Source organism: Janthinobacterium sp. BJB426 (assembly GCF_002735705.1).
Classification (GTDB): domain Bacteria; phylum Pseudomonadota; class Gammaproteobacteria; order Burkholderiales; family Burkholderiaceae_D; genus Janthinobacterium.
Genome location: NZ_PDZL01000002.1, coordinates 55,958 through 517,330, shown reverse-complemented (window position 1 = coordinate 517,330; position 461,373 = coordinate 55,958). Strand labels below are relative to the sequence as shown.

Sequence of the window (461,373 nt, the reverse complement as noted above, 5' to 3'; positions counted from 1 at the left end):
CTGGCTCAGGGCCGATTGCGACACGCCCAGCTTGGCCGCCGCGCGGGTAAAACTGCCTTCGCGGGCCACGGCCACGAAGGCGAGGATGTCGTTGAAGTTGGTTTGTGCCATGGCGGAGTGCCTCTTTTATTCATTAGTGATACTAATAAGTTCATGCGGACTTTAGCATCTATTCATGGTAATGCGAAAGTCTTACAGTGGGGGCATGAAAAATCTTCCCGCTAACTCTGCCGCGCCGCACCAGGCGGCCATCCTCGCCATCATTCTCGTCAGCTATGTGATGATCGTGCTCGACACGTCCATCGTGCTGACGGGCTTGCCGAAAATCCACCAGGAACTGGGCTTTACGGACACGGGCCTGGCCTGGGTGCAAAGCGCCTATACCCTGACGTTTGGCGGCTTGCTGCTGCTGGCCGCGCGCGCCGGCGACGCGTATGGCCGGCGCCGCATGCTGCAGCTGGGCCTGGCGCTGTTCACGCTTGCGTCGCTGGCCATCGGCCTGGCGCAGTCGCCGGCCATGCTGATTGCCGCGCGCGCCATCCAGGGCGTGGGCGCGGCCATCCTGGCGCCGTCCACGCTGGCCTTGCTGCAAACCACGTTTGCGGAAGGGCGCGAGCGCACGCGGGCCATCGCGCTGTACAGCGCCGTGGCCGGCATCGCTGCCAGCGTGGGCCTGGTGCTGGGCGGCGTGCTGGCCGAATGGCTGTCGTGGAGGGTGGGTTTCTTCATCAACCTGCCCATCGGCGCCGTCATGCTGGTGGCTGCGCGCCGTTTCGTTGCGGAAAGTGCGCGCAGCGGGGGACAGTTCGACGTGGCCGGCGCGGCCAGTTCCACCTTCGGCATGTCGGCCCTCGTGTATGGCCTGATCCGCTCGGCCGGCGCCGGCTGGGGCGATGCCTTGACGCAAGGCGCGCTGGCGGCGGGCGTGCTGTTGCTGGCCGCTTTCATTGCCATCGAGCGGCGCGCCGCGCAGCCCGTCCTGCCGCTGCGCCTGTTTGCCGATGCGCAGCGCAATGCCGCGTACGGGGCCAGGGTGCTGTTCATGGGGGCCATGATCGGTTTTTTCTTTTTCACCACGCAATTCCTGCAAGTGGTGCTGCGCTATCCGCCATCGTTGACGGGCCTGGCTTTCCTGCCCATGACTCTGGTCAATTTCGGCGTGGCTCTGTGCGTGCCGCGTTTGATCCACCGCCTCGGCAATGCCCGTTTGCTGGCCATGGGGCTGGGCTTGACCCTGCTGGGCATGGCATGGCTGAGCCGCGTCGATACGGGCACGGCTTACTGGCTGGGCGTGGCCTTGCCCATGCTGCTGATCGGCGCGGGGCAGGGCATGGCCCTGAGTCCCCTGACAGCGGCCGGCGTGGCTGGCGTGCCGGCGCAGGATGCGGGCGCCGCCTCAGGCATTGTCAACGTGGCGCACCAGCTGGGCAGTTCGCTGGGGCTGGCGACGCTGGTGGCCGTGGCCGGGCTGGGCGCTGGCCAGTTGGCGGGCGCGCCGCTGCTGGCGCATCGCGTGACGGTGGCCCTGGGCAGCGCGAGCGGCATGCTGGCGCTGGCCTTGCTGCTGGTGCTGCCATGCCGTCGCAGCGGCTGAAGCCAGATACCGTGTCTGGCGAGCGCAGGCGTGGCGTCAAGCTCCGTCAGCAGACCGAGCGGCTCTTCGGGCTTGCCAGATCATAAAATTTTTGCAATGTATCCGTTTTTCGGAGTGCTCCTATATGGCGTGTGCCGTGGGGGCCATACACTTCATCCCGCAACAACACAGGAGCGCTTTCGCGCAAGGATGCTTTCCAGCTGAACGTCGGACATGCCAGACCGGTTTTAATAGTCAGTTGAGCAATCGCTGCGCCGCCGGGCGCTGTCGCCAGCGCCATGATGGCGTCATGGATCAGCAGTAAGTTGCACCAGTCAACAGATAAAAGGTCGCGTTATGAATATAGTCTCTTTGCTTCAGTCGGGTCTGGCCGTCGCGCTACTGTGGGCGGTAGCCGATACGGCTTCCGCGGTCAGCTGCACTTACTCAAACGGGATCCAGCCGGCAATAGGCAACATGCCCTTGCAAGTGTCGGCGATCACTGTCGGACGCGAGGTGCCGGTGGGCACCGAGGTGTATCGCCAGACATTCAAAATGGCCGCCGGCCAGACAGTGACACCGGACTGTCTGTATGCCCCGTTTCAAATGTTTACCGAACTGACGGTTGACGCTAGCTTCGGCCTGGCCGCCTGGCCCAGCGGGACGTATGCCAATAAAGTGTACAAGACCAGTATTCCGGGGTTGGGGGTAGTCATGAACAGTCGGGGCGGTGTACTGCCAAGACGGACCTCCACGCAGCCGAGCACCTGTACGCCGGGCCATCGCTGCCTGATTCCGTTTGACGGGCCGTCCAATTTTGAATTGATATTGATCAAGCTGGGTGCGGTGACTCCCGGGGTGTTGACAGGCAGTTCATTGCCGACCGTCAGGCTGTACGGCAATTTCGGCGATGCCAGAGTGCTGGGCTTCCAGATGGGCATCACCGGCAGTCTCCAGATCGTCTCGCGGACCTGCAGCACGCCGGATGTCTCGGTGCCCATGGGCACGTATTCACCCAAAGATTTTAGCGGGACCAACAGCGCCACCGGCTGGAAGGATTTTTCCATACGCTTGAATGATTGCCCGGCGTTTCATGGAACAGTGAGCAAGACCGCTGCAAGCTGGGAGTCGCAAAGCGGCAGCTCCCCGGGTGGCACGGGGACACCCGGAACGCGTGAAGTGAACAGCCTGCGCTATCGCATCGATCCCGTTCGCACGGCCATCAACGCAGGCAATGGCGTGCTGAGCCTCGACTCCGCTGCCGCCGGGCGTCCTCCCGCAGCCACCGGCATAGGCCTGCAGATAGCCACCCAGGCCGGTAACACGGTGCCGCTGGCAAGCCTGCAGAGCAGCGGCCTGACCCTGAGTTCCTCCGAACGCAGTTATGTCATCCCCCTGCGTGCGCGTTACCTGAAGACGGGGACCAGCGTGACGACGGGTCCGGCAAATGCATCGGCGACGTTCACGATGAGTTATGACTGACGTGTAGCCATCCGGCGACGATTTATCGGACTGCCGCCTTCAGCAGCACCAATACGTTGCCTGTCATGTCACTGGCGATGTGCCTTGGCCTGAAAATGCAGCCTGCAAAGGTACACTTGCGGCGGCTGACCACTCGCGCAGCAATTGTCCGAACGCTTCGGCCGCCGCCGTGGCACCGGCGGTGCGCCAGACGAGCTGGAACTGGGCGCTGGGCAGGGCGGGCAAGCCATGCTGGCCATCGATGACCACCATGCCCGTTTCCAGGTCGCCTTGCGGCAGGGCCGTGACGGCCAGGCCCGCCAGCACGGCGGCGCGCAGCCCTTGCTGGCTGGGCGAGGTGAACGCCACGCGCCAGTCGAGCCCGGCGCCTTCGAGGGCGTCGACGCCCACTTGCCGGTGCAGGCACGGCGCGGGCGAAAACGCCAGCGGCATCGGCAGCACGCCGTCATGCCGAAAGTCGTGCGCCGCGGCCCAGACGAAGCGCGTGCGGCGCAGCACGGATGCCGCATCCTGGCCACCGGCCAGCGTCATGACGACGGCCAGGTCCAGCGCATCGGCGGCGACCAGTTTCTGCAAGTCAAGATAGGTACCCACCGTGACATCCAGGCGCACGGCGGGAAACAGGTGCGCGAACTGCGCCAGCAGGGCCGGCAGGCGCGCGCCCATGAAATTTTCCGGCACGCCAAAGCGCACGGCGCCGGCAAGCGAGGAGCGCTGAAAGCGCCGCGCCAGCGCATCCTGGGCGGCCAGGATCTGCCGCGCGTGGCGCAGAAAATCCTCGCCGTCTTCCGTCAGGCGCAGGCTGCGCGTCGTGCGCACCAGCAGCGCGCTGCCCGCCTGCTCTTCCAGGCGGCGGATCTGGTGGCTGATGGCGGACTGGCTCAGGTGCAGCCGTTCGGCGGCGCGCGTAAAGCCGCCCGTGTCCTGCACGGCCACAAAGGCACGCAGCAGGGCGGTATCGAAGTCCATGGGGCTCCTGTGATTCATGATGAAAATGAATGAATTGTACGAAATTTTATCATTTCCCTCATGAGTCCGCTTTTTCTAGAATGGTCGCTTGCAGTGCTCCGGCACCACCACCCCTCCATGACTACCGAAAGCAAGGCTTCGATGCACCTGACTACTTCGCAACAAAACGCACTGACCCTGGCCGCCGTCTGCCTGGCCTCGCTCATGTTTGGCCTGGAAATTTCCAGCGTGCCAGTGATCCTGCCCACCCTGGAAACCGTGCTGCATGGCGACTTCAAGGACTTGCAATGGATCATGAACGCCTACACCTTGGCGTGCACCACCGTGCTGATGGCAACCGGCACCCTGGCCGACCGCTATGGCCGCAAGCGCCTGCTGCTCGCCAGCCTGGTCCTGTTTGGCCTCAGTTCACTGGCATGCGGCTGGGCTGGCAGCACGGGCGTGCTGATCGCCGCGCGCGCGCTGCAGGGCATGGCCGGCGGCGCCATGCTGATTTGCCAGGTGGCCGTGCTGTCGCAGCAGTTCCCGGCCGGCGCCGCGCGGGGCCGGGCGTTTGGCGCCTGGGGCATCGTGTTTGGCCTGGGCCTGGGCTTCGGCCCCATCATCGGCGCGGCCATCGTGGCGCTGTCAAACTGGCAGTGGGTATTTCTCGTGCACGGACCTTTGGCGCTGGCGGCGTTGCTGCTGGTGGCGCTGGGCGTGAGCGAATCGCGCGACCCGCAGCGGCGCAAGCTGGACGTGGCCGGCATCGCCACCCTGTCGCTGGGCGTGTTCAGCCTGGCCTGGTGCCTGACGCAGGGGCCGGCGCTGGGTTACACGGACCCGCGCAGCGTGGCCAGCCTGGCCGTGGCGCTGATCAGTCTGATGCTGTTTGTCATAATTGAACGGCGGCAGGCCGAACCGATGATCGACTTTGCCGTGTTCCGCATCCGCCGTTTCTCGGGAGCGCTGCTCGGTTCGGCGGGCATGAACTGCAGTTTCTGGCCGTTCATGATCTATCTGCCCCTGTACGTGCAGTATGGCCTCGGCTACAGCAGCCTGGACACGGGCCTGACCTTGCTGGCCTACACCTTGCCCACCTTGCTCGTGCCGCCGCTGGCCGAGCGCCTGGCGCTGCGCTACCGGGCCGATGCCGTCATTCCTGCCGGCTTGCTGGCCATCGGCCTGGGTTTTTTGCTGATGCTGTGGGGCAGCCGCGCGGACGCCGCCAGCTGGCTGACGATACTGCCCGGTTGCCTGCTGGCGGGCACGGGCCTGGGCCTGACCAACACGCCCGTCACCAATACGACGACGGGCGCCGTACCGGGCGAACGGGCCGGCATGGCTTCCAGCATCGATATCAGCGCGCGCATGATCAGCCTGTCGGTGAATATCGCGCTGATGGGCTTTATCCTCGTCGCAGCCATCCAGTCCGCATTGCGGATGCAGTTGCCTGGCGGACTGGACGTAGCCACCTTGCGCGCCATGGCGGAAGGTTTGTCGGCAGGCAAGGGCGCCGGCACGCTGCCGGACGGCGTGGCCAAGCTTGCGCTGGCACAAGGATTTGGCGCCGTGATGCTGTATGGCGGCGTGGCCGCCTGCCTGTTCGCCGCAGCCAGCTGGCTGGTGTTTGGCGCGGGACGGACGCGGCAGGCAGCCGGGCTGCCGGTGAGAGAATAGCCAGGAGGCTATAATCTGGGCACGTTGACAAGTCTTGCTCAACGTTATTACGAGGCCGCCCATGCATAAACTGATTTCCGAACTCACCCGCCTGTACCTGTTCGATGAACAGCAGCAATACGTCGATGCGGCGGGCGGCGTGCAGCCGCTGACGCCAGCCGTGCTGGCGCGCCATCTGTCGGGCGAGCAGACGGTAGCGGTGCAACTCGTGACCGGGAGCGGCCTGACGCGCGCGCTGGTGCTGGAGTTTGGCGGCAAGGGCGGCGGCGAGTTGCACTGGAGCGCGTTGTGTACGATCGCCAATGCCGTGCAGCACGAGCTGGACTTGCCAGCGCCCGCCGTCAGCATCTCGGGCACGGCATTCCAGTTATGGCTGTCGCTGGCCACGCCCGTGCCTGTCGCCCAGGCGCGCCAGTTCGTGCAACTGCTGCGCGCCACCTTTTTACCCGCCTCGACCGACATCCTGGCCGTGGCGCCGCCCGCCGACGTGGAACAGGTGGCGTTGCCGCCTGCGTTGCAGCCGTCAGGCAAGTGGGCCGCCTTCATCCACCCCAGCATGGGCGCCGCCTTCGTCGACGAACCTGGCCTGGACATGCCGCCGCCGCCAGCCGCCCAGCTGGGCTTCCTGGAAAGCTTGCGCAGCGCCAATCCGGGACAGTTCACCCAGGCGCTAGCGAAGTTGCAGGGACATGCAGGGTTGTTTGATGCCGCGCCCGCGCCCGTCGCCGCGCCATTGCCGGCGGTAAAGCCAGTTGGCCAGCCAGGCTTGCTGTTGCAGGACGCCAGCCTGGAAGACATCGTGCGCTGGCTGCATGCGCGCAATATCGAGCCGACGTTCCGGCACAGGCTGCCGTAGCCTGATGCCTGGTTACGCCGGCATGCCGCCCTGCGCGCGCAGCCAGTCGAACACTTGCCCGACGATGGGTGAACGCGGGTGTTCCGCCACGCCCGACAGCCACCAAGTGGCGCCGGGCACGCGCGGGTAAGCGGGCAGGATGTGCAATTGGCCACGCGCCAGGCTGGCATCGATCAGCAGGCGCGGCAGGCAGGCGATGCCGCGCCCGTCCAGGGTGGCGTCGAGCAACAGACGCGCATCGTCATAGATGGCCCGCTTGCGAAAGCGCGCCAGCGGGCCCAGGAACAAAGGCGCCGTGGCGTCGCCCGTCAGGCTTTCTTCCAGGCAAACCAGATCCGCGTGCAGGTGGTGTTCAACTTGCGGCACGCCGGCCAGCCGCGCCGCCAGTTCGCTGTTTGCCACCAGCAGCCATTCATCGTGCAGCAGGGGGATTTCCTGCAAGTCCGGCTGCAGGATGGGGCGTTCGCCGATGGCGATATCGACGTCGATCTCGTCGACGAAACGGGCGCTTTCATCCACCGACAATAGCAAGCACAGCTCGGGCATCTGCGCTTCCAGCGCGCGCAGCCGCGGCTGCAGCCAGCCGTGCAGCACGGGCGCAGGGCACACCAGCACCACGAGCCCGGGATCGAGATAGGTGGCGATGCGCCCCAGGCCGCTGCGCAGCACGGTCATCGAGCGCTGCACGCTGCGCAGCAGCACCTCTCCCGCCACCGTCAGTTCCACGCCCCGTCCCGCGCGGCGGAACAGCGGCTGCTTGATTTGCTCTTCCAGCAATTGCACCTGGTGGCTGATGGCCGATTGCGTCACGTGCAGCTCGTCGGCCGCGCGCGAGAAATTACCGTGGCGGGCGGCCGCTTCAAAGCCCATCAACAATTTCAGCGAAGGAATACGATGTTCTGACATATGAGAAAATCTAATGAATTAAGGTAAATCATATCATTTGTTTTCATATCTTGATCCATCCACAATGCTGTGCATGCCAATTGGCCTACTGAAAAGGATGAATCATGAAGACACGTCGATATTTCTTGCGTCATTGCATGCTGGGCGGCAGCGCGCTGGCCATGGGCGGCTTGCTGGTCGGCTGCGGCGGTGGCGCCGACGGCGGGGTGGAAACTGGCCCCGTTGCACCAGTGCCACCGATCAATAGCGGCGCTGGCGTCAACCTGGCCGACGGCTGGCGCATGCCCGACGAGGCCGACGCCCACAAGGCGACGTGGATGGCATATGGCGCTTCCAGCGCCGTCTGGACGCGCGCGCAAGTGCCGCAGGTGCAGCTGGCGCTGGTGCGCATCGCCAATGCCATCGCCGCGCATGAACCCGTCAACATGCTGGTACGCCCGGAAGAGCTGGCCAGTGCGCGGCCCTTGTTCGATGCGCGCGTGAACCTGATTCCCGCCGAGATGGATGATGTGTGGATGCGCGACACGGGTCCCGTCTTCGTGCGCAAGCCGAATGGCGAGCGGGCCGGCGTGAAGTTCAACTTCAATGGCTGGGGCAACAGGCAGCAGTTCGGCAAGGATGGACAGGTGGCCGACATGGTCGCCGCCCAGGCCCGGGTACCGCTGCTGGCCACGCGCCTGGTGCTGGAAGGCGGGGCGCTGGAAGTCGATGGCAAGGGCACGGCCATCATCACGGAAAGCTGCGTGCTGAACAGCAACCGCAACCCGGGCTGGAGCAAGGCCGACTGCGAAGCGGAGCTGCTGCGCCTGCTGGGCATCCGCAAGGTGATCTGGCTGCCAGGCATCAGGAACAAGGACATCACGGATGCCCACACGGACTTTTACGCCCGTTTCGTGCGCCCCGGCGTGGTGGCGGCGCACCGCGAGATGGACCCGGAATCGTACGATTACGCGCTGACCCGGCGCCACCTGGAGATTCTGCGCGGCGCCGCCGATGCGGATGGCCAGCCGCTGCAGATCGTCGTCATCGATGGCCCAGAGAAAATTCGGCCTGGAAACAATCCGAACACCTTCGCTGCCGGCTACATCAATTACTATGCCACCAGCAGCGCCATTTTCCTGCCGGAATTCGGCGATGCGCAAGCGGACGCCCGCGCCAGGGCGCAGTATGCGCAGCTGTATCCGGGCCGCGCCGTGGTGCAGATTAATATCGACCCCATCGCTGCCGGTGGCGGCGGCATCCATTGCACCACGCAACAGGAACCGGCATAAGGAGAACCACATGCAACGACGACAGTTCCTCACTGGCGCCTTGGGCCTGGCGGCCGGCGCCGCCATGGGCTTGCCGGCCTTGCCCGCCCTGGCGGCAGGCGCGGGCTGGCGCATGCCCGATGAAGGCGAGCGCCACGCTGCTACCTGGATGGCTTTCGGCGCCAACGACGACGTCTGGGGCAAGCGCCTGAAGGCGGGCGCGCAAGCGGACCTGGCGCGCATCGCGCAGGCGATTGCCAGCGTCGAACCCGTGCACATGCTGGTCAACGAGGAAGACTACGACGTGGCGGCTCGCCTGTGCGGCAACAAGGTCAAGCTGCTGGTGCAGCCCATTGATGATCTGTGGATGCGCGACACGGGCCCCGTCTTCGTCAAGCAGGCGGGCGGAGCGCTGGCCGGCGTGAATTTCAATTTCAATGGCTGGGGCGAAAAGCAGGACTACGACGACGATGCGCTGGTGGCTGGTTTCGTGGCCGGACGCGCCGGCGTCGCCGTGCTGGAAAGCAGCCTGGTGCTGGAAGGGGGCGGCATCGAAGTCGATGGCCAGGGTACGGCCATCATCACGGAAAGCTGCGTGCTGAACGCCAACCGCAATCCCGGCGTCAGCAAGGCAAGGTGCGAGCAGGAACTGCGCCGGCTGCTGGGCATCGAGAAAGTCATCTGGCTGCCGGGCATTGCCGGCCAGGACATCACTGATGGCCACACGGACTTTTATGCCCGTTTCTGCGCGCCTGGCGTCGTCGCGGCCGGCTTTGAAAACGACCCGACGTCGCCAGAGCGCGCCGTCACCCAGCGCCACCTCGACATCCTGCGCAAGGCCACGGATGCGCGCGGCCGTCCGCTGCAGGTGGTGGTGCTGCCCGGCCCGGGCCAGGTACGCCCGCGCTATGAAAACAAGGACTTCGCCGCCGGCTACATCAATTTTTATGTCTGCAACGGCGCCGTGCTGTGCCCGGAATTTGGCGATGCGCCAGCCGACCGCAACACCAAAGCCATGCTGCGCGAACACTTCCCCGGGCGCGACATCGTGCAGCTGAATATCGACGCTATCGCGGCCGGTGGTGGCGGCATTCACTGCACCACGCAGCAGCAGCCGGCGTAGGCGGGGCTGTCCGGCGGACGGCTCAAGCCGTCATTTCCCGCGCCAGCGTGGCCACCAGCTGCGCCGCGTCCATTTCCCGCGCCAGCGGCGCGCCCTGGCCGGCCCATTGGGCGGCGAATTCGCTGTTGCCGTGCTGGCTGGCTAGTGCGTTCAATTGCTTGGCGGCATCGTAGGCGACGGGATAGTCGGCCGGTGGCGGGCTGCCCGGCGCTTCGCCATGCTCGATCAATCGGTTCACCATGCCGCGCGCCAGGCGGCCCGACAGCACGCTGGTCAGGCGCGTGCTTGCGGCCCGTGCGCTTTTCAGGTTCGCCCGGTAGCCTGCATTGGCCGACGATTCCGGGCACAGCACGAACGCCGTGCCCAGCTGGGCGGCTGCGGCGCCCAGGTCCAGCGCGGCGCGGATGCCTAGGCCATCCATGATGCCGCCGGCGGCGATCAGGGGCAGGGCGGTGCGGCCCGCCAGCAGGCGCAGCAGCACGGTGGTGCTGTGGCGCTCGTCCGGCGCTTGCGGGTCGAAGACGCCGCGATGCCCGCCCGCTTCCACGCCTTGCGCCACGATGGCGTCGACGCCGGCCTGTTCGATGAGCAGTGCCTCGCGCACATTGGTGGCCGTGGCCATCGTGTAGATGCCGGCCTGGCGCAGGGCGGCAATCTGCTGCGGCGCCGGCAAGCCGAAATGGAAGCTGACGACGGCGGGACGCTGTTCCAGCAGCAGGGCGAATGCCGCCTCATTGCCGATGAACGTTGCGTAGATTTCATCCAGTTCCACGGGCACGCTTGCCCCCAGCTCCGCGAACAGGGGCGCCAGATGGGCCAGCCAGGCCGCTTCGCGCCGCGCATCCCGCACGGCCGGCGCATGGCAAAACACATTCACATTGAAGGGACGGTCCGTCAGCGCGCGCGTGTCGGCTATCACCTGGCGCGCCTGCGCCACCGTGCCGGCGCCGATGGCCAGCGAACCGAGGCCGCCCGCGTTCGACACGGCGGCGGCCATCCGGGGCGTGGAGACGCCCGCCATTGGCGCCTGAATGATGGGCAGTTGCAAGCCGAGGCGGTCGAGGAAGGGCTGGATTGAAGTCATGATGTTTCCTTCATGAAGTTGAGGATGCTGTATTTGATTCGCATTTTGAGAATATAATAGCATAATCATTTCAAAATAAAGAATTCCATGGATACCGAATCATTGCGGATTTTTTGCTCTGTCGCCAGTGAACTGAGTGTCACCCAGGCCGCAGCGCGGCTGGGACGGGCGCCATCCAGCGTCACCACGCGCATCCAGCAGCTGGAAGCCGATATCGGCGCCGAGCTGTTCGTGCGCACCAATAAACGCATGGCCCTGACGGCGGCCGGCGAGCGCTTTCTCGAGTATGCGCAGCGTTTACTGGCGCTGGCGGAAGAAGCGCGGCACGTCGTCACGGGCGGGAGAGAGGGCGGCACCTTGCGCGTCGGCAGCATGGAAAGCACGGCGGCCAGCCGGCTTCCGGCCCTGCTGGCCGCATATCACGCCCGCTATACGGCCACGCGCCTGGCGTTGAGCACGGGGCCGTCGCGCCCCCTGATCGAGCAAGTGCGCACGGGCTTGCTCGACTGCGCCTTCGTCGCCTTGCCACCCTCGTTCGGCGGCGGCGCCGCCCTGGCGGAACTGGGCCTGGCATCGACAGCCGCGTGGCGCGAGGAGCTGTGCTTGCTGTTGCCCGCCAGCGAAGGGCAGGTGCGCCGCGCCTCGGACGTGCGCACGCGTTCGCTGGCCGCCTTCCCGCAGGGCTGCACCTACCGCGGCATCGCGGAAGAGCTGCTGGGCGTGGCCGGCAGCACGCAGTGGCAGGTGCAGGAGCTGAGCTCGTATCACACCATGATCGCCTGCGTGGCGGCCGGCGCCTGCGTGACCCTGCTGCCGGCCAGCGTGCTGGCGCTGTCCGACGCACCGGCCAGCCTGACAACGCTGTCCGCCGGGCAGATTGACACCGTGCTGGTATGGCGCGCGGGATTCGACGTGCCCGCCTTTCAGCATTTGCTGGTGCAGCTCGGCGAGGCGGCGTGAGCGCGCGGGCCAGGCTGGGCACGGCCATCGCCGCGGCGGTCATCCTCGCCATCGGCATGGGCTTTGGCCGCTTCGCCTTCACGGCCATCTACCCGCATATGCTCGAGGAGGGCGTCTTGAGCTTGCGCGACGGCAGCCTGGCCGCCTCGGCCAATTATGCCGGTTACTTGCTGGGCGCCGTCCTGGCCATGCGCGCGCGGGCCCACAGCGCGCACCGGCTATGCCTGTGGTCGGTGGCCGGCACGGCCCTGTGCCTGGGCGTGCTGGCCTTGACTATGCCCGTCTGGCTTTTCGTGACGGTGCGCGGCGCTGCGGGCGTCTTCAGCGCCCTGGCCATGGTGGCGGCCTCGCTGTGGCTGCTGGTGCAGCGCCGGCAGGCGCGCGGCGCGCCGCTGCTGTACGCGGGCGTGGGCGCCGGCATCGCCGTCTCGGCCGAATTGCTGGTGCTGGCGTCGCACCTGGGCTGGCACAGCGCCTGCATGTGGCTGCTGCTGGCCGGCGTCACCGTGCTGGCGGGGCTGGCGGCCGCGCCCGCGATTGCCGCCAGCGGCCAGGCGACGCCGGATGCGCCGCCGCCAGCCGCTGCATCGGCGTTGGCACCCGTGGCGCCCTGGCCGCTGGTGCTGATCTACGGACTGGCGGGACTCGGTTACATCGTCACGGCCACGTATTTGCCCGTGCTGGTCGGCGCGGCCTTGCCCGAACTCAATTCCGCCCACATATGGGCCGTCTTCGGCCTGGGTGCGGCGCCTTCGTGTTTCCTGTGGCACCGGCTGCACGAACGCCTGGGCACGCGCCAGGTGCTCAGGCTGAACTTGCTGCTGCAGGCGCTGGGCGTGGCCTTGCCCGTGCTGGCGCCCTCGGCCGCCGGTTATCTGCTCAGCGCCATTCTCGTCGGCGGCACGTTTGTCGGCACGGTGACCATCGCCATGCCTGCCGCGCAGCGGGCCGCAGTCAAGGCCGGCAGCAACATGATGGCCATCATGACGGTGGTGTATGGCATCGGACAGATACTCGGCCCCTTGCTGGCCGGCAGCCTGTATGCGCAGTCGCACAGTTTCAACAGCGCATTATTGGCGGCGGCCGGCGTGCTGCTGCTGGCGATTGTCGTCAGCCTGCGGTTGTAGGCCGTTGCTTTAAATGCTCACTGGGAATTTTTAGGACTGTTCTGATTTCGGTCAAGAAAGTCTGTCGCTACACTTCAAGTCATCACCGGTACGCGCCAGCCGCCATGCGCATGGCGTGGCCGGTTCCTGATCTTCCTCATTGAAAGTAGCGGCTATGACAAAGCAAATACAGCAGCATTCCCCACGCGTGACGGGATTACGCAACCGGCTTCCTCAGAATGCTGCAAGCGGTTTTCGCAACGCCGACCTGCTCGACGTGCTCATCGATTTCCTGGGCTTGAAGAACGATGCGGCCCTGGGGCGCGAACTGCAGGTATCGGCTCCCATCCTGTCCAAAATCCGACATGGCTCGCTGCCAGTCAGCGCCGCCATCCTCATACGCATGCACGAAGTGAGCCGCTTGAGTATTCAAGAGCTGCGGGCATGCATGGGTGATCATCGCACGCGTTTCGGCATGCCCGATGACGAGGATAGCAAGTAAGAAGTTTGCCGCCCGTCATTTCTGGCGCCCCCAAGTCTTTGTCCACCCATGCGTCTTAACCCAAGGAAAACTTCCGTGAAAACTCTCAGCTCCCCTGTGCGTAGCGAATTTCATTCCCTGCGTGTGCTGACCTTGACGCCTGATGCGGACAAGGGCGGTGCGCGATGGCTGGGCACGATGCTGGGAGCCATCGATATCGCCAATGTGAAAAGCATCAATTCCTTGAGCCTGATCCCCTCGCTCCTGCGCGAAGGGGAGGTCGATGTGATCGTCGCGGATGTCGAACACGGTGGCCTGATGGTACCGACCATGCTCAAGACGCTCGATGCGGCCAGTCCGCTGACGCGTTACCCGCATGTGCTGTGGGTGGGCCAGCCAACGCTGCTCAATTTGCTGCATGGGCAAGCGGCGGCGATGCTGGAAAAACCGGCGGTACCCCGCATCGGCGGCCTGTCCGTGACGGCGTTATTGGCGCATGCCCGCCTGGCGCACCGCGTAGGCATCAATGTCGGCATGGTCTATGGTGGCGGCAATGCCGCGTTTACCGAGGCCTTGCGGGCCTTGCTGCTGGTCCCGTCGATCAAGCGGCAGGCATCCTGTTGCGCGCCAGCCGATGGTCCGACGGAAGCCGATGTGATCGAGGCCTTGACGACAGGCAAGAATCTGCGCGTGATGCTGCAGCCGCAGTACGATTTGCGTACCCGGCGCATCATCGGCGCCGAGGCGCTGCTGCGCTGGCGTCATCCCGGCGTTGGCGAAGTGCCGCCATCGGTGCTGATTCCGATGGTCAATCGCCTCGGCCTGCACCTGCTGCTGTTCAGCTTTATCGAGACGCGCGTGATCGACGTCCTGCTGGTGCTCAAGAGCCGCCAGGTGACGTTGCCCATCGCCTTGAATGCTTCCGCCGAAACGGTGTGTACGCCTGGTCTCGCGCAGCGGCTGGCTGAAAAAATGCGGCGGGCAGGCGTGCCGCCGCAGTTGCTGAAAATTGAATTGACTGGCGATCTGCCGGTCGCTGATGAGCTGTTGCTGTCCGCTTCGCTCAATACGCTGCGGGCGAAAGGGTTTCCCGTTTCGCTCGATGATTTTGGGCAAGGCTCATCGACCCTGAATCTGCTGGCCAGGATGTCCTTCGATGAGGTCAAGATCGACGGGGCGTTTGTGCGCGACATGAAAACCAGTGCTTCCGCGCAAGCCGTGATTGCCGCGACGGTCAATCTGGCACGGCTGATGAATCTGAAAGTGGTGGCGGAAGGTATCGAGGAATCGTCGTGCATCGAGGCGCTGTGCCAGCTTGGCTGTCCCACGGGCCAGGGCTATGCCCTGGCGCGCCCGATGGAACTGCGGGACTTCTTCGACAGTGTCAGCAATCAATAATACGTGTCTTCTGGCAATGCAATAAAGGCAATTTTATTGTGGCGTATGTCTGAAGCGGGAGGAATCGAAGCTTTTTTGTTGCACAGGAGCACCTATGTTAATAAACTGCATGTCGTATGGCGGTCGTGGCGAAAATAGGAGTAATCTCATCAAAAGCAACTTTTTTCATACAGCGTCTGGTCCTTGTCCATGCCGATAAAACGCTTACGCATTGCCTTGCTCGACGATCACGCCGTGGTACGGCACGGTCTCGTGGCCCGCTTTGCGGCCGAACCGGATATCGACGTCGTGGGCGCCTACAGTACCAGCCGCGACCTGATCGCGGGCATGCTCGCGGCGCCGGCCGACGTGATTTTGCTCGACTATGCGCTGGGTCCGGACGAACTCGATGGCGTGTCGCTGATCCGCGCACTGCGGGCCAAGTTCCTCGATTGTCCCATCCTGGTGTTGTCCACGCATCATGAACCTGCCACGGTGGCGCTGGCCTTGCGCGTCGGCGCCCGTGGTTTTGTCGGCAAGGGCGAGGAAATGGCGGAGCTGGTCAAGGCGCTGCGCAAGGTGGTTTCGGGCGCCGTGTACCTGAGCGCCGAGATGTCCTACCGGGTGGCGGAAGCGAGCACCACCTTCGATGCGCGGGAGGGCGAAGACGGCGCGGATGCGCTGCTGCTGGGAGCTGCGCTGTCGGCGCGTGAGCGCGAGGTGATCCGCTGTTATCTTGCAGGCATGACGGTGACGGAAATCGCGGAAAAATTCAAGCGCAGCATCAAGACCATCAGCTCGCAAAAGACCACCGCCTTCCGCAAGCTGGGCGTGACGTCGAACAATGAACTGTTCAAGATCAGGCATACCATAGGGGAAGCATGAGGTGCTGGCGAGCCGGCATCGCTGCTTTCCTGCTGGCCGCCTGCTGCCTGGCGGCGCAGGGGCAGGGGCAGGAAAGGGTCTATCCGCTCAGCGCCGCCGAGCAAGCCTGGGTGCGCGCGCATCCTGTGCTGAAACTGGGCATGCTGCAGAACCGGCCGCCGTTCGAAGTCGTCCAGCGCGGCGCGACCGGAGGGGGCATCGGCGCGGATTACATCAAGGTCATTGAGCGGCATAGCAACCTGACCTTTGACATCGTCACCGTGGCCGACACCGACAGCGGCCTGGCCTCGCTGCGTGACAGGCGCGTTGATTGTCTTCCCGCGGTGCGCAGCATCGGCACGCCGCCGCAGGTGCCCGGCATCAGCTACAGCTTGCCGTACCTGTCGACCACGGCCATCGCCGCCACGCGCGAAGGGGATGGCCCTGTTGCCGATGACATCGCATTCGATGGCAAGACCGTGGCGCTGCCGGCCGCGGAAGCTGGCCTGTTCGGACCCTTCCTGCGCGAGCGCTACGACGGCATGCGCATCGTTGTCAGCCCCACCATGCGTCAGGCGCTGGCGCTGCTGTCGAAGGGCGGCGCCGATGTCGCCATCGGCAGCAAGGCACAATTATTGCCGAGTTTAATGCGCGAGGAAGGCGCAGACCTGCATTTTACGGAACTTCCCGTGGCCATGACGTCCGACGTGCGCATGGCGCTGCGCGACAGCGATCCCTTGCTGGAATCGATCGTGAACAAGTCGCTGGCCGCGATGACCCCGGCCCAGATCCGGCTGGTGCGCCAGGATTGGCTGGGGGCGCCGGGCGTTGATCACTCGGGCATGCTGTTCGCGGCGGACCACTTTGGCGAGCATGTGGGCCTGGCTGCCGCCTTGTTGCTGATCCTGGCGGGCCTGGCGTATCAGGCCTACAGCGCGCACCGGCGCGCCTTGCGCAACGAGCGCAGGGCGGCCATGTTCCTGGCCGTGATGAGCCATGAAATCCGTTCGCCCATGAATGCCGTGCTGGCCGCCGTGGAATTGCTGCGCTCCACGCCCGTGAATGCGGAACAGCGTCACTTTGTCGACCTGGCCAGCAACGGCGGGAATATCCTGTTGCGTCTGCTCGATGACGTGCTCGACGTCTCCAAGCTGGAGGCGGGACAACTCACGCTCAGCCTTGATGCGGTCGATATCGCAGCCCTGGCCAACGATGTGGCGGCGCTGCAGCAGCTGCGGGCGCGCGAGAAGGGCATTGCGCTCGATGTGGCGGTGCCCATGGCGGTACCGCTGCTGATGCTGGACGAGGCCAGGCTGTTGCAGGTGTTGCACAACCTGGTGTCGAACGCCATCAAATTTACGGCGACAGGCGGCGTCGAGATACAGATTGCCATGCTGGAAGAGGGGCCGGGGCAGGCGCGGCTGGAAATTGCCGTTGCAGATACGGGCATCGGCATAGCCGCCGCCATGCAGGCGACCCTGTTCCGGCCGTATGTGCAGGTGGAGGGCACCTACAAGCGCTCGGGCGGCACCGGCCTGGGCCTGGTGATTTGCCGCGAACTGGTGAACCTGATGCAGGGCACGATCACCATCGACAGCGAGAAGGGCAGGGGAACGCGCATGCTGATTTCCTTGCCTGTGGAAATAGCGTCGGGGGCCGCTCCGGCGGTTGATGTGGTCGTCGCCCGGCCCGCCCCGGTGGTCGGTGCGGCGGCGCAGCGCCTGTCGATCCTGGTCATCGAGGATGTGCCGGCCAACCAGGCCGTGCTGCGGGCCCAGCTCGCCAGCCTTGGCTGCGATGCGGACATTGCCGAGAATGGCGCCCGGGCGCTGGCCTGCTTCAGCCTACGCGAATATGACCTGGTGCTGATGGATTGCGACTTGCCTGACATTGACGGCTACAGCCTGACGGCCGAATGGCGCCGGCGCGAAGCGGACCTGGAACAGGCGCGCTGCCCGGTCATCGCGATTTCCGCCTCGACGGGCGAGGATCATGCCGAGCGCTGCTTCGAGGCAGGCATGGATGGCATATTGAGCAAGCCGATCCGATTGGCGAAACTGCAGGATATCGTCGAACTGTGGTGCGACGTGACCTTGGTGCTACGCGCGCCGCCGATGGAGACCCTGGCGGTATTTGATATGCCGCAAGTGCGCGCGGCGTTCGCCAACGATATGACCGAGTTGCTGCAAGCCATGGCCATGCATGAGCGGGATGCCGCCTTGCGCGCCGCGCATCGCCTGCATGGCGCGGCCCTGGCCATGCAATGGACGGAGATGGCGCAGCCGGCAGGAGAACTGGAGAGCCTGTTGCGCGCTGCGGCAGCGCTGACCGATGCGCGCTGCAGCCAGCTCCTGCAGGCGCTGGTAGCCGCCTGGCGCACCCGTGGCCAGCATTGATTTCAATCGAAAGGAGCATCATGTTGCGCAGGATGAGCAAGAATAAAAAAGAGGCCATGGGGATGCTGGCGTTGATGTTGCCGACCACCTTGCTGTTCCTGATACTGTCGGGCATGGACCCGACGACGTTGCCGCTGGCATCCCAGCCCCTGCCACTTGGCCTGCCTGCGACGCTGGGCAATTTCCCGATAGCGGCCGTGATCTTTTACATCAGCATGGGGTTGACGGGGCTGGTGCTGGCATTGCTGCCGGCAACCCTGTCGCGCAAGAAAACCTTGCTCAGCGGTTTCCTGCTGCTGGCGGTGGCAGCGCTCATGGGGCTGTTTTCCCGCTCCTTATTTGAACTGTGCTGCTGGAGCTTGCTGGGCGGCATAGGATGCACGATGAATATCTGTGCCTGGATCAGTATCGGCGCCACATATTTTCCGCGCCATCGCGCCATGGTGGTGGGACTCATGATTTGCCTTACCGCGGCCAGTAATATTGTCGCGAACAAACTCAGCGCCATTCAGCATGCCATCAATGAGCAGGGGAAACTGCCCCTGTTGCCCGCCCTGGCGGGCATGCTCATCTTTGTCCTCCTGTATATCCTGATCTGGCATTTTTTCCAGCAGATCAGCGCCTCTGGCGAGCGGCGTTTCATCCGTCCTGAAGCCAGGGGGCCGGTTGGTTCGGTCTGGTCCCGCGGCCCGTTGCTGCTGTTCCTGGCCGCCGTGTGCCTGCCTTTGAGCGCGGGCAGTTTCGACTACCTGTATAGCACGTACATGCGCGAGATACTGGGATTTCCCATCAAGACGGTGGAGATGGCGATAGGCATTGCCATGAGCGCGACCTTGCTGTCGCCGCTGGGCGGCTGGCTGGGGGACCGCCATGGCGCCATGAAAACGCTGCTGATCACGCTGCCCCTCACGGCGGCCATCGGCGGCCTGGTCTCGTTGGGATGGAATTTGCCCGTGGACATCCTCATGCTGCTGGTCTTCCTGCTGGGTTTTGGCTTGACCGCCGTGTTCTATATTAACATCCTGGCGGCCCTGATCGAATCGGTGTCGCCCATGCAGAACATGCGCGCGGCGGGCTTGTTCTATGTCGCGTTCAACCTGGGTATTCCTGTCGCGGATCTCCTTTTCACCCATCTGAAAGAGAGGCTCGGCTGGACCGCGCTGGTGCTGTTGCAGCTTGTCTGCCCCTTGATGCTGGCCACCTTGCTGGTCTGGCTGGCGCAGAGAATATTGAAGTCTGACGACAAGGCGGTGCTGCCCGGCTGACCGGCCAGCAGCCTTTCACCCCGCCTGCAAGCGCCGCCTTGCAGGCGCTCCCCGTCGCTTTCATCCCCGCACTGCCTCCCCATTCGCTCCATTCACGCCGCAACGCCAAATCGCCAGGCAGCTGGCATCTTGCGCGTGTTGTTGCGGCTTCCCACAAAAGCACTTCTTATCCGGTGGCGCGGATTTTTAAGACCATTCTCATATCGACAACTACCTCCTCTCTGTAAAGTACGAATCTGCTTCAACAGCCGCGTTCCTACATTAACTGGTGCGCATTTACCTTTATCTTTCAGGAGTAGTCTCAATGAAATCCCAAGCCCGTATCTTCGCCGTTCTGCTGGCCGCCGCTGCAACCCAATCCGCTTTCGCTTCCGATGGCACGATCAACTTCGCAGGTGAACTGGTCGATTCGACTTGTACCGTTACTGTCAACGGCGTTGTTGGCCCTGCCGCCGCGCTCGTGCAATTGCCAAAAGTCTCGGCTGCCCAGCTGAAAACGGCTGGCACCGTTGCAGGTCAGACAGGTTTTAATATTACGCTGAGCGCGTGCACAGGCACCAGCACCAAGGCTGCCGCATTTTTCGAATCCGGTGGCGGTGTTAATCCACTGACCTCCAATTTGTTCAATAGCGACCTCACCGCTGGCGGCGCCAAGAATGTGGAGCTGCAACTGGTCGATGCCAGCAACGGTAAGGTGATCAAGGCTGGTGATTTCTCGCAAGTTGCGAATACCTTCAAGGTCACGAAAGACGCTGCCGGCAGCACGATTTTGCCGTATGCCGTGCAATACATCTCCACCGGCATTGCCAGTGCCGGTCTGGTGAAGAGTGCCGTTACCTATTCCATCACTTACGAATAATCCACTCGCCAGGGAAGCACGTCCTCGCCGCATAGGCGGGACGCGCTTCCGATCTACATCCTGAGGTCTTCCATGTCCCCTTATCATTCATTGCAAAGTTCGTTGTTGCTCAGCCTGGCCTTGCTGTTTTGTTCTTCCTCGATGGCCAGCGTCGTGATCACGGGCACGCGGCAGATTTATCCGGCGAAGCAAAAAGAAATCACGGTCAAGCTCAATAACGATGGCGCAGTGCCGGCGCTGGTGCAGGCGTGGGTCGATGCTGGCGATGTCGCATCGACGCCGGCTGCGGCCAAAGTTCCTTTTGTGCTGACGCCGCCGCTGGCCCGCATCGATCCGGGCAAGGGGCAGAGCCTGCGCCTGATGTTTGTCGGTCCGGCCTTGTCGGCGGCGAAGGAATCGGTGTTCTGGCTGAACGTGCTGGAGATTCCGCCCAAGTCGCAAGACGCCGATGTGAATTCCCTGCAGATGGCGTTCCGCTCGCGCATCAAGATTTTTTATCGCCCCGAGGGCCTGGCTGGCAATCCTGTCGACGCGATCGAACAAGTGCAATGGCGTGCCGTTCATGCCAGCAGTGGCAAGGGCTTTACCCTGGAAGCATATAACCCGTCCGCCTTTCACGTGTCGGTGGCGTCGCTGTCGCTGGTGGCTGGCGCCGAACGCAGTGAGAGTGATGGCGGCATGGTGGCGCCAGGCGAGACCAAACAATTTGCGCTGCCCTCCCTGAAGGCCTTGCCTGCCGCAGGTGCGCAGGTGGAGTTTAACGCCATCAATGATTATGGTGTCCCGATGCCGGTGCGGCGCACCCTTGCGGCGCCGGCCGGCCGGCCCGTTCCTTGAGGTTTGAATCATGAATACTCATCGCCATGTCCGTTATTATCCGCAAGCAAGGCCTAATCCGGGCGTCAATGCGCTCGTTGGCAGCATGCTCAAGGCGGTGGCGTTCAGTTCATGTGCCTTGGTCATGCCAGCTGCGCATGCCGACGAGGTCGATTTCAACAGTGCGTTCCTGCCGGAAGGCTCGCGCAACTTGGATCTCGCAGCCTATCAAAAAGGTAACCCGGTGTTGCCAGGTACTTACCGTGCCGATATTTCCCTCAATGGCCAGTTGAAAAACCGCCAGGATATCCAGATTCACGCCAATGACGATGGCAGCCATCCCGTGGTGTGCGTATCGCGCAAGCTGCTGGAATTGCTCGGTGTCGACCTGACGCGCCTGTCGCCGGAAGCGATGGCCTTGCTGGAAGCGGACAATTGTACCGAGCTAGGCAAGCTGATCGAGAATGCGACGGCCAGGTTCGTGCCGGAGAGTCAGCAAGTCGATATCAGCATTCCCCAGGCGTCGCTGCGGCGCAATGCGCGCGGTTATGTCAGCCCCGAGCTATGGGATAGCGGTGTCACTTCGGGCATGTTGGGTTACAACTTTAACAGCTATCACAACAAGAGTGGCGGTACTTCATTCGACTCCGCCTATCTGGGCCTCAACGGCGGCTTCAATATGGGTGGCTGGCGTTTTCGCCATAATGGCGCACTCAGCTGGCAGCAGCAGGGAGGCAGTCGTTACCAGGTGCTCGATACCTATGCGCGGCGCGACATGACGGCGTTGAAAAGCCAGCTGACACTGGGCGATGCGAATACCAGCGGGGAGATTTTCGATACCTTATCCTTCCGGGGTGCGCAACTGGCCAGCGATGACCGCATGTTGCCCAATTCCTTGCGCGGCTATGCGCCCGTGGTGCGCGGCATTGCCCGCACCAACGCTCGCGTGAGCATACGCCAGGCGGGCAATCTCTTGCTTGAAACGACGGTGGCGCCAGGCGCTTTTGTCATCGACGACATGTATGCCACGGGTTACGGCGGCGACTTGAGCGTGACGGTGTCCGAAGCGGATGGTAGCGAACAGCGTTTTATCGTGCCGTATGCGGCCGTCAGCCAGTTGCTGCGTCCGGGTTCGCTGCGCTTCAGCGCGGCGGCTGGCGTAACGCGCAATAATTTCTTGAGTAAGCAGGCGCGCGTCCTGCAGGGCACTTTGCAGTATGGTTTGAATAATAGCCTGACCGGTTACGGTGGCTTGCAGGCCAGTGAGGACTATTTGTCCCTGCTCGGCGGCGTGGCCTTTGCATCACCGATAGGTGCCTTTTCCATGGATCTGAGTCATGCGCAGACGAAACTTGCCGCGGACACGGCCAAGGGCCAAAGTCTGCGCTTGTCGTACAGCAAGAATGTCTTGAGCACCGGCAGTAATTTCTCGATGGCTGCTTACCGTTTTTCCACCAGCGGCTATCTGGATTTTGCCAATGCGGCCCAAATACTCGACGCCGAACGCAATGGTCACGATTCCAATATGCAGTATAGGCCCCGCAACCGCGTGTCCTTGACCGCCGACCAGCACCTGGGTGCGTGGGGCCAGGTCAGCATCAGTGGTTATGCACAGAATTACTGGAACCGGCCTGGCCAGGACTTGCAATACCAGCTCAGCTACAACAAGCAGGTGGGGCGCGTGAGCTACGGCATCAATGCCAATCGCAGCAAGGTATCTTATGGCGGCATGGAAAGCAGGATACAACTGACCTTGAGCATGCCGCTGGGCGGCAATGACAGTCTGTACAGTCCGCAAATGTCGGCACAGGTATCGCGCGACACGGATGGTCGCTACAGCCAGTTGGCAACGCTGAGCGGCAGCGCGGGAGAAGAACGGCAATTTGGCTATGGCGCATCAGTGAGCCGCAATGGCAGTACCAGTAGCAGCAGCCTCAACGGTCAGTATACCGGGGCGCAGGCGATGCTTGGCGCCAGCGTGGGGCGCGGCACCGGCTATAGCAGTGCCTCGGTCAGCATGAGCGGCAGTGTGGTGGCCCATCCTGGTGGTGTGACCCTGACGCCGCTGCGTGGCGAAACCATGGCCGTCGTGCATGCGCCTGGTGCCGCCGGCGCCAAGGTGGCCGGCTATCCCGGCCTCAGGCTCGACGCCAGCGGCAATGCGGTCCTGCCCTATTTGCGTCCGTATGAATTGAACGAAGTGGCGATTGATCCGCAGGGCACGTCGATGGATGTCGAGCTGAGCGAAACGAGTCAGCAGGTGGCACCGCGCGATGGCGCTGTCGTGTTTTTGAAGTATGGCACCAGCACGGGGCGCGCAATACTATTCAACGTGAGCTTGGCGAACGGCGAGGCGTTGACCTTCGGTGCCACCGTGAAAGATGAGCAAGGCTTGCCGGTGGGCGTGGTGGGGCAGGGTGGCCAGCTGTATGCACGCCTGCAGGAAAGCACCCGGCAGTTATCGATTTCCTGGGGCGGAAGGGCGCATGAACGTTGTACCTTGGCCATTCCCGCATCTGTCATGCAAGGCGAGGGCGGCAAGCTGCAGCAAGTTGATGCCGTGTGCGTGCCGGAATTGATCAATGCAAAGGTGGCGCCCGCCGAGGAACGCCGTGTCGAGCTGCTCAGCGGTACATATCCGGTCGACATCTTCCTCAACGGGCAGCGCATGGAAAGGCGCGACGTGGCCTTCATGCCGGTGGCCGGAGAACAACGTCCTTCGCCCTGCATGAGTACGGTGGATTTGCAGGAGTATGGCGTGCAGCTGTCCAAAGAGCAGTTGCTGCTGCCGTGCCAGCAGGTACTGGCGTCGATCCGCGGCGCCAGCTGGCGCCATGAGGCTGCCGTCCAGCGCCTCGATCTGCAAGTGCCGGCCGCGTCGCTGGTGGCGCGCGCGCCACGCCAGGGCTCGCAACTGGCCGCCGCAGGTATCCAGAAGGAAGACACCGGCATGAGAATCACGCAAAAGAGAAAACCATGAAAATTCGTACAATGGCTGGCCTGATGGCCGGGTTGCTGCTGTGCGCAGCGCCGCAACTGGCCCAGGCTGGGCCGAACTGTTTCGCCATCAATGGAAACCTGGGTTTTACGGGCACGATGGCGCTGCAGCTGGGCAGCCTTGCCGTGCCGCGTGACGTGCCGAATGGCACCATGCTGTACTTTCAGTATATTAGGCAGGCTGCCAATGGCCTGCAGCTGCAATGCGATGTCGCAAACGCTGTGATACAGCTGTCATTCCGTATGCAGGGTGTTGGCGCGAATGCCAACTTCAGCGGAAACCAGGCATACGCCGGCAAAGTCTATGCAACAGCGGTGCCTGGCATTGGCGTTGCCTGGTACACCAACAGCTTGTGGATGGCTGACGGGAATGTAGATAATAGTGTCCCCACAGTGCCCAACGGCTGTGGCAGCGGCTTAGGTGAGCCGCCGGGAGCGTGCCGCACCCTCCCGCTCCCCAAGTTAGTCCCCACTACCGCCTTCATGCTCATAAAGACGGGACCGGTGGGGACGGGAATCATACGGGCCAGCGACTTGGGCAGACTATCCTATTTTGTGACCGTGGGTGGCGGCGGCACGGAGTTCAATGTCAGTTCAGTTAGCTTGACAGGCAGCATCAGCGTGGTCAGCACCACGTGCCATACGCCCGACGTCAAGGTGGCGCTGGGCAGCAGGAAGGTATCTGCCCTGACGGGGGCGGCAGGCGCGTCCACGCCGACGGTCGGCTTTGTGCTCGGTCTGGCCGACTGCCCGGGGTTTCCCGGCAATCTCAGCATCACCTCCACGACGGCGCCGGTGTCGTCTGAAAATGGGGTTGTCAGAGCCCCCACTTTTCTGCCGAATAGCGTCAGCGTGCGGATAGATCCTGCCGCCCCGGCAATCGATGCGGCCAGGGGCGTGCTGAGCCTGACGACGGAAAGGGGGGTGGCCACTGGCGTGGGCGTGCAATTGCTCGACAGTGCAGGCGCGCCCTGGCCCCTGTCGAAGGATGTCAAGTTGAGCAACGTGCTCGGTGCAGGCACCCGCTTGCTCGACATCTCCCTGGGCGCGCGTTATCTGAAAACGACGATGGGCACGGTGACGACCGGCCCGGCCAATGCGGTGGCCACTTACACACTGACGTATCAATAGCACGTGCAAGCTCCCATGCAAAACGGCGCGCCAGTGATGGCGCGCCGTTTTGCGTGATGAGCGGTCAGTGCCGGGGACGCGAGAGTGCCCGTAGTTCGCCGATGGACAGACCCGATGTCTCGTGCATGCGTATCAGCATGTCGGTATCGACTGCGGTGCTTCCTTTTCTCAGCTTGCTGATCGCGAACGGCGGCACGCCCAGCTCGCGCGCCAGGCAGGCGTCATTGCGCAACCCCATGTAGGCGAGCAGGCGTTCGACCAGTGCCGCGCTATCGTGCGTGTGGACGGCTGCCTCGCCACCCCTGGTCTCGGTGATCAAGGCATGCGCTGGTAATTCGGTCATATTGGTCATGTTACGTTGCCTTCATTGCCATTGCAGGCAGTCTTGCAAGCTGATGTTGAATAAAGTCCTCGCGCTCCATCGGGCGTGCCAGCGCGTAGCCCTGGCCGATATGGCAGCCGATGCCCAGCAAGGCCGCCAGTAGCGATTCGCTCTCGATGCCTTCGGCCACCAGTTTGAGGTTGAGCCCTTTTGCCAGTGAAATGAGGGTGGCGACAATGGCGTGCGAATGGGTATTGGTTTCCATGTCGCGAATAAAGGCGCCGTCGATCTTGACTTCATCGAAAGGCATCTTGAACAGGACGTTGAAGGTGGCGGAACCGGCGCCGAAATCGTCGAGCGACAGGGGAAATCCTTTCGCCCGCAGGGTGTTGAGGCAAGCCGACAGGCACAGTTCGTCGAGGACTGGCAAGTCTTCGGTGACTTCGACCTTCAGCAGCCGCGTTGGCAGGCAGGCATCCCACATTTTTGTGGCAAGCAGATCGGCCATTCCGGGCGTGCACACGGTATCGATCGAGGCGTTGACGGCAACCGGCACGTCGCCACCTTGACGGCGCAAGTGCTGCAACATGGCGATGACTTCCTTGACGACCAGGTCGAACAGCGGCAGATGCAGGCCGAGCCGGTTGACCATGGGAATGAGTACCGTCGGTGGTACGCTGCCATGACGTGGATGGTGCCAGCGCAGCAGTGCTTCCGCGCTGACAACGCGCCGGCTGTGCAAGTCATACTGGGGCTGGTAGACGACACGCAGCCCTTCACCCGAATGTATGGCGTGAATGACGTCCGCGTCGCTGGGCAGGGAAGATGGGTGGTGCCTGGGCGCTTGCGGGATTTTTCTGCTTTCTTGCAGCCCGTTGCCGGGCATGGCGAAGGGGCGCGCCGGCAGGCGCTGTCTCATCGTGATGGATGGAAGGGCGTACACGGCAGCGCTCATGGCGATTTTCCCGACAGTTTAAGATGGGGAAAGTATAGGAAGTTCGACTGCCAAGCGACATCGGACTGTTCTGAAAAGCGGCCCAGCTTCAGAGGCCGAATGCGCCGCGCATGAAGTCGCGCCGCAGCGCGTTGAGCCTGTCGGAATCGCGCGTGTAGTACAGCTTGTTCGTCAGCAGCACCGCATAGCGGCCACGCCGGCGACTGAGCCACATGGCCGTGCCGGTGAAACCCTGGTGGCACCAGACGTCGTCCTGCGGGCCCGTGCCCGCCGCCGGGTGCCAGAACAGGCCGCGCGACGGTTGCAGCGCGCCCGTCTGCACCGTCAGCGAATCGCGCACCCAGCCGGCGTCGAACACCTTGCCGTCCGGAACCAGCATCGCCCGCAGGAAACGCTGCAGGTCCGGCACGTTGGAAAACAGCCCGGAAATGCCGCACACGCCGCCCAGCAGCCGGGCCGAAAAATCATGCACCACGCCGGCAAGGTGGGCGCCCGCCTGCTCGCAGAATTCGGTCGGCGCGACCAGCTGGCTGTGCCGGGGCGCCACGGGACCGAATCCCGTGGCGGCCATGCCCAGCGGTTGCAGCACGTACTCGGCCAGCGCCACGTCCAGGGGCAGGCCCAGCAGCCGCTCGATGACCAGGCCGAGGATCAGGGCCGCGCGGTCCGTGTATTCCACGGCCTGGCCTGGCATGCCTTCCAGCGGCTCGTGCAGCACGCCGCGCACGATATCGTCGCGTACGTCACCATAGCTGGCGCGCAGGCGGGCGCGCAGCGGCAGGCCGGCAGTGTGGGGCAGCAGCTGGAAAATCGTGACGGGCGCCAGTGCATAGCCCTGGGTGCCGGGCAAGACGTCGGCCAGCCTGTTGTCCAGGCCCAGGCGTTCCTGCTTCACCAGCTGGCCCATCAGCGACCAGACGCTGATGATCTTGGTCAGCGACGCGATGTCGAACAGGGTGTCGACCTGCATCGCTGCGCTGGCGGGATCGGGCGTGAGTCGCCCGGCCGCGCCCGTCACGCCGTGGTGAATGGTGCCCATGGCCCAGGCCGCGCCTGGGAAAATGTGGTCGTGCACGCCGGCTTCCACCAGCGCTGTCAGTTGGTCGGTGTGGGTGCTTATTTGCATGATGATCGTGCCGTGCTTGTCTTGTCATCCTCTGCCGCTGCCACCCCGAGCCAGCGCGCCACCGATTGCGCCACCCATTCCCCCTCGTCGAGCGGCAGGTCGTGGCCCGCATCGCGGTGGATCAGGCAATCGGCCTGCCAGGCGCGCGCCAGGCGCTGCGAACAGCGGTGGTCGACCAGCCGGTCCTGCGCGCCGGCCATCACCAGCACGGGCATGGTGGGGCGGCTTGCGGGCGCGCGGTAGCGGGCGGCCGACAGCAGCTGGCGCAGCGCGTTGCGCCGGCTGACGGGGTATTCCTGCTGGTAGCTTAACCAGTCAGCCAGCAGCGCGGGATTGCCATGTGCATGGCGACGGCTCGTCAGGCGCAATATCAGCGCTTCCTGGCTGCCTGCATCGCCCAGCAGCAGCTGGCGCAGCAGGGCGCCGTAGTTCTGCCAGCGCAGGCGCCGGTAAAACGGATTGAACGGCCGCATGCTGGTGTTGACGAGCACGCAGCGGGCGATTTCCTGCGGGTAGCGGTGACTCCATTCGACGGCCACCATGCCGCCCAGCGACAGGGCCAGCAAATGGTACGGCGCGGGAATGCCGCGCGCCTGCAGTTGCTGGCGGCAGTCTTCCACCATGGCGGCCACGCGGGTGGCGCTGTCCTGCGCGTGGCGGGTGCCATTGCCGGGCAAGTCGGGCGTGACGATGTGGGCGCCGGGCAGGGCGCGCGCCAGGGTGGCGGGAAAGCTGCCCCAGTGGCGCTGTTCGCGCATCAGGCCGCGCAGCAGGACCCAGGTGTGCGCGCCGCTCATGACTCGTACCATTGCGCCAGGGCGCGCCGGCGCTGGGCCTTGCGCAGCAAGCCTTCCGGCATCCAGCGGCCGTGGCTGCTGGCGGCGCGCATGAGGAAATCGAACCAGACCAGATGCCGGCGCAGCACGCGCTGCAGGCGGTGCGCGGCCGTGGGGTTGAAGATGCTGACCCGATTGAACAGCTGGCGCGGGTTTTTCTTGACCCACAGCCACGAACCCATTTCCAGGGTCAGCGGCATGAACACGCGCCCACTGTAGCTGGTGCCGTTCAGGTACAGATAGTCCCACAAGTCGCCATGCGTGCGGTATTGCCGGCTTTGCGGCTCGAACACATAGTTGTGGTTCGGGTAGCTCTGGCTGAACAGCTCTTCCAGTGCGCCGATCTCGGCCAGGTGCTCGATGGGCACCTTGGTATGCGCGTGGGGAAACCAGATGCGGTCGCGCAAGCCGAAGCCGGAATGGCAATCGAGGGCGATGCTGAACTGGCGCGACAGCAGTTCGCGCTCGACGAGGTCGCACACGGCCTGGCTTTCCACCTCCATCGGGCCGTCTGCCGCACCGCGGTACCAGGGCAGGCGGGCGCTGTAGCGCTGTCCGCCGAGCATGAACGGCACTTTTTCGCGCGCGCTCAACGGCGCATTGCGCATCAGGTCCACGCCGCGCGGATTGCAGCGCGTGGCTTGCCACATGCCGCCCGGATTGACCAGCGGCATGAACACGAGGCGCATGCTTTCCAGTTGCTGGTGCAGGGTGGCGTCCCAGCGCAGGCGCGCGATCAGGCTTTCCAGGAAAGACAGGATGACTTGCGTGCCGATGCGTTCGAGGCCGTGGATGCCGCCGAAAAAGCCCAGCACGGGCACGTCGGGACTCGGATTGCCCAGTGCAATTGTGTACACGGGAAACTCGCGCCCATCCATGGCGATGCTGCAGGGCGCGGCCACTTCCAGGTGGCTGCCGCCCTCGTCGATGAGGCGCTTCAGCATGACCAGCTCGGGCAGATTCTTTTCGATCATCAGGCGTCTGAAAGGGAGAGTAGCAGCCAGTGTAGCCGAAATAAGCGCCGCGCCCGACGTCCCGCATGGCGAAATTTGCGCACGCTGCTGATGTCACGAAGCCGTCATTTTTTATGTGTAGGCTATTGCAGTTGATGCAAGAATTGTTACTTGGCAATGCCTTGTTTCCACGCGATTTCACCCTCACACGATAGCGACTCGATAGCGATATGACAGGCAGCCCGGCATCCGTCCATGTGCTTGCGCTGGCAGGATACCTGGTTTTGCTGGGGTTCCTGGCCGCGGTGGGACCGGTGCGGGCGCAGCCGGCCGATGGTGCCGTGCTGCAGTTTGATATCGCCGCGCAAAACCTCGGCGACGCGCTCGACCTGTACAGCCGCCGCACGGGCATCGCCGTGCTGATGGACCAGCGCTACGCGCAGCGCCAGTCGGCGGCCGTGCGCGGCGCGTATGCTGCCGGCGCGGCCCTGCAAGCCTTGCTGGAGGGGACAGGGCTGCAATCGCGCCTGTCCGATGCGCAAGCCGTCATCGTGTATGCGCCGGCCGCTGCTGACTTGCCACAAGTCAACATCGTGGCCGCCGCCGACATACCGGGCGCCACGCAGGGCGGCGGCGACCATGCGGCCTATGTCAGTCGCTTGCAGCACGTGCTGCTGGGGCTGCTGTGCCGCGCGGCGCAGACGCGTCCCGGCGGCTACCGGCTGGCGCTGCAGCTGTATTTGAACCGCGCCGGCGTGGTGGACCGCGTGCACTTGCTCGACAGCACGGGCTTGCGCGCGCGCGATACGGCCATTGCGCGCGTGGTGCTGGGCATGCGAGTGGGCGCGGCGCCGTTGCCGTCGATGCCGCAGCCCGTCTCCATCCTGCTGCTGCCGCAAGGGCCGGGCAGCGAAGTCGATTGCGCCGCTGGCGCGCCGGGTAGAAACGCGCCATGAGCATGCCCGACCTGCGCACCAAGCTCAAACGCCACCTCAGTGCGCGCTACGCCGTGCTGCGCTGGCGCCTGGAGCGCGTGGTCGGCTGCAAGCACCATGCGGCCGATGCGCTGCAGGAAACCTGGCTGCGCCTCGAAGCGATGGTGGCGCCTGGCCCGGCCGCCGCGCCCGTCCACAATCCCGACGCCTATCTGCTGCGCATGGCGGCCAATATCGCCACCGACGCGTACCGGCGCGACCGCATCATCGTCACGGAGCGCGAACGCGAAGAGCTGATGCACATGGCCGACGAGGCCGGCGACGACATCAGCGATCCGGCGCGCATCGTCTCGGCGCGGCTCGACGTGCAGGCGCTCGACTCTGCGCTGGCGGGTCTGTCGCCGCGCCGCCGTGCCATCCTGACGGCGGCGCGCATCGACGGCATGCTCAATGCGGACATCGCCGAGCGCTTCGGCATTTCCGTGGCGATGGTGAAGAAAGAATTGCAGGCCGCCATGCAACACTGTAAAACGTGCATGGCCGATGCCGATGCCGCACAGCGCAGCGATGTGTCGGGCCGCCGTAAATATTGATGAATCCCATGACTGCTCCTGACCGCGATCCACGCGACGTTTTTGAACATACCGACACGGCCATCGGCCGGGAAGCCGCTGCCTGGTGGGCGCGGCTGCGTGCCGACGATTTTACGCAGGCCGACGCCGACGCCTTGCGCGCCTGGTGCGCGCGCAGCCCCGACCATGCGCGCGCCTGGCGCGAGCTTCAACAAGTGTGGCAGGCGCTCGATCCCGCCTTGACCCGCGCCGCCGCGCCGCAGGGAGCGAACGTGCTGGTGTTCCCGGCGCGCCCCGGACGCCGTGCTTTCCTGGGCGGCGCGCTGGCGGCCGGCGTGGCCGTGCTGGCCTTGCGTCCGCCCTTGGGCGCCTGGCCGTCGCTGCAGGAATTCGCCGCCGACTATCGCACGGGCACGGGCGAGCAGCGGCAAGTGGTCTTGTCGCAACAGATGACGATGCAGATGAATACGCAGACGCGCATCAATGTGCGGGCGCCCGAGTCCATCGAACTGCTGGGCGGCGAGGCGGAAATCCTTGCCAGCGGCGCGCGCCAGCCCGTGTCGGTGCTGGCGGGCGCGGGGCGTTTATTGGCGCAGTCGGCCCGCTTCAATGTGCGCTACACGGACGATGCCGTGTGCGTCACTTGCCTGGCGGGCGCCGTGGAGGTGGCGTGGCAACAGCGCCGCCAAACCCTCGATGCGGGACAGCAACTGGTCTACGACGAGCGGGGCGTGCAGGCGGCCACGGCCGCGCCGGTGGAAGAGGCCAGCGCGTGGCGCACGGGCGCGCTGTCGTTTGTCGGCAAACCGCTGGCCGATGTCGTCGATGAAATCAACCGCTACCGGCCCGGCCGGGTGGTGCTGCGCAATGCCGAGCTGGGCCGCCGCCTCGTGCGCATGCGTTTTTCTATCGGGCAAACCGATGGCGCGCTGGCGATGATACGCGACCTGTACGGCGCGCAAATGACGAGCTTGCCAGGCGGCATTGTCCTGTTCAGCTGATCCCGTGTTTTCCTTTGGCAGGCTTATTTTGAAAAATATTTAAAAATATTTTTCAAAAAACATTATCCCTTCCGCCATTGAGCTACGTCATGGAGGCATGGACGCCTGCGTTACCGCCAGGCTCCGTTCCCTACTCTCTAGCCAGGAAACCATTGCCATGACCAAGCTTCACACTGCCCAGCGCCCAGTCCCAAACGTTGACCCGGACGCGCAGCGTACCTCCACGCTGGGCAGCCGCTTGCGGCTCACGCCGCTCGCCTACGCACTGACCACCATGCTGATGGCGGGCGCCTTTACCACGCCGGCGCGCGCGCAGCAGGCATTCAGCGGCGGCTGGTTCGCGGCCAAGGGGGCGGCGCAAAATACGGCGGCCAACTCGGGCCGCCTGCCGAATGGCCAGCCGCTGCCGCTGGGCAGCCGTCCCGAGGGCCCGCAACAGCAGGCAAACCAGCAGTTGCAGCGCTCGCTCAACAACCTGAACCTGGCCGCGCGCGCCATCGCCGCGCAGCAAGCATCCCAGGCGCAGGCGCGCCAGGCGGCCGCCGGCGGCGCCAGCGTGCCAAATGGCCTGGCGCAGGGTGGCTTGCAGGTCGACACCAACAGCCTGACGGCCGGCTGGCTCAATGCCCAGGGACCCGTGCAGACAGTGGCGAACGGCAAGACGGCCGTGGTGGTGCAGCAGACGGCGGACAAGGCTATCCTGAACTGGGAAACCTTCAATGTGGGCAAGGACACGACGTTGACGTTCCAGCAGCAGAAGGACTGGGCCGTGCTGAACCGGGTCAACGATCCGCTGGCGCGTCCCAGCCAGATCCAGGGCCAGATCAAGGCCGACGGCACGCTGCTGCTGGTCAACCGCAACGGCATCGTGTTTACGGGCACGAGCCAGGTCGATACGCGCAGCCTGGTGGCGGCCGCAGCCCGCATCAGCGATGCGCAATTCCAGAAAAACGGCATCTACAGCTCCGGCACGGCCGGCGCCACGACGTTCACCGATGCGGCCGGCAAAGTCCAGGTGCAGGCCGGTGCGCGCGTCAGTAGCAATGCGCCCAAGGGCAGCACGGAAGGCGGCGGTTACGTGATGCTGCTGGGTAAAGAGGTGCACAACGGGGGCGAGATCAGCACGCCCAAGGGCCAGGCCCTGCTGGCCGCCGGCGACGGCTTTGCCATCAGGAAGGGCGTGGGCACGGATGGCAATCCGCTGTCGACCACGCGCGGCAGCGAAGTCACGCCGCAGTTCGCGGCCGGCAGCACGGCGGGCAAGGTCGTCAACACGGGCCTGATCCAGGCGCGCGAAGGCGACATCACGCTGGCCGGGCGCACGGTGCAGCAGGATGGCGTGCTGTTCGCCACCACCACCACGGCCACGCGCGGCACGATACACCTCAATGCCCTGGGCAGCGACGCGGCCGTCACCGTGGGACGGGGCGCCACCACGGCCATCCTCGTTGAGGACGACGGCAAGACGATGGCGCTCGACAGCCAGCGCGACGCCATGCGCGGCCCGGCCGTGGCGGCGGAACAGAATATCTCGCTCGTCAACGACCGCCGCGATCAGTCGCGCATCGAGATCGGCAGCGCCGGCACGGTGGAGTTGCTCGCCGATTCGCTGACCCTGGCCACGGGCGGCCAGATCGCCGTCAATGCGGCCAGCCGCAGCCTGTTGCGCGACGGGGCGCAGCTTGACGTGTCCGGCGCCGTCGGCGTCAAGGTGGCGATGGCGGCCAACAATATCGAGATCAATGTGCAGGGCAACGAGCAGCGCGACGCACCCGTCAACCGTGACGGCAAGGCCTTGATCAACAACAGCATCTGGGTGGACCGCCGCAAGCTGGTGTTTGTACCGAAGGGCACGAACGGCTACGACAGCGACCGCTGGTACACGGCTGGCGGCTTGCTGGAAGTGGCCGGTTATCTGGGCACGCAGGGTCACTCCGTCAGCGAATGGATGGGGCAGGGCGGCACCGTGAGCTTCGGCGGCAAGGATGTCGTCACGCAGCTTGGCTCCAGCATCAATCTGTCCGGCGGCACCCTGGACGTGCAGACGGGCGCGTTGCGCCAGACCTGGCTGAAAGGCGCGGACGGCAAGCTGTATGAAGCGGGCAGCGCGCCGGCCGACCTGGCCTATCTTGGCGTGTACAAGGGTTACGAGGAAGAACATGCGCGCTGGGGCAAGGAAGCCAGCGCCTTCTACGCCAATCCGCTGATCGCCGCGCAACAGCGCCTGGAAAACGGTTATACGGTAGGCCGCGACGCGGGCAAGCTGGTGGTGGCCACGGGGTCGGCCGTGCTGGAAGGGGCGATTGCGGGCGACGTCTTCCAGGGTGAGCGCCAGGCACAGGCGCCGCAGGCGCTGCTCGACGGCTACCAGCAGTCGCAGCTGGCGGCCGCGCAGCGCGGGCAATTGATCGTCGGCCAGTATCAGCCGATGTTCGACAAGCGCACGGGCGTGCTGCAGCATGCGTTGTCGGCTGTCATGGACGAAGTGCGCCTGACGCGCGTGCAGGACGGCATCGCCGCCGGCCTCGACGTGGCAGGCGCGCTGGACGCTGAACGCCAGGGCAAGTTGCTGCTCGATACCAACTTGCTGAACAATCAGCAATTGGGCGCCATCCGCATCGCCGCCAAGGGCGCGATCACCGTCGACAGCGCGCTGCAGGTGGCCGATGGCGGCAATATTACCCTGTTCGGCAAGGACGTGGCCATCAATAGCAACCTGCGCAGCCATGGCGGCAGCATCATGGCTGGCAATGTGCTGAACCAGATCGGCGCACTGGGCATGGCTGATACCTTCGTCAATCCGGGCGTGCCCCCGGGCACGTTGCTGCTGGCCGATGGCGTGAGTCTGGACACCAGCGGTTTGCTCAGCAACGTGCTGCGCGATCCGCTGGCCGCCGCCGGCTTGCCGTACCTGAACGGCGGCACGGTATCGTTGCGGGCGTATGGCGACGTGCGCATCGGCAGCGGCAGCCTGATCGACGTCAACTCGGGCGCGGCCATCCTGTCGCAGGCGAAACAGCAGGGCGGCAAGGGCGGCAACGTGACCTTGGCCAGCTATGGCGCCAAGGCCGACCTGGTGCTGGGCGAGAGCGCGCAGGTGCGCGGCCATGGCGTGGCCGGCGGCGGCAAGCTGGAATTGCAGGCGAACAAGATACTGGTCGGCCAAGCCGATACCGGACAGAAAGGTACCCTGCAGCTGGATGGCGACTTCTTTGACAAGGGTTTTTCCAGCTACAGCCTGCTCGGCAAGCAGGGTGTGACGGTGGCGGACGGCACGCAGGTCGACGTGCGCATGCCCGTGCTGCGCGTGGTGGACAATGAAAAACTGGCCCTGTGGACGCCGGAACAGGTCACGGAAAACACCGTCAAGGGCACGTTGACGCAGCGCAAGGGCGCCAGTCTGGCCCTGCAGGTGGGCGATGTCCAGTCCGATGCGGCCGACATGGCCAGCGCCGAACTGCTGGTGGGCAGGAATGCCGTGGTGAATGTCGATGCGGGCCAGTCGATCAAGTTGTCCAGCGTGGGCCAGCTGACGGTGGAAGGGCGCCTGAATGCCTGGGGCGGCAAGCTCAGCCTCGGCGGCGTGGGCGTCGGCGTGAATGTGTCTGAAACGGTGGAAGCGGCCGGCCATGGCCGTTCCCTGTGGATAGGCGAGAACGCCGTGCTCGATGTCGCCGCGCGCGCCGTCAGCGCCACGGATGCGCAGGGCCGGCGCTATGGCAAGGTGGTCGATGGCGGCAGCATCGTCATCGGCGGTGAAATCGACCATGCGCAGGGCAGCACGTCGGCGGCCAGCCTGTTTGTTGTCGTGCGCGACGGCGCCGTGCTGGACGCTTCCGGCGCGCACGCCGTGCTCGACATCAACGGCGCGGCCGTCGACGTGGCCAGTGCGGGCGGCAGCATCGCGCTGGCGTCGAACAATGGCTTGTACCTCGATGGCCAGTTGCTGGCCCGGGCGGGCGGCGCGGGCGCGGCGGGCGGCAGCCTGTCCGTGGCCACGGGCACCCCCGTCTACCTGAAAGTGCTGGCCACGCCCAATGTACTGCAGGGCCGCCAGCTGGCCGTGACGCAGCGCCAGGGCGCCAGCGACCTGACCGAGAACGTGAGCGCCCGCGATGCGGCGGCAACGCTGCAGTATGGCCACGGGCGTTTTTCCGTCGAGCAAGTGGAAACGGGCGGCTTCGGCAGCCTGGCGCTGCTGGGCGCCGCCTCCTTCGATGGCGACGTGTCGCTGCAGCTGCAGCAAAGCTTCCAGCTGTACGGCGCGCCAGTGCTGACACCCGGCAGCAAGCCCGGCGCGAAGGTCAGCGTTACGGCGCCGTATGTGCGCCTGGCCAGCATCAAGCCGGCCGGCAAGGATTTCTATGTCACGCCGGGCACGGCCGGGGAGTCGCCGGTCGCCGGCCAGGTCAGCATCGCGGGCGAGCTGATCGACGTGCGCGGCGTGGTCAATATCGTTGCCGACGACGTGCGCCTGAGCAGCCGCGGCGACTTGCGCTTCCTGCTGTCCCCGCTGGGCTGGGGCGGCGCGGAGGCGACGACGGTGCTGTCCTCGCCGGGCGACATGACCCTCAGCGCGGCCCAGCTGTATCCGGAAACGGGCGCCGGCGCCGCCGTACGCGTCGGTTATGGCCGCACGGATGGAAAGTTCGGCTACGATCCGGCGCGCAGCCTGCGTATCGCCCGCACGACGGATAGCCTGCCAGCCATGCCGTATTCCGCCTTCGGCTCGCTGGAACTGGAGGCCGCGCATATCGAGCATGGCGGCGTGGTGCGCGCACCGCTGGGGCGCCTGGCGATCGGTGCTGCCCGCTATGAAAATGACAAGAGCCTGAGCGTCAATCTGCTGGCCAACAGCATCAGCTCCGTCAGCGGCGCCGGCCTGGTCATGCCGTATGGCGGCACGGTCGATGGCCAGAGCTGGAATGTGGATGGCAAGCTGGCCACCTTCATGGGCGTGGGCGGCTTCAATGCGCAGGGCGGCTTGCGCGTCGGCGTGGAAATGGCCGGCGTGGCCGTGGACGTGCAGCCGGGCGCGCTGCTCGACCTGTCGGGCGGCGGCGAACTGACGGGCGCCGGCTTCATCGCGGGCCGCGGCGGCTCCACCGATGCGCGCTATCATCCGCTGGCGCAAGTGAATGCGAACGGCGGTTTCATCCTGCCGGGCCTGGCGACGAATCCCGTGTACGCCATCGTGCCCGGTGTGCAGGCGCCGCAAGCGCCTTCGGGCGCCGCCGATGCGGCCGTGGGCCGGCAAGTGACGATAGGCAACGGCGTGCCGGGCCTGGCGGCCGGCACCTACACCCTGATGCCGTCGACCTACGCTCTGCTGCCGGGCGCCTTCCGCGTGGAACTGAACGGCCTGGCGGGGCAGGGTAGCGCCGGTACGCTGGCGCAGCCGCTGCGCAACGGTTCCTGGGCCGCACCCGGCACCTTGTCGATCGCCGGCACGGACATCCGCGCGCCGCTGGCCAGCCAGCTGATCATCACGCCGGCCAAGGTCGTGCGCACGTATTCCCAGTACAACGAAATGGGTTATGCCGCGTTTGCCCTGGCCGATGCGCAAACGCGTGGCATTCCCCGCGCGATGCTGCCGGCCGACGCGAAAACGCTCAAGCTGAACCTGGCGCCCGGCGGCGGCCTGGAGACGTTCCAGTTCCACGGCACGGGCAAGTTCGCCGCGGCCGAGGGCGGCTATGGCGGCACCGTGGTGCTGATGTCGAGCAATACCTCCGCTGGCGAGATCGAGCTCCTCGCTGATGGCGCGCCGGCCAGCGGTGACGCGAAACAGGTCAGCATACGCGCTTCCAGCCTGAACAATATCGGCGCGGCCCGCATCGTGGTGGGCAATGCGCCCACCGTGGAATATGGCCAGGGCGGCAATTACGTGAACTTCGGCGTCCAGTCGGCGCGCGCCATCTACCTGCGCGCCGGCGCCGTCTTGTCGGCGCCCGAAGTCTTCCTCGTCGCCCAGGATCCGGGCAATTCTGAACTGGGCGACGGCGTGATCGATATCGCGCCCGGCGCAGGCATCAACACCCTGGGACGCGGCAAGGCCGCCTACGACGCCAACGATGGCTTCATCTACCAGAGCCGTCCGGATGTGCACGTGCTGGCCGCGTCGAACGGCTTGCTCAATGTGGCGCCCGTCAGCGGCGCGACGCGCGGCGGCATCCGCATCGGCATGTGCGCCGACGCTTGCGCGGGCAGCGGCACGGCCAGCCTGTACTCGGAAGGCACCCTGCTGCTGGCGACCAGCGGCAGCTTCCAGCTCCATGATACGGTGCGCTACGGCACGCGCAATCTGAGCCTGGCCGTGGGCGCCATCAATATCGGCTCGAACGAGGCGCTGGCGGCGGCCCAGGCCAGCGGCACGCGTCCCGCCGGCCTGACCCTGAACCAGGGGCTGCTGGACCGTTTGCTGCGCGGCGACACCAGCACGGGGGCGCCGGCGCTGCAGGCGCTGATGCTGAACGCGGCCGACAGCGTCAACTTCTATGGCGACGTGGTGCTCGACACCTATGACAAGACGAGCGGAAAATCGAACCTGGAGCGCCTGGTGCTGACCACGCCGGCCATGTATGGACAGGGTGGCGCGGGCACGGTGGCGACCATCCGCACGGCTAACCTGATCTGGGGCGGCGCCCTGTCGGCGCCCGGCAACGTGATCGCGCATGGCGCCGGCACGGGCAGCGGCACCCTGAACCTGGAGACGGAGCGCATCGATTTCGGCTTTGGCCCGTTCACGCAGCCAGCCGGCGTCGCCACCTTCGACCGCCTGGCGCTGGGTTTTGCCAACGTCAACCTGAAAGCGTCGGGCCAGGTCACGGCCAACCACAAGGGCAGCCTGTCCGTCTACCAGGCGCAGGGAGCATATGAAACGGGCAAGGGTTTCCAGTACAGCGGCGGCAATCTGAACATCAGCACGCCGCTGCTGACGGGCGAGGCCGGTTCGTCGCACAGCTACACGGCGGGTGGCGCGCTGGCCGTGACGGCGCCGGCTGGCCCGGCAGCCGCCATTCCCGCCAAAAATAACGCTGCGCTGGGCGCCCAGCTGGCCTTGAACGGCGACAGCGTGACCGTCGCGACAGCCGTGGTGCTGCCAAGCGGCAAGCTCACCGTCAATGCGCAGCACGACATCAGCGTGGCCGACGCTGCGCGCGTCGACATGGCGGGCCGCAAGAGCACCTTCTTCGACGTGGATAAATACAGCTGGGGTGGCGACGTGACCCTCGACAGCCGCGCCGGCGATATCCGCGCAGCGAGCGGCAGCGTGATCGATCTGTCGGCCGAGAACAACCGCGCCGGCAGCCTGAAGGCCGTGGCCCTCGATGGCGCGGCCGGCATGGTGGAGCTGCAAGGCAAGATACTCGGTGGCGCCAGCGGCAGCTACGACGCGGGCGGCACCGTGGTGCCGTACAAGCAGGGCAGCGTGGACGTGCGCGCGCAAACCCTGGGCGCGGGCGGCACCCTGGACAGCCAGTTCGCGTCGCTGAACAAGCGCTTGAGTGAAGGCGGCGTGACGGGCGGGCGCAGCTTCCAGCTGAAACAGGGCGACTTGACGATAGGTAATGAAATCAAGGCAGGCGAAGTGCAGGTATCCGTCGACAACGGCCGCCTGACGGTGGCAGGCGTGATTGATGCCGGCGGCGAGCGCGTGGGCAGCATCCGCCTGGCCGGCAAGCAGGGCGTCACCCTGGCCGGCAACGCCGTGCTCGACGCGCATGGCACCATCCTGCGCGTCGACAGCTATGGCAAGATCATCGACAGCCCGAACCGCGCCACGGTGGAACTGAACGCGGGGGAGGGAACATTGGACCTGGCCGGCGGCGCGCAGATCGACGTGCGCCACGGCACGGCGGCCGTGCTTGGGAAGGGCAAGGGCGAACACGACGGCGCCGCGCGCGGCACGGTGGAACTGAGCGCGCCGCGCCTGGGCAGCGGCGGTGCGCGCACGGACGCTGACGCGGCCACCTTTGGCGACATCGCCATTACGGCCGGCGGCGGCTTCACCATCCGCGGCGCGAAATCGATCGCCGTCAACGCCATGCAGCGCTATGACGATGCGGCTTATGCCACGGACCTGTCGGCCAGTGGCCGCCCGTATCAGGTGGTCAACCAGGCATACCTCGACAGCAAGCATGCGGACAGCACGGCCTTTATCGATGCGGCGCTGGCCAACACGAACTTGCGCAATGGCAAGCTGGCGGGCTTGAACACGGCCGCGTATGCCGAGGCGCTGCACCTGCGTCCCGGCGTCGATATCGTCAGCAAGACGGCGGACGGCGACCTGGTGGTGCAGGGCGACCTGGATTTGTCGGGCATGCGCTACGCCAGCCTGAATCCGCGTTTTCAAGTGACGCATGCGCGCGGCTCGGGCGAGGTGGGCAGCCTGCTGCTGCGCGCCGGCGGCGATTTGAATATCTATGGCAGCATCAATGACGGCTTCGCGCCGCCGCCGTCCACGCAGGACGACAAGGGCTGGTTGTTGCTGCCCGGGCGCGACATCAACGGCAGCGACGTCATCGTGCCGGGCGAGGGCGTGACCCTGGCCGACGGCACCATTTTCCCGGGCGGCGTCACGCTCAATTACGACGTGCCCGTCAAGGCCCTGAGTTTCCGCGCCAATACGCGCTTGCCCGTGGACGTGGTCCTGAACCAGGTGCTTACCTTGCCGGCCGGCACGGTACTGGCGGCCGCCGTGCGCGACAGCGCCGGCAATGTCCTGCATGCGGCCGGCACCTTGCTGGCCACGGCGCAAACCCTGCCTTCCGGCACGCGCCTCGACGCAGGCAGCGTCATCGCGCAAATGGTCAAGGTGCGCGCCATGACCTGGCCGAAAGGCGTTGCCTTGCCGGGCTTGCTGGGCGAGCGCAACGTTGTCACCCTCAGTGGCAAAGTGGTGCTGCCCGTCGGCGCGCTGATCCCGAACGGCACCGACGTCAAACTGCTGCCCGGCGTGACGTCCATCGCATTGCGCCCGGAAGTGGCGGGCAGCCAGGGCAAGCTGTGGGCCATCGCGCCGATGCTGGCCGAAGGTTCGCAATCGTGGGGCATGCGCCTGGCGGCCGGCGCCGACCTGGAGGCGGCCGACACGCGCAGCGTGCAGGCGCATCCGGCGCACGGCACCCTGCGCCTGGCCGACAGCCATTACGGCATGTATGGCGTCATGATCCCGCCGAAGGGCGTGCAGCACTGGACGCAGGCGGCGCAGGAGCTGGGCGAGCGCGAGGGCATCGTCGGCATCGTGGCGGGCGAACCGATCACCGAGGAATTCATCAGCCAGTTCGGCCAGACCGTGGCGGAGTTCTGCGCTGGCGACGCCAGCATGTGCGTGCTGAAGCTGGCTTATGTGTGGACCAAGGCCGGCGCCGAAGAATTCGCCGACCCGAGCGTGAAGGCGGGCGACGTGGTCGACCTGGCCGGCCTGGGCTGGCCCACCATGTGCGAGGAAAACCCCACCTGGTGCGGCACCTCCAACCCCACCTTCGACAACAAGGCGTCCAGCCTGCGCTACAGCGTGCTGCGCACGGGCACGGGCGACCTGGACCTCGTCAGCGGCGGCGACTTGCGCATGGATAGCCTGTACGGCGTGTACACGGCCGGCATGTCGTCGGTGGCGACGGCGGCCGGTGACCCGTACAACCTGCCGCGCGCGCGCAATCTGGACGGCACGGTGCTGTCCAACCCCGATGGCGCGCATGAGCGCCTGGTCGATGGCGGCGCAGACAGTCTCTACCGCGCCTGGTATCCGGACCAGGGCGGCAATCTGCTGCTGCGGGTGGTCGGCGACCTGAGCGGCTCGCTGGTCGGCGGGGCTGCCGCCACCAACGGGCGCCCCGTCAGCAAGGATGGCCCCGGCGATTCGGTGGCGGTGGGCAACTGGCTGTGGCGCCAGGGCAGCGGCGGCGTGGCCACGGGCGGTCCGGCCCAGCCGACGGCGTGGTGGATCAATTTCGGCAGCTATGTGGGCCGCGATGCCCTGGCCGATACCGTGCTGGGCTTTACGGGCTTCGGCACCCTGGGCGGCGGCAATGTGCGCGCCGACGTGGCCGGCGATGCGGGCGTGCTGGCGCCGAAGGTTGCCACCGTCTTCAACACCAACATCAATCCGCGCTCGCAGGGCTTGCTGCTGGCCGTGGGCAGCACGGGCCGCGTGCTGGCCGACGGCAGCCTGCAACTGACGGGCGGCGGCGACCTGGACCTGCGCGTGGGCGGCGGCCTCAATCCGTCCAGCCAGTCCGGCGGCGGCCACTTGAATGGCGCGCTGGCCGACTTGCGCGGCCACGTGGAGGTGGCCGCTGCCCAGCTGGGCAAGGTCGCGCTGCAGTACGGCACGCGCGCTACCGACCACGTGCCGCTGGAAACGCGCGCCTTCGACGCCTTCCGCGCCACCCGCGCCACGCCGCAGGGCGGCATGACCCTGGTGCCCGGCGACGCCACTTTCAATGTGGCCACCCTGGGCGACCAGGTGCTGCAGGATGTGGCCGACCCCGGCCGCGTACCGATGTTCAACGCCGCGTCGTATACGAGCGCGGCGGGCGAAGCGGGCGCCGGCTACAGCTGGTTCAGCCTGTGGACGCCGCGCACGGCGCTCGACCTGTTTTCCGCCGGCGGCAACATGACGCCGCTGACCGCGCCGATCGGCACGGCCACCGACCTGGCCGTCGTGTATCCCTCCATCGTGCGGGCCGCGGCCGCGAATGGCAGCTTGTACTATGGCAAGACCATCACGGACTGGGGTGGCGCGACCGCCTATGCCGATCCTTTGCTGCTGGCGCCGTCGCCCAACGCGCAGCTGCAATGGCTGGCCGGCGATTCCATTTATGCGGGCGGCTACGCCGTCAGCCAGTCCGGCGCGGCCGCCGACAGCATGGCGACGCCGTTCAAGCCAGCCTTCGAGGGCTGGAACCTCCGGCCTGGCAGCCAGACTGCCGCGGGCGGCAATGTCTCGAGCACGGGCGTGCCGTCGTCGCAGTGGAACGCTCCGTTGTTCGCCTTCGGGCCCGATTCCGCCGCCGGTCCGGCCAACAGCGGCACGCAAGCGGCGCGCATCTACGCCGTGAAGGGCGATCTGATCGGCGTCAATAGCGGCCGCATGGTCGCGTTCTATGATGCCAAGCATGCGGGCATCACCTGGTACGAGGGGGCGCAACCGGTGTGGATGAAGGCAGGCCGCGATATCGTCGGCAGCGGCACGGCGCTGCTGGAAACCATCGATGGCACGGGCGGTGGCGACATGATGTTCCGCAATTACAGCAACCTGTTCGTGCACAACAACGCATTTGACGTGTCGGTGGTGTCGGCCGGACGCGATATCCTGGCCAGTTCCTTCAACGTGGCCGGCCCCGGCACGCTCGATATCAGCGCCGGGCGCAATATCCTGATGCAGGACAAGGGCAGCGTCGTCAGCCTCGGCCCCGTCGTCGCGGGAGACAAGCGCCCGGGCGCCGGTATCGCCATGCAGGCCGGCGTGGGCGCGGCGGGCCTCGACTACCTGCGCTTCGTCAAACCCTATCTTGACCCGGCGAACGTGGCGCAGGCGGGCGTGCCGCTGGCCGACCAGGCCGGCAAGGTGGTGAAATCGTACGGCGGCGAACTGGCCACCTGGCTCGGTGAACGCTACGGCTTCAAGGGCACGGTCGCCGAGGCGCTGGCCTACTTCCTGGCCTTGCCGGCACCGCAGCAGCGCGTGTTCGCCCGCGACGTGTATTTTGCGGAACTGAAGGCGGGCGGGCGCGAGTACAACGATGCGGACAGCGCGCGTTATGGCAGCTTCCTGCGCAGCCGCAACGCCATCGCTGGCCTGGCGCCGGCCACGGACGCGAATGGCAAGGCGATTGCCTATACGGGCGACATCATCATGTACCGCGGCCTGTATTCCAAGTGGAACGACGGCGAGCAGCGCAGGGATTATTTCCCCCGCAGCGGCTACGTGCACACCAACTTCGGCGGCGATATTCAGTTGCTGACGCCGGGCGGCAAGCAGGTGCTGGGCATTGAAGGCGAGGCGCCGCCGTCAACCTCGGGCGTCATCACCAAGGGCGGCGGCAACATCGATCTGTTCTCGCACGGCAGCATTTTGCTGGGCCAGAGCCGCATCATGACGACGTTCGGCGGCGATATCCTCGGCTGGTCCTCGCAAGGCGACATCAACGCGGGCCGCGGTTCGAAGTCGACCGTCGTCTACACGCCGCCCAAGCGCGTGTATGACAACTGGGGCAACGTGACCCTGTCGTCCGACGTGCCAAGCACGGGCGCCGGCATCGCCACCCTGGCGCCGATCGCGGAAGTGCCGGCCGGCGACGTGGACTTGCTGGCCCCGCTGGGCACCATCGATGCGGGCGAGGCGGGCATCCGCGTGTCGGGCAACGTCAACCTGGCCGCGCTGACCGTGATGAACGCGGCGAACATCCAGGTCAAGGGCGAATCCAAGGGCATGCCGACGGTGGCGTCCGTCAACGTGGCCGCCATGACGAACGCCAGCGCGGCTGCCACGCAGGCGACGGCGGCGGCGCAGGACGTGGTGCAGCGCGAGCGCGCCGCCACCCGTTCCGCGCAGCCATCGGTGTTTACGGTGCGCGTGCTGGGCTTTGGCAATGACGCACCGCCCGACAGCGGGCAAGCGGCGCCGCAGGACGGCGCGCGCATCGAGGCGGCCGACTACAACCCGCGCAGCGCCGTGCGCGTGCTGGGCCTGGGCACGCTGCCGGAATCGGCCACGCGCCAGCTGACGGCGCAAGAGCGCAGCAGGTTGTCGCCATGATGGCCGGCGTGGTGAGTATGGCTGCTGCCTTGCCCCTGCGCATGGCCGGCATGGCCTGGTACCGCCCGGCCATCCGGCCCCGTCTGCAGGCGGCCAACGACGTGGCGGCGGCGCCAGGGCAGGGCGCGCAACTGCAGGCTGTACTGGAAGGCAATTACGCGAGCCTGCACCGGCGCCTGGCGCGCCACCTGGGCTGCGCCGAGCTGGCCAGCGACAGCCTGCACGACGCCTGGCTGCGCCTGGGCGCGCTGGCGGCCGGGGACGGGGCTGCGCTGGCGCTCAACCCCGTCGCCTATGTTTTCCGCGTGGCGTGCAATGCGGCCATGGACAGCCTGCGCCGCAACCGCGCCTGGCTGTATGCGGACGACGGTGATGGGGGCGCCGCCGGCCTCGTCGATTTCCTCGCCGATACGGCGGCCGGGCCGGAACGCCTGGCCGAGCTGCAGGCCGACGTGCGCCGGCTGGCGCAGGCCGTCGACTTGCTGCCGCGGCGCCATCGGCAAGTGCTCGAAGCGCTGCGCGTGGACGAGCTGACCCGCCAGGAAGTGGCTGAGCGGCACGACATGTCGCTGCGCAATGTCGATACGGCCTTGCGCCAGGCGCTCGACCATTGCGCCCGCCACACGGGTTACGCGGCGCAGGGCGGCGTCGGCACGACCCGGCGCGGCCTGAGGCTGAACGTTCGTTCGCGTACAGACGCGTAGGAATCCGGCCGTCAGACTGCTGCTTCGGGCCTGCATGCGCCCACCCAGCCAGTCCACAGCCAGGAGGAAGCGCGACATGACAGAGTGTAATCACATCAATGCCGGCAGGCGCGGCGTGCTGATCGCCGGCGCGCTGTCGGCCACGGCGGCGGCCGTGCCCGGCGTGGCAGGGGCGGCCGAGGCCGTCAATGCGGCCAGCCTGGCCGGCGCTTCTCCGCCGCCCGTCCTGATGAAAGTCAGCCTGGACGTCAACGGCCAGCGCCACAGCCTGGAACTCGACACGCGCACCAGCTTGCTCGACGCCTTGCGCGAACACCTGCACCTGACAGGAACCAAAAAGGGTTGCGACCATGGCCAGTGCGGCGCCTGCACCGTCATGCTCGATGGCCAGCGCATCAATGCCTGTTTAACGCTTGCTGTGATGCATGACGGCGCCAAGGTGACCACCATCGAGGGACTGGGCACGCCCGACAAGTTGCACCCGATGCAGGCCGCCTTCATCGCGCATGACGGTTACCAGTGCGGCTACTGCACGCCGGGGCAGATCTGCTCGGCCGTGGCCGCACTGGGAGAAATCCGCCAGGGCATCCCCAGCCACGTCAGCACCGACTTGAATGCGGCCCCCTCGGTGACGCCCGAAGAATTGCGCGAGCGCATGAGCGGCAACATCTGCCGTTGCGGCGCCTATTCCAACATCATCGAGGCCATCACCGAGGTGGCGGGGAGGCCGGCATGAGAGTCTTCAGCTACCAGAAGGCCGCCACGCCGGCCGAAGCGGCGGCCGCCGCCTTGAACACGCCGGGCGCCCGCTTCATCGCGGGCGGCACGAATCTGCTCGACCTGATGAAACTGGAAATCGAGACGCCCGCGCACTTGATCGACGTCAATGGCCTCGCGCTGGATAAAGTGGAAGCAACAAAGGACGGTGGCTTGCGCATCGGCGCCCTCGTGCGCAACACGGCCTTGGCAGCCCACGCCACGGTGCGGCGCGATTATGGCGTGCTGTCGCGCGCCTTGCTGGCCGGCGCCTCCGCGCAGCTGCGCAACAAGGCGACGACGGCTGGCAACTTGCTGCAGCGCACGCGCTGCCCGTATTTCTATGACACGAACCAGGCCTGCAACAAGCGCGTGCCGGGCAGCGGCTGCTCGGCCATAGTCGGCTTCAGCCGGCCGCTGGCGATCCTGGGTGGCAGCGGCGACTGCATCGCCACGCACCCGAGCGACATGGCCGTGGCCATGCGCGTGCTTGACGCCAGCATCGACACGGTGCGGGCCGACGGCGCCGTGCGCAGCATCCCCATCGCCGACTTTTACCGTTTGCCGGGCAACACACCGCAACTGGAAACCGTGTTGCAGCCGGGCGAACTGATCACCAGCGTGACCTTGCCCCGGCCCGTCGGCGGCATGCATGTCTACCGCAAGGTGCGCGACCGCGCCTCGTACGCGTTCGCGCTGGTGTCCGTGGCGGCCATCATCTTGCCCAATGGCACGGGCCGATTGGCCTTGGGCGGCGTCGCGCCGCAGCCGTGGCGAGTGCCTGCTGCCGAGCAGGCGATACCGAATGGCGCCGCCGCCGTGAGCCAGCAGTTGCTGGCCGGCGCCAAGCCGACTGACGACAATGCCTTCAAGGTGACCCTGGCGCAGCGCACCGTGGCGTCCGTATTGGCTGAAGCACAAGCGAAGAAAGGCTAGGGCCATGAAATTCACGACACCCGCCACCACCAATCCCATCGACCAGCTGAAAGTCGTCGGCCGCCCCACGGACCGCATCGACGGTCCCCTGAAAACCACGGGCACGGCGCCATACGCGTATGAACAGAACAAGGCCGCGCCGCATGCGGCCTACGGTCATGTCGTCGGCGCGGCGATTGCCAAGGGGCGCATCGCTTCCATTGACACCAGCGCTGCGCGGCGCGCGCCCGGCGTGCTGGCCGTGGTGACGGCGGAATCGGCCGGCAAGCTTGGCAAAGGCAAGATGAATACGGCGAAGCTGCTCGGTGGTCCGGACATTGAACATTACCACCAGGCCATCGCGCTGGTGGTGGCGGAAACCTTCGAACAGGCTCGCTCGGCCGCGCAGTTGCTCGATGTCAAGTATGTCGAGCAGAAGGGCGCTTTCGACCTGGCCACGGCCAAGGGCACGGCGAGCAAGCCGAAAGACGGCAAGCCCGACAGCAAGACGGGCAACTTCGCCGGTGCCTTTGCCAATGCGCCAGTGCGCCTGGACGCTACTTATACGACGCCTGACCAGTCGCACGCCATGATGGAGCCGCACGCCTCGATTGCCGCCTGGGAAGGCGACAAGGTGACGGTGTGGACGGCGAACCAGATGGTGGACTGGGGCCGGGGCGACCTGGCCCGGACCTTGGGCATACAGAAAGATAAGGTGCGCATCGTTTCGCCTTACATCGGCGGTGGTTTCGGCGGCAAGCTGTTCGTGCGCGCGGAAGCCTTGCTGGCGGCCCTGGGCGCGCGCGCGGCGCAGCGTCCCGTCAAGGTCGCCCTGACGCGGCCCTTGATGTTCAACAACACGACGCACCGGCCCGCCACCATCCAGCGCCTGCGCATCGGTGCCACGCGCGACGGCAAGATCACGGCCATCGGCCATGAATCGTGGTCTGGCGACCTCAAAGGTGGCCAGCCGGAAACGGCCGTGATGCAGACGCGCTTGCTGTACGCGGGACCGAACCGTATGACGGCCATGCGTCTGGCCGTGCTCGACCTGCCGGAAGGCAATGCCATGCGCGCGCCGGGCGAGGCGCCGGGGCTGATGGCGCTGGAAATCGCCATGGACGAGATGGCGGACAAGCTGAGAATGGACCCCATCGTGTTCCGCATCCTGAACGACACCAAGGTGGACCCGGAAAAACCGGGTAGACCGTTTTCCCAGCGCCGGCTGATCGACTGCCTGCGCACGGGCGCCGTGGAATTCGGCTGGAAGGAGAGATCAGCGCAGCCGGGCATGCGGCGCGACGGGCGCTGGCTCGTCGGCATGGGCGTGGCGGCCGCCTTCCGCAACAACCTCGTCATGCAGTCCGCCGCCCGCGTGCGCCTCGATGGCAATGGCGTAATCACGGTGGAAACGGATATGACGGATATCGGCACGGGCAGCTATACCATCATCGCGCAGACGGCGGCGGAAATGCTGGGCGTCACTTTGAACCGTGTCATCGTGCGCCTAGGCGACTCGGATTTTCCCGTTTCGGCCGGGTCGGGCGGGCAGTGGGGCGGCAACAGTTCCACAGCCGGCGTGTACGCGGCCTGCGTGCGCCTGCGCCAGGCCATCGCCGGCAAGCTGGGCTTCGATGAGAAAGAGGCGCGCTTTTCCGATGGCCAGGTGAGCCAGGGCGAGCGCAGCGTGCCGCTCGCTGCCGCCGCCTACCATGGCGACGTCGTTGCGGAAGACCACATGGAATATGGCGACCTCGATAAAAAATTCCAGCAATCGACGTTTGGCGCGCATTTCGTCGAGGTGGGCGTGGACAGCGACACGGGCGAAGTGCGCGTGCGCCGCATGCTGGCCGTGTGCGCGGCCGGCCGCATCCTGAACCCGAAAGCGGCCCGCAGCCAGGTCATCGGCGCCATGACCATGGGCGTGGGCGCGGCTCTGATGGAGGAACTGGTGGTCGACCAGCGCCGCGGCTTCTTCGTCAACCACGACCTGGCCGGCTACGAAGTGCCCGTGCACGCCGACATCCCGCATCAGGACGTCATCTTCCTCGACGAAACGGACCCCATGTCTTCGCCCATGAAAGCCAAGGGCGTGGGCGAGCTGGGCATCTGCGGCGTGGCGGCCGCTGTTGCCAATGCCGTGTACAACGCGACGGGCGTGCGGGTGCGCGACTATCCGGTAACGTTGGACAAGCTGCTGCGGGGGCTGCCCATAATGGCCTAGACTCGGCTTGGCGTCGGCTTGGCGTCGGCCTCGCGCCGCGCGCGTGACAAAGCGTGTATTTTTGGTAATTTTCAGGTGCTATGCTCGGAACGCATCTTGCGGGGCACATTCGCGGCCCGCAAGCTCAATGCCGCCAGGAGAATGCATGAACAGCTCGCCAATGCCGCCGCGGATACTGATCGTCGATGACGAGCTGGCGCATGTGCGCGCTCTTTGCGAGACCTTGCGCGGCCAGACCTACGACACGACGGGCCTCGCTTCGGGCGAGGCGGCGCTATCGCTGCTGGCCGTCGAATCGTTCGACCTGCTGCTGGTCGACCTGATGATGCCAGGCATGAACGGCATCGCCGTGGTGGAAGCGGCACGCCGGATCGATCCTGACCTGGCGTGCATCATCATGACGGGCGAAGGCACGATCGCGTCGGCCGTGCAGGCCATGAAGGCGGGGGCACTTGATTATGTCGTCAAGCCGTTCAAGGTCTCGGGTATCCTGCTGATACTGGTGCGGGCGCTGGAAACGCGCCAGTTGCGCATCGCCAATGCGCGCCTGGAACTGCTGCTGCGCCAGCACACGGCCGAACTGGACGCCATGAACAAGGATTTGCAGCTGGCCCGCGAGGTGGCCGAGCGGGCAAACCAGGAAAAGACCAATTTCCTGTCCAGCATGAGCCACGAGTTGCGCACGCCGCTCAACGCCATCCTCGGTTTTTCGCAGATGCTGACATCCGATTCCATCCCTTCGACGGCGCAGGAAAGGAAAACCTTTGCCTCGCACATCTTCGGCGCCGGCCGGCACCTGTTGACTTTGATCAACGATATCCTCGATATCGCCAGGATCGAGTCGGGCAATATGTCGCTGTCGATGGAACCCGTGGACCTGGCCGGCATCTACCACGAATGCTGGCAAATGATGGAGCCGCTGGCGCACAAGCGCGGCATCACCCTGACATTCGTCGAAGCGGACGGAGTGCATGTGCTGGCCGACCGCACGCGCCTCAAGCAGGTGCTGATCAACCTGCTGTCGAACGCCGTCAAGTACAACCGCGACCAGGGCGAGATCCACGTCGATTGCCAGCCCATCGATGCGCGCCAGCTGCGCCTGTCCGTGCGCGACACGGGCGCCGGGCTGAGCGCCGCGCAGCTCGAGGCGCTGTTCCAGCCCTTCAACCGGCTGGGACGCGATGCGCGCGACGAGGAGGGCACGGGATTGGGGCTGGTGGTCAGCAAGCGCCTGGCCGAAGCCATGCAGGCCCGGCTCGGCGTGGCCAGCACGCCCGGACGTGGCAGCACCTTCTGGCTCGATATCGCCAGTTGCCCGGCGCGCCAGCCGTTGCAGGACAGTCCGCACCTGCCCGTCATGGCCCGGCCCGCCGAAACGCCACCATTGCCAGACCGCAAGACGCTGCTGTATGTGGAAGACAATCCCCTGAACGTGACCCTGGTGGCGGGCCTGATCCATTTTCGCCCCGACCTTGACCTGCTGTCGGCCGGCGACGGGCAAACGGGGCTGGACATGGCGCGCCGCCATCTGCCGCAGCTGATACTGATGGATTGCGACCTGCCCGACATCAGCGGCACGCAAGTCATGCAGCTGCTGCGCGCCGATCCGCGTACCGCGCATATCCCCGTCATCGCCCTGACGGCCGTGGCCGGGCCCGGCGATATCCGCCAGGGGCTGGCGGCCGGGTTTTACCGCTATCTCACCAAGCCGATCGACGTGCAGGCGTTTTCCGAGGCCATCAACAGCGCGCTGGACTCGGCCACGGCGCAGTGCAGCGCATGAGCGGCCTGGCGCCGGCGCGGCGGGCGGTCCGGTTGGCGGCCGCACTGCTGCTGGCGGCGCTGGCCGCCATTGCCCTCTGGCGGCTTGCTGCCCGTCCCGCGCCGCCGCCCGCTCCCGTGGAAGTGCTGCGCCTGGCCGTGAATGCGGAATACGTGGGCAGCTGCCCCGTGCTGGCCGCGCACGGGCACGGTTATTTTGCGCGCGAAGGCATCGACGCGCAGCTGCAGCCGTATTCGTCGGGCAAGGCGTCGCTGGAAGCCGTACTGCAGGGCAAGGCCGACCTGGGTACGGTTTCCGATATTCCCGTGGTACTGGCCAGCCTCAAAAACCAGTCCGTCGTCATCCTCGCCAGCATCTTCGAGGCCGAGCGCGACCATGGCATCGTCGGGCGCCTGGACCGCGGCGTGTCCACGCCCGCCAGCCTGAAGGGCAAGCGCATCGGCGTGACCCTGGGCACGTCCGGCCAATTCACGCTGGACGCCTTCTTGAACCGCCAGAAGCTGTTGCCCGCGGAAGTCACCTTGCACAACTACACGCCGGACCAGCTGGCCGGGGCGCTGGCGCGCGGCGAGGTCGATGCGGCGGCCGGCTGGGAGCCGTTCCTGACTGGCATGACGCAGGCCATCGCGGGCAAGGCGGCCATCTTCTATGGCGAGGATGTGTATGCCGGCCTGTTCAATGTGGCCGGCACGGGCGACTATGTGCGTGCCCACCCGGCGACGATGCGCAAGGTGCTGCGCGCGCTGATCGCCGGCGCGCGCTTTTGCCGGGACGAGCCCGATGCCGCGCGGGCCCTGTTTTCCAGCGCGTCGGCCAGCGAGGCGGCGCGCCTGCGGACGGCCTGGCACCGCTATCAATTTGATATCGTGCTTGATCAGGGCTTGCTGCTGGCGCTGGAAGACGAGGCGCGCTGGGCCATCAAGAACCGGCTGGGCGAGCGCAGCGACATGCCGAACTTCCTCGACGCCGTCTACCTGGACGGCCTGGAAGCCGTGGCGCCATCGGCCGTGACGGTCATTCATTGAGAAGGCCACCGTGAAAATCGTAACGCGCTTCAAGCTGGCCCAACTGTTTTGCGTGGTGCTCGTGGCCATCATCGTCGCCGTGCTGTTTTCCACCACCCTGGCGATGCAGCGCGAACTGGCGAAGAACAAGGCGGCGGCCGATATCCTGCAAGCCGTCACGTCGCTGCGCTACCTGTCGATCGAATACGCGCTGCACCATGGCACGCGCACGCGGGCCCAGTGGCAGCTGCGCAGCGACTCGCTGTCTTCGGGCCTGCTGGCCACGCCCGCCTTCAACGGCGGCGAGGAGCGCGCGCTGCTGCGCGCATTGCAGGCTGACCTGGCCGGCGTGGGCGGCCTGTTCAACCTGTTTGTGGCGAATCACCGCGAGCTGGGACAGGATCCGCAGCGGCGCGAGGTGCTGGGCGAACTGGAGTCGCGCCTGTCCGGCCAGATCATGGGCAAGGTGCAGGGCATGATCTCGGATGCGATGCGGCTGTCCGAATTGAGCCGGCAAGGCGTGCTCGATGCGCAGCAGCGGGCCAACGTGGCCGTGATGTTGTTTGGCGGGATGATCATCGCGCTGGTGGCCGGTCTGATCTACTTCACCATGACGAGCGTGACGGGACCGCTGGAAAAGCTGCGCCAGGGTACCTTGATCGTTGGCGCCGGCAAGCTCGATTTTGCGCTCGGCCTCAACACCAGAAATGAGATCGGCGACCTGGCGCGCGCCTTCGACGGCATGACGGACAAGCTGCGGCGCACCACGGTCTCGCGCGACGAGCTGGCGCACACGAATGCCGCCCTGGAAACGCAGATCGCCGAGCGCCAGCTGGCCGAGCGCAAGGTGCACGAGCAGCTCGAGCGCCTGAACCTGCTGCAGCAGATTACGCGCTCGATCGGCGAGCGGCAGGACTTGCGCAGCATTTTCCAGGTGGTGGTGCGCAGCCTGGAAGAGCAGCTGCCCATCGATTTCAGCTGTATCTGCCTGTACGAGCCGTCCCAGCACGCGCTGCAGGTGACGTGCGTGGGCGTGCGCAGCGAGGCGCTGGCGCTGTCGTTCATGATGAGCGAACACGCGCACATTCCCATCGACGAGAATGGCCTGTCGAGCTGCGTGCGCGGCAAGCTCGTGTATGAAGCCGACATCGCGGAGGTGGCGTTTCCGTTTCCGCAGCGGCTGGCGCAAGGAGGGCTGCGCGCTCTCGTCATGGCACCGCTGCTGGCCGAAAACACGGTCTTCGGCATCTTGATCGTGGCGCGCCGCAGCGCACACAGCTTTACCAGCGGCGAGTGCGAATTTCTCAGCCAGCTGAGCGAGCACGTGGCGCTGGCCGCCAACCAGGCGCAGCTCTACGGCGCACTGCAGCGCGCGTATGACGATTTACGCCAGACGCAGCAGTCGGTGATGCAGCAGGAACGCCTGCGCGCGTTGGGGCAGATGGCCAGCGGCATCGCGCACGATATCAATAACGCCATTTCCCCCGTGGCGCTGTACACGGAATCGCTGCTGGAAACGGAAACCAATCTCAGTCCGCAAGGCCGGCATTGCCTGGAAGTGATCGAGCGCGCCATCGACGATGTGGCCGCCACCGTGGCGCGCATGCGCGAATTCTACCGCCAGCGCGAACCGCAACTGGCGTTGTCGCCCATCAATGCCAACCTGGTGGTGCAGCAGGTGCTGGACCTGACGCGCGCGCGCTGGAGCGACATGCCGCAGCAGCGCGGCATCGTCATCGCCCTGCACACGGAGCTGGCGGACGAGCTGCCCATGCTGCCCGGCAGCGTGGGCGAACTGCGCGAAGCGCTGACGAACCTGGTTTTCAACGCCGTCGACGCCATGCCGGAAGGCGGCACCCTGACTGTGCGCACCAGCTGCATCGGCGTGCCCGGCCAGGCGGCGCGCCAGGTGCAGGTCGAAGTGGGCGACACGGGCATCGGCATGGACGAGAATACGCGCCGTCGCTGCCTGGAACCGTTTTTCACCACCAAGGGCGAGCGCGGCACGGGCCTGGGCCTGGCCATGGTGTATGGCATGATGGAGCGCCATGGCGCCAGCATCGACATCGTCACGGCGCCGGGGCAGGGCACGGCGGTGCGCCTGGTTTTTCCCGCCTGCGAGGCGGATGAGGAACATGAAGCCTCCGACACGGCCCACGCCGTGCCGCCGCGCCTGCGCATCCTCGTGGTGGACGACGATCCGATGGTGCTCAAGTCCCTGCGCGACATCCTGGAAATCGATGGCCACGAGGTGGTGTCCGCCGATGGCGGCCAGGCCGGCATCGACAGCTTCCTGGCCGCGCACGACAGACACGCGCATTTTTCGGTAGTCATCACGGACCTGGGCATGCCCCACGTGGACGGGCGCAAGGTGGCCAGCGCCGTGCGTCAGTGCTCGCCGGCCACGCCCATCATCATGCTCACGGGCTGGGGCCAGCGCCTGGCGGCCGACAGCGACTATCCCGAACACGTCAACTGCGTGCTGGGCAAGCCGCCCCGGCTGAAGGAATTGCGACGCGCCTTGAATGCGGTCATGTCGACGGTATAGGCCGCCAAGGTTGTTCAACCCCGATCATCGTTGTTTAATCCGTATCAAACTACGCTGTGATGGCCGCACAGCAGCGTGACGACGCATTAGACTTGCAAGGATGGACCCTTCGCTGGCGACGTTGCCAAAGGCGTGATGGGCATGCCTGTTCAAGCGAGTCAAACGCGTTGTCCTCAATGAGGGGGATACTGTGATCATACCGAGACCCCAGCCAGGACCAGCAACTGTCCCAGCGTACAGCAGCGATTTGCTGAGCAAGAAAATAGCGATCCTTGATCTCGTGACGACCTTGACATATAAACTGGCCGTTGCAGTGGGCGCCATCGTCACGCTGACTTATCTGTTTGATATTCAGTTTTTCCCCAGTAGCCTAACGCCAGGCGAAGTGGTATTCTTTATCTTTGTGGCACTGACGTTCGGCTTTCTGTACTGCATCTTCCTGTTGTTCGGTGGCATGTCTGCAGTGTGGCTGCTCCAGCTGCTTTCCTGGCTGGAAAGGCGGGTTTGCAGGAGCCATGCCTCACATGGGCAGGCGACCCTGTTTGTCGTTCCAGCCGGGCTGCGTGGCGTTGGCTATTTCCTGCTATCGCTTTTCTTTTTTTTGCTGTCCTTGCTTTATGCCTTCGCCGGTGCACAACCTACTTTGTTTTTACTAATAATGATCTTTTTTTGTGCCGGTTTTCTCGCCCTTTTTCTAGGCACGGCCGGTACGCAAGCGGGTATCACGGGGACAGGTGCGCAGCCGAAGCCGCAGCGCACACTGGCGCAACTTGCCGCAGTGTTCGTGGCGCCTCTGGTGCTCGTGCTGTTCTTTGGGCCGTTCATGAAGATGGTGCATATGGCTTTCCATCTATTGGGCGTGCGTATTACTGACGTGAGCATCGAAGTCCCCGAGAGCGAGCTCGGCGAAATCGAGCGTGTCACGGAAGTCGTTGGGCGCCCGATCCTTGACTGCCGCAGGGGCGCGGCGGGGCGATTGCTGGTACATCATGCCGATGTGTTGTGGACCGGCGTTGGCGGTGTGTCGCTTGTCACGTTCAGTATACGCACGAAGCCGGAGACCGGCATTTTCAGCCCTGAGCCGACCATCCTCAAGGTTGCCACCTTGCGTCTGGATGCGGCAACGATGCGCATCATCAAGAGCCGGCCTGCGTTGAATCCCTGTTTCGACCTTTCCAATGATTTGCTGTTCAAGACCGCCAGCGAGCAATTATTGCCAACAGCGCAACCGCGTCTGCAGGCTCTTGCCTCAGCCATTCTGGCATCGGGTACGCCGAGTGAAATTCTGGTGCGGGGTCACAGTGACGTCCGTCCTTTCGCGGGAAGCATGGCTGGAAAAGGCGTGGATAATCAGCGTCTATCGGAGCTGCGTGCAGAGGCGATTGTCAATGTGCTCAGAGCTACGCTGGAGGGAAAGAACCTGACATTTACCTCGGAAGGGGCGGGTGCGCGGGAACCGCGCGTAAAATGCCCTGTCGAGGCAATTACTACTTCATATGAGCGTGAACAGTGCACAGCCTTGAACCGCAGGGTGGAGGTGCGCGTGCTGTACGCACGAACGCAATAGGCGAGCCGTGGTAACGGCGTTTGCCGCCGTTGCCGCCGTTGCCACCGCTCGCCTGCCGTTCTATGTCGTTGGATGTGGCATCAGAACCGGTACGTCAAGGTCCCCCGTACGCTGCGCGGCATGCCATACGTGCCTTGTGCATAGGTATTGATGTTGATGTACTTCTTGTCGAGGATGTTTTCCACGTTCAGCTGGGCCGTCAGCTGGCGCGTCAGCTGGTACGTGGCCATCAGGCTCGCCGTGCTGTAGGCCTCTTGCGTCACTCTTTCCTTGCCGTTCGGCCCTTCGTCGTCAAAGTAGAACTTGCTTTGCCAGTTGACGCCGCCGCCCACGGTGAGGTCGGGTTGTACCTTCCAGGTGGCAAACAAGCGCGCCGTCGAGCGGGGCGAGAGGGTGTTGATGTCCTGCTGCTCGCGGTCCCTGGCGCGGAAGTGGCTGGCGCTGGCCGTCACGTTCCAGCCCGGCGCCACGCTGCCCGACAATTCCCCCTCGATGCCGCGGCTGGTGGCGCCGCGCGCCGCATAATACGCTTGCGTGGCGGTGCCGGGCACGCGGTGGGCGCCGTCCGGCTGGGCCAGCTTGTCCTGCCTGATTTCAAAGATGCCGATGGCAGCGTTGGCCCGGCCTTCGGCCAGTTCTCCCTTCAAGCCCATTTCCATGCTTCGCCCTGTCAGCGGGTCCAGCCAGGCGCCCGTGCGGTCCTGGTTTTCCTGCGGGCGGAAGATGTCCGTGTAGCTGGCATACATCGAATACGTGTCGTTCAGGTCCACCACCACGCCTGCATACGGCACGAACTTGCTCTTGGCGAAGGCAAAGCGGGCGCTGCCGTCAAAGCCGATGCGGTCCTTGTCCCAGCGCGTCAAACGCCCGCCGAGGATCAGCTTGGTGTGCTCGGCAAGGTTCAGCCGCGCCGCGCCGTAGGCGCCATATTGCCTGGTCGTGTATTTTTCCGACAGCACGAGTTCGCCCCAGGCCGGCTGCGGGTAGCTGCCGTCCCAGGCGAGGAAGTTGCCGATCGGTTCAGGGTCGAGCGCTTCCTTGACGCTGAACTCGGCGTGCTGCAGCGTGTAATTGGCGCCGACGATGACTTCATGCTGGCGTCCGCCCAGGGTGAACGGGCCAGACACCTTCACGTCCGCGCTGCTCTGCTCGCGCGCGCCGATGTAGCGGTTCGGATAGCCGAGCATGCCGAGACCCGTGATGCGATCCGGCCGTTCGGCCAGGAACACCAGCGGCGTGTCTTCCGTGTGCTTGCTGTACATGGCCTGCGCCTGCGCCTTCCAGCCCTGGCCCAGCGCGTGTTCCAGCGTGGCGTGCACGTTCGTCTGTTCCGTGGCCCAGGCGGCCCAGCGGGGCGCCGTCGTGACGGAACGGTCGAAATTGGTGCGCGTACCGTCGCTGTACCACAGGGGGAAGCCGCCCCAGTTGCTGCCTTTCGGGTCGTTCTGCTGGTAGCTGGAGCCCAGCGTCGCCACCGTGCCGGGCGCCAGGTCCGCCTCGACGGTGGCGTAGGCGAGCTGGCGCTGGTTCGAATAGCCATTGGTAAACGACTTGCGGTCCTGCCAGGCGCCCACGATCCTGCCGCGCACGGAGCCGTCCCCGTTCAGCGGCGTGGCCAGGTCGACGGTGCCCCGGTAATCGCTCCACGAGCCGGCCGCCAGCGACCATTGCCCTTCGAATTGCCTGGCGCTGGCCCGTTTGCGCACCAGGTTGATCGAGGCTGACGGGTAGCCGGCGCCCGTCAGCAATCCCGTGGCGCCGCGCGTCACTTCCACGCGGTCGTAAATGAGCGAATCCATTTCCGATTCGCCGCCCGAATACTGCACCTTATAGGTGGTGGGCACGCCGTCGTACTGGAAGTTGTCGACGTCGAAGCCGCGCGCGGAAAAGGTGCTGCGTTCCGTGTCGAACTGGTTGACGGCGATGCCGGGCGTGTTGCGCAGCACGTCGCGCACCGTCAGCAAGTCCTGGTCGTCCATGCGCTGGCGCGTGATGACGCTGACCGATTGCGGCGTTTCGCGCAAGGCCAGCACCAGGCCCGTGGCGCTGGCCGTGGCCGGCGTCGTGTACGAGCCCGTGCCTTCCGTGCTGGTGCTGCGCTCGGCCGTGGCGCGCACGGCGATGCCGGGCAGGGTGGCCGCGTCGGCCGCCGATGGCAGCCTGCGCACGGCGTAGTGGCCGCCGCCCTGGTCGACAGCGTATAGGCCGCTGCCGTCCAGCAGGCGGGCGAAACCGTCGGCCACCTGGTAATTGCCGTTCAAGCCGCGGCTGTTCAAGCCCGCATACAGGCTGGCGGCGCCGGAAATGCTGACCCCGGCGTCGGCCGCAAACGCGGACAGGACGGCGCCGAGGGGGCCGGCGGCCACCTGATAGTGGCGCGCGGGCGCCTGCAGCGGTTGCTGCTGGGCGGATGCGGGCGCGCTCAAGGCCAGGCTGCCCAGCAGGGCCAGGGTGATGCTGGTGTGGCGGTAGTGCTTCATTGCTTGTTTCCCTTCGTTCATGTGTTGGTCTTGCCTGGGTTGACGGGGCACATGCGCGAAAGGGACATTTTTTAAAGAATATTTATGCGGGTTCGACGGAAATCCACCAGCGGCTATGGCGCCGCACGCGGATGGGTAGCGAGGCTTGCAATAGTGATAATAATTGATCCGTATCATGCAATTGGTACACGCCCGACACGCGCAGCCGCGCCACGGCGGGATCGCAGCGCACCACGCCGTGGCGGTAGCGGGCCAGCTGCGCCAGCACCTGGTCCAGCGGTGTGTCGTCCGCGTACAGCAGGCCCTTGAGCCAGGCGGACGCATGCTGCGCCAGCGGCTGCGGCGCGCCGGCAGCCGCCTCGTCGAAACTGGCTTGCCAGCCCGCCTGCACGATGACGGGCCTGCCTTCAGTAGGCCGCACTTCCACGGTGCCCTGCGAGACGGCCACGTGGGTGCGCGCGTCGAGCAGGCTGTCTTCCTGGCGCACCGTGAAGCGCGTGCCGAGGGCGCGGATGCTGCCGTTACTGGTGCGCACGATGAAGGGACGCCGCAGGGGATCGGGGCTGGTCGCCACGTGCATCTCTCCGCCGCGCAGGTGCACCAGGCGCAGGGCGGCGCCGAAGACGATGTCGGCGGCGCTGGCCGTGTTCAGGCTCAGGCCGCTGCCGTCGGCCAGGGGGAAATGGCGGATTTCACCCGTGGCCGTGCGCAGGTCGGCTGTCCATGCCTGCCATGGCGTCACGCGCAGCATGGCCCAGCCAGCCGGCCCGGCGACGATCAGCACGGTCAGAGTCTTCAGGATGGCGCGGCGCGGCGCGGCGGCCGGGCGGTCGAGCACAGGCATGGCCAGCGGCGGAGGCAGCATGCCGAAGGTACGGCACACCTGCTCGGCTCGCTGCCACGCCGCTTCATGGTCGGGGTGGGCGGCGCGCCAGCGGGCCAACCCCTGTTGCGCGGCAGCGTCCAGTTCGCCGCCTTGCAGGCGCATCATCCAGTGCGCCGCTTCGCGCGCGGCGCGCGCATCGATAGTGGTGCTCATGCCAGCAGCAGGATGCATTGTTCGAACGCCTGCACCATGTAGCGCTTGACGGTGCGCTCGCTGACGTTCAGGCGCGCGGCGATGTCCGCATACGCCAAGCCTTCCAGCTGCGACAGCAGGAAGGCCGTGCGCACTTTCGCGCCCAGGCCGTCGAGCATCGCATCGATCTGGTGCAGGGTTTCCAGGATCAGCAAGCGGTCCTCCACCGACGGCACGGTGGGCGCGGGCAGTTGCGCCAGCGTGGCCAGCCAGGCGTGCTCCAGCGACTGGCGGCGGTAGTGGTCGATCAGCAGGCGGCGCGCCACGGTGGTCAGGTAGGCGCGCGGCTCGCGCAGGGTGACGGCACGTTCGCCGGGCGTGGCCAGCAGCTTGACGAAGGTATCCTGCGCCAGGTCGGCCGCGTGATCGGTACAGGACAATTTGCCGCGCAGCCAGCGCAGCAGCCACGGATGGTGCTGGCCATACAGCAGTGCGACAGGATCGGCGGCGGGGGATACGGCAGACGTCACGATACACTCCAGGTTGGCGCTGAAGTTCCCCCAGGCGGCTGGCAAGTGCAGGCTCTTCTTGAATGCGAATGGTTCTCATTTTACATTGACGTGCCTGAATGTCAATGCGGCAGCTCCGTTGGCAGGGAAATCATGCTCTTTCCGCTATACTGGCCCCCCGATATTGCCGCCCTTAGCCGAAAATCACCATGGACCTGAGTACCCACGCCGCCGTCGTCAATTGCGAAGCGTATCGCGATGGCAAGAAGATCGCCCATTTCGACATCGACAAGGTGGGCGACTTTCTCGGCGACCCCGATTGTTTCGTCTGGATCGGCATGGCCAGCCCCGACGTCACGGCTATGCAGGCGCTGCAATCGGCCTTTGGCTTGCACGAACTGGCCGTCGAGGATGCGCAGGGCGCGCACGAGCGGCCCAAGCTGGAAGAGTACGGCGACACCCTGTTCATGGTGGTGCACACCGCCACGCTGGACGGCGAGGCCATCGTCTACGGCGAAACCCACGTCTTTCTCGGCCCCCGCTTCATCATCACGGTGCGCCACGGCCCCTCGGCCGGCTATGCGAAGTTGCGCGAACGCAAGGAAAGCGTGCCCGAGAAACTGGCCAGCGGCCCTGGCTACGTGCTGTATTCCATCATCGATTTCATCGTCGACCAGTACCAACCCTGCATCGACCATTTGCAGGCGAAGTTTCAGCACTATGAACTGCAGTTGTTCAAGCCCAGTTTGAGTGAGGACAAGTTGCAGGATTTTTACCAGCTCAAGACGGAACTGCTCAAGCTCGATGCGGCCGTCAACCCGCTGCACGACATCTGCACCCAGCTGATCCGCTTCCATGGCGATATCGTGCCCAAGGAAAACCGCATCTATTACCGCGACATTCTCGACCACGTCAAACGGGTCACGCACACGGCGGGGCAGATGCGTGAACTGGTCAATTCGGCCATGCAGGTGGCGCTGGGGCAGATTTCGATCCGCCAGAACGAAGTCGTCAAGCGCCTGGCCGCCTGGGCCGCCATCCTGGCCGTGCCCACCATGGTCTTCAGCCTGTACGGCATGAATTTCGAATTCATGCCGGAACTGAAGTGGCGCGGCAGCTATCCGGCCGTGATCGTCGTCATCATCGCCGGCTGCTACTGGCTGCACCGGCGCCTGAAGCGAGAAGGCTGGCTGTAGTTGCGATAGATGGCCGGCCTGCAAATATTGGAGAGTTTCCCCGTTCAATCAGCTGCTACGATGAGGTCTCTTGGCAAGGCGGTTGATGGCAGGTGGCTGAACCTCCTTGGCGCGGATGGCGGTCCGGCCGGCGTTGCACCCCAGAGCTGCCAGTACGGACTACATTGCCTGTCCTACGCTGCAAGGCTCCCTGGTTTTCATGAGCTTTTTTTTGCCTATGCAGCTTATGCCTGCGCCAGCGCGCCCGTCGCTTCCAGGTTTGGAGAACGGCAGAAGTCATTGTCATGTGCATGACAGTTGATCTAGATCAATATGTTGCCTTATAGAATTATTCTAAGGTTTATATTCTTTACAATAGAATGATTTTCCTTGTAGAAATACATTGCTCAAAAGTTCGTATGAGCTCCACTTAATGCGACCGTTCTAGGCATATGGAATAACCTTACTATAAAGCAGTTCAATGACGACACCGACACCGACACCGACACCGACACCGACACCGACACCGACACCGACACCGACACCGACACCGACACCGACACCAGGAATTAGCACCGAATCACTTGCCAAAAAAATTGGCGTATGTGATGGGATGACCAACTTGATGTATAAATTCGCAATTGCTGCGGGTGCATGCATTACCTTGATATATTTATTTAGTATCCAGTTCTTTCCTACCGGTATGACCCCCGGTGAAGTCGTGTTTTTTGGTTTTGTCGCATTGACATTCGGCATTTTGTACTGCTTGCTTTTATTTTATGGTGCGGTGTCATCCATCTGGTTTATCAAGGTTCTTTCCTGGATTGCACATTTCATCCGCTGGTTGCGGCCGGGATCCTCCGTTGTGCCGTATACTTTACCTGCCCTGATCAATGGCATCGAGTACTTCTTTGTATCAGTCTTCATTTGTGTTGTTGGCATATATATTTCATATATTCAGGATGATGCCGCCGTTGCCATGTTATTGCTGACGTTCTTCACTGCCGGCTTTATATCTATCTTGCTGGCGACCGTTGGCCGGCATGCGCCAGCAACTGGCGGAGCGTCAACCTTTCCCCTGTGGCGACGGATCATTGCGGCCGCCACCGTGCCCCTGATGATCGTCCTGATCATTGGGCCAGCCATGAAGATGGTGCACATGGTTTTTGAAGGTCTGGGTGTGCGTAATCCTAATGTGAGTATTGAAGTTTCAGAAACTGAGCTGGGTGAAATCGAACGGATTGCTGAAGTGATAGGGCGGCCAGTGTTGGATTGTCGAAGAACTCCTGGAGGGCGCTTGCTGGTACATAATGCGGATGTATTATGGAGCAGTATCGGCAATGTTGCCATGGTGTCGTTCAGCGTGCGAGCCGCTAAAGAACCAGGTTATTTTAGTGCCGGTCCAAAAATACTCAGGGAGGCAATCTTGCGGCTTGATGCTACATCTATGCGCATTATTAAAACGCAGCCAAGAATGGATCCTTGCTTCGATGTATCTGCTGACATGTTATTCGAGACGGGTAATGATACATTAAGCTCTGTCGCTCAAGCCAGTCTGCATTCCGTCGCCGATGCGATTCTCGCATCGGGCACGCCTAGCCGTATCATCGTTCGCGGCCATAGCGATGCCCGGCCTCTCAGCCGATCCGTTGCTGGTAAGGTCGTTGATAATCAGCATCTTTCTGAATTGCGTGCTGATGAGGTCGCTAAAGTCCTGAAATCGTTGCTGAAAGCGCCTTCCGCAACCATTGTGCCGGAAGGTGTGGGGCGCCGGGAACCGAAGGTTAAATGCGTTGAAATGCCCGGCATGACGCAGTACGAACGTGAGCGTTGCCATGCTCCTAACCGTCGCGTGGAGATTCGGGTTCATTACGTACGCGATAGCAAGCCTGCACAGCAACAGGTCGCATCAGTGAGGAAGTGAGCATGTAGCGTTAGCAAGCACGTGACGGCATTGAGGGTGGCAACAAACGGGGTCTTTCGAGCTTGTTGCCCGACTCACCTGTTTAATGCCTGATGCTAAAAATGCATCAGCGGCTCCTGCCTTCAGGAGCCTTTTTTGCCCGTGCCGCTTATACTTGCGCCACCGCGCCCGCCGCTTCCAGTATCAGCGCCGCCACTTCCACGGGACGCGAGGCCAGCGAGGCGTGACTGGCGTTCAGGGTGATGACTTTTCTTGCGCCGAGGCGCGCCGCCATGCGCTCCTGGTTGACGGGGGAAATCATGCGGTCGGCAGTGGAAATCTGGTACCAGCTGGGTTTATGCTTCCAGGCCGGGTCGCTGACGGTGTCGCCGAAGGTGCTGGCCAGCGGCGCTTTCTGCACCACGCCCAGCACGGCGCCTTCTTCCGCATCAAGGTCCTGGCAAAAGCTGTCATGGTATTGCTCGGGCTTGACCCACAGATAGCCATCGCTGTCGCCTTCCAGGCTGGCCGCGCCCAGGGGCGGGTGTTCCTGCGTGATGCTGCCCGGGCTTTCGCCCGCGTCGGGGGCGAAGGCGGCGATGTACACGAGGCCGACCACATTCGGTGCATTGCCGGCCACGCTGATGACGGCGCCCCCATAGGAGTGTCCCACCAGCAATACCGGACCATGCACCTGGGCCACCATCTTGCGCGTGCGCTCGGCGTCGTCGGCCAATGACGTCAACGGCAGTTCGACGGCGCGGATGGCTGTGTGGCCCTGGCGCCGCAATTCGACAATGACGCGGCTCCAGTGGGCGGCGCCGCCCCAGAAACCGTGGACGAGGATGATCGTGGCTTGCTGGCTCATGCGGGTACTCCTTGATGTAAGGGAAACGGCGAAGAGCGCGCCGGGATCGAGTGCTCACGGCGCGGCGGGCAACTGCATGCCTATTGTAGACCTTCCCGGCGCATGGCCTCGATGGCGTCGACCACCGTGTTCTCGTACTCGATGAAGAAATCGCTGTGGAAGCCGTCGCGTAGCACCAGGTGGCGGCTGCCGGGCAGGGCGGCGGCCAGGCGCTCGCCGTCGGCCAGGCGCAGCGGGCGGATAAAGTCCAGCAGCGCTTGCGCGGCGGCCCGGGTGGCGGGATCGGCTTGCAGCAGCCAGGGAAACAGGTTGCGCAAGGTGCCCGGATCGACGGTGATGACGAGCGCTGGCGCGCGCACGCGGCGGTAGTCGGGCGAAAAATTGTGCGCGGCCATGTCCATGGCCGTGGCGATGGCGGGCGGGGTATTCGGTTGCACGGCGCCGCCGGGCAGCACTTCCAGGGCGTCGCGCCAGTTCGCTTCCAGCGCGGGCCACCAGTGCTTGTTGATCCGCCTGGCATAGGCGATCGAGGCCTCCACCGATGCCAGGTCGGCCGGGCCGGGCGGCGGTTCGTCGAAGGGCGTGGGTTCCGGTGCCTCATAGCCGCCGCTGGCCAGGTAATCGAAGGTTGTATCCAGATAGACGAGTCCCCGCACGCGCCGCGGGTGGCTGCCGGTGAACAGGGTCAGCTCGTTGCCGGCGATGGAATGGCCGGCCAGAATGATGCGTTGAACCTTCACTGCGTCCAGCACGGCCAGCAGGTCGGCCACCAGGGTGGCGGGGGCATACGTCATATCGTTGGCGTCGTTTGCGGGCAGCGGCTTGCCTGATGCGCCATACCCGCGCCGCGTGATGGCCAGCACGCGGTGGCGGCGCGCCAGCGCGGGGGCCAGGCTGTCGAAGGCGTGCGCATTGGCGCCCAGGCCGGCCAGCAGCACGATCACGTCATCGCTGTCGCCGCCTGCCGATGGCCAGTCGCGCACATGCAGGCTGACGCCAGGGGCGACGCCGATCTGCCGCTCGATTACCTTTGCGGCGTGCGGCACCCTGCCGCCGCCGCAGGCGGCCAGGGCCGCCATCGCGCCCATGCCGGACAGCAGGCGCCGGCGGGCGTGGAAATGGGGGATGGCATCGGTGATGCTGTTCATGCGGTACTCCTTGCTGTGACGGGGACATGGCCAGTGTCGCCGCCGCGCATGAAGTACAGATGAGGGGCAGATGAGGGGTGGGTGAAGGACCCGCCTGCGCGCTAATGCGACACCAGCACCGGCAACGTCATCTGCTGCAGCACCGTGCGCGTGACGCCGCCCAGCAGCGCCTCGCGCAGGCGCATGTGGCCGTAGCAGCCCATCACGACCAGGTCGCATTGGCGCTGCGCGGCTATGGCCAGCAGGGCCGCGCCCACATCCTGGCCCGGCGGCGTGTCGTGCTGCAGCACCTCGACGTTGACGCCGTGGCGCGCCAGGTACAGGGCCAGGTCGGCGCCCGGCTGCTCGCCATGCGCGGCCGGCTGGGCGTGCGAATTGACGACGGCCAGGGTCACCTGCCGCGCCCCTTGCAGCAGCGGCAGCGCATCGGTGATGGCGCGCAGCGCTTCGGCGCTGCCGTTCCAGGCCAGCAGCGGGTGCTGCGCGGTATCCGATAGCGTGGCCGCTGGCGCGTGCGGCACCATCAGCACGGGCCGGCCGGAGTGGAGCATCAGGTATTCTGCCGTGCCGGCGATGACGCGCGAGGGCGTATCCTGCGCATCCGTCTGGCCCAGGATCAGCAAGTCGCAATAGCGCGCCTGCAGCAGCAGCGCACCTTGCGCGTCGTCGTCGACGAAGCGCGTCTCGTAACTGCCCAGGCCTTCTTCGCGGGCGATGCGCTCGAAGTCGTGCAAGGCCTCGCTGGCCTGGGTGCGCAGCGCCTGCATCTGCGCCGGCGCAAACTGCAGCGCGTTGACGCCGCCGCCATACGCGTAGCGCGAGATGCCGCTCATGGCCGACCCGATCAGGTGAGCGCCGTCGGTGACGGCCAGGCGCACGGCCAGGCGGATGCGCTGGGCGCAGTGGCGGGAATTGTCGACGTGGACCAGCAGGGTGGTGTAGGGCATGGCGTTTTCCTCGGTTGTCGGTTATCAGGTTTGCAGCACGTAGCTGCCCGGCGCGTCGCCCAGGTCGGGCCCCATGGCAGGCGGCGCCACTTGCGCGTCCGTGCGTTCTGCCAGCCAGGCTTGCCAGGCGGGCCACCACGAACCGTCGTGGTGCGGCACGTCGCGCTGCCAGCTGTCCGCGTCGATGTAGGGCGCGTCGTGGCGGTGCGTGGCCAGCTGGTAGCTGCGGCGCGGCTGGCCCGGCGGCGAAACGACGCCCGCATTGTGGCCGCCCGAGGTGAGCAAGAAGGTAACGTCCGTGTCGGTCAGCAGCTGCAGTTTATACACGGAGCGCCACGGCGCCACGTGATCCGTCAGGGTGCCGACGGCGAAGATGGGAGCAGCGATGTCGGGCAGGGCGATGTGGCGGCCCGCCGTGCGGTAGCGGCCTTCGGCCAGGTCGTTGTGCAGGAACAGACGGCGCAGGTATTCCGAGTGCATGCGGCAGGGCATGCGCGTGGCGTCGCCGTTCCAGGCCATCAGGTCGCTGCCCTGTTCATCGCGTCCCAGCAGATAGTGGTTCAACCGGCGCGACCAGATCAAGTCGTTTGAGCGCAGCAGCTGGAAGGCGCCCGCCATCTGCTTCGTGTCGAGGTAGCCCTGCTTCCACATGGCCGCTTCCAGGAAGCTGACCTGGCTGTCGTCGATGAACAGCGACAGTTCGCCCGGCTCCTTGAAGTCCACCTGCGAGGCCAGCATGGTGAGGCTGGCCAGGCGCGCATCGCCGTCGCGCGCCATCGTCGCGGCGGCGATCGCCAGCAGGGTGCCACCCAGGCAGTAGCCCACCGCGTGCACCTGCGGCGCGCCCGTGAGGCGGGCAACGGCGTCGAGCGCGTCCATCACGCCCAGCTGGCGGTAGTCTTCCAGTGACAGCTCGCGGTCTTCCTCCTGCGGGTTTTTCCAGGAAATCATGAACACCGTGTGGCCTTGCCCCACCAGGTAGCGCACCAGCGAATTGTGCGGCGACAGGTCGAGAATATAGAACTTCATGATCCAGGCGGGCACGAACAGCAGGGGCGTGGCATGCACCTTGGCCGTCGTGGGCGCGTACTGTATCAATTCGATCAAGTCATTGCGGTAGACCACCTTGCCCGGCGTGACGGCCACGTTCCCGCCCACCTTGAACGCTGCTTCGCCGGCCACGCCAGCGCCCATGGCGGCGCGCCGCCAGTCGCTAGCCGCATGGGCCATGCCGCGCGCCAGGCTGGCACCGCCGCTCTCGAAGGTCGCTTGCTGCACCACGGGATTGGTCAGCAGGAAGTTCGACGGCGCCAGCATGTCTAGCCACTGGCGCACGGTGAAGGTGACGACATCCTCATGGTGCGGCGAGACGCCGCGCACGCCCGTGGTGGCGCGGTGCCACCATTGCTGCTGCAGCAGGAAGCCCTGGTAGACGAGGTTGTAGGGCCAGCGCTGCCAGGCAGGATCGTCGAAACGCCGGTCCTGCGGCAGCGGCGCGATGCACGGCTCGGTGGCGCCGCCAGTCAGGGCTGATTGCAATGCATATTGCTGCCAGCGGCCGATCTTCTTCCACGCTTCCTGCAGCAGGGTTTGCTGCTTCGATGGCGCCAGCGCCAGGTGGCTGAGCCAGTCGGCATACGCGTTGCCCAGCGCGGCTGGCGAAATACCGCCCGTGAACTTGCCCAGCCAGGCGTTCAGCAGCAGGTCGAGGGTGGCGCCTTCCGGTGCGCTTTCCGGATAACCGGGCGCCGGCACGCCTTGCCAGGCGCTACCCAGGCGCTCATGTTCCACGTTGTGCTGCGCGTTGCTCGGCTGCGTCTTGCTCATCCAGGGCTCCAGTCATTTTTTTACAGGATAGCAAGAGCTTGTTCAAAAAATTATGATCTACATCAAGTTTGGCCGGATGCGTGCCCATGTGGCTTGCCGCTTGATGGCAAGTCCGAATAAAAATGATTTAATCGAATATTGTGATTCCATTGTTTTGTGTGATGAAAGAAGAAAAAGCAATTTATTCATGAATTTATTTATTGTATTTGGCAAATTTATGTAGCAAAATGCAGTGAAGCAAGACCAGTCACTATGGATGGAGGAGATGGACATGCATACGAAAATGTCGGCAAGCGGCAGCGAAGAGGCGGCCAGAGGCTATTTACGCGAGGCAGCCGGGGGCGTGCGTCGTTCGTCCGGGCGGCGCCTGAAGGCGCTTGGCTACCTGGCCCTGTTGCTGGCCGTGGTGCCGGCCGCAGCCTGCATCGCCACGGGACGCGCCGGCGTGCCGGTGCTGTTTACCACCATGTGCGGCGTGGTGTCGTGCGCGGCCGACGGCCATGTGTTCTAGCGCGCTTCCTGCGCTTCCTCGCAGATCCAGGTCATGAATGCCTGCACGGCGGGGCGCGTGGCCGCGTCGGGCCGCGCTACCAGGTAGTAGGCAAAGCGCGCGGGCCAGGGCAAGTCCAGCACTTGCACCAGGCGCCCGGCGGCGATCTCCTCCTGCGCGTACAGCTGCGGCACCAGAGCCAGGCCCTGGCCCGCTTCGGCCGCGCGTATCAACAGAAAATCATCTTCGAAGGCCGAGCCGCGCAGCGCCCGCGCCGCATCCTCGCTGTCGTCCGGCGCGCCATGCGCGGCCAGCCACAGGGACCAGTCGGCGCGGTCCGTATCGTGCAGCAGCGGGTAGCGCAGGCAATCGCCCGGCGTGGCGATGGGCGGCTGGCCCGCCATCAGGGCGGGGCTGGCGACGGGCACCAGCACGGGCGCCATCAATCGCGTCACCTGCAAGCCCGGATAGTCGCCCAGGCCGTGCCGCAAGGCCACGTCGACCCGGTCGCGGCGCAGGTCGACCAGCGCCGACGTCGCTTCCACGCGCACCTCGATCTGCGGATGGCGCTGGTTGAAGTGGCCCAGCCTCGGCACCAGCCATGCGGCGGCAAAGGTGGCGACCGTGCTGACGGTCAGCGTCTGGCGGGCGCCCATGTCTTCCAGCGCCTGGCTGGCGCCGGCAATCTGCGCGAAGGCGCCCAGCAGGGCGGGGTGGACCCTGGCGCCCGCCTCGGTCAGGCGCAAGCCCTGGCGTTCGCGCGTAAACAGGGGCATGCCGACCCGATCTTCGAGCAGGCGGATTTGCTGGCTGACGGCGCCCGACGTCACGTGCAGCGCCTCGGCGGCCGCCTTGATGCTGCCGCGCTGGCCCACTTCGACAAAGGCGCGCAGCGCCTGGAGCGGTAAAGGATGTTTCATCGATATAGTTTTTCTATAGTTAAGCGCGAAAAATCATCGTTTCTGTTTCGCTCTTGGAGAACGCATTATAGGGGCATACGGCGTTCTTTTGACGTCGAGTAAAACTATATCGATAGGATATCCATGCTACTTTCACATCGGCAAATTTGCCTGATCCTGCTATGCACCACGCAATTCGTTGCCTTGCTCGATTTTTCCATCACCATGATCCCCTTGCCGCAAATTCAGCACAGCCTGGGCTTTACGCCCGGCGGCCTGCAGTGGGTGATCAATGCGTATGGCGTGGCCATCGCCGGCTTCCTGCTGCTGGGCGGGCGCGCGGCCGACCTGTTTGGCCGCCGCCGCGTCTTCGTCACGGGGTTGCTGCTGTTTACGGCCGCTTCCCTGGCGGGCGGCTTTTCGCATAGCCCGGCCATGTTGGTGGCCACGCGCGCGCTGCAGGGCTTTGGCGCCGCCATGTTTTCGCCGGCTGCGTTCTCGCTGCTGCTGGCCGTGTTTCCCGAACCGGCCCGGCGCAACCGGGCGCTCGGTGCCTGGACGGCCGTGGCGGCCAGCGGCTTTGTCGCGGGCCTGATCCTGGGCGGCTTCATCACGGACCTGCTGGGCTGGCGCTGGGTGCTGTGGATCAATGTGCCCGTCGGCTTGCTGGTGCTGGCCCTGTCGCCGGCCTTGCCACTGGGGCGACCCGATGCGGATACCGCTGCGGCTGCCGGCACGCTCGACGTTTGGGGCGCGCTGCTGGTGGCGTCGGGCGCGGCGACGCTGGTGTTTGCCTTTGCCAATAGCGAGCATGTGGGACTGGCGCATCCGTTCACCTTTGCCCTGATCGCGCTGGCGCTGGCCTTGTTGGCCCTGTTCGTGTGGGTGGAGGGACGCGTGGCAGCGCCGCTGATGCCGCTGGCCGTCTTCCGGCGCCGCTCCACGGGCGGCGCGAATATCGTCTCCCTGCTGGCCAATACGGCCCTGGGCCCCACCTTTGTCGTCGTGGCGCTGGCCATGCAGGAAGTGCTGGCGTTTTCCGCCACGCGCACGGGACTGGGACTGTTGCCGATGGCCGTCGCCTTTACCCTGGCCAGCGCGTGGGCCGGGCCGGCACTGATCGCCCGCTGCGGCACCAAGCCCGTCATCGTCGGCGGCATGCTGCTGTTCATCGGCGGCCTGGCCATGCTGGGCGCGTCGCTGGCCACGCTGGCGTCGTGGGCCGTCTCCATCCTGCCTGGCACCGTACTGGCCGGCATCGGCTATGGCCTGGCGTTTCCCGCCTGGACCGTGGCCGGCATCGATGGCGTGCCGGAAGCGGACCATGGCCTGGCCGGCGGCATGCTGACGACCACGCAGGAAGTCGGCTCGGCCGTTGGCCTGGCCGTGGGCGTGGCGGTCAGCATCGCCGTGCTTGCCGGCGGCGGCACGGCCGCGCAAGGCTACAGCAGCGCCATCCTCGTTTCCGCCTGTCTGGTGGCGGCGGGCCTGGCGTGCGCCATCGCCATCCTGCCCGGCAAGGCTGCGCGCCAGGAGGCGGCGCCATGATGGAACTCTACACTGACAGCTCGCCCAACGGTTTCAAAGCCACCATCGCGCTGGCCGAACTGGGCTTGCCCTATCAGTTGCGCCAAGTGCGCATCGACGAGGGCGAACACCGCTTGCCCGCTTTCCTGGCCCTCAATCCGCACGGGCGCATTCCGGTGCTGGTCGACCACGACACGGGCATCACCGTGTTTGAATCGGCCGCCATCCTGCTGTACCTGGCCGAGAAGACGGGGCGGCTGCTGCCGAAGGCTCCCGCGCAGCGCTGGGCCGCCATCACCTGGCTGCAATTCCACGCGGCCAGCATGGGGCCGATGCTGGGCCAGCGCGTGCATTTCGAGATCGCAGGCAGAGGCGCGAATGCGGCCGCCACGGCGCACTTTCGCCAGCTGTGCGACGCCGCGCTGGCCACCATGGATGGGCGCCTGGCGAACTACGCCTACCTGGCCGGCGACGCTTATTCCATCGCCGACATCGCCAGCTTTGGCTGGCTGCATATCGCCGACCTGGTCGGCTTCAAGCTCGATGAATGGCCCCTCGTGGGCGCCTGGTACGCCCGCGTGGCGGCACGTCCGGCCGTCCAGCTGGGCATCACGCTGCCCGCGCCCGCCACGGGCGCCTGAGCAACTTCAAGGAACAATATGACGATCGATACCAGTGGCGCGTCCTCGCACGCGTTTTCCCACCATGCCGGCTACCGCCGCATGTTCGCGCCCGGCGCGCTCACCCTCGGCATTTATCTGCCCCTGCGCTTTTACCAGGGCGACATGCAGGCGCTGGTCGGCCAGGCCGAGCTGGTCGCCGCCATGGACAGGCAAGGCTTTGCCGCCGCCTGGGTGCGCGACATTCCCCTGTTCGACCCGCGCTTCGGCGACGCGGGCCAGCTGTTCGACCCGTGGACCTACCTGGCGTATCTGGCGGCGCGCACGGACTCGCTGGCTCTGGCCACGGGCAGCGCCATCTTTACCCTGCGCCACCCCATCGACCTGGCCAAGGCGGCCGCCAGCATCGACCAATTGTCGGGCGGGCGCCTGGTGCTGGGCACGGCGTCGGGCGACCGCGCCAGCGAGTTTCCCGCGTATGGCGTGCCGTACGCCACGCGCGGCGAGCGTTATGCGCAGGCCGTGCATATGTTTCGCCAGTTACTGCGCGCCGGCCCCGCCAGTGTCAAAGGCCCGCTGGGCAGCATCGAGGGCCTCGAACTGCTGCCCAAGCCCGTGGCGGGCAGCATTCCCCTGGTCGTCACCAGCTCGTCGGGCCAGGCGCTGGAGTGGATAGGGCGCCACGCGGACGGCTGGCTGACGTATCCGGAAGCGACGGATACGCGGGACGGGCCGCGCCGCCTGGCGGAAAAGATCCGCGCCTGGCGCCAGTGCATACCGGATGGCGGCTTTCGCCCGCATATGTGCAATGAGTGGCTGGATCTGGTGGACGACCCCGATTACCCGCGCACGCCTGTGCGCAGCGGCTATGTGCTGCGCACGGGGCGCAAGGGCTTGATCGACTTGCTCGGTGAATGGCGCGAAGCAGGCGTCAACCATGCGGCGCTGGGCATCCAGCATGGCCAGCGCCCGGCTGCGGAGGTGCTGCAGGAATTGGCCGAGGAAGTGCTGCCGCATTTTCCTTCGCATGCGGTGCCGCCCAGCGCCGTGCCGCGCTGGTGAAGGGGAGATTAACGCGCTTAAAACGCGTGGCTGGCGGCGTAAATCAGCAAGCCGGCAAGGCCGCCCACGATGGTGCCGTTGATGCGGATGAATTGCAGGTCTCGCCCGATGGCCAGTTCGATGCGCTCGCTCATTTCATCCTTGCTCCACAAGTCCAGGCGGGCGGCGATGAAGGCGCCCACCTCCCCCCGGTAGCGGCGCACCAGCGAGCCGCTGCCGGCGACGATGGCGTCGTTCAGCCATGCCCGCGCAGCTTTGTCCGTTTCCAGCACCTTGCCCGTGTTGCGTGCCAGGCTGGCGATGGCTTGCGCCAGCAAGGGCTGGTCCGCGTGCAGGTCGGTCAGCAGGCGCGTGCTGAGGTGCTTCCAGACGTCGCCCAGCATGGCTTGCACCGTATCGCTGGCGATCAGCTGCAACTGGTAGCGGCGCACCGTCTCTTGCCATTGCGGGTCGGCCTTCAGGTGCAGGGCGCTGTCGGCGATCCAGCCGGCGATGCGCTGACGCAGCGGGTGGTCTGGATCGAGGCGCACGGCGAGGGCGAATTTTTGCAGCGAGGCGATCATGCGCGGTTCATATGCTTTCACGGCCTTTTTCACCAGCGCGTTCTCGATCTGGAAGGCGCCCAGCACGAAATCGCCGATGGCGGCATGGTGCGCCTCGTCGTCCAGGTAGGCGGCGCTGCGGTCGAGCATGAAGTCCTGCAGTTCCTGCGGCTTGCCGTCGGCGATCAGCGCATCGATGCAGTCGGCCGCCACGTCCGACAGATTCAGCTGGCCCAGGTAGCTGCTGGCCTGTACACGCAGCAGGCGTCCCAGTTTGTCGTGGTCGGCCATCGCCAGCAGCTGTCTGGCAACACTGGCGCTGGCCATGCCCAGCTGCTGCGCGTGGACCTCGTCACTGAGCCAGGCGCCCAGGCGCGCGGCGGGATCGGCTTGCGCGATGCGCTCGGCGATGCCTTGCTCGGTAATGAAATGATTTTCCACGAAGGCGCCCAGGCTGCGGCCGATGTCCGCCTTGCTGTTCGGGATGATGGCCGTATGCCACAGGGGGATGCCCAAAGGGTGGCGGAACAGGGCCACGACGGCGAACCAGTCGGCGATCGCCCCCACCATGGACGCTTCGGCGAATGCCTCCACATAGCCCCAGGCGGGGTGGCCGCCCCGTTGCGAGCGGGCCACGGCGAAGACCAGTGCGGCCAGCAGCAGCAAGCCGGCCGCCAGCCACTGCATGTTGCGCAGGCGCGCGCGTTTGAGCTGGTCCGTGCTCTGGTCCAGTTGTGCGATGAGGTCGGGGGAACGTTGCATGGATGGCGGCCTGCGGTGGTTGCGAGACCGCCATCTTAACTGCGGCAGCGACAGGATATGTCGCTGCCGGGGACTTTTTACTGTTGCGGATGCAGCAGCGAACGGCGGCGCGCGTAGCCGAAGTAGATGACCAGGCCGATCACCAGCCAGATGGTAAAGGCCACCCAGGTGACCCAGCTGAGGAAGGTCATCAGGCCCACGCACAGGATCACGGCCAGCGCCGGCACGTACGGCACGCCGGGGCAGCGGAAGGCGCGTGGCAGGTCCGGGCGCTTCTTGCGCAGCACCACCACGGCAATCGACACCATGGTGAAGGCGGCCAAAGTACCAATGTTGATCAGTTCGGCGAGGATGTTGAGCGGGATCACGGCGGCGATCAGGCCGAAGACGATGCCGACCAGCCAGGTGGCGAAGAACGGCGTGTGGAAGCGCGGGTGCACGGTCGACAGGCGCTTGGGCAGCAAGCCGTCGCGCGACATGGCGAAGATGATGCGCGTCTGGCCGAAGGCCATCACGAGGATCACGGTGGTCATGCCGAGGATGGCGCCCAGGTCGACGAAGCCGGCGATCCAGTTTTCGCCCGCATATTGCAGGGCCAGCGAGACGGGATGGTCGACGCCGAGGAATTTCTGGTACGGCACGATGCCCGTCATGATGGCCGAGACGACCACGTACAGCACGGCGCACACGGCCAAGGATCCTATGATGCCGATCGGCAGGTCGCGCGACGGCTTCTTGACTTCCTCGGCGGCCGAGGTGACGGCGTCAAAGCCGATGAAGGCGAAGAAGACGAGGGCGGCGGCGCTCAGCATGCCGTGGTAGCCGAAAGGCATGTAGGGCTGCCAGTTGGCTGGCTGCACGTGGCGCGCGCCGAAGATGATGAACAGCAATACCACGCCCACCTTGATGGCCACCATGATGTTGTTCAGGCGCGCCGATTCGCGCACGCCCCAGCCCAGCATGGCGGTGAGAAGCAGCATGATGACGAGGGCCGGCAGATTGATGAAGGTGGTCACGCCGGGCAGGGCACCCGGTGCGGCAGTCAGGGCCACGGGCAGGGCGATGCCAAAGCCCGACAGCAGCGACTGGAAATAGCCGGACCAGCCGACGGAGACGGCGGCAGCGGCCAGGCCGTATTCGAGCAGCAAGTCCCAGCCTATCATCCAGGCGGCCAGCTCGCCCAGGGTGGCATAGCTGTACGTGTAGATGGAGCCTGCCACGGGCACGGTGGAAGCGAATTCCGCGTAGCACAGGGCGGCGAAGCAGCAGGCGACGGCCGCCACGACAAATGACAGCGACAGGGCGGGGCCGGCCGTCAGCGCGCCCGTGCCGGTGAGCACGAAAATGCCCGTGCCGACGATGGCGCCAATGCCCATGAGGACAAGGTCGAAGGGCCCCAGCACCTTGGCCAGTCCTCCTGGCTTCTTGCTGTGGGCAATCATGTCATCCAAATTCTTGGTTCTAAATAAGCTCACTGTGTCTCCTGGTGGTTTTTGTCATGGCGCCATTGCCGCCTCGTGAGTAGCACGACGCAGCCAGATTCTAGCCCACACGCCCGTGATTCCAGAAGGAAAACCGTACGGTGCCATGCGCGTCAGCCCTGACAGCTTGTCCAGCAGGCAAAAAAACAGCCCCGGATGTGGGCCGGGGCTGGAAAGGAGACTGCTACCGTTGGTTACTTTGGCTTACTTGGCAAAGTGCGCTTCAATTTCTTCCAAAGTCTTGCCCTTCGTTTCCGGTAGTAAGAAGGCTGCTGCCAGGAAGTACAGCACCGTGCAGCCGGCGCCAAAGAAGAACAGGGTCGAATAGCCGTGCAAACCCACCGTGGGCAGGAAGATGGCGGCGATCACTGTCGAGACGAACTGGTTGACCAGCAGGGCGATGCTCATGCCGTTCGAACGGATACGCGTCGGCATCAGCTCGGACAGGGCCAGCCACACGCACACGCCCGGTCCCACGGCAAAGCTGGAAACGAACACGCAGATGGCGATGGCCACCAGCCAGCCGTGCGTGGACGAAGGCACGGGGCCCAGGCTGGCTTTCTCGATGCGCAGCGGCGCTTCGCGTCCGGCGGCCGGGTCGGCGAAGGGGTTCAGGTGCAGCTTGCGGAAGAACACGCCGATCACGCTGTCGGTCTGCACGGCGTCGTCGCGGGCGATGGACACCTGGCGCAGCACGGGATCGTCGCTGCGCAGGCTTTTCACGTTGGTGAACGGGCCGTAGGCGTAGGCGATGGTCAGCTGTTGCGGCGTGCCGTCGGCCGCCGCGCCCAGCGCTGTCAAGGTAGCCGCATCGAGGTGCAAGGACAGGCTGTCCGCTTGCACTTGCGCCGCGATGGCGGGGCGCACGTCGGCCAGGTGCGCTTCGGCGCCGCGGAACAGCAGGCCGGCCGCCAGCAGCGAGACGACGATACCGCCCGTGCCCAGCATCAGCAGGAACTTGCGGCCCTTGCGGTCCACCAGCAGCACGGCCACCACCGTCATCACGGCGTTCAGTACTTTCAATAACACGTCGGCCATATTGGCCGAGGCGCCCGACAGGCCCGCCTGGTTGAGGATATTGACGACATAGGCGAGGATGGAATTGATGCCCGTCGCCTGCGTGCAGGCGAGGATCAGGCAGGCCAGCAGGAAGGGCAGCACGTAGCGGCGGCTCAGCAGCGGATCCCTGGCCTTGCCGCTGGCCTTGGCCGTATTCTCCGGCGTGTCCTGCATCTCGCGCAGTTCGATGTCGGCGGCGGCTGGCAAGCGCGTGCGCAGCAGCGACTGGCGCGCCTGCTCGATGCGGCCCCGTTGCGCCAGCCAGCGCGGCGATTCGGCCAGCAGCAGGGCGCCGATGGTAAATACGAGGCCCGGCGTCAGGCAGACCCAGAAGATGCTGCGCCAGGCGTGGTCCTTGGCCGTGAAGATGGCGGCGATGCGGCCCGCTTCCGGCAAGGCTTGCGCCGCCTGCGTGGCCGTTTCCACCGTCTGCGCCTGCAGCAGGCCGATCAGGGCAGCGGCCACCAGGCCGATGGTCAGCAGCAGCTGGAACAGGGCGGCACCGCGTCCACGCTGTTGCGCGGGCAGGCATTCGGCCAGGTACAGGGGCACGACGACGCCGATCAAGCCGCCGCTGATGCCTTGCAGCAGGCGGCCCAGCAGCAGCGGCGTGTAGCCGTCGGCCAGGGCGATCAGCGGGATGCTGGCGCTGAACAGGGCGCCGGCCAGGAACATCACCCAGCGCCGGCCCAGCAGGTCGGCCAGGGCGCCGGCGAACAGCGACGAGAGGACTGAACCCAGGAGCACGGCGGCGACGATAAAGCTCAGCTGTTGGGCCGTCAGTTTCCAGGCCACCGAGGCCGTCGATTCCAGGTAGGGCAGGGCGCCGGCGATGATGCCGATGTCTATGCCGTACAGCAATCCCCCCATGCCGGCAATAAATAGCAGGTAGCGCATGGCCCACACGGGGGCCTTGTGTGACGTGTCGTGCATGAAAACTCCGGGACGGGGTTGAGGTTGGGGGATGGATCTGGAGGCTGAATCTAGCGGGTGGAAAGATCGATGGCCGCGCCTTCGACGAAGACGGACACTGGCTGTAGTGTGGAATCGAGGACGACGATATCGGCCCAGGCGCCCGGTGCCAGGCGGCCCCGTTCGGATTCGCCCAGGTAGTCGGCCGGGTACAGCGACAAGCGGTTCGAGGCGTCGGCCAGGTCCAGGCCCAGCTCGACGAAATTGCGCAGGGCCTGGTCCATGGTCAGCACGCTGCCGGCCAAGGAACCTGTTGCCAGGCGCACGCAGCCCAGGCATTTGTAGACGCGCTGCGTGCCCAGGCCGTATTCGCCGTCCGGCATGCCGGTGGCCGAGGTGGCGTCCGTCACGCCGTACAGGCGCGGGATGGCGCGCAGGGCCGCGCGCAGGGCGCCCTTGGCCACGTGCTGCAGGTCGGGGATGATTTCCGCGTATTCGGCATGCGCCAGCGCCGCGCCCACCATGCCCGGGTCGTAATGCGTCATGCCCGTCATGCCGTTGTACAGGTGGGTAAAACCGGAGACGCCGGCGTTCAGCGCCGCCACGCCTTCGTCATACGTGCCGGCGCTGTGGCCGATCTGCACGCGGATGCCCATCGCCGCCAGTTGCGGGATCAGTTCCAGGTGGCCGGGGATTTCCGGCGCCATGGTGAGCACCTTGATGGGGGCGATGGCGTGAAAGCGCTGCACCAGCGCCAGGCTTGCCTGCACCACGTCGGGCGGCTGCGCGCCCAGGCGGTGCAGGTTCAAAAACGGGCCTTCCAGGTGCACACCCAGCATGCGCGCGCCGTTTGCCGGGCGCTCGGCGATGACGCCGGCCAGGCCTTGCAGGGCGTGCAGGATCGACGGCTCTTTCGCCGTCAGGGTGGTGCCCAGCAGGGCCGTGGTGCCATGGCGCGCATGCACCTGCGCTACGGTGGCGCCCGCGTCGTCGCCTTCCATGATGTCGACGCCGGCCGCGCCATGCACGTGCAGGTCGATGAAGCCGGGCAAAATGGTCAGCGCGCTGTCGGCGGCAGGGTCTTCTTGTATCTGGACGATGCGCTGGTCAAAGGTAATGGTGCCCGTGATCCAGCCAGATGGGGTAAGGATTCTGCCGCTCAGCATGTGTTATTCCGCTATAAAAAGTTCGATGCCCAGCTTTTGCAGCCCTTCGCGGTACTCCTGGCTGATGCTGGCATCGGTGATGACGGTATCGACCCGGTCCAGCTGCACGATGCGGTGCAGGCTGACGCGGCCGAACTTGGAGGCGTCCGTGAGGACGATGATTTTCTTGGCCCGTTCCACCATCTTGTGGTTCAGGCTTGCTTCCGCTTCGTGGTGGGTGGTCACGCCAAACTGCAGGTCGAAACCATCCACGCCCAGAAACAGCTTGTCGAAGCTGTACGCCTGCAAACAGGTTTCCGCCTGGCTACCCTGGATCGACAGCGACTGCTTGCGCAGCAGGCCGCCCGTGAGGATCAGGTCCACGCCGGGCGCGTCGGCCAGTTCCCACGCGATGTTCAGGCCATTAGTCGCCACCGTCACGCCGGTCGCGTCGCGCAAATGGCGCGCCAGCGAGATGGTGGTGGTGCCCGAGTCGATGATGATGTTGTCGCCCGGTTCCACCAGCCGCGCAGCATAGGCGCCGATGCGCTCCTTCTGCTCGTGGTTGATGGCGTCCTTCTGGCGTATCGTGTGTTCAGGCGGCGGCGTGCGCGTCAGGGTCGCGCCACCGTGGCTGCGCGTGGCCATGCCTTGCGCTTCCAGCGCATTCAAGTCGCTGCGGATGGTGACCGCGGACACGCCGAGTTTTTCCACCAGATCGGTCACCTGCACCGAGCCCTGCTGGGCAAGCATTTGGAGGATGGATTCACGGCGTTGGCTGGTATTTCGCATGGTGGCGGGCTCAGTAAAAAATGAAAATACCGAGCTTAACAGATTGCCGCTTCGGCAATGACGGGGACTGCCGCATTGCGGTTGCAGGCGCGCGCATATTGCGCCAGCAAGCTGCCGATCTTGTGCTCGATCAAGGCCGGCGCCTGCGCTGGCAGGCTGCCCTGCACCACGGCCAGGTACTGCTCCGGCAAATGCTGGCTCAGCAGCGGCAGCGGAATCGCCACGGTGTCCAGGTTGGCCAGCAGCTTGCCAACGGCGGCCGCCACTTCCGGTTCGCCCCAGTAATAGCGGCAACGGTCGCTCAAGCCGTAGCGGCGCATCAATCGCTGCTCGCCCGGCGTGCCCAGGTAATGCTTGATCCAGTTCTTCGGCTTGGACACCATCACGTCGTCGAGCACCTGCATCAGTTGCGAGGTGGCGTGCGCCGGCAGCAGTTCTTCCTCGATCTGGCACAGCGCGAACAGCGCTTCGCGCAGGGCGAAGGTGGCGGCAGGGCCCACTTTCAGGATGGCGAAATGGTCGCGCACCATGGCGTGCAGGGCGGACTCGCGCTGGTAGTCGGTGGAATGGGCTTCGAACACGAGGCCAGGCTGCTCGGCGACAAAGGCCGACAGCTCGGTGGCGGCGTCCGCGTCGTAATGCTGGATGCTGCTCTGGTCGAAATCGACGCCCGGCTGCACCACCATGGCGATGACGCGGCGCCAGGCGCCATGCAGCTCGTTATCGAGGAAGGCGCGGCGGTGCACGTCGAGCGTGCGGCGCGCCGCTTGCGGGCTGGTGACGGCGCCGGCCTGCGCCAGCGACGCTTCGCCGCCGGGAACCGGCACTTCCGTACCGATCACGTAGACGGGCGGCGCGAATCCGGCGGCGGCCGCCGCCGCTTCGGCGACGATGCACAGGCGCGCCGAACGGGCGGCCACGGTTTCATCGTCGAGTTGCAAAGGGTCGTCGGCACAGCGCATGCTGCAATCGAGGTGGATTTTATGGAAGCCGGCGGCCGCATACGCGGCGATCAGGGTTTCGGCGTGGTCCATGGCGGTGGCCGCATCGAGGTGCTGCCAGGCGTTCGGGCCCAGATGGTCGCCGCCCAGTACGAGGCGGCTGGCGGGGAAACCCTGTTCGCGGGCCAGTGCCAGCATGGTGTCGCGGAAAACGGCCGGGGTCATGCCCGTGTAGCCGCCGAACTGGTCGACCTGGTTCGACGTCGCCTCGACCAGCAGCACAGTGTCGTATTCACTGGCCACGCGCATGGCGGCGCGCAGCACGCTCGGGTGGCTGCAGCAGACGGCGTACAGTCCCACGCGCTCGCCGCGGCGGTGCGCCTTGATCACTTGCTGGATCGGGGACAGGGTAAAAGTCGGGTTTTCCGCTTGCTTCATCATGTTGACGCCTTTGTATGTTGTCGTATCAAAAGAGCCGCGCCGCGCGCGCCGCCGGCGTCGCCAAAGCGGGGCGGCAGTATCGGCGGCACGTGCACGCCGGGGAACAGATGGCGCTTGACGGCGGCCGGCAGCTTGTCGTACAGGTGCGGCAGCTTGGACAAGCCGCCGCCGAGCACGATGACGTGCGGGTCGTAGGCCAGCACCAGGCCGGCCAGCGCGTGGCCCAGCACGTCGAGGTGCACGGCCACCGTGCGCTGGGCCACGGCGTCGCCCATGTTGGCGCGCGCCACGATGGCCAAAGGCTCCGCGCCGTCGCCGCCAAAGTGGGTGTGGATTTTGCGCATGGCAGGGCCGGAGACATAGCGTTCCAGGCAGCCCGCCTTGCCGCACGGGCAGGGGTAATCGGCCAGGCCGTGCTGCGCCAGCAGGGTGGCGGGCAGGCTCCAGTGGCCCCATTCGCCGGCCACGCCGTTAAAGCCGCGCAGCAGCTGGCCGCCCACGCAATAGCCGCCGCCTGCGCCCGTGCCGAGAATGGCGCCGAACATGCTGGCGGCATTGTCGGCCGCGCCGCCCTGCGCTTCCGACAGGGCGAAGCACTGGCAATCGTTGCCGATGGCGACAGGACGTTGCAAGGCCTGCTGCAGGGTTTGCGCCACCAGGCGGCCGTTCAGGGCTGGCACGTTGGAGCTGAGCTGGCGGTCAGTGGCGCTGTCGATCACGCCGGGCAAGCCGATGCCGACGGGCGCCGTCGTGCCCAGAGCGGCGTCGCCGCGCGCCACCAGGTCGACGATGGCTTGCACGAAGGCGGCAAAATCGTCGCCCGGCGTGGCTACCCGTTCGCGGAACACTTCCGCCAGCGCGCCATCGTGGTCGGCAAAGGCGACCAGCTCCATCTTGCTGCCGCCGATGTCGATGCCGTGGTAACCGGCGGTGTGATTAGAATTGGTCATGGCCATAGATGGTGACGCCCTGCACGACACGGTTGACGATGCCGCCGGCGAATGGATTGTCGGGGCGCAGTTGCAGCAGCGCGGACTGGTGCAGCGCATATTGCTGCGCCATCAGCAGCCACAGCGGAGCCAGCCAGGCGTCGGGCCAGGCCGGCGCATCGGCCGACAGGTCGCTGCCGATGCCCACCGTCAGGCAGCGCTGCGCCACGCTGTCGCGCTGCAGCTCTTTCAATAGGTCGTCTTCATACTGGCGCGCCAGGGGCTTGCTGCTGCGCAGCAGGATTACCAGCGATTCCGTGGTGACGGCCGATTTCGGGCCGTGGCGGAAGCCCAGCGGCGTATTCGCCATCGCCATCACCCGGCCGCCCGTCAATTCCAGGATCTTCAATGCCGCTTCCTTGGCCAGCGCTTCCAGCGGACCGCTGCCCAGGTAGACGACGCGTTGCACGGGCGTTGATCCCAGGTCCGCCACGGGCGCCGACCAGTCGCGCAAGGCTTGCTCGCCGAGGCCGGCCATGGTCTCCAGGCGAGTCAGATCCGTGTCCTTGCCCAGCACCGACAGGGCCGCCAGCAGCATGCTGCTGAAACTGCTGGTCATGGCGAAGCCGCGGTCGCAGCTGCCTTCCGGCATCAGCAGGTTATACGTATTGCTGTCGTTGGCGCCCTGGCGCGCCAGCTTGCCGTCCGCGTTGCAGGTGATGTTCAGGAAGCGCGCGCCGGGCACGACCTGGCGCAGCAGTTCTACTGCCGCCAGGCTTTCCGGGCTGTCGCCGCTGCGGGCAAACGAGACGAGCAGGGTGGGCGCGTCCGCTTCCAGGTACAGCTCATGGTGCGTCAGCAAGGTTGTGGTGGCGATGGCGCGGATTTGCGCCGGCCAGGCCGCATTCAGGGTATCGACGACGATCTCGCCCACATACGCCGAGCTGCCGGCGCCCGTCAGGATGACGCGTTGCTGCGGATTCGACAGTGCGTCGCCGAGGAAGGCGGCCAGGGCTGCTTGTTCATTGCGCAAAATGCTGGCCAGCGCGCGCCAGATGGCCGGCTGGTGGGCGATTTCCTCGGCCGTGTGCAGGCCGCCGATGTCGCGCCAGGTTTGAATGTCACGCTGAAGAAGGGTAGTCATGAGAGCTCAGTAAAGTGTTTGTTGGAGAAAGCATAAATACTAAATTTCGAAAAGTCAAATACGAAAGCAAAACGAAAGTAAATAGTTTTCTGTCTTGCGAAATAATGTCGTTTTAAAGGCATCGAAGCGTGCTGCGGTGCAGCGTAAAAGCCCGTGGCGGCGCGGCTTGTCGCTGAAATGCCACGATAACGAAAGTATGTTTTGTGACATTTTGGTGAAACGTAAGAAAAATGCGCCAATTCTGGGCATTTTATTAATAAATTACCGCTTTAACTTTCTTTTGATTGACGATATTTATTTTTCTTCTTAAAGTATTTCATCGAATCACTTCTGAAAGCCGATAGATGAAACCTCTCCCGCTTCCCCGCCGCGTCCTTGCCGCCTGTGTCCTCGCCGCCCTTGCCACCTTGTCTGCGCAAAGCTTGCAGGCCGCGCCTCTCGGCAACCTGGCCAGCGTGAGTGCCGTGCATGCGGCCGACGTGGCCAAGGGCGAGGCACTGGGCTGGGATCTGCGCAGCGACACGGGCATGCAGCTGCGTATCAGCCTGCCGCTGGTGGACGTGCTGCGCATCCAGGCCGGCGGAAAAGGGGGTTTGACGGGGCCGGGCGACAAGGCCGCGCCCATCGTCGTGGGCCAGCCTGCCGCGCAGGTGGCGTACCAGATCCATGAACAGCCCGACCATATCCTGATCAGCACCGAAGCCCTGAGCCTGCGCATCGACCGCAAACCGTTGCGCTTTACCCTGCTGCGCAAGGGCGATGCGGTGCCCCTGTGGCGCGAGGTGCAGCCGCTGTCGCTCGACGACAAGCAGGGCGTGCAAGTGTTATCGAGCCTGCCGGGCGAGCGGTACTTTGGCGGCGGCCAGCAGAATGGCCGCTTCGAATTCAAGGGTAGGCAGGTGCCCGTGTCCTATTCGGGCGGCTGGGAAGAGGGCGACCGGCCGAATCCCGCGCCATTCCTGATGAGTTCACGGGGTTGGGGCATGCTGCGCAACACCTGGTCCGACGGGAGCTACGACTTGCGCGACAAGGAGCAGATCTCGCTGCAGCACGCGGAAGGGCGCTTCGATGCGTATTTCTTCGTCGGCAAGGACTTGCGCGACGTCGTCGCCCGCTACACGGACTTGACGGGCCGCGCGCGCATGCTGCCCCGCTGGGCGCTGGAATACGGCGACGCCGATTGCTACAACGATGGCGACAACGTGAAAAAGCCGGGTTCCGTGCCGAAGGGCTGGAGTGACGGCCCCACCGGCAAGACGCCGGACGTGGTGGAAAGCGTGGCGCGCCAGTACCGCGAACACGACATGCCGGGCGGCTGGATACTGCCCAACGACGGCTATGGCTGCGGCTACACGAATTTGCCGGAAACGGTGAAGGGACTGGCCGGCTATGGTTTTCGCACGGGCCTGTGGACGGAAAACGGCGTCGACAAGATCGCCTGGGAAGTGGGCCAGGCGGGCAGCCGCGTGCAAAAGCTCGACGTGGCGTGGACGGGCAAGGGCTACCAGTTCGCCATGGACGCGAACAAGTCGGCCTACGACGGCATCCTGAACAACTCCGACAGCCGCCCCTTCCTGTGGACGGTGATGGGCTGGGCCGGCATCCAGCGCTACGCCGTGGCGTGGACGGGTGACCAGAGCGCCAGCTGGGACTACATCCGCTGGCACATTCCCACGCTGATCGGCTCGGGCCTGTCCGGCCAGGCGTATGCGTCTGGCGACGTGGACGCCATCTTCGGCGGCAGTCCGGAAACCTATCTGCGCGACTTGCAGTGGAAGAGTTTTACGCCAGTCCTGATGGGCATGTCCGGCTGGGCCGCGGCCGAGCGCAAGCATCCGTGGTGGTTCGAGCAGCCTTACCGCGACATCAACCGCCGCTATCTGAAACTCAAGATGCGCCTCACTCCCTATATGTATACCCTCGTGCGCGAAGCGGACCAATCGGGCGCGCCGCTGGTGCGCGGCCTGATGTGGGATTACCCGCAAGACCCGGCCGCCTACACGGAAGCCTATAAATACCAATTCCTGCTGGGCCGCGACCTGCTGGTGGCGCCCGTCTACCGCAGCCAGGCCGTCAGCGGCGGCTGGCGCAAGGGCATCCACCTGCCGCAGGGCACGTGGTACGACTACTGGGATGGCCGCCAGGCCACGGCGGACGCGAAAGGACGCGACCTGGACATGCAGGTGACGCTGGATAAATTGCCCGTGTTCGTGCGCGCCGGCGCCATCCTCCCCATGTATCCGGAAATGCTGTACGACGGCCAGAAGCCGAAGGATCAGCTGACCCTCGATATCTACCCGCACGGCGATTCCGAATACACCCTGTATGAAGACGATGGCAACACGCGCCAGTACCAGGGCGGCGCCTTCAGCCAGCAAGTCATCCGCATGCGCCAGACGGGCGGCGACGTGCAGGTCGACATCGGCGCCGTCGATGGCCAGTACCAGGGTCAGGAAGCGCGCCGCGGTTATGCGCTGCGCATGCTGTCGGGCCAGGCACCGGCCGCCGTGCGCGCTGGCGAACGGCTGATCGCGGCAGCCGGCGACCGCGCCGCCTACGACAAGGCGGCAGAGGGCTGGTATTTCGACGCGGCTGACAGGCAAGGCACCCTGCACGTGAAAGTGGCGGCGCAGGACATCCGCCAGGCCTTGACTTTGCAGGTCGCCGGCGCGCTGGCCGTGGCCAGAGTCGACGCCGACTTCCCGGCCGCTCCCGTGCCGGGCCGCGCCTTGCCGGCCGACGCCATGCAGGTGGTGGCGCGTCCTGCCGAGGAGAGCGGCTATCCGCTGGAAAACGCCTTTGATGGCAAGCCAGAGACGTGGTTCCGCACCGTGCGCAGCCCGTCCGTGAAAAGCGGTCCGCACGAATGGGTGATCGGCTTCACGGAGCGCCGGCTGGTCGACGGCATCGAACTGGCGCCGCGCAACGACCAGCACTGGAAGCATGGCCAGGTGCGCGACTATGAAATCTACATCGGCGACAACAACGGCGAATGGGGCGTACCGCTGGTGCGGGGCACCTTGAAACTGCAGGAAGGCGTGCAGACGATTACTTTCCCCGCCACGGCCGGGCGCTTGCTGCGTTTCCGCGTCATGAGCACGCAAAATCCGGAAGGCGACGGTGCCGCGTCCCTGGACCCGATGGTAACGGCGGCGCAAGCGGGTCCGGTGGCGCGCGCGTTCGACGCGGCGCTGGCGACCGACGTGGCGCCCGTCACCCTGTCCGCATTCCGCGTGCTCGAGCACCGCGTGGCCGAAGGCGAGGAAGTACAGCGCTACCTGTCGGACCTGGCGCTGCCGAAGACTGTCGCGAAAGACCGGCCAGTGGGCAAGGTGGCCGAAATGCGCATGAACGGGCTGTGGTTCCGCAAGGGCCTCGGCGTGGGACCTGCCAGCCGCATCGATTTGCAGCTGGCGGGCAACTGGAATCTGCTGCGCGCCGACCTGGGTGTGGACGATAGCTGCCGCAGCGCGGGCGGCTTGCAATTCCAGGTCTGGAGCGGTGAGCGGCTGCTGTATGACAGCGGTCTGGTCACGGCTCCCGGGGTGGTCAAACCCGAAATCGACGTGCGCGGCCTGAGCCAGCTCAGTTTGCGCACCCTGGGCGCGCGCGGCGCCCACCCGGCCCAGGTGTGCGGCAACTGGGCCAACGCCGTGCTGACCGGCACGGAAGGCGCGACCGTCAAGCCGCGCTAGACACATCATCATTTCACTACAAAGGAGCCCCTCTTCGGACCGGGGAGGGGTTCTTGCAAGCTGACGAAAACAAATCACTTATAAAAAGGGAGTTGGGAATGCACTTGAAAAAACTGATGGCCGCCATGGTGGCGGTAGGGTTGGCGTCGACGGCGCTGGCAGCCGAGGAGGAGAAACTGGCGCGCGTCGAAGTGACGGGCTCCAGCCTGAAGCGCATCAACGCGGAAACGGCGTCGCCGGTGCAGGTGATCAACGCCAAGCAGATCGAAAACATGGGCGCGCTCACCTTGCTGCAAGTGCTCGACAACCTGCCCGCCGCCCGTCCGGCGCAGCAGGATTTTCGCTCGATGTTCACGGGTTCCGATGGCGGTTCGCAAGCGAATTTGCGCGGCCTGGGCGCGCAGGGCACCTTGGTGCTCTTGAACGGCCGCCGCCTGTCGTTCTATGGCGCGCCGGCCGGCTTCCAGACCATGTTCGTCAATATCGACGCCATTCCCGCCGCCGCCATCGAGCGCATGGAGATTTTGACGGACGGCGCGTCGGCCGTGTATGGCTCCGATGCCGTGGCCGGCGTTATCAACGTGATCACGAAAAAGTCGTATCAAGGCCTGGAAGCGCGCGCCAATGGCGAGTTTTCACCGAGCGTGAAAGCCTATGGCGAACGCCAGGCCAGCGTGCTGTATGGCCTGGGCGACCTGGCCAGCGACGGCTACAACATCTACGGTTCCGTGAACGTCTACCAGCGCGACCGCATCGCGCTGGCCGACACCTGGCAGAAGCGTCCTTCGTATTTTTATGCGAACAATCCCAATTTCATCCCGAACATGCGCGTGGGCGTCGGCAGCGAACCGGGCACCATGAATCCCGGAACCTTCTTTGTCTTCGACAAGGCAAATAACAATGCCCGCACCCAGCGCGCCGTCAATGGCTGCAACAACAGCATCACCGAAGCGTCGGGCACGCGCTGCGTGTGGAATGCGCTGCCCAACCAGCTCGACACGGGGCCTACCTCGGAGCGGGCCACGGCTTACCTGAGCGGCCGGTTGAAACTGGGCGGCGACATGGAAGCGTTCGCGGAAGGCGCCTTCACCCACATCAAGATGCGTGGCGAGAATGGCCCGTCCAGCTTCAATAGCGGCAGCACGAACAACTGGTTCGCGCGAAATACGGGCAATACCCTGAACACCTTCGCCACGCCTTTCCTGAGCCCGAACAATGTCTACCTGAAAGGCAAGCTCGATGCCGACATGGTGGCCAAGATGGGCGGCGCGGCCGGCTTGAACTACCTGCTGCAGGATGCGACGGGCCACTTCGGCCAGAAGAATGTCGATGAAAACTACCGCGCGCTCGTCGGCCTGCGCGGCAGCATCGGCGGCGGCTGGGATTTTGAAACGGCGCTCAGCGTGGCGGGCAGCCATTCGACCCTGTTCCAGACGGCGAACATCAACATCAAGGGCTTCGAGCAGGCATTCGGGCCGTTCACGAAAGATCCCGTCAGCGGCCGCACGTATATCGCCGACAATCCGGCCTACAAGTTCGGCGAAATCAGCGAAGCGAATGCGGCGCTGGTGCGTGCCGCTTACCCGACGTTTGCCATCGAATCGTGGACCAAACTGATGACCTGGGATGCGAAAGTGGAAGGCACCCTGTTCAAGCTGGGCGAGCGCGAAGTACGCGCCGCCGTCGGCACCAACGTGATGCGCGAGAGTTTTCTCACGCCCGGCAACGCGGATGCGGCCAATGGCCTGATCACGCAGCAGGGCGGTTCCTGGTTCGACGGCCGGCGCACCATCGCCGCCGTGTTTGGCGAAGTGGTGGTGCCGCTCAGCGACACCCTGGAAGTCAACGCGGCAGCGCGCGTGGACAAATACCCGCATTTCTCGGCCAACCTGGCGCCCAAGCTGGGCGTGATCTGGCGCGCGCAGCCGGACCTGATGCTGCGCGGGACGTATTCGGAAGGCTTCCGCGCACCCAACCTGGCCGAATCGGGCACGGGCGGCGTCTTTGCACAGGTGGGCGGCATCCGCGACACGGTGCGCTGCGATGAAACGAATGCCATGGCGCGCGCCCTGATGAAGTCAAAAATAGCGACGGATGCGGACCTGGGCAAGAGTTTGCTCAATTCGAACTGCTCCACGACGGTGGGCGGCCTGACGCCGCCGAACCAGAACCTGCGTCCGGAAAAGGCGAAGATATCGACCGTGGGTCTGGTGCTGCAGCCGGCCAAGGATGTGAGCATCTCCATCGATTACTGGTTCATCAACCGCCGCGACGAAATCGTGCGCCAGGACTTCAATGAGCTGTTTACGGAACTGGTGGGCAAGTACGGCCCGACCCTGGCCGGCACATCGAGCGCCATCCGCAACGACCTGACTGACACGGACCGGGGCAATGTGGCGGCGGTGGCGGCCATGTGCGCCAATCCCGCCAATGCTGGCGTGTGCGCGGGCGGCGTGCCCGGCTACTCGGTGGGCAACCTGGGCGGCTTGATCAACTCGTATTCGAACCGCGGCCGCACTTTGATGGACGGCGTGGACATCGACGCCCGCACGCGCTTCGCGCTCGGCGACTGGGGCAAGCTGAGTACCGGCATCGCGGCCACCATCCGCAAGCGCGACACCCACGACAGCGAAGACGGCAGCGACATCAAGGGCAACACCGTCGGCTACTACGATTCGCCGCGCTACCGCGCCACCGTGAATGCCGACTGGAGCTACCGTAACTTCGTCAGCAGCGTCTTCGTCAACTACTCGGGCAAGACGCGCTGGGCCTACGGTCCCTGGGACAAGGACAACACGCCGGAAAACTGCACCGCCGCCTCGGTGGCGCTGCCGGCCGGCCAGTGCAAGGGTGCGCCGTCGTACACGACGGTCAACCTGGCCTTCAGCTGGAAGCCGATGAAGAACCTGGACGTGGGCCTGAACGTGAAAAACGCGTTCAACAAGCAGCCCTACTACGACCCGAACGGCTGGGAAGGCTACAACCATAGCCAGGACCTGTTCGGCCGCCAGTTCGCCCTGTCAGCCAGCTACAAGTTCTTTTAAGGCGTGACCTTGTCCCGGCCCGCCAGCCAGCATGGTGGCGGGCCGGGGTATTGCTACAAAAAGAAAAGACAACATTCTAAAATGTGCAATACGAAAGATAAACGTAAGTGAAAGGCGATTGCCCTGGCTGCTTTCGCGTTGATATCCCCAGATTTCTGCGCCGATTCTGTGCTCATGGCCCTCTTCATGCCTACGTGTGTATCCGTCATACCACGATAACGAAAGTTATATGACGCATTATCGATTAAATCGAAAGATAAAACGCCTTTATTTACTGAATTTAGCAATAAATTTGCGTTATAACTTTCTTTTTGTTGACGATACTTATTTTTCTTTTTAAAGTAATCCCAAGAAAACGAAAATCAGCCGATACGGACTGATTTCCTGGAAGGCGCAATTGCCTGGCTGCGCCAGCCGACGACCACCATAAGAATTGCATCCCCCGGCTCCGCCCTGGAGCGGGGAGGGCGCGCATAACCCTCGATATAGACGGAGACACACCATGCATACCACCCGACTCAAATTGCGCGACATCAGCCGCGCCGCCGCGATCGTGATCGCCCTGGCGGCCGGCGTGCCAGGCCAGGCCTGGGCACAGTCGAACGCCACCAGCACCATTTTCGGTGAAGTAAGCGCGCCGGCCGGCGCCACCGTGGTGCTGGAAAACCTGGCGACGGGCGTGCAGCGCAGCCTGACGCCCGATACGTCGGGCCGCTACGTGGCCAACTCCATGCCGCCAGGGCGCTATGCGGTGCGCGTGCTGCGTGCCGGTTCGGTGGAAGCGTCGCAGGAAGTCGAAGCCCTGATCGGCGCGGGCGCGGAAGCGAACTTCGGTCCGGCCAGCGCGGCAGGCACCGTGGGCCAGGAGCAGACCGTCGTGGTGAAGGCGTCGCGCAATCCGATCGACGTGTCGAACACCAACAATGGCGTGATTTTCACGGCCAAGGAATTGAAAGCGCTGCCGGTTGGGAACGACGTCGCTTCCATCGTGCAGCTGACGCCGGGCGTGGCGCGCGGCACCAACAGCGCATATGGCAATGCGCCGTCGATCGGCGGCTCGGGCCAGTCGGAAAACGCGTTCTACGTCAACGGCTTCCCCATCACGAATCTCCTGACCCAGGTGGGCGCGTCGGAACTGCCGTTTGGCGCGATCTCCAACCTGCAGGTGCTGTCGGGTGGTTACGGCTCGGAATTTGGCCGTTCCACGGGCGGCGTGATCAACATCACTACCAAGAGCGGCGGCAACAAGGTCGAATTCGGCGGCAAGGTGTCCATCATCCCCCGTTCGCTGAAAGGCACGACGGAAAACCGCTATTACCCGAACACGGGCGCCAATCCGGACACGGATGGCACCTTGAAGTACTGGAACCGCGATAACGGCAGCACCAGCAAGGTCGTCGGCTTGTACGGCAGCGGACCGCTGATCAAGAACAAGCTGTTCGCTTTCGTGGCGCTGGAACAGACGCGCACGGACGGCGGCGCCGTCGCCGGTGCGCGCGATGACTCGGACAAGGTGCTGCCGAACGGCTGGCGCGAGAGCAAGAGCAAGGTTGACCGCATGATGGCCAAGCTCGATTACAACCTGACGGACGACCATCATTTTGAATATACCAAGCTGTATGACCGCACGACTACGGATAGCCAGAGCTATGGTTTCGACTATGCCACCTTGAAACGCAACAACGTGCCTGGCGGCGGGAGCGAGACCACCATCAACTGCTGCGGCTCGTCGGCTGCACCGGGTGCGAATGTCGACATCTTCAAGTACACGGGCTACCTGACGGACAACCTGACGGTGACGGCCATGATGGGGCAATCGCGCACCAGCCACCGCCGCACTCCCGAAGGCTATGACCCCAGCCTGGCGCAAACCAAGTCCATCCAATCGACGCAAGTCCCTGGCCTGGTCTACATGAACCCGCAATCGGTCACGGGCACCCTGACCGACCCTTCCTCGGAGGACCGCCAGAAGGCCAAGCGCCTGGACCTGGAATACAAGCTGGGCAAGCATTCGCTGCGTGGCGGCATCGACCGCATCGACGTGGAATCGAAAGTGGGCCTGAGCCTGGCCGGCGGCTATCGCTGGAACTACCTGCGGGCGACAGATCCGAATCTGCCGATCAACGGCGCCTTTGAAACGCCGGCCCAGGGCCAGGGCTACGGCAAGGATGGCTATTACGTCAGCAAGGACCTGAACGCCAACCTGGCCCGTCCGACCAGCGTGCAATCGGCGCAGTACATCCAGGATCACTACCAGGTCACGGAACGGGTGCTGCTGGACCTGGGCCTGCGCCGCGAGCAGTTCACCAACTACAGCACCGATGGCGTGGCCTTCATTTCGCAGCGCAACATGATCGCCCCGCGCGTGGGCGCCACCTGGGATTATCTGGGCGACGGCACCCTGAAATTCTTCGCCAACGGCGGCCGCTACCACCTGCCGGTGCCATCGAATTTGTCGAGCAACATGGCCAGCCCCTTCCTGGCCACCAGCGAGATGTACACCTATACGGGCGTCGATCCCGTCACGGGCGCGCCGACGGGCCTGCACGCCATCAGCAAGCCGTATTCGGCCAACAACGCGTATGGCCAGAGCCGCGATGCGCGCGAAGTGACGGCCGTCGGCCTGAAGCCGCTGTCGCAGGATGAATTCTCGCTGGGCTTCGAACGCGCCTTGAGCAAGAAGCTGGTGGTGGGCGCCAGCTTCCTGTACCGCAAGCTGAACGACACCAACGACGACGTCTGCGACGAGCGTCCGCTGCAAGCCTGGGCCACGCGCAACGGCGTCGATACGGGCAACTGGAGCGGTTTCCAGTGCGCCATCATCAACCCTGGCCGCGACAACAGCCTGATGGTGGACTTTGACGATGGCAAGGGCCTGCGCCGCGTGGATATTTCGGCGGCGGAGTGGGGCAACCCACTGCCATCGCGCACCTACCGCGCCTTGAACATGTTCATCGAGCACCCGTACACGAATGGCTGGTACGGCAAGCTGACCTACACCTTGTCCGGCCTGAAGGGCAATATGGAAGGCCAGACGGACAGCATCGGCGGCGGCGACGTGGGCCTGACCGTCAGCGACGATCACAAGGAGCTGATGTACAACGCCTATGGCTACCTGCCGGGCGACCACCGCCACGCCTTCAAGGCCTATGGCTTCATGCAGGTCATCCCGGACGTGATGGTCGGCGCCAACCTGTCGCTGACCTCGGGTGCGCCGCGCAACTGCATCGGCGCGCTGCCCGACAACCTGAGGTTCGAGAACGACTATGGCGATTCCTACTTCTATTGCAATGGCAAGCCGGCGCCGCGCGGCAGCCAGGGCCGCCTGCCGTGGCAAGCCCAGCTGGACATGAATGTGGCCTATACTCCCAGCGCCGTCAAGGGCCTGAGCCTGAAGGTGGACGTCTTCAATGTGTTCAACAGCCAGACCGTGACCCGCTACAGCGAAACGCGCGAAGACCATGGCGCCATCTCCCGCAATTACCTGCAGGTCGATGGGCGCACGGCGCCGCGTTCCGTGCGCTTCACGGCTGAATACACCTATTAAACTGCAGCCGGCCCGCTGCAAGGCGGGCCGGCGACGAACATTACCAATGGAAGCGAGTAGAGACCAATGACAACACAAATCAATCGACGCAATTTCCTCTCCGCCAGCGCCGCGCTGGCCGGTGGCGCCATGGCCGGCAGCGCACTGCTGCCCGGCGACGCCAGCGCCGCACCTGCGGCCGGCCGCGACAAGGTCCGCCTGGGCGTCATCGGCACGGGCATGCGCGGCCAGGTGCTGCTGGCCGAACTGGTGCGCCGCGATGACGTGGAAGTGGTTGCCCTGTGCGATATCGAACCGATCATGCTGAAACACGCGCTGGGCCAGGTGGCCAAAGCCGGCAAGCCGCGTCCGCGCACGTATGGCGAAGACCGCGACCAGAAAGCCTACAAGCGCATGCTGGACGCGGGCGGCCTCGATGGCGTGATCATCGCCACGCCGTGGGAATTCCACGCGCCCATGGCGATCGCCGCCATGCAAGCGAAGATACCCGTCGGTTGCGAAGTGGTGGCCGGTATCACACTGCAAGACCACTGGGATGTCCTGAATACCCAGCTGAAAACGGGCACGCCGTACATGTTGCTGGAAAACGTGTGCTACCGCCGCGACGTCATGGCCGCGCTGCAGATGGTGCGCGCGGGCCTGTTCGGCGAACTGCTGCACCTGCAGGGCGGCTACCAGCACGATTTGCGCGCCGTCAAATTCAACAGCGGCAATCCGGCCAAGCCGTATGGCGGCGGCGTGGAATTCGGCGAGAAGGGCTGGTCGGAAGCCCATTGGCGCACGCAGCACTCGGTCGAGCGCAATGGTGAGCTGTATCCAAGCCACGGCATCGGCCCATGCGCCATGTACACCAACATCAACCGCGGCAACCGTTTTACGCGCATCAACGCCTTCGCCACCAAGGCGCGCGGCTTGCACGACTACATCGTCAAGCAGCCGGGCGGCGCGCAGCATGCGAACGCGAAGGTGAAATTCAAGCTGGGCGACGTGGTGACCACCACGCTGGCGTGCGAGAACGGCGAAACCATCATCCTGCAGCACGATACGAGTTTGCCGCGTCCATACTCGCTGGGCTTCCGCGTGCAAGGCACGGACGGCCTGTGGATGGACTTGAACAATTCGATTCACATCGAGGGCGTCAGCAAGCCGCACCAGTGGGATGACTTCAAGGCCTACCAGGACAAGTATGAGCATCCGGTCTGGCGCAAATACGCGGCGCAAGCGGAAGGCGCAGGCCACGGCGGCATGGACTTCTTTGTCATCCACGCCTTTGTCGAAGCCCTGAAGGCCAACGCCCCGATGCCGATCGATATCTACGATGCCGTGACGTGGAGTGCCATCACGCCGCTGTCCGAACAGTCTATCGCCGCCAACTTCCAGACCCTGGACTTCCCGGACTTCACGGGCGGGCAGTGGAAAGCGCGCAAGCCGATCTTCGCCCTCGACGGCAAGTACTAAGCCTGCAGAACCCGCTACCGCACCAGTTGCCGTAGCGGGTTTTTTCTATCCCTATGCATTTTTCAACCGCGGCGCAGGTGCGCAGGCCCGTGTTCGCCCGCCGCAAAGCTTCACCACCAGGAGACGTTGATGAAACACAGAAGTTCATTACTCTATGCCATCCTTCCCGCCATGCCCTTGCTGCTGGCAGCCTGCGGCGGCGCCACCGCCACGGGCAACGGCAATACGGCCTTGCTGGCATCCAACGTGGCGGCGCCCGCCACGACGGCGACCGTGGAACTGGCCGGCAACGCCTTCATCACCAGCGGGGACGCAGGCGCCGTCATCAACGAGCGCGGCCTGGCCGGCTGGAGCAATCCGGCTGCCGTCGCCAGCACGTATTTCCGCGTGGCAGAGGCGGGGCCGGTGCAGGTGGCGCTCGACGCCAGCCTGGCCGATGGCGGCAACAGCACCATCCGCGTGAAGATCAACGGCACGCCGTTCGACGTCAAGCTGGCCGGCAAGGAACGCAAGACCTATGCCGTCGGCACGGTCAATGTGGCGGCAGCCGGCTATGTGAAGGTCGACATGCAGGGCCTGAAGCGCGTGAAGGCCACGTTCGGCGACGTCACCGCGCTGAAGGTGACGTCGAACGCCGCGCTCACGTACGCCAATGACCCCGCCAATTACTACTGGTCGCGGCGCGGCCCGTCCGTGCACATGGGTTACACGGTGCCGGCCGATACCGAGTATTTTTATAACGAGATGACGATCCCCAAGGGCCAGGACGCCATCGGCTCCTATTTCATGGCCAACGGCTTTGGCCAGGGCTACATGGGCATCCAGGTCAAGTCGCCCAGCGAGCGCTGGATATTGTTCTCCGTGTGGGACGCCGACAATGGCGCCAAGACCACCCTGGTCAGCAAGGGCGCCGGCGTGGTCGACAATGCGTTTGGCGGCGAGGGCACGGGCGGGCAAACCTATCTGTCGTATAACTGGGCCGCCGGCACGACCTACCGCTTCATCACGCGCGCGCGGCCCGACGGCAAGGGAGGCAGCGATTACTCGGCCTGGTTCTTCGCGCCGGAAACGGGCCAGTGGCGCTACATCGCCACCTGGAAGCGGCCGGCGATTTCCACCTATCTGACGCGCGTGCATTCCTTCCTCGAGAACTTCATCGATACCCTGGGCTACACGGAGCGGCGCGTCCAGTTTGGCAATCAGTGGGCCAGGAATGCATCGGGCATCTGGTCGGAAGTGACGGCGGGGCGCTTCACCGGCGACGCCACGGCCACCAATGCGCAGCGCATGGATTATGCGGGCGGCCTGGAAAACGGCAAGTTCTACCTGCATAACGGCGGCTTCTTCGCCGACTACGTGCAGACCAGCCAGAACTTCACGCGCCCGGCCACCGGGCAGGCGCCGGCCGTCGATGTGGCGGCCTTGCCGATGCAATAGGCGTGGTTTCTCAGAACGGCCGCTTGCCCACCATCGCCTCGATGCCGCGATAGTAGGTGAGCGGCCGGCCTATCGTCACGCCCATCAATGCCGCCGCCTGGATGATGTCGTTTGTATCGCGCCGGTACACGACCAGCGCATCCATTTCGTCGGTGCCATTGCCGTCGATCTGGATCAGGTCATAGCCGCCTTCGTCCACGGCGCGTTGCGCCAGTTCCGTGTCCAGCCACTCGAAATAGGGCAGCGCGCTACCGTCGCTGTCCTTGAGCAGCTCGTACGGGAAGTCGGGGAATTCGTCGAACATCTCCTGTATCTGTTCGTGCAGTTCATCGAGCTTGTCGCTCGACGCCATATAGCCGCCCAGCTGCGAGAGGAGTTCCACCGCATAGGCCTGCGCATCGCTGTCGATCCACTCGTCGCGCGGCGCGGAGGGAGCCTCGGTGATGGCGGCGACGGCGTCGTCGAGTTCCTCGCCTTCCAGTTCACCGCAGGTCAGCTTGGTCAATAGTTCGGATAAGAGCATGGTTGCCTTTCAGGGGAGCGGCATGGCCAGGGTGGCTGCCTTGTCGATGAAGTTGCCAATACTATCATTGCCGTGCAGCTTGCCGCGCTCTGCAGAACGCGTACTGCGTCCTTTGGCTACTTGTCAACTAGACATTTTTGTTCCAGGCGGATACACTGAAAATATTTCCAATTGGAAATATTTGTCTGGGCTCATGCAGGCACAGGCACGCTTGTCGTCCTTTGCCCTTTGCCCTTTGCCCATCACTTGTTACCCATTTCTTCATTTTACTCAGGATCATCCATGTTTGTCCGAACCACCATGCTGCGCGCGCTGGCGTGCGCCGTCTTGCTGCCTGCGCTGTTGTCGGCCTGCGTCACCGGCCGCAATAGCGCGCCTGCGTTTACCTACACGACCCCCGACCTTGCCAAGGGCGTTGTCGTCGGCACCGTGTTCGAGAGCTCCGTCTTCGAGGCGCATGGCGCCAGTTTCGGCATTGTCAGCAGCGACCCTGCCGCCCTCGAGGGAAAAAGTCTGTGGTTATCCAGCCATGCTCCCGCCGGCCAGGTCGCCTTGCAGAATGTCTTGCCAAAGGTGCCTACGGGCAAGGGCAGCACCTTTGCGCTGCAACTGACGCCGGGACGCTACAGCGTTATCATCTGGCTGCTTGACTATGGATTCAGGTCCAGGTACTCCGAATCGTCGCCGAAGCCGATCGAGTTTGACGTCGTTGCTGGCAAGGTCATCTACCTGGGACGTCTGGATGCCAACCGTTCCCTGGAAGTGGCTGCGATACACGACAATTTCGAGGAAGATATCGCATACCTGAAGAAAAATCCCTTGCTGGCCAATGCCAGCATCGAGAACAAGGCGCTCGAGGTGCGTGAATGGTGGCTACAGGACGCCCTTGGCAAGGAAATTCAGGAAAGAAACCGCGCCAAGTAAGCACCTGCCGGGTGGGGCGGCGGCCGGCAGGTCGCTTGCACCGCAGCACCGCATAGGGATAGAATGCGAATCATTATTATTTGCAAGCTAGGGAGTATGCGACGTGCCGCCTGCCCAATCCGGCGTCCACCAGGAGGTGGGCAGCCTGTATCACGAACACCACCGGTGGCTGCAAGGCTGGCTCAAACACAAGCTGGGCAACGCGTTTGATGCGGCCGACGTGGCGCACGACACCTTCATGCGCCTGCTGAACCGCGACGAGGCCATCGCCGCGCGCGAACCACGCGCCTTCCTGACGACCGTGGCCAAGGGCGTGCTGGGCAATCTGTACCGCCGGCGCGACCTGGAGGCGGCTTACCTGGAAACCCTGGCCAGCCTGCCGACGCAAAGTGCGCCCGATCCCGAGGCGCAGGCGATCCTGCTCGAAGCCCTGTTCGACATCGACCGCCGCCTCGATGGCCTGGCGCCTGCCGTGCGCCGCGCCTTTCTGCTGTCGCAACTCGATGGCATGCCGCAGGCGGCCATCGCGCTGGAACTGAACATTTCGCTGGCCACCGTGCAGCGCTATCTGGTCAAAGCCATGCACCAGTGTTTCTTTTGCCAACTGGCGCCGTGATGGGTGCCCTCACGCCGGAAGCGGCCAGCTTGCAGGCGGTCGAATGGCTGGTGCGCCTGCAGGCGGGCGACGCCACGCCCGAAGTGGAGCAGGCCTGGCGCGCCTGGCGCGGCAGCGATCCGGAGAACGAGCAAGCGTGGCAGCATGTGGAAGGCTGCATGGCGCGCATGCGTGCCTTGCCTGCGCCGCTGGCGCACGGCACGCTGGCCCGCAAGCCGCTGCACGCGCAAGCGAATGCGGCGCGCCGGCAGTCGCTCAAGTTGCTGGCGCTGCTGGCCGTGGGCGGCGGCGCCTGGCTGGCGGGCGGCGATGAACAGGCGCGCTTCTGGCTGGCCGATTACCGTACCGGCACGGGCGAATTGCGCCACATCGTGCTGGCAGACGGCACGCGCATCGCCCTCAACACGGCGTCGAGCATCGATGTGCGTTTCGACGCGGGCCAGCGCCTGGTGACGGTATTCAAAGGCGAGATCATGGTCACGACCGCGCACGATGCGGCTGGCCGGCCCTTTGTCGTGCGCACGGCGCAAGGCCGCATGCAACCGGTGGGCACGCGCTTTGCCGTGCGCGTGGAAGGCGAACGTACGAAGCTGGGCGTGTTCGCGGGCGCCGTCGATATCGTGCCGGAACGGGCACCTGAGGTGGCGCGCAGGCTGCAGGCGGGCGAACAAGCGACTTTCACGGCGGGCAGCGTTGGCTCCGTCGAGCTTCTGCCTGCCGGCGCCGATGCGTGGACGGCCGGCATGCTGGTGGCGCGCGACATGGCGCTGGCAGATTTTATCGGCGAGCTGGCACGTTACCGCCATGGGCGCCTGGCCTGCGACCCGGCTATTGGCCACCTGCGCGTCTCCGGCATCTATCCGCTGGCCGATACCGACAAAGTACTCGACATGCTGACGCGCACCTTGCCCGTCGACGTGCGCCAGAGCACGCGCTTCTGGGTGACCGTGGTGCCGCATCGGCAGCATCCATGATTATTTTCTGAAAAACTGAGGGTTTTTCGATTTTCGCGTGACATAGCAAGTGAACCCCTCATTCACTTTCAGGAAAACAGTCAGCATGCCCAGCACAACACCTATTTACGCCACTTCCACTTCCACTGTATGCCGCCGCAGCGTAGCGGCGCTGGCCGTCAGCCAGGCCCTGTGGCTGCTCGCCGCCAGCGGCGCCTCGGCCGCCGCACCTATTGCCCAGGCAGCCAATGCGGCGCGCATCGAACTGGCGATACCGGCCGGCACCCTGGAACAGGTGCTGGTGCGCTTCGGCCAGGAGACGGGCACCATGATTTCCTACCAGGCTGTCACCGTGGCGGGCAAGCGCAGTGCCGGACTGACGGGCAGCTACAGCGTGCCGGCGGCGCTGGGCGCCATTGTCGCCGGCTCAGGTCTGCGCGCCGTGCCGCAGGCGAATGGCGGTTATGTGCTCGACGTGGCGGCGGCCGATGGCGGCCAGACCATGCCCGAGATGAAGGTCAGCGCCAGCTTTGATGCGAACGGCGCGACGGAAGGCAGCGGCTCGTATACGACGCAGAGCATGCGTTCGGCCACGCGCTTGGGCCTGTCCGTGCGCGAGACGCCGCAAGCCGTCAGCGTGGTCACGCGCCAGCAGATGGATGACCAGAACCTGCAAACGGTGGAAGAGGTGCTGCAAAACGCGGCCGGCGTGGCCATCAACCGCTACGACAGCGACCGTACTTCGTTCTTTGCGCGCGGCTTTTCCATCGCCAGCTACCAGTACGACGGCATCCCCACCACGGTCGACAATGCGTTCAGCGTGGGCGACAGCACCCTGGACATGACGGCCTACGACCGGGTCGAGATCGTGCGCGGCGCCACCGGCCTGCTCACGGGCGCGGGCGAGCCATCGGCCACCATCAACCTGGTGCGCAAGCGCGCGTCATCTCGGCAGCTGGCCGGGAATGCGGCCGTGAGCCTGGGTTCCTGGAACAATGCGCGCGCCAGCGCCGACCTCTCCACGCCCTTGAGCAGCGATGGCAAGGTGCGTGGCCGTGTCGTCGCCAGTTACCAGGACAGCGAATCGTATGTGAGTCTGTATCACGGCAAGAAAGCCATGGCCTACGCCACCGTGGAAGCGGATCTGGCGCCTGGCAGCGTGCTGATCGCCGGCTATGAATATCAGGACAACCGCCCGCGCGGCGGCATGTATGGCGGCCTGCCGCTGTGGTATGCGGATGGCGAACGGGCCACCTTGCCCCGCTCCGCCACCACGGCGACCGCCTGGAGCCGCTGGTTCAGCACCAGCCAGACGGCTTTTCTTCGCCTGGAGCAAAGCCTGGGTAGCGGCTGGAACCTGACGGCCATGCTGAATCACGGCTGGGGCAATTATTCGGCGGCCGAGCTTTTCGCCAATACCTGGCCGGACAAGGCCACGGGTCAGGGCGTGACGGGCTACACCGGCTTTTACTCGGGCACGCGGCGCCAGGACAGCGTCGACGCCTATGTGCAGGGGCCGCTGCAGCTGCTGGGCCGTACGCACGACCTGGCGTTTGGCGTCTCGGGCAGTAACCAGTTTGCCAGCAATCCGGGCCTGGCCGGCGGCAGCGTCGACTACGGCAATTTCCATCAATGGCAGGGCGTGACGCCGGAACCGGACTGGAACAACCCGAATTTCTCGCGCTGGCAGTTGCTCGACACGGTGCAGCAGCGCGGCATCTACGGCACGGCGCGCTTTTCGCTGGCCGACCCGTTGAAACTGATCGTCGGCGCGCGCTACAGCCGCTACAAGGCGGACCACGTCGATGACTGGGGCGGCAGCTACGCCTACGCCAAGCATGCCGTCACGCCCTACGCGGGGCTGGTGTGGGATATCGACGCGCAGCATGCGCTGTACACCAGCTACAGCAAAATCTTCAAGCCGCAGGGCTACCAGGACCGGTTCGGGCGCTACCTCGATCCCGTGCAGGGCAAGAATCTGGAAGCGGGCGTGAAGGGCGAGTATTTCGGCGGCAAGCTCAATGCGGCGCTGGCCGTGTTCCGCATCGCGCAAGATGGCCTGGCGCAGGAAGACACGGGCCATTTTGTCGGCAATTCACTGACGCAGGCGTATTACGCGGCAGCCGGTACCACCAGCAAGGGTGTGGAACTCGATGTCTCGGGCGAACTGGCGCAAGGCTGGAATGTGTCGGCCAGCGTGTCGCATGCGGCGGCCGAGGACAACGCGGGCGCGCGCTTGAACAGCTATGTGCCGCAAACCCTGGCGCGCGTGTTTTCCACGTATCAGCTGCATGGCGACTGGCGGGCGTTATCGCTGGGCGGCGGCGTGAACTGGCAGAGCGGCGCCTACCGCGATGCCAGCGGGCCGAAGGGCATGGAGCGCGTGGAGCAGGGTGGCTACGCCGTGGCCAGCCTGATGGCGAAATACGCGCTGTCGCGCCAGCTGTCCCTGCAGGCGAACATCAACAACCTGTTCGACAAGCATTACTACAGCCAGCTTGGCATGTACAACCAGGGTTACTGGGGCGCGCCGCGCAACGCCAGCGTCACCCTGCGTTACCTCTTCTGATGTGTCAGAATGGCCAGGCCTGTTTGGTCACGGCCACGGCGATGATGTAGGCGAAGACCAGCACGGCGAGCGCGAAAGCGGCGCCGCGCACGGCCGGCGTCTTGCCACGTTTCAGGGCGATGGTGCCCAACACGATGTAGGCCACCAGCGCGCACAGCTTGGCGGCCAGCCAGGGCTGGCTGCCCGGCGACTGGCCGCTCCACACGGCCAGGGTGATGGCGCTGGCCAGCAGGGCCGTGTCGACCAGGTGGGGTAATATCTTCACCCAGCGCTGCTGCAGCGCGGGCGAGGAGCGCAGCATCCAGGCGCCGCGCAAGAGGAAAAGAAAGCCGCTGGCGGCGGCGCAACCCATGTGGAAATGCTTGAGGCTCAGGTAATCCATGCGTGATGTGGTGGGCGTTGATTGACGGTGGCGCCAGCATAGCCGCCTTTGGCGCGCCGCGCCATACGTCGTCGGGATGAGACGCTGCTAACGCAGGAATTTCACGTACACGAGTTCCGGGTCTCCCTCGTCGAGATGCTCGATCTGGCCGCTGCACACGAAGCCCGCGCTGGCGAACAGCTGTTGCGCGGCCAGGTTGGACTGGTTCGTCGACGTGAAAATTTTCCCTGTCCGGCACGTGTCAGCGGCAGCGGCCAGCAGGCGCAAACCCACGCCGCGCCGCTGCTGGCCGGGAGCGACCACAACCAGCGAGACGAAGCCGTAGCCAAAGAAATCGTCGTGCGTGAGGACATAGCCGGCCACCTGGCCAGCCCGGATGGCCACCTGGCATTGACCTTTGCCGACGGCGGTGCGCACGGCATCGCCCCGGCTGGCATGCGCCTGCGCGTAGGCATCGCAGGCCAGCATGGCTGCCACATCGCCATGCCCGGCCACGCGGGTGACGATTTCATCTGCTTCCGTTCTGTTCTGCATGCCGCTCCTTTTTCTCCAGGCGCCGAGTGTGCCAAAAATGCGTCCGTTTGTAAAACACCCGCCATCCAGGCTAGATCCGCACCGCGCCATCTAGTCACTTTTGCCGATACGGCTATCCAGATTGCCTTTCCAGAATCACCCTGTGACCGATAGTGCCTTTCCCCTCTGCCACGTAAGCTGGTCGGGACGGCTGGCCAGACGGCCAGTGCATTCATGGAGAAACATCGTGGCTACCCTAGATGGCACTAAGAACAACAGTAATAACAAGGCAGTCGAACCCGGCATGCGGCGCAAGCAGTTTTCCGTGTTGGTCAGCAGTACCTTCGCATTTACCATCTGCTTTGCAGTCTGGATGATGTTCGCCGTGCTCGGCATCCCCATCAAGACCAGCCTGGGCTTGACTGAAACACAATTCGGCCTGCTGGCCGCCATGCCCGTGCTGACGGGTTCCCTCGTGCGCGTGCCCCTGGGCATCTGGACGGACAAATACGGCGGACGCCGCGTCTTCTTCTGGCTGATGCTGGCCAGCGTGGTGCCGATCTACCTGATCTCCTACGCCACCGCCTACTGGCATTTCCTCGTGCTGGGCATGTTCGTCGGCCTGGCGGGCGGCTCGTTTTCCGTCGGCACGCCGTACGTGGCACGCTGGTATGAAAAGGAGCGCCGCGGCCTGGCGATGGGCATCTTCGGCGCCGGCAACTCCGGTTCCGCACTGACCAAGTTCGTCGCGCCGGGCATCGTCGCCGCCTTCGGCTGGCAGATGCTGCCCAAGGTGTATGCGGTCGCCATGCTGGCCACGGCCATCATCTTCTGGCTGTTTTCGTACACGGAGAAATCGCACCTGGCGCCATCGGGCGAGAGCTTTTCGGCGCAGATGAAGGTGCTGAAGGATCCGCGCGTGTGGCGCTACTGCCAGTACTACTCGGTGGTGTTCGGCGGCTACGTGGCGCTGGCCCTGTGGATGACGAAGTACTACGTGGCCGAATACGGCTTCGATTTGAAGCACGCGGCGCTGCTGGCTGCCTGCTTCTCGCTGCCGGGCGGCGTGCTGCGCGCGTTTGGCGGCTGGATCTCCGACAAATACGGCGCGGCGAAAGTCACCTGGGCCGTGATGTGGGTGTGCTGGGTGTGCTTCTTCCTGCTGTCGTATCCGCAAACGCAGATGGTGGTGGAAACCGTCACGGGACCGCTGGCTTTCCACATCGGCCTGTCGCCGCTGTGGTTCACCGTGCTGCTGTTCATCGTCGGCATCGCCATGGCGGTCGGCAAGGCATCCGTCTTCAAGTTCATCGGCGATGATTTTTCCGACAATATCGGCGCCGTCTCGGGCGTGGTAGGCCTGGCCGGCGGCCTGGGTGGCTTCATCCTGCCCGTGATGTTCGGCGCCCTGGTGGACCTCACCGGCGTGCGTTCGAGCTCTTTCATGCTCTTGTACGGCACCGTCTGCGTTTCCCTCGTCTGGATGTATTTCTCGTTCAAGCCGCTACGCGCGGCGACTATCCCTCAACCTGCAGGAGTTAAAGCATGAGCCGCTACATGATCAATACGTGGGAGCCGGAAACCCCGAGCTTCTGGCAAAACACGGGCAAGGCCACGGCCGCGCGCAATCTGTGGATATCGATTCCCGCGCTGCTGCTGGCATTCGCCGTGTGGATGGTGTGGAGCGTGGTGGTGGTCAATCTGCCCAACATCGGTTTTACTTACAGTAACAACCAGCTGTTCTGGCTGACGGCCTTGCCGGGCCTGTCCGGCGCCACCTTGCGCATCTTTTATTCGTTCATGGTGCCAATCTTCGGCGGGCGCCGCTGGACGGCCATTTCCACGGGTTCGCTGCTGATTCCCGCCATCGGCATCGGCCTGGCCGTGCAGGACGTGAACACGGGCTACCCGACCATGCTGATCCTGGCCCTGCTGTGCGGCTTCGGTGGCGGCAATTTCGCCTCGTCGATGGCCAACATCAGCTTTTTCTATCCGAAGGCGAGCAAGGGCTTCGCGCTGGGCATGAATGCGGGCCTGGGCAACCTGGGCGTGTCCGTGGTGCAGTTCGTCGTGCCGCTGGTGATCACGTTTGCCGTCTTCGGCGCCTGGGGCGGCGATTCGCTCACCTGGGTCAAGAATGGCGTGAGCAAGGACATGTGGCTGCAAAACGCGGGCTTCATCTGGGTGCCGTTCATCGCGCTGTCCACCTTGCTGGCCTGGTTCGGCATGAATGACCTGGCGTCGGCGAAAGCCTCGTTTTCCGAGCAGGCCGTGATCTTCAAGCGCAAGCACAACTGGCTCATGTGCTGGCTGTACACGGGCACTTTCGGCTCCTTCATCGGTTACTCGGCCGCGTTTCCACTGCTGATCAAGATCCAGTTCCCCGACGTGAACCCGCTCGATTACGCCTTCCTCGGCCCCCTGGTTGGCGCGCTGGCGCGCGTGGCCGGCGGCGTGATTTCCGATAAATTGGGCGGCGCCAGAGTCACCCTGTGGTCCTTCCTCTTGATGATAGGCGCCGTGCTGGGCGTGCTGTACTTCATGCCGCAAGGTGGCACTGGTGGCAGTTTCAACGGCTTCTTCTGGATGTTCATGCTGCTGTTCGCCGGCACGGGCATCGGCAATGCATCGACCTTCCGCATGATTCCCGTGATCTTTTTGACGGAACACCAGCGCGCGGCGGCCGGCAAGGGCAAGGCGGTGCAGGAGCAAGCGATCGTCGACGCCAACAAGGAAGGCGCCGCCGTCCTGGGCTTTACCTCGGCCGTGGCCGCGTATGGCGCCTTCTTCATCCCGAAAAGCTATGGCACCTCGATTGCGCTGACGGGCAGTCCCGACGCGGCCCTGTGGTGCTTCATCGGCTTTTATGTCAGCTGCATCGCCATCACATGGTGGTGCTATGCGCGCAAGAACGCGGCTATGCCTTGCTAGTTGGCGTCAGAACGCCTGGCAAGTCCTGCTTGCCGGGCGCTGTATAAAGTATTCGAGGTAGTCATGGAAGAACTGGAAAAATTCGTCAACGGCTTCAGCCTGTTTCAGCAGCAGTACTTCAGCGAGCCGCAAACCTTGTACGATAGCCTGCGCGACGGGCAGCGGCCCTCGACCTTGCTGATTGGCTGCTGCGATTCGCGCGTCGATCCCATGCTGCTGACGGGCAGCGACCCGGGCGACATGTTCGTCGTGCGCAATATCGCCAACCTGGTGCCGCGCTGTACCCCGGACGCGCCGCCCGGCGTCAGTTCGGCCATCGAGTTCGCCGTCTGCAAGCTCGAAGTGGCCAGGGTCATCGTGCTTGGCCATGCGCGCTGCGGCGGCATCCGCGCGCTGCTGGAACCGCAGCCGCGCGCGGAAGGCCAGGAAACGGACTTCGTGGGGCAGTGGATGCGCATCGCCGAACCGGTGGCGCAGCGCGTGCGGCGCGAGCTGGCGCACCGCTCGTCGGCGGAACAGCACCACGCGTGCGAGCTGGCCAGCATATTGCAGTCGCTGGACAACTTGCTCACTTACCCGTGGCTGAAGCGCCGGGTGGAGCAGGGTTTATTGAAATTGCATGGATGGTATTTCGATATCGACAGCGGGGCGCTGATGGCGTATTCCGCGCGCCAGCAGCAGTTTCTGCCGCTGGTCTGTCCCATCGAGCGGGCGCGTCATTTGCACGAGCGCCCTTGGCCGGACTCAGCTAAAACGTAACAAATCCCCGCTGCGGTCAAACGCCAGCAGGCTGTCGATGCGGCCTTGCTCGATGGCCGTCACCATGGCGCGCAGGGGTGCTTCGCATTCCTGCGCCGCCGGTGGCTGGCCCTCGCGACCCGCCAGTCCCGCCACGAAGACCACGTCCCAGTGCGTCTGCATCTGTTTCGACTCCTCCTTCAATGTCTCGAAGCTGTCCAGTTCCTCGGGCAGCTTGTCGGCGCACATCACGGGCGTGAGGGATTTTCCCTGGCCGCCAGGCTGGGCCTGCGCCTGGGTAAAGGTGAACAGCAGGCGTTGCGGCTGCTCCTGGTTGCGGGCGCTGCGCAGCAGGCTGGCGTAATCGGTAATCGGCATGATGCTCTTTCTCTGTGTTGAACGATGACGACAGGTATACCGCAGCTCCGTCGCGCCGCCCATAGGCAATAGTGACTATCCGCCTATGCATTCCTGGTGCCGGAAACCGACTTCTTGCCAATACCGCCGGACACTGCGCATCGATAGACTGTTTGTATCGACGCTTGAGCCATCCTGCTTGCAGCGTTTTTTAAGACCTGGCGCCGCTGTCGGCGGCGCAATGTGGAGGTAGCATGAGTCACTTTCTGGACCGCCTGAAATTTTTTAGCAAGCCCGCCGAGCCGTTTTCAAACGGCCATGGCACCGTGGTCGATGAAGACCGTACCTGGGAAAACGCCTACCGCCAGCGCTGGCAGCACGACAAGATCGTGCGCTCCACGCATGGCGTGAACTGTACCGGCTCGTGCAGCTGGAAGGTGTATGTCAAGAATGGCCTGATCACCTGGGAAACCCAGCAAACCGATTACCCGCGCACGCGGCCCGACCTGCCCAACCACGAACCGCGCGGCTGCCCGCGCGGCGCCAGCTATTCCTGGTACGTGTATTCGGCCCAGCGCGTGAAATACCCGATGGTGCGCGGCCGCCTGATGGAAATGTGGCGCGAAGCACGCAAGACCATGGACCCCGTCACGGCCTGGGACTGGATCAGCCAGGACCCCGTGCGCTCGCAGCAGTACAAATCCATCCGTGGCCTGGGCGGCTTCGTGCGCGCCACGTGGGACGAATCGAATGAAATCATCGCCGCCGCGAATGCGCTGACGATCAAGAAATACGGCCCGGACCGCGTCGTCGGCTTCTCGCCGATTCCCGCCATGTCCATGGTCAGCTATGCTTCCGGCACGCGCTACCTGTCCCTGATCGGCGGCGTGGCCCTGAGCTTCTACGACTGGTACTGCGACTTGCCGCCGGCCAGCCCGCAAGTGTGGGGCGAGCAGACGGACGTGCCGGAATCGGCCGACTGGTACAACTCGACCTATCTGATGGTGTGGGGCTCGAACGTGCCGATGACGCGCACGCCGGACGCCCACTTCTACACGGAAGTGCGCTACAAGGGCACGAAAACCGTGGCCATCTCTCCCGACTATGGCGAAATGGTGAAGTTCGGCGACATCTGGCTGGCGCCGAAGCAGGGCACGGACGCCGCGCTGGCACTGGCCATGGGCCACGTCATCCTCAAGGAATTCCACTCGGAAGGGCAGAGCGCCTACTTCCGCGACTACGCACGCCAGTACACGGACTTCCCCATGCTGGTGCTGCTCAAGGAGCATAACGGCACCCTCGTGCCCGACTACTTCCTGCGCGCTTCGCACCTGGACAACAACCTCGACGAAACCAACAATCCGGAATGGAAAACCCTCGTCATCGACGAAACCACGGGTGCCATTACCGCGCCGGCCGGCTCCATCGGCTTCCGCTGGGGCGAGTCGGGCAAGTGGAATCTTGAACAGAAGGCAGGCGGCAGCGGCGAACCCATCGTGCCGATGCTCTCCATGATCAACGACAGCGACGCCGTCACGGAAGTGGGCTTCGCCTACTTCGGCGGCAAGGACGCGTCCGACATGCTGCTGCGCAAGGTGCCGGTGAAAACCATCCGCCTGGCCGACGGCACGACGGGCCTCGTCACCACCGTGTTCGACCTGACCCTGGCCAACTACGGCATCGACCGTGGCCTCGGCGGCGCCAATGTCGCGGAAAGCTATGACGATGACGTGCCGTACACCCCCGCATGGCAAGAGAAGCACACGGGCGTGAAACGCGCCGACGTGATTACCGTGGCGCGCCAGTTCGCAGAGAACGCGGACCAGACGCGCGGCAAGAGCATGGTCATCGTGGGCGCCGGCCTGAATCACTGGTACCACATGGACATGACCTATCGCGGCATCATCAACATGCTGATGATGTGCGGCTGTATCGGCCAGTCCGGCGGCGGCTGGGCCCATTACGTGGGCCAGGAAAAACTGCGTCCGCAAACGGGCTGGACGCCTTTGGCTTTCGCCCAGGACTGGGTACGTCCGATGCGCCAGATGAACGGCACCTCGTTCTTCTATGCCCACACGAGCCAATGGCGCCACGAAAAGCTGGAAACGGGCGACATCGCCTCGCCATCGGCGGCCGGCGGCACGGGCGACCTGACCCTACTCGACTACAACGCCAAGGCGGAACGCATGGGCTGGCTGCCATCGGCGCCGCAGCTGCAAACCAATCCGCTGGAAGTGGCGAAGGCCGCCAAGGCGGCAGGGCAGGCACCGGCCGCATATGCGCTCGACCAGATCAAGGCGGGCCAGCTGCAGTTCTCGTGCGACGACCCGGACAACCCGGCCAACTTCCCGCGCAATATGTTTGTCTGGCGCTCGAATATCCTTGGCAGCTCGGGCAAGGGCCACGAGTACTTCCTGAAATACCTGCTCGGCACGCAGAATGGCTTGCTCAGCGACGAAGACGATTGCATCACGCCGAAGCAGGTGAAAGTGCGCCCGGCCGCCGAAGGCAAGCTCGATCTGCTGGTGGTGCTGGACTTCCGCATGTCGACCACCTGTTTGTATGGCGACGTGGTGCTGCCGACGGCCACCTGGTATGAAAAAGACGATCTGAATACGTCGGACATGCATCCGTTCATCCACCCGCTGTCCGAAGCCGTGCAGCCGCTGTGGCAATCGAAGTCGGACTGGGAAATCTACAAAGGGCTGGCCGAGAAATTCTCGGAAATCGGCGGCGAGCTGCTGGGCACCCAGCAAGACATCATCCTCACGCCGCTGATGCACGACACGCCTGGTGAGTTGGGCCAGCCTTTCGATCCCAAGGATTGGCGCGCCGGCGAATGCGACGCCATTCCCGGCAAGACCATGCCGAACATGACGGTGGTCGAGCGCAATTACCGCGACGTGTACAAGAAGTTCACTTCGATCGGCCCGCTGCTGGAAAGCATCGGCAACGGCGGCAAGGGCATTTCCTGGAAAACGGGGCATGAAGTCGACGTCCTGCGCGGCATCAACCGTACGGTGCTGGAAGAAGGCGTGTCGAAGGGCCAGCCGCGCCTCGATACGGCCATCGATGCGGCCGAGATGATTCTGTCGCTGGCGCCGGAAACGAATGGCCACGTGGCCGTGAAAGCCTGGGCCGCGCTGTCCGCCATCACGGGACGCGAGCATACGCATCTGGCGCTGCCGCGCGAGCATGACAGCATCCGCTTCCGCGACGTGCAGGCGCAGCCGCGCAAGATCATTTCCTCGCCCACCTGGTCTGGCCTGGAAAGCGAAGAAGTCAGCTACACGGCCGGCTATACCAACGTGCATGAACTGATCCCTTGGCGCACCCTGACGGGCCGCCAGCAGTTCTACCAGGATCATTTGTGGATGCGCGATTTCGGCGAGGGACTGTGCGTGTACAAGCCGGCCATCAACACGAAGACGACGGAAGCGCTGCTGGGCACCAAGCCGAACGGCAACAAGGAACTGGCGCTGAACTTTTTGACGCCGCACCAGAAGTGGGGCATCCACTCCACGTATTCGGACAACCTGCGCATGCTGACCCTGTCGCGTGGCGGACCGCACGTGTGGCTGTCGGAGACGGACGCGCAGACGGCCGGCATCGTCGACAACGACTGGATCGAAGTCTTCAACGTGAATGGCAGCCTGACGGCGCGTGCCATCGTCAGTCAGCGCATCCCGGCCGGCATGACGATGATGTACCACGCCCAGGAAAAGATCATCAACGTGCCTGGCGCGGAGATGACGGGCAAGCGGGGCGGCATCCATAACTCGGTGACGCGGGCCGTGCCCAAGCCGACGCACATGATCGGCGGCTACGCCCAGCTGGCGTACGGCTTCAATTACTACGGCACGGTGGGCTCCAACCGCGATGAATTCGTATTGGTGCGCAAGATGAACAAGGTCGACTGGCTCGAAGGCCCGTTGCAGGAAGAAGGAGCATAGTATGAAAATCAGAGCGCAAATCGGCATGGTGCTGAACCTGGACAAGTGCATCGGCTGCCACACTTGTTCCGTCACCTGCAAGAACGTATGGACCAGCCGCGACGGTGTCGAATACGCATGGTTCAACAACGTGGAAACCAAGCCGGGTATCGGCTATCCGAAGCAGTGGGAAAACCAGGACAAGTGGAATGGCGGCTGGCGCCGCACGGATGCGGGCAAGATCGAGCCGCGCCAGGGCAGCCGTTTGAAAATCCTGGCGAATATCTTCGCCAACCCGAACCTGCCCGCCATCGACGAGTACTACGAGCCGTTCACCTACGACTACGAGCACCTGCAAAGCGCGCCGCTGTCGCAGACGCCGCCGACGGCCCGTCCGATCTCCGTGCTGACGGGGAAAAAGATGGAGAAAATCGAGTGGGGTCCGAACTGGGAAGATGACCTGGGCGGCGAGTTTGCCCAGCGTAGCAAGGATAAATTGTTCGACAACATGCAGAAGGAGATGTACGGCACCTTCGAAAACACCTTCATGATGTACTTGCCGCGCCTGTGCGAGCATTGCCTGAATCCGACGTGCGTGGCGTCTTGCCCGTCCGGTTCCGTGTACAAGCGCGAAGACGACGGCATCGTGCTGATTGATCAGGACAAGTGCCGCGGCTGGCGCATGTGCATCTCCGGTTGCCCGTACAAGAAGATTTACTACAATTGGTCCTCCGGCAAGGCGGAGAAGTGCACGTTCTGCTTCCCTCGCATCGAGGCGGGCCAGCCTACCGTGTGCTCGGAAACGTGCGTGGGCCGCATCCGCTACCTGGGTGTGCTGCTGTACGACGCCGACAAGATCGAGGCTGCCGCCTCCGTGCCGCAAGAGCAGGACCTGTACCAGGCGCAGCTCGACCTGTTCCTCGACCCGCACGACCCGGCCATCATCGCCGAAGCGCGCCGCCAGGGCATTCCCGACCTGTGGCTGGAAGCTGCCGTCAAGTCGCCCGTCTACAAGATGGCCGTCGAGTGGAAAGTGGCGTTCCCGCTGCATCCCGAATACCGCACCTTGCCAATGGTGTGGTACGTGCCACCGCTGTCGCCGATCCAGGCGGCCGCCGAATCGGGCAAGCTGGGCGTGAACGGCATGCTGCCGGACACGCAAAGCCTGCGCATTCCGGTGCAGTACCTGGCCAATTTGCTGACGGCCGGCGACCAGCCGCCCATCGTCACGGCGCTGGACCGCATGCTGGCCATGCGTGCCTACATGCGCAGCAAGACCGTCGAGAAGGTGGAAAACCTCACGGTTCTGAAGCAAGTGGGCTTGAGCAAGGCGCAGGTGGAGGACATGTACCACATCATGGCCATCGCCAATTACGAAGACCGCTTCGTCATCCCCAGCAGCCACAAGGAAATGGCCGAGGACAGCTTCAACGAGAAGGGTTCGTGCGGCTTCAGCTTCGGCAACGGCTGCTCGGACGGCACCAGCGAGCCGACCTTGTTCGGCAAGAAAAAACACGGTTCGGCCATCTTCATGCAGATGCCGAAGTCGCGCAAAACGGCGCCAGGCGCTTAAGGAGCTGATATGGAACACGCTATGCATCACTACCAAATCCTTTCGCGCCTGCTGCTGTATCCGGAGCCCGAGCTGATCGCGCACCTGCCGCAGCTGGACGCCGCGCTGGCGGCCGTGCCGGAGCAGCACGCGCTGCTGCGGCCCCTGCTGGCGCACCTGGAAAGCAGCAGCCTGATCGACCTGCAGCAGCAGTACGTGGCCACGTTCGACCGCAATCCGTCGCACTCGCTGCATCTGTTCGAGCATATCCACGGCGAATCGCGCGACCGGGGCCAGGCCATGGTCGATCTGATGGAGGAATACAAGCGCCACGGCCTGCAAATGGTGGGCGACGACTTGCCCGACTTCGTGCCCCTGTTCCTGGAGTTTCTGGCACAGCTCGACGAGGAAGTCTCGGCACCGCTGCTGGGCGACGCCGTCCACGTGCTGGCGCACATCGGCCGCAAGCTGACGGCCAACGGCAGCCCGTACGCGCCCGTCTTCACCTTGCTCGAACGCCTGAGCCCCGTGGCGGCAGAAATGCTGGCCGAACCGCCGGTGCGCGACATGGACGAAGCGCTGGAAACCTTCGGTCCCGGTGCGGACGGCGTCGAGCCCTTGCTGCGCCAAGGTCCGGGCCAAGTTCCGGGCGGCGTCCATCCCGTGCATTTTCACCCGCAGCCGCGGCGCGCTGCTTAATTGGCCGCTTGCGCCCGCATGAGGAGAGTACATCATGAGTAATTATTTGCATCAATTTGTGTATGGCATTTATCCATACATCGCGCTGGCCATCTTTTTCCTCGGTAGCCTGATCCGTTTCGACCGCGAGCAATACACGTGGAAGTCCGATTCCAGCCAGCTGCTGCACCGCGGCAGCCTGCGCCTGGGCAATATCCTGTTCCACATCGGCATCATCGGCCTGCTGTTCGGCCATGCGGCCGGCTTGCTGACCCCTGTCTGGGTATGGGATACCCTGGGCGTGTCGCATAGCCTGAAGCAGGGCGTGGCCATGGCGGCCGGCGGCGTGATGGGCGGCCTGTGCCTGGTCGGCATACTGATCCTGCTGGCGCGCCGCTTCGGCAATGAACGGCTGCGCGCCGTCACCACGGCCGGCGACAAGCTGGTGATGGTGTGGATCTTGCTGACCTTGCTGCTGGGCCTGTCGTCGATCTTTGTCTCGGCGTCGCACATGGATGGCCACATGATGGTCTTGCTGATGAACTGGGCGCAGCACATCGTGACCTTCCGCGGCGACGCCGCCAGCTTCATCGTCGATGCGCCGCTGGTGTTCAAGCTGCACCTGTTCATGGGCATGTCGCTGTTCGTCATCTTCCCGTTCACCCGCCTGGTGCACGTGTGGAGCGGCTTCGGCGCCGTGGCATATCTCGGCCGCGCCTATCAACTGGTTCGTCGCCGCTAAGAAAGGAGTCACATCATGGGAATCTCCGTCAATGGCATCGATATCGACGATGCCGACATCGCGCAGGAGCTGCCGCATCACGACGGCGCCGGCAATCCGCTGAAACAGGCCGTGCATGAACTGGTGCTGCGCCGGCTCCTGCTCGACGAAGCCGAACGCCTCGGCGTGCAGGGTGGCAGTACTGACGACCGCATCGAAGCGCTGTTCGCGCAGGAAGTGCGCGTGCCGCCCGCCGACGATGCGGCTTGCCGCACCTTTTATGCGCAGCGCCCGCAGCTGTTCAGTAGTGGGGCGCTGGTCGAGGCGCGCCACATCCTGTTCCAGGTGACGCCCGAGGCGCCGCTGGAGCTGCTGCGCACGACGGCGCAAGCCGTGCTCGATGCCCTGAAACTGGCACCCGAGCGCTTCGGCGAACTTGCGGCGCAGTATTCGAACTGCCCGTCCGGCGCCCTGGGGGGCAACCTGGGCCAGTTGTCGCCGGGCCAGAGCGTGCCGGAATTCGACGCGTTGCTGTTCCGCCTGGAAGAGGGCGCGCTGGCCGGCCATTTGCTGGAAACGCGCTTCGGCTACCACATCGTGCAAGTACTGCGCCGGGTCGAAGGCCAGGCCATCGCCTATGAGGCGGTGCAGGCGCAGATCGCCGACCGCCTGTCGCGCGCCGCGTGGCAACGCGCCGTGCACCAGTACCTGCACTTGCTGGTGGGGCGCGCCGAGATCGCCGGTGTCGAGTTGGAAGGCACGGCCAGTCCGCTGGTTCAGTAGGCTGAAAGGCGTAGTCCGAAAGGCGTAGGCCGCTAGGCCTTCTGGGGCACAGCCAGATCGTGCCCCAGCCTTTACAATCAAGAAAGAAACAGGAGTAGCGTCATGGGGTGCGTCAAGTTGCAGGACCGTTTTGGCCGTTCGATCGATTATGTGCGGCTGTCCGTTACCGACCGTTGCGATTTGCGCTGCAGTTACTGCATGCCCAAGGGCTTTCGCGGCTTCGAGGAACCGAAGGACTGGCTGACGTTCGACGAGATCGAGCGCCTGCTGGGCATCTTCGTTCGCCTCGGCACGCGCCGCGTGCGCCTGACGGGCGGTGAACCCCTGTTGCGGCGCAACCTGCCGGAACTGGCGCGCAAGCTGACGGCGCTGCCTGGCCTGCAGGACCTGTCGCTGTCGACCAACGCCACCCAATTGGGCAAGCATGCCGTGGCCTTGCGCGCGGCGGGCGTGGACCGCATCAACGTCAGCCTCGATTCGCTGGACCGCGCCTGCATGCAGCAGATCACGGGGCGCGACAGCCTGCAACCGATTCTCGATGGCCTGATGGCGGGCAAGGCGGCCGGTTTCGACCCGATCAAGATCAATATGGTGGCCATGCGCGGCGTCAATGACGGCCAGATCGAGGCCATGGCGGCGTTTTGCATCGAGCAGCAGTTCATCCTGCGCCTGATCGAAGCCATGCCGATGGGCAGCACGGGCCGCAATGCCAGCTACATGCCGCTCGGTCCCGTGCGCGAGCGCCTGGCGGCACGTTTTGGCCTGGTGCCGCAGGCAACAGAGCTCGGCGGCGGGCCGGCGCGCTACCTGGCGACAGCCGACGGTCGCTCGAGCATCGGTTTTATCACGCCCATGTCGCAGCATTTTTGCGCCAGTTGCAACCGCGTGCGCCTGTCCGTCGATGGTACCCTGTACTTATGCCTGGGCCAGGAAGAGAAATTCGCCCTCGGCCCCATGCTGCGCGGCGGGGCCACGGATGCGGAGATCGAAGCGGCGATCCGCGCCGCCATCGAACTCAAGCCGCAGCAGCATGATTTCAATACGCAGCCCGATAAAATTATCAGGTTCATGGCACAAACCGGCGGCTGAGGCAGTTTGCATTTACATTCAAGGGCGGTATGAAATTCAAGGCGATGTTTTCCTCCTGGCAGAAGCTGTCGACCAAGATCGTCGGCGCGTTGCTGCTCATGCTGGTGCTGGCCCTGAGCGCCATCGGTTGCACCCTGTTTTTGTCGTGGCAGCTCGAAGGCAGTTCGGCGGCCATCAACGAGACGGGCCGGCTGCGCATGCAGACCTACCGCCTGACCCTCCTGCTTGCCAGCGACGCCGGCGAGCAGGCGCGCCAGCAAGTGCTGCTGATCGACGAGACCCTGGCCAAGATCGGCCACGGCGACCCGCAGCGTCCCCTGTTCCTGCCTCCCAGCACGGCCATCAAATCCGAATTCGAGCGCATCGGCATTGCCTGGCGCGGCGCCTTGCGCCCGGCCGCGCTGGCCGCCGATTCCAACGCGCGCGCGCGCCAGTTCGAGCATGACGCCGATACCTTCGTGGGACAGGTCGACCAATTGGTGCGCCTGATCGAGCACGATAGCGAACAGCGCACCTTCTGGCTGCGCGCTTCGCAGCTGATCCTCGTCGGCATGGCCGTCATCGGCACGGTCAGCATGATTTACCTGATGTTCATGCTCATCATCGAACCCGTGACGCGGCTGCGCCTGGGCATGCAGCGCATGAAGGAACGCGATTTCAGCGTGCGCCTGGCCGTCGAAAGCAATGACGAATTCGGCCAGCTGGCCAGTGGCTTCAACCAGATGGCCGACCGCCTGCAGGCGCTGTATGGCAACCTGGAAGAGGGCGTGCGCAGCAAGACGGCCACCCTCGAGTACCGCAACCGCGAACTGGCGCTGCTGTACGAAAGCGCCGCCTTTCTGCAGCGCCCGCAGCCCCTGGAAGACATTTGCGGCGGCTTCATGCAGCGCATCGTCGACTATTTCGAGGCCGACGGCTCCACCGTGCGCGTGCTCGACGCCGAGCGCGGCAACCTGCACATGGTGGTGCATACGGGCCTGTCCGAAGAACTGGTGGCGTCCGAGCATTGCCTGAAGGTGGGCGACTGCCTGTGCGGCACGGCCGTCGAGATGAAGGTGGCGAAGGTGCACGACATGCGCCGCATCGACAAGGCGCACGAGCTGCGCTGCCACCGCGAAGGCTTTGCCACCGTCTCCGTCTTCCATATCCATGCGCACGAACAGCACCTGGGTTTTTTCAACCTGCATTTCCGCCATGCGCGCGTGTTTTCCGCGCGCGAGCTGGCCTTGCTGGAAACGCTGGGCCAGCTGCTTGGCATCGCGCTGGAAAACCTGCGCCTGGCCGCGCGCGAACGCGAGATGGCCATTTCCGAAGAGCGCAACCTGGTGGCGCAGGGCCTGCACGACAGCATCGCGCAAAGCCTCAATTTCCTCAACCTGCAAGTGCAGATGCTCGACGACTCCGTACGCAACGCCCGTTTCGACGAGGTGGCGGGCATCGTGCCGGCCCTGCATGCGGGCGTGAAGGAAAGCTACGAAGACGTGCGCGAACTGCTGGCCAACTTCCGCAGCCGCCTGATGGAGGACGATTTGATCGGCTCCCTGCGCGCGGCGGTGGACAAATTCCGCCGCCAGACGGGCATCGAGGCCGATCTGCTGGCCGACGTCGATGGCGCGCCATTCCCCCGCGAGCAGCAATTGCAGTTATTATTCATCGTGCAGGAAGCGCTGTCGAACATCCGCAAGCACGCCCAGGCCAGCCACGTCGAAGTGCGCCTCGCCGATCACCAGGATTTTACGCTGACGATCAGCGACAATGGCGTCGGCTTCGACGCCGCCGCCGTGCTGGAAAAGGGCGACAGCCATGTCGGCATCCATATCATGCGCGAGCGCGCGCAGCGCATCGACGCCACGTTCGACGTGCACGCCTGTCCCGGCGGCGGCACCACGGTCGAACTGCATCTGTCGCGCGAGCAGCGCCGCGCCGCCTAAGTAACTATCTGAAAGTACAAAAAAATGGAGACTCCCGATAAACCGATCACTGTCATGCTGGTGGACGACCACGCGCTGTTCCGCAGCGGCATACGCTCGCTGCTGCAGCGGCACACGGATTTTTCCGTCGTGGGCGAGGCGGCCGATGGAGTGGAAGGCATCAAGCGCGCCATCCAGCTGCAACCCGACGTGGTGCTGCTGGACCTGAACATGGCCGGCATGTCTGGCGTGGAAGCGCTGCAGCTGATGCAGCACGACTGTCCCGACACGGCCATCGTCATGCTGACCGTGTCGGAAGACGCGGAAGACCTGGCGACGGCCCTGCGCGCGGGCGCCTGCGGTTACCTGATCAAGAATATCGATGCCGACTACCTGGTGCGTGCCATCCGCCGCGCGGCCGCCGGCGAAGTCGTCATCGCAGAAGCCATGACGGGCAAGCTGGTGGCGCAGCTGCAGGCGGGCACGCGGCGCGAGGAACCCGTGTCGGAGCTCGACAAGCTCACGCCGCGCGAAAAGGAAATCATCGACTGCCTGTCGCGCGGCGAGAGCAACAAGGGCATCGCCCGCACCTTGGACCTGGCCGAAAGCACGGTCAAGATCCACGTGCAGAACGTGCTGAAAAAACTCAACCTCACCAGCCGCGTGCAGGCGGCCGTGTACGCGGTCGAGCACCGCCAGGGCAAGTAGCCTGCGCTGCCGGCTAGTCACTGCAGACTAGCCGGCTAGTCCTTTTGCCGATGGCGACATCTGCGCTTTTAAAGTAGTATATTGAATATATCTTTAGACGCGAGCCCATCATGGCCATCACCCCGATCAGCGAACCATCTTCTTCCGCCGCCGCCCCTGGCGCGGCGCCCTGGCATGCCCGCCACGCCGTCTGGCAACTGGGTTTCCGCCCGTTTTACCTGCTGGCGGCCGTGTTCGCGGCCCTCGGCATTCCCCTGTGGCTGGCCAGCTATGCGGGTTGGCTGACGGGCGGCTTGCAAGTAGGCCTGGGCTGGCATATGCATGAAATGGTGTTCGGCTTCGCGCTGGCCGTTGTCGTCGGTTTCCTGTACACGGCTGGGCGCAACTGGACGGGCTTGCCCACGCCGCACGGCGCACCGCTGATGGCGCTGGTGGCGCTGTGGCTGGCCGGGCGCGTGGCCATGCTGTGCGGCCCCGGCCTGTTGCCGGCGCTGGTCGACTGGCTGTTCCTGCCGCTGGCCGCCTGGCCCCTGTACCTGGTGCTGCGCCGCTCGGGCAATACGCGCAATCTGTTCCTCGTCGGCTTGCTGGCCTTGCTGGCACTGGCCAATGGCCTGTTCCACGCGGCCGTGCTGGGCTGGCTGCCGCTGTCGTTGTTTGTGCCCGTGCAGGCGGCCATCTTCATCATCGTGCTGATCGAATCGGTGATCGGCGCGCGCGTGATCCCCATGTTCACCCGCAATGGGGCACCTGGCAGCACGCCCGTGGCCAGTCCAAAGCGCGCGCTGGTGGCCGTGGCCTGCATGGCGGCGGCCGCCATCGCGTGGCTGGCCGGCGCGCCAGCCTGGTTGACGGCGCCGCTGGCCCTGTCGGCAAGTGGCGTGTCGCTGGCCAATCTGCTGGCCTGGCAGCCGCAGCGCACGCTGCGCGTGCCGCTGCTGTGGATATTGCACCTGTCGTATGCGTGGATCGGCATCGGCTTTGCGCTGCTGGCGGCCGCCAGCCTGGGTCTGCTGCCGGCCAGCGCCGCATTTCACGCGCTGACGGTGGGTTCGATGGCGGGCCTGATCATCGGCATGATGACGCGCACCACCCTGGGCCACACGGGCCGACCGCTCACGGGCGGCAGGGCGGAGGCGGCGATGTACTGGCTGATCCAGCTGGGCGCGCTGGCACGCCTGCTGGCCGCCGTCGGTCCTGTCGCGCTGGCCATGCCGCTGCTGCTGGCAGCGGGCGCCTGCTGGTCGCTGGCCTTTGGCCTGTATGCGTGCGTGTATGCGCCGTATCTGTGGCGCGCCAGGGTGGATGGGCGCGAAGGCTAAGCCGTCAGAAAGGTCGCCAGGCCAGCAGTTTCTTGAATTCCGGCGTCCAGTAGGACAGCGATTCGCCCACGACGAATAGCAGCGTGCCCAGCATGATGGCCTTCAGCAGCAAATCCCTGCACCAGATCATAGTGTTCCCCAAGTTTTCATGTTGGCAAGTTTACCATTGGCGTGCCCGGTCATGTTGAGTTTCTGGCATGGCAGCCTGGCCGGGCGGCGGCGTCTGTGCCGTGAAGGTGGCGACAGCCTCGATGGCGTGCGCCAGCGCCTGTTCCAGCGTGTCGAGCGCGGCGGCCGCGTCGTCGCCGGCGTGCAGCAGCTGTTCGGCATGCTGGGCCGCATGCAGGGTGGCGGGCAAGGCCAGGCTGCCGGCCACGCCGGCCAGCTTGTGCGCCAGCGCGGCCGCGTCGTCGCGTGCATTGGCCGCCAGCAGCGCGCGCATGGCGCCGACCGTGTTGCTGTAGGTGTCGCCAAAGCGCGACAGGTTCTGGCGGTAGGGCGCTTCATCGAGCCACTGTGCCATCCCTTGCGCCACGTCGATCGCGGACGCCGCGCCGCCAGGCAGCACGGGCATCGTCCCTTCGGCCATGACCGGCGGCAGGACTGGCACCGTTTGCGCATGACGCCGGTGCGCGCGCGCCACCAGGGCGATGGTCTGCGGCACGTCGAACGGTTTGCTGATGAAATGGTTCACGCCCGCTTCCAATGCCGCCACGCGCTGCGTCTGGAAGGCGCCGGCCGTCAGCGCCACCACGGGCAGGTCCTGAAACTGCGGCAACTGGCGCAGCGCGCGCGTCGCCTGCAAGCCATCCATGACGGGCATCTGCACATCCATCAGCACGATGTCGACGTCGGCGGGGTGGGCCAGCAGCCAGTCCAGCGCCTGCCGGCCATCGCAGGCGAACGAGGGCACGGCGCCCTGGTCGCACAGGATATGCCTGACCACGTCGCGGTTGATCTCGCTGTCGTCGACTACCAGCACGCGCACGCCGGCCAGCTGGCGCTCTCTCAGCGGAACAAGACTGGCGTCCAGGCCGGCGACCCTGGAGCGCTTCTGGCGCGCCTCCATGGTCGCGTTGTACAGACTGGAAGCGGTCACTGGCTCGTTGAGAATGGCATCGGCGGCATTGGCCGGGTCGGTGCGCCGGCGCGCCGGCGTTGACCCTGACGCGCCGCTGGCGGCCAGGATGACGACGGGGCAGTCCTGCGGCGGCAAGTATTCGCGCAGCGCGCGCGCCGTGGCTTCACCGTCCAGGTCCGGCATGCGCGCGGCCAGCAGGACGACGCCGGGCCGCTCGCCGTCGGCGCAGGCCAGCGCATAATCGAGTGCCGCCTGGCCGCCGGATACGGCATGCACGCTCCAGCCCAGGCCGCGCGCCACGGCGTCCACGGCGGCGCGCGCGTCGGCGTTGCCGTCGGCCAGCAAGACGCGCAGGCCCTGCATGTCCTGCATGTCGGGCGAGGACAGGGTGCCGGCGGGCATCAGTTGCAGCGGCACCGTGAAACTGAACGCGCTGCCCTGGCCCAGCTCGCTTTTCAGCTGCAGGGTGCCGCCCATCAGGCTGACCAGCTGGCGGCAGATGGTCAGGCCCAGGCCCGTGCCGCCGAAGCGGCGCGTGGTGGAGCTGTCGGCCTGGGCGAAGGCGGAAAAGATCGCTTCCTGCACCTCGGGGGCGATGCCGATGCCCGTGTCGCGCACGCAAAAGCGCAGCACGGCGGCGTCGCCGTCGCGGCTGTCCAGTGTGGTCAGCAGTTCGACCGTGCCCTGTGGCGTGAACTTGATGGCATTGCTGCCCAGGTTGACCAGCACCTGTTCCAGCCGCAGCGCGTCACCGAGCACGTGGTCGATGCCGTCGGGCAGCGGCCCGATGCGCACGGCAATCGGCTTGTCGTGCGCGGCCACGCCCATGCTGGCGCTGATCTTCTCGATCACCTCGGCCAGGCGGAACGGCGCATGCTCGATGGTCATGTGGCCCGCCTCGATTTTCGACACGTCCAGCACGTCATTGATGATGCCCAGCAGGGACTGGCCGGCGGCGCGGATCTTGCGCGTCATCAGCAGCCCCTCTTCATCCAGGCTGCCCCTTTCCAGCAGCCAGGCCATGCCGAGGATGGCGTTCAGGGGCGAGCGGATTTCATGGCTCATGTTGGCGAGGAATTCCGCCTTGCTGCGGTTGGCCGCTTCGGCCCCGTCGCGCGCCAGCTGCATGGCCGCCTCGGCCTGCTTTTGCGCGGAAATATCCTGGGCAAAGATCAAGGTGGCCGGTCCATCCTTGAGTATCACGCGCGTGCTGGTCTTGAGGATGGGCACGGGCCGGCCCTGCTTGTCCAGGCCGACGGCTTCAAACATCTGTTCGCTGGCCGAATCGGCCTCGATCAACGCTTCCTTGCTTGCCAGCGCGACTTGCGAGGCGGCCGTGAGCATGGTGCGCCAGGCCAGGCCGCTCAGGTCATCTTCGGCGGCATAGCCATGCAGGTGGCGGTAGCGCGGATTGGAATACACGAAGCGTCCATGGCGCAGGATGGCGATCGCCACGGGCGCGTCTTCGATCAAGGTGCGAAAGCGCGTTTCGCTGTCGGACACGGCCTGCATGGCCTGGCGCTCCCTTTCCTGTTCCACCTGCCACGCGGCTTGCTGCCGGCGGCGCCGCTGGCTCCAGAACAGCAGGCCGGCCGCGGCCAGCGCCAGCATGGCAAAGCCGAGGATGTAGCCCAGCGCCTGGCGCCGCAGCGGGGCGGCGATGGCCGCTTCTTCGCGGCTCAGGCCGATGATCAGGGCGCGGTCCATGTGCAGCGCAGGCGGGGCAATGGTTGCCATCGCCATGACACGGGGGGAGGCACCGGCGCCGGCAATCTCGACGCCGCTCAGCACGCCTGCCTGAAAGCCGCTGTCGCGGAAGCGCCGCAGGAAGCTGCCGGGCACGTCCATATTGGCGCCATTCGCGCTCCTGGCCGGATAGTTCAGGAATTGCAGGCCGTCGCCATGCACGACGACGGCCCAGACATCGGCCGCATACATGGCGGTGCGGAACTTGGCCGTGAAGTATTCGCGGTCGAAGGTGGCCACCACGACGCCGGCAAAGCGGCCTTGCCGGTCCTGCACCATGCGCGACGCCGTAATGACGAGGTCACGCTTGAAGGACAGGAACGGCGCCGAGATGTACAGCATGCGCGCATCGGGGGCATCGCGCGCCGTCTGGAAGTAGCCGCGGCGCGAAAAATCCTGGCCGGCCAGTTCCGGGATGTTGGTGGCGACCGGCTTGCCGCTGGCATCGATGACCAGCATGGTGCGCACGCCCGGCATGGCGTCGACCAGCGCGGCCAGGCGCCGGGGCAGCGCTTGCCCGGCGTCGGGCGCGGCACCGGCGGCAAGGTAGTCGCGGATCACGCCGTCGAGCACCAGGTTGGTTGCCGCCAGGTCGACTTCGATATTTTTTGCCAGCAGCGCCGTCAGCACGCTGAGCCGCTCACGCTCGGCCGCATCGTGCCGCGACGCTTCGGCCAGGTGCGCGTAGGCGAGGGCGGCAGCCACGATCAGCAGCCCGAGGAGCAAAAACAGCCATTCGATCAATCGTCTGCGCACTGCCGCCGCGTCTGTGTGGTAGCTCATGTGGCGATGCTATACCCGATATGCACGGAGAACAACTTTTGCGCATGACTACGCAGATGATAGTGTGGCCAATTTGCCGCCAGGCGGCAGCCGCTGGCTAGCGTGCCAGCCAGCGCTCGACCATCGCGCGCAGCTGGGCGGCCGTGAAGGGCTTGGACAGGTAATCGTCCATGCCGGCCGCCACGCAGCGCTGCCGGTCGTCTTCGGTGGCGCCGGCCGTCAGGGCGATGACGGGCAAGCGCGGCGCGCCGCTGGCCGCTTCGCGGGCGCGCAGGGCCTGGCACGCCTGGTAGCCGTCCATGACGGGCATCATGCAGTCCATCAGGACCAGGTTGTACCGCTGCGCGGCCAGCGCTTGCAGGCCCAGCGCGCCGTTTTCTGCCGTGTCGATGCTGTAGCCGCAGGCGCTCAGCTGCAGGCATACCAACTGGCGGTTCAGCGCCGTATCCTCGACCAGCAGGATGCGCGCATCCTGCGCCATCTCTTGTTCCTGCGGCTGGGCGGCATCCGCTGGTTCCGCGCGCTCCTGGCGCCGCAGCAGGGCCAGGATCAGCGCGATGGCCCCGGCCAGCACGAGCAGGCTGACCACGGCCGCGCCGCCCATGGTGTGCAGCATGCGCCGCCAGCCCGCCAGGTAGACGTCGTCCGTCACGGTCACGTTGATGGCCAGCGGATAGTCGCGCACCAGACGGATGGCGGCCAGGCGGTCGACCGCGCGCGGCGTGTCCACCAGCAGCACGCCATCGCTCTTGCCCTGTTCCAGCAGGCGGTAGATGCTGCCCGTCAGGTTGCGCTTGCCCATCATGGCGGGCACGGCCGGCCAGCGGGCCAGCAGCGTGTAGTCGCTGCGGTACAGGGAAAAGGCCGTGTGTTCGCCGATGCTGGTGTTCTGGAAGAATTTACTGAAGAAGTCGCACGACAGGCCGACCAGCACCACCCCCAGGAAGCGGCCGTCCGTGCCGCTGATGCGCCGGCTGATATAAAAGGTCCAGGCTCCATTGCCCTTGTTTTGCACGGGCGCGCTGACATGCATGCCGCCGTCCGGGTTGCGCCGGTGATACTCGAAGTAATCGCGCTCGTCGAGGCGGATGGGTGGCGCGGGAAAGGCGCGGCTGAAGGCCAGCACGCTGGCATCGCCGCCGACGATGGACACCACGTCCACCTGCGGCACGCCGCTGATCTTGTGCCGCAGCATCTGGTGCATGGCCGGGGTGCCGACGGCGGCAGCCAGCGCTTGCGCGTCCGCGGGGGCGCCGGCATGGATGTCGTTGCTGACGCTGTCGAGCACCAGCCTGGCCGCGGTCATGCTCTGCGCCGTGTTTTCCGCCAGCAGCAGCGACAGCTTGGACAGGTCCTGTTTCCAGTCATCGACGGCTTTGCGGTGCAGCAGTACGCCGGAGACGACGATGCTCAGTGCCAGCAGGCCCACCACCACCAGGCCCACGACGGCCGCCGTGGTGCGCGGCCGATAGCGGTGCACCAGGCGCAGGGCGGCCTGGCGCACGTTCATGCCTGCGCGCCCGTGTAGTCAAGCATGCTGCGGCGTACCTCCAGCGCCACTGCGTCGACCAGCGCCGCCGTCTCGTCGAGCCAGCCGGCTGCCGCCATGCCGTGGTGGCGTACCAGATGCTCGAGTTCCGCCAGGCGCGCCACCAGGGCGCTGGCGCCCAGCAGGGCGACGGTGCCGCGCAAGGTATGGCAGCTGTGCACGATGGCTTGCGCCACGCCGCCGCGCACGGCTTGCTCGACGTGCGCAAACATGGCTGGCGACGTATCGAGGTAGGTCTGCGACAGGGTGCGGAACATCTCCAGGTCGTGGCCGGTGGCCTGGAACAGCACGGCAGGATCGATGTGGCGATAGGCTGGCATGGCGGCTCCGTGGCGAGGGAAATCGGTGGCGGGCTAGGCGGCCAGGCTGTTGCGCCGCGCATGGCCGGCGCAGCAGGCGCGCAGGTAGCCGCGCAGCTCGTCGTAATTGACGGGCTTGGCAAAGAACACCACGCCGGGCGGCACGCCGCCACGTTCTTCCAGTTCCTCCGGCGTCAGGCTCGACAGCATGGCGATGTGCATGTCCGCCAGCAACGGGTCGGCGAGGATGGTGCGGATCACCTCGTAGCCGTCGATGCCTTCCATGATGATGTCGGCCAGCAGGATGTCGGGCTGGTCGCGGGCGATTTCCATCAGCGCCTGGTAGCCGTTTTCGCAAAAGCGCAAGCTTGCCTGCAAGCCCCAGGAACCGATCTGTTTTTCATACAGCGCGCGCTCGATCGGATTGTCTTCGATCACCAGGATCGAGGGCGGGCGGCCCGACGGGGCGGGGCGGTTGGCGCGTGCCGCGCGCTGGTCCTGGCCCGGCTGGCCGGGATTGCCCTTGTAGGCCTCGACGGCCGCCAGGGGAATGCGCCGGTGGCCGCCCTTGGTCTTCCAGGCTTCGATCGCGCCGGCCTCGACCAGTTGCTGCACCGAGGTGACCGAGATGCCGAGGATTTCGGCGGCCTTTTGGGTGGTGCAAACGTCTGCAGTGTGCATGATGGGCTCTATGGTCGCGGATGAAGTTGTAGGGAATGATACGCAATCGCGCTCAAGAAATCAATTTCAACGAATTAGATGAATTCACTAAAAACATGAGTGTAGCGGACCGGGGCCTGGCGCGCGCTCATGGCCGGCTTTCTACGCCGCTGCGGTCGTCGGCCAGCACCGCGCCCGTTTGCAGGGCCGTGACGGCTTGCGACAGAGCATCGAGCGCCATCAGCAGCTCCGCGTGCAGGCGGCGCAGCGCTCCGATATCGTTGGAAAAGCCCGCATGCACGGCCTGGCGCGCCAGCGCCTGCAAGTGGAGCATGCCCATGGCCTGGCTGCCGTCGAGAAGCTCCTGCGCCAGCACGCGCGCCGGTGCAGCCCGCTCGCAGCGCAGCGCATGGGCGATTCCGGCCAGGCGGTCGCGCGACTCGGCCACGAACAGGGCCAGAATCTCGCCCTGCAGGCGCCGGTCGTAGCCGAACATGGCGTCCAGGCGGGCCAGTTCGAACGGCGGCGCGCCCGACGCCTTGGGCGCTTGCGGCGGCGGTGCGCTGTCAGCCACTTTGGTCGGCGGCACCCCCCTGCGCGTTTGCAGCAACTGGTGCAGATCGGTTGGCTCCGCACAGCCTGCCTGGCGCCAGCGGGTGCGGCGCCAGAGCAGGGCGGCCAGCAGCAACAGCAGGCCTGCCAGCGCCAGCGCCGGACGCATCAGCGACAGGTCTTCGCAGCGCAGGAAGGGGTGGATGGCAAGGAAGGCGTTCATGTCGGTGCTCCAGTGCGGTCTATGCGAGTGATCCTGCGTGATGGTTGATCAGAAATGCTTGGCTTCGATGCTTTTCATTTTATGATAAAAAATCGTTTTATTCGAGAAATTTGTTGTTTATTTAGTTGATTTAATTTTTTTCATAAAAAACAAAATGATTGTGGCGGACTGGACGCTCAGCTCGTGTATAAAAAGCCACACGGCATGCAGCGGGCGTTCTGGCGTGTGGCACGCTTTGTCAATTAGTGAAAAAATGCAATTTCCTTGATCGCCATCAAATACGGTGCGCAGGCGCGTGCCGCCGACTGACTCTTGTGAAGGAGCATCATGACTGCCTCTGCCCGGCCTGGACCCTTGCTTGTCATCACCGCAGTCCTCTTCATCTTGCTGGGCCTGGCGCTTGCCGGCGGCGGCGCCTGGCTCGTCAGCCTCGGCGGTTCCTGGTATTACGTCGTGGCCGGCATCGGCATGCTCATCGCGGGCGCGCTCGTGTGGAAGGGGCGGCGCAGCGCCCAGCTGTTTCTCGCGCTGCTGCTGTTCGCCACCCTGATCTGGTCCGTGATCGAAGTGAAATTCGACTGGTGGCAATTGCTGCCGCGCCTCGATATCTGGTTCGCCGCTGCCGTCTGGCTGCTGCTGCCGTTCGTCGACCGCCGCCTCGATCCGCCCTTGACGGCCGGGGCGAAACCGCGCGACGCGGGCAAGAGCGCCCTGACGGCTGCCGTGGTGCTGACGGCCGCCGTGGGCGTGTTCTCGCTGTTCCAGGACTATTACACCTTGCACGGCGAGGTGCCGGCCGAGAACATGGCGGCCGCGCCGCAAGGCGATTTCGCGCCGGGCGTGGCGCCGAATGATTGGGCCGCGTATGGCCGCTCCGGCTATGGCGACCGCTACGCGCCGGCCGCCCAGATCACGCCGGCCAACGCCGCGCAGCTGAAACAGGCGTGGGTGTACAACACGGGCGACTTCAAGGGGCCGAACGATCCGGGCGAGATCGCCAACGAAGTCACGCCGCTGAAAGTGAACGGCATGCTGTACCTGTGCACGCCGCATAACATCGTCATCGCGCTCGATCCGGATACGGGCAAGGAGATCTGGCGCCACGATCCGAAGATCAACCGCGACGCATCGAGCTACCAGCACATGATCTGCCGCGGCGTGGCCTACTGGGACGTCAACGCGGGCCGCGCCAAGGGCGACCCGGCGCCCGAGGCGGCCGGCATGGAGTGCCCGCGCCGCATCCTCGCGCCCACCATGGATGCGACCCTGATCGCCGTGAATGCCGATACGGGTGTAGCCTGTAAAAGCTTTGGCGAAAACGGCGTGATCGGCCTGTACCACGGCATGGGCATGAAGAAGCGGGGCTTTCTGATGCCGACGTCGCCGCCGGCCGTGGCGCAAAACGTGGTGGTGATGGCCGCCAGCGTGACCGACAATTTTTCCACAGAAGAGCCGTCCGGCGTGATCCGCGGCTACGATCCCGTCACTGGCAAGCTGATGTGGAACTGGGATGCCTCGAACCCGGACGACACTGCGCCGATTGCCGATGGCAAGACCTACACCAACAATTCGCCCAATTCCTGGGGCGTGTCCAGCGTCGATGAAAAGCTGGGCATGGTCTACATTCCGATGGGCAATGAAACGCCCGACACGTGGGGCGGCAATCGTAATCCCCATGGCGAGAAATACAATAGCGCCATCGTTGCGCTGGACCTGGCGACGGGCAAGGTACGCTGGGTCTACCAGACCGTGCACCACGATATCTGGGACATGGATATCGGCGGCCAGCCGACCCTGGTCGACATCGACACGCCAAAAGGCAGAGTTCCGTCCGTGGTTGCCACGACCAAGCGGGGCGATATCTACGTGATCGACCGCCGCGATGGCAGCCTGGTCGTTCCGGCGCCGGAAAAACCCGTGCCGACGGCCAACGCGGCTCCCGGCGACCGCTTGTCGCCCACGCAGCCATTCTCGGCCCTCACTTTCTTGCCAGAGAAAAACATCAGCGAAACGGATATGTGGGGCACCACGCCGTTCGACCAGCTGGCGTGCCGCATCATCTTCCGCCAGCATCGCTATGAAGGGCCGTTCACGCCGCAGACCGTGGCCGAAGGCAAGATCAAGGGCGCCATCATCTCACCGGGCCCGCTGGGCATCTTCGAGTGGGGCGGGGCGGCCGTCGATCCCGTGCGTCAATTGTTGCTGGTCAATCCAGACTACATGGGCTTTTTGGAACGCCTGGTGCCGCGCGCGCAAGCGAACGCCAAGGGCGGCACGGGCTCGGAAATGGGCTTGCAGCCGCAGACGGGCGTGCCGTTTGCCGTGGAAATCAAGCCCTTCCTGTCGCCACTGGGTTTCCCATGCCAGGCGCCGCCGTGGGGCTATATCGCCGCTGTCGACTTGCGCACGATGAAAAAAGTGTGGATGCACAAGAACGGCACCACGCGCGACAGCGCCCCCGTGCCCATCGCCTTGCCGCTGGGCGTGCCCAGCCTGGGCGGCATCAGCACCACAGGCGGCGGCGTGGCTTTCCTCAGCAGCACGCTCGACTACTACATCCGCGGCTACGACGTCAGTAACGGCAAAACCGTATGGAAAGCCCGCCTGCCAGCCGGCGGCCAGGCCACGCCGATGAGCTATGTCTCCGACAAGACGGGCAAGCAATATGTCGTCGTCATGGCCGGCGGTCATGGTTCGCTGGGTACGAAGATGGGCGATAGCCTGGTGGCGTTTGCCTTGCCGGATGCGGCGGTGGAGAAGAAAAAGTAGGGAGAATAGGGGTAAGGCGGAAAGTGCCGGGGTTGGATCCTGATGGGCCGACCCCGGCACTTTGCTTTTGGCTTATTGCGCCGCCAATCCCAGCTTCAAGCCCACCAGTTTGCCCGGCGCGGCCTCCGTTTTTTCCGGCGCACCCGCACTGACCCTGGTCGCCGGCGTGCCGTCCTGCTGCAGGGCCGCCAGGATGGCCGCGCTGCGCTGGACGCCCAGCTTGCTCAAGGCGTCGGCAGGCAGGGGCTGCTTGGCTTCCAGCTGCTCGCGCAAGCCGTTGTAGAACGCGCCCGTGTCGGCCACTTGTGGCTCTCCCTCGATCAGCTTGCCCAGGCGTTGCAGGACGGGGATTTTTGCCGCCGGAGCGGAGGCCGCCGTTGCCGCAGGCGTAGCCGACTCCGCCGCCTTTTTCTGCTTGTCCAGCTCGGCCTTGCCGAAGCGCTCGCCGTACAGGTCGCGCAGGGCGCCCCGTATCTTGCGTTCGCCCAGGTTCAACGGTCCCGGCTCCTCTCCCGCTTCCAGCTTGATGCCGGCCTTGGCGGCCACGGCGCGGCGCACTGCCTGGGCGCGCAGGGCGGCCGCGTCCGTATCGCTGTACTGGCCAGGCACGGCCAGCTTCAGCTGCTCGCGCTTGGCGAGGATTTGCGCCACCTGCTTGATTTTCTCCCGTTCGGGCGGCAGCAGCACGGCGCTGCCCGCATCGAAATCGATCGATTCGAGCTTGTCGGCGCTGATGCCCAGCAAGTTGCCCAGCGCACGGAACGGCGCCGTGACGATTTTCGTCAGCACATTGCCCACGGCTTTCCAGATCAGGGCGCCATAGCTGAATTGCGGGTCGTTCATGTCGCCCGACACGGGCAGGCCCAGGTCGATGCGACCATCGCTATCCTTGAGGATGGCCAGCGCCAGTTCCAGCGGCAGTTTCAGGGCGTCCGGGCTGTCGATGCGCTCGCCCAGGGTCAGCTTGTCGAGCACGATCTGGTTGGTGCCGTCGAGCTGGCGGTTGCGCACCTTGTATTGCAAGTCCAGCGAAATCTTGCCTTCGGCCACCTTGTAGCCGGCGAACTTCATCGTGTACGGCGAGGCGGAGACCATGTCGACATTCTTGAAGACAACGTTCAAGTCCGTGTTGTCGGTCGGGGCGAACGGGTTCAGCTGGCCACGCACGCGGGCCAGGCCGAACTCGTCGATGCGGCCGTCGAGTTCGATCTGGCTGCGCGCATCGCGTTTCGTCGACAGGCCCGTGACGACGCCATTGAGTTCATAGATCTTGGCGGCGAACTGGGGCCGCAAGCTGAGGTCGGCAAAGTCCAGCTTGGCGTTTTGCAGGCGTACCCGGCGCACGCGCACGGGGAAGGCGGCGTCGGCCGTCGGCGTGGCGGTGGCAGGCGCCGGAGCGGTGGCAGGCTCGGGCGCCTTCACCAGCAGGCGCTGCGCGTTCAGGCTGCGGTCGTTTTCGATGATCAACTGGGCGTTCGGTTCCACCACGCGCAGCTCGGGGATGTCGATAAAATCCGGGCCCACGCTGGCCGTCAGCTTGTCGGCGCGCACGCTTTTCCACGAGGCGAAGCGCTTGCCATCCGTTTCATTGAGCACGAGGCCGGCGATATCCACGCCGCCCTCATAGCGTACTTTCGGCGCTTTCGGCGCGCCGCCGCCTGTCGTCAGGCGGCCGCTGCCCGAAAGCGAGCCGCCTGCCAGTTTCAGTTTGATGTGCTGCGCCAGCAAGGGTTGCACGGGTGCCAGGGTCAGCTGTTTCAAGTTCAGCTGCGCATCGACGGCGCCCGTGCCCGGCACGAACTTGCCGTTGGCCGTGAGCAAGCCGCCTTCGCGCAAGCCCACGCCCAGTTCGAACGGCAGGGCCTGCTTCATATCATTGCTGACGTTGTGCAGTGACAGGCGGGCATCTTGCAAGTTACCCTTGATGCCAGTGCCCGCATCGTCGAAACGGGCGCCGAACTTGCTCAGTTCTACCTTGTCTACTTTGGTGGACCAGGGCGCGGATGGTTCGTCCTTGCCCGCATCGGCTTTACCGGAGGCAAACACGGGCAGCTTTTGTGCAATCGCAAATTCGCCGTGGCGGTTGCGCGCCAGGTCGATCTGCGCGCCGCTGGCTGTCACGGCGCCCAGGTGCACGCTATGTGCCGCCAGGTCGATCTTGCCTTCCGTAAAGCCCAGTTGCTGCAGCTTGAACGGCGTTTGCGCGCCCCGTTGCATGGCCAGATCGGCCAGGCTGAAACTGGCGCCGTCGATCATGGTGGCCATGCCCGCGGGACCTTGCTGCAAGCCCAGCTGCAGCTGCAGTTGCAACTGTTTCGCGCTAAATTGCAGGGCCGGCGAGACGGTTTCATCGATGGCGGACACGTCCACGTTGGCCAGCGCCAGTTGCTTCAAGTCCACCTTCCACTTGCCAGGCTTGGCTGGTGCGGCGGGTGCGGCGGTGGCCGATGCGGCTGGTGCGGGATTAGCCGGCAGCATCAGGTTCGCCACGTCGATCTCGCCCTTGCTGTCGCGCCGCACGGCCACCTTGCCGCCGTACAGATTGACTTTATCCACCGTGACGTTCTGGCGCGCCAGATCCACGTTCACGCCGGCAATGCCCAAAGTATTCAGCGAAGTGAATGGCGCACTGTTGCCACTTTGCACCAGCGCCAGGTCGCGCAAGGCCAGCCCCGCGCCTTTGACGGTTGCTTCCAGCTTGCCGTCGGCATACGAAAAGGCGTAGGGCAGGCGCGCCGACAGCTTGCCGCTGGTCACTAGCGCGCGCGTGTACGCTTTCAAATACGCGGCCAGGCCGGGCAGGGAGGCATCGTTGAGTATCAGTTCGCCTTCGCCACGAATCGGGCTGAGCGAGGCCGTGCCGCGCCAGTGCAGCTTGCCGCCGCGCGCCGCATCGGCGCTGAGGCTATAGCTGCCGTTGGCGTCGGGCAGGGTGGAAATATTGTCGAGCGTAAAGTTGATGGGTGTGAAGTTATCCGCATAGCCCGCCTTCTGGTCTTGCCAATCCACTTTGCCTTGTTCCAGCGCAAAGTGAGCGATGACGAGGCGCGGCATGCCGCCTTCGCTCTTTTCCGGATGCTTGCGTTGCCAGGTGGCCAGCACTTCGGCCAGGTTGAACTTGCCGTCCGGCGTGATGGTCAAATGAGTCTGTGGCGCCGTGATGCGGATTTCCGCCAGGCTCCAGGCGCGACGCACGATGGATTTCCATTCCAGCTGCACGGCCAGGGCGCCGATGGACAGCAGCGGCGCATTGTTTGCGCTGGGTGCTTCCTTGAAAGCGATCCGGTCTGCTTCCAGGCGCAAGGTGAACGGGTTGAAGCGCACATCACCGATGCTGGCCTGGCGCGCGAGTTCTTTCTCGGCAAATTTGGGTAACTGGTTTTTGATGACGTAGGGCACCAGCCAGAAGCCGGCCGCGCTGTAGGCGGCCAGGGCGCAGCCTGTGCCAACGGCCCAGCGCTGCCAGCGTTTCCAGCGAAATGTTTTCGTCTGCACGCTTTTGTTGTCGATTGTGTTCACGAACTGACCTTTTAATCTTGTTGGGCGGCACATCTTGCACGCCGTGACTGTCAGTATGCCTCTTTGCGGCCTCGTCTGCAAAATCCAAACGTGTTCAAGTGATAACAGGCGCCTAGGTGGCATTGTTTCCTCTATAAAACTCACACATATTCACCTTTACTTGATAATGATTCTCATTATCGGTATCATGGCCGCTAACCGTAAGTTTCCATTCGTACATATTTTCTCATTGAAAGCCCGATGTCATGCCTGTCGTCTCTCCTCGCACCCGCTTACTTCCAGTCGCCGCAGCCTTGTCGCTGGCCTTCGCTTCCCACGCCGTGCTGGCGGCCGATGCGGCCAGCGGCCAGGACGACCTGACGGCAGGCGATGAGAAAGTCATGCAAGCCGTGCAAGTGACAGGGGCGCGCGCGCAAGGCCTGGTGCCGCTGACCACCGAGGCGGGCAGCTTTCGCGGCGCCAGCATCATGGACGTGCCGTCGACCGTCAACGTGATCACGCGCGAATTGCTGGAGCAGCAAGCCGTGTCCGGCCTGTACGACGCCGTGCGCAACACGGCCGGCGTGACGCGCCAGCAAAACGGCGGCGAGACGTGGGATCAATTGGTGATACGCGGCATCGCCGTGGAAAACCGCACGAATTATCGCCTCAACGGTTCCATGCCCATCATGAACTTCTCGCAAGTGCCCATGGAAAACAAGGAAAGGGTGGAAGTGCTGAAGGGCGCCTCGGCCCTGTACTACGGTTTTACGTCGCCGGCCGGCGTCGTCAATTTCGTTACCAAGCGGGCCGGCAGCAAGCCCGTCACGAGCATGGGCTTGAGCCTCGATGACCGTGGCAGTGCCGTGGCGAATGTCGACGTGGGCCGCCGCTTTGGCGCGCAGCAGGAATTCGGCGTTCGCGTGAATGCGGCTGGCGGCACTCTGGGCTCCTACCTGGATCATGTCGGCAATGGCAACCGCCGCTTTCTCTCCACGGCGCTCGATTGGCGCGTGAGCAATAAACTGCTGTTGAAAGCGGACCTAGAATACGACCGCCGCAAGGTGACGGAGCAGGCGGGCGTGGCCTTGCCCACGGCCGTGAAAGGCGTGATCAGCTTGCCGCGCGCCGTCGATCCGCGCAAGCTGATCGGCCCGGACTGGTCGAATTTCGAGGCGCAAACGAAAAACGCGCAATTGCGCGCCGACTACGCCATTACGGATGGCTGGGCCCTGACGGTGGAAGCGGGTCACTCGGAAACGGCGCGCGACCGCCGCCTGGCCATTTTCCGCCTGAACAACGCGGCCGCGCTGGCCACGGGCGCGGGCCGCATTACGGGCAATATCCAGCACAGCGTGACGGCGTCGGACTTGCTGCGCGCGGAACTGGCCGGAAATTTCCACACGGGCTACATCGCCCACGAATTGACCCTGGGCGCATCGCGCACGGACAAGTCGCAAGATCCGATTTTCCAGAGCAATTACACGATCGCCTCGCAAAACCTGTACAACCCCGTCCCCGTGACGAATGTCGTGTTCGGCCCCAAGCCGACGGCGCCCACGACGGCCGCCTTGGATACGCGCGACACTGGACTGTACGCGCTCGACCGCATGGTCTTCAGTCCGCAATGGCAAAGCGTCATCGGCGTGCGCCGCAGCAGCTATCAAAGCGACCAGGGCGCCAGCCACTACGATGTCAGCAAGACGACGCCGATGGCCTCGCTGATCTACAAGGCCACGCCCGAGCTGTCGTTTTACGCCTCCACGGCGCGGGGGCTGGAAGAGGGTGAGACGGGTCCGACGGGTACCGTCAACCAGGGCGTCAAGATGGCGCCCGGCGTGAGCAAACAGAAAGAACTGGGTGCGCGCTGGCTGACGCCTGGCGGCACCTTGCTGTCGGCCGCCTTGTTCGACATCACGCGCCCCGGCTACTATACGAATGCCAGCAATGTGTTCACGTCGGATGGCGAACAGCGCTACCGCGGCCTGGAACTGTCGACCCAGGGCAAGCTGACGCGCCAGCTGTCGTGGCAAACCTCGGCCCAGTTCCTCGACCCTCGCTTTGCGCACATCAACGCCGACTACAACGGCAAGGCGCCGGAAAACGCGTCGAAGCGCACGGCCAGTGCCTTTCTCGCTTACGCGTTCGACGCCGTGCCGGGCCTGTCCGTCAACGGCGGCGCGTATTACTACAGCGCCCGTCCCGTCAACGACCTGAACCAGGCCTTCTTAGGTGGCGTCAGCCTGTTCAGCGCCGGCGCCCGTTATGCGAGCCGCGTGCTGGACAAGGCCGTCGTGTGGCAGCTGAACGTGGAAAATGCGACCGGCAAGCGCTACTGGGCCGGCGCCGGCACGCGTTTGGCGTCCGGCGCGCCGCGCGCCATCAAGCTGTCGTTGAAGGTGGATTTGTAAGCAAGGTTTGACTTGCGCCCTGTGCGCAGGGGCCTTGCGCTGATACAATGTTGCCATGTTCATCAGCAAAAGCAAGGCCGGCATCGTCCTGTGGATCGCGTGTATCGCCATCTTCCTGGCCACGCTCGCCCCTACGGTGTCGCGCGCGCTGACGGTCGCCAGCGGCCTGGCCGTGCCCAGCCTGGAAATCTGCTCGGTGGCGGGCGGCATGAACATGCTGCCCGCAACACTCTCCACGGACGCACCCGATACCTCGAAGGGCAGCATGCGCATGGGCGATTGTCCGTGCTGCAGCATGCATGCGGCCACCCTGAACGTGCCGCCCACGACCCTCGTGCTTGCTTCCGGCGAGCTCATCACGGGCTTGCTGCCCACGCTGTTCTACCAATCCGCCACGCCCCTGTTTGCCTGGACACCCGTCCAGCCCCGCGGTCCGCCCGCCGCTTTCTGATCTGTCCTTTCCTGAACTGCCTTGCGCCGCGCGCCAATGTGCTGTGCTGCGCTTGCGTCTGTTCGTTTTACCTATACAGAATCTGAAAGCAGCACCATGAAACATTTACCGTTATTGATATCCCTCGCCATCGCCATGCCCGCCTTGGCGCAATCGCGCACTGAAGACGTTTTGCCCGAAATGAAAGTCATCGTGACAGCCATCGGTGACGGCTACCGTCCCGCCGCCGACACGGCCCTGATGCTCAGCAGCACACCCGGCTACAGCGTGGCGGCAGGCGGCGGCGTATCCGGCTTGCCCGTCGTCAATGGCTTTGCCGATGACCGCATCAAGATCCGCATCGACGGCATGGAATTGACTTCCGCCTGCGCCAACCACATGAATGCACCGCTGTCCTACATCGATCCGCAACAAGTGCAGCGCATTCGCCTGATCGCGGGCGTGACACCCGTCAGCGCGGGCGGCGACAGCATCGGCGGCACCATCGAGGTGCAATCGAACGCGCCCGTGTTCGCCCAGCCCGGCGCGGGCCTGCTGACGCAAGGCAGCTTTGCCGTGTCGGGACGCAGCGTCAACAACAGCGTGGCGACCAGCGTGAATGCCTCGGCCGCCAGCGACAGCTTGAGCATCGGCTACAGCGGCGCTTACACGCGCGGCCACAGCTATGAAGATGGCCATGGCAACAAGGTGCTGGCCAGCATGTATGAAAGCATCAACCAGTCCATCGTGCTGGCGGCGAAAGGCCAGGGCCAGCAGCTGACCCTGCGCGCCGGCGTGCAGCACATTCCGTACCAGGGTTTCCCCAACCAATACATGGACATGACGGACAACCATGGCCAGTTTGCCAATCTCGCCTACAAGGGCGAATTCGCTTGGGGCGTGCTTGACGCGCGCGCCTACTGGCAGCAGACGGACCATGAAATGGGCTTTTTCTCGCCCGAGCGCGCGGGCAGCATGCCGATGATTACGCACGGCCGCAACACGGGTTATGCACTGATGGCCAGCCTGCCGACGGCTGCGGGCGAGTTGCGCCTGGGCCAGGAGTGGCACGGTTTCCGCCTCGACGATTACTGGCCGGCCGTGCCTGGTTCCATGATGATGGGGCCGCGCACCTATCTGAACATCAATGACGGCAAGCGCGACCGCACCGTGCTGTTTGGCGAGCTGGAAACGCGCCATGATGCACGCTGGACGAGCGTGCTGGGCTTGCGCGGCGAATCCGTGCGCATGGATGCGGGCGACGTGCAATCGTACGGTACCAACATGATGAACATGCCGGACGTGATGGCCGCCAGGGCCTTCAATGCGCGTAGCCGCAGCCAGCGCGACACGAATATCGATGCCTCGGCGCAAGCTACCTTCACGCCGGATCTTGCCAGCAGCTATGAATTCGCGCTGGCGCGCAAGGTGCGCTCGCCCAACCTGTACGAGCGCTATTCCTGGGGCCGCGGCTCGATGGCCATGACCATGACCAACTGGTTTGGCGATGGCAACGGCTATGTGGGCAATATCGACTTGAAACCCGAGACGGCTTATACGGCCGCGTTCACGGCAGACTGGCATGGCGGCGGCGAGGAGGGCTGGTTCCTGCGCGTCAATCCCTATTACAGCAAAGTCGACAATTACATCGACGTCGACGTGCTGGCGTCTTTCAACCCGTACATGAAAATGGGCGCGAACGGCAACTTGCTGCGCTTTGCCAACCACGACGCCAAGTTGTATGGCGCCAATCTGGCGTGGCAGTTGCCGCTGGCCAGTAGCGCGCGCTGGGGCCGCTTCATGGCGACGGGCAATGCCGCTTACACGCGGGGCAAGCGCAGCGATGGCGGCGACCTGTACCGCATGATGCCGTTCAACGCCTTGCTGGCCGTCGAGCACAAGCTGGGCGCCTGGAGCAACCGCATCGAGACCAGGATCGTGGCCCGCAAGGACAAGGTCGATGCGCGCCGCTTCGAACCGGAAACAGGCGGCTATGCCCTCGTCAACCTGCGCAGCAGCGTGGCATTGAGCAAGATGGCCAGCCTGAGCGCCGGTGTCAGCAACCTGTTCAACCGAGCGTATGCGGACCCGCTCGGTGGCGTGTACCTGTCGGGCCTGAAGGCGAACGGCGGCGCACTGCAAGCCTTGCCGGCCGAGGGCCGGTCGATTGATCTGGGGCTGCAGCTGAAGTTCTAATACCGTAGGGGCAATGGCGCCTTCATCCTTGCGCAGGGACGAGGGCGCCGCTTCCACCCTATAGACGTGGACATCGGGAGGTATGCCGAAGATGGCACGACTGAGGAAGTGAAATTGCAGTTCCTGGACAGATTGCTGGCATCGAAGGAACAGTTTTCCTTTCTGGCGTTACCTGCGGTCGATTTTCGTTTCGACTCCCAGGAAAACCTCGATAAAAATTACCATGGAAGCTATTATCTGTATCTGCGGTAAAGAGTAGTTTTTATCTGCTGTCGTGTAGCGTCAGTTTTTCATTGCTGACTTTTTCAGATGTGCCCTGGCCCTTTCCTGTGGATATGGGGCCGTCGATGAGCGACAGGAAGAGAGAAAAATGACCGTCTTGATAGAGGATTACTTGCCGTCGGACCGCGACAGCGTCAATCAGCTGGCCTTGGCCGCATTTGCTCAGTACGAACGGCACTACGACGACTGGGCTGCGTTCCAGGTGGGGGTGGCGCGCATGTCCGAGCTGGCAGACGAGGCCGACTTGATCGTCGCGAAACGCGGCGGCGTGCTGGTGGGTGGAATCGGGCACATCGGGCCGGGCAAGCCCAGGGACGCCATTTTCCCCGGTGACTGGTCTGTCATCCGCATGCTCGTGGTCGATCCGGAGCAGCGGGGACTGGGCATAGGCAGGCTGCTGGTCGCCGCTTGCCTGCAGCGGGCGAGCGATGCGGGCGCAGCGGTCGTTGGATTGCACACCAGTCCGATCATGGCAACCGCGCTGTCGCTGTACACGCGCATCGGCTTCAAGCGCGACTGCAACTTGCCACCTATCAATGGCGTGCCATATGCGCGCTACGTCTTGCCCGGGGCAGCGATTCCCGCTGCGGTCAGTTTGCTGAATGGGGGATGAGGGCGGGGGCAGGCGGCGGGTGCAAGCCGACACACATGATGCCCCGTCACCCATTGCCTGATCAACCATCCTTTGCCAGCGGCGCCCGGATGCGGTCTAATCATGGCTTGTTCCTTCACGAGCTTGCCATGCTGCCCACTTCCGCCATCGCCGCGCTGCGCGAAAAATTCCCCCTGATTACAGAACTGATGGCCTTGCAGCCCTTGAGCTGGTTCAATCCCGCCATCGCGCCGGCGGCCGAGGCCTTGAACGACGTGGGCTTGACGGCGGACGACGTGGCCGACGCCAGCGCGCGCCTGACCCGTTTTGCGCCCTTTCTGACCAAGGCGTTTCCGGAAACGCAGGCCAGCGGCGGCATCATCGAGTCGCCCGTCGTGCCGCTGCCAGCCATGCAGGCGGCGCTGGGTTTTGCATCAAGCATGACGAGCGGTCAGCTATGGCTCAAGCAAGATAGCCATTTGCCCATTTCCGGCTCGATCAAGGCGCGCGGGGGCATTTATGAAGTGCTGAAACATGCGGAAATGCTGGCGCTGGACGCCGGTTTGCTGAAGGAGGGCGATGATTACAGCCTGCTGGCCGGCGATGCCGTGCGCGCCTTCTTTGGCCAGTATGCGATCGCCGTCGGCTCCACGGGCAATCTGGGCTTGTCGATCGGCATCATGAGCGCGCGCCTGGGTTTTCGCGCCACGGTGCACATGTCGGCCGATGCGCGCCAGTGGAAGAAGGATAAATTGCGCAGCCATGGCGTGACCGTCGTCGAATACGCGACCGATTACAGCGTGGCCGTGGAAGCGGGGCGCAAACAGGCGGAGAACGATCCCAGCTGCCATTTTGTCGACGATGAAAACTCGCACGATCTGTTTCTCGGCTACGCGGTGGCGGGCGAACGCCTGAAAGCCCAGTTCGCCGCCAGCGGCGTGATAGTCGATGCCGGGTACCCGCTGTTCGTCTACCTGCCGTGCGGCGTGGGCGGCGGTCCCGGCGGCGTGGCCTTCGGCTTGAAGCTGGCCTTTGGCGACGCAGTTCACTGTGTGTTTGTCGAACCGACCCACTCGCCGTGCATGCTGCTGGGCGTGCACACGGGCTTGCATGATGGCATCAGCGTGCAGGAAATCGGCATCGACAACCTGACGGCTGCCGATGGCCTGGCCGTGGGACGCCCGTCCGGCTTCGTCGGACGCGCCATGCAGCGGCTGATCGACGGCTACGCCACTGTCACGGATGAAGAACTGTACCGCTTGCTGGCGACGCTTGAGCAAACACAAGGCTTGCACCTGGAACCGTCCGCCGTGGCCGGTTTCGCGGGCATCAAGCCCGTGCTGGCCGCGCCGCAGTACCAGGCAACGCTGGCACGCGCCACGCACCTGGTGTGGGGCACGGGCGGCAGTATGGTGCCGCAGGCGGAAATGGACGCCTACGTGGCTCGTGGCCGCGCCTTGCTGGCGATCGGAGCCGCCTGATGCCGGCCGGCGCGGCGCGCATGGCCACGCTGACGGCCAGCCAGTTCGCCAACCTGCACACCTTTCTCGTGGCGGCGCGCCACGCCAGTTTCGCGCTGGCGGCGCAGGAACTGGCGCTCACGCCCAGCGCCGTCAGCCACCGCATCGCGCGGCTGGAAAGCAGCCTGGGCTTGCGGCTGTTCGAACGGCTGACGCGGCAAGTCAAGCTGACGGCCGACGGCGAACGCATCTTTGCCGCGCTGCAAAGTGGCTGGGACAGCCTGCACGCGGCCCTGGCCGGCGGCGACACGCTGGCGGGCAGCGTCACCGTGCATGCGCGCCCATCTGTTGCGCAATGCTGGCTGGTGCCGCGCCTGGCAGGCTTCGCTGCACAGTATCCGGACGTGTCGATGGACTTGCGCGTGGGCAATGATAGCGTGGACTTTCGCGCCGGCCAGGTCGACCTGGCCTTGCACTATGGCGACGGCAGCTTTCCCGGCCTGGCCTCGCGCAAGCTGATGGATGAATGGCTGGCGCCCGTCTGCAGCCCGCAATATGCGCGCCAGCACGGCTTGCTGGATGCGCCACGCAACTTGCCCGGCGCGACGGTACTGCACGACACCCTGGCCTGGCCCGCCTGCGCGCCCGATGCCGAGTGGCGTTTGTGGCTGGACGTGCAGGCGCCCGAGGTGAACTTGCCAGCGCGCAGCCTGCGATTCGACCGCGCCGACCTGTGCGCGCAGGCGGCCATCCACCATGCGGGCGTGGCCATGGGCCGGCGCCAGCTGGTGCAGCCGTGGGTCGATAGCGGCCAGCTGGTTTTGCCGTTCGGCGGTTTCAATTTGGCCAGTCCGCAGGCGTATTACCTCGTGCACAGCGGGCGCGCCGCGCTGCCGGCAAGAGTGCAGGCCTTGTTCGACTGGCTGCTGGGGCAGGCAATTTGATACACTGCGCGCCTTACCAAGCAACGCGCCAGAAAGCAGTCCCATGCAGCCACCTCCACTGACCCCAATACCACCACAGGAATTGCGCACCTATGCGCTCGCCTGCCTGCTCGAACCGGACCCGGCAACGAAGGTGGCAATGGTGGCGGCCATGGCCGAAGCGCAGCTTGCGCTCGATGCGCAGGCGCCGCTGGCGCCGACCGGCGCCGTGCCGGGCCGTCCCCAGCGTCCGGAACTGGTGCCGCCGCGTCTGGTGGGACGGCGTTCGATGATCACGCCGGAAGGGCGCGCCATGCTGGTTCACGCGCTGGCGCATATCGAATTCAATGCGATGAATTTGGCGCTCGACGCGCTGTGGCGCTTCCCGGACCTGCCCGCTGAATACTACGCGGACTGGCTGCGCGTGGCGAAAGAGGAAGCCACGCACTTTGCCATGCTGCAGGCACACCTGCAGGTGCTGGGTCACACGTATGGCGACTTCCCCGGCCACGACAGCCTGTGGGAAATGGTCGACAAGACGCGCGGCGACGTGCTGGCGCGCATGGCGCTGGTGCCGCGCACCCTGGAAGCGCGGGGGCTGGACGCGATTCCGCCGCTGCGCGCCAAGCTGGCCCAGGCGGGCGACATGGCCGCCGCCGCCATCCTCGACATCATCCTGCGCGATGAAGTGGGGCACGTCGAGATCGGCAACCGCTGGTATGGCTACCTGTGCGATCAAAGGGGCCTGGAATTGCGCGCCACGTATGCGGAGCTGGCGCTGCGCTATGAAGCGCCCACCCTGCGGGGCCCGTTCAACCTGGAAGCGCGGCGCCGGGCGGGCTTTTCGGAGCTGGAACTGTCCGATCTGCCCGCCTGACCTTGCTTACGGATGGGCTGTGATGCTGATGTGCCAGTGGCTCAGGTGTCCCGCCTCGATGTGTACCTTTGCCGGCTTGGTCCAGGTGCCAGCGCCGGGGATATGGTCGGTCGGGGCGGCGGAAAAACGTCCGTCGACGAGGGCCAGCTTGACGAAGCTGGGGCCGATGTAGATGACGCGCGTGCTGGCCGGCGCCGCTTCCTGGGCCAGCATGGCCCGGTTCGCCGCGATCCACGCCAGCAGGGCGGCCAGTTTCGGCTTTTGCGCGGGGTTGGCCACCACTTCCGCCTTCGCGGCATTGATCAGCTGGTGAATGGCGGCGCCATCGTTCTGGCCGCCCAAGGCGTCCGTGTAGCCGCCCGCGCCATCCGCGTAGCGCAAGTCGATCTGCTGGCCATCGCTGTGGCCGCTGTGGCCGAGGATGGAGCGGCCCGACGCCGTCTGCGTCACGTGCTGGCCGCTGATGTCGTCGAAGCGGTAGGGCTTGCCGGCCAGCCAGGCGATGGCCAGGCGCGTGGCCCACGAATCGCCGCCCGCATCGCGCGTGCCGTAGCGCCGCACCGCCAGCGCCGCCTCGTTGTCGGCCAGGTACAGGGGGATGTAGGCCGTGGCGCCCTTGAACTCCACTTGCCCCCCTTCGGCCGGGTCGGAGCTGGCATCGACATTGTCGATGCGGCCCTTCAGGCGCACCGTGACGACGGCCTTCTTGTCGAGCTTGGCGCCGGCAAAGGCGGGCAGTACCAGGCTGGGAAATTTCACTGTGCCGGCAGTCTTGGTGTTGGTCTGGGACAATAAATTCCCGGTGCTGAAGGCGGGATCGCCGCCGCCGGACGATATGCCGATATTGACTTCCGTAATCGTGGCCGCCGCCGGCGTGTAGTGCAATTCCAGCGGCAAGGTGTGCGTGGCCGTGGCCGCTCCTTGCGAGACGGACACATACGGCCCTGCCAGATTGCCCGTCAGCTTGATCGGCTGCAACACGGGGCGGGCGGCATTGTTGGGCGAGAGGAATTTCGCCTGCGTCACTTTCAATCCCTTGCACGCAAGGCTCAGTTCCACCGTCGTCACGGTGGCCAGGGCGCTGTCGCCGATATTCGTCGCGCTGACGTTGCCGCCCAGGCTCAAGGCTCCAGCCTGGGTCTGCTTGCTGACATCGACACACTCCGTCCTGACGATGGTGCCCTGCGTGTAATGCGTCTGGTTGACGGCGCCCGTGGCGGCCAGATTGACGCCGGGCAGGCCCGTCACGGCGTAGGACCAGGTGTCGTTGTACTGGCTTTGCGCAGTCGTGTAGGTGGGGTACTCGGCCGTGCTGACGGTGATTTTCACGCCCACGTTTTTCGTGCCCTTGGGCACCGTGAAGGCGACGGGCGTCGTGATGGTCTGGTTTTGCGCGGCCGCCGTGGCCGTGAACGTCTTGCTGCCCTCGTCATCCTGCGGGGTGACGTCGCCCATGGCGCGGGAGCCGGCGGGCACCTCGCGCGAGGGCGGCCCGGCGCCATCCTGCGTCACGTTGCCCGCCACATACGTCTGTGCCGCACTGCGCTGAGCCAGGCCGGTTCCGTACGGATACACGATGCCGACGTTGACATTGCTGCTGTTCTCAAACACGACGGCGCTGACGCTGACCACGTTCGGGTGGACGAGGTCGTTCAAGGTCAGCTGGTAGGTATCGGGCAGCACGCCATCGAAGTGGAAGGCGCCCGTGGCGTCGACCACGGCCACCTGGCGCTGGTGGTTGTTGTAGCCCGCCAATAACATTTTCTTGCCTGCCAGTCCCGTGGCATTGCCGCCCGCCGGCGTGCGCAACTGTCCCTGCAGCACGATGCCGGACTTGATGACGATCAAGGCATAGCTGGCCGTGAATTCACCATCCTGCGAGACGAAATTGAGGTTCAGGTCGTAGCTGCCGTTGGGCAAGGATGCCAGCAATTGCTGCATGGCCGTGGCGCCGATGCTGAAGGTGCCGCTGGCCGCATCGAACGTCCAGTAGGTCTTCAGGCTGATGGCCAGGCCATCCGGGCTGGACAGCAGGCCGTCGCTGTCGTCCTGTAGGGCCATGGGGGCGGCGTCCACCAGGCGCAATCCCAGGGCGCCCGGCTGCAACCGGTTGTTCGGCCCCAGCCCCGTGATGGCCAGCACGGGCGCCGTGGCGGGCACGTTGCCGTCGTCGTCCGGTTCCACATAGGTTTCCACGGCCGTGGGCAGCTCCGTCTGGATCAGCAGGTGCAGGGTGGTGACCTTGCCGCCCTTGCTGAGGGAAAATTGCGCGTGCTGGTCCACGCCCGTGTCGCCGGGCGTGGAAAAGCGCAGGCTGCCGTCCTGCAGCAGCACGTCCGTGACGGCGCCGCTGGCCTTGACGCTGTCGGCGCCGTCCGTAAAACCCAGTGCGGCCAGCGATAGCACGACCACCTGCGCGGGCCGCGCGGGATCGAGTTCGATGCCGGCGCCGGTGCTGAAGGTCCACGTCAGGGCCGCGCTCTGGAAGGCGATGCTGCGCTCGATGCGCACGGTGATGGTGTCAGCGGGCGTGACGGTGGCGCCCGCGTCGATGCTGCCGGCCTGCACCTCGCCATCGATGATGGTGCAGCCTGCAGGCGCGCTGGCCAGCACGGCTTGCACATTGCTGGCCGCTTCGCTGCCATTGTTGCGGATGTGCACGCGGTAGGTATAGTCCCAGGCCGTGCGGTTGACGCGCTGTTCGGCCACTTTTTCCAGCAAGGTCACTTCGAAGTCCCCGGCGGCCTGAGCGGTGGCCAGCATGACCTTCGGCGCAGGCGGCTGCGCAGGATCGTTCGGCCCGCCGCAGGCGCACAGGGTGAGTGCCAGCAATGGGGCCAGTGCGGCGCCCGCCAATTGCCGGCGCCGCAGGCAGGCCACGGCCAGTACGCCCGCCAGCAGCAGCCATGGGGTGGAGGGCAGGGTGACGGCGGCCGGCTGCGTGATGCCCGCCTCGACCTCAATGAAGGTAACGGGGTCGAGGATGGAAAACGGCTGGGCGCCGGGGCTGCCCGCGCCCAGGTAATCGAAGGTGACGGAAAAGCCCGTGGACGTGGCGCCAGGATTGATGCCGCCGGCCAGCGCCAGCGCGTCGAAGTAGCCGCTGGCGGGGATGGCGGGATCGGGCTGCACCAGCAGCACATCCCAGCCGGGTGCCGTGGAGACGCTGTGCAGGTTGGCATACTGGCCCACGCTGAAGAACAAGGTGAATTCCTCGATGGGCACGGCCAGCGTAGTATTGCTGACGGTATAGTCGTAGCGCCACTGCGTGCCGCCCAGCGATGTCGCCGTGTAGCCGATGCTGGTGGCATGCGCGGCAGACATCGCGCATAACAGCAGCGCCAGCAGCGCGTGTTTGATAAAGCTCATGATCGTTCCCCCGTTGACTGGCGCCAAGCGTGCCCAGGCAAGAGGTCAAGCAGGAAGCGTTCCCGTATAACTTGTGCTGTAAAAACAAGGGTTTGACTGATATGGGCCGGAGCCGGTGTCAAATCTGCCGACACGGGACGCCATGGCTGAGCCTGTCAGCGCTGTCCTACCCGTCTTGTCGAAACTGTCTGATTGTATGCCTTGCGGAAACACGCGATGATCGTGTCCATGCTGCAACAGCCAACCAGTCCGACGGAGTATGCGATGCAAAAGCCAGACCAGTTTTTTCACTTGAACAAGCCGTTCCTGCTGATCTGCCTGTTTATTTTCTCGACCCTGGCGGCCACCTGGATGAGTACGGGCGAGGCGCCAGCCAGCGATGCCGTGCCGGCGCCCGTGGCGCGCGAGGCTGGCCATGGCGCCTTGCCCATCTGCAGCAGCGACGCCCTCAAACTGTCTGCGTACTGCCAGCCTGGCCGCCAGGCTTGACGCCAGCCTGCAGCCGCTGCTGCAGCAAGGCCAGCACGGCCGCTTCTTCCGGCGCCAGCGCCGGCAGCTCTTCCCGTAACTGTTCCTGCGCCCGCGCGCGCATGCCGTCCAATAAACTGCCATCCAGATACGATTCCAGCACGGCCGGGTGCACATAGCACTTGCGGCAGATCGTCGGCGTGTTGCCCAGCTTTTTTGCCACCGACTCGATCGCCTGCACGATGTTTTTCTTCGCTTGCGCCTCGGAATCGACCTGTTCGAACGCCCGCAAGGCCAGCGCGGCCAGCAAGGTGCCGGACCAGGTGCGGAAATCCTTGGCCGTGTAGTCTTCGCCCGTCACCTCGCGCAGGTAATCGTTGACCTCGCCCGAATCGACGCCGTGGCGCTCGCCGTGCTCATCCACATATTGAAACAGTTCCTGCCCCGGCAGTTCGCGCATGCGCTGCAGCACCCTGGCCAGGCGCCGGTCGCTCAGACGGATATCGTGGCGCACGCCGCTCTTGCCCTTGAAGTGGAAGGCCACGGCGCTGCCGTCGACCTGCACATGGCGCGTGCGCAGGGTGGTCAGGCCGAACGATTTGTTCGTGCGTGCATATTCCTCGTTGCCGATGCGCATCATCGTCAATTCCAGCAGATGGACGATGGTGGCCAGCACTTTTTCGCGGGGCAAACCGGGCAACTGCATGCCGTGCGCGACGGCGGCGCGGATGGCGGGCAGGGCGTTGCCAAAGCTGAGCATGCGTTCATATTTCACGTCGTCGCGCACCTGGCGCCAGCGCGCATGGTAGCGGTACTGCTTGCGGCCCCGCGCGTCGCGCCCCGTCGCCTGCAGGTGGCCGTTCGCGTGCGGACAGATCCACACGTCCGTCCAGGCCGGCGGAATGGCCAGTGCCTTGATGCGCGTCAAGGCACTGGCATCGCGCAGGAACTGGCCGTCAGCGTCGCGGTAGCGGAACTTGCCGGGCTTGCCTGATCGGGCGATGCCGCTTTGATGGTCGCCCGTGTAGCGCAGGCCGGCGGCGCGGGCCGTGGTGGTGGCGGATATTTCCATGGTGATAGCTTACCTTGCAGGCCGCGCGCCCGGCGCGCCGTTATGCTAAGGTGCGCATTCGTAACGCCGTGCGCGGCAGACAGGAGCAGCAGATGTTTGGCAGAAAAAAGAATCTGGAAGAAGACCACGCCCCCCAAGCCGACAAGCAGTATGAAAAGAAATACACGGATGACAGCTTCTGGGACAAGGTCGTCAAGTTCGCCAAGACGGCGGGACGCGAAGTCATCGAAAAAGCCCTGTGGCTGTACTACGCGGCGCAGCAGCCGAATACCCCGCTGTGGGCCAAGACGGCCATTTACGGCGCGCTCGGCTATTTCATTTCGCCCATCGACGCGATTCCCGACATCACGCCCGTCGTCGGCTATGCGGATGACCTGGCCGTGCTGGCGGCAGCCGTCGCCACGGTCGCCACCTACATCACGGCCGAGGTCAAGGAGCGTGCCGCCGAGAAACTGCGCGGCTGGTTCGGCGCCTAGGGTTTCTTTGCCGCCAGCGCGCCGCTGCCGCCATGAGCCAGCAGGCGCAGCACGACTTCTTTCTGGAATGAACGAAACTCCTTGTCGGCGCTGACGTTGGCGAAGGCCAGCACGGCCGTCTTGCTGGCGCGGTCGACGCAGACAACAGACGCGGCGCCCGGATCGCCGCCACTGTGCGTGGCCAGCGGCTTGGCGTCGATGTCGCGCAGCAGCCACACCAGGGCTTGCCGCACGGATGAGTCGGCGGGCACGACTGGGGCCGCTTGCGGGGCAAAAAACAATTGCAGGGTGGCATCTTGCAGGTAGCGGTGACCGTCGACCCGGCCGTTATTGCTGAAGATGGCCAGGAAACGGGCAAAGTCATGCGCCGAGCTGCGCAGCAGGCCGGCCGGCCAGTCCGGATAGCCGACGGGCGGCAGCACTTGCAGGCCCGGTTCCTTGTGCGCATACGGCTGGGCGACGACGGCGCGCCGCGGCAAGCCGGCCAAATTCCACGCCGTATTGTCCATGCCCAGCGGTTCGAACAGGTGCTCGTGCGCAAAGGCGTCGAGGCCATCGGGATTCAAGCGGCTTACCAGATAGCCGAGCAGGGCGATGCCGACATTGCTGTAGCGCCATTCCGTGCCGGGACGGGCCGCAAACGACACATCCGCGTCATACCAGGCGCCGCCGCGCGACAAATAACCCTTGACGAAGTCGCGCAGCGGCAATCGCGGGTCGCCCTGCACGGCAAACGTCGTCGTCTTTTCGTACACGGCGTCGGAAATGCCCGAGGTGTGGCTGAGCAAATGGCGAAAGGTGATGGGCACATCGGGAAACTTCGGATGCATGAGCGGGAAGTCCAGGTAGGCCGCCACCTTGTCGTCGAGCTGGAAGGCGCCCTGTTCCAGCAGCATCATGACGGCCGTGGCCGTGACGAGCTTGCTGACGGAAGCGACATGGAATACCGTGTTGGCATCGGCCTTCTTGCCGGCCTGGATGTCGGCCCAGCCATAGCCGCGCGCGAAAATGGTCTGTTCGCCGCGCACCACGGCCACGCTCATGCCCGGCGTTTCCGTGCGGGCCAGGCCATCGCGCATGAAGCCGTCAAATTCCGTTTCCCACGCCAGCCTGGCCGGATCGGTGGCGCAGCCCGTTTGCAGCAGGGCCAGTGAGACGCCCAGTCCCAGCACGCTTCTTCGTTTCATTGATTCTCTCTTTTGCCATTTTTAATTATCTTAACAATATTTCCGCCCGCCATAGGGGCAATTGACAAAACATTGCTGTGCAGCAATGACAAAGGGGAATGCCGGCGCTTATTTGCACCCGTTATTTGCGCCAATAGCGTTCCAGCAAGGGCTTGACCGTCAGGCCGTGCGCGACGATGGAGAGGATGACGACGACCAGGGTGATGTCGGCCAGTTCGCGCGCCAGGCCGCGCGGCAAGCCGTGTGCGATTGCATAGCTGAGGTAGTACAGCGAGCCGATGCCGCGCACGCCGAACCAGGCGGCCAGCCCGCGCAGGCGCACGCTGGTGCCCGAGGCCAGCAAACCGAGCATCACGCTGGCCGGGCGCGCCACCAGCAACAGGAACAGCGCCACGCTCCACGCCTGCCAGCTCCAGGCGGCGGCCGTGACGGCGCCGCCAAGCAACAGCACCAGGGTCAGTTCGGACAGGCGTTCCAGGTGTTCCTTGAAGACGAGCGATTCGCCGCTGACGGTCAGCGTCACGTCGCTGTCGTGCGGCCTGGTGGCGGACACGGCATGCGTTTCCTCGGCCTGCAGCAAGCCTTGCCGGTCTTTCGGCGCGCCAGCGAGGCGCAGTTCCGTCTGGCGCAAGACCACGCCGGCAAAGAAGACGGCCAAGAAGCCCCACGCGTGCAGCCACGTGGTCAGGCCATACACGAGGGCGATCAAGCCCAGGGCCGCCAGATCGTCCAGCATGGCGTGTTTCGGTTCCTTGGCGCGCACCTGCCAGCCCAGCCAGGCCAGCAGCGAGCCGCCAGCCGCGCCCAGGGCGATGGCGCCCGCGCTGGCCCAGAGCAAGTCGCGCCACAGCCAAGTGGCGCCATGCGGCCCCAGCTCATGCAGGCCCAGCAAGCCCAGGCCCAGCATGACGAAGGGAAAGCCGCTGCCATCGTTCATGCCCGCTTCGCTGGTCAGCATGAAGCGCAATTGCTCGCTGTCGCCCGCATGGCGCAGCTGCACGTCGGTGGCCAGCACGGGGTCGGTGGGCGCGAGGATGGCGCCCAGCAGCACGCCCGCGCCCAGGGGCAAGCCCAGCACCAGGCACGCAAAGGCCGCCACCAGGGCCACGGAGATGGCCATCGACAGCCACGCCAGGCGCAGCGACGGCAGCCAGCGGGCCAGGCTGAACGGCACGGGCATCTTGACGCCGGCGGAAAACAGGGAGATGAGGACGGCGATTTCCGTCAGGGTTTCCAGCAGTGGCGCCTGCTGCACCAGGTCGAAGGCAAACAGGCCGAGGAACATGGGCCCCAGCAGCAGGCCCACGCCCAGGTACGCCATGGCCGAAGTCAAGGGCAGGCGCGCGATGCCGTCGGCGCCCAGGCCACGCGCCAGCATCAGGCAGCCGATCAGGATGAACCAGGCGGTGGTGCTCATGCGAACCATTGTAGCGGCGCGCGGACGAGGGCAGCGCGCCGCAGGTTTCTTTACACTTTGTACAGCGACACGCTGTCGTTCTGCGCCTGCATGGCGTGCAGCTCGATGGGGTCGTGCGTGGAGCGCAAGCGGGGCAGGCTGTGCGGGTAGTGGGTGGTGATGAAGGCCAGCATCTGCTCGCGCACGAGGCAGCGCAATTCGAAGGCCGTGCCCGAATCCCGCGCACTGATGAGAAAGCGCACGCGCACGGCCCGCTCGTTCGAATCCGTCGCCTGCACGGTGCAGACACGGCCGTCCCATTGCTTGGCGGACTCGCAGATGCGTGTCAGCTCTGCGCGCAGGGGCTCGATCGGGACGCTGAAGTCCAGCCACAGGAACACCGTGCCCAGGATGTCCGAGGAAGTATGCGTCCAGTTCTCGAACGGATTTTCAATGAACCACTGCAGCGGCACGATCAGGCGGCGCTCGTCCCAAACGCGCACGACCACATAGGTGCCCTTGATTTCCTCGACCGTGCCCCATTCGCCATTGACGATCAGCACGTCGTCGATGCGAATGGGTTGAGAAAACGCAATTTGCAGGCCTGCAATGAAATTACCGAGCACGGGGCGGGCGGCGATACCGGCCACCAGGCCCGCCACGCCGGCCGAGGCCAGCAGGCTGGCGCCGATCTGCCGCGCACCGGGCAAGGTCAGCAGCACGAAGGACAGGCCCAGCAGGACGACGATGGCGTGCGCGCTGCGCGTGAGCACGCGGGCCTGGGTGATACGGCGCCGCGCGCGCAGGTTGTCGGCCGCGTCGACGGGATTGATCTGGGAAATCGTGATGCTGAGCGATTCGATGCATTGCATGGCCAGCCAGGTCAGCGCGATGATCAGCGCCACGCTGGCCAGGTGCGACATGGCAACCAGACCCGGCGTGTCGTCGGGCGCGCTGGCCAGCACCATGCGCAGGCCGAAGACGATCATGCACAGCTGGCTGGCGCGGAAAGCCACGCGCGCGACGTTGCTGGCCAGCGGGTGGCCATTGGCCAGTCTTTTCAGCAAACCGATGCCGGCCCGGTGCACGCCGATGGCGACCAGGGTGACGAGCAGGGCGGAAACGAGCACGGTCAGCGCCGAGCGCAGCGGGCCTCCCATCAGCGAGTGAAACGTGCTGAGATCCATAGGCGAAAACTCCTTGAAATTAGTGAAATGGATGTCGGAAGCGGCTATTTTACGTGCAGATGACGTCGCGGGGACGTGCGTTGCCGAACGGATAAGACTTGGAACAAGGTGGATACTGGAAAAAATTGCTGCGCTGCGCCATGCCACGTTGACGTTTCAATACGGAAAGCAAACGGGCGTCGCCGTAGTGGAAACATAGTCATACTTGCCATGTTTTTTGTTTTTGCAAAGGAAAACGATGATAGTACGATCACTCCGAATGTCCTTGCGCTTCATCCTGCCACTGGCCCTGGTGCTGGGATTGTTTGCTTATATCGTAGTACCCCTGCTCGACAATATCACCCTGCGCTGGTACGTGCGCGACCTCGACAGCCGGGCCGAATTGCTCGCTGGAACCCTCCGGCCCTCGCTCACCGAATACCTGCCCGCGCAAGACGCCACCCGCATCAGCGAACTGTTCCAGGGCGCCACGCGCGACGAACGCCTGATCGCCATCGGCTTTTGCGACAACGCGGGCCACTTGCTGTACCAATCCGCGCAATACCCGGCCTCCATCGGCTGCTGGAGCACGCCTCCCACGGGTGGCCTGTACAAATCCCTGGCGCAATTGCCGCAAGGGCAAGTCCACCTCAGCGAAACGCCCGTGATGCAGGATGCGTCCCAGCTGGGCCGCCTGGTGCTGGTGCAGGACATGAGCTTTGTCGAACGCCGCAATACCGATACCAAACGTTTTATCTTTGCCTTCCTGGCCGTGCTGGCCGTGCTGATTTCCCTGATGACCGTGTTCGTGGCGCACCTGAGCTGGCGCGGCTGGCTGGCGGCCGTCAAGGATATTTTACGGGGCGAGTTGCTGCCGAAAAGTAATGGTGCAGTGGCCGCTGCCGCACCCGCCGCCGCGCCCGCGCCGCCGCCGGAAATGCAGCCGCTGATCGGCGACTTGCGCGAATTGCTGCAGGAATACCACCTGGAACGCCAGGGCGATAACGGCTGGTCGTCCGACTGGACGCCGGACAAGCTGCGCGCCTTGCTGGAGGCGGACTTGCAGGGCGACCAGGTGCTGGTGGTGTCGAACCGCGAGCCGTATATCCACACCAAAACGGAAGATGGAATAGCGGTGCAGCGCCCGGCCAGCGGCCTGGTGACGGCCGTGGAAGCCGTGATGCGCGCCTGTTCCGGCACGTGGATCGCGCATGGCGCCGGTTCCGCCGACCGCGAGACGGTCGATAAACTCGACCACGTGCCCGTGCCGCCCGACAACCCCAGCTATACCTTGCGCCGCGTGTGGCTGACGGACGAGGAAGAGCAGGGCTACTATTATGGTTTCGCCAATGAAGGCATGTGGCCGCTGTGCCATATCGCCCACGTGCGCCCCGTGTTCCGCTCGTCCGATTGGGAACAGTACGTGAAAGTCAACCGGCGCTTCGCCGACGCCGTCATCGCCGAAGCGAAGACGGACAACCCCGTCGTGCTGGTGCAGGATTACCATTTCGCCTTGCTGCCGCGCATGGTGCGCGAAGCCTTGCCGAAGGCGACGATTATTACTTTCTGGCATATCCCCTGGCCGAATTCGGAATCGTTCGGCATTTGCCCTTGGCGCGAAGAAATCCTCGACGGCTTGCTGGGCAGTACGATTCTCGGCTTCCACACTCCATTCCACCGCAAGAATTTCCTCGAAACGGTGGATCGCTACCTGGAAACCCGCATCGAGCCGGAAGCATCGACGATTTCCTATGGTGGCGAGATGACGCAGGTCGAGGATTATCCGATTTCCATCGCCTGGCCGGAAGACAACCCGGACCAGCCTGACGTGGCCACGTGCCGCGCACAGATTCGCAGCGAACTGGGCGTGGCGCCCGACCACTTGCTGGGCATCGGCGTGGACCGCCTCGACTACACCAAAGGCATCGTCGAGCGCTTCCAGGCCGTCGAGCGCATGCTGGAACAGCAGCCTGGCATGGTGGGCAATTTTACATTCGTGCAAATTGCCGCCCCGAGCCGCGCTTCGCTCGATGAATACCAAAGTTTCGACGCCCGGGTGCGCAAGATGGTCGAGCGCATCAACCGCCGCTTCGGCAGCGGAGACTATGTGCCCATCCTGCTGAAAGCCGAACACCATGGCCAGGACGATTTGCAGCGCTATTTCCGCGCTTCCGAAGTGTGCATGGTGACGAGCTTGCATGACGGCATGAATCTGGTGGCCAAGGAATTCATCGCCGCCCGCGACGACGAGCTGGGCGTGCTGGTGCTGAGCCAATTCACGGGCGCCGCGCGCGAGCTGCATGAAGCGTTGATCATCAACCCCTACCACATCGAGCAGGGCGCCGACGCCCTGTACCGCGCCCTCGTGATGCCGCCCGTGGAGCAGCGCGAGCGCATGAAAAGCATGCGGGCGAGAGTCAAACATTTCAATGTCTACCGCTGGGCCGGGCGCATGCTGCTGGACGCGGCCCGTTTGCGCCAGCGCGACAAGGTCATGACCAAGATCGACGCCCACAGCCGCATCAAGCGGCGCAAGGGGATCTGATGGACGATACACCTGACGATAGCGCGGCTCTGTTGCAATTGCTGAGCACGCCCGGCAGCGCCGTTTTCCTCGACTTCGACGGCACCCTGGTCGACCTGGCTTCCACGCCCGACGGCGTGCGCCTGGAAGGGGGCGTGGTCGAAGCGCTGGCGCTGCTGGCCGAGCGCCACGGCGGCGCGCTGGCCCTCATTTCCGGCCGTCCCATCACCCAGATCGACGCCATGCTGGCGCCCTTGACCCTGCCGGTTGCCGGCGTGCATGGCGTGGAGCGGCGCGATGCCGATGGCGTGCTGCATGTGGCGGCCACGCCCGACGTCTCGCCCGTGCTGGCCCGCGCCCGGGCGCTGGCGGCGATATATCCCGGCTTGCTGGTGGAACACAAGCGCGGCGCCGTGGCCCTGCATTACCGGCTGGCGCCGGAACTCGGGCAATTGTGCGCGCAGGAAATGTCGGCGGCCGTGCAAGCGTGCCCGGGGGTATTGCTGTTGCATGGCAAAATGGTCCTGGAAGCCAAGCCGGCCGCCACGGACAAGGGTGGCGCCATCGCCGCCTTCATGGTGGAGGCGCCATTCGCCGGCCGCCGGCCCGTGTTCGCGGGCGATGACACCACCGACGAGGCAGGCTTTGCCTTTGTACAACAAGCAGGCGGGCAGGGCGTGAAAGTGGGCAGCGGCCCCAGCGCCGCCACCCTGCGCCTGGCCAGCCCGCGCGCCTTGCGCGCCGCGCTGCTGGCCGCGTCCGTATCCCCTTTCAAGGAGTAGCCGATGACCATATCCACTGAACAAGCTTCTGACACCCCCGGCGGCGTGCCCGCGCAAGCATCCCTCAACTGTGGCGTGGTGGGCAATTGCGCCTTCAGCGCCCTGATCGACCAGGCGGGGCAAGTCGTCTGGTCGTGCCTGCCCCGTTTCGATGGCGACCCGGTCTTCAACGGCCTGCTGGACGCCACGGAAAACGGCAGCGTGTGGGCCATCGACATTGAAAACTTTGCCCGCAGCGAGCAGTTCTACGAGCCGAGCACGGCCGTGCTGCGCACGCGGCTGTACGACACGCAGGGGCGCGGCGTGGAAATCACGGATTTCGCGCCCCGGTTCCTCAGCCGCGACCGCATGTTCCGCCCGCTGATGCTGATCCGCCGCGTGCGCCCGCTCGATCATGCCGTGCGCATCCGCGTGCGCCTGCGCCCCCGCTACGACTGGGGCAAGCTGGCGCCGCAGATCACGCAGGGCAGCCACCACATCCGCTACGTGGGACCGGAGCAGACCTTGCGCCTGAACACCGATGTGTCGCTCAACTATGTGCTGAGCGAAACGTATTTCGTGCTGGGAGGCACCGCCAACTTCCTGCTGGGCCCCGATGAAACCCTGGCCGGCGGCATCGACGAGACGGCGCGCATCTTCGAAAAGGAAACCATCAATTATTGGCGCACCTACACGCGTCGCCTGGCCGTGCCGCTGGAATGGCAGGACGTGGTCATCCGCGCGGCCATCACGTTAAAACTGTCTTTATATGAAGACACGGGCGCCATCATCGCTGCCATGACGACGAGCATCCCTGAAGCGCCCGGCAGCAGCCGCAACTGGGATTACCGCTACTGCTGGCTGCGCGACGCCTTCTTTGTCGTGCGCGCACTCAATAGTTTGTCCGAAGTGGGCACGATGGAAGAGTATTTGCGCTGGCTGACGAATATCGTCGCCCGCTCGAAGGGCGGCCACATCCAGCCCCTGTACGGCATCGGCCTGGAAGAGCAGTTGCCGGAATCGACGCTCGACCATTTGCCCGGCTACCGCGGCAACGGCCCCGTGCGCGTGGGCAACCAGGCGCAGGAACATTTCCAGCACGATGTCTACGGCAACATCGTCCTGGGCGCGGCGCAAGCGTTTCTTGACCACCGCCTGTTCCACCGGGCCGGCAAGGCCGAGTTTGCCGCACTGGAAGCCGTGGGCGATCAGGCCTTCAGATTGCACGCGGAACCGGACGCGGGCATGTGGGAGCTGCGCACGCGGGCAAGAGTCCACACCTCGTCCATGCTGATGAGCTGGGCCGCCTGCGACCGCCTGGCCAAGGTTGCCCATAAACTGGGCTTGCCGGACCGCGCCGACCACTGGAACAGCCGCGCCGTGCTGATCCGCGAGCGCCTGCTGCGCGAAGCGTGGAGCGAGGAGCGCCAGGCCTTTGCCGAAAGCCTGGGCGGGCGCGACCTCGACGCGTCCGTCCTGCTGATGGCGGAAGTCAACTTCATCGACCCTATGGACCCCCGTTTCATCGCGACAGTCGATGCGCTGGAAGCATCGCTGTGCGACGGCCCCTACATGCGCCGCTACGAAGCCCCCGACGACTTCGGCAAGCCCGAGACCGCCTTCAACATCTGCACCTTCTGGCGCATCGACGCCCTGGCGCGCATCGGCAGGAAGGACGAAGCGCGCCAAATCTTCGAAACAATGTTAATGGCGCGCAACCACCTGGGCCTGCTGTCCGAAGACACGCATCCGGTGACGGGCGAAATGTGGGGCAATTTCCCGCAGACGTATTCGATGGTGGGCCTCATCAACTGCGCCGTGCGCTTGTCGGCGCCTTGGGATAGCGCGATTTAATCGTACCGTGTCATTACGCGCCAGGTCATCACCCGCCTTGGTGCGCAGGAATACGAAATGCCGAATGGCATCCGCACTAATCAATATGAAATATCGAGATGACGATCGAAAACGACATTTTAGCGACAATAAATGACAGCATTTTTCTTGAGACTATTTTCCAGAAAGATACTGACTGGGATGCTGCATTGTGCACCAGGGATTCTGTTGAGTTTGACGGCGCATGGTGTGCCAGCTACGAAAAAGTGACCTCATCTTGTCCAGCTGAAGGCGCCCTGGTGAAGGAGATCAGGGAGGTAGCATTCAAGAAAGTATATCAAGTCACTGAAAATTCCGACCTTGCTGGCTACGTGTCGGACGATATGGGTCTGATTGCGCAGGCATGCCAGAATAAAGTCGAGATCGACTTTATCGACAATCTCTGGAAAACCTATATGCGCGGAGATTTTCCAACTTGAGTTGATACAGGCATGCTCGCGGCGCTCCTGCGACTCCATTTCAGCTGCCAGTTGCGCGCTCGCCACGCCCATACAGGCGGCACTCCGCCGCCAGCGCCAGCAAATTCGGGTCGCGCTCGCGGCTGCTGAGCATCAGCAGGGTAATCTGCTGGTGCGAGCCGTAGCGCGCGTCCAGCGGAATCAGTTCGATGCGCGAGCTGAAGGCGCGCACCCGGCCGGGCAGCAGGCTGTAGCCTATGCCGCCGCTGACCAGGTTGATCAGCGAGAAGATGTCGCCGACCCGCATGGCCGTGTCTGGCACGAATCCCGCCAGGTCAAACGCGTGGTTGAAGCTTTGCGAGGTGACGAAGCCCTCGTTGAGGGTGACGAATTTATCGTTGCGCAGCTGCTGCAAGTCCACCGACGCGGCCCCCGCATAGGGCGAGTCTAGCGGTGCGGCCAGGTAGACGTCGTCCTGGAACAGGGGCACGGCCACCAGCCCGGCATGCTGTTCTTCTTCCTGCACGCCGACGATGATGGCGTCCAAACGTCCATCGGCGAGGCTTTGCAGCAGTTCGCGGTTCGAGCCCAGGGTCAGGTCGATGTCCAGGCCGGGCCGGCGCAGCTTCAGGGCGATCACCAGCTGCGGGATGCAGTGCAGGGTCAGGGAATACAGCGAGCCGATCTTCAGCCGCACGGGATTGATGCCTGACATTTCGCGCACCTTGCGCACGCCTTCCTCGCACTCGGCCAGCGCGCGCCGCGCCGATTCGGCAAAGGTGTAGGCCGCATGCAGCGGGATCAGGCTGCGCCCCTCGCGCTTGAACAGGGGGCAGCGCAAGCCGTCTTCCAGCGAGTGCAGGGCGCGGTGCACGCTGACCGTGCTCTGGCCCAGCGCATCGGCCACCCTTGCCAGGTTGTTCAATTCCATAAAGCTGAGAAACACTTCCAGCTTTTTCAGGGTGATTTCTTCGTTGATGGTCATGGATACCCTTTTTAACGGGAGTTCATTAACTTCAGAGTAATGAACATGGTAGCAGGTTGATTGTCGCGGCTGCGTTTTCGCACTATCGTCAGGCTTCGATAGCTTAATTCGGAGGCAAGATGTCAACCGCCACAGCAGCGCCACGGCAGCGGCAAAAACAATGGGACACGCGGCGCACCGAGAAGCGCCGCCGCCTGGAAGCCGTGCGCCAGTACGCCAGCGGCCCCGTTCTGCAACAGGGCGACATGGTCGCCGTGCTGGAAGCCCTGCTTGCGCCGGGCGACCGCGTCGTCCTCGAAGGCAATAACCAGAAGCAGGCCGATTTCCTCGCCCGCATGCTGACCCAGGTCAACCCCGACAAGATCCACCATCTGCACCTGATCATGCCCAGCGTCAGCCTGCCCGAACACCTGGACCTGTTCGAGCGGGGTATCGCCCGCAAGCTCGATTTTTCGTTTGCCGGCACGCAAAGCCTGCGCATCGCCCAGTTTCTGCAGGATGGCTTGCTGGAAGTGGGCGCCATCCACACGTATATCGAACTGTATGCGCGCCTGTTCGTCGACCTCACGCCCAACGTCGTCATGGTGGCCGGCTACATGGCCGACCGCCAGGGCAATCTGTACACGGGTCCCAGCACCGAGGACACGCCGACTTTGGTGGAATCGGCCGCCTTCCGCGACGGCATCGTCATCGCCCAGGTGAACCAGATCGTCGACGATGTCAGCGACTTGCCGCGGGTCGACGTGCCCGGCTCGTGGATCGATTTTGTCGTGCAGTCCGACAAACCATTTTTCATCGAGCCGCTGTTTACCCGCGACCCGCGCGTGATCAAGCCCGTGCACGTGCTGATGGCCATGATGGCGATCCGCGGCGTGTACGAAAAACACCAGGTGCAGTCGCTCAATCACGGCATCGGCTTCAATACGGCCGCCATCGAGCTGATTTTGCCCACCTATGGCGAGCAGCTGGGCTTGAAGGGCAAGATTTGCCGCAACTGGGTGCTCAATCCCCACCCGACCCTGATCCCCGCCATCGAGACGGGCTGGGTCGAGAGCGTGCACTGCTTCGGCGCGGAGCTGGGCATGGAAAGCTATGCGGCCGCGCGGCCCGACGTGTTCTTTACGGGCCGCGACGGTTCGATGCGTTCGAACCGCGCCCTGTGCCAGCTGGCGGGCCAGTACGCGGTCGACCTGTTCATCGGCGCCACCCTGCAGATGGATGGCCTGGGCAACTCGTCGACCGTGACGAATGGCCGCCTGGCCGGCTTCGGCGGCGCGCCCAACATGGGCCACGACCCGCATGGCCGGCGCCACCCGACGCCGGCCTGGCTGGACTTGATCGAGACGGACGACCCGCTGGCGCGCGGCAAGAAGCTGGTGGTGCAGATGGTCGAGACGTTCCAGGATGGCGGCCAGCCGACGATCGTCGAATCGCTCGACGCCGTCGCAGTGGGCCAGGCCAGCGGCATGCCGCTGGCGCCCGTGATGATTTATGGCGACGACGTCACCCACGTGCTGACGGAAGAGGGCATCGCCTACCTGTACAAGGCCCGCTCGCTCGAAGAGCGCAAGGCCATGCTGGCGGCGGTCGCCGGCGTGACGCCCATCGGCCTGCGCCACGACCCGAAGACGACAGCGAAATTGCGCGCCGATGGCCTGATCGCGCTGCCCGAGGATATCGGCGTGCAGCGCGGCGCTGCGAACCGCTCGCTGCTGGCGGCGAAAAGCATCGCCGACCTGGTCGAATGGTCCGACGGCCTGTATCAACCACCCGCCAAATTCAGGAGCTGGTAATGATTGCAATGAGCACAATGATGATAAGGCCAGTGCAGATACGTTCTGCCGCGCTGGGACGGCAAGTGCTGCAGGCGCTGCTCGATGAAGTGACCCTGACACCGAAACCCGGCCTGGTTGATTTGCGCAGCCGTGGCGCCCACACGGACTTGAACTGGGCCCTGATGTGCCATTCGGCCTGCGTGCTGCAGCCCGTGTTTGCCGCCATGGCCGGCGCTGGCGCGCAGAGTGAAGATGACGATCTGCTGCGCCAGCGCATCGGTGCCATCGGCCGCGATGGCGAGGCGCTCATGCTGGCGGCCACGGGTGGCGTGAACACGCACCGGGGCGCCATCTGGGCGCTGGGACTCCTGGTGACGGCGGCGGCGCAACAGGGCGCGCGCGGCGCGTCGCTGGCGCCAACAGCCGTGGCGGCGCGGGCCGGCGCGCTGGCCCGTTTGCATGACCGCGACGCGCCTGGCGCCACCGGCAACAAGGGCGAGCTGGCGTGCCGCCAGTACCAGGTCGATGGCGCACGGGGCCAGGCCCGGGCCGGCTTTCCGCTGGTGACAGGCGCCGGATTGCCGGCCTTGCACGCCTCGCGGGCACGCGGTGACAACGAGACGACGGCGCGCCTGAACGCCTTGCTGGCGATAGTCAGTCAGCTCGATGACACCTGCGTGCTGTCGCGCGGCGGCGAGACGGCCCTACTGGCATTACAGGCAGGGGCGGCGCGCGTGCTGGCGGCCGGCGGCGTGGCCACTGCCGCCGGTACCGAGGCGCTGCTGGCGCTGGAAGCGGTGGCGCTGGCGCGCGGCGTGTCGCCGGGCGGCGCGGCCGATCTGCTGGCCGCGACCCTGTTCCTCGACCGATTGACACAAGGAGAAGCGCATGGAAACGCGTGACTATACATTCCCGGCCGGGCCGCCGGCGTCTAGCCGCGCCCTGGCCGGCGTCGTCGGCTCGGGTGACCTGGAAGTGCTGCTGCAGCCAGGCGACGATGGCGTGACCCGCATCGTCGTCAACACCTCCGTCGATGGCAAGGGCGCCGTGTGGGATGCGCTCCTGCAGCGCGTATTCGGGGGCGAGCCGCTGCCGGCGGCGCGCATCGTCATCAACGATTGCGGCGCCACGCCGGGCGTGGTGCGCATGCGCATCGAGCAAGCCTACGAAGAATTGCAAGCGGGGAGGACGGCATGAGCACATTACAACAACTGCTGGAGCGCGACAGCTTCATCGAAGGCGGAGCGCGCAGCCGGGCCAGGGCCTTGCTGGACGCAGGCAGCATGCGCGAACTGCTCGACCCGTTCTGCGGCATCGCTTCGCCCTGGCTGCCGCAACAAGGTGTCACTGCGCAGGCTGACGATGGCGTGGTGCTGGCCAAGGGCCTGTTTGACGGCCAGCCGGCCGTGGTGCTGGCCATCGAAGGCGCCTATCAGGGCGGCAGCATGGGCGAGGTGGGCGGCGCGAAAATCGCCGGCGCGCTGGAACTGGCGGCGCGTGACAACCGCCAGGGAGTGCCGACGCGGGCCGTGATCCTGTTCGAAACGGGCGGCGTGCGCCTGCAGGAAGCCAACCTGGGCCTCGCTGCCATCGCCGACATCCATGCCGCCATCGTCGACCTGCGTCGCTACCAGCCCGTGATCGGCGTCACGGCCGGCACCGTCGGCTGCTACGGCGGCATGTCGATCGCGGCGGGCCTGTGCAGCTATCTGGTCGTCACGCGAGAGGCGCGCCTGGGTCTCAACGGCCCCGCCGTGATCGAACAGGAGGCGGGCGTGGACGAATTCGACTCGCGCAACAAACCGTTCATCTGGAGTCTGACGGGCGGCGAGCAGCGTTTCAAGAGCGGCCTGGCCGACGCCTATGTGGAAGACGACACGGCGCAGATGCGCGCCGCCGTGGCCGCATTGTTCGCACGCGGTTTGCCGCCACAGCACCGCAGCGATCAGGCGGAAGGCTACCTGGCGCGCCTGGCCGACGTCGACGCCAGTGTGCAAGCCACGCCGGAAGCCGTCCGTTTGATCTACAGCAAAGGAGTCGCAGCATGAACGCCATCACCGATACGAGCCGGGGCGCCGTCTGGCTGGCGGCACTCACGAATAACGCTGCGCCGCTGGACGGCTACCCGCCTTCCGTGCGCGTGGTCGACGCTCCGCTGGCCGGAGAAACTGCGCGCTACCTCGCCGTGCTGCCCGACCCGGACAACCGGTTTACGCGCGCCCGTACGGGTGAGGTCGGCCTGGTCGAAGCGTGGCAGCTGGCGCGCGCCGTGCAGCAGGTGGTACTTGAGGACCGTGACCTGGCCGTGAAACGGCCCATCGTCGCCGTCATCGACGTGGCCAGCCAGGCGTATGGCCGGCGCGAGGAAGCGTACGGCATCCACCAGGCGCTGGCCGGCGCGGCGGGGGCGTATGCCGAGGCGCGCCTGGCTGGCCATCCCGTGATCGGCCTGATCGTCGGCAAGGCCATGTCGGGCGCCTTCCTCGCGCACGGCTACCAGGCCAACCGCCTGATCGCGCTCGACGATCCGCAAGTGATGGTGCATGCGATGGGCAAGGCCTCGGCAGCGCGCATCACCCTGCGCACCGTGGCGGCGCTCGAAGCGCTGGCCGCAAGTATCGCGCCGATGGCCTACGACATTGGCAACTACGCCACCCTGGGCCTGCTGTGGCAAACCTTGCAGGTGGCGCAGCCGGACGATCCGTCGGCGCAGGACACGGCCGCCGTCAACGCCTGCCTGCAGGCAGCCCTTAGTGACATCCGCGCCGATCCGCAGCGCGACCTGTCCAGCCGCCTGGGCGCGCCGCACCGCCAGGCGTCGGCAAAAGTCAGGGAGGTGCTGGGGCAGCAGTGGTAGGTGAAACAACAGAGAAGACACCAAGTCATTCCTATTCCTATAACGGAGACAATCATGATCATTTACGGAACTGCACTGCTGGCCTTATGCCACTTGCTCGGCATCTTCCTGGGCGACCTGCTCGGGCAGCTGATGGGCGTCAAGACCAACGTGGGCGGCGTGGGCATCGCCATGCTGCTATTGATCTGCGCCCGGCTCTACATGCAGCGCCGCGCATGGCTGCCGCAGATGACGGAACGGGGCGTTGAATACTGGGGCGCCATGTATATTCCCGTGGTGGTGGCGATGGCGGCGCAGCAGGATGTGGTGGCGGCGCTGCGCGGCGGGCCGGTGGCCGTGCTGGCCGCCATCGGTTCCGTGCTCGTTTGCGGCGCCGTGATCTCGCTGATTAATCGTATGGAAAGCCCGGCCGCCATCGCCGCCGCCGAAGCCGAGTCGATGTTGATGAAGGAGCACCGTCATGCTTGAGCTCTTTGAAAAAGCCGCCATCCACAATGGCCTGGTGACGGCCTTCGCCTTTGTCGGCCTGATCATGCTGCTGTCGGTGGCGCTGTCGAAGTACCTGACCCTGGGCCGCGTGCACGGTTCGGCCATTGCCATCGTGATCGGTCTGGGCCTCGCTTACTGGGGCGGCGTGCATAGCGGCGGCCACAAGGGCCTGGCCGATTTGTCGCTGTTCGGCGGCATCGGCCTGATGGGCGGCGCCATGCTGCGCGATTTCGCCATCGTCGCCACGGCCTTCGAAGTGCAGGCGACGGAAGCGCGCAAGGCAGGCCTGATCGGCGTCGTGGCGCTGATGCTGGGCGTGGTGCTGCCGTTCCTCGTCGGCGCCGGCGTCGCGTACGCGTTTGGCTATTCGGACGCCGTCAGCATGACCACCATCGGCGCCGGCGCCGTCACGTACATCGTCGGCCCCGTCACGGGTGCGGCCATCGGCGCCAGCTCGGACGTCATGGCCCTGAGCATCGCGGCGGGCCTCATCAAGGCCATCCTGGTGATGGTGGGCACGCCCGCCGCGGCACGCTTTTTGCGCCTGAAAACGCCGCGTTCGGCCATGGTCTTCGGCGGCCTGGCCGGGACGGTCAGCGGCGTCTCGGCGGGCCTGGCCGCCACCGACCGCAAACTGGTGCCGTACGGCGCGCTGGTCGCCACCTTTCATACGGGCCTGGGCTGCTTGCTGGGACCATCGTTGCTGTTCTTTGCCGTCAAGGCGGTGGTGGCCTGATGGAAGCCTGGCGCGCGCATGATTTGCTGTGGCTGGACGGCTTGCCGGACGACGCATCCTTGCCCGCCTGGGCCGACGCCGCGTGGCTGCGGGCCGCACCGGTGGTGGTGCGGCGCGCCAGCACGGCGCCCGGGCGCATTCCCGTGGGCTTGCGCGGCATGCTGCGCAGCGAGCGGCATGCGTGCGAAGTGGATGCCGCCGCCGTCGTGCGCCGCGTGACGCCGGAAATGCTGGCGCATACGCCAGTGCCTGATTGTTCCTGCGCTGCGCTCGACGCGTTGCGGCAGGTGGTGCCGCTGCTGGACGCCACTGGCTGGGCCTGGGGCCCGACTGGCGGCGTGGGCTTTGCGCTGGCGAGCAGCTTGCCCGTGCTGCGCGCCGACAGTGACCTCGATCTCGTGCTGCGCATCGCCGCGCCGCCGGACGCCGACCAGGCCGAGGCCCTGCGCGCCATCGCGGCGACCGTCACGGCGTGTCGGCTGGACCTGCAGATCGACACGGGCCGTGGCGGTTTTGCGTATGCCGAGTGGGCGGCGGGGCGGGCCAAGGTCTTGCTGAAAACGGACCACGGTCCCGTGCTGACGGCCACGCCATGGGAGCTTGCATGAGCGTGTTATTTACCTTTCCCGGCCAGGGCGCCCAGACTCCGGGCATGCTGCATGCGCTGCCGGATGATGGCGTCGTGGCGGCGGCCCTGGCGGAAGCGGCGGACGTGCTGGGCCACGATCCCTTGGCGCTGGACACGGCTGCCGCGCTGGCGTCGACGCGGGCCGTGCAACTGTGCTTGCTGATCGCGGGGGTGGCCATGGCGCGTTCGCTGGCGGCGCGCGGCGCGCTGCCGGACATGGTGGCCGGCTTTTCCATCGGCGAATATGCGGCGGCCGTCGTCGCCGGCGCGCTGGATTTCACCGATGCCGTGCGCCTGGTGGCGCGGCGCGGACAGCTGATGGAGCAGGCGTATCCCACCGGCTACGGCATGGCGGCCATCATCGGGCTTGATCTGGCGCAACTCGAACCGTTGCTGGCGCAAGTGCATGGTGCGGCCACGCCCGTGTATGTCGCCAACCTGAACGCGCCGCGCCAGATCGCCATTGCCGGCAGCGAACCTGCTTTGCACGCCGTGATGGCGCTGGCCCTGACGCATGGCGCCGGCAAGGCCAAGCGCCTGGCTGTCAGCGTGCCGTCGCATTGCCCGTTGATGGAGACCCCCGCGGGCGACATGGCTGCCGCCTTCGATGGTGTGGTAGTGCGCCGGCCATCGCTCGTCTACCTGAGCAGCAGCGCGGCGCGCGCGCTGTTCGACCCGTCCCGCATCCGCGACAGCCTGGCCGCCAACATGGCGCAGCGCGTGCAGTGGAGCAGTACCGTGCGCCTGGCGTGGGAGCGGGGCGCACGGCTGGCAGTGGAAATGCCGCCCGGCAGCGTCCTCACGCGGCTGACGGCGCCCGACTTCACGGATGGCGTGGCCATCTGCTGCGACGGCAACCGGGGCGACAGCCTGCTGGCGCTGGTGGACCGGGAGCGCAACGGCGCCGTGCCTTAAAGCCTGGCGCTCAATCCAATCTGGAAGCCACGGCCCGGCAAGGGCGCGATGTATTTCAGTGGAGAATTGTGCGGCCGGGCATCGTCATCGAGCAGGTTGGTGCCGCTGATGAACACGTCGAGGCCTGCAAACGGTGAATTCGGCACTTGCAGTGCGCGGCTCACCTGGAAGTTCACCATGGTGTAGCCGTCGAGCGGCACTTCCTCGCTGACACTCTTGCCCAGGTACTTCTGCTTGTCGTACCAGGTGCTGGACAGCCTGGCCTTCCAGCCTTGGTTTTCCCACAGTACATTTGCGCCATAGCGGTTGGTGGGCATGTTGGGCAGGTATGCGCCGTCGTTGTGCGCGCGCAGCTTGTCGGGATTGTCCGCCTTGTTCTTGACCAGGTCGGCGAATGCGGAGAGGTTCACCTTGCCGTAGCTGCCAAGCTGAATCACCTGGGAAGCGTCGATCTCGAATCCCCTGACCGTCGTGTCCGTCTGCTTCCAATATTTCAAGGGCAGGCGATTGGCCATCTGGGCACCCGAGTGACCAAGGTAGAGATAGTTCTCGTACTTCATGACGTAGCCCGTTGCCGACATGGCAAAGCCGCGATTGCCGAACAGGGCGGTGAGTTCGGTATTCCGCGCGCGCTCGGCCTTCAAGTCCTGGTTGCCTTCTTCCTGGGTCATGATCGAATAGTGGCGGTTGCTCGCATACAACTCATTGACGTCGGGTGCTCTTTCGGAGGCGGCATAGCGCAGCTTTGCACCGAAAAGCTGGCCAAGTTTGGCCGACGCCCCCAGGCTATAGCTGTTCAGGCTGAACGACTTGTCCTCGAGTTTGGAATTGCTGGCATTCCTCGACGTCTTGAAGCCGCTCTTGCGGATCTCGTGATCGACTTTTTCATGGCGCAAGCCGGCATCGAAGGTGGCCCAGTCGAAGTCCAGGCTTTCCTTCACGAACAGGGCATTGCTGACCGTGCTCGCATCGGGCAGGTAAAGCTGCGGGCCGCTGCCGGTGATTTCCCGGGATTGATGGCTGAGGCCAAGCAAGCCGCTCAAGGGCCCAGCGCGCCGGTGCGCCAGCAGGAGTTCGGCCTGATTGGTGTCGAACTGGTAGTCATTCGCCTTGGCCGTACCGAGACGTTCTCCCGACGCATTGTTCAAGCGGGATACGCGCAGTTGTGCGCTTTCAAGATAGGCAAGGGGATCGCGAAGATGGGCTTCCAGCGCATATTTATCCTGCTGTATCACCACGCCGACGGGCAGTCCCTCGTCATAGTTCGCGCCGAACGACTTGTTTTCCATGGAAAAGCCCGGCACGCCATACTCGCTATTCTTGGTGTCGAGGCTGACGGCCACGTAGCCGCGATCGAAAAAGTAGGTGCTGCCGACGGCAAAGTGGGAATTGCTGGCATAGCTGTTGCCCAGCGTGCCGTGGTAATCGGGGGTCACGTCCTTGTTGATCTTGTTTTGCGCCGTCGACGGCGTACCCGGCACGTAAGCGGGGTTGGCCGGATTGACGTAGGTCTTGCGCTGCCAGACGGATGTTGGCTGATTCGTATAGAAGGAAAAATCACCATCGGCCCAGTCCGGATTTTCCGTCATGAACTGGTCGATAAACGGTTGCGAAGCCTTGTTGTAGATTTGCTGGATCCTCGCTTCTTTCTGGCAACTGTCGGCCAGAAAGGTATTCACGCCGCCCTTCAAGGGAAACAGCTGGCTGTTGCACACGCTGGCCTTGCTGTTGCCCGGAATATCGTAGTGTCCGATCTTCTGGAAGGACATCTGCAGGTTGGTCGAGAAGTGCTTCCCATCGTTGAAGTTCATGCGCAAGCCCTGGGCGTCGGCATCGTTGAAGCCCTTGCGCAGGATCAGTTCCAGGTCCTTCGGCTTGTCTTCCATCTTCCTGGAAACGAGGCCGGAATCGACGTCGACGCTGCCGCCAATCGCATTGCCGCCGAAACGCACGCTATCGGACGATTTGTTGACGGTGACGCTGCGCGCAAACAGGGGATCGAACGGGATGTTGATGTCGCCGCTGAGCGCATTCATGCCGAGGATGGACTGGCCATCTTCGAGAATCTGCACGCGGCTGCCGCTCAGGCTGCGTATCACCGGTGCGCCCGCATTTGGCCCGAAGGCGCTGCTTTGCACGCCCGAGACATGCTCGAGCATGCCGCCCAAGGTCCTGTTCTGGGCTTGCGTATTCTCGACCAGCACGACGCTGTCGATGGTGGAAGGCTTGTCTGCCCGGACTTTGATGGTCTGCAGGGTAACGTCGTCTGCCGCGTAAGCGAGCGGGGCAGTGGACAGCATGGCGGCTGCGAATACGTGATGGCGCATGGGACTCTCTAAAAAGGCGGAATGGGGTGCTGGCGCTGGACGCAGGCGCAGCGTGAACTTGTAAATGCAATCGAGTTGCAATAATAGCTTGTGCGTAATGCTATTGCAAGTAAACTGCATTTGAGGGGCGGCGCACGAAAAGCGCGCAGCGCAGACGGCCGGCATGTGCCGGCTAGTGGGTAGCAAAGTGTGGAGGTGCGAGGTGCGAAGGCGTTACGCGTTGTGCGTGTGCGGCGCAGGCTGAAGAAGTCCGCCTGCGCCGTTAGGGAATCGTTGCTTCAGCTGACGTTCAATGGCTTCGCGCCTGCAGCCGGCGCGCGCGCCGTTTGCGCTCCCAGATGACGATGCCCGTCACCGACAGCATGGCGACCATGAGGCCCATGAAGGACATCAGAATGCGTCCCGGCAAGCCGAGGATGCGGCCCGAGTGCAGGGGGAATTGCAGTTGCACGAAGACATCGGCGGCCGTGCCTTCCCACGGCTTGTGCTGGCCGATGATGCTGCCGTCCATGCCGTCGATGTACAGGTTCGACAGGCCCATGCCGGCCGCGCCGAACTCGTCGGCCGGGTCGAAGAAGGAGACGTTGTAGAACGAGTAATTGCCGCCATAATAAATGCCGCCGATGGGCGCCGTGATGCCGCGCTGTACGGCCTGCTTTTTGGCGATTTCGACGGCTTGCTCGAAGCCGATCACGGGTGTGATGTAGGTGCCGTAGGGCGCCGGCGTCTGCGTTTCGTACGGTCCCGGTGTGGTGGTGGACACGAGCGACATGACGGGATAAAACACTTCCCGGTACAGGTTCAGCGAGAACGAGGTAAACGCGACGACAATGATGATGAGCCACACCCACAGACCGCCCGCGCGGTGCAGATCGAAATTGAGTTTGTAGCCGCCGGCTGCCCAGCGCACCACCCACGACGGTTTCCAGCGCTGCCACCAACTGGCGGCGTCGCGGTGGCGTGGCGCCTCGTCCTGAGCGCGCGGGCGCAAACGGCGCGGCGTGGTCAGATACAAGGCCACCATGCTGTCGAGCAGCCAGATCAGGGCCACCGTGCCCATCAGCCAGTAACCCCAGCGGTCCGTGCCCCAGAAGGCGGGCACGTGCAGGCTGTAGTGCAGATGGCGCAGGAACGGCATCAGGCTGCGGCGCGACAGGGAAATGGCCGTCGAATCGCGCTTGCCCGTGATCTGCGCCGTGACGGGATCGATATAGACGGTGTTGTAGTCGAGCACGAACGGCTTGTTCGTGGCCGGGTCGGTCAATGGCCGCACCATGAAGGCGCCCGCATGGCCTTCTTCCAGGCCCAGGGTCATGTAATTGACTTCCACGCGCGGGTCGGCGGCCGCGACTTTTTGTGCCAGCACAAACGGTGGCTGCAGGGGACCGCGGCCCGGCGTGTCCATGATGTCGGCGTTGAGCCATTCGTCCAGTTCGTGGTCCCACGACGTGACGGCACCCGTGAGGCCCGCAACGATGAGGAAGAGGGCGATGGTCAGGCCGGCCCAGCGGTGTATGACAGTCCAGAAAGCGCGCATGCGGTACAAACCTTCAACATGAAACCGGCTTGTTGCCGCCAGCAGGCGCCAAGGCGGCGCACAGGAAGAGCCAAATATGGGCCTGGTACAGGCCTGACATTTTTGATAATGGGAATCGTTCTCATTATCCGCCGTGGCGTGGCGTTTGTCCAGCCCCAATGGTGTTGCCCAAGGTTAAATAGCGCATGCTAAGATGCTAGCAAGAAGTTAATTTACATTCCACATGGAAATATTCAAGGCTGAAGCGGCATGCGCATAGAAGACCGGAACAATGTCCGCATTCGCGAATGCAGCGCTATGCCCCAAAGGAACGCGGCAGCCACCATGGTGTTCATGCATGGCTTTGGCTGCGATCAAACCATGTGGCGTTACCTGGAGCCGCTGTTTCGTCCGCACTACCGCACTGTGCTGTTCGACCTGGTCGGCAGCGGTGCTTCCGACCTGGGGGCCTATGATTTCGATAGCTACGCGCGGCTCGACGCGCATGGCGCCGATTTGCGCCAGGTCATCCACGCCGCCGGTGGCGCTCCCGTGATTTGCGTCGGCCATTCCGTCAGTGCCATGAGCACCTTGCTGGCCACGATCGCCGAGCCGTCGCTGTTCGCCGCGCAAGTCATGCTGGCGCCGTCGCCGTGCTATGTCGACGATGTGGCGGCCGGCTACCGGGGCGGCTTCAGCCGTGCCGATATCGACGACTTGCTCGGTGCCATGGACAGCAATTACCTGGGCTGGTCGGCCGGCATGGCGCCTGCCATCATGGGCGCGCCCGGCCAGCCGGCGCTGGGGCAAGACCTGGTGAACAGCTTTTGCCGCACCGATCCCGTCATCGCCCGGCATTTCGCGCAAGCGACGTTCTTGTCCGACCACCGCGCCGTCTTGCCGCACAACAGCACGCCGGCCCTGATCGTGCAGTGCAGCGACGACTTCATCGCGCCACCTTCCGTGGGCGACTACCTGCGCGAAACGCTGCCGCACAGCAGCCTGCAGGTGCTCGAAAATGTGGGCCATTGCCCGCACATGAGCGTGCCCGATGCCAGCTATCGCGCCATCCGTCACTTTCTCGACGGCCTGCACCTGTAATGCGCGACATGATGCCTTCCTTGCCTGACGCCGATACTTTGTTCCAGCACGCGGCCTGCGGTTTGCTGCTGTGCACGGCCGACGGCACCATCGTGCAGGCGAATGCCACTTTTTGCGGCTGGCTCGGCTATGGCGCAGGGGAGTTGCTCGGGAAAAAGAAACTGCAGGACTTGCTGACCATCGGCGGGCGCGTCTTCCACCAGACGCACTGGCTGCCTTTGATGCAGGTGCAGGGCAGCGTATCGGAAATATTGCTCGACATGCGCCAGCGCCAGGGCCAAGCCATCCCCATGCTGTTCAATGCCGTGCGCCGCGTGCACGAAGGCGTGCGGTATGACGAGATCGCCGTCTTTGTCGCCAGCGACCGGCGCAAGTACGAGCAGCAGTTGCAACTGGCGCGCAAGGAGGCAGGCGAGCTCAACGAGCAGCTGGCGGCCGCCGACCGGCGCAAGGACGAGTTCCTGGCGACCCTGGCGCATGAGCTGCGCAATCCGCTGGCGCCCATGCGCAACGTGCTGGAAGTGTTGCGCCTGGCGCAACTGGACGACCCGCAGCTGCGCTGGGCGCGCGATGTGCTGGGCCGGCAAGTGGGGCACATGACGCACCTGGTCGACGATTTGATGGAAGTGTCGCGCATCACGCAGGGCCGTCTGGAACTGCGCCGCGCCAGCGTGGAACTGGGGCCCGTGGTGGAAGCGGCCCTGCACAGCGTGGCGGAGTTGGCGGTGCAATCCGGCCACAAGGTGCTCGTGGAGCAATGGCCGCAAGCCATCTGGCTCGACGCTGACGCGACGCGCCTGGGCCAGATGATCGCCAACCTGCTGACCAACGCCATCAAGTACACGCCTGCCAACGGCGTCATCGGGCTGGAAGTGGCATGCACGGACAACGACGTGTACATTCGCGTGCGCGATTCGGGCATCGGCATCGCGCCCGAGCATCTGGACAAGGTGTTCGAGCTGTTTTCGCAGCTGGAACCGGCCCTGTCGCGCGCCCAGGGCGGCCTGGGCATCGGCCTGTCGCTGGTGCGCGGTCTGGCCGAATTGCATGGCGGCAGCATCAGCGCGCACAGCGACGGCGTCGGGCAGGGCAGCACCTTCGCCCTGCGCCTGCCGCTGCCGGCCGTGCCCCTGCAAGCGCCGCCCGAACCCGACCGCCGCCTGCTGGCCGGCACGCGCGAAGGCAAGGTGCTGGTCATCGATGACAGCGCCGACGCAGCCGAAAGCCTGGCGCTGGCGCTCGACATCCTCGGCTATGACGTGCGCACGGCCTACGACGGCACTGCCGGCATGGCGGCGGCACAAGTTTTCATGCCGCAAGTGATCCTGCTCGACATCGGCTTGCCGCACATGAATGGCTACGACGTGGCGCGGCTGTTGCGTAGTGAACCCTGCGGCAAGGACGCCATCCTCGTGGCCGTCACGGGCTGGGGCCAGGACAGGGACCGCCAGATGGCGTCCGATGCGGGCTTTGATTTGCACCTGACCAAGCCGGTGGATTTTTATGAGCTCGATGCGGTGCTGCAAAAGATGCTGCGGGCGGAGTAAGGATGGCATCAGAAAAATGAAAATCATGGAACAATTGACAGAGTTGGAAATCGCCGTTTTCCAGCTGCGCATGGGATTTGGCCATGCCGACCGCTGCGTGGACTGGGCCGTCGAACGCTTGCGCCTCGATCAGGAAGGCGACGATCTTGATATCGTGCTGCTGGCCAGCGCCCGGGGCGTTGACGAGGTGCTGCCGCTGGCCGAGGCCATCATCGGACGCTACCGTGGCGATGTGCGCCTGGAGGAACAATTCCTGGCTGGCAAATACATCGTCGAGTTGCGTGCCGCTTATCTGGCAGGGCGCGAAAGCGTGTCTTCGCTCGATGCCATCTTTACCCGCTTGTACCCGGCGCTAGCTTATCCCGACTGGCTGGTCATGCTGAGCCGCAACTGCGAATACGCGCTCGACGTGTCCGATTTTCAGCAGCCGTTCGAACTGGAATTCGACTACATCGCAAGCTTGTGGGCAGAAGCGGGCGATGTCGGCGCCTTTGAACGGCTGTATGACCGCGAGAGGTCGGACCGGCAGGGCGTGCCTTGCTGAACGAAGCTTGAGCTTCTCAATAAACAGCCGTACTGATACATGACTTGATTACATGAAGAAAATCGATATTTTTGTCTGTTCCGACGCCGGGATGCGCGCCTGTTCCAGCTGGGAAGAGGCCTTCGATGCGTTTCCCGTCACCGGCATCACCTTGCCAGGGGAACTCGATTTTGCATCGCTGAGTCAATTGCTGACCCAGTCGGCAGAACCGGTGCTGCGGCCCCTGCGGATCGAGGGGCGCGACATTCACGTATTCAATGATGCGATTGCGCAAGCGATAGGCCGGATGGCGGATGATGACTTGCTGGCGCTTGCCGTGGCATGGTCCAGAACGGCGCCATGGGCGGACCTGAATGTCCAGCCATGCGATCTGGCCGGATTTCTGATGGAATTGAAATCGAACTGGCATCGGTCTGCCACGCCGGACAAGGCGCTGTTTGCGTGGGTGGACGCTTAAGGCCGCCGGGCGCTGACGCGCCAGCGGCCGCCTGCTTATTCCATCAAGCCGGCTGCGCGGCGCCCACATTGCGGCTGCGGTTTTCCACCAGCACGGAAATGCCGAGCACGACGATGCCGCCGCAGGCCAGCATGGCGCCGACCCAGCCCGTCGAGCGCAAGCCCATGCCCATGGCGATGGCGATGCCGCCGGCCCAGGCGCCCAGGGCGTTGGCGATGTTGAAGGCGGAATGGTTGAGGGCGGCAGCCACGGTTTGCGCGTCGCCGGCCACGTCCATCAAACGCGTCTGCACGGCCGGGGCGACAGCGATGCCGGCGCCGATGGCGAACAGGTTGATCGCCGTCAACCAGACGTTGCTGCTCGTATAAGTAAACGCGGCCAGGGCGGCCACGTTCCACAACAGCACGCCAAAGATGGTCCAGAGGCGCGAGCGGTCGGCCAGCCAGCCGCCGATCAGGTTACCCACCGTCATGCCGACGCCGATGATGGCCAGCAGGATGGAAATGACCAGGGGCGACACTTTCGTGATTTCCAGCAAGGTTGGCGTAATAAACGTGTAGACGGCGAACATGCCGCCGAAGCCGATCGCCACCATCAGCAGGGTCAGCCACACTTGCAGGCGGCGGAACACGCCCAGTTCGCGGCGTGGGCTGGAATCGCCGGCGGCCACCATCGGCACGAAGATGCGCACCATCAGCATGGTCAGCAAGCCCAGCGCGGCGACCAGCAAGAAGGCCGAGCGCCAGCCCAGGGTCTGGCCGATATACGTGGCCAGCGGCACGCCAAAGATATTCGCCACGGTCAAGCCCATCAGGACGCGCGCGACAGCCTGGCCCCGCTTGTCCGGTTCGGCCAGGGCGGCCGCTACCAGCGCCGCCACGCCGAAATAGGCGCCGTGGGGGATGCCGGCGACAAAACGGGCGACGACCAGCAAGCCATAATTGGGGGCGATGGCGCTGAGCAAGTTGCCGCCAGCGAACATTAGCATCAGACAGATCAGCATCAGCCGGCGCGGCATGCGCGCCAGGAAGATGGTGATCAGGGGCGCGCCGACAACCACGCCCAGCGCGTAGGCGCTGATCATGTGGCTCATCTGCGGCAAGGTCGTGCCCAGGTCGTCGGCCACCACGGGCAGGATGCTCATGGAGGCGAATTCGCCCGTGCCGATGGCGAGGCCGCCGATGGCCAGGGCCAGGTCGGCATAGCCGGCGCCAAAAGGCGCGGTGACGCGCGGAATCAGGGGATCTACGGATGCGTGCATGTTCTTGTTAGTTTGGTAAGGGTGTGACAGGGTGAAGAAGCGTGCTGTGGCTCAGCCGCAGTGGCAGCAATGCGCTACCGGATGCGAAGTGAAGAAAGGCAAGGAGAAGTAGCAGCCCCGGCGTTTCGGGCCAGAAGAGCTGCCCACAGTCAACATTGTAAAAGATTCGGGCAAGTTCTGCCGGGAGGCGGCCAAAATATGCTGCACTGCACATAACAGCGCTTGCGCTTGTTGTTAACGATAACACGGAATCCGCCGGATTCCGCCACAGGCGGGCGAAGATTGCACGGCTGTGGCGGAATTGGTTCCTGCTTGCCGTTTATTCAGACAAGGTTTGTTGCAACGCTTCCAGCCCCGCCACATAAATGCCGTGGAACAGCTCCGTCACTTCCTGCTCGCTCACGCCGACAGCGGTGAAGCGGCCGGACCAGGTGACCCGCGCGCCAGCGCTGCCGGCAATCGGGCTCACTTGCAGGGTCGACAGGTAATCGCTGGCGGGAAACGGCGCCTGCAGAATCGAATAGCTGTAGCTGCGCGCTGTGTTGTCGTACGCTTCCAGCTGCTCGACGATGACGTCGCCGGCCGGGTTGGCCAGGTGGCGGATGCGCCCCCCGTCGCTGAGGGTGCTGCTGGGAATGTAGGGCAGCCAGTCGGGTAGCGAGTTGAAGCCGCCGATCAGTTGCCACACTTGCGCCGGCGTGGCGGCGATGTCGATCGAGGTAGTGGTATGTGCCATGATGAGTTCCTTGTATCTATTAGGTAGCGCTGCCAGGCAGCGGAGCGAAGGCGGACACCAGCTGTTCGGCGCGCATGTCTTGCCAGAAGGCGGCCGGGATGACGCTGTTCAATGCTTGCTGGTCTTCGGCCAGGCGTTCCGGACGGCTGGCGCCGGGGATCACGGCAGCCACGGCCGGATTGGCCAGAGAAAATTGCAGGGCGGCCGCCTTCACGCTGACGCCATGGCGCGCGGCGATGGCCTTGATGCGTTCCACTTTAGCAATGATTTCGGGCGAGGCCTTCTGGTATTCAAAGTGCGCGCCACCGGCCAGGATGCCCGAGCTGTAGGGGCCGCCCACGACGATGTCGACGTTCTGCCTTGCCGCGGCGGGCATCAGGCGCTGCAGCGCCCGTTCATGGTCGAGCAGGGTGTAGCGGCCGGCCAGCAGGAAGGCGTCCGGCTGCGCTTCGCTTAAATCCAGGGTCAGTTCCAGCGGTTCCACCTTGTTCACGCCCACGCCCCAGGCCTTGATGACGCCTTCTTCGCGCAAGCGGGTCAACACGCGGAAGGCGCCCGTGCGGGCTATCTCGAATTGCGCCAGCCAGTTGTCGCCGTGGAAATCCTGGGCGATGTCGTGTACCCAGACGATGTCGAGGTGGTCCGTATCCAGGCGTTTCAAACTGTCTTCGATCGAGCGCAGGGTGGCGTCGGCCGTATAGTCATCGACGATCTTGTTCTTGCGGCCAAATTCGAACAATCCGCCTTTTTCGCCCAGTTCGCGGCTGGCCGGGTCTTCCAGTTCGTCGAGGATCAGGCGGCCGACCTTGGTGCTCAGCACGTATTCGTCGCGGCGGCGCTGCTTCAGGGCGGCGCCCAGGCGCAGCTCGGCCAGGCCGGCGCCATAGAACGGGGCCGTATCGAAATAGCGGATGCCGCTATCCCAGGCCGCGTCGACGGTCGCCAGCGCTTCTTGCTCGGGAATGTTGCGGAACATATTGCCCAGCGGCGCCGTGCCGAAACCCAGTTTGCCTGTCAGTAAGTGTTTGATACTCATGATGTTTTCCTTCAATGTGTGGATCAGTGAAGACAGAATAGCTGGACAAGTTAAGCCTGTCCAAGACATAATTGGCGCAACTTGAGTCCCGAAAGGTCTGATATGCTGGACATCCGCCAATTGCAATACTTCATCGCCGTCGCCGAGGAAGAGCACGTGGGGCGCGCCGCCGAGCGCTTGCACATTTCCCAATCGCCGCTGAGCCGGCAAATCGCCCAGCTCGAAGACAAGCTGGGCCTGACCCTGTTCGAGCGCAGCGCGCAGCGCATCCGCCTGACGCGCGACGGCCATACCTTTCTGGCTGAAGCGCGCGCTTTTATTACGCACGGGAATCGTCTGGAAGCATTGGCGAAACGCCTGGGACGCGGCGATGAAGGCGGCCTGTGCATCGGCTATATCGAAAACGCCATGCATGCGGGCGTCTTGCCGGACGGCTTGCGCAGCCTGCGCGCCACGCGGCCGCAAGTGCACGTCGCCCTGTACAACCTGCATTCGGCCGAGCAGATCGAAGGCTTGCGCCAGCGCAGCCTCGATATCGCGCTGCTGTGCGAACCGCCGCTGCCGAACGACCCGGACCTCGATTGCGCGCAAGTGCTGAGCGACCCCATGCTGCTGGCCTTGCCGGAGACGCACCCGCTGGCGCACAAGGCGGATCTCACGCCGGACGACCTGGCGGGCCAGGAGTGGATCGCCGTGCTGCACAAGGAAAGCGCGCTGAAACACGATAATTTCATCGCAGCCTGCGCCCGCGCCGGCTTTACGCCCGATATCCGCATGGAGGCAACGGAACCGCTGACGGCGCTGGGCCTGGTGGCGGCCGGGCTGGGCATGGCCATGATCCAGCACAGCCTGCGCCAGCACGCGCCGGCCGGCGTCGTCGTGCGCGAATTGCCGTGGTTCAGCTACCGCACGCCCTTGTGGCTGGCCTGGCACAAGGTCAACCTGCGTCCGCTGGTGGGGATTTTTCGGGCAACCTTGCTGGAGCAGGCGGGCGTCGTCGCCTAGATTTTCCTGGCGCGCTTCAGGTGCAAGGGCAGCCACCACCACATGCAGACGATGAGCGCACCCATCAGCACGCAGGCGACGATGCCGGCGACGTGGCCGAACACTTCCGACATCACCAGGTTGGTGCCAAGGATAAACGCCAGGGCCAGGGAAAAGGCGCCGCACATCATGATGCGGTCGGCCACGCGCTTGAAGCGTTCGCGGTCTTGCAGGGGACGCATGACGCGGTGCTGGATGGCTGGAGCGCTGAGCAGCACCAGGCTGGTCATGGACAGGAAAAATGTCAGCAGGAAGACGATTTTTTCCGCCTGCACGATCTTCGCGAAGCCGCCGTTGAAGGGCAGGATGATGAGGAAGGCCGTCAGCATCTGCGCGCCCGGCAAGAGGATGCGCAATTCGCTGAGCAGGTCGGACAAGTCGCCTTCATCGCCTGGCTGGCCATCTTCATCCTGGTGTTGCGCGTGTGGCATGGGCTTGTCCTCGCAGTGGTGATGGGGCAAGTCTACGCGGCGGTGCCGTGTCTGACTGTGGGCGGGCGCACCTTCCGACGCATTGCGTCAGAACCATTGCGGGTAGCGTTGGCGCAGCCGCCACAAGGGTGTCGAGACGATGGCCGTGGCGCTGTGCGAGGCGTCGTGGCCGCAGTGGCCGCAACTGTGGCGCCGGTGCGGCGCCAGCGCGAAGCTGCCCAGGTCCAGGTGCGGGTGGCCGCAGCGGGCGCAATCGCTGCATGCGAGCGGCGCGCCGGCCTGCAAGGCGGCGGCGAGGGCCAGCGCGGCGGGCGGCGTGATATTCAGTTGCACTATGTCGTGAGGAAACAGGCCGGGCAGGGCGCGGCAGTCGATGGCCAGCGCGACCAGCTCGCGCGCCAGCAGGGTGCCGCCGTCATCGGACCGGGCGCGCAGTTGCAGCAAGCCCTCCGGACCCAGGCGCAAGGTGGTGGCGTGGAATTGCATGGGGTCGAACAGTTCCGGATACAGCACATAGCCCATGGGGCTGGCGTGCTGGCGGCAACGCATGGGCTGTGTTGCTTGCCAGCCGGCCAGATCGGCCTGCGTGCCCCAGTAGCACTGGTGCGTGCGGCACCAGTGCCGCGCCGCGCCATTGCGAAATTTTCCAGCGGGCAGCAGATCGCAGACGATGATGGCGTCCAGTCCCGCGCCGGCGCGAAAATGGCCCGTGATGTGGGAGGTGGTGACGGCAAGATGGCCCGTGCTCGCTTGCAGTGGCCAGCAGATGCCGGGCAGGGTCAGCGGCGTTGCCAATGGCGCCTCCGCGCGGCTATCGGCTTGCCAGCCGATAGTGGGCCGGCATGAAAAAACCCGCCGGTTGGGGCGGGCTGTGCTGACGGGGATGCCAAAGGCATGGCCCGGTCTATTCTTCCGTATCGGCCAGGGTAACGATGGCGCGCGCCCACTTCGAGTATTTCAGGTTTGCCAGGTCGCGCACGGTCTTGATATTGAATGCCTGCTTGAGCAGCTCTGCATCTTTTTCGCTCACGCCTTGCAGCGCATCGACGGGGGCATCAGCGATTTCCTTGAACGTCTTTTTTTCGTAAGCCTTGTCTACCGCTTTATTGATGTTCATGTGTTGATACTCCTCAGTAAGTAGGAAAATTAATTCTACACGTTTTTGCGAAGTGTCAATTTACGCTTGCAAGTTGTGCCGAACTAAATATGATGGAGGTGGGCGCCTCGACAGTGAGGCCGTCCGTGCGTTCGCCTTGAAATTGCAATTATGGCATTTTTATTATTCATAGTATAATGATTTCCATGGTGGAGAATGGTCTGCGCCATGCCGGATGCCGCAGTCACGCGGCACGAATCGATAGCGTTCAGGAGAATACGATGAGTTTGCTAGATCAACTTGCAGGACAGGCGATGAGCGCTTTGGGCAATAAAAGTGCGGACGGGGAAGCCCCATCGGGATTGATGGCCAGTGTGATGGACCTGGTTAACCAGCACGGCGGCTTGCCCGGCCTGCTGCAGAAATTCCAGGAAAGCGGCCTGGGCGACCAGGTAGCCAGCTGGATCGGCACCGGCGCCAATGCGCCCGTTTCCGGCGAACAGATCAAGGATGCGCTGGGTAGCGATACGATCACCCAGATCGCTGAAAAAGCCGGCGTCGCCCCGGACGCGGCCTCGGGCGGCCTGGCAGCCTTGCTGCCCCAGCTGATCGACAAGCTGACGCCGGACGGTCAGGTACCGGAAGGCAATGACCTCGTCAGCCAGGGTTTGAATATGCTCAAGGGCAAGATCTTCGGTTGATTCCTTGGTCCTGAAAATGAAAAACCTCGCAGCGATGCGAGGTTTTTTTGTTTTCAGGCGGCGGCCATTATTCCCAGGCGCTGCGCCATATACGCCGGTTCGCTGGTCAGCCGCGCCGTACTTCCCTCCACCAGATACGAGCAATAGCGGCGCCGCTCGGCGCTGCCGCCGCGCCGTTCCATCAGTTCGCCCAGCATGGCGACGGCGTCGGTGGCCATCTTTTGCACGGGCTGGCGCAGGGTGGTGATGTCGTAGCTGAGCCAGCCCGACGCTTCCAGCGCGTCGAAACCGGCCACCGACATTTGCAGCGGCACCTGGATGCCCATCTGGTGGCGCGCCGTGTCCAGGCAGCCGATGGCCATGATGTCGTTGCCGCAAATGACGGCGTCCGGCACGCGGCCCAGGCGGTCGATGACCTTGCGCAAGCCCCGTCCGCCGCTGGCGTAATCGTAGTTGCCGCTGACGACGATGGGGGCAGGCAAGCCCAGGGTCAGCAAACGGTCGAGCATGCCGGCCTTGCGTTCCTGCGCGACGGCCGAGTCGCCGGGACCGTCGATGATGGCGAACTGGCGGTGGCCCGCCTCGGCCAGGCGCGAGACGAGCAGGCGCGCCGCTTCACCCTGGTCGCACAGCACGGCGTGTACGGCGTGCTCGCGCGGGCTGCGGTTGAACAGCACCAGCGGCACGTCGCGCCGGCCGAATTCGGCCATCTGCTCGTCCGACAGGCAGGCGGCCACGACGGCGCCGTCGACCTGGTATTGCCACACATCGCACAAGACCTTGCCGATGTCCGCTTCGCGCTCCAGGGTAAACAGTAACAGGCGCTTGCCCTGGCGGGCGATTTGCTGGCTCAGATCGGACAGCACTTGCGGATAGTACAGGTTGGCCAGGTTGGAAATGATGACGGCCACTAGGTTCGAGCGCCGCGTGATCAGGCTGCGCGCGGCCGCGTTGGGGATGTAGTCGAGGCTGATGGCCGCCTGCATGACCTTGGCGTGGGTGGCTTGTGAGATGCTGGCGCCCGGCTTGAAGCAGCGCGACACGGCCGATTGCGACACGCCGGCCAGCAGGGCCACGTCATACGAGGTCACGCGCCGTCCGGCGCCGGGTATGGCGCGGCTGGCGGTGCTGGGTGTCCGGGCTACAGTATTCTTTTTTCGCATATTGGTCTGGCAAGCAACCTGTCTCAAAGTATTCCTGCAGGCCCGGCCGCTTGTGGCGGCCTGGGCGGGCAGAATGAGCATAGCGTAAAAGATTGCCGCATGGCAAGACTGTTTTCTTGTTCATGTTGCAAAAAATATGACTGAATGGCAAGTGGTCGATGGGCTGGCACGCCAGGGTGGCGATCTCCGGCAGCACGTCCGCGCCGCTGGCATCCTGGCCTACGGCTGAACTCAGGCGCAGGTCGCTGCCGGCCAGGGCAGACGCCTGCGTGGCGGCGGCCCCCAGCGCACTGACGGACACGGCATCCTTGTCTTGTCTTGTCTTGTCTTGTCCGTCACGGCATCGACGCTGCCGAGGATGCCGGAATCGGCGGCAAAGGAAATCTTTGCATTTGGCAAGGCCAGCTTGCCGCCATCGTTGACAGCGCGCAGCCGGCGCAGAGGGTTTGGGGGGCACGATGGGTCTCCGGGAGCTGGCCGAGTTGTTCGGCGTCACTCCCAAGAGTAGCTTTTACGCGCGGCCAGTACTTGATGCAAAGCAATCTTGTGATGTTGGCCGGGCTGAATGGTTTTGCTGGTGCAATGGCCTGCCTTCTGATAACATAACGCCCCTTTATTCAGGGAAGGGTCGACATGGCCAATGCTTGCGGCGTCGATTTCGGCACGTCAAATTCCACGGTAGGCTGGGCACGTCCCGGGCAGAGCACCATGCTCGGCCTGGAAGATGGCAAGACGACCTTACCGTCCGTCGTCTTCTTCAATGCGGAAGACGAGGAAGTCAGTTTTGGCCGCGCGGCGCTGGCCGGCTATCTGGCCGGTTACGAGGGCCGCCTGATGCGCTCGCTGAAAAGCTTGCTGGGCACGAGTCTCATCGATGGCCAGACGGAAGTCGGTGGCCGCGCCTTGCCATTTCGCATGTTGCTGGCCCAATTCATTGGTGAAGTGAAACGCCGCGCCGAGCAGTCCGCCGGCCGCGAATTCTCGTCCGCCGTGTTCGGCCGTCCCGTCTTCTTTATCGATGACAATGCGCAAGCCGACCAGCTGGCGCAGGACACGCTGGCCGAAGTGGCCCGCTCCGTCGGCTTCAAGGATGTCGCCTTCCAGTTCGAACCGATTGCCGCCGCCTTCGACTACGAGTCGCAAATCGACAAGGAAGAACTGGTGCTGATCGCCGACATCGGCGGCGGTACCTCCGACTTTTCGCTGGTCCGTTTGTCACCCGAGCGCGCGAAAAAGGCCGAGCGGCGTGACGACATTCTCGCCACCGGCGGCGTGCACATCGGTGGCACGGATTTCGATAAATACCTGAGCCTGTCTTCCGTCATGCCTTTGCTCGGCTATGGCAGCCGCCTGCACAACAATAGCGAAGTGCCGTCCAGCTATTATTTCAACCTGGCTACCTGGCACACGATCAACCTGGCGTACACGAAGAAGATCTGGGTGCAGCTGGCCGACGTGTGCCGCGATGCGCGTGAGCAAGACAAGATGGGGCGCTTGCAAAAGCTGATCGACGAGCGCGCCGGCCACTGGCTGGCCATGAAAGTGGAAGAGGGCAAGATCGCATTGTCCGACGCGGCCGAAGTGCAGCTGGAGCTGGATCGCCTGTCGCCCGCGCAAAGCCTGTTGCTCAAACGCACGCAGTTCGATGAAGCCATCGGCCACCTGTGCGGTTCCGTGGAAGAAACCGTGCTGCGCCTGCTGCGCGACGCGGGCGTGGCGCCGGAAAACGTCGATACCGTCTTCTTCACGGGTGGCTCAAGCGGCGTGCGCCTGCTGCGCGAAAAGATCGCAGCCCTGGTGCCGGCCGCGCGCAAGGTCGAGGGTGACCTGTTCGGCAGTATTGGCGCCGGCTTGGCGCTGGACGCCGTGCGCAAGTTCGGCTAAGCTGGCCCACCGCAGCATCGCAGAAAGAGCCTGACTTCATGAATGTGTTTGACAAACCGATCGTCATGATCGACTTCGAGACGACCGGATTGTCGCCCGACATGGGCGACCGCATCACGGAAGTGGCGGCGCTGCGCATCGAGGGCGGGCAGATCACCGACCGCTATGTGACCCTGATCAACTGCAATGCGCGCATTCCCTCGTTCATCACGGGCTTGACGGGCATCACGCAGGCCATGGTGGACAAGGCGCCGCCCGTGGCCGAGGTGGTGCCGCAGTTGCTGGATTTTATTGGCAGCGATGCCTTGTCGGCGCACAATGCCAGCTTCGATGAAAAATTCCTGCGCGCGGAAAGCGCCAGGCTGAACCTGGCACCGGCGCACCAGTCGCTCGTGTGTTCCTTGAAACTGTCGCGCCGCGTGTTTCCCGGCATGGCCAGCTACAAGCTGGGCTTGCTGTCGAGCCAGCTGGGCATCGCCTTCAAGAGCGCCGCCCACAGGGCCGAGTCCGATGCGGAAGTGGCGGCGCAAGTGCTGATCCATATCGGCCGCCATTTGCGCAGCAGCTATGGCATCGCCGATGTCGATGCGGATTTGCTCGTGTCGCTGAACAAGCTGGCCGCCGCCAAGGTGCCGCAATTCCTGCAAAAACACCCATCGCGCCGCTGACCGCCGTTTCCCCTCTAAGCGGGCTCATCAAAACGATATAATTTTGTTATTTCGTTTGAGCCTGCTCAAGTCCTTCCCCCGCATCGAATTTAAAATTTAAGCAACACACGATTTCGCCGCCCTGGGCCGCCGTTTTGCGCGTGCTGCCGGCAAGCGCAATGTGGATGGGGGCGCACATGGACAAGCACCATACTGCCAGAGATAGCCACGAAGCGTATATCTGGTTCCGCACGGCTGCCGAGCAGGGCAATGCCTATGCCCAGTTCAACCTGGGCCTGATGTACAAGAAGGGTGAAGGCGTGGCGCAGGACGATGCGCGTGCCTTTGTCTGGCTGCGCCTGGCCGCGCTGCAAGGGCTGGCTTTCGCGCAGAATCACCTGGGTGCCCTGTATTACCATGGCCGCGGCGTGGCACAGAGCGACGAGGACGCCGTGCTGTGGTTTCGCCGCGCGGCCGCTCAGGGCGATGCCTCGGCCCAGCAAAACCTGGGGCAGATGTACCGCAAGGGACGCGGCGTGCTGCAGAGCGACGAGCTGGCCCTGGCGTGGTTTTACCGCGCCTCGGAACAGGGCGTGGCCAGCGCGCAATCCTTGCTGGGCGAAGCTTATGCGCAAGGGCTGGGCGCGAAGAAGAACGATGCGTTGGCCCTGGCCTGGTTCCGCAAGGCAGCCTTGCAGGGCGATGCGCAGGCGCAGCTGAACCTGGGGCTTGTCTACAAGCGGGGCCAGGGCGTGGCGCAAAGCGATGCGCAGGCGCTGGCCTGGTTCCGCCAGGCTGCGGCCCAAGGCCTGGCCGTGGCGCAGCGGCAACTCGGCGTGGCGTATGCGGAAGGCCTGGGCGTGGCGTCCGACCAGTTGCGCGCCTACGCCTGGCTGCAGCGGGCGGCCGAGCAGGATGACGCCGACGCCCAGTTCAACCTGGGCCTGATGCTTGCGCGCGGCCAGGGCGTGGACAAGGATGAGGCGCGCGCCGTCATTTGGTACCGGCGTGCCGCCATGCAAGGCCATTGCATGGCGCAATACAATCTCGGCGGCATGTTTGCGGGTGGACGCGGCGTCGTCCGCGACCTGCGTCAGGCACTCGACTGGTATGCCAGGGCGGCGGCCCAGGGCGCCTCGAATGCGCAGTTCAACCTGGGCGTGATGTATGCCAATGGCCAGGGCGTCGAACGCGACGAGGTGTGCGCCGTGCGCTGGTACCGCACGGCGGCCGAGCAGGGCGATGCCAGTGCGCAAAACAACCTGGGCGTCATGTATGCGAACGGTCATGGCGTGCATCAAGACGATGGCCTGGCCGTGCAATGGTATGCGCGCGCGGCCGGCCAGGGTCATGCGCTGGCGCAATACAACCTGGGCGGCATGTATAACAGCGGGCGCGGCGTGGAGAAGGATCCCGTTTGCGGCTACATGTGGCTGGCGCTGGCGGCTGAGGGCGGCGATAGCGGGGCGGCCAGGGCGCGGGAAGCGGCTGCCGCCAGGCTGGAGCCGGCGCAGCTGCAGGAGGCGCAGCAGCGCATGCGGCAATGGCACCAGGTGCGCTTTCCACCGCGGCCGCCGCGCGACTGAAGCGTGGGCTGTGCACGTGGACGCGCGCTGCATGCGATAATTGCTGGCAGGCATGTCGCGAAGGCGGCATGGTTTTCGGCACAGTGAAAGGTGGAACATGGTAAGGCAGGCAGGCGAGGATGCATCCGAGCAAAAAGTCATCGACGACATCGCCACGCATGGCTGGCATGGCGTCCACATCAGTGCCGATGAAGAAGGTCCCGGTTATGCTTTTACCATAGGCGCTTGCCACAGCTTTGGCCAGCCTGAATTTCTCATCATGGGCTTGCCGCGTGCCATGGCCCACCAGATACTCGACGTGGCGCTGGACGCCGCGCGCAGCGGCGCCATCACGGATTTCACGGCTACCACGGACGTCTTGCTGGAAGGCCATCAGTGCGCCTTCGTGCGCGTGCCCGTGGAGCAGTATCGCAACTATGTCGGCTATGCGCGCTGGTATTACCAGGGCGATGATTTTATCTTGTACCAGATCGTCTGGCCGTCGCGCGATGGCCATTTTCCGTGGCAAACGCAAGCCAGTGCGCAGTACGTGGAGAGCCAGCCCCTGCTGGGACCGGCGCCGCTGGCGGCATGACGAGTATTGTGACCGGCACGGCCACCGTGTGCGTGTTCGATCCTGCGCTCTTGCGCCACAAGCTGGAAGAGGACTGTGACTGGTGGAGCATCCCCAGCGCGGAACTGGCGGCCGTGAATGCGGGGCAGGTGGCGTTTTTCAACGTGGGCGGCGACGGCGCGTATGACATTGCCTTGCACGCCGAACTTGCCGAGCCGCAGGTAGTCGTGCATCTGACGATCGCCTCGGGCCGCGTCTTCATCGGCGCCGGGGAAGACGTCACGGGCGGCGGCCTGGAACCGGACACGGCCTACGGCGGCCTGTTCGTGGACGTGCCCGCAGGCAGCTACCGCGTGCAGGCGCGCCGCGATGGTGCGCACGTCAGCCTGGCATTCGTGCCCGATGCGCGCGGCAGCAATGCGTTTGGCGACCTCGTGCGCATCTGATTCCGTTGAGCTTTTTGCTATTGCCCCTGGCTACGCGTCCATGCGCGCCGCGCCCGCGCCTTGCCGCCGGTCCAGGAACAGGCTGTTGCCATGGATTTTCTTTGCCTGTTTCTTCGCTTCGGCCGCCTGCGTGGCAATTTGATGGTGCGTGTAGTACTGGTGTGCCTCGACCTTGATGACGCCCAGCGACAGGCTGATCAACGAATAAAACACTTTCTTGCCTTGCCGGTCTTCGCTGATGTAGCCGCCCCGTTCGCAGTCGCCCGTGCTGTAATAGGCGAGGATGGCGGCAGCGAAGTCGTCCAGCATGGCCTGGCAGCGCGTTTCCCAGTCTTCGCTCTGGAACAGAATCATGAAATCGTCGCCGCCGATGTGGCCGATGAAGTCGCGGTTCGGGTCGCAATGGCTGCTGAGGATTTCTCCCGTCAGCTGGATCACGTCGTCGCCCTTGCGGTAGCCGTACACATCGTTGAAGGGCTTGAAGTGGTCGAGGTCGCAATAGCAGACCCAGAAGCGGCTGCCGCTGTGCAATAAGCGGTCGATATGTTCGTTGATGGGCACGTTGCCGGGCAGTTGCGTCAGCGGGTTGGCGTAGCGGGCTGCATTGATCTGCATCTGCGTGATTTCGCGCATCAGGTCGTGTCCCGTGCCCATGCCCAGGTAGCGGCCGTGCTCGGTGATGATGAAACCGTTGAACAGGTGGTGGGCGTCCGATTGCACCATGGTGTAGCTGAGTTCCTGCAAGCTCGTCTCGTGGTCGGCGATTAGGGGTGTGGCATCCATGAACAGGCTGCAGGATTTCTTGCCATACAGTTCGCGCTGGTAGGGGCGGGCGAAGTGGTCGATCATTTCGAAGCGGCTGATCAGTCCCAGCGGCATGCCGTCGTCGACGACGGGGATGATCATCAGCTTCGGGTCTTTCAGGAAAATATCGTACACCTCGTTATTGTTTTTCTCGGGCGAGACGGCCGCCACCCGGTGCAGCAGCTTGCGGATGCTGGCGCCGTTCTTTTCCAGGCTGCTGCGCTGCGGATACACGGCCACGCCGTTGCGCCCCAGCGCCTGCACCACTTCGGCCGGCAGGGCGCGTGCCGGCACCGCGTTGGGCCGGCCCAGGTGATAGCCTTGTCCGAACGCTACGCCCAGGTCGCGCAAGACCAGCAATTCCGTCTGCGCCTCGATGCCCTCGGCGATCACCAGGGTGCCCGATTTTTCCGCGATTTCCTGGATCGAGCGCACGAACTGCAGTTTCACGGGGTCGTTATTAATGCCCTGGATGAAATGCATGTCGATTTTCACGTATTCCGGACGCAGTTCCGACCACAGGCGCAGGCTGGAAAAGCCTTCGCCCAGATCGTCGATGGCGATCTGGAAACCCATGTTGCGGTAGTGCAGCACCGCTTCGCGCATCAGCTCGTAGTCATACGTGGGCTGGTTTTCCGTCAGCTCGATGATGACGCGGTCCGGATTGATGCCGATATGTTCGATGTATTCCAGGGTTTCGCCATGGCGCGCATTGCGCAGCAACAGGCATTCGGGGCTGACGTTGAGGAATAATTTGCCGGGCAGCTGCAGCTCTGCAAAGCGTTCGAGCACCACTTGCCGGCACAGGTGTTCCACTTCCAGGGTCAGGTCATGCGCGCGCGCCACCTTGAACAGATTCATCGGCGCGTGCAGGGGGCTGTCGGACGGCCCCCGTATCAAGCCTTCGTAGCCGATGATGTCGCCGCTGTGCATGTGGATGATGGGCTGGAACAGCGCGCTAAGCTTGCGGCCCGCCAGGATCTCGTGCAAGGCATCCGTCCCTTCGATGCCCATGGATACCGATGGCGGCTTCAGGTAAGCCACGTTCGATGGCACCGCGCCGGGCGGCGCGGCGGTGGCGGTGGGGAGGGCGAGAGTGTGCATAGGCGGACGTGACGGCACGGCCTCTGGACGGGCCATGAACATGTTGCCGATGGTAAAGAAGAATTATGACGGCTTGATGAAACGACTTTGCTTTTGATAATGTTTCTTACATGAACGTCAGTTTGCCGATTCCGGCGAAAGCGAGATTTATCACGCCAATTTACGTGAATTACCCAAACAAAAGACGGCAAATCCACCGGATAACTGTGCTTTAAAAGTGGCAATCCGCGCTATGATTTCTCTTGGCGAAAGTCAACATAGGCTGCCGCAGAGTTTGCTTGAGCGGTATGCTTTCCCCGACATCCAACAATGAGACGACAACCCATGCAATTACGTAGTGCAACCCTCATATTCAGCTTGATGACCGCTTTCGGCGGCAATGCCCTGGCGCAAAGCGCCGCGATGCCATCGTGCCCGGCTGGCGACGGCGCTGCCGTGACGTATCCTGTCAGCAAAAAAGTCGACCAGCAAGACAGCTATTTCGGCACCACCATTGCCGACCCGTACCGCTGGCTGGAAGATGCCAACAGCGCGGAAACGGGCGAGTGGGTCACGGCGCAAAACAAGCTGACGCAGTCGTATCTGGGCACCATCCCCGAGCGCGCCGCGATCAAGCAGCGCCTGACCAAGCTGTGGAACTATGAGCGTTTCTCTACGCCAACGAAGCAGGGCGGCCGTTACTTCTACAGCCGCAATGACGGCTTGCAGAACCAGGCCGTGCTGTACACGGTGAAAAAACTGACGGACGAGCCACGCCTGCTGCTGGACCCGAACACCCTGTCGACGGATGGCACGGTGGCGCTGGCCGGCACTTCGATCAGCCCGAATGGCAAGTACCTGGCGTATGCCACGTCCGCTTCCGGTTCCGACTGGAATGAGTGGAAAGTGCGCGACATCGAATCGGGCAAGGATTTGACGGACCACATCCAGTGGGCCAAGTTCTCCGGCGCTTCGTGGACCAAGGATAATACCGGTTTCTTCTACAGCCGCTATGACGCGCCGAACGAAGCCACCAAGCTGGCCGATATCAATTACTTCCAGAAATTGTATTTCCACAAGATCGGCACGCCGCAAAGCGATGACGTACTGGTCTTTGACCGTCCGGACCAGAAGGAATGGGCGTTTGGCGGCAGCACCGTCAGCGACGACGGCAATTACCTGATCATCACGGCCACGCAGGGGACGGAACGCAAGAACCGCATCTTCTACAAGGACTTGCGCCAGAAGAACGCCAAGGTCGTGGGCTTGCTGGAAGCGTTCGATGCGTCGTACTCGTTCATCGACAATGACGGCCCCGTGTTCTTCTTCAAGACGGATAACAAGGCGCCAAAATCGCGCGTGATCGCCATCGATACGCGTAAACCGCTGCCCTCCGACTGGAAGGAAATCGTGCCGCAAAGCGCGGAAACCCTCGTTGCCGTCAACCTGATCAACAACCAGCTGGTGCTCGACTATTTGAAAGATGCGCAAACGCAAATCAAGATCGTCGACCTGAAGGGCAAGCTGGTGCGCGAAGTGGCCTTGCCAGGCATCGGTTCGGCAGGCGGCTTTGCCGGCAAGCGTGGCGACACGGAAACGTTCTACTCGTTTACCAGCTTCACGACGCCAGCGACCATCTACCGCTACGACATGAAATCGGGCAAGAGCAGCGTGTACCGCCAGCCGAAGGTCGATTTCGACCCGAACGCCTTTGAAACGCGCCAGCAATTCTTTACCAGCCGCGACGGCACCAAGGTACCGATGTTCATCGTCTCGAAAAAAGGCATGAAGCTGGACGGCACGAACCCGACCTATCTGTACGGTTATGGCGGTTTCAATATTTCGCTGACGCCTAGCTTCTCCGTGGCGAATCTTGCCTGGGTGGAAATGGGCGGCGTCTACGTGATGGCCAATCTGCGCGGCGGCGGGGAATACGGCGAAGCCTGGCACCAGGCTGGCACCAAACTGAACAAGCAAAACGTCTTCGACGATTTCATTGGCGCGGCGCAATGGCTGGTGGACAACAAGGTCACCTCGCCATCCAAGCTGGCGATCGGCGGCGGCAGCAATGGCGGCCTGCTGGTCGGCGCGGCCATGACGCAGCGTCCCGACCTGTTCGCCGCAGCGATTCCGCAAGTGGGCGTGCTCGACATGTTGCGCTTCCACAAGTTCACCGTGGGCTGGGGCTGGGTGCCTGACTACGGTTCGTCGGACGATGCCGAGCAGTTCAAGGCGCTGGTGAAATACTCGCCGCTGCACAACCTGAAGGCGGGCGGCTGCTATCCGGCCACCATGATCACGACGGCCGACCACGATGACCGCGTCGTGCCTGCCCACAGCTTCAAGTTCGCTGCAGCTGCCCAGGCAGCGCAAGGCGGCGCGGCGCCCGTGCTGATCCGTATCGACAGCAAGGCTGGCCATGGCGCCGGCAAGCCGACGACCAAGCAGATCGAAGAAGTGGCGGATCGCTGGGGCTTCCTCAGCCGTTCGTTGAAGATGACGCCGGTTACTGTGCCTGAACCGGCCAAGGTGGCGGCGCAGTAAATCAGCGCAGTAATTCGGTAGTTGTTATAAAGTAAAAGGCGCGGGCGCAGTTGGCCCGCGCTTTTTTACGTCCGCTGCACAGGCGCGATGCGCGCCAGCACGCCGTTTTCAAACGTGGACTGAAACGGCAAATCCTTGCGCTGCGCATAGCCGATATAGCAGTCGCACTTGAAGCGGGGGCAGCGGCGTTCCTGCAGCATGTCCGCCAGCTCGTCCTCGTACAGATTCCCCAGCCGTTCGGGCACGAAGTGGCAGCGCGCCAGTTCGCCATCGCCATCGACGGACAGCGACGCTTCGCCCGCCAGGCACGGTTTATTGCGCGAGGGCGACGGGCGGCGGTTTTGCGCGAACCACGGGTCGACGCCGTCAAACCAGGCCAGGTCTTCCACACTGTAATAGCCGGGACCACGCCGGTCATACGCGTTCAGCCACAGGTAGACGTGGGCCGGCAGGGCCGCGCGCAGGGCGCGGATGGCATCCAGGTGTTCGTTCATCGCCACGACGCCGACGGAATAACGCACGCCCATGGCGTCCAGGCGCGCGCAGCGTTCGAGAAAGCGGGCAAGGGTCGTCTGGTCCGGGTGATAGGTGCACCACAGGCCGATTTTTTCCAGGCCGTCCATCCCTTGCAGCCAGTTCAAGGGGCCGGACAGATTTGTCTGCAGCGCCACCTGGCGCACGTGCGGCAAGGCTGCCAGGGTTTGCATGGCCGTACGGTAGTGGCGCCGCACCAGCGCTTCGCCCCACGGCGTGAACAGGATGCTGATGTCCCGCTTTTGTGCCGCCACCCAGCTGGTAAAACGCGCCACTTCGCGCGCATCGCGGGCCAGCGCGGCGCGGCTGTCGCGCTTCTTGGCGAACGGGCAGTAGCCGCAGGCGTAATTGCAGCTTGCCAAGGTGCCCCGGTACAGCAGGGACAGCGTTTCTGCCGGCGCTGTCAGCACGCCTGGCCGCCTTCGGCCATCAGCGCGCGTACCGTCTCGGAGGCCAGCCACGGGCCGATGGTGTCGGCGTAGCTGTAGCCCCTGTCATTCAGGCGCAGCAGCGGGCCGTTTTCTTCCACCAGAGCCAAGGAGTGCAATTCTGCCAGCTGCGGCAAGTCCTGTTCGCAGCGGCTGCCGAAGCGCGCCGTGTAGGCGTCGCGGTCCAGGCCCGGTTCCGTCAGCAGCGACTGGATCACGTAGCGCCGGCGCTGTTCTTCGTCATCGAGCTGGTAGCCGTGTTCGGCCTGCGCGAAGCGCGCCTCGTCCAGCGCCAGGTAGTTGTCGATGATGCCGATGGTTTCAGTTCTCGCCACCGCGTATTCGCTCGAATAATGCAGGTTGGCCGTGTAGGAGCGGGCGCCCGCGCCCAGGCCCACCATGCCGTCATTCTGGCAGCAGTACGAAGGACCGTTTTGTTCCGGCGCATGGGGCGCGCGGAACATGCGCATCGATACCTGCTCATAGCCTTGCGCGCGCAGATGGTCGCGCGCGGCCGCGTACAGGGCCAGGCGGCTGTCGCCGTCGCGCGCCAGCATGATGGGGTTGAGCGTTTCGGCTCCCTGGCGGCGCGCCACCTTGCCGAGACCCGTCTGCTCGCGCACGTACAGCGGATACAGGTAGATTTCTTCGGGCCGGAAGGCCAGCGCGCTGTCGATGGAGGCGAGCAGGCTGGCCACGGTTTGCCCGGCGATGCCGTAGATCAGGTCCAGGTTCAGGGTGGGAAAACCGGCCGCGCGTATCAGGCCGATGGCGTGATGCACGGTGGCGTTTTGCTGGGGGCGGGCCAGCGCGCGCATTTCGCCGGCGGCAAAACTCTGGATGCCCAGGCTGACCCGGTCGATGCCGTGCGCGCGGCAGACGGCAAGCCGTTCCGCCGTGATGGTTTCGGGCGAGGCTTCGATGCCGGCCGGCGTGGCTTGCAGGTCGATGCCGAGGATGTCGCGCGCGCCGCACAGCAGGGTATCGAGCTGCGCCGGCGACAAATAAGTGGGCGTGCCGCCGCCCAGCGCGAAGCGGGCAAAGCGCCGTTCGCCCAGCGCGCCGTTGAGCGCGCGCATCTGCACCAGCACTTGCTGCACGTAGCGCTCGACCATGTCTGCACTCGGGCGTGCCATTGCGAACAGGTTGCAAAAGCCGCAGCGCATTTCGCAAAACGGAATATGGATATACGCGAACAGGGCGGCGCGGTCTTGCCGCGTCCACAGGGGCGCCAGTGGCGCCGCCTGCGGCAAGGCGCGGTAGGCCGCCTTGTGCGGATACGAATACGAATACGCCTGGTAGGGCGTGTGGCGCATGCGCTGCGCCAGGGTGCCAGGTTGTTCGGAAGGGTTCACGATGGGGACTCCTGGGAAATGGTATCGGTATCGGGGGCGATGAAGAAATGCGCATACGGCACGTTCCACACGCTGTCGTGGGCCACTCTATGGCCGCGGTAGCCGTCTTCGCCATAGGCGCTGCCGTGGTCCGAGCAGACGATGGCAAACGTGGGCGCGCGCGCGGCGCAGGCGGCAAACAGGGGCGCCAATGCGCCATCCACATAGCGCAGGGCTGCCGCATGGCTTTCCAGGCAGTCGGCGCGGCAGCCGGGCAGGTAGGCGCGGTTCGGCGTGTGCAGGGCGGCCACGTTGATGAACAAGAAGGTGCGCTGGTCGCCGTCCGCCAGGCGCTCGACGGCCAGCGCCACCTGCTTTTGCGTCGAGTGGCGGCTGGCCACGCCCATGCCGGCGCTCCAGTGGCTTTCCTGGAACAGCGACGGCAGCACCGTGCCCAGGGCCGTCTGTTTGTTGAAGAAGCCCACGCCGCCGATGCAGATGGTGCGGTAGCCGCGCACGGCCAGGGCGGCGGGAAGGTCCGCTTCCTCGAACGCAAACGTGTGCGGCGAGGTGGTTTCGCTGCCTGCAAAAGCGCTGGCGAACAGGCGCGCATGGCGGCCCGGCGCGGCTGGCGTGGGCAAAAAGCCCGCGAAGAAGGCCTGGTGCGCCGCATACGTAAAGGTGGCAGGCGAGTGGCGGCGTTCCCAGCCTCCGGGCGGCAGAAAACGTCCCAGCACGGGCAATTCGCCCGCCTCAAACAGGGCTTGCGCCACGTCATAGCGCAGCGTGTCGAGCGTGATGAAGACGAGGTCGTGGCTGCCGATGAGGGCGTGCATGTCCGGGATGGCAGGTGTGTCTTTAAGCATGGGTCAGTTGTGCTGCGTAAGTGTCCGCCCCTTGCCATAGCAGTCCAGGCAGCAGGTCACCGAAGGCGTTCGCTTCCAGCACATGGGCCTGGCCCTGGCGCACCACGAGGTCGTAACCCGTCACGTGGCTGGCGGGGAAGGCGCGCGCGGCCTGGATGGCAGTTGCTTCCAGCGCCGCCAGGTCGGCTGCGCTCAAGAGGCCAGATGCCTCGCCGCGCCGGTTGTCGAGGTGCAGATTCGTCATCATGTGCTGTCCGATGCGCGCCACCCGGTGCGCGGGCTGGCCCGCCAGGGTCACGACGCGCAGGTCGTAATGGCTGTCGCCGCAGCGCGGCTTGTTCAGCCATGCTTCCGCATACAGTTCCTGGGCGGCCAGCGCGTCGACGAGGGCCGCGATATCGTGCCGGGTCTCGTAGCGCGCCATGCGCTTGACGTTGAACAAACGCGTCTGGCCATCCGTCCGCGACAAGGTGGCCGAGGTGGTGGCTTGCTGGCGTCCGGCCTTGTTCCTGCGGTAGGCGACGACGCCGGAGGCCGATGAACCATATCGCGGTTTCAGATACACGCGGTCGAGGTCATGCTCGTGCAGCAGCGACTGCAGATGCTGGTAGCCGTGCACGGGGCCGAGCAAGACGGGTATGGGCACGCCGTGCGCGGCCAGGTGGCGCTGGCAAGCCAGCTTGTCCGTCATGAGACAGATTTCGGCTGGCGCATTGACGACGCGCGCCTGCGGCAGGCCAGCCAGCTGCGCGGCCAGGGAGGCCATGGCGGAGGCAAATCCTGCGAACCACGCATCCATGGCCAGCAGCTCGCCATGTTCCGGTGCATGCACGGGCGCGCGATCAAGCTGCCGACAACCGTCATGCAGCAGCCGCAGGTGCGCCGCCGGGTCATCGCCAGGCGGCTCGATCTTGAACAGGCAGGGCCGGCGCAAGGCGTCCTCGAGCAGGGCAGGCTGCGCGAGCCAGTCGCGCCATTCGAGCACCTGCGCGGGCGGCAGGCGCAGTTGCGCGCGCGCCGCCTGCATCAGGCGCACGCGCTTGCTGCCCTGTGTCGCCAGCAGGGTGAGATGCGTGTGCAAAGGGTGAATCCGCTTATTCCCCGACTGCCACGTAGCGGTAGCTTTCGCCGTCGTCTTCATCGGCTTCCTGCGGGTCGTCCAGCACCACATCGAAGGGCAGCGCTTTCAGCTTGGCCTGGTTTTCTTCCGAGATGTAGTGGTGCGACAGGTCCAGGCGCTTCAACTTGCCCAGCTGCGTGTGATTGAGCACGGCCACGGCGCCCAGGTCGCCGATGGTGCCCAGCGACAGGTCGAGGGTGTCGAGCTGCGCCACCAGCGGTTCTTCCGCCAGCCAGACGGCCAGGTCGTCGGCGATTTCCGCGTCGCGCAAGCCCAGGTAGCGCAGGGTCGGCACGGTCAGCTGCGCCAGCACCTTGCGGTACAGGTCGACGTCGCCCGAAAAGCCATAGTCGTCCGTGCCCAGCCACAGTTCCAGGTGTTCCAGCTGCGGCATGCTCGATTGCGCCAGCGCCTCGGCGATCTTTTGATCGAGTCCGCCCGCTTCGATGGTGAACCGACGCAGGTTCTGGTGCGCGAACGGTTCGATGACGAGCTCATTGCCGCCGCGGATGCGCAGTTCTTCCAGCTGCGGGAAAGCATCCAGCAGCGGCTTGTAGCTGCCTTGCACGATCCACGAAATTTCGCATTCCTCGTACGTCATGTCGCCGATGAACAGGGCGCGCAGGTTCGGCAACTGCGGCGCGTGGCTGGCCAGCGCGGCGATCACTTCGTCGGCACCCGCTTCGTACGGGTCGCCCCACATGCCGATGATCAGCGCTGCGAGCGTGTTCTGGTCCGCCTTGGCGAGAAAACCGGCGATCAGCTCGTCCATCTTGCGCTTGTCGTCGTATTCCAGCGACAGGCGGTAGACGATGTCAGGCGACGCGTCGAAGGGCAGGTCCGGGTCGTACTGGACTACTTTCTTGTTGTGGAAGGTGGTGGTGCTGTCGGAAATGGTCATCGCGTGGGCTCCGTTAAAAACAGTTGGGGCCTGGATGCCGCGCAGGGGCGTAGCAAGGATGGGGCGAGCCGGGATGTGCTGCGGCGCTTTGCAAAGACATCCAGGCCTGGAAATCTTGTCTATTGCGAAATCTTAGCATGGACAAAAGGACTTATTGCGCACGGCTGCGCGGCAACGCAGCGAATGGGAATGCCATGCAAACAATAATGTTGTCAAATAAGTTTACATTTTTGATATTTAATCGTATCGTGCATTTTTCTTGGAGGGAATAATGAAAATAATCCGGAGAATCGCGCTGCCTTTGTTTTGCGCTTGCGTCAGCACGCCGGCGCTCGCACAGGGGGCGCCGGCATCGCCGCCCCAGTTTTCGGTCACCGTGTTCGAGAATGCATCGCTGGCCAATCTGAGCGTGGGCAGCATCAGCGCCATGGGGCAGATTTACGGCGTTGGCCGGCTCGACGGCGTCGACATGGTGTATGCCACGGTGGGCAGTCAGTTGACGGTGGCGCCGAAGGCCGCGGTGAGTAACCTGGTGTTTGCCAGCAATGCGGCCGGGGATAGCCTCGTGCGTTCTGCGGGCAGCAATGGCAATGCGCTGGTGCACATCCTGTCGGGCGGCATGGCCACCTCGCTCAATATCGCCGGGCAAACGACGTGGTCCGGCACGATGAATGCTGCAGGGCAAGTTGCCTTCAATGCGGGGTTTGGCAGCTATGCCACTTTCGACTACACGACGAAAGCCTATCTGTACGACCCGCAAACGGGCATACGGGCGCTGGGCACCCTGGGTGGCAAGGATAGCTATGTCACGGGCATCAACGACGATGGCGTCGTTGTCGGCGCTTCCGCGATGGCGCCGACTCCGGGCGGTTCGCAAGGCTTCATGTACAAGGATGGCGTGATGACCAGCGCGACGGGCTGGGGCGGTTACCAGAGCACGATTTCGGGCATCAACAACGCGGGCCAGATGGTGGGCCATGTCACCCCCGACTGGAACCAGGACCGGACGCGCGGTTTTCTCAAGACCGACGGCAACAACACGTTCTTGAAATCCATCTCCACACCGATCGGCGTGGATGGCTTGGGCCAAGTGCTGGGGGCAAACGCCATGTTCTACAGCAATGGGGTGACTTACAGCCTGGAAAGTCTGGTGCAGGGAGAGGCGGGCTGGAGCTACATGGCCGTCGGCGGCATCAACGAGGCGGGACAGATTTCCGCGCGCCGTTGCCAGTCGCTCATTTGCGAGATTGTCCGCCTCGATCCCGTCAGCGCCGTGCCCGAGCCGCAAACCTATGCCATGTTGCTGGCTGGCATGACCTTGCTGGGCTTTGCGGGGCGCCGGCAGCGTCCGTGTGATGCCGTAACGTAATACTTCTGCCAGACAGGATGGGCCAGCGGGCTAGCGGTGGATCACCACCAGCAGCGCCTTGCCCTCCGTTTTTCCCAGATTCCTGATGGTATGCGGCAAGTCCGCCGGATACCTGGCCGTGCCGCCATTCTTGACCTTTTTCTTCGCCGTCCCCACTTCCAGCTCCAGGTTGCCGTGGATCACCGTCAAATGCTCGGTGGTGCCCGGATCATGGGGCTGCGACGCCAGTTCCCCGCCCGGCGCCAAGGTCACCTCATACCATTCGTATTTGCCCGCCAGTTCCATCGGCCCCAGGATGCGCAGCACGTAGCCTGCGTGGTCGCCGGGCAGGGTGGGGGTTTCGTGGGCATCCGTGATGCGGATGGTTTCCACGGCTTTTTCCGCGCTGGACAGCAATTCACCGATCTGCACGCCCAGGGCGTTGGCCAGGCGCCACGTGATGGCGATGGTGGGGTTGGCTTTTTCGCGCTCGATTTGCGACAGCATGGACTTCGACACGCCCGCGATGCGCGACAAATCCTCCAGTGTCAGGCCGCGCGCCAGGCGCAGCCGTTGCAGAGTGGCGCCTACTTCGGGCGGAGAATTGGTCGAAACGCTGGTTTTCATCGGCAGGTGGCTTGCAAAGTTCAAAAGGCTTGGGTAATATCCACTATATTGAATTTCAGTTCGAAATAGTGGATTTTGAAGGAAATCACGGAAACGTGTAGACTTCAAACAGCGCTTCACGGTACAGCATTGTGCGCGCACCGGTCAAGCGGCTGTTTCCCCCTATGGCGGCTGAGGTCACCCGGACGCCACACATACAACAGGGACACACAAGGATCATCATGAGCGAGCAAGCGAAGAACACCTTTTTCAGCGGTCTGCAACAGAATCTCGATCAATTGCGCCAGCAGGGCTTGTACAAGCCCGAGCGCGTGATCGCCTCGCGCCAGGGCGCTGAAGTGGTGTGCGACGATGGCCGTACCCTGATCAATATGTGTGCGAATAACTACCTGGGCCTGTCCGGCGACCTGCAGACGCAGGAAGCGTCTATTGCTGCCACGCAAAAATACGGCTACGGCCTGTCGTCCGTGCGCTTTATCTGCGGCACGCAAACGGTACATAAAGAACTGGAACAGGCGATTTCCGCGTTCCTGGGTACCGAAGACACGATTTTGTACGCGGCGGCCTTCGACGCCAACGGCGGCGTGTTCGAGCCCCTGTTCGATGAAAACGACGCCATCATCTCGGATGCGCTGAACCACGCTTCCATCATCGACGGCATCCGCCTGTGCAAGGCTGGCCGCTACCGCTACGCCCATAACGACATGGCCGACCTGGAAGTGCAGCTGAAAGCGGCGATTGCCGCCGGCAAGCGCCATAAGGTCATCGTCACGGACGGCGTGTTCTCGATGGATGGCACGATTGCGCAACTGGACAAGATCTGCGACCTGGCCGACCAGTACGGCGCGCTGGTGATGATCGACGAATGCCACGCTTCCGGCTTCATGGGCGCGACGGGCCGCGGCACGCACGAACACCACAATGTGATGGGCCGCATCGACATCATCACGGGCACCCTGGGCAAGGCCCTGGGCGGCGCCATGGGCGGCTTTACCTCCGCGCGCAAGGAAGTCATCGACACCCTGCGCCAGAAATCGCGCCCTTATCTGTTCTCGAACACCCTGGCGCCATCAATCGCCGGCGCTTCGCTGTCGGTTTTGGCCCGCCTGGCCAAGTCGACGGAACTGCGCGACCGCCTGCATGAAAACACGGCTTTCTTCCGCAGCGAGATCGAGCGCATCGGTTTCACCATCAAGCCGGGCACCCATCCGGTCGTGCCGGTGATGCTGTTCGACGCCCCCGTGGCGCAGAAATTCGCCGCCCGCCTGTATGAACTGGGCGTGCTGGTGACGGGCTTCTTCTACCCGGTCGTGCCGATGGGCCAGGCCAGGGTCCGCGTGCAGCTGTCCGCCGCCCACACCCGTGAACAACTGGTGCAAGTGCTGGCCGCCTTCGAGCAGGCAGGCAAGGAACTCGGTTTGCTGACCACCACTACCACTACCAACTAACAAGAATTCAGGAAAATAGCATGGAACGCATCTTAGTCATTGGCGCAAACGGCCAAATCGGTAGTGAACTGGTGGGCGCGCTGGCGCAGCAGCACGGCGCGGACAACGTCATCGCCAGCGACATCGGCACGAATAACCTGTACCAGGCCAAGCGCTATGCGCAACTGAATGTGCTGGACAAGGACGGCCTGGCGAGCATCATCGCCGATGAAGGCATCACCCAGGTGTACCAGCTGGCGGCCATGCTGTCGGCCACGGGCGAAGCGGCGCCATTGAAGGCGTGGAGCCTGAACATGGATGGCTTGCTGAATATCCTGGAACTGGCGCGCGAACGGGGCGAGGCAGGTAAGCCGCTGCGCATCTTCTGGCCATCGTCGATCGCCGCCTTCGGCCCGAACACGCCGCAAGTGAACACGCCGCAAATGACGGTGATGGACCCGACCTCGATGTACGGCATCAGCAAGCTGGCCGGCGAGCGCCTGTGCGAGTACTACTTCAACAAGTATGGCGTGGACGTGCGCAGCATCCGGTATCCGGGCATCATCAGCTACAAATCGCCTCCGGGCGGCGGCACCACCGATTACGCCATCGCCATCTTCCATGCGGCCTTGCGCGGCGAGCGCTATGACTGCTTCCTCGACGCGAACACCACCTTGCCGATGATTTACATGCCCGATGCCATCCGCGCCACCATCGAACTGATGGACGCGCCGGTAGCTTCCATCAAGATCCGTTCTTCGTACAATGTGGCCGGCGTGTCGTTCAACCCCGAGCAGCTGGCGAAAGCCATCGTGCGCATGGTGCCTGACTTCAAGATCAGCTACAAGCCGGACAGCCGTCAGGCCATCGCCGACAGCTGGCCGCAAAGCCTGGACGACAGCAAGGCCGGCGCCGACTGGGGCTGGAAGGCGCAGATCGGCGTCGAACGGATGGTTACCGACATGCTGGCCAATGTCGATGCTGGGCAGGCCGCCAAGGCAGCCTGAGTCCGGCACCGGCATTCATAAAAACATACTAATATAAAGAGACACTACATGGATATGAGCGTATTTGACCTGTTCAAGATCGGCATCGGGCCGTCGAGTTCCCACACGGTGGGGCCGATGGTGGCGGCGCGGCGTTTCCTGGTCGAATACGGTCCGCTGGACCAGGTAGTGGGCGTCGAGGCGGCCCTGTACGGCTCGCTGGCGCTGACGGGCGTGGGCCATGCCACGGACAAGGCCGTCATTCTCGGTCTGATGGGCGAAACGCCGCAGGACGTGGCGCCCGATGCCGTCGACAGCAAGCTGGCCGCCATCGAGGCGGCCGGCGAGATCGCGCTGCTGGGCGCGCACGTGGTGCCATTCACGGCTGCCACGGGCTTGATCTGGCACAAGAGCGAATCCTTGCCAGAACATCCGAACGGCATGCGCTTTACCCTGAAACTGGCGGACGGCAGCCGTGCCGACAAGGTGTATTACTCGATCGGCGGCGGTTTTATCCGCGAGGCCGAGGAAGTTCAAACTGCGGCGCAGGCCGAAGCGGCCGTGGAGTCGGCCGCCAGCGCGCGGGTCGTTTTCCCCTTCGACACGATGGAGCAGTTACTGGCGCATGGCGTGGAAAGCGGCCTGTCGATCCCTGAAATGCTGCGCGCGAACGAGTGCGTCAAGCGCAGCGACGCGGAACTCAATGAAGGACTGGACCGCATCTGGCACGTCATGCGCGACTGCATCGCGCACGGCCTGGAAACGACGGGCAACCTGCCGGGCGGTTTGAACGTGAAGCGCCGCGCCGCGAAATTGTGGCGATTGGCGCAGGAGGCGAAGGCGTCGGACAACCGCGCCAACGACTTGCCGCACGACGCCGTGCACCTGGTCAGCCTGTACGCGATGGCCGTCAACGAGGAAAACGCGGCCGGCGGTCGCGTCGTCACGGCGCCGACCAACGGCGCCGCCGGCATCATCCCGGCCGTGCTGCGTTACTACGCGCAGGATTGCCGCCCCAGCGACCCGGTGGGCGGCGTGCGCCGCTTCATGCTGACGGCAGCGGCCATCGGCATGCTGTGCAAGCGCAATGCGTCGATCTCGGGCGCCGAAGTGGGTTGCCAGGGCGAAGTGGGCGTGGCGTGCGCCATGGCCGCGGCCGGCCTGGTGGCGGCCCTGGGCGGCACGAACGAGCAGATCGAGAACGCGGCTGAAATCGGCATCGAGCATCACCTGGGCATGACCTGCGACCCGATCGGCGGCCTGGTGCAGATCCCGTGCATCGAGCGCAATGGCATGGGCGCCGTGAAAGCCATCACGGCCGCTTCGCTGGCGCTGAAGGGCGACGGCACGCATTTCGTCAGCCTCGACGAAGTCATCGAAACCATGCGCCAGACGGGCGCGGACATGCAGGACAAGTACAAGGAAACGTCGTTGGGTGGCCTGGCCGTTCACGTCATTACAGTGAACCATGCCGCTTGCTGATGGCGGTAATATCGGCTTGACGCAGCGCGCAAGCCGATAAAATCACTCTTCCTCAAACAACTGCTCCAGCCTGCGTGGATAGTTATTCAAAAAATCGCGCGTCACGGCAAAGTGCTCCGTGTCTTCATAGGCCACTTCGTGGATGCCGCCACCCGTAAACATCAGGATTTTCGCGTTCGGATAGGCGAGCAAAATCGGCGAGTGGGTGGCGATGATCAGCTGCGAGTCGTCCTGCACCAGCTGGTGGATCACGGATAGCGCCGCCATCTGGCGGCTCGGTGACAGGGCCGCCTCGGGTTCGTCCAGCAGGTACAGACCTTTTCCGCGCAGCTTGTTGATCAATGTCGCCATGAACGCTTCGCCGTGCGATTGCGCGTGCAGCGACTTGCCGCCATAGCTGGCCAGGTATTCGGGCATGTCGTCCATGTAGGTGGCGACGTTGAAAAAGCTCTCGGCGCGCAGGAAATAGCTGTCCTCGGGCTTCTTGTAGCTCTTGCTCAGGCGCAGATGCGCGTGCAAACCCGATTCCTCGTCCGACGGCAGGGCGATGCGCACGTTGCGCGTGCCGCCATCCTTGCCGAAACCCAGCGCCACGGCCAGCGCTTCGAGCATGGTCGATTTGCCGCTGCCATTCTCGCCCACGAAAAACGTCACGTCGCGGTGGAAGTCCATGTGCACGAAGTCGCGGATGGCGGGGATGGTGAACGGATAGTGGTCCATGTCGACGACAGCGTCGGGGCGCAGCGCGGCGCTTTGCAGATACGGTTTTTTACTCAGCGACATGGCCGGTTCTCGACTCCAATAATGGTCATAGCAAGGGATACTCAGCACAGTGTGGCGCAAATCGGCGGCGCGCGCCAGTGCGCACGCCGGCCATGTTCATCTGGCTTGATCTCATGCCATTATGGCTGGCTTGGCAACATTCAGGCTCTCCAATTGTCACATCCTGATCTGGCAAACGCCACGCGATTCGCCTTGGGCGGCGGCTGGCACTATAATATCCGCTGCCATTCATGATCAACCGCACTCAGCTCAACTGGACTCTTCAAATTTATGCACTACGTGTCTACCCGCGCTGATAAAGCGCCATCGAATCTGCAGCAATTCTCCGACATCCTCCTGGGCGGCCTGGCCCCCGATGGCGGACTGTATCTCCCAGAACACTACCCGCAAGTCACTGGTGCCGAGCTTAACGCCTGGCGCACATTGTCGTATGCCGACCTGGCATTCGAAATCCTGAAGAAGTTCGCCACCGATATCCCGGCCGCGGACCTGAAGGCACTGACGGCGAAAACCTATACCAAGGCAGTCTACAAGAACGCCCGCGCCGGCGAAAACGCGGCCGATATCACGCCGCTGCGCGTGCTCGAAGAAAACGTCGTCAAGGGCGGATCGACCACCCTGATGCTGCAGGCGCTGTCGAACGGCCCGACCCTGGCCTTCAAGGACATGGCCATGCAGCTGCTGGGCAACCTGTTCGAATACACCCTGGCCAAGACGGGCGCCGAACTCAATATCTTTGGCGCCACCTCGGGCGACACGGGCAGCGCGGCCGAATACGCGATGCGCGGCAAGAAGGGCATCCGCGTCTTCATGCTGTCGCCGCACAAGAAAATGAGCGCTTTCCAGACGGCGCAGATGTTCAGCCTGCAAGACCCGAATATCTACAACATCGCCGTCGAAGGCGTGTTCGACGACTGCCAGGATATGGTGAAGGCCGTGTCGAACGACTTGCCGTTCAAGGCACAACAGAAGATCGGCACCGTCAATTCCATCAACTGGGCGCGCGTCGTGGCGCAGGTCGTGTACTATTTCCGCGCCTACCTGGCGGCCACCACCAGCAACGAGCAGAAAGTGTCGTTTACGGTGCCGTCGGGCAACTTCGGCAATATCTGCGCCGGCCATATCGCCCGCATGATGGGCTTGCCCATCTCGAAACTGGTGGCCGCGACGAACGAAAACGACGTGCTCGACGAATTTTTCCGCACGGGCGTCTACCGCGTGCGCAAGTCCGCCGAAACGTATCATACGAGCAGTCCGTCGATGGATATCTCGAAAGCGTCGAATTTCGAGCGCTTCGTCTACGACCTCGTAGGCCGCGACAGCGAGCGCGTGCGCGCCCTGTTCACGAAAGTGGAAACGCATGGCGGCTTCGACTTGTCCGGCAAGCCTGGCAGCGATGGCGACGAGTTCAAGCTGGTGGCCAAATACGGCTTCAAGTCGGGCAAATCCACGCACCAGGACCGCCTCGACACCATCCGCGACGTGGCCGACGACTACGGCATCACCATTGACACGCACACGGCCGACGGCATCAAGGTGGCGCGCGAGCACCTTGAACCGAACGTGCCGATGATCGTGCTGGAAACGGCGCTGGCGGCCAAGTTCAACGAAACCATCCTCGAGGCGCTGGGCGTGGACGCGGAACGGCCAAAGGGCTTCGAGAACATCGAAGACTTGCCGCAAAAATTCATCGTGATGGATGCGGACGTGGAAAAAATGAAGGCGTACATCGCCGCAAATACGGGCTTGTGATGAGCGGGCCTGTGATGAGCGATTCGACCGCACAACGCAAACCGATGCTGTCGGTGGCCGAGGCGCAAGCCTTCATGCTGGGCGCGGCGCGCCCGGTGACCGAGGTGGAGCTGGTCGACACCATGCGCGCCAACGGCCGCGTGCTGGCCACGGCGCAGACGTCGACCCTGAATGTGCCCGAGCGCGACAACACGCAGATGGATGGCTACGCCGTGCGCGCCAGAGACTGCGCCAGCGGCGCGGCCAGCTTGCCCGTGTCGCAGCGCATCGCGGCCGGCCACGTGGGCCAGCCCTTGCAGCCGGGGACGGCGGCGCGCATCTTTACGGGCGCGCTGATCCCGGACGGCGCCGATTGTGTCGTCATGCAGGAGCAGTGCACTGTGCTTGATGGCGTGGTGAGGGTGAATCACGTGCCGCACGCGGGCGAATGGATGCGCCGCCAGGGCGAGGACATCCGCGCCGGCGGTGAAATCCTCGGCGCGGGCCGGCGCCTGCGCAGCCAGGAAATGGGCCTGGCCGCCTCCGTGGGCTTGGCGCAGGTGCCCGTGCTGCGCAAGCTGCGCGTGGCCGTATTTTTCACCGGCGACGAGCTGGCCATGCCCGGCGAGCCTCTGGCACCGGGAGCCGTCTACAACTCGAACCGTTTTACCTTGCGCGGCCTGCTGGAAAATCTGGGGTGCGAGATCACGGACCTGGGCATCGTGCCCGACAGCCTGGAAGCGACAAAAGCCGTGCTGCGCCAGGCGGCCCAGGGCAATGATCTGATCATTACCTCGGGCGGCGTGTCCGTCGGTGAGGAAGACCACATCAAGCCGGCCGTGGAAGCGGAAGGGCGCTTGAACATGTGGCAGATCGCCGTCAAGCCGGGCAAACCCCTGGCGTTTGGCGAAGTGCAGGACGCTTTCTTTGTCGGCTTGCCCGGCAATCCCGTCTCCAGCTTTGTCACGTTTTTGCTGTTCGTGCGCCCGTTCATCCTGCGCCTGCAAGGCGTGGCGGGGAGCCTGGCGCCGCGCAGCTACAAGCTGCCGGCCGCGTTCGAGCGCCTGAAGGCGGACAAGCGCAACGAGTTCTTGCGCGCCAAGGTCAATGACGACGGCGAACTGGAACTGTTCGCCAACCAGAGTTCGGGCGTGCTGACGTCCACCGTGTGGGGCGATGGCTTGATCGATTGTCCACCGGGGCTGTCGATTGCGCGCGGCGACATGCTGCGTTTTATCCCGTTTAACGAATTGCTGTACTGAGGAAGTATCGATGAAGATCAATCTGCGATTTTTTGCCAGCGTGCGTGAGCTGGTGGGCACGGGCCAGGAAGTGCTGGAAGTGGACGCGGGGGGCGTGTCACGGCTGACGGTGGGCGAGGTGAGAACCCTGCTGATCGCCCGCGGCGGCAACTGGGAATATGCGCTGGCGCAGGGCCGCGCCCTGCGCATGGCCCACAATCAGGTGATGTGCGATGCTGATACCGTGATCGGCGAAGGCGACGAGGTGGCGTTCTTTCCGCCCGTGACGGGCGGTTGATCCCGCTTGCCAGTGAGACGGCCACTTCATCGAAGTGGCCGTTTTTTCATGACGACTTGGCTTTCGGTTTATCACCGCTGCACGTGGCGCAAGCAACGGCTTTCTTGTAGCGCCAGTATTTCGAGCCGATGAAGATGGCCGACGCTACCAGCGACCAGGCCAGCGCGCTGAGGATATCGGCCTGGCTGGTGGTGCCCTTGCTGTACTCGACCACCGTCAGGATGATGAATAAGATCGAACTGGCCAGCAAATAGCGGGAAATCCAGAATCCTGCGCCCATGTGTTTCTCCTCTTGTCGTCTCGTTGTCTCGTGAAGTCCAGCCGCTGATCACTGCGGCATCTCCGCGCAGTATGCATCATTTTTCGGCATTCTTGCCATCCCCGCGCCTTATCTCGACTAAAATGCCGGGGTTTTCACCGTCTTTCCAGCTTGCCATGACCCATTCCAGCCTTCCTCCCTTTCACATCGCCATCATCGGCGGCGGCCCCGCCGGCCTGATGGCCGCCCAGGAAGCGTCCAGCCGGGGCGCCAGGGTGGAACTGTTCGACGCCATGCCGTCCGTCGGCCGCAAATTCCTGCTGGCGGGGCGGGGCGGCATGAATATCACCCATGCGGAAGACTACTGTTCCTTCATCTCGCGCTACGGCAGGCCGGCACGCTGGATCAAGCCGGCGCTGGACCAGTTCGGTCCGCAAAAAGTGCGCGACTGGGTACACGGCCTGGGCGTGGATACCTTCGTCGGCTCCTCGAACCGCGTCTTCCCGACGGATATGAAAGCGGCGCCGCTACTGCGCGCCTGGCTGCACCGCTTGCGCGAAGCGGGCGTGCAATTTCACATGCGCCACCGCTGGACGGGCTGGCGCGACGGCCAGCTGGTATTCGCCACGCCGGAGGGTGAGCGTTTGCGCGCCTTCGACGCCGTGATACTGGCGCTCGGTGGCGGCAGCTGGGCGCGGCTCGGTTCCGATGGCGCCTGGGTACCGCTGCTGCAAGAGCAGGGCGTGGCCGTGACGCCTTTGGTGCCGGCCAATTGCGGCTTCGACGTGGACTGGAGTGAGCATTTCAGCAGCCGCCATGCGGGCGAACCGCTGACGACGGTGGCCATCTCGGCGCGCAACATCCATGACTGCATGATCAAGCGCCAGGGCCAGTTCGTCATCACGGCGGGCGGCGTGGAAGGCAGCCTGATTTATGCCTTATCGGCCGCCCTGCGCGAGCAGATCGCCGCCGAGGGCAGCACCACCATCTGGCTGGACCTGGCGCCTGACCACACGCATGAACGCGTGTTCGAAGAAGTGACGCGCCCGCGCGGTTCCCGCTCCATGTCCAGCCACCTGAATAGCCGCCTGGGCATCAAGGGCGTGAAATCGGGCTTGCTGCGCGAATGCCTGAGTGCGGCCGACTTCGCCGACGAAGCCAGGCTGGCGGACGCCATCAAGCTGCTGCCCGTGACACTCGTACGCCCGCGCCCCATCGACGAAGCCATCAGCAGCGCTGGCGGCGTGGAATTCGACGGAGTCGAAGGCAGCATGCTGCGCGCCATGCCGGGCGTGTTCCTGGCGGGGGAAATGCTGGACTGGGAAGCGCCGACGGGCGGCTACCTGCTGACGGCCTGCCTGGCGCAAGGCAAGGCGGCCGGCGAGCAGGCGGTCAGTTGGCTGGAAGAGAAAGTGAATGCCGAAAGTTAATGCCAGGTAATCTCGCCTGAGCCGCTTTTCTGGGTCTCGCGCTGGCGCGGGTTGCCGTGGACGTGGATGTCGCCGCTGCCGCGCAGGGTCAGGTTGCTGGCGTCGCGCACGAAGACGGTGCTCGTGCCGGAGCCTTGCAGGCTGACGCTGGCCTTGTCGGCGGCCAGGTGCTCGGCATCGATGTCGCCTGAACCGCTGAGGTCGGCGCGCAGGAATTTCGTGTTGCCGCTGGCGGCGATGCGCCCGGAGCCCACCATTTCCAGCACCACGCTGTCGCTGTTGCCGGCATTGATGTCGAGGTCGCCGCTGCCGTTGACCGTGGCTTGTACCTGCTTGTAGCGTCCCGTGAAACTGACGTCGCCCGATCCCGTCAGTTCCAGAATAAAGCTGTCGCCGGAAAATCCCGTGATCTTGCTGTCGCCGTTGCCATGCACTTCGACGCGCACGAGGGCTGGCAGCACCAGTTCCACCTGCAGCGGCTGGCGGTGGTGGAACAGCATGCCTTTCGGGCCGATATGCAGGGTGGTGCCATCCTGCGTGGTGTCGACATTCGACAGCAGACGCTGTTCGCCGCTGACCTTCAGCGAGGGCGTGGCGCCGCGGCGCAGCACCAGGTCGATGGGGCCGGCCAGGTCGATGCTGTTGATATTGGCGGCCACCGGGCGCGTTTCGCTGCGCACGGCACGGCCGGCGGCACTGCTGGGATTGCTGATTCCCTTGGCGCGCAGCGCCGCATACGACATGGCGATCAGGACCAGTGCCAGCAAGAGCATGGACAGGCCAACTTTGAGCAAGCGTTTCATGGCAGCCTTTCTAGTGACCTTTGAGCAGGGAAACATTCATGGCAACGTAGCGCTTGATGCCGATCAAGGTATAGCGCGTTACGACCAGACTGAGCAGGAAGATGGCGATGCCGCCGAGCAGCATACCCACGCCAAAGACGGTTTGCGTGGTGCGCGCATCGCGGTCCATGTCGGTGGAGATGCGGATGCCGCCGCCAGCCAGCGCCTCGGCCCGCTCCATCATGCGCGAGGAAGCGCCGGGCGTCCTGGGTTCGGACTCGGCCGGGTCATGCTGCAAGGGGCCGGGCAGGTGATCGACTTCGATGCCCGTGTCGCCGATGGTGATGCGCGTTTCGCGCCGTTCGCCGTTTTCGCCGCCGTCATCGTCATGGATGAAGACGTGGCGCAGCGGACCGTCGAGCACCAGTTCGTTGGCGCCGGACAAACCGCTGGCCGTGATGGCGATGCCGGCCAGGTAAAAGCTCAGGCCGACGGCGTACAGGGTGGCCAGCAGGGCCGCGTAGACGGCGGCAGGCACGACCATGAACAGGTTGAAGATGGCCAGGCCCACGAGCGAGACGAGCAGGCGCAGCAGGTTGACGGGGGTTTTCTTTTGCTCGAAAGCCTGGCGGTGCGTGCTGCTGCGCAAGGTGAGGGCGATTTTTTTCGGGTCGCCCAGGTCTTCGGCAACTTCGTGCTCGCTGCGGCCGGCCGCCGCGCCTTCGATGAAGGTCTGCTCGTAATAGTCGAGGGTCTTGGCCACCAGGTCCGGTGGCAAGCCTGCCAGTGCGCGCCGCAGTGCGTCGAGATAATCTTGTTTGTTCATCATATTCTTCCTGTCCGCCGCTTCAGCCCATGGCCGGCAGCAGCATGCTTGCCTGGCTCAGCATCAATGGTGCTTGTGGCGCCTGCTGTACTTGAATGACGATCAAGGTGGCCAGTATCACACCAGCCAGCAGCGCCAGGGCTTTCAAGCTATTTTTCAAGTGCAAGGTGGTGTGCATGGTATTCCCCGTGGCATGGCCGTTGTCGATGGTCAGACTGTACCCAAGCGTACGCGAGCGCACCAGCGCGGTGCGACAGAATGCAATTTCGCGGGGGCGAGCGACACCAGGGGAGGATGCACCGTCAGGTCTGTTTTGCCGTCTTGCCCGTGGTGACGACCCTGGCCGCCGCCACGCCGCTGCGCACGGCCGCCTCGATGGTGGCCGGATAATCCTGCGTCCGGTCCTCATTGGCCGTGTAGTCGCCGGCCAGCAGCAAGCCCGGCATGCCGCTGGCGTTGCCGGGGCGTAATAAATCCGGCGTGCAGGCAAAGGTGGCGCGCTTTTCCGTGATCAGCTGGGTCCACACGGGCTGGGCCAGCTCAGGACGTTGCAGCACCTGCGCCAGCTGCGCCGCGATGGCTTGCGCCAATGGTCCGTGGCCTTGCTCTGCGGCATAGCCGGAGGCGCTGATGACGACGGCCAGCAAGCCGGCCTGGCTGGCGTCGAGCTGGCCCCGGTCGAAGACGAACTGGCCCCAGTGCTGCAGCTGCGGCGTATCGACGAGAGCGTAAAACGGCAAGTCCAGGTGCACCGAGGCATCGTATTGCAGGTAGCAGGTGCTGATCGCTTCCGGCGTGAAGGCTTGCATGCGGTCAATTGCGTCATCGAGGCGTGCGTCCTGCAAACCTTGCAGCAGGCTGGCTGCTTGCACGGACGAGGTGGCCACGATGACGCCGTCATACTGCGCGCCATCCTCGCCGCCGTCATCGAGTCGCCAGCGGCCATCGGCCAGGGCGTGCAGGGCGGCAACCTTGGCGCCCGTGCGCACTGCGCCGCCATGCTGTTCTACATAGCGGGCGGCCGCGTCGGGCAACACGCTGCTCAGGTCCGCTTTCGGGATCAGCATGTCGGAGGCGCGGCGGCGGCTTGCGCCCAGGCTGTCGCGCAGCACGTTGAGGAAGACGCGGGCCGAGGCGCGCTCGGGCGGCGTATTCAGCGCGGCCAGGCACAGCGGGTGCCACATCAGCCGGTTCAGGCGGTCCGTCTGGTCGAAGCGCTGCAGCAATTCGCTGACCGTGCAATCGTTGTACAGCTGCCAGCCCATCGTCCGCATGGCGGTGGAAAATCGCATCAGGGCCAGCTTGTCGGCGCGCAATAATCCCTTGGCGCGCAGCAAGGCCCAGGCCAGGTGCAGCGGCGCGGGCAGGCGGGGCGCGAGAAAATCCATGCCGCCGGAGTTTGCCGGATAGCGCATCTGCAGGGGCAGCGTGAGGATCAGCTCGGCAGGGTCTTGCCCCGCCAGCTTGATCAGGCGCAAGGTTTCCGTGTACGCGCCCAGCAGGATATGCTGGCCGTTGTCGAGCACGGTTTTTTCCCGTTCGACGCGGCGCGCGCGGCCGCCCAGGGTGCGTGCCGCCTCGAACAGGGTCACCGAATGACCGGCGCGCGCCAGTTCCATGGCCGCCGCGCAGCCAGCCCAGCCGGCGCCGATGACGGCGTAGCGTTGCTTCACGCTGCTCTTAGCCACGAACCCAGGTCTTCCAGGCCAGCCACAGTTTGCGGATCGGCGTGAGCGAGATGCGCTGTTTCAGCACGTGGTAGCCGTCGCGCTCGACTTCATTGAGCACGGTGCGGTAGATGGCGGCCATGATCAGGCCAGGGCGCTGGGCGCGGCGGTCTTCCGCCGGCAGCAGGGCAAACGCTTCGTCGTAGGCCTTTTGCGCGCGCGCCACCTGGAAGCGCATGAGGTTTTCAAAATTTTCGCTGTGGCGCGCGTTCAGCAGGTCGGCTGCCGTCACATTGAATTGCTGCAATTCGCTGATCGGCAAATAGATGCGCCCCTTGCGCGCATCCTCGCCCACGTCGCGGATGATGTTGGTCAACTGGAAGGCATGGCCCAGTTTTTCCGCGTACAGCAGCGTTTCCGGGCGGGTCGCGCCAAAGATGCTGGCCGACAAGATGCCCACCACGCTGGCCACATGCCAGCAGTAGCGGCTCATGGCCTGGTAGTCGAGGTAGCGGGTCTGGTTCAAGTCCATTTCCATGCCGTCGATGATGGCCTGCAAATGTTTTTCTTCCAGTTGGTACACGGCCAGATGCGGTTCCAGCGCGCGCATCACGGGATGCGTGGGGATGCCCTCGTACATGGCCTTGACTTCCTTGCGCCACCAGACCAGCTTGGTGCGTGCCACGGCTTCGTCCGTGCAATCATCGACCGTGTCATCGACTTCGCGGCAGAAGGCGTACAGGGCCGTGATGGCCTTGCGGCGCTCGGCGGGCAGGAACAGGAAGCTGTAGTAGAAGCTGGAGCCGCTCTGGGCGGCCTTTTGTTGGCAGTATTCGTCGGGAGACATAGTCAAAAGAGCAAGGGTTGCAGATCGAAGCCGCTATTCTATCGTCTTACAGAGTGGGCGACGGGGGAAAAGCCGTTTTTACTTGTGTCTCTTGATGCAAGCTTTTGCGCGACATGCGCAGCGCGCGCCAGAAAATGATCAGCCAGTCGCGTTTCTCCAGCTTGGGGCGGCGCCGGAACACGTCGTAATTGACGGCTTCGATGCATTCGAGGATGCGCAAGCCTCCTTGCACCACCAGACGCAGCTCCCAGCCGATGCGCCCGCGCAGGCGCAGGGCCAGCGGCGCGCCGGACAGCATCAGGGCGCGCGTGCGGGCCACTTCGAAGCGCATCAGGGCGCTCCACTTGCCGTGCGCCTCGGGCCGCTCGAAGGCGGCGGCGGAGACGGCAAAGCGGGTCAAGTCTTCCATCGGCAGGTAGATGCGCTCTTTTTGCTGGTCGATGGCGACGTCTTGCAGGAAATTAATTAGTTGCAAAGCTGAACATATCGCATCGGAATCGCGTACATTCTGTTCATCGGCCGCGCCATACAGGTGCAGCATCAGCAGCCCCACGGGGTTGGCCGAGCGGGCGCAGTAATCGAGCACGTCGTCATAACTGGCGTAGCGCGTCGTTTCCACATCCTGCTTGAAGGCCGACAACAGATCGTAAAACGGCTTCAGCGGCAGCTGGTGTTTGGCGATGATGGCAGCCAGGCGTTCGAACATGGCGGCGGTCTCGCCAGCATGGTCTTCCTGGCGGGCGATGCGGCCCAGCGCTGCTTCATAGGCGTGCAGGGCGGACAGGCGCTCGGCCGGCGTGGCGTCGCCTTCATCGGCCAGGTCGTCGGCGCTGCGGGCGAAGGCATAGATGGCTTCGACGGCAGGCACCAGGCGGCGCGGCAGTAAAAATGATGCAACTGGAAAATTTTCGTAATGGTCTACAGGCATGAACACACTTCTCTAGTCTTGCGTTTGCCCGGCACCCCTGAAACGCTGGAATGTGGCCGGACGTTGTACGTCTCAAGATTAATGACGCAAAAGTCACTAAAAACTTTTACGCACGATTATAATTAATAACCAGAAAGTCATTAGGGGAAAATCACTCCCCGTCATGATCAAGCTGATATTGTCACAAATTTAAGGATATCGCGTGCGAAAAAGTTTGGCTTGGCCCAAAGGACAAGCAAAAAGTTTCTCCGCATAAAAATATTGCAGCCCGCATAGTAAAGGAAAATACCTTGTTTGCCCTGAAAACCCTGCGCCGCGAGACCGGCGTACCAGCTCTTCCCGCCCTGCGGCTGATTGCCGCTGCCGCTCTGGCGCTGACCCTGGCGGCCTGTTCCAAGCCTGCCGTCAAAGTGGAAGACGTGCGCCCCGTGCGCGCGATCGTATTGTCTAGCAGTAATGTTGACGTGAGTGCCGAGCTGGCGGGCGAGGTCGTGCCCCGTGTCGTATCGCAGCTGGGCTTCCGCGTGGGCGGCAAGATCGTCGCGCGCAAGGTCGACGTGGGCGCCACGGTCAAGAAGGGGCAAGTGCTGATGCAGCTCGACCCTGTCGACTTGCAGCTGTCGCAGGCGCAGGCCAAGGCTTCGCTGGTCAGCGCGGAAACGAGCCGCGACCTGGCGCGCGCGGAACTCAAGCGCTACCAGGACTTGCGCGAGAAAAATTTCGTCAGCCAGGCCGTGCTCGACGGCAAGGACGCCACCTACAAGGCGGCGCAGGCGAACGTGGAAGCGGCCCAGGCCCTGTACCGTGGCCAGGCGAACCAGTCCGGCTATGCCAGCTTGCTGGCCGACGTCGACGGCGTCGTCACGCGCATCGAGGCCGAAGTGGGGCAGGTGGTGGCGCCCGGCGCGCCCGTCGTGCAAGTGGCCAAGAGCGGCGAGAAGGAAGTCGTGATCGGTATTCCTGAAGACAAGGTGGAAACCTTGCGCGGCGTCAAGGATGTGGTGGTGCGTCTGTGGGCCGATCCGAAGCAGGGCTTGCCGGGCAAGATACGCGAAGTGTCGCCCGTGGCCGATGCCGCCACGCGCACCTATATCGCCAAGGTCAGCATCCCGGACGCGCCGCAGGCACGCCTGGGCATGACGGCCGTGGTGCAGTTCGCCTCGCAAACGGCCACGCCGCAGATCAAGGTGCCGCTGACGGCCCTGTTCAATGAGAAATCGCAAAGTTCCGTGTGGGTGGTGGAAAACGGCGCCGTGAAGCTGGTGCCGGTGACGGTGGGCGGCGTGGCGGGCAATGAGCTGCTGCTGACTTCGGGCGTGAAAGCGGGCCAGACCGTGGTCACGGCCGGCGTCAACCTGCTCAAGCCTGGCCAGAAAGTGTCCATCCTCGGCGCCGAACTGGCCAGCAAGCCTGATGTCGCCGCTGCCGCCGCCAGCGTGGGTGCCGTCAAATGAAGGGCGGCTTCAATCTGTCGCGCTGGGCGCTCGAACACATTCCCCTGACGCGCTACCTGATGGCCGTGCTGCTGATCGGCGGCATGCTCAGTTATGCCAGCCTGGGCCAGGATGAAGATCCCCCGTTTACCTTCCGTGCCATGGTGCTGCAAGCGTACTGGCCCGGTGCCACGGCCTTGCAGATGGCCGAGCAGGTGACGGACAAGCTGGAAAAGAAACTGCAGGAAACGCCGTACATCGACGAGATCACCAGCTATTCGAAGCCGGGCGAAACCTTGATCCTGCTGGAGCTGCGCGAATCGGCGCCGCCCAAGGAAACGGCGGCCGCCTGGTACCAGGTGCGCAAAAAGATCGGCGACATCCAGGGCACCTTGCCGGCCGGCGTCGTGGGGCCGTTCTTCAATGACGAGTTCGGCGACACGTATGGCTCCATCTTCGCCCTGTCCGGCGACGGTTTTACGTACGCGGAAATGAAGGATTACGCGGACAAGGTGCGCCAAGAACTGCTGGCCGTGGGGCAGGTATCGAAGGTGGAACTGTTTGGCGTGCAGGATGAAAAGATCAATATCGTCTTTTCTCACAAGAAATTTGCCCAGCTGGGCATTCCTTTCGACGCCATCGTGCAGCAGCTGTCCGCGCAAAACAGCATCAACGCCACGGGCGTGCTGGTGACGCCGACGGACAATCTGCAAGTGCGCGTGACGGGCGCCATGCTGACCGTCAAGGACCTGGAAAACCTGGAACTGCGCGCCAACGGCACCACCTTCCGCCTCGGTGATTTTGCCACTGTGAAACGCGAACTCGTCGATCCTCCCAAGGACAAGATGCGTTTCAACGGCAAGGAAGTGATCGGCCTGGGCGTGTCGATGGAAAAGGGCGGCAATATCATCGACATGGGCAAGGCCTTGCAGGCAACGGTGACGCGCATGAAGAGCGAGTTGCCCGTGGGCATAGAACTGCAGCGCGTGTCGAACCAGCCGGAAGCCGTGTCGGCCTCCGTGGGCGAATTCGTGCATACCCTGATCGAAGCCATCCTGATCGTGCTGGCCGTCAGCTTTGTCGCGCTGGGCTTGCACACGAAACCGCTGCGCATCGACGTGCGGCCGGGCCTGGTGGTGGCGCTGACCATCCCGCTGGTGCTGGCTGTCACCTTCCTGTTCATGCGCCTGCTCGACATCGACTTGCACAAGATTTCGCTCGGTGCCCTGATCATCGCGCTGGGCTTGCTGGTCGATGACGCCATCATTGCCGTCGAGATGATGGTGCGCAAGATGGAAGAGGGCATGTCGCGCTTCGACGCGGCCACGTTTGCCTACACGTCGACGGCCATGCCCATGCTGACGGGCACCCTGATCACGGTGGCGGGCTTCTTGCCCATCGGCCTGGCCAAGTCGGCCGCCGGCGAATACACGTTCTCCTTGTTCTCCGTCAATGCGCTGGCCCTGATCATCTCGTGGGTGGTGGCCGTCGTTTTCACGCCATATATCGGCTACGTCTTGCTGAAAGTGAAACCGCACGCGCATAACGACCATGAATTGTTCGACACGCCGAACTTCCGCCGCTTCCGCCGCGCCGTCACCTGGTGCGTGGAGTGGCGCAAGACGACGATCGCCGCCACCCTGGCCATCTTTGCGCTGGGCATCTATGGTTTCAATTTTATCGAAAAGCAATTCTTCCCCGATTCCAGCCGTCCCGAACTGATGGTGGAACTGTGGTCGCCCGAAGGCACGACGTTCGCCGCGAATGAAAAGCAGGTCAAGAAATTCGAAGCTTTTGTGGGCAAGCTCGACGGCGTGGAAAGCGTGACCAGCTATGTGGGTACGGGCAGCCCCCGTTTCTACTTGCCGCTGGACCAGATCTTCCCGCAGACCAACGTGTCGCAAGTGGTGGTCTTGCCGAAGAGCCTGGCCGACCGCGAACGCTTGCGCCAGCAAATCGTCGATGTCTTCAAGAAAGATTTCCCGGAAGTGCGGGGCCGCGTCAAACTCTTGCCGAACGGACCGCCGGTGCCGTATCCGGTGCAGTTCCGCGTCACGGGGCCGGAAGTGGCCGGTGTGCGCGCCATCGCCGACCAGGTCAAGGACATCATGCGTGCCAATCCGAACACCCTGGGCGTCAACGACAACTGGAATGAATCGGTGAAGGTACTGCGCCTGGACCTGGACCAGGACAAGATGCGCGCGCTGGGCGTCACCTCGAAAACGGTGATGCAGGCGGCCAATACGATCCTGTCGGGCACGGTCATCGGCCAGTTCCGCGAAGACAATAAATTGATCGATATCCAGGTGCGCCAGCCACTGGAAGAGCGGGCGACGATTTCCGTGCTGAATGACACGAATATTCCGACTGCGACGGGCAAGTCTGTGCCCATCTCGCAGCTGGCCCGCGTGCATTTCGTGTGGGAGCCGGGTGTCGTCTGGCGCGACAAGCGTGAATGGGCCATCACCGTGCAGTCAGACGTGATCGATGGCATCCAGGGCGCCACCGTGTCGACGCAGCTGGCGCCGCAGCTCGACGCCTTGCGGGCCAAGATGCCGGCCGGCTACCGCATCAATGTGAAGGGCGTGGCGGCCGACAGTGGCGAGGCGGAAGCGTCGATTGCGGCCAACCTGCCGCTGGCGATCTTCATCATCTTTACCTTGCTGATGTTGCAGCTGCATAGTTTCTCGCGCTCGCTGCTGGTGTTCCTGACGGGGCCGCTGGGCGTGGCGGGCGCCGCGTTTGCCTTGCTGCTGTTGCACCGCCCGCTGGGCTTCGTGGCCAACCTGGGCGTCATCGCGCTGTTCGGCATGATCATCCGCAACTCGGTGATTCTCGTCGACCAGATCGAGCAAGACATCAAGGATGGCTCGGCCCCGTGGGATGCCATCATCGATTCGGCCGTGCGCCGCTGCCGCCCCATCGTGCTGACGGCCGCCGCCGCGGCGCTGGCCATGATCCCCTTGTCGCGCTCCGTGTTCTGGGGGCCGATGGCAGTCGCCATCATGGGAGGATTGATCCTGGCGACGGCCTTGACTTTATTGTTCCTGCCAGCCCTGTATGCGGCCTGGTTCCGGGTCAAGAAGCCGGAGCCGGTGAGCGCAAAAGAAGGCTAGCAGCCAGCATCAGGGTGCAGGCATAAAAAAGGCGGCATTCCTCTGGGAAATCCAGTAGAATGCCGCCTTTGCTTTACCGAGGGCTTGCTCTATAAGTCCACGGTAGCCAGATCGCTCCCGAGTTGTTAAAATCAGAGGCGACAGGCGAGTAATCTGTTGCAAGTAGTACAAATGCGGATGTGGTGGAATTGGTAGACACGCTGGTCTTAGAAGCCAGTGCTTCGGCTTGGGAGTTCGAGTCTCCCCATCCGCACCAATCCGGGTTGTTTCAGCCCGAGGTGCAGCACCATCAAGTTGTTCTTCAGCCTCCTTGCAGGCGTCTTTCCCGTTTTCCTGTTGCCTTGCCTGTATTTCCGTCATTCGGAATGCCTTTGTTTGCGCCATTTTTCGTCGGAGATCGGGCGGGGAGGCGGAGTCGGGACGGAGATTTGCCTGGAAAATGGCCAAATTGAGGTAAATCAAAGGTTTTTTGCCCGAAATCTTCGCTGTGAGCGCATTTCTTTGTTTCGGACGGGGCGCCAGTTCGCATATACTAATGAACGAAGCAGGCTGGAAAGCCTGTCTCTGGCGAAACAAAGAATGCCGGGGCAAGAGTAAAGACAGGGCACCCCCAGGCTGTGGCGACTCGTTCGCCGCCGCTGGTATCCTCTGTGGCCGGGCTGCAAAGCCAGCCACTTTCCCGAAGTCCTTTGTTATAATGCCACGCTTTACCGAATGATGGCCGGCCCTGCATTTACTTAGAAGCAAGGCTGGACGCTCGGAGCCCTGTCGCAGTACTGGAAGCGGCGGATTGTTTGGTGCCTGGTGCGGGTTTTCCCTCAGCCGGGTAGACCAGGTCCATTGTCCTGTTTGCAGTACTTTTACAGATGAATATGCGAGCGAGTGAAGCTGGACCCATGTCTTGCCGCCAGTGATGGCGCAAGGGGTCGGGTCTTCTTTTCTCGCACCAACAGTGTTTATTTTTTGGACGATTTTTTACATGGCAACTGCAGTCGAAACCTTGGGCAAACTCGAACGTCGTATCACGATCTCCTTCCCGCTGACGGACGTCCGCACGGAAGTTGAGAAGCGCCTGAAAGTGCAAGCCCGTACGGCTAAGGCACCGGGCTTCCGTCCGGGCAAAGTGCCGTTGAAAATGGTCGCAGCACAATACGGCTACCAAATTGAATCCGAAGTGCTGAATGACAAAGTCGGCCGCGCGTTCAACGACGCCGCCAACGAAAACAATCTGCGCGTGGCCGGTTTCCCGAACATCGTGCCGAAAGAAGAAGCAGCCGAAGGCCAGCTGGCTTTCGACGCAACGTTCGAAGTGTATCCGGAAGTTGCCATCGGCGACCTGACGGCCGTTGAAATCGAAACCGTGCAAGCCGACGTGTCGGAAGCCGAAATCGACAAGACCATCGACATCCTGCGCAAGCAGCGCGTGCACTTCCACACCAAGGGCGAAGCTGGCGAACACGGCGACGGCGGTGAGGCTATCGCTGCCAATGGCGACCGCGTGACCGTTGACTTCGTCGGCTCGATCGACGGCGTTGAATTCCCAGGCGGCAAAGCTGAAGGCTACGCTTTCGTGCTGGGCGAAGGCCGCATGCTGCCAGAATTCGAAGCAGCAACCCTGGGCCTGAAAGTGGGCGAGTCCAAGACTTTCCCATTGTCGTTCCCAGAGGACTACCACGGTAAAGACGTAGCTGGCAAAACCGCTTCGTTCACCATCACGCTGCAAAAGCTGGAATGGGCGCACCTGCCGGAAGTCGATGCCGAATTCGCAAAGTCGCTGGGCGTTGCCGATGGCGACCTGGCCAAAATGCGCGAAGACATCAAAGTCAACCTGCAACGCGAAGTCGCTGGCCGCGTGAAAGCACGCAACAAGGAAGCCGTCATGGACGCGCTGATCAAAGTTGCTGAGCTGGAAGTGCCAAAAACGCTGATCGCTCAGGACTCCGAGCGCCTGGCTGAAATGACCCGCCAGGACATGGCGCAGCGCGGCATGAACGTCAAGGACGTGCCTTTCCCAGCAGAACTGTTCGCAGAAAAAGCCGAGCGTCGCGTACGTCTGGGCCTGATCCTGTCGCAACTGGTGGGCGACAACAAGCTGCAGGCGACGCCTGAGCAAGTCAAGGCGCAGATCGAAGATTTCGCTCAAAGCTACGAAGATCCACGCGAAGTGCTGAAATACTACTACAGCGACCGTCGTCGTCTGGGTGAGATCGAAGCCCTTGTATTGGAAGAAAACGTCGTCACTTACGTGTTGGGCCTGTCGAAAGTCACGACGAAAGCAGTTGCTTTCGACGAACTGATGGGAAGCAACGCACAAGCGTAAACCAGTTGGTATTGGGATGCCTGCTCTTGCCGCAAGGTGAGGGCGGCTTCCCCTAACTGCTTCACAAGGAAATGAAATGACAGGTATGAACCGTAATCCAGCGCTGGACACAGAGATGCTCGGCCTGGTGCCGATGGTGGTGGAACAAAGCGGTCGCGGCGAGCGCTCGTATGATATTTACTCGCGCCTGCTGAAGGAACGCTTGATTTTCATGGTCGGCCCGGTCAATGACCAGATGGCCAACCTGGTTGTCGCCCAGCTGCTGTTCCTGGAAAGCGAAAATCCGGAAAAGGAAATTTCGCTCTACATCAACTCGCCAGGTGGTTCCGTCTCGGCCGGCATGGCCATCTACGACACCATGCAGTTCATCAAGCCGGACGTCTCGACCCTGTGCACGGGCATGGCTGCTTCGATGGGCGCTTTCCTGCTGGCCGCTGGCGCCAAGGGCAAGCGTTTCTCGCTGCCGAACTCGCGCATCATGATTCACCAGCCGTCCGGTGGTTCGCAAGGCATGGCGTCCGATATCGAGATCCAGGCGAAGGAAATCCTTTACCTGCGCACCCGCTTGAACGGCATCATGGCCGAGCGCACGGGCCAGACGATCGAACAGATCGCCAAGGACACCGACCGCGACCGTTTCATGTCCGCCGACGAGGCCGTTGAGTATGGTTTGATCGACAAAGTGTTGACCAGCCGCGCTTGATGAGCCCCTACCGGTATTGCTAAGCATGTAAGTAAACGCCCGGGCGATCAAACGTTCGGGCGTTTCGCTTTTATTTCGGGTAGCATGGAGCTTGTGCGCGTTGTTGACTTGCGCCATGGCTAGCGGCCTTTACGGGCGGCAACCATCATCCGGCTTGCGATTTTGCAATATTGTTAATGCAGTTCCAACCAAAATGCCTTATGTCAGACAAAAAATCCTCTAGCGGCGAAAAATTACTGTATTGCTCGTTCTGCGGCAAAAGCCAGCACGAGGTGAAGAAACTCATCGCCGGCCCGTCCGTGTTCATTTGCGACGAGTGCATCGACCTGTGCAACGACATCATCCGTGATGAAACGTCGAGCATCGAGACGGTGACCGGTACCAAATCCGACCTGCCGACGCCGCAAGAAATTGCCGCCTTGCTCGATCAGTACGTGATCGGCCAGCAGACTGCCAAGCGCATCCTGTCGGTGGCGGTGTACAACCATTACAAGCGCCTCAAGCACCTGGGCAAGAAAGACGACATCGAACTGGCCAAGAGCAACATCTTGCTGGTCGGTCCTACCGGCTCGGGCAAGACCCTGCTGGCACAGACCCTGGCGCGCATGCTCAACGTGCCGTTCGTGATCGCCGACGCCACCACCCTGACCGAAGCCGGTTACGTGGGTGAAGACGTGGAAAACATCATCCAGAAGCTGCTGCAAAGCTGCAACTATGACGTCGAGAAAGCCCAGCGCGGCATCGTCTACATCGATGAAATCGACAAGATTTCGCGCAAGTCCGACAATCCGTCCATCACGCGCGACGTGTCGGGCGAGGGCGTGCAGCAAGCCTTGCTGAAACTCATCGAAGGCACGATGGCTTCCGTGCCGCCACAAGGCGGTCGCAAGCATCCGAACCAGGATTTCGTGCAGATCGACACGACCAACATCATGTTCATCTGCGGCGGCGCCTTTGACGGCCTGTCGAAAGTGATCGCCAACCGTTCCGAAAAGAGCGGCATCGGCTTCTCGGCCACGGTGCGCAGCAAGTCGCAAAGCTCGGCCAGCGAACTGATGCTGCAAGCGGAACCGGAAGATCTGGTCAAGTTCGGCCTGATCCCGGAACTGGTCGGCCGTCTGCCCGTCATCGCCACCCTGGCGGAATTGACGGAAGAGGCGCTGATCCAGATTCTCGTCGAGCCGAAGAATGCGCTGATCAAGCAGTATTCGAAGCTGCTCGAGATGGAAGGCGCGGAACTGGAGATTCGTCCGGCCGCCCTGCATGCGATCGCCAAGAAAGCGCTGGCGCGCAAGACCGGTGCCCGTGGCCTGCGCTCCATCCTGGAACATGCTTTGCTGGACGTCATGTACGAACTGCCGAGCGAACAAAATGTGGTGAAGGTCGTCATCGACGAAAATACCATCACCAGCGGCGCCAAACCTTTGTTGATTTATCAAGAGACTGCCAAGGCCTCCGGAGAAAATTGAAAACTGCCGAGACAAATGCATAAAAAGGGTTTTGATTCCTTAATGCATGGCAGTACAATTTAAATCAATGAGTGCAGGCTTCAATCGGAAAGCCACTCGCGGCGCTTAGCTGCGCGTGGCTTTTTTACTGTGAAAACTGCATTTATTACCGTCATGCGGGTGTGTTTTGCGAAATAAACAGAAAAATGTTTGTTTCACAGAATTATTTATTCTCGCCGGTCTTGTGTTTTGGCAGCGAGCGCCAACATCGTAAACACGCTTTCTATAAGGTACGCCATGACAACTTCCAAATTAACTGAGCAAACTCAACTGCCGTTATTGCCGTTGCGGGATGTCGTCGTTTTCCCGCATATGGTGATACCGCTGTTCGTTGGCCGTCCAAAGTCGATCAAGGCGCTGGAAGCTGCGATGGAGCAGGGCAAGAGCATCATGCTTGCCGCTCAAAAAGCAGCCGCGAAGGACGAGCCGTCTCCTTCGGATATCTATGAAATTGGCTGCGTTGCCAATATTCTGCAAATGCTGAAGCTGCCCGATGGCACCGTCAAGGTGCTGGTCGAAGGCGCGCAGCGTGCCCGTATCAACCATATCAGCGATGCGCCGACGCACTTCATCGCCGACCTGACGCCGCTCGAGTCCGAGCCGGGCGACGAGTCGGAAGTCGAAGCCATGCGCCGCGCGATCGTGCAGCAGTTCGACCAGTACGTCAAACTGAACAAAAAGATTCCACCGGAAATCCTCGCTTCGCTGTCGGGCATCGACGATGCCGGCCGCCTGGCCGACACGGTGGCCGCGCACCTGCCGCTGAAACTTGAGCAAAAACAAGTCATCCTGGAAATTTTCAGCGTGGCCAAGCGCCTCGAGCATCTGCTGGGTCAGCTCGAAGGCGAACTCGACATCCTGCAGGTGGAAAAGCGCATCCGTGGCCGCGTCAAGCGCCAGATGGAAAAATCGCAGCGCGAGTACTACCTGAACGAGCAAGTCAAGGCGATTCAGAAAGAGCTGGGCGAGGGCGAAGATGGCGCCGACCTCGACGAGCTGGAGAAGAAAGTCGCTTCGGCAAAAATGCCGAAGGAAGCGCTCGACAAGGCCACCAACGAGCTGAAAAAGCTGAAGCTGATGTCGCCGATGTCGGCCGAAGCCACCGTCGTGCGTAACTACATCGACACCCTGGTCAACTTGCCTTGGAAAAAGAAATCCAAGGTCAACAACGACCTGGCGAATGCGGAAAAAGTGCTCGAGGGCGACCACTACGGCCTCGACAAGGTCAAGGAACGCATCCTGGAATATCTCGCGGTGCAACAGCGCGTCGACAAGCTCAAAGCGCCTATCCTGTGCTTCGTCGGTCCTCCGGGCGTTGGCAAGACCTCGCTGGGCCAGTCCATCGCCCGCGCGACGAACCGCAAATTCGTGCGCATGGCCCTGGGCGGCGTGCGCGACGAAGCCGAGATCCGCGGCCACCGCCGCACCTACATCGGCTCGATGCCGGGCAAGATCCTGCAATCGCTGTCGAAAGTCGGCGTGCGCAATCCCTTGTTCCTGCTCGATGAAGTCGACAAGATGGGCGCCGATTTCCGTGGCGATCCTTCGTCGGCCCTGCTGGAAGTGTTGGATCCGGAACAGAACCACACATTCTCCGACCATTACATCGAAGTCGATTTCGACCTCTCCGACGTGATGTTCGTGGCCACGTCGAACTCGTACAACATTCCGCCAGCCTTGCTTGACCGCATGGAAGTGATCCGTCTGTCCGGTTACACGGAAGATGAAAAGACCAGCATCGCGCAGCGTTATCTGCTGCCGAAGCAGATCAAGAACAACGGCTTGAAGGAAGAGGAAATCTCGGTGGCCGAGTCGGCCTTGCGCGACATCATCCGCTACTACACGCGGGAAGCCGGTGTGCGTTCGCTCGAGCGTGAAGTGTCGAAGATCTGCCGCAAGGTGGTCAAGATGCTGCTGCTGAAGAAATCCGACAAGAAAGTCATCGTCAACTCGAAGAACCTGGATAAATTCCTTGGCGTGCGCCGTTACGATTTCGGTGTCGCAGAGAAAGAAAACCAGGTCGGCCAGGTGGTCGGTCTGGCATGGACGGAAGTGGGCGGCGATCTGCTGACCATCGAAGCCGTGTCGATGCCGGGCAAGGGCGGCATCATCCGCACGGGTACCCTGGGCGACGTCATGAAAGAGTCGATCGAGGCAGCCCGCACGGTGGTGCGCAGCCGGGCACAGCGCCTGGGCATCAAGGCGGACGTGTTCGAGAAGAGCGATATCCACATCCACGTGCCGGAAGGCGCGACACCGAAGGACGGTCCTTCGGCCGGCGCGGCCATGACGGTGGCGATGGTGTCGGTCTTCACGGGCATTCCCGTGCGTGCCGACGTGGCGATGACGGGCGAGATCACCTTGCGCGGCGAAGTATTGCCGATCGGCGGCCTGAAAGAAAAGCTGCTGGCAGCGCATCGCGGCGGCATCAAGACGGTCCTGATTCCAGAGCAGAATGTGAAAGACCTGGCCGATATTCCGGACAACGTCAAGAACAAACTGGAGATCGTTCCCGTGCGCTGGATCGACAAAGTGCTGGAAATCGCCCTCGAACGCATGCCTGAAGCGTTGGCGGATGTCGCTGCGGTGGAGGCTGTCACGGCCGCCGCGGCCAAGCCTGACGCGGCCGGTGAGGTAGTAAAACACTAACGTTTTACCCCTGTTTTCCCCAAACAAGCGCTTTTAGAGCGCTTGTTTTATATTGAAACGTGAATTGCGCCCCCAAAGCGCTTGACACATATACAGTGTGGCTTGTTTAATACGCCTGCACATTTTTTTCGCCGGACAGCTGTGGTGCCAAAAGTGCCGCAACGATACGGTAAACGTTTTATACCTTTGTAATTGGGGATGCTAGTGAACAAGACTGAATTGATCGACCACATTGCTGAAAAAGCTGACATTTCCAAAGCCGCCGCTGCGCGCGCACTCGACGCTGTTATCGGCGGCGTGACGGAAACTTTGAAAAACAACGACAGCGTGACGCTGGTTGGTTTTGGCACTTTCTCGGTCAGCGAACGCGCTGAGCGTACCGGCCGCAATCCGCGTACGAAAGAAGCGATCACGATCGAAGCTGCAAAAGTTCCAAAATTTAAAGCTGGTAAAGCTTTGAAGGATGCTGTAAACTAACGGACTTCGGTGAGGTGACAATCACCGGAAACATTTGGCGGCGCCTCCGGGTGCCGCGATTTCAGGGTTGAAGTTCTTCGAATAACAGCCCTGGATGCAAATGCAAGTAGTACTGTGTATTTTTCGGAGTGGTAGTTCAGTTGGTTAGAATGCCGGCCTGTCACGTCGGAGGTCGCGGGTTCGAGTCCCGTCCGCTCCGCCAAAAAAATACGCTCTTAAGGAGTGGTAGTTCAGTTGGTTAGAATACCGGCCTGTCACGTCGGGGGTCGCGGGTTCGAGTCCCGTCCGCTCCGCCAGAATATAGAAGCCCGCGCTGCTGAATAAGTAGCGCGGGTTTTTCTTTTTCAGCGCCAGATTATCTCCGCGCGCCTGCTTTTTAAAATCCCCTCCTGCCGTTTTGAATAAAAACGCCTGCGTTTAAATCCGCTTTAAGCTGCGCAGGGTTAAATGCCCGAGTCTGGCGCCTTGCCGTCCAGGCGGCGCCAGGGCAGGGCGCGCGCCCTGATTTACTCTTGCTATAGCGCTATGGGCATTGTAGAATCAGGAGATAATGGCTTGGGCGTCAGAATCCTGCTTTAGTTCCAGCGCCAAGTTGTTGAATCTAAAGGGGAAGTGGACATCTGTCCCGTCCATTCCGCCGAAGAAATCAAGGCGAACGCATGTTCGCCTTTTTTTATAGTGATCCACTCATCCCGAATTGGCTGACCATGTTTGAATTTATTCGTACCCATCGACGCTTGATGCAGTTTCTCCTGATGCTGGTCATCGTCCCGTCTTTTGCACTGGTCGGTATCAGCGGCTACCAAAGCTTCGGCGATGGCGCGAACACCATCGCCAAGGTCGGCGACCAGGTCGTTACGCAGCAGCAATATGAAGAAGCGCAACGCCAGCAGATCGACCGCTATCGCCAGATGATGGGCGAGCAGTTCGACCAAAAAATGTTTGACACGCCGGAAGCGCGCCAGAGCATCCTCGACAACCTGATCGCCGAGCGCGCCGTGGCCGCCGAAGTGGGCCGTAGCCACCTGGTCATCAGCGATGCCGTGCTGCAAAAGGAAGTGCTGGAAATCCCAGGCTTGACCTTGCCGGACGGTAAATTCGACCTGGAACGCTACAAGGCCATGCTGGCTGCCCAAGGCATGACGCCGCAGATGTACGATGCGCGCCGCCGCAGCGACCTGGCCCTGCAGCAACTGGCCGGCGCCGTGCAAGGCACCGCCTTCGCGCCTGGCACCGTCTCCAAGCGCCTGTCCGACATCACCTCGGAAGAGCGTGAAGTGCAGGAACTGCTGTTGCCGATCGCCCAGTACGTGCCGGAAGTCAAAGTGACGGACGCCATGATCAAGGCTTTCTATGACAAGAACAGCAAGTTCTTCGAAATCCCGGAACAAGCCAAGATCGAATACGTCGTGCTGGACGACAGCGCTGCCGGCGAGCAAGTTGATGTCACCGACGCCGACGTGACGGGCTACTACGCGAAGAACCAGAAAGCCTACACGACGGAAGAAGCGCGCCAGGCCAGCCACATCCTCGTCGCCGTCAAGAAAGACGCATCGGCTGCCGACAAGGCCGCCGCCAAGGCCAAGGCCGAAGCCATCCTGGCTGACGTGCGCAAGGCGCCTGCCAGCTTTGCCACCGTGGCGAAAGCCAAGTCGGAAGATCCGGCATCCGCGGAACAGGGCGGCGACCTGGGCGTGATTGGCAAGGATGGCTTGCCAGCTCCGCTGCTGAGCGCTGTCGCGAAACTCAAGCAGGGCGAAATCAGCGACGTCGTCGCTTCCGATTTCGGCTTCCACATCCTGACCGTCACCTCGCTCAAGCCACAGCACGTGCGTGCGCTGGACGAAGTGCGCGGCGAAATCACGGCCGACCTGCGCAAGCAATTTGCTGCCAAGAAATACTCGGAAATGGCGGAAACGTTCACCAACACGGTCTACGAGCAATCGGACAGCCTGAAGCCGGTGGCCGACAAGCTGAAACTGAAAGTGGAAAGCGTCGCCAACCTGTCGCGCACGCCGTCGCCAGCACTGGGCAAGGCACCGTTCAACAACGCCAAGTTCCTGGCCGCCATCTTCTCGAACGATTCGCTGAAAGACAAGCGCAACACGGAAGCCGTGACCGTTGCGCCGAACGTGCTGATCGCTGGCCGGGTGGTGGAATTCAAGCCTGCCAGCAAGCGTCCGCTGGCCGAAGTCGAAGCGATGATCCGTCAGCGCGTGACCCTGGAAGAAGCGGAAAAGCTGGCCAAGAAAGCGGGCGAGACCAAGCTGGCTGCCTTGAAGGCTTCGGGCGACGCCAGCGGTTTCGGCGCTGCGCAATGGGTATCGCGCAGCAAGCTGGACGGCATCAACCGTGCCGCCATCGCGCAAGTCATGAAAGCGGACACGAGCAAGCTGCCAGCCTATGTGGGCGTGGACCTGCCAGCCCTGGGCTACGGCATCTACCGCATCGCCAAGGTGCAGCAGCCGGAGCAAGTCGACGCAGCGCGCCGCCAGCAAGAGAAAGACCAGATCAGCGGTATCCTGGCACAACAGGAAATGTTCGATTACGTCGAGTACCTGAAAGCCAAGGCCAAGGTGAAGATCGTCAAACCGGTCACCGCCCCAGCCACCCCAGCGCCGGAAGCGCCGTAAGATTAGTTTCCACACATAAAAATAGCCGCTTTCGAGCGGCTATTTTTTTTGTCTGCGGAATGGGCTGCTTTACTTTGCTTTCAGCAACGGCGCCAGCTGTGGCCAGATATTTTTCAGAATCGTCGGATGCGCCTTTGCATTCGGGTGCATGCGGTCGGCCTGGAACAGCTGCGGCTGGTCGGCGATGCCTTCGAACATGAAGGGCACCAGCGGGGCCTTCCATTCCCTGGCCAGCTTGCCGTACACGCCATAAAACTGCTCGCCATAGGCGCGGCCATAGTTGGGCGGCATGCGCATGCCCACCAGCACCACTTGCGCGCCCGATTTTTTGGCCGCTTCGCCCATGGCGCGCAGATTCGCCTCGGCGGCCGCCACGGGCAAGCCGCGCAAGCCGTCGTTGGCGCCCAGTTCGATCAGCACGACGTCGGGCTGATGCTTCGCCAGCAGGGCGGGCAGGCGCGCGCGGCCGCCGCTGGTGGTCTCGCCGCTGATGCTGGCGTTGACGATGCGCGTATCGTTCTTTTGCGCTTGCAGCCGCTGTTCCAGCAGCGCCACCCAGCCCGTGCCCCGTGCCAGCCCATACTCGGCCGAGAGACTATCGCCGAGCACCAGCAGCGTTTTTGGTGCAGAATAGGCGTTCGTCATGCCTGACACCAGGAGCAGGGCTGCCGCAGGAAGCAAGGACAGGGTGCGCCGCCGCATGCGGCTGCTGCCCTTGACACTTATTTGTTCACGAAATTTTTTAAGATAGATCAGCATGCCCGAATTCCCTAAAGCGACTTCCACCAGTTTTCTCCCATCAGACGCAGCGGCCCAGCGGCCCGCCGCACCCAACAGCCAAAATGCCCGGCCGGCCATCGAAGTGGTCCAGCTGGCCAAGCGCGTACCCGATGCCGATGGTGAGCTGACCATCCTGCATCAAGTCGATTTTACCGTGCAAACGGCCGAGACGCTGGCCATCGTCGGCGCCTCCGGTTCCGGCAAGTCCACCTTGCTGGGTTTGCTGGCGGGATTGGACACGCCCAGCGAGGGCAAGGTCATCCTCGATGGCACCGATATCTTCGCCCTCGACGAAGACGGCCGCGCCGGTTTCCGCAAGGAAAAGCTCGGTTTCGTGTTCCAGTCCTTCCAGCTGCTGGCCCACCTGACGGCGCTGGAAAACGTCATGCTGCCGCTGGAATTGCGCGGCGACCCGGACGCGAAGGAAAAGGCCCAAGCCATGCTGGGGAGAGTGAACCTGGGCAGCCGTTTGAAGCACTATCCGAAATACTTGTCCGGCGGCGAGCAGCAGCGCGTGGCCCTGGCCCGCGCGTTCGTGACGGAGCCGCCGCTGCTGTTCGCCGATGAACCGACGGGCAGCCTGGACGCCGCCACCGGTGAAGCCGTGATCCAGCTGATGTTCGAGCTCAACCGCGAACGGGGATCGACCCTGGTGCTTGTCACGCATGACAGTTCGATTGCGGCCCGCTGCGGGCGGACCATCACGATTGCAGCGGGCAGGTTGGTGTAATTGCGGCTGGTGGTTGTCGGATTACGCGCTTGCGGGCTAATCCAACAACTCGCTCAAGCCTCCGACAAGGCATTGATCAATTTTCGGATGGCCGGGATCAATTCCCCGGCCGTCAGCCCGATCGGGCCGCTGCCTGCGGCCACCAGTGCATCGGCCGCCGCGCCGTGCAGCCATACGGCGCCCAGCGCCGCTTCCCATTCCGGCCAGCCCTGCGCCAGCAGGCTGCCGCACAGGCCTGACAAGACGTCGCCCGTGCCAGCCGTCGCCAGGGCGGGGCCGCCGGTGTTGTTGACGACGACTTGGCCATCGGGTGCAGCGATCACCGTGCCCGAACCTTTCAATACGACGATGACGCCCAGCTGCGTGGCCAGCTGGCGCGCTGCGCCCAGGCGGTCGGCCTGCACCTCGGCCACCGTCATGTCGAGCAGGCGTGCCGCTTCCAGCGGATGCGGCGTCAGTATCGTCGCCCCCGCGCCCGTGCGTACGGCCAGCGCCGATTGCAGCTCCGGCTCGGCCACCATCAGGTTCAGCGCGTCCGCGTCCAGCAGCAGGGGGCTGTCGCTGTCAATGGCACGCTGCAGCAGCTCCACCGTGCCGGCCTTGTCGCCGAGGCCGGGCCCCGCCACCAGCGCGGCAAAGTGCAGGCCCGAGAAATCCACGTCCCTGGCGTGCCGGCACATCAGTTCCGGCTGGCCGCTGTCGAAGGCGGGCGGTGCGTCGGGAAAGGCGATGTAGACGCGTCCCGCGCCCGCATGCAGGGCCGTGCGGGCCGCCAGGATAGGCGCGCCGGCCATGCCTTGCGCGCCGCCGATGATGGCCACGCTGCCATAGCTGCCCTTGTGCGTGTTTTGCCGGCGCGGCTGCAACTGGCGCGCGAACAGGTGCAGGCCGCCCAAATGGGCCCTGGCTGGCGGCAGCAGGGCAGGGGCGATGGCCAGCGCGGCCACTTCCACTTCCCCCGCGTAGTCGCGGCCATTCGCCGTGTGCAGGCCCGGCTTGTCGCCGATGAAGGTGAGTGTATGCGTGGCGCGGATGGCGACGCCGTCGATGGCGCCCGTGTCCGCGTGCAGGCCGCTGGGCACGTCGAGCGCCAGCACGGGGCAAGCGAGATTGTTGACCAGCTGCGCCATGTCGCGGCATTCGCCATCCAGGGGACGCGACGCGCCGATGCCGAACAGGCCATCGATGACGAGGTGCCAGGGCGCCGCGCCCACTGCCGCCGACGCCATCGAGGTTGCCGCTTCCATGCAGCGCGCGGCACTGTTGCGCGCGCGGCCCAGCGCCTGTTCGCGCTCGGGCGACGTGGCTTGCGCCTCGGGCGCCAGCCAGACGAGTACCTCGGTGCCGCTGCCGGCCAGGTGCGCCGCCGCTTCCAGCGCGTCGCCGCCGTTGTCGCCGGGGCCGGCCAGCACCAGTACGCGCCGGTGGCCCGCGCCGTCGCCATCTTCCTGGGCGTGCAGCAGCTTCAGGGCGGCACTGGCGGCAGCCTGGCCCGCGCGCTGCATCAGCAGCCCTTGCGGCAGGTCTTGCATGGCCGCTTGTTCGATGGCGCGCAGTTCGGCGATGGAGTACAGCGGTGTTGCAGAGTCGATCAGGGGCATGGAGCGTGTTCCGTTAGTCAGCATGTCTTCAACATAAGGCCGAAGCGGGCGAAAGGCAAGGCGCGCACGCCTGAAACGCGTCCCTGTTTGGCAGCTACAATAGCCATCTCACATAAGCGCGGGGGCAAGGCGATGGACTGGCAATTCTGGATCGACCGGGGCGGCACCTTTACGGACATCGTGGCGCGCCGTCCTGACGGCAGCCTGGCCACGCATAAACTGCTGTCGGAGAATCCGGGCCAGTACCGCGACGCGGCGCTGGCCGGCATGCGCCAGTTGATGGACCTGGCGCCTGACGCGCCGCTGCCCGTCGAACGGGTGGGCGCCATCAAGATGGGCACCACGGTGGCGACCAATGCGCTGCTCGAACGCAAGGGCGAGCCGACCGTGCTGGCCATCACGCGTGGTTTTCGCGACGCCTTGCGCATCGCCTACCAGAACCGCCCGCAGCTGTTTGCGCGCCAGATCATCTTGCCGGAACTGCTGTACGGCGACGTGATCGAGATCAATGAACGCACGGGCGCCCACGGTGAAGTCGTGACCCCGCTCGACGAACCCGCCGCGCGCGCCGCGCTGGAACAGGCTTATGCGCGTGGCGTGCGCGCCATCGCGGTCGTGCTGATGCACGGCTACCGCTACCACGCGCACGAGGCGCGGGTGGCGCAGCTGGCGCGCGACTTGGGTTTTACGCAGGTCTCCGTATCGCACGAGGTCAACCCCATGATGAAACTGGTGGCGCGCGGCGACACCACGGTGGTCGACGCCTATCTGTCGCCGATTTTGCGCCGCTACGTCGACCAGCTGGCGATGGAGCTGCCCGGCGTGCACCTGCAATTCATGCAGTCGAACGGCGGCCTGACGGATGCGCGCGCCTTCCAGGGCAAGGACAGCATCTTGTCCGGCCCCGCGGGCGGCATCGTCGGCATGGTGCGCGCCAGCGCCCTGGCCGGCTTCGATAAAGTCATCGGCTTCGACATGGGCGGCACCTCCACCGACGTGTCGCATTACGCGGGCGAGTTCGAACGCGTGTTCGAGACGCAGATCGCCGGCGTGCGCATGCGCGCGCCCATGATGAGCATCCACACGGTGGCGGCCGGCGGCGGCTCCATCCTGCATTTCGACGGCGCCCGCTACAAGGTGGGGCCGGACAGCGCGGGCGCCAATCCCGGCCCTGCCAGCTACCGGCGCGGCGGCCCGCTGGCCGTCACCGACTGCAACGTCATGCTGGGCAAGCTGCAGCCCGCCTTCTTCCCCCGCGTCTTCGGCCCCGACGCCAATGAAGCGCTGGACGCGGCCACCGTGCGCACCCAGTTCGAAGCGCTGGCGCGCACGGTAGGCAGCACCCCGGAACAGGTGGCCGAAGGTTACATCGCCATCGCCGTAGGGAACATGGCCAACGCCATCAAGCAGATTTCCGTGCAGCGCGGCCACGACGTCACCGAATATACGCTCACCAGCTTTGGCGGCGCGGGCGGCCAGCACGCCTGCCTGGTGGCCGATGCGCTGGGCATGCGCACGGTGTTCATCCACAGCCTGGCCGGCGTGATGTCGGCCTACGGCATGGGCCTGGCCGACCAGAGCGCCATGCGCGAGCGGGCCATCGAAGCGGCATTGGATGTGGACCTGGAGGCTGATTTCGCGGCGCTGGGAGAACTGGCGCGCGGCGACTTGCTGCGCCAGGGCGTGGGGCAGGAACGCATCGCGCTGGTGTCGCGAGTGCACCTGCGCTATGAGGGCACGGATTCCGCCCTCGTCGTGCTGTTCGACACGGCCGTCGGCATGCAGGCGCAGTTTGAAGCGGCCTACAAAAAACGCTTTTCCTTTTTGATGCCGGCGCGCGCCTTGATCGTCGAGGCCATTTCCGTGGAAGCCATCGGCGCGTCCGATGCGCCGCAAGTGGCCGCGCCGGTCCATGCGCCGCGTGCAGGCGTGCTGGCGCCCGTGCAGACGGTGGCCATGTACTGCGCCGGCGCGTGGCGCGACAGCGGCCTGTATGGGGCAGACAGCCTGCGCCCCGGCGATAGCATCGATGGCCCGGCCATCGTCAGCGACGCCAACGCCACCACCGTGATCGAACCGGGCTGGCGCGCGGACGTCACGGCGCACGGCCATTTGATCTTGCGCAGGGTCGCCGCCCTCCCGGAGCGGCGCGCCATCGGGACGCAAGCCGACCCCGTGATGCTGGAAATTTTCAATAATCTGTTCATGTCGATTGCCGAGCAGATGGGCCTGCGCCTGCAAAATACGGCCCATTCCGTCAACATCAAGGAACGGCTCGACTTCAGCTGCGCCATCTTCGATGCGCAAGGCCATTTGATCGCGAATGCGCCGCATATGCCCGTGCACCTGGGTTCCATGGGCGAGAGCATCCGCACCGTCATGACGCGCAATGCGGGAACCATGCGGCCGGGCGACGTCTTCATGCTGAACGACCCGTACCACGGCGGCACGCACTTGCCCGACGTCACGGTGATCTCGCCCGTGTTCGATGAGGAGGATACTGCCATCCTGTTCTATGTCGGTTCGCGCGGCCACCATGCGGACATCGGCGGCACCACACCGGGCTCCATGCCGCCCGACTCCACGCGCATCGAGGAAGAGGGCGTGTTGATCGACAATTTCAAGCTGGTCGACGGCGCCACGGGACTATTGCGCGAGGCGGAAACACTGGCCCTGCTGGCGGGCGCCAGCTGGCCGGCGCGCAATCCGCAGCAGAATTTGGCTGACCTGCGCGCCCAGGTGGCGGCCAACCAGAAGGGGGCCGAGGAGCTGCACAAGATGGTCGCGCATTTCGGTTTGCCTGTCGTGCAAGCCTACATGGGCCACGTGCAGGATAATGCCGAGGAAGCCGTGCGCAGGGTCATCACCACCCTGAAGGATGGCGGCTATGTGCTGGACCTGGACAACGGCGCGCGCATCCAGGTGGCGATCAGGGTCGACGTGGCGCGGCGCAGTGCCGTCATCGACTTTACGGGGACCTCAAGCCAGCTGCCGAACAATTTCAACGCGCCGTCCGCCGTCTGCATGGCGGCCGTGCTGTACGTGTTCCGCACCCTCGTTGACGACGAGATTCCCTTGAACGCGGGCTGCCTGAAGCCTTTGACCGTGATCATCCCGCCCGGCTCCATGCTCAACCCGCAGTATCCGGCCTCCGTCGTCTCGGGCAACGTGGAAACCTCGACCTGCATCACGAATGCCCTGTATGGCGCGCTGGGGGCCATGGCGGCGTCGCAGGGGACGATGAACAATTTCACGTTCGGCAGCGCCAAGTACCAGTATTACGAGACGATATCGGGCGGCTCGGGTGCCGGCCCCGGCTTCGACGGCACGGACGTGGTGCAGACGAACATGACCAATTCGCGCCTGACGGACCCGGAAATTCTGGAGTGGCGCTTTCCCGTGCGGCTGGACAGCTACAGCATCCGTCCAGGTTCCGGCGGGGCGGGGCGCTGGCACGGCGGCAATGGCGGCGTGCGGCGCGTGCGCTTCCTGGAAGCGATGACGGCGGCGATCCTGTCGAACAACCGCATCCATCCGCCTTTCGGCATGGATGGCGGCGCGGCGGGCGCGCTGGGACGCAATTACGTGGAGCGGGCGGACGGCACGGTGGAGCACCTGGCGCATATCGGCAAGACCGGCATGCTGGCGGGCGATGTGTTCGTGATCGAGACGCCGGGTGGCGGCGGTTACGGCAAGACGGAGTAGGCCATGTCAGCACTGGCACTGGCACCGCTCAGTTGCGCGCGCACCTGGCCCACGTCGCGCATGGGCGCGCGGCCGAACTGGCGGCTGTATTCGCGGCTGAACTGCGATTCGCTGGCGTAGCCGACCCGGTAGCCGGCCGTGCCCGCGTCGATCTGCTCGACCAGCATCAGGCGCCGCGCTTCCTGCAGCCGCAGCAGCTTCTGGTACTGCATCGGCGTCATGGCCGTAATCGCCTTGAAGTGGTGGTGCAGCGATGACATGCTCATGTTCGCCATGCCGGCCAGGTGCTCGATGCGCAGCGGCTCGCAATAATTGTGCTTGATCCAGTCGATGGCTTGTCCCACCTGGTGCGACTGGCTGCTGGCCAGCGCCATGTGGCGCAGGCGCGCGCCGACGGGGCCATTGAGCAGGCGGTAGGTCAGTTCGCGGCGGATCAATGGCGCCAAGGTGGCGATTTCCCCTGGTTTGTCCAGCAGGCGCACGAGGCGCAGCATGGCGTCGAGCAGCTCGGCCGACACGTCGCTGACGGAAATGCCGCGTGTGGCGGGCAGGATTTTCTGCTGCGCCGCGCTGTCGCTGCTGCTTTCGCTATCGAGCAGCGCGGCCACGTCGGCGATGTCGATGCCCAGCACCACGCACAGGTGCGGCTTGTCCACGCTCGCTTCCACCACGCGCACCTGCACCGGCAGGTCGACGGACGTCAGCAGATACTGCATGCGACTGTAATGGAAGGTGTCCGTGCCCAGGGTGACGTCTTTCGCCCCCTGCGCGATGATGGCCACGCTTGGGCGCGCCGCATGGAACAGCGATTCCGTGACCGACGACTGGCGGTGGAACGTCAGGTTGCCGATGGCCGTCGCGTAGTCGCCCGTGCGCGGCGCGTGCCGGCTGATCAGGGCGGCGATTTCATCTTGCGGGAGGATAGGTGTGGACAGGGTGGACATGTGGGCCAGTATGCGTCAGGTAGGTAAGGGCAGGGGTTGATCTTACGCAGATTTGGAGGATCGTGCAAAGGTCTTGCAGGATCGCGGTAACGGCGGGCCGGCATCTCGGGCACACTTGTGCAATCGCATGCATGGCACGCGTCCCCCTCGTCACACACATCTAGATACAGGAGTTTTCATGACCACCATCGCCAAAGGCTACGCCGCACTGGGCCCGACTTCCGCACTGCAACCGTTCACGTTCGAGCGCCGCGCCCCGCGCGAAGACGACGTGGCCATCTCGATCAAATACTGTGGCGTGTGCCATTCCGACATCCACCAGGCGCGCGACGAATGGGGCGGCGCCGCCTTCCCGATGGTGCCTGGCCATGAAATCGCCGGCGTCGTCACGGCCGTCGGCGCCAACGTCAGCAAGTTCAAGGTGGGTGACCACGTGGGCGTGGGCTGCTTCGTCGATTCCTGCACCACCTGCAAGACGCGCAATGTGGACCTGGAACAGTACATGCCTGGCCTGATCCAGACCTACAACGGCCTGGAAGCGGACGGCAAGACGGCCACGCAGGGCGGCTACTCGGACAGCATCGTCGTCAAGGAAGGCTATGTGCTGTCGATTCCCGACAACCTGCCGCTGGACGCGGCCGCGCCGCTGCTGTGCGCCGGCATCACGCTGTACTCGCCGCTGAACCACTGGAAAGCCGGTCCTGGCAAGCAGGTCGCCATTTTGGGCATGGGTGGCCTGGGCCACATGGGCGTGAAAATCGCCCACGCCATGGGCGCCGAAGTGACGGTGCTGAGCCAGACCCTGTCGAAGCGCGAAGACGGCCTGCGCCTGGGCGCCGACCATTACTACGCCACCAACGATGCGGAAACGTTCAGCAAGCTGGCCGGCACGTTCGATCTGATCATCTGCACCGTGGGCGCTTCGATCGACTGGAACCAGTACATCAACCTGCTGAAAGTCGATGGCAACATGGTCATCGTCGGCATCCCCGACGGCGCCGTGCCGCCAGTGAACGCCTTCGGCCTGGTGGGCGCGCGCCGCAGCCTGTCCGGCTCCATGATCGGTTCGATCAAGGAAACCCAGGAAATGCTGGATTTCTGCGGCAAGCACAATATTGTGTCGGACATCGAGATCATCCGCATCCAGGATATCAATGAGGCGTTTGAGCGGGTCGTCAAAAGCGATGTACGCTATCGCTTCGTGATCGATATGGCCTCTTTGTAACGCTCGAGAAAAAGCCCAGGGCGTTGTTGCCGCGTCTCGCCGTACTATTCGTACTGTCTTCGACGCGGCGCCTGGCCCTGGGCGTTTTTCGAGCGTTCCAACGGCGTTTGTTTAAACGTCAAAACCGGCAGCACCTCCTCCCATCCCCGCTAAAAATCAAGCTCCTGCGTCAATTTTTCTTTCCTTGCGTCAAAAATCGGCATAAAATGAAACCGTACAGTACAGTTTCACTACGTAGATTTAAAAAATCAGCCATCCCCGGCGTGTTGGCCTGGGCAGGGGAGGCGTCATGGATAAAAAATGGACACTTCAGTAAATAAAGGGGCGCCGGCGATCCCGGCGGTCTTCAGGGGCAAGCGGCTTGCCTTGACGGTTTTTGGCGTTTTTCTTGGATTTTCCGGCCTGGCCCTGGCGGCGGGCGGCATCGAACTGATTACCCTCGGCGGTTCCTGGTATTACCTGCTGGCCGGTCTCGGTTTGACTCTCGCCGGCGTGCTGTATTTGCGCCGCAAGCCGCTGGCGAGCGGCGTTGTCGGCGTGCTGGTGCTGGCCACTTTGCTGTGGGCCGTGTGGGAAATCGGCTTTGCCTTCTGGCCCATGGTGCCGCGTTTGGCGCCGTTCCTCGTCATCGGCCTGGCGGCCGCCTTGCTGCATCCGTGGCTCGCGGGTCGCAAGCATAATGCGCAGTCGCGCGGTTTCGCGGCCCTGTTTGCCGTCGTGCTGGTGGCCGGTTTCTCTGCCATGTTCAAGCCGCACGGCGTGCTGGATGCCACCGCGCAGCCGCAGCAGGATGTTGTGACGGCCATCAATGACGGCAGCGCCAACTGGGCGCATTATGGTTATGGACCGAAGGGCACGCGCTTCGCGCCCTACACGCAGATCGACAAGGCTAACGTCGATCAGTTGCAAGTGGCGTGGACTTACCGCTCGGGCGAGCTGGCCGAAGGCGCGTCCGAAGCGCAGAACACGCCGCTGCAGATCGGCGACACCATCTACACGTGCACACCGACCAGCAAAGTCATCGCGCTGGACGCGGACACGGGCAAGGAGCGCTGGACTTTCGATCCGAAGCCGGCCAACACGAAAACGTGGAACCGCTGCCGTGGCGTGGCTTACTACGAGCCGGCCAAAGTGACAAAGCCATTTCACTTTGACGGCATGACAGCGGCCAGCGCGCCGGTGGCGGGCGTTTGCGCCAAGCGCATCGTGCAAGTGACCATGGATGCGCGCCTGATTCAGATCGACGCGCAGACGGGCAAGCAGTGCGAGGGCTTCGGCGACAAGGGTTCCGTCGACCTGACCGTCGGCCTGGGCAAGGTCAAGATGAACGTGCCGTACTACGCCTACACGTCCGCGCCCACGGTGGCGCGCAACCTGATCATCCTCGGCGGCTGGGTCTTCGATGGCCGCTCCACCGACGAACCGTCGGGCGTCGTGCGCGCCTACAGCGCCGACACGGGGGAGCTGGTGTGGGCCTGGGACCTGGGCAATCCGGCCATCACGAAGCTTCCGCCGGAAGGGCAGACGTACACGCGCAGCACGCCGAACATGTGGTCGACGCCCGCTTTTGATGATGCACTGGGCCTGGTCTATCTGCCGACGGGGAACGAGCAGCCCGACTTCTGGGGCGGCAAGCGTCCGCCATTGACGGAAAAATACGCGTCGGCCATCGTCGCCCTCGACATGGCCACGGGCCGCGAGCGCTGGACGTATCAAACCGTCCACCACGATATCTGGGATTACGATGTGGCCGCGCAGCCGGCCCTGTACGACGTCCCGGACGGCAAGGGTGGAAAAATACCCGCGCTGGTGCAGCTGACCAAGCGTGGCCAGATATTCATGCTGGACCGCCGCACGGGCAAACCGATCGCGGACGTGGTGGAAAAACCCGTGCCGCAGGAACACGCGGCCGGCGACTGGGTGGCAAAGACGCAGCCATATTCCACCGGCATGCCGGCCCTCGGTGCGGAAACGCTGACGGAGCGCGACATGTGGGGCGCCACCTTCTTCGACCAGCTGGCGTGCCGCATCAGCTTCCGCAAGCTCAATTACCAGGGCGAGTTCACGGCGCCCAGCACCCGCGAAACGCTGATCTATCCGGGCTACTACGGTGGCTTCAACTGGGGCGGCGCGGCCGTCGATGAAAGCAATGGCTATATGTTCGTCAACGATATCCGCATGCCGCAAGTGGTCAAGCTGGTGCCGCGCGAAACGGTGGACGTGGCCAAGCTGACGTCGGGCCACGGCGTGGGCAGCACTTATCCGATGGATGGCACGCCGTTCGTCATCGACCACAAGGCGTTTAACTCGCCGCTGGGCATTCCCTGCCAAAGTCCGCCATGGGGCGTGTTTGCCGCCATCGACCTCAAGACGCGCACGAAAGTGTGGGAGCGACCGGCCGGCACGGTGCGCGATGCCGTCATCAACGGCGTGCGCGCCAGGTTGCCTATCCCGCTGGGCATGCCGACCCTGGGTGGTGGCGTGAGCACGGCGTCCGGCCTGGTGTTTTATGCGGGCACGCAGGATTACTATTTGCGCGCCATGGATATCGCCACCGGCCGTGAAGTGTGGAAGGCGCGCATGCCTGTAGGTTCGCAAGGCACGCCGATGACGTATGTGTCGCCCAAGTCGGGCCGCCAGTACGTCGTGGTGGTCGCAGGCGGCGCCCGCCAGAGCCCGGACCGTGGGGATTACGTGATAGCATACGCGCTTCCCAAGACACAGTAAGAGTTTGCTTCATGCCCCAGTTGCGCACCGTTCCAGCTTCCCCGAGTACCCGAAGCGAGGAGCGGCGGCGCAAGCTGCTGGTGGCGGCGGCGGATCTCTTCCTCTCCTCGGGCTACGATGGCGTCAGCATGGATGCCATCGTGGCCGAGGCGGGTGGTTCGAAAGCCACCGCCTACCGCTACTTTGGCAGCAAGCAGGACCTGCTGGTGGCCGTGGTCGAATACCTGTGCGCCGATTTCATCATCGACCTGCGCCGCCTCGATACCTCGCAAGCGGGCCTGGAGCAGGGCTTGCAGCTGATCCTCGATGAACTGGTTGCCGTCGTCACCAGCCCCCGCCACGTGGATTTCTACCGCCTCGTCGTCACGGGCGCCGCCGCCGTGCCGGCCGTGGGCCTCACCTGGTACGAACACGGCCCGCAAGTGTGGCACGCGCTGATCCTGCGCCTGCTGGAACAGCAGCGTACCCAGGGCCGTATCGCGCCCGACACCTCGTTTTCCAACCTGCCGCAGATACTCTTCGACGCTGTCTTTTCACACCTGACCACGCGCACCGTCATGCTGGGGCAGGGCGGCAGTGCGGCCACTTTCCGGCCCTTGATCGCGGAGCTGATCGAGCTGGTGGTGGCAAGGGTGGCGAAGGTGGAGCTCAGCGCGGATTAGGCCAGGGAGGCCAGTAATCCGACAACAAGGTTGGGGTGCTGCTCGGATTACGCGCTTGCGTGCCTCGGGGGCCCTGTCAATCCGATTTGCGCGACAGGGATGTGGCCGACCGCCTTTCTGCGATGGTAGATGTACTGGAAAATGAGCAGCGAAAAGGGCCTGAGCTTATCGGGCAGCATTGCTTTCCGCCGTGTAGGTCTGCTTTCGCCCAAAGCGGTCATTGTGCAAGCCTTGTGGGCGTTCATTTATATTCAAGAAACTGGACCCTAACGTCGTGCTCACCCAGTGCATGGGCCAGCCCAAGCGGATTTGCCACGCGACCAACGTTTGTGTAGGAATACGGTGAAGTAAATGCCTTATAGAAGACAACCAAGGTCTTCGAACCGTACAGCAACAGGTCGCCATTGCTGATCATTTCCATCCTGCTCGCGTTAGCCGGCAGCGCCTTTTGCAGATCTGCATGCTTCTCGTTTCCGTTGAGTTCGGCCATATCCAGTGTCAGCGGCAGCATCTCGGCAAATGCATGCCCGGTCACGTTGTCGGACAAGGTGGCGACGAAGCGATGTTCCCCAACGACCATCCACATGCGCGCCCCCTCGGGCCTCAGGGATGCGCTAGCCGCAACCGGGGCAAGAGCGAATGGCACGGACGCGGACGGCTGTCGGGCTTCGCAAGCGCCGAAGGGTAGCAAGCATAGCAACAGGCCCAGCTTATGCAGCCCTCCGGATAGGCGGCGCTTGCTCATGCTGGTTACTGATGCTGGGCGCCGTTGCGAACCGCTAGCTTGCGTGTAATCATTGTTTGCCCCTTCGTTGGTAGAAGGCTCAGCTTGCCTGCAGCGCTTGCGAGCGCGAGGTCAGGAAGGCAGCCAGCAGCAGGACGGCGGCGCTGGCAATGAACGTGCTCTGATATCCGCTCTTGTCGAACAGGAAGCCGCCGATCGTGGAACCGAGGGCGATGGCGAGTTGCACAACGGCAACCATCAACCCGCCCCCTGCCTCTGCCTCGCGCGGCAGCGTTGTAGCTAACCATGACCACCAGCCCACCGGCGCAGCGGTCGCGACAACGCCCCAGATGCCCAGCAGTACCGTCACGGCTGCAACCTTGCTGCCAAAGATGGTCAGCGTCACGGCGATCATTGCCATCAGGATGGGAATGGCAACCAGTGTCCGGGAAAAATTCCACTTCAGGCACTTGCTGATGACGGTGGTGCCGATAAAGCCGCCAACGCCAATCACCAGCAGTATCAGCGACAGCGTGGATATGTCTACGCGCGTCACGCTTTCAAGGAATGGGCGCAAATAGGTGAACAAGGCGAACTGCCCCATGAAAAACGTGCTGACAGCCAGCATGCCCAGGGCAACCTTCGGATCCCGAAGCAGTTTGAAGGCGTTTCGGGAGGCCGCCGAGTCAGCCTGGGGCGGCATGGAAGGCAGGCTGATCCACTGCCAGACAAAGGCAACCATGGCCACTGGCACCAGGCAAAAGAAAGCGCCACGCCATCCGATGATGGACCCAAGGTAACTGCCCAAGGGCGCGGCGACGACGGTCGCCAGCGCATTGCCGCCATTGAACACGGCCAGCGCGCGCGGCACCTGACGGGAGGGCACCAGGCGCATCGCGGTGGCGGCCGACAAAGACCAGAAGCCGCCAACTACCACGCCGATCAGCGCACGTCCCGCCATGTACAGGACATAGTTCGGCGCCATCGCGACGACGGCCCCGGAGACGGCCATCAATGCTGTCAACCCCAGCAGGAGCATCTTGCGATTCATGCTCCTGGCGATTGTGGAAATCGACAGGCTGGTGAGCACGGCGAATGCCCCGGATATGGCAATTCCCTGTCCGGCCAGTCCTTCGCTGACGCGGAGATCCCTGGCCATGGGCGTCAACAGGCTGACGGGCATGAATTCCGAGGCGATCAGCGCGAAAACGCACAGCGTCATGGCGAAGACCCCGCCCCACATGGCCACCTGCGTACCAGCGTCAGCATGCCCCTGCATGCCATCTGGAGGCATGCTGCTTATTGGTGCTGTCATGGTATGCGCCTATGCCAGATTCTTGTGGAAGAATGCGTTCAGCTTCTCCCAAGGGATGAGTTTCACCCGGTCATACAGATCGACGTGCCCGGCGCCTGGAATGACCACCAGTTCCTTGGGCTGGGCCGAAAGCCGGTAAGCCTCTTCGCTGAATTCCCGGGAATGCGCCTGGTCGCCCGTGATGAGCAGCATGGGACGCGGGGAAATCGTCTCGATGTCGTTGAACGGATAAAAGTTCATGAACTTGACGTTGCTGGCCAGCGTCGGGTGCGTCGTCAGTTCGCGCGACGACCCTGCTGGCGTGAACTCGCCGCGCGAGGTGCGATAGAAGTCGTAGAACTCGCGCTGGATTGGATGCGTATTCCCATCGAGCTTGTGCACGGTTCCACCGGTGTACCTGATGGCGCCACCGGTAAATTCCACGTAGCGCTGTTGCGCCGCCTCGGCAATGATCTGCTTGCGCTGCGCTAGCGTCTGCGAGTGGTGCAGCGTATTGCGGTTGGCCCCGCCCATGTCATACATGCTGACAGTGGCAATCGCCTTCATGCGCGGATCGATCTTGGCGGCACTGATGACAAAACTGCCGCTGCCGCAAATGCCGAGCACGCCGATCCGTTCCCTGTCGACAAATGTCTGGGTGCCCAGGTAGTCCACCGCCGCGCTGAAGGCTTCGGCGTAGATGTCCGGCGCTACCGTATTGCGCGGCTGGCCGGCGCTTTCGCCCCAGAACGACTGATCGATGGCCAGGGTGACGAAACCCTGTTCGGCCAGTTTCTGTGCGTACAGATTCGAGCTTTGCTCCTTTACCGCGCCCATCGGGTGGCCGATGATGATCGCGGGATGCTTGGTATTGCGGTTGAGATCCTTGGGCATGAACAGATCGCCGACGATCTGCATCTGATACTGGTTGTTGAAACTGACCTTGCGCCCAGCGACTGTTGCGCTCCTGTAGAAGTTGTCAGCGTTGTTCGATATGTCCGGCACTGGCCGGTTACTGGCGGCAAACGCTGGACTAGCGGCAACGGAAAGGCTGCCAAGCACGGCCATGCCGGTGCCAGCAGTCTTCAGGAAATCACGGCGTGCAACATCATCAATGGTCATGTCTGCTTCTCCAGTTCGTTAGGTATGGGGCACTTGGTATGCGTTGACGTGCATCGTACGTCGCGCTTAAGGCACCTGCGCACCGAAATCTCGAACAGGCATATGTGCAGGAGCCATGAATACTCTGTATATTTATATTAAAAATCGCACATTCCAGTTGGTATCATCGCTTGCAAGGCAATACGACGGGATACCCTTAACAGCCGGCTTCAGGAATTGTTCAAATGGCCAGAGATAATATTATTGATATTCTTATATTTTTCGAGGTCGCTCGCCAACGCAGCTTCACCCGTGCCGCCATCAAGCTAGGCATGTCCCAGTCCACTCTCAGTCACATCATTCGGGATCTGGAAGCCCGGCTGGGCGTGCGGCTGCTCAATCGTACGACCAGGAGTGTTTCGCCGACCGAAGCAGGCGAGCGCCTGCTGAGCAATGTCGCGCCGCGGCTTGATGAGGTGCATGCCGAAATCGCTGCTGTCAGCGATTTGAATGGCAAGCCGGCGGGTACTGTGCGCATCACTGCCATCGACCATGTTATTGATACTCTGCTGTGGCCAAGGCTGGCACCGGTGCTGCCCCAATATCCAGACCTGAATATCGAGATTCAATCCGATTACAAGCTGATCGATATTGCGGCGGACCGTTATGACATCGGAGTACGGTATGGAGACCAGGTGGCGGAGGATATGATTGCCGTGCGGCTCACGCCCGACATTCCAACCATGATTGTTGGTTCGCCTGGCTACTTTTCCTGGCATGCGCAACCTGCCAATTTGCAAGATTTGATGAAGCACAACTGCATCACGCTGCGGCTGGCAAGCAGTGGCGGCATCTACGCATGGGAACTGCAGCATGATGGACACAACGTGGAAGCCCGGGTGCGCGGCCAGGCCGTGTTTACCAGCGCCATACCCATGGTACAAGCGGCCTTGAGCGGTAATGGCCTGGCGTTTGTCACGGAAGACCTGGTGGCGGGGCACATACGGGAAGGCCGATTAATCAGCGTCATGAAAGACTGGTGCGGGAAGTTTCCTGGCCTCCATGCCTACTATCCCAGCCGCCGCCACGAATCGAGGGCACTTCGGATTGTTGTCGAAGCTATTCGTCACAAGGAGTAGGCCAAGGAGCCGATCGTCAGATCAGACCGCACCTAAATTGATGTGTCCGAGGCGCGGCAACATACAGCCCATCTTTCTGGCCGTCCGCTTCTGGCCGCCTGCGGGCGTTCAATCGGTTTGTAATAGTGTCAAGTAGCGATACCATACTTGTGTTGCGTGGCTGCATACTGCTGCTTCAGCGACTCCAGCTGCGGATGCTTGGGATCGATCTTGCGGATCACCTGCATCTGGTGCTGCGCCTGTTCGGCCAGCGGGGCTTCCCAGCCCAGCATGTTGAGCTGGCGCAAAATGGCGTCGACGGAGGCGAACAGCACGGGCAGGTTGCCTGGCGTCTTGCGCAGGGCCTGGCGCAGCACGAAGACGGCGCCCTTGAGCTCTCCGCTTTCCGACTTGCTGGCCGCATCCTGCATCAGTTCCTGCACCTGGTTCGTGATCTGCTGGCCCATGCCTTGCGCCAGATCATGGCGACCCGCTTTTTCAAACACGTCGACGGCCGCTTCCATCGTCACATCGCTGTCGGCCTCGTTGACGAGTTTCATCATGACGTCGGACGCGGCTTGCTCCAGGTTGTTTTTCAGGCAGCTTTGCACGAGGCCCACCTTCAGCTGCGTCGACAGGCCGCGCGCCGTGTCCAGGGCGGCGGCGGCCAGCTGCAGTTCGCCAGCGGCGGCGATGTCGTTGCCCGACAGTTCATGCAGCATGGCGGCCGAGATGGCGCGGCACGCTTCCACGTTGGCGCCGCCGCGCAGCGAGCGCTCCATGTCGCGCAGCACGCCGCTCGCCTGCGGCGCATCGCCTTTCTTGACCAGCGTCTTGACCAGGTTGACGTGGTCTTCCGGGTCGCGGAATTCGGAGTACTTCGCTTTCGTCACCACCTGTTTATACGCCCGTTCGGCCGCACCGATGTCGCCCGTGTCATAGGCGATGCCGCCCAGGTGGCGCAAGCGGCGCACCATGTGCGGCGAGATGGCCACCGCGTCCTCGAGGATTTTCTTCGCCTGCAGCTGCTGGCCCATGGCTTCATGGTTCTTCGCAAGAAGGTCATAGGCGGCCATGAAGCGGGGATAGACCTCCACCAGTTCCAGCAGCGCATCCTGCGCCTCTTCGTGGCGCTGCTGCTCGAACAGGGTGCGCGCCAGTCCCAGGTGGGCCCAGGCCATGGGGCGCGTGGCCAGCATGTCGCCGTACAGCTGTTCCGCTTCCTTCCATTCATCGAGCGCGATATGCAGCTCGGCGCGCAGGCGGACGAAATCGCCCGCCAGGCGCGGGTGCTGCAGCTCGGCCGCGCGGCAGCTTTTCACGGCTTCGCGCAAGTCGCCCTTGTCGATCAGCTGGTAGGTGGGCAGGAACATGGCGCGCCGCTCGATGGCGCGCGCGATGCGTCCGCTCAGCACATCGACGGTGAACGGTTTTAATATGTAGTCGGACGGGGTCAGCTCGGCCGCGCTGATCACCTTGCTGTGGATGGCTTCCGAGGTCAGCATGATGAAGATCGTCCACAGCCCGATCAGCTTGTGGTGGCGCAAGTCTTCCAGCAATTGCTGGCCATCCTGGCCGTCCGTGCCACTACCAAGATCGTATTCGCACAGGATGATGTCGAACGGTTTCTTCGTCAGCAGGCGGATGGCCGTGCCGGAATTGACGGCATATTCCACCTTGGTGATGGCCGCCTGGTTCAGCATATTGTGCAGATTGCCCCGCATGCTGGGGTTCGGGTCGACGATCAGGACAGATAAATCGCTAGTTTCTGGCATTGTTCAGCTCTCGTTCATCTGTTCGGTCATTGCGGGAACTCTTCTTATATATGTATCTGCCTGGCATTACTATTTTTTATCAGCATACTGCAAAGCCGGTCGACACTGCCAGCAAAATGCATGCAATCGGGCGCGGGGCAGGGCGCAGGACGCCTCCTATGGCGTGCGGCGTTGTATTTCATGGCGTCGACGCCCGGTGCGCGGCTGACGGGGGCGCAAATTTCAGCACATAGTTGACTAGCATGATAGTATCCTAATTACAACTAGTGTTGGATGCCGCGCAATCTTGCGGCCAGGCATGCGCAAGGCTGTACCGGGCGCTTTTCTTCTTTCTGGTGTCGATACCCGTATGCGTGTTCCTGACCTTTCTTCCCTGCGGCGCATTGCCGTCCCCCTTGCCTTTGGCGGCAACAGCGAACAGCAGCACACCTATTTTGCGGAGCTGCACCGGGTCGGCATGGTCACGCAGCTGCTGGGCATCATTGCCTACAGCCTGACCTGGCTGATGATGCCCGAGCCCTATCATCCGAACTTCTCGCACGCCGTGCTGGCGCTGCTGGGCATGTTGACCAGCCTGATCGTGCGCTACCGCTGCACCACCTTGCCTGTGCTGACCATTACCGGCGCCTGCGCCGTGCTGACCCTGACCTTTGGCCTGCGCACCATGGCCGATGCCGTCCATCACGCCAGCTTCTGGGTCTTGCCCGTGGGCGTATTCATGACCCTGGCCATCGCCTCCATCTTCAATGGCGGCCTCAGCTACCTGGCCGTGGTGGCCGGCGTGTGGTGGAACGTGGGCCACGGCCTGTATCCCGTCAACGCAGGCTTGCCCGACCAGTCCTGGGCGCCATTGATGATCGCCGTCAGTGTGCTGTTCGGGCTGGCGCTGAATGTCAGCTTCAGTTTATTGCGATTGCGCAACTATCACTCCAAGCTGGAATTGACGCGGCTGGCCTTTCAGGACAGCCTGACGGGTCTGAACAACCGCCGCATGTTCACGCAGCGCGCCCAGCAGATGCATGGCGCGCCGCAGGGCGGCATGCTGTATTTCCTGATGATCGATATCGACGATTTCAAGATCATCAACGACCAGCAGGGCCACGACGCGGGCGACGAGGTACTGGTGCGCACGGCCGCCATCATCGCGGACAAGGCGCAGGGCCATCTGTGCGGGCGCCTGGGCGGCGAGGAATTCGGCATTGTCTACGCGGGCAGCCGCGAGGATGCGGGCGCCTTTGCCGGCGGCCTGGTCGAGGCCGTCAGCGCGGCCTTCCATGCGGCACAGTTCGTGTCGATCAGCGTGGGCGTGGCCGAGCTGGACCGGGGCAAGGAACTGGGCCACAGCTACCGGCTGGCCGACGAGGCCCTGTACCTGGCCAAGCGGCAGGGCAAGAATCGCTATGTGATCGCCTGAGGTAAGCCTGAGGGTGTTGTTGCCGTGTCAAAAACTGCCGTTGTGCGGGGCAAAAGGGTGGCAAAGCCCCAAGTTCCGGTCATAAGGCAGGGGTAAAACGGGTATAATGCGCGCAAAGGAAATTTGCCGTACGAAAGATATTGTCATACCTACCTTTAACCCGCAGCCACGCTGCATCAACCACCTTCCAATCATGTTGATACTGCCGGGTTCCAATGCCCTGTCCCATTTCCGTAGCCACCGTCTGTTAAGCCAACTGCAAGCCGTCTCGCCTGCGATTGTTGCCGTACAAGCACGCTATGTCCATTTCATCGATGCCAGCGCGCCTCTCACCAATGACGACAGCACGCGCCTTGGCGCCTTGCTGACGTACGGCGAGCCGGCCCACGCTGACAATACGGAAGGCGCTGCCGAAGAATTCTTCGTCATCCCCCGTTTCGGCACGATTTCGCCGTGGGCCTCGAAAGCCACCGACATCGCGCACAACTGCGGCATGGCGCACATCAAGCGCGTCGAACGCGGCATCGCTTTCCGCATCAACCTGAAATCGGGCATCCTGGGCAGCGCCATTGGCGCCGGCAAATTGACGGACGAGCAGGTACAGGCCGTGGCCGACCTGCTGCACGACCGCATGACGGAATCCGTGCTGCGCAGCGCGGACGACGCCAAGGACCTGTTCCGCACCCTGGAAGCGCGCCCGCTCGAATCGATCGACTTGCTGGGGCAGGGCAAGGCAGCGCTGGAAACGGCGAACACGGAACTGGGCCTGGCGATGTCGGAAGACGAAATCGACTACCTGGACGCCGCCTTCACCAAGGCTGGCCGCAACCCGACGGACGTGGAACTGATGATGTTCGCGCAGGCGAACAGCGAGCATTGCCGCCACAAGATATTCAACGCCGACTGGACCATTGACGGCGTGGCGCAGCCCAAGTCGCTGTTCGGCATGATCAAGAACACGCACGAACTGCAGCCGAAGGGCACCGTTGTCGCCTACAGCGACAACTCGTCCATCATGGAAGGCGCGACCGTGTCGCGCTTCTACCCGCGCGGCGCCAACCACGAATATGCGGCGTCGACGGAACTGACGCACACCCTGATGAAGGTGGAAACGCATAACCACCCGACGGCCATTTCTCCATTCCCTGGCGCCTCCACGGGCGCGGGCGGCGAGATTCGCGACGAAGGCGCGACGGGCCGCGGCGCCAAGCCGAAAGCTGGCCTGACCGGCTTTACGGTATCGAATTTGTCGCTGCCGGACGCCGTGCGCAGCTGGGAAACGGCCGCTTCCGTAACGGCGCCATTGGCGGGCCGTACGGATGCGGACCAGTACGGCAAACCGGAACGCATCGCTTCGCCGCTGCAAATCATGATCGAAGGCCCGCTGGGCGGCGCCGCGTTCTCGAACGAATTCGGCCGTCCAGTCCTGGGCGGTTACTTCCGCACGTATGAACAGAACGTCGGCGTCGACAAAGACGCCGTGTTCGGCTACCACAAGCCGATCATGATCGCTGGCGGCATCGGCAATATCTCGGCGCAGCACACGCACAAGAACGACATCCCCGTCGGCAGCCTGCTGGTGCAGCTGGGTGGCCCGGGCATGCGCATCGGCATGGGCGGCAGCGCCGCTTCGTCGATGACCACCGGCAGCAACACGGCCGACCTGGACTTCGATTCCGTCCAGCGCGGCAATCCGGAAATGGAACGCCGCGCCCAGGAAGTCATCAACGCCTGCTGGCAAATGGGCGCGGACAATCCGATCATCTCGATCCACGACGTGGGTGCGGGCGGCTTGTCGAACGCGTTCCCGGAAATCACCAACGACGCCAAGCGCGGCGCGATTTTCGACCTGCGCAAAGTGCCGCTGGAAGAATCGGGCATGGCGCCGAAGGAAATCTGGAGCAATGAATCGCAGGAACGCTACGTTCTGGCCATCGCGCCGGAAAGCCTGCCACTGTTCAAAGCCATGTGCGAACGCGAACGCTGTTTGTTCGCCGCCGTGGGCGTGGCCACCGAAGAGCGTCAGCTGAAACTGATCGACCCGGAACTGGGCAACGAGCCGGTCGACATGCCGATGGACGTCTTGCTGGGCAAGCCGCCGAAGATGCAGCGCGACGTGGTCCACGTGGCCAACGATTTCCCGGCGATTGACTTGACGGGCATGGACTTGAAGGATGTGGCGCAAAAAGTGCTGCTGCTGCCGACCGTGGCCGACAAATCCTTCCTGATCACCATCGGCGACCGCAGCGTAGGCGGCATGACCGTGCGCGACCAGATGGTGGGACCATGGCAAGTGCCGGTGGCCGATTGCGCCGTCACCACCATGAGCTTCGAAGGTTATCTGGGCGAAGCGATGGCCATGGGCGAACGCACGCCGCTGGCCGTCATCGACGCTGCAGCTTCTGGCCGCATGGCCGTGGGCGAAGCCGTCACCAACATCGCCGCCGCAGCAATCAGCGACATCTCCGACATCAAATTGTCCGCCAACTGGATGGCCGCTTGCGGCCAGCCTGGCCAGGACGCGGCCCTGTACGACACGGTGAAAGCCGTCGGCATGGAACTGTGCCCGGCGCTGGGCATCAGCATCCCGGTCGGCAAGGATTCGCTGTCGATGCGCACGACGTGGAAAGACGAGAGCACGGGCGCGGCGAAATCCGTCACGTCGCCGGTGTCGCTGATCGTTTCCTCGTTCGCGCCAGTGACCGACGTGCGCAAGTCGCTCACGCCGCAGCTGAAAACGGACCAGGGCGACACGTCCTTGATCTTGATCGACCTGGGCCGCGGCAAGAACCGTTTGGGCGCTTCCGCTCTGGCGCAAGTCATGGGCCAGTTGGGCAATGAGACGCCTGACGTGGACAGCGCGGAAGACCTGAAAGGCTTCTTCGCCGCCATCCAGAAATTGAACAGCGACGACAAGCTGCTGGCCTACCATGACCGTTCGGACGGCGGCCTGTACGCCACCCTGACGGAAATGGCCTTTGCCGGCCACACGGGCATGTCCGTCAACCTGGACATGCTGACCATGGAAGGCGAGCACTCCAGCGACTGGGGCGACGCCAAGAACTGGACGGGCCAGGTAGCGGAACGCCGCAACGAACTGACCCTGCGCGCCTTGTTCAGCGAAGAGCTGGGCGCCGTAATCCAGGTGCGCGCGGAAGAAAAGTCGCTCGTCATGGACGTGCTGCGCACCTTCAACCTGGGCGCCTGCAGCCATATCATTGGCAAATTGAATGACCGCGACGTGATCGAATTCACGCGCGACGCCAAGCTGATTTACACCCAGCCACGCGCCGAACTGCACCGCCTGTGGAGCGAAACGAGCTGGCGCATCGCCCGCCTGCGTGACAATCCAGCTTGCGCGGACGCGGAATACGACCGCCTGCTGGACACGCAAGATCCGGGCATGTCGCCGATCGTCACGTTTGACCAGAACGAGAACATCGCCGCGCCATTCATCGCCACCGGCGTGCGTCCGCGTGTCGCCATCCTGCGCGAGCAGGGCGTCAACTCGCACATCGAGACGGCGTACGTGATGCACCAGGCAGGTTTCACGGCTGTCGACGTGCACATGAGCGACCTGATTGCCGGCCGCGTCAAACTGGACGACTTCCAGGGCGTCATCGCCGTGGGCGGCTTCTCGTACGGCGACGTGCTGGGCGCGGGCGAAGGCTGGGCGAAGACGATTCTGTTCAACGCCAGCCTGGCGGAACAGTTCGCGCGCTTCTTCAACCGCACGGACAGCTTCGGCCTCGGTATCTGCAACGGCTGCCAGATGATGAGCAATTTGAAATCCATCATCCCTGGCGCCCACGCCTGGCCTAAATTCACGCGCAACAAGTCGGAGAAATTCGAAGGCCGCTTTGCCATGGTCGAAGTGATGGATTCGCCATCGATCTTCTTCAACGGCATGGCCGGCACCCAAGCCGGCATCGCCATCGCCCACGGCGAAGGCTACGCCGACTTCTCGCAAACGGGCGACATCACCCAAGTCACCAAAGCCATGCGCTTCGTCGACAACAAGGGTGCCGCCACCGAAGCGTACCCGTACAACCCGAACGGCTCGCCGGAAGGCATCACCTCCGTGACCACGCCAGACGGCCGCTTCACCGTGCTGATGCCGCACGCGGAGCGCGTATTCCGCAGCGTGCAGCAGTCCTATCACCCTGAAGCATGGGGCGAGGATTCGCCGTGGATGCGCATGTTCAGGAATGCACGGAAGTTTGTGGGGTAATTAGCTCGCTTGCGGGGCAGCGCTGAAGTTCAAGGCGCTGCTGCTGGGGTGGGAATGAGAAAGCCGCTGTCGGGAGACAGCGGCTTTTTTTGTAAGATATGACCTAAATTTTTCTACGGCTTGGTGAATTTGCAATCGAAGCTGTTTGAGATGAGTTCACGAAGATTAATTACAGTAATTTTGTTTTCATATGTTCCACCGTCGGTATTCTCAATATCGAAAATTTCCCATTCGAAAGTATTTCCAGGTATTTTTCGTACATTTCCGAAGCATGTAAATGTATCTCTAACGGGTTTGTCCTCGTCGACATTCACGCCCCAAGCAACAATAAAATCAACGACTGCAAGTGCATGATTAAATGGGCCAAAGTTGTTAAATTCATACTTGTACTCGATAGAGCAAATATTTTTTTCATGTAGCGGCAACTTCGCGTTTTCGTCGCGTAACCCTAAGCTATCTATGCCTTGAGTTGAAAAGGTTATGATCCTTCGCCAATATTTTTCAAAATCTTTGTTTTTCCCAGTGAGGGCAGAAAGTTGAGAGTACATCACTCCGACCAAGTACTCTTCGCCAGGTTGAGGGGATAAGAATAGGTGTTTTTCTCCTGTGGAGTCAGTTATTCTAATTCTCTCCCGGGATTTAATGTTGGATTTTGCTAACTCCAACATTTCAATTTGTTCATTAAGCAAATTTTCGGAGCTTTCTCTTCTTAGTCTGGAAAGTAATTCCGCAAACGTATAGTCAGTTGTGAATTGTGTATCTAGGAATTTTTTTATTTCAGAGACAAAATTTGGATCGGTCAAAGTATCATATGCTCGCTTACTAAGTGCACTTCTATTTGTTACTAAATCAAAGTCTCCGTCAATTATTAAAGAGTAATGGCTCGCAGCATCCCCTTCAGATAAAACCTCGTAGCCATCTATTCTTGTTAAAATGTCGGGATATTTGCAGATTTTTATACCTTTAACTGAGATGAATACGCCTCTTTGATCACTTAGCCTGATTCCAGACTTTCCTTGGCCTTTTCTTCCTAGATTTGGATACTCGTCATGTGCACGCCGATTCCCATCAATTGCTAAAATAATTGAAAATTTATTTGGTCCGACGCTAAATTTTTTTGCTGATCGACTAAAAAATCTACCATCTCTTAAGCGTGCAATTTGTGCAGGACCTTTTAAGCTTGGATCAATATTACCTTTCTCAAGATATGGATATCCAAATGGTATTTTTGATGTGTGCTCGTCAGCGAATAATGTAAAATCAGCTGCCCTTAGGCCGGATGTGACTTGTTGACGTTGGCTTGCTGTAAAACCTTGTGTTGTTGTTAAATGTCGAACGTCCCCGTGTCGAGTGTAAAATTGAATGTAATTTTGAACATAGGATTCATTTGGCGATGAGCTAAATGTGAAGTGTTTTAGGTATGCTTCAGTCTCTAAATGGTCAATGAGAACAAGGGTTATGGAAGGTGATAGGTTTTTGTCTTCTATTGCATTTTTAATATATGAGATTGCTGTAGCTGTATCTGCGGTTGCTGCATGTATAAATGAATCAAGAATTTCATTTATGTTATTTGAAATAATTGGTGTAATATCAAAGTTGGTATCGAGGTTGGCTCTTGGGTTGTCAATGGTCTTATATTTCCATGTCCCCTTATTTTTGTCAGGAGTCGTTGCAACTAAAATTCGTGCACATGCAAAGCATAGTTTTGATCCTTGACATTTATAGCCAATAGTTTCACCTTGCTTTTTTGTTGATTTTCCTATTGAGAAAAATGCTTCCCATGGTGTTATGCCATTAATTTTTGTTTCGTCATCCAACCCAGTTCCATCGTCAAGAAAGATAAATCCTTGTCGATCTTTTAGTGGTACATATACCATATGGGTCGCTTTTGCATCATAGGAATTTGATATCAATTCTCTAAGAACTTCACATGGATCATTTCTATTTACTGAAAGTTCGCCTAAAACATGGCTAAATTCGATCTGAGGACGCATATTTTCTTTCAAGAAATCATTCCTTATGAATGAGTAGGTTGCTAAATGAGAAATTCAATCTGCTAGGATTTTCTTATAATCGTTATATACTTTTCGCCACCCCCACAATCACCACCGCCGACGGCACCAGCAAAAACTGCGCAATCAGCGTCCCCGCGAATCTGCTCCCCACCAGCCATACCACCGCCCGCCGGAATTGCGATTCTTCGATCTTGCCTTCGATGACGTCATCCGTCATGCCCGACATGTGCGGGTCGATGAAGACGGCCATCATGATGGTGGCGCCGCCGTTGATGATCGATGAAAGCGTGCTGGAGGTGACTCTCACGCTGGGGTCCAGCACGCCTGCGTACAAGGCGGCGAAGACACCGACCGTCCACAATGCCGTGGCGATGACGTTCATGGCTGTCATGGAGACGGAGACGCCGGATTGTTGGCGCAGTCCGGTGACGTTGGCGGGCTTGGGCAGGCTGGCCGAGGTCTTGAGGTAGGACAGGCCGCCCTTGAAGACGGCGTGCAGCAGCAGTTTCGGTACCGACCTGTGTACCTGGAAGTGCTCGACAGCGCGGCAGAAGGCGCGCTGGAAGGTGGGGATCAGGATCGCGCCGAGGATGGTTGCCAGGCTGGCGGAAAATAGCAGCCAGCGGAAGTCGAGCAATAGCGTGCTGGCGGCGACGTGCTGGTCTATGCCCGTTTCCACCCGCTTGGCGAGGAATGGCCCGAGGAAGGAATTTGAAGTGCGCGACAGCAGCATCAAAATACTGAACAGGGCCAACGACACGGCGATGCGCCGCGTGCGGATGCCGGCGATGCGCACGGAGTAGGCGAGGGTGCCGATAATGTGGATGATGAACGTCAGTGCGCAAATCAACAGCAATTGCTTGTCCATCACAACCTTGCAGTAAAGAAAAAGTAATTCCATGCTGCCATGGAGTTACTTATTTTTCAACTGCAAAGAAAATAATTATCACGTGATCTAGCTTTTGTGGTGTTTTATGCGCGTTAGTGTGGCGTTGGCTGAATTCCCCCCTAATGCAGAAACTGGGGTCAGACCCGACAGGGGTAGTGTCCCCCAATGGGGGACACTACGATCACGAAGTGACTGACCCCGGCCTTTGCGCTTGGGTTTGGCCATGCCAGTATCGGGGCATAGCGCGCTCCCAGTGCTTGCATTTCACCCCCGCGCCCTCATCTGGGTTGCAATGGTAGCCTGTAGCGCTGCCGCATTCGAACCAACCAGGAGAACCCCATGAGTTTCGATTCCTTTCTGTCCAAACTGAAGACCAAAGCAAGTGAACTGAAAACCGAAGCACTGAAGTACAAGAACAAGGATTTTCTGAACGCCGCGATGGCGGGGTCGGCCTTGATCGCCATGGCCGACGGTAGCGTCAGTGCGGAAGAGAAGCAGAAGATGGTGAAGTTTATTGAAAGCAATGATGCGCTGTCCGTGTTTACCACCACGGACGTGATCAAGGCGTTCCAGGACTATGTCGGTCAGCTGGAATTCGACAAGGATATCGGCGAAGCCAAGGCGTATCAGGCGCTGGGCAAGATGAAGTCGAATGTGGAGGCGTCGCGTCTGCTGGTGCGCATGATCATCGCCGTCGCTTCGTCGGACGGCAATTTCGATGCCAACGAGCAGCGCGTGGCCAGCAAGATCGCGCGCGAGCTGGGCTTGAATCCAGGCGAGTTCGAGCTGCAGTAACTGTTAAGCCAGCCGGCCTCGGCTGGCTAATTTAATTTTTGTCCCACCACGGCGGCGTGCCCGATGACCAGGGGCACGTCATTTCCACTTCGCTGATCCTGTAGCGGATCTCGATCACCTGGCCATGGTGAAACGGACCGCGTCTCCAGTCGCCGGAATCAAAGACGTAGCCTTTGCCCTTGATGCAAAGACTGGTCGGATTGTTGCCGATGGGACCGGTCGAGTGCAGGGTGACGCGCACTTCGCCGTTGGCGTCCAGCGGCGCGTCGCCACCCATGAAGAGTGGATCCGAGCCGACGTCGCAGACAGTGGTGCTGCCTATCTTGCTGCAGTACTTGATATACGTTTGCTGGCGCGCCTGGGCCAAGTAATTGTCATGCCGCATCGGCTTGCCGTCGTCATAGGTAAAGCGCAGGATGACTTGCGTGGGTTCACTGGCCGGATGGCGCGTGGTGCTGGTGCAGGCGGCGCTGACGAGGGCCAGCAAGGGCCAGGCCAGCAGGCGCAGGATGCCGCGCAGCAGCGTCGAGATCGGGTTGTTGCCGGGTGAATGCCGCATGTGCCGTTGCCATTTGTCTCATGAACTGGACGGCGATCATAGCATGCGAAGGCAGCCGTACCGTTAGGACGCGCCGCGATTCAATTCCTGCAGCACTTTCTTGCATAACACCCCATAGCCGACGCCCGTGCCGCGCTTGTGTGCGGCCAGGTCGTAGCGGGCGCTGATGTCGTCCCAGGCCACGCTGCCGGGCAGGGGGCGCAGGTGGTCGTCCAGATCCATCTCGAAATGAATGAAGTGGCCGTCGGCGCTTAGCAGCTTGCCGTACACGGCGGGCATGCCGGGCCAGGCCAGTTGCAGGTCGAGCATGAGGGCCGTGCCCAGCGGCACGCCATGGCTGGCCGCGCACTGGCACAGGGCGTCGGGCAGGGGGCGCGCGCGCCACCAGGCCGCCGTCTGCTTGATGGCGGCCTGGGTCAGCGCGTTTTGCTGCTGGACAGAATACTGTTTGCTCATGGCTGCCACCCCATGTGGAATCCCGCTGCCGCCTTAGCGCGATGCCAGGCCCATGCTTTGCACGTGGGCTGGCACGATGGCGCCGCTGGCCAGTTTTTCGGCCGGCACCCGCATCAGCACTTCGCCGCCCACGCTGCCGTCGTCGCGCAAGTCGATGCGCATGGCCAGTTGCTGGTCGAGCGCCACGAAGCTGTCGCTGCCGGTGGCGATGATGCGGTGTTCTTCCTGGTCGTCGATGCGCGCATACATCATGGCGCCGATGTTGCCCGCATTGCGCAGATACAGCACTTGCCCGTTCGCCAGCTCATAGCCGCCGCGGAACGGCGCAAACCTTTCCGCACTCATGAAATGCCTGTGTGCCGGCAATTCGATCGTTTGCAGGCGCCCGCCTGGAATGACGACGGTCTGGCTGTCGGGGAGCGTTTGCGCATTTGCCAGCAGGGCGCAGACGCCCAGGGTGCCGGCCAAGATCCATGTTTTCATTTTTTTACCCATCCTTGAACTTTGGTGCCGTCCGCTGCCGGCGCGGCGAGTTTGATGCGGATGCCAGGGGAACCGAACCGGCTGGTCCGCAAGCGCTGCTGTCACACTGGCAAGGCGCGGGCTACCGGTCTTGCCAGTGTAGGCAGGCAAGATGCACCGCGCATCATCCGATCGGATGACACGGCCTCATGCATCGAGTACGGCCAGGTGCGCCGTGGCGCCATGGATCAGGGCGATCAGTTCGCCCTGGCGCCGCGTATCCGTCTTTAAATAGGTGTGGTGCAGATGCGTCTTGACCGTGTTGACGCTGATGCCGCCCTGCGCGGCGATTTCCTCGATGGTGGCCCCCTGCGCCAGCGCCTTGCCTACTTGCGCCTCGGCTTGCGTCAAGTCAAACAGCTGGCGCAAGGCAGGGACGGACGTGCATGTTTTTGTGGGGTCGCGCGCGATCAGCAGCGCGCAGGTGGGCTGGCAATCGGCAAGCGGGGTGACAGTCAGGGCCAGCGCCGCTTGCTGCTTGCGCGCCAGGCGCAGTGACTGGCATTGCGCCGCGCCACCGGCGCTGGCGATCACCAGGCGCACGGCGCGCACCAGGGCGGGCGGAGCGGCCGGTTCCAGCTGTGCCACATGCAGGGCGTGTCCGGCGGGGGTGGCGAAGCGCAACGTGAGGTTGGCATCGAGCACCAGCACGGCAGCGCCCATGGCGTCGAGCGCCGCCAGCGCGCAGTGGCTGGCCAGCTGCGCTTCGCGCAGGCGCTGCTGCAGGCTGAGCGCGCGCTGCAGATGCGGCAGGAGTTCCCGCCATTGCTGGCCGTTCAGGCCGGCGCTGTCGAGCTGTGGCCATTCGCCTGTGCCGCAGGCCGAGTCGTACATGGCGCCGATCAGTTTGCCCACATCCGCCGTTGCCGTACCTGTGTCCATGCTTGCCCCTATTTCCTGATGACATCAGTGTGCCGCAGGCGTGCAGGTGCGGAACTGGGTAAGGGCGGTCTTGCGCGGCGATCCGCCCCGCCTTTGTGAGGAGGGGCTGGTCGCTGCCATCTGTCCTGGGCAACTATCAAGATAGTACAAACGCTGCACCACCGCAATGCGGCGCTGCCAATGCAATCGTGCTCCCGGATTAAAAATTCCCCGATACAATAAAAAATTATCAAAAATATAAACTCCTGGCGTGGGACGGGCGTCGCATGCCATTCACTTAGCGAAAGTTTTCATGCAATCAAGCAAGCATTACCTGACGACGCTCCCGGCGCTGGCACTGTGCCTGACGCTGGCGTTTATCGGCAGCCACTCCGTGGTGCAGGCTGCCGACAAGGTGGCGCCGCCAGCCTCCAGCGCAGCACGGCAGGTGAAAGTCAAGCCTGCCGATACCGCCAAACTGGTCAGCCATCTGCGGCGCGTGATCACGGATGAAACGAATGACACGCCGCCGCGCATCCTCAATGCCTTCGTTGCCAAATACCAGCAGCGCGCGCTCGATGCGGGAATCGACGACCTCGACCGGCAGTCGCAATACGTGGTGCTGGCGCTGTACACGTCGGGCAAGGCGATGGAGCAGCCGCAGTTCGTGGCCCTGATGAAAAATCCGCCCGCCTCGGTGGACGCCTTTTACGATGCCCTGCACGCCTTGCCGAATACCGTTTGGGAGGCGGGGCCGCCGTTGTGGGATGCGTATGCGGCGAAATAGGAAATTATGTGTCCGTTAACAGATGATGTATGGACGGACGCATCCATGCGCGATGATGGTGGGAACCATATGGCAAGCAGCATTTTTTCGATGAAACCGCTTTTTATCGGTTTCCTGTGTCTTTGCATGGCGGTGTCACATGCGGCAACGGGCAAGGGGCAGAAGTGTCATGCACATGCGGTTCCCTGTGAGGGCTAAATGATATTTTTCTCGAAAAATAGCTATGCCGCCTGTTTCGTGTGCATGGTCTTGTTGCTTTTGAATGCCGGCTGTGCGAAGAGTGAAAGACAAATCACCGTGAGCCTGACGGCCTACAACCATGGCGAATACGGCGTCGGCAGTTATACCGTAACACTGGCCGATGGCTCGTCGGCGGAGGCTGGGTATCTTGCTCCCGGCGAAGGCGGAGGGGGAGAGACTTGCTGTCTTTCGATACCGGCGCTATGGAAGCCTGGGATGACGGCGGCCGTCGCCATGCATACGGTAAAAAACGGCGAGGATGTCCGCGTGGAGCAAACGGTGGCGGTTCCTCCGTATGCTCCCGCCAATGCTGGCCGCTTCGTCGTGCATTTTCTTCACGATGGCGGCTACAAGGTCTTCGTGACCAAATACTCGCTGGGGCATCGAAAATATCCGCTTTCCGGCAAGGAGGCGGAAATGGAGCCGGGCGTGCCCTTGGAAATCATCTGGGAATAGTGCCGCTAGTTTGCGGCTGTCCGTCGCGCTCCGTCGGCAATCAGGCTTTGTAGGAGCATGCGCGATTTCGCATCCGTGGCCAGCACGTCCTCGATTCGGGCGAGCAACTCGGCCGGGTCAAATTTTTTGATTAATTTGCAATAATCTTCTGTTTCTCGCGGACAGAAGTCGAGTTCCAGCAACGCAACGGTTTTCGCTGTCAAGCCATGCCGTTGCATCTCGGACAGGAGGTCAGCACGTTGCTTCAACGCCCTGGCGAAAGCACTCTTGATGAGCTTGCCAAAGGGCATGCGAGGGTCTTCTGTGATTACCCGACAGGCGACGCGCACGGCAGTGGCGTTGCCGTTGCGGATATCCAGCACCACCTGCTTGCACACCTGCGACAGGCGCAGCCCGGGATGCGCGATTGGCGGCCCAGAAGCGAACTGGTCCAGCTTTTCTCCAAGGAATTCTTCAAGTTCTTCCAGGCTGGTGATTGAAATCATCATCAAGTTTGCTTATTGCAAGGGCAAGGCAAGGGCGGCCAGCACTGCGGATGTCGGCACAAAAATCATGGTGCAACACTGCCAATCAAGGCCGGGAATTCAGCTGTACTTGCATCCGCGATTGCCGTGCATATTTTCGCAGCATGCCCTATTGAATATAGGGGGCATAAACCTATACAAGCGATGCGATTCTGCATGAAACCCATTTAGTCCCCAAGTAAAACAATCCATGGTTTGCGGCTGGCCGTTACCGGGCGACCTGAATGGCGCAGTGTACGAGGTTGTTGCTTTCAGAGCAAGTTCGTCGGTTGCGCGATGGGTGAGGGACGAAAAAATCCCTAAAAATTATTACTTTGATATCGCATGCTGCAATCCCAAGCAATCGGACGCATGGAAAACATATCCATAGGGTAAGCTTCGGGGCTAGGCTATTTCGCAACTCTATCAAAATTACATGACCTCCATAATGATCCCCGACGTCGCCCTGGTCGACAATACCGAACAACGCACCCCACTGGTGCTCGTGCTGGACTGCTCCGGCAGCATGGCTGGCGAGCCCGTCTCGCTGCTCAACGAAGGCCTGGCCTTGCTGGAACAGGAACTCAAGTCCGATGTCATCGCCGCCAAGCGCGTGCGCATCCTCGTGATTCAATATGGCGCCCACGATGAAGCCGTGGTGGCCAGCAACTGGTGCGACGCCATGGATTTCACGGCGCCCCTCTTGGACGCGAACGGCACCACGCCGACCGGCGCCGCCGTCGAACTGGCGCTGGCGGAAATCGAGCAGGAAAAGCAGCGTTTCCGCCAGGCAGGCGTGGCGTACACGCGGCCGTGGCTGTTTTTGATGTCGGACGGCGAGCCGACGGACCGCTGGCAGCATGGCGCCGAACAGGCGCGCGCGGCCGAGCAAGCCAATAAAGTGGCGATCTTCCCCATCGCCGTGGGCGATCATGCGAATATCGATACCCTGGGGCAGTTTTCCAGCCGTGGCGAGCGTGGCGTCAAGCAGCTGAAAGGCTTGCAGTTCCGCGAACTGTTCCTGTGGCTGAGCGCCAGCATGCAAGTGGTGTCGCAATCGCGTCCCGGTGCGCAGGCGCAGCTGGCCTCGACGGACGGCTGGTCCGTCGTGAATACCTGATCCATGACTGCGGTACAGAATAGCTGGCGCGTGTTCGGCGCCTCCGTCACGGGCAAGGCCCACCTGGACAAGGATATCCCTTGCCAGGATGCGCACGCGCACGCCGTCGTGGGTGACGTCCTGGTGGCCATCGTCTGCGATGGCGCCGGTTCGGCCCGGCTCAGCGAGCAGGGCGCGCAGTTTGTTGCCGCGCACACCGTGCAGGCGCTGGCCGGCCGGCTGGAGCAGGGCGCCACCGTGCAGGACTTACATGACGGTGCCTTGGCAGGAACGCTGGCGCAGATCCGCGCCGCGCTGGAAGACATTGCCCGCGCCGCCAACGCCACCCTCGACGACTACGCTTCCACCGTGGTCGGCGTGGTCATGGGGCAAGATACCGGCTTCTTCTTCCACCTGGGCGATGGCCTGGGCGTGGCGCAGCTGATTGACGGCGGCGAACTGATCTCGCTGCCCGCCAACGGCGAATACGCCAACGAAACCTACTTTATCAGCGGCGAGCGCTGGCGCGAACAGCTGCGCCTTTTGCCGATTCCCCAGTCCGTGCGCGGCGTCGTGCTGATGTCCGATGGCTGCATGCCCTTTGCCATGAGCAAGAACAATGGGGCGCTGTACGCGCCGTTCATGGATGCCGTGCAAGGCTACCTGCGCACGGTCGACAGCGTCGAGCTGGGCAACGAAGCGCTGGCCTCCACCCTGGCCGACCCGCGCACGCACCAGATCACGGGCGATGACAAGACCCTGCTGCTGGCCCTGCGCGCATGAGCCGGAAGCAAGGTGTGACACCCGGCCTGAGTCCAGGTGGAAAAATCTGGCTCGACAAAGTCCGTACGCTGGTGCTGGGCAAACTGATTAAAAGCGGCGGCGCGGGCAGCGTGTATCTGTTGCCCGGCGCGCCAGCGCAGGTGGCCAAGCTGTACCATCCGCACCTGGACCGGGCCGCCAACCGGCGCAAGCTCGAAGCGATGCTGGAACTGTCGCCCGAGCTCCCGGACCAGTTGGAAAACGGCAAGCGCTACGTGCAGATCGCCTGGCCGCAAGCGGCCGTGTTCGATAGCCAGGGCGGTTTTGCCGGTTTCGTCATGCCCTTGCTGGACATGGCGCAGACGGCCGAGCTGGAACAGATCATGCAGGAGCGGCAAGCGCGCGCGGCAGGCTTGCCCACGGGACTCGGTCCCAAGCTGACCCTGGCCGCCAACCTGGCCGCCGTCATCGATGCGCTGCACCAGCAGCAGCATTATGTGGTCGATCTGAAACCCGTGAACCTGCGTTTCTATCGCGATTCGCTGTACATCGCCATGCTCGATTGCGACGGTTTCAGCATCCAGGGCCATGCGGAGCGGTTTCCTGCGGAGCAATTCACGGCCGACTACCTGGCGCCGGAATTCCAGCGCAAGGGCATGCCTGCGGGCACGGAAATGGCGCAGGACCGTTTCGCGCTGGCCGTCGTCATCTTCCAGTTGCTCAACTTTGGCATCCACCCGTACAGCGGGCGGCCCGGCAATGCGCAGGTGGCGACCGATATTCCCGGGCGCATCCGCGACGGCTGCTATGCGTATGGGATAAAACGCCACAAGCAGCTGGCGCCGAACGCCACCAGCGGCCATGGGCTGATGCCGCCCGAGCTGCGCGCCATGTTCGACCGCGCGTTTTCGCAGTCGCCAACACCGCAGCGGCCGTCGGCGGCCGACTGGGCGCAGTTGCTGCGCGGCTATGCGCAGCGCAGCGGCGGCAAGTTGGTCATTTGCGCCGTGAATCCCGAACACCAGCATTTCGCGGGCCAGGGTTGCGCGGCGTGCGCACGCGACAAGGTCATCGGCGCGGCCGCGCAAGCCTCGGTGCAGGCGCAGCAGATGCAGTTGCAACAGCCGCCGCAGCAGCGCAGCGCGCGCGGCGCGCATCATACGGCGCCGGGGCAGACGCCCGTCCGGCTGCCTGCAGGCGGTGGGCAGGCCAATGCGGTCGGCATTTCCGGCAAGGGCTGGGCCGTGGTGGTGCTGCTGATCGTGCTGTTCCTGATTGGCTTTACGGCCTGGACCTCATCGCCCGATGAAACCAAGGCCAAGGCCAGCCTGCAGGCGCAAGCGGACCAGGCGGCTGGCCTGGAAGTATTTCGCTGGCGCACGCGCAAGACTGCCGGTTTCCAGCCGTCCGATGCGCGCAAGGCCGTGCGCAGCATGTCGCAAGCGGTCAGCAAGGGCGACGACGACGCCGTTACGCGCGGCTTGCAGCTGTTGTACCGGGCCGGCGAAGGAAAGCCGTCCACCTACGCTGGCGACCCGATGCGCGTCCGGCTGCGCACCACCTTGATGGAAGGCCTGGGGTCGATGCCGGGCTACGCCCCCGAATTGTCGGATACGTATCTCGACAACTTGCAAGCCGACCCGCGCGACTATCTGGCGGCGGCGGCCATGGGCCGCATGTACCTGAGCCTGGACGAACCGCAGGCGGCGCGCCAGTATTTCGAGCAAGCCGTGTGGGCACGCCCCACCGATGGCGTAGCCTGGCTGGGCATCGCGGCCACGGCCCTGCTGCGCGGCGGCGATGAGCGCGATGCCGTGAATCTGGTGGCGCTGGCGCAGCTGACGGCTTACCGTTATGCAGTGCAGAACGCCTTGCCGGCGGAACCGGGCGAACCGGCCGACAACGGCGTCGCTCGCACGATGCAGCGCATGGACCTGAACGCCAAGGTGTTGCGCCTGGCTCAGGGGTGGGATTACCAGAAACGCTGGGACAAGGTGCTGGCCGAGGGCGCGCTGTTGGCGGCCAAACTCAAGGCCATGCCGCCCTTGCGCGACCAGGTCGGCGGCGTGCAGCGCGACACGATGACGACGGTTGCGTATGGCGTGCTGGACGAAAAGCACGCAACGGGTGAAAACCGCCTGACCCTGACCATCGCGGCCGACGGCACCCTGACCTATGCGGCGGCCGAGTTGCCGATGGAGCCGATGCTCAACAAGGTGCTGCTCGATAGCGTCAAGCGCTGGACCTACTTGCCGGCCGTGCAGCACGGTCAATTGCGGGATGCCGAGGTGGTGGTGCTGGTGCGCTACCGCGATGGCCGGGTCAGCTTCGTGCCGGGCGGCGTGGCCGTCACGGCGGAAAATTAAAGGGATACCATGAAAATCAAGACGATATGCGCCTTACTGGGCGCCTCCTTGCTGACCTCCGGCATGGCGCAGGCGGAAATCGTGCAGCGCCTGGTGGTGACAGCCATGGCGGCCAAACCAGATCGCGACGGCGGCGATGAGTTCACTATTGCGGGCACGACTGCTTGCGGCGACCGGCAAGTGCGCATGGATGCGTACTCGGTCAGGCTGGACGAGGCGAAGTACGAAGCGCTGAAAGTCGAGCTGGCCCGGCGTATCCGCGACAAGACGCCCATGCTCATCACCCTGAAAAAATGCCCGGAAAGTGGGGGCGCACCCATCGTGCGCGAGATCGCCGCCTGCACGCCCAGCACTTGCGCCGATGACAAGGCACGGCTGTACCTGCACGAACATTTCTACCCCATCGAGCAGGAAAACGCACCGAATGTGCTGCTGTTACCCTTGCCGAAAGGCAAACTGCCTGGCACGTGGAAGGTGGACATTTATAGTGTGGCCGGGCACAAACTGCGCCTGTCGGGCCAGGTCAGCAAGGCCGATTATGCCTCCGGCGATCTGGTGGGCGGCTTTGTCACATATTACCCGAACGGCAAGATCGAGAAACAGGTGGCGCAGGACGGGAAGGGCTGGCAGGAGGGCGTCAGCAGCCTTTATTACCCCAATGGCAGCCTGGATTCGCGTGGCAGCTGGCGCCATGGCTTGCCGGAAGGTACGCACCAGCAATATCACCCCACGGGCAAATTGCGCGAGGCCAGCGTGTACCGCGACGGCAAGCGTGTCGACGGTCCCGTGCAGACGTTTGATGAAAATGGCAAGCCGAGTACCAGCTATGTGCTGCGCGGTGGAAAGATGGAAGGCGAGATGCTCACGTACTTCCCTGATGGAAAAATCTCCAGCCGCGCGGAAATGCAGAACGGTAAGTTCAATGGCGTGAGCACGAATTACTACCCGGATGGCGCCGTGAGAGCCAGGATGACGCAGGTCAACGATTTACCGACGGGCGAGGCGCTGGAATTCTATCCGGATGGCAAGGTGCAAAGCCGCCAGCAATATGGCGACAAGGGCGGGCTGCTCAGCGTCCAGCGCTACAGTCCGCAAGGCGTGCTGGTGCTGGAACGGAAATGGGATGCACAACTGCGCGAGCAGGGCACGTCGCGCTCGTGGTACGAGAACGGCAAGCCCGAGCATGAGATCGAGTACGTGAACGACCGGCGCGACGGCTGGAGCCGCAGCTGGCACGCGGATGGCAGCGTGAAAAACGAGTGCCAGTATGTGGCCGGCAAGGCCCAGGGCGGCTGCGGCGAGGCGCCGCCAGCGCCGGAACTGCAGCGCAAGGAGCAGGCATGGCGCGCCTTGTGAAGCATGTGCTGCTTGCAACGCTGCTGTTGCCGGCGCTGGCCCACGCTGAGATCGAACAGCGGCAAGTGGTCAGCGCGATCAAGGCGACGCCCGACGGCGATGTGCTGACCCTGGCCAGCGACAGCGGCTGCGGCGGCAGGCAGGTGCTGATGGATGCCGTGTCCGTGGGCCTGGACGCGCAGCGATACGCCGCCATGAAGCAGCAATTGGCCAAGCTGATACGTGACAAAACGCCCTTGTTGATGCGTATCAAATTCTGCCCTGCGCCAGGTAATGTGGGTGCTCTCGGCATGCCCGATGTCGGTAAACTGGGCGGCTGTGAGCCGCAAGCTTGTGCCGATGGCAAGGCGCGCTTGTACCTGAATCACAATCTGACGCGCGGCGAAGTCAAGGAACATGCGCGCTATGCGCTGGTCGTCCCGCTGCCGCCAGGCAAGACGCCCGGCACCTGGCAAGTCGAGGTGGTGCACGTGCGCGAAGGCGAGCCGAAGCGGCTGATTGGCGAGGTCAACGATCCCGATTACCTGCGCGGCAAGCTGGTGGGCAACTACAGCATGTACTACCCGCATGGCCAGGTCGAGATGCAGGTGGAGCAGGATGGCCGCGGCGTGCAGGAAGGTGTGCAGACCCTGTATCGTCCTGAGGGCCAGATTTCCATGCGCAACACGTGGCGCAATGGCGTGCAGGAAGGCGAACAGCGGACCTATCACGATACGGGCAAGCTGAACGAGGCCAGCCAGTACAAGAACGGCGCCCGCGCCGATGGCCTGGTGGAAACCTTCGACGAGGATGGCAAGTTGCGCACGCGCATGACTCAGGTCAAGGGCCAGACGGAGGGCGAGCTGCTGCTATTTTATCCCGATGGCACGGTGGAAAGCCGCAGCCGGTACGAGAACGGCATCCAGTCAGCACCGAGCACCGGCTACTTCCCGGATGGCAAGGTGCAGCGTACTGCCAACCACGTTGACGGCAAGCCTGTCGGTGAAAGCGTCGAATATTATCCGGACGGTAAAGTCGCCAGCAAGCGCACGCATAGCGGCCACTTTGTCTTGCGCAGCGAACAGCGTTTCAGCCGGGCCGGCGTCATGCTCGTGCACAAACTGTGGAACGAGGGGGCGCGCGAGGAGGGCGCATTGCGTTCCTGGTATGCGAGTGGCAAGCCTCGTCAATTGATCGAGTATGTCGATGGCGAACGCCAGGGCTGGACCCGGTATTGGCGCGAGGATGGCAGCGTGGAAAGCGAATGCCGCTATGTGGCGGACGAGCCGCAGGGCAAGTGCACGGGCGCGTCTGCCAAGATGTCGTACACGGAGGATGGGATTGAGTTTGAGATGCCGGAGCCTTGATACTTGACGTTTACTCCAACGGCGCTGGGCCAGTTTGATAAATACTGTATTTAACTGGATGGTTGCATATTTGCTACAGAAAATCAGTCAATTGGCTCTATTTGTAGTGGAAAGAAAGGCTTTATCTCTTGCCTATGGGAATTGGCCTATAGTCACCATACCAAAAAATATAGCCTCAAGGAAACGGCAATCTTTTTTGCGGGCGCAACGACACGCCACTATGCCGGAACCTGAAAGAAGTAAATGATTAAATACTTAGCGATATCAATGGTGTTCTTCACCGGCATTGCGAGTGCCCAAGTGCATGTAAATGGGTACACGAAAAAAGATGGAACTTACGTGGCACCGCATCAAAGAACCGCACCTGACAGCACCATTTCGAATAATTACAGCACACAGGGCAACGTCAATCCCTACACGGGGAAGGCTGGAACTGTTCCAAATCAAGCAGATAGCTCTTACGGATATCAGCCTCAGGCAAAGCCAGCGCCACGCCAGGAGTTTCAACCGCTGCAACCTCTACCATCGTTTCAACCAACGCAGCCACTGCCACAGCCGCCAGTGTGGGGAACGCAAAAATAAAAGAGAAGGGCGGTCTGATGAGCCGCCGGGGAGTATGCCAGTGAGGCATCTCCCCTATCACGAACAGTTTACCTATGCGGCGGCGTCAGCACGCTGGCGATTGCCTTCGGCAAGGTTTCCGGATAATCGCGGCTGAAGTGCAGGCCGCGGCTTTCGCGGCGCGACAGGGCGCTGTTGACGATCATCGAGGCCACGTCAACGAGATTGCGCAGTTCCAATAAATCGTGCGTGATGCGGAAGTTGCGGTAGTACTCGTCGATCTCCTCTTTCAGCAGGGCGATGCGGTGCTGGGCACGCTCCAGGCGCTTGGTCGTGCGCACGATGCCGACATAATTCCACATGAAGCGGCGCAACTCGTCCCAGTTGTGGGAAATCACTACTTCTTCGTCCGCATCCGTGACCCGGCTTTCGTCCCAGTCGGGCAGATACGGCGTGCCCAGCTTTTCCTTGCTTTCGATGTCCTGTGCGCAGGCGCGGCCGATGACGATGCATTCCAGCAAGGAATTGCTCGCCAGGCGGTTCGCGCCATGCAGACCCGTGCACGCCGTCTCGCCGACGGCATACAGACCCGGCAAGTCGGCGCGGCCGGACAAGTCCGTCACGACGCCGCCGCACGTGTAGTGGGCGGCGGGCACGATGGGGATAGGCTGCTTGGTGATGTCGATGCCCAGTTCCAGGCAGCGCGCGTAGATGGTGGGAAAGTGTTCGATGAGGAATTCGGCCGGCTTGTGGCTGATGTCCAGGTGCACGTAGTCGAGACCGCGCTTCTTGATCTCGAAGTCGATGGCGCGCGCCACCACGTCGCGCGGCGCCAGTTCGGCCCGCTCGTCGTGCGCCAGCATGAAGCGCTGGCCGGCCGCCGCGCCCGCTTCCGGCGGCAGTTTCAGCAAGCCGCCTTCGCCACGGATGGCTTCGGTGATCAAAAACGATTTCGCGTAGGGGTGGTACAAGCATGTCGGGTGGAACTGGATGAATTCCATGTTCGACACGCGGCAGCCGGCGCGCCAGGCCATGGCGATGCCGTCGCCGCTGGCCGTGTCGGGGTTGGTGGTATATAAATACACCTTGCCGGCGCCGCCCGTGGCCAGCACGGTGTGCTCGGCGGCAAAGGTCAGTACTTTACCGGTTTGCTCATCCTGCACGTACAGGCCGTGGCAATGCGGTTGCGCATTGCGCTGTGTCGGCTTCATGCCCAGCTTGTCGGAGGTGATCAGGTCGATCGCGCAATGGTGTTCGAACAGGCTGATGTTCGGGTGGGCGCGCACCTTTTCTTCCAGCGTTACTTGCACGGCGTGCCCGGTGGCGTCGGCCGCGTGGATGATGCGGCGCTGGCTGTGTCCGCCTTCGCGGGTCAGGTGGAAGCCCAGCTCGGCCGTGGCGTCGCGCGTAAATGGCACGCCTTGCTCGATCAGCCATTCGATGGCTTCGCGGCCGTGCTCGACGATGTAGCGCGTGGCGCTCTCGTCGCACAGGCCGCCGCCTGCGATCAGGGTGTCTTCGATGTGCTGCTGGTGGCTGTCGCCCGAGTCCAGCACGGCCGCGATCCCGCCTTGCGCCCAGTTGCTGGCGCCGTCGAGCAGCGCGCGTTTGGAAATGATCGCGACGGTGCGCGTTTCAGCTAAATGCAGTGCAACCGATAAACCCGCCAGGCCACTGCCGACAATCGCTACATCAAATTTCATGACATTTATCTTTTTTCAGGGGAAGCATACTATAGTCCATTTCACATCAATCGGTAATGTGTTGAGATAAATTCTGCCAGTGAAAGATAGCTGGGGCCGTAGCTTGTGGCGCATCAATGTCTTCTTGGAACAGTTGGCCATGATGGCAAGACCGGTAGCAAGCCGCCTTGTGCGCGGCGTGTTGCCTTTGCCGCAGGAGGCCCCATGATCCGCATCTTCAGCCATTACGTCTCGAAAACAGCGTTTATCTTGCTGTTGCTGGAAATCCTGATCCTGCTGCTGTCGGCCACCCTGACGTCCCTGCTGTGGCTGGCTGATGGCAGCCGCCTTGTGCGGGCGGGCGAGGTGTATTTGTCGTCCTCGATCTTTGCGATGGTCATCGTTTTCAGCATGAGCGCGCTGGGCATGTACCAGCACCGCTCGCGTGAAGACATCCGCAACACCTTATTGCGCATCCTGCCGTCGTTCGCGCTGGGTTTTGCCGTGCTGAGCGTCTTGATCCGTTTTATCCCTTCCTTGCATTTCGGGCGCGGAAGCGTGCTGATCTTCGGCCTGGGTGCCATCGGCGTGTTGCTGGCGCGCCTGGTGGTGTTCAAGTCCTCGCAATCGGCGCTGATGGAAGGCCGGCTGATCCTCGTCGGCGGCGGGGCGCTGGCGCGCGAATGCATGGAGCTGGCGGCCAGCAAGATCGGTTTCCACCAGTTTACGGTGGTGGGCTGCATCGATGTGGCTGGCGAGCGCTGCTGCGTGCCGGCCTCGGCCTTGCTGCCGGCCGAACCGTCGCTGCTGGCCATGGCCCAGCGCCATGCGGCGCATGAGATCGTCGTCTCCGTCAGCGACCGGCGCAATGGCGCGTTTCCTGCCAAGCAACTACTGGAATGCGCGCTGGGCGGCGTCAAGGTGATCGATGCGGCCACGTTTTTCGAGCGCGAAGCGTGCCAGATCCGCATCGATTCCTTGCAACCGAGCTATCTGATCTATGGCGGCGGCTTCGACCAGAGTTTTTTCCGCGCCGCCTCGAAGCGTTTGTTCGACCTGGCGGCCAGCGGCGTCATCTGCCTGGCCGCGCTGCCCGTGATGCTGGTGACGGCCCTGTGCATCCGCCTGGAAGACGGCGGCCCCGTGTTCTACCAGCAAGAAAGGGTGGGGCGCGACGGCTTGCCCTTCAATGTGCTGAAATTTCGCAGCATGCGCTGCGATGCGGAGCGCGATGGCAAGCCTATCTGGGCGCTGGACAACGATGCGCGCATCACGCGCGTGGGCAAGCTGATCCGCAAGCTACGTATCGACGAGCTGCCGCAAATGCTCAATGTGTTTCGCGGCGAAATGAGTTTCGTGGGCCCCCGTCCCGAGCGCGCGTATTTTGTCGAGCAACTGAAGCAGCAGGTGCCGTACTACAACATTCGTCACAGCATCAAGCCAGGCATCACGGGCCTGGCACAGGTGCGCTATCAATATGGCGCCTCCGTCGACGATGCCGTCAAAAAACTGCAATACGATTTGTATTATGTGAAAAACAATAGCCTGTTCCTTGACTTGCTGATCTTGCTTGACACGGTGCAGGTGGTGCTGTTTGGCAAGGGCAGCCGGTGATGCGGGAGCAGTCGGACTGGCTGGCGGCGGCCGACGCGGCAGCCCTCAGCCATGGCCTGGCGTCGCTGGCCTTCTTCGTGCTGGCGCTGCTGCTCATCAGCAACTGGCGTGCGCGGCAGAACGTGCGCGCCTTGCTGCTTGCCTGTCTGGCGACGGGCGGCTGGGCCACGGGCACGGTGGTGCTGGTGCTGCTGGGCCAGCGCGCCGCGCTGGCCGGCGACGCGCTGGAATTGCTGCGCACCCTGGCCTGGCTGGTGTTTTTGCTGCTGCTGATCGAACCGTCGCGGCCCCGCTTGCGCCTGCTGCTGGCCGGCATCATTCTCACGGCGCTGGCGCCCTGGCTGTTCTCCATGGCCTCATCCTGGCTGGCGCTGCCTTTACCGGCTCGTATCATCGCCAGTGTCTGCCGTTTGCTGCTGGCCGTGCTGGGCATGTTGCTGGTGGAACAGTGGTACCGCAATACGCCACCGTTGAAACGCTGGGGCATCAAGTTTGCGTGCCTCGGTGTTGGCGGCCTGTTTGCCTACGATTTCTATCTGTACAGCGACGCCTTGCTGTTTCGGGCGGTCAACGATGACATCTGGGCCGCGCGCGGCATCGTCGATGCCTTGTGCGCGCCGCTGCTGGCCATCTCGGCGGCGCGCAATCCGGGCTGGGCGCTGGGCTTGTCCGTCTCGCGCCAGATGCTGTACCGCTCGGCCGCCTTGCTGGGCTCGGCCATCTATTTGCTGGCCATGGCGGCCAGCGCCTATTATTTGCGCTACTTCGGCGGCACCTGGGGATCCTTGATGCAGATGGCTTACCTGGGCGGCGCGGCCCTGCTGCTGGCGGGCGTGCTGTTTTCCGGCAGCCTGCGCGCCAAGCTCAAGGTGACTATCAATAAACATTTTTACAATGCCATCTTCGATTACCGCGAGGAGTGGCTGAGATTTACGCGGGCCTTGTCCGAAGATGGTCCGGCGCTGGGCGAACGCACGATACAGGCCATGGCGCAGCTGGTGGAAAGCCGCGCCGGCGCGCTGTGGATCTTGCGCGAGCAGGGCCAGTTTGCCCCGGCCGCCAGCTGGAACTGGCCGCCTGGCACGTGGAGCGAGCCGGCGGCCGGCCCTTTGTGCCAGTTCCTGGAGGCACGGTTATGGGTGATCGACGTGCCCGATTGCGTGCAGAATCCGGGCCAGTATGGCGGCTTGCTGTTGCCGCCGGCGCTGCTGGCGCTGCCCGATGTGTGGCTGCTGGTGCCCCTGATGCTGCATGGCCAGCTGTTCGCCTTTGTCGCGCTGGCGCGGCCCCGCACGCGCATCAGCTTGAACTGGGAAATCCGCGACGTGCTGAAAATTGCCGGCAGCCAGGCCGCCAGCTACCTGGCGCACCGCGAATCGCTCGATACCCTGACGGTGGCGCGCCAGTTCGACTCGTTCAACCGCATGTCCACTTTCATCGTGCACGACCTCAAAAACCTGGTGTTTCAATTATCCCTTTTACTGAGCAATGCGAAAAAGCACCGTGCCAATCCCGCCTTCCAGGAAGACATGCTGGGCACTTTGGAGCATTCCGTGCAGAAAATGAAGACCCTGCTGCAGAAACTGGCGCGCGGCGAGGCGCCGGAAGCGTCGGCGCCGCTGCTGCTCGATGGCTTGCTGCGCCAGGCCGTGGCGGCCAAGGCCAGCCTGGCGCCGGCGCCCCGGCTGGAAATCGTCGATGGCGAGCTGACGGTGCTGGCCAACCGCGCGCGCCTGGAACGGGTGCTGGGGCACTTGATACAGAATGCCATCGAGGCGACGGCCAGCGATGGCAAGGTGGCCGTGCGCTTGCGGCGCGTGCAGCACACGGCCGTCGTCGAGCTCGACGATACGGGGCAGGGCATGAGCGAGCAATTCATCCGCGAACGTCTATTTACACCGTTCGACACGACCAAGACGGCGGGCATGGGCATCGGCGTGTTCGAAAGCCGCGAATACCTGCGCGAAGTGGGCGGCAGCCTGGAAGTGCGCAGCGAGCCGCAAGTGGGCACGACGTTTCGCGTGATCCTGCCGCTGCATGCGGCCTAGCAAAGGAGTGCCATGGGCAAGCAAAAACTGCTGGTCATCGAAGACGATCCCGGTCTGCAAAAGCAGTTGCACTGGAGCTTTGACGGTTATGACGTCTTGCTGGCGGGCGAGCGCGAGGCGGCGCTGGCGCTCGTGCGGCGCCACCAGCCGGCCGTGGTGACGATGGACCTGGGCTTGCCGCCCGACCCGGACGGCGCCACGGAAGGCCTGGCCACCTTGCAGCAAATCCTCGCGCTGGCGCCGGACACGAAAGTCATCATCCTGTCGGGCAACCAGGAGCGCGCGCATGCCTTGAAAGCCATCGCGCTGGGCGCCTACGATTTCCACCAGAAGCCGTTCGAGGCCGACATGCTGGGCCTGGTTATCGCCCGCGCGTTCTATTTGCACGCGATGCAGCAGGAAAACCGCCGCATGCTGCAGACGCAGGCGGATTCCCCTTTGGCCGGCATCGTCAGCCGCGATCCCGGCATGCTGAAATTGTGCCGCAACGTGGAAAAAGTGGCGCCCTCATCGGCCAGCGTGATGCTGCTCGGCGATTCTGGCAGCGGCAAGGAACTGATTGCACGCGGCTTGCATGCGCTGTCGAGCCGCCATGCGCAACGCTTTGTTGCCATCAATTGCGCGGCCATCCCCGAAAACCTGCTGGAAAGCGAACTGTTTGGCTACGAGCGGGGGGCCTTTACGGGCGCGGCCCGGCAAACCCTGGGCAAGATCGAACTGGCCCATGGCGGCACTTTCTTTCTCGATGAAATCGGCGACATGCCGATGGCGCTGCAGGCGAAATTGCTGCGCTTCCTGCAGGAACGGGTGATCGAGCGCGTGGGCGGGCGTGCCGAGATCGCCGTCGACGTGCGCATCGTCTGCGCCACGCACCAGGATTTAAAAATGCTGGCGGAACAGGGACGTTTCCGCGAAGACCTGTTTTACCGCCTCAGCGAAATCGTCTTGCGCATTCCACCCTTGCGTGAGCGGGTCGGCGATGGCACCTTGCTGGCGCAGCATTTCAAGAACAAGTTCTGCGCCAGCGAGGGGCGCGGCAACCTGCATTTCAGCGCGGGCGCGCTGCAGCTGATCGAAAGCTATGGCTGGCCCGGCAATGTGCGCGAAGTGGAAAACTGCATCAAGCGGGCCGTCATCATGTGTGACGGACCGCAGATCGCCGCCGACGACCTGGGCTTGCCCGCCAGCGCCCAGGCGGCGCCCCCGGATGAGCCGCTGAACCTGCGCCAGGCCCGCGAAGGGGCGGAATACAAGGTGATGGTGCGCGCGCTGGCGCGGGCCGACGGCAATATCGCCAGGGCGGCCGAGCTGCTGGGCGTGAGCCGGCCCACCCTGTACGACCTGATGGGCCATCACGGCATCAAGTAGGAAGCCAAACAAGCGAATGTATTAAAAATCAAGATTGTGTAAGGCGTCGCACATACGCTGGCGCCGCCGTGGCGCATCCTTGCCTCATCCACAACAAGGAGGCGCCATGAACGCGATCAGTTTATTGATGCAGGACCATAAGGCAGTGAAGGCTCTGTTTGCCCAGTATGAAGGCTTGAGCGACCGCTCATTTGCCACCAAGAAAAAGCTGGCCGACCAGATATGCCAGGAATTGACCGTGCACACGCAACTGGAAGAAGAAATCTTCTATCCGGCCGTGCGCCGCCCGATCCACGATGGCGACCTGATGGATGAAGCCGTCGTCGAGCACGCGAGCGCCAAGGAACTCATCGCGCAGATTGCCGCCATGGATCCTGCCGACGACCTGTACGACGCCAAGGTCAAGGTGCTGTCCGAGCAGATCGAGCACCACGTCCAGGAAGAAGAGGGCGACATGTTTCCCAAGGTGCGCCATACGGCCGTCGACCTCGACGCGCTGGGCAAGGAAATGGCCGCGCGCAAGGAACAGCTGACGGGCGTGGCCGCCTGAGCGGCTTAAAAAATCAACAATCAAGGGAGTATTCCATGCAAGCTACACAATTGTCCGTGTCGGACCTGAACAATCCGGGCGTGTCCTGGGGCGCTGTGCTGGCGGGCGCTGCCGCTGCGGCCGCCTTGTCCTTCATCCTGCTGATCCTCGGCGTGGGCCTGGGCCTGTCGTCCGTGTCGCCGTGGTCGTTCAATGCGACGGCCATCGGCGTGTCGACCATCGCCTGGCTGGCTTTCATGCAGCTGGCCGCCTCCGGCATCGGCGGCTACATGGCGGGACGCCTGCGCGTGAAATGGAGCTCGATTCACACGGATGAGGTGCATTTCCGCGATACTGCGCACGGCTTGCTGGCCTGGGCCGTGGCCACCCTGATCACCGTGGCCGTGCTGGCCGGCGGCACGCGCGCCGTACTGAGCGGCGCCATCGACGCAGGCAGCGGCGTGGCGGCGGCGGTGTCCCCGGCCGCGGCGGCCGGTGCCGGGGCTGCAGGCGCCAAGGCGGGCGAGGGTAGCGGCGCCAATCCGCTTGACTATTTCTCGGACATGCTGCTGCGCGCCGCACCGGCGCCTGAAACGGGCGGCACGGCCGCCGACCTGCGCGTGGAAATCGGCAAGATCTTTGCCACTGGCCTGTCCACGGGCAGCCTGGCCCCCGATGACCGCACCTACCTGGGCCAGGTCGTGGCCAGTCGCACAGGCTTGACGCAGGCTGAGGCGGAAGCGCGCGTCGACGCCGTCTACGCCCGCGCCGCCAAGGCCGCCGCCGATGCCAAGGCGAAAGCACAGCAAGCGGCCGACACGGCCCGCAAGGCCGGCGCCCACACGGCACTGTGGATGTTCGTCGCCTTGCTGCTGGGCGCTTTCGTGGCCAGCCTGGCGGCAACGTTTGGCGGCCGCCAGCGCGACCATGAAAGAGTGCTGCGCCACGTGACCATTTAAGCCACCCATACAATCAAGGAGTCTGCCATGCGTTCCATCCTCTTGCTGCTGCTGGGTATTCCATTGCCCATCGTCATACTGATCGCCCTGTTCGTGCGCTGACAAGGGCAACACAGGAACCGGCGCCCGCTGCAAGGTGGGCGCCGGTTTTTGCGTGAAAGCGGGCGCATGTGTAATATGGCGCCATCTTTCCACCGAGACTATCCATGACCTTTCCCTTGTTGAAAACCGCCGCCATCACCGCTTTGGCCTGCACCATGCTGGCCGCGTGTTCCACCCTGATCGGCCCGCGCGACGTGAATGTGTCGCTGAGCAAGATGCAGCAAGGCCTGGAGCGCCGCTTTCCGATCGACAAGCGTGTGCTGTCCGTGCTGGACGTCAAGCTGACCCGTCCGCAATTGTCGCTGCAGCCCGAGCGCGAACGGGTTGCCCTCAGCGTCGATGCCAGCGTCTTGCCGCCATTCATACGCCAGAGCTGGCGCGGCAGCCTGGCCATGTCGGGCCGCCTCGTGCTCGACGCCCAGCGCAATGCCGTCTACCTGAGCGAAGCGAGCGTGGACAAGGTCACCATCGACGGCATGGACGAGTCGCAGCAGCGCCAGTTTGCCAAGGTGGCCAGCCTGGTGGCCGACCAGCTCATGCATGAAACGCCCATATACACCTTCAAGCCCGACGAATTGCACTACGCGGGCGTGCAATTCGTGCCCACCCAGATCAGGACCACGGGCAATGGGCTGACGGTGACGTTCGAGCCGGTGAAGTAGGCTAGGCCTTCAATGCAGGCGAGCTGATTTGCGTCGCCGTGTTATTGCGCGGCGTCGCTTCTTCGTGGAACAGGTCCGCCAAATACTCGCACAGTGCATCGTCTTGAATATCGTCGGGAATAATGAAATCGGCGGGCCGGCGCTTGCCTTCGGTACCGAGATAGAATGCGCGCCATACTCCCTGATTTCCCCGGATGGCGATCAGCGTGCCGAAAATATTGAATCTGAATTCCTGCATCAAACTTCTCCAGGCAAAGCGCCAGTCCAATAGATATGGCGCGGGGGGGGATATGGCTATTGCTAAATAGTAACATTTGCTGATCATCGGCGCTGGCTCGAGGCGTGCTTCAACGCCCAACGGATCACTGGACTTGTTTAACGGGCATTGTTTCCCCGCAGGTACGCGGACTATAATCCAGCCTCTCATGCCTGGACAAGCATGTTCCCCAACATGAAGTGAAAACAATTAAAGGAATCTTCGTGAAACGTTCGCTGATCAGCGCCGCCTGCTGCGCCTTGCTCGCCTTATCTTCGCCGTCGCTGTACGCCCAAGCCTCCAATGCCACCGCGCCCGTCTCCGGCATCGACCTGAAAACCCTGGACCCCGCGGTCAGCCCCCGGGATGACTTCTACGGCTACGTCAACGGCGTCTGGACCCGCAATACGGACATCCCGGCCGACAAATCCGTCTGGGGCACCTACATCGAATTGCGCGAAATCGCCCAGGGCCAGTTGCGCGGCCTGATCGATGCGACCCTGAAAAATCCCGGCAAGCCGGGTAGCGAGGCGCACAAGATCGCCGACCTGTACACGAGCTTCATGAACGACAAGGCGCGCAATGCGGCCGGCTTCAAGCCCCTGCGCGCCGAACTTGCCCGCGTCGCCGCCGTGAAGGACAAGAAAGACTTGCCGGCGTTGCTGGCCTATCTGCAAAGCAATGGCGTCGCGACGCCGTTTTCCGCCTATGTGGCGCCCGATGCGCAAGACCCGGAGCAGTACACGGTCAACATCAGCCAGTCCGGCTTGGGCTTGCCTGACCGCGATTACTACCTGAAGGAAGACGACGCCAAGCTGCAAGCCGTGCGCGCCAAATACCTCAAGCATATCGAAACCATGCTGGCCATGAGCGGCGACAAGGCTGCGGCCGCCCACGCGGCGCAGATACTCGACATCGAAACGCGCCTGGCGGCCGTGCAGTGGACGCGCGTGCAGATGCGCGACCCCGTCAAATCGTACAACCGCGTCGATTTCGATAAATTCGCGGCACTGGCGCCGGCCTTCGACTGGAACGCCTACTTTACTGCCGCCGGCCTGGCGCCAAAGGCTACTTCTGCCGTCGTGCGCCAGCCCAGCTTCATGACGGGCTTTGCCGAGACCGTGGCCGCCGTGCCGCTGGAATCGTGGAAGAGCTATCTGAACTGGCGCATCATCGAAAGCTATGCCTCGTTCCTGGATAACGCCACGGTCAAGGAGCGCTTCGCCTTCGACGGCACGGTGCTGCGCGGCGTGCCGCAAAGCGAACCGCAGTGGCAACTGGCGCTGCGCTTCACGGATGGCGCCATCAGCGACGCCGTCGGCAAGCGCTACGTGGAAATGTATCTGCCGCCGGAAACCCGGCCCCGCGTGATGGCCATGTTCGACAATTTCGTCGCCTCGTTCAAGGATGGCATCGAGCAGCTCGACTGGATGGGCCCGGAAACCAAGAAGGAAGCTCAGCTCAAGCTGGCGGCCTTGAAGCCGAAGATCGCGTATCCCGATACCTGGCGCGACTACAGCAGCATGACGACGCAGCCGAATGACCTGATCGCCAACGTGCGCGCAGCGCGCGTGTGGAGCCGCCAGCAAAACCTGGCCAAGCTGGGCAAGCCTGTCGACCGCGACGAATGGTCGATGACGCCGCAAACCGTCAACGCCAGCTACAGCCCGGCCCTCAACGCCATCACGATCCCGGCCGCCATTTTGCAACCGCCATTCTTCAACGTGAAAGCGGAAGATGCCGTCAATTACGGCTTGCTGGGCATCACCTTCGGCCATGAAATCAGCCATGCCTTCGACGATTCCGGCAGTCAATATGACGCCAAGGGCCGCTTGCGCAACTGGTGGACGGCTGAAGACCGCACGGCCTTCAAGGCGCTGGCCGCCGGCCTCGTCAAGCAGTATGGCGCCTATAGCCCCGTGCCGGGCTACCACATCAATGGCGAGCTGACCCTGGGTGAAAACATCGGCGACAATTCCGGCCTGTCGATCACCTACAAGGCCTACCAGCGTTCGCTGGGCGGCAAGCCGTCGCCCGTCATCGATGGCTTGACGGGCGAACAGCGCCTGTACATCGGTTTTGCGCAGAAGTGGCGCGCGAAATTGCGTCCCGAAGCGGCCATCGCGCAGATCAAGAGCGATCCGCATTCGCCGGGCGAATTCCGCGCCAAGGGCACGGTCAAGAACCAGCCCGGCTTCTACGAGGCGTTCGGCATCAAGCCGGGCGACCCGATGTACTTGCCGCCCGAGCAGCGCGTGATCATGTGGTAATCAGGTAGGGCAGTGGGGCAGCCGCGCGGGGACTATTCCTTGGCGTGGTTGAGCGTGTACCTGGGCAGTTCGAGCGTCAGGTCTGTGTTTGACACGCGGGCCTGGCACGACAGGCGCGAGTGGGGCTGCAAGCCCCAGGCCTGGTCCAGCATGTCTTCCTCATTGTCGCCCAGTTCATTGAGCGAGTCGAAACCCTGCACCACGACCACATGGCAGGTGGAACAGGCACCTACCTGGCCGCAGGCGTGTTCTATATCTATTTTGTTGCGCTGCAATGCATCGCAAATGCTCATGTTCTGCGGCGCGTCAAACACGGCGCCTTCCGGCGCCAGCTCGGGATGGGGCAGGACGGTGATTTTTGGCATGCGGGATTCTCCTTGATGTCGCTTGAATACCGCTACCTTGAACCTTCCCGCCTTGATAAGGTCAAGCGCAACTTGCGCCTGAACGAGGGCTTGCTGCGCTTACATCGTAAGCGTCGGGTCAGCGCCGTATTGAATGCCATGGCAAATTGATCGATGATGCGATCGCACCGCTGGGAAGCGGCGTATCTTAAAGAGCTGCTGACATGTTGCTGTTCCAGGGTAAGAACTCATCGACCCGGTTGACGGGATGATCGGCGATATGCTTCAGCACGTGACGCAACCAGGCTTCGGGGTCGACACCGTTCAGTCTGGCCGTGCCGGTCATGGTTCTGCGTGGCGATGGCCAACTTGCCGGCCCCAACTGCGCTCATGCCAGGATTCTGAAGCGCGATGTGGGGTAGAGGGAAAACGGAAAAAATTGGGCGCTAAACCTCATAACTTATCCCTGAATACCGCAGTGTCCGATATTTGTGTTCGTCAACCAAGGTGTTCTGAAGCCCAGACGTAATCTCTTTTCAGATTGATGCATCTCCAGTCGGCCCAAGTGCTCAGGCGACTATAACGGGATGGCCCGTAATTCGCCCGTGCGCCCCATTTCAATGATACGTTTGAGTGTCACGCGCTTGAACACCGGCCTGCATTGACCGCAGTAGAAATCTTTGATGCCCACTTTTCCCGAGATCGACTGCGGACGCACGACGCCGCTGAAGATGAGCACTTGCAAAGCTTCGCGGTCGGGCGCTCCTTTCACAGGATTGGTGGCCAGGCCGCTGGAGTACTCGGCGGTGAAGGTCAGCACTTTTTTCTTCGAATCGTATGTCATCTCTTTGATGGTGGCTCTGACTGGTTCGGAGGTGCCGATGGCGACAGCGACATGGCCTATCGTTTCCGCTACGCGTTGGTAAAGCACGATGTCGTATCCGGAGACAAAATGTGGATCGTCAGCGCCTTCGGTCTGCATATTCGAGTAGTAGCCAATCAAGCGCGCCGGCACGGACTCTACAGCGTGCGCCGTCGGCAGGAGACATGCGGCGATCAGAAAGGCGGCGAAAAATTTCATATTAATGTCCTGTAGTTGACCAGTGCGGTTTATCGGCATTTCCGCCAACGTATTTTTTAACGCCATAAGTCAACCCAACTGCTTTGAGCTGCAAGTTCATGCCCGTGCGCGGCGTGGTGTTGATCTCCGTGATCGAGCCGTCCTTGTTGGCGATATTCAGAGTGCCGGTCCAGGTAATTGACATGTCGATCGCCTCACGACTTGTATGCAAGGTGTTTAGGGCTGGCGGTGTGTTCGCGGCCAACCCTCCGATACCGTACCCTGCCGACATCTGGCGCGCCGCGCTCACGGAAGCCTCCAGTGTGGGGTGGTCCCATTTGATGTTGACGCCGGCCATGGACGGTACCATTGTCGGATCGAAACCGTTCTTTACAATCCTATGCGCCCAGTGCATGAGATATGCGCGCTCGGGCGGCCTGTAGGTTGCGGCGATGTTTTTGACGCCACCGGCCGCCTCGATTGCCGCAATAAAGGCATTACAGTTACTCCGGAAGTCGGGCTTGAGAGCTGATGTTTCGCGGCTACCTGGGAAGCGGTTGCACCACACAGCACCGCTAAGCTCAGGCGTTACGCTAACAGTCGCAGGCGTAGTGTTCGTGGTCGGTGTGAGGGGGGCTGTCGTGGTCATAATATGGTACTTCTATCGTCACGTTTTGTGGATGGTCCGAGCATGCTTTTTCGGTCATGCCCCCAGTGTCAGTGGTACCGATAAGCTCAGTACCGTCGTCCAGGGTGATGCGATAGCGTGTATTCGTAAGCGCCTGTCCAGTCGATTCATCCTGTACGTGGAAGGCGAGGTCATATTTGTGGTCATCGTGATCGTCGCTCGTCGGCGGAGTGGCTAATGTTCCATCGAGGGCTGCGGCAAAGGCTGTGCGCATGGCTGCGGTCGAAGGGCAGATTGCTCGCGGCGCAGCGCCACTGCCATATTCCACAGTGTCGGAAAACTGGGTGGCGATCAGGATTGCGCCACAAGAGGTCTTCATGCCTGCCAAGGCTACGCCTTTCCCGTAAAAGGTCGTTGTTGGCACGCCCTCCACAATAGGGAAAACACCTTTGCACTTGGGGCAGTGGACTTTGTGTCCAAAAAAAGCAATGGGCTGGCCCATGCATATGTCCGTCATGGACCCTTCTAGAACAACGCCACCATGGCTTGTGGGGTCGCCCTTCCTTATGATTTCACCGGCCATAGAATTCCAACATTTTATTTGCCTAAGCAATATAGCTTATTTATGAATGTTATCGGCGAAATAAGAGGAAATGTTTCTGGTTGGTGGTGGGGCCAACAGTGACACGTCGGCTACAGGGGTACGGTCTGAATCGGCTTAGCGCCCATTTTTTCCGTACAGCTTGGCTGTGCCGATCAGCGAGTACATCGCAGCGGCGCGCTCGCCGCCGGTGTCGGCACCGGTAAACAGGTAATTGCGGCGGCCGATGGCGATGCCGCGCAGCGCCCATTCGGCCGCCGAGTTGTTGGATATTCGGCGAGCGCCTTCTGCGCCTTCGCCGCCAGACCGTTCATGCCGGCGCGCATGTCGGTACGCTGGCGGCCAGCCATATCTTCGTGCCTGCTGACAAACCGATCATGGCAGCCGCCGTGCCAGCAACAGCGTCAGCGTGGCCGCGTCGATCTGGTCTTCCAAACGCAGCTGGGCCTGGCCCAAGTTGACCACGATCATGCCGGACGAGACGCTGGCGGCCGATGAGGCCGCCACCGGTGTGTTTAGCACTGTGACTGCCACCAGTTGACTTGGCGCAGTGCTAGCACTAGCAGCAAGCGTCTCGTCGCCGAAGCGCTTGCGCCAACTGAACAGCTGATTGGTGTTGATCTTCAGATCGCGGGCAAGCAGCGAAACGGATGCCCTATCAACCTGAGTACGCGCCACAGCGGCACGCTTGAATTCATCGCTGTGCTGGCGATACGGGCCGCGTTTCGCGCTGGTTGGGACTGGTTGAATTATTGTGTCCATAAATAAATTTGTGGACACAATCAATTTGCGTCCCAAATTCAATCATGGAGCGACGCGGTGCTCAAGGGAAGACGGTGGTGTGCCGACGTTTACCTTACATCTTCGACGCCGGATGTTCCGCCAGCGGGACAAACTGGCCGGTAGCCTCGTCGAGCGCGTCGAGCGAGCCATTTTCGATGTCGTAGACCCAGCCATGCAGGGTCAGGCGTTTTTGCGTGATGCCCAGCGCCACCGAAGGGTGGGTGCGGATGTTGTTGAGTTGCGCCACCACGTTGGCCCGCACCATGCCGTCGATGCGATCCTGTTCTGTCGCATGCTCGATCGACTCATTGATCATGCGCGCCGCATCCGCGTGCCGCAGCCAGTTCTTGACCGCCGGCATGTGATCGAGGCAGGTGCAGGTGGCGATGGCCTTCATCGCGCCGCAATCGGAGTGGCCGCAAATGACGATGTCCGTCACATTCAGGGCGGCCACGGCAAATTCGACGGACGCGCTTACGCCGCCCGGTTCCGGGCCAAACGAAGGCACGATGTTGCCCGCGTTGCGGATCACGAACAGTTCGCCAGGTTCACGCTGCGTCACCAGTTCCGGCACCATGCGGCTGTCGGAGCAGGAAATGAACAAGGCTTTCGGCGTCTGTCCTGTCGCCAGTGTCTTGAACAGCTCTCGGCGTTCAGGAAAGACTTCCTTCTGGAAACGTAGAAATCCGGCAATGATGTCGCGCATAAATAAAAGAAAAGAGTGGTGTGAGCCCGTATTATCGCCGATGTCAGCGCGGCTGGCTTGCCGGCTGGCCCGTTTCAGGGGCCGCCGTGCAGCGCTCGAGATGCTCGAGCAATTGCAGGAACACGCGTTTATCGGCAATGTGATTCATCGTGTTGCTGATGAATATGTCGCTGGCGGCCGCTGCCACGGCACTGCGGGCTTGCGCGCAGGCGGCATGCAGTGGCGCGCGGTCAAGCTCAAGCAGCGCCGTATCGATACTTTCGCACGTGAAATCGAAGGCATCGATGCCGCAACAGCCGGCGTCGCAATGGGTTTCCAGGCGGCAGATCAGCGGCCACAGCCCGTCCAGCAGGGCATCGATGTCGATGGCCTGGTCATAGCGGCCGTCAATGCTGATGAACTCGATCCATGTCTCATCGCCGATCTGGATATCGTACTTGCGGTCACGTTCGGTCATTTTTCAACATTCTCCTCGTCAGTGGCACCTCATTATAAAAAAAACCGCCCGAAGGCGGTTTTTATCAACGAGGCGATGCCGGCGTCTAGATAAAGTAGATCAGCGCGATGATGCCGACCACCAGCGCCACGCGGGTGACCTGGTAGGCCGTCTTGTTCCACGCCTTGAAGCGGCGGCGGTACTGGCCCATGGTCCAGGAAATCTGGAACAGCTTGCTCACGCCGCCGACCTGGTCGCCCAGCTCGTTCGGCGAGGCGGCGGCCGTCATCAGAGTGCGCCCCAGCCAGCGGTTCAAGCCTTGCGCCCAGCGGTAGCGCATCGGGCGTTCGATGTCGCAGAACAGGATGATGCGGTCGCTGTCGGCATCGTTGCGGGCCCAATGGATATACGTTTCATCGAACATCACGGCCTGGCCATCGCGCCAGCTGTGGCGCTCGCCGTCGACGTCGATGAAGCAGCGGTCGTCATTCGGCGTTTGCAAGCCCAGATGGTAGCGCAGGGAGCCGGCGAACGGGTCGCGGTGCGGGTTGAGCTTGCCGCCTTGCGGCAGTTCCGCGAACATGGCCGCCTTGATCGACGGAATCGATTGCAGCAGCGCATAGGTTTGCGGGCACATCTGCTGCGCCGACGGGTGGTTCGCGTCATACCATTTCAGGTAGAAACGTTTCCAGCCATATTTGAAGAAGGAATTGAAGCCCACGTCATTGTTCTTTTCGGCCGCCTTGATCTTTTTCATTTCCTGCATGCGCAGCGCTTCATCGCGGATGATCTGCCAGTTTTGCTGCAGCGGCGCCAGTTCCGGAAATTGATCGACGGAAAGATATGGCGTGGCCGGTACCTTGGAAAAGGTGTGCATGAACAGGTTCAACGGCGCCATGAACGAGGAGTGATCGAAGATCTGGCGGCGGAACGGCAGGCGTACCTTGCCACGAAAATGAATATGTAAAACAGAAAACACAAAAATGCCCAGCAAGGCCCACTTCATACACAACCTCGTTTTTTAAGAATGGGGCAATTATAACCAGTTAATGCCATCGCCACCCCGTGCCACGGTGAAGGAACGATGAAGCGGCGCGCGCTGGCACTCTGTCCTACAATAGCTTTATTTCATCACTGAAGAGGCAACAATGGAAATCTGGCACGCACCGCTTGACCTGGCCACCCTCAACGCCGCCAGTGTAGGCACGGCCATGCGCCACCTGGGCATCGCATTCACGGCTTTCGGCCCCGACTGGATCGAGGCGACCATGCCCGTCGACCACCGCACCATGCAGCCTTTTAAACTGCTGCATGGCGGCGCTTCCGTCTTGTTGGCCGAAACCCTGGGCAGCATGGCCGCGAATGCCTGCCTCGATTCCTGCCGGCACGTGAGCGTGGGCCAGGAAATCAACGCCAACCACCTGCGCGGCGTGCGCGGCGGCCAGGTGACGGGGCGCGCCACGCCGATCCACCGGGGCCGCACCAGCCAGGTCTGGGAAATCCGCATCACCGACGACGACGGCAAATTATGCTGCATTTCGCGCATCACCATGGCCGTCATCGATACCCCTGGCAACAGTTAATTGTCTTTTTTGATATGCGTCAAGGCACTAAAAGTGGACACGTGGAATCATCCATAACGCTGTTCGCTTATAATTCAGTGTGCTGTTGTATGGCGTAGGGATAATTCCCGCACGCCAGCATTGCCCGAAATTAGAAGCTGACTGCCCAAAAAACGCCAGTTAGAGACCCATCCTGCGCCATGCAGGAAAGGCAACACGACGGCGAGCAGATCGCTGGTTCTAGCGGAACCGGCAACAATCAACTTTATTACAGGGCAATAACAACAATGATGTCATTCAATCGTTTGACGATAGGCGCGCGCCTGAGCGCAGGCTTCGGGCTGCTGGTGGTACTGATGCTGGTGCTGGCGGCCTTCGCGCTGCTGCGTATCGGCGCCATCTCCGGCGCCATGGACGCGCAAGAAAAAGTCCAGCTGGAAAAACTCGAACCGCTGTACGTGGCGCGCGAAGCGCTCGACCAGACGGGCCTGGCCGCCCGCAACGCGTATATCTTCCATGACCAGGCTGCCGCCGAGAAAGAGTTGGCCATCCTCGACAGCCAGAAAGCGCTGTACCTGGAAGCGCTGGCGCGCCTGGCGCCGCAGTTCGCCGGCGATGCGCAATTCGAGAAAGTCAGCACGGGCCTGAAAACCATGGCGCAGGAATTGCAGCGTCCGCGCCAGTTCCGCGCCACGGGGCAGATGGAACAGTACGGCACCTTCCTCGTCGAGGAGTGCAGCCCCCTGCGGCGCCAGATCGTCGCCGATATCGATACGGTGCTGAAAAACGTGCAGCGCGAATCGGAGCAGGCCAGCGTGGCCGCGCGCGCCATTTACGGCCAGTCGCTGCGCTGGATCGGCGTGCTGGCTGCCCTCAGCGTGCTCATTTGCATTGCGGTCGCCACCGTCATCACGCGCGGCCTGCTGCGTCAGCTGGGCGGCGAACCGGCGTATGCGGCCACGATCGCCGGGCGCATCGCGCTCGGTGAACTGGCCATCGACGTGCACACGCGCCACGGCGACGACAGCAGTTTATTGTTCGCGATCAAGACCATGCGCGACAACCTGGCCACCATCGTCGGCAAGGTGCGCCACGGAACGGAAAGCATCGCCACGGCCTCGACCGAGATCGCCACGGGCAACCGCGACCTGTCGCAGCGCACGGAGCAGCAGGCGGGCTCGCTGGAAGAAGTGGCCTCATCGATGGAAGAACTGATTTCCACCGTGCGCCAGAATGCGGACAACGCGCAACAGGCGAACCATCTGGCGCGCGAAGCGTCGAAGGTGTCGGAGCAGGGCGGCAAGGCGGTGGCCGAAGTGGTGCACACCATGGGCCTGATCAATGCTTCGTCGAACAAGATCGTCGATATCATCGGCGTGATCGACAGCATTGCTTTCCAGACGAATATTTTGGCATTGAACGCGGCCGTGGAAGCGGCGCGCGCTGGCGAGCAGGGACGCGGTTTCGCCGTCGTCGCCACGGAAGTGCGCAACCTGGCGCAACGTTCAAGCGCCGCCGCGCGCGAAATCAAGCTGCTGATCGACGATTCCGTCAGCAAGGTAGGCACGGGAACCTTGCTCGTCGAGCAGGCGGGCGCCACCATGCACGACGTGGTGGCCGGCATCGGCAGGGTGACGGGCATCATGGCCGAGATCAGCCACGCCACGCAGGAGCAGGGTGCCGGCATCGAGCAAGTCAACCGCGCCATCGTCGACATGGACAGGGTGACCCAGCAAAACGCGGCCCTCGTCGAGCAGGCGGCGGCCGCCGCGCACGAATTGCAGCAGCAGGCGGCGCAGCTGGAACAGGAAGTGGGCATTTTTAAACTGGCCAAGCCGGCCAGCGGACCGCTGCGCCTGGCGGCCTGACGCGGGAGCACGGCAGCGCCGCGCACCACCAGCCATGCGCCAAGCGTCGTATTCCGCGCTACAATGAGAGCTGGATCACCGCCAGGACTTCTCATGCAAGTGCGCAGCAGCCATGATCTATCCAGACCGGACGACGACAAACCGGCGCCGCCCGTGCTGCAGCTGGCCCTTGCCGGTCTCGGCTGGGGTCTGCTCACCTGCATGCTGTGCTTTGCCATCCTGTTTATCACCAAATGGCTGCTGCCGCCCGAATACTGGGGCGCACACACGGGCTTGTCCAAGTTCAAGCGCGAAATGTCGCTGCCCCTGCTGGTGTTCTGGGTCGTCATCTATTCACCCATCCTGGAAACCTTCCTCGGCCAGCTGCTGCCGCTGGAAATCCTCCGGCGCCTGGGCGCCAGCCGCCAGCTGAGCATTTTTATCGGCGCCATCCTGTGGGCCGTCGTGCATTTCATCAGCGGCGGCTTGCTGCACGCCATCGTCGCGCTGGGGTCCGGCGCCATGTTCAGCTTTGTCTACCTGCGCTACCGCGGCCCCAGTGTGGCCGTGGCCTATGCAACGACGGCGTTCGCGCGCGCCTGCAACAATATCGCCATCCTCGTTGCGGTGTTTTACGGCCTGGACGCCTAAAGCACCGTCCAAAACCTACTGCGCGTCGGTATAGGCGGCCTGCGATGCTCACCGTACTCTAGTACGGTTGCGCTTCTCGACCACCTCTACCTTCCGCTCGCTACGGTTTTGTCAGGCGCTTTTCTTTCTTCCTGAGCAAATACGGCACCAGCGCCGCCAGTGCCACGGCCAGCACCGCCAGGCCGAGCAGTAGCTGGCGGAAGGCCGCGTCATAGCTGGCGCGCAGCAGCGCTTCCTGGCCGCCCAGCAGCTGTGTCGCTTGCTCGATATCGCCGAGCGCGGCGCGGCTGGCGGCGGCCAGCACGGGTAAATCGGCTGGTAGTTGATGCGCCAGGCCCGCGCCGATCAGGCTGGCCAGCACGGCGCCTGCCAGGGCCAGCGCCACCCCGTCGGCGCTGACGCGCACGGTATTGAAGATGCCCGTCGCCATGCCGGCCCGCTCCGTTTCCACCACGCTCAAGGCCATACCATCCATCAAGCCCCACGGCAAGCCTATGCCCACGCCGATCAGCAGCAGGGGGCCGGCCAGCGCTGCGGTGCCGCCATGGCCCAGCACCTGCGCCAGCCAGGCCAGTCCCGCCGCAGCCAGCAGCAGTCCCGCCGCACTCAGGGCGCCTGCACCGATCCAGCGCGACAGCAGCGCCGCCAGCATGGGCACGAGCAGCAGCGGCGCGGCCAGGGCGATCATCAGGCGTCCCGCCGCCAGCGCGGACATGTTGTCGATGCCGATGAAGCGCCCCGGCAGCATGACGATGAGCACGATGAACAGGAAGGCGGGCGAGGCGGCCAACACTTGCACGGCGACAAAGCGACGCTGGCGGAACAGCGACAAATCCAGCAGCGGGTGCGCCGTTCGGCGCTCGATGGCGCCGAAGGCAACGAACAGCAGGACGGACGCGGCGACGGACAGCAGCACGGCGCCGTTGCGCCAGCCGTGCTCGGGCGCCAGCAGCATGCCCAGGGTCAACAGGCCCAGCGCGGCGCTGAAGCTGATGGCGCCGGGCCAGTCCAGCCGGCCCTTGCCGCGCGGGGGATCGGTGGGCACGCTGCCCCATACCAGCAGCATGCCGATGGCGCCCAGCGCGGCCGTGGCATAAAAGATGGCGGGCCAGCGGGCCAGCGCCAGCATGGCTCCGGCCGCCAGCGGACCGAAGGCCAGGCCCAGGCCGAACGTCGTGCCCAGCACGCTCATCACGCGGTTGCGCGCCGCGCCGTGGAACAAAGGCGCCAGCGACGACATGGCGGCGGCGAACGCGGCCGCGCCGCCGAGACCTTGCACGAAGCGCAGCACGGCGATCCATGCCACCGATGGCGCGTGGGCGATGGCCAGGGTCGCCACGCAAAACAGCGCCAGCCCTGCCAGCCAGACGCGGCGCCGTCCCAGCACGTCCGTCAGGCTGCCGGCCACCATCATGGCGCTGCCATAGCTGAGGATATACGCATTGATGACCCAGTTCAGGGCGGCGGCGCTGCCGTGCAGTTCGGCGCCCAGGGCGGGCAGAGCCACGGCCGGGCCCGTGAAGCACAGGGGAATCAGCAAGCCCGTCAGGCAAGCGGCCAGCACTTGCAGGGGGAGTGAAAGACGTGAGGAAGAGGGCATGGGTGTCGGATATGAAAGAAAGAGGGGCGAGTATGGCCTGCCAGTCATTGAAGAAAAATGGGCTAAACTGATCAACATATCGGACATAAATGTCGTGAATGGAGAGCAAATGGATAGCTTGGGCGGCATCGCCATGTTCGTGCAGGTAGCTGATAGCGGCAGTTTTTCCGCCACGGGCCGGCTGCTGGGCCTGTCCTCGTCGGCCGTCGGCAAGAGCGTGGCGCGCATGGAGGCGCGGCTGGGCGCGCGCCTGTTCCAGCGCAGCACGCGGCACCTGGCGCTGACGGCGGACGGGGAAAAATTCCTGCAGCGCTGCAAGCGCATCCTGGCGGAAGTGGAAGCGGCCGAGCGCGAGCTGGGCGAGTCGAGCGGCGCGCCGAGCGGCCGCCTGCGCATCAGCCTGCCACGCTACAGCGGTCTGTTCGAGCCGGCTATCGGCGCCTTCATGCAAGCCTATCCCGCCATCGAACTCGACCTTGATTTTTCCGACGCCATGGTCAATATCGTCAGCGACGGCTTTGACGCGGCCGTGCGCACGGGCGAGCTGGCCGATTCGGGCTTGATGCGGCGCAAACTCTGTACGTTCCGCCGCCTGCTGGTGGCGTCGCCCGCTTATCTGGCGCGCCACGGCAGGCCCGCCGATGGCGCCGCGCTGCTGCAACACGCGCGCCTCGACTACCGCTTTCCCGCCACCGGCCGACTGGAACAGTGGCCGCTGATGGACGAGGTAACCCAGCCGGTGCCCGGCATGGTTTGCAACAGCGTGGAAATGCGCGTCTTCCTGGCCGTGCAGGGGCAGGGCATCGCCTACCTGCCCGCATTTGCCGTGCAGCGCGAGCTGGCGGCAGGGCAACTGGTCTCGCTGCTGGACGCGCATACACAGGTGCGCACGGCATTCTGGCTGCTGTGGCCGGCCAGCCGCCACCTGCCGCCGCGCCTGCGCGTGTTCATCGATTTCCTGATGCAGCAGTTACAGGATCAAACTTTTGGCGCCTTGCCATGACGGCGGATGCTTCCCTGACGCCATTGCAGTTGCATGTGGCCGGCGCTACCGTGCGCGCCGCGCCCGGCAAATAAGCGCCATCTCGCCAAACTTTGAAGCCTGCGTATTGCTGGCGGCCTACTCCACGCTTTCCAGGGATGCCACCGTGTCGAAAATATGCGCCAGCGCGCTTTCCATGGCGCCGGCGGTCGCGTCGCCGCTCTGGTTGGTGATGATGAAGACGCCCAGCTGGTATTTGGGAACGACCCAGGCGTAGCTTTGCGCACGCGGCACGCCGCCATGGTGTACATAATGCGTGCCCAACTGCCGATTGTTGCCGATATTCCAGAAGTAGCCAATGCTGAAATCGTCCTGGAAGCGCACCAGCGGCTGGTGCGATTCGATGACCGCGGGATGGGCGCTCAATTGCAGGCGCAGGTATTTTGCCATGTCCGGCAAGGTCGACTTCAGGTTGCCGGCCGCTCCCCAGGGCAGTTGCGGCATCGGTGTTGTCATGACGGGATTGTCGCTGTGGTAGCCGGGCGCCAGCCGGCCGGCATCCGTGGCTGCGATTCTGAGCCGGGTATCGTGCATGCCGGCGGCACGCGCGAGGAATTGCGTGAGCAGCACGTCATACGGCATGCCGTAGATTGTTTCGAGCGTGTGCGCAATGAGTTCGGTGCCGGCGCTTGAATAGGCGTAGTCCTTGCCTAGCGGACCTGTGATGCTGACTGTGTGCAAGTCTTGCCAGAATTGCTGTTGTCCGTAGCTGGCGTAGGCCGCATTGAGCTTTGCCGGCGTGGCGTGTGCAGTGAAATCCTTCAATATGGTGTTCACCTGCAATGGCAGCATGCCCGGCATGGTGCTGGTGTGCGAGATCAAATGGCGCAAGCGCACTGGCTGCCCCTGCGACTGCAGGTTCGGGTAGGCGGCCGGCAGGTACTTTTGGATGGGATCGTCGAGCGCCGCCTTCCCATCGAGCACAGCGTTCGCCAGCAGCAGGCCGGCAAAAGTCTTGCTGACCGAGCCGATTTCATACAGCGTTGTATCGTTCGGCGGATTGGCTTTGCCGGTCTCCAGCTCGCCTTGATGCAGCATGAATTCCTCGCCGCGATAAACGACGGCAATCGAGGTCGCATGCAGCAATGTTGACTGCAGCAGGGTGGTCGCGGTCTGGCGCATGGCCGCGGGAATGTCATGCGCAGGTGCCGTGGCTGCCGGCTTGCAAGCTGCCAGTGCGAGTGTCATTACAGTGATGCTTGCGGCGAGTTTGGTCATCATGCGCACCATCCAGGGGGGAGGGGCATTCTCGCACAATGGATGCAGCGGCGACAGAAAAAACCTGGCAAAAGTTTCTCTTCTTTCCTCCATGTAGTGTGACATTTGCATGACAAATAACAGTGGCTGTCCCGTTTGACCGTCATTAAGGCGTGCATGCGAGGCGACGCTCAACCGCGCGCCGTCCATGCGCCGAAAGTGCCGGACCGTTGAAGGTGCACGCTGAACGGCAGGTGGATGCGGCCGGGACTTTTGCCTTGCATGCCGGCTTGCGCCGACATATTCACTCTTGGTTTTGACGTTTAACGACAGGAAACTGCAACATGACTGAAAAATTTGCATCGCACACTTCCACCTCCGCAGGCGATGGCGTTGCCGCCAGCGAGGCATACCTGAACAGTGCCGCTGCCCTGCAGCGCTTCACCGGCACGCCGAACGCCGATGTGCTCAGTGGCACCACGGGCGCCGACGTGCTCGAAGGCCTGGCTGGCGACGATACGTATTACGTCAACGACAGCGGCGACGTGATCGTCGAGCTGGCCAATGGCGGCAACGACAAGGTGTATACCAGCGTCAATTACCAGGTGGCCGAGAACGTGGAGAGCGTGTACCTGACCGCCGCCGGGCTGACCGTGACGGGCAGCGCCAATACCAATAATGTGTTTCACGTCGACACGGCCGGTGGCAACAGGATAGATGGCGGCGGCACGGGCAATTCGGTCGCTTACATCGGTTCCGGCGCAGGCGTGACGGCGACGCTGCTGGGCGCGAATGACCCACTGGCGGCGCCAGCGGGCAGCGACATCCTGGTCAACCTGATGAGCATCGGCGGCAGCAAGTTCGACGATGTCCTCACCGGCAACGAACTCAAGAACGCCCTCGTGGGCGGCTTTGGCAACGATACCTTACGCGGTGGCAAGGGCGATGATCTGCTGGCCGGCATGCAGGGGGACGATACCTATATCTTTGCCCGCGGCGACGGCGCCGACGCCATCACCGAGGTGGTGGAGGGGGGCAGCCACAATGTCGTCTCCTTCCTGGCCGGCGTCAGCGCCGACCAATTGTGGTTTCGCCAGGTAGGCGTGAACCTGGAAGTGAGCACTATCGGCACGAGCGACAAGATCACCGTCAATGGCTGGTACAGCGCAGGCAGCGCGCCCCGCATCCAGGCATTCCGCACGGCCGATGGCCGCGTGCTGCTGGGCAGCGACGTGTCCAATCTGGTGCAGGCGATGGCCGCGCTGCAGCCGCCACCGGCTGGCCAGCTGACTTTGCCTGTCTACGCAGCCACCGTCCTGGCTCCCGTGCTGGCGCAGAACTGGCGCACGGAAGGACCGAATCAGCCCGGCAACGGCGTCTTCACTGGCACGGCGAATCCGGACATCATCAAGGGCACGGCGGGCGCCGATGTGATGGCGGGCCTGGCCGGCGACGATATTTATTACGTCAACCATGGCAACGACGTGGTGACCGAACAGCCGGGCGGCGGCCGCGACACTGTCTACACGACGGTCAGCTACACCATGGGCGCCAACATCGAAGAGGTGCACCTGGCCGCCGCGGGCGTGGGTGTGACAGGTAACGGCAGCGGCAACGTCTTTCACGTCGACGTTGCCGGCGGCAACTTGTTGTATGGCATCGGCAGCAATAATTCGGCCACTTATGCGGGTGCCAAGGCAGGCACCACGGCGACCATCGTTCCCGTCGTCGGCAGTAGCGCGCTCTTGCCTGGCAGCGATGTGCTGGTCAATATTTCCAGCGTGACAGGCAGTGCCTACGACGACGTGCTGATCGGCAACGAACTGGCCAACACCCTGTCTGGCGGCCTCGGCAACGATACCTTGCAAGGCGGCAAGGGCGACGATGTGCTGACCGGCGGCCTGGGCGACGATACCTATGTCTTTGCGCGCGGCGACGGCGCCGACGTCATCATCGAAGCGTCCGCCGACGCCAATTACGACGCCATCGCTTTCCTGGCCGGCGTCAACATCGACCAGCTGTGGTTTCGCCAGGTGGGCGCGGACCTGGAAGTGAGCACCATCGGCACCACGGACAAGATCACCATCCGCGCCTGGAACAAGGCTGCGCCGAACATCGAGGAATTCCGCACGGCCGCCGGCCACGTCATGCGCGGCGCCGATGTGCAACTGCTGGTGCAGGCGATGGCGACCCTGGCGCCACCGCCGCTGGGCCAGCTGACCTTGCCGGCAGGCACCGCCGCCGCCCTGGCGCCTGTGCTGTCCCAGGCCTGGCACTTCAACGGTCCCACGCAGTTGACGGAGCAAACCTTTGTCGGCACGGAAAATGCCGACCTCATCAAGGGCACGGCCGGCGCCGACCTGATGGAAGGCCTGGGCGGCGACGACACCTATCACGTCAACCACAGTGGCGACTTCATCGTCGAACGGGGCAATGGCGGCAGCGACACCGTGTTTACCACGGTCAACTACACGGTGGCCGACAACGTCGAGAATGTGCGCCTCGGCGCTCCTGGCCTGACGGTGACGGGCAGCGCCTTCACCAACAACATCTTTTTCGTCACTACCCCCGGCGGCAATGTGCTCGACGGCGGTGGTGCGGGCAACACGCTCAATTACGTCAATGCAAGCGCTGGCGCGACGGTTGCCTTCGCACCCGTGGGCACGGCCCTGGCGGCGCGTCCTGGCGTGGATGTGGTGGCCAATTTCATCGCGGTTGTCGGCAGCAAGTTCGACGACGTGTTGATCGGCAATGAACTGAAGAACACCCTGCTGGGCGTCCTGGGCAACGATATCTTGCAAGGCGGCAAGGGCGACGACATCCTGGCCGGTGTGCTGGGCAACGACACCTATATCTTTGCCCGCGGCGACGGCGCCGACTTGATCAACGAGGCCAACGAGGCGGGCAGCCACGATGTCGTGTCCTTCCTGGCCGGGGTCAGCGCCGAGCAGCTGTGGTTCCGCCAGGTGGGCACGGCCCTGGAAGTGAGCACCATCGGCACCACGGACAAGATCACCGTCACCGGCTGGTACGAGAGCGCGGAGCGGCGCATCGAGGAATTCCGCATGGCCGATGGCCGGGTCTTGCTGGGCAGCCAGGTGCAAAACCTGGTGCAGGCGATGGCTAGCCTGACGCCGCCGCCAGCCGGCCAGCTCACTCTACCTGCCGGCACGGCCGCCATCCTGGCGCCGGTGCTGGCGCAGAACTGGCGTTCCGCTCAGCCATTCAGTGCCGCCAGCCAGGGCGGTTTCAGCGGCTGGCAAGCGGATGCCGCGCAGCTGGTGCAAGCGATGGCCGGCTTTGCCGTGCCGGCCGCCGCATCGGCGCCGTGGTCGGCGCAAGGCGGTCCGTCGATGCAACTCCAGCTGGCGACGGCGCATTAAACCGTTGCGCAACTAGATACACCATCACGCAGCCGGGCCGGGGTCACCAGCCACGGCCTGGCTGCGCCATTGAATTTCTGATATTGCCCGATGACAGTCCTCTCCTACCGCAACGATCCGCCACCGATTGAAAAAACCTCGCCCGACACAGGCTTGCTGTCGCTGCTGCTGATGGCCAGCCTGCACGGCATCGCCGCCGATGGCGCCCAGCTCAAGCACGCCTTCGGCCAGGCCGTGTTCACGCGGCAAACCATCCTGCTGGCCGCGCGGCAACTTGGCTTGACGGCCAAACTGGTGCGCCATGCGCCCGAACGGCTGGCGCAAGCGCCGCTGCCGGCCATCGCCATGGATACCGTTGGCCGTTTCTTTATCCTCGGCAAGGTCGAGACGGACGCTGACGGTGTGAGCAAGGTGCTGGTCCAGCATCCGGGCCAGCCGCCGCAAATCCTCGGCCGTGCAGCCTTCCTTGCCGCCTGGACGGGCGAACTGATCTTTTTCACAAGCAAGGCCAGTTATGTGGGCGAGACGGCCCGTTTCGATTTCAGCTGGTTCATCCCCGCCATCGTCAAATACCGCAGGCTGCTGGGCGAAGTGTTGCTCATTTCCTTCGTGCTGCAGTTGATCGGCCTGGCCACGCCCCTGTTTTTCCAGGTGGTGATGGACAAGGTGCTGGTCAACCACGCCATGAAAACCCTGCACGTGGTGGCCATCGGCCTGATCTGCGCCATCGTCTTCGAGGCCGTGCTGGGCCTCATCCGCACCTATGTATTCGCGCGCACCAGCAGCAAGATCGACGTGGAACTGGGCGCGCGCCTGTTCCGCCACCTGCTGGCCTTGCCGATCGCCTATTTCCAGGCGCGCCGCGTGGGCGATTCCGTGGCGCGCATCCATGAACTGGAAAACATCCGCTCTTTCCTCACCGGCAACGCCATGACCCTGGTGCTCGATTTGCTGTTTTCCTTCATCTTCATTGCCGCCATGCTGTGGTATAGCGCGGCGCTGAGCATCGTCGTGCTGGCCTCGATTCCCGTGTATGCGGCCCTGTCGATGCTGCTCACGCCCGTGCTGCGGGGCCGCCTGAACGATAAATTCAACCGCAGCGCGGAAAACCAGTCTTTCCTGGTCGAAACCATCAGCGGCGTCGACACGCTCAAGGCCATGGCCGTGGAACCGCGCTGGCAGCAGCAGTGGGAAAAGCAGCTGGCCGGCTACGTCTCGGCGGGACTGTCGGCGAATAATATCGGCATGCTGGCCAGCGGCGGCGTCACCCTGGTCAGCAAACTGGTGACGGCGGCCATCATGTGGTGGGGCGCCACCCTCGTCATCGACGGCAAGATGACGGTGGGCGAACTGGTCGCCTTCAATATGCTGGCGGGGCAGGTGGCCTCGCCCATCCTGCGCCTGGCGCAGCTGTGGAACGATTTCCAGCAGGTGGGCATCTCGATGAGCCGGCTGGGCGACATCCTCAACGCTAGGGTGGAAGCGGGCAGCCAGAAGGCGCGCCTGCCGCGCATCGCCGGCGCCATCGAGTTCCAGCAAGTGGGTTTCCGCTACCGCCCCGATGCGGCCGAAGTGCTGCGCAATGTGTCGATCGCCATCGCACCCGGCGAGGTGATCGGCATCGTCGGGCGTTCCGGTTCCGGCAAGAGCACCCTGACGCGGCTGGCGCAGCGCCTCTACATTCCCGAACGGGGCAAGGTGCTGATCGACGGGCAGGATATCGCCGTCATCGACACGGCCTCGCTGCGGCGCCAGATCGGCGTGGTGCTGCAGGAAAATATACTGTTCAACCGCTCCGTTCGCGACAACATCGCCTTGAGCGACCCGGCGTTGCCCATTGACGCCGTCATCGCCGTGGCGAAACTGGCCGGTGCCCACGATTTCATTTGCGAATTGCCAGAAGGCTACGACACCATGGTGGGCGAGCACGGCACGGGCTTGTCCGGCGGCCAGCGCCAGCGCATCGCCATCGCCCGCGCCCTCATCGGCGATCCGCGCATCCTGATCTTCGACGAAGCGACGAGCGCGCTCGACTACGAATCGGAAAAAATCATCCAGGACAATATGCGCGGCATTTGCGCGGGGCGCACGGTGCTGATCATTGCCCACCGCCTGTCGGCCGTGCGCGAAGCACACCGCATCGTCGTCATGGAGCGGGGGCAGGTGGCCGAACTGGGTACGCACGACGCGCTGCTGGCGCAGCCGGGCGGCATCTACGCCCATCTGTACAGCCTGCAGCAGGGCACGAGCGGGAGCGCAACAGGGGACGCAACATGAGCGCCGGCCACCGCCTGGCCGCGTATGGCGAGCTGTTGCAACGCTACGGCCAGGTGCTGCGGCACAGCTGGCGTAACCGCGCGGCCTTGAGCGGCCCCGTGCTGAGCGAAGACGAGGCGGCCTTTTTGCCGGCCGCGCTGGCGCTGCAGGAGCGGCCCGTGTCGCCATCGTTGCGCCTGACGGCCAGGGTGCTGATGCTGCTGGTTGCCTGCGTGCTGCTGTGGGCGGTCTTTGGCCAGGTCGACATCATTGTCAACGCGGCCGGCAAGATCATTCCATCTGGTAATAGCAAGACCATCGCCTCCGTCGATGTGGCGGCCGTGCGCGCCCTGCATGTGCGCGAGGGGCAAGCCGTGCAGGCGGGCCAGCTGCTGGTGGAACTCGACAGCCGTGGCCCGGACGCCGAGCGCGACAAGGCCGCCGGCGACGCCGTGGCGGCCGCGCTGCAGATGGCCCGCTCGCGCGCGCTGATCGCCGCCATCGACAGCTTGACGATGCCAAGGCTGGCGGCGCCCGATGGCGCCTCCGCCGCCCAACGTGAGGAAGCGCAGGGCCACCTCGATGGCCAGTATGCGAGTTTCCGCGCCAGGCTGGCGCATCTCGATGGAGAAATCGCCCGCTACGCCCAGGCGCTGCCGCTGGCGGCACAGAGGGCCGGCGACTACCACGCGCTGCTGGCGACGCGCGACGTGGCCGAACACGCGTGGCTGGAAAAGGAACAGGCGCGCATCGACCTGGCCGGCCAGCTGGCGTCGGCCCGCAGCGAGCGCGCGGCTCTGGTGGCGCAAACGCGCAAGGATGCCTACGACGCGCTGACGGAAGGGGCCAGGGTGGCGGCGGCCAGCGGCCAGGATGCGCGCCGCGCCGGCGCCCGCGGCAGCTTGCTGCGCCTGACGGCCCCCGTCGATGGCACGGTGCAGCAACTGAAGCTGCATACGGTGGGCGGCGTGGTGCCGGCCGCGCAGGCGCTGATGCAGATCGTGCCGCGCCAGGGCAGGCTGGAAATCGACGCCGTGCTGGAAAACCGCGACGTCGGCTTCGTGCAGGAAGGGCAGTTGGTCGCCATCAAGGTCGACGCCTTCGACTACACAAAGTATGGCACCGTGCCCGCCGTCGTCAGCAGCGTCTCGCGTGACGCCGTCGAGGATGAGAAGAAGGGGCCCGTGTATGCCGTCAGGATCACGCTGCAGCAGCCATCCATCGTCATCGACGGCAGATTGGTGCCGCTGTCGGCCGGCATGGCCGTGCGCGCGGAAATCCGCACGGGGACGAGAAGGGTGATCGAATATGTGCTCTCGCCGCTGGTGCAGCACCAGAAGGAGGCGCTGCATGAACGCTAGATGCAGCGTGATCGCCATCAGTTTGCTGCTGGCCGGTGCTGTGGCGCAGGCGGGCGAGCTTGATGCCGCGGCATGCCCATCCGCGTATGAGGCTGGTATGCTGCTGACTGTGCCATTGACCTTGCCGGCGGCCGTCGACCTGGCCCTGTGCCGCAACGCGCAGGTGCACGGCGCCTGGGCCGGCATCCGCTTGCAGGCGGCCGGCCTGGGCGAGGCGAAGGCCGCTTTTTTGCCGACCCTGAATGCGGGCCTGGGCCGGGTGCACGACCGCACGGCCTATCCGGGCGCCAGCACGCCTTCCGGCAGCTTGAACAGCAATACGGGTTCGCTGAATCTGTCCTGGCGCTTGTTCGATTTTGGCGGGCGCGCGGCGGGCCAGCGTTCGGCGCAAGCCTTGCTGGACGCGGCGCTGGCCAACCGCGACGCCGTGCTGCAAAAAACCCTGGCGGCCACCGTCAGCGCGTATTTCGAAGCGCAGACGGCGCGGGCAAATGTGCGGATGCGCGAGGAATACCAGGCCTTGGCGAATGAAACGGTGCTGGCCACGCAGCGCCGCGCGCAGCGGGGCCTCGGCTCGCACAGCGACACACTGCAGGCGACGAGCGCGCTGGCCAAGGCGGCCCTGGGCGCCAGCCGCGCCGATGGCGAGTTCCAGAAGGCGCGCGCCGTGCTCGTGTATACCCTGGGTTTGCCGGCGGAGGCGGACGTGGTCCTCGACGACGATGCGGCCGAATCGGCGGCTGGTCTGCGTGATGGTTTGCAAGATGAGTTGCACACCTGGCTGGCGCTGGCCCAGGAGCGGCATCCGGCCATCGTGGCCGCGCAGGCGCAGCTGGCAGCCGCGCGCGAACGGGTGGCCGTGACCGAGTCGGAAGGCCGGCCCAGCATCGACCTGACGGCGAATATCTACCAGAACGGCCGCCCCAACCAGGGCTTGTCCGCCGCCTCCACGCGCGAAACCCTGGTGGGTATCTCGCTCAACATCCCCCTGTTCGACGGTTTTGCGCGCCATTACAAGGTGCGCGGCGCGCTGGCGCAGGCCGGGCAAAGGGAAGCCGAGGCGCAAGACGTAAAGCAGCAGACCCTGATGGAGCTGGTGAAAACGCATGCGGAGGCGAGCACGGCCTTGGCCAACCTGACCGCCTCGCAAACGTGGCTGGACGCGGCGCGTGATGCCCAGACCAGCGTGCAGCGCAAGTTCGGCCTGGGCGCGGCCGATATCCTGGAAATGCTGAACACGCAGTCGGCGCTGCTCGAGGCGCAGCAGGAGCGCATTCGTTGCCAGGCGGAATGGCGTTCGGCCCGGTTGCGCCTGCTTGCCAGCGCCGGCGTGCTGGGGCGGGAGGCTATTCCTGGACGGTAGCCGGTTCAAAACAGGCTGAAAACAGGCGCGATCCGCGCGCCATGCTGGCGCAATTGCGACTATATTAGAGACGCCAATCCACACACCGGACTAGGGAGACATCATGCACAGCGTACAAAAGATTACCCCATGTTTATGGTTCAACGGTAACGCCGAGGCGGCGGCCCGGTTTTATACGGAGATTTTCCCCAATTCGAAGATCGGCCAGATCCTGCGCTACGGCGAGGAGGGCAAGGAAATCCACGGCCAGGAGCCGGGCAGCGTGCTGACGGTGGCGTTCGAACTGGACGGCCAGACGTTTACGGGGCTGAACGGCGGCCCCCTGTTCCAGTTTTCCGAAGCGATCTCGTTCCAGGTCAATTGCGACACCCAGGACGAGGTCGATCACTATTGGAACCTGCTGTCCGCAGGCGGGCCGCCGGAAGCGCAGCAATGCAGCTGGCTCAAGGACAAGTTCGGCGTGTCCTGGCAAATCGTGCCCACGCTCATGATCAAGCTGCTGACCGACCCCGATCCCGTCAAGGCCCAGCGCGTGATGAAAGCCATGATGGGCATGAAAAAAATCAACATTGACGAGATCAAGCGGGCGTACGCCGGTTAGAAGCTGGCCCGCAAGGTCAGCTGCGCGTTGCGCGGATCACCATAGTAGCCGCTGCCGTACAGGCCGTAGCCGCTGTAATAGCGCTTGTCGAAGACATTATTGATGTTCAGCACGGCACTGAGCCGCTTGCTGAACTCGTAGCGCGCCATCAGTCCCGCCACGCCAAAGCTGCCTTCGTCGGCGCGCGCCGGCACGTCGCCTGCCAGGACGGTGTGGTAATACGTCCGGCCTTGCCAGTTGACATTGCCGCCCACGCTCAAGCGGCGCCAGTCGCCGCCCAGGCGGTAGCTGGTCGCCAGCTTGACGCTGCGTTCGGGACGCGTCGTATCGATGCGCTGGCCATCCTTGTCGCGCGGGCGGCTGAACGTCGCTCCCGCCTGCACCTGCCAGCCGGGCAACAGCTGGCCGGCCACTTCCAGCTCCACGCCGCGCGTGGTGGTGCCGTCGATCGGGCGGTAGACTTCCCGTTCGTTGGCGTCCGTGCCTACGTAATCGGCCAGATTGTCTTGCTGGATGTGAAAAATGGCCACGCTGGCGTTCAGCTTGCGCTCGAAAAACTCGCCCTTGATGCCGCTTTCCCAGGATTTGCCCGTGGTGGGCGGCAGCGCCCTGGCATTGGCGTCGCTGACCGATTGCGGCTCGAAGATGCTGGCATAGCTGAGATACGCGGAATACGTGCCGTTCAAGTCGTAGACGGCGCCCGCATACGGCACCAGCTGGTGTTTTTCCTTCGCGTCGTCGCGGCCCGTGCCGCCCCAACCGTAGATCAGGTCGCCCGTGCGTTCATAGCTGTTGAGGCGGCTGCCGACGATCAGCGACCAGCCATCGGCCGGTTTGAAACGGGCTGCGCCATACGCTGCATATTCCTTGAAGCTGTATTTTTGCGTCAGGCTGACAGCCATGCTGGCCGGCAGGGGCACGTTGTTGTTCCAGTGACGGTAATCGATTTCCACATTGCCGCCGCCATAGGCCAGGTAGTCGGACTTGCGGTGACTGGCGTTGACGCCCAGCACCAGTTCATGCTGGCGGCCCAGCCACTGGAATGGTCCCGTGGCGTACGCATCGAGCGAATTGCTGTCGATGACATAGGTTTTTGCGCCGCGCTGCACGGTGGCCAGGCCCGTGGCCGGGTCCGGATATGGGCCCCAGCTGATGATATTCGCTTGCAACTGGTCCGTATCGCCTTTCCAGTGGCTCGCTTCCGCCTTGACTTGCCAGCCGTTGTCGAACAGGTGCTCGGCGGCGGCGAACACGCGCGTGCTGGTGCTGCCCGCATCCGTCCAGCGCGCGGCGGGGTTGAAGGCGCGCGCGAACCGCGTCCGGCTGCCGTCCGTGTAGAACAGGGGATTCTGGCCGAAGGACGAGCCCTTGGAATCGATTTTCTGGTAGTCGATGCCGGCCAGCACGCGCGTGCGCGGCGTCAGATCGGCCTCGATGACGCCGTAGACCACGCTCTTGTCCTGCTGGTAATGGTCGATGTAGGAGCCGTGATCCTGGTGCGCGGCCACCAGGCGCGCGCGCACGGAGCCGTCCGCATTCAGGGGACCGGAAACGTCGGCTTCCGCGCGGTAGCGGTCCCAGCTGCCGATGCCCGCCTGCGCATACGCCTGGAACTGGCGCGTGGGTTTCTTGCGCACGAGGTTGACGGCGCCGGCCGGGCTGCCAGCGCCGCTCATCAGGCCGTTGGCGCCGCGCACCACTTCCACTCGGTCGTAGATGGCCATGTCGCGGATGCCCAGGCCGTTCGAATTGGTGCTGAAATCAAAGGTGGGCACGCCGTCGTACTGGAAGCTGTTCAGGCTGAAGCCGCGCGCATAGTAGTTATAGCGTTCCGAATCGTCGTGCGAGACGGTCACGCCCGGCGTCTGCTGCAGCACATCGGCCAGGCTGAGGACGCCCTGGTCATCCATCTGCTGGCGCGTGATGACGGTCAGCGATTGCGGCGTTTCGCGTGGCGACAGGGTAAAGCGTGTGGCCGTGCCGGCCAATGCCGCCGCATACGCGCCGCTGCCTTCCGTTTCCAGCGCCGGCTCGCCACCGGCCGTGACCGTGATTTCGGCCAGTTGCTGCGCGCCATCAGCCGCCGCATTCGCCGACCTGGGCAGCGGGCGCAGGACGAAATCGTTGGGCGCCAGCTGCAGCGCCGCCAGGCCGCTGCCGGCCAGCAGCGCCTCGAGGCCGGCCGCGGCGCTGTAGTTGCCGGCCAGGCCGGTCGTGCGCAGGCCGCGCACCTCGCTCGCCTGGTAGGTGAGCGTCAGGCCCGCCTTGCGCGCCAGCTGTTCCAGCGCCGCATCGAGCGGGCCGGCGGCGATCTGCAGGGCGTGCATGGCGCTGGCGCTGCTGGCCTGGGGTGGATTTTGCTGGGCCAGGACGGGCGCCGCACCAAGCAGCAGCAGGGCGCTGGCGACGGCGCCGGCTACGCGGGAACGCGCGGGAAGGGTTGGGAATGCCGGAAATGGCTGAGGGCAGGGCAGGAAAGAGTGGGTCATGGGTCGCTATCAGGTGGGTGGTATCAAGCTGTATGCCGTGCGGCCAGCCCGATCCCCTCATCTTTTTTACGCTTTTTTCAGCGTGACCCAGAAACGCGTGCGGTACATGGCCACGATGGGCTGCGTGTGCAGCAATACGCGCAGGGCCCGCTCGGGATCGTCCAGCTGGAAGACGCCGGAAACGGGCAAGTGGGCGATATCGGCGTCGCACAGCAGCAAGCCATGCCGGTGGCGCGCCAGTTCGGCTACTAGCTGGCCCAGTGGCATGTCGCGCGCGGCAATCACGCCATCGAGCCAGGCGGCCGGATCGTCATGGGCCAGCGCGCGCCAGATGCGCACGCCATCCGTCAGGACGCTGTCGCCAGCCTGCACCAGCTCAGGCCGCACCGCGCCGGCTGCGGCCTGCAGCCGCACCGCGTGTTCCTGCACGGCCAGGCGCGTCAGCGTGCCATCGGCGCCAGCGAGGCGGCGCACCGTGAAGCGCGTGCCCAGCGCCAGCATGCGCGCTTCGCCCGTCTCGACGAGAAACGGCCGGCGCTGCGGGTCCGCTTGCGTGGTGATGGCAATTTCGCCATGCAGCAAGCTCAGCAGCCTTTGCGCGCCGTCAAAGTGCAGCCGGACGGCCGTGCCCGCATTCAGGTGCAGCAAGCTGCCGTCCGGCAGGCGCACGGCCAGGCGCTGCCCCGTGCCCGTGCGGTAGTCGGCGCGCGTATCGATGGCGAACCAGGTGGCTGTGCCGGCAAAGCCGATGCCGGCCAGCACTTTCAGCACCTGGCGGCGCTGGCGGCGGCGGGCCAGGCTGGCGTCGAGCGTGGTGCGGCTCGCCTCCGGCGGCAAGCCCGAGGACTGGCTGCCGATGGCGGCGAGGCGTTGCCACGCCTGTTCGTGGACGGGATCGGCATCGCGCCAGCGCTGCAGCGACAGCAGCGCGTCCGGCGTGGCGCCATGCATCTGCAGGCGCACGGCCCAGGCGATGGCTTGCTCCACGGGGTCTTCCGGCAAGGTGGTGGCCGTCATTGGTAAGGTCACTGGAAATATACGCGGTAGCAGGCGCGCCAGGCGCTGGCCAGGTCGCGCTCGACGGTGGCCAGCGAGACTTCGAGCCTGGCGGCGATGGCGGGACCCGTCAAACCGTCCAGCTGGGCCAGCAAAAAGGCCAGCCTGGCGCGCGGCTTGAGGGCGTCGAGCGCCGTGTCGAGGCGCACCAGGGTGTCGATGATCAGCAGCCGCGTTTCGGGCGACGGCGCCGTCTGCTCGGGCAGGGCGGCCAGCGCCTGCAGGTAGGCGTATTCCACGTCGCGGCGCCGGTAATGGTCGATCACCAGGCCTTGCGCGATGCGCGTCAGGTAGGCGCGCGGCTCGCGCAGGGCGGGCTGCGGCCGTTCGCGCCGCTGCAGCAGGCGCATGAACGTGTCGTGCGCCACGTCGGCCGCATCGGCGCCGCAGCCCAGTTTATGCCGCAGCCAGCCCTGCAGCCAGCCGTGGTGGGCGCGGTACAGGGTGGCAAGGTCGGGCGGTGCGGCTGGGTTCATGGCGGCAAGGACGATGATGGATGATGGTTAATTGAGAATCATTCTCAATTATTGCATCGACTGCCTGCGCTGGCAAGTGCCGCCGCCAGCGGCTGCACCGTTGCCGCGCCCTGTCCAAGTGGGCCGGCATTTGCTATAGTCCCAGCCATCTTTCCATCCGCTTACAGACCCTGCCATGACCACTAGCACCAGCAGCACCATCGCGCCCCGCACCTTCGGCACGCCCCTGTCTTCCACCGCCATCAAGGTCATGCTGCTGGGTTCCGGAGAACTGGGCAAGGAAGTGATCATCTCGCTGCAGCGCCTGGGCGTGGAAGTGATTGCCGTCGACCGCTATCCGAATGCGCCGGGCCACCCGGTGGCGCACCGCTCGCACGTGATCGACATGAGCGACGGCGTGGCGCTGGCCGCCCTGATAGCCCTGGAAAAGCCGGACTTGATCGTGCCGGAAATCGAAGCCATCGCCACCGACACCCTGGCGGCGCTGGAAGCGGCCGGGCAAATCACGTGCATCCCGAACGCGCGCGCGGCCGTGCTGACGATGAACCGCGAAGGCATCCGCACCCTGGCCGCAGAAACCTTGGGCGTGGCGACCTCGCCATACCGCTTCGCCAGCAGCCTGCAGGAGTTGCAGCTGGCATGCCAGGAGATCGGCTTCCCGTGCGTGGTGAAACCCGTGATGTCCTCGTCGGGCAAGGGCCAGTCCAAGCTCGATAGCGCCGCTGACGTCGACGCGGCGTGGGCGTACGCGGCCAGCGGCAGCCGGGTCGATACGGGCCGGGTCATCGTCGAAGGTTTCATCGATTTCGATTACGAAATCACCTTGCTGACGGTGCGTGCCGTGGCAGCCTCGGGACAGATTGAAACGCAGTTCTGCGAACCGATCGGCCACTTGCAGGTGCATGGCGACTACGTGGAATCGTGGCAGCCGGCCCGCATGGCGCCGCTGGCCCTGGAGCGTTCGCGCGACATCGCCCGCAAGGTGACGGACAACCTGGGCGGCCTTGGCCTGTTCGGCGTGGAGCTGTTCGTCAAGGACGACATGGTGTGGTTCTCGGAAGTGAGCCCCCGTCCGCACGACACGGGCATGGTCACCATGGCCAGCCAGGTGCAGAGCGAATTCGAGCTGCACGCGAAAGCCATCCTCGGCTTGCCCGTCAACGTGGCCCTGCGTTCGCCCGGCGCCTCGGCCGTCATCTACGGCCAACTGGAAGCGAAAGGCATCGCCTTCGAAGGCGTGGCCGACGCCTTGAGCGTGCCGGGCGCGGACTTGCGCCTGTTCGGCAAGCCGGAATCGTTCGCCCGCCGCCGCATGGGCGTGGCCCTGGCCACGGCCGACGATATCGACACAGCCCGCGCGCGCGCCGTGCTGGCCGCGTCCAAGGTCAAGCCGGTGGTCCGCTGATGGCAGAGGCCAGCCTGCCGCAGGCCGACGCCGGCGGCGAGGACATCAAGCGCAAGCTACGCGGCCACATCGCGCGGCGCAGCCTGGCCGGCGCCGCCAACGATTGCAAGTGGAACGAACTGCTGGCCTTCATGCGCGGGCGCACCGACTGGGCGCCGTCGTACCGCTACGGCTCCGTCACCGGCTATGTCTCGCGCTGGGATACTGAATGGGATTACCACCCGCCGTTCCCGTTCATGGGCGTGGAGTGGCTGGACATCAGCCTGTATTCGGAAGAACACGTGGCCATGCTGCTGCCAAAAAAAATCATCGACCACGGCGTGTGGATCGTGCCGGAACTGGAACGCATCGGCTTCGATTTCGAAGTACGCGACCGGGTGGCGCGCATCTGGGGCTACTTGCCACGCTCGTATCACGATTTTCCTCCCGCCGACTAATTCAAAGAGTATTCTCATGCCTGAAAACGCTATCCCCCAAGTACCGCAACCTGACGACGCCGTCGTCGGCAAGGAAGCGGGCGCGCAGATGCTGGCCACGGCCTGCGCCGCGCGCGACGCCTTTTATGCCACCCTGGGCGCCATGGACGCCGACGTGCTCGCGCCGCTGGTCAACCCGGCCTTCATGGGCGGCCCGCGCTGGCCGTCGTTGCGCCAGGCCTGGAGGGTGATCCGACGGAGTGATTCCATCCTCATCGCCAGCGATGGCTTGAGCGATCCGTTCGAGGATGACGACGACGTGTTCGTCCCGCGCGGCCACCTGCTGGAGGTGTGCATCGAGGCACCGCTGTCCGCCTTCGACGGCAATCCCGTGCAGGCATCGTGGCTCTTCGACCTCATTTACCAGGTCAGCCAGAACGTAGCCGACCACGGCTCCATCGATTTGCTGGTGCAGCGCCACGGCAGCGTGTCGATGGTGCTCGACCTGCAAGATGCACCAAAGGGACTGGAAGACGAAAACGAACAGGTGGGCGTGCTGCTGGCCCAGGGCGCAAGCACCATTTCCCCATCGTTCGCCACGCCGTATGGCGAAGTGATGCTGCTGACTCTTACCGTGCTGCAGCCGGCCGAACTGGCGCACATCGGCGAAGCGGAAGACAAGGCGCAGTCGCGGCGTGACCTGGCCGCGGCGTTGGCCGCGTCGCCGACGGCGCATCTGAGCGTGGCCCGGCGGCCGGCCGTCATTCCCCGCTAGGCAGTTCGACCGGCGCCACGGCCGGTTCTGTCGGCGCTTCCTTTGCTTCCATGACGGCGGGCGGCGGCTCTTTCCACTTGCCCGCCGCCTTCAGCTTGTTCTTCAGTCCCGGCAGCGGAAAGCCCAGCGCGTAGGCTTTTTGCGCGTGGGCGCTGGCCTTCTCGTATTCCTTCTTTTTGACATACATCAGGCCCAGGTTGTACTGGATGGTGGCCTGCTCGGGCGCCAGGCGGCTGGCCGCGTCCAGCTGTTCCAGCGCCGTCGCGTCCTGGCCCGTGGACAGCAAATAGCTGCCGTACACCATGCGCGCCGTCACGTCGTGCGGCGCGAAGGCGATGGCCCGTTCGAAGTAGCAGCTGACCGTGTAGCGGGCGCCCACCGGCTGCGCGCTTTTCAGCCGCAAGCCCAGTTTCGCCATCGAGGCCAGCGCCCGGTGGTGATTCGGAAAGTGTTCGAGCGTGTAGCTGATGTCGCCGCCCAGGCTGCCCGTCATGCCTTGCGTGAGTGTTTCCACGGCGCGCGAAAAATGGAATTTTTCGACCACGGACAGGCCGGCGCGGTCTTCCGCGCTCGTGTAGTCGCCGCCCGGCGTGTGCCTGACGTAGGGCGGGCACGCGGCGGCGCTGGCACTGGCGCAGCAAACGGCGAGGGCGCAGGCTAACAGGGGATGCTTCATGTCGGGCTCCTGTGACTGACCTGGTCCAGCAAAGCGGCCAGGGTATTGCTGCGGGCTTGCCGCGATTGCAGGGCGATGGCGCCGGGGCTGGCCAGCGGCGCGCGGCCCTGGCGCGCCAGTTCCAGGAAGCGCAGCAGCGCGCGCGCGCAGTCGCCGCTGGACGCCAGCTGGCCGATGGTGTCGATGCCGCAGTGGCGCAGCTTGGCCGCGCTGTCGCCCGCCAGGTCGGTCAGCGCCAGGATGGGGCGGCGGCAGCGCAGGTATTCATACAGCTTGGCGGGAATCTGTCCGTTGCAATTGGCCGCCTGCAGCAGCAGCAAGCCGTCGGCGGCCAGCATTTCCTGCAGCGCCGCGTCGTGCGGCTGCAAGGGTTCCAGGCGTACCAGGTCGAGGATGCCGTATTTCACCAGCAGGCTGGCCAGCCACGCATCGTGCCCCGTGGCGCGCAGCACCAGCTGGAAATTGCGGGCATGCAGCACGCCATCATGGCGCAGCCGGGCCAGCGCTTCGAACAGCGCTTGCGGATCGCGCTCGGACGGATAGATCACGCCGCTGTGCAGCAGCAAAAAGCGGTTGCGCTGGCCCGTGCGCTCAGGGCGGTCTGCATAGCCGTCTTCATCGTAACCGTTCTCGATCAGGTGGAAACGTTCGCGCCCCACCTGCGCCAGGCGCCGCCGGTGCGCGTCGATGGCGCCCGGCGTGGTGCAGACGATGGCCGCGCTGCGCGCCGCGATCCGCTGTTCGAGCCACGCATGCATGCGGTGCAGGCGCGGCTCGGGGGGATAGGGCGCCAGCGGGTCGCTGTCGTCGAGCATGGGGTCGCGCTGGTCGGCGATCCACGGCAGGCCGCTGAGTTTTTGCAGGGTCAGCGCGATCAGGTGCGCCGTGGCGATCGGATACGTCGACCAGATCGCGTCGGGGCGGTATTGCCGGATCATGCGCAGGCCGGCCGGCACGGCGCTCAGCCACCAGGAACTCCAGCGGTCGGGCAGCGCCAGGCAGCGCGGATAGCACCCGGCGATGGAGAAATGGCGCGCCGCGTCCAGCGCCAGGGTGCGCCGCACGGTGGCTTGCGCGCCGAGCTGCGCCAGTTGCGCGTCACCCCGCTGCGCATACGCGGTGGCGCCGGGACTGAGCACCAGCGGCTGCCAGCCGCAGTCGGGCAAATGACGGGCAAAGCCCAGGGTGCGCAGGATGCCGCTGCCGCCGGCCAGCGGCGGGAAATGGTAGGCGACCATCAGCACGCGTTTTGGTCGGGCCGCGTTCGGTCGGGCCGCGTTCGGCGAGGTTTTTACCATGACTGCAGCCACCGCGCGCACCGCTGTTCCACTTCGCCGCGCCAGGCGGCGCTGGCAAATGTGTGGTTGGCCCCATCGACCTGCGCCTGCGTCCATTGCGCGCGGGCCGTGACGGCGCGCCAGGCAGGATCGCCATCGAGCAGGGACTGCCACTCGCGCGCGCCCAGGTCGTCGCCGCTGAGGATCAGCAGCACCTTGCCCTGGAATTGCGTCAGCGCCCGCAGCAGGGCCGGCGCGGGCGCGTCGTCTTCCAGCGGGTCCGCTTCCTGCGTGGCGGCCGCCACCTGCCGCAGCGACGCCAGGCTGGCGCCCAGCTGCAATCCGCCGCTGGCCAGCTTGCGCCAGAAACCGCCTTGCAGCAGGCGTGGAAAATAGTAATGGCGCAAGGTGGCGCGCGCCAGGCCGGCGCCGCTGCGCACCCAAGGGTTGAGCAGGATCAGGGCTTTGACGCGCGCGTCGCGTGGCGCATGGCAGGCGGCGGCCGTGGCGCCATCGCACAAGCCCCACAGCGCTACTTCGCGCAAGGATGGCACGGCGTCGAAGAATTGCGCCAGCGCGCCGGCGATGTCGGGACCGGCGGCGCGGTAGTCGCGCGCGCTACCCTCGCTGTCGCCCATGCCGCGCAAGTCGAAACGCAGTACGGGCCAGCCTTGCACGGCCAGGGCGCGGGCCAGCAAGACGAACTGGCGGTGGCTGCCGATTCGGTACTGCGGCCCGCCCGTGACGATCAAGACGCCCCGCGCCCCCGGCACGTCGGGCAGGCTGAGGATGCCGGCCAGGCGCGCCTGCGCCTCGTCGTCTTCGGCTGCGCTGCGAAAGCGCAGGGCCAGTTCGCGCACGGCGTGTCCGGCGAGGTGCTGCTGCCCGCTGTCGCGCTTCATGGCGGCGTCCTTTCCGCGTCGAGCCAGTCGCGGCACAGCGCACGCGTGGCGTCCAGCAGTTGCGGACACGCCAGCAGCTCGCCGCTGTGCCAGAACGGCCCGTCGCCAAAGGTGGCCACGTGCACGGCGGCGCCGTGTTCTCGCCATTGCCGCGCGAGTGATGGCAGGGGTGCGGCTGTCTGTGCCGGCGCCTGGTAGTCGAGCCAGTAGACGGGCACGGAAGGCTGCAGCGTGGAGGCGCTGACACCATCGATGGCCTGCGCCAATTCGGGCGCCAGCAGGTAGCCGGCCACTTCCACAGGTTCGCCATTCGCCAGTGTGGCGCGCGCCTGGCCGGGCGCTTCCTGTGAGCCGCCAGCCAGCATGCCGGTCGCCAGGCGCAGGCGCAGGAAGCGGTCGATGCTGCGCCGTCCATCGAGTTCCGGTTGCCACAGCAGCAAACGCGCCAGGGGCAGCGGCGCGCGGCTGGCAAAATCGAGGGCCAGCAGGGCGCCCAGGCGCAAGCCCCATACGCTCAAGGGGCCGTCGACGCGCTGCGCCAGCCACGCGCAAGCCAGATGCAGGTCGTTGTGCCAGATGTCCCAGCGCGCTTCGTTAAAATCGCCGCTGCTGTCGCCGCAGCCGAACAGGTCGATCTGCAGCACGCTGTAGCCGGCGGCGGCAAAGGCGCGCGCCTGCGCGGCGGCCACGTGGCGGCTTTTGTTCAGTTCTTCCGCGAACGGATGCACATAGAGAATGCCGCCGCGCGCGGCCTGGCCCGGCGGCGGCAGGTGCAGCAGGCAGTAGCGCTGGCCGCCGCTGGCGGGCAGGAAGAAGGGCAGCAGCGGCAGGGCGTCGAGGACGGCGCGGTTCATGGTCGCAGCTTTGCAAACACGAAGTCGTGCAGGGAACCCACGGTGGCGAAGTGGCGCGCGTGGATGTCGTCGTCGGCGACGATGATGCCGAAATGGTCTTCCAGCGCGGCGATCACGCCGATCACGGCCATCGAGTCGAGTTCCGGCACGCTGCCCAGCAGCGGCGTGTGGCTCTCCAGCACGCGCCCGTTCAAGCCCAGGGTGGTGTCGAGGATGTGCTTTACTGCTTCAAGATGCGGCATGTCAGCTCCAGGGAAGGGTAGTGCGGCAGGGACGACGTATCGAAGGCCAGGCAGGGGATCTCGTCGGGGCGGCGCGACAGGTGCAGATACGGCGGCAGGCTGGCGGCCATCGCTTGCCAGCGCCCGCAGCGGATAAACGTGGCCGTGCCCAGAGCGTGCGTGCCCAGGCGCGCATGGGCGCCCAGCGAGGCGCGGTTGAAACGCGAGATGCGGCTGCACGTCCAGCGCACGCCCTGCGCGTACAGCACGGCGTTGGCTTCTTCCCACAGGCGGGCGAAGACGAGGCCGCCGCGCCGGTCGGGATGCACCCACACGTCCAGGTCCCACGACGACTGGTGTGAGGCCAGCGCATAGCGGGCGCGCACCTCGTCTTCCTGGCAGCCGTGACGCAGCAGCCAGATCCAGCCAGCCATGCCTGCATTGTCACGCGCCACCAGGCATAGCGCGCCTTGCCGGTAGCGTTCGCGCAGCGCGCCGGGCCGGCGCTCGGGGCCGGGCGGCAAGTCCGCCTCCGTCAGGTAGGGCGTGACGCTGATCGACTGGCCGCGCCCGCGGCACAGCGAACCGGGCGCCACGGCTTGCGCCACGAATTGATAACGATATAGCGCGCAGCGCCCGCCGGGCACCATTGCCAGCAGCCGCGCCAGGGCCAGCCAGGCGCTGTCGCGCCAGCCCAGTTGATGGAGGCTGGCGGCCAGCCTTTGCAGCAGGGGAAATCGCGGGGACAGGGCCATGGCGGTAACGGATGGGGCGGCTATGCAGCCAACGCTGTCCATTAGAGCGCAGCGGCCAGCGGCGGTCTTGCGCCGGCTCAAGCTGTGTTGCTGAAACTGTTAATTGATCAAAATCAAGACCGCTGTGGCCGTTTGTCTGAATCATAGGGGAATGCATGGCAATCATGGCAATCCGGGGATGACACGATGGCGACACTGATACACGACCTGATCTTTGAAACGGCGCAGCGCGCGCCCCACGCACCGGCCCTGTCGTGGCAGGGCGAGGAAATGCACTATGCCGCGCTGGCGCAGTCCGTGCGCGAGGCAGCCAATACCTTGCTGACCCTGGGCTTGCAAGGTGGCGCGCGCGTGGCCGTATACCTGGAAAAACGCCCGGAAAACGTCAGCGCCATGTTCGGCGCGGCGGCGGCCGGCGGCGTGTTCGTGCCCGTCAATCCGCTGCTCAAGCCGGACCAGGTGGCGTACATCCTGGCCGACTGCAACGTGGACATCCTCGTCACGTCGCGCGAACGCCTGGCGCAACTGGGCCCCGCGCTGGCCGCCTGCCCGGACTTGCGCACGGTGCTGCTGACGGGCGAACCGCAGCAGGAATCGCGCCTGGGCAAGGTGCGCGTGCTGGCGTGGACGGCCGTGCCCACCAATGTGCCCGCCCTCCGGCCGCGTGCGGCCATCGACATCGACATGGCCGCCATTTTATATACCTCGGGCAGCACGGGGCGGCCGAAAGGTGTGGTGCTGTCGCACCGCAACATGCTGGCGGGCGCGCTCAGCGTGTCGGGCTATCTGCGCAATACGCCGCAGGACCGCATCCTGTGCGTCTTGCCGCTAAGTTTTGACTACGGCCTGAGCCAGCTGACGACGGCGTTTGCCAGCGGCGCCTGCGCCGTGCTGATGAATTATCTGTTGCTGCGCGATATCGTTGAGGCCGTCGAGCAGGAAGCCATCACGGGCCTGGCCGCCGTGCCGCCGCTGTGGGTGCAGCTGTCGCAACTGAGCTGGCCCCTGTCCACCCCCTTGCGTTACATTACCAATTCGGGCGGCGTGATGCAGCGCTCCACGCTTGACAAGCTGCGCCAGTCGCTGCCGCGCGTGCAGGTTTACCTGATGTATGGCTTGACGGAAGCGTTCCGTTCGACGTATCTGGCGCCGGAACAGCTGGAGCGGCACCCCGACTCCATCGGGCAAGCGATCCCCAACGCGGAAGTGCTGGTGCTGCGTCCGGACGGCAGCACGTGCGACGCCGACGAGCCGGGCGAGCTGGTGCACCGTGGCGCGCTGGTGGCGCTCGGCTACTGGAACGATGCGGCGCGCACGGCCGAGCGCTTCAAGCCGCTGCCGCCCCAGGCGAGCGGCCTGGTGCTGCCGGAACTGGCCGTCTGGTCGGGCGACACCGTGCGCCGCGATACGGAAGGCTATCTGTATTTCGTGGGGCGCAGCGATGACATGATCAAGACCTCCGGTTACCGGGTCAGCCCGGCCGAGATCGAGGAAGTCGCGTATGCAAGCGGGCTGGTGGGCGAGGCCGCAGCGCTGGGTTTGCCCCATGCCGTGCTGGGCCAGGCCATCGCCTTGCTCGTCACGCCCGCGCCCGGTGTGGAATTGCTGCGCGACAACGTGCTGGCCGCCTGCCGCGCCCGCCTGCCCAGCTATATGGTGCCGCTGTGGGTGGAAATCCACGACGGCGTGCTGCCGCGCAACCCGAATGGCAAGATCGACCGTCCCCTGCTGGCCAGGGAACTGGCGCGCGCGTATGCGGTCCAAACAGGAGATGCGGCATGAAGGACTTGATCCGCTCGAACAGCACGGAATTGCCGTCGCACTCACCGCTGCGCCAGTTCGCTGTGGATGGCGACATGCTGCAGATCGGCGGCGTGTCCTTGCGCCGGCTGGCCCAGCGGGTGGGCAGCACGCCGTTTTATGCGTATGAACGGGCGCACATCACGCGCCGCGTGGCCGAACTGCGCGCCGCCTTGCCTGCTGGCGTGCATGTGCATTACGCGATGAAGGCCAACCCCATGCCGGCCGTGGTGCAGTGGCTGGCGGGCTTGGTCGATGGCATCGACGTGGCGTCGGGCGGCGAACTGGCCACGGCGCTCGATACGCCCATGGCGCCGGAGCGCATCAGTTTTGCGGGGCCGGGCAAGAGCGATGGGGAACTGGCGCGGGCCGTGGCGGCGGGCGTATTGGTCAATGTGGAATCGGGTGCCCAGTTGGAACGGCTGGCGCTGGCCAGTGAACGGCTGGGCGTGACGGCCAGGGTGGCCGTGCGCGTGAATCCCGACTTCGCCTTGCGCCGCACTGGCATGCGCATGGGCGGTGGCGCGCAGCCGTTCGGCGTCGATGCGGCCCTGGTGCCAGCGCTGCTGGGCCGCATCGGCCAGCTGGGACTGGATTTTCACGGCTTTCACCTGTATGCGGGTTCGCAAAGCCTGTCGGGGGCGGCCCTGGCCGAAGCGCAGGCCCTGAGCGTGCAGCTGGCCCTGCAACTGGCCGACAGCGCGCCATCGCCCTTGCGCACCCTGAATATCGGCGGCGGCTTCGGCGTGCCGTATTTCCCCGGCGACCAGGCGCTTGACCTGGCCCCCGTGGCGGACGGTTTGCAGCGGCAGCTGGCCATCCTGGCCCCGGCGGCGCCTGGCGTGCGCCTGAACCTGGAACTGGGCCGCTATCTGGTGGCGGAGGCGGGCGTGTATGTGTGCAAGGTGCTTGAACGCAAGGTGTCGCATGGACAGGTCTTTCTGGTGACGGATGGCGGCTTGCACCATCACCTGGCCGCCTCGGGCAATTTTGGCCAGCTGATCCGCAAGAATTACCCGGTTGCCATCGGCAACCGGCTGCACGGCGGGGTGCGCGAGGTGGCGTCCGTTGTGGGGCCGCTGTGCACGCCGCTGGACTTGCTGGCTGATCAAATGGAGATGGCGCGCGCCGAAGAGGGCGACCTGGTGGTGGTGTTCCAGTCAGGCGCGTATGGCTTGACGGCCAGCCCGACGGCGTTTCTCGGCCATCCGCTGCCGGCCGAGGTGCTCGTATGAGCGGCCTGTGCGGTTGGTTGGCGGCGGCGAACTGGGCTGATCCTGGCGGCACGGCGTCCGATAGCGGCGCGCCCACCGCGCTGGCAAGCATGGCCGCGCCCTTGTCGCGATTCGATGGCGCGCCGCTGGCCGCCAGCCTCAGCGAAGTGGGCGGCGTGGCCGTGGCTGCCATCGATGGCAGCCGCCATGTGTATCAGCAGGATGGCTTGCAGGTGGCCCTCTGGGGCCGGCCCGAGCTCGACGGCTCGGCCGACGACGTGGCGTGCCGCCTTGCGGCCCTGTGGCTGAGCCGGGGCGTGGCCGCTTGCGCCAGCCTGTCCGGGCCATTTGCGCTGGCCATTCTCGACGCCTTTTCCGGCTCGGCCCTGCTGGCAGTGGACCGCGCCGGCATGCATCCGCTCAGCTATGCGAACAATGCGCAAGGGCTGTTCTTTGCCTCCTCGCATGACGCCTTGCTGGCCCATCCGTCCGTGCGGGGCGCGCTCGATCCGCAGGCGCTGTATCATTATTTGTTCTTCCACATGGTGCCCGGCCCGGCCACGGCCTATCTTGGCCAGCAGCGCTTGCTGCCCGGCGAATACCTGCATGTGCGCGGCGGCAAGCAATGCAAGGGCAGTTACTGGCAACTGGCCTTCCAGGAGCCAGGCACGGCGCGCACGCGTGACACTTTTGCCGCGAACAAGCAGGAATTCCTGCGCCTGCTGCGTCAGGCAGTGGAAAGCAGCCTCGGCGCGGACGGGGCGGACACGGGCGCGTTTCTCAGCGGCGGTACGGACAGTTCCACCCTGGCCGCCATCATGGGACAAGTGACGGGCCGGCCCGCGCGCACGTATTCCATCGGTTTTGATGCGCCCGGCTATGACGAAATGGCCTATGCGCGCCTGGCCGCCAGCCACGCGGGCAGCATCCACCACGAACGCTACGTGACGCCAAACGACGTGCTGGCCGCGATTCCCGCCATGGCGGCCATCTTCGACCAGCCTTTCGGCAATGCCTCGGCCATTCCCGCTTACTATTGCGCGCAGATGGCGCGCGAGGATGGCGTGACGCGCCTCTTGGGCGGTGACGGCGGCGATGAATTGTTTGGCGGCAATGAGCGTTATGCGCACCAGGCCTTGCTGTCGCAATATGAACGCTTGCCCGTCATGTTGCGCCAGACCATCATCGAGCCGCTGCTGTTCCGCCAGCAAAGTGGCAAGCCGTGGCGCCTGGGCGACAAGGCGCGCCGCTACATCGAGCAGGCGAGCCTGCCGCTGCCGGCTAGGCTCGACAGCTACAACCTGCTGCTGCGCCATGGTTACCGCACGGTGCTGGAAGCGGGTTTTATCGATACCATCGATCCGGGCATGGCGCCCGGCTGCGTGAATGGCGCGTATTGGGCGCGGCAAGGCCAGGGCTTGAGCCAAATCAATGAACTGCTGGCGCTGGACATGCGCTTTACCCTGGCCGACAACGATCTGTTCAAGGTGCGCAAGGCCTGCGAGCTGGCCGGCGTGGAAGCGGCGTTTCCCTTCCTGCACGATGCGATGGTGGCATTCGCTGCGGGCCTGGCGTCGCGGGACAAGCTCGACGGCACGCGGCTGCGACCGTTCTTCAAGCGGGCGCTGGCGGAAATCTTGCCGCCGGCCATCGTGCGCAAGAAAAAGCACGGCTTTGGCTTGCCTTTCGGCCAGTGGCTGCACAGCCACGTGCCGCTGCGCGAGTTTGCGTTCGACAACCTGACGCAGCTGCGCGGGCGCGGCATCGTGCGGCCCGCCTTCATCGACGATCTGCAAGGGCGCTTGCTGGCGGAACACCCGGCCTATCACGGTACCATGGTGTGGCTGCTGCTGATGCTGGAACAGTGGCTCAGCCAGCATCCGGGCGCGCTGGGTGCGCTTGAAGGCGGTTTTGCCGCATGCGCCACAGAAACGCCAGGCGTCCTCGATCCCACGGCGTAAAACGGGGCAGCTGCAGCAAGTCGAGAGCCGCGCCGGGGCGCGCCACGCCCCAGTCCGTCGCGACGGCCGCCTTGAAACCGAGGCGTTTGACCATCGCCACGTGCGGCGCGCCATAATCGCGTCCGGCCTTGCCGTTCGGATACGCAAACAGGTTGACGGGCGCCTGGATCAAGCTTTCCAGTTGGCGCTTGCCGTTGGCGATGTCCAGCTGCGCCGCCCGCTCCGGCAAGGTCGATAAAATCGGATGACTGGCCGTGTGCGCGCCCAGCCCCATGCCGGCCGCATGCAACTGGCGCAGCTGCGCCGTGCTCAGCATGGCTGGCGGGCTTGCCCTGGTGCCCGCCTGGCGGCGAATGGACATGGCCAGCTGCTGGCGCCGGGAAAATGGCAGGTATTTGAGCTGGCCCAGCAAGGTGGCGATGGTGGCCTGCCGCTGTGCCAGGCTGGTGACGGGGAAGGTTCCCAGGCCGTGCGCGCGCAAGTCCAGCACGGGACAGGATGCCTGGCGCACGGCGTCGATCACCGTGTCGTTCCACATCTGCCCCCCGTCCAGGTAGCCCGTGGCGATAAAGAACGTGGCATGCAAGCCATGGCGCTGCAGCAGCGGCAGGGCCACTTGCGCATTGTCCGCATAGCCATCGTCAAAGGTGATGCAGGCGGCGCGCGGCGGCAAGCCGCCATCCTGCAGGCGCTGCACGGCATCGCCGAGCGGCAGCGGCGTATAGAAACGTTTTATCAGGCGCAACTGGCGCTCGAACAGGGCCGCATCGACTTCGCCAGGAAACAGCGGGTCGGGCCGCGCCAGCACGCGGTGGTAGATCAGGATGGACAAGGTGGCCGTCATGGCTGCTCCGCGACGGCGATCCGGGGTTTGGCCTGCCGAGCAGTTGAGGCTGGCGCTTGCTGCTCGACGATGATGCGCGTGGCGATCAAGGCGGCCATCAGGTAATACGGCATGTCGAAATACAGCAGGCTGAGGAAGGCGCCGCCCATGGCAAAGCCGATCAGGCTGGCCTGGCTCATTGTGGCCAGGCCCAGCGCCCAGCGCAGTTCCGGCTTGCCCCGCGTGCGGCGGATGATGGCGGCCGCCGTGCGCCAGGTGGCGATGCCCAGCGCCAGGTAAATCAGCAAGCCGACAAAGCCGTGTTCGCCCAGCGCCTGGAAATAAATGCTGTGCGCCGCGTGCACATCCATGGGGTTCGGCGCATAGCGGGCAAAGACGGCGGCGTCGGAGACGTCGAAGCCGCCGCCGAGAAAACGGTCGCGCGCCAGGTTCCAGGCCATGCGCCAGGCATTCAGGCGGCCCATGGCGGACACATCGTCCTGATACGTGTTGATGGTGTCCATGCGTTCGGCCCAGCGCTCGGGCATGAAGGCCAGCAACAACGGCGTGACCGCAGCGAGCAGCGCGCCCAGCACCAGCTTGCGGTCGCTCTTGATCCACATGAACAGGCCCATGGCGGCAATGGCCAGCAGGCCGCCGCGCGAATACGAGCCCAGCGCGGCCAGGGCCGACAGCAGCATGGCCCCGGACAAGCCGTGGCGCAGCCAGCGCTTGTCCGTGTTTTGCTGCAAATAATACATGAGGGGGATGGTGATGATCAGGGCCAGGGCCAGGGAATTGTTATCGCCAATAAACGTATCTTCCGGCCCCCACACCCGTTCCGTGCCGCCGCTGCGGATGGTGAAGATGCCGCCTTTCACGCCGTAGTAGCCGATCGACCCCACCAGCACCCAGACGAGGCGCACGATATCGCGCCGCGTGCGTATCACCATCATCACGACAAAGCTCATCAGCATGATCTTCATGACCTTGTTCCACTGCACCCACGACGATTCGGGCAGCAGGGCGAACGGCGCCGTTACGTTCATCCACGCGACAAACAGCAACAGCAGCACGCTGACGGGCGTGAGCGGCAGGTTCTTCGGTTCGCGCGTCATCACGAGGCCGAGCAGGGTGGCGATGGCGATGATGAAGGCAAATGGCATGTGGGTGGCGAAACCCCAGCCCTGCGTGTGCGGGTTCATGACGCTGACCCAGACCCACATCAGGCCGCCGATGGCAGGCGACTTCAGGATGAAGGGCAGCGAACCCAGGATGATGACGGTGATCAATATGTCGCGCATGAAGGGGAACGCTCCTGGTTGTGCCCGGCTTGGCAAGGTCTTGATGCCTGTCAACGGGCTGGCGGGCAGGCTCAGTACACTGGATCAACACTGCTTGATGCATAGTTTTGTCATGGTAAGACCAAGGAGGCATGTCCTTGTTGACCGTTCTCATGGCGACCTACAATGGCGCCGGCACCTTGCCCCAGGTATTGCGCGCCTACATGGGCTTGCGCCCGCCTGCGGGCGGCTGGCGCCTGGTCATCGCCGACAATGGCAGCACGGACGCCACGGCCCAGGTGATCGCCGCCTTCCGCGGCCGCTTGCCCTTGAGTTCCGTCTATGTGGCGCGGCGCGGCCGCAGTCCCGCCCTCAACGGGGCTGTCGAACACGCCTTGCGGCAGGGCGGCGATGGCGGCGAGCTGTTCGTGTTCGGCGACGACGACGCCATGCCCGGATCCGACTGGCTGTGCCGCTTGCAGGACAGCGCGCGCGCCCACCCCGGCTACGCCCTGTTCGGCGGCGCCATCATGCCCGCCTGGCGCGAGCGACCGGCCGATTGGCTGCTGCGCCTGACGCCCGTTGGCCTGACGTGGGGCATCACCAGCCCCGACCTGCGCGACGCGCCCATCTATCCAGGCCTGGTCTGGGGCGCCAACATGGCGATACGCCGCCGCATCTTCGAGGCGGGCGCCCGCTATGACGAAAGCATCGGCCCGCAGGGGGCCAATTACGCCATGGGCAGCGAAACCCGGCTCAACCTGGAGATGCATGCTGCCGGCAATCCATCCTGGTTCTGTCCGCAAGCGAGGGTGGCGCACATCATCCGCGTGCCGCAAGTGCAGCGCGCCTGGATATTGCGCCGCGCCATGCTGTTTGGTCGGGGCCAATGCCGGCTGGCGACATTCGCACCGAGCGTGGAGTTGCTCGGCGTGCCGCGCTGGATGCTGGGCAGATACGTGCGCGATACCCTCGGCGCCGTGCGGGCCTGGCTGCGGCGCGACCACGCCGACCTGTTCCTGCGGCAATGGGAGCGGGCCTGGCTGCGCGGCTTCTTCCATGAAGCGTGGCGCGGACGCCGTAAACGCTTGCCGCGCATCGTCATCAGCAGTTATTCGGGCGAGCTGGGCGGCATGGAGCTGCGCATGGCGCAAGAGGCGAGCATGCTGGGCGCGAACGGCTATGACAGCGTGCTGGCCCTGCGGCGCTTTCCCGGTTTTACTGCCTGGGCGCAAGGCTTGCGCGCAAGACAGATGCAAGTGCGCGTGTATGAGCCGCCCTTGTTTCTCGAGCACTGGGCCTGGCGCCGCTGGAACTGGCTGCGCGCCAGGCTGACGGGCGCGTGGCGGCTGCGGCGGCTGCGGCCCGATCTCGTCCATGTGGCGTTTTGCTGGACCAGCTATGGCGCTTCCATCCTGTGGCTGGCGCGGCGATGCCGGCTGCCGGCCGTGATCAGCGTGCACAATGCGTTTCCCCTGGAAGCCTTCAGCGACTGGCAGCGGCCCCGGCTGCAGGAAGCGTTTCGCAGCGTCAGGGGCGTGTATGCCGTGTCGGCCTCGTCCATGCGGCATTTTCTTGACCTGTACCGCGACATGCTGGCGCCGGACACGCGCCTGGCCGTCATTCCCAACGGCGTCGATACGGACAGGTTTATCGTCTCGCCGGAACGGAGAGTGCTGGCGCGCCAGCAGCTCGGGTTGCCGCCGGACGCGCTCGTGCTCGGCTGCGTGGCGCGGCTGTCCGCACAGAAGCGCCCGCAAGCGCTGCTGACGCTGTTCGCCAGGCTGGCCGCGCAGTTTCCCAACTTATATGTAGTGCTCGTGGGCACGGGGCCGCTGGAAGCCATGCTGCGGCTGCAGGCGCAACAGATGGGCTTGCACGACAGAACCGTGTTTGCCGGCTTCCAGCAGCGTATCGACTTGCTGATGCCGGCCTTCGACCTGCATGTGCTGCTGAGTAAAAACGAAGGTTTCGGCATTGCCACGATCGAGGCCATGGCCTGCGGCGTGCCGGCCGTGGGGACGGATGTGCCGGGCACCCACGATATCCTGCACGACAGCGCAGGCGGCTTGCTGCTGCCGCTGGACGACGAGCACGCCGCCTGCGCGGCCGTGGCGCAGCTGCTGCTGGACGTGCCACGGCGCGTCCGCATGGGACAGCTGGCGCGCGAGGAAACCGTGCAGCGCTATTCGATGCCGCGCCTGGAACGCCAGTTGCGCGCATTTTACGCCGGCCTCGTCTAGGCGCGGGTGGCCCGCATGAGCGCCACCCGCCATTCGTTTTTCTTTTCGTTTGCCGAAAAATACACGGTGCTGCTGCTGGGCATCGTCGCCACCATGGTGCTGTCGCGCCTGCTGACGCCGGCCGAAGTGGGCGTGTATTCGCTGGGCGCCGTGCTGGTGGCGCTGGCGCAAGTGGTGCGCGATTTCGGTGTGGGGCAATACCTGATCCAGGAAAAGCAGCTCGATGTGGTGAAATTGCGGGCCGCGCTGGCTACCAGCCTGCTCGTCGCCTGGCTGCTGGCGGGTGCGGTGCTGCTGGCCAGCGCGCCGCTCGCGCAGTTCTATGGCGAACCCCGGCTGACTCTCGTGCTGCGCCTGCTGGCCATCAATTTCCTGTTGATACCGTTCAGCGCCTTGACCTTACCGATGCTGCGCCGGCAACTGCGCTTTCGCGCCATCTACGCCATCAACGCGGCCAATAGCGTGGTCAACTTGCTGGTGGCCGTGCTGCTGGCGCTGCAGGGCTGCAGTTACATGAGCATGGTGTGGGCGGCGCTGGCCGGTTCCTGCGCCTCGCTGCTGGTGAGCCTGCTGGTGCGGCCCAAGGAACTGCCGTGGCTGCCGGGACGGCGCGGCATGGGCGATATCGCCCGCTTTGGCGCGTATGCGACGGGAGGCGGTCTCGTCGACGAGGCGGGCGTGGCGGCGCCGGACCTGATCATTGGCAAGCTGATCGGCATTGAAAGCCTGGCCCTGTTCGGCAAGGCGCAAAGCGTGCTGAATATTTTCAACCAGGCCATTACCAGCGCGATTTCTCCCGTGGTGTTTCCCCTGTTCGCGGCGCGCGCGCGCGAGGGTGGGGGACAGGGCGGGGCGGAACTCGTGTATTTGCGCACGATCAGCTACATGACGGCGCTGGCCTGGCCGTTTTTTCTCTTTCTCGCCTGCATGGCTTTGCCCCTGGTCAAGGTGTTGTATGGCACGCAATGGCTAGCCTGTGTGCCCTTGATCCGCATCATGTGCCTGTCTTCGGCCGTGTATAGCATGTTCAGCATGGCCCGCTACCTGTTTGTGGCGACGGGCCAGCTGCACGCGCAAGTACGGCTCGATGCCTGCGCCGGCGTCATCAAGGTGGCGCTGTTGCTGGCGGCGGCGCCGTTCGGTCTGGTGGCCGTGGCCTGGGCCGTGGTCCTCAGCAATGTGTTGCGCAGCTGGCTGAACTACGGCTGCCTGCGGCGCTTGAGCGCCCTGGACTGGCGCATCCTGGCGCGGGCCTTGCGCAAGAGCCTGCTGCTGTGCGGCCTTAGCGCCGTCGCGCCCGTCGCTTCGCTGCTGTGGCTGCCAACGGCAACCCCGGCGCTGCTGGCGCTGACGGGCACGGCGCTGGCCACCTTGCTGTGCTGGCTGGCGGGTCTGTTCCTGTTGAAACATGAGCTGGCCGGCGAGTTTCTGTTGTTGCAACGCAAGCTGGCGGGACGCTGGCTGGAAGTCAAATGGACGAAAGGATGACCATGCGTGTCGGTATCTTGTCCTACCCGATGCTGTTCCAGCGCGACGGCGGCTTGCAGATCCAGGTACGCGAAACCATTGCCGCGCTGAACCGGCTGCCCCAGTTACCGGCGCGGCCCCTGGACGTGCAGCTGGTCGACGCCAACCATCAGCGGCTGGCCGACTTCGACGTCTTGCACGTGTTTTCGGCCAGCAATGGCACCTACCGCATCATGGAAATGGCCAGCGAGCAAGGCGTGCCCGTGGTGCTGTCGCCGTTGCTGTCACCGGGCTGGGGCCGGGCCAGCGCCTGGCGCGCGCGACTGGCAGACCGGCTGGCGGGGCGCCTGACGGAATGGATGGTGCAAACAAGCTATGCGCAAACGCGGCGCGCCTTGCAGCTGGCCGACGTGGTGATCGCCCTGGGCGAGGCCGAGCGCGACGCCATCGTGCAAGGGTTCGGCATGCCGATCGATGCCATTCGCGTCTTGCCGAATGGGATCAACCCGCATTTTTTCACGGCCAATGGCGATTTGTTCCTGCGCGAAACGGGCATCGCCGGGCCGTTCGTGCTGATGGTGGGCAGCATTTCGCCCTACAAAAACCAGCTGGGACTGGCGCAGGCGCTGGCGGGCGCCGGCGTGCCCCTGGTGCTGATCGGCGCCGCGCCGCGCGAACAGCAGGCGTATCTGCAGCAATTGCTGGACTTGCCGCACGTCAGCTGGCTGGGCGCGCTCGACCACGCCGATCCGCTGCTGGCCAGCGCCTTCCACGCGGCGGCCGTGGCGGCCTTGCCCAGCCAGGGCGAGGTGTTTCCCTTGAGCGTGCTCGAAGCGCTGGCGGCCGGCACGCCCGTCGTCATGACGGCGCAAAGCGCGCTGGACTTGCCCGATTCCGTCTTCGCGCTGCGCAAGGTGGCCTGGGACGACGGCGCCGCGCAGCGCCAGGCCATCCTCGAATGGCTGGCGTTGTCTCCCGAGCGCGAGCGCGTGCAAGCCCTGGTGGAACGTTTTACGTGGGAACGGGTGGCGGCGCAGATTGCCGAGTGTTACTACCAGGTGCAGTCGCTGCCTGCCAGGAGGCAACATGCTGTTTAATTCCTTTGCTTTCCTGTTCGGCTATCTGCCCATCGTGCTGGCCGGCTATTTTTTGCTGGACCGCTGGGCGTCTGCCGGGGTCACCAAGGCCAGCTGGCGCCTGGCTCCGGCCGCCTGGCTTGCGCTCGCCTCGCTGTTCTTCTATGCCTGGTGGGACGTGCGCTACCTGTCGCTGCTGCTGGCCTCGATCTGCGTCAATTACGGCGCCGGCCGCCTGATCGGCGCCAACGCGGGCACGGCCCGCAAGCGCGTGCTGGTGGCGGCGCTGGCGCTGAACCTGGGGCTGCTCGCCTACTACAAATATGCGCATTTCTTCATCGACAGCGTCAATGCCGTGGCCGCCGGAGCTGGCGCTGGCAGCCTGCCGTGGTCCGGCCTCGACATCATCCTGCCGATCGGCATCTCGTTCTTCACCTTCACGCAGATCGCCTTCCTCGTCGATTGCTACCGGGGCGAGGTGCGCGAATACCGCTTCATCCATTACGTGCTGTTCGTCAGCTATTTCCCCCACCTGATCGCCGGTCCCGTGCTGCACCACCGCGACATGATGCCGCAGTTCGCCGACCCGGCCAACGCCCATCCGCGCGCCGCCAATTTCGCCATCGGCCTGTCGATCTTTACCATCGGCCTGGCAAAGAAGGTGCTGATCGCCGACAACCTGTCGCCGCTGGCCATCCCCGTCTTCACGGCCGGCGCCACACCGACCCTGATCGAGGCGTGGATCGGCGTGCTGGCCTACACCTTCCAGCTGTATTTCGACTTTTCCGGCTATTCCGACATGGCCATCGGCCTGTCGCGCCTGTTCGGCGTGAAGTTGCCGCTGAACTTCAATTCGCCGTACAAGGCGGCCAATATCGCCGACTTCTGGCGCCGCTGGCACATGACCTTGTCGCGCTTCCTGCGCGACTATCTCTATATCCCGCTGGGCGGCAGCCGGCGCGGCGAAGCCATGCGCTACCGCAACCTGTTGCTGACCATGCTGCTGGGCGGCCTGTGGCATGGGGCCGGCTGGACGTTTGTCATCTGGGGCGGCTTGCACGGCCTGTACCTGGTGCTGCAGCAGGCGTGGCAGCGGGTGTTTGGTGCGGCCACGGCGCGCTGGTGGCCGAGCTTGCTGACTTTTCTTGCCGTGATGCTGGCCTGGATCTTCTTCCGCGCGCCCGACGTGGCCACGGCCTGGGACATCACGGGCGCGCTGGTGGGGGCGAACGGGGTCAGCCTGCCGCGCAGCCTGGCCAGCCACGCGGCCAGCCTGGCGCAGTGGGGCCTGCATCCGGCGTTCGGCGGCATCCGCTGGATCGAACTGGCGGGGCCAGGCTTGCCCGTGCTGCTGGGCGCCATGTTGCTGGCCTTCAAGGCGCCGAATACGCAAGAAATATTCTTTCTCTACGAGCCTGCCATTGAAAGAATCTTTCAACCCGCAGGGCGCTGGGCTTTCAGTTGGCGGCCCACGCGCCGCTGGAGCGTGGGCTTTGCCGCGCTGTTCGTCGCCTGCATCTTCGGCATGAACCGGGTCACCGAATTTCTCTATTTTCAATTCTGAGCATGGACACTGCCGCCCGCCACTACGTCACCGGTTTCTTCGCCTGCGTCTGCCTCGCGCTCGGCTCCGTCTCGCTGCTGAACTACCAGGTCGATCCCTACCTGCTGCACCAGTGGGACAGCCCCTTGCTGCAGCGTCCGCGCCAGTTGAATGAAAAGCTCGGCGCCTGGGCCAAGACCTATGCCGTGGCGCGCTACCGGCCGGCCATCATCTACATCGGCAATTCGCGCACGGAACTGGGCTTGCCGACGGGCATGCGCGCCTTGTTCGACGGCAAGCGCGTCTTCAACAGCGCCGTGTCCGGCGCCTCGATCGGCGACGCCATCCGCCTGGCCGAGCATGTGGCCAGGGTCAGCCGCGTCGAGACCATGGTGTGGGGCATCGACGCGCCCACTTTTTCCCTGGACATGGGGGCGGCGCGCGTGGAAGACAGCCTGACGGGCGCCGGGCACGGCTTTTTCGCCCGGCGCGCCCTCGTCAACCTGAAGCGCGGGCTGACCCTGGACATGACGGAGGACAGCGTGCGCATCCTGACAGGCAATGCCGGCGATACCTGCCGCTCCAACCTGGCCCTGTACGGGCAGCGCGACGAGACCTGCACCCTCATGGGCATCAAGCACTGGCTCGGTACGAAGGACGCCATTCCAGTGCGGCTGCAGGAATTCGGCGACGGCCTGGGGCCGACGCGGCCCTCGACACTGGCGTTTGACGCCAGCATAGCCAAGCTGTGCCGGGGCGCCATGCGACTGCGCCTGTACATCAACCCCACGCATGCGCTGACCTTGTACGCGCTGCACTGGCGCGGCAAGTGGGACGCCATGCAGGCCTGGCAGCGCGGCCTGGCGCAGATTGCCGAGCGCCACCGCCGGCAGGGTTGCGACGTGCGACTGTATGATTTTTCCGGCTTTAACAGCATCACGACGGAAGCGACCCCGCTCGTCAGCGGCAAGCCCGACATGCATTATTACTGGGAAGTGTCGCACTACCGGGACAATGTGGGCCGCTTGATCCTGGCGCGCCTGTTTGGCGGTGGCACGCCGCCGCCGGCCGATTTCGGCGTGGAACTGACGCAGGCCAACATCGGCGCCCACCAGGCCGCCATGCGCGCCGCGCGCGACCGCTATCGCGTGGAACACGCGCACGAAACGGCCTATGCGCAGCGGGTGTTGGACGGGCCGCTGATCCGGCGTTGATGCAAGGTGCCGCATACGTCATTTCTCACCTTCCAATACTGACCATGGATACCATTGCCCGCCGCTACCTCGCCACCTTCCTTGCCTGCGCGCTGGCAGCGCTGGCCCTCGTTTCGGCCGTCAATTACCACGTCGATCCATACTTGCTGCACCAGTGGGACAGCCCGCTGCTGCAGCGACTGCGGCCGACGACCGAAAAACTCAGCGTGTGGGGCAAGACGTATGCCGTGGCGCGCTACCGGCCCGCCGTCGTGTATATCGGCAACTCGCGCACGGAAATGGGCTTGCCGGCGAACAGTGTGCGCACTTTGTTTGAAGGCAAGAGCGTCTTCAACAGCGCCGTCTCGGGCGCCTCCATCGGCGAAGCCATGCGCCTGGCCGAGCACGCGGCCAGGGTCAGCCGTGTCGACACCATGGTGTGGGGCATTGACGCGCCCTCGTTCTCGCTGGAGCTGGGCTCGGCCGGCGTGGAACCGGGTTTGACGGACGCCGGCCCCGCGTTTTTCGCGCGCCGGGCTTTGCTCAACATCAAGCGCGGCTTGACTGTCGACATGACGCGCGACACCTGGCGCATCCTCAGCGGCACCTATGACGGCGTGTGCCTGTCCAGCCTGGCCTTGCACGGCCAGCGCGACGAGTCCTGCCTCACCAGCCGCAACCGTACTTGGACCGGCACGGCGCGCGCCTTCACGCCGCGCCTGCAGGAATTCGGCGACGGCCTGGGGCCGACGGCGCCCGCGCTGCAGGCCTTCGATGCCAGTGTCGGCAAACTGTGCCGGGGCGGCACGCGCTTGCGCCTGTACATCAATCCCACGCATGCGCTCACGCTCGACGCCCTGTACTGGCGCGGCAAGTGGGGCGCCATGGAAACATGGCAGCGCGACCTGGCGCAGATGGCCGGACGCTACCGGGGCCAGGGCTGCGACGTGCGCCTGCTTGATTTTTCGGGCTTCAACAGCATCACCAGCGAGGCGATCCCGCAGGTGACGGGCGCGCGCGCGATGCGCTATTACTGGGAAGCATCGCATTACCGCGACAATGTGGGCCGTCTCATCCTGGCGCGCCTGTTCGGCGGCCCTGTGCCGGTGCCGGCGGACTTCGGCGTGGAGTTGACGGAAAACGGCATCGCGGCCCACCACGCGGCCATGCGCGCTGCGCGCGAGCGGTATCACGCGCAGCACGCCGAAGAAACGGCGTATCTGCGCCACGTGCTGACCTTGCCCCGCGAACCCAAATAGGCGATCCACGGCGCCAGGCGTACAGGGTGGGGCAGGGCGCTTGCGCTATGATGATGTTTTGCCATCCAGCAAGTTCCAGGACTCCCCATGAAAATCGCCTTCTTTGCCAGCCAGCCCTACGACCGCCGTTTCTTCGACGAAGCCTTGCCGGCCCAGCCCGACGCCGCCGGCATTGAACTGGTCTATCACAGCGCCTTGCTGAGCCAGGAAACCGTGATCCTGGCGCAAGGCGCGGACGCCGTGTGCGTCTTCGTCAACGACGTGCTCGACGCGCCCGTGCTGGAAGCCCTGCACGGCTACGGCGTGCGCGCCATCCTGCTGCGCTGCGCCGGCTACAACAACCTCGACCTGGAAGCGGCCAAACGCCTGGGCCTGTTTGTCGCCCGCGTGCCCGCCTATTCTCCAGAAGCCGTGGCCGAATACACGCTGGCCCTCGTGCAGACCCTGAACCGCCACACGCACCGCGCCTACGCCCGCGTGCGTGAAGGCAATTTCTCGCTGGACGGCTTGCTGGGCGCCACCTTGCACGGCAAAACGGTCGGCATCGTCGGCACGGGCAAGATCGGCCTGGCGACGGCGCGCATCTTCAAGGGTTTTGGCTGCACGGTGCTGGGCCACGACCCGTATCCGGCGCCCGCGTTCGCTGAATTGGGCACGATGGTGGAGCTGCCGCGGCTGCTGGCCGAGTCCGACATCGTCTCGCTGCATTGCCCCCTGATGGACAGCACGCGCCACATGATCAGCGAAGCAACCTTGCCGCTGATGAAGAAGGGCGCCATGCTGGTCAACACCTCGCGCGGCGGCCTGATCGACACGGGCGCCGTCATCGAGGCGCTCAAATCGCGCCAGCTCGGTTCCCTGGCCATCGATGTGTACGAACAGGAAAGCAATCTGTTCTTCCAGGACCGCTCGTCCGACATCATCGACGACGACATCTTCCAGCGCCTGATGACGTTCCCGAACGTGCTGGTGACGGGCCACCAGGGTTTCTTCACCATCGAAGCGCTGCGCGAGATCGCCGCCATCACGTATCACAACCTGGCATGCTTCCGTGAAGGAAAGGCCTGCGAAAACAGCGTCTTAAGCAGCTGATGCCGGTTTTTTAGGCTTGGGCGGCGGCTTGGGTTTTGGCAGCGGCAAGGCGTCGGCCGTGCGCCGCGCCAGCTGGCTGAGCCAGTCGCGCTCGTCCCACAGCCCGCCATCGATGAGGAAATACGGCTTGGCTTGCGGATAGGGCGGCGCTTCCTGCAGCGAGCCTTGCGTACTGATCCAGGCGCGGCCAGCGTCCGTCGGCTTGATGAAGAGCTGGTCGTCGGCGACGATGGCGAACATCTTGCCGTCGCAATACAGGCCATACTCGCCGAACATTTTTTTCGCGCTGATGCTGCCCGCGCCCGCCATCTGGTCGAGTAAAAAATCCACCGTGCCTTGCTGTGATGCCATATTTTTTCTCCATATGAAGCAATAGTGTAGCGCACTGGCCAGGATGGGCCGGCCCGGCTACACTACGGCCATTGATTTTTTCGCATGACGTATTTTCCCATGACACCCGAGCATATTATTCACCGCGGCATCCGCATCGCCACCCTGGCCGCCGGCGACCCCATCGAAACCCATTGCGCACCTGGCCACACGGCCATCCGCCAGCAGGCCGACGGCTGGTGGCTGTATTTTGTCGACGAGGAAGGCACCGTCGACGGCTACGACAGCCCGTTCGCCAGCCACGCCGAGGCGCTGTGGGCGGCCAAGGCCGCAGCCGAGTTCAGCGCGCAATGAAGGCCAGTCCATGGGCATTTCTAGGCTTGCCGCAAGCGCCCGTGCCGGAAGCGGAAAGCGCGGACTACGGCGCCTGCCGCGCCGAACTGCACGGCAAGCGCCTGGTCTTGCGCGTGGCGAAAACCACGCCGACGAAAATCGGCCAGTTCGTCACCGTCTGGAAGCGCCCCCATCCCGATGCCGACATTGCCCCGCTGGATGACGCCGACCCTTTTGACGTCGTCATCATCGCCGTGGCGGACGACGACGACGGCGCGCGGCACGGCTTCTTCGTTTTCCCGCGCAGTGTGCTGCTGGAACGGGGCGTGATGTCGCGCGCCGCCCAGGGCGGCAAGCGCGCGCTGCGCGTATATCCGCCGTGGTGCGCGCCGGAATCGATCCAGGCGCAGCGCACGCAGCGCTGGCAGGCGGCGTGGTTTGTGACGGCGGGGGATCAGCCTGGGCTGGCAAAGCTGCTGGACATCGCCTGACGTTTCCGGCCCAGGGGCAGATATACATACTGAACAACATGGGAAAGCGGGAATGAAGTCCTTTTTTGATGGAAAAATTTATCTGACGCTTTTTGTCGTGTTCGCGCTCTTCGTTCTTTCCCAGCTGGGCCGCAATGACACGCCCAAGCGCGGTCCCGACGTCATGCAGTTCATCGAGAGCGACCTGGCTGAAGTGCTGCAGAACGGCGGCAATGTGATCGACCGGACGAGCCGGGTGCAGCTGCATGCTGTGGTCTATTCGGTGCGCTTCAAGGACGAGGGCTGGAGCGCTGCGCTGCGCGACAGGAATATCGCCACCTTGCGCAGGCTGGACTGGGCGCAGCGTGCACCGGCCGTGCTGTGCAAGATGGGCGCGCAGGCGACAATCGGGGAAGGTGAGAGCATGTATCGTGGCCAGGGCACGAATAGCATCAATTTCGACTATAGCGCGAAGACCGTCAGGGAGTGCGCGGCGCTGGCCCCATCGTCGAGTTACTAGTGCTTTGGGGCGGCTCCAGTATCTGGTGCGTGATCGCGTCGGAATGGCAGCGTTGCCCTGCCTGGACAGGATATTCAAAGAAAAAAGAGAGTGAAATACAATTGCTTATAAATAAATATGGTCAGCACACCATTGATGCGGCGGCCAGGCTCTCGCAGCGTGAAAATGTTGCAATATTGATCAATTTCATCAAGCGCCAGGCGCCATTGATGGAGCAATTCGATGTCCGCTATGGTGAAAACAGGTCCCGGTATTTTTTGAACATGGTCGAACTGTCATTGAATGTGGAGGCCTGCTTTCAAGATGAACAGGTATGGGGGGATATGCTGGCGACCCTTGATTCGGAAATTCCTGACAGCGAGGAATTTGGCGATATCGAGGGCGATCTTGCACAAAATGCGCTTATTTCAGCCAGTTATGCGATTCAGTACATGCAATATGGCAAGCTTGCCGATTTTTGCGCTTCGGCAGAAAAAGTGCTTGAGACGGTGGATGTACTCCACTACTCAGAAAATCCCGATTACGATGAGCGCAAAGCGATGATGCGGGAAATCGGATTGCTTGGCCTTCTCGTCCGTGGGCTTAGTGTTCCCCTGACGAACACGGTGCTTGAAAATCTGGATGAGATCGCCAGAAATGCGCCGATAGGGGCAGATAGCGCTGAAGAGTGAAGGGTGGCACATGGGGGCGCACCGTCCTGCACGGAAAGAATTTGTACAGGCCCCTTGCCACTTTAGAATTTATCTGCGCCTTGCCGCTGTGATATAAGGGCTTGAGAAATTTATTTTTATCAGGATGGCAATAAGACCTTTACTGAGATATTGCTATCGTCCGGTAGCGGCCAGTAGCGGACGCCTGGACGCTCGCCAATTCGTGTGGCCGCATGAGTTTTGTAGTGCGGATTCAGGCCGGCGGCGTCGTTGCAAGCGATAATGGGCTGTTGCACTTAAGCCCCCCGGTCTTTTAATCTATGGGCCCGCTGGCTCAGCTACAAGTCAGGTTGCGACATGGAGTATTCATTTTCACGCTTGATAATTGCGGCGAGTTTGGCTTGTTTAGTCATGGGCATGGCCGCTATTCAACAAATGCGCCTTGGTCGACCTATCCGTAAAGTAAAAAACTTTCTGCTGAAATTGGCGGTGTTAGTCTGGCTGGTGAGCGGGCTATTTGTTGGAACATTCTATAGTCACGGATTCGATGTGGCGTGGTACATTTTTGGTGCCGCCGTCAGTCTGGCCGGATGTATCGTTGCAGGCATTGCGGTGCTTGCCTGGGCGGTTTTCACAAGGAGCAAGCAGGACAGTTAAGTGCTCTCAAGTGGGAGCGGACAGGATCTAAAAGGCCAAGTTTAATGTGGAATTTTTTTAAGCGTAAAAATACGCCAGAATTGCCTATCACGCCTCAGATTGTGGCGCAGGTTGAAGTTGAGATAAGTCAAAATAGGTCTGCAGAAAAAAATAAAATATCCTTCTTGTGCGCTGAAAAAATTCTTGAGTATTTTGAAAACTCCCAGGGACTTCTTACACCTGACAGCGATAGTGAACTCGACTCGCCGCGGGTACGCCAACAACTCTATAAAATTCTGCTGGAGCGGCCACTCGCGCCATACTCCACGCTAATTCGACAAGTCTTCGAGAAGGAAGTGCGGTATAGAATTGCGCTTTGGGATGGGACAATAAAAGATGATGGTGATTCTTACGAAGGAATTTATCGTTGTGCCTTCTTGCTTTATCGTCTCGGCAGCACAAGCGATATCCATAGCCTTTGGGTAGCAAAGCATATAAATATGGATGTCGGAACATCAATGGGCGTGGAATTTTTTATTGGGGCGGGATTTCAAGCGACAGTTTCATATTTGGCAGAATCGAACTTGCAGGATGCGGATGAAATATCCTCTTACGTAGCCGGCTGGTTCGATCAGGACGATTCAGAAAAATGGCAAAAGGACTGGGAGCTAAGTATGGTGCAGAATATTTCAAGTACCGGCGATTCGTGAAGGCCCACAACGGCGCAAAACCTGCCAACAGCGGCAAGCAGCCAGAATTCGTCACGCCAGCAAACGCGGGCCGCAACTCATCCGGGAAAATGACCGTCCATGACTGATATTTGACGGCCTGTCGCAATCCCGCATGGCGGCAGGGTGCGCTGACGTATCGTCAACGTTTCCTTCCTGGCATCCGTCCATCACCGTTGAAAGAATCGTTCATGCGAGTTCATCCCCTGGCACTGGTCCTTACCCTGTTGTTCGCAAGTGGCGCCCGGGCGGACGCATTGGACGACATCATCAAGGCCGAAATGAAGATGCGGCAAATCCCCGGACTGTCGCTGGCCATCATCGAGAACGGCAAAATTGTCAGGGCGCAAGGTTACGGTGTCACAGAAAAGGTCGGCAAGACGCCGGTCGGCCCGCACACACTGTTCCAGGCCGGTTCGGTCAGCAAACCGGTGGCCGCGCTGGGGGCGCTGCACCTGGTAGAGCAGGGCAAGCTTGGCCTTGACGAGGACGTCAATACCCGGCTGCTCACGTGGAAGCTGCCGGACAGCGCCCTGACGGCCGAACAGAAGGTGACCTTGCGCAGGTTGCTCAGCCACAACGCCGGGCTGACCGTGCATGGTTTCCCTGGCTACGCCAGCAATGCGCCAGTACCCAGCGTGGTCCAGGTGCTCGATGGCGAGAAGCCCGCGAACACCGCAGCAATTCGCGTTGACATCGTTCCAGGCAGCAAGGTGCGTTACTCCGGTGGCGGCTATACCGTCATGCAACAAATGGTGGCCGATGTGAGCGGTCAGGCGTTTCCCGACTACATGCGCGACGCAGTCCTCAAGCCCCTGGGAATGCATGAGAGTTCCTATTTGCAACCGCCGCCAGCCGAGCGCGCGCGCCTGAATGCCAGTGGCCACCTTGCCGATCGCAGCATGGTGGCAGGACGCTGGCATGTGTATCCGGAAATGGCGGCGGCCGGTTTATGGACCAACGCCTCGGACCTGGCGCGCTTCGCCATCGGCGTGCAGCAGGCTCTGGCTGGCACGTCCAACCCCGTCATCTCGGCAGCCTTGACCCGGCAGATGCTGACCCCGCAAAAGGAGAACGTGGGCCTGGGCGTCTTCCTTGACGGTAGCGGCAGCGCGCAACGCTTCTCGCACGGCGGGCGTGACGAAGGCTTCGATACCTTGCTGACGGCATTTTCCGGCACAGGCCAGGGTGCCGTGATCATGATTAACGCAAATGACAATTCCCGCATGATGGACCGCCTGACAGCCGCCATCGGCCGCGCTTATCACTGGCCAGAAGCCGACTATGACGTGTTGCTCAAGCACCCCGCCATCAACATCGATGCCAAGGAACTCATCCGCTACACGGGCCGCTACGAGTTGGCGAACAACACGATGGGAACCTTCGATATGCAGGGTGGTCAGCTACGCAGCATTTTCGATGGCTTGCCCGACGAAACTTTCGTGCCTGTCGGCGCGCATCGCGTCCATTCGACGTCGCGCAATTGCGAACTGGCTTTCATCGTCGATGCACAAGGAGAGGTGACAGGCGTCGTCGTGACGACCAAAGACAAAGCCAACAAGGCGCCGCGCATCGGCCCGCTGATGCATACATTGGCAGCACGCACCGACCCCAAGCCTGCGCGCACCCGGAATGTGCAGGCCTTGCTTGCCGACATTGGGCGTGGCGGTAGCGGCTTGGCCAACTCGGCATTCGCCACAGCGGGCGTCAAAAACAACTTTGGCACACAAGCTATTGGCGAACTCGTCAATGTCAAGTCACTCACTTTTTTGCACGAGCAAGCTGTTGCTGGCCGAGCGATCGAACGCCATGGCAGTAAGGTGGACAGCGTCCTTGCCTTCCACGTCAGCGGCATCAAGCCGGAGCGAAAATTGCTGGTTTACCTGACCGCGGACGGTTTGCTGACCGACTTCGATCTGGTTGACGACTGAACGCCCGGCGTGGCTAGCCATCACTATTTTGCTCGCCTGGGCCCGCACTCACCTGGGTCGACGAGGTGACCGTGCATCAATTGCTCAACTTTTCAGCAGGAATCACGGAAATTCACAAGCCACTCAGCTTCAAGCCCGGAACGGACTTTCTGTATGGCGTTACGACTTATTCAATGCTGAGCAATATTTTTGAAAAAGTCAGCGGAAAAATGTATGTCGATGCTGCACATGAGCTGTTCAGAGAGCTGAGGATGATGAATGGTTTTTGCTATGAAGAAAACAAGAATAATAACGTCATCAACGGATATGTCAACACGAAAAATGTATTCGCACTGAAGGAACATCCTGTTCAGGGAAAAGACTGGATAGGCTTCATCCCGGCAGGAGGAATTGTTTCAAATGCGAAAGACTTGAATATCTGGGATGAAAAATTTCATAAAGGGAAGATTTTTAAGGTCGAAACCTATAAGCTGATGACGAATTATTCCATATCCAGTCAGCACGTGGCTTTCGGTGACGGAGAAATCGGTTATGGTTACGGTGTTTATGTGAATGACAAGGATGAGATCAAGTATATAGGCCACTCCGGGAAGGGGTTGGGCTTTGCCTCGATAAAAATCTATTTCTGTGAAAAAAATGTTGATGTCATTGTTTTGGAAAATCAGTTAGCGAAGATGGTGGCGTTAATTACCATTTCGAAATAAAAGTGAGGAAAATAGTAATGAACAGCAGCCTTTTGCAATAGCTGAACCTCCGCGCATCATCCGTTTTGCAAGGTGCTGACTGTGGTTCCGCAATCACGCTCGGCTGAAGAATGCTCTTGAAGGCCATACGCTAACGCGCAAGCTCCCTTGGCCGTTTTGACTTCTACATGCTGCCAGCACGGCCGCACGGCTGCACGTTTCAACGTGGATATACCGGCGACCGTGGCAGGCTCGAGTGCCAGTGCCAGTGCCAGTTGCGGGCCGTCATGCGCCAATGGGAGAATAAAAGCGGCATCGGCTTCATATTGCATGTTTTTCCTTGTTTTGCCTTGTAAGTTGGGCGCAATTAAAAATACAATACAAGAAAATTACCAAGGGGAAATATGGGTATCAAATATCGCATCGATGATGACCTCGCATTCCTGCAGTATTGCAAGGAAGAGGATCTGCGTGTTTTGGCTGGCTATCTCACGCACGACAAAGATCAGTCGGCTCGCATCGCCAGCGAACTTCTTGAAGATGAAAGCTTCAAGAAATTCGCTGGAAAGAAGGACCAGTACCGGCATTGTTGGCAGTTGATTGCCGGTGAGCTTCAGCATTTCGGCGGCGACACTATCGTCAACCTGTTTCGCGGCGATGGCGTGCTGTACAAGGAAATTTTGTCGGACGTATGCGACAACCAGAAAGTCAAGACGGAAAAAAATAGTTCCGCCTATGCGATGGAAAACAAGCTGCTGGAGAAATTCATCGGCGATGCCTGGGAAAAGCTCGGTGCGGAACAACGTGCTTCGCTGCTGAAGGAATTTGATATCGGCAACAATTCACGTGATGCGGAAGGATTGGCCTTGCTGAAAGCGGCCTTGTTGAGCGGCATCGGTTCTCTGCAAATATCGGCGCTGATCGCCAGATCCGCTGCAAGCATGTTCGCGGGACGGGCGCTTGGCGTCATTGCGACAGGTGGTCTGGGCAGAAGCCTGGCCATGTTTGCCGGACCCGTCGGACTGGCCGTGTCGGCCGCGCTCACCGTGCCCGCAATCAGCGGCGCCGCTTATCGGGTAACGATTCCTGCCGTCATTCAGATCGCATATATGCGCCGGGAATGCGAAGCACGTGAATTTTTCTAAGGAAATATAAATGCTGCAAGAGACAATATGGATCATCGACCAGGCCAAATTGAAGCCGGTATTGATACAAGCGATGGCGGAAGGCAAGGCAGCCATACATGACGGCGTGGCATACTGGGCCGAGGGCAGCGGCGGGTCTGGCATCATCCAGCATCTACCGTTCAAGGAAAGTGCGGCCAAGAGTGTGGAAGAAGCGCTAAAAGTGGCGCAGGCGACGACGGTGATCGCCGCGGCCGTGTCGACTGGCATTATTCTTGCCGCGATCGTGGTGCAGACAAAATATTTGGCAAAGAAACTGGATAAAATCCAGGCCACTGTCGATGTCATTGCGCAAGATGTGCGCTCGCAGCACATTGTATTTTACATGGATAAGATCAGTGAATATGTAGGACTGGTGGAGGCAGCGCGAACCTTGTTGCAGGATCGTAGCCTGGTATCGGAAATACGTGAGCTTGCTATTCCGCTGTTGACCAGCATGGCGGCGAAACGCAATGAAGTCCTGTCCTTTATCGATAATATTCTTGCCTTGACAAAGTCATCCAAAGACGTGTCTGCAACGCATTTTGAGCTGATCACCAATTTCGCCCAATTAATGCTCGACATGATGCCTGCGGGAATTCATATCGAATACCTGCTTTGCGCGCGTATTGGCAAACTGCGGCTTGCAGAACATATCCTGCTCGATGGTGCGGGGCGATTCAACGATGGTCTGCAAATTTTCCGTCATTTTATGAATGAGCTACACCGCGAAGTGATACGCGGCGTCGCCGGAGAGCGCAGCGAGGTCTATCGTTCGGTCGAGGCGAATGCGAGGCAGCTTTTCCAATCCGAGCATGGGAAAATTCTGCTGTCGCTGCCGGCGGGCCGCGCTGCCAGCTAATTACAGGCTGCCTGCCTGCGTCACTTCGCTCAGCACATAGCGGTACTTCCCCGACGCTTCCGCCGCGATCTCGTCGACTTCCTCGATGGCGATGTCGACTTGCGCGCCCAGCCTGGCCTGGAAGCCGGTGACGATGGCTGTGCGCGTGGCGGCGTCCAGGCGCGGCAGGCAGACCAGCAGGACGCGCGTGCGCTGCAGGCTTTCCTGGATGATCTTGAAACTGCGCACTTGCGGCAGTTCGCGCACGATGTAGACGAGGGCCAGGCCGTGCATGACGGTGCCATCGACGGCCGTGAGGAAATCCGTGCTGCGCCCTTCGATTTTTTGCAGCAGGGGCAGTCCGCGGCCGCAGGCGCATGGCTTGGTGCCCAGCGCGCCCACGTCGCCGGTGGCGTAGCGGATGAACGGGTAGTCTTGCGTGGCCAGGTGGGTGACGACGATGTCGCCCGTGGCGCCAGCGGGCAGCGGCTGGCCCTGGCTATCGACGATTTCCACGATGATGTCTTCGGCCGTGATGTGCATGCCGCCTTCCGGACATTCGTGGGCGATGAAGCCCGCGTCACGCCCGCCGTAGCCGTTGGCCACGGGGCAGCCGAAAGCGGCGGCGATCTGCGCGCGCTGCTCGTCGTACAGGCGTTCGGCCGTGACGAACGCCACTTTCACACCCAGGCCGTCGAGCGGCAGGTCGCGTGCGCTGGCGTGGCTGGCGATGCGGCACAGGGCGGACGGGTAACCGAACAGCATGCGCGGACGCCAGCGGCGCAGCTGTCGCACGTAGCCATCGAGGCGGTTGGGCGACATGGCAAATGCGGGCAGCAGGGTGGTGCGCAGCAGCGCATCGCGCAGGCGGCGCACGCGGTCTTGCGCCTGCAGCTCGATGGGCGAACCCCACAAGACGGCTTCGCGGTCGCCGATGTCGACGCCCCACCAGCGCGTGGCGCGCCATTTGGCGGCGATGTCGTGGCTGATCCTGCGGCGCCCGAGGAAAAACTGCAGCGGCTCGCCGCTGGAGCCGCCCGTGGCGAACGGGCGCAAGCCCACGGCGTGGGCCGACTTGAAACTGTCGCGCGCACTGGCGATATCAACCTTGCGCAGCAGCGGCAGGCGCGACAGATCGCTCAGTTGCCGCACCTGTTCCGGATCGAAACCGCTGCGGGCGAACAGGGCGCGGTAATGCGGTACGTGCTCGGCCGCATGGCGCAGCAGCGCGCGCAGGCGGGCCAGCTGCCATTCCTGCAGTTGCTGCGCGCTCCACCACTGCGAGCGCTCCAGCCGCCGCAGCAGGCGCGCGCTGCGGTGGCCTTTGATCCATTCATGCAGGGGAAACAGCCAGCGGGCGACGCAGCGCGTGTAGATGCCGGGGCGCGGCGCGGCGCGGATGCGGCGGTAGTGCGCGGCCAGCCTGGGTGCGATGCCGGGCCAGCCGAAGGTGGCGGCGTGCGCCAGGCCCGCGTCGACCAGCGCCTGCGTGCGCGGCGGGTCGCGCAGCAGCGACAGGATGGTCTGCGCCATGGCGGCCGGATTGCCGGGCGGCACCAGCAGCGCCGTCACGCCGTCTTGCAGCAGGACGGGGATGCCGCCCACGTTGGTGCTGACGACGGGCACGCCGCAGGCCAGCGCCTCGAGCACGGAATTGGGCATGTTGTCGGCCAGGCTGGGATTGAGGACGATGTCGCTGGCCTGGTACAGGGCCGGCATGGCGGCGTTGTCGACGGGGCCGGCGAAGCGCACGGCGTCCTTCACGCCGAGGGATCGGGCCAGGCGCGTCAGCGCCGCGCGCTGCGGCCCGCCGCCGGCCAGCACCAGGCGCGCCGCGGGAAAAGCCTCGCGCACGATGGCGAAGGCGCGCACGGCGCTGGCGTTGTCGTACAGGCTTTCCAGGTGGCGCGCCACGAGGATGCAAGGGCCATCGGCGGCTGGCGCGCGTGGTGCGGCGGGTGTGACGCGGGTAAAGCGCTGCAGGTCCACCACGTTCGGCACGATATGGGCCGTATGGCCATATTGCTCGAAGACGCCGGCCAGGTAAGCCGAGGGCACGACGATGGCGCTGGCGCGGCGCAGGCTGAACGCCACCAGGCGCGGCGCGCGGGCGAAAAAAACGGCCGCTTCGCCGCCCCGGTAATTGAGCAGGGCCGGTTTGCCTTTCAGGCTGGCGATCCACAGCGCGGGTGCGGCCTGCAAATGCCAGGACCAGCCGGAATTGGCCATGATGTGGAACAGGTCGACCGTATTGGCCGTGCGCCACAAGCGCCACAAATGCACGGGCAGGCGCAGCGCCGCGCGCAGGTAGCGGATGCGCGCCAGCCAGGGCGGCAGCACGGGGCCGTTGACGGCCAGTAGCTGCACTTGCGCGCCATCCTCGCGCAGCTTGTGCGCCAGTTGCGCCGTCTGATTCGCCATGCCGCCGGCCGGCGGCGGCAGCGGGCCGACCAGCGCGATGCGCAAGCCGGTGAAGATCATGGCACGACTCCGGCCAGTTCCTCCGCCATGCGCGCCGTTGTCACGCGCGCATACACGGGCGCATAGCGGCCCACGCTGGCGCCCCAGCTGCGTTCCGTCTCGACAAAGGCGCGCGCCTGGCGCCGCAGCGCCGGCCAGCTGGCGGGTGCCAGCAGCAGCGACAAGATGGCCTGCGCCAGCGCCTCGGCGTCGCCGGCGTGAAACAGCATGCCCGTCTTGCCATGGTCGACCAGTTCGCGGTGGCCGCCCACGTCGGACGCCAGCACCAGGCGGCCCTGTGCCATCGCCTCCAATGGTTTCAAGGGCGTCACCAGCTCCGTCAATCGCATCGGCAGGCGCGGATACACGCAAATGTCGACCAGCTGATAATAGGCGGCCACCTGCGCATGCGGCACTCTGCCCGCGAAGACCACGGCGTGGTCTATGCCCAGCTGCGCCGCCAGCGCGCGCAGCGCCGCTTCCTGCGGCCCGCCGCCGGCCAGCAGCAGCCGCAATGCCGGCTGTGCCGCCAGCAGGCACGGCATGGCGCGCAGCAGCAGGGCCAGTCCCTCGTACGCATAAAACGAGCCGATGAAGCCGATGACAGGATTACCATCCAAACCCAGCGTGCGGGCCAATGCTGGATTATCAGAGACATTGAAGGTCCCGGCATCGACGGCGTTCGGTATCACGGTGATTTTATGCGCGGGCACGCCGCGCGCGCACAGTTCGCGCCGCAAGCCGTCGCAGATGGTGGTGACGGCGTCGGCGCGGCGCAGCGCGTAGGTTTCCAGCGCGCGCGTGAGACGGTAGCGCAGGCCGCCGGGCCGGCTGCTGCCATGGTCGGTGGCCGCGTCTTCCCAGAAAGCGCGCACTTCATATACGACGGGGATGCCCAGCGCGCGGCCCGCGTTGAGGGCGGCGATGGCGTTCAGGGCCGGCGAATGCGCATGCAGGATGTCGGGCTTGAGGCGTCGTGCCAGCCGGCGCAGGCGTACGGCCAGGCCGACGATGACGGCCACTTGCCGCAGCACGGGCAGGCGCGCCCAACAGTGCGCATCGGGCGCCGTGCGGTAGAAATGCCAGCCGTCGACCAGCTGCTGTGCGCCATCCGACGGCCCCTGCTTGGCACTCGTGAGCTGCGTCGTGTGCCAGCCCAGCATCCGCTGCTGCCGCAGGATGGCCAGGGTGCGGAAGGTGTAGCCGCTGTGCAGGGGCAGCGAGTGGTCGAGGATGTGCAGGATGCGCATGGCTTCACTCCATTGCCATGGCTGGCGCGGGCATCGGCGCCTGGCGGCCATCGACGGGCAGCACCTGGCGCAGGAACGCTTCGAACATCAGCAGCGCCCACAAGGGCGCGCTGTAGTCGCGCCGCCCGCTCGCATGTTGCTCGAGCAGCAGGCGCACGTAGTCCATGTCGAACAGGCCGCACTGCGCCAGCGTGGGACCGAGCAGCCGCTGTTGCAGGCGCTGGCGCAACGGGCCGCGCAGCCAGTCGGCCAGCGGCACGGAAAAACCCATCTTCTGGCGGTACAGCAGGGCGTCGGGCAGCAGCGGGCGCAGGGCTTTTTTCAGCAGATACTTGCCTACACCGCGCCGCAGCTTGAAGTGCGGCGGCAGGCCGGACATCCACGCCACCAGTTCATGGTCGAGCAGGGGCGAGCGCACTTCCAGCGCGTGCGCCATGCTGGCCCGGTCGACTTTCGTCAGGATGTCGCCGGGCAGATAGGTTTTCAGGTCCAGGTACTGCACTTGTGACAGCGGGTCCTGCGCGGGACTGGCCAGCGCGTGGCGGCGCAGCACCTCGACGGCGCGGTAGCCGTGCAGGCTGCGCCGCAGCTCGGGGCTGAACAGCCGCGCGCGCATGGCGTCGCCCAGCAGGCTGACGCCGTGAAAATACGCATCCGTCGTGTCGCGTGCCAGGCCTTCGAAGGTGGTCTTGGCGCGCAGGAAGCGCGGCGCCCAGTCGGCCTTCGGGTACAGCCGCCCCAGGGTGCCGAACAGCGACTGGCGCAGGCCGGCCGGCAGCAAGGGGTCCATCGCCTTGCGCACTTTTTCCTCGCGCGTGTGCAGGCGATAGCGCCGGTACCCGGCCAGGCTTTCATCGCCGCCATCGCCCGACAGGGCCACCGTGACCCGCTGGCGCGCCAGTTGGCAGACTCTGTACGTGGGCATGGCGGAACTGTCGGCGAACGGTTCGTCGTACAGGTTGGCCAGCAGGTCGATCAGCTCGAAGTCGTCTTGCTCGACCTGGCGCGCGTGGTGCGCCGTGGCGTAGCGGCGCGCCACCAGGTCGGCGTAGCGCGCCTCGTTCCAGGCCGGGTCGCCGAACGAAATTGAACACGTGTTGACGGGCGTGGCGCTCGCCCCGGCCATCAGCGCCACGACGGCGCTCGAATCGACGCCGCCGGACAGGAAGGCGCCGAGCGGCACTTCGGCCACCATGCGGATGCGCACGGCTTCGCGCAGGCGCGCCAGCAATTCGTCGGCCGCCTGCGCCTCGCTGGCGGGCGGATTCGGCGTGAACGGGATGTCCCAGTAAGCTTGCGGCGCGGGCAGCGGCTGGCCGGCGCGTATCGACAGGGTATGCCCGGGCGGCAGCTTGCGCGCGTGCTGGAAGATGCTGCGCGGCTCGGGCACGTAGCCGTAGGCGAAATACTCTTCCACGGCCAGCGGGTCGAGCGCGCGCGGCATGGCCGGATGCGCCAGCAGGGCTTTCAGTTCGGAGCCGAACAGCAGGGTGCCGTCCTGCGCCTCGCCGTAATACAGGGGTTTCACGCCGAGGCGGTCGCGCGCCAGGAACAGCAGGTGGCGGCGGCGGTCCCACAGGGCGAAGGCGAACATGCCGCGCAGGCGCTGCACGCATTGCTCGCCCCATTGTTCCCAGGCGTGGACGATGACTTCCGTGTCGCTGCTGGTGCGGAATTGATGGCCGAACTGGCGCAGCTCCGCCATCAGGCTGCGATAGTTGTAGATTTCGCCATTGAAGACGATGGCGATGCTGCGGTCGGCGTTGAACAGCGGCTGCTGGCCGCTGGCCAGGTCGATCACGGACAGGCGCCGGTGCGCCAGGCCCAGTCCCGGCTCGCGGTGCAAGCCCCCTTCGTCCGGCCCCCGGTGGCGCAGGCTGTGGTTCATGCGTGCCAGCAGCAGCACGTCGATGTCGCGCTGGCCCTGCAAATCAAAGATGCCGCTGATGCCGCACATGGGTGGCCTTTCAGGGAGTGGTGGACAGGGGAGAGGGCTGGCGCGCGCCCGTCAGCCGGTCGTACACGGCCAGGTAGGCGCCGGCCATGGCGGGCAGGCTGTGTTCGGCCAGCACCTGGCGCCGCCCGCGCGCGCCGTGGCGCGGGCCCAGTTCGGGCATGCTGTAGTAATCGAGCATGGCGTCGGCCAGCATCTCGGGCGAACCGGGCGGCACCAGGGTGCCGCTCCAGCCCGACTGCACCAGTTCCGCATTGCCCCCCACCTGCGTGGCGACGATGGGCAGCCCCGTCGCCATTGCTTCGAGGATGGTGTTCGAGCTGCCTTCGGCCAGCGATGGCAGCACGAACAGGTCCATGGCGCGCAGCAGCTGCGCCACGTCGTCGCGTGCGCCGGGCAGCCAGGCCAGGTGTGCCACGCCGGCCTGCTGCAGCAGGTCCAGGCAAGCCTGGCGGCATGGCCCGTCGCCGACGATGAGCAGGCGCAGGCGCGCGCGGGCGCCTGGCTGCGCCAGCAACAGCAAAAAGGCGTGCACCAGCGAGGCGTGATCCTTGACGGCCGCCATGCGGCCCACGCTGCCGATGACGAAGGTGCCGTTGCACAGGAAGCCGGGCGGGCCCACGGCGGCCGGCGGTCCCAGGCGCGGATGGAACTGCACGCTGTCGACGCCATTGCCGATGTGCGACACCTGCGCGGGGGCCGCGCCGATGGCGTCCACCAGCCATTGCCCCAGGTCGGCGCTGACGGCGATGAAGTGCTGCACCAGCGGCAGCATGCATTTGCGCAGCAGCCGGTATTTGCGGCGGGTGCCGTGCAAGTCGCTCATGTCGCGCCCGTGTTCGCCATGCACGCGCAGGCGCACGCCGGCCAGGCAGGCCAGCAGCTGTGCTTCGAGGCAGCCCAGGTTGCGCGTGTGCACGAGCGCCGGCTGCAACCGTTTCAGCACGCGGTACAGGTGCAGGTAGTGGCGCCAATCCTTGCCTTCGCGCTTGTCCAGGCTGATCACATCGACACCCGGCGTGGTCAGGCGCTGGCGAAACGCGGTGGCATTCTTCAGGCAGACGATGGCGTGCCGGTAGCGTTCGGGCGGCAAGTGGTTGATCAGGTTGACGAGGCCGTTTTCCAGCCCGCCCACGTCGAGCTGGTGGATCACGTGCACGATCAGCGGGGCCGTGCTGGCCGCTACACCGGCTTCCCGTGTGCCGACGCTAACGAGGTCAAGGGCCATGCGGCAACTCCTGCAAGCGTTGTTCGATGACGGGCAGCGCCGCCCGCAGGAAGGCTTGCAGCTGCGCGCGCGGTGGCGGCGCCAGCTCGTCGTAGACGGCAAAGACGATGAGGTCGGCGCCATCCTGGCGCCTGCCCAGCAGCTTGGCTTGCGCCAGCAGCAGTTTTACCAGCGCGGGCCTGGCCGTGACGATGCCGCCCTGGCGATACACGCGCCACAGCAGCAGGCGTTCGCCGCCGTGGGCCAGCACGCTTTCGCGCACGCCGATGGATCCGCCGGACAAGTCGACGTGCCGCACGCGCTGCGCCAGGGGCGTCCAGCGCGCGCCGTAGGGCAAGGGCTGGTGCGTCAGCAGTTCGGCATCGCGCGCCTGGCGCGCATACCAGTGCAGTTGCAGCCCCACGGGCGCGCCGTCGCCGTCCTGGCGCGCATACGTGGCGGCAAACCGCGCGGGATTGCCCGCATACGGCGCTTGCCAGGCAGGAGGAACAGCGGGCAGGCGATGCCAGGCGGGCGGATCGGGCAAGGCCAGCACAATGGCCGGAAGCCTGGCGTTGTCGTCGCGGTGGCTGGCCAGGGCCAGCGCCGGCCACAGCACCGCCAGCAGCAGGCAGGCGATGCTGGCGCGCACGACGGCGCGCGGGGTGGCCGCAGCGGCGCTGGCGCCCGGCCGGGTGGGTGGCAAGGCGGCGCGCGCCAGCGGCAATTCGCGCCAGCGCGCGGCCAGCCAGAACAGCAGCAGCGCGACCAGGCCGAAGAACAGCCAGCCGTAGATCAGGTGGTCGACGCCCACGGCCAGGCGCATGTTGCTCAGGTGGCCCAGCATCACGATCAGGTAGGCGCGCACGCCATTGGCAAGGATGGGCACGAGCAGCGCGGCGGCCATGACGGCTACGCGCCGCCGCGTGCTGTGGAAGTTGACATGGGCGAACAGGGCGCCCAGGGCCAGCGCGGCGATCAGGTAGCGCAAGCCGCTGCACGCTTCCACCACCGACCAGTTGCCGGTGGGTAGAGAAAAATTGCTGCCATCGCGGAACACGGGCACGCCCGTCCATTGCAGCGCGGTGACGGTGAAGGTGGCCGTGAAGTCGATCAGCTGTTCCAGGAACACTTCGCCAAACGGCACGGCAAGAAACAGATACGTCAGCGGAAAGGCCAGCAGGCGCACGGCCGGCCAGCCGAGGATGGCCAGCACGCAGGCGGGCAGCATGGCCGTGGCCGCATATTGTTCCACCACGGGCACGTTGGCGGCGTCGGCCAGCAGCCAGGCCAGGCCCAGCGCACCGAGCAGCAGCAAGCCCGGCCCCGACGGCCGGGGCGTCAGCGCAGCCAGACGGGCGCGCTGGCGCCAGGCCAGCCAGCAACTGATGGGCACGATCAAGAAGCCGTGCGCGAAGGTTTGCGAACGCGACCACAATTCCACCATCGACCAGAAGGTGGCGTGATACAGCAGCGCGACGGCGGCCAGGGCCAGCAGCAGGAGCAGCATGGCTTGCCGCTGGCCATGCCGGTTCCCGTGCGGCCAGACGGCCGCGTCCGGCAAGCGGGCCACCTGGTCGAGTTGCACGCTCATGTGGAGGGTTCCCGCACGGGCAGCAAGGGCGCGGCGATCCCGCTGGCAGCGGCCTCGGCTTCGGTCCCGCCAGGCAGGCCCAGCATGGCGCCCAGGCCCTGCAGGTTGCGTTCCCAGTTGTAATCCTGCAAGACCAGCTGGCGCGCCGCCGCGCCCATGGCCGCACCGCTCCCGTCGGCCGCGTCGCTCTGGACTTGGCGCAGCACGCGCGCGGCATGGTGGATGAATTCGGCGTCGTCGCGCGCCAGCAGCAGTTCCAGGCCCGGCTGGGCGGTGATGCCTTCCAGCGCCTGCGGCGTGGCCAGCACGATCTTGCCCATCGCCATCGCTTCCAGCACCTTGTTTTGCACGCCGCGGGCGATGCGCAGGGGCGCCACGGCCAGGGCCGCGCCGGCCAGGTAGGGCCGGATGTCGGGCACCTTGCCCGTCACCACCACGCCGGGAATCCTGGCCAGCGCCGTCACGGCGGGCACGGGCGCGTTGCCGACGATATAGAACTGCAACTGGGGAAACTGGCGCCGCAGCGCGGGCCAGACGTGGCGCACGAACCATTGCACGGCGTCGATGTTCGGCCAGTAATCCATGGCGCCCGTAAATACCAGCGCCTGCACGCCCGCCGGATACACGCCGGGCTGGGCCGGCAGGGGCGCGAAATACGCCGAGTCGACGCCGTTATTGAAATGTCCCGTCTTGCGCCGCGCCATCGGCGCGCATTGGCGGAACAGGGCCGCCTCGGCCGGCGAAACGAAGCTGGCGGCCGTGAATTGCTGGGCGATATGGCGCTCGTACTGCAGCAGCAGCTGCGCTTCGCGCCGGTACAGCAGCGACATGGGCCAGGGTTTGCTGTCGCCGTACTGGCGCCATTTGTCGGAATCGACGTCGACGAAATCGATCACGCGGTGCAGGGCGCGGCCCGCGCTGCCGTCGATGTATTGCGCCATGGGTCCGGAAAAGGCCAGCGCATGGCGCACCTTGCCGCCGGACAGCAAGCCGTCGACCCATTGCAGCAGCCGTGTATCGCGGTAATAGTGCACGCTCATGGCCTGGCGGCCCAGCAGCGCCTGCATGGCGCGCCAGCGGGCCGTGCCGCGCTGTAAAGCGATGAAGCGCGTGCTGGCGCACAGGGCCGCCACGGTTTTCGCGTGCTGCCAGTCGTCGTCATCGTCGATGAAGCAGCCCAGGTGCACGCGGAAATGCCGGCTCAGGTATTGCAGCATGTGCCACGAGCGTATCTTGTCGCCCTTGTTGGGCGGATATGGCAGGCGGTGGGTGAGGAAGAGCAGTTCGCGCATGGTGGGTCCCCTTGCTTAGCCCAGTTGCCGCACGATGTGCGGCCCCAGCAGGTTGGCCAGCGGCAGCGGCAGGCGGCGCCAGGCGCGGATGAACAGCGCGTATTTCGGATTCAGTGGATTGACTTCCGGCAAGGCCCTGGCGCGCACGAGCTGGTAGGCGTACGGCAGCGGCTGCGGCGTAAAACCCCAGTTCTTCTTGAAATCGTATGCCCCGGTACCGAGCTTGCTGCGGCCGAAATCGAACAGGCGGTAGCCGTGCGCGCAGGCGCGGCGCATCGCTTCCCAGTACATGAAGTCGTTGGCGCCCGTGCTGCGCGCCAGCACGCTGCCGCCACCGTAATATGGCAATACTTCATCGCGGAAATAGAACAGCAGCACGCTCGCTTGCGCCTGCTGGCCGTGGTACACGGTGAGGATCTGGCAGGCGTCGCCAAACACCGTGCGCAGCATGGCAAAATGGCGGCGCGCGAAGACGGGCGTGCCGAGTCGGTGCACACTGGCCGCGTAGATCGGGTAAAAATGGTGGAGGTCATAATCAACGGCGCTGTGCAGGCCGCCAGCCATGGCCTTGCGCACGACGGCGCGCTGCTTGCGGGGAATGGCCAGCAGATTCTGTTCCGCATCGGGCAGCAAGGGGCGGCGGAAGGTCGCGTACAGGGTTTTTTGCAGCCAGGGCGAAGCCGGATTTTCGTCCACTTCGCGCCAGCGGTATTCCAGGTGCCCCACGCCGAGGCGCCGGGCCAGCGCCAGTGCCGCGTCGTCGAGGGCCAGTCGCACGGCCGCGCTGCCGCCGGCCATGCCGCCGTACACGCAAAACGGCAGCGAGACGAGGGCCGAACCGAACAAACGGCTGCGCACATGGGCCAGCGGCAGCACGCCGGCGATACGCCCGTGCTGTTCCGCGTACAAAAAATAGCTGTCGTGGTTAAAACCTTGCTGCATGATGGTTTGCCAGCCGGCCCGGTGAAAGAAGGTCGCTTCCGGGCACGTGTCGACAAAGGCATCCCAGCGCGCATGCTCGTGCCCCTGCATAGACCGCACGGCGATGGCGGCGCGGGACTGTAGCGGGTCGGGAGCAAGGCTGGCCTCGTGCATCATGTGCTTTCCAGAAAAATACGGTCCATGCGGTCCCAGGAGAAATCGCGCGTCAAGCGCCCCAGCCGCGCTTCCATGCACCCCAGGTTCAGGTAGTGGCGAAAGCGCGTCCTGGCGCTCAAGCCCGTCGGGCGCGGCTGGCCGGGATCGAGTTCCCAGGGATGAAAATAGAATATGCCAGCTTGCCCGTCGCGCGAATTGATGCGTCGCAAAAGCCAGCGCGACAGTGCATACGGCATCAATCGAAAATAGCCGCCGCCGCCGGCCGGCAGGTTGCGCCCGCGCAAGCGTACTGTGCTGACGGGCAATTCCAGCACGCCGTGCGCTCCCCGCGGCCGCCAGCCGAAGCGGGGGGAATCCGGCATGCCGTAGTGGTCGTGGCGGATCGGGTAGATGCTGGAACTGTAGCGGTAGCCCGCTTCCTGCAGCACGTCGAAGGCCCACAGATTGGCCGCGCCGATGGAAAAGCTGGGCGCCCGGTAGCCGTGCACGGCCAGCCCCGTTATCTGCTCGAGGATGGTCTTGCTGTGGCGCACATCGTCGGCGAATTGCGCGGCCGACTGGTCGCAGGCGCGCAGGTGCGCATAGCCGTGGCTGGCCACTTCGTGCCCGGCCGCCGCGATACGGCGCAGCATGGCCGGATAGCGCTCGGCGATCCAGCCCAGGGTAAAAAAGGTGGCGTGGATGCGGCGGCTTTCCAGCAGCAACAGGATGCGCTCGATATTCGCCTCGACCCGGCATTCCAGGCGGGGCCAGTCGGCGCGCGCGATGTGCGGCGCGAAGGCGGACACCTGGAAATAGTCTTCCACGTCGATGGTGAGCGCATTGCGCAATATCAAAGAGGAAGGCGGCGGCGTCATGGCGCCCCCCGGCGCGCCGCCAGCCAGGGTGCGATGACGGCGGCGATGCGCTCGGCCGCGTGGCCATCCCACAGGGGCGGGAGGCGGCCGCGCTTGCCGCCCGTGTCCAGGATGCCCCGCGCCAGCGCCAGAATGGCGGCCGGCTGCGTGCCGGCCAGGGTATTCGTGCCAGCGCTGACGGTGATAGGCCGCTCCGTATTGTCGCGCAAGGTCAGGCAGGGCACGCCCAGGGCCGTGCTTTCTTCCTGCACGCCGCCCGAATCCGTCAGCACCAGGCGGGCGTCCTGCATCAGGCCCAGCATTTCCAGGTAGCCCAGCGGCGGCAGGCAGGCGATGGCATGCCGCGCCAGCAGCGGTTCCAGGCCCGCCAGGCGCAAGCCAGCCAGGGTGCGCGGGTGGATGGGAAACAGCAGCGGCAGCCGGACTGACAATTGTCCCAGCGCCTGCAGCAGGGCTTCGAGCTGCGCCGGGTCATCCACGTTCGAGGGGCGGTGCAGGGTCAGCAGGCCGTACGCGGGCGGGCAGGCGTGGCCGTGGGTGCGCAGGGTGGCGGCGGGCGTTACGGCGCGCGGCAGCTGCTGCCGCAGGCTGTCGATCATGACGTTGCCCGTAAAATGGATGCGTTCGGGCGCGATGCCTTCGCGCAGCAGGTTGGCGCGCGCGCCTTCCTCGCTGGTCAGCAGCAGGCTTGATAACTGGTCCGTCAGCACGCGGTTGATTTCCTCGGGCATGCGCCGGTCGCCGCTGCGCAGGCCCGCCTCGACATGGATCACGGGCGTGCCGCGCTTGGCCGCCACCAGCGCGCACGCGAGGGTGGAATTGACGTCGCCCACCACCAGCACGGCATCGGGCGCCAGCGGCGGCTGCGCGTCGAGCACGGCGTCGAAGCGGCGCATGATCTCGGCCGTCTGCTGCGCATGGTTGCCGGAGCCGACGTCGAGGCAGATGTCGGGCGGGCGCAGCTCCAGGTCCATAAACAGCTGTGCGTTCATGGCCGTGTCGTAATGCTGGCCGGTATGCAGCAAGGTCACGCGCACGGCGCTCGCCTGGCGGGCCATGGCGGCCAGGATGGGCGCCATCTTCATCAGGTTGGGGCGCGCGGCCACCACGCACAGCAGGTGCGCCGGCGCGGCGGCGGAAAGCGAGGGGTCGGACATTGCGGGCTCCTTAGAATTGCATGGTGAGCGTGGCGCTGACGCCGTTTTCGCGGTAGTCTCCGCCGCGGTTGCTGGCGTGCCGTGTATGCCGTACGTCGATGCTGGCCGTCATGTTCGGCTGCAGGATGCGCGTGTAGCCAGCCGTCACGGTGATGTTGTTGTCGCGCCGGGGCGCGCTCAGCGAACGCACGCCGGCGTAGCCGGCATTGACATTCAGGCTGGTGCGGGAATTGGCTTGCCAGTTCCAGCCCACGTTGCCGCCGATCTGGCGCGTGCGGTCTTCGCTGCCGAACTCCACGCCGGGCAGCAAGCCGCTGTCGACGCCGCTGGCCGTTTGCGCCGTGCGGTCGACAGCCGTGACGCCGACGATCATCGTGCTTTTCGCCGTGGCGCGCGCCATCGTCAGTTTCAGCTGTTTTTGCAGGAAATAGCGGTGGCTGAAGTAATTGATGGCGCCCCGTTCCGGCCCCAGGCTGTTGGCGTAGCGCAGGAAGGCATCGATGCGCAGGCGCCGGTCGCGGGCATTCGGGAAGATGCCGCGCCATAATTGATCGAGCAGCCGGCCCGCATCGCGGTCGCCCAGGCGCGAAAACTGCGTCGGCATGGTGGTGATGTTTTCGCTGTAACTGAGTTGCCAGTTGGTATGGCGCTGCAGGAACGTGGCATCCAGGCTGTAGGTGGTGCCAAAGAAGCGCTTGCCCGTGCTGAAGGCCACGCTGGTGCGCGGCGACGGCGTCCACACGCCGCCCAGCGACCAGAAGCGGCCCGCCGGTGCCTTGCCGGAAGTCGAGATATAGCCTTCCTTTTCCATGCCGCCGCTGGCCGTGGCCGCCCATTTGCTGCTGAACGGATAGCGCAGGCCTACGCTGCTGCGCTGCATGCGCACGGGGGCCAGCTTGCTGTCCTGCGTGCGGCGCACGTCGTGGCTGGCGTTCCAGGTCCAGCCCTTGCCGCGCGGCTCGCCGCCGAGCAGTAATTCCAGCTCATCGCTGTGCATCGACAGCAGGTCGCCGCCGCTGTCGACCGTGTTGCGCGTGTAGCGCAGCTCGGCCGTGGCAAGGCCGCGGAAACGGTGGCGCAGGTAGGGGCTGATGCCGGTGGTGCGCACGGTGCTGGCATTGTCCGTGTCGGGCAGGTCGTCGATCAGTTGCGGGCCGAATGGCGAGACGTTGCGCCGGCTGACGCTGGCGTCCGCATCGATGAAGAACCAGTCCTTGAGCAGCTCGGCGTCGGCCGAGGCGTGCAGTTCGTGGTTGTCCGTGTCGGCACGCTGTCCGGACAGGTATTTGCGCCAGCTGTAATCGAGGTGCACGCGCAGGCGGGGACCTGTGCCGATGAGGGCGATGGCGGGCGCGATTTCCGTGATGAAGTCCGCTTGCGCCTGGCCGGGCGGCGCGCGCAAGGCATTGTCCGTATAGCTTTCGCGCAGGCGCAGCGACGGCTTCACCAGCCAGTCGACGGCGCCGGCCGGCAGGGGCATCAGCAGGGACAGCAACGGCAGCAGCGGCAGCGAAACCCGGCCGCTAATCGTAATAGCCATAGCCGTAGTAGTCGTTGCCGGGGAACGATTTGGTCTTGTTGTAGATCAAATGTATGTGTTCGCACGACTCGATCTGGCGCAGCGCTTCCTTGACGGCGTGCTGCGTCGTCGTTTCCGCCTCGACCACCATCACCACTTGCCCCATCTGCCCGACCAGCGCGTGCGCTTCGCTGGTGATCAGCAGGGGCGGCGAATCGAAGACGACGACGCGGTCGCCATAGCGGCTGGCAATTTCCGCCAGCAAGCGGCTCATGGCGCGGCTGGCCAGCAATTCCGTCGCGTGCTTGTTGCTGCGCCCGGCGGGCAGGATGCTCAGGTTGGCCACGTTGGTTTTCAGGATCACGTCGCCCATGGCCAGTTGCGGGTCGAGCAGCACGTCCATCAGCCCCGGCTCCGGTGCCAGGCCCAGCACTTTCAGCACGGACGGGCGCGCCACATCCGCGTCGACCAGCAGCACCGTGATATCCATTTCCATGGCGATGCTCATGGCCAGGTTGACGGCGCAATATGTCTTGCCTTCGCCCGGCATGGCGCTGGTGACGACGATCAGGTTGCCGTGGCGGATGGCCTCGGCGCCGCTGGCGCGGGCCTGGCGCAGCAGCGGGCGCTTGATGATGCGGAAATCCTCGGCCACCGAGCTGCGTCCGCCTTCCTGCGTGAGCATGCCCTGTTCGGCCAGACGGGCCAGGTTCAGCGGGCGGTATTGCGGCGACCTGGCCGCGTCAGCGCCATCCGCACCCGCCGCACCCGCCGCACCCGTCGCATCATAGGGCACGCCGGCCTCGGCCACACCCAGGATCGTGGGTTCCTGCTTGCCGCTGTCCTTGCTGCTCATCGTCGCTCCCCCCCGGATCTAGAATTTCAGCAGCGCGGCCGTCATGACCCCGCCGTACAGCACGAACAGGCTGCCCAGGCAGGCGCCAAAGCCGTAGCGGGCGCGGCGGCGGCGCACCTGCTGCAGCGCCGTCCAGTTCATCGATACCGTGCCCAGCACGTTCAAGCCCGTGGCGTCGCGCAGTTCGGCGGGGCTGAGGAAGGTGGGGCGTACCTGGCTGATGAGCAAGGCCGTGGCGACGCCGGCCACCAGGGCCGCGCCCAGCGCCGCACTGAACAGCAGCGGGCGGTTCGGGCCGACAGGCGCATATTGCACCGTGGGCGGATCGATGATCTTGAAGGCCATCATTTCGGTAGTGGAACTGAGCTCGCCCGACAGCTTGGCCGCTTCGCGCCGGCCGATCAGCTTTTCATAGTTTTCCTTGTTGATGACGTAGTCGCGGTTGAGCTGCGCAAGTTGCGATTCCACCTCGGGCACGGCATTGCTTTGCGCCAGCAGGCGATCGTTGCGCGCGCTGTATTCCTGCACGCGGGCCTTGATGGCGGCCACCTTGGCGTCCGCGTCCGTCAGCGCCACCTTCAGTTGCTGCAACATGGGGCTGTAGTTCTTGCCCGGGTCGCCGGAGGCCGCTTTCAGCTTGCTTTCCTCGATCTTGCGTTCTTCCAGCTGGGCCACCAGGCGCTTCGAGGCGATAATGTCGGGATGCAATTCCGTAAATTGCATGCGCAGGCTGTCGAGGTTCTTGTTGATCGAGGCGATGCGCTCGTCGAGTTCGGGATTCGTGATGGCCGCCGCGTTCGGCTCCAGGTCGAGCACGGGCTCGTCGCCCTCGATCTGGCTCTGGATGGCCTTGCGCGATTGTTCCGCCTCGACCAGTTCCAGCTTGGCATTGTTCAGGCTATCGGACGACATCAGCAGCTGGCTGCCATAGTCGATGCCCTGGCGCGGCAGCAGCAGGTTGTTGCGGATCTTGAATTCCTTCACCAGGTTTTCCGCCGCGCTCAGCTTGTCCTCGTAATTCCTGATCTGCTCGTCGATGAATTGCACGGCCTTTTGCGAATCGCCCTTTTTACCCTGGAAACTGCCTTCGACAAAGATGGTGAGCAGGCTTTGCACGACGTCGCGCACCAGCTTCGGGTCGCGCCCGCTGTAGCTGATGGTATAGATGTCATACGCGTTGGTGCCCGTGATCTTGATCCGGCTCATCAAGTCGTCCAGCTGGGCCTCGTGTTCGCGCGCGGTCTTCGAATCGAGGTCGAGGTCGACCATGCGCATGACGCGCTCCACGTTCGGGCGGCTGAGCAGGGTGCGGCTCATGATGGCCACTTGCTGTTCCGTGTTCGGCACGCTGGTCATGCCGGCCATCAGCGGCTTGAGGATGGTTTGCGTATCGACAAACACGCGCGCCGAGGTCTGGAAGTCGTCGGGCAGGGTAATCACCCGGATGAAGCCGGCGATGGCCACCAGCCACGCCACCAGCACCGCATGCCAGCGGTACTTCCAGATGCCTTTCAGGCTGGAAAGCAGTTGCTGTATCAATTGCTCCATGTCGCTTCCTTCGGATGACGGTGCTGCACGGTAGATGGCTTGGCGGCGCGGACAACGACGGCATCTTGCAAGAAATGCTTGCCTGTTGAGTAAGCAAAGTATAGGGCGGCTGTGAGGCAAGATTTCCCAAGATGATTGCTTCTTGATACGCCTCAAGGTTCTCTTGCCAAGTTTTAATAATCATAGGAAGTTCGCGGCCCAGGCTGGTTCTGCGGGGCCGGCCATGGATGCGCCATCGACTCGAAGAGGCTCCGCATGAATCCGTTTCGCCGTGCATTTGTCCGTAACACGCTGGGCCTGGCCATTGCCGCCGGCCTGCTGGGCGCCTGCCGCACGACCCATCCGCTGGCCCCTTCCGACGACAGCGCGCCCATGCACGACTACCTGATCGGACCGGGCGACTCCGTCAACATCATCGTCTGGCGCAATCCGGAAGTGTCGCTGACGGTGGCCGTGCGGCCCGATGGCAAGATCACCACGCCGCTGGTCGAGGATTTGCCCGCCAGCGGCAAGACGTCGACCCAGCTGGCGCGTGACATCGAGCAAGCCCTGGGCAAGTTCATCCAGCAGCCTGTGGTGACGGTCATCGTCACCAATTTCTCGGGCCCGTATGGCGAGCAGATCCGCGTCATCGGCGAGGCGGCCAAGCCGCAGGCGCTGCCGTACCGCCTGGGCATGTCGCTGATGGATGTGCTCATCGCCGTGGGCGGCATCACCGATTTCGCGGCAGGCAACAAGGCCAGCATCATCCGCATGCGCGAAGGCAACCAGCAGCAGCTGCGCGTGCGGCTCGACGATTTATTGAAAGACGGCGATATTTCCGCGAATGTCATGATGCGGCCGGGCGACGTGTTATTGATACCGGAAAGTTTTTTTTAATAGCGGCCTCGGCAATATCAAAACAGCATTTTTATTTGACATTTTGTACTTGCAGGCAAATTTCAGCATGCAATTTTGCTACTGAATAGCACATTTCTTCTGTTTTTTTTGCCTGGCGTGGGAACTTCTCCAGTTTTTTTCTTGTCACAAGGCATTGGCTTCAGTCCGTCTCGACGGCGGCCGATGAACGTGAGGACAAGATGAGCTTTGAAGATGAACCCATTATTTCCTTCGACACGCCCGGTACTTTCAGCGACCTGGTGGTGGGCGAGGGGCAGATCGACCCGGCCATGGAGCACGAGCTCGACCTGCAGCGCTTTCATATCCGCATGGCCAATTCGCGCGGCCGGCGCGAGGCGGCCAGTTTGCTGATCCGCAAGATGTACGGCTGGCGTGGCTATGCCGTCGATCCTGGCATCGCGCATGCCCTGAACAAGATCACGCTGTTTGCGGAAACGGCCGGCAGCACCGTCGGCACCATGACCCTGTGCCTCGACAATGACGAGACAGGCTTGCCCGCCGATGAAAACTTCCGCGACAAGCTCGACATCCTGCGCGAGCAGGGCCGCCGCCTGTGCGAACCGTCGCGCCTGGCCATCGACAAGGGCGTGAGCAAGCGCGTATTTGCGGCGCTGATTCATATCTCTTATATCTATGCCCACAATATTCACGGCTTTACGGATTACGTGATCGAAGTCAACCCGCGCCACGTGGTGTTTTACAAGCGCATGCTGGGATTCCAGGACTTCGGCGGCGAGCGCGAGTGCACGCGCGTGGGGGCGCCGGCTGTGCTGCTACGGCTGGACCTCGATTACATGGGGGCCCAGATCCGCAAATACGGTGGCCTGATGGAACAGCATGGGGGTGAACGGTCGTTTTACCCCTTTTTTTTTCCGACATGGGATGAGCCTGGCATTACGGATCGGCTGAGGCAGGGGCGCAACTGATGACTCATGGGTTTTTCAGCAGGAGCGCCTGCATGTAGCTGCCCGGAATTGCGTAAGTGATGCCGCTCGGTGCGCTGAGGGCCGCTTCCTTCAGGCCCTTGATGTACACCATGTTGACGATGCCGTAGACGAGACCGGTCTCGGGATCGAACAGGGGGCTGCCGCTGCTGCCCGGATACGCCGTCGCGTCCAGCTGGAACACGGTGTACGGCGCCTTTTGCAGCTGCGCCAGGCGCCGTACGTCGAGGCGCTGCGCATTTTCGCTGGGCATGACCACCGGCGTCAGCGATGACACGGTGGCGCGGTGCGTCACGTGGTGCAGCCCCAGCAAGGTACCCAGCGGAAACCCCGTAAACGCCATGGCCTGGCCTTCGCGCACCGTGGCCGCGTCGCCCAGCGCCAGGGCGGGCAGGGGCGCGCCCGCCAGTCGCAGCAAGGCCAGGTCGTGTTCCGTGTCCAGCGCCTGGACCTTGGCGGGGCGAAATTGCGCCACCTCGCCCTGGCCCGTGAGTATGCCGATGACTTCGTTCGGATTGGCGTCGAGCAGTTTCTGGATCACGTGGGCGCAAGTGAGCACGCTTAAGCCGTCGCCCGTCACGAAACCCGTGCCGATGAAATTCATCGGCGGCGTGCGCGTCTTTTGCAGGTTGCCCACGCCGACGATGGACGGTTTCACGCGCGCAATGGTGTGCGCCAGTGGCGCATCGGCGCGGCACGGCGCGCTGGCGAACAGCAAGGCAAGGCAGGACAGCAAGGCGGAGAGCAAGGCTTTCATGGCGGCGTACTTTCGACGGGAGGAGGTGGCACGGGCTGCAGCAGCGCGCACAGCAGCATCAGATAGCACAGCAGGGCGAGGCGCGGCACGTCAAGCAGGCTGTCGAACAGGCCGACGACGAGAAAACCCAGCAGCGCGGCGGCGCAAGCCAGCGCGCCCGGATCGCCCCGCGCGGCGCGGCGCAGCAGGCGCAGGCCGGCCAGGGTCAGCAGGGCCAGCAGGGACAGGGCGCCGCACCAGCCCGTTTCCACCAGCACATGCAGCGCCAGGTTCTTGATATGCCACGGCAAGTGATGGTGGTCGCTGCTGAAAAACCAGTAATTATTGGCCTGGGTAAAGCGTCCGTTGGCGATCAGCTCCTCGCCACCGGGCGCGCGCAAGCTGACATTGTCCACTTCGAGCACGGACGAGGTGGCCGTGCCGCTGGCCGCCAGTTCCAGCTGCACGGGCGGCCTCAGCAGCCAGCGGCCCGCACCCAGCCAGGCGCTGTCGAACGGCACGTCATAGTGTTGCCAGGCCTCCACCGGATTACCCGGTGCCGGAGGACGCAGACGCAGGGGGACAGGCACGCAGCCTTGCGCATACAGCAATTGCCGCTGGCACAGGCGCACCAGCAGCACGGGCATGGGTCCCGTCCTGCGCACGTCGAGCGACAGGGTGTAGCGCGTGGCCGGCTGCACGGGCACGCGTTGCAGCAGCCGCAGCAGTTCGCCATAGCCGGCGCCATAGCCGGGACTGGCCAGGCGCACATAGCGGTTTCCCAGGTTGCCGCCTTCTTCGGCATAGGCGATGCTGGCCGGCACCTCGCGCTGGGGATTGTGCCAGTAATAGGTGGCGGGAAAGCTGCCGCTGCCCATGCCGAACAGGCGGTCGCCCCAGTTGGGCGGCTGCATGGCCAGCGCTTGCCGCCAGTGACGCAAGCGGCCCTGCATGTCGAAGGCGGTGGTGGCGAAACGTTCGGTGGCGTAATAGCTGGCCGACACGGGGATGGCCAGCAGCAACAGGATGCCGGCCGCGCCCGCGAGGCTGAGGCTGGCCCGGTCCAGCCGCCACAGCGGCGGGCGCAAACGTCCGTTGCAGAGCATCAGCATGGCCAGCAGCACGACCAGGCCGGCCGGCAGCAGGGCCGGCGGTCCCGCCCAGTGCCAGCCTATCCAGGCGAGATTGCATGCCAGCATGGTCCACGCCATCATCGCCAGGCCCAGTCTGGCTGCCCCTTTTCCGCTCGTCTTACTCGGCCACAACGCGCCCGCCAGCAGCACGGCGGCCAGCAGGAACAAAAAATAGGGGCCTTTCAGCCAGCCTGCCGTGTGCTGGCCAATCGGCTCCGGCCACCAGGCGGCCAGCAAGCCTTGCAGGCACAGCGCGCACAGCAGGCTGGCCGGCGCCAGGCGCCATGGCAAGGGCCGCGCCGCCAGCACGAAGCTGGCCGCGAGCAGGACGACGGCGGCGATCAGGCCCCGGTAGCCTGCCAGGTTGAACATATATAGGAGCAGGGCGGTACCGAGGCCGGCCAGCAACAGCTTGAGTAAAAGTTTGCGCCAGGACGGCTGGCCGGGCGATTGCCGCGCCGCACCGGGCGCCGTCCGCAGGGCCTGCCAGAATACCGGCAGCATGGCCGCCGCCAGGGCCGCGTACAGGCCCCGTGAAAAGGTGGTGAACGCCGCGTGCAGGGCCAGGCCCAGCAGCAGCAAGGCCAGGGCCGCCTGCCAGCGGCCGCGCGCGTGCGCCAGCCACAGGCCGGCGAACGGCAAACTCAGGGCCAGGTAACCGTCCAGCGCGGCGCCGCCCGTGTGCATGGCGGAAAATGGCGCCGTGATGCGGTAATCGCTGGACAGGTTCAGCAGGCCGGGAAACACGGCCCGTTCCCACAGGGCAAACAGCGACACCATGGCCAGCCCGGCTAGCATGCCCGGCAACGCGTAGCGGCGCAAGGCGGCAGGGTCCGCGTCGCGCAGCAGCATCGGCAGCAGCAGCATGCTCCAGGCCCAGGCTTTACCGAGCCGCAAGCTGTTGTAGGGACTCAGATAATTGTCCCAGGCATTCAGGTCGAGGGGCGGCAGCGGCAGGACGCCGCGCAGCAGCGCCGCCAGCCAGGCCAGGCTGCACAGCAGCAAACAGGCGCGGGCAGCGGGCGACAGCCGCGCCGCTGCCGGCTGGCCTGACCCGCCCAGGCGCCAGTAACCGCAGGCCAGCGTCAGCAACAGCAGAACGTCGATTTCTTCGAGGAAAAACCAGCCCGTCCACGGCGCCAGATCCAGCACGGGCAGCAGGGCGGGCACGCAGAACAGCCAGCTGGCGGGACGCCAGCACAGCAGCAGGAAATACGCGGGCAGCAGGATGGCAAACAGCAGGCCGGGCCAGCCGTGGCCCAGCGGATAATGACGCAAGGCCGCCACGCAGGCCGCGCCCGCCAGCAGGGCCAGCGGCCGCGCCGCCACGCCGGGCATGGCCGCGTGCACAACCATGGCCTACAACTGGGTCAGCAGGGCCTGCGCTGCGGCCCGCTGGGGAAAGTCCTTGTTGGCGGCCAGCAGTTGTTCCAGTTGCTTGCGCGCGCCGCCCTTGTCGCCCGATTTCGCCAGGGCCGCACCCAGGTGGTACTGCACTTCGGGCGCTGCCGGCGCCAGGCCCGCCGCCTTGCGCAGCAGGGCCGTGGCGCGCTTGACGTCGCCTTGCTCCAGCACGATCCAGCCCAGGGTGTCGAGCACGGCGGGATTCTCGGGCGCCAGCTTCAGCGCCTGCTCGGCCGTGGCCTGCGCGCGCGGATCCTTTTCCTGCTGATACGCCCAAGCCAGGTCGTTCAAGGCCACCACGTTGCCCGCATCCCTGGCGACGACATACTGAAAATGCTCGATGGCGGCGCGGTATTGCTTGGCTGCCAGCCGGGTGCCCGCCAGATAGGTGCGCGTCGACAAGTCTTCCGGATGCGCTTTCAGCCAGGTGACCATGCGCGCCTCGGCTTCGCGCTCCTGTCCCGACGCCTGCAAGGCGCGATACAGCTGCACCTGCAAGGGGCCGATGGGGCTGATGCCGAAGGCGTGCTGGTACAGCTTGACGGCTTGCTGCGGCAGCTTTTGCTCCATCAGCACGTCGCCCTCGAGCTTGTAGCCGGCCGCCAGCTTCGGCTGCTGTTCCTGCACTTGCCGCGCCACGGCAAGTGCCTCGCGATGGCGATTCAGGGTCAGCAGCATCGCCACTTCCACCACGCGCGCTTCCAGCAGGGCCGGGTCAAGCGCTTGCGCCCGCTTGACGGCTTGCAGCGCATTATGCTGGTCGCCCAGCGCCAGGTGCAGGCTGGCGATGCGCATCTGCAAGGGCGCGGACGTCGTCTGTATGCTGGCCAGCTTGTTGTAGCTGTCGAGCGCGGCCAGTGCCTGTCCGGCGCTGTACTCCACTTGCGCGCGCAGGGCCAGCGCATCGGCGTCGCCCGGATGGCCCGCCTGCAAGGTGCGCGCCAGTTCCAGCGCCTTCTCGGGCGCGCCCGTCTTCAGGTAAAAGTTACTCAGCAGCAGGGCCGGCGCGACGCTGTCGGGATTGTCGCGGTGGGCGCGTTCGAGCCAGCGCCGCGCCTCGTCCGTCTTGCCCTCTGACGCGGCCAGCTTGGCCAGCGCCGCGCACAGGTCGGCATTTTTCGGCGCCTTCGCCAGCGCTTTTTCGAAGCGCTGTTTCGCCTGCACCGGCTTTTTCTCGACCAGGTCGATCTGCGCCAGGTTGTTCAGGGCGGGCAAATACACAGGGTCCATGCTCAGGGCTTGCTCGAAGCTGGCGCGCGCAGCCGGCACATCACGCAAGGCCAGGTAGACGCCGCCTTTCAGATTCAGCAGCACGGGATTCGTGCCTTTCTGCTGTTGCTCCATCACCTTGACGCTGGCCAGGGCCTTGTCGTTCTGCTTGTTGCGCAGCAAGGTCATCACCAGCATGGTGCCCGCTTGCGGCGTGCTCTTGTCGAGCATGCTGGCGCGTTCCAGTTCATTGATGGCGCGGCTGTTCTCGCCCATGCCCAGGCGGCTGATGCCCAGCGCCGCGTGCAGCCTGGCCGTGTCCGGCGCCAGGGTGCTGGCCTGTTCGAAATACGCCGTTGCCTTGTCGTACTGGCGCGCGCGCAAGTGGGCTTCGCCGGCCAGCGACAGCAATTCCACGTCTTCGGGAAAGGCGGCCAGCATCGGTTGCAGCAAGCCGATCGCCGCGTCGGTCTTGTTGCGCATCAATTCGATCGACGCCATCATCTTGACGGCATATAAATGCCGGGGATACACGGCCAGAAAGCGCCGCAGGTAGTTTTCCGCCTGCGGGGGCGAGCCGAGCGCCAGTTGCACGGCGCCGGCCAGCAGGATGGACGGCATGTGATCGGGCGCCGCCTTGAGCACCAGCTGCAAGCCTTGCAAGGCCGCTTTGTGCTTGCCCTGGCGAAAATCGAGCAGCGCCTGGGCTTGCAGCAAACCCAGGCTGTTGGGCGCCGACTTGCGCGCCGTGGCCAGCTGGGCGGCCGCTTCCAGGTAGCGGTTTTCCACGATGTCGAGGTTGGCCAGGTCGATGTGCGCCTGGGTATTGTCCGGTTTGATTTTGAGGATCTGCATGTAGGCGAGCCGTGCCGCGCCATTCATGCCTTGCAGGCGCAGCAGGTCGCCCTGCAGGCGCAATGCGTCGAGGTTGGCGGGCGCGCTTTTCAACGCTTGCGCCAGGAGCAGCTCGGCCGCCGTCACCTGCTGCTGCAGCACCGCCAGGCGTGCCAGGCCCAGCAAGGCTTCGACGTGGTCGGGATGGGCTTCGAGCAGGCGCGAGAACAGGGCGCGCGCCTCGTCCTGGCGGCCCTGGGCCAGCAAGGCGTCGCCGCGCAGGGCCAGCACGCTGGCGGGCTGCGCCGCATCGTCCGTGATCTCGGCCAGCACCTTGTCGAACTGGCCCAGCATCAGCCAGGCCTTGCCCAGCAATGGCAGCACTTGCTGCGAGGCCAGGCCCAGCGATTTGGCCTTGCGCAATTCTTTCTCGGCCGACAGCGCTTCGCCCGTGTCGATGTAGATGCTGCCCAGCAGCAGGCGCGCAGCCGCGTTGTCCGGCTCCTTTTGCAGCAGGTTCTTCAACTGGATGATGGCGGCCCGCGCTTCGCCTTTCTGGCGGTATTGCTGCGCATCGGCCAGCAGGGTCTCGCTGCTCTGCGTGCCGTGGCACGCCGTCAGCAGTGGCAGCAGCAGGGTGCAGCACAGCGCGGCGGCCGGCAAGCCAGGGAAAGGGCGGGACAGGGAACGGGCCATGGGAGTCTCCGGTAGCGGCGTGCATGAGGGATAGGCATGGCCTAGCTTAAAAAGATGGCCGCCGGTCTCCTTGATTGCGCTCAACAAGCCGCCGATTGTCAGCGCGCCTGCTGGCTGTCGCCCCGTGTTTCTTGTTCCCGCTCAAGAATGGCCAAACCGGCAACCGTAGAATTTCCCGGACGGCGCTGCTCGGGCCGCAACCCTTCGGAGCACAGGCATATGGACAGCAAAGTCGATAGCAAGGTAGATGGCAAGGCGGGCGTGGTGGCGGTGGTGGGACTCGGTTATGTGGGCTTGCAGCTGGCCGTGGCGTTCGGCATGCGCCAGCGCACGATCGGCTTTGACTTGTCGGCCCGCAAGGTGGAAAGCTACCGGCGCCACATCGACCCGACAGGCGAAGTCAGCCATGAACAGTTGCTGGCGGCGCAAGGGCTGAGCGTCGGTTGCGATCCGGCCGAGCTGCAACTGGCCGATTTTATCGTCGTGGCCGTGCCCACACCCGTCGACAGCGCGCACAATCCCGATTTCTCCGCCCTGGCCGGCGCCAGCGCGGCCGTCGGCCGCCACATGCGGCGCGGCGCCATCGTCATCTACGAGTCCACCGTGTATCCGGGCGCCACCGAAGAAATCTGCATCCCCCTCCTGGAACAGCATTCGGGCCTGCGCTGGAAGGAAGACTTTCATGTGGGCTTTTCACCCGAGCGCATCAACCCCGGCGACCGGGACCATACGCTGCACAGCATCCGCAAGGTGGTCTCGGGCGACGATGCCGCCACCCTGGACAAGGTGGCAGCGCTGTACGAAGGCGTGGTCGAGGCGGGCGTGCACCGGGCGTCGAGCATCAAGGTGGCCGAGGCGGCCAAGGTGATCGAAAACACGCAGCGCGACCTGAATATCGCGCTGATGAACGAGCTGGCCATCATCTTCGACCGCGTCGGCATCGACACGCTGGAAGTGCTGCAGGCGGCGGGCACGAAATGGAATTTCCTGCCGTTCCGCCCCGGACTGGTGGGCGGCCACTGCATCGGCGTCGACCCCTATTATCTGACGCACAAGGCGGAAATGCTGGGTTACCACCCGCACGTGATCCTGGCCGGACGCCGCATCAACGACGGCATGGCCAAGTTCGTGGCGGAAAAGACCATCAAGGAAATGGTGCGCGCGGGCTTTAAATTGAAAGGGGCGCACGTGAACGTGCTGGGCCTGACCTTCAAGGAAAATTGCCCCGACCTGCGCAACTCGAAAGTGGTCGACATGATCCACGAACTGCAATCGTACGGCGTGCAGGTGCATGTGCACGATCCCGTCGCCGATGGCCGCGAAGCGCTGGAAGAATACGGTCTATCGCTGGAAAGTTGGGAACAGCTGCCGCGCGCCGAGGCCATCATCAGCGCCGTCTCGCACCAGGCCCTGCTGGCCCGCCCGCTGGCCGATTTCCAGGCCAAGGTGCAGGAAAATGGCTGCTTCATCGACATCAAATCGCATTTCGACCCCCGTCCGCTGGAGGATGGCGGCTTGCACGTGTGGCGGCTGTGATGGCGGCCGATGCCTTCGATCGGGCGGCAAACACGGCGCAAGGCGCCGCCGCGGGCAGCCCGGCCCCCAGCGCCTACGCGCAAGCCTGCGCGCAACTGGCGCAAACGCCGCGGCGCTGGCTGGTGACGGGCGTGGCCGGCTTCATCGGTTCGCACCTGCTGGAAACCTTGCTGAAGCTGGGACAGGAAGTGCGTGGCCTGGACAATTTTCTGACGGGCCACCGGCACAACCTGGAACTGGTGCGCGCCAGCGTGGGCGAACAGGCGTGGCGGCGCTTCACCTTCATCGAAGGCGATATCCGCGACCCGCAAGCGTGCGCGTGGGCGTGCGGCGCACCGGTACAGGCCGCCAGCAACATTGACGGCGGCGAGGCCGGCAGTGAGACAGACGGTGAGGCAGGCAGTGAGACAGACGGTGAGAAAGATGGTGATGCAACTGCGGCTGATGGTAGCAGCTGCTCCAGCGGCAGCTTGGCCGGGCGCGGTCGTGCCGGTCCGGGCGGCCCCGTCGCCGGCCCCGCCGTCGATTATGTGCTGCACCAGGCGGCGCTCGGGTCCGTCTCGCGTTCGCTGGAAGACCCGCTGCTGTGCCACGCCGTCAATGTCAGCGGCTTCCACAACATGCTGGCCGCCGCGCGCGACGCGGGCGTGCAGCGCTTCGTATATGCGGCTTCCAGCGCCACGTATGGCGACCATCCGGCCTTGCCAAAAGTGGAACAGCACATCGGCGCGCCCCTGTCGCCGTATGCCCTAAGCAAGTATGTCAATGAACTGTATGCGCAAGTGTACGCGCGCTGCTACGCCGTGCAGACGGTGGGGTTGCGCTATTTCAATGTCTTCGGTCCGCGCCAGGACCCGCTGGGCGCCTATGCGGCCGTCATTCCCCGCTGGATCGCCGCCATGCTGGACAGGCAGGCCGTGCACATCCATGGCGATGGCGCCACCAGCCGCGACTTTTGCTTCGTGCACAATGCCGTGCAAGCGAATATCCTGGCCGCCACGTGTGCCGATCCGGCAGCCGTGAACCAGGTCTACAACGTGGCCGTCAACGCCCGCACCAGCCTGACGCAGCTGCACGCCACCATGCAGCAGATGCTGCTTGCCGCCCGCCCGCTGCACGTGCCGCAGCCTCCGCAATATGGCGAGTTTCGCGCCGGCGACGTGCGCCATTCGCAGGCCGACATCGCCAAGGCGGCCCGCTTGCTCGGTTATGCCCCCACACACGACCTGGCGCAAGGCTTGCGACAGACCATCGCCTGGTATGTGGTGCAGGCGGGCCGGGCTTGAGGGCGGGGCCGGCCAGGCGAGAGGCACGTGCCAGCCGGTCAGTTGGCCAGCTGTGAGGCAGATGCCGGTCGGCCAGTTGGCCAGTGAGAGAAACAGGCAGCCCAGGCCGAGGTACACGCTGGCCGGACACGCTGGCCGTGCGTGAGCGTTCAGTGTTGCACGGGCGGCGCTGTCGGCGTTGCTGACGTTGTTGATGACGCTGCCGGTGCGGGCGGCTCCGGTACGCCGTCGGTCTTGCTGCGAAGAATCCGGGGCGTGCCGCGGAAATCGGCCGTATGCAGGGTGACGGGACGGCGCCAGATGCGGGCGATATACGCCAGCACCTGTTCCGCCCGCTCCAGGTCGAGGCCGCGCCCGTCGCGCTGGTGATCGTGGCGGAGCACCAAGCTGCCGTCGTCGTTGAGCAGGGTGACGGCGATGCACGGCGCGCCATAGTTGTATTTGGGCGCCAGGATGGCTTCGCGGATGGCTTGCAAGTCGCGGCTGGCCAGACGCGTTTCGCCATCGCGGCGGCTTTCATGCACGAACAGGCCCAGGCGGTCGGCCAGTTCCCCGTCCAGATAGTTGCGTACAAAACTGCAGTCATCGTCGTCGCGGCAAATCTGGTGCGCCCGCGCCAGTCCTTCGCGCTCGATGATGTGTTCCCACATGCAAAAGCCCAGGTGATAGGGGTTGACGGCCAGCGCTTGCTGGTGCTCGCCCGCGTAGGGGCGCACCACGTCAGAGTGCGACTTGATGGCGGACAGATACAGGGCCGGCGGCAGGAAGTCGGCTTCGCGCAGCAGCCGCGCGTGCCAGTACGAGGCCCAGCCTTCGTTCATGATCTGGCAGGCGTACACGGGATAGAAGTAAAACGACTCTTCGCGCACGGCGAGGAAAATGTCGCGCTCCCAGTCAGCCAGCTCCGGCCCATATTGCGCGATGAACCACAGTAAATCGTATTCGGGCTGCGGCGGCAAGAGCGGGCGCTGCGTCACGCGTGCCCGTGCCGCCTCGTGCGCCGCCAGCGCGGCCGCTTCGCCGGGCAAGCGCCGGTAGCGTTGTGCAAAAAGATCGTCCACGGCGGTCCTTTCCTGCTTACGGGCCAGGCTCGCCGGCGCGGATGGTGCGGATGGTACGGATGGTGCGGATGGTGCGGAGTATGGCGGGCGGTGCAGCTCGGCGTGGATATCCACATGCTGCTCCAGCGCCAGTGCCGCGTCGAGCACGGCTTCCACCTGCTCCTGTCCGTGGCGTTGCAGCGCCATTTCCAGACGTTGCGCCCGCGCCGCGCTTTGTTCCAGGATGCGCTGGCCCGCCATGGCGCCGAAACGCAGGAACAGCGCATTGCGGCTGGCAAAGTCGGCGTGGCCCAGCACGTGCGCTGTGACGAGGGTGTTTTCGGCAACGGAATTGTGTTCGGCCATGTAGGCATGGCAAGGATCGCCGGGAAACATGACTTCGAACATATGCGAGTTGCCCATCTTTTGATGCACGAGCTGGTGGATATAGCGCACGCCGAACGACCAGTGGCGCATGCGCACTGGCAAGCCATAGATGGCGATCTCGGCCATGAAACTGTCCGGCACCAGTTCGAACTCGACGGGGGCGAACTCCAGCCCCAGTTCCCGCGCCAGCGCTTCGATGCGGGCCGCGTAACCGTCCAGGCCGGCTGTGTCAGCCTGCGTCATGGGACTTCCTCCGTATCGGCCGCCTCGTGCCGGAAAAAGGTGCGGATGGCTTCCCACACGTCGTCGGTCCTGCTGAGGATGCTGCTGTGCAAGGGCAAGCCGCGCCGTTCCTGCTCGGCGAACAAGCTGTGCATTTCCGTTTCCAGGCTGCGCGGCACGCCGGGGATGGTTTCCACATAGCCCATATAGTTGAGCAAGGCGGCCAGTTCGCCCAGGGCCTGGCTGGCAGCTCCCCGGTCTTCGCTGAAATTCTCGCCATCGGAGGCATAAAACAGGTAGGCGTTGTAGCGACCCGGCGCGTAGTGTTGCTGCAGCAGTTCGCGGCTCAGGCGAAAGGCGGTGGAAGCCATGGTGCCGCCCATGCCATTGACCAGGAAGAACTCGGCTTCGGAAAATTCCCAGGCCCGTGTCGTATGGGCGATAAAGCGCGTTTCCACGCGCGCATACCTGCGGCGCAAGCCTTGCAAGGCAAAGAAAAAGAAGGATTTGGCCAGCCTGCGCTCGGCCTGCGCCATGCTGGCCGACACGTCCAGCACGAAAAACACGACGGCGTTTGTGCTGGGCCGGGGCTGTGGCAGCACCTGGCGGTAACGCAAGTCATCATTGGTGAAGGGCACAGGCTGCGCTTGCAAGGCGCGTCGCTTGATCGCTTCCTTGACCGTGCGCCGCCGGTCCAGCCGGGAACGGGCGCCATGCCGGTCCAGGCCGCTACGCACGAGCCGCACGTCGTCGATGGCGCCCAGGTGGCGGGGTTTGAGGTGCGGCAATTCGAAGGCGTCCCACAGCCAGTCGAGTATGTCGTCGATGGGAAATTCGAGCAGCAGGCGCACGGCCCCCTCGCCATCGCCGCCTTCGCCTTGCGTTCCTGCCCCGCCCGTGGCGGCGGGCCGGGCCGGGCGCAGGATATCGCCAGGCTGGCCGTCTCCCTGGCCCGCGCCCACGCTGTTGCGCGCGGGCGCCAGGCGGAAATGCGCATGTTCGAGCAGGCGCATGGGCACTTGCACCGTGCGCTGCTGCGGCCCGCCGATCAGGTCAGGCGTGGCGACCAGGTCGGGCAAGTGCGCCTGCACGGCTTCGCGCACTTTCTGGTTGTGGCGCAGCCAGTCGCGCGCGCCGCGCGAGAACAGCGCGTACCACGGCCGGGCCAGGGCTGGCGCGGCGGAAGCGGGCGAGGTCGCGACGGCCATGGCTATTCCTGCGCCAGCAAGGTGGTCACGTAATTGAGCGCTTCACGCGCGCTGTGGGCGTCATAGCCATATTCGTCGACCAGGCGCTGCTCGACGGCGGAGATCCTCGCCCGCACGTCGTCATCGGGACGCTTGGCCGAGCCGACGAGGCGCAGCACGTCGCGCCGCTGCTCGAACAGATATTGCTGGATGGCGTCGTGCAGTTGCGCATGGCTGCCCAGGCCAAACGCCTCGCCCCGTTTGAAGGCGCTCATGGCCTTGCGTACCACTTCTTGCCGGAACGATTGCTTGCCCGAGTCGCTGATGTGGATTTTTTCTTCCACGGCGCGCAGGAAGCGCTCATCGGGACGGCGTTCTTCGCTGGTGATGGGATCGCGGATCTGACGGTTGTCGAGCATGGCTTCGACTTCATCGAGGTATTTGTTCAGCAAGTCTTGAGCTTCTTGCTCGAACGACACGAACAGGGCCTTGTGCACGTCGGCCTTGACCCAGCGGTTATAGAAATCCTTGCGCGTGAGCACCAGGTAATCGACCCACTTGCGCTTGCGCCGCGGTTCGATGCGCGCATCGTTCTCGATGCCGTCCTTCAGGGCCAGCAGCACGTCCATGGTGGACAGGCTGTTGCGCTGTGCGGAAATGATGGCGTGCGACAGGGCATTGATGACGAAACGGGGCGACACGCCCGACAGGCCCTCGTCGGGCGATTTGTCGCGCTCGCGCATGCGGCGGATGTCGGCCGGCTGCAAGTCGTCCACATCTTCGTTGGCGTAGATGCGCAGTTTCTTGACCAGTTCGGCTTCCTTGTCGTCGCCCTCTGGCAAGCGGCTGAGGATGGCAAACACGGCCGCCGCATGCAGCACGTGGGGATCGAGGTGCACGTCGCGGAAGGCGGGGGCGGCAGCCAGGATCAGCTTGCGGTAAATGCGCGCCTCCTCGCGGTAGTTGAGCGTATAGGGCACTTGCACGATGACCATGCGGTCGAGCAAGGCCTCGTTTTCGCTTTCTTGCAGAAATTTGCGAAATTCGGCCAGATTCGTGTGGGCGAGGATGGTTTCATCGAGGTAAATCAGGGGGAAACGCGACACCTTGACATTCTTTTCCTGTGTCAGGGTGAGGAGTAAATAGAGGAATTCCCGCTTCACCTTGAGGATTTCGATCATTTCCAGCATGCCGCGGCTGGCCGCATACACGGCGCCGGACCACGACCAGGCGCGCGGATCGCCCTCGTCGCCGTATTGCGCCACTTTCGACAGGTCGACGGAGCCGACCAGGTCGGCCAGGTCGGCGGTGGTGGGATCGTGCGGCGCATATGTGCCGATGCCGCAACGGCCCGCTTCCGACAGGTGGATGCGCTCGACGGGCATGCGCAGGAAGTCGCCACCGTACTGTTCTTCCAGGCGGGCGCGGCAATGGGGGCACAGTTCGCCCTGCAGCTCGGCGTCATAGCTGGCGCGAAAGTCGGCGCGCATGCTGTGCGGCACCAGATGCAGCGGCGATTCGTGCACGGGACAGCCGGCGATGCCGTACAGCGCGCCTTCGCTGCTGTGGCTGTATTCTTCCAGCCCCCGCTTGAGCAGGATCACCATGGTCGACTTGCCGCCCGATGGCGGGCCCAGCAACAGCAACATGCGCCGGCCCACTTCCGAGCCGGCGGCGGCAGCCTTGAAGTAGGCGGCGACCCGGTCGATCGCCTCGTCGATGCCGAACAGCTCGTCGTCGAACAGGTGGCAGCGGAAGCGCCCGTTGTCATCCGTATGGCCATTCCAGCGCATCATGTCCCACAGGTACTGGTGCGCGCTGCGCGTCAGCAGGGCGGCGCGGCCGGGCAGGATTTGCTCGATGAAGTCGGCAAAACTGCCGCGCCAGGGGCTGATGCGGTGCTTTGCCGCCCAGGCCGCCATGCCGTGCACAAAATCCGCATGCTGGCCTGCCTGCTCGCCCGCGGGCGCGTCGTCGTGGCGTGTCATATCAGGGCTCGTCATTGTTTCCCCATCCATACCATTGCTGCCGTGGAGCAGGCCCAGTGCCAGCCTGTCGGCCAAGTATACGGCGGCGCCTCTGCCCGCACGCCTGATCTCGCTCAACCTTGGCGAGGGAACTATTTTTGCACTCGTTGCCGCCATGGGGGCCGGGTCGCCATGCGTGGGCGCGGTTCAATCCAGATCAATACCGGCCCGCGCGGCCCGTCCACACTGGTGGCTTGCGGCGACCCACGAGGAGAACATGATGATAGGCAACGAGAATGGTTTCAGCGCCCCGCCCGGTAGCAGCGGCAGGGGACAAAGCGCGGACGATGAAGAGGCCATCGGCCAATTTTCCGTCCCGGGCGAAGATGACAATACGATCGAGAGCGCGTCCGTCGCGGAGGTGCCCGACGCCCTGAGCGGCGTCAGTATGGAATTGCTGGAAATCAAGCGCAGCATCGAAGACGGCATGCGGCAAAGCATTTCGCAGGCGGGCGGCGTGCGCGCGGCCGACGCCTTCAGCGACGGCGGCAATATCCAGGGCGTGTCCATCGGCCTGGGCGAGGGCGCCAGCGACAGTTCGTCCGGCGAGCCGGGCTTGCCGGCCTTGACCCTGTACGTGGCCGAGCCCACTTCCGTCGACCGCGCCAAGGCCGCCATCGTGGGGGCCATGGGCGTGCGCGCCGTGGCCAGCGACAGGGTGCCCGTCAACATCGTCGTCACGGGCGTGATCGATGCGCAACCGCACCGTTTCCGCTTGCGCCCGGCGCCGGGCGGCGTGTCGGTCGGGCATTTCCGCATTACGGCCGGCACCATCGGCTGCCTGGCCGTGGGGCGCAGCGCGCCGCGCAACAGCCGTTTGATGATACTTAGCAATAATCACGTGCTGGCCAATTCCAACGGTGGCGTGTTCAACGACTGCATCGTGCAGCCTGGCCCCATCGACGGCGGCCGCTGCCCGCAAGACCAGGTGGCCGTGCTCGAGCGCTTCGTGCCCATCAATTTCAGCGGCGGCGTCAACTTCGTCGATTGCGCCACCGGCTGGGCCTGGCCAGACCGCGTGCGTCCCGAACTGGTCTACCTGAGCGGCGGCGTGCCGGCGTACTTCCGCATCAGCAGTGCGCTGGTGGCACCCGCGCTGGGCATGATGGTCGGCAAGTCCGGCCGCACGATGCAATTGACGCAGGGCCGCATCACGGGCCTGGGCGCCACCATCAACGTCAATTACGGCAGCGGCAGGATCGCGCTGTTCCAGGATCAGATCGCCATCACGGGCGTGAGCGGCGCGTTCAGCGCGGGCGGCGATTCCGGCTCGTCCATCTGGACCTGGAACCAGCAGCGCAATCCCGTCGGCCTGCTGTTTGCCGGCGGCGGCAATATCACGTTTGCCAACCAGATGCGGCGGGTGGTGGCGGCGCTCGATATCAATTTGTATACCTGAGCACGCTTTCAAGACCTGGCGGGGCGCCTTGCATATCGCTGCCTTTTGCACGATGATGATCTTGGGCAAGGGCCGCCGCCACGCCAGGTTCGGGCCGGCGAAGCGTGCTGCAGCGCCGGATAGGCGGGTGTATCATGGAAAGCATCAGGAGGGTGTGTCATGACTAACAGTAAATTCGCACTATCGCCATCTGCCGTCTTCGAAGACGCCGCCATGCCGTATTTGCCGGATGCGCCTCCTGGACAGGGCATGGGACAGTATGCCCCTGCCGCCCCCCAGGGCCGTCTGGAAGCGGCAAAGCGGCGCAACGAGCGGGCGCTGATGGCGATCGACGGCGTGGAAGGCGTCAGCCTGGGGCAGACGGCCGTGGGCAAGGAAGCGCTCGTCGTGTACCTGCGCGACGCGTCCGTCAAGCGGCGCGTACCGTTGCAGGTTGAAGGTTATCCGGTAGAAACGAGCATCACGGGCCAGATCGATATCCAGCGCTGGTAGCAGGCAGGCCGGGCGACTCTTGCGTCATGCCGCGGATGGCTGCGGCGGAAGGCCTGTCGCCAGGCCTTCCGGGTTGACTTTTCGCCGGCCTTATTTGCTCAGACGGGCTATCGCTTCGGCCACGCCAGCGCCATAGGCGGGGTCGCACAGGGTGCAGTTGCCGATGTGGCGTTGCTTGACTTGCTCCGACGCGCCCGAGATGGCGCGCGCCGTGTTGTCGAACAAGGCTTGCTGCTGCGCCGGGGTCATCAGTTGGAACAGGGCGCGCGGCTGCGAATAGTAATCTTCGTCGACGCGGTGGTTCCAGTGATCGGCCGCACCCTCGATGCTGAGCGGCGGCTCGCGGAAATCGGGCTGTTCGGCCCATTCCTGCTCACTGTTCGGTTCATAGCCCAAGGTCCCGCCCTGGTTGCCGTCGACCCGCATCTGGCCGTCGCGGTGATAGCTGTGGAACGGGCATTTCGGCGCGTTGACGGGAATATGGCTGTGGTTGACGCCGAGGCGGTAGCGCTGCGCGTCGCCATACGAAAACAGCCGGCCTTGCAGCATCTTGTCTGGCGAAAAGCTGATGCCAGGCACCACGTTGGCCGGATTGAAGGCGGCCTGTTCCACTTCTGCGAAGTGGTTGTCGGCATTGCGGTTCAGTTCCAGCACGCCCACTTCGATCAGCGGGTAGTCGCCGTGCGGCCACACTTTCGACAGGTCGAACGGGTTCAGGTGATACGTGCCTGCCTCTTTTTCCGGCATGATCTGCACGTACAGGGTCCAGCGGGGGAAATCCTTGTTTTCGATGCTTTCATACAAGTCGCGGTGCGAGCTTTCGCGGTCCTTGCCGACCAGCTCCTCGGCTTCCTGGTCCGTCAGGTTTTGGATGCCTTGCTGGGTTTTAAAGGTGAACTTGACCCAGAAACGCTCGTTTTGCGCATTCAGGAAGCTGAAGGTATGGCTGCCGAAGCCGTGCATGTGGCGGAAGCTGCGCGGCAAGCCACGGTCGCTCATCACCACAGTGACCTGGTGCAGGGCTTCCGGCAGCGAGGTCCAGAAATCCCAGTTGCTGTTGGCGCTGCGCAATCCACTGCGCGGGTCGCGCTTGATGGCGTGATTCAGATCGGGAAATTTCAGCGGGTCGCGCATGAAAAACACGGGCGTATTGTTGCCGACCAGGTCCCAGTTGCCTTCTTCCGTATAAAACTTCAAGGCAAAGCCGCGGATATCGCGTTCCGCATCCGCCGCGCCCCGTTCGCCGGCCACCGTGGAAAAGCGCGCAAACATGGGAGTGGACTTGCCGACCGCGCCAAAAATCTTCGCCCGCGTATAGCGCGTGATGTCGTGCGTGACGGTAAACGTGCCGTGCGCACCGGAACCCTTGGCATGCATGCGGCGCTCGGGAATGACTTCGCGGTCGAAGTGGGCCAGCTTTTCCAGGAACCACACATCTTGCAGCAGGGCGGGGCCGCGTGGCCCGGCCGTCTGGATGTTCTGGTTATCGACAACAGGCGCGCCAAAGGCGGTGGTCAGCTTTTTCATTGGACTCTTTCTTTATAGGGGAGGTCAACGGACGAGCCAGGGCCTACCCAAACACTGGCTGGGTTGAGCGTGTACGACGTGCTCACCGAGGCTGGTCCAGAGTAACAAATTTCTAAAAAGCAAATTCAGTGTAATCGATTTCGGAGCCGGCAACAGCCCCGCCGCCTTGGAGGCAGCGCGTCCATCATAGCCTCTGGGAAAGAACTAGCTCAACACGATTGCCCTGTGCCAGATTCCTGATGCCTGCAAGTGGCGCGCTGTCTTGTTTCAATGAATGGATCAGGCCGATTGAGTCAGATCCAGCGCCGGGTAATCCGTGTAGCCGCGAGCCGTGCCGCCAAAGAAGGTGGCGCGGTCCGCTTCGTTGAACGGCGCATTCGTCGTTAACCGCTCGACGAAATCGGGATTGGCCAGCACAGCCTGGCCATACGATTCCATGTCGGCCAGGCCTGCCGCGATGTCCTCGCCCATCTGTTCGCGCGGGCGTCCAGGCCGGTTCACCATCAGCTGCTGGCGCCACAACTGGCGCATATCGGCCAGCAAGGGTTCATTGCCTTGATGCATGACGTGCAGGTAAGCCAGGTTCAGCTTGTCGAGTTCCGCCACCAGGTAGCGGTACAGCGCCGGGCCATCCTCGCCTTCGTCGATGCCCCACATGGTGGTGCCGGGCGACAGGCGGATCGCCGTCCGGTCGGTGCCGATCTCGTCGGCAATGGCGACGGCAACTTCGATGGCGAAGCGGGCGCGGTTTTGAATCGAACCGCCATACGTATCGCTGCGCACATTCGCGCTGGGGGCGAAGAATTGCTGGACCAGATAGGCATTCGCGCCATGGATTTCCACGCCATCGGCGCCGGCCTCGATGGCGTGCCGCGCGGCAGTACGGAAATCCTGTACGGTTTGTCGCACTTCGTCCGTGCTCAGCGCGCGCGGTACGGGTATGGCTTGCATGCCCGTGGCCGTAAACATGTCGGTACCCGGCGCGATGGCCGATGGCGCCACCGGCTGGCGATGGTGGGGCGTATTGTCCGGATGCGCCATGCGGCCCGCATGCATGAGCTGCATGAACAGGCGGCCGCCGCGCGCATGCACTGCCGCCGTGACTGTTTGCCAGCCGGCCACATGCGCCTGCGTATGGATGCCGGGCGTGTTCAGGTAGCCCTGGCCATCGGCGGATGGCTGCGTGCCTTCCGTAACGATCAGGCCGATACTGGCGCGTTGCGCATAGTAGTCGGCGGCAAGCAGGCCGGGCGTGCCGTCGCTGTCGGCGCGCGAACGGGTCATCGGCGCCATGGCCAGGCGGTTCGGCACGCTATGGCGGCCAACATGAATGGGGGTCAACAGGGGCAACATGGTTATCCTCAAAAGGTGAAGGTTCAAGATGGGAACATCATCGCCTGCTTTTCGTTTGAGATAAATATGGTAAATTGAGAATCATTGGTGCAAAAATGGAGCAATCAAGACGATGGAGTTGCTGAACGATATGGCCCTGTTCGTGGAAGTGGTCAAGGCGAAAGGTTTTCGTGGCGCGGCGCAGGCGATCGGCATGTCGAATTCGACCTTGTCGCGCCGCATCAGCGCGCTGGAAAAGGCCATCGGCCTGCGCCTGCTGCACCGCACGACGCGCAAGGTGGAATTGACGGAAGCGGGCCAGCAGTATTTCGAGCGCTGCAAGCGCATCGTCGATGAGGCGCGGTTTGCCCATGAAGAATTGGGCGGCATGCTGGCGCAACCGACAGGTGTCCTGCGCGTGTCGTTTCCCGTGGATTTTGCCGTGACTTACCTGGCGCCGCTGATCGCCGAATTTGCCGCGCGCTATCCGGGCTTGAGCTTTGATTTCGACTTCACGCCACGGCGGGTGGACCTGGTCAGCGAACCGTTCGACGTAGCCATCCGCATCGGGCCATCGGCCGATTCGCAATTGATCGCGCGCCAGTTGGCCTTGCTGCCCACCAATCTATACGCGTCACCGGGCTATCTGGCGCGCGCGGGCGAACCGCATGAGCCAACGGACTTGCAGCGGCATGAATGCCTGAGCATGATCAAGGCGGGCAGCTGGAGCTTGCAAGGTGGGGAGCAGGGCGGCGGGCAAGGCGTCACGGTGCCCGTGGGAGGCCGTTTCGCGCTCAACAGCGTGGGCATGAGCCGGCGCCTGGCCGCGCTGGACATGGGCATCATCCTGATGCCCGAACAAATCGTTGCCGACGAGCTGGCGAGCGGCCAGCTGCGCCGTATCCTGCCGCTATGGCAGGGCATGCCTGCCTCCGTGTATGCCATGACGGAAACGCGCTTGCTGCCGGCCAAGACCCAGCGCTTCATCGAATTCCTGCGCGAGCGGCTGGCCTGAAACACAGGCCCGAGCGGCTGGCGCGTCAGAAACGGTTCCAGTTATTGTGCCGATGCTCCGTCGCTTCCTTCATCAGGTGGCCGGCGCGCAGGGCGTCGTCGGCTTGCACCGTCATGGCCAGTTCCTGGAGGGCGGGCGGGTATTCATGGTGGGCCGCTTCTTCCAGCAATGCACGGCCCTTGGCCGGGTCGCGCGGCACGCCGCGGCCTTCGCGGTAGGCGTTGTACAGCAGGAACATGGCGTGAGGATTACCCAGTTCGCTCGACTTGTCCAGCCAGTGCGCGGCGATCACGGGATCTTGCGGCACGCCTTCGCCATTCGCCGCCAGCAAGCCCAGCATCAGGGCCGCCTTCGCATGGCCTTGCTGCGCCGCCTGACGGTACCATAGCCAGGCCTGGGCCGGCGTGGCGGCGCGCAGCATTTGTCCCAGCTCGAACGCAGCTTCCGTGTCACCGGCGCGGGCCGCCTGTTCAAACAGGCTCAAGGCCTCGGCGCGGCGTTCGGGACGGGGTTGGTAAATCAGCGCCAGTTCGCGCTCGGCAACGGGCATGTCCTTGCCGGCCCAGCTGCGCACCTTGCGCTCGGCCTGGTGGTCGCCCGCCTGGCGCGCATGCATGGCGACGGCTTCGATTTCCGCCGCCGTGGGCGGTGGCGACGCCTGGCAGGCGGCCAGAACCGTGGCCAGCACGACGGCAGGGAGGGAGAGCGCGTGTTTCATCTTGTTCACCTTTCATCAAAACAGGCCGGCACATCGTTCGTGCCGGCCCATGGACCTTATTTGCTCAGGTCGATGCGGTACTTGGCAAATCCGCTGGCGTCGAGGCCGCCTTCGGACGCCACGTTGGCGATGCCGCTCGCTTGCGCCAGCGCCAAATGGCCCGGTGCCGAGCGCAGGATCACGGGGCCGGCCGTGGCCGTCTTGACGAAGCTCCAGCTGCGCGCGCTGCCATTCGCCGCCAGGGTCACCTTGCCGCCCTTGGTGCTCAGCGACGCCAGGTAATTGCTGACCACGGCCTGGTTCGCATCGGGCGACTTGATGATGGTCTTGCTGCCATCGATGCCCGGCACGGCGCCGCCGCCGCCGGCACGGTAGTCGTTGGTGGCGACGATAAAGTCATCGCCATCGGCCACGGGTGCGCCCTTGTACGTGAGGTTGACGATGCGGTTGCCCAGCTTTTTCGTCACGTCGATCTGGTACGTCAGCGCATTGTTTTCCGCATAAAACACGTCATAGTTATAAATCGTGCCATACGACGGCACCAGGTCTTGCTCGGCGCTGCTGGCCGGGTCAATCTGGTTGAATTGCTTGGCCGACGTTTCCAGCCACGCTTTCAAGTCCGAACCCTTGATTTTCACGGCTTGCAGGTTGTTATTGCTATATAAATACAGGTCGCCCGGATTGCGCACTTGCAAGCCGACCGGTGCGGCAGGCGTCGCGCCGGAGGCCACGTCCGTGAAGTCCGATGGCCCGTTGCGGCCCGCCTTGAACGGCGCGCTGCAGGAAATGACGGGGATGTTCTTGTAGCTGGACAAGGTCGCATCCGTGCTGGTGGCGATGAAATTTTTCACGTAGTCAAGCTGCGCCTGGTTGACCAGCTGGATGGCGCTGACGTCGCCCACCAGCGCAAAATAGGCAGACATCTCGAAATCCGTGCTGATGCCCAGTGGCTGCTTGGCGTAGGCGATGGTGGCCGCGTGCTCGGTGGCCACCAGCGGCGCGATGGCCGGGTCGGCTTTGACGAGGGTCTTGCCATCCGTGTACTTGAAGCCGCGCGATTCGACCGTCGTCTTGGCTGGCTGCACCACCCATTTACCGCCCTGGTACACCATCGTCAGCTTGATGATGCCCAGGCGGCGGCCCCAGCTTTGTGCCATGACGGTGGGCACCCCGTTCACGAAGCCGTTGACGGCGTCGATCTTTGCGCTGGCCGGGAAGGCGGCAAACGAAGCGTCCAGTGCGGCCGCGCCGTCTTCCTTGCCTTTCGGGAAGATCAAGTGCGAGTGGCCGATCATCAGCGCGTCGATGCCCGTGCTGGTCAGGTGATAGCTGCCGTTTTCCATCTTCGGGCTGTAGGCGCTCGTATCCAGGCCGCCATGCGACAGGGCCACGACGAGGTCGGCACCCTTGCTGCGCAATTCCGGCACGTACTGTTTCGCCGCTTCCTGCACGCCCGTCACGCTGACCTTGCCGGCGAGCACTTTCTGGTCCCATTCGAGGATTTGCGGCGGCACAAAGCTCAGCACGCCCACATTGATTTTGACGGTCAGCTTGCTGCCATCGGGCGCCGTGGCGGCGAAATCGCGCGGGAGCACGGCGTAGGGCTGGAAGATGGGCTTGCCGCTGGCCACGCCGACGACATTGCTCAGCACGGAAGGGAAGGCGGGCGCGCCGCAGGTACCCGTCGGCTTGGCCACGCCGGGTATGCCGAAATCCGTGTTGGTGATCTGGCTCAAATAAGGCAAGCCGTAGTTGAACTCATGGTTGCCCATGCCGCCCGCGTCATATTTCAGCGCGTTCATGGCCTTGTGCACGGCCAACGTGCCGGAGCAGGGCACGGGCGCGGCTACGGCTTGCAAGTCGGCCAGCAAAGTGCCCTGGATGACGTCGCCATCGTCGAGCAGCACGGTGTTCGGATTTTCCGCGCGCGCCGCCTGGATCAGGGTCGACGTGCGCTCCAGGCCCAGGCTCGTGTCTTCAGCCAGCGCGTAATAGTTGTAGCTGAGGACGTTCGAATGGATATCGGTGGTTTCCAGCAAGGCCACGGTGACCGTCGTGCCTTCGGGAATGGCCGGCGCCACCGGGGTATTCGAACTGCCGTTGCAACCGACGAGACCTGCACTTGCCAGCGCCGCCAGCATGACCCAATTTGTTTTCATTACCGCCCTCGGAGAGATTCAAAGGACGCGACTGTAACGCCTGCATATGACGCCACCATGACAGTGTGGCAGGGCGCATGGCGTCGTGCCGGCGTATCAATGCGCCGGCAGCTTTTTCAGCACCTCATTGCTGAAGTATGGTTCATCCTCCACCCAGAAAATATAGTCCAGGCCCAGGTAGTTGCGGGCAAAGTCGAGGATATCCTCGACCGAATTTCTTTTCCCGGTGCGGGGATTGATCTGGCGCAGATTGCCGTCTTGCACGGCCATGCCTTTGACCAGATCGGCCGGATAGTCCTTGATGAAGCCGTAGCTTTGGCCCATATGGCTTTTTCGATACGGCATCAGGTCGGGGCCCCCCACGCCCATCTGCAGCGTTTGCGCTTGCGCAAACACGCTGCGCATATAACCCTTGTCGCTCCACGGCAGCCATTCACCTGGCAAAAAATTCAAGTACACCATGGTGGTGGTGTGAGGAAAGGCGCCGGCCAGCACCCGCATGTTTTCCTTGATGGCATCGACATACTGTTGCGGCTTGAAATCATCGGGAAAAATCGTATTTCCATTACTGTCCTCGACACCGATATCGATCGAGCTTTCGCTGAAATTAATGCCCTCGATTTTTCCGTCGAATTCCTGGCCCAGCGCCCGGATCAATCGCTGGTAACGGTCGCGCACCGGTTGTTCCCACATCTTTGGCGACCAGCCGTATTCATCATCCGTCACCGGTTTGTGCGGATCGCGCTCCGGCGCCGAGAGCATGCTTTGCTTGATGATGCCGCCCTGATATTGGGGATCGCTGAGTAAATAGGCCGGCACATTATGGCGCGGCGTGAAGGATTTTTCCTGCAGTTGTATCCACAGTTTTTTGCCGATTGAATCGAGATGGGCGATGTCGTGGCGGATCGCCGCAAAATCATACCGGTCCTGTTGTGGCTCCAGGCTGCGCCAGGTGTAGACGATTTGCGCGCCACGGAAGCGGGGATCGTTTAACGCTTTATCCGAGCGGATGTTTTCTCCGTTCAGTTCACGGTGATTAAAGTAAAGATAGTGCTGGATCGGCTTTTGTATGTCTGCGGCAATGGCACTGCCCATCATCAAAACAAGTACGGCAAGAAGCCTTGTGGAGTTGCGTAAGAACATCGATTCCTTGGTGATTGTAAAAATTGAACTGTGGCAAGATGGAGTATCTTCACGCGCCATGCAAGCACAATTGATCAAGCGCGACAAAAATCTAATTTTGTATCAAATCTATATCTTCTGCTGAGTTTTTGGCTAATTCAGGATTACCGCTATTATTTAAAACCCAGAGTACAAGATTGCCATTTTCAATAATTTCTTTTTTGGAATAGATTGAACTAAAATAATCCAGTAGTTTGATATGGTCTGTCGGTAACGGCAAATTTTTCATATCTTCAGGGATATCTTCGAAGTAATACCTTGATTTTTCCAATGAAGGATACTTCTTCAGTAAATAATCATTCATGGTATATGGCTCATAATTTCCAGCGAATAAGTCTTTTGTTAATATTCCTGTAACTGTAATTTCATTGATATGTTTTTTTAAATATTCAAAATGCTCTTTTGTGGTCGAGAAGTCGGATTGTGAAATTGTGTTATTTTTCGACAATTGCCTGACAACAGAAAGCCGAACATGATCGCCATTGATCTCTATTACTTTGAAAATGTAATGATCCGTTTGAATGCTTTGGCTTCCACCATTCACCCCTGTTCTTTTGTTGAAAATAAAACTTCCAATTTGCAATTTATGCTCAGGGCTGTTAATGGTTTGTTTCCATATGTAGGGGTTGTAAATCATTTGCTTAAAAACATATATAGAGATGAGAGCGAGCAGGCTTATTATCAGTATTTTTTTCATTAGGCTAGGCGAGAATAAAATAGTTAAGAGCGGCTTGCTAAGGGCTAATACAATCGAAGCCAGCCGATGTGATGCTCACGCGGCCGCGCGGCTGAGAAGCACGGCTGTATGTCTGCACGAGGGGCAGAACCAGTCTTCATCGCATCATCCAAGGGCTGCCGACAACAGTCAGCCCCCATGCGCTTACTTCGATGGCATCGCCGACGAGCTTGCACTCTAGCACGTCGAGGGCCGGGATCCTGATCCTGCTGGTAGCGCATGGATTCCTCTTTTTCACGGTGGCAGACAAAGATCGCCACACAAATGCAAGTTAGTTGCATTATAATTTGAAAACGCAATTTATTTGCATTAGTGCGACCATCGCCAACTCAGCAACTCAGCCAGCCGAAGGAATCCCCATGACCCAGCGCAAACTCCCCGTCACCGTCCTGTCCGGCTTTCTCGGCGCCGGCAAGACCACCTTGCTCAACCACATCTTGCGCAACCGCGAAGGCAAGCGGGTGGCCGTCATCGTCAACGACATGAGCGAAGTCAATATCGATGCCTCGCTGGTGAAAGACAGCGCGGAGGCGGCCGGTGCGGCCCTGTCGCGCACGGAAGAAAAACTCGTGGAAATGTCGAACGGCTGCATCTGCTGCACCCTGCGCGACGATCTGTTGCTGGAAGTGCGGCGCCTGGCGGCGGAAGACCGCTTCGATTATTTGCTGATTGAATCGACGGGCGTGGGTGAGCCGATGCCCGTGGCCGCCACCTTCGACTTCGAGGATGAGCACGGCGACAGCCTGAACGACGTGGCGCGCATCGACTGCATGGTCACCGTCGTCGACTGTGCCAACCTGCTCAACGATTTCCACAGCGAAGACAGCCTGGAGCAGCGGGGCGAAATCGCGGGCGAGGGCGACGACCGCCAGCTGGCCAATTTGCTCACGGAGCAGATCGAGTTTGCCAATGTCATCGTCCTCAACAAGGTCGACATGGTCGACGCAGATGAGCGCCTGCGCGTGCTGGCCATTTTAAAAGCCCTCAATCCCGGCGCGCGCATCATCGAAACCAACCAGTCCGTCGTGCCGCTGGACGCCATCCTGGGCACGAACTTGTTCGACCTGGAGCAGGCGGCCGGCATGCCGGGCTGGGCCCAGGAGCTGGCCGGCACCCACACGCCGGAGACGGAAACATATGGCATCAACAGCTTCGTTTACCGGGCGAAAGAGCCGTTCCACGCGCAGCGCTTGCATGACTACATTGCCCAGCCGATCAAGGGCGTGGTGCGCAGCAAGGGATATTTCTGGCTGGCCAGCCGTCCCGAATGGGTGGCCAGCCTGTCCGGCGCGGGCAAGCTGATGAATATCGAACCCGTGGGCTTGTGGTGGGCCTCCGTGCCGAAGGAGCGCTGGCCCACGGATGCGGCCTCGCTGGCGGAAGTCAAGGCGGGCTGGAGCGAAACGTATGGCGACCGCTACCAGGAGCTCGTCTTCATCGGCCAGGACATGGACCAGGCCGCCATCGAGGCGGACTTAAAGAAATGTCAACTCAACTACACGGAAACGCGCCAGGGCATGGCCGCCTGGCGCAAGCTGCCCGACCCGTTTCCCCAATGGCAACGCATGGAAGAACTTGAAGATTAACCATCGATAGGAATGCACTATGACAGAACTGATCCCCGTTACCATCATCACTGGTTTTCTCGGCAGCGGGAAAACCACCTTGCTCAAGCGCATATTGCAGGGCGATCACGGCGTGCGCATTGCCGTGATCGAAAACGAATTCGCCGCCGAAAGCATCGACCATGGCTTGCTGGTGCAAGATAGCAACGAGCAGATCGTGGAAATGAACAATGGCTGCATCTGCTGCAGCGTGCGCGGCGACCTGATCCGCATCCTGGGCGAATTGCACGCCAAGCGTCAAGCCGGAACCATCGCGTTCGACCACGTGATCATCGAAACGACGGGCCTGGCCGCGCCTGGTCCCGTGGCGCAAACCTTCTTTGCGGAACCGTCAATCAGCGAGTTTTACATGCTCGACGCCATTTTGACGGTGGTCGATGCGCGCCACGCGCAGCAGCAATTGACGGCGCACAAGGAAGCCCAGGAGCAAGTGGGCTTTGCCGACCGCATCCTGCTGTCGAAGACGGACCTGGTCAGCAAGGACGAGCTGGCCGCGCTGCGCCAGCGCTTGGTCGCCATCAATGGCCGCGCCAGCATCCAGAAAGTAAGCTTTGGCAATGTGCCGCTGCGCGACATCCTGAACATTCGCGGTTTCAACTTGAACGCCATCGTCGAGCTGGAGCCGGATTTCCTGGGGGAACTGGGGCACCGCCATGGCGACGGCGTGCAATCGTTCGTCTACCACCAGTCCCAGCCCCTGGATCTGCTGCAGGTGGAAAATTTTCTGGATGCTGTGGTACAGCTGTTCGGCGCCCAGCTGATGCGTTACAAGGGCATCTTGTATGTTGCCGACATGCCATGCCGCGCCGTGTTCCAGGGCGTGCACATGCTGATGGGCTCGGAACTGGGTGCGCCGTGGCGCGACGGGGAAACGCGCGCCAGCAAGATCATCTTTATCGGCCGCGACTTGCCGCAGGATATGCTGATCCGGGGCCTGGACCGCTGCGTGACCACGCTGGCCACGGCGGACAGCCCCGGCGTGGTGGCCGCATGAGCGTGGAAGCGGGCTTGCCCGCCCTGGCGCTGATCTTTCTGCTTGGCATGCGACATGGGCTGGAACCGGACCACCTGGCCGCCGTCGATGGTCTGACCCTGCGCAGCCAGGCGGCAGCGCCGCGCTGGGCGCCGTGGATGGGGGCGCTGTTTGCACTGGGCCATGGCCTCACCGTGCTGGCCATCGTGGCCGTGGCCGCCGTCGCGTCGCAGCAATTTACGCCGTCGGAGGCCGTGTTTGGCTGGCTGGAATGGCTGCCCATCGCCTTGCTGCTGCTCATCGCCGGCATGAATGCGCGCAGCTTGCTGGCTGGCGCGCAACTGGCCGACGTGCGCGGCCGGCTGTTGCCACGCTGGTTGCGGGGCGCATCGGGGCCGCTGGCCGCCATCCTCGTCGGCATGCTGTTCGCGCTGGTGTTCGACACGGCCCTGCAGGCGGCCGCCTGGGGCTATGCGGCCGTCGCGCTGGGCGGCATGCAGCCAGCCTTGCTGACCGGCCTGGTGTTTGCCGTCGGCATGGGCGTGACCGATACCTTCGATGGCTGGGTCACGGCGAAAGTCATGCGCACCGGCCAGGCGGATATCGTGCGCGCCTTCCGGCGCCGCCTGGGCTGGCCCATCGTCGCCATCTGCGTGGCCATGGCTGGCACCATGGCGGCCGGCAAGTTTGACTCCGCCTGGTCGCTGCCGGAAAGCTGGACGGCGGCCCTCGGCGCGGCCATGGTGCTGCTGATGGCGGCCCTGTACGGCTGGACCTTGCTGGGTTTGCGCCGCGTGCGTGCCTGAGACGGGGGCGTGGGTATAATGGAAAAAAACTGCCGGATTCCACCATGCCCGCACCTGAAATCGTCATCCGCCTGCTGACGCCAGCCGACACCGCCGCCTTTTGCGCGCTGCGCCTGCGCGCCATCCTTGATTCGCCCAGCTCGTTTTCCTCGTCGCGCGAGGATGAACTGGCGCGCACGCCGCAAGAACATGTGCAGCGCATCGCCGGCGGCCCGCTGCACAGGGCTTTCGGCGCCTTCGATGGCGAACGCCTGGTCGGTTTTGCCGGCTTGCGGCGCGAATCCATGCGGCAACTGTCGCACAAGGCCTTGCTGTGGGGCGTGTTTGTCGATGTGACGCAACGGGGCAAGGGTGTGGCGCGGCGTCTCGTGAACGCCTGCATCGAACAGGCCGAAGCTGACCCTGCCGTCATGCAAGTGCATTTAAGCGTAAATGCGGAAAACAATGCCGCCTTGGGCCTGTATGAATCGCTGGGATTTATCGCGTATGGCACGGAACCGCGCTCGATGCGCGTGGGCGACTTATTCTATGACGAGCATCACCTGGCTCTATTGATCAGGTGATGTCTTTTTGAGAATTACTTGCAGCGCGGGCACAGGCCCTTGATCAGGTAATCGACTTCGCCGCCGCTGAAACCTTCCGGCAAGAGCACGGGCGGCGGCAGCTTGACTTCATTGAAGCAGGTGACGTTCGCGCATTTGGTGCACTGGAAATGCGCGTGTTCGTGCGCCTGGTGGCCGGCGCCCGCGCTGAAGCGCCACACCTGGTCGGCGCCCGCGATGCGGTGCACCAGTTCATTTTCCGTCAGCCATTCCAGCACCCGGTACAGGGTGACGGAATCGATGTCGCTGTCCTGCGACAGCGCCTGCTGGATTTCATGGTGGGTCAGCGAACGGCTTTGCGCCATTAAAAAGTCGAGCACCTTCACGCGCGTCTTGGTGACGCGGGCGTTGGTGTTGCGGATCAGCGATTCTGCTTGCGGTGTAGAAGATGATGTCAACATGATAGGCCTGCTTGCGGGGGATCGGCTGGCGGCGTCATCGCCGTGCCTTTGCCACCCTCTGGGCCGTATCTTAGCATGCGTGCCGCACTCGATGGAACGGCGTCATGGTTTGAACGTCCAATAGCGGCCGGCCACCGTATCGACGGGGTCGAGAAAGCGCTGGTCGGCGCGCGCATGGTTGCGTATCAGATAAAACATGTCGGACAGGGCGGAGCGCTTTTCCGCGAAATACGCATGTTTCATGAAACTCGTGTCGACCCCGGTGGCGTCGATGGTTTCCACGCCCGCCACGATCAGCATGCCGGCGCCGCTGTCGCCCGCGCGCGCGTAGCCGTGCACGGTTTTCGAGGCGGCCAGGGCCAGGTCTTGCGACGAGGCATACAAGGTGACGGGATTGCGCGCGCCGGCCAGTTTCGGCGCGATATCGTGCTTGAAGATGGCCGCGTCGATATCGGGCGCGGACAGGATGATTTCCGTGATCTTTTGCGCCAGCTGCGGCTGCGCGGCCAGCAAGTCGGCCACGGCCCGCGCCAGGCCACGGCTGCCCATGCTGTGGCCGACTAGATACACTTGCGCCGCCTCCGTGCTGGCAAGAAAGTCGGCCAGGAAGTCGGTGAGGTGAGGCGTGCTCCACTCGATATTGTTTTCATCGATGGTGTAGCCGGCCACCTCGCCGCGTGACGGCCAGCTGTAGAACACGGGCGCGCCGTCAAAGCCCAGGTCGTAGGCCATCTGTCCCGTGCGCCGCGCCGCATCCTCGAAACTCACGTTGTAGCCGTGCACGAAGACAAAGGCGCTCTTGCCGGCCGAAGCGCGGATCTGCGTTTTTAGTGCGGCAAAGAAGTTGGCGCGGTCTTGCACCTCGGCGGACAGCAGCACCACGTGCTTGGCCGGATCGTCGCGAAATTCCAGGCGCCACAGCGACGGCGATTCCAGCTGGCCCATGCGGTGGTCGCGGGGGATGCTGATGTCGCAGCTGCCATAGCTGAGCGGACCATTACCGCTCTTGATGTTGCGTTCGCCGCTGAAGCGCTGGGCCGGCGGCTTGCCCACGTCGCGCTGGCGGTCCGTGGCGAAATACACTTTGACGACGGCATAGTTAGACACGACGGCGCCTTTATCGGCCGGCGCGGGCACGGCTTCCACGTCGGGCGCCTGGGAAAAAGGCCGCTGCAGCGCATCGAGCAAGCCTTGCGCGGCAAACAGGGTTCCCATGTCGTCCGGCACTTTCGCGCCGGACAGGGCGGCCGACAGGGCCAGTTGCAGCTGGGTATTGGCGGGCTCGGCTTCCAGCGCGGCGATCGCGGCCAGGATGGCGGCGGCGCCGTCGAACCTGGCGATGGCCTGCTTGAGCCGTTCATAGTGGCTGGCCACGGCTTCGGGAGCGTGGCCCGGCGCGCCATGCCCGATGGCCGCCACGACAGCGGAAGTGATCAAGTCCATGCGCCACCTGCCTTTCATGTCAATCTGGATTGAATGTCAACCCATATTGCCATAAAAGCACGCGAAAAGCGATTTGTCCAGCGCCCCGCGCAGCGGGTGCGGCTAACATCAATGCTGCTTGTCGTCGCTGAACTGCTGCGCCAAAGATTGCAGGGGCGCCACGGTCAGGCCGCCGCGGCTCACGTGCTCGGGGATGGCTACGCGCACGGGCTTGCTGTGCATATTGGCCGATGACAATACGTTCGTCGTCGTTTCCGGCGTGGCGTTCCACACGGGATCGACGATGCCTTCGAACACATGTTTCAACTGTTCGCCCCACGTGTCGCGGATCATGCGGAAATACTGGTTCTTTTCATCGATGGTGACGAAGCGCGTGACGGCCAGGCTGCCCGTCTCGTAGACGAGCAAGTCGAGCGGCAAGCCGACGGAAATGTTCGAGCGCAGGGTCGAATCCATGGAGATCAGCGCGCACTTGGCCGCTTCGTCCAGGCGCGTGAACGGGTTGATGACCCTGTCGATGATGGGTTTGCCGTATTTCGCTTCGCCGATCTGGAAATACGTGTTTTCATCGTGCGATTCAATGAAATTGCCGGCCGAATACACCTGGAACAGCCGGCAGCGCTCGGCGCCTATCTGACCGCCTAATATAATGCTGACATTGAAGTCGATGCCGCAGTCGGCCAGGGCCTTCGCTTCGCGCAGGTGCACGGTGCGCACGGCTTCACCCACGATGCGCGCCGCATCGTACATGCTGGCCACGTTCCAGATGCTGCGTCCGTCCGCATCGACGTGTTCGGAAACGATCTGGCGGATCGCCTGCGAGATCGACAGGTTGCCGGCCGTCATCAGGACCAGCATGCGGTCGCCCGGGTTCTCGAACACGCTCATCTTGCGGAAGGTGCCCACCTGGTCCACGCCGGCGTTGGTGCGGGAATCGGACAGGAAGACCAGGCCTTCGTTCAGGCGCATGCCTATGCAATAAGTCATCGTCGTAAATCAAGTCAAAGGGGAAGCATTCTACACCAGCCGGGCCTTGCCACCTGCTGGCAAGGCCCGGCCAGCCTCATTCCTGGCCATTTTAGACAGGTACGATCTGCACATCGACTCGTAAGGTTTCCGTGCCGCCACCCTGGCGCACGCCGCGCACGGGCGCCGCCGAATCGTAGTCGCGCCCGATGGCCAAGCGGCAATACGCATCCGTCATCAGCCGTGCATGCGTGACGTCGATGCTGACCCAGCCCGCGAAATCCGTATCTTCCGTCCATGCGTCGACCCAGGCATGGCTGGCCGCATGGCCCGTCGTGCCCGGATCAATATAGCCGGACACATAGCGGGCCGGGATGCCCCAGGCGTGGCAGCAGGCGAGGAACAGATGCGCGTGATCCTGGCACACGCCGCGTCCCAGCGCCAGCGCGTCGCCAGCCGTGGTGGTGACCATGGTGGCGCCGCTTTCATACGCCACCTTGCCGACGATGTGCTCAGCCAGGCGCAGCAAGTGGCCCGTGCCGACCGTCACGTCCCGGTCCGGCAGGCTGGCGGCCGCCAGGTCGAGGATGGCGGGATTGGCCAGGGTCAACGGCGTCGGCATGGTAAACAACAGCGGCGACAGGGTATCGACCAGGTTCAGCCGTCCCTTGTGCGGGTAGATAGTTTCCACCACGCCGTGCGCTACCAGGCTCAGGGAGTGATGGCTGCCGTTAATCGTCAGCATGTGCGACAGATTGCCGTAGGCATCCGTGTAGGCGTGGCACTGGCCTGGCGTGGAAATCTGCCAGGAGAGAGCCCGCTGCTGCGGCTCGATACGCGGCGTCAGGTGCAGCTGCTGGATGGTGTAGGCCAGCGGCGCACTGTAGGCGTAATGGGTTTCGTGGCGGATAGTGAGCTGCATCAGGCCGCCAAGGGAACGAGGAAGTCGCGGCTGACCCGGTTGCCCAGGTCATAGATGTTTTCGAGAAATTCCGTCAAGGTATGGTGCAAACCCGCCTTCATGATGTCGTCGATATGGCCGAATTTCAGCTCCGCATGCAATTTCCCGGCGAAACGCTCCGTATCGGCCGACACATCGTTGCGAATGTGTTTCAGGTTTTCCACCACGTCATCCATGCAGGCCAGCAGGGAGCGCGGCATGTCGCCGCGCAGCATCAGCAATTCCGCCACCCGTTCCGGGGTGATGACGTCGCGGTAGACCTTGCGGTAGATCTCGAAGCCGGAAACGGAGCGCAGCAGGGCCGCCCAGTAGTAGAAATCGCGCTGGGTGATGTCTTTCGACGTGTCGCGCGCGCCGTGGAACTTCACGTCGAGGATGCGCGCCGTGTTGTCGGCCCGTTCCAGGAAAGTGCCGAGGCGGATGAAGTGAATCGCCTCGTCCTTGAGCATGGTGCCCAGTGTCACGCCGCGCGACAGGTGCGAGCGGTACTTGACCCACTCGAAGAACTGGCTGGGGTCCGTTTCCAGCAAATTGCTTTTCAGGCGTTTCTGCATGTCGAGCCAGGTGGCATTCTGGATTTCCCACACTTCCGTCGTCAGGGTGCCCCGTACGGCGCGGGCGTTTTCGCGCGCCCCCGTCAGGCAGGCGAGGATGGACGAGGGGTTGTTCGGGTCGCGCACCATGAAGTCGAGCACGTCGCGCGTGTGGAAGCGGCCATATTTGTGGTCGTACGCGCTTTGCAGCTCGGAAATGCCCAGGGTGGCGCGCCAGCCTTGCTCCGCGTCCTGCTCGGACTGCGGCAGCATGGACGTTTGCATGTTGACGTCGAGCATGCGCGCCGTGTTTTCCGCCCGCTCCGTGTAGCGGGCCATCCAGAACAAATGATCGGCAGTGCGGCTCAGCATGTTTTTTCTCCTGCAAAAGCGGATGTGGCTTCCAGTACCCAGGTATCCTTGGTGCCGCCCCCTTGCGAGGAGTTGACCACCAGCGAGCCTTCGCCCAGCGCCACGCGGGTCAAGCCGCCGGGCACCATGGAAATCGTCTTGCCGGATAGCACGAACGGGCGCAAATCGATGTGGCGCGGCGCGATGCCGGCGTCCACATACGTGGGGCAGGCGGACAGGGCGAGTGTCGGCTGGGCGATGTAGCCACCGGGATTGGCCAGCAGGCGCTGGCGGAAATCCTCGATCTGCGCCAGGCTGGACGCCGGCCCCACCAGCATGCCGTAGCCGCCCGCGCCATGCACTTCCTTGACGACGAGTTTCGCCAGGTTCGCCAGCACGTAGGACAAATCGGCCGGCTTGCGGCACTGGTACGTCGGCACGTTGTTGAGTATCGGCTCTTGCGACAGGTAAAACTTGATCATGTCGGGAACAAAAGGATAGATCGACTTGTCGTCGGCCACGCCCGTGCCGATGGCGTTCGCCAGCGTCACCCGGCCGGCGCGGTAGACAGACAGCAGGCCCGGCACGCCCAGCGAGGAATCGGAACGGAAGGCCAGCGGATCGAGGAAGTCGTCGTCCACGCGGCGATAAATGACGTCGACCCTTTTTGGCCCGCGCGTGGTGCGCATGTACACGGAATTGTCGTTGACAAACAAATCCTTGCCTTCGACCAGTTCCACGCCCATCTGCTGGGCCAAAAAGGCGTGCTCGAAGTAGGCGGAGTTGTACATGCCGGGCGTCATGACGACCACCGTCGGGTCATCGACGCCCATCGGGGCGACAGAACGCAGGTTGTCGAGCAGCATGTCCGGGTAGTGGTCGACGGGGGCGATGCGGTTGCGGGCGAACAGTTCCGGGAACAGCCGCATCATCATCTTGCGGTCTTCCAGCATGTAGGACACGCCGGACGGCACGCGCAGATTGTCTTCCAGCACATAGAATTCGCCCTGTCCCGCGCGCACGATGTCGACGCCGGCGATGTGGGCATAGATGTCGGAGGCGACGGCAATGCCCTGCATTTCCGGGCGGTACTGGGCATTCTTGTAGATTTGCTCGGCGGGAATGATGCCCGCCTTGATGATGTTTTGCTCATGATAAATATCATGGATGAACATGTTCAAGGCTTGCACGCGCTGCACCAGGCCCGTCTGCATCTGCGCCCATTCGGCGGCGGGGATGATGCGCGGGATGGTGTCGAACGGAATCAGGCGTTCCGTGCCGGCATCGTCGCCGTAGACGGCGAACGTGATGCCGACCCGGCGGAACGTCAGGTCGGCTTCGGCCCGCTTGCGGGCGATGGTCTCGGGGGATTGCTGTTCCAGCCAATTGCTGAATTCACGATAGTGTTCACGTACCTTGCTGTCCGTACCCACTTCATTTGCAGTCATTTCATTGAAAAAATTTGCCATGTTGTGATTTCCCTTGAGCCGTGTCTACGTATAGCTCAGCAGGAAGCGTGCCAACAGGGGAGCCGAGGGAAGGTGTAAAGATGACCACTTTTGTGGCGTTGCGCCATTCTTTGCACTAATTTGGTGCACTAAGCGTCACTCTTGGGGACGTCGGCGGGCTGGACGAAGGGCCGGCAATCGACGGGCACGTCGAAGATGAAGCTGGTGCCCGTTTCGGGCGCGCTGTCGACGGCGATGCTGCCGCCGTGGCTTTCGGCCACGCTCTGCACGAAGGGCAGGCCGATGCCCCAGCCTGGGGCGGGGCTGTCGTTCTCGCGGCGCAAGTAGTCGAAGATGCGTGCGGCCTGTTCCGGCGCGATGGCGTGGCCGCCATTGTGCACGGTGACGATCAGGCGTTCGTGGACCGCTTCCACGTGCACGCTGATGGGTGCGTCGTCGCCATACTTGAGGGCATTGCCGACGAGGTTTTCCAGCGCGCGCCGCAGCGAGTTCTCGCACCACCAGCCGACGACGGCTTGCCCGCTGACCTGGCATTTGTCCGGCCGCTGCAGGTTGACCTGGCCGGCCACGGCGTGTACCAGCGGCAGCACATCAAACTGCCTCAGCACCAGCGGCAACTGCTGGCCCTGATGGTAGCTGAGGCCATCGAGCAATTCCTCGATCATGCTGTCGAGCCGCTTGCTGTGTTCGACAATCTTGTGCGCCAGCAATACCACCCGTTCCGGGTCCGCTGGCCGCAGCAGCAACTGGGCGCTGGTGCTGATGACGGCCAGCGGATTGCGCATGTCGTGCGACAGGCCGGCCGCAACGCGGCGCCGGAAACCTTCGTGCATGCTGGTAAATTCGCGTATCGATTCGCGGATGCCCACGTCGATCGACTTGTTGATCACTTGCCAATCCTTGCTGCGCAAGGTGATACCGGACTCATGCGCGGTGGCGGCGAAGCAGTCGCGGAAGATCTGGTATTCCTGGATCACCTGTTCCGGGCCGTAATTGGTCATGCGCGCCCGTTCGTTGCCATGCACGGCGGGTACGTTGCTGTTGCTGGTCGCATTGTCGCGCGGGTGACCTGGGGTGAGGGCTTCGGCCAGGTTGTCGAAAAAGGCTGGCAAGGTGTTGATGAGGATGGGTGTGAGCAAGCGGTCCGCGCCGCGCACGCTGGCGCGCACGCGCTGTTCCCAGGCGCCAAGGACGGCGTCGCGTATGGCAAAGATGCGCTGCGCGCGCTGCAATGGCTGGCGCACGCCGGCCTGGTGATCCACCTGATGATCCGTCGCAATATTCACCTGAACTCCCTGACAGGAATGGCTATGCTCTTAATAGTATGCGCCAATTCAGCCGTCAGGGAAACGCTTTATTGTCCAGTTTCGGCTTGCCGCAGGGCCGCATGCAGGCGGGAAAGCGAGGTTGACCATTCGGCCAGGGAAAAGTTCTGCGGGTCATCATGACCATTCGCAAAGCCCGTATCGAGCACGGCGTGGAAGGCGGGGATCAGCCACGTCCCCTTGCGCACGCTGGCGGCGATATACAGCAGGGCCAGGCGGTCGTATTGCGCAGGCGTAAAGCCCGGATCGGGCGCCAGGCCATCGTTGCCCTTGCCGCCGCCGGGCACGGAGTGGCGCGGCTGCACCAGTTCCACGTGCAGGAACAGGCCCGTCAGCGACGGCTTGTCCTTTTCCAGCTTGCTGGCATAGCTGGCCGTGCCAAAGTCGCGCACGGCCAATGAATCACCGAGGCGGTTGACGTAGACATGACCTTTCGGACCGCCGCCCAGCGCCGGATTGCGCGTCGTAAAATCGTTGAAATCCCAGCTGGCGTCGTTGATATGGGCGGGAATGGATTCCAGCAGGAAATTCGGGTAGCTGGTGTCGTGGATGACGAAATAGCGGGCCATCGGTGCGGCCAGCCGGCCCACGGCGCGCGACAGCGGGGCGTCGACGGCGCCGCCCACGTCCGCCTCGGCGATCCCCTGTTCCGCCAGCCAGGCGCGCAACCGGGCCGGGTCGATGCCCGTGCGCTGGCCGATGCGGGCGGCAAGAAAATCCGGCAGCGGCGCGCTGTCGCCCAGGCGCGCATACAGCTTGACGGGACGCAGCAAGCACGTGGCTTGCGATCGCGCATCGCCCTTGAAGCCGCTTTTCCAGGCAGCATACGGGCAGGCGGCTTGCTTCTGCGCAGCGGCCGGCAGGGACAGGCAAAGCAAAAGTAGCAGGGCAGGGAGTCGTTTCATGCGGGCATTGTCGCCGAAGCGCCGCTTGCGGCACAGGCGCGCACGAAAAAAAAGCTGCCCCAGGGAAGGGGCAGCCTTGTGTGCAGGTGAACGGAAAGCTTTAGAAGTCCACGGACGCCGACACGACGACGGTGCGCGGGGTGCCCAGCACCAGATAACCCGCGCCCGATGCGCCGCCAGCGGACGCCCAGTAGTTCTTGTCGGTCACGTTATCCAGGCGCGCACGCAGGGTGACGGCGCGGTCGGCGATGGTGGTCAGGTAGCGTGCGCCCAGATCCAGGCGTGTCCAGGATGGCACTTTCTGCGTATTGGCGCCATCGAGGTATTGCTTCGACGTATACAGGGTGCGCCCCGTCAAGGCCAGGCCATGTACGCCGGGCACATCCCACTCCGCACCGAAGTTCAGCTGGGTGCCTGGCACGCCGAGGGCATCCTTGCCCACATTGGCGGGGTCTTTGGCGCTGATCTGCTGTGTGTCGAGCAGGGTCAGGCCACCCAGCAGGCGCAGGCCCCGTGCCGGCGTGCCGAACACGGACAATTCGATGCCTCGGTTGCGCTGTTCGCCAAACACGCCAAAGATGCCGTTCTCCACATAGGCCGATGGCTGCTTGGTGGTAAACAGCGCGAGGCTGGCGCCGATGCGGCCAGCGTCATACTTGACACCGATTTCCTTCTGCTTCGATTTGTAGGGCGCAAATGCATCGCCGACATTGGTCACGCCCGCGCCGCCCGCGACCGCGCCTTTTTGCAAGCCCTCGATGTAGTTGGCATAGAGGGATACTTCCTTGATGGGACGATACACCAGGCCCAGCACAGGCGTGGTAATGCTTTCGTCGTAGCTGCTGCTGTCAAAACGCGCGCCCGTGTTGTAGTCGTAGGAATCATCCTTGATGGTCTGGCGGCGCACGCCCACGGTCAGCAACACCTTGTCATCGGCAAAGGCCATGGTGTCGGCTACGGCAAAGCTTGACAACATAGTGCGGGAAGTCACCAGCGGATGCGCGAGGTCGCCGCCCATGAACCAGGTTGGCGCCGGTGCTGCCACTTGCACGGGAGCATAGATGTTGGTGCCAAAACCTGTCACAAAATCGCTCATGCCGTAGGCGTTCTTCGATTGCGACCAGAACGTCGACGCGGTGGCGCTGATGGTATGGCCGACGCTGCCCGTGCGCAGCTTGCCGCGCACGCCGATCTCGCCCGTACGGACGCTATCGTGGCGGGTATTGTCGAAGCGGTAGGAGCCGGCGGCGCCGGATGCACTGTTTACCGTGGGCGCTGCCAGCACGTTCGATTCGTCGCCGTTGCGAAAGCCCATGGCTGCCCACGCCACGACATCCTTGGCGATATCGTATTCCCCGCGCAAGGTGCCGAACGTATCGCGTTCGTTGGAGTGCGTCCAGTTCTGCGAGAAATTGCTGCTGGCATCAGGCGCGGCGGGCACGGCCACACCGCTGGCCACACTCACGCTCGGGCGTGGATTGCGCAGCTTGTGTTCCTGGTAGCCGGCGTCAGCCGACAGACGGAAATCGCGGCCGCGGTAATCGGCGCCGATCGAGAATACGCTCAGTTCGCGCTTTTCGCGGTCGACGGCCGTGTCGCCATCACGGCGTACGGCATTGATGCGCACGCCGATATTGTTGTCAGGGCCGAAGCGGCGGCCGATATCCGCTGCCACATAGCCCTGGCCGCCGCTTTCCGTGCCGACCGTAATTTGTGTCAGCGGCGTATTGGTGGCGCGCTTGGGCACCAGGTTGATGGTGCCGCCGACGCCGCCACCGCCGGGCGCCGCGCCATTGATGAAGCTATTCGCGCCACGGAACACTTCCACGCGCTCCAGCAACTCGGAAGCGACAAACTGGCGCGGCAGCAAGCCATACAGGCCGTTATACGCGAGATCGTCCGAGTTCACGGCGAAGCCGCGGATCATGTACATCTCCTGGAAATTGCCGAATCCGCGCGTGACGCGCACGCCGGCATCGTTTTGCAGTACATCGCCCACGCCTTGCGCCTGCTGGTCCTGGATCAGCGCCTGCGTATAGTTGGTGCTGTTGAAAGGCGTGTCCATCATGTCCACATTGCCCAGCAAGCCCAGACGTCCGCCGCGCGCCACCTGTCCACCCGCATACGCCTTCGACAAGCCTTCCGCCGACGCATCGGCCGACGCGTTGACGACCACTGTCGGCATGGTTTGCGCGTCGCCGGCCGGTGCGGTGGAGGTGGTTTGAGCGTGGGCGGCGGTGCTGGCCAGCAGGAAGGCGGCCAGGGCGAACGGGGTAGGGGCGAGGTGGAAGGTGCGCATGGAGTTATCTGGATATTAATGAGAATGATTATCATTATATTCCAGCGTGGCGCAGCGCGTGGGAAAGTGTGAGAAAGCGAGCAAAAAAGTCGCCATTTGTACAACACCGGGCCAGCCAGGGACTGGAATCTGGCGGAAAAAGGCGCGCCAGGCGATACCTTGTGGATTTATTAATGCGCATATCCAAGTTTCGCTAAAATGTGCCATCGCGCCCCGCGCCCACAGGAAACCGCATGCCATTGCACCGCCATCTACCGTCCGCTTCCATGCGCCTGCGCATACGGGACGGCTTGAGCCTGAAAGGCGCGGCCGTCGCGCTGATCCTGGCCATGCACGTGCTGGGCCTGTATTTCCTGCTGCTGCCGGCGCGGCAACTCAAGCAATACACGGAGGTGGCGTTCATGACCTTGCTGCCGTCCCGTCCGCTGACGCAGACGCCGCCGATGGCCTTGCCCATGCCCATGCCGGCTCCTTTGCCACGCGCGCGGGCCAGTGCGCCGCCCGCCGCGCCGTCCGTCATCTTCGCACCGCCTGCCGTGGCAGCGGAGGCCATCACCGTACCGGCCGAGGAATTTCCTGTCGCGCCGGCCACGGCACCTTCCACGGCAGACTTGCGCACGCGCGCCCGGCTGGCGGCGGGCGCCGCCGACAAGGCCCTGCGTGGCGAACTGAAGCAAGACCAGCCATGGCTGGCCGCTGCCGACCTGAAGAGCGAAAGCACTTTCCAGAAGCTGGTCGCCTCCGCCTGGCGCGGCGGCCCCGTCATCCGCGTGGAGGAATTTCTGACGGCCGATGGCCGGCCCGCCACGCGCGTCGTCAGCGCCGGCGGCGCCACGTGCTATGGCATGGCCGAGAATCCCGGTTCCGGCGCCGACCCGGCCAGGACGGGCGGCAAGGTCAAACGCGTGCCTTGCCCGGGCTGAAGACCGCGCAGACTGCAGGGTCATGACGGCGATTGCGGGGCAGCCGCCCCCGGCCAGGCGTCAAATATGCTAAGTTGCGTCTGCACTTCATGTGACATGACCCAGGACTCCCATGCTCCCCGAACTCCTCATCCTCGCTCCCAGCCCTTCGGCTGCCGTCAACGCGCAGCTGGAGCAGCAATACACCTGCCACCACGCCTGGCAAGTGCCGGCGCCAGAGCGCCACGCCTGGCTGGCCCTGCGCGCTGCGGCCATCCGCGCCGTCGTCACGACGGGCGCGCTGGGCCTGAACGCCACCGACATGGCCTTGCTGCCGAATCTGGAAATTGTCGCCGTCAATGGCGTCGGCCTCGACGGCGTGGCGCTGGACCAGGCGCGCGCGCGGGGCATCGCCGTCACCACCACGCCGAACGTGCTGACGGATGACGTGGCCGACGTGGCGCTGGCCTTGCTGCTGGCCAGCGCGCGGCATATCGTGGCGCTCGACCGTTTCGTGCGCGACGGCGGCTGGGAACGCCGCGAGGCCATCGCCCCCGCATCGAGCCTGCGCGGCAAGACGGCCGGCATCTTCGGTTTCGGCCAGATCGGGCAAGCCATCGCACTGCGCCTGGCCGCCTTCGGCGTCCACGTGCGCTACTTCCAGCCGCGCGCCATTGCAGGCACTACTGTGCCGCGCGCCGCATCCTTGCTGGCCCTGGCGCAGGAAAGCGATTACCTGATCGTCTGCGCGCCAGGCACGCCGGCCACGCGCCAGATCATCGACCGCAGCGTGCTTGACGCGCTCGGCCCGCAAGGCACGCTGATCAATATTGCCCGTGGCGCGCTGATCGACGAAGTGGCCTTGATCGCCGCCTTGCAGGACGGCCACCTGGGCGCGGCCGGCCTCGACGTGTTTGCGGACGAGCCGCGCGTACCAGCCGCCTTGCGCGCCTTGCCTAACGTGGTGCTCACGCCGCACGTGGGCAGCCTGACCGTGGAAACGCGCCATGCAATGGGGCAACTGGTGGTCGATAACCTGGCCGCCCACTTTGCCGGCTTGCCACTGCGCACCCCCGTGCCCTGACGCTGCGCCGCCGCATCAGGGCCGCACCACCCAACGCACGTCTTCGAGCGACAGCAGCAGTTGCTCGGGCGCGCCGTCCGTAAAGAAGCTCAGGCGGAAATCCATGGCGGCGCCGCCACCCGTGGTCGGCTGCTGCGTGTCATACCATTGCTGCACCTGGGCCACCAGCGCCATCGGCGCGGCGGGAGGCTGGGCCGCATCGATGGGCGCGAGCACGGCCGGCAACAGGCTGACCGGCAGCGAGGTGCGGGGGAAGCCCGCCACGGCCGGCATCACGCTGTAGGAATAGCTGCCATCCATGGCGATGCGCACGCTGCCCGAGGCGCCCGTGAAGAGGGCGTTGAAGAAGCCTCTCATGTAGGCGGCCACGTCGCTGCCGCCCACCGGTGCGACTTGCCGCAAATCATAGCCTTGCCAGCTCAGGCGTGGCAGGATGGGGTCACTGAACTTGACGACCGGCGTCTGGTACAGGAAGGCCTGCATGGTCGACACCTGCGTCTGGCTGGGCGGGCACAGGTAGCGGTTGCGCTGCACGTACAGCGAGGCCTGGGCGTTCTTGTACACCATCACGTTCAGCCCCGGCATGCGCACCTCGCGGCCGGTATTGGCCAGCGCGGCGGCAAACGACAGGTCGGGCGCGTCGGCGGCGATGGCCGCATAGCGGTAGGCCAGCAGCGCACCGGGCGGCGTGGGCGTGGCCGGCGTGGCCCGGTACTGCTGCGCATCGATGTCGAGCACGGGCACGGGCACGCTGACGGCGCCGTTGCTCAGGGTGCCGGTCTGCGGGTCGTAGGTGGCGGGCGCGCCGCCAACGGTGACATTGAGCAGCGCATACCAGGCGTCGCCGCCATGGTCTTCCAGGCGCGCGTCGAATTCCACGGCCACGCTGGTCTCGCCTTGCGCCGCCGCCAGCTGCGCTGCGCCGAAATGCTGGCCATAGCTGGCTGCCACCTGGGTCACCAGCTGCTGGAAGGCAGTGGTGGCCTGTGTTGCCTTGGCGATACTATCGGCCGTGTCCTGCTTGCCATCGAGGGGCGCGAGGAACGCGTCGAGGTCAGCCGAAATGAGCGGATAATTGCTGACGAAGGCGGCCAGCGCCGTGAACAGGTCGGGACCGGCCGCCGCGTACAGTCTGGCCGTCTGCGGCGGTACGTTGAGCACGACGCTGACGTGCACGGCATCCTGCGCCGCCTGGCGATAGGTATAGCTGAAGCCGTAATCCCACTGGGCCAGCTGGGCCGGCTGCAAGCCAGCGGCGGCCAGGCGCATGCGACCGGCCTGCGGCGCGGCGGACGCGGTGGCGGTCTGCCGGTTGACCGTGGGCGGCACGGGCAGGGCACGGTTCAGCACGGGGATATATTGCGTGCCATTGCCCAGCGGTACCTCGAACGGACCGGTAATGAACAGGAGCCACTGGCTTTGCATGTAGTTTTCGATGCCGGGCACGGCTTGCTGGTCGAATTCCATGTGCGTGATCTGATAGCGCAAGTCCAGCGGCACATAGGCCTGGCCTTCGACATTCTTCGAGATGAAGTTGAATGACAGCCGGCTTTGGTCCACCACGGCCGTGCCTGGCAAAGGCAGCCGGGTCGGGAACAAGGTGTAGTTCTGGTTGCCGTCGCCGACCGCGCCGTCGGCTGTGCCGGCGCCGGCGGGCTGGCCATACAGCGCGGGCGGCCCATCCTTGTCTTTGTCGTCCGCGCCCGTCACCTGGTCCACGCCGTACACCACCACGGCGCCGGCGGCAAAGGCCGGCCCCAGGGTGGTCAGCAACTGCTGTCGCATGGTGGCGGCCGCGCTGACGCGCGTGGCCTCGTCCGCCGCGCTGCTGCTGAGCACGGGGCTGACCGTGGCGCTGATGGCGTCGGCCAGCGTCTGCTTCGCCTTGAGTACGAGGCCCAGTTGGCCGCTCTGCAGCGGATCGGCGATGCCGTTGAGGCGATCGAGAATGTAGGCGGGCGGCGCATAGGTGGCCGAGAGGAACTTGTCGATGGCGTCGAGACAGCTTTGCAGCCACAGGTTCAGGTCGACGCTATTGAGCGTCAGCGCATGCGGCGTATTGCTCGGATAGGCGTCGATGCTGACCGTGCGGCTTTCCAGCGAATTGGCGACGGGCAACGGCGCGTAGTAGCTGGCCTGGTGGCCCAGGCGGAAATGGATGCCCTGGCCGGGCGTGTCGCTGAAACGCACGGCGAACAACTGCTGCGTCTGCTGGCCGGCGCTGCCCACGCGCGTCAGCCCCGCGCCCGCGCGCATCGACCATTGCGGCGTCTTCAGGCACGCTTCGAGCGCCTTGGCAAACGTGGTGTAGCTGGACGCGCCGCCATTCGTGTCGGCCTGCGGCAGCACGGCGCTGACCACGCTGGCGCCGTCCGGCAGGGCCGCCAGTACGGGGTCGAGCAGGATGGCCTGGCGCGTCAGCACCAGTGCCACGTCGAGCGCGATGCGGTTGACGCTGGCCAGTTGCGCCAGCGGCACCGGCACCGACAGCGTGGCGGCGGGCGCCGTGGCGCTGCCGCCGCCGGCCAGGACCTGCAAGTAGATGGCGCAGGCGGCGACGAAGTCGCGCACCTGCCGCGACTGGGCCTCGCCCAGCGGCTGCAGCGGCGTGGCCAGCAGGGAGTTGCTGAGGGAGATGCTCACCGCATTGCCGCTCAGTCCGGGCACGCCCAGGCCCGTATAGTCCTGGTGCAGCTGGAAGTACAGGCGCTGGTAGGTGGGCAAGTCTTGCGCCGCGTCGGCTGGCGTGGCATAGGCCAGGCCATCCATGCGCAAGGTCAGCAGCAGCGCGGGCGCGCCGCCCGCATCCGTGTCATACAGGTAGCTGGCCTGGACTTTCGGCCAGGCGGACAGGCCCAGCAGGCGATCCGTGTAGCGCAGCGCGGCGGGGGCCTGGTCCAGCGCACCCGTGTAGCCGGCTGGCGGCGCCTCGAACGGCGTGACGGTGGTGTTGCCGAACAGGTCTTGCCAGCGCAGGGCCAGCGACGCATGGCCGCCCACGCCCAGGTAGGGATTGTCGGCTGCGGGCGGCAGGCCGGCCGGCGGATTGGCAGGCGCCGCATTGAGCGTGGCGAACGGCCGTCCCTGGCTGTTGTTGCCCAGGTAGCCCAGCGCCTGGCGGTAGTCGTAATCTGCCAGGGCCGCGGCCGCATAGCGCCGGCGGTGGGCTTCGCCATCGTCGCCGCCATCGCTGTCGCTGTCGTTCGCATGGTCCTGCGGTCCGAAGGGCAGGCTGTAGGGACTGGGCAGGAAATACGGGTTGGCGCCCAGGCCGGCCGACAGCGTGTTGTACAGCGCAGACAGGGTCGCCTGCGCATATTGCTGCTGTTGCTGCGGCGTGGGATCGGGCGGCAGCACGGGCACGCCGTCGTTGGCTCGCTTGAGCTGGAACGACAGGTTGCCCGGCGCCAAGGTCGCTTGCGCATCGAAGGCCAGGCTGTCGACGTCGAGCACGGCGCCATCGGCGTACAGGCCTGCGGTGGCGGCCGCGCCCAGGGCCAGGGCGTCCACCGACAAGCCATAGTAGGCGGCCAGGGCGGCGAAGGTATTGCCGGGAGCGTCAGCCGTGGCTGGCACGCGATAGACGAGCGGCGGAATGCGCATGGTCGCGCCCAGCGCCACCGTCACGCCGGGATTGTAGGCGGCGATCTGCGCCGCGCTCAGCGGGGTGGCGCCGGCCGAGTAATACGCGGCCAGCTGCGCCAGCGCTTGCGCGGGCGCGGCCATGTCTTGCTGATTCAGCTGGTGCAGAATGCCGGCCACGGGCACGCTGGCGCCGGCGCGCAGCGGCCGCACGGCGTTTTGCCGCGCCAGCTGTCCCACGCCCATGCCATACGTGGCGGCCAGAGCGGCCAGGGTGCTCGTGGCCGCCAGGGCCAAAGGCTGGGTCCTGGCTGGTTTACTCAGCGATTCGAACACCAGCACGTCCTGCTGCGGATCGATCGCCTGCGTCGTCAGCAGGGCGTTGATGAAGTTCGGCACGGTGTCGGCGGCGCCTGCAGCCGGGCGCGCCAGCGGAACCACCAGGGTCAGCGTGGCCGTGCCCGTGGCGTCGAAGACGGATGGGGGCAGGCCGGCGCCCGACACCATGTCCTCGAAATACAGATAGTAGCCGCCGCCGCGCACCACCGATTGCTCCCACAGCAGCTTGATGAATTGCGAGGGGCTGTTGGCTATGCCGCGCGGCAAGACCGTCTGCGCCGCATCCAGCAGCATGCGGCTGGCCGGCGGATGGCTTTCCGTGGACAGATTGGTTTGCGTCAGGAAGCACAGGTAGTCGGCATCGGCCTGGCCCGTCAGCGCCACCTGGTCGCTGCCGCCTTCGCTATACAGCAGGAACAGGCCGGCCACCAGGGTTTCGCCCACGGCGGCCATGCCGCTCAGCAGGTATTGCAGGCGCTGGGCATCGGCGGCCGACGGTCCCACGAGCTCGTAGACGTGGGCCAGGGTGGCGGCGCTGGCCAGCGCGGTGCCGCTGGCGTCGTTGGTGGCCACGGTGGCGGCCGGCATGCGCGTGATCTGGAAGTCCACGCGCGTGGCGTAGGCATAGCCGCTCAAGTCCTGGAACACCGTGCTGCTGCTGTTGGGCGGCGTGTTGCCGATGCGGGGACGATAGGCGGGCATCAGGGCCAGCATGTCCGCGTATTGCGCCTGGGTGTACAGCGCCTGCAGCGTATCCTGGCGCTGGGCGATGCTGGCCAGCATGGCGTCAGGTAATTGCCACAGATACGGCGCGGGCGCGGCCTGGCTGGCGGCGCGCGCCGCTGAAGCGGCGCCGGACGTCACGGCCGTCAGGCGCGCCAGGTCGGCGGTGATCCAGGCGGCGTAGCCTGCCGCAGGAAACTGCCGTGGCTGCAAGGAAGCCAGCGGCAGGATGTCCAGCGCAGGCGACGGCGCGAAGCTGCCCGCCTGCGCATACGCCAGCACGCCCGACAGCAAGCCGTACGCGGCGTCCAGGTCGATGGGCAGGCTGGTGCCGGGCGCGCCGGCGAAGGTGATGAAATCGAGGGCGACGCCATGCGAAATGGCATTGCGTCCCAGGCCGATGCGGTAGCCGCCGGCGGCGCTGGCGGGCGTGGGAAATTGCTGGCCCGTCAGTTGGTACAGCGCGTAGTCGGTCTGCGTCTTGCTATACAGGAAGGATGGCGACAGGCTCAGGCCCGGCGCCACCGGCAGGCGCAAGCCATAGGTGATGAAGCGCGCGACCTGGCCGGCGGCCTGGGCCACGGCGCCGCTCGCCTGCACGCCGCTCCACAGCTGCTCCAGCGGCAAGGCGTCGAGATGGGCGATGGCCAGCCGGCCCGGGGCCGCGGCGAACAGATTGGCCACGCCGGCATTGTCGCGTCCCAGCCCGGCGGCCGTGGCGGCGAAGCGGCTGGCGATGCCGGCCAGGGTATCGCCGGCAACCGAGGCATACGCGAGCGGCGGCACGGCGAGGATGGCCGTCGGCAGCAGCAGGTCGGCGCGCGCATACAGCGATGCCTGCTGCGCCAGGGCGGCCAGCGGCACGTCCAGCGCGGCGGCGATGGTGCCGAAGCTGTCGCCGGGCGCCGTGACGTGGCTGACGGCGCCGGCGCCGAAGTCGAAGACCAGGGTCACGCCCGTGCGCAGCGCGCGCGGCGCCGCATTCGCGCCGATGAGCTGGGCCGCGGTGGTTTGCCAGCGCCCGCCAGCGCCGGCCGGATCCGTGTAGCGGGCGGCGATGGCCGCCAGCGTATCGCCGGCCTGGATCACGGCGGACAGGCCGCCGACCTGCAGCGGCAGCGCGCCGTTCAGCGGATACGTGGCATTCGGCAGCGACACGTCGTCCGCATCGATGGCGTTGCCGGCAAGGTTGAAGGCGGCGACGATGCTGGCGATGCTGTCGCCGGGCTGCAGCGCATAGCTGTAATTGTCGAAGGCATCGATGGCCGATTGCAGCAGCGCGCGGCCGATCAGGCTGAAGACGTCGACAAAGATGAAGGCTGCCATCGATTCGGCGCCAGCGTCGTCCTGCGCCAGCAGCGCGGGCCTGGCGGGCGCCTTGCCCACCTTGGCGGCCACCTGGCGCAGCACGCCGGCCACCGTGCTGCGGTACTGTTCCGTCGCCGTCGCGTAGGTCTCGAGGTCGATCGCTTGCGTGCCGGCGCCGCCTTGCGGGTCGGGCACGTCCAGCCGCAGCCCGTCGAACAGGGGGAATAGCGTGGCGCCGTCCATATTGGCGCCCGGCGCGCTGATGTTCACGATGAAGCTGTCGGCGAGAAATTGCAGCAGGTCGCCCATGCCGAATGGCTGCATGGCGGGGTCGGCCAGCACCTGGATGCCCGCCACCAGCTGCTCCAGCGTCACGCTGGCAGTCGCGGCGGCAGTCAGGTCCAGCGCCGCGCCGTCGGCCCGCGCCGCCGGCTGCAACGTGTCGAGCAGCCACGGGAAATACGCCTTGCACAGCAGGTCGAACGAGGTCGTGCCTGTGCCCGCGCCGCCGGCGGCCGGGTCCGGCGCATCCATGGCGAACAGGCAGACGAACGCGCCTTGTTGCGCGCTGCTGGCGGTGGCGCCCTGCGGCGCCAGCACCGTGAATTGCGGCGCCGTCACCAGTTGCAGCACCGGCTTGGCATCGGTGCGCAGCACGCGTCGCGGCTGGCGGCGCGGCCCGGCGCGCAGCATGGCGGCCTGCAGTTCCATCGGCAAGGTGCGCGCGCGCCCCCGCGCCAGGCTTTCCAGGCGCAGCGCGCCGCCGCCATCCCACGGCGCGCGGCTGTCGCTGCCGATGCGGAATTGCGCGCTGACGGTGGCGGAAAAGCCCACGGAAATGGTGAAGCTGAAGATGCCCAGGTCGATCTTGACGCGCAGGCTGATGCGCACCGAGGCCGTCACGGACAGGGGGATGGCGCGGTAGGATTCGTAGCCGATCTGCACCGATACGGTGATATTGACGAGCAGCGAAGCGCTGATGATCTTCAAGTCCACTTCGCCGTACAGCATGCCGATCACGCCGAACGTGCCCGTCAGCTTGAAGTAGCTGCTGTCCTGAACGCTGCCGGACGCGCCGGCGTTGGCCAGCGCGACGGCGTTGCTGCGGTCGTACGGATGGTAGGTGGCGATTACGCCTTCGATGATGCCGAACACGGTCAGCGCGAAGCCGGCTTTCAGCGGCCCCTTGACGAAGTTGTAGCCCAGGCCCAGCTGCAGGCCCAGGCCGAAGACGATGACGGGATTAAAATAGCCGAGATCGGTTTTCGGCACCTGCGTTGCCGTCGCGCTCGACAGCTTGCCGAAATACACGCCGCCCGAGCCCATCACCGGCACGCCGTAGACGATGGCGCTAAAGCTGAACGAGCGTGTAAAGTCCATATTGTAGGGAAAGCCGATGTCGATCAGGAAATCGCCATTCGTGTAGATCTTGATGCCTATCATCGGCAGCACCACGCTGACGGCGCCGAAGTTCAGGTTGCGTATGCTGTCGGGGAAGGTGAAGTCGATCTGGAACAGGCCCACGTCGTCGCTGATTTTCTTGTACAGGATATCGACCACCAGGCCGGCCAGGCCGCCCATCTTGGGGCTGCCCAGGGTCAGGCGCAAGCCGTACAGGTTGGGATCGTTGAAGACGATCTGTACGTCGACGGCCCACACGCCGGCTGTCTGCAGCACGCCGAAATGCGCGGCGATCAGCCAGTTGCTGTCCGGCTGGTAATACGGTTGGCCCTGCACGCCGCTGCCCGGGTTGACGGGATTGTTCTTGCCCGTGGTGGGCGGCACGCCGGCCAGCGCGTCGATGACGGCCTTGGTCGAGCTGAAGTCGGACGCGCCGTTGATGGCCACGCGCTGGCCCAGCATCAGCAGGAAGACCTTGAAATAGCTGGAACCGGCGCCCGGCACGCTGGGCATTTCTTCCACGTCCTGTCCCTTGTTCGGGTCCAGCAAGTCGCCCATGCTGCCTTTGAGCAATGGCGGCACGGTGGCGTCCAGCGCCAGGGTCACCTTGCCGTCCGTATTGCGCTTGAAGACGATGCTGCGGATGACGATGAAGCCGAGGTTGAGGGGGGAACTGAGCGTGTAGGTGGCGCTGAGGCGGTTCTTTTCGCCGGTTTTCAGCGACACGTTGATGGACAGGCCATCCAGCGTGACCTGGTTCAGCAAGTCCCACGGCGACGGCAGCACGAAATACGGATCGCCCAGCGTGCGCACGAGCGCCTGGATCAGGCTGCCCAGAGACCAGCCCGCCAGGGTGAAGCTGAGCATCTCGTTGCCGCTGGTATAGGTTGCCGTGAAGCCTTCCCAGCTCACGTACAGCGTGTGGTTCGGCCCCTTGTCCGTCGGCTGGAAGGCATAGCCGAAGCCCAGTTTCAGATTGATGGCGGTATAGATCCATACGGCATCGGCCTTGCCCGAGAATTGCTGCGCGGCCGGCTTGGCGCCGTCATACTGCACCGAAAGCGTGGCTTTCTGCAAGCCGATCTCTTGCTGGCCAAGCATGAACAGCCAGGTAAACGTCGTGTCGACCGTGTAGCTGGTGGCCAGGTCCGTGCTGGGTTTGCCGCTAGGAATGACCGCTTCGATGGCGAACGCGGAAATCTTCAGGTTGCCCGGCAAGAAGAGGGGGAAATCATAGATGCCGCCGGCGGCAAAGAATTGCTTGATCATCTCGCCCACATCGAGTTCTTGCGCGAGGGAGGCGGAGAGGGTCCAGCGGGGCGGCGTTTCCTGGCTGCTGTAGGCCACGCTGACGGCCGCCTGCAGGCTGGCGCCCACGCCCAGCAAGCCGGAAATGGACCCGGCCCAGGCCGTGCCGGCGCCCGCATTGCCGGCCTCGACAAGGGCCAGCGCGCCTTCCTGCTTGTCCGCGGCCACCGTGGCGCTGATGCCCGACAGGCTGATCTGGCCGTCCGAAATGCTCAGGATGGGCGCGCCGCCCACCGTCAGGAAGGACAGGCTGATGGCGTAGTCGCTGGAAAACGCGAAGGACTGGGCCGCGCCGTCTATGCTCAGCACAATATTCGACACCTCGGCCTGGATGCTGTCAGGCAGGCTGACGAGGCCGTTCGAGACGACGGACAGGAAGTCCGACAGCGTGGCCTTGCCGGGAAAGCTGGCCTGGAACAGCTGCGCCGAGTTGAACTGCACGTCGAATTCGCCGCCCGGCGTGCCGTCGAGATTGCGAAATACCGTGGGCAACAGGGTGAAGGTGGTGCCGAACAGGTATTCATAGCGCGACTTTCCGCTGGCCTTGCTCGCCAGCGGCTGGTAAGCCGTCCAGTCGAGGAAGAACGAGGTGACGGTAAAGCTCAGCGCTGGCGTGGGCGCCGGGATAGGCTGCCAGCTGAGATCGCGCACGCTGCGCAGCTGCAGCGTGACCTGGTCCACCGTGGGCGCCGCCTTGGGCGGGATACTGCCGCTGATGGTCATGCCGCCGAGGCCGAACGAGGTCAGGAACTCCTGCAGCACGGCCGGGGTGGCGCGGAAATAGCTGGCGCCCCCGCCGATCAGGCTGATGGCGGCACCGGGACTGAGGGGCTGCCCGTCGCTGCCCGCTTCCAGGCTGACCACGTAGTTGCCGTCGCCATTGGCGTTCGATGGCTGCAGCAGCAGCGACAGCGTGTAGTCGGTGGCGCCCGCGCCTTCCACGCTGAGCGTGGCCGTCAGGGCCAGCGTGGCGGCCTGGTCGCCGTCGGCCGCTTCCTCGTCGGCCCCTTCGCCGGCGCCGCGCAGCAGCAGCTGCATGCCGCCGTCGAGCAGCAGGGCGTCGGGCGGCGGCGCATCGACGGGCGGCGGGATCGTCACGGTCAGGCTGGGCGCAGCCACGCGCAGGTAGCCGGCGAAGGTGCAGTCGAGCTCGCTGAGCGTGGCCGACAGCACGCCGCTGGGCATCAGGCCGCCCAGTTCGAACGTCTTGCCGTCGTACAGCGCCATGTCCAGGTAGCCGCCGATCTGCAGCTTGCCCGGCGGCGCCGCCAGGTCGGAAAACAGTTCCAGAAATGGCGTCACAAAGGCGGGCAGGGCCACACTGGCGCTGACGTTCTGCTTGGCGCCGCCCGTGACGGACAGCGTGCTGTCGCCGCCCCATGGATAGACGCCGTCGGCGCTGGAAAACACCAGCAGCGCGCCCGACAGCGGCAACTCGCTGAATGGCCAGCCGCCCATAAAGGGAAAGCTGCTATCCCAGTTCCAGTCGGCGGGACTGGCGGCCACCTGCACCACCAGCACGGCTGCATCATCCCCGTCGTCATCCCCGTTCTCGCTTGGCGTGCGCGCGGCGGCCGGCTGCGTGGAAAACACCAGCGTGGCCGGAGTTTGCAGCAGGCCGCCGATAAAGGGCAGGCTTGCCTTGCTGACCGTAAAGACACCGTCGCTCACGGCGCCCACGTCGGCTACCGCGCAGCTGATCAGGAACTGTGCCGCGTCGATCTGAAATGCCTGGCCGATGATGGCGTCGAATTTTTCGGGCGGCGCGACGTCCGGGTCGGCCAGGCCCGCTTCCAGGAAGGCGGCATCGAGGGCGAACGGGCCACTGCTGGCGGCGTTGACGATGGCTTGCTGCAGGTTTTCCAGCGCGGTATCTGTGGTGGCCATACGAACTTGCTCCTTGAATCAGTCATGATGTCCAGGGCGGACGCTCGCACCCGCCCGGACGCTCTGTCTACAGCACGGCAAACAGCGCCAGGTGGTCGCTGGTGCTGCGCAGGTAGCCGTAATTGGCCCAGCCATTCAGCGTGCGCGCCTGGCCTACGGCATACACTGCCGCCGGCGATTGCGGCCAGGCCATGCCAACAGGCAAGTTCGGAAATTGCGCGGCCAGCGGGCGCGTGCCGATGGGCACGCCCGCTGGCATGCCGCCCACCAGCGTGAACGGCGTGCCCGACACGGGATTCATCACCGTGAACTGGTAGTTATTCGCCAGCACCAGCGGGTTGACGAGCATATTGTCGATCGAGAAAAAGTTGCTCACCATATCGCTGCCAATATAGTTATAGCCCGGATACGGCGCCGCCAGCAGCGCGCCGCCGGCCGTATTGTCGGACCACAGGAAGCGCGATTGCTGCGTCAGCTGCGGCTTGGTGCGCTTGGGGCGGATATGCGTGGCCAGGTAGCCCTGATACGCGTCCAGCGTCAGGTTCGCTGCCACCGGCATGGCCGGCGGCGGGTCCAGCAGCGGCACGTATTTAATCGCGCGCAACTGGTCGTAGGCCGTGGTCCGCCCGCCCGCCCCGGGCGGCTGCGCGTAGATGGCGTTCAGGTTGAAGTCGCCGCAGATCAGCTTGATTTCATTGTGCGGCGGGCCGGCAGGCGCCGCCGCCACGTCGTTCACGCCGCGCAGCAGGATATTGATGAAATTGGTGGCGCCGCCGTGGTTGGGCGGCGCATGCACGGCAAACAGGGTCAGGTTGCGCGCGATGACGTTGGCCTGGTTGGTTTCCACGAAAGTCACCATGAAGGGCTGGCGCAAGCCGTTGAAATTGACCAGTCCGCTAACGACGGGCGGCGCGGCCGGCGCCGGCGCGGGCGCGAAGGCGATGCGCGCCGCTGCCATGCCCTCGGCCAGGCCGCCGTTGTACTGCGCGCCGGCCGGGATGGTGCGCGCCTGCTGGCCTTGCGGGTTGAGAAAATCCTGGATGTTGGGCGCGCCGGGCCCCCCGGCCGGATAGGCGGCGGGCACGGCGCCGGCCGCCACAGCCGACACGCCGCCGCCCGTCCACACGTTCGGCCCCGTGAAATAGCGCCGCACTTCCGTGGCCGTGCCAGCCGTGCCCGATATGCCGCGGTACAGCACGGCGACCGATTCCGTGCGCCCGCCCGTGCCCACTTTCAGCGGCGGCACCATGCGCCAGGCATCGCGGTTGGGGTCGGCGGGGTCGCTGCGCAGCTGTTGCAGCAGGAAGATCGCGCCCTGCAGGCCGCCAGTGGCGGGCGCCAGGTCGCCGACGCCGGCCGCGCTGGCCGACACCTCGATCAGGACGAAAATATCGGGCTGCGTTGCGCGCAGGATGGTCAGGATGTGGTTGCGGCGCTGCAGCGCGGCCACGGCCGGCAGGTTACCGCCGCAGCGGCCGCCTTCGCCATAGCGGGGCCGCTTGCGGCTGGGATTGTTGACCTTGTTGATGCCGAAGTTCTCGATATTCCAGTACACGACGTTGGTCATGCTGCGCTCCCCAATGAAATGGCTGGCAATGGCAGCGCGGCCAGTGCCTGCTCCTGCCGGGCGGCCGCATCGGCGATGTACGCGGCATACCAGCCCAGGCTGCCCGTATTCTTCGGGTCGCCAAACAGGAAGAACTGGATGTTCGCGTCGGGCGGCAGCTTGGCAATGCCGAGGAACTTGATGGCGATATTGTCGAGCCGCAGGCAATAATAGTAGGAGTCGCCGTCGGGCACTTTTTGCCGCATCAGCCCGATATTGTCGATGGCCAGCTTGAAGATGCCTTGCAGGCTGATCAGCCTGGCGCCCGGCGCCGCGCCGGGCAGCGACAGACCGACGAAGACGGCTTGCTCGTCGTCGCCGGCGGTGCTGGCGGGCGACCAGGCCAGCAGCAGGGTCGAATGGAAGCCGGCGGCCGAGACGAGCGCGCCCGGCCCGCCCATGGTGACGTCATACACGACGCCGTGCCAGGGCCCGTCGAGCGTGCTCAGGTTCAGTGCCGTGCTGACGGGCAGGAAGCCGAAATCGGCCGGTTTCTGCCCATCGGCGGCAGCGATAAAGCCCGACAGTTCCAGGCCGAAGCCCTTGAACAGGCTGTCCGGCCTGGCCTGGCTGGCGTCGAGGTCGTAGGCCAGGTTGGCCGTCACCTCGTCAAAGCGCACGGCCGACGGCGTCGTCTGCGGATAGCGCATGTCGATCACCAGGTTGGAAAAGGCCAGGCCTTCGCCGTCCGGCGGCAGGTCCGGCGCCAGCGCGCCGAACGACAGCAGATCCAGCACGGCGCCCGTGCGGTCGTCCAGGCTGGCGAAGTCCAGCGTGCCCCAGACGGAAAAGCGGTTCAGCACGGTCGCGCCCGCATCGATGGTGCCCAGGCAGTTGAACTGGATGCGCTGGAAAGCCACGTGGCACAGTAGGTTGCTGTCGAGGCTGAATATCGACGGCGTGGCTTGCTCGAAGATGTAGATGCCGGTGCCATTCTGGTCGATATAGCTGCCGTCGAGTACCACGCCGTTGTTCGGCATCGCATTGCCGCCGAAGGTGGTGGCCGTCACGGGCGAGCCGAGCAGCTCGTTGACGGCCAGCTGCACGTAGCTCTTGAAGGTCTTGATGACGGCATTGTCGAACAGCACCTGCAATTGCAGCACGCGGAACGCATAGTTGTCGGTGTCGGGCAGGGCGATGGGGGTATCGGGCGGCAAGCCGTTGCGCTGGCCTGCGGCGAAGGCCGGGTCCTGGTAGTCGACCAGGCCGAATGTACTGGAATTGCCGTCGAGGGTGATGCTGCCGTCGCCATGCACCGTCACGCGGCTGGCCGTGAAGCCGAAATGGTGGGCGACGAAGCGCGTCAGGTCGAGGCCGGCCGCGATGCCCTGCAGGCCAGCCGGCAGACTGGACGGATCCAGATCCGCCTGCAGCACCAGCACGCCCGTCCAGGCGGGATCGCTGACCAGTTCCAGGAAATGCCGGTACGGCGATTCGGGATTGTCCGCCGCCAGCACCTCGGCCGCTTCGATGACATCCTGCAGCCACTGCGACAGCCCCGTGTAGGCGATGCCCTGGACGCCGGGGCCGGCGTCGGCGGCCAGCGAAAAATCGGGCGCGCCCGACCAGGCGTTCGGATTGGTGACGCGTTCCCTGACGCTGCCGCTGCAATACTTGAGCAGCATCACGTTGCGATAGGACGTGGGCGTCACACCGAGCCCCACCTGCGCTTGCATGGTCCAGCCGGCGATGCCCACGGTATTGTCGAAGCGCGCGCCGCCGTCCGACAGGTGGGCTGCGTTGACGGCCACCAGGAACAGCTGGTTGGTCTGCAAGGCATCCTGCAAGGTAGCGTCCGGGAAGCGGAAGCCGAACGGCAAGATCTGGCCGCCGTCGCCCAGGGTCTGGCCCAGGGTCACCGACAGGAAGGCGTCCTGGTCCTGCTCCTGGCTGGACACGGTGGCGACAGCGCCCTGCGGCGTGGTGCGGTAGTGCGGTGCTTCCGCCACCGCCTCGCCGGCCGCCAGCCCGCGCACGCGGTGGCTGGCGGCCGCGCGCGCCTGCCAGGTGGCGCTGGCGCCGCTGGAAATGACGGCCTTGCGCGTGGCGGCCACGATACTGCTTTCAAAGCTCGACAGCAGGGAGGCGCTGATCTCCAGCGGGCCGCCGCTGACGGCGCCGCCATACGGCAGCAGGGGAAAGGCGTGCGCGGCGCCCTGCGGCACGGGCAACGAGGGCGGGGTCGAGGCCAGCACGGTATCGGCGGCCACGGCGCGCAGCAAGGCGGCCGCCCGGGCGGCCGGCGGCAGGCCGTACATGGGACTGCCCGCCGGCTCCGCATGGTATTGCGGCATGGCCGCGCCGCCCTTGAGCACGCTGGCCCAGCAACTGAGGTAATCGGCCGTCAGCGGCGTGGCTACATTACCGGAATCGGGCAAGTCCAGGGTCGCGGCCTGGAACGGGAAGACGGCCGCGTAGGCGGGTGAGGCGGGCACGAACAGCAGACTGTCATTTTCCGGCGCGGCGCCATCATAGGTGGTCATGCTCAGCTGTTCCGAGCCAAAGATGCCGCATAACAAGTTTGTCTGCGTCCCGACAGCCTGGCCGCTGGCGCTCAGGCCGAAGCGCCCGGCCGGCGTCAGCAGGGCCTTGCTGGTAACGGGCCGAGAGGGAGACGGCGCGGCGCAGCCAAAGGCCAGGGCGCCCGACTGCAGGCCGACCACGGGCGGCTGCCCGCTGGCAGCGCCCAGCGGCAGCAAGGCCGTCGCATGGCCCAGCGCCGTGCGGTAGGTGGACGGCAACGCGGGCCGGCCGGCCGGCAGCAAGCCGCAGCGCAATACGCCTTCCAGCCTGGCCTTGGCGGACAGCTTCTGATTGTAGGGATCGAGCGGGTCGACCGTGCCGACCCAGGCCAGGTTGGCCGGCAACGCGGCGGGCGCGCTCAGCGCCGGGTAGAACAGCTGCTGCAGCTGGCCGCTGGCCGTGTCGCGCGCGCTCATGGGGAAGCCGACGGCCAGGCCGCTTGGGCCGAAGGTGACGGCAGGGTTGACGGTGGCCGTAAACGTCAGGCAGCCCGCATTCGGACCCGTCAGCGGCACGAACGTGCGGATCGTGTTGCCGCTGCCCGTGACGCGTATGCCTATATCGCTGGCGTTGCGCTGGAAGGCCAGCGCCGGCGGCGTGGCCAGCGGCGCGGACAGCCGCAAACTGCCGCTGACGGCGTCGATGGACAGGCCGACGCTGGCCAGCACGTTGAACAGCAGGTCCTGTCCCAGCCGGAAATTGACATTGGTGCTGGTGGCAAAGCCCTTGGTCAGCTGGTTATAGCTGTAGCTGCAGCCGTAGTTCTTGAAGGAATCGGCCGGCGCAGCATCGGCGTCGCGCAGCCATAGCAGCGCGTTCAGGTTCAGTCCCGGCGCCGACGACTGCCGGTCGATATACGCGGCGAGAGCGGCGATGAAGGGGCCGGGCGCCGCGTCCAGCGCCGCCGGACGGGCACTGGCAAACACGTAGCCGCCCATGCGCTGCGGCGACAGGCTGTCGGCATAGCTGATGCTGTCCGGGGGCGTGGCAGGCGGCGCGACGGGCGGCAGCAGGTAGCCGGCCCACGCATGGTCCGGCTGCGGCGGCGATTCATACAGGCTGACCTTGCTGGCGGGATCGGTGGCGACGAAACTGAAACCCATGACTACCTCCACTCAAGACGCGACTCGGGCTGCGATGCGGCGGCATGGCGGCCGCGCGGCTTCGCAATCGTTTACAACGGGTGGGCCCGGAAGGGCGTCGGATGGCCAGGCGGCTTGCCTGGATGCGCTGGCGGGCGGCCATCCAGAGCGCCCGCCCGCAGGCGGGCGCGGAACCGCCGCTTACTGCGAGTTGGAGGTAAAGGTGGCCAGCACGAAGCCCGTGTAGCTATACACGGTGCCGCCGTCGACGATGTCGCCGGAGAGCAGCACGTTATACAGCCCCGTGCTTTGCGGCGAGTAGGTGACCGTCAGGCCGGCTTTCCACGTGACGACGCCGTTGCCCGTGTCGCTAGCCAGCTTGGCCGTGGTGAAACCCGTGGTGACGCTGGGATTCCAGTACGTGGTGCGGCCCTGGAACTGGAAGGCGATGCCGGTCTGGTTGTTGCTGTCGCCGCTGGCGATGGACAGCGCGATGCTGTTCGGCGTGGTGTTGGTGGTGACGCTTTGGCCGGAGGCCAGCGTATGGTTGGTGACTTCGACGCGAGGTAAGTTAGACATGACATTCTCCATGAGGTGATATCGGCCTGCACTTGCGGTGGGCGCCCCGTGGCCGACAGGTTCGGGGCAGTTGGGTAAGTCGGTAGAAATGGTATTGCGACGGCTTTGCGACCATGCCATAAAAATATGGCGGGACAATACGCAATTTCAAATAAAGACAAGACATTTGATATTAATCAATCCGGAATTGATTAATATATTTCGTATTTGCTTATTCAAAAAAGTAGTTTCCGGCTATTCGTAATATAACCATGCCGGCTCTTGCGCATGACGAGTAGCGATTCTATGCCTATTTTTTTGCGCGATTCTCTCGAATTGTCGCGAAGGCAAGAATAATGCAGTTTCCGGACGCTGCGCGGGAATGCGCCGCCGGCCATTTTTCGCGGCGGCATGCAAGTCGGATATGGAATGCAATTGAATATAAACGGTTTATTGATTTAAATAGATGGCATGCGCGGCTTTATTGCGCGGCAGGCGCGGGCAGGGCCGGACAGCGCTCAAAAACGGCTACCACCTTGCCAGTCAGCGTGTATTGCGTGCCGTCATCGAGGATGGGGCCATCGATGAGGATTTGATATTGCTGCGGACCGAGTGCCTGGAAACGCAGGGTCAATCCTTTCTGGAATGTCACGATGGTATCGCCGCGGTCTGCGCCCAGTTGCAGCATGATATTCGCTGTCGACAATAAAACCGTCCAGTACGCGGTGCCGTTGGCGCGCAGCGCCACCAGGGTGTTGTCATTGATATCGTTGCTGGCCGTGGCGATGGCGTCGCTGTTGACCGTCAGCGCCATGGTTTGCGGTGCCCGGCACGCGGGGGCCGGTTCGGCCAGCTGGCGCGCCAGCGCCGGGGCGTCGCCACCGAGCGATAGCAGCAGCACGGCAGCCAGCCAGGGGCCGCGCCAATTCAGCTGAAACATGGTGGAGGTGGTTTGCCGCGCATGCGGCCCATCGTAGCGAAATTCCGCCGGAAGAGCAAACGCATGCCGACCGCAGCGCGTCACCATGGCCGCCATGGCCGCCATCCCCATCTGCTATCATCGTGCCGTTTTGGCCGGTGCCGCGGGCGTCGGTCCGATATTTATGCAAGGAAAAAAATGAATAATCGCATTTCCCTGCTGCGTCAGCGCGGCGCGCAGGACAGCGGCAAGGTAGGCATGATCGAGCTGTTCTTCGACCTCGTGTTCGTATTTGCCGTCACGCAACTGTCGCACGGCTTGCTGGCGCACCTGAGCGCCATGGGCTGGCTACAGACGGGGCTGCTGCTGATGGCCGTCTGGTGGGTGTGGATCTTCACGTCCTGGATCACCAACTGGCTCGACCCCGAGCGCATTCCCGTGCGCATCAGCCTGTTTGCGCTGATGCTGGGCGGCCTGATCATGTCGGCCTCGATTCCCGAAGCGTTCGGCACGCGGGGCCTGGGCTTTGCCGGCGCCTACGTGGCCATGCAGGTGGGCCGGCCCCTGTTCGCCTGGTGGGCCGTGCGCCATGAAGAACTGTCGCGCCGCCGCAATTTTCAGCGCATCGCCCTGTGGGCCGTGTTGTCCGGCATCTTCTGGATCGCCGGCGGCATCGCGTCGCCCGAGCAGCGCATCTTCTGGTGGGTGCTGGCACTGGCGATCGACCTGGCCGGTCCCTGGATGCAGTTCGGCATTCCTGGCCTGGGCCGCTCCTCGACGGCCGACTGGGATGTCGACGGCGGCCACATGGCCGAGCGCTGCGGCCTGTTCGTCATCATCGCGCTGGGCGAATCCCTGCTGGTGACGGGCGCCACCTTCGCCGGGCTGGAATGGACGGCCGCCAACTGGCTGGGCTTTTTGTCGGCCCTGGTGGGCAGCATCGCCATGTGGTGGATTTATTTCGACACGGGCGCCGAGGCGGGCCACCACCGCATCGCCCACTCGAAAGATCCGGGCCGCATCGCCCGCAAGGCTTACACGTATATCCACGTGCTGATCGTGGGCGGCGTGATCGTCAGCGCCGTGGCCGATGAGCTGGCCCTCGTGCACCCGGATGAAGCGAGCTTCGCCGGCATCAGCGCCTTGCTGGGTGGCCCGATCCTGTATCTGCTGGGCAATGCATTATTTAAATGGGTGAGCAATGACCGTTCCACGCCGCCGCTGTCGCATCTGCTGGGCATTTTGATCATCCTGGCGCTGATCCCGATGGCCTACGGAAGGCTGTATGCGCCCCTGACCCTGGCCTGCATCACCAGCTGCGTGCTGGTCCTGGTGGCCGTGTGGGAACATATGGCGCTGCGCCGTCCGCCACCGGAGATCGATCCTTGATGTCAGTTTGACCTTAACCGGGCGGCGCAATGCCGTCCGGATCGCTGCGCGTGTCGAGCTGCAGCTGCAGGAACGCCAGGTCCAGCCAGGCGCCGAACTTGGTGCCGACTTGCCGCATCAAGCCCACTTCCGCGAAGCCCAGCTGCTTGTGCAGGGCGATCGAGGCGGCATTGCCCGCCTCGATGCCCGCCACCATCACGTGCTTGCCCAGGCCGCGCGCCCGCGCGATCAATTCCCCCATCAAGGCCTTGCCGACGCCGGCGCCGCGACTATCGGCGCGCACGTACACGGAATGCTCGACCGTATGCCGAAAACCCTCGAACGGGCGCCAGTCGCCGAACGAGGCGTAGCCAGCGACAGTTCCTTGCGCATCGATGGCGACCAGCACGGGATAGCCGGCCTTTTCGCGGTCGGCCAGCCAGGCGGCGCGGTTGGCCGCATCGACCGTCCGTTCATTCCAGATGGCCAGGGTATGGCTGACGGCATCGTTGTAGATGGCCGTGATGGCCTCGATATCGCCCGCGTGGGCATCGCGTATCTGCATGTTGCTCTCCTTGCTAATCGTCTACTATAATGGACAAATCATAGATTGCCGCTCACGCCTTGTCCAATAAAATCCGAATGGAAGCTGAAATATGTCCACTAAACCAGACGAATTGAACCAGCGGATCGGCGCCAGGGTGCGCCTTGAGCGGGAAAACCTGGGCTGGTCGCTGACGGACCTGGCGGCCCGCTCGGGCGTGTCGCGCGCGATGGTGCACAAGGTGGAGCGGGGCGACTGCAGCCCCACGGCCACCTTGCTGGCGCGGCTGTCGGGCGCCTTTGACCTGAGCATGTCCGAACTCATCGCCCGCGCCGAAATGCGCGCGGGGCGCCTGCTGCGCCAGCTTGAGCAGCCCGTGTGGGTCGATCCGCAGAGCGGCTATGTGCGGCGGCACGTGTCGCCCGCGTCCGACATGCCGCTCGACCTCGTGCATATTACCTTGCCGCCCGGCGCCGTGGTGGCCATGCCGGCCGCCGCCTATGCGTCGCGGCGGCAACTCATCTGGTCGCTCAGCGGCAGCCTCGTGTTCATCGAAGGGGAGACCCGCCACGTGCTGGACGAGGGCGACTGCCTGGAACTGGGGCCACCGGCCGACTGCGTGTTCCGCAATGAAACGGCCACCGCCTGCACCTACGCCGTGGCGGTATTGAAGAACCGAGATTAAGCCAGTGCCGCCGCGCGCAACTGAGCAATGAAGGCGCGCGCGGCGGGCGCCTGTTCGTGGCGGCGGAAGGCCACGGCGATTTCCGAGCTGATCTGCGGCCCGTCCAGCTCGCGGAATACGACGCCGGGCAATTGCACGCTGGCCATCACGGAATGGGGCACGATGGCGCAGCCCACGCCCAGCGACACTTCCGTCAGCACGGCCACCAGGCTGCCCGGGCGCGACACCACCTGCGCCGCAAAACCGCCGCGCCGGCTCACCTCCAATGTCCCCAATTCCTGTTCCGGCACGATGAACGCCTGCTGTGCCAGCGCGGCCGGCGCCGCCACATCAAACAAAGCCAACGGGCTGTCCGCCTGCACGGCCAGCACGAAGCGGTCGCGCAGCAAGACCACGCTGTCCAGTCCGTCCGGCAGGTGCAGGGGCGGGCGCACGAAGGCCAGGTCGACCCGGCCCTGGTCCAGCAAGGCGGGCAGGGCATCCATCGCGTATTCGCGCGCGCTGATGTGGATGCCGGGGTGGCTGGCGCGAAAGCGGGCGAACTGGCCTTGCAGCACGCCTGAGTAGGCAGCCGAGGCCACGTAGCCGATTTCCAGCCGTCCCAGTTCGCCCCGTCCCGCTCGCCGCGCCACCTCCTGGGCCTGCGCCAGTTGCCCCAGCGCGCGCGCAGCCTCGATGACGAACAATTCTCCGGCGGCCGTCAGCGACACGGCGCGCTTGCTGCGCTGGAACAGCCGCGTGCCCAGCAACTGTTCCGTTTCCTGCACCTGCTTGGTCAGCGCGGGCGGCGAAATGCCCAGTTCCGCAGCGGCCCGCGCAAAGTGCAGGCTGTGCGCGACGGCCAGCACGCAGCGGAAATGCCGCAGTTCCATCTCTTTGACTATATTCACCATCAGTGAATTATAAGGCGGCTGTCTTATAACAGGAAATAATACAAGCCTGCTTACAATCGAGGCATGAAGAATACCAACTGGACCTTATATACCTGCTCGGGCGTGTGCGCGCTGATCATGCTAGACACCAACGTCGTGGCTGTTTCGCTGCCGTCGATCGCCCGTTCGCTGAACGCCAGCTTCGTCGATGTGGAATGGGTGGTCAGCGCCTACATGCTGGCGTTCGCCTCATTTCTGCTGCCCGCCGGCAGCATCGCCGACCGCCTGGGACGGCGCAGGGTGATGCTGTCCGGCCTGGCAGTGTTCGCGCTGGCGTCGCTGCTGTGCGGCCTGGCGTGGACGCCGTTCGTGCTCAACGTGGCGCGCGCCATCAAGGGACTCGGTGCGGCGCTGCTGCTGACGTCCGCGCTGGCCGTCATCGGCCACACCTTCCATGCGGAAAAGGAGAGGGCGCGCGCCTGGTCCGTGTGGGGCGCGGCCATGGGCGTGGCCATGACCGTGGCGCCCCTGCTGGGCGGCCTGATCACGAGCGCCATCAACTGGCGCTGGATTTTCTATCTGAACCTGCCCGTCGTCGCCATCCTGATGTGGTTGGTAGGCAGGCATGTGGACGAGTCGAAGGATGTTTCCAACGCCAGTTTCGACCCGCTCGGGGCGCTGCTGTTCTCGGCCGGCCTGTTCTGCATTATCTGGGGCTTGATCGACGCCAGCGTGGCGGGCTGGTCCAGCCGCGCCACCATGCTGCGCTTCGTGGCTGGCGCGGCGCTGCTGTTGGTCTTCGTGCTGGTGGAACGGTGCCAGCGCGCGCCGATGGTCGATTTGAGCCTGTTTGGCCGGCGCGTATTCGTCGGCGCCGTGCTGGGCATGTTCGGCTACGCCATCGCCGCGCAAGTGATGATGACGTTCTTACCGCTGTATCTGCAGAACGCCTTCGGTTTTTCCGCCGTGCTGGCCGGCTGCGCCATGCTGCCGTTTGCCGTCGCCATGGTGGTGCTTTCGCGGCTGGCGCCGCGCGCCATGCGCCATCTGGACGACCGCGGCATTCTGGTGACGGGCTTGCTGATCGTCGCCGTGGGCAACGTGGCCACGGCCCTGGCCGCCGCCAGCCTGCAGTACGGCTGGGTGGCGGCCGGCATGGTGGTCACGGGCGCGGGAGCGGGATTGCTCAACGGCACGACGCAAAAGGCCATCCTTGCCTGCATTCCCCGCGAACGCACGGGCATGGGTTCCGGCATCAGCACGACGACGCGCTTTGTCGGCATCGTCCTGGCCGTGGGCGCGCTGGGCGCCGTGCTGGCCATGCGCACGGCCGCTTCGTTCGAGCAACTGGCGTGGCTGCACGGCTTGAAGGCCTCGCCTGAAATGATCGGCCGCATCGTCGCCGGCAACGCGGCCGAGGCCTTCGGCCAGTTGCCGCCCGCGATGCAGGCCGTGGCGCAGGAAGCGGCGCGCCACGCCTTCATCGATGGCTTTGCCAGTGTGCTGTACCTGGCTGGCGGACTGGCGGCCGTGGTGGCGGCGCTGGTGTTCGTGCTGGCCAGGCCGCCGGGAAAAGTGTAACTGTTCAGCAAGTTCCGCGTGCGCGGCCAGCACATGTAATATGATGCCATCGAGCAATACATGGCATTCATATAACTACCGCAGGGAACTGTATGCGCAGAAAACGCATCATCATCACGAGCGTGCTGGTCGCAGTCATCGGCGTGGCTGCTCCACTGAGCCTGGCCTTCTACCTGTCGTCGGTGCGCGCTGAGCAGGGTGAGCAGGAACGCCTGCGCCTGCTGGCCGGCTACGCGCTCGAGCGGGCACACCGTTCCATCGCCTCTGCCAGCGCCGCCCTGCGCAGCGCCGATGCGCTCGACCTGGCGCCATGTTCGGAAGCGCATATCCAGCAACTGCGCCGCATCACCATCACCACGCGCAGCATCGACGATATCGGCTATGTGGAAAACGGCTTGCTCAAATGCACGTCCACGGGTATCGAAGAGGCGCGCATCACCGTCACGCCCGCCGACTTTACCCTGGACAATGGCATCGGCCTCGATTTCAACCTGCGCCCCGTCGTCAGCGGCGGCAAGCGCATGGTGGGGCTGTCCTACCGTGCCTATAAGGTGCTGATCGATCCCGTGCGCTTTTCCGACGTCATCGTCGACAGCGATATCCAGATGGCCGTGGCCATCGGCAAGGAAGGCGTGCTCGACACCTTGCACCATCCGGATCCCGCACAAGTGCAGGCCTTGCTTGCCGGCACACCCATGGCGAGCGACATCAGGCACGATGGCAGCATCCACGCAATGCTGTACCGCGACGGCTTGACGGCCGTCATGATCGAGCCGCGCAGCAAGCTGAACGACAGGCTGCGGCGCGAGCAGTTGCTGCTCTTGCCGCTGGGCCTGCTGATGGCGGCATTCATCGTCGGCATCGTCGTGTGGCTGTCGCGCCGTCGCCTGTCGCTGATGGGAGAGTTGCGCATCGCCATCGACCGGCGCGAATTCTTTGTCCATTACCAACCCATCATCGCGCTCGACACGGGCGTGTGCGTGGGCGCCGAGGCGCTGATACGCTGGCGCCGTCCCGACGGCAGCATGATACGGCCCGACCTGTTCATCCCCGTGGCCGAGGAAAGCGAACTCATTTTGCCCATCACCGACCAGGTGATCGCTTGCGTCATCGCCGACATGCGCGCCGCGCTGCTGGCCGACCGCGAACTGCACATCGCCATCAACCTGTGCGCCAGCGATATCGAAACGGGCCGGGTGCTCGACGTGCTGGAACGGGCATTGGCCGGCACGGGCATCGAGGCGCAGCAGATCTGGCTGGAAGCGACGGAGCGGGGCTTCATCAACGTGGAAGCGGCCCGCGCCACCATCGAAAAGGCCAGGGCACGGGGCCATGCCGTGGCCATCGACGACTTCGGCACCGGCTATTCCAGCCTGTCTAGCCTGCAAAACCTGCCGCTCGACGCCCTGAAAATCGATAAATCCTTCGTCGACACCATCGGCACGGACGCGGCCACCAGCAGCGTCACGCCGCACATCATCGCCATGGCGCGCACCTTGAACATGCTGATCGTGGCCGAAGGCATCGAAACGCAGCAGCAAGCGGACTATCTGCTGGAGCGCAAAATGGAATTCGGCCAGGGATGGCTGTTTGCCAAAGCGCTGCCAGCCGCGGAATTCCTTGCCTTTTACCGGGCGCGCCGCGCGCCATCGTCCACATGAAACAGCCACGCTTTCCCTACCCATTGCAGCCGCTGCGCGTACCGGGCGGCTGGGATATCACCGTCAATACCCTGTTCGAAGTGGAGCCAGGTCCCGAGACCATGCAATGGTTCAGCAGCGCATTGCTGCTGTGGGGCAGCTGCCGCGACACCGGCTACTGCTTCAACTCGCACTTCGAGCCGGAAGACGATCCGCAAGGCGACTTCGTGCTGGAGATGGGCAAGGTGGCATACGACCGCCACGGCAAGATCGTCCAGGGCAGCGACGCCTTCCTGGGCGAGTTTCGCACGCGCAGCAAGGCGGAGTTTGTTGCCCGGGTCGAACAGTTCATGCAAGACCCGGCAGCTTGATTTTTACGGCTTGCGCGGCAAGACGACGTCCTGCCCGCCTTGCTTGAGCACGGCGCTGGCGACCTTGCCCGCGGCATCGCGTGTAAACGCCAGGTCCGCATCGATGGCGCGGAAGAAGAATTGGTCTTTCGCGCTGGCAAACAAGGGCGCCGATCCCATGCCCGTGCCGGCCGCTTCCAGTCCCTGCTTGCCCAGGGTCACCGTCAACGTGAAATCCTTGTCCAATGGATACTCGCCAACGTACTCGGCCAGCGCGGCGCGCGGTACTTCGATGGCGGCCTGCGGCTTTTTCAGCGGCGGCAGGGGCGTGCCGGGCAGCAAGGTGGACAGGCCCAGCGCATCGACATCGCGCGCCGTATTCGTCAGCACCATCACGCCCCGCTTGCCGTCCGTGGTAAACGCCGCATAGCTGGCGTAGCCGCCCGTCTGGCCGCTGTGCCAGGCGTAGCTGCGGCCCTGTTGCTGCTCCAGCAGCCAGGACAGGCCGATTTTCGTGTCGCCGTCGGGTGCCAGCGGGCGCTGTGGCTTGATCGCCAGCGCATACGGGCGCAGCGGCTTGAACATGTACGCTTGCAGGTAAGCCACCATGTCGCGCGCGCTCGAATACACGCCGCCGGCCGGCGCCACCACGTTCAAATCCCAGGCCGGCGTCAGCTCGCCCGACAGCAGATGGCCGGGCGCCAGGCGCGCCAGCATGCCGTGCGTGGGCTGGTTCGAGGTGGAACGCATGCCGAGCGGCACGGCGATGCGCTTTTGCAGCAGTGCTTCATAGCTGCTGCCGGCCTGTGCGGCCAGTGCCGTGCCCAGCACGGCGTAGCCGATGTTCGAGTAGTCAAATTTCGTCCCCGGCGCGTGGGGCAGATGGTAGGCGGCGAGAAACTGCCGCTGTCTGGCTTCCGTGTAGTCGGCATACGGGTTGGCCGGGTCCTTCGGCGCGAAGTTGTCGGGCAGGCGCGGCAGCGAAGAATAATGCGTGGCCAGGTCGAGCAGGCTGATCTTCTTGCCGTCGAAGGCGGGCACCGTATAGCCCGGCAATAATGTGGCCACCGGCTCGTCGAGTTTGACCTTGTTTTCGGCGACGGCGTCGGCCAACAGCAAGGCCGTCATGGTTTTGGTGACGGAGCCGATCTGGTAGACGGTGTCGGCGCCCGGCTTGATGTTCTTGCCGGCATGCACGCTGCCAAAACCGTACACGGCGCTGTGCTTGCCGTCGATCACGGCGATGACGATGCTGGCGTGCACGCCCGTGCGCGTGAGTTCTTCCGCGCGCTGGCGCACGGCGTCATCGAGTGCAGGGGCTGCCAGTGCAGCGGTGCCGGCGAGACAAAGGGGGAGGAGGGCGAAAGTGGGTGTCATGGGAAACCTTGTCCAGGGTGGGCCGAATGCACGCCAGTGCCTGGATAAGGTCTCTGGCATGTCAAGTGAAGGATACGGCGCCAACATGAAGGCTGCCTGAGTTTTATGGCTCGGGCATGGCAAGGCTTGCGCTGGCTCAATTTTCAGCCATCGGCGCTTCCAGCAAACCCGCCAGTTGGGCGCGCATGTCGGCGGACATGCATTGCAGCAATTCGCCGCGCCGGCGCGCATCGGCGCGTTTCTTTGACGGCACGTCGGCGAGGTCCGGCGCCCGGTAGGGGGCACAGGGCAAGTGATAATTACCGTCGCGCATGCGCAAGGCGTGCAACTCCTGCCACGCCAGATCGTAGTCGGCCGCGATATGGCGCCGGCGCCGCGCATTCAGGGCGATGCGGTTGTCATTACTGATCAGAAACACGTTATTGCAGGCAAAAAAATCACCGAAATCGCGCAGGGCCGTCACCATCAGGTTTTTCGGACGGCAACCGTGCAGCGCCCGCGTAGCCGCTTTCACGGCTTGCGCGCCCGCTTCCGAGCGCAAGCCTTGCAGCGCGCCCAGCTGCAGGGACACGCCGTCGGCGCGCGGCAGGAACAAAAAGCTGGCCAGGTAGAAAGGCTGGCCGTCGCGCGTCAGGCGCAGGCACAGTTCGCCTTCGCGGTGGCTGTCGTGGATGGCCGTCAGCTGCAGGCGGTACAGCGCCCCATCCTTGCCTTCGAACGCGGCCAGCACCACGGGCTGGCGCGCGGCCAGTTCGACCAGGGCGCGCGCGCCCGCTTGCCACAGGAAACGGTAATGTCCTTCCAGCAAGGCCAGGCGATCCGCGCAGCCGAGCTGGCGCGAGGCGTACGGGCGGTAAATCTTGAAGCGCAGACAAGGATGCAGCTGCGCCAGCGAGCTCAAGCCGGGCATGCTGCCCAGGAAGGCTTGCCAGCGCGTGCGCTGGCGGGGAAAGAAGAGGGCGCCCAGCGCCGCTTTCAGGCGGTGTCCGCTGGCAGGCGGTGGTCGCACGGCGGGTGGCACGGCGGGTGGCACGGCGGCGCCGTGGCGCAAGGTTAAAGCGATGTCATTCATGGTTCAGCCGGTGAGGGCAGGCGCTGCACAATGAGAGCCTTGCCAAGCTGAATGCTACGTGGACCAGGTGAAGTTCATATTAAGAAGCTGTTTCCGTTTAGAGGATGACAACTAAACATTTGCCTTCTAGCAATACGGACGGTTATGCTCGCCGCATCCTGACTCGATCACTGACGCCTTTCATGAACCATCGCCAATTGCTTGCCATTCCCCTGCTCGTTGCCGCTCTGGCCGCCCAGGCGCAGGACCGCACGGCCGATCCCTTGGCGCCCTTGGCGCAATGCATCAACCGCAGCGCGTTCCAGTTCAGGCAGCAGGACCGCTTGCCCGCGCAGGTGACGACGCGCAGTGTCAAGCTGGCAACGGGTGAGGGGCAGGTATCGGTGGCCGACGGCTATCGGCTGATGTTGTTCCACAAGAGCAGCTTGCCCTTCGTGAATCTGAAAATCGAACGCAGCGCCGAAGGCAGGTTTGCCGCCGACCGCGACACCATCGTGGCACAGCTGCAGCAGATGGCGGCCAACAGCAAGCCTCCGCATCTTGTGTCGCTGGAAACGGACACGCGCCAGGGCGTGGAAGTGCTAGGATTGAACAACCCGAATATCACGCAATCGGCCGGCGTAATCAGTCTATACACCTTGCTGCAGGCCGCCAGCGGGACGGTCGCCACCGCCTATCTGCTCAACCAGCCGGCAGATAAACGGGAATTCGCGACGGATGCGCAGTACCTGGTCTTGCGCGACCAGTTCATCGCTGCGCTGGCCGCCTGCATGGCCGATGCGGCGCAGTAATGCGTGTATGCATGAAGGAGATGCCAGCCATGAAAAAAACAGCACCGGGCACGCCACCCGATGATGAAGCGGCGAGCAGCGCCTCCGCCGCCAGCCTGATCGATGCGAAAATCGCGTCGCTGGCGGACTGGCGCGGTAAAACCCTGGCTAGCGTGCGCGCGCTGATACGCCAGGCGGACCCGGACGTGGTCGAAGAAGTCAAATGGCGCGGCGTGCCCGTCTGGTCACATGCGGGCATGATTTGCACGGGCGAAACCTATAAACTGGCCGTGAAACTCACTTTCGCCAAGGGCGCCGCCTTGCCCGATCCGGCCGGCCTGTTCAATGCCAGCCTGGACGGCAACACGCGCCGGGCCATCGACCTGCACGAAGGCGCGCACCTCGATACCGCGGCATTCAAGGCGTTGATACGCGCCGCCGTGGCGCTAAACACGGCGCCGAAACCAAAACGGACGACGACTTGAGACATTATCTGTATATCTGGCACGACCCCGCCGAGCGCATGCTGGTCGCTTCCGGCATCGAATTCAAGGATTTTCTCCCTGCCCTCGGCGAGTCCGGCGGCATCGTGCTGCGCAGGGGCAGCGCCGGCACAATCAAAAAGCCTGCCGCATGGCAGACCTTGGCGCGGCAACAATTGGCGGCCCTGGCCCAGGAAGACCTGCACGCCTGCGGCAGCCATGCCTGGGCCGATTGGCAAGGCGCAGCACCCGCTGTGCATGAAGCGGACGTGGCCGCAATGCTCGACCACCGTGGCGCGCTCGCGCCGCTGCCTGCCTTGCGCGGCCGCTTCCTCGCCTTTGCCCATGACGACGGCTGGTATCTGAAACTGTTTTACGGGGAATGGGACGACGCGGCCGCTTTGCTCGCCGGCGCCATCCCGCCAGGCTTGGGCACGCTCGACCTGGAGGCGCTGCAACAGGGTGGTGACGGCTACTGGCTGCAAGACGGCATGGTCAACCTTGAACTGACAACCCACGACATCGACAGCGTGCTGAACCGCCGCCTGTAATGAATGAATAACGCGCCAGCCATGTGCCTGATTCGGTCCTTTACCAGCGCGGACACGCCGTTCTGCACCGCCATCCTGGCCCTGGCCGGGCGCGACGCCTTCGGCCCTGTCGCCGACAGCGCCGTTTTCACGGCGGCCACGCAGGGCGAAGAGATCCTCGTTGCCGAATCCGATGGCAGCGTCGCCGGCTTTGCCGCCGTGTACACGGGCGATGCCCCTGATTATTTCCTGCACCATCTGTACGTGCACCCGGCGCACAGCGGCATGGGCATCGGCGCGCAACTGCTGGCGGCCGTCGTGGCGCGTTTCGGCCCGCACCTGAGCCTCAAGACGCAGCTGGCCAACACGGGCGCGCGGCGTTTTTATGCGCGCGCGGGCTGGATCGAGGACGAAGGCGACGGCGGCATGGACCGCCTCGGCGCGTGGATACGCGTGCGCTGCCAGGCTGGGGCACCTGTGCGATGAAGGATCCTGGCGCGATAGACCCGGCCCTGGCGAGAATGATGGGCTGGTTCCTGATCCTGCTTGCCATTCCGGCAGGCTATTTTTCCTTCTGGCGCGCGTACGACAAGCTCACATCGCCCGCCTGGCCCGTGACGAGCGCCGAAATCGTACGCAGCAGCATGTATCAGCGCACGGGCAAGTCGCAGGACTGGTGCGTCAAACTGAGCTACCGCTACAGCGTGGAGGGCGAGGCCTACCGCAGTTCGCGCATCGGCGTCTCGCGCATCGGCAACACAGGCTGCCACCGCGACCAGTCCGTCACCGCGTGGCGGCTGGCCAGCATGGCGCCGGGCGCGCGCATCCGCGTGCATTACCGGCCGAGCGACCCGAACGAGACCGCCGTGTTTCTCGCCGGCCTCGATTTCCTCGATTATTTTGGCGTTGCCGTGGCGCTCGTCCTGTTCGTGGTCGGTGTATCGGAAGCGCGCAAGCGAGAGCCAGCCGCTGACCCGCTCCGACAAGGCCGGTCGTGATACCGGGCGCATCGGCAACGACCTGTTCGCAGATAGGCAGCGATGTCTGTCAGCATGCCGTTGTTGCCACCGTGGCTGAGAAGGATGCGCAAGGCAACCATGGCGCTTCGCAAGCGCGCAGCACGCCGTCAGGCAGCGCTTCCTGCCCCGGCAGTTCCTGGAACACGGCCGTGTAGCAGGGGCGCCGGCGCTAGCGTGCGCCAGCAGCGGCGCGCCGATCGGCGTCAAGGTGAAATGTTGCGCATACGCAGGCGAAATAGTGGGACGAACCCTGGAAACTGGCGATGCCCGTCCGGGGGCCATCATAGCGATCCCAGACCATGTAAACGGGTTCAGACATCGCGTTGCTCCTTGGCGTGCAGCGCCAGGCGCGCCGCCATGCCGGCATTGTCGCGCAACAAGCCGTCGCGCTCCTGCGCCAATGCGTCCATTTTCTGCTGCGATAGTTGCCCATGCTCCGCCAGCATGTCGAGCTGGCGGTCTTGCGCGGCCAGGGCCACCTTGGCATCGTTCAGCGCCAGCAGGGCCGTATCGAGCTTGGCCAGCAGGGCGTCGGCGGACGCGGCAGCCTGCAAGTATTGAAATTCGAACTGGTCGCGCTCCGGGCGCACGGTGGCCAGCGCTGTACGGTCGGCCGCCGCGTCGTCAGCCAGGCGCGCGTGTTCCGCCTGCAGCTGGTTCAGGCGCATGTCTTGCTGCACCAGCGTCGCTTGCTGGCCCTGCAAACGCTGCTGCAGCTGGGCGTTGTCCTGTTCCAGCCGGCTGATCCGTTGCTGCGCCTGCGCCCGTTCCTCGCTGCGCTGGGTGGCGGCCGCTTCCTGGTAATGGTCGAACTGCGAACGCACCTGCGCCAGCTGGCGATTCAGCGCCGCGATTTCCTCGCCCCGGTCGGCCAGGCGCTGCGTCAGTCCCGCGTTATCGCTGTGTAAGGTGGCCAGAGTAACGGCGCGAAAATGGTGCTCTTCCTTCAGTTGCGCCAGCGCATGCTGCGTGGCGCGCAATTCCTGGGTAAGGGCGGCGCGCGCCTCCGTCAGTTTCAAGCGCTCCGTTTCCGTCTTCTTCAGCTTTTCCAGCGCCGCATCGAGTTCGGCGCGGTTTTGCTGCATGCCCGTTTCCAGCTGCTGCGCCACGTCGCGCTGCTGCTTGTCATACACGCCGCGCATCGCTTCCATCAGCTCGGCCGGCAAGCCTGCCTCCGTTTTGACGGCCCCCGCGCCCTGGAACTCTTCCTTCCAGCGCTTGAGCAGGGGCGCGATGGTGCTCTTGCTGCCAGTGCTGCCCAGCGCTTCGCGCACGCTGTCGACCGTGGGATTGCGGCCATCGGCAGCGACGATTTGGGCTGCTTTCATAACATCAGAGTACAAAATGCCGGTGCGGGCCATAAAATCACCTATGAACGAAATTTAGTAACGTATTACATGATACGTAATATGAAATAATATTACGATATAAATTTTCGAAATTTTTTTAAAATATAAGTTGCGATAAGATCGCTTATCGCGTGTTATGGGGGTGGTTTGCATGCTATTCTGTGACTCTCCCAGTACAAAACCGCGATTTCGCCACCGCCATGCCCGATTTGCCCCTCTCGAAACGCCGTGCCGCCATGCCCAAAAGCACCGCCATCGCCGCCGTGCCATTACATGGCGCCCTGATCGGTGCCGAGCTGGCCGCGCGCCATCAGGCCTTTTTAGCCGCCGCCACGTCCGATAACACGCGCCGCACCTACCGTTCCGCCATCCGCCACTTCCAGGCCTGGGGCGGAGCGCTGCCCGCCGACGAGTCCACCGTCATCCGTTACCTGATGGCGTATGCGGACAGCCTGAACGCGCGCACCCTGGCCCTGCGCCTGACGGCGCTGTCGCAATGGCATGTGTACCAGGGCTTCGCCGATCCCGCATCCACGCCCACCGTGCGCAAGACCCTGGCCGGCATTGCCCGCCTGCACGGCAAGCCAAAAAAGAAGGCCAAGGCGCTGCCGCTGGAAGACCTGGAAACGATCGTGTCCAGACTGGCCGCGCTGGGCAACGTCAAGGCCTTGCGTGACAGCGCCTTGCTGCAGCTGGGCTTTTTTGGCGGTTTTCGCCGCAGCGAACTGGTGGGATTGAGGGTGGAAGACGTGAGTTGGGAGCCGCAGGGGATGGTGATCACCTTGCCCCGCTCGAAAACGGATCAATTGGGGGAGGGCATCGTCAAGGCGATCCCGTTCGGCGACGGCGACGGCGTCTGCTGTCCGGCCACGGCCTTGCGCGCCTGGCTGGCCGCGGCGCACATCCGCACGGGACCGCTCTTGCGCACCGTCAATCAGTGGGGCCATGTGAGTATGAAAGCGCTGCACGCGAGCAGCATCAACACGATACTGGAAGGCTGCGCCAGGCTGGCGGAGCTCGATTACGTGCCGGAACTATCGAGCCACAGCCTGCGTCGCGGCATGGCTACCAGCGCCCACCGGGCCGGCGCCGATTTCCAGGCCATCAAGCGCCAGGGCGGTTGGCGCCACGACGGCACCGTGCATGGCTATATAGAGGAGGCAGGGCGTTTCGAGGAAAATGCGGCCGGGAGTTTGTTGAAGGCGAAGAAGAAGGCGGCGGGCTGAAGCGCCCGACGACACCGTGCAGCGGACCGCCGGTTGACCGACTGTTATCCCACATTCAACTGATGACATACCCGAGCAAATACAGTACAACCGTAAAGACTGCCAGCAGCAAGAGTCTGCTCAGTTTTTTAGATGTGGTAACGCCGGGCCTTGCGCTAAGCCATCCCGTCACCATAAAAATGAACGATGGGCCAAGAAGATAGGCGACAAGCGCGGCAGTGACCCACCAGGATACCGAACACGGCCCTATTTCGTAGCAAGCGCTGGAGTCGTGGCGCAACAGCTTGACATGAAACCAGAACGGCAGGTGACTGCCGGCGACCATTGCAGCCCAGCTTGTTAGCAGTCCAGCAATAAGAAACCTTAGTGATAAGCCAATACGTTTCACTTGACCTCCAAACCGATCAGGGGTGTTGCTGCTTGTAGAGAAACCAGGTCAAGACTGCCATGATAAACAGCGAGAATAGCGTGCTGATACACACTATCCACGTTGCGTGATGCTTTCAAGCCTGCAGCACGCGTCAGACTTCTGCAATGGTGCCAGTGTGGCTCATGCGGCCGCCTGCTCCCGGGGGCGGATGATCATGCAGGTGGCCGTCGCGTGGGCGTACACTTTACCGGCTTCGTCGCGGATCGTGCCTTCGGAAATGACCAGGTTGCGTCCCGCATTGATGACTTTGCCTTCGGCGTAGACCGTCACGTTGAAGGGCAGGGGACGGCACATCTTGATGTTCAGGTCCGTCGTGCCGTAGCTTTCGCCGGCCGGCAAGACTGTGTGCGTGGCGCAGCCCGTGACCGTGTCGAGCACGGTGGCCGCGAAACCGCCGTGCACGCCGCCCATGGGATTGGTGTGCGTTTCATTCGCCGTCGCCGTGAAGATGACACGGCCATGTTCGACCGTGTGCGCATCCATGGGCATGGTCTTGGAAATGCCGGGCCGGGGGAACAGGCCTTGCGCGAAAGCTTGCATCAGTTGCAAGCCGGTCATGTCGTTCGGGTGCATGGGTAACTCCTGTGGTGGTGGTGTGGGGGTGGGTCAGACGTCCTGCGCAAAACGCAGGCGCGAGGCGTGCAGCAGGAAGCGGGCGACGACGGCCAGTTCTTCCTCGCTGAAACCTTGCTTCAGTTGTTCATTCAGGCTGTCGAGCAGGGGCAGGGCGGCGGCCAGCACCTCGCCGCCCCTGGGCGACATGTGCAGGGTGCCGGCGCGCGCATCGAGCGCCGACTGGCCGCGCACGATCAGGCCGTTTTCTTCCATGCGCGCCACGAGGCCCGTGACGGCCGAGTTTTTCAGTTGCAGCGCCCGTCCCAGATCCTTGAGTTGGCAGCCTTCCTCGCCCTTCAGGGCGAACAGGGCGACCACTTGTGTGCCGGAAAAACCCAGTTCGCTGGTAAAGACGGCATCGGCCGAGCGGAACAGGTTCTGGCGCGCCAGGTTGAGCAGATTGAACAGGCGCGGCGAACGCTCGCCCAGCGGGCAAGCGGCGGCATCGGGAACGTCTGGGGTAGAGGGAGTATTGGTACGCATGCGAAGTATACTACTACGTATGCGTAATAAATCAAGTGTCAATTGCTAGTCGCGCTGGTGGCGTCCGATATAGCGGGCGCGTGGCCGTATCAGCGCCGCGCTGGCGGCTTGCTCGGCGGCATGCGCTATCCAGCCGGCGGAGCGGGCCAGGGCAAACACGCCCATGCCAGCGCCCTCGGGCCAGCCGAACGCCAGCTCCATGGCCGCCAGCGCCAGGTCGGCGTTCGGACGCGCATCGAGCAGTTCGCCCGCCACCGCGCACGCCGCCAGGATGGCGCGCAACTGCGGGTACCCATGCGACAGCGCCGACAGATGCTCCAGCAGATACGCGGCGCGCGGGTCGCCGTCTGGATACAGCGGATGGCCAAAGCCGGCGAATTCCGGCGCAATGTTCTTGTAAAAGGCATTGATGTTATCCCTGGCGTCTGGCGCGGCCAGCGCCTGCGTCAACATGCACCGGGCCGCCGCGCTGCCGCCGCCATGCTTGTCACCGGACAATGCTGCCAATCCTGCACTGAGCGCCATGGGCAGGCTGGCGCCCGTCGAAGCGACGCAGCGCACGGCAAAAGTGGACGCATTCAATTCATGGTCGGCCAGCAGCACGAGGGCGGCACGCAGCAATTCCGCCTGTTCCGCGTCAGCCTGCCACGCCAGCGCCAGTTGCAGGTGCAGCGGCAGGGCGGATGGCGCCGTCTGCAGCAGGGCGGCGGCCAGCAGGCGCATCAAGGCGGGGCCGGACTGCAGTGAGTGCGGAATGGCCGCTGGTGTCAGCATGGCCATGGCCAGCATGGCGCGTGCCAGCGGCTTCGCATCGGATGCGCAGGCCAGTCCTGGCGGCAGGGCAGGCGCGTCTTGCTGGAAATAGTCGCTTGCGTTATCGTCCCACAGCAGCCCGGCGGCCGCTTCCAGGGTCGCGTGCCGGGCCAGCGCTGTCGCATCGCAGCCCCGGTACAGCAGTCGGCCGTCGAGAATGTGGGAAATCCGCGTTTCCAGCACGGGCAAGCCCCAGTGCATCGCAGCCACGGCCGTCTGGCCACCGCGCTTCGCGTCATTTCTACGGGCCGCCAGGCGCAGCACGTCTTCCTGCGGATAGCGCTTGCCGCGCGATGCTCCATTGCTGACGGAAGCCAGCAAGCCCCGGCTGACATAGGAATACAGGGTGGGCAGGCTGACGCCCAGGAGGCGCGCCGCCTCAGAGGCGGATAAATCGTTGTTCATGGCGGCCATTGTAGCGTTTGTCACTTTATATTGATTGATGGAATCAAGATTGACGGGCCGGGCCGCGCCTCACTAGACTCATGCCTTTCCAGGAGTATCCATGAGCACACACACCATTCGCACCCTGCGCCCGGACGACGCCGGGTCCCTGCTGGCTTTCGAGCAAGCCAACCGGGCCTGGTTCGAACGCCATATCGACCGGCGTCCGGACGCTTTTTACAGCATCGACGGCATCAAGGCCCACGTCGCGCAATTCCTGGACGAGCACGCACAGGGCCGCATGCACCCCTGCGTCATCGTCGACGAACACGGCAAGCTGATCGGACGCGCCAACCTCAAGGACATTGACCGGCAGCAAGGCGTGGCCGAAGTCGGCTACCGCATCGGCGAGCAGCAAGCGGGCAAGGGCCTGGCCACGGCCGCGCTGCACCACCTGATCGCCCTGGCGCAAGACGAGTGGCGGCTGGCCAGCCTGTGCGCCTACGCCATCGACGGCAATGCGGCATCGATCCGCGTGCTGGAACGCTGCGGTTTTGTGCAGGGAATTGCCGTGCCCGATATTGCCATCGTGGCAGGCAACGTTGTCGATGGCCATGCGTATGCGCTGGATTTGCGGGCGGCTGGGGTAGACTCTATCCTGTTATAAAAAACAAAGTTGTAAAATATGAATCGTGAAGTCCCAAAACGCCCAAAACACATCGTCGTCGTCGGCGCCGGCATCGTCGGCGCGTCGCTCGCATACCACCATGCCAGCAAGGGGACACAAGTTACCGTGGTGGAGGCGGACGGCATCGCTTCCGGTGTGACGGGCACCTCGTTTGCCTGGATTAACACGTCCTGCGCCGGGATTGACCCCATTGCGGCCCTGCGCGGCGGCGCCATCGCCGCCTGGCACCGGCTGGAAACGCAGGTGCCCGGCTTGACGGTGCGCTGGCATGGCGCCTTGTCGTATGGCACGCAGGATGGGCGCGTGTCGCCCGAGTCCCTATTGATTGACCGCTCGCGCATCGCCCAGCTTGAACCGCAGCTGCGGCAGCCGCCGGGACAGGCCGTCCACGAGCCGGAGCAGGGCGCGCTCGACGCCGTTGCCGCGACGCATGCCTTGCTGGCAGCGGCCCGGGCGCTGGGCGCGACGGTCCTCACGCATATGCCCGTGCTGGGCTTTGTGGTCCAGGACGCGCAGGTGACGGGCGTGGAAACGACTGCTGGCATCATTGAAGCGGATGTGGTCGTGCTGGCGGCAGGCACAGGTACCGCCGCGCTGGCGGAAAAACTGGGCGCCAGCCTGCCGATTCTCGCCTCGCCCGCCATCTTCCTGCGCTACCAGGCACCGCCTGGTCTGGTGCGCGGCATTATTTCCAGTCATGCAATGGAGGTGCGGCAGGGTGAGGATGGCACCGTGCTGGCAGCGGAAGACTATGTGGACGACGCGCCGGACAACCAGCCCGCCGCCATGGCGCTGCGCACGGCCAGAGCGATTCGCAACGAACTTGCGGGCGCCGACGCCATCGCGCCGGAATTCGCCGCTGTTGGCCTGCGGCCCATGCCCTTTGATGGCGTGCCCGTCATCGGCTATTTGCCGCAGGTGGGAGGCGTATATGTGTGCGCCATGCATCCGGGCGTCGTGCTGGCCGCCATCGTGGGCCAACTTGCCAGCGAGGAAATCGTTACTGGCGAGCCAGCATCAGCCCTGGAGGCTTGTCGGCCCGCGCGTTTCCTGGCTTGATTATTTATCGCTGATTTCTACGGCACCGGCACCACGAACACGGGCAGGACGAACGGCACTTGCTCCTGCTCCTGCTCATCGCCTTCCTCCGACGGGGCCTGCATATAGTTTTCATTGCGCCAGTCCCCGTTCACCACGTGGTCGGCGATCAGCGCCAGATCCTGCGTTTCGCGCAACTCGCAGCGAAACGGCAAGCGGCCGTGCGAGCGCGACACCAGGCTAAAGCGCAACTGCCGGCATTGCGCATCGTGCCAGCAATAGAACAGCATGTCTTCGCCAGCGAGCGCGCTGCTGCGCGCCGCGATCAACTCTCTGATGAATTCGACGATATCCGTCGCATGGATCTGCGGCGTTTCCTCGTCCGTGGGCGAAAAGCTCCACATATTGGTGTTCGCTTCGTGATTGATGTCGTCGGCATCAACGAGCACCTCATCGTTTCGCGCCATCTCCAGCCAGGCATTGACTGTCTTGCAATTCATCATGTCATTGTTCCAGTAAGTAATTCAGTAAATAACTCAGTAAGTCTCCACGCATGGCTTCGATTCCCGCCTCCAGCACGTCGCCAGCACCGCCTGGCGTTCCGCGCCCGTCGCGCACGGGAGGACAGGGGGCATCAGTTTAACGTGCTATCGCTCTTCGCGGCGGTGAGGTGGCGGCTCGGCGAGTGGATGGACATGTCCGATTTCTTGAGTACCGCGAGTGGAACCGCCTGGCGCGCAGATTTTGGATGCATCCAGGCGTTGCCGCAAGACCCCTGAGAAAATTTTTAGGACCAATCTTATATACGGTGGAAATGATTGGTTTTACGATAAAAATATAGCAAGACACTTGCGTAGTTGATGACTTATTTTTTGGGAGAACGGTGAAGCACGGCGTTGTTTCTGCCGGCATGTGGGCGACGGGCGCTTTGAGCGATATTGGTTACTTTGAAAGAACCCGAGTACCGATGGACAAGCGCTAGCGTGAATATTTATAAACATCAAACACTCTTGATGATATATGAGAAATATTGATAAATGTGAAGTAATTTCAGTAATTTTTTTCGTGGCATCGATTGCCTTGCTATATTTTTTATTGAGTAAAGGCGTATTGATTTCTTATTGGTTGCTTGATTTCTCAATGCGCCATCCTTTTATTTTTAACGGAATCATCATATCTTCCATCTTCTTGACTTTTGTTTTTTTGTATATTTACAAGTCAAGAAAGGGAGCAGTTGAAAAGATCGAGCAATGCAACTAGGGAGCCGCTGATTTACTCGAATTTTCGACCAACACTCGTATGTAATTCTTTGATTTTCAATGTGGTGAATTTCCGAAAATTGAATTAGCAAGCGCTTCTCCTGGAATGTAATGGTTGATGATTAATTTTCCGTCTTTAAGAAGTTTCGAATGGTTATTGATTAGATCGTGAGTTTTTGTCATTGCATGTTTATAGCATTAAAAATTTTTATATTCCACGCATTATTTATGATGAAAAATTCTTAGGAGTGACTAACAACATATGATATGCGTTACAAAAAATTTTTACCAAAAATGCGTTAGGTAGAATGTTTCGCGCGGCATGAGCGGGCGCCACGCGAGATGGCGGGGGAGCTGACCGTATTATTCAGCTAATTTATTGAGGAGATTTGATGCAAATTTTGACAATGGAAGAAATAGGATTGATCTCTGGTGGCCGACCTATTCAGCAAGTCGTCATCAGAGCAAACAAGATGAGTCAGGAAGAAAAAGATCAGTATGATTGGGATAATAGTTGGTATGGAAGTGCTCTTAATAAAGGCCTGGAGTTTCTCTTTAGTGATTGGAATGAACATTGATTCAATAGTATTTTCTTGGTAATTTCGCCAAAAAAATCAGTCGATTTTCAAGAAATAGGAGGGGGCTAATGTCTCCTCTTATTTTTTAAAAATATGTTTTTCAAATAAAAGATGCAGAATGGCGGAGCATTGCTAAACGATTACCGGAGAGATAATGCCAAGTAAAATTAATTTTTATTATTTCGCGTTTAGTGCAACCATGGCGCTGCTCTATTTCTTTTATCGACTTTACCGTGAAAAATCGAGGCTGTCGATAATTTTGTTTGCCAGGCAAACAGCTAAATCATTTTTTTCTGGAACTTTGACAGCCTTTTTACTTAAAATCGTCATTTTCATATTCTGTGCGTTAATCGGTGGCTTTAAATTCATCGGATTTGACATGAATGTATATTCGGCATTCTCGGTCATTCTCTATTCATTAACAGCGGCATTATTTGAGGAGATAATTTTCCGTGGAATTTTAATGTCAGCTCTCCTGATTTTGTCGAAAAAATTCGTTCCTTGCTACTTTGCAGTTATTGTGCAGGCATTGTTTTTTTCCGGGCTACATCTGCAGTCATCATTTCAAATCAATCCGTTTATTCTGTCTACGTTTATCTTTTCCTTATGGATGGGACTTGTTGCGATTCGAACAAAAAATTTATGGTGGCCAATCGGATTTCACTTTACCTGGAATCTAAATCATCTGCTTTTAATGGGTAATAGATCGGAATTTATGCCGAAGTTTGGCCCTATATTTGAGTTTCAATATAGGCAATCAGTCTTCGGTTTATTTTTTATCAGCGCGGCTTTAATTTTCTATTTTATTTTTCTTATTTTCAAGGATGCTATTTTCATGAAATCAATGGGATTTTCTGACCGAATTTTCAGAAAACCGACTGTTTCATCTGAGTGAATATGGCAAGAACTTACCATGATGGAAATTGATGAAGTCAATGGCGGTAGAAAAATGGTCTCTTGGGACTGGGATGGCATGGCCTCAGGAGCTATCGGTGGTGCCATCGCGGGCACCATAGGTGGCGCATTTTCCGGTGCCCCCGGTATGGCTGCGGGTTTCTTGGGCGGCTTGGTTGGTGGAGCTGTCGCCGGCGGTCTGAAATTCTCCGATAACGGCTCTTATTGTAATTAAATCGCTTAAAAAAAAGGAGCCTCTATGGCAAAGAACTTATTAATGGCTTTGGTGGCAACTTTGATTTTTTCTTTTGTGTTTCCATTGATCTACCCATTGGTGAACGGCGCCGATGGGAAGGCATCGTCGGTAGTAATTTCGTCTGTGTTCTTCTTCATCGCGATGATGGCTGCATTCACTCTTTACTCTCGTAACAAAAAGTAGTTTTTAGAGCGTTCGGGGTTCAATTCGAACGCTCTATTATTTTATATATCAAGAACTTCCTAGTTATAGATGCGTTTAAAGAATAAATTCGGCTTCTTCTCCTGCCATATTTTCATCGCCTGAATCAGTATTTTATTATCCAGGGTGTGTTGGGGGATTTTGTAATTTTCTATTTTCAGATAGTTTCGTCGCGTCGATTCCAGTTCGCCCCTAAGTAACCCCCACTAAATTATTGTGATTTCTGACTTCCATAACCGGCGCTCTGCGGCGTTGCCCGCTGCTAGCAGTGCTCGCACTGCGTCGCAGCGGGCGCCTTGCATAGCATCTGGTTCTGTTCGTCATAATTTCACAATAATTTCCTGAGGATTACTTAGAGCCGAAACGGGTCTGATTGACAATCTCGCTGATACGGCCATTGAAGCACTCAACCATGCCATTGAAAAGTTCATTATTTTGAATGACCAGTTAATCTCTTCAGCTACTGTTGCGGCATCCGCCCACACAATTAAGCCCCTGTTCCGCCAGCAAGCAATCGAGCATCTGGGCAACAAGCAATACGGCACGGTGCTGCTGGCGCGGCCCGTCAGCCATCTGTTCCTGACCTGGCTGTTCCTCGCCATCGCGCTGGCCATCGTGGCATTCTTCATATTCTTCAGCACCACCCGCAAGGCGCAGTCGCAAGGTGTGCTGTTGCCGACCAGCGGCGTGATCCGCGTCATGCCGGGCCAGGCGGGCGTCATTGCCGGGGTGCGCGTCAAGGAAGGGCAGGCCGTGCGCGCGGGTGAGGTGCTGTTCGTGCTGTCGGGCGAGCGCAGCAGCACCAATGCGGGGGCGCCCCAGCAGGTCGTATCAAGCCTGTTGAAAAGCCGGCGCGACAGCTATGACGCGGAATTGCAGCAGTCGCGCCTGCAATCGCGCCAGCGCATGGCGGCGGGACAGCGCCGTGCCAGCGACCTGGCGGCGGAGATCGCCCGCATGGATGGCCAGATCGCGCTGCAGCAGCGCCGCATTACCCTGGCGGAACAATCCTACCAGCGCTACAGCGATCTGCACGCCACCCATTACATTTCGTCCGCGCAACTGCAGGATAAACAGGCCGAGCTGCTGGACCAGCACCAGCGCCTGGCGGAATTGCAGCGCATCAAGTCGGCCAGCGGTCGCGACTTGGCCACCACGCAAGCGGACGTGCGCGACTTGCAGGTGCAGGCGCAGCGCGACACGGAAGGTTTGCAGCGCAATGTGTCCGCCATCGAGCAAGACCTGACGGAAAACGAGGCGCGTCGCGAAATCCTCGTGCGCGCGGCGCAGGATGGCATGGTCACGGCCATCACCACCGAACTGGGGCAGACCGTGGCGGCCAACAGCGTGCTTGCCTCCGTATTGCCGCAAGGCGCCCAGCTGGAAGCGGAAATCTACGCGCCGTCGCGCTCGGTCGGCTTCATCAAGCCGGGCATGACGGTGCTGCTGCGCTACCAGGCCTATCCGTACCAGAAATTCGGCCAGTATCCGGCGCTGGTGCGCGAAGTGGCCAGCACCTCGCTGCGGCCCGAAGAGCTGGCGGTGCCGGGCGCCGTCAGCGGCACGAATGGCGAACCCTTGTACCGCATCCGTTTGAGCTTGCAGCGCCAGAGCGTGCAGGCGTATGGCGAAACCCTGCCCCTGAAGTCGGGCATGCTGGTCGACGCCAGCGTGCTGCTGGAACAGCGGCGCCTGTATGAATGGGTGCTGGAACCCCTGTTCAGCATTTCCGGGCGGCTGTAAGCCCCCATATTGATTTTCCACAATACTTTACGTCTGCGCTTCATGCACCTCCCTGATCTCGCCCACCTGTCCTTCTGGCGCAGCCAGCGCCTGCCCGTCTTGCTGCAAACGGAAGCGGCCGAATGCGGCCTGGCCTGTCTATCGATGGTGGCCAGCTACTGGGGCCACCAGACCGATATTTCCAGCATGCGCCGGCGTTTTTCCGTCTCCCTCAAGGGCGTCACGTTAAAAGGGTTGATGGCGATGGCGCAGGGGCTGGCCCTGCATACGCGGCCCTTGAAACTCGACATGCAGCATTTGCCTGAGCTGAAGCTGCCCGCCATCCTGCATTGGGATTTGAACCATTTTGTCGTGCTCAAGTCCGTCTCCGGCAGCCATATGGTGATCCACGACCCGGCCGTGGGCGAGCGCCGCCTGCCGCTGGCGGAAGTGGCGAAACATTTTACGGGCGTGGCGCTGGAACTGACGCCCACCGCCGAATTCAAGAAGGCCGAGGAAAAACAGCAGTTCTCCCTGCTGTCGCTGATGGGGCGCGTGGTGGGCCTGAAGCGCGGCTTGCTGCAATTGCTGGTGCTGGGCCTGGCCTTGCAGGTGTGCGCGCTGGTGGCGCCGTTCTACATGCAGTGGCTGGTCGACGAGGCGCTGCTGGCCGCCGACCGCGACCTGATCACCGTGCTTGGCTGCGGCTTCTTGCTGCTGGTGCTGGTGCAGACGGCCATCGGCGCCGTGCGTTCTTGGATCGCCACGGTGCTGGCCACCAATCTGAACTTACAATGGCTGGGCAATGCCTTTGCCCATCTATTAAAGCTGCCGCTGCCGTACTTCGAAAAGCGCCACACGGGCGACATCGTCTCGCGCTTCAATTCGATCCAGACCATGCAACATAGCCTGACGACGCAATTCGTCGAAGGCGCCATCGATGGCGTGCTGGTGCTCGCCACCCTGGGCATGATGCTGGTCTACAGCCCGCTGCTGGCGGGCGTGGCCTGCATCGCCGTGCTGCTGTATGTGTTGCTGCGCTGGGGCCTGTTCAAGGCCATGCGCGAAGCGACGGCCGAACAGATCATCCACGCGGCCCGGCAACAGACGCATTTCCTGGAATCCGTGCGCGGCATCCAGAGCATCCGCCTGTTCGGCCGCGCCGCGGAACGCCGCGCCAGCTGGACCAACGCGCTGGCCGACCAGTTCAATGCCGACCTGCGCATCGCCAAGCTGTCCGTGTCTTACCAGACGGCCAATACGTTGCTGTTCAACGCCGAGCGGGTGATCGTCATCTGGATGGCGGCGCTGGCCGTGCTGGACAACCGCTTTTCAGTGGGCATGCTGTTCGCCTTCATCAGCTACAAGGACCAGTTCAGCCAGCGCATGGCCAGCCTCGTCGACAAATTGTTCGAGCTGCGCATGCTGCGCCTGCATGGCGAACGGGTGGCCGACATCGTCCTGACGGACGCGGAAGAAGACGGCAACGATGTCGAGGTGGACATGGACGATATCTCGCCGTCGATCGAGATCCGCAACCTGACGTTCCGCTATGCCGATGGTGAGCCGGATGTATTGAGCGGCTTCAATCTGCACATTCCCGCCGGCCAGTGCATCGCCGTCACCGGCCCGTCCGGCGGCGGCAAGACAACCTTGCTCAAGCTGTTGCTGGGCTTGTTGCAGCCGACGCAAGGCGATATCCTCATCGGCGGCATCCAGCTGGGCAGCCTGGGCTTGACGAATTACCGTCAATTGCTGGGCACAGTCATGCAGGAAGACACCTTGTTTGCCGGCTCGATCGCCGATAACATCAGCTTCTTTGCCCCGTCTCCGAATGACCGGCAAGTGCAAGCCTGCGCGCACCTGGCCGCTGTGCATGGGGAAATCACCGCCATGCCGATGGGCTTCAATACCCTGGTGGGCGACATCGGCAGCGGCCTGTCGGGCGGTCAGAAACAGCGCATCCTGCTGGCGCGCGCCCTGTATAAAAACCCGAAACTGCTGGTGCTCGACGAAGCGACCAGCCACCTCGATATGCACAACGAGCAAGCCGTCAACGCCGCGATCCGGAAAATCCAGCTCACACGCGTGATCGTTGCGCACCGCCCGGAAACCATCGCCATGGCGCAAAGGGTGGTGGTGCTACAGCAAGGGACAATCGTTGTGGATGTCATGCAAGAACCACCGGATGCCTCATGAAAGTCTGAGCAACAAGTCCACTACATCGCAGCGACCATCACCCCCGCGGTCCATCCAGCAGCAACTCCGCCAGCCTCGTCGTCAGCCACAAACTGGTCTCGCTGAGCTTTTTGCCATGTATCGATAGTCTGCGCACAGGCAGGCGTGACAAGGCCAGCGCAGGGCAGGGCACTTCCTGCAGGTAACCCTTGTAATTGTCGTAGTTGGCGATGTTCAGGGGCAGGATGGCCCAGCCCAGCTCGTCCGCGACCATCTCGGCAATACTGTAAAAACTGTCGGAAAACCAGACGGCGGGGCTGAAGGCATGTTCGCGGTTCAGCTCGGAATCCATGATCAGCTGGCGGTAGCGGGTCAGCTCGTTGCGGCTCACTTCCTGGCCGTGCGCCATGGCATGGCCTTTTGCCACGAACACACCTTGCGCCACGCTGCCGATGTGCTGCTGTTCCAGTATGGGCGAGATGGGGCCGCGGTCGAAGTGGAAGGCCACGTCGGCTTGCTGCTGCTCCACGTATTGCGCCACTTCCGACGCCGTGGCGTTGAGCATCACGAGTTCCAGCGCCGGATAGCGCGCCGCCAGTTCTTTCACCAAGGTGCCGATGGCCAGGTAGGGCAGGGCTTCGTCCAGCGCCAGGGTCAGCCGGGCTTCGGGCGCCTCGCTCAGCAGTTGGGCGCGCAGCTGCAATCGCTCGGCCTGGCGCAGCAGTTCGCACGCTTCCAGGTGCATCACCTTGCCCGCTTCCGTCAGCACGGCGCTGCGGCGCGAGCGGTCGAACAGTTCCACGCCGAATTCCGCTTCCAATAAACCAATCGAGGTGCTGACCACCGATTGCGCGCGGCCCAGCCGGCGCGCCGCGCCCGAGAAAGAGCCGGCCGCGACAGCCGCTTCAAAGTAGCGCATTTGTTCCAAAGTCCATTGCATGGCATCCACCTATCTGTTTTACAGATGGATTTTAACTTGAATGCCATTCAGGGGCGACATAAAATGCCTTTACATTTTCAACAACACGAGATCCGCCATGAAAAACGCCCAGGCCAATTCACCCGCCATCAGCTTCAGCTGGTGTCACGACGCCACTGCCGAAGATACATTGTGCAAGTTATATCTTGATAACGTCAGCGCCGACTATATCTCCCATTCGGAGCTGCAGGGCGAGCGCGCCGATGCGCCCGGCAACTGGCGCGCGGACTTGCCTGAGATCATCCGTGGCGAAATCCGCGCCGCCCTGTCGCATGACTGGGCACATGGCGATTCAACCCTGCTGGCCGTTGCCACGCAGGATGATGCCATCGTCGGCATGGCCTTGGTTTCCATCGACACGCGCCAGCGTGCTTCGAAATCGTTCGCCGCGCTGGACGATCTGGTCTTGCTGCCTTCCGTGCGCGGCAGCGGCATCGGCAGCCAGCTGGTGGAATGGGTGGCCGACGAGCTGCACAGCCACGGCATCGCCCGTTTGTTCCTCGAATGCGGCGCGCATAACCTGACGGCGCAACAATTCTTCCAGGGCCGCGGCTTCAAGCAAGTCTCCGTCGTCATGCTGCGTGAACTCGACGTGCCGGAAGTGACGGCCGCCGTGGATGACAAGGATGGCGACCGTGGCTGACGCCCGCCGCCCCCGACCAGCCCAGGCCCGTGGCAGCCTGGAACGTAAATATTTGCGCAGCACCAAATTCATCCAAACCGATAGTTGTTAAAAGTCACACTAAAACCCATGAGTTGTTTATGCATCCAATGAAAAAATGGCTGACGCTGGCCATCGTCTCCAGCGCCTTGTTCCTGATCGTGGTCGACATGACCGTGCTCTACACCGCCTTGCCCGCGCTGACGCGCGACTTGCAGGCCACTTCCTCGCAAAAACTGTGGATCATCAACGTATACGCGCTGGTCGTCTCCGGCTTGCTGCCCGGCCTCGGCACCCTCGGTGACCGTCTGAGCCACAAACCCGTTTTCCTCGCTGGCCTGGCCGTGTTCGGCATCGCCTCGCTGTGCGCCGCGTTTTCGCCCGCGCCGGAATGGCTGATCTTTGCCCGCGTGCTGCTTGCCATCGGCGCCGCCTTGATGATGCCGGCCACCTTGTCCATCATCCGCCTGACCTTTACGGACAACCGCGAGCGCTCGTTCGCCATCGGCGTGTGGGCGGCGATCGCCTCGGGCGGCGCCGCGTTCGGCCCCGTGCTCGGTGGTTTCCTGATGGAACATTACTGGTGGGGTTCCGTCTTCCTGATCAACGTGCCCATCGTGCTGCTGACCCTGGTGCTGGCCGCCGTCGTCCTGCCGAAACGGGCCGGTAACCGTGACAAACCGTGGGACTTGAAGGGTTCCCTGCAAATCATGATGGGTCTGCTTGGTGGCGTGTATGCGATCAAGGAGCTGGGCAAGTCGCAGCCGTCGTATGCGCTGGCCGCCGCTTCGTTCGCCGTGGGCGCCTTCTTCATGCTCAAATTCGTGCGCCGCCAGAAGCGGCAAGCCAAGCCGCTGATCGACTTCGCCCTGTTCCGCGAACTGCCGTTTTCCAGCGCCGTGGCCGCCGCCATGGTGGCGTCCGCCGCCCTGATCGGCATGGAACTGGCGCTGAGCCAGCACATGCAGCTGGTGCGGGAACTGTCGCCGCTGGAAGCGGGTCTGCTTCTGTTGCCGCTACCGCTGGCGTCCGTGTTTGCGGGGCCGCTGACGGGTTTCATGCTGCCGCGCGCCGACAAGGCCAAGGTACTGTGGGGTTCGCTGCTGCTGTCCGGCATCGGCATGGCAGCGTATCTGGTGCTGCATGACGCCGCCGTCTCGGCCCAAGTGGCCAGCCTGGTAATCCTTGGCCTGGGCCTGGGCGCCGTCATGACGGCCGCATCGAGCGCCGTGATGCTGAACGTGGCTCCCCAGCAAGCCGGCATGGCCGCCTCGATCGAGGAAGTGTCGTATGAACTGGGTGCCGTGATCGGCGTGACGGTGCTGGGCACGATTTTGTCGGCCGTCTACAGCGCCACCCTGGTGATCCCGGAAAGCGCGGGTCTGCTGCCGAATGCCCATGACACCCTCGATGCGGCGCTGCTGGCCGCCGAGCAATTGCCGGCCGAACTGGGCTTGCAAGTGTCGGAACTGGCCCGCTCGGCCTTCGACAAGGCGTTTATTGTCGTGCTGGCAACGGCTTCCGCCATCCTGATGGCGGCCGCGGCCACCATCCGCCACCTGCATCTGCGGGCGCGCCGGGCGATCTCGATCTAATGGATCAGCGCTTCAGCAGCGGCGCCACCTTGTCTCGCAAGACGGTCCATTGGGCGTCGTGCACAGCCTGGTTGGGGTCGTGCCCGGCCCGTTTCACCACGTTAAAATCCTTGGCCGGCGCGGTGATGCTGTCAAAGTAGGTGCGCGCGATGATGGGCGAGGTCAGCAAGTCCGCTTCGCCCATGATGAAAAACACGGGCAAGTCAAAGCGCGTGCCCAGCGCAGGCAGGTCGACCTTGGCAAACATGCCGTCGCCGCGCAGGCCGATGAACTGGATGTACGAGTAGTCATCGGCCGCCTCGGCATCCGCCAGGGCTTGCGGCGTGGCGTAGAACGGCGCCGGCTGCCACCAGTGTTTCGGTGGCGCATCCGTTGCCAATCCTTCATATTTGCGGTCGAAGCGGCGCAAGATGCCGAAGTTGCGCGGGTCCGTCCATGGCGGCGCACCGAGCGCCGTCAGCTTGTCCACCGTAGTGGTATCGCCAGCCGCCTGCGCCAGCGCAAGCACTTCCCGGTACATGCCGCTCTCGTTGGCCCGCGCATTGACCACCTGCGCCGTGCCGATATACGCGTGGAACAGGTCGGGGCGCGCCTTGGCCATGTGCACGCCCAGGATCGATCCCCAGGAACTGCCCATCAAAATGACTTTCTGCTGGCCCAGATGCTGTTCGATATAGCGCGCCACGGCGATGCCGTCGTCACGCATCTGCTCTACAGTCAAGGGTACGTCTTCTGTTGGCTGCTGTTTCGCATACGTCATGCCGGCGCCGCGCTGGTCCCACTGCACCAGGGTGTAGTGGCGTTCCCAGCCGGCGTAGATGGCATCCGCGTAGGGACTCAGCGCATTGCCGGGGCCGCCATGGATGAACAGGATCACGGGATTGCCGCAGGCGGCGCCCGTGACCGTGATCCATTGCTCGATGCCGTTGATGGGCACATAGCCTTGTTCGCGCACGGCTTGCGTGGGCGAGGCACACGCAGGTACGGGAGCCGCTTGCGCCGTGTTGAAACAAGTTAAGAGCAGCAATGCCAGGCCTGTGATGCGCATATTGTCCTCTTCTATATAGTGGGGGAAACTACAGCGTGCAATCCTGCGCCGCCTTGCCGGCAATGAAGCGGGTGCTGGCCTGTTCAAAACAGGCGGGCGCCGTCCACAACAGGAAATGCGGGGCCTTGTGCACGGTAGACAGGACCACCTTGCCGGCCTTGCTCTGCGTTAAAGCCTGCACTTGCGCCTGCGCGCCCGCATACGGCGTCTTCGGGTCCAAGGTTCCCTGCAGCACCAACGTTGGCGGCATTTTCGCCGGCAAGGTGCCGAAATAGGCGTCGCGTGGGTAGGTCGGCAAGCCGCCGCCAAGCAGGATACGGGGCAGGGGACTGGTAAACAGCAAATTCTCCTCGTCGCGGTCGATGTCGGCGGCCGTCCAGCCGGGGCGCAACGATGGCTGCAGATTGTTTTCCGAATTGCTGATGATGCTGACCAGCGGAATCGACAGCGGCGACTGGGAATAGCTGCCCAGGCTGGCCGCCGCCTGCGTCAAGGTGGCGCGCACGGCCGTCAGTTCCGCCTCGCCCCCCTGGTCCAGCTCGCGCAGCAGATACGGAATGCGGACGCGGGCGGACGGCACGTCGAGCATGCCGCCCAGGAAGTTTTTCAGGTTCTTGCCGGGGATCTTCGCCAGCAGGGCGGGATCGGCTTGCGCCTTGTCCAGCACGCGGCGGTACAGGCTTGCGGCCGGCTCGCCCAATGCCGCATGGCAAGCGGCATCCGCGTCGCATTCGGCCAGCACCTGCATGCCGACCGTGTTGACCACGTGCGAACGCTGGCTCAAGTCCCGGTGCACATCCGTTTGCGGCGGCACCAAGGAGTCGAGGATGACGCCCTTGACGGGCAGCGGCCCCAGCTGCAAGGTGCGCAAGACCAGCTGCGTACCGTAGGACACGCCATAGACATACACAGGCGGTTTCCTGCTACCCCGTTCGCCTTCGATCAGGGCCTTCAGATCGCGCGCGGCCATGGTGATGGAAAACTGCGCCGCGTATTCCGGCATCAAGTTGATGCCGGCAAAGCAGCTGCCCCATTCCGCACCGGACAGGGCGCGCCCGCCGGGACTTTCTCTGGATTCTTCCACCTTGCACAGGCGCGAAGAATTGCCCGCGCCGCGGTGGTCGGGGATCAGGAATTCAAAGCCGGGAAAGCTGCGGCGCAAGGTGGGCAGCAAGTTGTAGAACGAAGCGCCCGATTCGCCGGGACCGCCCGCCACCAGCCACAGGGTGCCCTTGGCGGGCTTGCCGGCAGGCACATCGGCCGCAAACTTGCGCACGAAAACGTGCATGGCGTCCGGATCACCGATGCCGCGGCCCTGGGCGTCGTAGCTGCCAGGCACGTTCAAGCCCGAACACAGGCTGCCGGGGGCGGCCGTATCGGAACAGGGCGTGAAGAACATCGGCTCGGCATGCAGGGAGGTGCCAACCATCAGAGTGGCCAGCAGGGTCAGGCGGGGCAGAAAGGTCATCGGCTACTTTGGCAGAGATGGAGATCAGCCGCCAAAGTAGCGTTTTTTACAGCAATTGTCCAGATTGAAATATTTCTGACAGGATTTAGTTGCTTTTGCTGCCACGCAGCAAGCGGAGACCGTTCGCCACCACCAGCAGGCTGGCGCCCACGTCCGCGAACACGGCCATCCACAAGGTCGCCGTGCCGGCCAGCGCCAGGCCGAAGAACACGGCCTTGATGCCGATGGCAAAGCTGATGTTTTGCACGAGGATGCTGCGCGTGCGCTGGCTCAGGCTGATGAATTCGGGCAATTTTCCCAGTTCATCGTCCATCAGGGCCACGTCCGCCGTCTCAATGGCCGTGTCGCTGCCGGCCGCGCCCATGGCAAAGCCGATTTCCGCCTGCGCCAGGGCCGGGGCGTCGTTGACGCCGTCGCCCAGCATTGCGACCACGCCGAATTGCTGCTGCAAGGCCTTGATTTCATCGAGCTTGTTTTCCGGCAGCAGTTCCGCCTTGACCAGGCTGACGCCCACTTCGGCACCGATGCGCTGCGCCGTCAGCAGATTGTCGCCCGTCAGCATCACGGTGGTGACGCCCAGCGCATTCAATCTGGCGATGGCGGACGCCGCCGTCGGGCGCAGCACGTCGGCCACGGCGATCACGCCCAGCGCACCGGCCGAGGTGGCCAGCACCATGGCCGTGTAGGCTTGCTGTTCCAGCCGCGCCAGGACGGCTTGCAATGCCGGCGTCAAGACATTCAATTCCGTCATCAGGCGCGCATTGCCCAGATAATAGGTCTGGCCGGAGATCGTGCCTTGCACGCCGCGGCCATGCAGGGCGGCAAACTGGGTCACGGGCAAGTGGCTGCCAGCGGGCGGACCGGCCTTCACGATGGCGGCGGCCAGGGGGTGGGCGGAGTTCGCGTCCAGGCTGGCGGCCAGCAGCAGGATGGTATCGCGGTTGCTGCCGTCCATGGCCACCACGTCCGTCACGGCCGGTTTGCCCATGGTCAAGGTGCCCGTCTTGTCGACGGCGATGGCCTTGATGCGGTAACCCGTTTCCAGGAATTGCCCGCCTTTCACCAGGATGCCGCGCCGCGCCGCCGCCGTCAGGCCGCTGACGACGGTGACCGGGGTGGAAATGACGAGCGCGCACGGGCAGGCGATGACCAGCATCACCAAGGCCTTGTAGATCCAGGCCATGAATGGCTGGCCCAGCAGCAGGGGCGGCAGCACGGCCACGAGGATGGCGAAGACGACGACGGCGGGCGTGTAGTAGCGGGCGAAATTGTCGACAAAGCGCTGCGTGGGCGCCTGCTTGCCCTGGGTTTCCTCGATCACCTTGACGATCTTCGCCAGGGTGCTGTTGCCGCTGTTGGCCGTGACGGTGACGTCGAGCAAGCCCCGTTCATTGATGGTGCCCGCGTACACGACGTCGCCCACGGCCTTGTCCACCGGCATGCTTTCACCGGTGATCGGCGCCTGGTTGACGGACGATTCGCCGCTTTGCACGATGCCGTCGAGGGCGATGCGCTCGCCCGGCTTGACGCGCATCAGGGTACCGATGGCTACCGTGGCGACGGAGACTTGCTGCCAGGCGCCGCTGGCGTCGGCCACTGTCGCCGTGTCGGGCGCCAGTTGCATCAGGCTGTGCACGGCGTTGCGCGCCCGGTTCAGCGACAAGCCTTCGATCAGTTCGGCAATGGCGAACAGGAAGATGACCATGGCCGCTTCCGGCCACTGGCCGATGGCGATGGCGCCAAACACAGCCAGGCTCATCAGGAAATTGATGTTCAGGGTGAACGTTTTCAGGGCAATCCAGCCCTTTTTCAGGGTTGGCCAGCCGCCCGTGGCGATCGACAGCAGGGCCAGCGCGATGACGAGAGGGGAACTGTCTTCATGCGTGGTCCACGCCAGCGCCTCAGCGCCGGCCGCAGCCAGGCCGGAAACCACCAGCAAGCCTTTTTGCATGCCGGACAGGCTGCCTTCGTTCGGGTCGCGCGCGACGACGGCGTCCGCCTCCATGGGAATCGCCTGCATGCCGATGCCGTGCAGCGCCGCTTCCACCGTGGCCAGTGTAGGTAGGGTGTGGTGCACGTCGAGTACGCGGTTCATCAGGTTGAAATCGAGGCCCACGACGCCAGCCATCGTGGCCAGCTTGTTGCGGATCAAGCGTTCTTCCGTGGGGCAATCCATGTTGGCGATGCGGTATTTGGCCGTGTTGGCGCCGGCGATGGCAGCGCTGGGCAAGGCTGGGCCGGATGGGGCGGCAGGCGTGGACGAGCACGCGTGCTGGCTGGAACAGCAGCTGGCCGCCTTGGGGGCATGCTCATGCTTGTGGTCGTGCTCGTGGGTATGATCGTGGCTATCGTGCGGCATCGCATTCGTCCTTCCGGTTTCGTGTATGCTTCCATTAGAAACCCTGTAGCCGCTACAGGGTCAAGCGGAATTTGCATGAAAGAATGAAAAGGGGATGCCATGCGTATCGGAGAACTGGCCAAACGGACAGATTGTGACGTGGAAACCGTGCGTTACTATGAAAAGGCGGGCTTGCTGCAGGAACCGGGCCGCAATAGCGCCGGCTACCGCGAGTACCGCGAAGAACACCAGGAACGGCTGCAATTCATCCGCCATTGCCGGTCGCTGCAGATCGGCTTGACGGATATCCGCGCCTTGCTGGAATTTAAGAACAACCCGGCCGAAGGTTGCCAGAGCGTCAATGAATTGCTCGACCACCATATCTTGCGCATTGCCGAGCAGATGGCGAATTTGCAAACCCTGCAGCAGCAACTGGTGACCCTGCGCCACCAGTGCGACCAGCCGCAGCCGTCGCAAGACTGCGCGATTTTACAAAACCTGTCCGAGGCGGCCAGCGGCCACGACTGCGCCTGCCATACCGAACTTCATTGACGATTGCTACATGCTGAAACTGTTGCCTAAAAAAACTTTACTCACCTTATCCCTGCTGTCGCCACTCTGCCATGCTGCCGATGCGCCTGCCGCAGCCGGCCACTACCTGACCTTGTACGCCGCACCCGGCGTGCCGCAAGACGATGACCCGTACACCTGGAGCACGGTTGGCGGCAAGCAGCTGAGCAAAGGCGTGACGAAGGCGGACGGCCGCGCCTATGTCAAGGCGGAGGCGGGTGAAGAAAACTACATCCTGAAAACCGTCAGCATGCGCTGGCAGCTGAAGGTCCCCGCGCAATGCTGGCTGGGCGCTCCTGACGCCTTCCAGCAATGCATGCAACTGGCCAAAACCACGAGCCGCCATGATGAAGAGCAGGATGCGCTCAAGCTGGCTGAGCAGCAGAAGGAAGCCAAGATGCAGGCCAGGATCGCCGCCTACGCGGTGGAGGCCCAGGCCAACGACGATGCGCTGGCCTGGCTGGGGCGCTTGCCTTCGAGCTGGACAATAGAGAGCTATGGCACGCGCCTGCTGCGCATCGGCGACAAGGTGGCCAAACAGATTGGCGACGCGCTCAAGGATGGCGGTCCCGACGCGCGCCAGTTCGTCTGCCGCGCGCCCGACTACTACGGTCCCGTGCCGGACCAGGCCGCTATCGACGCCTGGATAGGCGCACCGCGCGCCGTGCGCAAGGTGCGTACCGGTCCCGCCTGGGATGCGCTGGTGGCGGCCGGCGAAAAGGGCAACTGGATGGCCCGATTGGAACTGTATTACACCTTGTCCAGCGTCAATGTCAGCGAATTGAGCCTGCTGGAACAGTACCGCATCGTGCAATTGATGGAATGGCTGCACAAGAAACAAATCGGCGGATTGTATGGCTACTTCAGCGCCGGCATACCTGTCACTCCCGGCAATATGCCCAGCGCCACCTGGCGCAAGCAGGACCAGGCCTCGCTGTATGCGGCCATGCTGGGCAGTTACGAGGATCAGAACAGCCGGGGCAAGGTCTTGCAGGCGGACCCGGATCCCGCGCTGGCCGCGGCAGGCGGCAACATGCTGGCGTGCGCCAGGGCCGCATTGCCGCAACGTCACTAGCGCGGCAGCAAGGGCGGGCCGCCATCACCCAGGCGGAAGGCGTCCACCACGCGCAATAGATCATGCGCCTGGTCCTGCATGCTTTGCGCGGCGGCGGCCGATTGTTCGACGAGGGCGGCATTGCGCTGGGTCAATTCGTCCATTTCCGTGATGGCATTGTTGACTTCCTCGATGCCCTTGCTCTGGCGCTGGCTGGCCGCCGTGATGTCGTTCATGATTTCCGTCACTTGCTGGACGGAGGCGACAATATCTCCCATGGTGCGCCCGGCGCTGTCGGCCAGCTCGCTGCCCGTTTCTATGCGGGCCACGGAGTCCTCGATCAATTGCTTGATTTCGCGCGCCGCCGTGGCCGAGCGCTGCGCCAGGCCCCGCACTTCGGTGGCGACGACGGCAAAGCCGCGTCCCTGTTCGCCCGCGCGCGCCGCTTCCACGGCCGCGTTCAAGGCGAGGATATTGGTCTGGAAGGCAATGCCGTCGATGACGGCGATGATATCGACGATGCGTCCGGAACTGGCCTTGATCGAGCCCATCGTCTCGACCACCTGGCCCACCACGCGGCCGCCTTCCAGTGCCACGTTCGACGTCGACAACACCATCTGGTTGGCCTGGTGCGCGTGGCTGGCATTTTCGCGCACGGTGTCCGTCAAGGCATGCATGGAGGTTGCCGTTTCTTGCAAGGAATGAGCCTGCGACTCCGTGCGGGCCGACAAGTCCGCATTGCCCAGCGCGATTTCACTCGCTTCCACCGTGATGGTGGAGCCCGCCTGGCGTATCTCGCCCAACAAGGTGTTCCAGTTTTTCAGCACGGTGGCCAGCGCCCGCGACAGCTTGCCCACCTCATCGTCGCCCCGGGCGTCGATGCGCGTCGTCAGGTCGCCGGCGGCCAGCGATTCGGCGGCGCGACAAGCGTCATCGATGGGCCGCACCACGGAGCGCGCCACCCAGGTGGCGATCAGGGCCAGCAGGGCAAAGCCGATGGCCATGGTGCCCAGCGACAGCCAGCCGGCGCGCTGGCCCGCATACTTGGTATCCTGCAAGGCATCGACCGTACGGTGGTCGAGGTTGAGCAGCACCTGGCGCAGCTGTCCGCGCACTTGCTGGTAGTGTCCGGCGGCATTTTGCATCGCGGCCACGCCCGTATTCGGGTCCATCGAAGCCAGATCCAGCGCCTGCGCCACGCTGGCGCGGTAGCGCTCGACACCGGGCAGCGCCTGGCCCGCTTCCGTGGCGGCGCCCGAGAATTTCTGCAATTCCTTCAAGCCTTGCGCGATGGCGTTCAGCTGGCCATCCGTTTGCGCGCCGAATTGCTTGAACTGTTCGTCTGACAGGCTGGCCGCGATGGCGATCTTCGCATACACGTCGGCGTGCACCTGGCCCAGGGCAATAGCTTGCTGGTTCGCAAGCCGTTCGGCCGTCAGGGTGACGTCCTTCAGTTCGTGCATGCGCTGCTCGTTCTGCTGCATGGCGAAGTAGGACAAGGCCCCCATGGCCAGCAGGCAAGCCAGCGCGACCACCGGGACGATCAACATCTTCTGTGCGATTTTCATCGGAACCCATATCGTCAAGAGAGCGGAAAACCATCGCGGCGCTGGCGGCGCGGCGGCTGGCTACAGGTAGATGCCGCCGCAGACGACGGTCTCGGCCAGCTTTTCGCAGTACATCACTTTCGGCTCGATTTTCTTGGTTTCCGGATTCGTGAACTTGTATTCCTGCCAGAAGGTGCCCTTGCTCTTGGCCAGGTCGACGCGCTCCTTGACGAAGGCCTTGCCATCGATATCTTTCAGCTCGATCAAGTTCTTGCCCACCATTTTCGGATTGGCGCCATGCGCCGCCACCGTGCCGTCGAGCTTGTAGACGACCAGGTACAGGTCATGCAGGATGAATTGCGGCGACTTGGCCGTGATTTCGCCATACGCCTTGGCGTCGCCGGCGCTCTTGATGTAGGACACGCCTTTCTTGACCATGGCTTCGGCGTCGGCGCGCGTGGCGCCGCCTTCGGCAGCGCTGGCGATACAGGGTAGCGTAGCGGCGGCAAGCATGAGCGACAGGCACATGGCAGGGGCGAACTTGGGCATGAGAATCTCCTTCACATTGCGGCAGGGAAATCCGGCGGGGGAACCGGTGCGGTAAGGCGGCGCCTATCGAAGTGCCGACGGGTCATGGTAGCGCGATGCCAGTGGACATGCGCTGGTGCAACAGATATTTTTTCAGACGGGCGTTTTTGCAACGTCGCGTGCACATTGCCGCAATAGATATTTCATAGGGAAAAGGAGGGCGCAGCCTATCGAGTCGATAGTGTGGCGCCGGTGCCGCGCTACCAGTTGGCAGGGTCTTCCGCCGCCGCGCGCGCCAGGTCCTCGCGCCAGTCCTGCTGCACCAGGCGGTAAATATCGGCAAAGAAGGCGCGCGGGTCAGCCATCTCGTCCCACAAGGCGGGCAGGGCATAGGTACTCTCGGGTTCGTGCTCGAGGATGGCCTGGAAATCAAAATCAGGGTCTTGCAAGGCCTGCGCCAGCACGGCCACCAGCGCATGGCGGTGGCGGTAGCTGAGTTCCTTGTATTGCGACGTGATGTCGCGGCGTATCAGGGCCGCGCGCTGGGCTGGATCGTTCATGTTCCAGGCGTCGAGCTCCACGCCCAGGGTTTCTTCGCGGTCATACACGTCGAAGGGGCCGAGGAAATGGTACAAGGTGGGAACGTAGAGAGCGTCGTTCCAGGGGCCGCGCAGGCCCTTTTGTTTTAGTTCTTGCATGATGGTTCCCCGTTCAGGCGCATACAGGCAAGGTCCAGCCTTCATCCCCGAGGTCGGTCGGGTAGATGGCGCGGGTCTGGTTCTCGCCCCAGCGGGCATGGTCGAGGATGCCGTCTTCATGCATGTCCAGCACCCATTCCGTGCTTTCCAGCAAGGTGCCATCCTTGTGGTACACGCGGAAGAAGGTGGACGTGCTCAGCGCGCGCACGATGTTCTGCGGCACGCCGTTGCCGTAATGCGGTACATAGGTCTTGATCACGCATGTGCCCTGGTCGTTCCACTGCTGTGCATAGACGGTGGCATTGCGCGCCGCGCTCACCTTGATGAAGAGCCAGCCTGCCAGCAGGAAGATGAGCAGGACGGCGGCGGCGATCAGGCCGGTTTTCTTGAGTAGCTGCATGAGGTCATGGCATGGCCGAAAACGAAGTTGCGGCATTGTATGTCAAGAGCAGAAATACTTGCTGTACAGCACGTACGGCAAGTATTTCCCCGCGTATGGCTGTCTATTTCGCCAATGCCGCCTGCAGGGCGTTCGACATCTCCAGGTGATGTTGCAACGCTGGCAAGGTCTTCCTGGCAAAAGCCTTGATATCGGGGTCGCTGGCTTTCTGGCTGGCATCCGTAAACAATTTCACGGCTTCCTTGTGCGCGGCTACGCCGATGCTGGCCGCATATTCCTTGTCGAAGGCCGGGCCTTCCAGGCGGCCCAGCTTGTCGATCTGCGCCTGGTGCTTGGCGCCAGGCTGGTCGCTGACCTCGATCTGCTTGCTGCTGACCAACTGTTTCAGTTCCTCTGCCACTTTCGTGTGATCGGTGACCATGGCGTCGGCGAATTTCTTCACCTCGGGATTGCTACTCTTGCCTTGCGCCACTTTGCTGGCGGCAATTTCCGTGCTGCCCGCGTCGGCGGCCTTGCTGAGGAATTGCTTGTCATACGCGCCCGGCGCGGCGGCCGCGATGCTGTTGATGGCGATACCGCTCAACAGCGCCACGGCGGCGCCGATGGCCACGTTTTTCAGGGAGGGGGTGCGGGAAGTGGTGGTGGAGATAGGCATAAGAACTCCTTTCGTGTATGGCGCAGAATTTTGCAAGCTGATTCGAATGTTATCGCAGCCAACGGCACACACGCATAGGACAGGAACGGCTATCTCCGTAGGACTGATCCTGTGCGCTGGCGACGGTCAGATGACTGCCGCGGCAAATTTAGGACCAGTCTGATATGCAGGACGAAGCATTACGCATAGCATTAAATTGTTGACCCGTAACCACCAGGAGGAAGTCATGATACCGATGAGTGAGCTTGACGTAGCAGCTGTGTCCGGCGGAATGGGCGGCAGGGCGCCTGATCGTTCTAAAGTTGTAACGGACCCACGATACGACGCCGTGATGGGCGGAATGATCGGTGGCGGGATCGCAGGCTCGGCCGGTGGCCTTTTCGGCATGGCGGTCGGTGCCATCGGTGGCGCCATCGGGGGTGCGATAGCGACACCGCGTGTGCCCATGTCCAGAAAATAATATGCGTTACTTAAAAATTCTGTCCTTTGGCACCTGCGGTGCCCTGATCGCATGGGCAATGACGTCTCCATCAAGCTTCAATGACTGGAATCTGCTATCGAGTGTGATCATTTTTAATGCGATTGCATTTGCCGCTTCCTTGTCTGCGCAACGGCGTAAAAAATCCCATTGATAGCGTTTCGTGAAAAGGCGGTCTGCAAACCGATGCTGTTCAGCTAATACTGAACAGCATTTTATCTTGCCAGTCTTGAGGCCGCTGTCGCACGCCTCACAGGACTAGTCCTGTTCGTTGGCGCACAATTCGACTTGTTTAAGAGCAAACAAGGCGGCGATGCCGGCATCGCGGCGCCAGGCGGGCATGCCGATATCGAGCCATTCCGCCAACGCATCCAGGTGCGATGGCTCCGAGACGCTGTGTTCGAGTTCGTCGAGCACCGTGTCGCGGTCGATATACAGGCTGTCCAGCCAGGCGTCGAACGAGGGCGCCAATTCCATCAGGCCGTGGGCGCGCTTGCCCGTCCAGTCCGGCAACTCCTGCACATAGGCCAGCACGCGGCCGGCGCCTTCTTCCGTCAAGTCCAGGTAGACCATGGAATTGCCGCCATCGCGGGCGAACGGCAGGATGCGCGCCGGCATGTCCGTATGTTTGCGCGCGGCGCGGATCTCGCCCACCAAGGTTTCATCGCAGAAATCTCCCTCGTCGGCGCTGAAAAAGGTATTAAAACCCATTTTTTCCACGCCACCATTACCGTCCGGCACATCGCTGGTGTAGTCGAACCAGGCGCCGTTGGCCACTCGCAAGAACGCCAGGAAGGCGGGCGGCAACGGTGCTTCCAGCAAGGCTTCGATGGCGGCGATCTGCTGCGCCGTGGGGGCAGGCTTGGCGCCCTCGAGCGCAAGGTGGCGGTATTGCGTGTAATAAGTCATTGATTATCCTTGTGAATTTTTTTTGACCGCCACGCCGTCCTCGCAGCCCGTCTCCACCTTGGCCAGCGCATCGACGAGGCCGGCCCGCAGCACAGCCATCGAACGGGCCTTCTCGTCGATCTGGGCAATTTTCGTTTCCAGCATAGCTCGTTTGGTCTGCGCATCGAGCGCATTTTCCTGCCAGACGACTATGACTTCGGCGATTTCCTTCAAGGTAAAGCCCAGCGCCTTGGCGTGACCGATCAGCTCAATGCGCCGCAAGGCTTGCGCCGAGTATTCCTTGTAATTATTCGTCAGGCCCGGCTGCGGCGCTTCGTCCAGCAAGCCCTGGCGCTCGTAGAAACGCACGGTGTCCTTGCTGACGCCCGTCAGGCGGGTAATTTCTCCGATGCGCATCGTTTTCCCTTGACCGTGGACTAAAGACCGCAGTTTACAGTAGAAACACTTTTAACTACGACACTTTTGCCATGCTCCCATACGACTACACCAAGCAGACCGTGCTGATCACGGGCGCCTCGTCCGGCATCGGCCGCGTCTTTGCGGAAACCCTGGCCGCGCGCGGCGCCCATTTGCTGCTGCTGGCCCGTTCCGGCGCCGTGCTCGACAGCCTGGCCAGGGACCTTTCCCAGCGCCACGGCATCCGCGCCCACGCGCTGGTGGCCGATCTGAGCCTGCCCGACGCCGCAGCACAAGCCCATGCGCAGGCGTGCGCGCTGGGCATGCCGCCCGATGTGTTGATCAATAACGCGGGTTTCGCCACGCATGGCCGCTTCGAAAGCATCGACCTCGCGCGCCAGGCGGCCGAAGTAACCGTCAATTGCACGGCCCTGATGGAACTCACGCACTGCGCCTTGCCGCACATGCTGGCCCAGGGGCGGGGCGCCGTCATCAATGTCGCGTCCACGGCGGCCCTGCAACCCGATCCCTACATGGCGGTGTATGGCGCCAGCAAGGCGTTCGTGCTGTCGTTCTCGGAAGCGCTGTGGGCGGAAAACCGCCAGCGCGGCGTGCGCGTGCTGGCCCTGTGCCCGGGCGCCACGGAAACGGCCTTCTTCGATGTGGTGGCCGCGCCCGAGGCGGCCGTGGGCAAGCGCATGGCGCCGCAAGCCGTCGTCGATGAGGCGCTGCGGGCGCTGGACCGGGGCCGCAGCAGCCACGTGGCGGGCCGGCCCAACCGGCTGCTGGCCTGGCTGCCGCGCTTGCTGCCCCGCCAGACCGTGCTGGGCATCGTGGAAGGCATGCTCAAGCCACGGACTTGATGCGCATCAAAACGCCATGGTGGCGAACATGGCCAGCACGGCCGTCGCCATGACGATGGTCGACAGCCAGCCCAGCGCCCGCAGGCGGCGCGAAATGGTCAAGGTGCCCATGATGGTTGGGCGCGACGCCATCACCATCATCAGGGCCATGATGGGTACGGAAATGACGCCATTGATGACGGCGCTCCAGTACAGGGCCTTGATGGGGTCTAGCGGCGAAAAGCACAGGGCCGCGCCGATCACCGTGGCCGTGACGATGATGCCGTAGAACTTCTTGGCCGCCTTGGGCGCCAGTTCCAGGCTGTTTTTCCAGTGAAAGGCGCCGGCCATGGCGTAGGCGGCCGAGCCGGCCAGCACGGGAATGGCCAGCAAGCCCGTGCCGATGATGCCCAGGCTGAACAGGGCAAAGGCGAAGTCGCCAGCGATGGGGCGCAGGGCGGAGGCGGCCTGGGCCGAGGTGTCGATATGCGTGATGCCTTGCGCGCCCAGGGTCACGGCCGTCGTCAGCATGATGAAAAACGCCACCAGGTTGGAAAAGCCCATGCCGATGGCCGTGTCCATCTTGATGCGCTGGAATTGCCGCGGCGCCTGCTCGGGCGCGCGGCGCAAGGCTTGCGCGCCAGCATCGGCCTGCAAGTCTTCCACTTCCTGCGATGCCTGCCAGAAAAATAAGTAGGGACTGATCGTCGTGCCGAACACGGCCACGATCATGGTCACCGAGGCGGTCGACCAGGTGAACTGGGGCCAGACGGTGCGCAGCGCCACTTCGCCCCACGGAATGTGGATGGTCAGCACGGTGGCCACATAGGCCAGCAAGCCCAGGGTCAGCCATTTCAGGATGCGCACGTATTGTTGATAGGGAATGAACACTTGCAGCAGCAGGGATAGCAGGCCGAAGCCGACAGCGTACAGGTGCGTGGGACCGCCGATGATCAGGGTCAAGGCATCGCCCATGGCGGCCACGTCGGCGGCGATATTGATGACATTGGCCAACAGCAGCAAGCTGACGATGGCGTACAGCAAGGATTTCGGATAATGGCGGCGAATATTCGTCGCCAGCCCATGCCCGCTGACCCGGCCAATCTTGGCGCTGATCACCTGGATGCCCAGCATCAGGGGAAACGTCAGGCACACGGTCCACAGCATGCCAAAACCGAACTGGGCGCCCGCCTGAGAATACGTGGCGATGCCGCTGGGATCGTCGTCGGCCGCGCCCGTGATCAGGCCCGGCCCCAGCTTGCCCAGCCAGGTGTCGGATGGGTCCGCCTGCCGGCGGACGGCGTCCGCGCGGCCGCTGTCAATCTGCATGCGTCACTCCTGTGTGGTGGAGCGAGCAGCGTATCACAGGCGGGCGGCGGCCAGAAGGGGCGCCGCCCGGGAAAACATGCGGCTCAGTAGCGCGCATCCTTGGGCTTGCCGCCTTTCGGCCAATCCTTGACCTTGTCGGGGAAGTCCGGGCGCGGCATGTGCGTAAAATATTCGGCCACGTCGACGGCGTCCTGGTCGGACAGGTTGCCTTGTCCCAGCGGGAATTTCTGGCCATGGCCCATCACCATGTTCGCCTTGACGAAGCCGGCCGCCGTGTAGGTGCGGGCCATGCCGGCGCCGATATTGAACGAGCGCTCGCCCCATAGCGGCGGGAAGGCCACTTCGCCGCCAGTGCCCCGGATGCCTTCGCCATTCGCGCCATGGCAGACGGCGCATTGCTCGGCATACACTTTTTTGCCGTGCACGGGATCGGGCAGCAGGGCGCGGGATATCTTCGCCACGCCGCGCCCTGGCACCTTGTCGTTCGCCTGCGTAGCGCCCTTCATCCAGTCGATGTAGGCGACCATCGCCTGCAGGTCGGGGCCGTCCACGGGCAGCGGCTTGCCGTGCATGGAGCGGCGGAAGCAGCCATTGATGCGCTCGCCCAGGCTGATGACCTTGCCCGCGCGCGGCGCTTCCGCCGGGAAGAAGGCGGAAATGCCGAGGAAGGGCGAACCGTTGGCCACGGTGCCGCCGTTCAGGTGGCAACTGCTGCAGTTGAGGTCGTTGCCCACGTTTTGCGGCAGGCGGGCGCGCGTTTCCGTCATCAGCTGCATGCCGTGGATCAATTGGCTGGCATTCGGATCAGCCGTCAGCGCGGCGAAGCGGGGCGTGACAAAGCCGCCCGCGTCCGGGGCCTTGAGCTTGAGCTCCTTGCGCACCTTGGCGATCTGCGCAGGCGTGACGGGCGCGCCTTGATTCCCCCACTTGCCGCGCACAAAGGTGAGGATTTCCGCCAGTTCCGTGTCGGACAGGCGGTCATACGCGGGCATGCCGAACGAGCGGGGCGACTGCTGCGTGACGGCCGACTGCCAGCCCGTCAGCGCAATATGGATGACGGAAGTGGCATCCTTCGATTGCACCGAGTCGTTCTGCGCCAGCGGCGGGAAGATGTTGTCCACGCCACGGCCGTCGCGGCGGTGGCACGTGGCGCAAAACTGCAGGTAGCCGAGGCCGCCGCGCGTGTTGTACAGCGCATCGTTGCTGGCTGCGACCGAAGGCGCCGGTTTTGTCTGCGACACTTGCGCGCCCGGTTTGGCCGGCAAGCCGTGCAGGTAGTGCGCCAGCGCATCGAGGTCGCCATCCGTGAAGTATTGCGTGCTGTGCGTGATGACTTCCGTCATGCTGCCCGCGGCCGTACCGAAGCTGTTGCGACCTGTCTTGAGCAATTGCACGATGTCGCCCGGCGTCCACAGATTGCGCAGGTTGACGGCATGCCAGCCGTCGAAGGTGAAACCGGACAGGTAGTGTTTGCCGCCGCTGCCATCCTGGCCCATGGTTTTTTCCTGGAAAGCCACGCCGCGCGGCGTGTGGCAGGAGCCGCAATGGCCGAGCCCCTGGGCCAGATAGCTGCCCCGGTTCCACAGGGCCGACTTCGCGCTGTCGGGCTTGAACGGTGCGTCGTCGAGGAAGACGGCATTCCACAAGGACAAGCCCCAGCGCATGCTGAACGGCCATTTCATGTCCGTTTCGCGGTTTTTCTGCGCCACGGGCGCCACGCCGCGCTGCAAATAGGCGTACAGCGCCTGCATGTCGTCGGGCGTGATCTTGGCGTAGGAAGGGTAGGGCATGGCCGGGTACAGATTGTGCCCGTCGGCCGCCACGCCCTTGCGCATGGCGCGGTCAAACTGCGCGAACGTGTACGTGCCCAGGCCCGTCTTCGCGTCGGGCGTGATATTCGTACTGTAGATGGTGCCGAACGGCGTTTTCAGTTCCAGGCCGCCGGCCATGGCGGCGCCGTTCGGGCTGGTGTGGCAGGCCACGCAGTCGCCCAGGCGGGCGACATACTCACCGCGCTTGATCAGCTCGGCCGACGCCGAGGGTGCAGGCGCAGCCACGGCGCTGGCGCAGAAGGCCAGCATGCCCAGGAGCAGCAGCCAGGTCGTGATGGGAAAGAAGAAGGCGGGAGGGCGGCGCGAACCGCGATGCAGGATGGAAATGGCGTTCATGGTGACCCTTTATTATCAGGGCCAAGCTTACGCAGTCGTCGCCACGGCGGAAATTGGGAATTTCTTTCGATTAACTAGGTAATCTTCCCTAGTGTTTTCGCCTGAAAAATCGTGTAGGCAGCCTACAAGCTGGCCATGATGCGCTCGCGCAGCCAGCGGTGCGCCGGGTCCAGGTGCATGCGCTCGTGCCACACCATGGCCATCTCGTAGTCGGGCAGGGTGACGGGCGGCTCCCACGTGCGCAGGGCGCCCAGCGCGTTTTTCAGCAGGCGCGACGGCAGCAGGGCCACCATGTCGGACGCCGCCAGCAGGGGCGGGACGATCAGAAAATGCGGCACGGACAGCACCACCTTGCGCGTTCGGCCCAACAGTTCCAGCGCCGTATCGACGTTGCTGCGGAAACCGCCGCCGTTGGGCGAGACGACGATGAATTCCAGCGCGCAAAATTGATCGAGGTCGGGCGGCATTTGCAACAGCGGGTGGTCGCGGCGCCCCGCCAGCACATAGTGCTCGGTGAACAGGGTGCGGTGGCGTAAGCCGGGCGGCGCTTCTTCCCGGGCCAGGAATCCCAGGTCGACCTGGCCGCTTTCCAGCTCGTGCGCCATGCGCGCCGGCACGGCTTCGAACACGGCCATGCGCGACAGCGGCGCCTGCGCGCGCAGAGCGGGCAGCAGGGGCAGCAAGATCGCGTATTCCGTGGCGTCGGCCGCCGCCAGGTTCCAGCGCACTTGGGCCGTGGCCGGGTCGAACGCCGATTCCGGTTGCAAGACTTGCTCCAACTGGGCCAGCACGGCTTGCAAGGGCGCCAGCAGGGCCAGCGCGCGGGCCGTGGGCAGCATGCCGCGCGGACCGGGCAAGAGCAGCGGGTCATCGAAAGCGGCCCGCAGCTTGCCCAGCTGCACGCTGACGGAAGGCTGGCTCAGGTGCAGCCGCGCCGCCGCCCGCGTGACGTTGCGTTCAATCAACAGGGCGTTCAAGGTCAGCAGCAGGTTCAAGTCCAGCTTGTGCAAATCCAGCTTATGCAAATTGTTCATGGCTATACCTTGTATATCAACTATTCATTTCCACTATGATAGCGCAAACCCTAGAGTAGTTCCTGTGATATCCATTCTTCATCCATTACAGGAATAAACCGATGCAACTCCATGAATATTCAAGCTTTGATGGTCTGGGGCTGGCCCAGCTGATACGCGATGGCGGCGTTTCCGCCGCCGAATTGCACGATGCCGCCATGCGCGCCTGCGCCGTCGTCAATCCGCACATCAACGCCGTGGTCGAGGTATGGCCGGCCGATGTCACGCACATCGACCACGCGGCGCCGTTCGCCGGCGTGCCATTCCTGATCAAGGATGTGGCCGTCACCATGGCGGGCCAGCGCAGCGAAGCGGGCAGCCGCCTGGGCGCCGGCCATGTTGCCACACTCGACTCCCACCTGATGACGCAGTTTCGCGCAGCCGGCCTGGTGACGTTCGGCCGCACCAGCACGCCGGAAATGGCGTTTGCCACCACCACGGAACCCGTGCTCTACGGCGCCACGCGCAATCCCTGGAACCCGAACTTGAGCGCGGGCGGCTCCAGCGGCGGCGCGGCGGCGGCCGTGGCGGCCGGCATCGTGCCGCTGGCCCATGCGACGGACGCGGCCGGTTCCATCCGCGTGCCGGCCGCGTCGACGGGCCTGTTCGGCTTGAAACCGAGCCGGGGACGGGTCTCGAACGGCCCCGCCATGGACGAGATCTTCAGCGGCCTGGGCGTGCAGCTGGGCGTAAGCCGCACGGTGCGCGACAGCGCCGCCTTGCTCGATGCCGTGCAAGGCGTGATGGTGGGCGAGCCGTATGTGACCGGCGCACCCGGCCACAGCTGGCTGTCGCAGGTGAGCCAGGAACCGGGCCAACTGCGCATCGCCGTGCAGCGCGCCGCCTGCAATGGCGCCAATCCTGTGGCTGCCGTGAATAGCGCGCTGGACGCCACCGTGCGCCTGCTGGAAAGCCTGGGCCACCACGTGGAAGAAGTCTCGCCCGCGCTGGGCGTGTCGTGGGAAGCGTTCGTGCACGCGAATGCCGGCATCTGGTGCGCCAACCTGGTGCCGTGGATCGATGGCCTGGCGCAGGAGAGCGGGCGCGGCGTGTCGCTGGAGACCCTGGAAGCGGCGACCCTGGCCTGTTACCGCCATGGCAAAACGGTCTCGGCGGTGGACTTCGTGGCGGCCCTCGACGTGCGCAACACGGTCACGCGCCACGCGGGCGCCTTGTTCGGCCGGTACGACGTGCTGCTGACGCCGACCATGCCGGATGTGCCGTGGCAGCTGGGCCGTTATGGCAAGGACGAGGAACAGCTTGATGGGCAGGGCTGGACGGCGCACCTGTTCGAGCATTCGCCCTACACGCCGCTGGCCAACGTGGCGGGTTTGCCGGCCATGTCCGTGCCACTCGGCATGTCAAATGACGGTTTGCCGATCGGCATGCAGTTCATGGCTGGCTATGCGAACGATGGGATCTTGCTGCGCCTGGCGGGACAGCTGGAGCGGGCGGCGCCGTGGGGACAACGGCGACCGCCCGTGTGGGCAGGTAATTAAGTAGGGGAAAGGAGGAGGACTACAGGGCGGCGAGGCGGGCCGCGCCACGGCTTTCCAGGCGAAAGCGGGCTTTTTCCCACAGCCGGTCGTGGAAGGGCAAGACGATCACGTTGCAGATCGGTTCGACCACGGCCAGCAAGCCGCCGAAGGCCATGGATCCCGTGGCCCAGTACATGACGCCGAAGGCCACGCCCATGTGCAGGGTCGTCTGGCTGAGCTTTTCGCCGGCCAGGGCGGCAAAGCCCAGGCGGCTGGCGGCGTAGCGACGGCGAATCGCGTGCCAGGCTTTTTCATGCCACGGCAACAGGGCAACGTTGATGATCGGTTCGATGATCGCGGCCAGGCCACCGAGCGCCAAAGACCCCGTCAGCAAGTAGGCGAGGCCGAAGGCGATCGACATGTGCGTGCAGATCTGGCTGAATGTTTTGATGGCGGTGAACAAGGGATGCTCCTTTCTGTTGAATTCGCTTATCCTTGATTTAGATAGTAACGATTCTCATTTACAAAAGGAAGTAAAATATTTCAACTGAACCCATAGATTGACGCTATGGTTTGAGAAATATCAATTGCCGCTGCTGCAGGTACCTGCCACCATGGATGGCATCAAGCACACGCAAGGGGGAGGGGAGGCGTTGCGCCAGGGCGTGGCGCTGCACATGCACTTGCTGGGCGCGGCGCTGCTGCGCATGTGAGCGGCAAGGCTCGCATGCGCAGTCGGGCCAGGGCTGTTACGGCAGCGTTTTCAGTACGGTCTTCGTCGGCACGGAGAAATTATAGTTGTCGTGGCGGTCCCAGTTGATCGACCACGTCATCACGCCGCGGAAGTCCGGATACGCCTGCAGCGGCTTGATGGTGCCGCAATTGAGCAGGCGCGTCAGGCAATTCAGGGCGTTGCTGACGTCGGCATTCGTCGTGAAACCCGAACCGGCCGAGCTGCGGCCCGACGGCACGCCAAAGCCCACCTGATCCGGACGCAAGCCGGCGAAGGTATTGCCGCCATAATTGAATCCTTCGATCAGCATGCGTGCCGTGGCCACCAGCTGGTCAGCCGAACCGGCCTTGATGGGGCCGGTGGCGTACGGCGTGTAGATATCGCCATTGTTGTAATACTGCGGATGCAACACCGTCAGCTCGCTGCGCAAGGCGTTGATGATGGGAATGTA

General features: G+C 63.8%; 374 protein-coding genes, 3 tRNA genes and 1 pseudogene (2 of these 378 only partly in view). 206 read left to right on the top strand and 172 right to left on the bottom strand.

The genetic code is table 11. The annotated features are described in order from the left end of the window. On the bottom strand, positions 1-111 hold the 5' end (the start) of the coding sequence (locus CSQ93_RS05185) for a LysR family transcriptional regulator (protein ID WP_099377057.1). It extends 786 nt beyond the left edge of the window; 111 of the gene's 897 nt are visible here — the first part of the coding sequence; it begins with the start codon at positions 109-111; its stop codon lies beyond the left edge, outside the window. A gap of 94 nt (positions 112-205) precedes the next feature. On the opposite strand from CSQ93_RS05185, the gene CSQ93_RS05180 reads away from it, so the two are divergent. Beyond that, on the top strand, positions 206-1,594 hold the full coding sequence (locus CSQ93_RS05180) for an MFS transporter (protein WP_099377056.1): 1,389 nt from the start codon (positions 206-208) through the stop codon (positions 1,592-1,594). Between the two features lie 46 nt (positions 1,595-1,640). Here CSQ93_RS05180 and CSQ93_RS28720 read toward each other — a convergent pair whose 3' ends face one another. Continuing rightward, positions 1,641-1,874, bottom strand: coding sequence for a hypothetical protein (locus CSQ93_RS28720; RefSeq protein ID WP_158301125.1), 234 nt, complete (start codon positions 1,872-1,874; stop codon positions 1,641-1,643). 56 nt (positions 1,875-1,930) lie between these two features. On the opposite strand from CSQ93_RS28720, the gene CSQ93_RS05175 reads away from it, so the two are divergent. Beyond that, a complete protein-coding gene (locus CSQ93_RS05175; RefSeq protein WP_099377055.1) occupies positions 1,931-3,055 on the top strand; it encodes a fimbrial protein in 1,125 nt (374 codons plus the stop codon). Between the two features lie 63 nt (positions 3,056-3,118). Here CSQ93_RS05175 and CSQ93_RS05170 read toward each other — a convergent pair whose 3' ends face one another. Beyond that, positions 3,119-4,024, bottom strand: a complete 906-nt coding sequence (locus CSQ93_RS05170; RefSeq protein ID WP_099377054.1) for a LysR substrate-binding domain-containing protein — start codon at positions 4,022-4,024, stop codon at positions 3,119-3,121. 141 nt (positions 4,025-4,165) lie between these two features. Between CSQ93_RS05170 and CSQ93_RS05165 the strand changes: the two genes are divergently transcribed. After that, a complete protein-coding gene (locus CSQ93_RS05165) occupies positions 4,166-5,683 on the top strand; it encodes an MFS transporter (protein WP_099377152.1) in 1,518 nt (505 codons plus the stop codon). Between the two features lie 61 nt (positions 5,684-5,744). Further along, on the top strand, positions 5,745-6,539 hold the full coding sequence (locus tag CSQ93_RS05160) for a TOTE conflict system archaeo-eukaryotic primase domain-containing protein (protein WP_099377053.1): 795 nt from the start codon (positions 5,745-5,747) through the stop codon (positions 6,537-6,539). Between the two features lie 12 nt (positions 6,540-6,551). Here CSQ93_RS05160 and CSQ93_RS05155 read toward each other — a convergent pair whose 3' ends face one another. Then, positions 6,552-7,445 (bottom strand): LysR family transcriptional regulator, encoded by an 894-nt coding sequence (locus CSQ93_RS05155; RefSeq protein WP_099377052.1) that lies wholly within the window; start codon positions 7,443-7,445, stop codon positions 6,552-6,554. A gap of 104 nt (positions 7,446-7,549) precedes the next feature. Here CSQ93_RS05155 and CSQ93_RS05150 point away from each other — a divergent pair, with 104 nt between their 5' ends. Together CSQ93_RS05150 and CSQ93_RS05145 are read left to right on the top strand one after the other, a co-directional pair. Beyond that, positions 7,550-8,716, top strand: a complete 1,167-nt coding sequence (locus CSQ93_RS05150; RefSeq protein WP_233516048.1) for an agmatine deiminase family protein — start codon at positions 7,550-7,552, stop codon at positions 8,714-8,716. A 10-nt stretch (positions 8,717-8,726) separates the two neighbouring features. After that, positions 8,727-9,818 (top strand): agmatine deiminase family protein, encoded by a 1,092-nt coding sequence (locus tag CSQ93_RS05145; protein WP_099377051.1) that lies wholly within the window; start codon positions 8,727-8,729, stop codon positions 9,816-9,818. 22 nt (positions 9,819-9,840) lie between these two features. Here the strand turns inward: CSQ93_RS05145 and CSQ93_RS05140 are convergent, their stop codons facing one another. Then, complete coding sequence (locus CSQ93_RS05140) at positions 9,841-10,902, bottom strand: NAD(P)H-dependent flavin oxidoreductase (protein WP_099377050.1); 1,062 nt, start codon at positions 10,900-10,902, stop codon at positions 9,841-9,843. Positions 10,903-10,989: 87 nt separating this feature from the next. Here CSQ93_RS05140 and CSQ93_RS05135 point away from each other — a divergent pair, with 87 nt between their 5' ends. From CSQ93_RS05135 to CSQ93_RS05085, 11 genes are all read left to right on the top strand, one after another. Then, positions 10,990-11,862: a LysR family transcriptional regulator gene (locus CSQ93_RS05135; RefSeq protein WP_099377049.1), complete on the top strand. Its 873-nt coding sequence runs from the start codon at positions 10,990-10,992 to the stop codon at positions 11,860-11,862. Further along, positions 11,859-12,989 (top strand): YbfB/YjiJ family MFS transporter, encoded by a 1,131-nt coding sequence (locus tag CSQ93_RS05130; RefSeq protein ID WP_233516047.1) that lies wholly within the window; start codon positions 11,859-11,861, stop codon positions 12,987-12,989. The genes CSQ93_RS05135 and CSQ93_RS05130 overlap by 4 nt, the downstream gene beginning before the upstream one ends. 154 nt (positions 12,990-13,143) lie before the next feature. Continuing rightward, entirely contained in the window at positions 13,144-13,470 is a 327-nt protein-coding gene (locus CSQ93_RS05125; RefSeq protein ID WP_233516046.1) for a hypothetical protein, read from the top strand. Between the two features lie 75 nt (positions 13,471-13,545). Further along, positions 13,546-14,847 (top strand): EAL domain-containing protein, encoded by a 1,302-nt coding sequence (locus CSQ93_RS05120; protein WP_199534261.1) that lies wholly within the window; start codon positions 13,546-13,548, stop codon positions 14,845-14,847. A gap of 189 nt (positions 14,848-15,036) precedes the next feature. After that, entirely contained in the window at positions 15,037-15,711 is a 675-nt protein-coding gene (locus tag CSQ93_RS05115) for a response regulator transcription factor (protein WP_199534260.1), read from the top strand. Beyond that, the gene (locus CSQ93_RS05110; protein ID WP_099377046.1) at positions 15,708-18,086 is read left to right on the top strand and encodes an ATP-binding protein; all 2,379 of its coding nucleotides are present in this window, start codon (positions 15,708-15,710) and stop codon (positions 18,084-18,086) included. The genes CSQ93_RS05115 and CSQ93_RS05110 overlap by 4 nt, the downstream gene beginning before the upstream one ends. A 20-nt stretch (positions 18,087-18,106) precedes the next feature. Further along, complete coding sequence (locus CSQ93_RS05105) at positions 18,107-19,351, top strand: MFS transporter (RefSeq protein ID WP_158301124.1); 1,245 nt, start codon at positions 18,107-18,109, stop codon at positions 19,349-19,351. 304 nt (positions 19,352-19,655) lie between these two features. Beyond that, the gene (locus CSQ93_RS05100; RefSeq protein WP_099377044.1) at positions 19,656-20,210 is read left to right on the top strand and encodes a fimbrial protein; all 555 of its coding nucleotides are present in this window, start codon (positions 19,656-19,658) and stop codon (positions 20,208-20,210) included. 72 nt (positions 20,211-20,282) lie between these two features. Next, positions 20,283-21,047 carry a fimbrial biogenesis chaperone gene (locus CSQ93_RS05095; protein ID WP_099377043.1) on the top strand — a complete coding sequence of 255 codons (765 nt, stop codon included), beginning with the start codon at positions 20,283-20,285 and terminating at the stop codon, positions 21,045-21,047. Positions 21,048-21,171: 124 nt separating this feature from the next. Continuing rightward, complete coding sequence (locus CSQ93_RS05090) at positions 21,172-24,006, top strand: fimbria/pilus outer membrane usher protein (protein ID WP_199534259.1); 2,835 nt, start codon at positions 21,172-21,174, stop codon at positions 24,004-24,006. After that, positions 24,003-25,154 carry a fimbrial protein gene (locus CSQ93_RS05085; protein WP_099377041.1) on the top strand — a complete coding sequence of 384 codons (1,152 nt, stop codon included), beginning with the start codon at positions 24,003-24,005 and terminating at the stop codon, positions 25,152-25,154. Before CSQ93_RS05090 ends, CSQ93_RS05085 begins: the two co-directional genes overlap by 4 nt. 64 nt (positions 25,155-25,218) lie before the next feature. On the opposite strand, the gene CSQ93_RS05080 is transcribed toward CSQ93_RS05085, so the two are convergent. The 5 genes from CSQ93_RS05080 to CSQ93_RS05060 all read right to left on the bottom strand — a co-directional run bounded on the left by CSQ93_RS05080 (position 25,219) and on the right by CSQ93_RS05060 (position 29,367). Next, complete coding sequence (locus CSQ93_RS05080) at positions 25,219-25,497, bottom strand: hypothetical protein (protein WP_158301123.1); 279 nt, start codon at positions 25,495-25,497, stop codon at positions 25,219-25,221. A 10-nt stretch (positions 25,498-25,507) separates the two neighbouring features. After that, positions 25,508-26,431 (bottom strand): EAL domain-containing protein, encoded by a 924-nt coding sequence (locus tag CSQ93_RS05075; protein WP_099377039.1) that lies wholly within the window; start codon positions 26,429-26,431, stop codon positions 25,508-25,510. A gap of 88 nt (positions 26,432-26,519) precedes the next feature. Next, positions 26,520-27,557 carry a serine hydrolase domain-containing protein gene (locus CSQ93_RS05070; protein WP_199534258.1) on the bottom strand — a complete coding sequence of 346 codons (1,038 nt, stop codon included), beginning with the start codon at positions 27,555-27,557 and terminating at the stop codon, positions 26,520-26,522. Further along, positions 27,548-28,354 (bottom strand): alpha/beta fold hydrolase, encoded by an 807-nt coding sequence (locus CSQ93_RS05065; protein ID WP_099377038.1) that lies wholly within the window; start codon positions 28,352-28,354, stop codon positions 27,548-27,550. The genes CSQ93_RS05070 and CSQ93_RS05065 overlap by 10 nt, the downstream gene beginning before the upstream one ends. After that, positions 28,351-29,367, bottom strand: a complete 1,017-nt coding sequence (locus CSQ93_RS05060) for a M14 family zinc carboxypeptidase (RefSeq protein WP_099377037.1) — start codon at positions 29,365-29,367, stop codon at positions 28,351-28,353. The genes CSQ93_RS05065 and CSQ93_RS05060 overlap by 4 nt, the downstream gene beginning before the upstream one ends. Positions 29,368-29,576: 209 nt before the next feature. Between CSQ93_RS05060 and CSQ93_RS05055 the strand changes: the two genes are divergently transcribed. The 12 genes from CSQ93_RS05055 to CSQ93_RS05000 all read left to right on the top strand — a co-directional run bounded on the left by CSQ93_RS05055 (position 29,577) and on the right by CSQ93_RS05000 (position 56,121). Beyond that, positions 29,577-30,302, top strand: coding sequence for a hypothetical protein (locus CSQ93_RS05055; RefSeq protein WP_158301122.1), 726 nt, complete (start codon positions 29,577-29,579; stop codon positions 30,300-30,302). Next, positions 30,299-30,874, top strand: coding sequence for an RNA polymerase sigma factor (locus CSQ93_RS05050; RefSeq protein WP_099377035.1), 576 nt, complete (start codon positions 30,299-30,301; stop codon positions 30,872-30,874). Before CSQ93_RS05055 ends, CSQ93_RS05050 begins: the two co-directional genes overlap by 4 nt. Positions 30,875-30,882: 8 nt before the next feature. After that, positions 30,883-31,854 (top strand): FecR family protein, encoded by a 972-nt coding sequence (locus CSQ93_RS05045; RefSeq protein ID WP_099377034.1) that lies wholly within the window; start codon positions 30,883-30,885, stop codon positions 31,852-31,854. A 157-nt stretch (positions 31,855-32,011) separates the two neighbouring features. Next, complete coding sequence (locus CSQ93_RS05040; RefSeq protein WP_099377033.1) at positions 32,012-44,620, top strand: filamentous haemagglutinin family protein; 12,609 nt, start codon at positions 32,012-32,014, stop codon at positions 44,618-44,620. After that, positions 44,617-45,324 (top strand): RNA polymerase sigma factor, encoded by a 708-nt coding sequence (locus CSQ93_RS05035; protein WP_099377032.1) that lies wholly within the window; start codon positions 44,617-44,619, stop codon positions 45,322-45,324. Before CSQ93_RS05040 ends, CSQ93_RS05035 begins: the two co-directional genes overlap by 4 nt. A gap of 76 nt (positions 45,325-45,400) precedes the next feature. Next, a complete protein-coding gene (gene paoA, locus CSQ93_RS05030) occupies positions 45,401-46,060 on the top strand; it encodes an aldehyde dehydrogenase iron-sulfur subunit PaoA (protein WP_099377031.1) in 660 nt (219 codons plus the stop codon). After that, a complete protein-coding gene (locus tag CSQ93_RS05025; RefSeq protein ID WP_099377030.1) occupies positions 46,057-47,016 on the top strand; it encodes an FAD binding domain-containing protein in 960 nt (319 codons plus the stop codon). Before paoA ends, CSQ93_RS05025 begins: the two co-directional genes overlap by 4 nt. Before the next feature lie 4 nt (positions 47,017-47,020). Next, entirely contained in the window at positions 47,021-49,219 is a 2,199-nt protein-coding gene (gene paoC, locus CSQ93_RS05020; RefSeq protein ID WP_099377029.1) for an aldehyde oxidoreductase molybdenum-binding subunit PaoC, read from the top strand. A 145-nt stretch (positions 49,220-49,364) separates the two neighbouring features. Next, on the top strand, positions 49,365-51,002 hold the full coding sequence (locus CSQ93_RS05015) for a response regulator (RefSeq protein ID WP_233516045.1): 1,638 nt from the start codon (positions 49,365-49,367) through the stop codon (positions 51,000-51,002). Further along, positions 50,999-52,027 (top strand): ABC transporter substrate-binding protein, encoded by a 1,029-nt coding sequence (locus CSQ93_RS05010; RefSeq protein ID WP_099377028.1) that lies wholly within the window; start codon positions 50,999-51,001, stop codon positions 52,025-52,027. Before CSQ93_RS05015 ends, CSQ93_RS05010 begins: the two co-directional genes overlap by 4 nt. 10 nt (positions 52,028-52,037) lie before the next feature. Further along, a complete protein-coding gene (locus CSQ93_RS05005) occupies positions 52,038-54,554 on the top strand; it encodes an ATP-binding protein (RefSeq protein WP_099377027.1) in 2,517 nt (838 codons plus the stop codon). 247 nt (positions 54,555-54,801) lie between these two features. Beyond that, entirely contained in the window at positions 54,802-56,121 is a 1,320-nt protein-coding gene (locus CSQ93_RS05000; protein ID WP_099377026.1) for an OmpA family protein, read from the top strand. An 80-nt stretch (positions 56,122-56,201) separates the two neighbouring features. Here the strand turns inward: CSQ93_RS05000 and CSQ93_RS04995 are convergent, their stop codons facing one another. The 3 genes from CSQ93_RS04995 to CSQ93_RS04985 all read right to left on the bottom strand — a co-directional run bounded on the left by CSQ93_RS04995 (position 56,202) and on the right by CSQ93_RS04985 (position 60,149). Beyond that, positions 56,202-58,622, bottom strand: coding sequence for a TonB-dependent siderophore receptor (locus CSQ93_RS04995; RefSeq protein WP_233516044.1), 2,421 nt, complete (start codon positions 58,620-58,622; stop codon positions 56,202-56,204). 61 nt (positions 58,623-58,683) lie between these two features. Then, positions 58,684-59,640 (bottom strand): FecR domain-containing protein, encoded by a 957-nt coding sequence (locus CSQ93_RS04990; protein WP_099377024.1) that lies wholly within the window; start codon positions 59,638-59,640, stop codon positions 58,684-58,686. Then, complete coding sequence (locus CSQ93_RS04985) at positions 59,637-60,149, bottom strand: sigma-70 family RNA polymerase sigma factor (RefSeq protein ID WP_099377146.1); 513 nt, start codon at positions 60,147-60,149, stop codon at positions 59,637-59,639. The genes CSQ93_RS04990 and CSQ93_RS04985 overlap by 4 nt, the downstream gene beginning before the upstream one ends. A gap of 188 nt (positions 60,150-60,337) precedes the next feature. Here CSQ93_RS04985 and CSQ93_RS04980 point away from each other — a divergent pair, with 188 nt between their 5' ends. Then, on the top strand, positions 60,338-61,324 hold the full coding sequence (locus tag CSQ93_RS04980) for a magnesium and cobalt transport protein CorA (protein WP_099377023.1): 987 nt from the start codon (positions 60,338-60,340) through the stop codon (positions 61,322-61,324). 460 nt (positions 61,325-61,784) lie between these two features. Beyond that, positions 61,785-63,227, top strand: a complete 1,443-nt coding sequence (locus CSQ93_RS04975) for an OmpA family protein (RefSeq protein WP_199534257.1) — start codon at positions 61,785-61,787, stop codon at positions 63,225-63,227. Between the two features lie 148 nt (positions 63,228-63,375). Here CSQ93_RS04975 and CSQ93_RS04970 read toward each other — a convergent pair whose 3' ends face one another. The 4 genes from CSQ93_RS04970 to CSQ93_RS04955 all read right to left on the bottom strand — a co-directional run bounded on the left by CSQ93_RS04970 (position 63,376) and on the right by CSQ93_RS04955 (position 67,996). Then, the gene (locus CSQ93_RS04970; RefSeq protein WP_099377021.1) at positions 63,376-64,074 is read right to left on the bottom strand and encodes an alpha/beta hydrolase; all 699 of its coding nucleotides are present in this window, start codon (positions 64,072-64,074) and stop codon (positions 63,376-63,378) included. A gap of 80 nt (positions 64,075-64,154) precedes the next feature. Next, on the bottom strand, positions 64,155-65,222 hold the full coding sequence (locus CSQ93_RS04965) for an alpha/beta fold hydrolase (protein ID WP_099377020.1): 1,068 nt from the start codon (positions 65,220-65,222) through the stop codon (positions 64,155-64,157). Positions 65,223-65,323: 101 nt separating this feature from the next. Beyond that, the gene (locus CSQ93_RS04960; RefSeq protein WP_099377019.1) at positions 65,324-66,169 is read right to left on the bottom strand and encodes a universal stress protein; all 846 of its coding nucleotides are present in this window, start codon (positions 66,167-66,169) and stop codon (positions 65,324-65,326) included. Positions 66,170-66,193: 24 nt separating this feature from the next. Further along, on the bottom strand, positions 66,194-67,996 hold the full coding sequence (locus CSQ93_RS04955) for a PHA/PHB synthase family protein (RefSeq protein ID WP_099377018.1): 1,803 nt from the start codon (positions 67,994-67,996) through the stop codon (positions 66,194-66,196). A gap of 271 nt (positions 67,997-68,267) precedes the next feature. On the opposite strand from CSQ93_RS04955, the gene CSQ93_RS04950 reads away from it, so the two are divergent. After that, positions 68,268-68,507, top strand: coding sequence for a hypothetical protein (locus CSQ93_RS04950; RefSeq protein ID WP_158301119.1), 240 nt, complete (start codon positions 68,268-68,270; stop codon positions 68,505-68,507). On the opposite strand, the gene gcvA is transcribed toward CSQ93_RS04950, so the two are convergent. Next, a complete protein-coding gene (gene gcvA, locus CSQ93_RS04945) occupies positions 68,504-69,406 on the bottom strand; it encodes a transcriptional regulator GcvA (RefSeq protein WP_099377016.1) in 903 nt (300 codons plus the stop codon). The genes CSQ93_RS04950 and gcvA overlap by 4 nt on opposite strands. A gap of 123 nt (positions 69,407-69,529) precedes the next feature. Between gcvA and CSQ93_RS04940 the strand changes: the two genes are divergently transcribed. The 3 genes from CSQ93_RS04940 to CSQ93_RS04930 are packed head-to-tail and all read left to right on the top strand — an operon-like array spanning position 69,530 to position 72,594. Then, positions 69,530-70,933, top strand: a complete 1,404-nt coding sequence (locus CSQ93_RS04940) for an MFS transporter (protein ID WP_099377015.1) — start codon at positions 69,530-69,532, stop codon at positions 70,931-70,933. Next, entirely contained in the window at positions 70,930-71,553 is a 624-nt protein-coding gene (locus CSQ93_RS04935; RefSeq protein WP_099377014.1) for a glutathione S-transferase family protein, read from the top strand. The genes CSQ93_RS04940 and CSQ93_RS04935 overlap by 4 nt, the downstream gene beginning before the upstream one ends. An 18-nt stretch (positions 71,554-71,571) precedes the next feature. Next, positions 71,572-72,594 (top strand): LLM class oxidoreductase, encoded by a 1,023-nt coding sequence (locus tag CSQ93_RS04930; RefSeq protein WP_099377013.1) that lies wholly within the window; start codon positions 71,572-71,574, stop codon positions 72,592-72,594. A gap of 17 nt (positions 72,595-72,611) precedes the next feature. Here CSQ93_RS04930 and CSQ93_RS04925 read toward each other — a convergent pair whose 3' ends face one another. The 8 genes from CSQ93_RS04925 to CSQ93_RS04890 all read right to left on the bottom strand — a co-directional run bounded on the left by CSQ93_RS04925 (position 72,612) and on the right by CSQ93_RS04890 (position 82,742). Beyond that, entirely contained in the window at positions 72,612-73,898 is a 1,287-nt protein-coding gene (locus CSQ93_RS04925; protein WP_099377012.1) for a DUF445 domain-containing protein, read from the bottom strand. A gap of 77 nt (positions 73,899-73,975) precedes the next feature. After that, positions 73,976-75,373 (bottom strand): amino acid permease, encoded by a 1,398-nt coding sequence (locus CSQ93_RS04920; RefSeq protein ID WP_099377011.1) that lies wholly within the window; start codon positions 75,371-75,373, stop codon positions 73,976-73,978. 210 nt (positions 75,374-75,583) lie between these two features. Further along, on the bottom strand, positions 75,584-77,371 hold the full coding sequence (locus CSQ93_RS04915) for an MFS transporter (protein WP_099377010.1): 1,788 nt from the start codon (positions 77,369-77,371) through the stop codon (positions 75,584-75,586). Between the two features lie 50 nt (positions 77,372-77,421). After that, complete coding sequence (locus CSQ93_RS04910) at positions 77,422-78,516, bottom strand: N-acetylglucosamine-6-phosphate deacetylase (protein ID WP_099377009.1); 1,095 nt, start codon at positions 78,514-78,516, stop codon at positions 77,422-77,424. Between the two features lie 3 nt (positions 78,517-78,519). Next, positions 78,520-79,287 carry a DeoR family transcriptional regulator gene (locus CSQ93_RS04905; RefSeq protein ID WP_034781637.1) on the bottom strand — a complete coding sequence of 256 codons (768 nt, stop codon included), beginning with the start codon at positions 79,285-79,287 and terminating at the stop codon, positions 78,520-78,522. 35 nt (positions 79,288-79,322) lie between these two features. Beyond that, a complete protein-coding gene (locus CSQ93_RS04900; protein WP_199534274.1) occupies positions 79,323-80,666 on the bottom strand; it encodes a D-tagatose-bisphosphate aldolase, class II, non-catalytic subunit in 1,344 nt (447 codons plus the stop codon). Continuing rightward, positions 80,666-81,619, bottom strand: coding sequence for an ROK family protein (locus tag CSQ93_RS04895; protein WP_099377008.1), 954 nt, complete (start codon positions 81,617-81,619; stop codon positions 80,666-80,668). The genes CSQ93_RS04900 and CSQ93_RS04895 overlap by 1 nt, the downstream gene beginning before the upstream one ends. Further along, positions 81,606-82,742, bottom strand: coding sequence for an SIS domain-containing protein (locus tag CSQ93_RS04890; RefSeq protein ID WP_099377007.1), 1,137 nt, complete (start codon positions 82,740-82,742; stop codon positions 81,606-81,608). Before CSQ93_RS04890 ends, CSQ93_RS04895 begins: the two co-directional genes overlap by 14 nt. A 344-nt stretch (positions 82,743-83,086) precedes the next feature. Between CSQ93_RS04890 and CSQ93_RS04885 the strand changes: the two genes are divergently transcribed. The 5 genes from CSQ93_RS04885 to CSQ93_RS04865 all read left to right on the top strand — a co-directional run bounded on the left by CSQ93_RS04885 (position 83,087) and on the right by CSQ93_RS04865 (position 95,923). Beyond that, positions 83,087-86,437: a TIM-barrel domain-containing protein gene (locus tag CSQ93_RS04885; protein WP_099377006.1), complete on the top strand. Its 3,351-nt coding sequence runs from the start codon at positions 83,087-83,089 to the stop codon at positions 86,435-86,437. A gap of 98 nt (positions 86,438-86,535) precedes the next feature. Continuing rightward, complete coding sequence (locus tag CSQ93_RS04880; protein ID WP_099377005.1) at positions 86,536-89,481, top strand: TonB-dependent receptor plug domain-containing protein; 2,946 nt, start codon at positions 86,536-86,538, stop codon at positions 89,479-89,481. Positions 89,482-89,983: 502 nt separating this feature from the next. Further along, on the top strand, positions 89,984-93,028 hold the full coding sequence (locus CSQ93_RS04875) for a TonB-dependent receptor (protein ID WP_099377004.1): 3,045 nt from the start codon (positions 89,984-89,986) through the stop codon (positions 93,026-93,028). A gap of 66 nt (positions 93,029-93,094) precedes the next feature. After that, on the top strand, positions 93,095-94,486 hold the full coding sequence (locus CSQ93_RS04870; protein ID WP_199534255.1) for a Gfo/Idh/MocA family protein: 1,392 nt from the start codon (positions 93,095-93,097) through the stop codon (positions 94,484-94,486). 129 nt (positions 94,487-94,615) lie between these two features. Continuing rightward, the gene (locus CSQ93_RS04865; protein ID WP_233516043.1) at positions 94,616-95,923 is read left to right on the top strand and encodes a DUF3472 domain-containing protein; all 1,308 of its coding nucleotides are present in this window, start codon (positions 94,616-94,618) and stop codon (positions 95,921-95,923) included. 10 nt (positions 95,924-95,933) lie between these two features. Here CSQ93_RS04865 and CSQ93_RS04860 read toward each other — a convergent pair whose 3' ends face one another. Continuing rightward, positions 95,934-96,446 (bottom strand): hypothetical protein, encoded by a 513-nt coding sequence (locus CSQ93_RS04860; protein WP_158301118.1) that lies wholly within the window; start codon positions 96,444-96,446, stop codon positions 95,934-95,936. 282 nt (positions 96,447-96,728) lie between these two features. Between CSQ93_RS04860 and CSQ93_RS04855 the strand changes: the two genes are divergently transcribed. The 4 genes from CSQ93_RS04855 (at position 96,729) to CSQ93_RS04840 (ending at position 101,508) form a co-directional block, all read left to right on the top strand. Continuing rightward, a complete protein-coding gene (locus CSQ93_RS04855; RefSeq protein ID WP_158301117.1) occupies positions 96,729-97,370 on the top strand; it encodes a hypothetical protein in 642 nt (213 codons plus the stop codon). Between the two features lie 103 nt (positions 97,371-97,473). Further along, positions 97,474-97,986: a sigma-70 family RNA polymerase sigma factor gene (locus tag CSQ93_RS04850; protein ID WP_099377000.1), complete on the top strand. Its 513-nt coding sequence runs from the start codon at positions 97,474-97,476 to the stop codon at positions 97,984-97,986. Next, positions 97,986-98,960 (top strand): FecR domain-containing protein, encoded by a 975-nt coding sequence (locus tag CSQ93_RS04845; protein ID WP_099376999.1) that lies wholly within the window; start codon positions 97,986-97,988, stop codon positions 98,958-98,960. The genes CSQ93_RS04850 and CSQ93_RS04845 overlap by 1 nt, the downstream gene beginning before the upstream one ends. Positions 98,961-99,045: 85 nt before the next feature. Continuing rightward, entirely contained in the window at positions 99,046-101,508 is a 2,463-nt protein-coding gene (locus CSQ93_RS04840; protein WP_233516042.1) for a TonB-dependent siderophore receptor, read from the top strand. Positions 101,509-101,512: 4 nt separating this feature from the next. Here CSQ93_RS04840 and CSQ93_RS04835 read toward each other — a convergent pair whose 3' ends face one another. Both CSQ93_RS04835 and CSQ93_RS04830 read right to left on the bottom strand, forming a co-directional pair. Further along, on the bottom strand, positions 101,513-101,890 hold the full coding sequence (locus CSQ93_RS04835) for a SirB2 family protein (RefSeq protein ID WP_099376998.1): 378 nt from the start codon (positions 101,888-101,890) through the stop codon (positions 101,513-101,515). A gap of 87 nt (positions 101,891-101,977) precedes the next feature. Then, positions 101,978-102,424 carry a GNAT family N-acetyltransferase gene (locus CSQ93_RS04830; RefSeq protein ID WP_099376997.1) on the bottom strand — a complete coding sequence of 149 codons (447 nt, stop codon included), beginning with the start codon at positions 102,422-102,424 and terminating at the stop codon, positions 101,978-101,980. Between the two features lie 283 nt (positions 102,425-102,707). On the opposite strand from CSQ93_RS04830, the gene CSQ93_RS04825 reads away from it, so the two are divergent. The 3 genes from CSQ93_RS04825 to CSQ93_RS04815 all read left to right on the top strand — a co-directional run bounded on the left by CSQ93_RS04825 (position 102,708) and on the right by CSQ93_RS04815 (position 106,093). Beyond that, the gene (locus CSQ93_RS04825) at positions 102,708-103,952 is read left to right on the top strand and encodes an MFS transporter (protein ID WP_099376996.1); all 1,245 of its coding nucleotides are present in this window, start codon (positions 102,708-102,710) and stop codon (positions 103,950-103,952) included. After that, positions 103,949-105,334 carry a NarK family nitrate/nitrite MFS transporter gene (locus CSQ93_RS04820; RefSeq protein WP_099376995.1) on the top strand — a complete coding sequence of 462 codons (1,386 nt, stop codon included), beginning with the start codon at positions 103,949-103,951 and terminating at the stop codon, positions 105,332-105,334. The genes CSQ93_RS04825 and CSQ93_RS04820 overlap by 4 nt, the downstream gene beginning before the upstream one ends. A 63-nt stretch (positions 105,335-105,397) precedes the next feature. Next, the gene (locus tag CSQ93_RS04815) at positions 105,398-106,093 is read left to right on the top strand and encodes a carbonic anhydrase (protein WP_099376994.1); all 696 of its coding nucleotides are present in this window, start codon (positions 105,398-105,400) and stop codon (positions 106,091-106,093) included. Here CSQ93_RS04815 and CSQ93_RS04810 read toward each other — a convergent pair. Beyond that, positions 106,079-106,450 (bottom strand): ribonucleotide reductase subunit alpha, encoded by a 372-nt coding sequence (locus CSQ93_RS04810; protein WP_099376993.1) that lies wholly within the window; start codon positions 106,448-106,450, stop codon positions 106,079-106,081. The genes CSQ93_RS04815 and CSQ93_RS04810 overlap by 15 nt on opposite strands. 233 nt (positions 106,451-106,683) lie before the next feature. On the opposite strand from CSQ93_RS04810, the gene CSQ93_RS04805 reads away from it, so the two are divergent. From CSQ93_RS04805 to CSQ93_RS04765, 9 genes are all read left to right on the top strand, one after another. Further along, positions 106,684-110,382, top strand: a complete 3,699-nt coding sequence (locus CSQ93_RS04805; protein WP_099376992.1) for a nitrate reductase subunit alpha — start codon at positions 106,684-106,686, stop codon at positions 110,380-110,382. A gap of 1 nt (position 110,383) precedes the next feature. Next, entirely contained in the window at positions 110,384-111,934 is a 1,551-nt protein-coding gene (gene narH, locus CSQ93_RS04800) for a nitrate reductase subunit beta (protein ID WP_034751243.1), read from the top strand. A 9-nt stretch (positions 111,935-111,943) separates the two neighbouring features. After that, positions 111,944-112,612 carry a nitrate reductase molybdenum cofactor assembly chaperone gene (gene narJ, locus CSQ93_RS04795; RefSeq protein WP_233516041.1) on the top strand — a complete coding sequence of 223 codons (669 nt, stop codon included), beginning with the start codon at positions 111,944-111,946 and terminating at the stop codon, positions 112,610-112,612. Between the two features lie 34 nt (positions 112,613-112,646). Further along, a complete protein-coding gene (gene narI / locus CSQ93_RS04790; protein ID WP_099376990.1) occupies positions 112,647-113,333 on the top strand; it encodes a respiratory nitrate reductase subunit gamma in 687 nt (228 codons plus the stop codon). A gap of 15 nt (positions 113,334-113,348) precedes the next feature. Then, complete coding sequence (locus CSQ93_RS04785) at positions 113,349-114,095, top strand: peptidylprolyl isomerase (protein ID WP_034781603.1); 747 nt, start codon at positions 113,349-113,351, stop codon at positions 114,093-114,095. A gap of 102 nt (positions 114,096-114,197) precedes the next feature. After that, positions 114,198-115,184, top strand: a complete 987-nt coding sequence (gene moaA / locus CSQ93_RS04780) for a GTP 3',8-cyclase MoaA (RefSeq protein ID WP_099376989.1) — start codon at positions 114,198-114,200, stop codon at positions 115,182-115,184. A 44-nt stretch (positions 115,185-115,228) separates the two neighbouring features. Further along, the gene (locus tag CSQ93_RS04775; RefSeq protein ID WP_324847110.1) at positions 115,229-117,115 is read left to right on the top strand and encodes a type IV pili methyl-accepting chemotaxis transducer N-terminal domain-containing protein; all 1,887 of its coding nucleotides are present in this window, start codon (positions 115,229-115,231) and stop codon (positions 117,113-117,115) included. A gap of 24 nt (positions 117,116-117,139) precedes the next feature. Continuing rightward, positions 117,140-117,802 (top strand): response regulator, encoded by a 663-nt coding sequence (locus CSQ93_RS04770; protein ID WP_034781594.1) that lies wholly within the window; start codon positions 117,140-117,142, stop codon positions 117,800-117,802. 110 nt (positions 117,803-117,912) lie between these two features. Then, entirely contained in the window at positions 117,913-119,124 is a 1,212-nt protein-coding gene (locus tag CSQ93_RS04765) for an NnrS family protein (RefSeq protein WP_099376987.1), read from the top strand. Between the two features lie 4 nt (positions 119,125-119,128). Here the strand turns inward: CSQ93_RS04765 and CSQ93_RS29650 are convergent, their stop codons facing one another. The 6 genes from CSQ93_RS29650 to CSQ93_RS04740 form a co-directional block, all read right to left on the bottom strand. Further along, positions 119,129-119,254 carry a hypothetical protein gene (locus tag CSQ93_RS29650; RefSeq protein ID WP_267891631.1) on the bottom strand — a complete coding sequence of 42 codons (126 nt, stop codon included), beginning with the start codon at positions 119,252-119,254 and terminating at the stop codon, positions 119,129-119,131. Between the two features lie 30 nt (positions 119,255-119,284). Further along, on the bottom strand, positions 119,285-122,734 hold the full coding sequence (locus CSQ93_RS04760) for a response regulator (protein WP_099376986.1): 3,450 nt from the start codon (positions 122,732-122,734) through the stop codon (positions 119,285-119,287). Between the two features lie 97 nt (positions 122,735-122,831). Beyond that, positions 122,832-124,244 (bottom strand): response regulator, encoded by a 1,413-nt coding sequence (locus CSQ93_RS04755; RefSeq protein WP_099376985.1) that lies wholly within the window; start codon positions 124,242-124,244, stop codon positions 122,832-122,834. Next, positions 124,241-124,603: an Hpt domain-containing protein gene (locus CSQ93_RS04750; protein WP_099376984.1), complete on the bottom strand. Its 363-nt coding sequence runs from the start codon at positions 124,601-124,603 to the stop codon at positions 124,241-124,243. Before CSQ93_RS04750 ends, CSQ93_RS04755 begins: the two co-directional genes overlap by 4 nt. 33 nt (positions 124,604-124,636) lie before the next feature. Then, on the bottom strand, positions 124,637-125,263 hold the full coding sequence (locus CSQ93_RS04745; protein ID WP_099376983.1) for a response regulator: 627 nt from the start codon (positions 125,261-125,263) through the stop codon (positions 124,637-124,639). 127 nt (positions 125,264-125,390) lie between these two features. Next, positions 125,391-126,017 carry a hypothetical protein gene (locus tag CSQ93_RS04740; RefSeq protein ID WP_099376982.1) on the bottom strand — a complete coding sequence of 209 codons (627 nt, stop codon included), beginning with the start codon at positions 126,015-126,017 and terminating at the stop codon, positions 125,391-125,393. A 327-nt stretch (positions 126,018-126,344) separates the two neighbouring features. Here CSQ93_RS04740 and CSQ93_RS04735 point away from each other — a divergent pair, with 327 nt between their 5' ends. After that, on the top strand, positions 126,345-128,786 hold the full coding sequence (locus CSQ93_RS04735) for a membrane-bound PQQ-dependent dehydrogenase, glucose/quinate/shikimate family (RefSeq protein ID WP_099376981.1): 2,442 nt from the start codon (positions 126,345-126,347) through the stop codon (positions 128,784-128,786). A 72-nt stretch (positions 128,787-128,858) separates the two neighbouring features. Here the strand turns inward: CSQ93_RS04735 and CSQ93_RS04730 are convergent, their stop codons facing one another. Beyond that, positions 128,859-132,305: a DUF748 domain-containing protein gene (locus CSQ93_RS04730; protein WP_233516040.1), complete on the bottom strand. Its 3,447-nt coding sequence runs from the start codon at positions 132,303-132,305 to the stop codon at positions 128,859-128,861. 245 nt (positions 132,306-132,550) lie between these two features. Here CSQ93_RS04730 and CSQ93_RS04725 point away from each other — a divergent pair, with 245 nt between their 5' ends. The 7 genes from CSQ93_RS04725 to CSQ93_RS04690 all read left to right on the top strand — a co-directional run bounded on the left by CSQ93_RS04725 (position 132,551) and on the right by CSQ93_RS04690 (position 141,455). After that, positions 132,551-134,695: a TonB-dependent siderophore receptor gene (locus tag CSQ93_RS04725; RefSeq protein ID WP_099376979.1), complete on the top strand. Its 2,145-nt coding sequence runs from the start codon at positions 132,551-132,553 to the stop codon at positions 134,693-134,695. A gap of 55 nt (positions 134,696-134,750) precedes the next feature. Further along, complete coding sequence (locus CSQ93_RS04720) at positions 134,751-135,146, top strand: DUF2946 domain-containing protein (protein ID WP_099376978.1); 396 nt, start codon at positions 134,751-134,753, stop codon at positions 135,144-135,146. 96 nt (positions 135,147-135,242) lie between these two features. Continuing rightward, complete coding sequence (locus CSQ93_RS04715; protein WP_099376977.1) at positions 135,243-137,321, top strand: TonB-dependent receptor; 2,079 nt, start codon at positions 135,243-135,245, stop codon at positions 137,319-137,321. Between the two features lie 370 nt (positions 137,322-137,691). After that, complete coding sequence (locus CSQ93_RS04705) at positions 137,692-138,216, top strand: GNAT family N-acetyltransferase (RefSeq protein WP_099376975.1); 525 nt, start codon at positions 137,692-137,694, stop codon at positions 138,214-138,216. A gap of 128 nt (positions 138,217-138,344) precedes the next feature. Then, positions 138,345-139,676 (top strand): D-serine ammonia-lyase, encoded by a 1,332-nt coding sequence (locus tag CSQ93_RS04700; RefSeq protein WP_099376974.1) that lies wholly within the window; start codon positions 138,345-138,347, stop codon positions 139,674-139,676. Next, positions 139,676-140,599 carry a DNA-binding transcriptional regulator DsdC gene (dsdC, locus tag CSQ93_RS04695; RefSeq protein WP_199534254.1) on the top strand — a complete coding sequence of 308 codons (924 nt, stop codon included), beginning with the start codon at positions 139,676-139,678 and terminating at the stop codon, positions 140,597-140,599. The genes CSQ93_RS04700 and dsdC overlap by 1 nt, the downstream gene beginning before the upstream one ends. Positions 140,600-140,642: 43 nt before the next feature. Continuing rightward, positions 140,643-141,455, top strand: coding sequence for a ferritin-like domain-containing protein (locus CSQ93_RS04690; RefSeq protein ID WP_099376973.1), 813 nt, complete (start codon positions 140,643-140,645; stop codon positions 141,453-141,455). Positions 141,456-141,461: 6 nt separating this feature from the next. On the opposite strand, the gene CSQ93_RS04685 is transcribed toward CSQ93_RS04690, so the two are convergent. Further along, on the bottom strand, positions 141,462-144,824 hold the full coding sequence (locus CSQ93_RS04685; RefSeq protein WP_099376972.1) for a hypothetical protein: 3,363 nt from the start codon (positions 144,822-144,824) through the stop codon (positions 141,462-141,464). 264 nt (positions 144,825-145,088) lie between these two features. Between CSQ93_RS04685 and CSQ93_RS04680 the strand changes: the two genes are divergently transcribed. Continuing rightward, positions 145,089-145,313, top strand: coding sequence for a hypothetical protein (locus CSQ93_RS04680; RefSeq protein ID WP_158301116.1), 225 nt, complete (start codon positions 145,089-145,091; stop codon positions 145,311-145,313). On the opposite strand, the gene CSQ93_RS04675 is transcribed toward CSQ93_RS04680, so the two are convergent. Continuing rightward, complete coding sequence (locus CSQ93_RS04675; RefSeq protein WP_099376970.1) at positions 145,273-146,364, bottom strand: DNA topoisomerase IB; 1,092 nt, start codon at positions 146,362-146,364, stop codon at positions 145,273-145,275. The genes CSQ93_RS04680 and CSQ93_RS04675 overlap by 41 nt on opposite strands. 92 nt (positions 146,365-146,456) lie before the next feature. Here CSQ93_RS04675 and CSQ93_RS04670 point away from each other — a divergent pair, with 92 nt between their 5' ends. Beyond that, positions 146,457-146,840 (top strand): YkvA family protein, encoded by a 384-nt coding sequence (locus CSQ93_RS04670; protein ID WP_046685558.1) that lies wholly within the window; start codon positions 146,457-146,459, stop codon positions 146,838-146,840. On the opposite strand, the gene CSQ93_RS04665 is transcribed toward CSQ93_RS04670, so the two are convergent. The 3 genes from CSQ93_RS04665 to CSQ93_RS04655 form a co-directional block, all read right to left on the bottom strand. Beyond that, on the bottom strand, positions 146,837-148,027 hold the full coding sequence (locus CSQ93_RS04665; RefSeq protein ID WP_099376969.1) for a serine hydrolase domain-containing protein: 1,191 nt from the start codon (positions 148,025-148,027) through the stop codon (positions 146,837-146,839). The two genes, CSQ93_RS04670 and CSQ93_RS04665, sit on opposite strands and share 4 nt — an antisense overlap. A gap of 121 nt (positions 148,028-148,148) precedes the next feature. Then, complete coding sequence (locus CSQ93_RS04660; RefSeq protein WP_099376968.1) at positions 148,149-149,444, bottom strand: cation:proton antiporter; 1,296 nt, start codon at positions 149,442-149,444, stop codon at positions 148,149-148,151. Between the two features lie 50 nt (positions 149,445-149,494). After that, on the bottom strand, positions 149,495-150,610 hold the full coding sequence (locus CSQ93_RS04655; protein WP_099376967.1) for a mechanosensitive ion channel family protein: 1,116 nt from the start codon (positions 150,608-150,610) through the stop codon (positions 149,495-149,497). 238 nt (positions 150,611-150,848) lie between these two features. Here CSQ93_RS04655 and CSQ93_RS04650 point away from each other — a divergent pair, with 238 nt between their 5' ends. The 4 genes from CSQ93_RS04650 (at position 150,849) to CSQ93_RS04635 (ending at position 156,186) form a co-directional block, all read left to right on the top strand. Continuing rightward, a complete protein-coding gene (locus tag CSQ93_RS04650) occupies positions 150,849-153,134 on the top strand; it encodes an alpha,alpha-trehalose-phosphate synthase (UDP-forming) (protein ID WP_199534253.1) in 2,286 nt (761 codons plus the stop codon). Next, positions 153,134-153,895, top strand: a complete 762-nt coding sequence (gene otsB, locus CSQ93_RS04645; RefSeq protein WP_099376965.1) for a trehalose-phosphatase — start codon at positions 153,134-153,136, stop codon at positions 153,893-153,895. The genes CSQ93_RS04650 and otsB overlap by 1 nt, the downstream gene beginning before the upstream one ends. Before the next feature lie 3 nt (positions 153,896-153,898). Then, positions 153,899-155,728 carry a glycoside hydrolase family 15 protein gene (locus CSQ93_RS04640; RefSeq protein WP_099376964.1) on the top strand — a complete coding sequence of 610 codons (1,830 nt, stop codon included), beginning with the start codon at positions 153,899-153,901 and terminating at the stop codon, positions 155,726-155,728. Between the two features lie 98 nt (positions 155,729-155,826). Beyond that, positions 155,827-156,186 carry a hypothetical protein gene (locus tag CSQ93_RS04635; protein WP_099376963.1) on the top strand — a complete coding sequence of 120 codons (360 nt, stop codon included), beginning with the start codon at positions 155,827-155,829 and terminating at the stop codon, positions 156,184-156,186. A gap of 40 nt (positions 156,187-156,226) precedes the next feature. Here the strand turns inward: CSQ93_RS04635 and CSQ93_RS04630 are convergent, their stop codons facing one another. Next, entirely contained in the window at positions 156,227-157,150 is a 924-nt protein-coding gene (locus CSQ93_RS04630; protein WP_099376962.1) for a LysR family transcriptional regulator, read from the bottom strand. 119 nt (positions 157,151-157,269) lie between these two features. On the opposite strand from CSQ93_RS04630, the gene mdcA reads away from it, so the two are divergent. Genes mdcA through mdcH form a run of 9 tightly spaced genes read left to right on the top strand, consistent with a single transcriptional unit; the run spans position 157,270 to position 164,550 of the window. Next, positions 157,270-158,943 (top strand): malonate decarboxylase subunit alpha, encoded by a 1,674-nt coding sequence (gene mdcA / locus CSQ93_RS04625; protein ID WP_099376961.1) that lies wholly within the window; start codon positions 157,270-157,272, stop codon positions 158,941-158,943. A 17-nt stretch (positions 158,944-158,960) separates the two neighbouring features. Further along, positions 158,961-159,827 (top strand): triphosphoribosyl-dephospho-CoA synthase, encoded by an 867-nt coding sequence (locus tag CSQ93_RS04620; RefSeq protein ID WP_233516039.1) that lies wholly within the window; start codon positions 158,961-158,963, stop codon positions 159,825-159,827. Beyond that, a complete protein-coding gene (locus tag CSQ93_RS04615; RefSeq protein WP_035818456.1) occupies positions 159,814-160,122 on the top strand; it encodes a malonate decarboxylase subunit delta in 309 nt (102 codons plus the stop codon). The genes CSQ93_RS04620 and CSQ93_RS04615 overlap by 14 nt, the downstream gene beginning before the upstream one ends. Continuing rightward, on the top strand, positions 160,119-160,973 hold the full coding sequence (locus tag CSQ93_RS04610) for a biotin-independent malonate decarboxylase subunit beta (protein ID WP_099376959.1): 855 nt from the start codon (positions 160,119-160,121) through the stop codon (positions 160,971-160,973). The genes CSQ93_RS04615 and CSQ93_RS04610 overlap by 4 nt, the downstream gene beginning before the upstream one ends. After that, positions 160,970-161,782 carry a biotin-independent malonate decarboxylase subunit gamma gene (gene mdcE, locus CSQ93_RS04605; RefSeq protein ID WP_099376958.1) on the top strand — a complete coding sequence of 271 codons (813 nt, stop codon included), beginning with the start codon at positions 160,970-160,972 and terminating at the stop codon, positions 161,780-161,782. Before CSQ93_RS04610 ends, mdcE begins: the two co-directional genes overlap by 4 nt. Before the next feature lie 54 nt (positions 161,783-161,836). After that, entirely contained in the window at positions 161,837-162,250 is a 414-nt protein-coding gene (madL, locus tag CSQ93_RS04600; RefSeq protein ID WP_099376957.1) for a malonate transporter subunit MadL, read from the top strand. Then, entirely contained in the window at positions 162,243-163,007 is a 765-nt protein-coding gene (madM, locus tag CSQ93_RS04595; protein WP_035818466.1) for a malonate transporter subunit MadM, read from the top strand. Before madL ends, madM begins: the two co-directional genes overlap by 8 nt. After that, positions 163,007-163,615 carry a malonate decarboxylase holo-ACP synthase gene (locus CSQ93_RS04590; RefSeq protein ID WP_099376956.1) on the top strand — a complete coding sequence of 203 codons (609 nt, stop codon included), beginning with the start codon at positions 163,007-163,009 and terminating at the stop codon, positions 163,613-163,615. Before madM ends, CSQ93_RS04590 begins: the two co-directional genes overlap by 1 nt. Beyond that, a complete protein-coding gene (gene mdcH, locus CSQ93_RS04585) occupies positions 163,612-164,550 on the top strand; it encodes a malonate decarboxylase subunit epsilon (protein ID WP_099376955.1) in 939 nt (312 codons plus the stop codon). Before CSQ93_RS04590 ends, mdcH begins: the two co-directional genes overlap by 4 nt. On the opposite strand, the gene CSQ93_RS04580 is transcribed toward mdcH, so the two are convergent. Continuing rightward, a complete protein-coding gene (locus CSQ93_RS04580; RefSeq protein WP_099376954.1) occupies positions 164,547-166,877 on the bottom strand; it encodes a TonB-dependent receptor in 2,331 nt (776 codons plus the stop codon). The genes mdcH and CSQ93_RS04580 overlap by 4 nt on opposite strands. A gap of 289 nt (positions 166,878-167,166) precedes the next feature. Next, entirely contained in the window at positions 167,167-168,414 is a 1,248-nt protein-coding gene (locus CSQ93_RS04575) for a PepSY-associated TM helix domain-containing protein (RefSeq protein WP_099377141.1), read from the bottom strand. A 249-nt stretch (positions 168,415-168,663) separates the two neighbouring features. On the opposite strand from CSQ93_RS04575, the gene CSQ93_RS04570 reads away from it, so the two are divergent. Genes CSQ93_RS04570 through CSQ93_RS04555 form a run of 4 tightly spaced genes read left to right on the top strand, consistent with a single transcriptional unit; the run spans position 168,664 to position 172,042 of the window. Further along, positions 168,664-169,494, top strand: coding sequence for an alpha/beta fold hydrolase (locus CSQ93_RS04570; protein ID WP_099376953.1), 831 nt, complete (start codon positions 168,664-168,666; stop codon positions 169,492-169,494). 8 nt (positions 169,495-169,502) lie between these two features. After that, complete coding sequence (locus CSQ93_RS04565) at positions 169,503-171,041, top strand: hybrid sensor histidine kinase/response regulator (RefSeq protein WP_099377140.1); 1,539 nt, start codon at positions 169,503-169,505, stop codon at positions 171,039-171,041. 25 nt (positions 171,042-171,066) lie between these two features. After that, positions 171,067-171,585: a hypothetical protein gene (locus CSQ93_RS04560; protein WP_158301115.1), complete on the top strand. Its 519-nt coding sequence runs from the start codon at positions 171,067-171,069 to the stop codon at positions 171,583-171,585. Between the two features lie 52 nt (positions 171,586-171,637). Then, positions 171,638-172,042: a hypothetical protein gene (locus CSQ93_RS04555; RefSeq protein WP_099376951.1), complete on the top strand. Its 405-nt coding sequence runs from the start codon at positions 171,638-171,640 to the stop codon at positions 172,040-172,042. A gap of 43 nt (positions 172,043-172,085) precedes the next feature. Here the strand turns inward: CSQ93_RS04555 and CSQ93_RS04550 are convergent, their stop codons facing one another. From CSQ93_RS04550 to CSQ93_RS04540, 3 genes are all read right to left on the bottom strand, one after another. Beyond that, positions 172,086-173,303: an MFS transporter gene (locus CSQ93_RS04550; RefSeq protein WP_099376950.1), complete on the bottom strand. Its 1,218-nt coding sequence runs from the start codon at positions 173,301-173,303 to the stop codon at positions 172,086-172,088. A gap of 319 nt (positions 173,304-173,622) precedes the next feature. After that, on the bottom strand, positions 173,623-174,039 hold the full coding sequence (locus CSQ93_RS04545; protein ID WP_099376949.1) for an SRPBCC family protein: 417 nt from the start codon (positions 174,037-174,039) through the stop codon (positions 173,623-173,625). A gap of 19 nt (positions 174,040-174,058) precedes the next feature. Further along, complete coding sequence (locus CSQ93_RS04540) at positions 174,059-175,075, bottom strand: aldo/keto reductase (protein ID WP_099376948.1); 1,017 nt, start codon at positions 175,073-175,075, stop codon at positions 174,059-174,061. A gap of 102 nt (positions 175,076-175,177) precedes the next feature. On the opposite strand from CSQ93_RS04540, the gene CSQ93_RS04535 reads away from it, so the two are divergent. Further along, complete coding sequence (locus CSQ93_RS04535) at positions 175,178-176,080, top strand: LysR family transcriptional regulator (protein WP_099376947.1); 903 nt, start codon at positions 175,178-175,180, stop codon at positions 176,078-176,080. Here CSQ93_RS04535 and CSQ93_RS04530 read toward each other — a convergent pair. The 3 genes from CSQ93_RS04530 to CSQ93_RS04520 all read right to left on the bottom strand — a co-directional run bounded on the left by CSQ93_RS04530 (position 176,077) and on the right by CSQ93_RS04520 (position 177,667). Further along, positions 176,077-176,550: a DUF6328 family protein gene (locus CSQ93_RS04530; protein WP_099376946.1), complete on the bottom strand. Its 474-nt coding sequence runs from the start codon at positions 176,548-176,550 to the stop codon at positions 176,077-176,079. The genes CSQ93_RS04535 and CSQ93_RS04530 overlap by 4 nt on opposite strands. 87 nt (positions 176,551-176,637) lie before the next feature. Further along, entirely contained in the window at positions 176,638-177,345 is a 708-nt protein-coding gene (locus CSQ93_RS04525; protein WP_099376945.1) for a hypothetical protein, read from the bottom strand. Between the two features lie 109 nt (positions 177,346-177,454). Beyond that, on the bottom strand, positions 177,455-177,667 hold the full coding sequence (locus tag CSQ93_RS04520; protein ID WP_034751103.1) for a hypothetical protein: 213 nt from the start codon (positions 177,665-177,667) through the stop codon (positions 177,455-177,457). Between the two features lie 260 nt (positions 177,668-177,927). On the opposite strand from CSQ93_RS04520, the gene CSQ93_RS04515 reads away from it, so the two are divergent. Continuing rightward, positions 177,928-178,347, top strand: a complete 420-nt coding sequence (locus tag CSQ93_RS04515) for a YidB family protein (protein ID WP_034751100.1) — start codon at positions 177,928-177,930, stop codon at positions 178,345-178,347. 53 nt (positions 178,348-178,400) lie between these two features. Here the strand turns inward: CSQ93_RS04515 and CSQ93_RS04510 are convergent, their stop codons facing one another. Then, on the bottom strand, positions 178,401-179,438 hold the full coding sequence (locus CSQ93_RS04510; RefSeq protein ID WP_233516038.1) for a LacI family DNA-binding transcriptional regulator: 1,038 nt from the start codon (positions 179,436-179,438) through the stop codon (positions 178,401-178,403). Continuing rightward, positions 179,425-179,811 carry a hypothetical protein gene (locus tag CSQ93_RS29340; RefSeq protein ID WP_233516037.1) on the bottom strand — a complete coding sequence of 129 codons (387 nt, stop codon included), beginning with the start codon at positions 179,809-179,811 and terminating at the stop codon, positions 179,425-179,427. The genes CSQ93_RS04510 and CSQ93_RS29340 overlap by 14 nt, the downstream gene beginning before the upstream one ends. Positions 179,812-180,143: 332 nt before the next feature. Between CSQ93_RS29340 and CSQ93_RS04505 the strand changes: the two genes are divergently transcribed. From CSQ93_RS04505 to CSQ93_RS04485, 5 genes are all read left to right on the top strand, one after another. After that, entirely contained in the window at positions 180,144-181,394 is a 1,251-nt protein-coding gene (locus tag CSQ93_RS04505) for an Hsp70 family protein (protein ID WP_099376943.1), read from the top strand. 38 nt (positions 181,395-181,432) lie between these two features. Continuing rightward, entirely contained in the window at positions 181,433-182,062 is a 630-nt protein-coding gene (locus tag CSQ93_RS04500) for a 3'-5' exonuclease (RefSeq protein ID WP_199534252.1), read from the top strand. A gap of 176 nt (positions 182,063-182,238) precedes the next feature. After that, positions 182,239-183,627, top strand: a complete 1,389-nt coding sequence (locus tag CSQ93_RS29645) for a tetratricopeptide repeat protein (protein WP_099376942.1) — start codon at positions 182,239-182,241, stop codon at positions 183,625-183,627. Between the two features lie 97 nt (positions 183,628-183,724). After that, positions 183,725-184,201: a DUF4262 domain-containing protein gene (locus CSQ93_RS04490; protein ID WP_099376941.1), complete on the top strand. Its 477-nt coding sequence runs from the start codon at positions 183,725-183,727 to the stop codon at positions 184,199-184,201. Continuing rightward, positions 184,198-184,626, top strand: coding sequence for a DUF6386 family protein (locus tag CSQ93_RS04485; RefSeq protein ID WP_099376940.1), 429 nt, complete (start codon positions 184,198-184,200; stop codon positions 184,624-184,626). The genes CSQ93_RS04490 and CSQ93_RS04485 overlap by 4 nt, the downstream gene beginning before the upstream one ends. A 30-nt stretch (positions 184,627-184,656) precedes the next feature. Here CSQ93_RS04485 and CSQ93_RS04480 read toward each other — a convergent pair whose 3' ends face one another. After that, positions 184,657-186,444, bottom strand: coding sequence for a GGDEF domain-containing protein (locus CSQ93_RS04480; protein WP_099377137.1), 1,788 nt, complete (start codon positions 186,442-186,444; stop codon positions 184,657-184,659). 450 nt (positions 186,445-186,894) lie between these two features. On the opposite strand from CSQ93_RS04480, the gene CSQ93_RS04475 reads away from it, so the two are divergent. Further along, a complete protein-coding gene (locus CSQ93_RS04475; RefSeq protein ID WP_233516036.1) occupies positions 186,895-189,057 on the top strand; it encodes a prolyl oligopeptidase family serine peptidase in 2,163 nt (720 codons plus the stop codon). Positions 189,058-189,122: 65 nt separating this feature from the next. On the opposite strand, the gene CSQ93_RS04470 is transcribed toward CSQ93_RS04475, so the two are convergent. Genes CSQ93_RS04470 through CSQ93_RS04450 form a run of 5 tightly spaced genes read right to left on the bottom strand, consistent with a single transcriptional unit; the run spans position 189,123 to position 194,240 of the window. Then, a complete protein-coding gene (locus CSQ93_RS04470) occupies positions 189,123-190,001 on the bottom strand; it encodes an STM4011 family radical SAM protein (RefSeq protein ID WP_099376938.1) in 879 nt (292 codons plus the stop codon). Continuing rightward, complete coding sequence (locus CSQ93_RS04465; RefSeq protein WP_199534251.1) at positions 189,995-191,374, bottom strand: STM4012 family radical SAM protein; 1,380 nt, start codon at positions 191,372-191,374, stop codon at positions 189,995-189,997. Before CSQ93_RS04465 ends, CSQ93_RS04470 begins: the two co-directional genes overlap by 7 nt. Further along, positions 191,371-192,219 carry an STM4013/SEN3800 family hydrolase gene (locus CSQ93_RS04460; protein ID WP_099376937.1) on the bottom strand — a complete coding sequence of 283 codons (849 nt, stop codon included), beginning with the start codon at positions 192,217-192,219 and terminating at the stop codon, positions 191,371-191,373. Before CSQ93_RS04460 ends, CSQ93_RS04465 begins: the two co-directional genes overlap by 4 nt. Further along, positions 192,212-193,300, bottom strand: coding sequence for an STM4014 family protein (locus CSQ93_RS04455; RefSeq protein ID WP_099376936.1), 1,089 nt, complete (start codon positions 193,298-193,300; stop codon positions 192,212-192,214). Before CSQ93_RS04455 ends, CSQ93_RS04460 begins: the two co-directional genes overlap by 8 nt. A 13-nt stretch (positions 193,301-193,313) precedes the next feature. After that, positions 193,314-194,240, bottom strand: a complete 927-nt coding sequence (locus CSQ93_RS04450; RefSeq protein ID WP_099376935.1) for an STM4015 family protein — start codon at positions 194,238-194,240, stop codon at positions 193,314-193,316. 271 nt (positions 194,241-194,511) lie between these two features. Here CSQ93_RS04450 and CSQ93_RS29320 point away from each other — a divergent pair, with 271 nt between their 5' ends. Then, positions 194,512-195,609, top strand: coding sequence for a PEP-CTERM sorting domain-containing protein (locus tag CSQ93_RS29320; RefSeq protein WP_099376934.1), 1,098 nt, complete (start codon positions 194,512-194,514; stop codon positions 195,607-195,609). 30 nt (positions 195,610-195,639) lie between these two features. Here the strand turns inward: CSQ93_RS29320 and CSQ93_RS04440 are convergent, their stop codons facing one another. After that, positions 195,640-196,215, bottom strand: coding sequence for a helix-turn-helix domain-containing protein (locus tag CSQ93_RS04440; protein WP_077403922.1), 576 nt, complete (start codon positions 196,213-196,215; stop codon positions 195,640-195,642). Between the two features lie 221 nt (positions 196,216-196,436). Between CSQ93_RS04440 and kbl the strand changes: the two genes are divergently transcribed. Genes kbl through CSQ93_RS04425 form a run of 3 tightly spaced genes read left to right on the top strand, consistent with a single transcriptional unit; the run spans position 196,437 to position 200,110 of the window. After that, positions 196,437-197,663 carry a glycine C-acetyltransferase gene (kbl, locus tag CSQ93_RS04435; protein ID WP_099376933.1) on the top strand — a complete coding sequence of 409 codons (1,227 nt, stop codon included), beginning with the start codon at positions 196,437-196,439 and terminating at the stop codon, positions 197,661-197,663. Positions 197,664-197,683: 20 nt separating this feature from the next. Next, entirely contained in the window at positions 197,684-198,649 is a 966-nt protein-coding gene (locus tag CSQ93_RS04430) for an NAD-dependent epimerase/dehydratase family protein (RefSeq protein WP_099376932.1), read from the top strand. Between the two features lie 48 nt (positions 198,650-198,697). After that, positions 198,698-200,110 (top strand): L-serine ammonia-lyase, encoded by a 1,413-nt coding sequence (locus tag CSQ93_RS04425; protein WP_099376931.1) that lies wholly within the window; start codon positions 198,698-198,700, stop codon positions 200,108-200,110. A 42-nt stretch (positions 200,111-200,152) separates the two neighbouring features. Here CSQ93_RS04425 and CSQ93_RS04420 read toward each other — a convergent pair whose 3' ends face one another. Further along, a complete protein-coding gene (locus CSQ93_RS04420) occupies positions 200,153-200,893 on the bottom strand; it encodes an AAA family ATPase (protein ID WP_099376930.1) in 741 nt (246 codons plus the stop codon). Positions 200,894-201,163: 270 nt separating this feature from the next. On the opposite strand from CSQ93_RS04420, the gene thrC reads away from it, so the two are divergent. Genes thrC through moaD form a run of 3 tightly spaced genes read left to right on the top strand, consistent with a single transcriptional unit; the run spans position 201,164 to position 204,163 of the window. After that, positions 201,164-202,645, top strand: a complete 1,482-nt coding sequence (thrC, locus tag CSQ93_RS04415; protein ID WP_099376929.1) for a threonine synthase — start codon at positions 201,164-201,166, stop codon at positions 202,643-202,645. Between the two features lie 14 nt (positions 202,646-202,659). Beyond that, positions 202,660-203,886 carry a molybdopterin molybdotransferase MoeA gene (locus CSQ93_RS04410; protein WP_099377135.1) on the top strand — a complete coding sequence of 409 codons (1,227 nt, stop codon included), beginning with the start codon at positions 202,660-202,662 and terminating at the stop codon, positions 203,884-203,886. 10 nt (positions 203,887-203,896) lie between these two features. Beyond that, positions 203,897-204,163, top strand: coding sequence for a molybdopterin converting factor subunit 1 (moaD, locus tag CSQ93_RS04405; RefSeq protein ID WP_099376928.1), 267 nt, complete (start codon positions 203,897-203,899; stop codon positions 204,161-204,163). A 46-nt stretch (positions 204,164-204,209) separates the two neighbouring features. Here moaD and CSQ93_RS04400 read toward each other — a convergent pair whose 3' ends face one another. Beyond that, positions 204,210-204,443 (bottom strand): hypothetical protein, encoded by a 234-nt coding sequence (locus CSQ93_RS04400; protein ID WP_035818526.1) that lies wholly within the window; start codon positions 204,441-204,443, stop codon positions 204,210-204,212. A gap of 155 nt (positions 204,444-204,598) precedes the next feature. Between CSQ93_RS04400 and CSQ93_RS04395 the strand changes: the two genes are divergently transcribed. Beyond that, complete coding sequence (locus CSQ93_RS04395) at positions 204,599-205,852, top strand: TIGR03862 family flavoprotein (RefSeq protein ID WP_099376927.1); 1,254 nt, start codon at positions 204,599-204,601, stop codon at positions 205,850-205,852. On the opposite strand, the gene CSQ93_RS04390 is transcribed toward CSQ93_RS04395, so the two are convergent. The 6 genes from CSQ93_RS04390 to hpnC all read right to left on the bottom strand — a co-directional run bounded on the left by CSQ93_RS04390 (position 205,849) and on the right by hpnC (position 210,902). Next, entirely contained in the window at positions 205,849-206,655 is an 807-nt protein-coding gene (locus tag CSQ93_RS04390; RefSeq protein WP_099376926.1) for a head GIN domain-containing protein, read from the bottom strand. The genes CSQ93_RS04395 and CSQ93_RS04390 overlap by 4 nt on opposite strands. 10 nt (positions 206,656-206,665) lie before the next feature. Beyond that, complete coding sequence (locus CSQ93_RS04385) at positions 206,666-207,463, bottom strand: DUF1700 domain-containing protein (RefSeq protein ID WP_233516035.1); 798 nt, start codon at positions 207,461-207,463, stop codon at positions 206,666-206,668. A 19-nt stretch (positions 207,464-207,482) separates the two neighbouring features. After that, entirely contained in the window at positions 207,483-207,638 is a 156-nt protein-coding gene (locus CSQ93_RS04380; protein WP_158301114.1) for a hypothetical protein, read from the bottom strand. A 124-nt stretch (positions 207,639-207,762) separates the two neighbouring features. After that, positions 207,763-209,148 (bottom strand): hydroxysqualene dehydroxylase HpnE, encoded by a 1,386-nt coding sequence (hpnE, locus tag CSQ93_RS04375; RefSeq protein WP_099376924.1) that lies wholly within the window; start codon positions 209,146-209,148, stop codon positions 207,763-207,765. Then, positions 209,141-209,974 (bottom strand): presqualene diphosphate synthase HpnD, encoded by an 834-nt coding sequence (hpnD, locus tag CSQ93_RS04370; protein ID WP_099376923.1) that lies wholly within the window; start codon positions 209,972-209,974, stop codon positions 209,141-209,143. Before hpnD ends, hpnE begins: the two co-directional genes overlap by 8 nt. Before the next feature lie 46 nt (positions 209,975-210,020). Beyond that, positions 210,021-210,902, bottom strand: coding sequence for a squalene synthase HpnC (gene hpnC / locus CSQ93_RS04365; protein ID WP_099376922.1), 882 nt, complete (start codon positions 210,900-210,902; stop codon positions 210,021-210,023). 290 nt (positions 210,903-211,192) lie between these two features. Between hpnC and CSQ93_RS04360 the strand changes: the two genes are divergently transcribed. From CSQ93_RS04360 to CSQ93_RS04310, 11 genes are all read left to right on the top strand, one after another. Next, positions 211,193-212,356, top strand: coding sequence for an efflux RND transporter periplasmic adaptor subunit (locus CSQ93_RS04360; protein ID WP_099376921.1), 1,164 nt, complete (start codon positions 211,193-211,195; stop codon positions 212,354-212,356). After that, positions 212,353-215,451 (top strand): efflux RND transporter permease subunit, encoded by a 3,099-nt coding sequence (locus CSQ93_RS04355; protein WP_099376920.1) that lies wholly within the window; start codon positions 212,353-212,355, stop codon positions 215,449-215,451. Before CSQ93_RS04360 ends, CSQ93_RS04355 begins: the two co-directional genes overlap by 4 nt. Before the next feature lie 173 nt (positions 215,452-215,624). Beyond that, positions 215,625-215,707: transfer RNA gene (locus CSQ93_RS04350), tRNA-Leu, on the top strand. 723 nt (positions 215,708-216,430) lie between these two features. Beyond that, on the top strand, positions 216,431-217,771 hold the full coding sequence (gene tig, locus CSQ93_RS04345; protein ID WP_086145519.1) for a trigger factor: 1,341 nt from the start codon (positions 216,431-216,433) through the stop codon (positions 217,769-217,771). 85 nt (positions 217,772-217,856) lie between these two features. Beyond that, the gene (clpP, locus tag CSQ93_RS04340; protein ID WP_369811567.1) at positions 217,857-218,474 is read left to right on the top strand and encodes an ATP-dependent Clp endopeptidase proteolytic subunit ClpP; all 618 of its coding nucleotides are present in this window, start codon (positions 217,857-217,859) and stop codon (positions 218,472-218,474) included. Between the two features lie 200 nt (positions 218,475-218,674). Next, entirely contained in the window at positions 218,675-219,943 is a 1,269-nt protein-coding gene (gene clpX, locus CSQ93_RS04335; RefSeq protein WP_010398446.1) for an ATP-dependent Clp protease ATP-binding subunit ClpX, read from the top strand. A gap of 276 nt (positions 219,944-220,219) precedes the next feature. Continuing rightward, positions 220,220-222,631 carry an endopeptidase La gene (lon, locus tag CSQ93_RS04330; protein ID WP_034787304.1) on the top strand — a complete coding sequence of 804 codons (2,412 nt, stop codon included), beginning with the start codon at positions 220,220-220,222 and terminating at the stop codon, positions 222,629-222,631. Positions 222,632-222,835: 204 nt separating this feature from the next. Next, entirely contained in the window at positions 222,836-223,108 is a 273-nt protein-coding gene (locus CSQ93_RS04325; protein WP_010398442.1) for an HU family DNA-binding protein, read from the top strand. 125 nt (positions 223,109-223,233) lie between these two features. Then, positions 223,234-223,310: transfer RNA gene (locus CSQ93_RS04320), tRNA-Asp, on the top strand. Positions 223,311-223,327: 17 nt separating this feature from the next. After that, positions 223,328-223,404: transfer RNA gene (locus CSQ93_RS04315), tRNA-Asp, on the top strand. A 411-nt stretch (positions 223,405-223,815) separates the two neighbouring features. Continuing rightward, on the top strand, positions 223,816-225,741 hold the full coding sequence (locus tag CSQ93_RS04310; protein WP_199534250.1) for a SurA N-terminal domain-containing protein: 1,926 nt from the start codon (positions 223,816-223,818) through the stop codon (positions 225,739-225,741). A 69-nt stretch (positions 225,742-225,810) separates the two neighbouring features. On the opposite strand, the gene CSQ93_RS04305 is transcribed toward CSQ93_RS04310, so the two are convergent. Then, entirely contained in the window at positions 225,811-226,443 is a 633-nt protein-coding gene (locus CSQ93_RS04305; protein WP_199534270.1) for an arylesterase, read from the bottom strand. A 55-nt stretch (positions 226,444-226,498) separates the two neighbouring features. On the opposite strand from CSQ93_RS04305, the gene CSQ93_RS04300 reads away from it, so the two are divergent. Next, the gene (locus CSQ93_RS04300; protein ID WP_402718129.1) at positions 226,499-227,251 is read left to right on the top strand and encodes an ABC transporter ATP-binding protein; all 753 of its coding nucleotides are present in this window, start codon (positions 226,499-226,501) and stop codon (positions 227,249-227,251) included. A gap of 53 nt (positions 227,252-227,304) precedes the next feature. Here CSQ93_RS04300 and CSQ93_RS04295 read toward each other — a convergent pair whose 3' ends face one another. After that, on the bottom strand, positions 227,305-228,852 hold the full coding sequence (locus CSQ93_RS04295) for an NAD(P)H-hydrate dehydratase (RefSeq protein WP_099376917.1): 1,548 nt from the start codon (positions 228,850-228,852) through the stop codon (positions 227,305-227,307). Between the two features lie 132 nt (positions 228,853-228,984). Here CSQ93_RS04295 and CSQ93_RS04290 point away from each other — a divergent pair, with 132 nt between their 5' ends. Beyond that, positions 228,985-232,557, top strand: a complete 3,573-nt coding sequence (locus CSQ93_RS04290; protein ID WP_099376916.1) for a hydantoinase B/oxoprolinase family protein — start codon at positions 228,985-228,987, stop codon at positions 232,555-232,557. Here the strand turns inward: CSQ93_RS04290 and CSQ93_RS04285 are convergent. Then, complete coding sequence (locus tag CSQ93_RS04285; RefSeq protein ID WP_199534249.1) at positions 232,539-233,501, bottom strand: AraC family transcriptional regulator; 963 nt, start codon at positions 233,499-233,501, stop codon at positions 232,539-232,541. The two genes, CSQ93_RS04290 and CSQ93_RS04285, sit on opposite strands and share 19 nt — an antisense overlap. Positions 233,502-233,679: 178 nt before the next feature. Here CSQ93_RS04285 and CSQ93_RS04280 point away from each other — a divergent pair, with 178 nt between their 5' ends. The 3 genes from CSQ93_RS04280 (at position 233,680) to CSQ93_RS04270 (ending at position 238,115) form a co-directional block, all read left to right on the top strand. Further along, positions 233,680-234,726, top strand: a complete 1,047-nt coding sequence (locus tag CSQ93_RS04280) for an NAD(P)-dependent alcohol dehydrogenase (protein WP_092716513.1) — start codon at positions 233,680-233,682, stop codon at positions 234,724-234,726. Positions 234,727-235,026: 300 nt separating this feature from the next. Next, on the top strand, positions 235,027-237,453 hold the full coding sequence (locus CSQ93_RS04275) for a membrane-bound PQQ-dependent dehydrogenase, glucose/quinate/shikimate family (protein ID WP_099376915.1): 2,427 nt from the start codon (positions 235,027-235,029) through the stop codon (positions 237,451-237,453). Positions 237,454-237,464: 11 nt separating this feature from the next. Then, positions 237,465-238,115, top strand: a complete 651-nt coding sequence (locus CSQ93_RS04270) for a TetR/AcrR family transcriptional regulator (RefSeq protein WP_099376914.1) — start codon at positions 237,465-237,467, stop codon at positions 238,113-238,115. Positions 238,116-238,356: 241 nt separating this feature from the next. Here CSQ93_RS04270 and CSQ93_RS04260 read toward each other — a convergent pair whose 3' ends face one another. The 3 genes from CSQ93_RS04260 to CSQ93_RS04250 all read right to left on the bottom strand — a co-directional run bounded on the left by CSQ93_RS04260 (position 238,357) and on the right by CSQ93_RS04250 (position 241,255). Beyond that, positions 238,357-238,701 carry a cyclophilin-like fold protein gene (locus CSQ93_RS04260; protein WP_099377132.1) on the bottom strand — a complete coding sequence of 115 codons (345 nt, stop codon included), beginning with the start codon at positions 238,699-238,701 and terminating at the stop codon, positions 238,357-238,359. A 238-nt stretch (positions 238,702-238,939) separates the two neighbouring features. After that, positions 238,940-240,061, bottom strand: a complete 1,122-nt coding sequence (locus tag CSQ93_RS04255) for an MFS transporter (protein ID WP_199534268.1) — start codon at positions 240,059-240,061, stop codon at positions 238,940-238,942. 102 nt (positions 240,062-240,163) lie between these two features. Beyond that, on the bottom strand, positions 240,164-241,255 hold the full coding sequence (locus CSQ93_RS04250) for an alpha/beta hydrolase (RefSeq protein ID WP_099376911.1): 1,092 nt from the start codon (positions 241,253-241,255) through the stop codon (positions 240,164-240,166). A 224-nt stretch (positions 241,256-241,479) separates the two neighbouring features. Between CSQ93_RS04250 and CSQ93_RS04245 the strand changes: the two genes are divergently transcribed. Further along, entirely contained in the window at positions 241,480-242,373 is an 894-nt protein-coding gene (locus CSQ93_RS04245; protein WP_099376910.1) for a LysR family transcriptional regulator, read from the top strand. A gap of 128 nt (positions 242,374-242,501) precedes the next feature. On the opposite strand, the gene CSQ93_RS04240 is transcribed toward CSQ93_RS04245, so the two are convergent. Beyond that, entirely contained in the window at positions 242,502-244,127 is a 1,626-nt protein-coding gene (locus CSQ93_RS04240) for a tetratricopeptide repeat-containing response regulator (protein ID WP_099376909.1), read from the bottom strand. 349 nt (positions 244,128-244,476) lie between these two features. Between CSQ93_RS04240 and CSQ93_RS04235 the strand changes: the two genes are divergently transcribed. Together CSQ93_RS04235 and purL are read left to right on the top strand one after the other, a co-directional pair. Further along, a complete protein-coding gene (locus tag CSQ93_RS04235; protein ID WP_158301113.1) occupies positions 244,477-245,541 on the top strand; it encodes a GGDEF domain-containing protein in 1,065 nt (354 codons plus the stop codon). 193 nt (positions 245,542-245,734) lie between these two features. Further along, the gene (purL, locus tag CSQ93_RS04230; protein ID WP_099376907.1) at positions 245,735-249,772 is read left to right on the top strand and encodes a phosphoribosylformylglycinamidine synthase; all 4,038 of its coding nucleotides are present in this window, start codon (positions 245,735-245,737) and stop codon (positions 249,770-249,772) included. Between the two features lie 113 nt (positions 249,773-249,885). On the opposite strand, the gene CSQ93_RS04225 is transcribed toward purL, so the two are convergent. Together CSQ93_RS04225 and CSQ93_RS04220 are read right to left on the bottom strand one after the other, a co-directional pair. Continuing rightward, positions 249,886-251,778: an ATP-binding protein gene (locus CSQ93_RS04225; RefSeq protein ID WP_158301112.1), complete on the bottom strand. Its 1,893-nt coding sequence runs from the start codon at positions 251,776-251,778 to the stop codon at positions 249,886-249,888. 70 nt (positions 251,779-251,848) lie between these two features. Continuing rightward, a complete protein-coding gene (locus tag CSQ93_RS04220; RefSeq protein ID WP_099376905.1) occupies positions 251,849-252,655 on the bottom strand; it encodes a lipid II flippase Amj family protein in 807 nt (268 codons plus the stop codon). Positions 252,656-253,015: 360 nt separating this feature from the next. Here CSQ93_RS04220 and CSQ93_RS04215 point away from each other — a divergent pair, with 360 nt between their 5' ends. Next, positions 253,016-253,471 carry a tellurite resistance TerB family protein gene (locus tag CSQ93_RS04215; protein ID WP_035818589.1) on the top strand — a complete coding sequence of 152 codons (456 nt, stop codon included), beginning with the start codon at positions 253,016-253,018 and terminating at the stop codon, positions 253,469-253,471. A gap of 31 nt (positions 253,472-253,502) precedes the next feature. Here CSQ93_RS04215 and CSQ93_RS04210 read toward each other — a convergent pair whose 3' ends face one another. The 4 genes from CSQ93_RS04210 to CSQ93_RS04195 form a co-directional block, all read right to left on the bottom strand. Continuing rightward, a complete protein-coding gene (locus CSQ93_RS04210; RefSeq protein ID WP_099376904.1) occupies positions 253,503-254,030 on the bottom strand; it encodes a hypothetical protein in 528 nt (175 codons plus the stop codon). Positions 254,031-254,093: 63 nt separating this feature from the next. Beyond that, the gene (locus CSQ93_RS04205) at positions 254,094-254,486 is read right to left on the bottom strand and encodes a hypothetical protein (protein WP_099376903.1); all 393 of its coding nucleotides are present in this window, start codon (positions 254,484-254,486) and stop codon (positions 254,094-254,096) included. Positions 254,487-254,519: 33 nt separating this feature from the next. Continuing rightward, positions 254,520-254,969 carry a hypothetical protein gene (locus CSQ93_RS04200; protein ID WP_099376902.1) on the bottom strand — a complete coding sequence of 150 codons (450 nt, stop codon included), beginning with the start codon at positions 254,967-254,969 and terminating at the stop codon, positions 254,520-254,522. 186 nt (positions 254,970-255,155) lie between these two features. After that, entirely contained in the window at positions 255,156-255,890 is a 735-nt protein-coding gene (locus tag CSQ93_RS04195; protein WP_099376901.1) for a helix-turn-helix transcriptional regulator, read from the bottom strand. Between the two features lie 292 nt (positions 255,891-256,182). Between CSQ93_RS04195 and CSQ93_RS04190 the strand changes: the two genes are divergently transcribed. Together CSQ93_RS04190 and CSQ93_RS04185 are read left to right on the top strand one after the other, a co-directional pair. Continuing rightward, positions 256,183-256,656: a hypothetical protein gene (locus CSQ93_RS04190; RefSeq protein ID WP_099376900.1), complete on the top strand. Its 474-nt coding sequence runs from the start codon at positions 256,183-256,185 to the stop codon at positions 256,654-256,656. A 198-nt stretch (positions 256,657-256,854) separates the two neighbouring features. Then, entirely contained in the window at positions 256,855-257,352 is a 498-nt protein-coding gene (locus CSQ93_RS04185) for a DUF3304 domain-containing protein (protein ID WP_099376899.1), read from the top strand. A 5-nt stretch (positions 257,353-257,357) separates the two neighbouring features. Here the strand turns inward: CSQ93_RS04185 and CSQ93_RS04180 are convergent, their stop codons facing one another. Beyond that, positions 257,358-257,840: a hypothetical protein gene (locus tag CSQ93_RS04180; RefSeq protein ID WP_099376898.1), complete on the bottom strand. Its 483-nt coding sequence runs from the start codon at positions 257,838-257,840 to the stop codon at positions 257,358-257,360. A gap of 451 nt (positions 257,841-258,291) precedes the next feature. Here CSQ93_RS04180 and CSQ93_RS04175 point away from each other — a divergent pair, with 451 nt between their 5' ends. From CSQ93_RS04175 to CSQ93_RS28710, 6 genes are all read left to right on the top strand, one after another. Then, complete coding sequence (locus tag CSQ93_RS04175) at positions 258,292-258,975, top strand: vWA domain-containing protein (RefSeq protein ID WP_099376897.1); 684 nt, start codon at positions 258,292-258,294, stop codon at positions 258,973-258,975. Between the two features lie 3 nt (positions 258,976-258,978). After that, positions 258,979-259,737, top strand: coding sequence for a PP2C family serine/threonine-protein phosphatase (locus tag CSQ93_RS04170; protein ID WP_099376896.1), 759 nt, complete (start codon positions 258,979-258,981; stop codon positions 259,735-259,737). After that, positions 259,734-262,082: a hypothetical protein gene (locus CSQ93_RS04165; RefSeq protein WP_099376895.1), complete on the top strand. Its 2,349-nt coding sequence runs from the start codon at positions 259,734-259,736 to the stop codon at positions 262,080-262,082. The genes CSQ93_RS04170 and CSQ93_RS04165 overlap by 4 nt, the downstream gene beginning before the upstream one ends. Positions 262,083-262,091: 9 nt before the next feature. Further along, positions 262,092-263,438 (top strand): toxin-antitoxin system YwqK family antitoxin, encoded by a 1,347-nt coding sequence (locus CSQ93_RS04160; RefSeq protein WP_099376894.1) that lies wholly within the window; start codon positions 262,092-262,094, stop codon positions 263,436-263,438. Continuing rightward, positions 263,423-264,784, top strand: coding sequence for a toxin-antitoxin system YwqK family antitoxin (locus CSQ93_RS04155; RefSeq protein WP_099376893.1), 1,362 nt, complete (start codon positions 263,423-263,425; stop codon positions 264,782-264,784). The genes CSQ93_RS04160 and CSQ93_RS04155 overlap by 16 nt, the downstream gene beginning before the upstream one ends. Positions 264,785-265,027: 243 nt before the next feature. Continuing rightward, positions 265,028-265,366, top strand: coding sequence for a hypothetical protein (locus tag CSQ93_RS28710; RefSeq protein WP_158301111.1), 339 nt, complete (start codon positions 265,028-265,030; stop codon positions 265,364-265,366). 68 nt (positions 265,367-265,434) lie between these two features. Here the strand turns inward: CSQ93_RS28710 and nadB are convergent, their stop codons facing one another. Continuing rightward, on the bottom strand, positions 265,435-267,048 hold the full coding sequence (gene nadB / locus CSQ93_RS04150; protein WP_099376892.1) for an L-aspartate oxidase: 1,614 nt from the start codon (positions 267,046-267,048) through the stop codon (positions 265,435-265,437). A 204-nt stretch (positions 267,049-267,252) separates the two neighbouring features. Here nadB and CSQ93_RS04145 point away from each other — a divergent pair, with 204 nt between their 5' ends. The 6 genes from CSQ93_RS04145 to CSQ93_RS04120 all read left to right on the top strand — a co-directional run bounded on the left by CSQ93_RS04145 (position 267,253) and on the right by CSQ93_RS04120 (position 274,309). Further along, the gene (locus tag CSQ93_RS04145; protein ID WP_099376891.1) at positions 267,253-268,641 is read left to right on the top strand and encodes a TIGR03013 family XrtA/PEP-CTERM system glycosyltransferase; all 1,389 of its coding nucleotides are present in this window, start codon (positions 267,253-267,255) and stop codon (positions 268,639-268,641) included. Further along, entirely contained in the window at positions 268,641-270,689 is a 2,049-nt protein-coding gene (prsK, locus tag CSQ93_RS04140; RefSeq protein ID WP_199534248.1) for an XrtA/PEP-CTERM system histidine kinase PrsK, read from the top strand. The genes CSQ93_RS04145 and prsK overlap by 1 nt, the downstream gene beginning before the upstream one ends. A gap of 12 nt (positions 270,690-270,701) precedes the next feature. After that, entirely contained in the window at positions 270,702-272,057 is a 1,356-nt protein-coding gene (gene prsR / locus CSQ93_RS04135) for a PEP-CTERM-box response regulator transcription factor (protein WP_099376889.1), read from the top strand. A gap of 106 nt (positions 272,058-272,163) precedes the next feature. Next, on the top strand, positions 272,164-272,607 hold the full coding sequence (locus CSQ93_RS04130; protein WP_099376888.1) for a hemerythrin domain-containing protein: 444 nt from the start codon (positions 272,164-272,166) through the stop codon (positions 272,605-272,607). 35 nt (positions 272,608-272,642) lie between these two features. Then, a complete protein-coding gene (locus CSQ93_RS04125) occupies positions 272,643-273,545 on the top strand; it encodes a hypothetical protein (RefSeq protein WP_099376887.1) in 903 nt (300 codons plus the stop codon). 206 nt (positions 273,546-273,751) lie between these two features. Next, positions 273,752-274,309: a DUF1439 domain-containing protein gene (locus CSQ93_RS04120; protein WP_099376886.1), complete on the top strand. Its 558-nt coding sequence runs from the start codon at positions 273,752-273,754 to the stop codon at positions 274,307-274,309. Between the two features lies 1 nt (position 274,310). Here CSQ93_RS04120 and CSQ93_RS04115 read toward each other — a convergent pair whose 3' ends face one another. After that, positions 274,311-274,547: a DUF7661 family protein gene (locus CSQ93_RS04115; protein ID WP_099376885.1), complete on the bottom strand. Its 237-nt coding sequence runs from the start codon at positions 274,545-274,547 to the stop codon at positions 274,311-274,313. 242 nt (positions 274,548-274,789) lie between these two features. On the opposite strand from CSQ93_RS04115, the gene CSQ93_RS04110 reads away from it, so the two are divergent. Then, positions 274,790-276,835 carry a M13 family metallopeptidase gene (locus tag CSQ93_RS04110; RefSeq protein ID WP_099376884.1) on the top strand — a complete coding sequence of 682 codons (2,046 nt, stop codon included), beginning with the start codon at positions 274,790-274,792 and terminating at the stop codon, positions 276,833-276,835. A 32-nt stretch (positions 276,836-276,867) separates the two neighbouring features. Here the strand turns inward: CSQ93_RS04110 and fdx are convergent, their stop codons facing one another. The 9 genes and pseudogenes from fdx to lpxO all read right to left on the bottom strand — a co-directional run bounded on the left by fdx (position 276,868) and on the right by lpxO (position 282,399). Then, on the bottom strand, positions 276,868-277,200 hold the full coding sequence (gene fdx / locus CSQ93_RS04105; RefSeq protein ID WP_099376883.1) for an ISC system 2Fe-2S type ferredoxin: 333 nt from the start codon (positions 277,198-277,200) through the stop codon (positions 276,868-276,870). A gap of 187 nt (positions 277,201-277,387) precedes the next feature. Then, positions 277,388-277,525 (bottom strand): annotated as a pseudogene (locus tag CSQ93_RS04100) (transposase domain-containing protein); the annotation flags it as partial. Between the two features lie 231 nt (positions 277,526-277,756). Beyond that, on the bottom strand, positions 277,757-278,260 hold the full coding sequence (locus CSQ93_RS04095) for a hypothetical protein (protein ID WP_099376882.1): 504 nt from the start codon (positions 278,258-278,260) through the stop codon (positions 277,757-277,759). A 1-nt stretch (position 278,261) separates the two neighbouring features. Beyond that, positions 278,262-278,888, bottom strand: a complete 627-nt coding sequence (locus CSQ93_RS04090; RefSeq protein ID WP_099376881.1) for a peptidoglycan-binding domain-containing protein — start codon at positions 278,886-278,888, stop codon at positions 278,262-278,264. Continuing rightward, positions 278,833-279,450: a PAAR domain-containing protein gene (locus CSQ93_RS04085; protein ID WP_099376880.1), complete on the bottom strand. Its 618-nt coding sequence runs from the start codon at positions 279,448-279,450 to the stop codon at positions 278,833-278,835. Before CSQ93_RS04085 ends, CSQ93_RS04090 begins: the two co-directional genes overlap by 56 nt. Positions 279,451-279,843: 393 nt before the next feature. Next, positions 279,844-280,266, bottom strand: a complete 423-nt coding sequence (locus tag CSQ93_RS04075; RefSeq protein ID WP_158301110.1) for a transposase — start codon at positions 280,264-280,266, stop codon at positions 279,844-279,846. Between the two features lie 58 nt (positions 280,267-280,324). After that, the gene (locus CSQ93_RS04070; RefSeq protein ID WP_034787358.1) at positions 280,325-280,957 is read right to left on the bottom strand and encodes a carbonic anhydrase; all 633 of its coding nucleotides are present in this window, start codon (positions 280,955-280,957) and stop codon (positions 280,325-280,327) included. 43 nt (positions 280,958-281,000) lie between these two features. Beyond that, positions 281,001-281,414 carry a DUF6331 family protein gene (locus CSQ93_RS04065; protein ID WP_099376878.1) on the bottom strand — a complete coding sequence of 138 codons (414 nt, stop codon included), beginning with the start codon at positions 281,412-281,414 and terminating at the stop codon, positions 281,001-281,003. A gap of 85 nt (positions 281,415-281,499) precedes the next feature. Next, positions 281,500-282,399 carry a lipid A hydroxylase LpxO gene (gene lpxO, locus CSQ93_RS04060; protein ID WP_034787360.1) on the bottom strand — a complete coding sequence of 300 codons (900 nt, stop codon included), beginning with the start codon at positions 282,397-282,399 and terminating at the stop codon, positions 281,500-281,502. A gap of 142 nt (positions 282,400-282,541) precedes the next feature. On the opposite strand from lpxO, the gene CSQ93_RS04055 reads away from it, so the two are divergent. From CSQ93_RS04055 to CSQ93_RS04045, 3 genes are all read left to right on the top strand, one after another. Further along, complete coding sequence (locus CSQ93_RS04055) at positions 282,542-282,976, top strand: hotdog fold thioesterase (RefSeq protein ID WP_099376877.1); 435 nt, start codon at positions 282,542-282,544, stop codon at positions 282,974-282,976. A 266-nt stretch (positions 282,977-283,242) separates the two neighbouring features. Then, a complete protein-coding gene (locus CSQ93_RS04050) occupies positions 283,243-284,823 on the top strand; it encodes a methyl-accepting chemotaxis protein (protein WP_099376876.1) in 1,581 nt (526 codons plus the stop codon). A gap of 93 nt (positions 284,824-284,916) precedes the next feature. Further along, the gene (locus CSQ93_RS04045; protein ID WP_099376875.1) at positions 284,917-285,453 is read left to right on the top strand and encodes a CPBP family intramembrane metalloprotease; all 537 of its coding nucleotides are present in this window, start codon (positions 284,917-284,919) and stop codon (positions 285,451-285,453) included. Between the two features lie 100 nt (positions 285,454-285,553). Here CSQ93_RS04045 and CSQ93_RS04040 read toward each other — a convergent pair whose 3' ends face one another. Next, positions 285,554-287,053, bottom strand: coding sequence for an MFS transporter (locus CSQ93_RS04040; protein ID WP_099376874.1), 1,500 nt, complete (start codon positions 287,051-287,053; stop codon positions 285,554-285,556). Between the two features lie 109 nt (positions 287,054-287,162). Between CSQ93_RS04040 and CSQ93_RS04035 the strand changes: the two genes are divergently transcribed. Then, on the top strand, positions 287,163-288,056 hold the full coding sequence (locus tag CSQ93_RS04035; protein ID WP_099376873.1) for a LysR family transcriptional regulator: 894 nt from the start codon (positions 287,163-287,165) through the stop codon (positions 288,054-288,056). A 117-nt stretch (positions 288,057-288,173) separates the two neighbouring features. Here CSQ93_RS04035 and CSQ93_RS04030 read toward each other — a convergent pair whose 3' ends face one another. Further along, a complete protein-coding gene (locus CSQ93_RS04030) occupies positions 288,174-289,655 on the bottom strand; it encodes a serine hydrolase domain-containing protein (protein ID WP_199534247.1) in 1,482 nt (493 codons plus the stop codon). Here CSQ93_RS04030 and CSQ93_RS29730 point away from each other — a divergent pair. From CSQ93_RS29730 to CSQ93_RS04005, 5 genes are all read left to right on the top strand, one after another. Next, positions 289,637-292,675 (top strand): calcium-binding protein, encoded by a 3,039-nt coding sequence (locus CSQ93_RS29730; RefSeq protein WP_099376872.1) that lies wholly within the window; start codon positions 289,637-289,639, stop codon positions 292,673-292,675. The genes CSQ93_RS04030 and CSQ93_RS29730 overlap by 19 nt on opposite strands. A gap of 90 nt (positions 292,676-292,765) precedes the next feature. After that, complete coding sequence (locus tag CSQ93_RS04020; protein WP_099376871.1) at positions 292,766-294,952, top strand: type I secretion system permease/ATPase; 2,187 nt, start codon at positions 292,766-292,768, stop codon at positions 294,950-294,952. Further along, on the top strand, positions 294,949-296,292 hold the full coding sequence (locus CSQ93_RS04015; protein ID WP_099376870.1) for an HlyD family type I secretion periplasmic adaptor subunit: 1,344 nt from the start codon (positions 294,949-294,951) through the stop codon (positions 296,290-296,292). Before CSQ93_RS04020 ends, CSQ93_RS04015 begins: the two co-directional genes overlap by 4 nt. After that, positions 296,282-297,655 carry a TolC family protein gene (locus CSQ93_RS04010; protein ID WP_158301109.1) on the top strand — a complete coding sequence of 458 codons (1,374 nt, stop codon included), beginning with the start codon at positions 296,282-296,284 and terminating at the stop codon, positions 297,653-297,655. Before CSQ93_RS04015 ends, CSQ93_RS04010 begins: the two co-directional genes overlap by 11 nt. A 103-nt stretch (positions 297,656-297,758) precedes the next feature. Further along, positions 297,759-298,256 carry a VOC family protein gene (locus tag CSQ93_RS04005; protein WP_099376868.1) on the top strand — a complete coding sequence of 166 codons (498 nt, stop codon included), beginning with the start codon at positions 297,759-297,761 and terminating at the stop codon, positions 298,254-298,256. Here the strand turns inward: CSQ93_RS04005 and CSQ93_RS04000 are convergent. The 3 genes from CSQ93_RS04000 to CSQ93_RS03990 all read right to left on the bottom strand — a co-directional run bounded on the left by CSQ93_RS04000 (position 298,253) and on the right by CSQ93_RS03990 (position 302,277). Then, positions 298,253-300,745, bottom strand: a complete 2,493-nt coding sequence (locus CSQ93_RS04000; protein WP_099376867.1) for a TonB-dependent siderophore receptor — start codon at positions 300,743-300,745, stop codon at positions 298,253-298,255. The genes CSQ93_RS04005 and CSQ93_RS04000 overlap by 4 nt on opposite strands. A gap of 66 nt (positions 300,746-300,811) precedes the next feature. Next, positions 300,812-301,762 carry a FecR domain-containing protein gene (locus CSQ93_RS03995; protein WP_099376866.1) on the bottom strand — a complete coding sequence of 317 codons (951 nt, stop codon included), beginning with the start codon at positions 301,760-301,762 and terminating at the stop codon, positions 300,812-300,814. Between the two features lie 8 nt (positions 301,763-301,770). Beyond that, complete coding sequence (locus CSQ93_RS03990) at positions 301,771-302,277, bottom strand: sigma-70 family RNA polymerase sigma factor (protein ID WP_099376865.1); 507 nt, start codon at positions 302,275-302,277, stop codon at positions 301,771-301,773. 175 nt (positions 302,278-302,452) lie between these two features. Between CSQ93_RS03990 and purT the strand changes: the two genes are divergently transcribed. Genes purT through CSQ93_RS03975 form a run of 3 tightly spaced genes read left to right on the top strand, consistent with a single transcriptional unit; the run spans position 302,453 to position 304,873 of the window. Beyond that, positions 302,453-303,682, top strand: coding sequence for a formate-dependent phosphoribosylglycinamide formyltransferase (gene purT, locus CSQ93_RS03985; protein WP_099376864.1), 1,230 nt, complete (start codon positions 302,453-302,455; stop codon positions 303,680-303,682). Continuing rightward, the gene (locus CSQ93_RS03980; RefSeq protein ID WP_099376863.1) at positions 303,682-304,119 is read left to right on the top strand and encodes a DUF6678 family protein; all 438 of its coding nucleotides are present in this window, start codon (positions 303,682-303,684) and stop codon (positions 304,117-304,119) included. The genes purT and CSQ93_RS03980 overlap by 1 nt, the downstream gene beginning before the upstream one ends. A gap of 16 nt (positions 304,120-304,135) precedes the next feature. Then, on the top strand, positions 304,136-304,873 hold the full coding sequence (locus CSQ93_RS03975) for a hypothetical protein (RefSeq protein ID WP_099376862.1): 738 nt from the start codon (positions 304,136-304,138) through the stop codon (positions 304,871-304,873). On the opposite strand, the gene CSQ93_RS03970 is transcribed toward CSQ93_RS03975, so the two are convergent. From CSQ93_RS03970 to CSQ93_RS03945, 6 genes are read right to left on the bottom strand one after another with little or no spacing between them, the layout of a single operon-like run. Beyond that, complete coding sequence (locus CSQ93_RS03970; protein WP_199534246.1) at positions 304,860-305,549, bottom strand: ABC transporter permease; 690 nt, start codon at positions 305,547-305,549, stop codon at positions 304,860-304,862. The two genes, CSQ93_RS03975 and CSQ93_RS03970, sit on opposite strands and share 14 nt — an antisense overlap. Beyond that, on the bottom strand, positions 305,546-306,847 hold the full coding sequence (locus CSQ93_RS03965) for a glycosyltransferase (protein ID WP_233516032.1): 1,302 nt from the start codon (positions 306,845-306,847) through the stop codon (positions 305,546-305,548). Before CSQ93_RS03965 ends, CSQ93_RS03970 begins: the two co-directional genes overlap by 4 nt. Beyond that, positions 306,841-307,728: a hydrolase 1, exosortase A system-associated gene (locus CSQ93_RS03960; protein WP_099376860.1), complete on the bottom strand. Its 888-nt coding sequence runs from the start codon at positions 307,726-307,728 to the stop codon at positions 306,841-306,843. Before CSQ93_RS03960 ends, CSQ93_RS03965 begins: the two co-directional genes overlap by 7 nt. Further along, the gene (locus CSQ93_RS03955; protein WP_099376859.1) at positions 307,725-308,582 is read right to left on the bottom strand and encodes a hydrolase 2, exosortase A system-associated; all 858 of its coding nucleotides are present in this window, start codon (positions 308,580-308,582) and stop codon (positions 307,725-307,727) included. The genes CSQ93_RS03960 and CSQ93_RS03955 overlap by 4 nt, the downstream gene beginning before the upstream one ends. Then, positions 308,579-308,824, bottom strand: a complete 246-nt coding sequence (locus CSQ93_RS03950; protein WP_099376858.1) for an acyl carrier protein — start codon at positions 308,822-308,824, stop codon at positions 308,579-308,581. Before CSQ93_RS03950 ends, CSQ93_RS03955 begins: the two co-directional genes overlap by 4 nt. After that, a complete protein-coding gene (locus CSQ93_RS03945) occupies positions 308,803-309,558 on the bottom strand; it encodes a GNAT family N-acetyltransferase (RefSeq protein WP_099376857.1) in 756 nt (251 codons plus the stop codon). Before CSQ93_RS03945 ends, CSQ93_RS03950 begins: the two co-directional genes overlap by 22 nt. Positions 309,559-309,744: 186 nt before the next feature. Between CSQ93_RS03945 and CSQ93_RS03940 the strand changes: the two genes are divergently transcribed. Genes CSQ93_RS03940 through CSQ93_RS03930 form a run of 3 tightly spaced genes read left to right on the top strand, consistent with a single transcriptional unit; the run spans position 309,745 to position 314,533 of the window. After that, a complete protein-coding gene (locus tag CSQ93_RS03940; protein WP_099376856.1) occupies positions 309,745-311,340 on the top strand; it encodes an acyl-CoA ligase (AMP-forming), exosortase A system-associated in 1,596 nt (531 codons plus the stop codon). Beyond that, positions 311,337-312,593: a pyridoxal-dependent decarboxylase, exosortase A system-associated gene (locus tag CSQ93_RS03935; protein WP_199534245.1), complete on the top strand. Its 1,257-nt coding sequence runs from the start codon at positions 311,337-311,339 to the stop codon at positions 312,591-312,593. The genes CSQ93_RS03940 and CSQ93_RS03935 overlap by 4 nt, the downstream gene beginning before the upstream one ends. Further along, positions 312,590-314,533 carry an asparagine synthetase B family protein gene (locus CSQ93_RS03930; RefSeq protein ID WP_099376855.1) on the top strand — a complete coding sequence of 648 codons (1,944 nt, stop codon included), beginning with the start codon at positions 312,590-312,592 and terminating at the stop codon, positions 314,531-314,533. The genes CSQ93_RS03935 and CSQ93_RS03930 overlap by 4 nt, the downstream gene beginning before the upstream one ends. Here CSQ93_RS03930 and CSQ93_RS03925 read toward each other — a convergent pair. Continuing rightward, positions 314,442-315,377, bottom strand: a complete 936-nt coding sequence (locus tag CSQ93_RS03925; protein WP_099376854.1) for a polysaccharide deacetylase family protein — start codon at positions 315,375-315,377, stop codon at positions 314,442-314,444. The genes CSQ93_RS03930 and CSQ93_RS03925 overlap by 92 nt on opposite strands. Next, positions 315,374-316,660 (bottom strand): putative O-glycosylation ligase, exosortase A system-associated, encoded by a 1,287-nt coding sequence (locus CSQ93_RS03920; RefSeq protein ID WP_099376853.1) that lies wholly within the window; start codon positions 316,658-316,660, stop codon positions 315,374-315,376. Before CSQ93_RS03920 ends, CSQ93_RS03925 begins: the two co-directional genes overlap by 4 nt. A gap of 137 nt (positions 316,661-316,797) precedes the next feature. Here CSQ93_RS03920 and CSQ93_RS03915 point away from each other — a divergent pair, with 137 nt between their 5' ends. From CSQ93_RS03915 to CSQ93_RS03885, 7 genes are all read left to right on the top strand, one after another. After that, positions 316,798-318,882 carry a glycosyltransferase gene (locus CSQ93_RS03915; RefSeq protein ID WP_233516031.1) on the top strand — a complete coding sequence of 695 codons (2,085 nt, stop codon included), beginning with the start codon at positions 316,798-316,800 and terminating at the stop codon, positions 318,880-318,882. A gap of 15 nt (positions 318,883-318,897) precedes the next feature. After that, entirely contained in the window at positions 318,898-320,370 is a 1,473-nt protein-coding gene (locus CSQ93_RS03910; RefSeq protein ID WP_099376851.1) for a lipopolysaccharide biosynthesis protein, read from the top strand. A 2-nt stretch (positions 320,371-320,372) separates the two neighbouring features. Next, positions 320,373-321,446, top strand: a complete 1,074-nt coding sequence (locus tag CSQ93_RS03905) for a glycosyltransferase family 4 protein (RefSeq protein ID WP_324847108.1) — start codon at positions 320,373-320,375, stop codon at positions 321,444-321,446. Then, positions 321,436-322,989 carry an MBOAT family O-acyltransferase gene (locus CSQ93_RS03900; protein WP_099376849.1) on the top strand — a complete coding sequence of 518 codons (1,554 nt, stop codon included), beginning with the start codon at positions 321,436-321,438 and terminating at the stop codon, positions 322,987-322,989. The genes CSQ93_RS03905 and CSQ93_RS03900 overlap by 11 nt, the downstream gene beginning before the upstream one ends. Before the next feature lie 2 nt (positions 322,990-322,991). Continuing rightward, on the top strand, positions 322,992-324,182 hold the full coding sequence (locus tag CSQ93_RS03895) for a hypothetical protein (protein ID WP_099376848.1): 1,191 nt from the start codon (positions 322,992-322,994) through the stop codon (positions 324,180-324,182). Between the two features lie 44 nt (positions 324,183-324,226). Further along, complete coding sequence (locus CSQ93_RS03890; RefSeq protein ID WP_099376847.1) at positions 324,227-325,420, top strand: hypothetical protein; 1,194 nt, start codon at positions 324,227-324,229, stop codon at positions 325,418-325,420. A gap of 87 nt (positions 325,421-325,507) precedes the next feature. Continuing rightward, positions 325,508-326,512 (top strand): 2-hydroxyacid dehydrogenase, encoded by a 1,005-nt coding sequence (locus CSQ93_RS03885; protein WP_099376846.1) that lies wholly within the window; start codon positions 325,508-325,510, stop codon positions 326,510-326,512. Here CSQ93_RS03885 and CSQ93_RS03880 read toward each other — a convergent pair. Continuing rightward, a complete protein-coding gene (locus CSQ93_RS03880) occupies positions 326,501-326,863 on the bottom strand; it encodes a TfoX/Sxy family protein (RefSeq protein ID WP_099376845.1) in 363 nt (120 codons plus the stop codon). The genes CSQ93_RS03885 and CSQ93_RS03880 overlap by 12 nt on opposite strands. Positions 326,864-326,947: 84 nt before the next feature. Here CSQ93_RS03880 and CSQ93_RS03875 point away from each other — a divergent pair, with 84 nt between their 5' ends. The 8 genes from CSQ93_RS03875 (at position 326,948) to CSQ93_RS03840 (ending at position 332,814) form a co-directional block, all read left to right on the top strand. After that, positions 326,948-327,196 carry a hypothetical protein gene (locus CSQ93_RS03875; RefSeq protein WP_233516029.1) on the top strand — a complete coding sequence of 83 codons (249 nt, stop codon included), beginning with the start codon at positions 326,948-326,950 and terminating at the stop codon, positions 327,194-327,196. Beyond that, positions 327,193-327,666, top strand: a complete 474-nt coding sequence (locus CSQ93_RS03870; RefSeq protein WP_099376844.1) for a MepB family protein — start codon at positions 327,193-327,195, stop codon at positions 327,664-327,666. The genes CSQ93_RS03875 and CSQ93_RS03870 overlap by 4 nt, the downstream gene beginning before the upstream one ends. Before the next feature lie 52 nt (positions 327,667-327,718). After that, a complete protein-coding gene (locus tag CSQ93_RS03865) occupies positions 327,719-328,165 on the top strand; it encodes a hypothetical protein (protein WP_099376843.1) in 447 nt (148 codons plus the stop codon). A 29-nt stretch (positions 328,166-328,194) separates the two neighbouring features. Next, positions 328,195-328,836 (top strand): hypothetical protein, encoded by a 642-nt coding sequence (locus CSQ93_RS03860; protein ID WP_158301107.1) that lies wholly within the window; start codon positions 328,195-328,197, stop codon positions 328,834-328,836. A gap of 336 nt (positions 328,837-329,172) precedes the next feature. Continuing rightward, on the top strand, positions 329,173-329,472 hold the full coding sequence (locus CSQ93_RS03855; protein WP_158301106.1) for a hypothetical protein: 300 nt from the start codon (positions 329,173-329,175) through the stop codon (positions 329,470-329,472). A gap of 44 nt (positions 329,473-329,516) precedes the next feature. Next, positions 329,517-330,161 carry a hypothetical protein gene (locus CSQ93_RS03850; protein ID WP_099376840.1) on the top strand — a complete coding sequence of 215 codons (645 nt, stop codon included), beginning with the start codon at positions 329,517-329,519 and terminating at the stop codon, positions 330,159-330,161. Between the two features lie 275 nt (positions 330,162-330,436). Beyond that, on the top strand, positions 330,437-332,110 hold the full coding sequence (locus tag CSQ93_RS03845) for a serine hydrolase (RefSeq protein WP_158301105.1): 1,674 nt from the start codon (positions 330,437-330,439) through the stop codon (positions 332,108-332,110). Positions 332,111-332,181: 71 nt separating this feature from the next. Beyond that, the gene (locus CSQ93_RS03840; protein ID WP_158301104.1) at positions 332,182-332,814 is read left to right on the top strand and encodes a serine hydrolase domain-containing protein; all 633 of its coding nucleotides are present in this window, start codon (positions 332,182-332,184) and stop codon (positions 332,812-332,814) included. A gap of 56 nt (positions 332,815-332,870) precedes the next feature. Here CSQ93_RS03840 and CSQ93_RS28700 read toward each other — a convergent pair whose 3' ends face one another. After that, the gene (locus tag CSQ93_RS28700) at positions 332,871-333,125 is read right to left on the bottom strand and encodes a hypothetical protein (RefSeq protein WP_158301103.1); all 255 of its coding nucleotides are present in this window, start codon (positions 333,123-333,125) and stop codon (positions 332,871-332,873) included. Between the two features lie 72 nt (positions 333,126-333,197). Between CSQ93_RS28700 and CSQ93_RS03835 the strand changes: the two genes are divergently transcribed. Both CSQ93_RS03835 and CSQ93_RS03830 read left to right on the top strand, forming a co-directional pair. Then, positions 333,198-333,938: a DUF3944 domain-containing protein gene (locus CSQ93_RS03835; RefSeq protein ID WP_099376837.1), complete on the top strand. Its 741-nt coding sequence runs from the start codon at positions 333,198-333,200 to the stop codon at positions 333,936-333,938. Positions 333,939-333,948: 10 nt separating this feature from the next. Further along, positions 333,949-334,818 carry a hypothetical protein gene (locus CSQ93_RS03830; RefSeq protein ID WP_099376836.1) on the top strand — a complete coding sequence of 290 codons (870 nt, stop codon included), beginning with the start codon at positions 333,949-333,951 and terminating at the stop codon, positions 334,816-334,818. Here CSQ93_RS03830 and CSQ93_RS03825 read toward each other — a convergent pair whose 3' ends face one another. From CSQ93_RS03825 to CSQ93_RS03770, 12 genes are read right to left on the bottom strand one after another with little or no spacing between them, the layout of a single operon-like run. Further along, positions 334,819-337,278 (bottom strand): glycosyltransferase, encoded by a 2,460-nt coding sequence (locus tag CSQ93_RS03825; protein ID WP_099376835.1) that lies wholly within the window; start codon positions 337,276-337,278, stop codon positions 334,819-334,821. Beyond that, entirely contained in the window at positions 337,275-338,507 is a 1,233-nt protein-coding gene (locus CSQ93_RS03820) for a TIGR04063 family PEP-CTERM/XrtA system glycosyltransferase (RefSeq protein WP_099376834.1), read from the bottom strand. The genes CSQ93_RS03825 and CSQ93_RS03820 overlap by 4 nt, the downstream gene beginning before the upstream one ends. 4 nt (positions 338,508-338,511) lie before the next feature. Then, positions 338,512-340,464: an XrtA/PEP-CTERM system amidotransferase gene (locus tag CSQ93_RS03815; protein ID WP_099376833.1), complete on the bottom strand. Its 1,953-nt coding sequence runs from the start codon at positions 340,462-340,464 to the stop codon at positions 338,512-338,514. Between the two features lie 10 nt (positions 340,465-340,474). After that, a complete protein-coding gene (locus tag CSQ93_RS03810) occupies positions 340,475-341,689 on the bottom strand; it encodes a TIGR03088 family PEP-CTERM/XrtA system glycosyltransferase (RefSeq protein ID WP_199534244.1) in 1,215 nt (404 codons plus the stop codon). Continuing rightward, positions 341,679-343,262 carry an exosortase A gene (gene xrtA, locus CSQ93_RS03805; protein WP_099376832.1) on the bottom strand — a complete coding sequence of 528 codons (1,584 nt, stop codon included), beginning with the start codon at positions 343,260-343,262 and terminating at the stop codon, positions 341,679-341,681. The genes CSQ93_RS03810 and xrtA overlap by 11 nt, the downstream gene beginning before the upstream one ends. Further along, complete coding sequence (locus CSQ93_RS03800) at positions 343,259-344,554, bottom strand: TIGR03087 family PEP-CTERM/XrtA system glycosyltransferase (RefSeq protein WP_099376831.1); 1,296 nt, start codon at positions 344,552-344,554, stop codon at positions 343,259-343,261. The genes xrtA and CSQ93_RS03800 overlap by 4 nt, the downstream gene beginning before the upstream one ends. A 15-nt stretch (positions 344,555-344,569) precedes the next feature. After that, positions 344,570-345,649, bottom strand: coding sequence for a FemAB family XrtA/PEP-CTERM system-associated protein (locus CSQ93_RS03795; protein ID WP_099377127.1), 1,080 nt, complete (start codon positions 345,647-345,649; stop codon positions 344,570-344,572). Beyond that, positions 345,649-346,509, bottom strand: coding sequence for an XrtA system polysaccharide deacetylase (locus tag CSQ93_RS03790; RefSeq protein ID WP_099376830.1), 861 nt, complete (start codon positions 346,507-346,509; stop codon positions 345,649-345,651). The genes CSQ93_RS03795 and CSQ93_RS03790 overlap by 1 nt, the downstream gene beginning before the upstream one ends. Continuing rightward, positions 346,506-347,666 carry a non-hydrolyzing UDP-N-acetylglucosamine 2-epimerase gene (wecB, locus tag CSQ93_RS03785; RefSeq protein WP_099376829.1) on the bottom strand — a complete coding sequence of 387 codons (1,161 nt, stop codon included), beginning with the start codon at positions 347,664-347,666 and terminating at the stop codon, positions 346,506-346,508. The genes CSQ93_RS03790 and wecB overlap by 4 nt, the downstream gene beginning before the upstream one ends. Positions 347,667-347,676: 10 nt before the next feature. After that, positions 347,677-349,206: a TIGR03016 family PEP-CTERM system-associated outer membrane protein gene (locus CSQ93_RS03780; protein WP_099376828.1), complete on the bottom strand. Its 1,530-nt coding sequence runs from the start codon at positions 349,204-349,206 to the stop codon at positions 347,677-347,679. Continuing rightward, entirely contained in the window at positions 349,190-350,041 is an 852-nt protein-coding gene (locus CSQ93_RS03775; RefSeq protein ID WP_099376827.1) for an XrtA-associated tyrosine autokinase, read from the bottom strand. The genes CSQ93_RS03780 and CSQ93_RS03775 overlap by 17 nt, the downstream gene beginning before the upstream one ends. An 18-nt stretch (positions 350,042-350,059) precedes the next feature. Continuing rightward, complete coding sequence (locus CSQ93_RS03770) at positions 350,060-351,589, bottom strand: XrtA system polysaccharide chain length determinant (protein WP_099376826.1); 1,530 nt, start codon at positions 351,587-351,589, stop codon at positions 350,060-350,062. 255 nt (positions 351,590-351,844) lie between these two features. Here CSQ93_RS03770 and CSQ93_RS03765 point away from each other — a divergent pair, with 255 nt between their 5' ends. After that, complete coding sequence (locus CSQ93_RS03765; RefSeq protein WP_099376825.1) at positions 351,845-352,468, top strand: XrtA/PEP-CTERM system exopolysaccharide export protein; 624 nt, start codon at positions 351,845-351,847, stop codon at positions 352,466-352,468. A gap of 200 nt (positions 352,469-352,668) precedes the next feature. Beyond that, on the top strand, positions 352,669-353,415 hold the full coding sequence (locus CSQ93_RS03760; protein WP_099376824.1) for an N-acyl amino acid synthase FeeM domain-containing protein: 747 nt from the start codon (positions 352,669-352,671) through the stop codon (positions 353,413-353,415). Positions 353,416-353,419: 4 nt separating this feature from the next. Here CSQ93_RS03760 and CSQ93_RS03755 read toward each other — a convergent pair whose 3' ends face one another. The 3 genes from CSQ93_RS03755 to prsT are packed head-to-tail and all read right to left on the bottom strand — an operon-like array spanning position 353,420 to position 359,445. Continuing rightward, complete coding sequence (locus tag CSQ93_RS03755) at positions 353,420-354,190, bottom strand: S1 family peptidase (protein WP_099376823.1); 771 nt, start codon at positions 354,188-354,190, stop codon at positions 353,420-353,422. Next, complete coding sequence (locus CSQ93_RS03750; protein ID WP_099376822.1) at positions 354,187-356,658, bottom strand: hypothetical protein; 2,472 nt, start codon at positions 356,656-356,658, stop codon at positions 354,187-354,189. Before CSQ93_RS03750 ends, CSQ93_RS03755 begins: the two co-directional genes overlap by 4 nt. Before the next feature lie 3 nt (positions 356,659-356,661). Continuing rightward, on the bottom strand, positions 356,662-359,445 hold the full coding sequence (gene prsT, locus CSQ93_RS03745) for an XrtA/PEP-CTERM system TPR-repeat protein PrsT (protein ID WP_099376821.1): 2,784 nt from the start codon (positions 359,443-359,445) through the stop codon (positions 356,662-356,664). 219 nt (positions 359,446-359,664) lie between these two features. On the opposite strand from prsT, the gene CSQ93_RS03740 reads away from it, so the two are divergent. Continuing rightward, entirely contained in the window at positions 359,665-360,981 is a 1,317-nt protein-coding gene (locus CSQ93_RS03740; RefSeq protein ID WP_099376820.1) for a nucleotide sugar dehydrogenase, read from the top strand. Beyond that, entirely contained in the window at positions 360,981-362,267 is a 1,287-nt protein-coding gene (locus CSQ93_RS03735; protein WP_099376819.1) for an SDR family oxidoreductase, read from the top strand. The genes CSQ93_RS03740 and CSQ93_RS03735 overlap by 1 nt, the downstream gene beginning before the upstream one ends. Positions 362,268-362,416: 149 nt before the next feature. On the opposite strand, the gene CSQ93_RS03730 is transcribed toward CSQ93_RS03735, so the two are convergent. The 3 genes from CSQ93_RS03730 to CSQ93_RS03720 are packed head-to-tail and all read right to left on the bottom strand — an operon-like array spanning position 362,417 to position 367,091. Beyond that, positions 362,417-363,937: a SpoVR family protein gene (locus CSQ93_RS03730; RefSeq protein WP_099376818.1), complete on the bottom strand. Its 1,521-nt coding sequence runs from the start codon at positions 363,935-363,937 to the stop codon at positions 362,417-362,419. Continuing rightward, on the bottom strand, positions 363,934-365,124 hold the full coding sequence (locus tag CSQ93_RS03725; RefSeq protein ID WP_099376817.1) for a DUF444 family protein: 1,191 nt from the start codon (positions 365,122-365,124) through the stop codon (positions 363,934-363,936). The genes CSQ93_RS03730 and CSQ93_RS03725 overlap by 4 nt, the downstream gene beginning before the upstream one ends. A gap of 2 nt (positions 365,125-365,126) precedes the next feature. Further along, positions 365,127-367,091: a serine protein kinase gene (locus tag CSQ93_RS03720; RefSeq protein ID WP_099376816.1), complete on the bottom strand. Its 1,965-nt coding sequence runs from the start codon at positions 367,089-367,091 to the stop codon at positions 365,127-365,129. Between the two features lie 256 nt (positions 367,092-367,347). On the opposite strand from CSQ93_RS03720, the gene CSQ93_RS03715 reads away from it, so the two are divergent. Further along, positions 367,348-368,529 carry a S1 family peptidase gene (locus CSQ93_RS03715; RefSeq protein ID WP_233516028.1) on the top strand — a complete coding sequence of 394 codons (1,182 nt, stop codon included), beginning with the start codon at positions 367,348-367,350 and terminating at the stop codon, positions 368,527-368,529. A gap of 159 nt (positions 368,530-368,688) precedes the next feature. Further along, complete coding sequence (locus tag CSQ93_RS03710; RefSeq protein ID WP_099376814.1) at positions 368,689-369,021, top strand: hypothetical protein; 333 nt, start codon at positions 368,689-368,691, stop codon at positions 369,019-369,021. Between the two features lie 90 nt (positions 369,022-369,111). Here the strand turns inward: CSQ93_RS03710 and CSQ93_RS03705 are convergent, their stop codons facing one another. After that, on the bottom strand, positions 369,112-370,548 hold the full coding sequence (locus tag CSQ93_RS03705) for a catalase (RefSeq protein ID WP_099376813.1): 1,437 nt from the start codon (positions 370,546-370,548) through the stop codon (positions 369,112-369,114). 279 nt (positions 370,549-370,827) lie between these two features. Continuing rightward, positions 370,828-371,901, bottom strand: a complete 1,074-nt coding sequence (locus tag CSQ93_RS03700; protein WP_199534242.1) for an alkene reductase — start codon at positions 371,899-371,901, stop codon at positions 370,828-370,830. Positions 371,902-372,013: 112 nt separating this feature from the next. Here CSQ93_RS03700 and CSQ93_RS03695 point away from each other — a divergent pair, with 112 nt between their 5' ends. Then, positions 372,014-372,895 carry a LysR family transcriptional regulator gene (locus tag CSQ93_RS03695; protein ID WP_099376811.1) on the top strand — a complete coding sequence of 294 codons (882 nt, stop codon included), beginning with the start codon at positions 372,014-372,016 and terminating at the stop codon, positions 372,893-372,895. Positions 372,896-372,920: 25 nt separating this feature from the next. Here CSQ93_RS03695 and CSQ93_RS03690 read toward each other — a convergent pair whose 3' ends face one another. From CSQ93_RS03690 to CSQ93_RS28695, 4 genes are all read right to left on the bottom strand, one after another. Then, the gene (locus CSQ93_RS03690; RefSeq protein WP_099376810.1) at positions 372,921-373,613 is read right to left on the bottom strand and encodes a tetratricopeptide repeat protein; all 693 of its coding nucleotides are present in this window, start codon (positions 373,611-373,613) and stop codon (positions 372,921-372,923) included. A 56-nt stretch (positions 373,614-373,669) separates the two neighbouring features. Further along, the gene (locus CSQ93_RS03685) at positions 373,670-375,772 is read right to left on the bottom strand and encodes a bifunctional 2',3'-cyclic-nucleotide 2'-phosphodiesterase/3'-nucleotidase (RefSeq protein ID WP_099376809.1); all 2,103 of its coding nucleotides are present in this window, start codon (positions 375,770-375,772) and stop codon (positions 373,670-373,672) included. 96 nt (positions 375,773-375,868) lie between these two features. Then, positions 375,869-376,915 (bottom strand): hypothetical protein, encoded by a 1,047-nt coding sequence (locus tag CSQ93_RS03680; protein WP_099376808.1) that lies wholly within the window; start codon positions 376,913-376,915, stop codon positions 375,869-375,871. Between the two features lie 91 nt (positions 376,916-377,006). Further along, positions 377,007-377,651, bottom strand: a complete 645-nt coding sequence (locus CSQ93_RS28695; protein WP_158301102.1) for a hypothetical protein — start codon at positions 377,649-377,651, stop codon at positions 377,007-377,009. Between the two features lie 398 nt (positions 377,652-378,049). Between CSQ93_RS28695 and zigA the strand changes: the two genes are divergently transcribed. The 4 genes from zigA to CSQ93_RS03660 are packed head-to-tail and all read left to right on the top strand — an operon-like array spanning position 378,050 to position 381,657. Then, positions 378,050-379,276, top strand: a complete 1,227-nt coding sequence (gene zigA, locus CSQ93_RS03675; RefSeq protein ID WP_099376807.1) for a zinc metallochaperone GTPase ZigA — start codon at positions 378,050-378,052, stop codon at positions 379,274-379,276. A 19-nt stretch (positions 379,277-379,295) separates the two neighbouring features. Continuing rightward, positions 379,296-380,309, top strand: a complete 1,014-nt coding sequence (locus CSQ93_RS03670; RefSeq protein WP_099376806.1) for a CobW family GTP-binding protein — start codon at positions 379,296-379,298, stop codon at positions 380,307-380,309. Next, positions 380,306-381,094, top strand: a complete 789-nt coding sequence (locus CSQ93_RS03665; protein ID WP_099376805.1) for a HoxN/HupN/NixA family nickel/cobalt transporter — start codon at positions 380,306-380,308, stop codon at positions 381,092-381,094. The genes CSQ93_RS03670 and CSQ93_RS03665 overlap by 4 nt, the downstream gene beginning before the upstream one ends. Before the next feature lie 44 nt (positions 381,095-381,138). Continuing rightward, positions 381,139-381,657, top strand: coding sequence for a GNAT family N-acetyltransferase (locus CSQ93_RS03660; protein ID WP_099376804.1), 519 nt, complete (start codon positions 381,139-381,141; stop codon positions 381,655-381,657). Positions 381,658-381,671: 14 nt separating this feature from the next. On the opposite strand, the gene CSQ93_RS03655 is transcribed toward CSQ93_RS03660, so the two are convergent. From CSQ93_RS03655 to CSQ93_RS03615, 9 genes are all read right to left on the bottom strand, one after another. Further along, the gene (locus CSQ93_RS03655; protein ID WP_034787417.1) at positions 381,672-382,097 is read right to left on the bottom strand and encodes a Fur family transcriptional regulator; all 426 of its coding nucleotides are present in this window, start codon (positions 382,095-382,097) and stop codon (positions 381,672-381,674) included. Positions 382,098-382,199: 102 nt separating this feature from the next. Beyond that, positions 382,200-383,540 carry an alpha/beta hydrolase gene (locus tag CSQ93_RS03650; RefSeq protein WP_099376803.1) on the bottom strand — a complete coding sequence of 447 codons (1,341 nt, stop codon included), beginning with the start codon at positions 383,538-383,540 and terminating at the stop codon, positions 382,200-382,202. Positions 383,541-383,648: 108 nt separating this feature from the next. Then, a complete protein-coding gene (locus CSQ93_RS03645) occupies positions 383,649-384,527 on the bottom strand; it encodes a peptidase (protein WP_099376802.1) in 879 nt (292 codons plus the stop codon). A 91-nt stretch (positions 384,528-384,618) separates the two neighbouring features. Beyond that, positions 384,619-385,428, bottom strand: coding sequence for a transglutaminase family protein (locus CSQ93_RS03640; protein ID WP_099376801.1), 810 nt, complete (start codon positions 385,426-385,428; stop codon positions 384,619-384,621). After that, on the bottom strand, positions 385,428-386,372 hold the full coding sequence (locus CSQ93_RS03635; RefSeq protein WP_099376800.1) for an alpha-E domain-containing protein: 945 nt from the start codon (positions 386,370-386,372) through the stop codon (positions 385,428-385,430). The genes CSQ93_RS03640 and CSQ93_RS03635 overlap by 1 nt, the downstream gene beginning before the upstream one ends. Next, the gene (locus CSQ93_RS03630) at positions 386,366-387,820 is read right to left on the bottom strand and encodes a circularly permuted type 2 ATP-grasp protein (protein WP_099376799.1); all 1,455 of its coding nucleotides are present in this window, start codon (positions 387,818-387,820) and stop codon (positions 386,366-386,368) included. Before CSQ93_RS03630 ends, CSQ93_RS03635 begins: the two co-directional genes overlap by 7 nt. Before the next feature lie 128 nt (positions 387,821-387,948). Further along, positions 387,949-389,106 (bottom strand): sensor histidine kinase, encoded by a 1,158-nt coding sequence (locus tag CSQ93_RS03625; RefSeq protein WP_158301101.1) that lies wholly within the window; start codon positions 389,104-389,106, stop codon positions 387,949-387,951. A 68-nt stretch (positions 389,107-389,174) separates the two neighbouring features. Then, positions 389,175-390,050 (bottom strand): hypothetical protein, encoded by an 876-nt coding sequence (locus CSQ93_RS03620; RefSeq protein ID WP_158301100.1) that lies wholly within the window; start codon positions 390,048-390,050, stop codon positions 389,175-389,177. Between the two features lie 100 nt (positions 390,051-390,150). After that, positions 390,151-392,349 (bottom strand): TonB-dependent receptor, encoded by a 2,199-nt coding sequence (locus tag CSQ93_RS03615; RefSeq protein WP_099376796.1) that lies wholly within the window; start codon positions 392,347-392,349, stop codon positions 390,151-390,153. Between the two features lie 233 nt (positions 392,350-392,582). Between CSQ93_RS03615 and CSQ93_RS03610 the strand changes: the two genes are divergently transcribed. Together CSQ93_RS03610 and CSQ93_RS03605 are read left to right on the top strand one after the other, a co-directional pair. Then, positions 392,583-393,272 carry a hypothetical protein gene (locus tag CSQ93_RS03610; RefSeq protein WP_158301099.1) on the top strand — a complete coding sequence of 230 codons (690 nt, stop codon included), beginning with the start codon at positions 392,583-392,585 and terminating at the stop codon, positions 393,270-393,272. A gap of 112 nt (positions 393,273-393,384) precedes the next feature. Then, positions 393,385-394,335, top strand: coding sequence for a 2-hydroxyacid dehydrogenase (locus CSQ93_RS03605; protein WP_099376794.1), 951 nt, complete (start codon positions 393,385-393,387; stop codon positions 394,333-394,335). A 15-nt stretch (positions 394,336-394,350) separates the two neighbouring features. On the opposite strand, the gene CSQ93_RS03600 is transcribed toward CSQ93_RS03605, so the two are convergent. The 5 genes from CSQ93_RS03600 to CSQ93_RS03580 form a co-directional block, all read right to left on the bottom strand. After that, positions 394,351-404,883 (bottom strand): LysM peptidoglycan-binding domain-containing protein, encoded by a 10,533-nt coding sequence (locus CSQ93_RS03600; RefSeq protein WP_199534241.1) that lies wholly within the window; start codon positions 404,881-404,883, stop codon positions 394,351-394,353. A 67-nt stretch (positions 404,884-404,950) separates the two neighbouring features. Beyond that, complete coding sequence (locus CSQ93_RS03595) at positions 404,951-406,450, bottom strand: hypothetical protein (protein WP_099376793.1); 1,500 nt, start codon at positions 406,448-406,450, stop codon at positions 404,951-404,953. Further along, the gene (locus CSQ93_RS03590; protein ID WP_099376792.1) at positions 406,447-410,115 is read right to left on the bottom strand and encodes a hypothetical protein; all 3,669 of its coding nucleotides are present in this window, start codon (positions 410,113-410,115) and stop codon (positions 406,447-406,449) included. Before CSQ93_RS03590 ends, CSQ93_RS03595 begins: the two co-directional genes overlap by 4 nt. Before the next feature lie 180 nt (positions 410,116-410,295). Next, entirely contained in the window at positions 410,296-410,673 is a 378-nt protein-coding gene (locus CSQ93_RS03585) for a hypothetical protein (protein WP_077404342.1), read from the bottom strand. Positions 410,674-411,133: 460 nt separating this feature from the next. Further along, entirely contained in the window at positions 411,134-411,592 is a 459-nt protein-coding gene (locus CSQ93_RS03580) for a hypothetical protein (RefSeq protein WP_158301098.1), read from the bottom strand. A 177-nt stretch (positions 411,593-411,769) separates the two neighbouring features. Here CSQ93_RS03580 and CSQ93_RS03575 point away from each other — a divergent pair, with 177 nt between their 5' ends. Next, positions 411,770-412,960, top strand: coding sequence for a low temperature requirement protein A (locus CSQ93_RS03575; protein WP_099376790.1), 1,191 nt, complete (start codon positions 411,770-411,772; stop codon positions 412,958-412,960). A gap of 13 nt (positions 412,961-412,973) precedes the next feature. Here the strand turns inward: CSQ93_RS03575 and CSQ93_RS03570 are convergent, their stop codons facing one another. Next, positions 412,974-413,504 (bottom strand): GNAT family N-acetyltransferase, encoded by a 531-nt coding sequence (locus CSQ93_RS03570; protein ID WP_099376789.1) that lies wholly within the window; start codon positions 413,502-413,504, stop codon positions 412,974-412,976. A 91-nt stretch (positions 413,505-413,595) separates the two neighbouring features. On the opposite strand from CSQ93_RS03570, the gene CSQ93_RS03565 reads away from it, so the two are divergent. After that, on the top strand, positions 413,596-414,168 hold the full coding sequence (locus tag CSQ93_RS03565; RefSeq protein ID WP_099376788.1) for a helix-turn-helix domain-containing protein: 573 nt from the start codon (positions 413,596-413,598) through the stop codon (positions 414,166-414,168). Here CSQ93_RS03565 and CSQ93_RS03560 read toward each other — a convergent pair. Beyond that, the gene (locus CSQ93_RS03560) at positions 414,165-415,061 is read right to left on the bottom strand and encodes a LysR family transcriptional regulator (RefSeq protein WP_233516027.1); all 897 of its coding nucleotides are present in this window, start codon (positions 415,059-415,061) and stop codon (positions 414,165-414,167) included. The genes CSQ93_RS03565 and CSQ93_RS03560 overlap by 4 nt on opposite strands. Positions 415,062-415,124: 63 nt before the next feature. Between CSQ93_RS03560 and CSQ93_RS03555 the strand changes: the two genes are divergently transcribed. The 3 genes from CSQ93_RS03555 (at position 415,125) to CSQ93_RS03545 (ending at position 418,632) form a co-directional block, all read left to right on the top strand. After that, positions 415,125-416,621 (top strand): MFS transporter, encoded by a 1,497-nt coding sequence (locus CSQ93_RS03555; protein WP_099376786.1) that lies wholly within the window; start codon positions 415,125-415,127, stop codon positions 416,619-416,621. A gap of 92 nt (positions 416,622-416,713) precedes the next feature. After that, a complete protein-coding gene (locus CSQ93_RS03550) occupies positions 416,714-418,282 on the top strand; it encodes an EAL domain-containing protein (RefSeq protein ID WP_099376785.1) in 1,569 nt (522 codons plus the stop codon). Further along, complete coding sequence (locus tag CSQ93_RS03545) at positions 418,279-418,632, top strand: hypothetical protein (RefSeq protein WP_158301097.1); 354 nt, start codon at positions 418,279-418,281, stop codon at positions 418,630-418,632. The genes CSQ93_RS03550 and CSQ93_RS03545 overlap by 4 nt, the downstream gene beginning before the upstream one ends. Positions 418,633-418,635: 3 nt before the next feature. On the opposite strand, the gene CSQ93_RS03540 is transcribed toward CSQ93_RS03545, so the two are convergent. Both CSQ93_RS03540 and CSQ93_RS03535 read right to left on the bottom strand, forming a co-directional pair. Then, on the bottom strand, positions 418,636-419,988 hold the full coding sequence (locus CSQ93_RS03540) for a serine hydrolase (protein ID WP_158301096.1): 1,353 nt from the start codon (positions 419,986-419,988) through the stop codon (positions 418,636-418,638). A gap of 136 nt (positions 419,989-420,124) precedes the next feature. After that, positions 420,125-421,060: a VirK/YbjX family protein gene (locus CSQ93_RS03535; RefSeq protein ID WP_099376782.1), complete on the bottom strand. Its 936-nt coding sequence runs from the start codon at positions 421,058-421,060 to the stop codon at positions 420,125-420,127. 182 nt (positions 421,061-421,242) lie between these two features. Here CSQ93_RS03535 and CSQ93_RS03530 point away from each other — a divergent pair, with 182 nt between their 5' ends. Genes CSQ93_RS03530 through CSQ93_RS03510 form a run of 5 tightly spaced genes read left to right on the top strand, consistent with a single transcriptional unit; the run spans position 421,243 to position 423,840 of the window. Continuing rightward, the gene (locus CSQ93_RS03530; protein WP_158301095.1) at positions 421,243-421,851 is read left to right on the top strand and encodes a hypothetical protein; all 609 of its coding nucleotides are present in this window, start codon (positions 421,243-421,245) and stop codon (positions 421,849-421,851) included. Positions 421,852-421,880: 29 nt separating this feature from the next. Then, complete coding sequence (locus CSQ93_RS03525) at positions 421,881-422,315, top strand: DUF1801 domain-containing protein (protein WP_099377125.1); 435 nt, start codon at positions 421,881-421,883, stop codon at positions 422,313-422,315. Continuing rightward, positions 422,312-422,863 (top strand): hypothetical protein, encoded by a 552-nt coding sequence (locus tag CSQ93_RS03520; RefSeq protein ID WP_158301094.1) that lies wholly within the window; start codon positions 422,312-422,314, stop codon positions 422,861-422,863. The genes CSQ93_RS03525 and CSQ93_RS03520 overlap by 4 nt, the downstream gene beginning before the upstream one ends. A gap of 21 nt (positions 422,864-422,884) precedes the next feature. Then, the gene (locus CSQ93_RS03515) at positions 422,885-423,328 is read left to right on the top strand and encodes a GNAT family N-acetyltransferase (protein WP_158301093.1); all 444 of its coding nucleotides are present in this window, start codon (positions 422,885-422,887) and stop codon (positions 423,326-423,328) included. Continuing rightward, positions 423,325-423,840, top strand: coding sequence for a DUF3592 domain-containing protein (locus CSQ93_RS03510; RefSeq protein ID WP_099376778.1), 516 nt, complete (start codon positions 423,325-423,327; stop codon positions 423,838-423,840). Before CSQ93_RS03515 ends, CSQ93_RS03510 begins: the two co-directional genes overlap by 4 nt. Before the next feature lie 332 nt (positions 423,841-424,172). On the opposite strand, the gene CSQ93_RS03505 is transcribed toward CSQ93_RS03510, so the two are convergent. Beyond that, positions 424,173-425,189, bottom strand: coding sequence for a DNA-binding protein (locus CSQ93_RS03505; protein ID WP_233516026.1), 1,017 nt, complete (start codon positions 425,187-425,189; stop codon positions 424,173-424,175). A 257-nt stretch (positions 425,190-425,446) separates the two neighbouring features. Between CSQ93_RS03505 and CSQ93_RS03500 the strand changes: the two genes are divergently transcribed. Further along, on the top strand, positions 425,447-426,436 hold the full coding sequence (locus CSQ93_RS03500; protein WP_099376776.1) for a tyrosine-type recombinase/integrase: 990 nt from the start codon (positions 425,447-425,449) through the stop codon (positions 426,434-426,436). Between the two features lie 55 nt (positions 426,437-426,491). Here the strand turns inward: CSQ93_RS03500 and CSQ93_RS03495 are convergent, their stop codons facing one another. The 4 genes from CSQ93_RS03495 to CSQ93_RS03480 form a co-directional block, all read right to left on the bottom strand. Next, entirely contained in the window at positions 426,492-426,824 is a 333-nt protein-coding gene (locus CSQ93_RS03495; RefSeq protein WP_158301092.1) for a hypothetical protein, read from the bottom strand. 162 nt (positions 426,825-426,986) lie between these two features. Then, positions 426,987-427,439: a PaaI family thioesterase gene (locus tag CSQ93_RS03490; RefSeq protein ID WP_034748275.1), complete on the bottom strand. Its 453-nt coding sequence runs from the start codon at positions 427,437-427,439 to the stop codon at positions 426,987-426,989. A 33-nt stretch (positions 427,440-427,472) separates the two neighbouring features. Next, on the bottom strand, positions 427,473-427,964 hold the full coding sequence (locus CSQ93_RS03485) for a MarR family winged helix-turn-helix transcriptional regulator (protein WP_099376774.1): 492 nt from the start codon (positions 427,962-427,964) through the stop codon (positions 427,473-427,475). A gap of 45 nt (positions 427,965-428,009) precedes the next feature. Then, positions 428,010-429,182: a citrate synthase family protein gene (locus tag CSQ93_RS03480; protein ID WP_199534240.1), complete on the bottom strand. Its 1,173-nt coding sequence runs from the start codon at positions 429,180-429,182 to the stop codon at positions 428,010-428,012. Positions 429,183-429,282: 100 nt separating this feature from the next. On the opposite strand from CSQ93_RS03480, the gene CSQ93_RS03475 reads away from it, so the two are divergent. Both CSQ93_RS03475 and CSQ93_RS03470 read left to right on the top strand, forming a co-directional pair. Further along, positions 429,283-429,828: a GNAT family N-acetyltransferase gene (locus tag CSQ93_RS03475; RefSeq protein ID WP_099376772.1), complete on the top strand. Its 546-nt coding sequence runs from the start codon at positions 429,283-429,285 to the stop codon at positions 429,826-429,828. An 18-nt stretch (positions 429,829-429,846) separates the two neighbouring features. Beyond that, entirely contained in the window at positions 429,847-430,908 is a 1,062-nt protein-coding gene (locus tag CSQ93_RS03470) for an NAD(P)/FAD-dependent oxidoreductase (protein ID WP_099376771.1), read from the top strand. 17 nt (positions 430,909-430,925) lie between these two features. Here CSQ93_RS03470 and CSQ93_RS03465 read toward each other — a convergent pair whose 3' ends face one another. After that, entirely contained in the window at positions 430,926-431,390 is a 465-nt protein-coding gene (locus tag CSQ93_RS03465) for a hypothetical protein (RefSeq protein ID WP_099376770.1), read from the bottom strand. Between the two features lie 1,148 nt (positions 431,391-432,538). On the opposite strand from CSQ93_RS03465, the gene CSQ93_RS28690 reads away from it, so the two are divergent. The 6 genes from CSQ93_RS28690 (at position 432,539) to CSQ93_RS03435 (ending at position 437,996) form a co-directional block, all read left to right on the top strand. Continuing rightward, complete coding sequence (locus tag CSQ93_RS28690; protein WP_158301091.1) at positions 432,539-432,724, top strand: hypothetical protein; 186 nt, start codon at positions 432,539-432,541, stop codon at positions 432,722-432,724. A gap of 199 nt (positions 432,725-432,923) precedes the next feature. Then, positions 432,924-433,619, top strand: coding sequence for a CPBP family intramembrane glutamic endopeptidase (locus CSQ93_RS03455; protein ID WP_233516025.1), 696 nt, complete (start codon positions 432,924-432,926; stop codon positions 433,617-433,619). A gap of 18 nt (positions 433,620-433,637) precedes the next feature. Next, a complete protein-coding gene (locus CSQ93_RS03450) occupies positions 433,638-433,853 on the top strand; it encodes a hypothetical protein (RefSeq protein WP_099376767.1) in 216 nt (71 codons plus the stop codon). Between the two features lie 24 nt (positions 433,854-433,877). Then, positions 433,878-434,057, top strand: coding sequence for a hypothetical protein (locus CSQ93_RS29305; RefSeq protein ID WP_099376766.1), 180 nt, complete (start codon positions 433,878-433,880; stop codon positions 434,055-434,057). 453 nt (positions 434,058-434,510) lie between these two features. Then, a complete protein-coding gene (locus CSQ93_RS03440; protein ID WP_099376765.1) occupies positions 434,511-435,818 on the top strand; it encodes an HlyD family secretion protein in 1,308 nt (435 codons plus the stop codon). 42 nt (positions 435,819-435,860) lie between these two features. Then, the gene (locus CSQ93_RS03435) at positions 435,861-437,996 is read left to right on the top strand and encodes a peptidase domain-containing ABC transporter (protein WP_099376764.1); all 2,136 of its coding nucleotides are present in this window, start codon (positions 435,861-435,863) and stop codon (positions 437,994-437,996) included. A gap of 37 nt (positions 437,997-438,033) precedes the next feature. Here the strand turns inward: CSQ93_RS03435 and CSQ93_RS03430 are convergent, their stop codons facing one another. Continuing rightward, a complete protein-coding gene (locus CSQ93_RS03430; protein WP_199534239.1) occupies positions 438,034-438,915 on the bottom strand; it encodes a LysR family transcriptional regulator in 882 nt (293 codons plus the stop codon). Positions 438,916-439,012: 97 nt separating this feature from the next. Between CSQ93_RS03430 and CSQ93_RS03425 the strand changes: the two genes are divergently transcribed. Then, the gene (locus CSQ93_RS03425; RefSeq protein WP_158301090.1) at positions 439,013-439,597 is read left to right on the top strand and encodes a GNAT family N-acetyltransferase; all 585 of its coding nucleotides are present in this window, start codon (positions 439,013-439,015) and stop codon (positions 439,595-439,597) included. Between the two features lie 128 nt (positions 439,598-439,725). After that, positions 439,726-441,210: an MFS transporter gene (locus CSQ93_RS03420; protein ID WP_322427328.1), complete on the top strand. Its 1,485-nt coding sequence runs from the start codon at positions 439,726-439,728 to the stop codon at positions 441,208-441,210. Positions 441,211-441,214: 4 nt separating this feature from the next. On the opposite strand, the gene CSQ93_RS03415 is transcribed toward CSQ93_RS03420, so the two are convergent. From CSQ93_RS03415 to CSQ93_RS03405, 3 genes are all read right to left on the bottom strand, one after another. Continuing rightward, positions 441,215-442,258, bottom strand: coding sequence for an alpha/beta fold hydrolase (locus tag CSQ93_RS03415; protein ID WP_099376760.1), 1,044 nt, complete (start codon positions 442,256-442,258; stop codon positions 441,215-441,217). A 28-nt stretch (positions 442,259-442,286) separates the two neighbouring features. Beyond that, positions 442,287-443,726 carry an alpha/beta fold hydrolase gene (locus CSQ93_RS03410; protein ID WP_099376759.1) on the bottom strand — a complete coding sequence of 480 codons (1,440 nt, stop codon included), beginning with the start codon at positions 443,724-443,726 and terminating at the stop codon, positions 442,287-442,289. 85 nt (positions 443,727-443,811) lie between these two features. Continuing rightward, positions 443,812-446,085: a heavy metal translocating P-type ATPase gene (locus tag CSQ93_RS03405; protein WP_099376758.1), complete on the bottom strand. Its 2,274-nt coding sequence runs from the start codon at positions 446,083-446,085 to the stop codon at positions 443,812-443,814. A 99-nt stretch (positions 446,086-446,184) separates the two neighbouring features. On the opposite strand from CSQ93_RS03405, the gene cadR reads away from it, so the two are divergent. Continuing rightward, positions 446,185-446,616, top strand: coding sequence for a Cd(II)/Pb(II)-responsive transcriptional regulator (gene cadR, locus CSQ93_RS03400; RefSeq protein ID WP_034787498.1), 432 nt, complete (start codon positions 446,185-446,187; stop codon positions 446,614-446,616). A gap of 10 nt (positions 446,617-446,626) precedes the next feature. Beyond that, on the top strand, positions 446,627-447,709 hold the full coding sequence (locus CSQ93_RS03395; protein ID WP_099376757.1) for a hypothetical protein: 1,083 nt from the start codon (positions 446,627-446,629) through the stop codon (positions 447,707-447,709). Here the strand turns inward: CSQ93_RS03395 and CSQ93_RS03390 are convergent. The 5 genes from CSQ93_RS03390 to CSQ93_RS03370 form a co-directional block, all read right to left on the bottom strand. Then, entirely contained in the window at positions 447,706-449,256 is a 1,551-nt protein-coding gene (locus CSQ93_RS03390) for a methyl-accepting chemotaxis protein (protein ID WP_233516024.1), read from the bottom strand. The two genes, CSQ93_RS03395 and CSQ93_RS03390, sit on opposite strands and share 4 nt — an antisense overlap. Before the next feature lie 60 nt (positions 449,257-449,316). After that, on the bottom strand, positions 449,317-449,784 hold the full coding sequence (locus CSQ93_RS03385; RefSeq protein ID WP_324847106.1) for a cache domain-containing protein: 468 nt from the start codon (positions 449,782-449,784) through the stop codon (positions 449,317-449,319). A gap of 239 nt (positions 449,785-450,023) precedes the next feature. Continuing rightward, on the bottom strand, positions 450,024-450,461 hold the full coding sequence (locus CSQ93_RS03380) for a hypothetical protein (RefSeq protein ID WP_099376756.1): 438 nt from the start codon (positions 450,459-450,461) through the stop codon (positions 450,024-450,026). Between the two features lie 13 nt (positions 450,462-450,474). After that, positions 450,475-450,861, bottom strand: coding sequence for a hypothetical protein (locus CSQ93_RS03375; RefSeq protein ID WP_099376755.1), 387 nt, complete (start codon positions 450,859-450,861; stop codon positions 450,475-450,477). A gap of 103 nt (positions 450,862-450,964) precedes the next feature. Next, positions 450,965-451,516: a DUF4142 domain-containing protein gene (locus CSQ93_RS03370; RefSeq protein ID WP_099376754.1), complete on the bottom strand. Its 552-nt coding sequence runs from the start codon at positions 451,514-451,516 to the stop codon at positions 450,965-450,967. A 461-nt stretch (positions 451,517-451,977) separates the two neighbouring features. Here CSQ93_RS03370 and CSQ93_RS28685 point away from each other — a divergent pair, with 461 nt between their 5' ends. Beyond that, positions 451,978-452,148, top strand: a complete 171-nt coding sequence (locus CSQ93_RS28685) for a hypothetical protein (RefSeq protein ID WP_158301089.1) — start codon at positions 451,978-451,980, stop codon at positions 452,146-452,148. Between the two features lie 104 nt (positions 452,149-452,252). Here CSQ93_RS28685 and CSQ93_RS03360 read toward each other — a convergent pair whose 3' ends face one another. After that, positions 452,253-452,903, bottom strand: a complete 651-nt coding sequence (locus CSQ93_RS03360) for an SMI1/KNR4 family protein (protein WP_099376752.1) — start codon at positions 452,901-452,903, stop codon at positions 452,253-452,255. Positions 452,904-452,906: 3 nt separating this feature from the next. After that, positions 452,907-453,299: a MerR family transcriptional regulator gene (locus CSQ93_RS03355; RefSeq protein WP_099376751.1), complete on the bottom strand. Its 393-nt coding sequence runs from the start codon at positions 453,297-453,299 to the stop codon at positions 452,907-452,909. Between the two features lie 71 nt (positions 453,300-453,370). Between CSQ93_RS03355 and CSQ93_RS03350 the strand changes: the two genes are divergently transcribed. Further along, positions 453,371-454,162 carry an SDR family NAD(P)-dependent oxidoreductase gene (locus CSQ93_RS03350; RefSeq protein WP_099376750.1) on the top strand — a complete coding sequence of 264 codons (792 nt, stop codon included), beginning with the start codon at positions 453,371-453,373 and terminating at the stop codon, positions 454,160-454,162. A gap of 6 nt (positions 454,163-454,168) precedes the next feature. Here the strand turns inward: CSQ93_RS03350 and CSQ93_RS03345 are convergent, their stop codons facing one another. The 3 genes from CSQ93_RS03345 to CSQ93_RS03335 form a co-directional block, all read right to left on the bottom strand. Then, positions 454,169-455,470, bottom strand: coding sequence for an NRAMP family divalent metal transporter (locus CSQ93_RS03345; RefSeq protein ID WP_099376749.1), 1,302 nt, complete (start codon positions 455,468-455,470; stop codon positions 454,169-454,171). An 83-nt stretch (positions 455,471-455,553) separates the two neighbouring features. After that, positions 455,554-457,551: a c-type cytochrome gene (locus tag CSQ93_RS03340; protein ID WP_099377122.1), complete on the bottom strand. Its 1,998-nt coding sequence runs from the start codon at positions 457,549-457,551 to the stop codon at positions 455,554-455,556. Positions 457,552-457,760: 209 nt separating this feature from the next. Beyond that, positions 457,761-458,672: a LysR family transcriptional regulator gene (locus CSQ93_RS03335; RefSeq protein WP_099376748.1), complete on the bottom strand. Its 912-nt coding sequence runs from the start codon at positions 458,670-458,672 to the stop codon at positions 457,761-457,763. A gap of 101 nt (positions 458,673-458,773) precedes the next feature. Here CSQ93_RS03335 and CSQ93_RS03330 point away from each other — a divergent pair, with 101 nt between their 5' ends. Beyond that, complete coding sequence (locus CSQ93_RS03330) at positions 458,774-460,210, top strand: amidase (RefSeq protein ID WP_099376747.1); 1,437 nt, start codon at positions 458,774-458,776, stop codon at positions 460,208-460,210. Positions 460,211-460,229: 19 nt separating this feature from the next. Here the strand turns inward: CSQ93_RS03330 and CSQ93_RS03325 are convergent, their stop codons facing one another. Continuing rightward, positions 460,230-460,652 carry a DUF2061 domain-containing protein gene (locus CSQ93_RS03325; protein WP_099376746.1) on the bottom strand — a complete coding sequence of 141 codons (423 nt, stop codon included), beginning with the start codon at positions 460,650-460,652 and terminating at the stop codon, positions 460,230-460,232. A 97-nt stretch (positions 460,653-460,749) separates the two neighbouring features. Here CSQ93_RS03325 and CSQ93_RS28680 point away from each other — a divergent pair, with 97 nt between their 5' ends. Next, the gene (locus CSQ93_RS28680) at positions 460,750-460,902 is read left to right on the top strand and encodes a hypothetical protein (RefSeq protein ID WP_158301088.1); all 153 of its coding nucleotides are present in this window, start codon (positions 460,750-460,752) and stop codon (positions 460,900-460,902) included. A gap of 36 nt (positions 460,903-460,938) precedes the next feature. Here CSQ93_RS28680 and CSQ93_RS03320 read toward each other — a convergent pair whose 3' ends face one another. After that, on the bottom strand, positions 460,939-461,373 hold the final stretch of the coding sequence (locus CSQ93_RS03320; protein ID WP_233516023.1) for a chitinase. 930 nt of this gene lie beyond the right edge of the window; the window shows 435 of its 1,365 coding nt (coding positions 931-1,365); the start codon falls outside the window, past its right edge; its stop codon occupies positions 460,939-460,941.

Coding starts and splice junctions, on each gene's coding strand:
- CSQ93_RS04865 (WP_233516043.1), top strand. CDS start 94,616: ATGAAACACAGAAGTTCATTACTCTATGCCATCCTTCCCGCCATGCCC.
- CSQ93_RS04270 (WP_099376914.1), top strand. CDS start 237,465: ATGCCCCAGTTGCGCACCGTTCCAGCTTCCCCGAGTACCCGAAGCGAG.
- CSQ93_RS04205 (WP_099376903.1), bottom strand. CDS start 254,486: ATGAGCAAACAGTATTCTGTCCAGCAGCAAAACGCGCTGACCCAGGCC.
- CSQ93_RS03965 (WP_233516032.1), bottom strand. CDS start 306,847: ATGGTAAAAACCTCGCCGAACGCGGCCCGACCGAACGCGGCCCGACCA.
- CSQ93_RS05040 (WP_099377033.1), top strand. CDS start 32,012: ATGACCAAGCTTCACACTGCCCAGCGCCCAGTCCCAAACGTTGACCCG.
- CSQ93_RS28710 (WP_158301111.1), top strand. CDS start 265,028: ATGATTAAATACTTAGCGATATCAATGGTGTTCTTCACCGGCATTGCG.
- CSQ93_RS03685 (WP_099376809.1), bottom strand. CDS start 375,772: ATGAAAACAAATTGGGTCATGCTGGCGGCGCTGGCAAGTGCAGGTCTC.
- CSQ93_RS03850 (WP_099376840.1), top strand. CDS start 329,517: ATGTGGAATTTTTTTAAGCGTAAAAATACGCCAGAATTGCCTATCACG.
- CSQ93_RS03350 (WP_099376750.1), top strand. CDS start 453,371: ATGCTCCCATACGACTACACCAAGCAGACCGTGCTGATCACGGGCGCC.
- CSQ93_RS04485 (WP_099376940.1), top strand. CDS start 184,198: ATGACGAGTATTGTGACCGGCACGGCCACCGTGTGCGTGTTCGATCCT.
- CSQ93_RS03655 (WP_034787417.1), bottom strand. CDS start 382,097: ATGTTGACATCATCTTCTACACCGCAAGCAGAATCGCTGATCCGCAAC.
- CSQ93_RS03640 (WP_099376801.1), bottom strand. CDS start 385,428: ATGCAGCTCACTATCCGCCACGAAACCCATTACGCCTACAGTGCGCCG.
- thrC (WP_099376929.1), top strand. CDS start 201,164: ATGCACTACGTGTCTACCCGCGCTGATAAAGCGCCATCGAATCTGCAG.
- CSQ93_RS03345 (WP_099376749.1), bottom strand. CDS start 455,470: ATGCAGATTGACAGCGGCCGCGCGGACGCCGTCCGCCGGCAGGCGGAC.
- CSQ93_RS04900 (WP_199534274.1), bottom strand. CDS start 80,666: ATGAAGCAAGCGGAAAACCCGACTTTTACCCTGTCCCCGATCCAGCAA.
- CSQ93_RS05065 (WP_099377038.1), bottom strand. CDS start 28,354: ATGAGCGGCGCGCACACCTGGGTCCTGCTGCGCGGCCTGATGCGCGAA.
- CSQ93_RS03825 (WP_099376835.1), bottom strand. CDS start 337,278: ATGATCTTCACCGGCTTGCGCATCGCGCTGGTCGGCCCGCTGCCGCCG.
- CSQ93_RS04005 (WP_099376868.1), top strand. CDS start 297,759: ATGCACAGCGTACAAAAGATTACCCCATGTTTATGGTTCAACGGTAAC.
- CSQ93_RS03510 (WP_099376778.1), top strand. CDS start 423,325: ATGAAGGATCCTGGCGCGATAGACCCGGCCCTGGCGAGAATGATGGGC.
- CSQ93_RS04515 (WP_034751100.1), top strand. CDS start 177,928: ATGAGTTTGCTAGATCAACTTGCAGGACAGGCGATGAGCGCTTTGGGC.
- narI (WP_099376990.1), top strand. CDS start 112,647: ATGAGTAATTATTTGCATCAATTTGTGTATGGCATTTATCCATACATC.
- CSQ93_RS05135 (WP_099377049.1), top strand. CDS start 10,990: ATGGATACCGAATCATTGCGGATTTTTTGCTCTGTCGCCAGTGAACTG.
- CSQ93_RS05115 (WP_199534260.1), top strand. CDS start 15,037: ATGCCGATAAAACGCTTACGCATTGCCTTGCTCGACGATCACGCCGTG.
- paoC (WP_099377029.1), top strand. CDS start 47,021: ATGAAATTCACGACACCCGCCACCACCAATCCCATCGACCAGCTGAAA.
- CSQ93_RS03715 (WP_233516028.1), top strand. CDS start 367,348: ATGATGATAGGCAACGAGAATGGTTTCAGCGCCCCGCCCGGTAGCAGC.
- moaA (WP_099376989.1), top strand. CDS start 114,198: ATGGGGTGCGTCAAGTTGCAGGACCGTTTTGGCCGTTCGATCGATTAT.
- CSQ93_RS04400 (WP_035818526.1), bottom strand. CDS start 204,443: ATGGGCGCAGGATTCTGGATTTCCCGCTATTTGCTGGCCAGTTCGATC.
- lpxO (WP_034787360.1), bottom strand. CDS start 282,399: ATGAAGTGGGCCTTGCTGGGCATTTTTGTGTTTTCTGTTTTACATATT.
- CSQ93_RS04655 (WP_099376967.1), bottom strand. CDS start 150,610: ATGGATCTCAGCACGTTTCACTCGCTGATGGGAGGCCCGCTGCGCTCG.
- clpX (WP_010398446.1), top strand. CDS start 218,675: ATGTCAGACAAAAAATCCTCTAGCGGCGAAAAATTACTGTATTGCTCG.
- CSQ93_RS04155 (WP_099376893.1), top strand. CDS start 263,423: ATGGCGCGCCTTGTGAAGCATGTGCTGCTTGCAACGCTGCTGTTGCCG.
- CSQ93_RS04050 (WP_099376876.1), top strand. CDS start 283,243: ATGATGTCATTCAATCGTTTGACGATAGGCGCGCGCCTGAGCGCAGGC.
- CSQ93_RS04055 (WP_099376877.1), top strand. CDS start 282,542: ATGGAAATCTGGCACGCACCGCTTGACCTGGCCACCCTCAACGCCGCC.
- CSQ93_RS04895 (WP_099377008.1), bottom strand. CDS start 81,619: ATGACCAATTCTAATCACACCGCCGGTTACCACGGCATCGACATCGGC.
- CSQ93_RS04180 (WP_099376898.1), bottom strand. CDS start 257,840: ATGATGATTTCAATCACCAGCCTGGAAGAACTTGAAGAATTCCTTGGA.
- CSQ93_RS03930 (WP_099376855.1), top strand. CDS start 312,590: ATGAGCGGCCTGTGCGGTTGGTTGGCGGCGGCGAACTGGGCTGATCCT.
- CSQ93_RS03500 (WP_099376776.1), top strand. CDS start 425,447: ATGCCCAAAAGCACCGCCATCGCCGCCGTGCCATTACATGGCGCCCTG.
- CSQ93_RS04355 (WP_099376920.1), top strand. CDS start 212,353: ATGAAGGGCGGCTTCAATCTGTCGCGCTGGGCGCTCGAACACATTCCC.
- CSQ93_RS04310 (WP_199534250.1), top strand. CDS start 223,816: ATGTTTGAATTTATTCGTACCCATCGACGCTTGATGCAGTTTCTCCTG.
- CSQ93_RS04115 (WP_099376885.1), bottom strand. CDS start 274,547: ATGCAGGAATTCAGATTCAATATTTTCGGCACGCTGATCGCCATCCGG.
- moaD (WP_099376928.1), top strand. CDS start 203,897: ATGAAGATCAATCTGCGATTTTTTGCCAGCGTGCGTGAGCTGGTGGGC.
- CSQ93_RS03730 (WP_099376818.1), bottom strand. CDS start 363,937: ATGACGCAGGCTGACACAGCCGGCCTGGACGGTTACGCGGCCCGCATC.
- CSQ93_RS05165 (WP_099377152.1), top strand. CDS start 4,166: ATGCACCTGACTACTTCGCAACAAAACGCACTGACCCTGGCCGCCGTC.
- CSQ93_RS05100 (WP_099377044.1), top strand. CDS start 19,656: ATGAAATCCCAAGCCCGTATCTTCGCCGTTCTGCTGGCCGCCGCTGCA.
- CSQ93_RS04535 (WP_099376947.1), top strand. CDS start 175,178: ATGCTGGACATCCGCCAATTGCAATACTTCATCGCCGTCGCCGAGGAA.
- CSQ93_RS04915 (WP_099377010.1), bottom strand. CDS start 77,371: ATGCACGACACGTCACACAAGGCCCCCGTGTGGGCCATGCGCTACCTG.
- CSQ93_RS29305 (WP_099376766.1), top strand. CDS start 433,878: ATGGCAAAGAACTTATTAATGGCTTTGGTGGCAACTTTGATTTTTTCT.
- CSQ93_RS05080 (WP_158301123.1), bottom strand. CDS start 25,497: ATGACCGAATTACCAGCGCATGCCTTGATCACCGAGACCAGGGGTGGC.
- CSQ93_RS04275 (WP_099376915.1), top strand. CDS start 235,027: ATGGACACTTCAGTAAATAAAGGGGCGCCGGCGATCCCGGCGGTCTTC.
- CSQ93_RS03370 (WP_099376754.1), bottom strand. CDS start 451,516: ATGCCTATCTCCACCACCACTTCCCGCACCCCCTCCCTGAAAAACGTG.
- CSQ93_RS05170 (WP_099377054.1), bottom strand. CDS start 4,024: ATGGACTTCGATACCGCCCTGCTGCGTGCCTTTGTGGCCGTGCAGGAC.
- CSQ93_RS03955 (WP_099376859.1), bottom strand. CDS start 308,582: ATGAACCGCGCCGTCCTCGACGCCCTGCCGCTGCTGCCCTTCTTCCTG.
- CSQ93_RS04220 (WP_099376905.1), bottom strand. CDS start 252,655: ATGGACAAGCAATTGCTGTTGATTTGCGCACTGACGTTCATCATCCAC.
- CSQ93_RS04805 (WP_099376992.1), top strand. CDS start 106,684: ATGAGTCACTTTCTGGACCGCCTGAAATTTTTTAGCAAGCCCGCCGAG.
- CSQ93_RS04380 (WP_158301114.1), bottom strand. CDS start 207,638: ATGCACACCACCTTGCACTTGAAAAATAGCTTGAAAGCCCTGGCGCTG.
- zigA (WP_099376807.1), top strand. CDS start 378,050: ATGACCCAGCGCAAACTCCCCGTCACCGTCCTGTCCGGCTTTCTCGGC.
- CSQ93_RS04875 (WP_099377004.1), top strand. CDS start 89,984: ATGCATACCACCCGACTCAAATTGCGCGACATCAGCCGCGCCGCCGCG.
- CSQ93_RS04295 (WP_099376917.1), bottom strand. CDS start 228,852: ATGCCCCTGATCGACTCTGCAACACCGCTGTACTCCATCGCCGAACTG.
- CSQ93_RS04785 (WP_034781603.1), top strand. CDS start 113,349: ATGGGAATCTCCGTCAATGGCATCGATATCGACGATGCCGACATCGCG.
- CSQ93_RS03385 (WP_324847106.1), bottom strand. CDS start 449,784: ATGCCCAAGTTCGCCCCTGCCATGTGCCTGTCGCTCATGCTTGCCGCC.
- CSQ93_RS03335 (WP_099376748.1), bottom strand. CDS start 458,672: ATGAACAATTTGCATAAGCTGGATTTGCACAAGCTGGACTTGAACCTG.
- CSQ93_RS03355 (WP_099376751.1), bottom strand. CDS start 453,299: ATGCGCATCGGAGAAATTACCCGCCTGACGGGCGTCAGCAAGGACACC.
- CSQ93_RS03725 (WP_099376817.1), bottom strand. CDS start 365,124: ATGGCCGTCGCGACCTCGCCCGCTTCCGCCGCGCCAGCCCTGGCCCGG.
- CSQ93_RS04650 (WP_199534253.1), top strand. CDS start 150,849: ATGATAGTACGATCACTCCGAATGTCCTTGCGCTTCATCCTGCCACTG.
- CSQ93_RS04170 (WP_099376896.1), top strand. CDS start 258,979: ATGACTGCGGTACAGAATAGCTGGCGCGTGTTCGGCGCCTCCGTCACG.
- CSQ93_RS04705 (WP_099376975.1), top strand. CDS start 137,692: ATGACCGTCTTGATAGAGGATTACTTGCCGTCGGACCGCGACAGCGTC.
- kbl (WP_099376933.1), top strand. CDS start 196,437: ATGAGCGAGCAAGCGAAGAACACCTTTTTCAGCGGTCTGCAACAGAAT.
- CSQ93_RS03565 (WP_099376788.1), top strand. CDS start 413,596: ATGTCCACTAAACCAGACGAATTGAACCAGCGGATCGGCGCCAGGGTG.
- CSQ93_RS03680 (WP_099376808.1), bottom strand. CDS start 376,915: ATGTTCTTACGCAACTCCACAAGGCTTCTTGCCGTACTTGTTTTGATG.
- CSQ93_RS04750 (WP_099376984.1), bottom strand. CDS start 124,603: ATGCCAGCCTATCGCCACATCGATCCTGCCGTGCTGTTCCAGGCCACC.
- tig (WP_086145519.1), top strand. CDS start 216,431: ATGGCAACTGCAGTCGAAACCTTGGGCAAACTCGAACGTCGTATCACG.
- CSQ93_RS04565 (WP_099377140.1), top strand. CDS start 169,503: ATGATGCCTTCCTTGCCTGACGCCGATACTTTGTTCCAGCACGCGGCC.
- CSQ93_RS04300 (WP_402718129.1), top strand. CDS start 226,499: ATGCCCGAATTCCCTAAAGCGACTTCCACCAGTTTTCTCCCATCAGAC.
- CSQ93_RS04965 (WP_099377020.1), bottom strand. CDS start 65,222: ATGAACAGCATCACCGATGCCATCCCCCATTTCCACGCCCGCCGGCGC.
- CSQ93_RS03475 (WP_099376772.1), top strand. CDS start 429,283: ATGAGCACACACACCATTCGCACCCTGCGCCCGGACGACGCCGGGTCC.
- CSQ93_RS04885 (WP_099377006.1), top strand. CDS start 83,087: ATGAAACCTCTCCCGCTTCCCCGCCGCGTCCTTGCCGCCTGTGTCCTC.
- CSQ93_RS04660 (WP_099376968.1), bottom strand. CDS start 149,444: ATGAGCACCACCGCCTGGTTCATCCTGATCGGCTGCCTGATGCTGGCG.
- CSQ93_RS03420 (WP_322427328.1), top strand. CDS start 439,726: ATGAAAAAATGGCTGACGCTGGCCATCGTCTCCAGCGCCTTGTTCCTG.
- CSQ93_RS04825 (WP_099376996.1), top strand. CDS start 102,708: ATGCGGCGCAAGCAGTTTTCCGTGTTGGTCAGCAGTACCTTCGCATTT.
- CSQ93_RS04020 (WP_099376871.1), top strand. CDS start 292,766: ATGACAGTCCTCTCCTACCGCAACGATCCGCCACCGATTGAAAAAACC.
- CSQ93_RS03455 (WP_233516025.1), top strand. CDS start 432,924: ATGGCGCTGCTCTATTTCTTTTATCGACTTTACCGTGAAAAATCGAGG.
- CSQ93_RS04990 (WP_099377024.1), bottom strand. CDS start 59,640: ATGAGCACCACTATCGATGCGCGCGCCGCGCGCGAAGCGGCGCACTGG.
- CSQ93_RS04305 (WP_199534270.1), bottom strand. CDS start 226,443: ATGCGGCGGCGCACCCTGTCCTTGCTTCCTGCGGCAGCCCTGCTCCTG.
- dsdC (WP_199534254.1), top strand. CDS start 139,676: ATGCCGGCCGGCGCGGCGCGCATGGCCACGCTGACGGCCAGCCAGTTC.
- CSQ93_RS04555 (WP_099376951.1), top strand. CDS start 171,638: ATGAAGAAAATCGATATTTTTGTCTGTTCCGACGCCGGGATGCGCGCC.
- CSQ93_RS29645 (WP_099376942.1), top strand. CDS start 182,239: ATGGACAAGCACCATACTGCCAGAGATAGCCACGAAGCGTATATCTGG.
- CSQ93_RS03945 (WP_099376857.1), bottom strand. CDS start 309,558: ATGGCCCTGTCCCCGCGATTTCCCCTGCTGCAAAGGCTGGCCGCCAGC.
- CSQ93_RS03575 (WP_099376790.1), top strand. CDS start 411,770: ATGAATAATCGCATTTCCCTGCTGCGTCAGCGCGGCGCGCAGGACAGC.
- prsR (WP_099376889.1), top strand. CDS start 270,702: ATGGGCAAGCAAAAACTGCTGGTCATCGAAGACGATCCCGGTCTGCAA.
- CSQ93_RS03830 (WP_099376836.1), top strand. CDS start 333,949: ATGCTGCAAGAGACAATATGGATCATCGACCAGGCCAAATTGAAGCCG.
- CSQ93_RS04810 (WP_099376993.1), bottom strand. CDS start 106,450: ATGCCGATTACCGATTACGCCAGCCTGCTGCGCAGCGCCCGCAACCAG.
- CSQ93_RS03665 (WP_099376805.1), top strand. CDS start 380,306: ATGAGCGTGGAAGCGGGCTTGCCCGCCCTGGCGCTGATCTTTCTGCTT.
- gcvA (WP_099377016.1), bottom strand. CDS start 69,406: ATGAAACATCCTTTACCGCTCCAGGCGCTGCGCGCCTTTGTCGAAGTG.
- CSQ93_RS03905 (WP_324847108.1), top strand. CDS start 320,373: ATGCGTGTCGGTATCTTGTCCTACCCGATGCTGTTCCAGCGCGACGGC.
- CSQ93_RS04280 (WP_092716513.1), top strand. CDS start 233,680: ATGACCACCATCGCCAAAGGCTACGCCGCACTGGGCCCGACTTCCGCA.
- CSQ93_RS03480 (WP_199534240.1), bottom strand. CDS start 429,182: ATGAACAACGATTTATCCGCCTCTGAGGCGGCGCGCCTCCTGGGCGTC.
- CSQ93_RS03600 (WP_199534241.1), bottom strand. CDS start 404,883: ATGGCCACCACAGATACCGCGCTGGAAAACCTGCAGCAAGCCATCGTC.
- CSQ93_RS03340 (WP_099377122.1), bottom strand. CDS start 457,551: ATGCTGGCCTTCTGCGCCAGCGCCGTGGCTGCGCCTGCACCCTCGGCG.
- CSQ93_RS03800 (WP_099376831.1), bottom strand. CDS start 344,554: ATGCGCGAACTGCTCTTCCTCACCCACCGCCTGCCATATCCGCCCAAC.
- CSQ93_RS04775 (WP_324847110.1), top strand. CDS start 115,229: ATGTTTTCCTCCTGGCAGAAGCTGTCGACCAAGATCGTCGGCGCGTTG.
- CSQ93_RS04715 (WP_099376977.1), top strand. CDS start 135,243: ATGAAACATTTACCGTTATTGATATCCCTCGCCATCGCCATGCCCGCC.
- prsK (WP_199534248.1), top strand. CDS start 268,641: ATGCGGGAGCAGTCGGACTGGCTGGCGGCGGCCGACGCGGCAGCCCTC.
- CSQ93_RS03590 (WP_099376792.1), bottom strand. CDS start 410,115: ATGGGTTTCAGTTTCGTCGCCACCGATCCCGCCAGCAAGGTCAGCCTG.
- CSQ93_RS04500 (WP_199534252.1), top strand. CDS start 181,433: ATGAATGTGTTTGACAAACCGATCGTCATGATCGACTTCGAGACGACC.
- CSQ93_RS03595 (WP_099376793.1), bottom strand. CDS start 406,450: ATGACCAACGTCGTGTACTGGAATATCGAGAACTTCGGCATCAACAAG.
- CSQ93_RS04975 (WP_199534257.1), top strand. CDS start 61,785: ATGACGACACCGACACCGACACCGACACCGACACCGACACCGACACCG.
- CSQ93_RS03705 (WP_099376813.1), bottom strand. CDS start 370,548: ATGAAAAAGCTGACCACCGCCTTTGGCGCGCCTGTTGTCGATAACCAG.
- CSQ93_RS03755 (WP_099376823.1), bottom strand. CDS start 354,190: ATGAAAGCCTTGCTCTCCGCCTTGCTGTCCTGCCTTGCCTTGCTGTTC.
- CSQ93_RS04190 (WP_099376900.1), top strand. CDS start 256,183: ATGCAATCAAGCAAGCATTACCTGACGACGCTCCCGGCGCTGGCACTG.
- CSQ93_RS03540 (WP_158301096.1), bottom strand. CDS start 419,988: ATGACACCCACTTTCGCCCTCCTCCCCCTTTGTCTCGCCGGCACCGCT.
- narJ (WP_233516041.1), top strand. CDS start 111,944: ATGGAACACGCTATGCATCACTACCAAATCCTTTCGCGCCTGCTGCTG.
- CSQ93_RS04970 (WP_099377021.1), bottom strand. CDS start 64,074: ATGAGCCAGCAAGCCACGATCATCCTCGTCCACGGTTTCTGGGGCGGC.
- CSQ93_RS04860 (WP_158301118.1), bottom strand. CDS start 96,446: ATGCTCTTATCCGAACTATTGACCAAGCTGACCTGCGGTGAACTGGAA.
- CSQ93_RS04575 (WP_099377141.1), bottom strand. CDS start 168,414: ATGCGCGCTTTCTGGACTGTCATACACCGCTGGGCCGGCCTGACCATC.
- CSQ93_RS04520 (WP_034751103.1), bottom strand. CDS start 177,667: ATGAACATCAATAAAGCGGTAGACAAGGCTTACGAAAAAAAGACGTTC.
- CSQ93_RS04870 (WP_199534255.1), top strand. CDS start 93,095: ATGACAACACAAATCAATCGACGCAATTTCCTCTCCGCCAGCGCCGCG.
- CSQ93_RS04475 (WP_233516036.1), top strand. CDS start 186,895: ATGACCGCTTTCGGCGGCAATGCCCTGGCGCAAAGCGCCGCGATGCCA.
- CSQ93_RS03610 (WP_158301099.1), top strand. CDS start 392,583: ATGCCATTGCACCGCCATCTACCGTCCGCTTCCATGCGCCTGCGCATA.
- CSQ93_RS04725 (WP_099376979.1), top strand. CDS start 132,551: ATGCCTGTCGTCTCTCCTCGCACCCGCTTACTTCCAGTCGCCGCAGCC.
- CSQ93_RS04145 (WP_099376891.1), top strand. CDS start 267,253: ATGATCCGCATCTTCAGCCATTACGTCTCGAAAACAGCGTTTATCTTG.
- CSQ93_RS03555 (WP_099376786.1), top strand. CDS start 415,125: ATGAAGAATACCAACTGGACCTTATATACCTGCTCGGGCGTGTGCGCG.
- CSQ93_RS04255 (WP_199534268.1), bottom strand. CDS start 240,061: ATGACGCTGTGCGTTTTCGCGCTGATCGCCTCGGAATTCATGCCCGTC.
- CSQ93_RS05070 (WP_199534258.1), bottom strand. CDS start 27,557: ATGCAAATAAGCACCCACACCGACCAACTGACAGCGCTGGTGGAAGCC.
- CSQ93_RS05050 (WP_099377035.1), top strand. CDS start 30,299: ATGAGCATGCCCGACCTGCGCACCAAGCTCAAACGCCACCTCAGTGCG.
- CSQ93_RS03490 (WP_034748275.1), bottom strand. CDS start 427,439: ATGCACCCGAACGACATGACCGGCTTGCAACTGATGCAAGCTTTCGCG.
- CSQ93_RS04420 (WP_099376930.1), bottom strand. CDS start 200,893: ATGTCGCTGAGTAAAAAACCGTATCTGCAAAGCGCCGCGCTGCGCCCC.
- CSQ93_RS03740 (WP_099376820.1), top strand. CDS start 359,665: ATGGACAGCAAAGTCGATAGCAAGGTAGATGGCAAGGCGGGCGTGGTG.
- CSQ93_RS03515 (WP_158301093.1), top strand. CDS start 422,885: ATGTGCCTGATTCGGTCCTTTACCAGCGCGGACACGCCGTTCTGCACC.
- paoA (WP_099377031.1), top strand. CDS start 45,401: ATGACAGAGTGTAATCACATCAATGCCGGCAGGCGCGGCGTGCTGATC.
- purT (WP_099376864.1), top strand. CDS start 302,453: ATGACCACTAGCACCAGCAGCACCATCGCGCCCCGCACCTTCGGCACG.
- CSQ93_RS03485 (WP_099376774.1), bottom strand. CDS start 427,964: ATGCGTACCAATACTCCCTCTACCCCAGACGTTCCCGATGCCGCCGCT.
- CSQ93_RS03920 (WP_099376853.1), bottom strand. CDS start 316,660: ATGCGCGACATATTGATCACCGTCATCATCCTGGGTTCGCTGCCCTTC.
- CSQ93_RS04235 (WP_158301113.1), top strand. CDS start 244,477: ATGCGTGTTCCTGACCTTTCTTCCCTGCGGCGCATTGCCGTCCCCCTT.
- CSQ93_RS05095 (WP_099377043.1), top strand. CDS start 20,283: ATGTCCCCTTATCATTCATTGCAAAGTTCGTTGTTGCTCAGCCTGGCC.
- CSQ93_RS04480 (WP_099377137.1), bottom strand. CDS start 186,444: ATGGGCATCGAAGGGACGGATGCCTTGCACGAGATCCTGGCGGGCCGC.
- CSQ93_RS03925 (WP_099376854.1), bottom strand. CDS start 315,377: ATGACGGCCACCTTGTCCATCCTGATCTACCACCGCGTGCTGGCGCGG.
- CSQ93_RS03430 (WP_199534239.1), bottom strand. CDS start 438,915: ATGCAATGGACTTTGGAACAAATGCGCTACTTTGAAGCGGCTGTCGCG.
- CSQ93_RS04410 (WP_099377135.1), top strand. CDS start 202,660: ATGAGCGATTCGACCGCACAACGCAAACCGATGCTGTCGGTGGCCGAG.
- CSQ93_RS04175 (WP_099376897.1), top strand. CDS start 258,292: ATGACCTCCATAATGATCCCCGACGTCGCCCTGGTCGACAATACCGAA.
- CSQ93_RS03770 (WP_099376826.1), bottom strand. CDS start 351,589: ATGGAGCAATTGATACAGCAACTGCTTTCCAGCCTGAAAGGCATCTGG.
- CSQ93_RS03635 (WP_099376800.1), bottom strand. CDS start 386,372: ATGCTGAGCCGCACTGCCGATCATTTGTTCTGGATGGCCCGCTACACG.
- CSQ93_RS04680 (WP_158301116.1), top strand. CDS start 145,089: ATGCAAAAGCCAGACCAGTTTTTTCACTTGAACAAGCCGTTCCTGCTG.
- CSQ93_RS04460 (WP_099376937.1), bottom strand. CDS start 192,219: ATGCTTAAAGACACACCTGCCATCCCGGACATGCACGCCCTCATCGGC.
- CSQ93_RS03660 (WP_099376804.1), top strand. CDS start 381,139: ATGCCCGCACCTGAAATCGTCATCCGCCTGCTGACGCCAGCCGACACC.
- CSQ93_RS03875 (WP_233516029.1), top strand. CDS start 326,948: ATGACGTATTTTCCCATGACACCCGAGCATATTATTCACCGCGGCATC.
- CSQ93_RS03810 (WP_199534244.1), bottom strand. CDS start 341,689: ATGGCCCTTGACCTCGTTAGCGTCGGCACACGGGAAGCCGGTGTAGCG.
- CSQ93_RS03970 (WP_199534246.1), bottom strand. CDS start 305,549: ATGAAGCATCCCCTGTTAGCCTGCGCCCTCGCCGTTTGCTGCGCCAGT.
- CSQ93_RS29320 (WP_099376934.1), top strand. CDS start 194,512: ATGAAAATAATCCGGAGAATCGCGCTGCCTTTGTTTTGCGCTTGCGTC.
- CSQ93_RS03405 (WP_099376758.1), bottom strand. CDS start 446,085: ATGCCGCACGATAGCCACGATCATACCCACGAGCACGACCACAAGCAT.
- CSQ93_RS05150 (WP_233516048.1), top strand. CDS start 7,550: ATGAAGACACGTCGATATTTCTTGCGTCATTGCATGCTGGGCGGCAGC.
- CSQ93_RS03450 (WP_099376767.1), top strand. CDS start 433,638: ATGATGGAAATTGATGAAGTCAATGGCGGTAGAAAAATGGTCTCTTGG.
- CSQ93_RS03890 (WP_099376847.1), top strand. CDS start 324,227: ATGGATACCATTGCCCGCCGCTACCTCGCCACCTTCCTTGCCTGCGCG.
- CSQ93_RS04950 (WP_158301119.1), top strand. CDS start 68,268: ATGCATACGAAAATGTCGGCAAGCGGCAGCGAAGAGGCGGCCAGAGGC.
- CSQ93_RS04685 (WP_099376972.1), bottom strand. CDS start 144,824: ATGAGCTTTATCAAACACGCGCTGCTGGCGCTGCTGTTATGCGCGATG.
- CSQ93_RS03415 (WP_099376760.1), bottom strand. CDS start 442,258: ATGCGCATCACAGGCCTGGCATTGCTGCTCTTAACTTGTTTCAACACG.
- CSQ93_RS04855 (WP_158301117.1), top strand. CDS start 96,729: ATGTTTGTCCGAACCACCATGCTGCGCGCGCTGGCGTGCGCCGTCTTG.
- otsB (WP_099376965.1), top strand. CDS start 153,134: ATGGACGATACACCTGACGATAGCGCGGCTCTGTTGCAATTGCTGAGC.
- CSQ93_RS05105 (WP_158301124.1), top strand. CDS start 18,107: ATGTTGCGCAGGATGAGCAAGAATAAAAAAGAGGCCATGGGGATGCTG.
- CSQ93_RS04395 (WP_099376927.1), top strand. CDS start 204,599: ATGACCCATTCCAGCCTTCCTCCCTTTCACATCGCCATCATCGGCGGC.
- CSQ93_RS04250 (WP_099376911.1), bottom strand. CDS start 241,255: ATGACCATTGATGATGTTGCACGCCGTGATTTCCTGAAGACTGCTGGC.
- CSQ93_RS04125 (WP_099376887.1), top strand. CDS start 272,643: ATGCAAGCTACACAATTGTCCGTGTCGGACCTGAACAATCCGGGCGTG.
- CSQ93_RS04560 (WP_158301115.1), top strand. CDS start 171,067: ATGGAACAATTGACAGAGTTGGAAATCGCCGTTTTCCAGCTGCGCATG.
- CSQ93_RS04620 (WP_233516039.1), top strand. CDS start 158,961: ATGATGATAAGGCCAGTGCAGATACGTTCTGCCGCGCTGGGACGGCAA.
- CSQ93_RS03605 (WP_099376794.1), top strand. CDS start 393,385: ATGCTCCCCGAACTCCTCATCCTCGCTCCCAGCCCTTCGGCTGCCGTC.
- CSQ93_RS04200 (WP_099376902.1), bottom strand. CDS start 254,969: ATGAAAACATGGATCTTGGCCGGCACCCTGGGCGTCTGCGCCCTGCTG.
- CSQ93_RS03690 (WP_099376810.1), bottom strand. CDS start 373,613: ATGAAACACGCGCTCTCCCTCCCTGCCGTCGTGCTGGCCACGGTTCTG.
- CSQ93_RS04670 (WP_046685558.1), top strand. CDS start 146,457: ATGTTTGGCAGAAAAAAGAATCTGGAAGAAGACCACGCCCCCCAAGCC.
- CSQ93_RS04040 (WP_099376874.1), bottom strand. CDS start 287,053: ATGCCCTCTTCCTCACGTCTTTCACTCCCCCTGCAAGTGCTGGCCGCT.
- CSQ93_RS03435 (WP_099376764.1), top strand. CDS start 435,861: ATGCACCTCCCTGATCTCGCCCACCTGTCCTTCTGGCGCAGCCAGCGC.
- CSQ93_RS04000 (WP_099376867.1), bottom strand. CDS start 300,745: ATGACCCACTCTTTCCTGCCCTGCCCTCAGCCATTTCCGGCATTCCCA.
- CSQ93_RS03560 (WP_233516027.1), bottom strand. CDS start 415,061: ATGGTGAATATAGTCAAAGAGATGGAACTGCGGCATTTCCGCTGCGTG.
- CSQ93_RS04095 (WP_099376882.1), bottom strand. CDS start 278,260: ATGAAATTTTTCGCCGCCTTTCTGATCGCCGCATGTCTCCTGCCGACG.
- xrtA (WP_099376832.1), bottom strand. CDS start 343,262: ATGAGCGTGCAACTCGACCAGGTGGCCCGCTTGCCGGACGCGGCCGTC.
- CSQ93_RS03995 (WP_099376866.1), bottom strand. CDS start 301,762: ATGACGGCCACCACCTTGCCGGAAGACCCCGTGGAGCAAGCCATCGCC.
- CSQ93_RS03940 (WP_099376856.1), top strand. CDS start 309,745: ATGGCGACACTGATACACGACCTGATCTTTGAAACGGCGCAGCGCGCG.
- CSQ93_RS04690 (WP_099376973.1), top strand. CDS start 140,643: ATGCAGCCACCTCCACTGACCCCAATACCACCACAGGAATTGCGCACC.
- CSQ93_RS04635 (WP_099376963.1), top strand. CDS start 155,827: ATGACGATCGAAAACGACATTTTAGCGACAATAAATGACAGCATTTTT.
- CSQ93_RS04195 (WP_099376901.1), bottom strand. CDS start 255,890: ATGGACACAGGTACGGCAACGGCGGATGTGGGCAAACTGATCGGCGCC.
- CSQ93_RS04675 (WP_099376970.1), bottom strand. CDS start 146,364: ATGGAAATATCCGCCACCACCACGGCCCGCGCCGCCGGCCTGCGCTAC.
- CSQ93_RS03980 (WP_099376863.1), top strand. CDS start 303,682: ATGGCAGAGGCCAGCCTGCCGCAGGCCGACGCCGGCGGCGAGGACATC.
- CSQ93_RS04580 (WP_099376954.1), bottom strand. CDS start 166,877: ATGCGCCATCACGTATTCGCAGCCGCCATGCTGTCCACTGCCCCGCTC.
- CSQ93_RS28685 (WP_158301089.1), top strand. CDS start 451,978: ATGCGTTACTTAAAAATTCTGTCCTTTGGCACCTGCGGTGCCCTGATC.
- CSQ93_RS04440 (WP_077403922.1), bottom strand. CDS start 196,215: ATGAAAACCAGCGTTTCGACCAATTCTCCGCCCGAAGTAGGCGCCACT.
- CSQ93_RS03910 (WP_099376851.1), top strand. CDS start 318,898: ATGAGCGCCACCCGCCATTCGTTTTTCTTTTCGTTTGCCGAAAAATAC.
- CSQ93_RS04090 (WP_099376881.1), bottom strand. CDS start 278,888: ATGACCACGACAGCCCCCCTCACACCGACCACGAACACTACGCCTGCG.
- CSQ93_RS03505 (WP_233516026.1), bottom strand. CDS start 425,189: ATGAAAGCAGCCCAAATCGTCGCTGCCGATGGCCGCAATCCCACGGTC.
- CSQ93_RS03990 (WP_099376865.1), bottom strand. CDS start 302,277: ATGAACCCAGCCGCACCGCCCGACCTTGCCACCCTGTACCGCGCCCAC.
- CSQ93_RS03465 (WP_099376770.1), bottom strand. CDS start 431,390: ATGATGAATTGCAAGACAGTCAATGCCTGGCTGGAGATGGCGCGAAAC.
- CSQ93_RS03550 (WP_099376785.1), top strand. CDS start 416,714: ATGCGCAGAAAACGCATCATCATCACGAGCGTGCTGGTCGCAGTCATC.
- CSQ93_RS03815 (WP_099376833.1), bottom strand. CDS start 340,464: ATGTGCGGCATCAGCGGCATCTTTGATTTGCAGGGCCAGCGCGACATC.
- CSQ93_RS03630 (WP_099376799.1), bottom strand. CDS start 387,820: ATGGCAAATTTTTTCAATGAAATGACTGCAAATGAAGTGGGTACGGAC.
- CSQ93_RS03900 (WP_099376849.1), top strand. CDS start 321,436: ATGCTGTTTAATTCCTTTGCTTTCCTGTTCGGCTATCTGCCCATCGTG.
- CSQ93_RS04290 (WP_099376916.1), top strand. CDS start 228,985: ATGGACTGGCAATTCTGGATCGACCGGGGCGGCACCTTTACGGACATC.
- CSQ93_RS03710 (WP_099376814.1), top strand. CDS start 368,689: ATGACTAACAGTAAATTCGCACTATCGCCATCTGCCGTCTTCGAAGAC.
- CSQ93_RS04815 (WP_099376994.1), top strand. CDS start 105,398: ATGGAAGAACTGGAAAAATTCGTCAACGGCTTCAGCCTGTTTCAGCAG.
- CSQ93_RS04285 (WP_199534249.1), bottom strand. CDS start 233,501: ATGTCCACCCTGTCCACACCTATCCTCCCGCAAGATGAAATCGCCGCC.
- wecB (WP_099376829.1), bottom strand. CDS start 347,666: ATGTCCGACCCCTCGCTTTCCGCCGCCGCGCCGGCGCACCTGCTGTGC.
- CSQ93_RS05035 (WP_099377032.1), top strand. CDS start 44,617: ATGATGGCCGGCGTGGTGAGTATGGCTGCTGCCTTGCCCCTGCGCATG.
- CSQ93_RS04035 (WP_099376873.1), top strand. CDS start 287,163: ATGGATAGCTTGGGCGGCATCGCCATGTTCGTGCAGGTAGCTGATAGC.
- CSQ93_RS05010 (WP_099377028.1), top strand. CDS start 50,999: ATGAGCGGCCTGGCGCCGGCGCGGCGGGCGGTCCGGTTGGCGGCCGCA.
- CSQ93_RS03950 (WP_099376858.1), bottom strand. CDS start 308,824: ATGCCGCATCTTGAAGCAGTAAAGCACATCCTCGACACCACCCTGGGC.
- CSQ93_RS05055 (WP_158301122.1), top strand. CDS start 29,577: ATGACAGGCAGCCCGGCATCCGTCCATGTGCTTGCGCTGGCAGGATAC.
- CSQ93_RS03795 (WP_099377127.1), bottom strand. CDS start 345,649: ATGCACGAGGCCAGCCTTGCTCCCGACCCGCTACAGTCCCGCGCCGCC.
- CSQ93_RS04935 (WP_099377014.1), top strand. CDS start 70,930: ATGATGGAACTCTACACTGACAGCTCGCCCAACGGTTTCAAAGCCACC.
- CSQ93_RS04505 (WP_099376943.1), top strand. CDS start 180,144: ATGGCCAATGCTTGCGGCGTCGATTTCGGCACGTCAAATTCCACGGTA.
- CSQ93_RS03570 (WP_099376789.1), bottom strand. CDS start 413,504: ATGCAGATACGCGATGCCCACGCGGGCGATATCGAGGCCATCACGGCC.
- CSQ93_RS04830 (WP_099376997.1), bottom strand. CDS start 102,424: ATGCAGAACAGAACGGAAGCAGATGAAATCGTCACCCGCGTGGCCGGG.
- prsT (WP_099376821.1), bottom strand. CDS start 359,445: ATGGCCCGTTCCCTGTCCCGCCCTTTCCCTGGCTTGCCGGCCGCCGCG.
- CSQ93_RS04045 (WP_099376875.1), top strand. CDS start 284,917: ATGCAAGTGCGCAGCAGCCATGATCTATCCAGACCGGACGACGACAAA.
- CSQ93_RS04085 (WP_099376880.1), bottom strand. CDS start 279,450: ATGGCCGGTGAAATCATAAGGAAGGGCGACCCCACAAGCCATGGTGGC.
- lon (WP_034787304.1), top strand. CDS start 220,220: ATGACAACTTCCAAATTAACTGAGCAAACTCAACTGCCGTTATTGCCG.
- hpnC (WP_099376922.1), bottom strand. CDS start 210,902: ATGCCTGTAGACCATTACGAAAATTTTCCAGTTGCATCATTTTTACTG.
- CSQ93_RS04425 (WP_099376931.1), top strand. CDS start 198,698: ATGGATATGAGCGTATTTGACCTGTTCAAGATCGGCATCGGGCCGTCG.
- CSQ93_RS03855 (WP_158301106.1), top strand. CDS start 329,173: ATGGAGTATTCATTTTCACGCTTGATAATTGCGGCGAGTTTGGCTTGT.
- CSQ93_RS03390 (WP_233516024.1), bottom strand. CDS start 449,256: ATGAAAATCGCACAGAAGATGTTGATCGTCCCGGTGGTCGCGCTGGCT.
- CSQ93_RS04960 (WP_099377019.1), bottom strand. CDS start 66,169: ATGCCCTACACCACCCTGCTGGTCCACGTCGACAATTCCCGCCACTGC.
- CSQ93_RS03865 (WP_099376843.1), top strand. CDS start 327,719: ATGAAGTCCTTTTTTGATGGAAAAATTTATCTGACGCTTTTTGTCGTG.
- CSQ93_RS03470 (WP_099376771.1), top strand. CDS start 429,847: ATGAATCGTGAAGTCCCAAAACGCCCAAAACACATCGTCGTCGTCGGC.
- CSQ93_RS29650 (WP_267891631.1), bottom strand. CDS start 119,254: ATGATCTGGTGCAGGGATTTGCTGCTGAAGGCCATCATGCTGGGCACG.
- CSQ93_RS04590 (WP_099376956.1), top strand. CDS start 163,007: ATGGAAGCCTGGCGCGCGCATGATTTGCTGTGGCTGGACGGCTTGCCG.
- CSQ93_RS04130 (WP_099376888.1), top strand. CDS start 272,164: ATGAACGCGATCAGTTTATTGATGCAGGACCATAAGGCAGTGAAGGCT.
- CSQ93_RS03585 (WP_077404342.1), bottom strand. CDS start 410,673: ATGTCTAACTTACCTCGCGTCGAAGTCACCAACCATACGCTGGCCTCC.
- CSQ93_RS04700 (WP_099376974.1), top strand. CDS start 138,345: ATGCTGCCCACTTCCGCCATCGCCGCGCTGCGCGAAAAATTCCCCCTG.
- CSQ93_RS04015 (WP_099376870.1), top strand. CDS start 294,949: ATGAGCGCCGGCCACCGCCTGGCCGCGTATGGCGAGCTGTTGCAACGC.
- CSQ93_RS03545 (WP_158301097.1), top strand. CDS start 418,279: ATGAAACAGCCACGCTTTCCCTACCCATTGCAGCCGCTGCGCGTACCG.
- CSQ93_RS04010 (WP_158301109.1), top strand. CDS start 296,282: ATGAACGCTAGATGCAGCGTGATCGCCATCAGTTTGCTGCTGGCCGGT.
- CSQ93_RS03615 (WP_099376796.1), bottom strand. CDS start 392,349: ATGCGCACCTTCCACCTCGCCCCTACCCCGTTCGCCCTGGCCGCCTTC.
- CSQ93_RS03885 (WP_099376846.1), top strand. CDS start 325,508: ATGAAAATCGCCTTCTTTGCCAGCCAGCCCTACGACCGCCGTTTCTTC.
- CSQ93_RS04245 (WP_099376910.1), top strand. CDS start 241,480: ATGGCCAGAGATAATATTATTGATATTCTTATATTTTTCGAGGTCGCT.
- CSQ93_RS28700 (WP_158301103.1), bottom strand. CDS start 333,125: ATGCAATATGAAGCCGATGCCGCTTTTATTCTCCCATTGGCGCATGAC.
- CSQ93_RS03960 (WP_099376860.1), bottom strand. CDS start 307,728: ATGAAGCGCGACAGCGGGCAGCAGCACCTCGCCGGACACGCCGTGCGC.
- CSQ93_RS04385 (WP_233516035.1), bottom strand. CDS start 207,463: ATGATGAACAAACAAGATTATCTCGACGCACTGCGGCGCGCACTGGCA.
- narH (WP_034751243.1), top strand. CDS start 110,384: ATGAAAATCAGAGCGCAAATCGGCATGGTGCTGAACCTGGACAAGTGC.
- CSQ93_RS03820 (WP_099376834.1), bottom strand. CDS start 338,507: ATGCGCATCCTGCACATCCTCGACCACTCGCTGCCCCTGCACAGCGGC.
- CSQ93_RS03580 (WP_158301098.1), bottom strand. CDS start 411,592: ATGTTTCAGCTGAATTGGCGCGGCCCCTGGCTGGCTGCCGTGCTGCTG.
- CSQ93_RS05140 (WP_099377050.1), bottom strand. CDS start 10,902: ATGACTTCAATCCAGCCCTTCCTCGACCGCCTCGGCTTGCAACTGCCC.
- CSQ93_RS03700 (WP_199534242.1), bottom strand. CDS start 371,901: ATGTTGCCCCTGTTGACCCCCATTCATGTTGGCCGCCATAGCGTGCCG.
- CSQ93_RS04490 (WP_099376941.1), top strand. CDS start 183,725: ATGGTAAGGCAGGCAGGCGAGGATGCATCCGAGCAAAAAGTCATCGAC.
- CSQ93_RS03735 (WP_099376819.1), top strand. CDS start 360,981: ATGGCGGCCGATGCCTTCGATCGGGCGGCAAACACGGCGCAAGGCGCC.
- CSQ93_RS04890 (WP_099377007.1), bottom strand. CDS start 82,742: ATGACTACCCTTCTTCAGCGTGACATTCAAACCTGGCGCGACATCGGC.
- CSQ93_RS03975 (WP_099376862.1), top strand. CDS start 304,136: ATGCCTGAAAACGCTATCCCCCAAGTACCGCAACCTGACGACGCCGTC.
- CSQ93_RS04880 (WP_099377005.1), top strand. CDS start 86,536: ATGCACTTGAAAAAACTGATGGCCGCCATGGTGGCGGTAGGGTTGGCG.
- CSQ93_RS04210 (WP_099376904.1), bottom strand. CDS start 254,030: ATGCGGCATTCACCCGGCAACAACCCGATCTCGACGCTGCTGCGCGGC.
- CSQ93_RS05145 (WP_099377051.1), top strand. CDS start 8,727: ATGCAACGACGACAGTTCCTCACTGGCGCCTTGGGCCTGGCGGCCGGC.
- CSQ93_RS03425 (WP_158301090.1), top strand. CDS start 439,013: ATGAAAAACGCCCAGGCCAATTCACCCGCCATCAGCTTCAGCTGGTGT.
- madL (WP_099376957.1), top strand. CDS start 161,837: ATGATCATTTACGGAACTGCACTGCTGGCCTTATGCCACTTGCTCGGC.
- CSQ93_RS03870 (WP_099376844.1), top strand. CDS start 327,193: ATGAAGGCCAGTCCATGGGCATTTCTAGGCTTGCCGCAAGCGCCCGTG.
- CSQ93_RS05110 (WP_099377046.1), top strand. CDS start 15,708: ATGAGGTGCTGGCGAGCCGGCATCGCTGCTTTCCTGCTGGCCGCCTGC.
- CSQ93_RS04765 (WP_099376987.1), top strand. CDS start 117,913: ATGGCCATCACCCCGATCAGCGAACCATCTTCTTCCGCCGCCGCCCCT.
- CSQ93_RS04540 (WP_099376948.1), bottom strand. CDS start 175,075: ATGAGTATCAAACACTTACTGACAGGCAAACTGGGTTTCGGCACGGCG.
- CSQ93_RS04845 (WP_099376999.1), top strand. CDS start 97,986: ATGGGTGCCCTCACGCCGGAAGCGGCCAGCTTGCAGGCGGTCGAATGG.
- CSQ93_RS04240 (WP_099376909.1), bottom strand. CDS start 244,127: ATGCCAGAAACTAGCGATTTATCTGTCCTGATCGTCGACCCGAACCCC.
- CSQ93_RS03620 (WP_158301100.1), bottom strand. CDS start 390,050: ATGAAACGACTCCCTGCCCTGCTACTTTTGCTTTGCCTGTCCCTGCCG.
- CSQ93_RS03645 (WP_099376802.1), bottom strand. CDS start 384,527: ATGACTTATTGCATAGGCATGCGCCTGAACGAAGGCCTGGTCTTCCTG.
- CSQ93_RS04070 (WP_034787358.1), bottom strand. CDS start 280,957: ATGCGCGACATCATTGCCGGATTTCTACGTTTCCAGAAGGAAGTCTTT.
- CSQ93_RS04430 (WP_099376932.1), top strand. CDS start 197,684: ATGGAACGCATCTTAGTCATTGGCGCAAACGGCCAAATCGGTAGTGAA.
- CSQ93_RS05025 (WP_099377030.1), top strand. CDS start 46,057: ATGAGAGTCTTCAGCTACCAGAAGGCCGCCACGCCGGCCGAAGCGGCG.
- mdcA (WP_099376961.1), top strand. CDS start 157,270: ATGTCAACCGCCACAGCAGCGCCACGGCAGCGGCAAAAACAATGGGAC.
- CSQ93_RS04615 (WP_035818456.1), top strand. CDS start 159,814: ATGGAAACGCGTGACTATACATTCCCGGCCGGGCCGCCGGCGTCTAGC.
- CSQ93_RS03535 (WP_099376782.1), bottom strand. CDS start 421,060: ATGAATGACATCGCTTTAACCTTGCGCCACGGCGCCGCCGTGCCACCC.
- CSQ93_RS03695 (WP_099376811.1), top strand. CDS start 372,014: ATGGAGTTGCTGAACGATATGGCCCTGTTCGTGGAAGTGGTCAAGGCG.
- mdcE (WP_099376958.1), top strand. CDS start 160,970: ATGAACGCCATCACCGATACGAGCCGGGGCGCCGTCTGGCTGGCGGCA.
- CSQ93_RS04665 (WP_099376969.1), bottom strand. CDS start 148,027: ATGAAACGAAGAAGCGTGCTGGGACTGGGCGTCTCACTGGCCCTGCTG.
- mdcH (WP_099376955.1), top strand. CDS start 163,612: ATGAGCGTGTTATTTACCTTTCCCGGCCAGGGCGCCCAGACTCCGGGC.
- CSQ93_RS04260 (WP_099377132.1), bottom strand. CDS start 238,701: ATGTGGATGGTCGTTGGGGAACATCGCTTCGTCGCCACCTTGTCCGAC.
- CSQ93_RS05175 (WP_099377055.1), top strand. CDS start 1,931: ATGAATATAGTCTCTTTGCTTCAGTCGGGTCTGGCCGTCGCGCTACTG.
- CSQ93_RS04760 (WP_099376986.1), bottom strand. CDS start 122,734: ATGAGCTACCACACAGACGCGGCGGCAGTGCGCAGACGATTGATCGAA.
- CSQ93_RS04545 (WP_099376949.1), bottom strand. CDS start 174,039: ATGGCACATACCACTACCTCGATCGACATCGCCGCCACGCCGGCGCAA.
- CSQ93_RS04770 (WP_034781594.1), top strand. CDS start 117,140: ATGGAGACTCCCGATAAACCGATCACTGTCATGCTGGTGGACGACCAC.
- CSQ93_RS04940 (WP_099377015.1), top strand. CDS start 69,530: ATGCTACTTTCACATCGGCAAATTTGCCTGATCCTGCTATGCACCACG.
- CSQ93_RS04955 (WP_099377018.1), bottom strand. CDS start 67,996: ATGAGCAAGACGCAGCCGAGCAACGCGCAGCACAACGTGGAACATGAG.
- CSQ93_RS04820 (WP_099376995.1), top strand. CDS start 103,949: ATGAGCCGCTACATGATCAATACGTGGGAGCCGGAAACCCCGAGCTTC.
- CSQ93_RS04735 (WP_099376981.1), top strand. CDS start 126,345: ATGACTGCCTCTGCCCGGCCTGGACCCTTGCTTGTCATCACCGCAGTC.
- hpnD (WP_099376923.1), bottom strand. CDS start 209,974: ATGTCTCCCGACGAATACTGCCAACAAAAGGCCGCCCAGAGCGGCTCC.
- cadR (WP_034787498.1), top strand. CDS start 446,185: ATGCGTATCGGAGAACTGGCCAAACGGACAGATTGTGACGTGGAAACC.
- CSQ93_RS05125 (WP_233516046.1), top strand. CDS start 13,144: ATGACAAAGCAAATACAGCAGCATTCCCCACGCGTGACGGGATTACGC.
- CSQ93_RS03360 (WP_099376752.1), bottom strand. CDS start 452,903: ATGACTTATTACACGCAATACCGCCACCTTGCGCTCGAGGGCGCCAAG.
- CSQ93_RS03790 (WP_099376830.1), bottom strand. CDS start 346,509: ATGACGCCGCCGCCTTCCTCTTTGATATTGCGCAATGCGCTCACCATC.
- CSQ93_RS04550 (WP_099376950.1), bottom strand. CDS start 173,303: ATGCACGCATCCGTAGATCCCCTGATTCCGCGCGTCACCGCGCCTTTT.
- CSQ93_RS05180 (WP_099377056.1), top strand. CDS start 206: ATGAAAAATCTTCCCGCTAACTCTGCCGCGCCGCACCAGGCGGCCATC.
- CSQ93_RS05085 (WP_099377041.1), top strand. CDS start 24,003: ATGAAAATTCGTACAATGGCTGGCCTGATGGCCGGGTTGCTGCTGTGC.
- CSQ93_RS04995 (WP_233516044.1), bottom strand. CDS start 58,622: ATGAACGAAGGGAAACAAGCAATGAAGCACTACCGCCACACCAGCATC.
- CSQ93_RS04905 (WP_034781637.1), bottom strand. CDS start 79,287: ATGCGAAATACCAGCCAACGCCGTGAATCCATCCTCCAAATGCTTGCC.
- CSQ93_RS05045 (WP_099377034.1), top strand. CDS start 30,883: ATGACTGCTCCTGACCGCGATCCACGCGACGTTTTTGAACATACCGAC.
- CSQ93_RS04120 (WP_099376886.1), top strand. CDS start 273,752: ATGACCTTTCCCTTGTTGAAAACCGCCGCCATCACCGCTTTGGCCTGC.
- CSQ93_RS04980 (WP_099377023.1), top strand. CDS start 60,338: ATGGACCTGAGTACCCACGCCGCCGTCGTCAATTGCGAAGCGTATCGC.
- CSQ93_RS04165 (WP_099376895.1), top strand. CDS start 259,734: ATGAGCCGGAAGCAAGGTGTGACACCCGGCCTGAGTCCAGGTGGAAAA.
- CSQ93_RS28690 (WP_158301091.1), top strand. CDS start 432,539: ATGCAAATTTTGACAATGGAAGAAATAGGATTGATCTCTGGTGGCCGA.
- CSQ93_RS28720 (WP_158301125.1), bottom strand. CDS start 1,874: ATGGCGCTGGCGACAGCGCCCGGCGGCGCAGCGATTGCTCAACTGACT.
- CSQ93_RS04840 (WP_233516042.1), top strand. CDS start 99,046: ATGCCCAGCACAACACCTATTTACGCCACTTCCACTTCCACTGTATGC.
- purL (WP_099376907.1), top strand. CDS start 245,735: ATGTTGATACTGCCGGGTTCCAATGCCCTGTCCCATTTCCGTAGCCAC.
- CSQ93_RS05075 (WP_099377039.1), bottom strand. CDS start 26,431: ATGAGCGCTGCCGTGTACGCCCTTCCATCCATCACGATGAGACAGCGC.
- madM (WP_035818466.1), top strand. CDS start 162,243: ATGCTTGAGCTCTTTGAAAAAGCCGCCATCCACAATGGCCTGGTGACG.
- CSQ93_RS03775 (WP_099376827.1), bottom strand. CDS start 350,041: ATGAGCAGCAAGGACAGCGGCAAGCAGGAACCCACGATCCTGGGTGTG.
- nadB (WP_099376892.1), bottom strand. CDS start 267,048: ATGAAATTTGATGTAGCGATTGTCGGCAGTGGCCTGGCGGGTTTATCG.
- CSQ93_RS04630 (WP_099376962.1), bottom strand. CDS start 157,150: ATGACCATCAACGAAGAAATCACCCTGAAAAAGCTGGAAGTGTTTCTC.
- CSQ93_RS03670 (WP_099376806.1), top strand. CDS start 379,296: ATGACAGAACTGATCCCCGTTACCATCATCACTGGTTTTCTCGGCAGC.
- CSQ93_RS04930 (WP_099377013.1), top strand. CDS start 71,572: ATGACGATCGATACCAGTGGCGCGTCCTCGCACGCGTTTTCCCACCAT.
- CSQ93_RS05155 (WP_099377052.1), bottom strand. CDS start 7,445: ATGTCAGAACATCGTATTCCTTCGCTGAAATTGTTGATGGGCTTTGAA.
- CSQ93_RS04450 (WP_099376935.1), bottom strand. CDS start 194,240: ATGACCATTTCCGACAGCACCACCACCTTCCACAACAAGAAAGTAGTC.
- CSQ93_RS04390 (WP_099376926.1), bottom strand. CDS start 206,655: ATGAAACGCTTGCTCAAAGTTGGCCTGTCCATGCTCTTGCTGGCACTG.
- CSQ93_RS03380 (WP_099376756.1), bottom strand. CDS start 450,461: ATGCAAGAACTAAAACAAAAGGGCCTGCGCGGCCCCTGGAACGACGCT.
- CSQ93_RS04720 (WP_099376978.1), top strand. CDS start 134,751: ATGTTCATCAGCAAAAGCAAGGCCGGCATCGTCCTGTGGATCGCGTGT.
- CSQ93_RS04640 (WP_099376964.1), top strand. CDS start 153,899: ATGACCATATCCACTGAACAAGCTTCTGACACCCCCGGCGGCGTGCCC.
- CSQ93_RS04185 (WP_099376899.1), top strand. CDS start 256,855: ATGATATTTTTCTCGAAAAATAGCTATGCCGCCTGTTTCGTGTGCATG.
- CSQ93_RS03880 (WP_099376845.1), bottom strand. CDS start 326,863: ATGGCATCACAGCAAGGCACGGTGGATTTTTTACTCGACCAGATGGCG.
- CSQ93_RS03765 (WP_099376825.1), top strand. CDS start 351,845: ATGAATCCGTTTCGCCGTGCATTTGTCCGTAACACGCTGGGCCTGGCC.
- CSQ93_RS04755 (WP_099376985.1), bottom strand. CDS start 124,244: ATGAACGTGCGCCAGGCCGCCCTGCGCCTGGTGCACCGCTATCGGCCG.
- CSQ93_RS04030 (WP_199534247.1), bottom strand. CDS start 289,655: ATGCAAATTTTTCAGTCATGTTGCAGTTTCCTGTCGTTAAACGTCAAA.
- CSQ93_RS03935 (WP_199534245.1), top strand. CDS start 311,337: ATGAAGGACTTGATCCGCTCGAACAGCACGGAATTGCCGTCGCACTCA.
- CSQ93_RS04570 (WP_099376953.1), top strand. CDS start 168,664: ATGCGCATAGAAGACCGGAACAATGTCCGCATTCGCGAATGCAGCGCT.
- clpP (WP_369811567.1), top strand. CDS start 217,857: ATGAACCGTAATCCAGCGCTGGACACAGAGATGCTCGGCCTGGTGCCG.
- CSQ93_RS03895 (WP_099376848.1), top strand. CDS start 322,992: ATGGACACTGCCGCCCGCCACTACGTCACCGGTTTCTTCGCCTGCGTC.
- CSQ93_RS03530 (WP_158301095.1), top strand. CDS start 421,243: ATGAACCATCGCCAATTGCTTGCCATTCCCCTGCTCGTTGCCGCTCTG.
- CSQ93_RS28695 (WP_158301102.1), bottom strand. CDS start 377,651: ATGAAAAAAATACTGATAATAAGCCTGCTCGCTCTCATCTCTATATAT.
- CSQ93_RS03525 (WP_099377125.1), top strand. CDS start 421,881: ATGAAAAAAACAGCACCGGGCACGCCACCCGATGATGAAGCGGCGAGC.
- CSQ93_RS03410 (WP_099376759.1), bottom strand. CDS start 443,726: ATGACCTTTCTGCCCCGCCTGACCCTGCTGGCCACTCTGATGGTTGGC.
- CSQ93_RS03760 (WP_099376824.1), top strand. CDS start 352,669: ATGAGCTTTGAAGATGAACCCATTATTTCCTTCGACACGCCCGGTACT.
- CSQ93_RS04910 (WP_099377009.1), bottom strand. CDS start 78,516: ATGCTGAGCGGCAGAATCCTTACCCCATCTGGCTGGATCACGGGCACC.
- CSQ93_RS05160 (WP_099377053.1), top strand. CDS start 5,745: ATGCATAAACTGATTTCCGAACTCACCCGCCTGTACCTGTTCGATGAA.
- CSQ93_RS03395 (WP_099376757.1), top strand. CDS start 446,627: ATGCTGAAACTGTTGCCTAAAAAAACTTTACTCACCTTATCCCTGCTG.
- fdx (WP_099376883.1), bottom strand. CDS start 277,200: ATGCCAAAAATCACCGTCCTGCCCCATCCCGAGCTGGCGCCGGAAGGC.
- CSQ93_RS04925 (WP_099377012.1), bottom strand. CDS start 73,898: ATGCAACGTTCCCCCGACCTCATCGCACAACTGGACCAGAGCACGGAC.
- CSQ93_RS04065 (WP_099376878.1), bottom strand. CDS start 281,414: ATGACCGAACGTGACCGCAAGTACGATATCCAGATCGGCGATGAGACA.
- CSQ93_RS03375 (WP_099376755.1), bottom strand. CDS start 450,861: ATGCAGCTACTCAAGAAAACCGGCCTGATCGCCGCCGCCGTCCTGCTC.
- CSQ93_RS03720 (WP_099376816.1), bottom strand. CDS start 367,091: ATGACACGCCACGACGACGCGCCCGCGGGCGAGCAGGCAGGCCAGCAT.
- CSQ93_RS29730 (WP_099376872.1), top strand. CDS start 289,637: ATGACTGAAAAATTTGCATCGCACACTTCCACCTCCGCAGGCGATGGC.
- CSQ93_RS05015 (WP_233516045.1), top strand. CDS start 49,365: ATGAACAGCTCGCCAATGCCGCCGCGGATACTGATCGTCGATGACGAG.
- CSQ93_RS03835 (WP_099376837.1), top strand. CDS start 333,198: ATGGGTATCAAATATCGCATCGATGATGACCTCGCATTCCTGCAGTAT.
- CSQ93_RS03650 (WP_099376803.1), bottom strand. CDS start 383,540: ATGGACTTGATCACTTCCGCTGTCGTGGCGGCCATCGGGCATGGCGCG.
- CSQ93_RS03780 (WP_099376828.1), bottom strand. CDS start 349,206: ATGGCTATTACGATTAGCGGCCGGGTTTCGCTGCCGCTGCTGCCGTTG.
- CSQ93_RS04530 (WP_099376946.1), bottom strand. CDS start 176,550: ATGCCACACGCGCAACACCAGGATGAAGATGGCCAGCCAGGCGATGAA.
- CSQ93_RS05090 (WP_199534259.1), top strand. CDS start 21,172: ATGCCAGCTGCGCATGCCGACGAGGTCGATTTCAACAGTGCGTTCCTG.
- CSQ93_RS04160 (WP_099376894.1), top strand. CDS start 262,092: ATGAAAATCAAGACGATATGCGCCTTACTGGGCGCCTCCTTGCTGACC.
- CSQ93_RS05060 (WP_099377037.1), bottom strand. CDS start 29,367: ATGATCGAAAAGAATCTGCCCGAGCTGGTCATGCTGAAGCGCCTCATC.
- CSQ93_RS04610 (WP_099376959.1), top strand. CDS start 160,119: ATGAGCACATTACAACAACTGCTGGAGCGCGACAGCTTCATCGAAGGC.
- CSQ93_RS04835 (WP_099376998.1), bottom strand. CDS start 101,890: ATGGATTACCTGAGCCTCAAGCATTTCCACATGGGTTGCGCCGCCGCC.
- CSQ93_RS04745 (WP_099376983.1), bottom strand. CDS start 125,263: ATGCACACTGCAGACGTTTGCACCACCCAAAAGGCCGCCGAAATCCTC.
- CSQ93_RS04215 (WP_035818589.1), top strand. CDS start 253,016: ATGAGTTTCGATTCCTTTCTGTCCAAACTGAAGACCAAAGCAAGTGAA.
- CSQ93_RS04740 (WP_099376982.1), bottom strand. CDS start 126,017: ATGAACGCCTTCCTTGCCATCCACCCCTTCCTGCGCTGCGAAGACCTG.
- CSQ93_RS03750 (WP_099376822.1), bottom strand. CDS start 356,658: ATGGTTGTGCACGCGGCCATGCCCGGCGTGGCGGCGCGGCCGCTGGCC.
- CSQ93_RS03330 (WP_099376747.1), top strand. CDS start 458,774: ATGCAACTCCATGAATATTCAAGCTTTGATGGTCTGGGGCTGGCCCAG.